Source organism: Halorussus sp. MSC15.2, assembly GCF_010747475.1.
Taxonomy (GTDB): Archaea; Halobacteriota; Halobacteria; order Halobacteriales; family Haladaptataceae; genus Halorussus.
On the sequence record NZ_VSLZ01000003.1, the window covers coordinates 54,851 to 500,686 of the forward strand.

At 66.4% G+C, this 445,836-nt stretch carries 425 protein-coding genes, 1 tRNA gene and 30 pseudogenes (2 of these 456 only partly in view); 237 read left to right on the forward strand and 219 right to left on the reverse strand.

Annotation, left to right across the window (positions count from 1 at the left end; translation table 11 throughout):
* From FXF75_RS22625 to FXF75_RS11575, 7 genes are all read left to right on the forward strand, one after another.
* On the forward strand, window positions 1-500 hold the 3' portion of the coding sequence (locus FXF75_RS22625) for a chemotaxis protein CheC (RefSeq protein WP_240334637.1). The gene continues 208 nt to the left of window position 1, outside the view; only the last 500 of its 708 coding nucleotides appear in the window; its start codon lies off the left edge, out of view; its stop codon occupies window positions 498-500.
* A gap of 269 nt (window positions 501-769) precedes the next feature.
* Window positions 770-1,090 (forward strand): hypothetical protein, encoded by a 321-nt coding sequence (locus tag FXF75_RS22630; protein ID WP_240334663.1) that lies wholly within the window; start codon window positions 770-772, stop codon window positions 1,088-1,090.
* Window positions 1,091-1,329: 239 nt separating this feature from the next.
* Window positions 1,330-1,872 (forward strand): heme NO-binding domain-containing protein, encoded by a 543-nt coding sequence (locus FXF75_RS11555; protein WP_163522050.1) that lies wholly within the window; start codon window positions 1,330-1,332, stop codon window positions 1,870-1,872.
* A gap of 150 nt (window positions 1,873-2,022) precedes the next feature.
* Window positions 2,023-3,822, forward strand: a complete 1,800-nt coding sequence (locus FXF75_RS11560) for a methyl-accepting chemotaxis protein (RefSeq protein WP_163522051.1) — start codon at window positions 2,023-2,025, stop codon at window positions 3,820-3,822.
* Window positions 3,819-4,328, forward strand: a complete 510-nt coding sequence (locus FXF75_RS11565) for a chemotaxis protein CheW (RefSeq protein ID WP_163522052.1) — start codon at window positions 3,819-3,821, stop codon at window positions 4,326-4,328. Before FXF75_RS11560 ends, FXF75_RS11565 begins: the two co-directional genes overlap by 4 nt.
* Window positions 4,325-5,122 carry a chemotaxis protein CheC gene (locus tag FXF75_RS11570; protein ID WP_163522053.1) on the forward strand — a complete coding sequence of 266 codons (798 nt, stop codon included), beginning with the start codon at window positions 4,325-4,327 and terminating at the stop codon, window positions 5,120-5,122. The genes FXF75_RS11565 and FXF75_RS11570 overlap by 4 nt, the downstream gene beginning before the upstream one ends.
* Window positions 5,119-5,667: a chemotaxis protein CheD gene (locus FXF75_RS11575; RefSeq protein WP_163522054.1), complete on the forward strand. Its 549-nt coding sequence runs from the start codon at window positions 5,119-5,121 to the stop codon at window positions 5,665-5,667. Before FXF75_RS11570 ends, FXF75_RS11575 begins: the two co-directional genes overlap by 4 nt.
* 24 nt (window positions 5,668-5,691) lie before the next feature.
* Here the strand turns inward: FXF75_RS11575 and msrA are convergent, their stop codons facing one another.
* The 3 genes from msrA to FXF75_RS11590 form a co-directional block, all read right to left on the reverse strand.
* Window positions 5,692-6,243: a peptide-methionine (S)-S-oxide reductase MsrA gene (msrA, locus tag FXF75_RS11580; RefSeq protein WP_163522055.1), complete on the reverse strand. Its 552-nt coding sequence runs from the start codon at window positions 6,241-6,243 to the stop codon at window positions 5,692-5,694.
* A gap of 91 nt (window positions 6,244-6,334) precedes the next feature.
* Window positions 6,335-8,542 (reverse strand): PQQ-binding-like beta-propeller repeat protein, encoded by a 2,208-nt coding sequence (locus FXF75_RS11585; protein ID WP_240334638.1) that lies wholly within the window; start codon window positions 8,540-8,542, stop codon window positions 6,335-6,337.
* Window positions 8,543-8,648: 106 nt separating this feature from the next.
* Window positions 8,649-9,281 carry a rubrerythrin family protein gene (locus tag FXF75_RS11590; RefSeq protein ID WP_163522057.1) on the reverse strand — a complete coding sequence of 211 codons (633 nt, stop codon included), beginning with the start codon at window positions 9,279-9,281 and terminating at the stop codon, window positions 8,649-8,651.
* Between the two features lie 125 nt (window positions 9,282-9,406).
* On the opposite strand from FXF75_RS11590, the gene FXF75_RS11595 reads away from it, so the two are divergent.
* On the forward strand, window positions 9,407-10,591 hold the full coding sequence (locus FXF75_RS11595) for an MBL fold metallo-hydrolase (protein WP_163522058.1): 1,185 nt from the start codon (window positions 9,407-9,409) through the stop codon (window positions 10,589-10,591).
* Here FXF75_RS11595 and FXF75_RS11600 read toward each other — a convergent pair.
* A complete protein-coding gene (locus FXF75_RS11600) occupies window positions 10,588-10,812 on the reverse strand; it encodes a hypothetical protein (RefSeq protein WP_163522059.1) in 225 nt (74 codons plus the stop codon). The genes FXF75_RS11595 and FXF75_RS11600 overlap by 4 nt on opposite strands.
* Window positions 10,813-10,920: 108 nt before the next feature.
* Here FXF75_RS11600 and FXF75_RS11605 point away from each other — a divergent pair, with 108 nt between their 5' ends.
* Both FXF75_RS11605 and FXF75_RS11610 read left to right on the forward strand, forming a co-directional pair.
* A complete protein-coding gene (locus tag FXF75_RS11605) occupies window positions 10,921-11,514 on the forward strand; it encodes a flavin reductase family protein (RefSeq protein ID WP_163522060.1) in 594 nt (197 codons plus the stop codon).
* Between the two features lie 182 nt (window positions 11,515-11,696).
* Window positions 11,697-12,509 carry an aminoglycoside N(3)-acetyltransferase gene (locus FXF75_RS11610; RefSeq protein WP_163522061.1) on the forward strand — a complete coding sequence of 271 codons (813 nt, stop codon included), beginning with the start codon at window positions 11,697-11,699 and terminating at the stop codon, window positions 12,507-12,509.
* 1 nt (window position 12,510) lies between these two features.
* Here the strand turns inward: FXF75_RS11610 and FXF75_RS11615 are convergent, their stop codons facing one another.
* Together FXF75_RS11615 and FXF75_RS11620 are read right to left on the reverse strand one after the other, a co-directional pair.
* On the reverse strand, window positions 12,511-12,729 hold the full coding sequence (locus FXF75_RS11615; protein ID WP_163522062.1) for an SHOCT domain-containing protein: 219 nt from the start codon (window positions 12,727-12,729) through the stop codon (window positions 12,511-12,513).
* A 517-nt stretch (window positions 12,730-13,246) separates the two neighbouring features.
* Window positions 13,247-13,579: a 2Fe-2S iron-sulfur cluster binding domain-containing protein gene (locus FXF75_RS11620; RefSeq protein WP_163522063.1), complete on the reverse strand. Its 333-nt coding sequence runs from the start codon at window positions 13,577-13,579 to the stop codon at window positions 13,247-13,249.
* 111 nt (window positions 13,580-13,690) lie between these two features.
* On the opposite strand from FXF75_RS11620, the pseudogene FXF75_RS11625 reads away from it, so the two are divergent.
* Both FXF75_RS11625 and FXF75_RS22125 read left to right on the forward strand, forming a co-directional pair.
* Window positions 13,691-15,060: pseudogene (locus FXF75_RS11625) on the forward strand (geranylgeranyl reductase family protein).
* 64 nt (window positions 15,061-15,124) lie between these two features.
* Window positions 15,125-15,277: a hypothetical protein gene (locus FXF75_RS22125; protein WP_205427523.1), complete on the forward strand. Its 153-nt coding sequence runs from the start codon at window positions 15,125-15,127 to the stop codon at window positions 15,275-15,277.
* Window positions 15,278-15,473: 196 nt separating this feature from the next.
* Here the strand turns inward: FXF75_RS22125 and FXF75_RS11630 are convergent, their stop codons facing one another.
* From FXF75_RS11630 to FXF75_RS22635, 6 genes are all read right to left on the reverse strand, one after another.
* Window positions 15,474-16,220 (reverse strand): proteasome assembly chaperone family protein, encoded by a 747-nt coding sequence (locus tag FXF75_RS11630; RefSeq protein ID WP_163522064.1) that lies wholly within the window; start codon window positions 16,218-16,220, stop codon window positions 15,474-15,476.
* A gap of 115 nt (window positions 16,221-16,335) precedes the next feature.
* On the reverse strand, window positions 16,336-17,076 hold the full coding sequence (locus tag FXF75_RS11635; protein ID WP_163522065.1) for an ABC transporter ATP-binding protein: 741 nt from the start codon (window positions 17,074-17,076) through the stop codon (window positions 16,336-16,338).
* A 20-nt stretch (window positions 17,077-17,096) separates the two neighbouring features.
* Window positions 17,097-17,978: an ABC transporter permease gene (locus FXF75_RS11640; RefSeq protein ID WP_163522066.1), complete on the reverse strand. Its 882-nt coding sequence runs from the start codon at window positions 17,976-17,978 to the stop codon at window positions 17,097-17,099.
* The gene (locus tag FXF75_RS11645; protein WP_163522067.1) at window positions 17,975-18,961 is read right to left on the reverse strand and encodes an ABC transporter permease; all 987 of its coding nucleotides are present in this window, start codon (window positions 18,959-18,961) and stop codon (window positions 17,975-17,977) included. The genes FXF75_RS11640 and FXF75_RS11645 overlap by 4 nt, the downstream gene beginning before the upstream one ends.
* Window position 18,962: 1 nt before the next feature.
* Window positions 18,963-20,102, reverse strand: a complete 1,140-nt coding sequence (locus FXF75_RS11650) for an extracellular solute-binding protein (protein WP_163522068.1) — start codon at window positions 20,100-20,102, stop codon at window positions 18,963-18,965.
* A gap of 245 nt (window positions 20,103-20,347) precedes the next feature.
* Entirely contained in the window at window positions 20,348-20,521 is a 174-nt protein-coding gene (locus tag FXF75_RS22635; RefSeq protein WP_163521991.1) for a hypothetical protein, read from the reverse strand.
* On the opposite strand from FXF75_RS22635, the pseudogene gltB reads away from it, so the two are divergent.
* Window positions 20,450-24,933, forward strand: a pseudogene (gltB, locus tag FXF75_RS11660) (glutamate synthase large subunit). The gene FXF75_RS22635 and the pseudogene gltB overlap by 72 nt on opposite strands.
* Here gltB and FXF75_RS11665 read toward each other — a convergent pair.
* Together FXF75_RS11665 and FXF75_RS11670 are read right to left on the reverse strand one after the other, a co-directional pair.
* A complete protein-coding gene (locus tag FXF75_RS11665; RefSeq protein WP_163522069.1) occupies window positions 24,930-26,093 on the reverse strand; it encodes a hypothetical protein in 1,164 nt (387 codons plus the stop codon). The pseudogene gltB and the gene FXF75_RS11665 sit on opposite strands and share 4 nt — an antisense overlap.
* A 63-nt stretch (window positions 26,094-26,156) precedes the next feature.
* Window positions 26,157-26,927 carry a GNAT family N-acetyltransferase gene (locus FXF75_RS11670; RefSeq protein ID WP_205427525.1) on the reverse strand — a complete coding sequence of 257 codons (771 nt, stop codon included), beginning with the start codon at window positions 26,925-26,927 and terminating at the stop codon, window positions 26,157-26,159.
* A 288-nt stretch (window positions 26,928-27,215) separates the two neighbouring features.
* Here FXF75_RS11670 and FXF75_RS11675 point away from each other — a divergent pair, with 288 nt between their 5' ends.
* On the forward strand, window positions 27,216-28,205 hold the full coding sequence (locus FXF75_RS11675) for an NAD-dependent epimerase/dehydratase family protein (RefSeq protein ID WP_163522070.1): 990 nt from the start codon (window positions 27,216-27,218) through the stop codon (window positions 28,203-28,205).
* A 216-nt stretch (window positions 28,206-28,421) separates the two neighbouring features.
* A complete protein-coding gene (locus tag FXF75_RS11680) occupies window positions 28,422-29,156 on the forward strand; it encodes a hypothetical protein (RefSeq protein ID WP_163522071.1) in 735 nt (244 codons plus the stop codon).
* Window positions 29,157-29,202: 46 nt separating this feature from the next.
* On the opposite strand, the gene FXF75_RS11685 is transcribed toward FXF75_RS11680, so the two are convergent.
* Together FXF75_RS11685 and FXF75_RS11690 are read right to left on the reverse strand one after the other, a co-directional pair.
* Window positions 29,203-30,252 (reverse strand): NAD(P)-dependent glycerol-1-phosphate dehydrogenase, encoded by a 1,050-nt coding sequence (locus FXF75_RS11685; RefSeq protein ID WP_163522072.1) that lies wholly within the window; start codon window positions 30,250-30,252, stop codon window positions 29,203-29,205.
* A gap of 259 nt (window positions 30,253-30,511) precedes the next feature.
* The gene (locus tag FXF75_RS11690; protein ID WP_163522073.1) at window positions 30,512-30,838 is read right to left on the reverse strand and encodes an uS10/mL48 family ribosomal protein; all 327 of its coding nucleotides are present in this window, start codon (window positions 30,836-30,838) and stop codon (window positions 30,512-30,514) included.
* A 199-nt stretch (window positions 30,839-31,037) separates the two neighbouring features.
* Here FXF75_RS11690 and FXF75_RS11695 point away from each other — a divergent pair, with 199 nt between their 5' ends.
* Entirely contained in the window at window positions 31,038-31,475 is a 438-nt protein-coding gene (locus FXF75_RS11695) for a bis(5'-nucleosyl)-tetraphosphatase (protein WP_163522074.1), read from the forward strand.
* A 104-nt stretch (window positions 31,476-31,579) separates the two neighbouring features.
* Here the strand turns inward: FXF75_RS11695 and FXF75_RS11700 are convergent, their stop codons facing one another.
* Window positions 31,580-32,272 (reverse strand): PGF-CTERM sorting domain-containing protein, encoded by a 693-nt coding sequence (locus FXF75_RS11700; RefSeq protein WP_163522075.1) that lies wholly within the window; start codon window positions 32,270-32,272, stop codon window positions 31,580-31,582.
* Window positions 32,273-32,404: 132 nt separating this feature from the next.
* Here FXF75_RS11700 and FXF75_RS11705 point away from each other — a divergent pair, with 132 nt between their 5' ends.
* Window positions 32,405-33,487, forward strand: coding sequence for a DUF5787 family protein (locus FXF75_RS11705; protein ID WP_163522076.1), 1,083 nt, complete (start codon window positions 32,405-32,407; stop codon window positions 33,485-33,487).
* Window positions 33,488-33,818: 331 nt separating this feature from the next.
* Window positions 33,819-34,859, forward strand: a complete 1,041-nt coding sequence (locus tag FXF75_RS22130) for a PQQ-binding-like beta-propeller repeat protein (protein ID WP_240334666.1) — start codon at window positions 33,819-33,821, stop codon at window positions 34,857-34,859.
* A gap of 21 nt (window positions 34,860-34,880) precedes the next feature.
* Here FXF75_RS22130 and FXF75_RS11715 read toward each other — a convergent pair whose 3' ends face one another.
* On the reverse strand, window positions 34,881-35,381 hold the full coding sequence (locus FXF75_RS11715) for a DUF5797 family protein (protein WP_163522077.1): 501 nt from the start codon (window positions 35,379-35,381) through the stop codon (window positions 34,881-34,883).
* A gap of 159 nt (window positions 35,382-35,540) precedes the next feature.
* A complete protein-coding gene (locus FXF75_RS11720) occupies window positions 35,541-35,813 on the reverse strand; it encodes a MoaD/ThiS family protein (RefSeq protein WP_163522078.1) in 273 nt (90 codons plus the stop codon).
* A 100-nt stretch (window positions 35,814-35,913) separates the two neighbouring features.
* Here FXF75_RS11720 and FXF75_RS11725 point away from each other — a divergent pair, with 100 nt between their 5' ends.
* The 3 genes from FXF75_RS11725 to FXF75_RS11735 all read left to right on the forward strand — a co-directional run bounded on the left by FXF75_RS11725 (window position 35,914) and on the right by FXF75_RS11735 (window position 38,578).
* The gene (locus FXF75_RS11725) at window positions 35,914-36,870 is read left to right on the forward strand and encodes a dihydrodipicolinate synthase family protein (protein ID WP_163522079.1); all 957 of its coding nucleotides are present in this window, start codon (window positions 35,914-35,916) and stop codon (window positions 36,868-36,870) included.
* 265 nt (window positions 36,871-37,135) lie between these two features.
* Window positions 37,136-37,321, forward strand: coding sequence for a hypothetical protein (locus tag FXF75_RS11730; protein ID WP_163522080.1), 186 nt, complete (start codon window positions 37,136-37,138; stop codon window positions 37,319-37,321).
* 18 nt (window positions 37,322-37,339) lie between these two features.
* Window positions 37,340-38,578, forward strand: a complete 1,239-nt coding sequence (locus tag FXF75_RS11735; RefSeq protein ID WP_163522081.1) for a mandelate racemase/muconate lactonizing enzyme family protein — start codon at window positions 37,340-37,342, stop codon at window positions 38,576-38,578.
* A gap of 367 nt (window positions 38,579-38,945) precedes the next feature.
* Here the strand turns inward: FXF75_RS11735 and FXF75_RS11740 are convergent, their stop codons facing one another.
* The 5 genes from FXF75_RS11740 to FXF75_RS11760 all read right to left on the reverse strand — a co-directional run bounded on the left by FXF75_RS11740 (window position 38,946) and on the right by FXF75_RS11760 (window position 42,495).
* A complete protein-coding gene (locus FXF75_RS11740) occupies window positions 38,946-39,722 on the reverse strand; it encodes an enoyl-CoA hydratase/isomerase family protein (protein ID WP_163522082.1) in 777 nt (258 codons plus the stop codon).
* A 188-nt stretch (window positions 39,723-39,910) separates the two neighbouring features.
* The gene (locus tag FXF75_RS11745) at window positions 39,911-41,179 is read right to left on the reverse strand and encodes an HAD family hydrolase (protein ID WP_163522083.1); all 1,269 of its coding nucleotides are present in this window, start codon (window positions 41,177-41,179) and stop codon (window positions 39,911-39,913) included.
* Between the two features lie 144 nt (window positions 41,180-41,323).
* Window positions 41,324-41,614 carry a hypothetical protein gene (locus FXF75_RS11750; RefSeq protein ID WP_163522084.1) on the reverse strand — a complete coding sequence of 97 codons (291 nt, stop codon included), beginning with the start codon at window positions 41,612-41,614 and terminating at the stop codon, window positions 41,324-41,326.
* Window positions 41,614-41,871, reverse strand: coding sequence for a HalOD1 output domain-containing protein (locus FXF75_RS11755; protein WP_163522085.1), 258 nt, complete (start codon window positions 41,869-41,871; stop codon window positions 41,614-41,616). The genes FXF75_RS11750 and FXF75_RS11755 overlap by 1 nt, the downstream gene beginning before the upstream one ends.
* A gap of 138 nt (window positions 41,872-42,009) precedes the next feature.
* On the reverse strand, window positions 42,010-42,495 hold the full coding sequence (locus FXF75_RS11760; protein ID WP_163522086.1) for an Lrp/AsnC family transcriptional regulator: 486 nt from the start codon (window positions 42,493-42,495) through the stop codon (window positions 42,010-42,012).
* A 199-nt stretch (window positions 42,496-42,694) separates the two neighbouring features.
* On the opposite strand from FXF75_RS11760, the pseudogene FXF75_RS11765 reads away from it, so the two are divergent.
* From FXF75_RS11765 to FXF75_RS11790, 6 genes and pseudogenes are all read left to right on the forward strand, one after another.
* Window positions 42,695-43,653: pseudogene (locus FXF75_RS11765) on the forward strand (AIR synthase family protein).
* 179 nt (window positions 43,654-43,832) lie between these two features.
* A pseudogene (locus FXF75_RS11770) lies at window positions 43,833-44,899 on the forward strand (glucose 1-dehydrogenase).
* Window positions 44,896-45,536: pseudogene (gene gfcR / locus FXF75_RS11775) on the forward strand (transcriptional regulator GfcR). Before FXF75_RS11770 ends, gfcR begins: the two co-directional pseudogenes overlap by 4 nt.
* Before the next feature lie 37 nt (window positions 45,537-45,573).
* Window positions 45,574-45,915, forward strand: coding sequence for a glutaredoxin (locus tag FXF75_RS11780; protein WP_163522087.1), 342 nt, complete (start codon window positions 45,574-45,576; stop codon window positions 45,913-45,915).
* Window positions 45,916-46,027: 112 nt separating this feature from the next.
* Entirely contained in the window at window positions 46,028-46,615 is a 588-nt protein-coding gene (locus FXF75_RS11785) for a hypothetical protein (protein WP_163522088.1), read from the forward strand.
* Between the two features lie 419 nt (window positions 46,616-47,034).
* On the forward strand, window positions 47,035-48,006 hold the full coding sequence (locus FXF75_RS11790) for a phosphoadenosine phosphosulfate reductase family protein (RefSeq protein WP_163522089.1): 972 nt from the start codon (window positions 47,035-47,037) through the stop codon (window positions 48,004-48,006).
* A gap of 238 nt (window positions 48,007-48,244) precedes the next feature.
* Here the strand turns inward: FXF75_RS11790 and FXF75_RS11795 are convergent, their stop codons facing one another.
* The 4 genes from FXF75_RS11795 to FXF75_RS11810 form a co-directional block, all read right to left on the reverse strand.
* The gene (locus FXF75_RS11795; RefSeq protein ID WP_163522090.1) at window positions 48,245-48,436 is read right to left on the reverse strand and encodes a hypothetical protein; all 192 of its coding nucleotides are present in this window, start codon (window positions 48,434-48,436) and stop codon (window positions 48,245-48,247) included.
* 37 nt (window positions 48,437-48,473) lie between these two features.
* Window positions 48,474-49,217 carry a hypothetical protein gene (locus tag FXF75_RS11800; RefSeq protein WP_163522091.1) on the reverse strand — a complete coding sequence of 248 codons (744 nt, stop codon included), beginning with the start codon at window positions 49,215-49,217 and terminating at the stop codon, window positions 48,474-48,476.
* 246 nt (window positions 49,218-49,463) lie between these two features.
* Complete coding sequence (locus FXF75_RS11805; RefSeq protein ID WP_163522092.1) at window positions 49,464-49,961, reverse strand: SHOCT domain-containing protein; 498 nt, start codon at window positions 49,959-49,961, stop codon at window positions 49,464-49,466.
* Window positions 49,962-50,046: 85 nt separating this feature from the next.
* Complete coding sequence (locus tag FXF75_RS11810) at window positions 50,047-50,880, reverse strand: aldo/keto reductase (RefSeq protein WP_163522093.1); 834 nt, start codon at window positions 50,878-50,880, stop codon at window positions 50,047-50,049.
* A gap of 151 nt (window positions 50,881-51,031) precedes the next feature.
* Between FXF75_RS11810 and FXF75_RS11815 the strand changes: the two genes are divergently transcribed.
* The gene (locus FXF75_RS11815) at window positions 51,032-51,733 is read left to right on the forward strand and encodes a helix-turn-helix domain-containing protein (RefSeq protein WP_163522641.1); all 702 of its coding nucleotides are present in this window, start codon (window positions 51,032-51,034) and stop codon (window positions 51,731-51,733) included.
* 146 nt (window positions 51,734-51,879) lie between these two features.
* Window positions 51,880-52,038, forward strand: a complete 159-nt coding sequence (locus FXF75_RS11820) for a hypothetical protein (protein ID WP_163522094.1) — start codon at window positions 51,880-51,882, stop codon at window positions 52,036-52,038.
* Here the strand turns inward: FXF75_RS11820 and FXF75_RS11825 are convergent.
* Window positions 52,029-52,127, reverse strand: a pseudogene (locus FXF75_RS11825) (D-beta-hydroxybutyrate dehydrogenase); the annotation flags it as partial. The gene FXF75_RS11820 and the pseudogene FXF75_RS11825 sit on opposite strands and share 10 nt — an antisense overlap.
* Window positions 52,128-52,231: 104 nt before the next feature.
* Here FXF75_RS11825 and FXF75_RS11830 point away from each other — a divergent pair.
* From FXF75_RS11830 to FXF75_RS11855, 6 genes are all read left to right on the forward strand, one after another.
* On the forward strand, window positions 52,232-53,662 hold the full coding sequence (locus FXF75_RS11830) for an ABC transporter substrate-binding protein (RefSeq protein ID WP_163522095.1): 1,431 nt from the start codon (window positions 52,232-52,234) through the stop codon (window positions 53,660-53,662).
* Between the two features lie 3 nt (window positions 53,663-53,665).
* Complete coding sequence (locus FXF75_RS11835) at window positions 53,666-54,496, forward strand: ABC transporter ATP-binding protein (protein ID WP_163522096.1); 831 nt, start codon at window positions 53,666-53,668, stop codon at window positions 54,494-54,496.
* Window positions 54,497-54,800: 304 nt separating this feature from the next.
* Complete coding sequence (locus FXF75_RS11840; RefSeq protein WP_163522097.1) at window positions 54,801-55,499, forward strand: ABC transporter ATP-binding protein; 699 nt, start codon at window positions 54,801-54,803, stop codon at window positions 55,497-55,499.
* Window positions 55,496-56,506: a branched-chain amino acid ABC transporter permease gene (locus tag FXF75_RS11845; RefSeq protein WP_163522098.1), complete on the forward strand. Its 1,011-nt coding sequence runs from the start codon at window positions 55,496-55,498 to the stop codon at window positions 56,504-56,506. The genes FXF75_RS11840 and FXF75_RS11845 overlap by 4 nt, the downstream gene beginning before the upstream one ends.
* Window positions 56,507-56,678: 172 nt before the next feature.
* Window positions 56,679-57,806: a branched-chain amino acid ABC transporter permease gene (locus FXF75_RS11850; RefSeq protein ID WP_163522099.1), complete on the forward strand. Its 1,128-nt coding sequence runs from the start codon at window positions 56,679-56,681 to the stop codon at window positions 57,804-57,806.
* On the forward strand, window positions 57,803-58,834 hold the full coding sequence (locus FXF75_RS11855) for a 3-oxoacyl-ACP synthase (RefSeq protein ID WP_163522100.1): 1,032 nt from the start codon (window positions 57,803-57,805) through the stop codon (window positions 58,832-58,834). Before FXF75_RS11850 ends, FXF75_RS11855 begins: the two co-directional genes overlap by 4 nt.
* A gap of 60 nt (window positions 58,835-58,894) precedes the next feature.
* On the opposite strand, the gene FXF75_RS11860 is transcribed toward FXF75_RS11855, so the two are convergent.
* Complete coding sequence (locus FXF75_RS11860; RefSeq protein ID WP_163522101.1) at window positions 58,895-59,173, reverse strand: hypothetical protein; 279 nt, start codon at window positions 59,171-59,173, stop codon at window positions 58,895-58,897.
* Between the two features lie 94 nt (window positions 59,174-59,267).
* Here FXF75_RS11860 and FXF75_RS11865 point away from each other — a divergent pair, with 94 nt between their 5' ends.
* The 3 genes from FXF75_RS11865 (at window position 59,268) to FXF75_RS23105 (ending at window position 60,935) form a co-directional block, all read left to right on the forward strand.
* Complete coding sequence (locus FXF75_RS11865) at window positions 59,268-60,176, forward strand: RsmB/NOP family class I SAM-dependent RNA methyltransferase (RefSeq protein WP_163522102.1); 909 nt, start codon at window positions 59,268-59,270, stop codon at window positions 60,174-60,176.
* Entirely contained in the window at window positions 60,173-60,691 is a 519-nt protein-coding gene (locus tag FXF75_RS11870) for a hypothetical protein (protein WP_163522103.1), read from the forward strand. The genes FXF75_RS11865 and FXF75_RS11870 overlap by 4 nt, the downstream gene beginning before the upstream one ends.
* A 118-nt stretch (window positions 60,692-60,809) precedes the next feature.
* Window positions 60,810-60,935 (forward strand): hypothetical protein, encoded by a 126-nt coding sequence (locus FXF75_RS23105; RefSeq protein WP_275897408.1) that lies wholly within the window; start codon window positions 60,810-60,812, stop codon window positions 60,933-60,935.
* A 45-nt stretch (window positions 60,936-60,980) separates the two neighbouring features.
* Here the strand turns inward: FXF75_RS23105 and FXF75_RS11875 are convergent, their stop codons facing one another.
* Window positions 60,981-62,510 carry a DUF790 family protein gene (locus FXF75_RS11875; protein WP_163522104.1) on the reverse strand — a complete coding sequence of 510 codons (1,530 nt, stop codon included), beginning with the start codon at window positions 62,508-62,510 and terminating at the stop codon, window positions 60,981-60,983.
* Window positions 62,511-62,587: 77 nt separating this feature from the next.
* Here FXF75_RS11875 and FXF75_RS11880 point away from each other — a divergent pair, with 77 nt between their 5' ends.
* Window positions 62,588-63,016 carry a hypothetical protein gene (locus tag FXF75_RS11880; protein ID WP_163522105.1) on the forward strand — a complete coding sequence of 143 codons (429 nt, stop codon included), beginning with the start codon at window positions 62,588-62,590 and terminating at the stop codon, window positions 63,014-63,016.
* Between the two features lie 41 nt (window positions 63,017-63,057).
* Here FXF75_RS11880 and FXF75_RS11885 read toward each other — a convergent pair whose 3' ends face one another.
* Complete coding sequence (locus FXF75_RS11885; RefSeq protein ID WP_309221804.1) at window positions 63,058-64,401, reverse strand: DEAD/DEAH box helicase family protein; 1,344 nt, start codon at window positions 64,399-64,401, stop codon at window positions 63,058-63,060.
* Window positions 64,402-64,618: 217 nt separating this feature from the next.
* On the opposite strand from FXF75_RS11885, the gene FXF75_RS11890 reads away from it, so the two are divergent.
* Window positions 64,619-65,068, forward strand: coding sequence for a luciferase family protein (locus FXF75_RS11890; RefSeq protein ID WP_163522107.1), 450 nt, complete (start codon window positions 64,619-64,621; stop codon window positions 65,066-65,068).
* 107 nt (window positions 65,069-65,175) lie between these two features.
* Here FXF75_RS11890 and FXF75_RS23490 read toward each other — a convergent pair whose 3' ends face one another.
* Window positions 65,176-65,715 (reverse strand): PKD domain-containing protein, encoded by a 540-nt coding sequence (locus tag FXF75_RS23490; RefSeq protein WP_163522108.1) that lies wholly within the window; start codon window positions 65,713-65,715, stop codon window positions 65,176-65,178.
* A 208-nt stretch (window positions 65,716-65,923) separates the two neighbouring features.
* On the opposite strand from FXF75_RS23490, the gene FXF75_RS11900 reads away from it, so the two are divergent.
* Window positions 65,924-66,550 carry a nucleotide exchange factor GrpE gene (locus FXF75_RS11900; protein ID WP_163522109.1) on the forward strand — a complete coding sequence of 209 codons (627 nt, stop codon included), beginning with the start codon at window positions 65,924-65,926 and terminating at the stop codon, window positions 66,548-66,550.
* 173 nt (window positions 66,551-66,723) lie between these two features.
* The gene (gene dnaK / locus FXF75_RS11905) at window positions 66,724-68,637 is read left to right on the forward strand and encodes a molecular chaperone DnaK (protein ID WP_163522110.1); all 1,914 of its coding nucleotides are present in this window, start codon (window positions 66,724-66,726) and stop codon (window positions 68,635-68,637) included.
* 588 nt (window positions 68,638-69,225) lie between these two features.
* Here the strand turns inward: dnaK and FXF75_RS11910 are convergent.
* A complete protein-coding gene (locus FXF75_RS11910; RefSeq protein WP_163522111.1) occupies window positions 69,226-69,642 on the reverse strand; it encodes a hypothetical protein in 417 nt (138 codons plus the stop codon).
* 366 nt (window positions 69,643-70,008) lie between these two features.
* On the opposite strand from FXF75_RS11910, the gene dnaJ reads away from it, so the two are divergent.
* The 4 genes and pseudogenes from dnaJ to FXF75_RS11930 all read left to right on the forward strand — a co-directional run.
* Window positions 70,009-71,175 (forward strand): molecular chaperone DnaJ, encoded by a 1,167-nt coding sequence (gene dnaJ, locus FXF75_RS11915; RefSeq protein WP_163522112.1) that lies wholly within the window; start codon window positions 70,009-70,011, stop codon window positions 71,173-71,175.
* Between the two features lie 248 nt (window positions 71,176-71,423).
* The gene (locus FXF75_RS11920) at window positions 71,424-72,410 is read left to right on the forward strand and encodes a CPBP family intramembrane glutamic endopeptidase (RefSeq protein WP_240334639.1); all 987 of its coding nucleotides are present in this window, start codon (window positions 71,424-71,426) and stop codon (window positions 72,408-72,410) included.
* A 39-nt stretch (window positions 72,411-72,449) separates the two neighbouring features.
* A complete protein-coding gene (locus FXF75_RS11925; protein ID WP_163522113.1) occupies window positions 72,450-73,334 on the forward strand; it encodes a hypothetical protein in 885 nt (294 codons plus the stop codon).
* A 270-nt stretch (window positions 73,335-73,604) separates the two neighbouring features.
* Window positions 73,605-75,458: pseudogene (locus FXF75_RS11930) on the forward strand (AMP-binding protein); the annotation flags it as partial.
* Between the two features lie 54 nt (window positions 75,459-75,512).
* Here the strand turns inward: FXF75_RS11930 and FXF75_RS11935 are convergent.
* From FXF75_RS11935 to lonB, 5 genes are all read right to left on the reverse strand, one after another.
* Window positions 75,513-76,466, reverse strand: a complete 954-nt coding sequence (locus FXF75_RS11935) for a mechanosensitive ion channel family protein (protein WP_163522114.1) — start codon at window positions 76,464-76,466, stop codon at window positions 75,513-75,515.
* 64 nt (window positions 76,467-76,530) lie between these two features.
* Entirely contained in the window at window positions 76,531-77,310 is a 780-nt protein-coding gene (locus FXF75_RS11940; protein WP_163522115.1) for an aldo/keto reductase, read from the reverse strand.
* A complete protein-coding gene (locus FXF75_RS11945) occupies window positions 77,307-78,068 on the reverse strand; it encodes a hypothetical protein (protein ID WP_163522116.1) in 762 nt (253 codons plus the stop codon). Before FXF75_RS11945 ends, FXF75_RS11940 begins: the two co-directional genes overlap by 4 nt.
* A gap of 105 nt (window positions 78,069-78,173) precedes the next feature.
* Window positions 78,174-78,374 (reverse strand): hypothetical protein, encoded by a 201-nt coding sequence (locus FXF75_RS11950; protein ID WP_163522117.1) that lies wholly within the window; start codon window positions 78,372-78,374, stop codon window positions 78,174-78,176.
* Window positions 78,375-78,532: 158 nt separating this feature from the next.
* Window positions 78,533-80,545: an ATP-dependent protease LonB gene (lonB, locus tag FXF75_RS11955; RefSeq protein ID WP_163522118.1), complete on the reverse strand. Its 2,013-nt coding sequence runs from the start codon at window positions 80,543-80,545 to the stop codon at window positions 78,533-78,535.
* Between the two features lie 170 nt (window positions 80,546-80,715).
* Here lonB and FXF75_RS11960 point away from each other — a divergent pair, with 170 nt between their 5' ends.
* The 3 genes from FXF75_RS11960 to FXF75_RS11970 all read left to right on the forward strand — a co-directional run bounded on the left by FXF75_RS11960 (window position 80,716) and on the right by FXF75_RS11970 (window position 82,803).
* Window positions 80,716-81,234, forward strand: a complete 519-nt coding sequence (locus FXF75_RS11960; protein WP_163522119.1) for a nicotinamide-nucleotide adenylyltransferase — start codon at window positions 80,716-80,718, stop codon at window positions 81,232-81,234.
* Between the two features lie 60 nt (window positions 81,235-81,294).
* Complete coding sequence (locus tag FXF75_RS11965) at window positions 81,295-81,870, forward strand: diadenylate cyclase (protein ID WP_163522120.1); 576 nt, start codon at window positions 81,295-81,297, stop codon at window positions 81,868-81,870.
* A 159-nt stretch (window positions 81,871-82,029) separates the two neighbouring features.
* Complete coding sequence (locus FXF75_RS11970; protein ID WP_163522121.1) at window positions 82,030-82,803, forward strand: S-adenosyl-l-methionine hydroxide adenosyltransferase family protein; 774 nt, start codon at window positions 82,030-82,032, stop codon at window positions 82,801-82,803.
* A 159-nt stretch (window positions 82,804-82,962) separates the two neighbouring features.
* Here FXF75_RS11970 and FXF75_RS11975 read toward each other — a convergent pair whose 3' ends face one another.
* The gene (locus FXF75_RS11975; RefSeq protein WP_163522122.1) at window positions 82,963-83,235 is read right to left on the reverse strand and encodes a hypothetical protein; all 273 of its coding nucleotides are present in this window, start codon (window positions 83,233-83,235) and stop codon (window positions 82,963-82,965) included.
* A 31-nt stretch (window positions 83,236-83,266) separates the two neighbouring features.
* Entirely contained in the window at window positions 83,267-84,076 is an 810-nt protein-coding gene (gene pyrF, locus FXF75_RS11980) for an orotidine-5'-phosphate decarboxylase (protein ID WP_163522123.1), read from the reverse strand.
* Between the two features lie 140 nt (window positions 84,077-84,216).
* Here pyrF and FXF75_RS11985 point away from each other — a divergent pair, with 140 nt between their 5' ends.
* Complete coding sequence (locus FXF75_RS11985; protein ID WP_309221805.1) at window positions 84,217-84,720, forward strand: dual specificity protein phosphatase; 504 nt, start codon at window positions 84,217-84,219, stop codon at window positions 84,718-84,720.
* A gap of 1 nt (window position 84,721) precedes the next feature.
* Here FXF75_RS11985 and FXF75_RS11990 read toward each other — a convergent pair whose 3' ends face one another.
* Entirely contained in the window at window positions 84,722-84,934 is a 213-nt protein-coding gene (locus tag FXF75_RS11990; protein ID WP_163521992.1) for a hypothetical protein, read from the reverse strand.
* Window positions 84,935-85,030: 96 nt separating this feature from the next.
* On the opposite strand from FXF75_RS11990, the gene FXF75_RS11995 reads away from it, so the two are divergent.
* Window positions 85,031-85,672 carry a GHMP kinase gene (locus FXF75_RS11995; protein ID WP_309221806.1) on the forward strand — a complete coding sequence of 214 codons (642 nt, stop codon included), beginning with the start codon at window positions 85,031-85,033 and terminating at the stop codon, window positions 85,670-85,672.
* Window positions 85,673-85,735: 63 nt separating this feature from the next.
* Window positions 85,736-86,827: an SDR family oxidoreductase gene (locus FXF75_RS12000; RefSeq protein ID WP_163522125.1), complete on the forward strand. Its 1,092-nt coding sequence runs from the start codon at window positions 85,736-85,738 to the stop codon at window positions 86,825-86,827.
* A gap of 47 nt (window positions 86,828-86,874) precedes the next feature.
* Here the strand turns inward: FXF75_RS12000 and thsA are convergent, their stop codons facing one another.
* Window positions 86,875-88,437 carry a thermosome subunit alpha gene (gene thsA / locus FXF75_RS12005; RefSeq protein WP_163522643.1) on the reverse strand — a complete coding sequence of 521 codons (1,563 nt, stop codon included), beginning with the start codon at window positions 88,435-88,437 and terminating at the stop codon, window positions 86,875-86,877.
* A 388-nt stretch (window positions 88,438-88,825) separates the two neighbouring features.
* On the opposite strand from thsA, the pseudogene katG reads away from it, so the two are divergent.
* The 4 genes and pseudogenes from katG to FXF75_RS12025 all read left to right on the forward strand — a co-directional run bounded on the left by katG (window position 88,826) and on the right by FXF75_RS12025 (window position 92,946).
* Window positions 88,826-90,951: pseudogene (gene katG, locus FXF75_RS12010) on the forward strand (catalase/peroxidase HPI).
* 228 nt (window positions 90,952-91,179) lie between these two features.
* The gene (locus FXF75_RS12015) at window positions 91,180-91,410 is read left to right on the forward strand and encodes a hypothetical protein (RefSeq protein WP_163522126.1); all 231 of its coding nucleotides are present in this window, start codon (window positions 91,180-91,182) and stop codon (window positions 91,408-91,410) included.
* Window positions 91,411-91,651: 241 nt separating this feature from the next.
* A pseudogene (locus tag FXF75_RS12020) lies at window positions 91,652-92,475 on the forward strand (amidohydrolase family protein).
* Window positions 92,476-92,565: 90 nt separating this feature from the next.
* Entirely contained in the window at window positions 92,566-92,946 is a 381-nt protein-coding gene (locus FXF75_RS12025) for an ArsR family transcriptional regulator (RefSeq protein WP_163522127.1), read from the forward strand.
* Here the strand turns inward: FXF75_RS12025 and FXF75_RS12030 are convergent.
* The 3 genes from FXF75_RS12030 to FXF75_RS12040 all read right to left on the reverse strand — a co-directional run bounded on the left by FXF75_RS12030 (window position 92,943) and on the right by FXF75_RS12040 (window position 95,304).
* On the reverse strand, window positions 92,943-93,335 hold the full coding sequence (locus FXF75_RS12030) for a hypothetical protein (RefSeq protein WP_163522128.1): 393 nt from the start codon (window positions 93,333-93,335) through the stop codon (window positions 92,943-92,945). The two genes, FXF75_RS12025 and FXF75_RS12030, sit on opposite strands and share 4 nt — an antisense overlap.
* A 214-nt stretch (window positions 93,336-93,549) precedes the next feature.
* Complete coding sequence (locus FXF75_RS12035) at window positions 93,550-94,473, reverse strand: glycosyltransferase family 2 protein (RefSeq protein WP_163522129.1); 924 nt, start codon at window positions 94,471-94,473, stop codon at window positions 93,550-93,552.
* Window positions 94,474-94,596: 123 nt separating this feature from the next.
* On the reverse strand, window positions 94,597-95,304 hold the full coding sequence (locus tag FXF75_RS12040; protein WP_163522130.1) for a methyltransferase domain-containing protein: 708 nt from the start codon (window positions 95,302-95,304) through the stop codon (window positions 94,597-94,599).
* A 209-nt stretch (window positions 95,305-95,513) separates the two neighbouring features.
* On the opposite strand from FXF75_RS12040, the gene FXF75_RS22135 reads away from it, so the two are divergent.
* The gene (locus tag FXF75_RS22135; protein WP_205427530.1) at window positions 95,514-95,675 is read left to right on the forward strand and encodes a hypothetical protein; all 162 of its coding nucleotides are present in this window, start codon (window positions 95,514-95,516) and stop codon (window positions 95,673-95,675) included.
* Between the two features lie 15 nt (window positions 95,676-95,690).
* On the opposite strand, the gene FXF75_RS12045 is transcribed toward FXF75_RS22135, so the two are convergent.
* A complete protein-coding gene (locus tag FXF75_RS12045) occupies window positions 95,691-96,095 on the reverse strand; it encodes a PPOX class F420-dependent oxidoreductase (protein WP_163522131.1) in 405 nt (134 codons plus the stop codon).
* Window positions 96,096-96,245: 150 nt separating this feature from the next.
* On the opposite strand from FXF75_RS12045, the gene FXF75_RS12050 reads away from it, so the two are divergent.
* From FXF75_RS12050 to FXF75_RS12065, 4 genes are all read left to right on the forward strand, one after another.
* Window positions 96,246-96,515, forward strand: coding sequence for a helix-turn-helix domain-containing protein (locus FXF75_RS12050; protein WP_163522132.1), 270 nt, complete (start codon window positions 96,246-96,248; stop codon window positions 96,513-96,515).
* Window positions 96,516-96,626: 111 nt separating this feature from the next.
* Window positions 96,627-97,400 (forward strand): MBL fold metallo-hydrolase, encoded by a 774-nt coding sequence (locus FXF75_RS12055; protein WP_163522133.1) that lies wholly within the window; start codon window positions 96,627-96,629, stop codon window positions 97,398-97,400.
* Window positions 97,401-97,513: 113 nt separating this feature from the next.
* Complete coding sequence (locus tag FXF75_RS12060) at window positions 97,514-97,708, forward strand: cold-shock protein (protein WP_163522134.1); 195 nt, start codon at window positions 97,514-97,516, stop codon at window positions 97,706-97,708.
* A 242-nt stretch (window positions 97,709-97,950) separates the two neighbouring features.
* A complete protein-coding gene (locus FXF75_RS12065) occupies window positions 97,951-98,700 on the forward strand; it encodes a YkgJ family cysteine cluster protein (RefSeq protein WP_163522135.1) in 750 nt (249 codons plus the stop codon).
* Between the two features lie 211 nt (window positions 98,701-98,911).
* On the opposite strand, the gene FXF75_RS12070 is transcribed toward FXF75_RS12065, so the two are convergent.
* A complete protein-coding gene (locus tag FXF75_RS12070; RefSeq protein WP_163522136.1) occupies window positions 98,912-99,325 on the reverse strand; it encodes a TRAM domain-containing protein in 414 nt (137 codons plus the stop codon).
* 398 nt (window positions 99,326-99,723) lie between these two features.
* Here FXF75_RS12070 and FXF75_RS12075 point away from each other — a divergent pair, with 398 nt between their 5' ends.
* Window positions 99,724-100,344 (forward strand): DUF106 domain-containing protein, encoded by a 621-nt coding sequence (locus FXF75_RS12075; protein ID WP_163522137.1) that lies wholly within the window; start codon window positions 99,724-99,726, stop codon window positions 100,342-100,344.
* Between the two features lie 65 nt (window positions 100,345-100,409).
* Here FXF75_RS12075 and FXF75_RS12080 read toward each other — a convergent pair whose 3' ends face one another.
* The 3 genes from FXF75_RS12080 to FXF75_RS12090 form a co-directional block, all read right to left on the reverse strand.
* Entirely contained in the window at window positions 100,410-101,135 is a 726-nt protein-coding gene (locus FXF75_RS12080; RefSeq protein WP_163522138.1) for a hypothetical protein, read from the reverse strand.
* A 79-nt stretch (window positions 101,136-101,214) separates the two neighbouring features.
* Window positions 101,215-102,942: a radical SAM protein gene (locus FXF75_RS12085; RefSeq protein ID WP_163522139.1), complete on the reverse strand. Its 1,728-nt coding sequence runs from the start codon at window positions 102,940-102,942 to the stop codon at window positions 101,215-101,217.
* A gap of 132 nt (window positions 102,943-103,074) precedes the next feature.
* Window positions 103,075-103,866 (reverse strand): hypothetical protein, encoded by a 792-nt coding sequence (locus tag FXF75_RS12090; protein ID WP_163522140.1) that lies wholly within the window; start codon window positions 103,864-103,866, stop codon window positions 103,075-103,077.
* 280 nt (window positions 103,867-104,146) lie between these two features.
* Between FXF75_RS12090 and FXF75_RS12095 the strand changes: the two genes are divergently transcribed.
* From FXF75_RS12095 to FXF75_RS12100, 3 genes and pseudogenes are all read left to right on the forward strand, one after another.
* Complete coding sequence (locus tag FXF75_RS12095; protein ID WP_163522141.1) at window positions 104,147-105,625, forward strand: hypothetical protein; 1,479 nt, start codon at window positions 104,147-104,149, stop codon at window positions 105,623-105,625.
* A gap of 76 nt (window positions 105,626-105,701) precedes the next feature.
* The gene (locus FXF75_RS22140; protein WP_205427538.1) at window positions 105,702-105,860 is read left to right on the forward strand and encodes a hypothetical protein; all 159 of its coding nucleotides are present in this window, start codon (window positions 105,702-105,704) and stop codon (window positions 105,858-105,860) included.
* Window positions 105,857-106,255: pseudogene (locus FXF75_RS12100) on the forward strand (Hsp20/alpha crystallin family protein); the annotation flags it as partial. The gene FXF75_RS22140 and the pseudogene FXF75_RS12100, both read left to right, overlap by 4 nt.
* Before the next feature lie 409 nt (window positions 106,256-106,664).
* Here FXF75_RS12100 and FXF75_RS12105 read toward each other — a convergent pair.
* The 5 genes from FXF75_RS12105 to FXF75_RS12125 all read right to left on the reverse strand — a co-directional run bounded on the left by FXF75_RS12105 (window position 106,665) and on the right by FXF75_RS12125 (window position 110,806).
* Window positions 106,665-107,831 (reverse strand): FAD-binding oxidoreductase, encoded by a 1,167-nt coding sequence (locus FXF75_RS12105; RefSeq protein ID WP_163522143.1) that lies wholly within the window; start codon window positions 107,829-107,831, stop codon window positions 106,665-106,667.
* Window positions 107,828-108,598: a creatininase family protein gene (locus tag FXF75_RS12110; RefSeq protein ID WP_163522144.1), complete on the reverse strand. Its 771-nt coding sequence runs from the start codon at window positions 108,596-108,598 to the stop codon at window positions 107,828-107,830. Before FXF75_RS12110 ends, FXF75_RS12105 begins: the two co-directional genes overlap by 4 nt.
* A 79-nt stretch (window positions 108,599-108,677) precedes the next feature.
* The gene (locus FXF75_RS12115) at window positions 108,678-109,397 is read right to left on the reverse strand and encodes a fumarylacetoacetate hydrolase family protein (RefSeq protein ID WP_163522145.1); all 720 of its coding nucleotides are present in this window, start codon (window positions 109,395-109,397) and stop codon (window positions 108,678-108,680) included.
* Between the two features lie 99 nt (window positions 109,398-109,496).
* On the reverse strand, window positions 109,497-110,279 hold the full coding sequence (locus tag FXF75_RS12120; protein ID WP_163522146.1) for a luciferase: 783 nt from the start codon (window positions 110,277-110,279) through the stop codon (window positions 109,497-109,499).
* Between the two features lie 170 nt (window positions 110,280-110,449).
* Complete coding sequence (locus FXF75_RS12125; RefSeq protein WP_163522147.1) at window positions 110,450-110,806, reverse strand: ester cyclase; 357 nt, start codon at window positions 110,804-110,806, stop codon at window positions 110,450-110,452.
* Between the two features lie 95 nt (window positions 110,807-110,901).
* Between FXF75_RS12125 and FXF75_RS12130 the strand changes: the two genes are divergently transcribed.
* The 5 genes from FXF75_RS12130 (at window position 110,902) to FXF75_RS12150 (ending at window position 114,872) form a co-directional block, all read left to right on the forward strand.
* Window positions 110,902-112,002, forward strand: coding sequence for a pyridoxal phosphate-dependent aminotransferase (locus FXF75_RS12130; protein ID WP_163522148.1), 1,101 nt, complete (start codon window positions 110,902-110,904; stop codon window positions 112,000-112,002).
* A 370-nt stretch (window positions 112,003-112,372) separates the two neighbouring features.
* Window positions 112,373-112,876 carry a hypothetical protein gene (locus tag FXF75_RS12135; protein ID WP_163522149.1) on the forward strand — a complete coding sequence of 168 codons (504 nt, stop codon included), beginning with the start codon at window positions 112,373-112,375 and terminating at the stop codon, window positions 112,874-112,876.
* Between the two features lie 103 nt (window positions 112,877-112,979).
* Window positions 112,980-113,585: a CoA pyrophosphatase gene (locus FXF75_RS12140; RefSeq protein WP_163522150.1), complete on the forward strand. Its 606-nt coding sequence runs from the start codon at window positions 112,980-112,982 to the stop codon at window positions 113,583-113,585.
* A gap of 66 nt (window positions 113,586-113,651) precedes the next feature.
* Entirely contained in the window at window positions 113,652-114,173 is a 522-nt protein-coding gene (locus tag FXF75_RS12145) for a CinA family protein (protein ID WP_163522151.1), read from the forward strand.
* A gap of 216 nt (window positions 114,174-114,389) precedes the next feature.
* A complete protein-coding gene (locus FXF75_RS12150) occupies window positions 114,390-114,872 on the forward strand; it encodes a metal-dependent hydrolase (RefSeq protein ID WP_163522152.1) in 483 nt (160 codons plus the stop codon).
* A 44-nt stretch (window positions 114,873-114,916) separates the two neighbouring features.
* Here the strand turns inward: FXF75_RS12150 and FXF75_RS12155 are convergent, their stop codons facing one another.
* Window positions 114,917-115,675, reverse strand: coding sequence for a PHP-associated domain-containing protein (locus FXF75_RS12155; protein WP_163522153.1), 759 nt, complete (start codon window positions 115,673-115,675; stop codon window positions 114,917-114,919).
* A 112-nt stretch (window positions 115,676-115,787) separates the two neighbouring features.
* Between FXF75_RS12155 and FXF75_RS12160 the strand changes: the two genes are divergently transcribed.
* From FXF75_RS12160 to FXF75_RS12170, 3 genes are all read left to right on the forward strand, one after another.
* Complete coding sequence (locus tag FXF75_RS12160) at window positions 115,788-117,443, forward strand: long-chain fatty acid--CoA ligase (protein WP_163522154.1); 1,656 nt, start codon at window positions 115,788-115,790, stop codon at window positions 117,441-117,443.
* Between the two features lie 74 nt (window positions 117,444-117,517).
* The gene (locus FXF75_RS12165) at window positions 117,518-118,672 is read left to right on the forward strand and encodes an acyl-CoA dehydrogenase family protein (protein ID WP_163522155.1); all 1,155 of its coding nucleotides are present in this window, start codon (window positions 117,518-117,520) and stop codon (window positions 118,670-118,672) included.
* A 224-nt stretch (window positions 118,673-118,896) separates the two neighbouring features.
* The gene (locus FXF75_RS12170; protein ID WP_163522156.1) at window positions 118,897-119,568 is read left to right on the forward strand and encodes an HAD family hydrolase; all 672 of its coding nucleotides are present in this window, start codon (window positions 118,897-118,899) and stop codon (window positions 119,566-119,568) included.
* Here FXF75_RS12170 and FXF75_RS12175 read toward each other — a convergent pair whose 3' ends face one another.
* Entirely contained in the window at window positions 119,569-121,680 is a 2,112-nt protein-coding gene (locus FXF75_RS12175; protein WP_163522157.1) for an ABC transporter substrate-binding protein, read from the reverse strand. It lies immediately after the preceding gene.
* Between the two features lie 125 nt (window positions 121,681-121,805).
* Here FXF75_RS12175 and FXF75_RS12180 point away from each other — a divergent pair, with 125 nt between their 5' ends.
* Window positions 121,806-122,111 carry a hypothetical protein gene (locus FXF75_RS12180; protein WP_163522158.1) on the forward strand — a complete coding sequence of 102 codons (306 nt, stop codon included), beginning with the start codon at window positions 121,806-121,808 and terminating at the stop codon, window positions 122,109-122,111.
* A 57-nt stretch (window positions 122,112-122,168) separates the two neighbouring features.
* Complete coding sequence (locus tag FXF75_RS12185) at window positions 122,169-122,750, forward strand: GNAT family N-acetyltransferase (protein WP_163522159.1); 582 nt, start codon at window positions 122,169-122,171, stop codon at window positions 122,748-122,750.
* A 31-nt stretch (window positions 122,751-122,781) separates the two neighbouring features.
* Here the strand turns inward: FXF75_RS12185 and FXF75_RS12190 are convergent, their stop codons facing one another.
* Window positions 122,782-123,270 (reverse strand): ferritin-like domain-containing protein, encoded by a 489-nt coding sequence (locus FXF75_RS12190; protein ID WP_163522160.1) that lies wholly within the window; start codon window positions 123,268-123,270, stop codon window positions 122,782-122,784.
* A 143-nt stretch (window positions 123,271-123,413) separates the two neighbouring features.
* Here FXF75_RS12190 and FXF75_RS12195 point away from each other — a divergent pair, with 143 nt between their 5' ends.
* A complete protein-coding gene (locus FXF75_RS12195; protein ID WP_163522161.1) occupies window positions 123,414-125,096 on the forward strand; it encodes a methylmalonyl-CoA mutase in 1,683 nt (560 codons plus the stop codon).
* Between the two features lie 378 nt (window positions 125,097-125,474).
* Here the strand turns inward: FXF75_RS12195 and FXF75_RS12200 are convergent.
* A pseudogene (locus FXF75_RS12200) lies at window positions 125,475-126,595 on the reverse strand (aminotransferase class V-fold PLP-dependent enzyme).
* A 977-nt stretch (window positions 126,596-127,572) separates the two neighbouring features.
* Here FXF75_RS12200 and mce point away from each other — a divergent pair.
* The gene (gene mce, locus FXF75_RS12205) at window positions 127,573-127,956 is read left to right on the forward strand and encodes a methylmalonyl-CoA epimerase (protein ID WP_163522162.1); all 384 of its coding nucleotides are present in this window, start codon (window positions 127,573-127,575) and stop codon (window positions 127,954-127,956) included.
* A gap of 179 nt (window positions 127,957-128,135) precedes the next feature.
* On the opposite strand, the gene FXF75_RS12210 is transcribed toward mce, so the two are convergent.
* From FXF75_RS12210 to FXF75_RS12220, 3 genes are all read right to left on the reverse strand, one after another.
* Window positions 128,136-128,342, reverse strand: coding sequence for a hypothetical protein (locus FXF75_RS12210; protein WP_163522163.1), 207 nt, complete (start codon window positions 128,340-128,342; stop codon window positions 128,136-128,138).
* A gap of 104 nt (window positions 128,343-128,446) precedes the next feature.
* Window positions 128,447-128,899 carry a hypothetical protein gene (locus tag FXF75_RS12215; protein WP_163522164.1) on the reverse strand — a complete coding sequence of 151 codons (453 nt, stop codon included), beginning with the start codon at window positions 128,897-128,899 and terminating at the stop codon, window positions 128,447-128,449.
* 552 nt (window positions 128,900-129,451) lie between these two features.
* Entirely contained in the window at window positions 129,452-129,634 is a 183-nt protein-coding gene (locus tag FXF75_RS12220; RefSeq protein WP_163522165.1) for a hypothetical protein, read from the reverse strand.
* Window positions 129,635-129,876: 242 nt separating this feature from the next.
* On the opposite strand from FXF75_RS12220, the gene FXF75_RS12225 reads away from it, so the two are divergent.
* Window positions 129,877-130,329: a hypothetical protein gene (locus tag FXF75_RS12225; protein ID WP_163522166.1), complete on the forward strand. Its 453-nt coding sequence runs from the start codon at window positions 129,877-129,879 to the stop codon at window positions 130,327-130,329.
* Window positions 130,330-130,435: 106 nt separating this feature from the next.
* On the opposite strand, the gene FXF75_RS12230 is transcribed toward FXF75_RS12225, so the two are convergent.
* Entirely contained in the window at window positions 130,436-131,077 is a 642-nt protein-coding gene (locus FXF75_RS12230; RefSeq protein ID WP_163522167.1) for an FAD-dependent oxidoreductase, read from the reverse strand.
* Window positions 131,078-131,203: 126 nt separating this feature from the next.
* On the opposite strand from FXF75_RS12230, the gene FXF75_RS12235 reads away from it, so the two are divergent.
* The 5 genes from FXF75_RS12235 to FXF75_RS12255 all read left to right on the forward strand — a co-directional run bounded on the left by FXF75_RS12235 (window position 131,204) and on the right by FXF75_RS12255 (window position 137,581).
* Window positions 131,204-132,964: a 2-oxoacid:acceptor oxidoreductase subunit alpha gene (locus FXF75_RS12235; RefSeq protein WP_163522168.1), complete on the forward strand. Its 1,761-nt coding sequence runs from the start codon at window positions 131,204-131,206 to the stop codon at window positions 132,962-132,964.
* Window positions 132,961-133,824, forward strand: a complete 864-nt coding sequence (locus FXF75_RS12240; RefSeq protein ID WP_163522169.1) for a 2-oxoacid:ferredoxin oxidoreductase subunit beta — start codon at window positions 132,961-132,963, stop codon at window positions 133,822-133,824. Before FXF75_RS12235 ends, FXF75_RS12240 begins: the two co-directional genes overlap by 4 nt.
* Before the next feature lie 123 nt (window positions 133,825-133,947).
* Window positions 133,948-134,979 (forward strand): hypothetical protein, encoded by a 1,032-nt coding sequence (locus FXF75_RS12245; protein ID WP_163522170.1) that lies wholly within the window; start codon window positions 133,948-133,950, stop codon window positions 134,977-134,979.
* Window positions 134,980-135,124: 145 nt separating this feature from the next.
* Entirely contained in the window at window positions 135,125-135,973 is an 849-nt protein-coding gene (locus FXF75_RS12250) for a hypothetical protein (RefSeq protein ID WP_163522171.1), read from the forward strand.
* 375 nt (window positions 135,974-136,348) lie between these two features.
* Window positions 136,349-137,581 carry a digeranylgeranylglycerophospholipid reductase gene (locus tag FXF75_RS12255; protein WP_163522172.1) on the forward strand — a complete coding sequence of 411 codons (1,233 nt, stop codon included), beginning with the start codon at window positions 136,349-136,351 and terminating at the stop codon, window positions 137,579-137,581.
* Between the two features lie 4 nt (window positions 137,582-137,585).
* On the opposite strand, the pseudogene FXF75_RS23110 reads toward FXF75_RS12255, so the two are convergent.
* Window positions 137,586-139,201: pseudogene (locus FXF75_RS23110) on the reverse strand (AMP-binding protein).
* The gene (locus tag FXF75_RS12265; protein WP_163522173.1) at window positions 139,194-140,042 is read right to left on the reverse strand and encodes an alpha/beta fold hydrolase; all 849 of its coding nucleotides are present in this window, start codon (window positions 140,040-140,042) and stop codon (window positions 139,194-139,196) included. Before FXF75_RS12265 ends, FXF75_RS23110 begins: the two are co-directional and overlap by 8 nt.
* Before the next feature lie 88 nt (window positions 140,043-140,130).
* Between FXF75_RS12265 and FXF75_RS12270 the strand changes: the two genes are divergently transcribed.
* Together FXF75_RS12270 and FXF75_RS12275 are read left to right on the forward strand one after the other, a co-directional pair.
* Entirely contained in the window at window positions 140,131-140,526 is a 396-nt protein-coding gene (locus FXF75_RS12270) for a MaoC family dehydratase (protein ID WP_163522174.1), read from the forward strand.
* A 48-nt stretch (window positions 140,527-140,574) separates the two neighbouring features.
* Window positions 140,575-141,780 (forward strand): hypothetical protein, encoded by a 1,206-nt coding sequence (locus FXF75_RS12275; protein WP_163522175.1) that lies wholly within the window; start codon window positions 140,575-140,577, stop codon window positions 141,778-141,780.
* Window positions 141,781-141,791: 11 nt separating this feature from the next.
* Here the strand turns inward: FXF75_RS12275 and proS are convergent, their stop codons facing one another.
* The 3 genes from proS to FXF75_RS12290 all read right to left on the reverse strand — a co-directional run bounded on the left by proS (window position 141,792) and on the right by FXF75_RS12290 (window position 145,051).
* Window positions 141,792-143,249 (reverse strand): proline--tRNA ligase, encoded by a 1,458-nt coding sequence (proS, locus tag FXF75_RS12280; protein ID WP_163522176.1) that lies wholly within the window; start codon window positions 143,247-143,249, stop codon window positions 141,792-141,794.
* Between the two features lie 71 nt (window positions 143,250-143,320).
* Complete coding sequence (locus tag FXF75_RS12285; protein ID WP_163522177.1) at window positions 143,321-144,520, reverse strand: iron-containing alcohol dehydrogenase family protein; 1,200 nt, start codon at window positions 144,518-144,520, stop codon at window positions 143,321-143,323.
* A gap of 45 nt (window positions 144,521-144,565) precedes the next feature.
* Window positions 144,566-145,051: an 8-oxo-dGTP diphosphatase gene (locus tag FXF75_RS12290; RefSeq protein ID WP_163522178.1), complete on the reverse strand. Its 486-nt coding sequence runs from the start codon at window positions 145,049-145,051 to the stop codon at window positions 144,566-144,568.
* Between the two features lie 101 nt (window positions 145,052-145,152).
* Between FXF75_RS12290 and FXF75_RS12295 the strand changes: the two genes are divergently transcribed.
* Genes FXF75_RS12295 through FXF75_RS12305 form a run of 3 tightly spaced genes read left to right on the forward strand, consistent with a single transcriptional unit; the run spans window position 145,153 to window position 146,989 of the window.
* Window positions 145,153-145,614 carry a VOC family protein gene (locus tag FXF75_RS12295; RefSeq protein WP_163522179.1) on the forward strand — a complete coding sequence of 154 codons (462 nt, stop codon included), beginning with the start codon at window positions 145,153-145,155 and terminating at the stop codon, window positions 145,612-145,614.
* Between the two features lie 49 nt (window positions 145,615-145,663).
* A complete protein-coding gene (locus FXF75_RS12300) occupies window positions 145,664-146,182 on the forward strand; it encodes an NUDIX domain-containing protein (protein ID WP_163522180.1) in 519 nt (172 codons plus the stop codon).
* Between the two features lie 51 nt (window positions 146,183-146,233).
* Window positions 146,234-146,989 carry a ferredoxin--NADP reductase gene (locus FXF75_RS12305; RefSeq protein WP_163522181.1) on the forward strand — a complete coding sequence of 252 codons (756 nt, stop codon included), beginning with the start codon at window positions 146,234-146,236 and terminating at the stop codon, window positions 146,987-146,989.
* 1 nt (window position 146,990) lies between these two features.
* On the opposite strand, the gene FXF75_RS12310 is transcribed toward FXF75_RS12305, so the two are convergent.
* Window positions 146,991-147,728, reverse strand: a complete 738-nt coding sequence (locus FXF75_RS12310) for a hypothetical protein (RefSeq protein WP_163522182.1) — start codon at window positions 147,726-147,728, stop codon at window positions 146,991-146,993.
* Window positions 147,729-147,828: 100 nt separating this feature from the next.
* Complete coding sequence (locus FXF75_RS12315) at window positions 147,829-148,317, reverse strand: hypothetical protein (protein ID WP_163522183.1); 489 nt, start codon at window positions 148,315-148,317, stop codon at window positions 147,829-147,831.
* Between the two features lie 341 nt (window positions 148,318-148,658).
* Between FXF75_RS12315 and FXF75_RS12320 the strand changes: the two genes are divergently transcribed.
* Together FXF75_RS12320 and FXF75_RS12325 are read left to right on the forward strand one after the other, a co-directional pair.
* On the forward strand, window positions 148,659-150,584 hold the full coding sequence (locus tag FXF75_RS12320; RefSeq protein ID WP_163522184.1) for a beta-CASP ribonuclease aCPSF1: 1,926 nt from the start codon (window positions 148,659-148,661) through the stop codon (window positions 150,582-150,584).
* Window positions 150,585-150,786: 202 nt separating this feature from the next.
* Entirely contained in the window at window positions 150,787-151,500 is a 714-nt protein-coding gene (locus FXF75_RS12325) for a hypothetical protein (protein ID WP_163522185.1), read from the forward strand.
* Window positions 151,501-151,551: 51 nt separating this feature from the next.
* Here FXF75_RS12325 and FXF75_RS12330 read toward each other — a convergent pair whose 3' ends face one another.
* The 3 genes from FXF75_RS12330 to FXF75_RS12340 form a co-directional block, all read right to left on the reverse strand.
* Window positions 151,552-152,751: a glycoside hydrolase family 5 protein gene (locus FXF75_RS12330; protein WP_240334640.1), complete on the reverse strand. Its 1,200-nt coding sequence runs from the start codon at window positions 152,749-152,751 to the stop codon at window positions 151,552-151,554.
* Window positions 152,752-152,819: 68 nt separating this feature from the next.
* On the reverse strand, window positions 152,820-153,839 hold the full coding sequence (gene sppA, locus FXF75_RS12335; protein WP_163522186.1) for a signal peptide peptidase SppA: 1,020 nt from the start codon (window positions 153,837-153,839) through the stop codon (window positions 152,820-152,822).
* Window positions 153,840-153,950: 111 nt separating this feature from the next.
* Entirely contained in the window at window positions 153,951-154,511 is a 561-nt protein-coding gene (locus tag FXF75_RS12340; protein ID WP_163522187.1) for a VTT domain-containing protein, read from the reverse strand.
* 132 nt (window positions 154,512-154,643) lie between these two features.
* Here FXF75_RS12340 and FXF75_RS12345 point away from each other — a divergent pair, with 132 nt between their 5' ends.
* Window positions 154,644-155,369, forward strand: coding sequence for an HVO_2922 family protein (locus FXF75_RS12345; RefSeq protein ID WP_163522188.1), 726 nt, complete (start codon window positions 154,644-154,646; stop codon window positions 155,367-155,369).
* Between the two features lie 37 nt (window positions 155,370-155,406).
* Here the strand turns inward: FXF75_RS12345 and FXF75_RS12350 are convergent, their stop codons facing one another.
* Complete coding sequence (locus FXF75_RS12350; RefSeq protein WP_163522189.1) at window positions 155,407-156,030, reverse strand: DUF3267 domain-containing protein; 624 nt, start codon at window positions 156,028-156,030, stop codon at window positions 155,407-155,409.
* A 53-nt stretch (window positions 156,031-156,083) separates the two neighbouring features.
* Entirely contained in the window at window positions 156,084-157,133 is a 1,050-nt protein-coding gene (gene mfnA, locus FXF75_RS12355; RefSeq protein WP_163522190.1) for a tyrosine decarboxylase MfnA, read from the reverse strand.
* 170 nt (window positions 157,134-157,303) lie between these two features.
* On the opposite strand from mfnA, the gene FXF75_RS12360 reads away from it, so the two are divergent.
* Window positions 157,304-157,663 (forward strand): hypothetical protein, encoded by a 360-nt coding sequence (locus tag FXF75_RS12360; protein ID WP_163522191.1) that lies wholly within the window; start codon window positions 157,304-157,306, stop codon window positions 157,661-157,663.
* A gap of 54 nt (window positions 157,664-157,717) precedes the next feature.
* Here the strand turns inward: FXF75_RS12360 and FXF75_RS12365 are convergent, their stop codons facing one another.
* The 5 genes and pseudogenes from FXF75_RS12365 to FXF75_RS12385 all read right to left on the reverse strand — a co-directional run bounded on the left by FXF75_RS12365 (window position 157,718) and on the right by FXF75_RS12385 (window position 162,239).
* Complete coding sequence (locus FXF75_RS12365; RefSeq protein WP_163522192.1) at window positions 157,718-158,512, reverse strand: 2-amino-3,7-dideoxy-D-threo-hept-6-ulosonate synthase; 795 nt, start codon at window positions 158,510-158,512, stop codon at window positions 157,718-157,720.
* Between the two features lie 27 nt (window positions 158,513-158,539).
* Entirely contained in the window at window positions 158,540-159,394 is an 855-nt protein-coding gene (trpA, locus tag FXF75_RS12370; RefSeq protein ID WP_163522193.1) for a tryptophan synthase subunit alpha, read from the reverse strand.
* Window positions 159,384-160,621, reverse strand: a pseudogene (gene trpB, locus FXF75_RS12375) (tryptophan synthase subunit beta). Before trpB ends, trpA begins: the two are co-directional and overlap by 11 nt.
* A 7-nt stretch (window positions 160,622-160,628) precedes the next feature.
* A complete protein-coding gene (locus FXF75_RS12380) occupies window positions 160,629-161,543 on the reverse strand; it encodes an indole-3-glycerol-phosphate synthase (protein WP_163522194.1) in 915 nt (304 codons plus the stop codon).
* A 126-nt stretch (window positions 161,544-161,669) separates the two neighbouring features.
* Window positions 161,670-162,239 (reverse strand): HalX domain-containing protein, encoded by a 570-nt coding sequence (locus FXF75_RS12385; protein ID WP_163522195.1) that lies wholly within the window; start codon window positions 162,237-162,239, stop codon window positions 161,670-161,672.
* Between the two features lie 100 nt (window positions 162,240-162,339).
* On the opposite strand from FXF75_RS12385, the gene FXF75_RS12390 reads away from it, so the two are divergent.
* The 4 genes from FXF75_RS12390 to FXF75_RS12405 all read left to right on the forward strand — a co-directional run bounded on the left by FXF75_RS12390 (window position 162,340) and on the right by FXF75_RS12405 (window position 164,584).
* On the forward strand, window positions 162,340-162,675 hold the full coding sequence (locus FXF75_RS12390; protein WP_163522196.1) for a helix-turn-helix domain-containing protein: 336 nt from the start codon (window positions 162,340-162,342) through the stop codon (window positions 162,673-162,675).
* A 47-nt stretch (window positions 162,676-162,722) separates the two neighbouring features.
* Entirely contained in the window at window positions 162,723-163,214 is a 492-nt protein-coding gene (locus FXF75_RS12395; RefSeq protein WP_163522197.1) for an MGMT family protein, read from the forward strand.
* Window positions 163,215-163,400: 186 nt separating this feature from the next.
* Complete coding sequence (locus FXF75_RS12400) at window positions 163,401-164,342, forward strand: hypothetical protein (protein ID WP_163522198.1); 942 nt, start codon at window positions 163,401-163,403, stop codon at window positions 164,340-164,342.
* Window positions 164,343-164,419: 77 nt separating this feature from the next.
* A complete protein-coding gene (locus FXF75_RS12405) occupies window positions 164,420-164,584 on the forward strand; it encodes a hypothetical protein (protein WP_163522199.1) in 165 nt (54 codons plus the stop codon).
* Here the strand turns inward: FXF75_RS12405 and FXF75_RS12410 are convergent.
* Genes FXF75_RS12410 through FXF75_RS12420 form a run of 3 tightly spaced genes read right to left on the reverse strand, consistent with a single transcriptional unit; the run spans window position 164,581 to window position 167,369 of the window.
* Window positions 164,581-165,099, reverse strand: coding sequence for a Mut7-C RNAse domain-containing protein (locus FXF75_RS12410; protein WP_163522200.1), 519 nt, complete (start codon window positions 165,097-165,099; stop codon window positions 164,581-164,583). The genes FXF75_RS12405 and FXF75_RS12410 overlap by 4 nt on opposite strands.
* Window position 165,100: 1 nt before the next feature.
* Window positions 165,101-166,885 (reverse strand): helix-hairpin-helix domain-containing protein, encoded by a 1,785-nt coding sequence (locus FXF75_RS12415; protein WP_163522201.1) that lies wholly within the window; start codon window positions 166,883-166,885, stop codon window positions 165,101-165,103.
* A gap of 46 nt (window positions 166,886-166,931) precedes the next feature.
* Window positions 166,932-167,369, reverse strand: coding sequence for a DUF5788 family protein (locus FXF75_RS12420; protein ID WP_163522202.1), 438 nt, complete (start codon window positions 167,367-167,369; stop codon window positions 166,932-166,934).
* A gap of 406 nt (window positions 167,370-167,775) precedes the next feature.
* Between FXF75_RS12420 and FXF75_RS12425 the strand changes: the two genes are divergently transcribed.
* The 5 genes from FXF75_RS12425 (at window position 167,776) to FXF75_RS12445 (ending at window position 171,800) form a co-directional block, all read left to right on the forward strand.
* Window positions 167,776-168,252 carry a class I SAM-dependent methyltransferase gene (locus FXF75_RS12425; protein WP_309221807.1) on the forward strand — a complete coding sequence of 159 codons (477 nt, stop codon included), beginning with the start codon at window positions 167,776-167,778 and terminating at the stop codon, window positions 168,250-168,252.
* A 137-nt stretch (window positions 168,253-168,389) separates the two neighbouring features.
* Window positions 168,390-168,911 (forward strand): GNAT family N-acetyltransferase, encoded by a 522-nt coding sequence (locus FXF75_RS12430; protein WP_163522203.1) that lies wholly within the window; start codon window positions 168,390-168,392, stop codon window positions 168,909-168,911.
* Between the two features lie 112 nt (window positions 168,912-169,023).
* Complete coding sequence (locus tag FXF75_RS12435; protein WP_163522204.1) at window positions 169,024-169,950, forward strand: rhomboid family intramembrane serine protease; 927 nt, start codon at window positions 169,024-169,026, stop codon at window positions 169,948-169,950.
* 24 nt (window positions 169,951-169,974) lie between these two features.
* Window positions 169,975-170,793, forward strand: coding sequence for an endonuclease V (locus tag FXF75_RS12440; protein WP_163522205.1), 819 nt, complete (start codon window positions 169,975-169,977; stop codon window positions 170,791-170,793).
* Between the two features lie 164 nt (window positions 170,794-170,957).
* Window positions 170,958-171,800, forward strand: coding sequence for an SDR family oxidoreductase (locus FXF75_RS12445; RefSeq protein ID WP_163522206.1), 843 nt, complete (start codon window positions 170,958-170,960; stop codon window positions 171,798-171,800).
* Window positions 171,801-171,804: 4 nt separating this feature from the next.
* On the opposite strand, the gene FXF75_RS12450 is transcribed toward FXF75_RS12445, so the two are convergent.
* The 4 genes from FXF75_RS12450 to FXF75_RS12465 all read right to left on the reverse strand — a co-directional run bounded on the left by FXF75_RS12450 (window position 171,805) and on the right by FXF75_RS12465 (window position 177,665).
* Window positions 171,805-173,820: a PKD domain-containing protein gene (locus tag FXF75_RS12450; protein ID WP_163522207.1), complete on the reverse strand. Its 2,016-nt coding sequence runs from the start codon at window positions 173,818-173,820 to the stop codon at window positions 171,805-171,807.
* 111 nt (window positions 173,821-173,931) lie between these two features.
* Window positions 173,932-175,089, reverse strand: coding sequence for a TRC40/GET3/ArsA family transport-energizing ATPase (locus FXF75_RS12455; protein ID WP_163522208.1), 1,158 nt, complete (start codon window positions 175,087-175,089; stop codon window positions 173,932-173,934).
* 210 nt (window positions 175,090-175,299) lie between these two features.
* Window positions 175,300-176,403, reverse strand: a complete 1,104-nt coding sequence (locus FXF75_RS12460; protein ID WP_163522209.1) for a glycosyl transferase family 2 — start codon at window positions 176,401-176,403, stop codon at window positions 175,300-175,302.
* A 65-nt stretch (window positions 176,404-176,468) separates the two neighbouring features.
* Entirely contained in the window at window positions 176,469-177,665 is a 1,197-nt protein-coding gene (locus tag FXF75_RS12465; protein ID WP_309221808.1) for an MFS transporter, read from the reverse strand.
* A gap of 123 nt (window positions 177,666-177,788) precedes the next feature.
* Here FXF75_RS12465 and FXF75_RS12470 point away from each other — a divergent pair, with 123 nt between their 5' ends.
* Window positions 177,789-177,983 (forward strand): hypothetical protein, encoded by a 195-nt coding sequence (locus tag FXF75_RS12470; protein WP_163522210.1) that lies wholly within the window; start codon window positions 177,789-177,791, stop codon window positions 177,981-177,983.
* 9 nt (window positions 177,984-177,992) lie between these two features.
* Here the strand turns inward: FXF75_RS12470 and FXF75_RS12475 are convergent, their stop codons facing one another.
* Window positions 177,993-179,081 carry an aldo/keto reductase gene (locus tag FXF75_RS12475; RefSeq protein WP_163522211.1) on the reverse strand — a complete coding sequence of 363 codons (1,089 nt, stop codon included), beginning with the start codon at window positions 179,079-179,081 and terminating at the stop codon, window positions 177,993-177,995.
* 128 nt (window positions 179,082-179,209) lie between these two features.
* Between FXF75_RS12475 and FXF75_RS12480 the strand changes: the two are divergent.
* Window positions 179,210-181,638 (forward strand): annotated as a pseudogene (locus FXF75_RS12480) (DUF5059 domain-containing protein).
* Here the strand turns inward: FXF75_RS12480 and FXF75_RS12490 are convergent.
* The 10 genes from FXF75_RS12490 to FXF75_RS12535 all read right to left on the reverse strand — a co-directional run bounded on the left by FXF75_RS12490 (window position 181,639) and on the right by FXF75_RS12535 (window position 192,540).
* A complete protein-coding gene (locus FXF75_RS12490; RefSeq protein ID WP_163522214.1) occupies window positions 181,639-182,829 on the reverse strand; it encodes a bifunctional oligoribonuclease/PAP phosphatase NrnA in 1,191 nt (396 codons plus the stop codon).
* 61 nt (window positions 182,830-182,890) lie between these two features.
* On the reverse strand, window positions 182,891-183,784 hold the full coding sequence (locus FXF75_RS12495; protein ID WP_163522215.1) for an SDR family oxidoreductase: 894 nt from the start codon (window positions 183,782-183,784) through the stop codon (window positions 182,891-182,893).
* 81 nt (window positions 183,785-183,865) lie between these two features.
* Window positions 183,866-184,303 carry a DUF5791 family protein gene (locus FXF75_RS12500; RefSeq protein ID WP_163522216.1) on the reverse strand — a complete coding sequence of 146 codons (438 nt, stop codon included), beginning with the start codon at window positions 184,301-184,303 and terminating at the stop codon, window positions 183,866-183,868.
* 154 nt (window positions 184,304-184,457) lie between these two features.
* A complete protein-coding gene (locus FXF75_RS12505; RefSeq protein ID WP_163522217.1) occupies window positions 184,458-187,583 on the reverse strand; it encodes a hypothetical protein in 3,126 nt (1,041 codons plus the stop codon).
* Window positions 187,580-188,083: a hypothetical protein gene (locus FXF75_RS12510; protein ID WP_163522218.1), complete on the reverse strand. Its 504-nt coding sequence runs from the start codon at window positions 188,081-188,083 to the stop codon at window positions 187,580-187,582. The genes FXF75_RS12505 and FXF75_RS12510 overlap by 4 nt, the downstream gene beginning before the upstream one ends.
* On the reverse strand, window positions 188,080-188,526 hold the full coding sequence (locus FXF75_RS12515; protein WP_240334642.1) for a hypothetical protein: 447 nt from the start codon (window positions 188,524-188,526) through the stop codon (window positions 188,080-188,082). Before FXF75_RS12515 ends, FXF75_RS12510 begins: the two co-directional genes overlap by 4 nt.
* Window positions 188,507-188,971: a hypothetical protein gene (locus FXF75_RS12520; RefSeq protein WP_163522219.1), complete on the reverse strand. Its 465-nt coding sequence runs from the start codon at window positions 188,969-188,971 to the stop codon at window positions 188,507-188,509. Before FXF75_RS12520 ends, FXF75_RS12515 begins: the two co-directional genes overlap by 20 nt.
* A 373-nt stretch (window positions 188,972-189,344) precedes the next feature.
* The gene (locus tag FXF75_RS12525; RefSeq protein ID WP_163522220.1) at window positions 189,345-190,688 is read right to left on the reverse strand and encodes an alkaline phosphatase family protein; all 1,344 of its coding nucleotides are present in this window, start codon (window positions 190,686-190,688) and stop codon (window positions 189,345-189,347) included.
* 117 nt (window positions 190,689-190,805) lie between these two features.
* Window positions 190,806-191,921 (reverse strand): bifunctional oligoribonuclease/PAP phosphatase NrnA, encoded by a 1,116-nt coding sequence (locus tag FXF75_RS12530; protein WP_163522221.1) that lies wholly within the window; start codon window positions 191,919-191,921, stop codon window positions 190,806-190,808.
* 85 nt (window positions 191,922-192,006) lie between these two features.
* Window positions 192,007-192,540, reverse strand: a complete 534-nt coding sequence (locus FXF75_RS12535; protein WP_163522222.1) for an inorganic diphosphatase — start codon at window positions 192,538-192,540, stop codon at window positions 192,007-192,009.
* Window positions 192,541-192,765: 225 nt separating this feature from the next.
* Here FXF75_RS12535 and FXF75_RS12540 point away from each other — a divergent pair, with 225 nt between their 5' ends.
* Window positions 192,766-193,122: a PadR family transcriptional regulator gene (locus tag FXF75_RS12540; protein ID WP_163522223.1), complete on the forward strand. Its 357-nt coding sequence runs from the start codon at window positions 192,766-192,768 to the stop codon at window positions 193,120-193,122.
* Window positions 193,123-193,149: 27 nt separating this feature from the next.
* On the opposite strand, the gene FXF75_RS12545 is transcribed toward FXF75_RS12540, so the two are convergent.
* Both FXF75_RS12545 and rnhA read right to left on the reverse strand, forming a co-directional pair.
* Window positions 193,150-193,743: a rnhA operon protein gene (locus FXF75_RS12545; RefSeq protein ID WP_163522224.1), complete on the reverse strand. Its 594-nt coding sequence runs from the start codon at window positions 193,741-193,743 to the stop codon at window positions 193,150-193,152.
* Entirely contained in the window at window positions 193,736-194,329 is a 594-nt protein-coding gene (gene rnhA, locus FXF75_RS12550; protein WP_163522225.1) for a ribonuclease HI, read from the reverse strand. Before rnhA ends, FXF75_RS12545 begins: the two co-directional genes overlap by 8 nt.
* Before the next feature lie 174 nt (window positions 194,330-194,503).
* Here rnhA and FXF75_RS12555 point away from each other — a divergent pair, with 174 nt between their 5' ends.
* Window positions 194,504-195,469, forward strand: a complete 966-nt coding sequence (locus FXF75_RS12555; protein ID WP_115795304.1) for a transcription initiation factor IIB family protein — start codon at window positions 194,504-194,506, stop codon at window positions 195,467-195,469.
* Between the two features lie 106 nt (window positions 195,470-195,575).
* Here FXF75_RS12555 and FXF75_RS12560 read toward each other — a convergent pair.
* A pseudogene (locus FXF75_RS12560) lies at window positions 195,576-196,656 on the reverse strand (tubulin/FtsZ family protein).
* 122 nt (window positions 196,657-196,778) lie between these two features.
* Between FXF75_RS12560 and FXF75_RS12565 the strand changes: the two are divergent.
* The 6 genes from FXF75_RS12565 to FXF75_RS22660 all read left to right on the forward strand — a co-directional run bounded on the left by FXF75_RS12565 (window position 196,779) and on the right by FXF75_RS22660 (window position 203,200).
* Window positions 196,779-197,291, forward strand: a complete 513-nt coding sequence (locus FXF75_RS12565; protein WP_163522226.1) for a hypothetical protein — start codon at window positions 196,779-196,781, stop codon at window positions 197,289-197,291.
* A complete protein-coding gene (locus tag FXF75_RS12570; protein ID WP_163522227.1) occupies window positions 197,291-197,887 on the forward strand; it encodes a hypothetical protein in 597 nt (198 codons plus the stop codon). Before FXF75_RS12565 ends, FXF75_RS12570 begins: the two co-directional genes overlap by 1 nt.
* A gap of 26 nt (window positions 197,888-197,913) precedes the next feature.
* Window positions 197,914-199,842 carry an ATPase, T2SS/T4P/T4SS family gene (locus FXF75_RS12575; RefSeq protein WP_163522228.1) on the forward strand — a complete coding sequence of 643 codons (1,929 nt, stop codon included), beginning with the start codon at window positions 197,914-197,916 and terminating at the stop codon, window positions 199,840-199,842.
* Entirely contained in the window at window positions 199,839-201,542 is a 1,704-nt protein-coding gene (locus FXF75_RS12580; protein WP_163522229.1) for a type II secretion system protein, read from the forward strand. The genes FXF75_RS12575 and FXF75_RS12580 overlap by 4 nt, the downstream gene beginning before the upstream one ends.
* A 136-nt stretch (window positions 201,543-201,678) precedes the next feature.
* Window positions 201,679-202,938 (forward strand): DNA repair protein NreA, encoded by a 1,260-nt coding sequence (gene nreA, locus FXF75_RS12585; RefSeq protein WP_163522230.1) that lies wholly within the window; start codon window positions 201,679-201,681, stop codon window positions 202,936-202,938.
* A 40-nt stretch (window positions 202,939-202,978) separates the two neighbouring features.
* On the forward strand, window positions 202,979-203,200 hold the full coding sequence (locus FXF75_RS22660; protein WP_240334643.1) for a hypothetical protein: 222 nt from the start codon (window positions 202,979-202,981) through the stop codon (window positions 203,198-203,200).
* On the opposite strand, the gene FXF75_RS12595 is transcribed toward FXF75_RS22660, so the two are convergent.
* The 5 genes from FXF75_RS12595 to FXF75_RS12615 form a co-directional block, all read right to left on the reverse strand.
* Window positions 203,201-203,653 (reverse strand): DUF302 domain-containing protein, encoded by a 453-nt coding sequence (locus tag FXF75_RS12595; RefSeq protein WP_163522231.1) that lies wholly within the window; start codon window positions 203,651-203,653, stop codon window positions 203,201-203,203.
* A 71-nt stretch (window positions 203,654-203,724) separates the two neighbouring features.
* Window positions 203,725-204,312 (reverse strand): CPBP family intramembrane glutamic endopeptidase, encoded by a 588-nt coding sequence (locus FXF75_RS23320; protein WP_163522647.1) that lies wholly within the window; start codon window positions 204,310-204,312, stop codon window positions 203,725-203,727.
* A gap of 94 nt (window positions 204,313-204,406) precedes the next feature.
* Entirely contained in the window at window positions 204,407-204,700 is a 294-nt protein-coding gene (locus tag FXF75_RS12605; protein WP_163522232.1) for a DUF5789 family protein, read from the reverse strand.
* Between the two features lie 211 nt (window positions 204,701-204,911).
* The gene (locus FXF75_RS12610; protein WP_163522233.1) at window positions 204,912-205,208 is read right to left on the reverse strand and encodes a HalOD1 output domain-containing protein; all 297 of its coding nucleotides are present in this window, start codon (window positions 205,206-205,208) and stop codon (window positions 204,912-204,914) included.
* A 144-nt stretch (window positions 205,209-205,352) separates the two neighbouring features.
* The gene (locus tag FXF75_RS12615; RefSeq protein WP_163522234.1) at window positions 205,353-206,636 is read right to left on the reverse strand and encodes an amidohydrolase; all 1,284 of its coding nucleotides are present in this window, start codon (window positions 206,634-206,636) and stop codon (window positions 205,353-205,355) included.
* 106 nt (window positions 206,637-206,742) lie between these two features.
* On the opposite strand from FXF75_RS12615, the gene FXF75_RS12620 reads away from it, so the two are divergent.
* Together FXF75_RS12620 and FXF75_RS12625 are read left to right on the forward strand one after the other, a co-directional pair.
* Window positions 206,743-208,323 (forward strand): Na+/H+ antiporter NhaC family protein, encoded by a 1,581-nt coding sequence (locus FXF75_RS12620; protein WP_163522235.1) that lies wholly within the window; start codon window positions 206,743-206,745, stop codon window positions 208,321-208,323.
* Window positions 208,320-208,586: a hypothetical protein gene (locus tag FXF75_RS12625; protein WP_163522236.1), complete on the forward strand. Its 267-nt coding sequence runs from the start codon at window positions 208,320-208,322 to the stop codon at window positions 208,584-208,586. The genes FXF75_RS12620 and FXF75_RS12625 overlap by 4 nt, the downstream gene beginning before the upstream one ends.
* Before the next feature lie 73 nt (window positions 208,587-208,659).
* Here the strand turns inward: FXF75_RS12625 and FXF75_RS12630 are convergent, their stop codons facing one another.
* From FXF75_RS12630 to FXF75_RS23120, 6 genes are all read right to left on the reverse strand, one after another.
* A complete protein-coding gene (locus FXF75_RS12630) occupies window positions 208,660-209,124 on the reverse strand; it encodes a DoxX family protein (protein WP_163522237.1) in 465 nt (154 codons plus the stop codon).
* A gap of 108 nt (window positions 209,125-209,232) precedes the next feature.
* The gene (locus FXF75_RS12635; RefSeq protein WP_163522238.1) at window positions 209,233-209,814 is read right to left on the reverse strand and encodes an NUDIX domain-containing protein; all 582 of its coding nucleotides are present in this window, start codon (window positions 209,812-209,814) and stop codon (window positions 209,233-209,235) included.
* A 37-nt stretch (window positions 209,815-209,851) separates the two neighbouring features.
* Window positions 209,852-210,685, reverse strand: coding sequence for an ABC transporter permease subunit (locus tag FXF75_RS12640; protein ID WP_163522239.1), 834 nt, complete (start codon window positions 210,683-210,685; stop codon window positions 209,852-209,854).
* Entirely contained in the window at window positions 210,682-211,638 is a 957-nt protein-coding gene (locus tag FXF75_RS12645) for an ABC transporter ATP-binding protein (RefSeq protein WP_163522240.1), read from the reverse strand. The genes FXF75_RS12640 and FXF75_RS12645 overlap by 4 nt, the downstream gene beginning before the upstream one ends.
* 212 nt (window positions 211,639-211,850) lie before the next feature.
* Window positions 211,851-213,656, reverse strand: coding sequence for a S9 family peptidase (locus FXF75_RS12650; protein ID WP_163522241.1), 1,806 nt, complete (start codon window positions 213,654-213,656; stop codon window positions 211,851-211,853).
* Window positions 213,657-214,045: 389 nt separating this feature from the next.
* The gene (locus tag FXF75_RS23120; protein ID WP_275897411.1) at window positions 214,046-214,171 is read right to left on the reverse strand and encodes a hypothetical protein; all 126 of its coding nucleotides are present in this window, start codon (window positions 214,169-214,171) and stop codon (window positions 214,046-214,048) included.
* Window positions 214,172-214,808: 637 nt separating this feature from the next.
* Between FXF75_RS23120 and FXF75_RS12655 the strand changes: the two genes are divergently transcribed.
* Both FXF75_RS12655 and FXF75_RS23495 read left to right on the forward strand, forming a co-directional pair.
* Window positions 214,809-215,372, forward strand: a complete 564-nt coding sequence (locus FXF75_RS12655) for a hypothetical protein (protein WP_163522242.1) — start codon at window positions 214,809-214,811, stop codon at window positions 215,370-215,372.
* Window positions 215,373-215,664: 292 nt separating this feature from the next.
* Window positions 215,665-216,701 (forward strand): annotated as a pseudogene (locus FXF75_RS23495) (glycosyltransferase); the annotation flags it as partial.
* A 126-nt stretch (window positions 216,702-216,827) separates the two neighbouring features.
* On the opposite strand, the gene folP reads toward FXF75_RS23495, so the two are convergent.
* Complete coding sequence (gene folP / locus FXF75_RS12665; protein ID WP_163522243.1) at window positions 216,828-219,272, reverse strand: dihydropteroate synthase; 2,445 nt, start codon at window positions 219,270-219,272, stop codon at window positions 216,828-216,830.
* A 113-nt stretch (window positions 219,273-219,385) separates the two neighbouring features.
* Here folP and FXF75_RS12670 point away from each other — a divergent pair, with 113 nt between their 5' ends.
* On the forward strand, window positions 219,386-220,258 hold the full coding sequence (locus FXF75_RS12670; protein WP_163522244.1) for a hypothetical protein: 873 nt from the start codon (window positions 219,386-219,388) through the stop codon (window positions 220,256-220,258).
* Between the two features lie 110 nt (window positions 220,259-220,368).
* On the opposite strand, the gene FXF75_RS12675 is transcribed toward FXF75_RS12670, so the two are convergent.
* The 4 genes from FXF75_RS12675 to purH all read right to left on the reverse strand — a co-directional run bounded on the left by FXF75_RS12675 (window position 220,369) and on the right by purH (window position 224,180).
* The gene (locus tag FXF75_RS12675) at window positions 220,369-220,905 is read right to left on the reverse strand and encodes an SHOCT domain-containing protein (protein WP_163522245.1); all 537 of its coding nucleotides are present in this window, start codon (window positions 220,903-220,905) and stop codon (window positions 220,369-220,371) included.
* Window positions 220,906-220,965: 60 nt separating this feature from the next.
* Window positions 220,966-221,256, reverse strand: coding sequence for a hypothetical protein (locus FXF75_RS12680; protein WP_163521993.1), 291 nt, complete (start codon window positions 221,254-221,256; stop codon window positions 220,966-220,968).
* A gap of 23 nt (window positions 221,257-221,279) precedes the next feature.
* The gene (locus tag FXF75_RS12685) at window positions 221,280-222,182 is read right to left on the reverse strand and encodes a hypothetical protein (protein ID WP_163522246.1); all 903 of its coding nucleotides are present in this window, start codon (window positions 222,180-222,182) and stop codon (window positions 221,280-221,282) included.
* 372 nt (window positions 222,183-222,554) lie between these two features.
* On the reverse strand, window positions 222,555-224,180 hold the full coding sequence (gene purH, locus FXF75_RS12690) for a bifunctional phosphoribosylaminoimidazolecarboxamide formyltransferase/IMP cyclohydrolase (protein ID WP_163522247.1): 1,626 nt from the start codon (window positions 224,178-224,180) through the stop codon (window positions 222,555-222,557).
* Window positions 224,181-224,347: 167 nt separating this feature from the next.
* On the opposite strand from purH, the gene purB reads away from it, so the two are divergent.
* The 3 genes from purB (at window position 224,348) to FXF75_RS12705 (ending at window position 226,248) form a co-directional block, all read left to right on the forward strand.
* Entirely contained in the window at window positions 224,348-225,733 is a 1,386-nt protein-coding gene (gene purB, locus FXF75_RS12695; protein ID WP_163522248.1) for an adenylosuccinate lyase, read from the forward strand.
* 75 nt (window positions 225,734-225,808) lie between these two features.
* Window positions 225,809-226,075 (forward strand): hypothetical protein, encoded by a 267-nt coding sequence (locus FXF75_RS12700; protein ID WP_163522249.1) that lies wholly within the window; start codon window positions 225,809-225,811, stop codon window positions 226,073-226,075.
* On the forward strand, window positions 226,075-226,248 hold the full coding sequence (locus FXF75_RS12705; RefSeq protein WP_163522250.1) for a hypothetical protein: 174 nt from the start codon (window positions 226,075-226,077) through the stop codon (window positions 226,246-226,248). The genes FXF75_RS12700 and FXF75_RS12705 overlap by 1 nt, the downstream gene beginning before the upstream one ends.
* 188 nt (window positions 226,249-226,436) lie before the next feature.
* Here the strand turns inward: FXF75_RS12705 and FXF75_RS12710 are convergent, their stop codons facing one another.
* The 8 genes from FXF75_RS12710 to FXF75_RS12745 form a co-directional block, all read right to left on the reverse strand.
* Window positions 226,437-227,543: a M20/M25/M40 family metallo-hydrolase gene (locus tag FXF75_RS12710; protein WP_163522251.1), complete on the reverse strand. Its 1,107-nt coding sequence runs from the start codon at window positions 227,541-227,543 to the stop codon at window positions 226,437-226,439.
* Window positions 227,540-228,430, reverse strand: a complete 891-nt coding sequence (gene dapF, locus FXF75_RS12715) for a diaminopimelate epimerase (RefSeq protein WP_163522252.1) — start codon at window positions 228,428-228,430, stop codon at window positions 227,540-227,542. The genes FXF75_RS12710 and dapF overlap by 4 nt, the downstream gene beginning before the upstream one ends.
* Entirely contained in the window at window positions 228,427-229,680 is a 1,254-nt protein-coding gene (gene lysA, locus FXF75_RS12720) for a diaminopimelate decarboxylase (protein WP_163522253.1), read from the reverse strand. The genes dapF and lysA overlap by 4 nt, the downstream gene beginning before the upstream one ends.
* Complete coding sequence (locus FXF75_RS12725; protein ID WP_163522254.1) at window positions 229,677-230,555, reverse strand: 2,3,4,5-tetrahydropyridine-2,6-dicarboxylate N-succinyltransferase; 879 nt, start codon at window positions 230,553-230,555, stop codon at window positions 229,677-229,679. Before FXF75_RS12725 ends, lysA begins: the two co-directional genes overlap by 4 nt.
* Window positions 230,552-231,370: a 4-hydroxy-tetrahydrodipicolinate reductase gene (dapB, locus tag FXF75_RS12730; protein ID WP_163522255.1), complete on the reverse strand. Its 819-nt coding sequence runs from the start codon at window positions 231,368-231,370 to the stop codon at window positions 230,552-230,554. Before dapB ends, FXF75_RS12725 begins: the two co-directional genes overlap by 4 nt.
* Before the next feature lie 61 nt (window positions 231,371-231,431).
* Window positions 231,432-232,340, reverse strand: a complete 909-nt coding sequence (gene dapA, locus FXF75_RS12735; protein ID WP_163522256.1) for a 4-hydroxy-tetrahydrodipicolinate synthase — start codon at window positions 232,338-232,340, stop codon at window positions 231,432-231,434.
* Between the two features lie 261 nt (window positions 232,341-232,601).
* Window positions 232,602-233,462, reverse strand: a complete 861-nt coding sequence (locus FXF75_RS12740; RefSeq protein ID WP_163522257.1) for an ABC transporter permease subunit — start codon at window positions 233,460-233,462, stop codon at window positions 232,602-232,604.
* Window positions 233,463-233,466: 4 nt separating this feature from the next.
* A complete protein-coding gene (locus tag FXF75_RS12745; RefSeq protein WP_163522258.1) occupies window positions 233,467-234,378 on the reverse strand; it encodes an ABC transporter ATP-binding protein in 912 nt (303 codons plus the stop codon).
* A 99-nt stretch (window positions 234,379-234,477) separates the two neighbouring features.
* Here FXF75_RS12745 and FXF75_RS12750 point away from each other — a divergent pair, with 99 nt between their 5' ends.
* Together FXF75_RS12750 and FXF75_RS12755 are read left to right on the forward strand one after the other, a co-directional pair.
* Window positions 234,478-235,113 carry a twin-arginine translocation signal domain-containing protein gene (locus tag FXF75_RS12750; RefSeq protein WP_163522259.1) on the forward strand — a complete coding sequence of 212 codons (636 nt, stop codon included), beginning with the start codon at window positions 234,478-234,480 and terminating at the stop codon, window positions 235,111-235,113.
* 216 nt (window positions 235,114-235,329) lie between these two features.
* Window positions 235,330-235,977 (forward strand): annotated as a pseudogene (locus FXF75_RS12755) (metallophosphoesterase); the annotation flags it as partial.
* Between the two features lie 102 nt (window positions 235,978-236,079).
* Here FXF75_RS12755 and FXF75_RS12760 read toward each other — a convergent pair.
* Window positions 236,080-237,348, reverse strand: coding sequence for an NAD(P)/FAD-dependent oxidoreductase (locus FXF75_RS12760; protein WP_163522261.1), 1,269 nt, complete (start codon window positions 237,346-237,348; stop codon window positions 236,080-236,082).
* A gap of 96 nt (window positions 237,349-237,444) precedes the next feature.
* Here FXF75_RS12760 and FXF75_RS12765 point away from each other — a divergent pair, with 96 nt between their 5' ends.
* Window positions 237,445-237,702, forward strand: coding sequence for a hypothetical protein (locus tag FXF75_RS12765; protein ID WP_163522262.1), 258 nt, complete (start codon window positions 237,445-237,447; stop codon window positions 237,700-237,702).
* A 43-nt stretch (window positions 237,703-237,745) separates the two neighbouring features.
* Window positions 237,746-238,063 (forward strand): transcription factor S, encoded by a 318-nt coding sequence (locus FXF75_RS12770; protein WP_163522263.1) that lies wholly within the window; start codon window positions 237,746-237,748, stop codon window positions 238,061-238,063.
* Here FXF75_RS12770 and FXF75_RS12775 read toward each other — a convergent pair.
* From FXF75_RS12775 to FXF75_RS12790, 4 genes are all read right to left on the reverse strand, one after another.
* Window positions 238,060-238,905 (reverse strand): formyltransferase family protein, encoded by an 846-nt coding sequence (locus FXF75_RS12775; RefSeq protein ID WP_163522264.1) that lies wholly within the window; start codon window positions 238,903-238,905, stop codon window positions 238,060-238,062. The genes FXF75_RS12770 and FXF75_RS12775 overlap by 4 nt on opposite strands.
* Window positions 238,906-239,060: 155 nt before the next feature.
* Window positions 239,061-239,801 carry a tRNA (adenine-N1)-methyltransferase gene (locus FXF75_RS12780; RefSeq protein WP_163522265.1) on the reverse strand — a complete coding sequence of 247 codons (741 nt, stop codon included), beginning with the start codon at window positions 239,799-239,801 and terminating at the stop codon, window positions 239,061-239,063.
* Window positions 239,798-240,190: a nascent polypeptide-associated complex protein gene (locus FXF75_RS12785; RefSeq protein WP_163522266.1), complete on the reverse strand. Its 393-nt coding sequence runs from the start codon at window positions 240,188-240,190 to the stop codon at window positions 239,798-239,800. Before FXF75_RS12785 ends, FXF75_RS12780 begins: the two co-directional genes overlap by 4 nt.
* Window positions 240,191-240,322: 132 nt before the next feature.
* A complete protein-coding gene (locus FXF75_RS12790; protein WP_163522267.1) occupies window positions 240,323-240,808 on the reverse strand; it encodes a PUA domain-containing protein in 486 nt (161 codons plus the stop codon).
* A gap of 202 nt (window positions 240,809-241,010) precedes the next feature.
* Between FXF75_RS12790 and FXF75_RS12795 the strand changes: the two genes are divergently transcribed.
* On the forward strand, window positions 241,011-241,181 hold the full coding sequence (locus FXF75_RS12795; RefSeq protein WP_163522268.1) for a hypothetical protein: 171 nt from the start codon (window positions 241,011-241,013) through the stop codon (window positions 241,179-241,181).
* Between the two features lie 16 nt (window positions 241,182-241,197).
* Here FXF75_RS12795 and FXF75_RS12800 read toward each other — a convergent pair whose 3' ends face one another.
* From FXF75_RS12800 to FXF75_RS12815, 4 genes are all read right to left on the reverse strand, one after another.
* Window positions 241,198-241,695, reverse strand: a complete 498-nt coding sequence (locus FXF75_RS12800; protein ID WP_163522269.1) for an NYN domain-containing protein — start codon at window positions 241,693-241,695, stop codon at window positions 241,198-241,200.
* A 93-nt stretch (window positions 241,696-241,788) separates the two neighbouring features.
* Window positions 241,789-242,430: a metallophosphoesterase gene (locus FXF75_RS12805; RefSeq protein WP_163522270.1), complete on the reverse strand. Its 642-nt coding sequence runs from the start codon at window positions 242,428-242,430 to the stop codon at window positions 241,789-241,791.
* A 130-nt stretch (window positions 242,431-242,560) separates the two neighbouring features.
* Window positions 242,561-243,256: a metallophosphoesterase gene (locus FXF75_RS12810; RefSeq protein WP_163522271.1), complete on the reverse strand. Its 696-nt coding sequence runs from the start codon at window positions 243,254-243,256 to the stop codon at window positions 242,561-242,563.
* 103 nt (window positions 243,257-243,359) lie between these two features.
* Window positions 243,360-243,785, reverse strand: a complete 426-nt coding sequence (locus tag FXF75_RS12815; protein WP_163522272.1) for a putative toxin-antitoxin system toxin component, PIN family — start codon at window positions 243,783-243,785, stop codon at window positions 243,360-243,362.
* A 125-nt stretch (window positions 243,786-243,910) separates the two neighbouring features.
* Here FXF75_RS12815 and FXF75_RS12820 point away from each other — a divergent pair, with 125 nt between their 5' ends.
* A complete protein-coding gene (locus tag FXF75_RS12820) occupies window positions 243,911-244,693 on the forward strand; it encodes a winged helix-turn-helix transcriptional regulator (RefSeq protein WP_163522273.1) in 783 nt (260 codons plus the stop codon).
* A 2-nt stretch (window positions 244,694-244,695) separates the two neighbouring features.
* Here the strand turns inward: FXF75_RS12820 and FXF75_RS12825 are convergent, their stop codons facing one another.
* The gene (locus tag FXF75_RS12825) at window positions 244,696-245,454 is read right to left on the reverse strand and encodes a TrkA C-terminal domain-containing protein (RefSeq protein ID WP_163522274.1); all 759 of its coding nucleotides are present in this window, start codon (window positions 245,452-245,454) and stop codon (window positions 244,696-244,698) included.
* A 44-nt stretch (window positions 245,455-245,498) separates the two neighbouring features.
* On the reverse strand, window positions 245,499-246,068 hold the full coding sequence (locus tag FXF75_RS12830) for a J domain-containing protein (RefSeq protein WP_163522275.1): 570 nt from the start codon (window positions 246,066-246,068) through the stop codon (window positions 245,499-245,501).
* Window positions 246,069-246,207: 139 nt separating this feature from the next.
* Between FXF75_RS12830 and FXF75_RS12835 the strand changes: the two genes are divergently transcribed.
* Window positions 246,208-246,744 (forward strand): hypothetical protein, encoded by a 537-nt coding sequence (locus tag FXF75_RS12835; protein ID WP_163522276.1) that lies wholly within the window; start codon window positions 246,208-246,210, stop codon window positions 246,742-246,744.
* 76 nt (window positions 246,745-246,820) lie between these two features.
* Here FXF75_RS12835 and FXF75_RS12840 read toward each other — a convergent pair whose 3' ends face one another.
* The 5 genes and pseudogenes from FXF75_RS12840 to FXF75_RS12860 all read right to left on the reverse strand — a co-directional run bounded on the left by FXF75_RS12840 (window position 246,821) and on the right by FXF75_RS12860 (window position 249,056).
* A complete protein-coding gene (locus FXF75_RS12840; protein ID WP_163522277.1) occupies window positions 246,821-247,579 on the reverse strand; it encodes a proteasome assembly chaperone family protein in 759 nt (252 codons plus the stop codon).
* A gap of 5 nt (window positions 247,580-247,584) precedes the next feature.
* A complete protein-coding gene (locus FXF75_RS12845; RefSeq protein WP_163522278.1) occupies window positions 247,585-247,767 on the reverse strand; it encodes an RNA-protein complex protein Nop10 in 183 nt (60 codons plus the stop codon).
* 34 nt (window positions 247,768-247,801) lie between these two features.
* A complete protein-coding gene (locus FXF75_RS12850; protein ID WP_163522279.1) occupies window positions 247,802-248,602 on the reverse strand; it encodes a translation initiation factor IF-2 subunit alpha in 801 nt (266 codons plus the stop codon).
* On the reverse strand, window positions 248,599-248,772 hold the full coding sequence (locus FXF75_RS12855) for a 30S ribosomal protein S27e (RefSeq protein ID WP_163522280.1): 174 nt from the start codon (window positions 248,770-248,772) through the stop codon (window positions 248,599-248,601). Before FXF75_RS12855 ends, FXF75_RS12850 begins: the two co-directional genes overlap by 4 nt.
* 3 nt (window positions 248,773-248,775) lie before the next feature.
* Window positions 248,776-249,056 (reverse strand): annotated as a pseudogene (locus FXF75_RS12860) (50S ribosomal protein L44e).
* Between the two features lie 400 nt (window positions 249,057-249,456).
* Between FXF75_RS12860 and FXF75_RS12865 the strand changes: the two are divergent.
* From FXF75_RS12865 to FXF75_RS12880, 4 genes are all read left to right on the forward strand, one after another.
* Complete coding sequence (locus tag FXF75_RS12865; protein ID WP_163522281.1) at window positions 249,457-250,197, forward strand: hypothetical protein; 741 nt, start codon at window positions 249,457-249,459, stop codon at window positions 250,195-250,197.
* Window positions 250,194-250,592, forward strand: a complete 399-nt coding sequence (locus FXF75_RS12870; protein ID WP_163522282.1) for a hypothetical protein — start codon at window positions 250,194-250,196, stop codon at window positions 250,590-250,592. Before FXF75_RS12865 ends, FXF75_RS12870 begins: the two co-directional genes overlap by 4 nt.
* Window positions 250,593-250,672: 80 nt before the next feature.
* Complete coding sequence (locus tag FXF75_RS12875) at window positions 250,673-251,554, forward strand: alpha/beta hydrolase (protein ID WP_163522283.1); 882 nt, start codon at window positions 250,673-250,675, stop codon at window positions 251,552-251,554.
* Between the two features lie 78 nt (window positions 251,555-251,632).
* On the forward strand, window positions 251,633-251,902 hold the full coding sequence (locus tag FXF75_RS12880) for an HAH_0734 family protein (protein ID WP_163522284.1): 270 nt from the start codon (window positions 251,633-251,635) through the stop codon (window positions 251,900-251,902).
* Between the two features lie 179 nt (window positions 251,903-252,081).
* Here FXF75_RS12880 and FXF75_RS12885 read toward each other — a convergent pair whose 3' ends face one another.
* From FXF75_RS12885 to ftsZ, 6 genes are all read right to left on the reverse strand, one after another.
* Window positions 252,082-252,837 carry an NAD(P)-dependent oxidoreductase gene (locus FXF75_RS12885; RefSeq protein WP_309221812.1) on the reverse strand — a complete coding sequence of 252 codons (756 nt, stop codon included), beginning with the start codon at window positions 252,835-252,837 and terminating at the stop codon, window positions 252,082-252,084.
* 64 nt (window positions 252,838-252,901) lie between these two features.
* On the reverse strand, window positions 252,902-254,197 hold the full coding sequence (locus FXF75_RS12890) for an MFS transporter (protein WP_163522286.1): 1,296 nt from the start codon (window positions 254,195-254,197) through the stop codon (window positions 252,902-252,904).
* Between the two features lie 235 nt (window positions 254,198-254,432).
* The gene (locus FXF75_RS12895; protein ID WP_163522287.1) at window positions 254,433-254,846 is read right to left on the reverse strand and encodes a hypothetical protein; all 414 of its coding nucleotides are present in this window, start codon (window positions 254,844-254,846) and stop codon (window positions 254,433-254,435) included.
* A 228-nt stretch (window positions 254,847-255,074) separates the two neighbouring features.
* Window positions 255,075-255,512 carry a transcription elongation factor Spt5 gene (locus FXF75_RS12900; RefSeq protein ID WP_163522288.1) on the reverse strand — a complete coding sequence of 146 codons (438 nt, stop codon included), beginning with the start codon at window positions 255,510-255,512 and terminating at the stop codon, window positions 255,075-255,077.
* 10 nt (window positions 255,513-255,522) lie between these two features.
* Window positions 255,523-255,690 (reverse strand): protein translocase SEC61 complex subunit gamma, encoded by a 168-nt coding sequence (locus FXF75_RS12905; RefSeq protein WP_115795056.1) that lies wholly within the window; start codon window positions 255,688-255,690, stop codon window positions 255,523-255,525.
* A gap of 290 nt (window positions 255,691-255,980) precedes the next feature.
* Window positions 255,981-257,126: a cell division protein FtsZ gene (ftsZ, locus tag FXF75_RS12910; protein WP_163522289.1), complete on the reverse strand. Its 1,146-nt coding sequence runs from the start codon at window positions 257,124-257,126 to the stop codon at window positions 255,981-255,983.
* Between the two features lie 829 nt (window positions 257,127-257,955).
* On the opposite strand from ftsZ, the gene FXF75_RS23500 reads away from it, so the two are divergent.
* A complete protein-coding gene (locus FXF75_RS23500) occupies window positions 257,956-258,759 on the forward strand; it encodes an aldo/keto reductase (RefSeq protein ID WP_205427620.1) in 804 nt (267 codons plus the stop codon).
* Between the two features lie 101 nt (window positions 258,760-258,860).
* On the opposite strand, the gene FXF75_RS12920 is transcribed toward FXF75_RS23500, so the two are convergent.
* The 3 genes from FXF75_RS12920 to FXF75_RS12930 are packed head-to-tail and all read right to left on the reverse strand — an operon-like array spanning window position 258,861 to window position 262,611.
* Entirely contained in the window at window positions 258,861-260,195 is a 1,335-nt protein-coding gene (locus FXF75_RS12920) for a D-aminoacyl-tRNA deacylase (RefSeq protein ID WP_163522290.1), read from the reverse strand.
* A gap of 46 nt (window positions 260,196-260,241) precedes the next feature.
* Window positions 260,242-261,585, reverse strand: a complete 1,344-nt coding sequence (locus FXF75_RS12925) for a sodium:calcium antiporter (RefSeq protein ID WP_163522291.1) — start codon at window positions 261,583-261,585, stop codon at window positions 260,242-260,244.
* A 48-nt stretch (window positions 261,586-261,633) separates the two neighbouring features.
* Window positions 261,634-262,611, reverse strand: coding sequence for a calcium/sodium antiporter (locus FXF75_RS12930; protein ID WP_163522292.1), 978 nt, complete (start codon window positions 262,609-262,611; stop codon window positions 261,634-261,636).
* Between the two features lie 124 nt (window positions 262,612-262,735).
* On the opposite strand from FXF75_RS12930, the pseudogene FXF75_RS12935 reads away from it, so the two are divergent.
* From FXF75_RS12935 to FXF75_RS12950, 4 genes and pseudogenes are all read left to right on the forward strand, one after another.
* Window positions 262,736-263,571: pseudogene (locus FXF75_RS12935) on the forward strand (shikimate dehydrogenase).
* A gap of 27 nt (window positions 263,572-263,598) precedes the next feature.
* Window positions 263,599-263,982 (forward strand): hypothetical protein, encoded by a 384-nt coding sequence (locus tag FXF75_RS12940; RefSeq protein ID WP_163522293.1) that lies wholly within the window; start codon window positions 263,599-263,601, stop codon window positions 263,980-263,982.
* On the forward strand, window positions 263,979-264,320 hold the full coding sequence (locus FXF75_RS23330) for a helix-hairpin-helix domain-containing protein (RefSeq protein ID WP_163522294.1): 342 nt from the start codon (window positions 263,979-263,981) through the stop codon (window positions 264,318-264,320). Before FXF75_RS12940 ends, FXF75_RS23330 begins: the two co-directional genes overlap by 4 nt.
* 269 nt (window positions 264,321-264,589) lie before the next feature.
* On the forward strand, window positions 264,590-265,513 hold the full coding sequence (locus FXF75_RS12950; RefSeq protein ID WP_163522295.1) for an aminotransferase class IV: 924 nt from the start codon (window positions 264,590-264,592) through the stop codon (window positions 265,511-265,513).
* Window positions 265,514-265,519: 6 nt separating this feature from the next.
* Here FXF75_RS12950 and FXF75_RS12955 read toward each other — a convergent pair whose 3' ends face one another.
* Window positions 265,520-266,908 carry a UDP-N-acetyl glucosamine 2-epimerase gene (locus FXF75_RS12955; protein ID WP_163522296.1) on the reverse strand — a complete coding sequence of 463 codons (1,389 nt, stop codon included), beginning with the start codon at window positions 266,906-266,908 and terminating at the stop codon, window positions 265,520-265,522.
* A gap of 89 nt (window positions 266,909-266,997) precedes the next feature.
* Here FXF75_RS12955 and FXF75_RS12960 point away from each other — a divergent pair, with 89 nt between their 5' ends.
* Window positions 266,998-267,408: a Rieske 2Fe-2S domain-containing protein gene (locus FXF75_RS12960; protein WP_163522297.1), complete on the forward strand. Its 411-nt coding sequence runs from the start codon at window positions 266,998-267,000 to the stop codon at window positions 267,406-267,408.
* A gap of 56 nt (window positions 267,409-267,464) precedes the next feature.
* Here the strand turns inward: FXF75_RS12960 and FXF75_RS12965 are convergent, their stop codons facing one another.
* Window positions 267,465-267,755 (reverse strand): transcriptional regulator, encoded by a 291-nt coding sequence (locus tag FXF75_RS12965; protein WP_163522298.1) that lies wholly within the window; start codon window positions 267,753-267,755, stop codon window positions 267,465-267,467.
* A 237-nt stretch (window positions 267,756-267,992) separates the two neighbouring features.
* On the opposite strand from FXF75_RS12965, the gene FXF75_RS12970 reads away from it, so the two are divergent.
* Together FXF75_RS12970 and FXF75_RS12975 are read left to right on the forward strand one after the other, a co-directional pair.
* Window positions 267,993-268,388 (forward strand): hypothetical protein, encoded by a 396-nt coding sequence (locus FXF75_RS12970; protein WP_163522299.1) that lies wholly within the window; start codon window positions 267,993-267,995, stop codon window positions 268,386-268,388.
* 99 nt (window positions 268,389-268,487) lie between these two features.
* Window positions 268,488-269,456, forward strand: a complete 969-nt coding sequence (locus FXF75_RS12975; protein WP_163522300.1) for a sugar phosphate nucleotidyltransferase — start codon at window positions 268,488-268,490, stop codon at window positions 269,454-269,456.
* A 13-nt stretch (window positions 269,457-269,469) separates the two neighbouring features.
* On the opposite strand, the gene FXF75_RS12980 is transcribed toward FXF75_RS12975, so the two are convergent.
* The 5 genes from FXF75_RS12980 to FXF75_RS13000 form a co-directional block, all read right to left on the reverse strand.
* Window positions 269,470-270,042, reverse strand: a complete 573-nt coding sequence (locus FXF75_RS12980) for a hypothetical protein (RefSeq protein ID WP_163522301.1) — start codon at window positions 270,040-270,042, stop codon at window positions 269,470-269,472.
* 91 nt (window positions 270,043-270,133) lie between these two features.
* Window positions 270,134-270,880 (reverse strand): diphthine--ammonia ligase, encoded by a 747-nt coding sequence (locus tag FXF75_RS12985; RefSeq protein WP_163522302.1) that lies wholly within the window; start codon window positions 270,878-270,880, stop codon window positions 270,134-270,136.
* A 72-nt stretch (window positions 270,881-270,952) separates the two neighbouring features.
* Window positions 270,953-271,366, reverse strand: coding sequence for a VOC family protein (locus tag FXF75_RS12990; RefSeq protein ID WP_163522303.1), 414 nt, complete (start codon window positions 271,364-271,366; stop codon window positions 270,953-270,955).
* A 42-nt stretch (window positions 271,367-271,408) separates the two neighbouring features.
* Entirely contained in the window at window positions 271,409-272,566 is a 1,158-nt protein-coding gene (locus FXF75_RS12995) for a DUF373 family protein (RefSeq protein ID WP_163522304.1), read from the reverse strand.
* A gap of 119 nt (window positions 272,567-272,685) precedes the next feature.
* Complete coding sequence (locus tag FXF75_RS13000) at window positions 272,686-273,408, reverse strand: PHP domain-containing protein (protein WP_163522305.1); 723 nt, start codon at window positions 273,406-273,408, stop codon at window positions 272,686-272,688.
* Between the two features lie 60 nt (window positions 273,409-273,468).
* Between FXF75_RS13000 and FXF75_RS13005 the strand changes: the two genes are divergently transcribed.
* On the forward strand, window positions 273,469-273,822 hold the full coding sequence (locus FXF75_RS13005) for a hypothetical protein (RefSeq protein WP_163522306.1): 354 nt from the start codon (window positions 273,469-273,471) through the stop codon (window positions 273,820-273,822).
* Here the strand turns inward: FXF75_RS13005 and nth are convergent.
* A complete protein-coding gene (nth, locus tag FXF75_RS13010) occupies window positions 273,819-274,679 on the reverse strand; it encodes an endonuclease III (protein WP_163522307.1) in 861 nt (286 codons plus the stop codon). The two genes, FXF75_RS13005 and nth, sit on opposite strands and share 4 nt — an antisense overlap.
* 71 nt (window positions 274,680-274,750) lie before the next feature.
* Between nth and FXF75_RS13015 the strand changes: the two genes are divergently transcribed.
* Complete coding sequence (locus tag FXF75_RS13015) at window positions 274,751-275,881, forward strand: hypothetical protein (RefSeq protein WP_163522308.1); 1,131 nt, start codon at window positions 274,751-274,753, stop codon at window positions 275,879-275,881.
* A gap of 9 nt (window positions 275,882-275,890) precedes the next feature.
* On the opposite strand, the gene FXF75_RS13020 is transcribed toward FXF75_RS13015, so the two are convergent.
* From FXF75_RS13020 to FXF75_RS22150, 3 genes are all read right to left on the reverse strand, one after another.
* Window positions 275,891-276,313: a DUF371 domain-containing protein gene (locus tag FXF75_RS13020; protein WP_163522309.1), complete on the reverse strand. Its 423-nt coding sequence runs from the start codon at window positions 276,311-276,313 to the stop codon at window positions 275,891-275,893.
* Window positions 276,314-276,407: 94 nt separating this feature from the next.
* Entirely contained in the window at window positions 276,408-276,560 is a 153-nt protein-coding gene (locus FXF75_RS22145) for a hypothetical protein (RefSeq protein WP_205427552.1), read from the reverse strand.
* Window positions 276,561-276,759: 199 nt separating this feature from the next.
* Entirely contained in the window at window positions 276,760-276,918 is a 159-nt protein-coding gene (locus FXF75_RS22150) for a hypothetical protein (protein WP_205427689.1), read from the reverse strand.
* A gap of 29 nt (window positions 276,919-276,947) precedes the next feature.
* On the opposite strand from FXF75_RS22150, the gene FXF75_RS13025 reads away from it, so the two are divergent.
* The 4 genes and pseudogenes from FXF75_RS13025 (at window position 276,948) to FXF75_RS13040 (ending at window position 283,588) form a co-directional block, all read left to right on the forward strand.
* Window positions 276,948-278,570, forward strand: coding sequence for a hydrolase (locus FXF75_RS13025; RefSeq protein WP_309221814.1), 1,623 nt, complete (start codon window positions 276,948-276,950; stop codon window positions 278,568-278,570).
* Window positions 278,571-278,849: 279 nt separating this feature from the next.
* A complete protein-coding gene (locus tag FXF75_RS13030; protein ID WP_163522310.1) occupies window positions 278,850-279,713 on the forward strand; it encodes a coiled-coil protein in 864 nt (287 codons plus the stop codon).
* Between the two features lie 792 nt (window positions 279,714-280,505).
* Window positions 280,506-282,639 (forward strand): annotated as a pseudogene (metG, locus tag FXF75_RS13035) (methionine--tRNA ligase).
* A 355-nt stretch (window positions 282,640-282,994) separates the two neighbouring features.
* Window positions 282,995-283,588, forward strand: a complete 594-nt coding sequence (locus FXF75_RS13040) for a hypothetical protein (RefSeq protein ID WP_163522311.1) — start codon at window positions 282,995-282,997, stop codon at window positions 283,586-283,588.
* Window positions 283,589-283,624: 36 nt separating this feature from the next.
* Here the strand turns inward: FXF75_RS13040 and FXF75_RS13045 are convergent, their stop codons facing one another.
* Window positions 283,625-283,909, reverse strand: coding sequence for a GYD domain-containing protein (locus FXF75_RS13045; protein ID WP_163522312.1), 285 nt, complete (start codon window positions 283,907-283,909; stop codon window positions 283,625-283,627).
* Window positions 283,910-284,027: 118 nt separating this feature from the next.
* On the opposite strand from FXF75_RS13045, the gene pyk reads away from it, so the two are divergent.
* The 3 genes from pyk (at window position 284,028) to FXF75_RS13060 (ending at window position 286,706) form a co-directional block, all read left to right on the forward strand.
* Complete coding sequence (gene pyk / locus FXF75_RS13050) at window positions 284,028-285,776, forward strand: pyruvate kinase (RefSeq protein WP_163522313.1); 1,749 nt, start codon at window positions 284,028-284,030, stop codon at window positions 285,774-285,776.
* A 96-nt stretch (window positions 285,777-285,872) separates the two neighbouring features.
* Window positions 285,873-286,055 carry a hypothetical protein gene (locus tag FXF75_RS13055; protein WP_163522314.1) on the forward strand — a complete coding sequence of 61 codons (183 nt, stop codon included), beginning with the start codon at window positions 285,873-285,875 and terminating at the stop codon, window positions 286,053-286,055.
* A gap of 90 nt (window positions 286,056-286,145) precedes the next feature.
* Window positions 286,146-286,706, forward strand: a complete 561-nt coding sequence (locus FXF75_RS13060; protein ID WP_163522315.1) for an NfeD family protein — start codon at window positions 286,146-286,148, stop codon at window positions 286,704-286,706.
* A 211-nt stretch (window positions 286,707-286,917) separates the two neighbouring features.
* On the opposite strand, the gene FXF75_RS13065 is transcribed toward FXF75_RS13060, so the two are convergent.
* From FXF75_RS13065 to FXF75_RS13085, 5 genes are all read right to left on the reverse strand, one after another.
* On the reverse strand, window positions 286,918-287,871 hold the full coding sequence (locus FXF75_RS13065) for a twin-arginine translocation signal domain-containing protein (protein ID WP_309221815.1): 954 nt from the start codon (window positions 287,869-287,871) through the stop codon (window positions 286,918-286,920).
* Window positions 287,872-288,364: 493 nt separating this feature from the next.
* Complete coding sequence (locus tag FXF75_RS13070) at window positions 288,365-289,558, reverse strand: YncE family protein (RefSeq protein WP_163522317.1); 1,194 nt, start codon at window positions 289,556-289,558, stop codon at window positions 288,365-288,367.
* Window positions 289,559-290,127: 569 nt separating this feature from the next.
* The gene (locus FXF75_RS13075; protein WP_163522318.1) at window positions 290,128-292,086 is read right to left on the reverse strand and encodes a PQQ-dependent sugar dehydrogenase; all 1,959 of its coding nucleotides are present in this window, start codon (window positions 292,084-292,086) and stop codon (window positions 290,128-290,130) included.
* A 91-nt stretch (window positions 292,087-292,177) separates the two neighbouring features.
* On the reverse strand, window positions 292,178-293,482 hold the full coding sequence (locus tag FXF75_RS13080; RefSeq protein ID WP_205427555.1) for a cupredoxin domain-containing protein: 1,305 nt from the start codon (window positions 293,480-293,482) through the stop codon (window positions 292,178-292,180).
* A 351-nt stretch (window positions 293,483-293,833) separates the two neighbouring features.
* On the reverse strand, window positions 293,834-294,922 hold the full coding sequence (locus FXF75_RS13085) for a PQQ-binding-like beta-propeller repeat protein (RefSeq protein WP_163522319.1): 1,089 nt from the start codon (window positions 294,920-294,922) through the stop codon (window positions 293,834-293,836).
* Window positions 294,923-295,093: 171 nt separating this feature from the next.
* Between FXF75_RS13085 and FXF75_RS13090 the strand changes: the two genes are divergently transcribed.
* The 5 genes from FXF75_RS13090 to FXF75_RS13110 all read left to right on the forward strand — a co-directional run bounded on the left by FXF75_RS13090 (window position 295,094) and on the right by FXF75_RS13110 (window position 298,503).
* Entirely contained in the window at window positions 295,094-296,251 is a 1,158-nt protein-coding gene (locus tag FXF75_RS13090) for an SPFH domain-containing protein (protein WP_163522320.1), read from the forward strand.
* Between the two features lie 149 nt (window positions 296,252-296,400).
* Window positions 296,401-296,649 (forward strand): hypothetical protein, encoded by a 249-nt coding sequence (locus tag FXF75_RS13095; RefSeq protein ID WP_163522321.1) that lies wholly within the window; start codon window positions 296,401-296,403, stop codon window positions 296,647-296,649.
* Complete coding sequence (locus tag FXF75_RS13100) at window positions 296,646-296,831, forward strand: hypothetical protein (protein WP_163522322.1); 186 nt, start codon at window positions 296,646-296,648, stop codon at window positions 296,829-296,831. Before FXF75_RS13095 ends, FXF75_RS13100 begins: the two co-directional genes overlap by 4 nt.
* Before the next feature lie 104 nt (window positions 296,832-296,935).
* Window positions 296,936-297,550 (forward strand): MarR family transcriptional regulator, encoded by a 615-nt coding sequence (locus FXF75_RS13105; protein ID WP_163522323.1) that lies wholly within the window; start codon window positions 296,936-296,938, stop codon window positions 297,548-297,550.
* Window positions 297,551-297,630: 80 nt separating this feature from the next.
* Window positions 297,631-298,503, forward strand: a complete 873-nt coding sequence (locus FXF75_RS13110) for an NAD(P)-dependent oxidoreductase (RefSeq protein ID WP_163522324.1) — start codon at window positions 297,631-297,633, stop codon at window positions 298,501-298,503.
* Between the two features lie 171 nt (window positions 298,504-298,674).
* Here FXF75_RS13110 and FXF75_RS13115 read toward each other — a convergent pair whose 3' ends face one another.
* Window positions 298,675-298,917, reverse strand: a complete 243-nt coding sequence (locus tag FXF75_RS13115) for a hypothetical protein (RefSeq protein WP_163522325.1) — start codon at window positions 298,915-298,917, stop codon at window positions 298,675-298,677.
* A 379-nt stretch (window positions 298,918-299,296) separates the two neighbouring features.
* Between FXF75_RS13115 and FXF75_RS13120 the strand changes: the two are divergent.
* Window positions 299,297-301,155 (forward strand): annotated as a pseudogene (locus tag FXF75_RS13120) (flippase-like domain-containing protein).
* Window positions 301,156-301,167: 12 nt separating this feature from the next.
* Here the strand turns inward: FXF75_RS13120 and FXF75_RS13125 are convergent.
* The 3 genes from FXF75_RS13125 to FXF75_RS13135 form a co-directional block, all read right to left on the reverse strand.
* On the reverse strand, window positions 301,168-301,380 hold the full coding sequence (locus tag FXF75_RS13125) for a hypothetical protein (protein WP_163522326.1): 213 nt from the start codon (window positions 301,378-301,380) through the stop codon (window positions 301,168-301,170).
* The gene (gene yjjX / locus FXF75_RS13130; protein WP_163522327.1) at window positions 301,377-301,895 is read right to left on the reverse strand and encodes an inosine/xanthosine triphosphatase; all 519 of its coding nucleotides are present in this window, start codon (window positions 301,893-301,895) and stop codon (window positions 301,377-301,379) included. The genes FXF75_RS13125 and yjjX overlap by 4 nt, the downstream gene beginning before the upstream one ends.
* A gap of 150 nt (window positions 301,896-302,045) precedes the next feature.
* Complete coding sequence (locus tag FXF75_RS13135; protein ID WP_163522328.1) at window positions 302,046-302,804, reverse strand: cobalamin-binding protein; 759 nt, start codon at window positions 302,802-302,804, stop codon at window positions 302,046-302,048.
* Between the two features lie 261 nt (window positions 302,805-303,065).
* On the opposite strand from FXF75_RS13135, the pseudogene FXF75_RS13140 reads away from it, so the two are divergent.
* The 4 genes and pseudogenes from FXF75_RS13140 to FXF75_RS13155 all read left to right on the forward strand — a co-directional run bounded on the left by FXF75_RS13140 (window position 303,066) and on the right by FXF75_RS13155 (window position 306,514).
* Window positions 303,066-304,036 (forward strand): annotated as a pseudogene (locus FXF75_RS13140) (transcription initiation factor IIB family protein).
* A gap of 137 nt (window positions 304,037-304,173) precedes the next feature.
* Window positions 304,174-305,199: a site-specific DNA-methyltransferase gene (locus FXF75_RS13145; RefSeq protein WP_163522329.1), complete on the forward strand. Its 1,026-nt coding sequence runs from the start codon at window positions 304,174-304,176 to the stop codon at window positions 305,197-305,199.
* A gap of 117 nt (window positions 305,200-305,316) precedes the next feature.
* Window positions 305,317-305,988, forward strand: a complete 672-nt coding sequence (locus FXF75_RS13150; protein WP_163522330.1) for a type I 3-dehydroquinate dehydratase — start codon at window positions 305,317-305,319, stop codon at window positions 305,986-305,988.
* A gap of 73 nt (window positions 305,989-306,061) precedes the next feature.
* Window positions 306,062-306,514: a zinc ribbon domain-containing protein gene (locus FXF75_RS13155; protein WP_163522331.1), complete on the forward strand. Its 453-nt coding sequence runs from the start codon at window positions 306,062-306,064 to the stop codon at window positions 306,512-306,514.
* Between the two features lie 46 nt (window positions 306,515-306,560).
* Here the strand turns inward: FXF75_RS13155 and FXF75_RS13160 are convergent, their stop codons facing one another.
* From FXF75_RS13160 to ppsA, 3 genes are all read right to left on the reverse strand, one after another.
* Window positions 306,561-307,727 (reverse strand): 3-dehydroquinate synthase II, encoded by a 1,167-nt coding sequence (locus tag FXF75_RS13160; RefSeq protein ID WP_163522332.1) that lies wholly within the window; start codon window positions 307,725-307,727, stop codon window positions 306,561-306,563.
* Between the two features lie 76 nt (window positions 307,728-307,803).
* A complete protein-coding gene (locus FXF75_RS13165; protein ID WP_163522333.1) occupies window positions 307,804-308,787 on the reverse strand; it encodes a hypothetical protein in 984 nt (327 codons plus the stop codon).
* Between the two features lie 174 nt (window positions 308,788-308,961).
* On the reverse strand, window positions 308,962-311,352 hold the full coding sequence (gene ppsA, locus FXF75_RS13170; protein ID WP_163522334.1) for a phosphoenolpyruvate synthase: 2,391 nt from the start codon (window positions 311,350-311,352) through the stop codon (window positions 308,962-308,964).
* A gap of 328 nt (window positions 311,353-311,680) precedes the next feature.
* On the opposite strand from ppsA, the gene FXF75_RS13175 reads away from it, so the two are divergent.
* Entirely contained in the window at window positions 311,681-312,112 is a 432-nt protein-coding gene (locus FXF75_RS13175; protein ID WP_163522335.1) for a hypothetical protein, read from the forward strand.
* A 418-nt stretch (window positions 312,113-312,530) separates the two neighbouring features.
* On the opposite strand, the gene FXF75_RS13180 is transcribed toward FXF75_RS13175, so the two are convergent.
* Entirely contained in the window at window positions 312,531-313,442 is a 912-nt protein-coding gene (locus FXF75_RS13180) for a PhzF family phenazine biosynthesis protein (protein ID WP_163522336.1), read from the reverse strand.
* 134 nt (window positions 313,443-313,576) lie between these two features.
* On the opposite strand from FXF75_RS13180, the gene FXF75_RS13185 reads away from it, so the two are divergent.
* From FXF75_RS13185 to mtnP, 3 genes are all read left to right on the forward strand, one after another.
* Complete coding sequence (locus FXF75_RS13185) at window positions 313,577-314,290, forward strand: phosphoribosyltransferase (protein WP_163522337.1); 714 nt, start codon at window positions 313,577-313,579, stop codon at window positions 314,288-314,290.
* A 99-nt stretch (window positions 314,291-314,389) separates the two neighbouring features.
* Window positions 314,390-314,728 (forward strand): multidrug efflux SMR transporter, encoded by a 339-nt coding sequence (locus FXF75_RS13190; RefSeq protein WP_163522338.1) that lies wholly within the window; start codon window positions 314,390-314,392, stop codon window positions 314,726-314,728.
* Window positions 314,729-314,843: 115 nt separating this feature from the next.
* Window positions 314,844-315,698 carry an S-methyl-5'-thioadenosine phosphorylase gene (gene mtnP, locus FXF75_RS13195; RefSeq protein ID WP_163522339.1) on the forward strand — a complete coding sequence of 285 codons (855 nt, stop codon included), beginning with the start codon at window positions 314,844-314,846 and terminating at the stop codon, window positions 315,696-315,698.
* Between the two features lie 315 nt (window positions 315,699-316,013).
* Here mtnP and FXF75_RS13200 read toward each other — a convergent pair whose 3' ends face one another.
* The 3 genes and pseudogenes from FXF75_RS13200 to FXF75_RS13215 all read right to left on the reverse strand — a co-directional run bounded on the left by FXF75_RS13200 (window position 316,014) and on the right by FXF75_RS13215 (window position 320,897).
* Window positions 316,014-317,003, reverse strand: coding sequence for a ScpA family protein (locus FXF75_RS13200; protein WP_163522340.1), 990 nt, complete (start codon window positions 317,001-317,003; stop codon window positions 316,014-316,016).
* Window positions 316,996-320,579, reverse strand: a pseudogene (smc, locus tag FXF75_RS13205) (chromosome segregation protein SMC). The gene FXF75_RS13200 and the pseudogene smc overlap by 8 nt, the downstream one beginning before the upstream one ends.
* Before the next feature lie 24 nt (window positions 320,580-320,603).
* A complete protein-coding gene (locus FXF75_RS13215) occupies window positions 320,604-320,897 on the reverse strand; it encodes a hypothetical protein (protein ID WP_163522342.1) in 294 nt (97 codons plus the stop codon).
* A gap of 143 nt (window positions 320,898-321,040) precedes the next feature.
* Between FXF75_RS13215 and gatB the strand changes: the two genes are divergently transcribed.
* A complete protein-coding gene (gene gatB, locus FXF75_RS13220) occupies window positions 321,041-322,528 on the forward strand; it encodes an Asp-tRNA(Asn)/Glu-tRNA(Gln) amidotransferase subunit GatB (RefSeq protein ID WP_163522343.1) in 1,488 nt (495 codons plus the stop codon).
* Between the two features lie 134 nt (window positions 322,529-322,662).
* Here gatB and FXF75_RS13225 read toward each other — a convergent pair whose 3' ends face one another.
* The gene (locus FXF75_RS13225) at window positions 322,663-323,232 is read right to left on the reverse strand and encodes a response regulator (RefSeq protein ID WP_163522344.1); all 570 of its coding nucleotides are present in this window, start codon (window positions 323,230-323,232) and stop codon (window positions 322,663-322,665) included.
* Between the two features lie 581 nt (window positions 323,233-323,813).
* Here FXF75_RS13225 and FXF75_RS13230 point away from each other — a divergent pair.
* The gene (locus FXF75_RS13230) at window positions 323,814-324,524 is read left to right on the forward strand and encodes a lytic transglycosylase domain-containing protein (protein WP_163522345.1); all 711 of its coding nucleotides are present in this window, start codon (window positions 323,814-323,816) and stop codon (window positions 324,522-324,524) included.
* 143 nt (window positions 324,525-324,667) lie between these two features.
* On the opposite strand, the gene FXF75_RS13235 is transcribed toward FXF75_RS13230, so the two are convergent.
* Window positions 324,668-326,065 carry an MATE family efflux transporter gene (locus tag FXF75_RS13235; RefSeq protein ID WP_163522650.1) on the reverse strand — a complete coding sequence of 466 codons (1,398 nt, stop codon included), beginning with the start codon at window positions 326,063-326,065 and terminating at the stop codon, window positions 324,668-324,670.
* A gap of 367 nt (window positions 326,066-326,432) precedes the next feature.
* Between FXF75_RS13235 and FXF75_RS13240 the strand changes: the two genes are divergently transcribed.
* The gene (locus FXF75_RS13240; RefSeq protein WP_163522346.1) at window positions 326,433-328,979 is read left to right on the forward strand and encodes a DNA topoisomerase I; all 2,547 of its coding nucleotides are present in this window, start codon (window positions 326,433-326,435) and stop codon (window positions 328,977-328,979) included.
* Window positions 328,980-329,245: 266 nt separating this feature from the next.
* Here the strand turns inward: FXF75_RS13240 and FXF75_RS13245 are convergent.
* Window positions 329,246-329,431: pseudogene (locus tag FXF75_RS13245) on the reverse strand (restriction endonuclease); the annotation flags it as partial.
* A 51-nt stretch (window positions 329,432-329,482) separates the two neighbouring features.
* Between FXF75_RS13245 and FXF75_RS13250 the strand changes: the two are divergent.
* Together FXF75_RS13250 and aspS are read left to right on the forward strand one after the other, a co-directional pair.
* On the forward strand, window positions 329,483-330,205 hold the full coding sequence (locus FXF75_RS13250) for a phosphoglycerol geranylgeranyltransferase (protein ID WP_163522347.1): 723 nt from the start codon (window positions 329,483-329,485) through the stop codon (window positions 330,203-330,205).
* A 293-nt stretch (window positions 330,206-330,498) separates the two neighbouring features.
* Window positions 330,499-331,800 (forward strand): aspartate--tRNA(Asn) ligase, encoded by a 1,302-nt coding sequence (aspS, locus tag FXF75_RS13255; RefSeq protein ID WP_163522348.1) that lies wholly within the window; start codon window positions 330,499-330,501, stop codon window positions 331,798-331,800.
* Window positions 331,801-331,805: 5 nt separating this feature from the next.
* Here the strand turns inward: aspS and FXF75_RS13260 are convergent, their stop codons facing one another.
* The 3 genes from FXF75_RS13260 to FXF75_RS13270 are packed head-to-tail and all read right to left on the reverse strand — an operon-like array spanning window position 331,806 to window position 333,554.
* Window positions 331,806-332,345: a hypothetical protein gene (locus tag FXF75_RS13260; RefSeq protein WP_163522349.1), complete on the reverse strand. Its 540-nt coding sequence runs from the start codon at window positions 332,343-332,345 to the stop codon at window positions 331,806-331,808.
* Complete coding sequence (locus FXF75_RS13265; protein ID WP_163522350.1) at window positions 332,342-332,644, reverse strand: UPF0175 family protein; 303 nt, start codon at window positions 332,642-332,644, stop codon at window positions 332,342-332,344. The genes FXF75_RS13260 and FXF75_RS13265 overlap by 4 nt, the downstream gene beginning before the upstream one ends.
* A 58-nt stretch (window positions 332,645-332,702) precedes the next feature.
* Window positions 332,703-333,554, reverse strand: coding sequence for a formate/nitrite transporter family protein (locus FXF75_RS13270; RefSeq protein WP_163522351.1), 852 nt, complete (start codon window positions 333,552-333,554; stop codon window positions 332,703-332,705).
* A gap of 129 nt (window positions 333,555-333,683) precedes the next feature.
* Between FXF75_RS13270 and FXF75_RS13275 the strand changes: the two genes are divergently transcribed.
* Window positions 333,684-334,520 (forward strand): pantoate kinase, encoded by an 837-nt coding sequence (locus tag FXF75_RS13275; protein ID WP_163522352.1) that lies wholly within the window; start codon window positions 333,684-333,686, stop codon window positions 334,518-334,520.
* Between the two features lie 87 nt (window positions 334,521-334,607).
* Here FXF75_RS13275 and FXF75_RS13280 read toward each other — a convergent pair whose 3' ends face one another.
* Window positions 334,608-334,844, reverse strand: a complete 237-nt coding sequence (locus tag FXF75_RS13280) for a hypothetical protein (RefSeq protein ID WP_163522353.1) — start codon at window positions 334,842-334,844, stop codon at window positions 334,608-334,610.
* 122 nt (window positions 334,845-334,966) lie between these two features.
* Between FXF75_RS13280 and FXF75_RS13285 the strand changes: the two genes are divergently transcribed.
* Window positions 334,967-335,710: a 4-phosphopantoate--beta-alanine ligase gene (locus tag FXF75_RS13285; RefSeq protein ID WP_163522354.1), complete on the forward strand. Its 744-nt coding sequence runs from the start codon at window positions 334,967-334,969 to the stop codon at window positions 335,708-335,710.
* A 93-nt stretch (window positions 335,711-335,803) separates the two neighbouring features.
* A complete protein-coding gene (locus tag FXF75_RS23335; protein ID WP_163522355.1) occupies window positions 335,804-338,350 on the forward strand; it encodes an ATP-binding protein in 2,547 nt (848 codons plus the stop codon).
* A gap of 93 nt (window positions 338,351-338,443) precedes the next feature.
* On the opposite strand, the gene FXF75_RS13295 is transcribed toward FXF75_RS23335, so the two are convergent.
* On the reverse strand, window positions 338,444-338,638 hold the full coding sequence (locus FXF75_RS13295; protein WP_135826496.1) for a cold-shock protein: 195 nt from the start codon (window positions 338,636-338,638) through the stop codon (window positions 338,444-338,446).
* Window positions 338,639-339,038: 400 nt separating this feature from the next.
* On the opposite strand from FXF75_RS13295, the gene FXF75_RS13300 reads away from it, so the two are divergent.
* The gene (locus FXF75_RS13300; RefSeq protein WP_163522356.1) at window positions 339,039-339,968 is read left to right on the forward strand and encodes a sulfide-dependent adenosine diphosphate thiazole synthase; all 930 of its coding nucleotides are present in this window, start codon (window positions 339,039-339,041) and stop codon (window positions 339,966-339,968) included.
* A 156-nt stretch (window positions 339,969-340,124) separates the two neighbouring features.
* Here the strand turns inward: FXF75_RS13300 and FXF75_RS13305 are convergent, their stop codons facing one another.
* Window positions 340,125-341,693 (reverse strand): SagB/ThcOx family dehydrogenase, encoded by a 1,569-nt coding sequence (locus FXF75_RS13305; RefSeq protein WP_163522357.1) that lies wholly within the window; start codon window positions 341,691-341,693, stop codon window positions 340,125-340,127.
* An 89-nt stretch (window positions 341,694-341,782) separates the two neighbouring features.
* On the opposite strand from FXF75_RS13305, the gene FXF75_RS13310 reads away from it, so the two are divergent.
* Window positions 341,783-342,580, forward strand: a complete 798-nt coding sequence (locus FXF75_RS13310; protein WP_163522358.1) for a DUF7001 family protein — start codon at window positions 341,783-341,785, stop codon at window positions 342,578-342,580.
* Window positions 342,581-342,844: 264 nt separating this feature from the next.
* Here FXF75_RS13310 and FXF75_RS13315 read toward each other — a convergent pair whose 3' ends face one another.
* On the reverse strand, window positions 342,845-343,522 hold the full coding sequence (locus tag FXF75_RS13315) for a class I SAM-dependent methyltransferase (protein ID WP_163522359.1): 678 nt from the start codon (window positions 343,520-343,522) through the stop codon (window positions 342,845-342,847).
* 1,097 nt (window positions 343,523-344,619) lie between these two features.
* Between FXF75_RS13315 and FXF75_RS22695 the strand changes: the two are divergent.
* The 3 genes and pseudogenes from FXF75_RS22695 (at window position 344,620) to FXF75_RS13335 (ending at window position 346,911) form a co-directional block, all read left to right on the forward strand.
* Window positions 344,620-346,181, forward strand: a pseudogene (locus tag FXF75_RS22695) (methyl-accepting chemotaxis protein).
* A gap of 109 nt (window positions 346,182-346,290) precedes the next feature.
* On the forward strand, window positions 346,291-346,533 hold the full coding sequence (locus FXF75_RS13330; protein ID WP_163522362.1) for a PRC-barrel domain containing protein: 243 nt from the start codon (window positions 346,291-346,293) through the stop codon (window positions 346,531-346,533).
* A gap of 129 nt (window positions 346,534-346,662) precedes the next feature.
* The gene (locus tag FXF75_RS13335) at window positions 346,663-346,911 is read left to right on the forward strand and encodes a PRC-barrel domain containing protein (protein WP_163522363.1); all 249 of its coding nucleotides are present in this window, start codon (window positions 346,663-346,665) and stop codon (window positions 346,909-346,911) included.
* Between the two features lie 35 nt (window positions 346,912-346,946).
* On the opposite strand, the gene FXF75_RS13340 is transcribed toward FXF75_RS13335, so the two are convergent.
* Genes FXF75_RS13340 through FXF75_RS13350 form a run of 3 tightly spaced genes read right to left on the reverse strand, consistent with a single transcriptional unit; the run spans window position 346,947 to window position 349,245 of the window.
* Window positions 346,947-347,846 carry a thiamine-phosphate synthase family protein gene (locus FXF75_RS13340; RefSeq protein ID WP_163522364.1) on the reverse strand — a complete coding sequence of 300 codons (900 nt, stop codon included), beginning with the start codon at window positions 347,844-347,846 and terminating at the stop codon, window positions 346,947-346,949.
* The gene (dcd, locus tag FXF75_RS13345; protein ID WP_163522365.1) at window positions 347,843-348,478 is read right to left on the reverse strand and encodes a dCTP deaminase; all 636 of its coding nucleotides are present in this window, start codon (window positions 348,476-348,478) and stop codon (window positions 347,843-347,845) included. The genes FXF75_RS13340 and dcd overlap by 4 nt, the downstream gene beginning before the upstream one ends.
* 41 nt (window positions 348,479-348,519) lie before the next feature.
* Window positions 348,520-349,245 carry a Yip1 family protein gene (locus tag FXF75_RS13350; RefSeq protein ID WP_163522366.1) on the reverse strand — a complete coding sequence of 242 codons (726 nt, stop codon included), beginning with the start codon at window positions 349,243-349,245 and terminating at the stop codon, window positions 348,520-348,522.
* A 101-nt stretch (window positions 349,246-349,346) separates the two neighbouring features.
* Here FXF75_RS13350 and pth2 point away from each other — a divergent pair, with 101 nt between their 5' ends.
* The 15 genes and pseudogenes from pth2 to FXF75_RS13420 all read left to right on the forward strand — a co-directional run bounded on the left by pth2 (window position 349,347) and on the right by FXF75_RS13420 (window position 360,087).
* Window positions 349,347-349,685: a peptidyl-tRNA hydrolase Pth2 gene (pth2, locus tag FXF75_RS13355; protein ID WP_163522367.1), complete on the forward strand. Its 339-nt coding sequence runs from the start codon at window positions 349,347-349,349 to the stop codon at window positions 349,683-349,685.
* A 340-nt stretch (window positions 349,686-350,025) separates the two neighbouring features.
* Window positions 350,026-351,363: a tRNA pseudouridine(13) synthase TruD gene (truD, locus tag FXF75_RS13360; protein ID WP_163522368.1), complete on the forward strand. Its 1,338-nt coding sequence runs from the start codon at window positions 350,026-350,028 to the stop codon at window positions 351,361-351,363.
* A gap of 86 nt (window positions 351,364-351,449) precedes the next feature.
* Window positions 351,450-351,797 (forward strand): zinc ribbon domain-containing protein, encoded by a 348-nt coding sequence (locus FXF75_RS13365; protein ID WP_163522369.1) that lies wholly within the window; start codon window positions 351,450-351,452, stop codon window positions 351,795-351,797.
* A 152-nt stretch (window positions 351,798-351,949) separates the two neighbouring features.
* Entirely contained in the window at window positions 351,950-353,071 is a 1,122-nt protein-coding gene (gene bioB, locus FXF75_RS13370) for a biotin synthase BioB (protein ID WP_163522370.1), read from the forward strand.
* 3 nt (window positions 353,072-353,074) lie between these two features.
* Window positions 353,075-354,127 carry a transcriptional regulator gene (locus FXF75_RS13375; protein WP_163522371.1) on the forward strand — a complete coding sequence of 351 codons (1,053 nt, stop codon included), beginning with the start codon at window positions 353,075-353,077 and terminating at the stop codon, window positions 354,125-354,127.
* Between the two features lie 2 nt (window positions 354,128-354,129).
* A complete protein-coding gene (locus FXF75_RS13380) occupies window positions 354,130-355,356 on the forward strand; it encodes an 8-amino-7-oxononanoate synthase (RefSeq protein WP_163522372.1) in 1,227 nt (408 codons plus the stop codon).
* Complete coding sequence (bioD, locus tag FXF75_RS13385) at window positions 355,353-356,033, forward strand: dethiobiotin synthase (RefSeq protein ID WP_163522373.1); 681 nt, start codon at window positions 355,353-355,355, stop codon at window positions 356,031-356,033. Before FXF75_RS13380 ends, bioD begins: the two co-directional genes overlap by 4 nt.
* A 79-nt stretch (window positions 356,034-356,112) precedes the next feature.
* A pseudogene (locus FXF75_RS13390) lies at window positions 356,113-356,844 on the forward strand (DUF2103 domain-containing protein).
* Between the two features lie 203 nt (window positions 356,845-357,047).
* Window positions 357,048-357,218: a hypothetical protein gene (locus tag FXF75_RS22155; protein ID WP_205427558.1), complete on the forward strand. Its 171-nt coding sequence runs from the start codon at window positions 357,048-357,050 to the stop codon at window positions 357,216-357,218.
* Window positions 357,219-357,293: 75 nt separating this feature from the next.
* Window positions 357,294-357,575 (forward strand): 50S ribosomal protein L37ae, encoded by a 282-nt coding sequence (locus FXF75_RS13395; protein ID WP_163522374.1) that lies wholly within the window; start codon window positions 357,294-357,296, stop codon window positions 357,573-357,575.
* Window positions 357,572-357,706: a DNA-directed RNA polymerase subunit P gene (locus FXF75_RS13400; RefSeq protein WP_135827932.1), complete on the forward strand. Its 135-nt coding sequence runs from the start codon at window positions 357,572-357,574 to the stop codon at window positions 357,704-357,706. Before FXF75_RS13395 ends, FXF75_RS13400 begins: the two co-directional genes overlap by 4 nt.
* Before the next feature lie 18 nt (window positions 357,707-357,724).
* Window positions 357,725-358,036 carry a KEOPS complex subunit Pcc1 gene (locus FXF75_RS13405; protein WP_163522375.1) on the forward strand — a complete coding sequence of 104 codons (312 nt, stop codon included), beginning with the start codon at window positions 357,725-357,727 and terminating at the stop codon, window positions 358,034-358,036.
* Between the two features lie 151 nt (window positions 358,037-358,187).
* Window positions 358,188-358,583: a prefoldin subunit beta gene (locus tag FXF75_RS13410; RefSeq protein WP_163522376.1), complete on the forward strand. Its 396-nt coding sequence runs from the start codon at window positions 358,188-358,190 to the stop codon at window positions 358,581-358,583.
* Window positions 358,584-358,826, forward strand: a complete 243-nt coding sequence (locus FXF75_RS13415; RefSeq protein ID WP_163522377.1) for a DUF3194 domain-containing protein — start codon at window positions 358,584-358,586, stop codon at window positions 358,824-358,826.
* 331 nt (window positions 358,827-359,157) lie between these two features.
* Window positions 359,158-360,087 (forward strand): diacylglycerol kinase family protein, encoded by a 930-nt coding sequence (locus tag FXF75_RS13420; RefSeq protein WP_163522378.1) that lies wholly within the window; start codon window positions 359,158-359,160, stop codon window positions 360,085-360,087.
* Window positions 360,088-360,098: 11 nt separating this feature from the next.
* On the opposite strand, the pseudogene FXF75_RS13425 reads toward FXF75_RS13420, so the two are convergent.
* The 3 genes and pseudogenes from FXF75_RS13425 to FXF75_RS13435 all read right to left on the reverse strand — a co-directional run bounded on the left by FXF75_RS13425 (window position 360,099) and on the right by FXF75_RS13435 (window position 363,101).
* Window positions 360,099-362,032: pseudogene (locus FXF75_RS13425) on the reverse strand (DUF2070 family protein).
* A 115-nt stretch (window positions 362,033-362,147) separates the two neighbouring features.
* The gene (locus tag FXF75_RS13430) at window positions 362,148-362,474 is read right to left on the reverse strand and encodes a putative quinol monooxygenase (RefSeq protein WP_163522379.1); all 327 of its coding nucleotides are present in this window, start codon (window positions 362,472-362,474) and stop codon (window positions 362,148-362,150) included.
* 78 nt (window positions 362,475-362,552) lie between these two features.
* A complete protein-coding gene (locus FXF75_RS13435; protein WP_163522380.1) occupies window positions 362,553-363,101 on the reverse strand; it encodes a GMP synthase subunit A in 549 nt (182 codons plus the stop codon).
* 206 nt (window positions 363,102-363,307) lie between these two features.
* On the opposite strand from FXF75_RS13435, the gene FXF75_RS13440 reads away from it, so the two are divergent.
* Together FXF75_RS13440 and FXF75_RS13445 are read left to right on the forward strand one after the other, a co-directional pair.
* Window positions 363,308-364,558: an ABC transporter substrate-binding protein gene (locus FXF75_RS13440; RefSeq protein WP_163522381.1), complete on the forward strand. Its 1,251-nt coding sequence runs from the start codon at window positions 363,308-363,310 to the stop codon at window positions 364,556-364,558.
* Window positions 364,551-366,989: a methyl-accepting chemotaxis protein gene (locus tag FXF75_RS13445; RefSeq protein ID WP_163522382.1), complete on the forward strand. Its 2,439-nt coding sequence runs from the start codon at window positions 364,551-364,553 to the stop codon at window positions 366,987-366,989. The genes FXF75_RS13440 and FXF75_RS13445 overlap by 8 nt, the downstream gene beginning before the upstream one ends.
* Window positions 366,990-367,080: 91 nt before the next feature.
* Here FXF75_RS13445 and FXF75_RS13450 read toward each other — a convergent pair whose 3' ends face one another.
* Window positions 367,081-367,617, reverse strand: a complete 537-nt coding sequence (locus tag FXF75_RS13450; protein ID WP_163522383.1) for a hypothetical protein — start codon at window positions 367,615-367,617, stop codon at window positions 367,081-367,083.
* A gap of 53 nt (window positions 367,618-367,670) precedes the next feature.
* Window positions 367,671-368,297 carry a hypothetical protein gene (locus FXF75_RS13455; protein WP_163522384.1) on the reverse strand — a complete coding sequence of 209 codons (627 nt, stop codon included), beginning with the start codon at window positions 368,295-368,297 and terminating at the stop codon, window positions 367,671-367,673.
* 135 nt (window positions 368,298-368,432) lie between these two features.
* Here FXF75_RS13455 and FXF75_RS13460 point away from each other — a divergent pair, with 135 nt between their 5' ends.
* Window positions 368,433-369,509 (forward strand): succinylglutamate desuccinylase/aspartoacylase family protein, encoded by a 1,077-nt coding sequence (locus FXF75_RS13460; RefSeq protein ID WP_163522385.1) that lies wholly within the window; start codon window positions 368,433-368,435, stop codon window positions 369,507-369,509.
* A gap of 118 nt (window positions 369,510-369,627) precedes the next feature.
* On the opposite strand, the gene FXF75_RS13465 is transcribed toward FXF75_RS13460, so the two are convergent.
* Window positions 369,628-369,939 carry a hypothetical protein gene (locus tag FXF75_RS13465; protein ID WP_205427561.1) on the reverse strand — a complete coding sequence of 104 codons (312 nt, stop codon included), beginning with the start codon at window positions 369,937-369,939 and terminating at the stop codon, window positions 369,628-369,630.
* A 386-nt stretch (window positions 369,940-370,325) separates the two neighbouring features.
* Here FXF75_RS13465 and FXF75_RS13470 point away from each other — a divergent pair, with 386 nt between their 5' ends.
* Together FXF75_RS13470 and FXF75_RS13475 are read left to right on the forward strand one after the other, a co-directional pair.
* Window positions 370,326-370,676, forward strand: a complete 351-nt coding sequence (locus FXF75_RS13470) for a DUF192 domain-containing protein (protein ID WP_163522386.1) — start codon at window positions 370,326-370,328, stop codon at window positions 370,674-370,676.
* Window positions 370,677-370,854: 178 nt separating this feature from the next.
* Window positions 370,855-372,350, forward strand: a pseudogene (locus FXF75_RS13475) (2-isopropylmalate synthase).
* A gap of 9 nt (window positions 372,351-372,359) precedes the next feature.
* Here FXF75_RS13475 and FXF75_RS13480 read toward each other — a convergent pair.
* Window positions 372,360-372,641, reverse strand: coding sequence for a hypothetical protein (locus FXF75_RS13480; RefSeq protein ID WP_163522387.1), 282 nt, complete (start codon window positions 372,639-372,641; stop codon window positions 372,360-372,362).
* Between the two features lie 118 nt (window positions 372,642-372,759).
* Here FXF75_RS13480 and FXF75_RS13485 point away from each other — a divergent pair, with 118 nt between their 5' ends.
* Both FXF75_RS13485 and FXF75_RS13490 read left to right on the forward strand, forming a co-directional pair.
* Window positions 372,760-373,269 carry a TspO/MBR family protein gene (locus tag FXF75_RS13485; RefSeq protein WP_163522388.1) on the forward strand — a complete coding sequence of 170 codons (510 nt, stop codon included), beginning with the start codon at window positions 372,760-372,762 and terminating at the stop codon, window positions 373,267-373,269.
* Window positions 373,270-373,380: 111 nt separating this feature from the next.
* Complete coding sequence (locus FXF75_RS13490) at window positions 373,381-373,824, forward strand: hypothetical protein (RefSeq protein WP_163522389.1); 444 nt, start codon at window positions 373,381-373,383, stop codon at window positions 373,822-373,824.
* A gap of 107 nt (window positions 373,825-373,931) precedes the next feature.
* Here the strand turns inward: FXF75_RS13490 and FXF75_RS13495 are convergent.
* Window positions 373,932-374,017: transfer RNA gene (locus FXF75_RS13495), tRNA-Ser, on the reverse strand.
* Between the two features lie 102 nt (window positions 374,018-374,119).
* On the opposite strand from FXF75_RS13495, the gene FXF75_RS13500 reads away from it, so the two are divergent.
* From FXF75_RS13500 to FXF75_RS13510, 3 genes are all read left to right on the forward strand, one after another.
* Window positions 374,120-375,070, forward strand: a complete 951-nt coding sequence (locus FXF75_RS13500) for a MoxR family ATPase (protein WP_163522390.1) — start codon at window positions 374,120-374,122, stop codon at window positions 375,068-375,070.
* A gap of 8 nt (window positions 375,071-375,078) precedes the next feature.
* Window positions 375,079-375,540, forward strand: a complete 462-nt coding sequence (locus tag FXF75_RS13505; protein ID WP_163522391.1) for a hypothetical protein — start codon at window positions 375,079-375,081, stop codon at window positions 375,538-375,540.
* Between the two features lie 61 nt (window positions 375,541-375,601).
* Window positions 375,602-375,751 carry a hypothetical protein gene (locus FXF75_RS13510; protein WP_163522392.1) on the forward strand — a complete coding sequence of 50 codons (150 nt, stop codon included), beginning with the start codon at window positions 375,602-375,604 and terminating at the stop codon, window positions 375,749-375,751.
* Between the two features lie 406 nt (window positions 375,752-376,157).
* Here FXF75_RS13510 and FXF75_RS13515 read toward each other — a convergent pair whose 3' ends face one another.
* The 8 genes from FXF75_RS13515 to FXF75_RS13550 all read right to left on the reverse strand — a co-directional run bounded on the left by FXF75_RS13515 (window position 376,158) and on the right by FXF75_RS13550 (window position 386,698).
* Entirely contained in the window at window positions 376,158-376,658 is a 501-nt protein-coding gene (locus tag FXF75_RS13515; RefSeq protein ID WP_163522393.1) for a hypothetical protein, read from the reverse strand.
* Window positions 376,655-377,932: a DUF58 domain-containing protein gene (locus tag FXF75_RS13520; RefSeq protein ID WP_163522394.1), complete on the reverse strand. Its 1,278-nt coding sequence runs from the start codon at window positions 377,930-377,932 to the stop codon at window positions 376,655-376,657. The genes FXF75_RS13515 and FXF75_RS13520 overlap by 4 nt, the downstream gene beginning before the upstream one ends.
* The gene (locus FXF75_RS13525; protein ID WP_163522395.1) at window positions 377,929-378,696 is read right to left on the reverse strand and encodes a hypothetical protein; all 768 of its coding nucleotides are present in this window, start codon (window positions 378,694-378,696) and stop codon (window positions 377,929-377,931) included. Before FXF75_RS13525 ends, FXF75_RS13520 begins: the two co-directional genes overlap by 4 nt.
* Window positions 378,693-379,721, reverse strand: a complete 1,029-nt coding sequence (locus tag FXF75_RS13530; RefSeq protein ID WP_163522396.1) for a DUF4129 domain-containing protein — start codon at window positions 379,719-379,721, stop codon at window positions 378,693-378,695. The genes FXF75_RS13525 and FXF75_RS13530 overlap by 4 nt, the downstream gene beginning before the upstream one ends.
* A gap of 126 nt (window positions 379,722-379,847) precedes the next feature.
* Window positions 379,848-381,473, reverse strand: a complete 1,626-nt coding sequence (locus FXF75_RS13535; protein WP_163522397.1) for a hydantoinase B/oxoprolinase family protein — start codon at window positions 381,471-381,473, stop codon at window positions 379,848-379,850.
* Window positions 381,470-383,560 (reverse strand): hydantoinase/oxoprolinase family protein, encoded by a 2,091-nt coding sequence (locus FXF75_RS13540; RefSeq protein WP_163522652.1) that lies wholly within the window; start codon window positions 383,558-383,560, stop codon window positions 381,470-381,472. Before FXF75_RS13540 ends, FXF75_RS13535 begins: the two co-directional genes overlap by 4 nt.
* 1,384 nt (window positions 383,561-384,944) lie before the next feature.
* Window positions 384,945-385,784: an ABC transporter permease subunit gene (locus FXF75_RS13545; RefSeq protein ID WP_163522398.1), complete on the reverse strand. Its 840-nt coding sequence runs from the start codon at window positions 385,782-385,784 to the stop codon at window positions 384,945-384,947.
* Window positions 385,781-386,698 carry an ABC transporter ATP-binding protein gene (locus tag FXF75_RS13550; protein WP_163522399.1) on the reverse strand — a complete coding sequence of 306 codons (918 nt, stop codon included), beginning with the start codon at window positions 386,696-386,698 and terminating at the stop codon, window positions 385,781-385,783. The genes FXF75_RS13545 and FXF75_RS13550 overlap by 4 nt, the downstream gene beginning before the upstream one ends.
* A 168-nt stretch (window positions 386,699-386,866) precedes the next feature.
* On the opposite strand from FXF75_RS13550, the gene FXF75_RS13555 reads away from it, so the two are divergent.
* From FXF75_RS13555 to FXF75_RS13570, 4 genes and pseudogenes are all read left to right on the forward strand, one after another.
* A complete protein-coding gene (locus FXF75_RS13555) occupies window positions 386,867-388,204 on the forward strand; it encodes a ferritin-like domain-containing protein (protein ID WP_163522400.1) in 1,338 nt (445 codons plus the stop codon).
* 74 nt (window positions 388,205-388,278) lie between these two features.
* Window positions 388,279-388,554, forward strand: a complete 276-nt coding sequence (locus FXF75_RS13560) for a winged helix-turn-helix domain-containing protein (RefSeq protein WP_163522401.1) — start codon at window positions 388,279-388,281, stop codon at window positions 388,552-388,554.
* Window positions 388,555-388,615: 61 nt separating this feature from the next.
* On the forward strand, window positions 388,616-388,921 hold the full coding sequence (locus FXF75_RS13565; RefSeq protein WP_163522402.1) for a hypothetical protein: 306 nt from the start codon (window positions 388,616-388,618) through the stop codon (window positions 388,919-388,921).
* Between the two features lie 110 nt (window positions 388,922-389,031).
* Window positions 389,032-391,253: pseudogene (locus FXF75_RS13570) on the forward strand (type II/IV secretion system ATPase subunit).
* Between the two features lie 325 nt (window positions 391,254-391,578).
* Here the strand turns inward: FXF75_RS13570 and FXF75_RS13575 are convergent.
* A complete protein-coding gene (locus tag FXF75_RS13575) occupies window positions 391,579-392,313 on the reverse strand; it encodes a CPBP family intramembrane glutamic endopeptidase (protein WP_163522403.1) in 735 nt (244 codons plus the stop codon).
* A gap of 649 nt (window positions 392,314-392,962) precedes the next feature.
* Here FXF75_RS13575 and FXF75_RS13580 point away from each other — a divergent pair.
* The 9 genes from FXF75_RS13580 (at window position 392,963) to FXF75_RS13615 (ending at window position 402,503) form a co-directional block, all read left to right on the forward strand.
* The gene (locus tag FXF75_RS13580; protein ID WP_163522404.1) at window positions 392,963-393,895 is read left to right on the forward strand and encodes a family 16 glycosylhydrolase; all 933 of its coding nucleotides are present in this window, start codon (window positions 392,963-392,965) and stop codon (window positions 393,893-393,895) included.
* Window positions 393,896-394,095: 200 nt separating this feature from the next.
* The gene (locus FXF75_RS22700) at window positions 394,096-396,612 is read left to right on the forward strand and encodes a glycosyl hydrolase (protein ID WP_240334647.1); all 2,517 of its coding nucleotides are present in this window, start codon (window positions 394,096-394,098) and stop codon (window positions 396,610-396,612) included.
* On the forward strand, window positions 396,564-397,100 hold the full coding sequence (locus FXF75_RS13585; protein ID WP_309221817.1) for a fibronectin type III domain-containing protein: 537 nt from the start codon (window positions 396,564-396,566) through the stop codon (window positions 397,098-397,100). The genes FXF75_RS22700 and FXF75_RS13585 overlap by 49 nt, the downstream gene beginning before the upstream one ends.
* Before the next feature lie 541 nt (window positions 397,101-397,641).
* Complete coding sequence (locus FXF75_RS13590; protein WP_375335541.1) at window positions 397,642-399,543, forward strand: type II secretion system F family protein; 1,902 nt, start codon at window positions 397,642-397,644, stop codon at window positions 399,541-399,543.
* Between the two features lie 89 nt (window positions 399,544-399,632).
* Entirely contained in the window at window positions 399,633-400,343 is a 711-nt protein-coding gene (locus tag FXF75_RS13595; protein ID WP_163522654.1) for a hypothetical protein, read from the forward strand.
* The gene (locus FXF75_RS13600) at window positions 400,336-400,830 is read left to right on the forward strand and encodes a hypothetical protein (protein ID WP_163522405.1); all 495 of its coding nucleotides are present in this window, start codon (window positions 400,336-400,338) and stop codon (window positions 400,828-400,830) included. The genes FXF75_RS13595 and FXF75_RS13600 overlap by 8 nt, the downstream gene beginning before the upstream one ends.
* A complete protein-coding gene (locus FXF75_RS13605) occupies window positions 400,830-401,516 on the forward strand; it encodes a hypothetical protein (RefSeq protein ID WP_163522406.1) in 687 nt (228 codons plus the stop codon). Before FXF75_RS13600 ends, FXF75_RS13605 begins: the two co-directional genes overlap by 1 nt.
* Window positions 401,509-401,949: a hypothetical protein gene (locus FXF75_RS13610; protein WP_163522407.1), complete on the forward strand. Its 441-nt coding sequence runs from the start codon at window positions 401,509-401,511 to the stop codon at window positions 401,947-401,949. The genes FXF75_RS13605 and FXF75_RS13610 overlap by 8 nt, the downstream gene beginning before the upstream one ends.
* Complete coding sequence (locus FXF75_RS13615) at window positions 401,946-402,503, forward strand: hypothetical protein (RefSeq protein WP_309221820.1); 558 nt, start codon at window positions 401,946-401,948, stop codon at window positions 402,501-402,503. Before FXF75_RS13610 ends, FXF75_RS13615 begins: the two co-directional genes overlap by 4 nt.
* Before the next feature lie 229 nt (window positions 402,504-402,732).
* On the opposite strand, the gene FXF75_RS13620 is transcribed toward FXF75_RS13615, so the two are convergent.
* Window positions 402,733-403,035 carry a hypothetical protein gene (locus FXF75_RS13620; RefSeq protein WP_163522409.1) on the reverse strand — a complete coding sequence of 101 codons (303 nt, stop codon included), beginning with the start codon at window positions 403,033-403,035 and terminating at the stop codon, window positions 402,733-402,735.
* A 6-nt stretch (window positions 403,036-403,041) separates the two neighbouring features.
* Here FXF75_RS13620 and FXF75_RS13625 point away from each other — a divergent pair, with 6 nt between their 5' ends.
* The 9 genes from FXF75_RS13625 to FXF75_RS23340 all read left to right on the forward strand — a co-directional run bounded on the left by FXF75_RS13625 (window position 403,042) and on the right by FXF75_RS23340 (window position 420,090).
* Window positions 403,042-403,479, forward strand: coding sequence for a hypothetical protein (locus FXF75_RS13625; protein ID WP_163522410.1), 438 nt, complete (start codon window positions 403,042-403,044; stop codon window positions 403,477-403,479).
* Between the two features lie 35 nt (window positions 403,480-403,514).
* On the forward strand, window positions 403,515-404,336 hold the full coding sequence (locus tag FXF75_RS13630) for a hypothetical protein (protein WP_163522411.1): 822 nt from the start codon (window positions 403,515-403,517) through the stop codon (window positions 404,334-404,336).
* Window positions 404,326-404,886 (forward strand): hypothetical protein, encoded by a 561-nt coding sequence (locus FXF75_RS13635; protein ID WP_163522412.1) that lies wholly within the window; start codon window positions 404,326-404,328, stop codon window positions 404,884-404,886. Before FXF75_RS13630 ends, FXF75_RS13635 begins: the two co-directional genes overlap by 11 nt.
* A gap of 11 nt (window positions 404,887-404,897) precedes the next feature.
* Entirely contained in the window at window positions 404,898-405,824 is a 927-nt protein-coding gene (locus tag FXF75_RS13640) for a hypothetical protein (protein WP_163522413.1), read from the forward strand.
* A 127-nt stretch (window positions 405,825-405,951) separates the two neighbouring features.
* Complete coding sequence (locus FXF75_RS13645; RefSeq protein ID WP_163522414.1) at window positions 405,952-406,887, forward strand: metallophosphoesterase; 936 nt, start codon at window positions 405,952-405,954, stop codon at window positions 406,885-406,887.
* Window positions 406,888-407,223: 336 nt separating this feature from the next.
* The gene (locus FXF75_RS13650; protein WP_163522415.1) at window positions 407,224-409,785 is read left to right on the forward strand and encodes a PKD domain-containing protein; all 2,562 of its coding nucleotides are present in this window, start codon (window positions 407,224-407,226) and stop codon (window positions 409,783-409,785) included.
* A gap of 129 nt (window positions 409,786-409,914) precedes the next feature.
* Window positions 409,915-411,159 carry a hypothetical protein gene (locus tag FXF75_RS13655; RefSeq protein WP_163522416.1) on the forward strand — a complete coding sequence of 415 codons (1,245 nt, stop codon included), beginning with the start codon at window positions 409,915-409,917 and terminating at the stop codon, window positions 411,157-411,159.
* Window positions 411,160-411,332: 173 nt separating this feature from the next.
* Entirely contained in the window at window positions 411,333-413,885 is a 2,553-nt protein-coding gene (locus tag FXF75_RS13660) for a right-handed parallel beta-helix repeat-containing protein (RefSeq protein ID WP_163522417.1), read from the forward strand.
* 217 nt (window positions 413,886-414,102) lie between these two features.
* Complete coding sequence (locus FXF75_RS23340; protein WP_375335537.1) at window positions 414,103-420,090, forward strand: DUF1565 domain-containing protein; 5,988 nt, start codon at window positions 414,103-414,105, stop codon at window positions 420,088-420,090.
* 85 nt (window positions 420,091-420,175) lie between these two features.
* Here FXF75_RS23340 and FXF75_RS13675 read toward each other — a convergent pair whose 3' ends face one another.
* The 4 genes from FXF75_RS13675 to FXF75_RS13690 form a co-directional block, all read right to left on the reverse strand.
* On the reverse strand, window positions 420,176-423,433 hold the full coding sequence (locus tag FXF75_RS13675) for a right-handed parallel beta-helix repeat-containing protein (RefSeq protein ID WP_163522420.1): 3,258 nt from the start codon (window positions 423,431-423,433) through the stop codon (window positions 420,176-420,178).
* Between the two features lie 117 nt (window positions 423,434-423,550).
* Window positions 423,551-423,733, reverse strand: a complete 183-nt coding sequence (locus tag FXF75_RS13680; protein ID WP_163522421.1) for a hypothetical protein — start codon at window positions 423,731-423,733, stop codon at window positions 423,551-423,553.
* A gap of 34 nt (window positions 423,734-423,767) precedes the next feature.
* Complete coding sequence (locus tag FXF75_RS13685; protein ID WP_240334648.1) at window positions 423,768-424,391, reverse strand: hypothetical protein; 624 nt, start codon at window positions 424,389-424,391, stop codon at window positions 423,768-423,770.
* Window positions 424,388-425,161, reverse strand: a complete 774-nt coding sequence (locus tag FXF75_RS13690) for a P-loop NTPase (RefSeq protein ID WP_163522422.1) — start codon at window positions 425,159-425,161, stop codon at window positions 424,388-424,390. The genes FXF75_RS13685 and FXF75_RS13690 overlap by 4 nt, the downstream gene beginning before the upstream one ends.
* A gap of 188 nt (window positions 425,162-425,349) precedes the next feature.
* On the opposite strand from FXF75_RS13690, the gene FXF75_RS13695 reads away from it, so the two are divergent.
* From FXF75_RS13695 to FXF75_RS13735, 9 genes are all read left to right on the forward strand, one after another.
* Window positions 425,350-426,720, forward strand: coding sequence for an ABC transporter substrate-binding protein (locus FXF75_RS13695; protein ID WP_163522423.1), 1,371 nt, complete (start codon window positions 425,350-425,352; stop codon window positions 426,718-426,720).
* 24 nt (window positions 426,721-426,744) lie between these two features.
* On the forward strand, window positions 426,745-427,611 hold the full coding sequence (locus tag FXF75_RS13700) for a branched-chain amino acid ABC transporter permease (protein WP_163522424.1): 867 nt from the start codon (window positions 426,745-426,747) through the stop codon (window positions 427,609-427,611).
* Window positions 427,612-427,613: 2 nt separating this feature from the next.
* On the forward strand, window positions 427,614-428,786 hold the full coding sequence (locus FXF75_RS13705) for a branched-chain amino acid ABC transporter permease (RefSeq protein ID WP_163522425.1): 1,173 nt from the start codon (window positions 427,614-427,616) through the stop codon (window positions 428,784-428,786).
* On the forward strand, window positions 428,776-429,594 hold the full coding sequence (locus FXF75_RS13710) for an ABC transporter ATP-binding protein (protein WP_163522426.1): 819 nt from the start codon (window positions 428,776-428,778) through the stop codon (window positions 429,592-429,594). The genes FXF75_RS13705 and FXF75_RS13710 overlap by 11 nt, the downstream gene beginning before the upstream one ends.
* Window positions 429,591-430,445 (forward strand): ABC transporter ATP-binding protein, encoded by an 855-nt coding sequence (locus FXF75_RS13715; RefSeq protein WP_163522427.1) that lies wholly within the window; start codon window positions 429,591-429,593, stop codon window positions 430,443-430,445. Before FXF75_RS13710 ends, FXF75_RS13715 begins: the two co-directional genes overlap by 4 nt.
* 127 nt (window positions 430,446-430,572) lie before the next feature.
* On the forward strand, window positions 430,573-432,177 hold the full coding sequence (locus FXF75_RS13720) for a long-chain fatty acid--CoA ligase (protein ID WP_163522428.1): 1,605 nt from the start codon (window positions 430,573-430,575) through the stop codon (window positions 432,175-432,177).
* A gap of 15 nt (window positions 432,178-432,192) precedes the next feature.
* Window positions 432,193-432,987 (forward strand): enoyl-CoA hydratase/isomerase family protein, encoded by a 795-nt coding sequence (locus tag FXF75_RS13725; protein WP_163522429.1) that lies wholly within the window; start codon window positions 432,193-432,195, stop codon window positions 432,985-432,987.
* Window position 432,988: 1 nt separating this feature from the next.
* Window positions 432,989-433,366 carry a thioesterase family protein gene (locus FXF75_RS13730; protein WP_163521994.1) on the forward strand — a complete coding sequence of 126 codons (378 nt, stop codon included), beginning with the start codon at window positions 432,989-432,991 and terminating at the stop codon, window positions 433,364-433,366.
* Window positions 433,367-433,533: 167 nt separating this feature from the next.
* Window positions 433,534-433,713 (forward strand): hypothetical protein, encoded by a 180-nt coding sequence (locus FXF75_RS13735; RefSeq protein ID WP_163522430.1) that lies wholly within the window; start codon window positions 433,534-433,536, stop codon window positions 433,711-433,713.
* Between the two features lie 67 nt (window positions 433,714-433,780).
* On the opposite strand, the pseudogene FXF75_RS13740 reads toward FXF75_RS13735, so the two are convergent.
* Window positions 433,781-434,843 (reverse strand): annotated as a pseudogene (locus FXF75_RS13740) (zinc-dependent alcohol dehydrogenase family protein).
* Window positions 434,844-434,968: 125 nt separating this feature from the next.
* Here FXF75_RS13740 and FXF75_RS13745 point away from each other — a divergent pair.
* The 7 genes from FXF75_RS13745 (at window position 434,969) to FXF75_RS13775 (ending at window position 442,203) form a co-directional block, all read left to right on the forward strand.
* A complete protein-coding gene (locus tag FXF75_RS13745; RefSeq protein ID WP_163522431.1) occupies window positions 434,969-436,108 on the forward strand; it encodes an acyl-CoA dehydrogenase family protein in 1,140 nt (379 codons plus the stop codon).
* 2 nt (window positions 436,109-436,110) lie between these two features.
* On the forward strand, window positions 436,111-437,007 hold the full coding sequence (locus tag FXF75_RS13750) for an alpha/beta fold hydrolase (protein ID WP_163522656.1): 897 nt from the start codon (window positions 436,111-436,113) through the stop codon (window positions 437,005-437,007).
* A 25-nt stretch (window positions 437,008-437,032) separates the two neighbouring features.
* The gene (locus FXF75_RS13755; protein WP_163522432.1) at window positions 437,033-437,560 is read left to right on the forward strand and encodes an Lrp/AsnC family transcriptional regulator; all 528 of its coding nucleotides are present in this window, start codon (window positions 437,033-437,035) and stop codon (window positions 437,558-437,560) included.
* 277 nt (window positions 437,561-437,837) lie between these two features.
* Window positions 437,838-439,256: an ABC transporter substrate-binding protein gene (locus FXF75_RS13760; RefSeq protein WP_163522433.1), complete on the forward strand. Its 1,419-nt coding sequence runs from the start codon at window positions 437,838-437,840 to the stop codon at window positions 439,254-439,256.
* A gap of 27 nt (window positions 439,257-439,283) precedes the next feature.
* Window positions 439,284-440,177, forward strand: coding sequence for a carbohydrate ABC transporter permease (locus tag FXF75_RS13765; protein WP_163522434.1), 894 nt, complete (start codon window positions 439,284-439,286; stop codon window positions 440,175-440,177).
* A 1-nt stretch (window position 440,178) separates the two neighbouring features.
* Window positions 440,179-441,051 (forward strand): carbohydrate ABC transporter permease, encoded by an 873-nt coding sequence (locus tag FXF75_RS13770; RefSeq protein WP_163522435.1) that lies wholly within the window; start codon window positions 440,179-440,181, stop codon window positions 441,049-441,051.
* A gap of 6 nt (window positions 441,052-441,057) precedes the next feature.
* Window positions 441,058-442,203, forward strand: a complete 1,146-nt coding sequence (locus FXF75_RS13775; RefSeq protein ID WP_163522436.1) for an ABC transporter ATP-binding protein — start codon at window positions 441,058-441,060, stop codon at window positions 442,201-442,203.
* Window positions 442,204-442,337: 134 nt separating this feature from the next.
* Here the strand turns inward: FXF75_RS13775 and FXF75_RS13780 are convergent, their stop codons facing one another.
* From FXF75_RS13780 to FXF75_RS13795, 4 genes are all read right to left on the reverse strand, one after another.
* Entirely contained in the window at window positions 442,338-442,775 is a 438-nt protein-coding gene (locus tag FXF75_RS13780) for a MaoC/PaaZ C-terminal domain-containing protein (RefSeq protein WP_163522437.1), read from the reverse strand.
* Window positions 442,772-443,251 carry a PaaI family thioesterase gene (locus tag FXF75_RS13785; protein ID WP_163522438.1) on the reverse strand — a complete coding sequence of 160 codons (480 nt, stop codon included), beginning with the start codon at window positions 443,249-443,251 and terminating at the stop codon, window positions 442,772-442,774. The genes FXF75_RS13780 and FXF75_RS13785 overlap by 4 nt, the downstream gene beginning before the upstream one ends.
* Window positions 443,252-443,255: 4 nt before the next feature.
* Window positions 443,256-445,217: a 3-hydroxyacyl-CoA dehydrogenase/enoyl-CoA hydratase family protein gene (locus FXF75_RS13790; protein ID WP_163522439.1), complete on the reverse strand. Its 1,962-nt coding sequence runs from the start codon at window positions 445,215-445,217 to the stop codon at window positions 443,256-443,258.
* A gap of 239 nt (window positions 445,218-445,456) precedes the next feature.
* Window positions 445,457-445,836 carry the end of a branched-chain amino acid ABC transporter permease gene (locus tag FXF75_RS13795; protein ID WP_163522440.1) on the reverse strand. 784 nt of this gene lie beyond the right edge of the window, so the window shows 380 of its 1,164 coding nt (coding positions 785-1,164); the start codon falls outside the window, past its right edge — the gene reads right to left on this strand; its stop codon occupies window positions 445,457-445,459.

The window sequence follows — 445,836 nt, forward strand, 5'->3', positions numbered from 1 at the left end:
GCGGCACCTCGGTCCTGCTGTTCGACCGGGAGAGCGCCGAGACCATCGCGGCGGCGGTCATCGACGACATCCCGACCGTCGAGGACGGGACGCTCCACGACAGCACGGTGACCGAAATCGCCCAGATAATGAACAACGGGTTCGTGGACGGGTGGGCCAACGTGCTGGACACCAACATCGACGTCTCCGCGCCGACGTACGTCTCGGCCGACACCCCCGACGAGTTCCTCGCGGACTCGGCGCTCTCGCTCGCCGACGAACAATCGCCGGAAGACGAGGGGTCCGTCGGCGTGCCGGCGACGAGTTGGCGGTGCTGTTCCGCAACAACCTCGAAGCGGTGGGTGAGCGACTCACCTTCAGACACTACCTCGTTCCCGACACCGACACGGTCCAGCGCCTGTTCCGGGCGCGGAGCGAGGAGCGCGCCATCGAGTTCAAGAAACTGGTCGGGTTCGACCGCATCGCCCAGCGCGGGGCGACGCAGGTGGCGAACAACCTGACCCAGATGACCGACATCGAGATGGACGTGGACATCCGGCGCATCAACTTCATCTCGCTCGACGCTATTCCCAGCGAGGTCTCGACCGAGCGCATGATAGGCGTGGCGTTCAGTTTCGCCGGGATGCCCAGCGGCTACCTCCTGTTCCTGTTCGACGAGGAGTCGGCGGAGACGCTGGTGAGTCGGAGCGTCGAGACCCACACCGCGGCGGGTCTCGGGGAGTTCGAACGCGACGCGATACAGGAACTCTCGAACGTGATGGCCAGCGGGATGCTCGACGGGTGGGCCAACCTGCTGGACACCACCATCGACCACTCGACGCCCGCCTACGCCCACGACATGGGCGCGGCGGTGGTGGACCCCCTCGTCGTGGGTCTCGGAGAGTCACAGGAGTTCGCGTTCGTCTTCGACACCCGAATCGAGGCGGTCGATACCGAGGTGGACCTCGACATCTACGTCATCCCGGACGAGGCCGACCTCCGGGCCGCGCTCGGCGAGTTCGACATGGGTCGGGTCGCCGACACCACCCCGGAGGCCGACACCGACCTCTCCGAACAGGACGTGGACCTCGACTACTGGGAGTCGCTCTGAGGTCGGCACTCGTCTTTCGGGAGTTCCCGTCTCCCGGACCACGGCGACCTTCGAATCGACGATTCGTCGCGCGAACGGCCAGAACAGTTATAGGATGCGTCCGAATCCGATTAAATCATGTGTCATCCCCGGAGGGTTCGAAAGACAGTCCCGAATCGACGTCCGCGACGCGGTGTCGTCGGGGCCGGACCCGCGCACGTCTCCGCGAGCCGACCTGTCGAAGGACGGTGGAAGTAGCCGTGCATGGCATCGTACTGAAGGGTCTGAAAGACTTCGTGACCACCGAGTACGACCGCGAGGCGTGGCGCGGGATACAGGACGGCGCGGGTCTCGAAGGAAAGGTGTACGTCCCCGTGACCGAGTACGAGGACGCCGACGTCCTCGCGCTGGTGGAGGCGGCCGCCGACGCCACCGGCGAGGACGTCCCCGACCTGCTCGACGCGTTCGGTCGGTTCCTCGTCCCGCCGCTGGTCGAGACGTACGGCGTCCACGTCGCGGCGGAGTGGACCGGTCTCGAACTCGTCGCCAACGTCGAGACGTACATCCACGAGGCCCTGCGCGCCAAGCAGTTGTCCACCTACACGCCGCCGGCGCTGTCGGCGGAGTGGGTCGGCGACGACCGAGTCGCGGTGACCTACACTTCCGAGCGCGAACTCTGCGCCCTCGCCGTGGGTCTGCTCCGCGGTATCGAGACCTACTACGACGAGCAGTACCGAATCGAGGAGCAAACGTGCATGTTAGACGGCGACGACCGGTGTGAAATCCTCGTCACCCGGCAGTGACCGCCGACAGTCGGTAACGCTGCGGCCGCGAATCTTGTGGATATTCTAAAAGGACGCGGCGTCAGTTGATTTTTCCTTTCTCCTACATTTTATAACCTATCGGTCATGTTGCGTGAAGATTTATTACGCTATACCGAATGGGTTCGCGCAATGACTAACTTTGCTCGCGCAGTCGTCCCCAACTTCGTCAGGCGACGCTACTCCCTGAAGTTCGGCCTGACGATGGTTGCGGTCGGCGCAGTCGCAGCAGGAGGTGTGTACGCGACCGGTCAGTTCGACCGAACTGTCGCCGCGGCGACGCTCGGCGGCGCACTGCTCGCCGGAGTCGTCGGAACGACCGTCTCGTGGCGAGCCAGTCGGTCGCTCGACAGATTGGTGGCGAGCGCGGAGCGCCGCGCCGACGGCGAGGACCCCTCGTTCGACACCGCCCGCGTGGACTGCGTGGGCCGGGTCGCCGACTCGATGGCCGACACGCACGAGACGCTGCTGGACGAGCACCGGGCGCGTCTCGCGGCCGAAGACCTGAACGCCCACGTCGAGCAGACCGCCGAGGCGTACGGACAGGTCATGCGCCGGTGCGCCGACGGCGACCTCGGCGAGCGCATGGACCCGAGTTCCGAGAGCGAGGCGATGAACCGGGTCGCGACCGAGTTCAACGAGATGATAACCGAGTTCGAGGAGACCGTCGAGAACCTCACCCGGTTCGCCAACGAGGTGGCGACCTACAGTCAAGAGGTCACGCTCAGCACGGAGGAGGTCAGTTCCGGGAGCGCCCGGGTCGTGGACTCGCTCCGGGACATCTCGGTGGACGCCGAGACCCAGACCGGCGACCTGCAGGCGGCCGCCGACCAGATGAACCGCCTCTCGACCGCGGTGCAGGAGGTCGCGGCCTCGACCGACGAGGTGGCGTCCATCGCCGAACGGACCGCCGAGACCGGCCGCGAGGGCCGAGAGGCCGCAACCGACGCGGTCGAGGGGATGAACGACATCGAGAGCGAGTCAGAGGACACCGTCGAGGCAATCGAGAACCTCGAATCCGAGGTCCAGCAGGTGGACGAACTCATCGACTTCATCTCCGAAATCGCCGAGCAGACCAACATGCTCGCGCTGAACGCCCACATCGAGGCCTCGCGCGCCGGCGAACAGGGCGCTGGCTTCGCGGCGGTCGCCAACGAAATCAAGGAACTCGCCGAGCGCACGAAGGAGGCAGCGGGCGACATCGAACAGCGCCTCACGCAGATTCAGCGCCAGACCGACCGGACGGTGGACGAGGTCCGGGACACCAGCGACCGCATCTCCCAGCAGACCGACTCCGTCGAGAACGCGGCCGAGGCGCTGGCCGACATCGCTGGCTACGCCCAAGAGACCAACGCGGGCGTCCAAGAGATATCCGACGCGACCCAAGAGCAGGCCGACTCCACGAAGGAGGCGCTGGAGATGGTCGAGGAGGCCGCGGCGGTCAGCGAGGGTATCACCGACGAGGCAGAGACCGTGGCGGCGTCCGCCGAGTCCCAGACGGACGCGCTCTCGCAGGTCTCGGACAGCGCGAGCGACCTCGCCCGGCAGGCGACCCAACTCAGCAACGCGCTGGACTCGTTCGACACCGACGACGCGAAACTCGGCGACCCCGAAACCGAGACCGGGGAACCGGCGGCCGACGACCCGGAAACGGACCCCGAATCCGGCGCGGACGCGACGACTCCGAGGCGGACACCGACGACGCCGAGACTCACGACCCGGAGACGGACGACCGACACCCTGACGACCGAGACACCGAGTCCGTCCCGGTATCGACCACCGCGGACGACCCGGACGCGGAGTCCGACGCCGACCCGCTGGCAAGCGATGCCGCGACCGAGTCTCTGCCCGACGGCGAATCGACCGACACCGGGAACGCCGACGGCGGCGAACCGACCGAACTCGTCGGCGACGAGGAGGCCTAACCGATGAGCGGAGAACTATCCGACGGGGCGATGACGCCCGAGACTGCGGAGAACAGACGCGACTGGGTCGAGTTCGTTCGCTTCGGTCTCGGCGGCGACGACTACGGACTCGAACTGGGTCACGTCGAGCAGATACTCGACGACCCCAGCGTGACGCCGGTCCCCCAGACCGGGCCGGCCGTCGCGGGCGTGACCAACCTCGGCAGCGAGATTCCGGTCGTCGTGGACGGTCGGGCGCTGCTCGAACTCCCGGCCCGCGCGCCGGACGCCGAGACGACGCTCCTCTTGCTCGACCGGGGCGACGCCCGGCCGACCGGCCTGCTCGTGGACGAGGTGGCGGGCATCGACGCCCACCACGTCGATAGCGTCGAGACGCCCGAAGACGGCGACTGGGAACCGTCCGTCAGGCGACGGTGGTTCCGGGCGGTGGTCGCCGAGTCCGACAGGACCGACGAACCGATGGGCGTCTTCGACGTGGACGTGCTCGTCTCTAAAGCGAGGGCACAGGCATGACGCTCGAAAACGACGCGACGGAGCGAGAGCGGCGCGAGCGAGACCCGGAGCGAACCGGGGGCGACGGTGGAGGTGAAAGCGGCGAGACGACCGAGCGCGACGGGGCGGGTGAGCGTGCGGGGACGAACGAACGCGATGGCTCCACCGAGGCGAGCGAGAGCGCGGAGAAATCGGCGAGCGGCGACGGCGAACGGACGATACCGCTCAAGACGCTGGCGGTCCTGAACTGGTTGGGCGACCGGGGCGTCACCGGGGTCGAGTCTCGACTCAACGACGTGCTGGACGACGACCTCACGGTGACGACCGAGCAGGTCAAAATCGGCTACGCCGAGCAGGAGACCGTCGCCGCGCAGTTCCGCGCCAGCGAGCGCGCCGGTGCGCGCGTCCTGCTGAGCAAGCCCCTCGTCGGGAACGTGCTGGTCGTCTTCCCGATGGAGAGCGCGAACAAGGCCGCCGCGCTGATGCTCCAGCGGGCGGTCGAGGACCTCTCGTCGGTCTCGACCGAGATGGGCCGGGACGCGCTGACCGAACTCTGCAACATGATGGCCAACGGGTTCGTGGACGAGTGGGCCACGCTGTTCGACACGCCCATCGACACCGGGTCGCCGGTGCCGGTGCAGGACCCCGAGCGGACGCTGGTCGCGCGCGTCTTCAAGCAGTACGGCGTCGGCCTGTTCATCCGGTCGCGGCTCCGAATCCCGCGACACGACGTGGACGCGACCATCTACGTGTTCCCCGGCGACGAGGAGTTCGTCACCAAGATTTCCGAGGTCGGTCTCGGAGTGATATCGTGAAGACCTACGAGAGCGACCCCGAGACGCCCGACCGGGAGCGACGCTTCGTCGGCGTCTCCGAGTACGAGGTCGTCGGCGACGGCACGACGCTGGTGGCCTACGGACTGGGCGCGTGCGTCGGACTGGCGGTGTACGACCCCGAGAACGACGTCGGCGGACTCGCCCACGCGATGCTCCCCCGCCGGTCGGACGGCGACGGCACCAGCGACGGCAAGTACGTGGACGCCGCCGTCGAGCAGATGCTCCGCGAGGCGGTGTCGGCGGGCGCGAGTTACGCCGCGCTGGAGGGGTACGTCGTCGGCGGGAGCGACCTGCTCGACCTCACCGAACTGCCCCGGGAGGTCAGCGACGACAACGTCGCCACGGCCCGCGAGGCGTTCGCGGAACTCGACGTGCCGGTCGTAGGGAGCGACGTGGGCGGCGGCCGCGGTCGGACCGTCGAGTTCGACACCGGGACCGGCCGAATCGCGGTCGTGACCGCCTACGACCCCGAGCCGATTCTGCTCCGGGAAGGCGAGGGCGGGGACGAAGAGAGCGAGAACTGACCGGGTTCGCGACGTCCGAAATACTTACTGCGCGGCCTTCTCGCCGAACTTCTCGCGTACCTTCTGGACCTTGGGTTCGGCCTGAATCGAGCAGTACTGGTCGTTCGGGTTCTTCTCGTAGTAGTCCTGATGGCGCTCCTCGGCCTCGTAGAAGGTGTCGAGGGGTTCGACCTCGGTGACGATTTCGTCGCCGTCGTAGGCCCCCTCGGCGTCCAACTCGCGGAGGAAACGCTGCACGACCTGCTTCTGCTCGTCATCGTGGTAGAAGACGGCCGAGCGGTACTGGGTGCCGACGTCGGGACCCTGCCGGTTGAGTTGGGTCGGGTCGTGGACGGTGAAGAACACCTTCAGCACGTCCTCGTAGCCGAGTTCGTCGGTGTCGTACTCGACCTGTACGACCTCGGCGTGGCCGGTGTCGCCCGAGCAGACCGCCTCGTAGGTCGGGTCCTCGACGTGGCCGCCGGCGTATCCCGACGTGACCGACTCGACGCCGTCGAGTTCCTTGAACGCCGCTTCCACGCACCAGAAGCACCCGCCGCCGAGGGTGGCCGTCTCGGTTTCGGTATCTGGACTCATTACTCCGACCTACGGGTCGCGGACGGTTAGGTTTGCGGGAAGCGGCGAGCGGACGGCGGGTCGGAAGTCGCTCCGCTCCGACGGTGGCGGGTCAGTCGTTCCGAGTCCGGTAGCCGACTGCGATTGCGAGCGCGACCAGCGGCGCGAGCACGCTCGTCGCGGCGTGGCCCGCGCCCCCGGAGGAACGGGTGGTCGGCGTCGCGGACGTGTCCGCCGTCGTCTCGGCGGTCGTTTCTGCGGTCGCACTCGCCGTCACCGTCGCCGTCCGAGTCGACGAGTCAGTCCCGTTATCGAGCGCCATCGACTCGTCGGCCGTGACCGCGAACAGCGAGACGCCTGTTGCCTCGGCGCGGAAGACGTACTTCCCGCCAGTCTTCTCGACGAACTCGGTCGAGAGGGGCTGCCACGCGCCGTCCGCGTGGCGATAGAGTCGGACGGGCTCGGGGTCGGTCGCGTCCGTCGGGACGGCGAACTCGACCGTCACTGACCCGAGGTCGGCGTTCCGGACGTACGTCGGTTCGACCCGGAGGTAGCCGAGGGTGTCCACGTCCGCCGGCGCTCGGACCGCGGGCGCGTCCACGCTCGACGCGTTGACGAAGAACCGCGGCTCGGGGTCGTCGCTCTCCGGCCGTATTCGGAGTTTCTCGAACGATACGCGGTCGGTTCCGAGACCCGACAGCGAGACGGTCGCGGGACTGTCGGACCGGGCGCTCGTTATCTCGAATCGGCGGTAGTCCTCGCCCACTTCGACCGTTTCAGACCGGACGGACGGCGGCGGGACGTTTCCGCCACCGCCGCCACCGCCTCCGCCACCGCTGCCACCGGAGTTCCGGGAATCAGCTTCGACCGTGACGGGTTTACTGGCAGTGTCGTTCGCCGTCTGGACGACCACGGTATAGTTCCCGATGGTCACGTTTGACCACGAAAGCGTCCGTTGGTCGCTCGACCGTTTAGCGAGTGCAATCGAAGCCGAATCGCGAACGGTCCCGTTCACCACCAACTCGACCGTCTGTGTGGAGCCGAGTTCACCTTGATTCTCGACTGTTACGAGGACATCGAGGCGGTCTCCGGTAGTAACCCGCTGGTTAGTCGTCACTTTCGAAATTTGGAAGTTGGGGGACCTTAGATTCGAGCGCTCCGTGAGGGCCGTTACTGTTCCGTTCGAATCTCCGACGTAGACCACTCCGTTGGCGATTACCGGCGTGTCTGGGTGGTCGCCGACCGTGTGTTTCCACAGCGTTGTACCCGACGTGGCATTTATTCCGCGGACCTTGCCATTGTTACTGACGTAGATGACACCGTCAGCAATTGCGGGCGTCGAGATAGAATCGCCGTCCGAAATCGTCCGATTCCAGTGCTCGGTTCCATCGACGGCATCGAGAGCGACTAACTCTCCACCAGTAGTCCCGACGTACGCTTTCCCGTTCCAAGTCGCGAGAGACGTTCGTACGTCCGCCCCGACTCCGGTTTCCCAGCTATTCCCGTTTACGTTGAGAGGGGATGCTTCGGCATCTCCGAGTCCAGTTCCGAAGTAGAGCGAATTGTTCCAAACAGTCACCGAAGACGAGATATGAATGTAAAGATGAGTTCGGGACACTTCTTCTCCGGAGGTGACGTTCACTCCGTGTACTTCCCCGTCCTTATCACCAGCATACACTACGCCGTCTCCGATTGCCACCTCCGAGTAGAACTCCGTGTCCGTTGTGTAGTTCCAGACTTCAGTCCCGGTCGTCGTGTTCACGGCGAATATCTTCCCCCACTCAGTCGCGAAGTAGACCGTGTCATCGGCCACTGCCGGAGACGTCGGAGTGCCGTGGAAGTCGAATCGCCACTTCCGTTCTCCGGTCGTCGCATTCACGGCGATGACCTTGTAAGGGGTGTTGTCACCATCACGATATTTCCACCCAAAATAGACGGTGCCGTTTGAGGCGGCTGGGTCTCCAAACACCCATCCGTGACTGCTATACTCCCAAACCTTCTCTCCGGTCGTCGAATTCACCGCGTAAACGGTGTTGTTAAAATCTGCAAAATAGACGGTCCCGTTCGAGACGACTGGTGTGTGTACCGCCGAAGAACCGGTTGTAAAGTTCCACCGTTCGACGATGTTCGTCGTCGGTGCCGTAGAATGGGGATTAAATCCTGTGTTCTGGGAGTCGTATCCGTATTGTGCCCAATCTCCGTTGCCACTACCAGCAGTATTGCCCGCGTTCCCCGCTGCAGCGTTTCCCACACCGCCGACAGCGAATGCTGAGAATGCGAGGAGGGCCGAAAGGAAGACCGACGAAAGCTTCAGGTTCATATTATTGTCGGACGGTAGACATAGGCCGAATGTTAAACCACCGATTTATCAGAAAGATTGTGATGTAATCGCAACCGGGAAGTCGAGAGCGAGCAATCGACTAAAATCAGCAAATCGGCTTCGGGTCGAGTCCCATCCCCTCCAGCGTCTCGGCGTACTCGTCGTACGCTATCTGGACGACTTCCTCGGCGGTCTCGCGGGCGCGCTCCCAGTCGCCCTCGCCGTCGCAGTGGGCGGCGAGCAGGTCCACGCCCGTCGAGACGCCCTCCTGCGTGTCGGCGCGCAACTCCCGGAACAGGTCTGCCCGGCGCTCGTCGGCCTCGTTGACGAAGAAGTTCACGACCTGCAGTTGGGTGCGGTCGGTCGCCAACGAGCGCCCGACGAGTCCCGCCGCGCGCTCGACGGTTGCGTCGAGACTCCGTAAGTAGTCGTGCATTCGGTCCGCGTCGGTCTCGTCCGGGGTGAACCCCCCGTCCAACTCGGCGACGACGCGCTCGTAGTGGTCGGCTTCCTCGTCGGCCAGCGCGTCGAAGGTCTCCCGAGCGTCGTCGGTCGCGGTGTCGGTCCACTCGGCGAACGTCTCGCGGGCGGTGTACTCGCTCCGGGCGGCGGCGCGCAGGACCGTCTCGGCGTCGAGGTCGGCGTCGGTCAGGGCGACGAGCGCCTGCTGAGAGCCGAGGCGGTCGAGTTCGGTCGCTTTCGCGTCCTCGATTGCGTGGGGGAAACTGGCGGCGTCCATGCACGGAGCTATGGTGTCGGCACGCTTGAATGTTTGCGGGCCAGTCCTCTCCGGCGCGGTGCGTTCCACTTCGGTAGCCGAGAGAGTCGCCCATCGTTTTGACCCCGAGGACCGTACTCACGCGCATGACCGACGAGAACGACGATGCCCACTCGCTCTCGGCAGACGAGGTCCACGACCGCATCTGGCGCGGCGAGCGTGTGAACCTGCTCGACGTGCGCAACCGCGACGAGTTCGAGGCGTGGCACATCACCGGGGACGCCGTCGAGACCGTTCAGGTCCCCTACGCCGAGTTCGTGGCCGCGAAGGCCCGCGGCGGGGTGACCGAGTTCGTCGCGGACCTCGGCCTCCGGGAACCGGTCATCGCGGTCTGCCCGCGCGGCGAGGCCAGCGCCACCGTCGCCGACATCCTGCGCGACGAGGGCATCGACGCGCGGAACCTCGCGGAGGGGATGCAGGGGTGGGCGCGGGTGTACGTCTCGCGAGAGCTTCCGACCGATTCGGACGGATTCGACGGCGCGACCGTGCTCCAGTACGACCGCCCGGCCACGGGGTGCCTGTCGTATCTGGTCGTCTCGGACGGCGAGGCGGTCGTCGTGGACCCCCTGAGGGCGTTCACCGACCGCTACGTCGCCGACGCCGCCGAGCGCGGCGCGGACCTCCGGTGGGCCATCGATACCCACGTCCACGCCGACCACCTCTCGGGCGTCCGGGCGCTGGCCGCGGAGACCGACGCGGAGGCGGTCCTGCCCGTGGGCGCGACCGAACGCGGACTGACGTTCGACGCCACGCTGCTCGAAGACGGCGACGAGATTCGAGTCGGCGACGCCGCCCTGACCGCGCTTCACGCGCCGGGCCACACGACCGAACTGACCGCGCTCCGCTGTGGCGACCTGCTGTTCTCCGGCGACGCGCTGTTCGCCGACAGTTTCGGCAGGCCCGACTTGGAGCGAGGTGACGAAGGCGCGCGGGACCTCGCCGGCACGCTCTACGAGACGCTGACCGAGCGTCTGCTCGCGCTCCCCGAGGACACCCTCGTCGCGCCGGGCCACCGGACGCCCGACGCCGACCCGAACCCCGACGAGGGCGACAGCTACGCCGCCAGAATCGGCCCGATTGGGGAGCGTCTCCGGATTCCCGACGAGAGAGACGCGTTCGTGGAGCGAGTGCTGGACTCGCTCCCGCCGCGACCCGCCAACTACGAGGACATCGTCGCGGCGAATCTCGGCCGGGAGTCGCTGGACGACGAGGACGCCTTCGAAATAGAATTAGGACCGAACAACTGCGCGGTCGAAGCGGAGGGCGACTAACTGGCGTCGTTCGACTCGTTCGTCTCGACGTGGCGGCCGTCCTTCCGATTGTGGTCGCCCTCCTCGTCGTCGGGCAGGGTGGCGGCGTCGGACTGCTCGGTCTCTTCGGGGTCCATCTCCTCGTCCACGCGCTCTAACTCCTCCTCTACCTCCTCGTCTCGCTCGGCCGCCATCTCTTCGCGGCGGTCGGTCTCGCCTTCGGCGGTCTCTTCGTCTACCATGTCCGGAACTCGGCCCGCGACAGCCTTTGACCTGTTGGCCCTCCGTCGATTCAGACCGACGCTCGCCGGGACCCCAAACCATTCGTCGCCGGATTCCCTTCCCCGAATATGGAAATCGACCCCGACGAGGTTCCCTCGATGTACCGAACGCTCGCGGGCGCGGTCGTTCCCCGACCCATCGCGTGGGTCAGCACGACCGGTCCCGACGGAACGGACAACCTCGCGCCGTACAGTTTCTTCAACGTGGTCGCGGTGGACCCGCCGGTCGTGATGTTCGCGCCGGTGGACAAGTCCGACGCGCCCGAGGGCCTGAAGGACACGCCGCGGAACGTCCGCCGGAGCGAGGAGTTCGTCGTCAACGTCGTCACCGAGTCGGTCGCCGAGGCGATGAACGAGACGGCCGCGACGCTCCCCGCGGGCGAGAGCGAGTTCGACCGTGCCGCGGTCACGCGGGCCGACTCGACGGTCGTCGCGCCGCCCCGCGTCGCGGAGTCGCCGGTCGCCTTCGAGTGTTCGCTCTACGAGATGGTGGACGTGGGCGGGTCCTCGATGGTCCTCGGCGAAGTCGAGCGGGTCCATCTCGACGACGACGTGACGACCGACGGGAAGATGGACGTGGAGAAGTTGGACGCCGTGGGGAGACTATCGGGGAGTCTGTACGCGACGACCGAGGACCGATTCACGATGGAGCGACCGCCCTGACGTCCGCCCGCCCGCTCGATGCAACGTGGTATCACATCTCGAACTATGACAACGATTTTATCACTGGGCGCGATTGCCTGAGATAGACGACGGACGCTTTCACGGCGGAACCGGTTCGTGGGTCTGCCCTGAAGCGATTGCACGACGGCCGAGAATCGAACTGCCACGGAGCATCCCCGAACATGGAAGAACGAATCGAACGAACCGACGAACCGGTAACGCCCGATAGAATCGCAGACGACCTCCGCGACCTCGGCGTCAAGTCTGGCGATACTCTGCTGGTCCACTCGTCGCTCTCGTCGCTCGGATGGGTCACCGGCGGTCAACCCGCGGTCGTGGACGCGCTGATGGAGGCAGTCACGCCCGAGGGGACGGTCGTGATGCCGACGCACTCCACCCAGTACTCCGACCCCGAAGGCTGGGAGAACCCGCCGGTCCCCGACGACTGGGAGGACGTAATTCGGACCGAGCGCCCGCCCTACCGGCCCGCGGTGACGCCGACGTGGAACGTGGGCGCGATTCCGGAGTGCTTCCGGACGTATCCCGAGGTCCTCCGGAGTCGCCACCCGGTCTACTCCTTCGCCGCGTGGGGCGCGGACGCCGAAGTCGTCGTCGCCGACCACGGTTACGACCACGGACACGGCGAGGAGTCGCCGCTCGCGGCGGTCTACGACCGCGACGGGACGATTCTCATGCTCGGCACCGACCACGGCACCAACACGTCGTTCCACCTCGCGGAGCATCGCGCCGACTTCGAAAAGGAAGTCTCGTCGCACGAGACGACCGTCGTCGGCGACGACGGCGAACCGGAGCAGATTACGCTCGAACACCTCTCGTACGACGCCGACGACTTCGACGAAGTCGGCCGAGACTTCGAAGACGAGAACCCGGAGGCGGTCACGCGGGGGACGGTGGGTCCAGCGGACGCGAAACTCGTCACTCAACGGGATGTCGTGGACTACGGTGCGGAGTGGTTCGAGAAGAATCGGGAGTAGCTCAGTTGCTCTGGAGGACTTCCATCCGTTCTTCGAACTCTTCCTTGCTGATTTCGCCGGTCGCGTACTTCTCGCGGAGGGCCTGAATCGCAGGGTCGTCGGTGTCGTCCGGCGAGTCGTCTTCGGAAGCAGATTCGGACTCGTTGAAGTTCCGAATTGCGCGCTCGGCTTTTTCCTTCAGCGTCTCGAACTCGTCGGCTTGGCTCCGACGGAATTTCACTTTGTAAACATCGATTCCCCATTGACGTCGAACTTCGCTCACGTCTCGGCCGTCGTCGAACCGAATCCAACCCCCAGTCAGTCGAAGTGGCGTTTCTTTGTATTTGATTTGCTGTATGTTCGAAAACTTTAACGCGAACCCTCGACTGGACCGTCCGAGAGTCGCTACGGACAGTCCCTCCCGGTCGATAGTAACGCCATTTTCGTACAGTTTGACGTGACCGTTCGAACCAGCGGCCTCGTAAATCGGTTCCTCGACGTTCTCTTCGAATGTCACTTCGTGGGCGTCGCCCAATCCCACTGTCGAGTCCGCCGCCTCCGAAAGCGTCTCGGCCGCTTCTGAGAGAAATCCGGAGTCGTCCGCGTCCGCTTCTCTCACCTCGGCTCTTTCTCCTCGTTCTTCGTCGTCTTCATCTGAGCCAATCATGCCAGCCACGTCACACCCGGTTTACAAAAATCTGTCTTGACAGAGACAGCTCGGAAGAATAACAGAACCGGTTACTGGCAGCTCGCGTCCGTCAGTCGTCGGCGGCCGCGGCCTCGTTCTCCAACGCTCCGGCCTCGTCCTCGATGCTCGACGGGTACTTCCCGCGGTCCAACTTGAGGTCGCTCGCCGGGCGAGCCATGCAGGTCAGCGCGTACTCCTCGGCCTCCTCGTCAGTGAGTCCGCGGGCCGCGGGTTGGGTCACGTCGCCCTCCACGATTTCGGCTGAGCAGGCCAGACACATCCCGACGCGACAGGAGTACTCCTGAGCGATGCCCTCCTCGATGCACTTGCTCAGGATGGTCTCCTTCTCCGAGACTTCGATGGTCTCGCCCGTGCCGACGAACTCGACGGTGTACTCGCTCATGCCTCGTGCTACGAAACTCCGGCACTTTACTCTTTATCGCCGTGGCTGTCGGGGTCGAAGCGACAGATTGCGTATAAAGAGTTTTCCCCCCTCCGTCTCGTAGCCGAATGCATGGCTACGCACGAGTGCGACATCGTCGTCGTCGGAGCGGGGACCGCGGGTTGTTACGCCGCCGCGACCGCCGCGCGCGAAGGATACGATGTCGTCATAGTGGAGCGCAAGGACGAGGAGGAAGCGGGCCACATCGCCTGCGGCGACGCGCTGAAGGGTGCCGACGCCTTCCCGGAAGCCATCCCGAAGTCCCAACTGGAACCGTCGTTCACCAACACCGGCGTGGACCACGGCCGGTTCGAGATACCACAGGAGAACACGGTACTGGAGATTCCCGTCCCCGGCGAGTTGGCGGTCATCGACCGCTGGGAGTACGGTCGGCGCATCATCGAGGGCGCGGACCGGGCGGGCGTCGAGTTCCACTACGACACCGTGGTCAAGGACGTGACCCAGCGCGAGGACGGCCGCGTGACGGGCGTCCGCGGTAAGCGCAAGGGCGACATCCAGCGGTACGACGCCGACGTGGTGGTGGACGCCGCGGGGTCGCTGTCCATCCTGCAGGACAAGGCGAACCTCGCCGACGCCACCTTCGACACCAACGTCACCTACTCGCAGTTCAGTTCGGCGTACCGCGAAATCGTGGAGGTCGAGGAACCGGTACCGTGGGACGACGCGCTGGTGTTCAAGCCCACCGAACGCGCGGCGGGGTACCTCTGGTACTTCCCGCGGACCGACACCGAAATCAACGCGGGACTCGGCTTCCAGATGACCGAGGAACCGATGAAACTGGTCGAGGACCTGAAGCAGGACCTCCGCAATCGGCCGGAGTTCGACGGGGCGACGGTCCAAGACAAACTCGGCGCGGCGCTCCCGACCCGGCGTCCGTACGACTCGGCGACCGCGCCCGGATTCATCGCCGTGGGCGACGCCGCGGGCCACGTCAACCCGACCACGGGCGGCGGCATCGCCGGTGCGGCTTACGCGGGCAAGTACGCCGCCGAGGCCGCCATCGACGCCATGGAGGACGGCGACGTGAGCGAGGCGAACCTCTGGGAGTACAACCAGCGCGTGATGGACCACTTCGGGGCGCGCTACGCGGTCTCGACGTGTACAACATCTTCTCGACCGCGGTGGACGTGGACGACCTGATGGGACTGCTCGGCGCGCTTCCCGCCACCAAACTCGCGGAGGCGCTCTACTCCGGGAGCGCCAACATCGGGTGGTGGCTCAAGGTCCAGACCGCCATCAAGTCGTTCGGCCACTGGGACCTCATCTACGAACTCTACGAGACCAAGAGCCTCGCGGACGACCTCATCGACCACTACGAGAAGTACCCGAGTCGCCCGCAGGGTCTCGAACCGTGGCAGCAGAAACGCGATTCCATCATGGACGACATCTACGCGACGACCGGCGCGGACCCCAAATACTGACTACGACCGCTTCCGGCGGCGCGATTTCACCAAGCCTTTCTCGGTGCCTCGCTTTCTGTAGCGTATGAGTGACCTCGAAGACGCAGTTTCGGAGTTCCTGAGCGAGGCGAACACGGTGTACGACGAGTACGACAAGGGCTACATGGACGCCGACGCCGCATTGAGTCGAATCGAGACCGAAGTGGAAGAGCTACGGGAAGCGGCCGACTCCGAGTAGCCAGCTCCGAGCAGGGGACTCCAACGTCCGCGTTTTACAGCGAGCAACTGGAAGGAGCGAGCGAATCAGTGATTTTGCGGTGCCGTCCCTGCCAGCGATTCTACCGCGAGCGAACGCAGTGAGCGAGCGGCAGTTTTTTCATGAAAGTTTTGCAAGGGAGAGCGCGCCTACGGCGCTCTCGACCGCAGCAAAAGTTTCATTGGAACATCCGAATCGACTGGGCCTGCGAACTCTCGTCGGGGTCGGCCTCCTGCATGCGCTGGGCCAGTTGCTCCTTCTGGTCGCTTATCTCCTCGGCGCGCTCGACGAGGTCGTCGGTGTCGGCGTCGGTCCCCGTCAGCGGGACGATGCCGTGTTCGATGAGGATGCGGGCGGCCTCCGGGTCGGGGAACTGCGGGTCGCTCTGCACGACGAGACCGAACGCGTCCAGACCGCGCGCCTCGGCCTCGTAGAGGAGCGCGCCCGTGGGACCGCTGACCGCGCCGCGGTCGCGCGGCAGACCGATGTCGTGTTCGTCGAGTCGGCCGCCCGCGTCGCCGGTCGCGACGCCGTAGAGCGACGGAATCTCGTCGGCCTCCTTCTGCTCGGGAAGCCCGCTCATGTAGATAGGCGTGGCGTCGTGGTCGGCGACCCACTCCGTGACGCAGGTCGCGAAGTCCGACGCCGCGGAGGCCGACACCGGCACGTCGCTCTGGAGCGCCACGAGGTCCCGGGACTCGTCGGCGTAGAGCCGAACCGGGGGCTGGACACTCCGGTTGCCCTCCTCGTAGACCGAAATCCGCGGCAGGCCGTCGCAGTCGATGCTGGCGTAGTACGTCATGTCGAAGGTCTCCACGAGGTGGTCGGTCGCTATCTTGCCGACCAGTCCGACGCCCGGGAGTCCTTCGACCAGCGTCGGTCGGTCCAGAGACACGTCTTCGTCGCGTATCGTGACGGTTGCCATGCCGGAGAGTTGCGCCAGTGACCGCATAAAGGTCGGGGCCATCGCTCCCCCAATCGCACGCCCCACGGGCGTCGCCACCGGGTCGCTCTCCGAGGGCTACGAGACCCGACGCCCATCAGTGCGTCACGAACGGGAGGTCGATTCGGTCGAGCGACACGAAGTCGGCGACGAACTCGTTCGCGGGCGACTCGTAGATTTCGCGGGGCGTGCCGACCTGCTCCACGATGCCTCCGTTCATCACGGCGACGCGGTCGCACATCACCATCGCCTCCTCCTGGTCGTGGGTGACGTAGAGCGCGGTCACGCCGAGGTCGTCGAGCAGGTCGCCCATCTCGGTCCGCAGGCGGCGCTTGAGTCGGGCGTCGAGTCCCGTCATCGGTTCGTCGAGCAGGAGGACCCGCGGTTCGATGGCGAGCGCCCGTGCCACGCCGACGCGCTGTTGCTGGCCGCCCGAGAGCGTTCGGGGGTCGCGGTCTGCGAGGTCGGCGATGCCGACGAGTTCGAGCAGTTGCGTCGCGCGCTCGCGGCGCTCGTCGGCGGGCACGCCCTGCATCTTCGGCCCGAACTCCACGTTCTCGCGGACGGTCATGTTGTCGAACAGCGCGTACGACTGGAAGACGAGTCCGGCGTTCCGGCGCTCGGGCGGGATGTGAGTCACGTCCTCGCCGCCGAAGTAGACTCGGCCCTCGTCGGGCGTCTCGAAGCCGGCAACCGTCCGGAGCGTGGTGGTCTTCCCGCACCCGGAGGGACCGACGACGCCCAACACGTCGCCGTCCTCGATGGTCAGCGAGACCGAATCGACCGCGGTCGTGTCTTCGAAGCGTTTCGTCACCGAGTCGAGTGTGATGTCGGACATGGTTGTGGTTCGGTCGTGGGTCAGGTCCGTGCCGTGAATCCGCGAGTGCCGACGACCTGCAGGAGACCGGTGATGCCCGCCACGAGCAGGAAGAACGCCGACACCGCGGCCGCGGTCGTCAGGAAGGAACTGTTCGAGATGTTCGCCTTGAGGAACAGCGAGAGGGGTCGGTTGCCGCCCGAGACGACGACGTACGAGAAGTTGAACTCGGCCGCCGCCAGCGTCCAGCAGATGATGGACCCCGAGACGATGCCGGTTCGGGCGTTCGGCACGACGACCGTCAGGAAGGTCCGGGGCCACGACGCGCCCAGCGACCGGGCGGACTCCTCCATCTGGCGGAGGTCCATCGACTCGAAACTGCTCTGGACCGCCATCACCATGTAGGGCGCTTTCAGCAGCGAGTAGCCCACGACGAGTCCGAGGTTGGTCGCCGCGAGGTCGGGGTACGCCCGCAGGAACGCGACCCCGAGGACGATGCCCGGCGCGAGCGGGAGGACCGCGAAGGCGTTGACCCACTCCCGGCCGGGGAACTCGTATCGGGCGACGGCGTAGGCGATGGGCACGCCCGCGACGAGGTTGACCGCCACGCCCCCCAGCGCGAGGACGAGGCTGGCGAACAGCGGACTCGCCCGCACCATCGCGCCGACGTTCGGGAACGCCCGAATCACGGCGTCGAGGTTCAGCGAGTAGTTGGCGGCGTCCGAGACCTGCTGGAACCCGAGGACGTACCGCCAGTGTTCGAAGGTCACGAACCCCGAGGGGAGCGGCCCGGTCCACGAACGGGCGAACGACGCGACGAACGTCACCACGACCGGGACGAGCAGGAACAGCACCGTGACCGCGAGGACGCCCGTGACGAGCGTCCGGCCGTACTTCGCGGAGAGACTCGCGTTCCCGCTCATATGCCGACCTCCGCGCTCGTGTACCGCAGGCCCAGCACGGTGAACCCGAGGACGAACCCGAACCAGACTACCGCCATCGCCGACGCCAATTGGATGTCGAACTCGGGACTCAGCACGTCGTTTATCTGGTAGGTCCACGGCTGCTCGACGAGCGCCTGACTCAGAATCACCAGCGTGCCGAAGACCGCGAGCGCGGTCCGGAAGGTCAGGATGGCCGCCCCGACCAGTCCCGGTTTTATCTGGGGGAGCGTGACGTACCAGAAGGTCCGGGCGGGCGAGGCCCCGAGCGACCGCGCGGCCTCCTCTGCCTCGGCGTTGAGTTCGGAGTAGGCACCGCGTAACAGCAACAGCGACCGCGGAATCATCGAGTAGAGGTAGGCCAGAAACAGGCCGACGACGCTCGTCGAGAGCGCGAGCGAGGTCACGGACCGACCCGACGCGACGGCGGCGAGTTTCGTGAGCAGTCCGCTGTTGCCGAACAGCACGATTATCATGAACGCCGCGACGATGCCGGGGAGACTGATGGGGAACGACAGCAGGGTCAGCACGTGGCGCTCGCCCGGCAGGTCGTACTTTTCGAGCGCGTGAGCGACGGGCACCGCGACGCCCAGACTCGCCGCCGTCGTGACGGCCCCGAACCAAAGCGTGTTGAACGCCGCCTCGTGGAACGCGCCGCCCGTGCCGCCCTCCAGCAGGAGTTCGTAGGTCCGCGCGGAGACGCCCGACAGCACCACCTTCCCCTGCGTCAGACTGGCCACGACGATTCCGAGGGGGTCGAACGTCGTCACGTACTTCGAGGTCGAGAGGCTGATGCGCAGCATCTCCCAGAGCGGGTAGAGACCCGCGACCGACGCCAGCGTCAGGAACGGCAGACAGAGCGCGACGATGCGGCGGCGCTCGCGGCCGCGCTCGGTCCGCGGCGAGACGACGGTCCGGGCCGCGCTCGCCAGTCGCTCGCCGGTACTCGCGTCGCTGGTCGCCATCTCAGAGTCCCGCCTTGCTCTCGATTTCGTCGATGAGGTCGGACTGCTTGCCGACGAGTCGCTGGTAGTCCACTTGGAACTCGGCGTTCGAGTAGGTCTTCTGGGACGGGAACTCGTCGGGCATCTCCAGTTCGGGGGCGCGAATCGGGCGGACGTAGGCGTCGAGGAACTGCTTTTGGCCCTCCTTCGAGAGGACGTAGTCCATGAACAGTTTACAGGCACCGGGGTTGGGCGCGCCCTTGAGCATGCCGAACCCGTAGGGCTGATTGAACGCGCCCTTGTTCCCGTTCTTCCCCTTCAGGAGGGTGACACCGACCTTCTCCTCGTCGATGTCGGCGTTGTTGTACTTGAGGTTCAGACCCGAGTAGTCGTATCGGACGAACGTGGCGTACTCGCCCTTCGTGAACTGTGCGAGGAAGTTGTCGGTGAACTCCGCGCCGCCCTCCTGAATCTTCTCGTAGTAGTCCACCACCGGTTGCACGTCGTCCATCGACCCGCCGCGGGCGTTGTTGATGGAGAGGGCGCTCGCGAGACCGACCGCGGCGGTCGGCGTCTGGAGCGCGAGGTCCTTCGTGACGTCGGGGTGGAGCAGGTCGTCCCACGTCTCCGGTTCGTCGAGACCCCGCTCCTCGTAGATGTCCTTCCGGTAGGTGACCGCGGTGGTCATCCGCCGGGTCGCGGTCATGTGCCCGTTGTCGGACTTGAGTTTGTCCGGCACCTTGTCCCAGTTTTCGGGCTTGTACGCCCGAGTCAGGTCGTCCTGCATCGCCAATATGCCGTAGGTGTACCCGCCGTTGTACGCCGAGTGAGTCGGGTTCTGGGCGTGCGAGCGCAGGTCCTTCAGCGCCTCGCCCGACGACCTGTCGTCGTCGTTCAGGGCGACGCCGTACTTCTTCTTGAACGATTTCATGATGGCGGGCCAGTTCGACCACCCGGACTGGACCGCGTAGACGTAGAGTTTCTCCGGGAAGTTCCCGGCGTCCACCGTCGTCTGGTAGTCGCCGTGACCGACCTCGTAGGTCTCCCCGCTCGAACTGTTCGCCCCGTCGCCGCTCTCCAGCATTCCGGCGCACCCGGCGATTCCGGCCGCCCCGGCCGCAGTCGTCGCCCGGACGAATCGACGTCGAGTCGTTTTGCGCATCTCGGTCGGAGACGCGGACACCGAGAGTTAAGCCGTTTATATTTTCAGTATACTGTCTTCTGTTTCGGTATGTCCCCTATATAGCCGCAAACAAATCCGCGAGGTTCGGCGAACGACAGGGGGAACCACACATAATATCATGAAAAAATAGATATAAGGACCCTTATTTGGCATTAACACCCCTTTAGTCATTCAGGAGTAGCCTCTTGTAGCGGTTCCCGATTGATGTATCTATGGCCGAGTACTCACCTTCTGACTCCGGAGACCGACCCCGCCGCGGCACCGCGGACCGAGAACTGCTCGCCGACCCAGACGACTACCGCGCGAACTGCGGGGTCGGGGTCGTGATGGACCTCGACGGGGGGAGCGGACACGACGTACTCGCGGACGGACTCGACTTGCTCGCCGACCTCGAACACCGCGGTACGACCGGGGCCGAGGAGGACACGGGCGACGGCGCGGGGGTCCTGCTACAGAAACCGCACGACTTCTTCGCGGACGAAGTGGGGGCCGAGGACGAGACGGGGACTTCCCCGGACCCGACGAGTACGCGGTCGGGAGCCTCTTTCTGCCGAAGGACGCCGCGGCCCGCGAGCGACTGCAGCGTCTCACCGAATCCGTCTTCGCCGACGAGGGTCTCGACCTGTTCCACTGGCGGGAGGTCCCCACCGACAACTCGGACCTCGGACGGACCGCGCTCGACTCCGAACCCGCTATCTGGCAGTGCTTCGTCCGCCCCGCGGCCGCCGACACCGACGCCGAGACCTTCGACAGCAACCTCTACGTCGCTCGGCGCGCGCTGGAGCAGGCGGTCGAGGCGAGCGACCGGCCCGGCGCGGACCGCTTCTACGTCTGCTCGCTCGACCGCCAGACCGTCGTCTACAAGGGACTGCTCAAGGGCGAGCAGCTACCGGGCTACTTCCCGGACCTCCGCGACGACCGACTCGAGACCACCTTCGCCATGGTCCACGCCCGGTTCTCGACCAACACGCTCGGCGCGTGGCACCTCGCGCACCCCTACCGCCGGGTGATTCACAACGGCGAGTTCAACACCATCCGGGGCAACGTCAACTGGATGCGCGCCCGGGAGAACGACCTCGAAGCCGACGCGTTCGACGCCGAGCGCGTGACCCCGGTCGTCGCCGACCCCGAGGGCAGCGACACCGCCACGGTGGACAACGCGCTCGAACTCCTCCTCCGAGACGGGCGCGAACTCCCCCACGCGCTCAGACTGATGGTCCCCGAGGCGTGGCGGAAGGACGACCACATGGCCGACGAGCGCAGGGAGTTCTACGACTTCCACGCCTCCCTGCTCGAACCGTGGGACGGTCCCGCGCTGGTCGCGGCGACCGACGGTGAGCGAGTCGGCGCGGTGCTGGACCGGAACGGTCTCCGGCCCTGCCGGTACGACGTGACGACCGACGACCGCCTCGTGATGGCCAGCGAGGCCGGCGCGCTCGACACCCCCGAGAGCGAAATCCGCGAGCGCGGCCGCCTCGAACCCGGCCAACTCTTTCTGGCCGACCCCGAGGAGGGGCGCGTGATTCCGGACGCGGAGGTCTTCGACGACCTGACCGACGAGAAGTACGGCGAGTGGGTCGAAGACGAACAGGTCGAACTCGACGTGCCCGCCGACGCCGACCCCCGCGCGTCGGCGGCCACCGACGCGCGCATCGACGCCGACCTCCGCCAGCGCCAGACCGCCTTCGGCTACACCCGCGACGAACTCGACGAACTGCTCGAACCCATGGCGGAGGCGGGCAAGGACCCCGTGGGGTCGATGGGCGACGACACGTCGCTGTCGGTGCTCTCGGAGTTCAACCGGCCGCTGTTCTCGTACTTCAAGCAACTGTTCGCGCAGGTTTCGAACCCGCCCATCGACTACATCCGCGAGGACTGCGTGACCAGTCTCGAAAGCCGGTTGGGCAACCAGCGCAACCTGCTGGACGAGTCGCCGGAACACGCCCGCCAACTCGTGGTGGACTCGCCGGTCCTGACCGACGCCGAGATGGAGGGCGTGCGCGACTGCTCGATTCCGACCGAGACGGTGGACCTGACCTACCCGAAAGACGGGGACCTCGAAACCGCGGTCGAGCGCGTCCGCCGGGCGGCCAGCGAGGCCGTCGCGGACGGGGCCGAGATTGTCGTCCTCTCGGACCGCGACGTGGGTCCCGACAGACTGGCGATTCCGAGTCTGCTGGCGACCGGCGCGGTCCACCACCACCTCGTCCGAAACGGTCTCCGGAACCGCGCCGGACTCGTCGTGGAGTCGGGGGACCCCCGGACGGTCCACCACCTCGCGTGTCTGGTCGGCTACGGCGCGGGCGCGGTCAACCCGACGCTCGCCTTCGAGAGCATCGCGGACCTCGTGGCCGGACCCGACGGGACCGGCGAGTCGGCGGCCGTCGAGGCGTACGTCGGCGCGCTCGAAGACGGTCTCCAGAAGACGATGGCCAAGATGGGCATCTCGACGGTCGAGAGCTATCAGGGCGCGCAAATCTTCGAGGCGGTCGGTCTCGACTCGGACTTCGTGGCCGAGTACTTCGAGGGCACCGCCGCGCGCACGGAGGGCATCGGCATCGAGGGCGTGGAGGACGACCTGCGCGAACGCCACGCGGAGGCGTTCGGCGGGGGAGACGACCTCGACCCCGCGAGACAGGGCGAGTTCGAGCACCGGTCGAACGGCCGCCACCACCAGTGGAACCCCGACACCGTCGGCACCCTCCAGCGAGCGGTCCGGCAGGACGACGCCGACGCCTACGGCGAGTTCGCCGAAGCCATCAACGACCAGAACGGCAACCTCCAGACGCTCCGGGGCCTGCTGGCGTTCGACGACGAGGGCAGGGAGTCGATTCCCGTCGAAGCGGTCGAACCCGTCTCGGACATCGTCGAGCGGTTCTCCACGGCCGCGATGAGTCTCGGGTCGCTCTCGCCCGAGGCCCACGAGAACAACGCCGTCGCGATGAACCGACTGGGGGCCAAGTCGAACACCGGCGAAGGCGGCGAACCGCCCGAGCGGTTCGGCACCGAGCGCGAGTGCAACGTCAAGCAGGTCGCCTCCGGCCGGTTCGGCGTCACCAGCGCCTACCTCTCGAACGCCGAGGAGATACAGATAAAGATGGCCCAAGGGAGCAAGCCCGGCGAAGGCGGCCACCTGCCGGGCGGGAAGGTCAACGAGATGATAGCGCACGTCCGGTACGCCACGCCGGGCGTCGGTCTCATCTCGCCGCCGCCCCAGCACGACATCTACTCCATCGAGGACCTCAAGCAACTGATTCACGACCTGAAGTGCGCGAACCCCGACGCCGACGTGAACGTCAAACTGGTCTCGGAGGACGGCATCGGCACCATCGCGGCGGGCGTCGCCAAGGCCAACGCCGACGTGGTCCACGTCTCGGGCCACTCCGGCGGCACGGGCGCGAGTCCCAAGACCTCCATCAAGCACGCGGGCCTGCCGTGGGAGTTGGGCCTCGCGGAGGCCAACCAGATGCTCCGGGAGACCGGCCTGCGCTCGCGGATTCGCGTGAGCGTGGACGGCGGTCTCAAGACCGGCCGCGACGTGGCGGTGGCCGCGCTGCTGGGCGCGGAGGAGTACGTCTTCGGCACCGCCAGCCTCGTCACCTCCGGGTGCGTGATGGCCCGGCAGTGCCACGAGAACACCTGCCCGGTCGGCGTCGCCACGCAGGACGAGGACCTCCGCAAGCGGTTCCCCGGCCAACCCGACCACGTCGTCAACTACATGCAGTTCATCGCACAGGAACTCCGCGAAATCATGGCCGAGTTGGGCTTCGAGACGGTCGAGGAGATGGTCGGTCGCGTGGAGTGCCTCGAACAGCGCGACACCGACCACCCGAAGGCCAGCGGACTGGACCTCTCGTCGGTCGTCGCGGAACCCGACGACTACGCCGCGGGCGACCCCCAGCGGACCAAGACCCGCGAGCAGAGCCACGACGTGGACGACCACCTCGACCGTGACCTGCTCGATGCGGCCGAGCGAGCGGTCGAGGACGCCGACCCCGTCGAACTCGACGCCGAAATCGGCAACGAGGACCGCGCGGTCGGCGCGATGCTCTCCGGACGCGTCTCCGAACTTCACGGCGAGGCGGGTCTCCCGGACGACACGCTGGCCTGCTCGTTCCGGGGTACCGCGGGCCAGAGCTTCGGTGCCTTCCTCCAGTCGGGCGTGGACTTCCGACTCACCGGCGCGGCCAACGACTACCTCGGCAAGGGTCTGTCGGGCGGCCGCGTCGCGGTCCGAACGCCCGACTCGGCGGCGTACGACCCGACGGAGAACGTCGTGGTCGGCAACGTCGCGCTCTACGGCGCGACCGACGGCGAGGCCTACGTCAACGGCGTCGCTGGCGAGCGGTTCGCGGTCCGCAACTCCGGCGTGCAGGCGGTCGTGGAGGGCGTCGGCGACCACGGCTGCGAGTACATGACCGGTGGCGTCGTGGCGGTCCTCGGCGAGACGGGGAAGAACTTCGCCGCGGGGATGAGCGGGGGCGTCGCGTACGTCCTCGACGAGAACGGCGACTTCTCGGACAGACTGAACCGGGGCATGGTCCGACTCGACGCCGACCTCTCGGAGCGCGACGAGCGCGTCCTGCGCCGACTCGTGGAGAATCACGCGGCCTACACCGACAGCGAGCGCGCGGCGGAACTACTGGAGAACTGGGACGCTGTGCTGGACCAGTTCGTGAAGGTGATGCCCGAGGCCTACGAGCGCGCCGTGACCGAGGAGGGCCGCGAGGACGTGCGTAACTCGCCGCCGCCGGAGGCGCGGAGTCGAGACGACGGCTGCGAGGCAGTGGTCCAGAGCGGGGCGGACTAAGAGAGTAACCTCATCAAGAATTGTTTGCTCTCTCTTGCCTTTTCTACAGCTATTCTTATCGCCATACCAGTTAGTAGAAGAACTGAAAGAAGGAATCCGGTAAATGCGAATGAGGCAGTAGTGCGAGTACCTAGGGAAGTATCAGAAAGACTCTGAAAGTCACCCTCGTTCAGTGCAAAGAAGAAATAGAGGATAAATATAATACCGGATATAGACAGGGTCCTAAGCATATATGCCGAAATGAATTCTGAATCCGTTGTGTACGATAGTATAACCATTGTGGCTAAAAGTAGAAATGTGGCCATAGAAAATACTAGCTCTATGTTTGTATCTTCATTCAGATATCCGCTAACTGCAAATAGAGTGTAAACGGTTACTATTACCCAACCTACGTCGAATTTCCAATCAAATTTTGCATATTTTCTGAACTCATCGTAGGGAACTTTCTTCACTAGCCAAAATATTATATAGATATATAGCAAAACATTAGCCAATAATGCAGCAATAGGCTGTTTAATAATGTATATCGGAATGAACAGTCCTATACCCGCACTAAATCGCCTAAATGAAGTCCAAAGGGATGCGTATCCATTCCGCCAGTTCTCCTGCTTCTCTTCAATGTATATCTGATTTTCTTCAATGGTGACTAAATACCTTTCTAATAAGTTGGACTTCCTCTCTGATGAAGATGAAACCTCTCTATCAGTTCCTATAGATTGAAAGCCTGTCCCTGTATTAAGCAACTCAAGGTCTAGCATTGAAAGCAGGTTTTTCGGGATTTCTACAATAAAGGAAAACACAGACAAGTACAGTGAATATAGACCCGACATTATTATGAATACATAGAAAAATAGCGATAGGTTGTAGGAAAAGTAGTCTAATTGAGCCATTTGTTTAGCAAGTGATTCAATTTGGAAGTTAAATGTCTGCAATGAGAGTAAGGAAGAATGGCCAGCAGAGAGAAGAAGAGATCCAATGGCAACCATCAAACCAAAAGCAGTTAATAAGAGTCGTAGGAATTGAGCAGCTTGTTCCTGCAGCCAACGGTTCCTTTCTATTTGGATGTCAACTTCCCTTTTTGCCTCTTGGTATTGTGTCTTCCATTCCGCCTCGGAGACATCATCGGGAATGTTAATTTGATTCCCATCTCTCTGAACCATTACAAACAGCCAAAAATTGAAAATAGTAAATATTATCGGAATTCTCCTAAAGGATGGTGCTTCCTATAGATACGACGCGTCCCACCGAGTCGGCTTCTTCTGGTTGCCACAGACGTTGCACTCCAGTCGCTCCATCGAGTCCATCGCGGTGTCGAAGCTCTGACAGTTCGAGCAGAACCAGCCGTAGAGGTCCTCGCCCTCCTCGTCGGTGTAGGCCGCGTAGAACGGGGCGTCGGACCCGCGCTCGCTCTCGGCCCAGTTGACGTAGAGCGAGCGGCCCTCGAACTCGCGGCTCTCGAACTTGGCGCGGCCCTCGTGGACGTAGAGGTTCTCCATGTGGGTCTCGCCGCCGATGTCGCGCTCGCGCTCCCCGGCCTTCTCGAAGCCGTTGGCCTCGTAGAAGGTGCATCCGGTCTCGTTCTCCGTGAGGACTTCGGCGGAGATGCGCTCGACGCCGCGCTCCGAGAGCGTGGCGAGGGTCTGGTTGAGCAGGGTCGTCCCGACGTTCTTGTCGCGGTTGTCGGGGTCCACGTGTAGCCAGAGGATGGTGGCGTCGCCCTCCGCCAGCAGGTTCTGGGAGAAGCCGACCACCTCGTCGCCCGCCACCGCGACGAGGTAGAGCATCCCCTCCTCCTCGAGTTCGGCCTCCATCATCTCGTCGGCGTACCAGTTCTCGGCCGCCGTCTCGATGACGTCCTCGTCGAGTATGTCGGCGTACGACGCGTGGAGCGACTCCAGCGCGATGTTTCGGATACCTTCGCCGTCGCCCGGTTCGGCTTCGCGGATTTCGATTCCGTCGGAAACGGAGTCGGCGTCCGGCTCTCTCTGTCCCATGCCCCACGTATTCGACGTTTTCACTGATAAACGTTCTACCCGATTCAGACAAATCCGACGGAAACCGCACATCCCGTGTCGGATATTCAGTATGATTGTCCAGATGTTTATTTCCTAATTTATTATCAAACGCTCGTCCGATTGTGTCCAACTCGTGGTACGACGAGACGACGTAGCGCCGGACCGTCAGGGCAACGCGACACCGAGACGCCCGACCCCGAACGAGCGTCGCGAGTCTCGGATTTCCGACTCCAGTAGGTCTTTCAAATCCGGCGACCAACCCCCGGCATGGACACTGCACTCGTCGTCGGCGGCACGCGGTTCATCGGCCGCCACCTCGTTTCGGAACTGCTCGACCACGGCTACGACGTGACCATCTTCAACCGCGGGAACCACGAGAATCCGTTCGCCGAGAACGACACCGTCGCCCACTACGAGGGTGACCGTACCAACGAGACGGCGCTCGAACAGGCAAGACGCGAGGTCGAACCCGACGCCGTCTTCGACTGCGTGGCGTACGAACCCCGCGAGGTCCGGGCCGCCACAGAAATCTTCTCCGACGCGGACGCCTACGTCTACATCTCCAGCGGCGACGCCTACGGCAACGAGGAGATTCCCAAGCGCGAGGGCGAGACCGAACTCCGGCCCTGCACGATGGAGCAGGCCACCGACGACTCGGGCGACACCTACGGCAACCGGAAGGCCGAGGGCGACCGGGCGATTCGGGCGGCCGCCGACCGCGGCGTGAACGCCTACAGCGTCCGGCCGTGCATCGTCTACGGTCCCCACGATTACACCGAGCGCCTCGACTACTGGATAGACCGCGTGGCGAACTACGACCGCGTGGTCGTGCCCGGCGACGGCGACAACGTCTGGCACCGCGCGTACGTCGAGGACGTGGCGAGCGCGCTCCGCGTCGTCGCCGAGGAGGGGACGCCCGGCGAGTCGTACAACGTCGGCGACCGCCGCGTCGTGACGATAGACGAGATGCTGGACCTCGTCGCCGAGGCGCTCGACACAGCGGTCGAAATCGTCCACGCGGGCGAACGCGAACTCGCCGCCGCGGACCTCTCGCCCGACGACTTCGTCCTCTACCGCGACTACCCCCACGTGCTGGACACCGACAAACTCGCCGCCCTCGGGTGGGACTCGACGCCGCTGGCGGAGGCGATGGAACGCACCGTCTCCGAACACCTCGACAGCGACCGGGACGGGAGCGAGTACGACCCGGGCCGCGAGGCCGAACAGCGTATTCTCGACGTGCTCGACACGGTCTGAGGCCCAGACTGTACTCCGACGTTCGCCCCGAACGTCTGACTCCTCGCCGGTCGGTCTGTTCTCAGCTTCGCCCTGTCGATTTCTAACTGGTTTACGACATCTTCGGGACCTCGTACTTCAGAATCGGTCGATTCCGGCGTTAATCCCGGGCTGAGACCGTTCGCAGGTCCGAGTTACCGAATTCAGGAGGCTGATAACAAACACCCCGTAACACCTTTGTCAGCATATGGCACAGCATCGTCGTCGCCGTCGAACGACCCGCTACTCGTCTCCGGGACGATGATACGCGAGGCGATTCGGACGACGGTCAGGGGTGTCGGGGTCGCCCTCCTGACGGCCGTCGAAGTCACCGCGCTGTCGGTTTGGCTCGGACTGGTGGCGGGCGCCGACCCGCTCTCCGCGTCTGCGTTGGTCGGAGTGTCCGGACTGTCCGCCGGGATGCTCGTGGAGATGCTGCTGGCCCACGTCACCGTCAACGGGTGGAGTCGGCCGGTACCGGCCCGGGCGGTGGCGGGCCTCGCGCTGGCCGAGACCGCGCTGTGGGTCGGGTGGTTCGCGGCGGTCCGGTGGACCGACGGACTGCTCGGCGTCGTGGTCGCGGGACTCGCGTTCGCGGTCGCGCTGATTCCGCGTCACACCGCGACGGACAACGCGATTCAGGGTCGGCGTCCGCTCGCCGCGCTGGTCCAGCGCCCGACGGTCGGACTGGCGGTGTTGGAAGCGGCGGGAGCGACGGCGTGGCTCCTCGTCGTCTCGCGCGCGGTGTCGCTCCCCGCGTGGGTCACCACGACTCCGGTCGCGGGTTTCTCGCCGCACGCGGTGGTCGGTGCGGCCCTCCTGACCGGGGCGGTGTTCGCTCGACACCTGCTCGCGGTTCGCCACGCGCTCCGGCGGCCCTCGCGGACGGCGAAATCGGGCTGGCGGTCCTCGCGCGGGACGCTCCGCGAGTAGTCCGAGCACGACGGAGCGTGTCGGTCCCGGTCGGGTCCCGTCGCGGTCAGATGACGCCCGTCGTCTCGGCCGCCTCGATGGCGGCGTCCTGATTCATCCCGTTGCCCAGAATCGTGTACCGGTCCCGAATCTCGTGGGCCGCGGTCAGCGCCGCGACGACCGTCTCGTCGTCGATGCCCAGTTCCGCGGCGGTCGTGGGCGCGCCGATGGTGTCGAGCGCCCGCCGGACGCCCTGCCAGTCGCCGCCGTGGAGGTACTCCGCGACGATGGTGCCGACGCCGACTTGGTGGCCGTGGAGCGCGGCGTCGGGGACCATGCGGTCGAGTTGGTGAGAGAAGAGGTGTTCCGCGCCGGAGGCGGGTCGCGAGGAGTCCGCGATGGACATGGCGACGCCCGAGGAGACCAGCGCCTTGACGACCACCCACGCCGACTCTTCGAGACCCTGCTTGATGGAGTCGGCGTTGCCGACCAGCATCTCGGCGGTCATCTCGGCCAGCGCGGCCGAGTACTCGGAGTACTGGACGTTCTGGAGTCGGTTGGCGAGTCGCCAGTCCTTGACCGCGGTGTAGTTGCTGATGATGTCGGCGCACCCGGCGGTCGTGAGCCGCCACGGCGCGTCCGCGAGAATCTCGGTGTCGGCCACGACCGCGAGTGGCGGTTCCGCGGCCACGCTGTGGCGGGTGTCGCCCTCCGGGACCGACCCGCGGCCCGAGACGATGCCGTCGTGACTCGCCGCCGTGGGGACCGAGACGAACCCGGTGCCGAGGTCGTCGCTGGCCATCTTTGCGATGTCGATGGCCTTCCCGCCACCGACGCCGACGAGGTAGCCCGCGTCCACCTCCTCGGCGACTTCGATGACGCGCTGGACCGCCTCGAAACTCGCCTCCCCGATTTCGACTATCGCGGGGTCCTCGCCCGCCGCCTCGAAGTCCGCGGCCACGCGCTCGGCCGCGACTTCGCGGGGCGTGGGACTGGTGACGACCAGCGGACGCCCGTGGAGGTGGAGTTCGGAGACGGCCTCGACGGTCTGGTCGAGGACGCCGTGACCCACCAGCACGTTGCGGGGCAGGCGAATCCACGTCGTTTTGTCGAACATACCCCTACTCTCTCGCGGGCCGGGAAAACAGTTTACCTCTCCTCTCGGGGTGTTACGGCTATCCCCGCGGCGGTTTGTCCCGATTGGACCCGCGGCGAAGCGGGAGAGATACAGTGAGGAAGTGAAGGAGGGACGAGCGAAGCGGAAGCGAGAGGCCGGGTGAGACAGCACGGAGAGGACGAGCGAGACGGAACGAAGACCAAGAACGGAGACGAAGGCGAGAAGCGAGGACGAAGAACAGAAAGAGACCGAGAGACCGTCAGGCCATCTGTTCGATTTGTTCGAGTTCCACTTCGACGTGAACGCCGTCCGGGAAGTCGAACTCCGCGACCTGCCGGGCGAGGTCGTTGTGGCCGACGATTTCCATCTGGCGGGTGTACACCGTGTAGTCCCACGACCGGAACTGTCGGGTCTCGTTTCCGCTGGTCGATTTGTACTGGGGGACGTCGAGGCGTTCTGGCGGTGCCGAGTGCGGGCCGCGGAGTTCCGCGCCCTTGCGTTCGGCCGTCGAGCGAATCTCGTCTACGACGTTCTCCAGCGCGGGGCGATTCCCGCTCTGCAGTCGGATTCTAGTGACGAAGGTCATGGCTGGGTTCGGTGTCGATGTGTTTCAGCATCGAGGTACGTAAAACGTCTGTTCTCGCTGCGGGCCTCCGGCGACCGACCGCCCGACGGGGAGCGTGCGCCGTGTCGTCACGGCTCGCGATACCGACCGGCGTTCGGAGTCGTCTCGGCGAACCTCCCTCCGACATTCTCTTAACGCACCGCCGTATATACTCCAGTAAATGACGATTGAAGCTACGTCCGCGGGTGCGATCCTCTACCGGGATACCCGCGGTCGCCGGGAATATCTCCTCCTCAAGTCGCGTCCGGGCGACTGGGAGTTCCCCAAAGGCGGCGTGGAGGGGGACGAAGAGTTACAGCAGACGGCCATACGCGAAGTGAAAGAAGAGTCCGGAATCAAGGACTTCCGGCTTCTCGACGGCTTTCGCGACGATTACGACTACGTCTTCGAGGCCAACGGCAACACCATCCACAAGACGGTCCACCTGTTCGTGGCCAAGTCCTACGAGGCGAGCGCGGAACTCTCCCACGAACACCGCGACCACCAGTGGCGCGACTACGAGCAGGCCATCAACACCATCACGCAGGACGGCCCGCGCGAAATCCTCGAAGACGCCCACGAGTTCCTGAACGAGAAGGAGGAAGACGACGACGTGTAATCGCTCGTCGGGGCGATACTTTTCGGACGCTACCCCGACCGACGGTCGTATTGCCGACCAGTCGTCGCGACGGATTAGCCTTCGTTATCGTCCGTTCGCCACCGCTACCGCCGACCGGCCAGCATCGCAGCGCCAGCGAGCGCGACTACCGTGAGTCCCGGACCGAAACCGGGGACGCCACCGTCGGCGTCCGTCGTCGTCTCGGTCGCAGTGGTCGTCGGTTCGGAGGTTGTGGTCGCCGTCGGTTCGTCGGTCGAAGTCTCTGCGGCGTCGGTCGTGGTCGAAGCGGCCGTGATTACCGCGTGCAACTCGGCGACGGCCTCGGCGTCGGTGTCGTTGCTCGCGTAGAGCGTGACGGGGTAATCGCCCACGGCTAGCGGCGGATAGGGCGACTCGCCGCCGAAGTGTTCGACCTCGGAGTGCACTGTGGCGTCGTCGGCCGCGGCGTCGGTCGTCACCTTCGTTGCGTTCGGTTCACCGGCGGCGTCGGTGTCGAACGTGAGCGCGACTCGCCCGTCGTCGTTCCCGTCCTCCACGTTCACGACCAGCGCGTAGTTCACCACGTCCTCGGAGCCTATTTTGACCGTCGCAGCGTCGGTGTCGTTCAACTGGACGGGAATCGTGACGTTCCCGCCGCGCTCGGTCTGGACGGTGTCGGCTCCGAACCCGACACCGTTCCCATCTGCCGTTTCTGGGGTCGTTTTCTGACTCTGTACTGCCTCCGCGGGCGCTCCGAGCGCGACCCCGCTGGTTACGAGGACAAGCGCCAGAAGCGCGTTAACGAATTTCGGTCGCATGATTCAGGGGACAAGCGGCCGCGGTATCGCGGTCGCCAGCGTAATGATGACAATCCAACAGTAAAATACGTTCCGCTCTCGGGCGAAACCGAGTTCCGAACCACTTAGGCCGACCCGCTCCGAACGCCGACCGTGAGCGACGCGGACGCCGAGACCGACCCCGAGTTCGTCTTCGAGTTACGTACCTGCCGGTGGGTCGAGCGCGAGTGGCCGCCCGAATCAGATAGGGGAGACGCCGGCGACGACCGCCCCGCAATCGTCGCGCGGCAACTCGGCACCAAGCGCAGGCGGTGGGACACCATCGTGGTCGAGGTGGACGCCGACGCGCTCCGCAAGCGCGCGAACTTCGGTCCCCGACGACTCGACTCGGACCTGCTCGACGTGATTCCCCACGCGCCGCCCGACTGGGAGTGGTACCGTGACGCGCTCCCGGACCCCGGCTACCCGTGGCGGTACGTCCGCGAGTCCATCCACCGCGCCGCCGACCGCGGCATCCTCGACGTGCGAAAGCGGAACAACCGCATCGAGATTCGCCGGAAGTGGGCCTACCCGGACTGGGTCGAGCGCATCGTCGCCATCGAGAACAAGCCCGACCTCGACGCCAGCGCGGCCCGCCACCTCGCGCCACAACTGGAGTACGACGTGGCGCTCTCGCTGGCCGACGAGGTGTGGGTCGCCACCCGCGCGACCGGCGAGTCGGTCGAACCCGCTCTGCTGGAGAGCGTCCCGGTGGAGGCCGGAATCCTCACGCTGGACCCCGACTCGCTGGCGACCGGCGGGGCGCGGACCGCCGACGTCGAGTGGTACCCCCGGACTCTCGACGCAGATGCGCCCGGCACTCGCATCCTCGAACGCGGCGAGGTCACCGAGTACGGGAGCACCGCCTCGCAGTTCGAGTACGCCGACTCCGAGTGGAAAGCCCACAAGCGCCTCGAAATCGCCGAGCGCGCCTACGAGAAGGGGTGGCGGGCGTACGCCGAGACGATGCGGCCGGACTGTCGCGAGTTCCAGTTGCGGCGCGAGGGCCGGACCCTCCTGCCGTACTGCGCCGCCAAGGAGTGCCACCAGACGAGTTCGGAGTGTTCGGGGTCGTGCCCCGAGTTCTCGCCGGAACCGCCCCAGTGGCGGACTCGCGGGTGGCCCATCGAAGGCGGACCGGGGAAGGGGATTCGGAAGCTGTTAGCAGAGCGTCGGGAGCGCAATCGGCCGGGGTGACCGCAGTCGGACCGGGGACCGACCGCAGTTCACGCGGAACCGGGAGAACTATTCTAGCATCCTGTGTGGTGTCGAATATGAAGACGCCCTCCATCTCCAGACGCGCTCTCCTCGGCGCGACGGGGGTCGGTGCGGTCGCCACGCTCGGACTGTCGGCGCAGAAACGCGGTCCCGACTCGATTTCGACCCGCGCGGCAGTCCGGATTGGCCCCTCCTCCACCACGACACGCGAAACACCGGTTACAACCCCCACGCGACCGGCCCGGAGAGCGACCCAGACGTTCGTTGGCAGGTCGAACGGTTCGACCCCGAAGGCCGGTTCCGCGGCTATCTGAACTTCCCGAAGCCGGTCGTTTCCGGCGATACGGTCTTCGTCGGCGGCCGGTCGCTCTCGGCGCTCCGAGTCGGCGACGGCCGCGAGCGCTGGTCGGTCGAGGGCGAGGACAGAGAGACGTTCCACGGTGTCGCGTTCGCCGACGGCACCGTCTTCGCGACGACACAGTACCCGGAGACGTCGGGCGTCACCGCGGTAACGTCGGCCGGTGAACGACAGTGGCGGAAGACGGGACTTCACCGGATTCAAACGCCGCTGGTGGCCGGAACAGCGGTCTACGTGCCGGGGAACGACATGCTCGTCGCGCTCGACAGGTCGTCGGGGACGGAACGGTGGACTGCGGAAACTGGCTCACGGCCCACCGGCCACCCCGCAGTGACGGACGACGTGCTCTACACGGCGGAGGGGTGGGACGGACTGGTCGCCCGCGACCGGCGCAACGCCTTCTACGAGATTCCGCTCCAGACACCGCCGCGCGTTCGGTGGCGGTACGAACCCGACGAGCGGGCGTACCCCGCGCCGGCGGTCGGCGACCGAGGGCGGGTGTTCGTCCCGGAGACCGAAGAGTGGTACCCCAATCACGACGAGGGACCGGGGAGATTCGCCGCCTTGGACGCCGACGGGTCGCGTCGCTGGACCGAGTCCGGCGGGACGTTCGGCACCTCTCCGGTGGTCGCCGACGGAACGGTCTTCTACAAGTGCGGGACGAACACCGAAAAGAAGGACATGGGCGAGTACATCGACAGTCACTCGGACGCCCGGATTACGGCTCACGACCCTGCCGACGGAACCGCTCACTGGACTCGTACCGTCGAGGGGTTCGGCGACTGGCAGATTGCGCCCGTCTCCGACGGCCACCACCTCTACGTCCCGCTTCACGACGACATCGACGAACGGAGTGCGCTGGTCGCGCTAAACGCCGAATCTGGGACGACAGAGTGGCGACGAAAACTGGAGTCGCCAGCCTATCACCTCGCACTGGCGGGCGAGACGTTGTTCGTCAGCACGGAGGACGGAGCGGTGTTCGCGCTGGAGTAGTACGGTGTCGGTGCGACCGGGCTACCCCGACACCGACACGTCCACCTCGTCGCGCTCGACGGACAGTTTGAACGTCGGCACGGTCCGGTAGACGACTTCGACGACGCCCTTCCGCCGGAGCGCCTGCAGCGCGCTCCGAACGTCCTCGGCTTCGGGGTCCACGTCGTACTCCGCGCGCAGTTTCTGGAGGACCGACACCACGCTCTCGGACTCGTCGTCCGGACCGGCCACGACCGAGAACACCTGCTGTTGGAGTTCGGGCACTCGGATGGCCGACGGTGCGCCCGACTCCTCGTCGTCCACGACGCCGGGTTCCACGTCCACGAGGTCGGCGGCCTCGTTGGTCGCGCGGATGAGACTGTTGTCGTCGCGGTAGTAGTAGTCCTTGAGTTCGTTTTCGAGATACTGGTGGACCTCGCTCCCGCTTTCGAGACCCCAACGCTCCTGCAGTTCGGCGTTCTTGGTCGGCTGTAGCTCCACGAGGTCGGCGAGTCGCTCGCGGGCCTCATCCGAGAGAGTCATCGGTCGGCGCTACGGCGGGGTGATATTTCCGCTTTCCGGAAGTGAGAACGAGCCAGTTCCGTCGGTCGTCACTCGGGGCGATACCTACCTCCGGTAGAGAGAAGAGGACCGAGAGACCGAATCGGGCGCAGGGACGACCGAGTGACCGAACGACCCAGTTCAGACGTTCAACTGGAACCGCACCGTGTCGCCGTTCTCCAGCGAACTGCCGGTCGAGAGCGTCTCGGTGGAGTCGAACGACTCGCGGACGACCACGGTGTCCGAGCGCAGGCGCTGGCCGTCGAGGACCCCGGCGCGGACCTGCGGGCCGTACTGCTCCGCGAGTTTGTCCACCACGTCGGCGACCGTCGCGTCGTCGGGGACAGCGACGCGCGCCTCGTGGGTGCCGGTGCGCGCGACGAGGGTACCGGTGAGTTTGATAGTGACGTTCATACCAACTACTCCGGACCCCATCGACTAAAAGTTTACTCACACGCGAAAAAGTACTGCCGACATGCCACCGCTTAAGGACGGCGCTCACCACGTGTCGCGTATGGCGAACCACACATCCGACTCCGCGGAGACGTCCGACGACGGTAACGCACCCAGTCCCGGCGCGAGCGACCCCCTCGACATCCACGGGGTCGTCCCGCCGACCGTCACGGCGTTCGACGCGGACGAGTCGGTCGATTACGACGCGACGGCCGCCCACGCCCGATTCGTCGTGGACCGCGGCGCGCACGGCGTCTTCCCGCTCGGGACCAACGGCGAGTTCCCGCTGTTGACGCCCGACGAACGAGACGGCGCGGTCGAAGCGGTGGTCGAGGAAATCGGCGACGACGCGCCGGTCATCGCGGGCGTGGGCGCGCCGAGTACCCGTCAGACCGTCGCCCACGCCGAACACGCCGAGCGCGTGGGGGCGGACGGCGTAGTCGTCGTCACGCCGTACTACTATCCGCTGGACCACGAGGCCGCGGTCTCTCACTACCGAGCGGTCGCCGAGGTAGTGGACCTGCCGGTGTACGTCTATCACATCCCGAGCAAGACCGGTAACTCGCTGTCGCTCGACACGCTCGACGCGCTCGCCGACATCGAGAATCTAGTCGGACTCAAAGACTCCAGCAAGGACGTGCCGTGGCTCGGGCAGGCCATCGACGCCCATCCCGAACTGACGTTCCTCGCCGGGTCCGACTCGCTGCTGTTCCCCGGACTGGAAGTCGGCTGTTCGGGCATGGTGAGCGCCGTCGCCAACGCCTTCCCCGAACTGGTCGTCGAACTCTACGAGGCCTACGACGACGGCGACGAGGAACGCGCCCGCGAGTTGCAGAGCGAAGTGTACGACGTGCGCTCGGCGCTCAAGCGCGGTCCCTACATGGCCGGTGTCAAGACCGCGCTCGACGTGCGGGACCTCGGCTTCGACGTCGGTTCGCTCCGGAGTCCCCTCCGGACGATGGACGACGAGGACCGCGAGGCGCTGCGGAGCGACCTCTCGGAACTGGACCTGCTCTGAGCGGTCGAGTCGGTCCGTGCGGGTTCTGTTTTCCACTGACTCTGTCGCTCGACTGCGTTCTCTTTCGCTCGGTCGCGTTCGCTCCCGCTCCGTTTCGACAGTTCCGTTTTGTCCTCCGTAAACGGTCGGAAGTTTTAATGCCGCTCTCACGCTAATCGGTGGCGTACGACGGTCCTCGTCGGGGCGGCACGGCGACTGCCGCCGAGTCGGGAGTGGGACTGCTCGCACCGACCCCGGCAGCCGTGACTGTCGCCCCTCCACAGCCATGAACCACGCCACACCTGCCCTCAACAAGCGGACGGTACTCGGCGGACAGTTCTGCGCGTTCGGGGTGTTGACCCTCGAGGTCGCCCTGCTCGCCCTATTGCTGGTCGCCGTGGGCGTGTACCTCGTCCTCGAACCGACCCTCTCGTCAGTTCGCAACGGCGGACCCTCCAGATTTTTACTATAGGGGGAGTAATCGATTCGCATGGTTCGAAACTACGAGTCGCTCCACGACCCGAACGCCGAGTACACGATGCGGGACCTCTCGGCGGAGACGATGGAGTGCGGCGGAACGCGGGGCGCGGGCCGCGACGTAGAGATTACCGACGTCCAGACGACGATGATAGACGGTAACTTCCCGTGGACGCTCGTCCGAATCTACACCGACGCCGGCGTCGTCGGGACCGGCGAGGCCTACTGGGGCGCGGGCGTCCCGGAACTCATCGAGCGGATGAAACCCTTCGTCGTCGGCGAGAACCCGCTGGACATCGACCGCCTCTACGAGCATCTGATTCAGAAGATGTCGGGCGAGGGGTCCATCGAGGGCGTGACCGTCACCGCCATCTCGGGCATCGAAATCGCGCTCCACGACCTCGCGGGCAAGATTCTGGACGTGCCGGCGTATCAGCTTCTCGGCGGCAAGTACCGCGACGAGGTCCGAGTCTACTGCGACTGTCACGCGGGCGAGGAGGCCGACCCCGAGTCGAACGCCGACGAGGCCGAGCGCGTGGTCGAGGAACTGGGCTACGACGCGCTCAAGTTCGACCTCGACGTCCCCTCGGGCCACGAGAAGGACCGCGCGAACCGCCACCTCCGCAACCCCGAGATTCAGCACAAGGTGGACATCGTGGAGGCCGTCACCGAGCGCGTCGGCGACCGGGCCGACGTGGCGTTCGACTGCCACTGGACGTTCTCGGCGGGCAGCGCCAAGCGCCTCGCCAGCGCGCTCGAAGAGTACGACATCTGGTGGCTCGAAGACCCCGTCCCGCCGGAGAACCACGACGTGCAGAAGAACGTGACTCACTCCACGACCACGCCCATCGCGGCGGGCGAGAACGTCTACCGCAAGCACGGTCAGCGCCGCCTCATCGAGGAGCAGGCCGTGGACCTCATCGCGCCCGACATGCCCAAGACCGGCGGGATGCGCGAGACCCGGAAGATAGCGGACATGGCCGACACCTACTACATCCCGGTCGCCATGCACAACGTCTCCTCGCCTGTGGCGACGATGGCCTCCGCGCACGTCGGGGCGTCCATCCCGAACGCGCTGGCGGTCGAGTACCACAGCTACCAACTCGGCTGGTGGGAGGACCTCGTGGAGGAGGACGTCATCGAGAACGGCCACATCGAGATTCCCGAAAAGCCGGGCCTCGGCGTGACCCTCGACATGGACGTCGTCGAGGAGAACATGGTCGAAGGCGAGGAACTGTTTGACGAGGCGTAGCCGACGTCAAGTTCCCAGAGCGAAGCTCTGCGGTATTCGACGAAGCGTAACTTCGTCGTGCTCGAAAATCCGAGATTTTCGGCGTTCGACGAAGCGTAGAGCCGTCTCGCTCGGGCGGCCGTGGTTCACGACGCTCGGCGAGGCGTGGCGTCGTCCGGTTCGAGCGTGCTGATTTTCCGCACGTAGCACTCGTTAGTGTGGCGGTTTCGGACGTGCGATGGGCCACGCGCAGGTCCGGAATCCGTGACCGAGGACGAGCAGGACGAACACCGCGACGAGACCCGGAGCGTCGGACATCGCCGGGTCGAACGGCGTTCGTCGGCAAAAGAATGGGCCGCGTCTCCGCAGTTCGGCCGCGTCTTCGGGCCTACTCGAAGTCGGGGTCCCGGTCGTCGAGGAACGCCGCCATCCCCTCTCGCTGGTCGTGAGTGCCGAACAGTCCGCTCCAGAGGCGGCGCTCGTAGCGCAGGCCCGCCTCCTGACTGGTCTGGTGGGCCTGATTCAGCGCCTCCTTGGCGGCGGCCAGCGCGTAGGTCGGCTTGGCCGCGAGGTCGGCCGCGAGTTCTTCGACGTGGTCGTCGAGTTGGTCGGCGGCGACGACTTCGCCGACGAGTCCGTGTTCGTCGGCGTCCTGCGCGTCGATGCGCTCGCCGAAGAAGACGAGGCGGCGCGCGAGTTCGTCGCCGACGAGTCGGGGGAGACGCTGAGTGCCGCCCCACCCGGGGATGATGCCGAGGTCGATTTCGGTCTGGCCGATGACCGCGTCCTCGCTGGCGACCCGGAGGTCGCAGGCCAGCGCGAGTTCGCACCCGCCGCCGAAGGCGTAGCCGTTGATGGCCGCCACGACGGGTGCGGGGAACCGCTCGATTTTGTCGGCGACCCGGTGGCCCAACTCGGCGTAGGCCTGCGCCTCGGGCGTCGTAAGGTCCTGCATGTAGCTGATGTCCGCCCCGGCGACGAACGCGTCGTCGCCCGCGCCGGTGAGAACGAGCGCGCCCGTGCCCTCGCTCTCGGCCACGTCGAGCGCCTCGTCGATGGCTTCGAGGGTCTCGACGTTGAGCGCGTTGAGTCGGTCGGGACGGTCCACCGTCAGGGTCGTCACGTCGCCGTCGGAGTCGAGGCTGATGGTCTCCCAGTCGGACATATCGGCACCGACGACGCCGCGCGGAATAATCCTTCCGAGACACGGCCGGTTCGCTGACACGTTCGCGGCTTCGTTTCTCTGCGGTTCCCTCGGGTACGTTCGACGGTTGCGCTCGTCGGACGACCGATAGAACGTCCCGACTAGAGCGCAGACGAAACAACGCGACGGAGACGCGATGGCGAGACGACTCACCCCAAATTCGCCAGTCGGTTCAGCGCGAAGATGGTCCGGAACACGTCCCCGGCCTTCCCGCGGTCGAAGACCAACTCGTCGGTCCGGATGACGTGGTCCAGCACGTCCCGGGATGCGTGTTCGGGAGCGGCCGCGATGCCCGCGTCGTTCTCGGCGACCCACTTCATCACGCGGAGGTCGCTCTTGCTGTCGCCGAGGACGGCCGCGAAGGGGTCGTCGATGCCCAGCACCTCGAAGGCGGTCTCGACCCCCACGACCTTGTTGAGTTCGAGGCTCCCGATTTCGGCCGCGTCGGCCTCGTAGTAGGCGACGTCGATGCGCTCGAAGGTGTCGCGTATCGGTTCGGGAACGTCGTCGGGACTGCAGTCGGGCGTCGCGCCCTCGCTTTCGAGGACGCCCCTGATTTCGGGGTCCTGCTCGGCGTAGTAGGCCCGCGCCCAGTCGCTCGCTCTCCCGGCGCTCTCGTTCGCGTCCTCGGAATCACCGCCGACTTCCTCGACGACGGCGTCGCCGAGCAGGTCGAGTTCGTAGACCAGCGCGCGGTCGATGACCTCCCGGGCGTCGTCGCTCCCGGTCTCGAAGTTGGGCTTGAGCGTGACGTTGAACTCGTTGCCCTGCAGGTGACACCCTCGGCGCAGTTCCTCGGGCGCGTCAGAGAGGACCCGCGAGCGGACCGTGTCGAAGATGGTCCGCACGTCGTCGTCGAGGTCGTCGTAGAGCAACCGCTTGGTGTCCGCGCCGTGGCCCGGCGTGAACACGCCCGTCCCGGCCTCGTAGACGATGGAGAGGTCGCCTGAATGGACGAGTTCGTTGCCCAGTCCCTGAATCAGGAATCCCTTGACGTTCTCCAGCGTCTGGCCCGTGCAGACCACGATGGGCGTCCCGGTCTCGTGGAACTCGGTCAGGAGGTGGAGTGTCTCCCGAGGAATCTCGTTGTCGGTGCCGCCCGCCGAGCGCAGGGTCTCGTCCACGTCGAGGACGAGGACGTTCACGCCGCGGTCGTACTTGGCGTGGAGGTCGAGGGCGGTGAACGCTTGGTCGCGGGACGCGCGGGCGGCGAGTTCCGAGAACGTCTCGCCGGCCGCGGGGAACGCCGCCCGAATCTCGGCCTTGCGGTCGGCGAGGTCGTCGCCGACTTCCTGCCAGTGTTCGAGGGTGACCCGCGAGTCCACGGGGGGAAACAGGTCCACGAAGTCCTGCAACGCCCGGAGGGTCTCGGCGTCGAATTCGTCGTAGAGTCGATAGAGTTGGTCGTACCGCTCCATGCCGGAACTGAGTCGCTCTCTGGGATAAAGGTCGGGGTCGGGGCGAACGTTAGCGGTCTACTTGGACACGGATTCAGTATCACGGTGTCGGACGGCCGCGACCGGCACCGAGTGACGAACGGCGTCTCGGTCGGCGACGAGCGGTCAGGTCTCCTTCTCGATTCGCCAGTAGACGTACTGTTCGAGAAACGGCGGGAAGTTGTCGTGCCCGCACGTGGGACACTCGTACTCGACGCCGCCGTCGATACCGTCCGGGAACACGTATCCGCAGTCGTTGTCGCACTCGTTCCCGCCGAACGCGACGGCGAAGACCTCTCGGAGTTCGGTGACGTGGTACGCTTCGAGGTGCGCCTTCGCCTCCTCCTTCACGACCGCGGCCGTCGCGGCATCGACCGTTACGTCGCAGAACGCGCAGTCGAACCGGAACTCGTCCATCAGGAGTCCTCCAACTCGTCGACGACGATGGTCTCGTCGTCTTCGACCCGAACTCGATACCCCTCGTACTCGAACTCGACGCGTCCACCGGCGTTGCGAGTCGTCCCGCCGTGGAGGGAGGCGAACACGGCGTCTAACGCTTCCAAATCGACGACCTCGTACAGCGGCGGATGCAGTTCGGCGGGGGTCGTGCCCTCTCGTCGAGCCAGTTTCTCGACCAGTCGCTCGCTGATAGCGTCAACCTCGCTCCCGAACATACGTTTCGTATACGAACGAACAGAAACGGATAAAAATGGTGATGAAGTGCTACTGTGTCCGGATAGAGATACATAACTGCTACACTGACAACGCCAAGGCTGCGATAATAGCAGTGGTGACGGTCCCCCGAGCGTTCGTCAATCGCCTTCGTCGTCCGTAACCGCCGAGACGCCGAAGTGGTTGAAGGGTTGGTGGAGTTGCGCTTTCAGGATGTCCGACCGCACGATTTCCAACCCCATCTCGCGGAGCGAGTCCGCGATTTCGGTCAGTTGGTCGGTGTCCGTCCCCACCGCCTCGACGTGGAGATTCTCGGTACCGGCGAGCAGTTCGCGCACCGCGATGACGCCTTCCTGTTCGAGAACGTCCTGACCGAAGTTCTCTGGTTCGTCGGGTGCCGTGCAGGTGAACAGCACACGGAGTTGGAAACCGGCCTTCTCGTAGTCGAGTTGCGGGATGTAGCGCTCGATGACGCCCTCGTCCTCCATGCGGGCCAGTCGATTCCGGACGGTGCTGGCGGCGATGTCCAACTCACCGGCCATCTCGGTACTGGTGCTGTTACGCGCGTCCTGTTGGAGATGGTAGAGAATCCCCTTATCGACCTCGTCGAGTTCGTAGGTATCCATACTCGTGATAGTATCCGTTCGGATAAAAGACCGTTTCTGTCGCCGTCTCGTCTGCCGATTCAATCCGTAGTCCGTCCGGCCGCACGGCGGACTGTCGAACCGCCAAGCGAAGTCGCCGACCGAGTAGCGAGTCGCGGCATTACTGCGCCCCGACGGGGTATCCGCCGAAACTTAGTCCCCTGCCCACCGAGAGACGGGTATGATTGGGAAACTCGACCCAGAGGTTCTCGCGCGTGTCCTCTCGCGGACGGGCGCACGCGACGACTCGGTAGTGATGGGTCCCCAGTACGGCGAGGACGCCGCGGCGATGCGGGTCGCGACCGACTGCTCGTCGCCAGTTCCGACCCGCTCTCGCTGGCGAAAGAGCGCCTCGGCACGCTCGCGGTCCACGTCGCGTGCAACGACGTGGCGGCGTCCGGGGCCGACCCGCGGTGGTTGACCAACGTGCTGTTCCTGCCCGACGACGACCCGGAGACGCTGGACGCGCTGACGACCCAGATGGACGACGAGGCCCGCGAACTGGGCGTCGCCATCGTCGGCGGCCACTCCGAGTACACCCCGGCGCTGGAGCGCCCGATGGCGTCGATGACCGCGATGGGACTGGCCGACGAGTTCGTCCCGACCGGCGGCGCGCGACCCGGCGACCGCGTCCTGCTCACGAAAGGTGCGGGAATCGAAGGGACCGCGGTGCTGGCGTCCGACTTCCGGGACGAACTCGACCTCCCCGCGGACCTGCTCGAACGCGCGGAGGGCTTCTTCGGCGAGATAAGCGTCGTCCCGGAGGCCCGCGTCCTCCGGGAGTCGGCCACCGCGATGCACGACCCGACCGAGGGCGGACTGGTCAACGGCATGGTCGAGATGGCGAGCGCCTCGGGGGTCCGCCTCGAAATCGACCGGAGCGCGGTCCCCGTGCGCGAAGAGACCACCGAACTCTGCGCGGCGATGGGCGTCGACCCGCTCCGAATATTCGGGTCCGGCGCGCTGCTGGCGACCGTTCCGGCGGCCGAGTGCGACGACGCGCTCGCGTCGCTCGACGCGGAGGGCGTCCCGGCCGCCGAAATCGGCGTCGTGGACGAGACCGACGACCCCGGGGTCGCCATCGGCGGCGAACTCGTCCGCGAGGCGATACGCGACGACCTCTACGACCTCTGGGAGTAGTGCGAACGAGCGGTGGCTTGTCTGTGGGTTAGAGGGGTAGCGGAGTGGGAAATAGAAGAGTGAGAGGAGGGACAGGTCGCGATGACGAGAGCGATAGGTGTCCACCCCCCACATCCATCCACAGATGTTTACTCGGTATAGAATAAAATTTTTTGCCCCTCCCGCTACTACCCCCTGCTATGGAAGCAGTTGTTATCCGACGGAGTGAGATGACGCCGACAGTCGCCGACGTACCGCGTCCGGAACCCGAACCCGGCGAGGTGCTGGTCCGGACGCTCAGGGTCGGCATCGACGGGACCGACCGAGAGGTCATCGCGGGGAGTCACGGCGGGTTTCCGGACGGCGAGGACCACCTGATTCTGGGCCACGAGGCGGTCGGCGTGGTCGAAGACGCCAACGGCACCGTCTTCGAGGAGGGCGACGTGGTCGTTCCGACCGTCAGGCGACCGCCCGCCGGGGGTTCGAACGAGTACTTCGAGCGCGACGAACCCGATATGGCCCCACCCGAGGCGTGCGTCGAGCGCGGCATCGACGGCGCGCACGGGTTCATGTCGGAGTACTTCACGAGTCCGGCCGAGACCCTCGTTCCGGTACCCGACGACCTCGCGGAGTGGGGTTTTCTGGTGGAACCCATCAGTATCTCCGAGAAGGCTATCGAACACGCCGCCGCCTCGCGGTCGGCGTTCGACTGGGACCCCGATACGGGTCTGGTCCTCGGCAACGCAGTCTCGGCCTGCTCACGCTCGCCATGCTGGAAGTCGGGGGCTACGAGCGAACGTACTGCCTCGGTCGGCGGGACCGACCGGACCCGACTATCGACATCATCGAGGAGTTGGGCGGAACCTACGTCGATTCGCGCGAGACGCCGGTGTCCCGAATCGCAGAGGTTCACGAACCGATGGACTTCGTCTACGAGGCCACCGGCTACGCGAAACACGCCTTCGAGTCCATCGAGGCGCTCGCGCCCGGCGGAGTCGGAGCGCTGCTCGGCGTGCCGGAACCGTGGGAGTTCGAAATCGACGGCGGGCGACTCCACAAGGAGTTCGTGATGAACAACAAGGCGCTGGTCGGCAGCGTCAACTCCAACGTCTCGCACTTCGAGTCCGCGGCCCGGACCCTCGGTGACCTCCCGGCGTGGTTCCTCGACGCCCTCGTGACGCGCGTCCACGACTTCGACGACTACGAGGCCGCATTTGCGTCGGACGAAACGACAATAAAGACCGCCCTCCAATTTAGCCAGATATGAAGAACGTAGACGACCTCATCGAGAGCGCGGCACAACTCGCCGAGCAGGGGCTGTCCAAGGGCGAAATCGCCGACGAACTCAACGTGTCGCGCGAGACTGCGAGCTGGTTGGTCGAACGGAGCGGCACGGGCACGCCGACCACTGCGACCCAGACCGAACCTTCGGGCGGTCCCCACGACATCCACGTGGACTGGTCGGCGCTCGGCCGTGACAGCAACCGCCTCCACCACGCCGGGGCCGCGATGGCCGACCTCATGGCGAAGCAGAGCGACGAAGTGGACCTCACCATCGGCATCGAGAAGGCGGGCGCACCGCTCGCCACGTCGGTCGCGCGAGAACTCGACACCGACCTCGGAACCTACGCCCCGAGCAAGCACCAGTGGGAGGAAGGCGACATCGAGGACCTCGGTGGAACGTTCTCCCGGAACTTCGCCCAGATTCGGGACCGCGAGTGCTACGTCGTGGACGACACCATCACGAGCGGACGACGATGGGCGAGACCGTCGAAGCCATCCGCGAGGAAGGCGGCACGCCGGTCGCCTGCGTCGTCCTCGTGGACAAACAGGGCGTCGAAGAGATTCAGGGCGTGCCGGTCCACTCGCTCATCAACGTCGTCCGCGTCGGCAACGACGAGTAGCACAACTTCTTTGCGCACGGGGGTCGTATCGGAGGGTATGACCTTTCAGCCGGAAAGTGACCTAACCGAAGAAGAGGTGCGAGAGCGCGTGGATTCGACCATCGCCGACAACGAGGTCGTCCTGTTCATGAAGGGAAACGAACTGATGCCCCAGTGTGGCTACTCCCAGAAGGCGCTGGAACTCCTCCAGCAGCACCGCGACGACTACGAGACGGTGGACGTGCTGGACGCGCTCCCGGAGTTCCGGGCCGCGCTGGAGGACCACAGCGGGTGGGAAACCATCCCGCAGACGTTCGTGGACGGCGAGTTCGTCGGCGGGAGCGACGTGCTGGCCGAACTCGACGAACGCGGCGAACTCGCCGACGAGTTGTCGGCTTGAGTACTTATTTCGACGGACTGACCGAGGACCAAAAGAGTAGCCCATATATGTTCGGACCACCTACACTGCCGTGTACCGTGTCGTCAGCCGGGAACCTGCATGTAAATTACAAATGACGGGGCAAGTATATCGACTTCATTCGACGCTCGAACTGCCGCTAGAGAACGTTTACGACTACTTCGAGGAGGACCCTGACCTACCCCCGAAAATCTCCAGCGTCGATATCACCCGGCGCAAGAACACGCTCATCATCAGCGCGGTCGCCGACGACGAGAGCATCAGCAAGTATACGCCGACCGCGCAACTGAAGGCCTCCATCTCGGAGACCCGCGTCTACACCGAGGAGGAACAGAAGCGACGCGAGGGTCCCCGGTGGGGCGACGACGCCGAGGAACTCGACGAAGAGGAAGACGACGAACCGATGGGCGAACTCATCGAGGTCGCCGCGTTCAAGGGCGACCGCGAGACCGTCCTCCAGAACACGGCAGTTCAGTATCCGATGTTCCTCGTCCTCTGCGAAATCGCTCGGTTGGCCGAGAAAGGAACGCTGACGGCCATCACCGAGGTAGACGGCGAACTGCAGGCGACTCGCATCGTGGACGGCGAGGACCGACCCGCGTCCATCGAGGTCGTCGAGGGACCGACATCCTCGAATTCCGGGTCCAGCGGAGTCGATTGGCGCGACAACGAGTTTATCTAACCACTTTTTTCTTCGTCGGGTGTCCTCGTTCGCTTCGCTCACTGCGGGCACCGCTCTCTGCTCGCGGCTTGCCGCTCGCACGGTACGAGGGACGTAGTCCCTCGCTACTCGAAAAATCTGGACCAAAAAAAAGACCTGCTCGCTCGTTGCTGGCGCTCCTCACTCGCAGTACAGAAACGGTGTGGCGAGAGACTACTGCGCGAGCCTCCGGCTCGCTGCCAAGAGAAAAATAGGTTTGCTGTCGAGGCAGGAAATCGGCCCCGGCGCGCGATACCGTGCGCAGTTTTACCGTGCTACGCTGTCCCACCAACGGCGGCCTGAACCCGCGGTAACGGAGACCTTCGTGCGACTGCGGTCGCCCTGCGCGATTGGAGAGCCGAAAAGCACTTTAGGGACGTAATTAGATGTAATTACGAACGATGCCCGAAGACTTCCCAGACTACGTCGACGTAGACTACAGTGACGGCGAAGGCGAGGAACCCGAGGACTACGCCTCGATGGAGCACAAGATAGAGAAGGCCATCGAAGTGACCCGCGAGGGACTCGAACAGTACGAGAACCCCGCCGTGATGTGGACCGGCGGAAAGGACTCGACGCTCACGCTGTACTTCATCAAGGAGGTCGCCGAGAAGTACGACCTCCCGACCCCGACCGCGGTCTTCATCGACCACTTCCAACACTTCGACGAGATTCACGACTTCGTCTCCAAGTGGGAAGACGAGTGGGACCTCGACGTCGTCTACGCCAGCAACGACGACGTGGGCGAGTACGCCGAGGAGAACGACCTCTCGCCGGGCGACGACATCCCCATCGACGCCCTGAACGACCACAACCAGCACCACGTCCGCGAGATTCTGGAGTACGAGGAGGACACCTTCCCGTTCCTGCTCGATACCTACGTCGGCAACCACCTGCTGAAGACCGTCGCGCTCAACGACACCATCGAGGAACTCGACATCGACGGCATCATCTCCGGCGTCCGCTGGGACGAACAGGAGGCCCGCGCCGACGAGACGTTCTTCTCCCCGCGCCACGACCCCGACATCTACCCGCCCCACGACCGCGTGCAGCCGATTCTCCAGTTCGACGAGCGCGCAGTCTGGGACGCCTTCTGGCACTTCGTCGTCCCGGACACCGTCGACGAGTACCCCGACGACGGCTACGTCCCGCAGTCCGACGACGACCTGCCGAACGGTCTCACGCAGGACGACATCCCGGTCAGCCCCAAGTACTTCGCCGGGTTCCGCTCGCTCGGCAGCGAGGTCAGCACCGAGAAGTCCGACGAGGAGCCAGCGTGGCTTCAGGACCTCGAAGACACGACCGAACGCGCGGGCCGCGCCCAAGACAAGGAAGACCTGATGGAGCGCCTGCGCGACCTCGGCTACATGTAGGAACGGCCGTTTACTGCACTCGGAAATTCGCTTCCGGCGAATTTCCTCGGTGGTAAACGCTCGGTCCAAAACTGTCGCCACGCCCCCACTCACGCACGCCCGTCGCGTGAGTTCGGGGGAGTTCGGTCTGCTCACTCCCGTCACTCGCGGTCGTCCGTTGGTACGCGACTGGGTAAGGGTTGGACGACCGCAGGAGTGAGTCTGGCCGTCGTTTCTCCGCGATTTTTCTCGCCGATAACTACCGCGTCGCTCGGTACTCGCCGTGCTTGACGCCGAGGAGGAGCGCTATCAGGCCGAACACCAGCATCGAGGGCGTCACCATCATCAACACGGTGCTCGTGGCCATGAAATCCATTCCGATGAGCGCGGCCGTCCCGGCGGCGACGATTCCCAGCAGTATCGCGGCGGTCACGGGCAAATTAAATTCCATACACGAACCTCAGGACGAGAGGAGGAAAAGCGTTGCTCTACTCCCCTTTCGGACGAACCACGTCGGCCAGCGTCACCAGCAGGCCGAGGAACCACCCCGTCGGCACCGAGAGACCGAACCACATCGCCACGTAGTTCGCACCTTCGAGCGTGAACTGCTCGCGGAGGAACGTGTTGATACCCCACAGGTCGAGAGGGTTGTCCAGCAACCAGACCGCGAGCGTGTAGCTCTTCGGGAAGATGACCGCCGAGAGGGTCGGCGAGTAGAGCGCCGCGACGACCGGCGGCAGGAAGATGGCCGTCATCGCGGAGGGGTAGGCGAGCAACACCGTGGTGAAGCGGCCACCGCGGGTGCCCGTGACGTACGCGAACGCCGCCGCGACGGTCGCCACGCCGCCCGCGGCACCGACCGCGAGGAACCCGTCGGTCGAGAAGCGCAGTCGCGCGAGCGCGGTCAGGCCGCCCCACACCAGCAGCGACAGCAGGACCACGCCGACGACGCCGAGTCGGGTCGCGGTCCCGTCTATCTTCCGGGTGTAGTACCGGGCCGCGAACCCGAACAGCGTGAGGGGGTAGAGGAGCGCGACGACCGCCGTCCCGACCGCGCTCCACGCTCGGTACGCGACCTTCCCGGAGGTCGAAGTCGGTTCCCACTTACCGAGGACGCCGCTCTGGTTCCCGCGCTGGCGCGGGAAGAACAGGGCCATCCAACTCTCGTGGAGTCGCCGCAGGTCGTATCGAATCGCGCCGAGGAGACCAGTACTTCGTGTTCCGCCGTGCATCTGCATTTTAATACGTTACGGCTAATATGAAGCTTCGGGGTGGGGACGAGGAGTGAAGTCGTTCTGACGTTTGGTTTCTATTCGTTCGCCGCGGTCTCGAACGGGATTACATCAGCGAAGTCGAAGGTCACGAAGTCCGCCTGCGATGGCATCCGCATCACCGAACGCTCGTCGGTCGAGAACACCGATTCAACGCCAAAAATACCACTTCCCCGGCGACGGTTCGCTGACCGGAACGAACGCCGGTTACCGATTCCGAACGCGTTCGGACCGGTCCTCCCTGCGCGTCTCCTCGGCGGTTCGTACGCTCTGACGGTCCGCTCCGTCAGTTCCCATCACGTCGCCGAGTCGGCGCTCGAACTCCTCGCGGGAGAGTTCGCCCGCGGCGTAGCGGCGCTTCAGGACCGCTTCGGGCGTCTCGACGTCCGTCTGCGCCTCGGCCGCACCGTCGGGATACGCCGCCGCCGACTCCACGTTCCCGATGAGCGAGAGGTACACCGGCCAGAGGGTGAACACTCCGAGCAGGAACGCCGGAATGCCGACGGCGGTCGCGAACAGTCCCGTCACGAAGGCGCCGAACGTGGCCGCGGGACTAATCATCTCGATGCCGCCGAAGAACAGGAACGGCGCGAGGGAGAGGGCAGTCCCGCCGAGAAGCGTTCGACCGAGCACACCGTTGGGCGTGTAATGTTCGACGAGTCGGTGGAGAGCGCGGAAGGTGGAGGTGTCAGCGGGCTGGTTCATCGTCAGGATACTCGAACACCCATAAGTAAAAAATTTTGTTCGGCGAGCGAGAACGAGAGCCTCGACCGGACGGACGGTCAGCGACTCAGTTCCACGGGCCGAAGTCGGGGTCCACTCGCCGGTCGCGCTCCTCGATGCTCGCTATCTTCTCGACGTCCTCGGCGTCGAGTTCGAGGTCGAGCGCGCCCCAGTTGTCGCGGATGTGGTCTTCGCTGGACGCCTTCGGAATCGCGGCCACGCCGTCGCGCTGGAGGAGCCACGCGAGGCTGACCTGCGCCGCGGAGGCGTCGTGCTTCTCGGCGACGTCCTGAATCTCGGGCACGTCGAACACCTTCCCGCGGGCCAGCGGCGAGTAGGCCACGAGATTCACGTCGTTCTCTTGGCCGTACTCGACCAGTTCGTCCTGCGGGAGCAGCGGATGCATCTCGACCTGATTGGCGAACACCGGCGCGTCCAGAATCTCCTGCGCCTCGTCCAGATGTCGCGGTTCGAAGTTCGAGACGCCGACGTTCTCCACGAGACCGTCGTCGTGGAGTTGGTCGAACGCCGGGAGGGTGTCCTCGGGGTCGTACTCGTTGGCTGGCCAGTGGACGTACAGCAGGTCCACGTACTCAACGCCGAGTTTGTCGAGGCTCTCCTTGGCGGTCTCTATCACGTCGTCGTGCGAGAGATTGCTCGTCCACACTTTCGTGGCGAGGAAGACGTCGTCGCGGTCCACGTCGGCGTCGGCGATGCCCCGACCGACGTACTCCTCGTTGTCGTAGGCCTGCGCGGTGTCGATGTGGCGGTACCCCATTTCGAGCGCCTGTCGGACGCTCTCGGCGCACGTCTCACCGTCGGTGTTCTCCCACGTTCCCAGTCCGAGTCGCGGCATACCGTCGAGTGACTGCGCGTCGCTGTGTTCCTCGCGTTGAGCCATAACGGTTGTACGTTGTGCGACCGCGCCGAAAGTGGTTTCGGCGTCGGAAATCTCTGTGTTGCGGCCGCCGTCGCTCGGCGAAGTTTGCCGGAAGCGAAGAAAAGCCTTTTAACCCATTCACCGTATGTGGTCTGATAGCAAGGGCAGGCCCATGATAGACATCACGATGGACGTGGAGCAGTACGACTGCCCGTTTATCGACACCACCGACGACCACGGCGTCGGGTTCTCGGCCATCCAGTGGGACTTCGACCGGACGGACCGTCAACTGGAGACGCGACTGATGGTCGAGGGCGACGACCGCGACGAACTCACCGCCGGTCTCGGTGCCCTGCGCGACCACGAGAACATGCACGATTACGCCCTGCTGACACGCCGGGACAACGTCGCGCACATCCGGACGGTCATCGGCGAGACCGACGCGATGGCCGCGATTCGCCAGAACGGCGGCTACATCACCGGCCCGTTCCACATCGAGGAGGGGAGCGAAATCTGGCACGTCGGCTTCGACGACATCGAGTGCGAGGACACGACGCTGGCGGAACTCGAACGCGACAACGAGTTCGACGTTCTGGAACGCGACAACACCGAACTGCCCGACCTGCAGGGGTTCGTCCAGAACGCGGGGGCGGCGATGACGCTCATCGAGGGCTGTCGCGACCTCTCGGACGTCGAGCGCGAGACGCTGGAAACCGCCGTGAGTGATGGCTACTTCGAGAGTCCGCGTGGGGCAACGCTCGGCCATCTGGCCGACGAGTTCGACGTGTCCAAGCCCGCGGTGTCGAAGAACCTCCGGCGCGGCCAGCAGAAGATGATAGAGCGCGTCGTGGAGGCCCTCGACGAACTGGAGTGAGGCGGTTGCCGCCGCGGTGGTCTGCCGGTGAGTCCTACTACAGGCGTCCGGCGTGTGACCGCAAGGGGTGGCGAGACGAGGAGTGTTCCGGATACCAGTCACACGGACGATACGTTTTTGTGAGTCGGCCGTGCACCACGAAAACGATGCCACGAGTCGAACGAACTGACGGGCCGAACCTCTCCTGTGACGCCTTCGAGGAGGGCCGCGAAGGGCTGATACTCAAGGACAACCACGGCCGGAACGTCGGCTGGATTCCGTTCGAGAGGGTCGAGCAGGTGCTTCCGGACGGCGGTCACTCGTAGGTCAGCGACGTCCCGTCGTCGAACCGCAGGTCCCCGCCGTTGAGGTGGCTGGCGTGCTTCGAGAAGCCGAACACGAACAGGTTCGCGACCTTCCGGCGGGTCGCTGCCAGTCCGTCCTTGCCGGACCGTGAGTCGCTGTTCACATGTTAACCCAGCAGTATTTGCCGGGGTACGGGTATCATTCTAATCTGTTATGGCGGATGACAGCGTTTCACGACGGCGATGGCTCGCTGCGCTCGGGGCGACCGGGGCGGCGGGTCTCGCCGGATGTACCGGCGGTGACGGTGGACAGAGTACGACAACTACAACTGCGAGCGACGAGACCGATGGCGGCATGACAGAGACCACGGCGAAGACGACCGAGCAGGCGAGCGTCTCCGGAAACGTGAAAATCGGCGTCCTCCAACCGACGTCGGGTGACCTCAAGTACTACGGCCAGCAGTCGCTGTGGGGCTTCTACTCCGGACTGGCGTACAAGGGCGACACCGACCCGATAACGGGGTCGAGTACGGGGACCCACACCGTCTCGGTCGGCGACACCGAGTACGAACTCGTCGTCCGGGACACCCAGTTCGCGGCCGACAAGGCCCAGTCGCTGGCGACCGACCTCGTGAAGAACGAGGAGGTGGACATGCTGTTCGGGTGTGCCTCTTCGAGCGCGGCCAACCGCGTCATCAAGACCGTGGTCAAACAGGCACAGGTCCCGTACATGGTGGGTCCGGCCGCGTCGGCCGACATCACCGCGAGTTCCGAGACCTGCGGAAATCTCGTGTTCCGCGCGAGCGAGAACACCGCGATGGACGCTCGCTCGGGCGGGAAGTACGTCGCCAACCAGACCGACGTGAGCAAGGTATACCTGTTCGGCGCGGACTACTCGTTCGGGAAGGCGGTCGTCAACAACTACGAGCAGGTGCTGAAGGACGAGGGCGTCGAAATCGTCGGGAAGAAGTTCGTCCCGCAGGGCCACTCCGAGTGGAAGGGACTGCTCGACAAGGCCAAGAACGCGGGCGCGGAGGGCATCGTGGGCGGATTTACGGTCGCCACGCTCCCGAAACTGTTCACGTCGTTCCTCAACGGGAACTACGACTACCGCGTCTTCGGCGGGTTCGCCACCCGAATCACCAACGCTATCGTGGGCCAGACGCTCCAGAAGGCGCTGGGCAAGCCCCTGACCAAGGAGAAACTGCAGGAGACGAAACTCGGCCCGTTTACGACGCGCTATCACTGGAACCAGTACGACAACGAAATCAACAACCAGTTCGTGGACACGTACACCAGCGCCTACGGCGTCGTGCCCGACCTGTTCACCTCCGGCACGTTCACCGCCGCCTCGGCCATCGCGCAGGCGGTCAATCAGAGCGGTTCGACCGAGGGCGCGGACATCGCCAGCGCGCTCCGCGGGATGACAGTGACGGACACGCCCAAGGGGAAGAACGGCTACACCTTCCAGAAGTACAACAATCAGGCCCAGTCGGCGATGACCGTGGCGAACCCGGTCCCGACCACCGACGAGTGGGCCGGGAACTGGAAGGCCGCCATCATGCCCAGCGAACCGCTGGCGACCATCGGGGCGAAGGAAGCGACGATTCCCAAGGACAGCGACCAGATGAACTGCTCGCTGTAGGCCATGTTGCGAACCTCCGGATTGACGAAGCAGTTCGGCGGTCTCACGGCCGTCGACGACGTGGACTTCGCGCTCGACGAGGGCGAACTCTGTTCGCTCATCGGCCCGAACGGCGCGGGCAAGACGACGTTCTTCGACCTGCTGACCGGCGTGCTGACCCCGACCGCGGGCACCATCGAGGTGCGCGAGGGGAGTGGGTGGCGCGACGTGACCGACGCCACGCCGTACGAGACGGCGAGCCTCGGTCTCCACCGGTCGTACCAGATTACGAACGCCTTCCCCACCAGTACGGTGCTGGAGAACGTCCGGGTCGCGGCGCAGGCCGCCAGCGGCGACGCGGCGAAGTTCTGGCGCAACGCCGGGGCCTTCGAGCGACACGTCGAGGAGGCTCACCGGATTCTGGACCGAGTGGGTCTCTCGACCGAGGCCCACACCACGGCCGGGAGCCTGAGCCACGGCGCGAAGCGCCAACTGGAGGTCGCCATCGCGCTGGCGGGCGACCCCGACGTGCTGTTGCTGGACGAACCGAACGCGGGTGTCTCCTCGGAGAGCGTCGGTCGGATTATCGACCTCATCGAGGACGTGGCGTCCGACCACGCGGTCCTGCTCGTGGAACACAACATGGACATCGTGATGAACGTCTCGGACCGCGTGGTGGTGCTGAATCAGGGCGCGGTCATCGCCGAGGGCGAACCGGACGCGGTCCGGAACGACCCCACGGTGCAGGAGGCGTATCTGGGCGGCTACGAGGCCGGAAGCCTCGGCGAAACGGAGTCCGACACGGAACCGACCGCTGACGACGCCGGGGCCGACCCGGAGGAGGGGACGGCATGAACGCGACGCACCGAGTTTTCGTACGCCGGTTCACAGTTACGCAGTCCACCAGCGAACGCTCGGTTGGCCAACCGACGTCTGGGTGGACGAAAGGGGCCGCCCGGTCGCGGGCCGAAGGTCCGTGGTCGTCTGACCGGCCACTATCTGCGCCGAACGGTGCCGAGAGGCGCAGATATGTCGGTCAGCGACCGCGACCGGGCGGGGGATTTCTGGGACGAACGTCTTCTTCCGGGTCGGTTCATCTGCGAACTGACTTCTGTACCGACACCGCCGTAACCGAGAACCAATCACAGGAGACGATACGATGACACTACTCGAAGTCGAGAACGCCCACACCTACTACGGCGAGAGCCACATCCTCGAAGGCGTCTCGCTCAACGTCGAAGAGGGCGAGGTGGTCGCGCTGGTCGGCCGGAACGGGGTCGGCAAGACCACCACGCTCCGGACCATCCTGCAGTTGACCCCGCCGAGCGAGGGCACGGTCCGCTACCGCGGCGAGGACGTGACCGGAGCGGCGACCCACGACGTCGCCGACCGGGGCGTCGGGTGGATTCCAGAGGACCGGCGCATCTTCTCGCAGTTGTCCGTCGAGGAGAACGTCCGGGTCGCAGTACCGAAGGACGGCGACCCGAGGGAGGCGCTCGAACTCGCCTACGAGACGTTCCCCGACCTCGAACAGTTCGCCGACAAGGACGCCGGGAACCTCTCGGGCGGCCAGCAGCAGATGCTCGCGCTGGCGCGGGGACTCGTGGGGAACAACGACCTCCTGCTCGTGGACGAACCCAGCGAGGGTCTCGCGCCGCTCATCGTCGAGCGCGTGGCCGAGGCGCTGGCCGACGCCGCGCGGGACACCACGCTGCTGCTGGTCGAGCAGAACCTGCCGCTGGCGCTCGACCTCGCCGACAGGTTCTACGTGCTTGACAACGGGCAGGTGGTCGAGGAGGGCGACGCCGACGAGACCTCCGCCGACGACGAGCGACTCAGGAGGTATCTCAGCGCATGATTGAGATAGTTCTTGCAGGATTCATCGACGCGTTCGGCCAGTTCCTCCGGCCCGAGAACCTCGCGTCGGTCCTCGTGGACGGACTGGCGAAGGCCGCCATCTACGTGATGATAGCGGGCGGTCTGACGCTCATCTTCGGTCTGATGGGCGTGCTGAACTTCGCCCACGGGTCGATGACGATGATAGGCGCGTATCTGGGCGGCCTGCTGATGGTGTTCGCGGTCGGCGGGACGACCGGCGGCGCGACCCGCCTGCTCGCGTTCTTCCTCGCGCTGGCCGCGACGTTCGCGCTCCTCGCGGGTCTGGGCGGCGTGGTCGAGGTGACGCTCATCAGACGCCTCTACGACCGACCGCCGGTCTACCAAATACTGCTGACGTTCGGGCTGACGCTCATTCTCGACGAACTGGTCCGCATCGCGGTGCTGTTCTACGGGATGCAACCGACCAGCGACTGGCAGGCCGCGCTGGGCACCAAGCCCGGCTTCCTCGCCCGGTCGGTGGACCTCGGTCTCATCTCGGTCAGCGGTCTCTCGCTCTTCGAAATCGTCGTCGGCGCGGCCACGGTGGCGGGCCTCTGGGCGTTCCTCACCCGGACGCGCTACGGACTCGTCATCCGGGCCGGGAGCGAGGACGCCGAGATGACCGAGGCGCTCGGCATCGACGTGCGCCGGGTCTTCACCGTCGTGTTCGCGCTCGGCGCGGGCGTTGCGGGCGCGGCCGGGACGCTCCTGATGTGGGACCCCGCGTGGGGTGCCAGCGTCCCGCTCGCCGCGGACACCCTGCTCCCGGCGTTCGTGGTCGTCATCATCGGCGGTCTCGGCACCTTCCGGGGCACCGTGGTCGCGGCGGTCATCGTCGGGATGGCCGACGCCGTGACGACGTGGTGGTTCGTCAACCACGTCGATTTCGCCAGTCTGCCCGAGATGACCGTCTTCCTCATCCTCGTGGTGATGCTGATTCTGCGCCCGCAGGGCCTGTTCGGCGTCGAGGAGGTGGGCGGCCATTAGCACCGAAACCGCCGACGCCGCGGCTCCCGAGGCGGACGCGGACGAGGAGTCGGCGGCGTCGTGGCCGGTTCGCTACCTGCGCGAGCAGACCGTTCACGTCGCGGTCATCGTCCTGTTCGCGGCCTATCCGGCCGTCTACTCGGCGCTGGTCAACTCGCCGGTCGGCGCGGAGATGGTGACGGTGCTCCCCGACGTGGAGACGATGATAACCGTCCTCTACTTCGGTCTGTTCGCCATGTCGTTCGACTTCATCAGCGGGTACACGGGCTACCTCTCGTTCGGCCACGCGGCGTTCTACGGCACGGGGGCGTACTTCGTCGTCCTCGCGGCCAACGGGAAGGTACCCCTGCTCGGGACGGGCACGCCGTTCGTCTACCTGCTGGTCCTCGGCGGCCTCGCGGCGGCGGTGCTGGCGGTCCTCATCGGCGCGGTGTCGTTCCGACTGTCGGGCGTCTACTTCGCCATGATTACGCTGGGCTTCTCGCAGGTGCTGTACGTGTTCGTCCGCGACTGGGACTACGTGGGGTCGAACCCGCGCGACGGTCCCGCGGTGCTGGAGCGGACCGACCCGTTCAGCGTCGGCGTCCCCGGCGTGGACTCGCTGGACCTCGCCATCGGCCAGCTCGCGGGCGACAGCGTCGAGGGTCTGCTCGGATTCCTCTCGTTCGGGACGACCGAGGTGTCCTACTACATGGTCGGACTGGTAGTGCTGGTCTGTTACTTCGCCATGCAGCGCGTCGTCCACTCACCGTTCGGTCGCGTGCTGGTCGCCATCCGCGAGAACGAGGAGCGCGCCGAGGCAGTGGGCTACAACACCTTCTGGTACAAACTCGGCGCGTTCGCCGTCTCGGCGTTCTTCGCCGCGGTCGCTGGCGGCCTGTTCGCCGGATTCCAGCGGTCGGTCTCGCCCGAGAACACGTTCTACTTCCTCGTGACCGGCGACGCCCTGCTGGCGTCCATCATCGGCGGGTTCGGCACGCTCGCCGGACCGCTCTACGGGTGGCTGTTCGACGAGAGCGTCACCGAGTTCCTCTCGAAGACCGGGGAAGGCGGCGGTCTGCTCCCGTACCTCCGGGACCACCTCGGCGACGCCACGATGGCGACGGAACTGTACGACGGGTTGACCGTCGGGCAGGCCATCGACACGTTCCTGAACGGACACGCCGAACTGTACGTCGGCGTCGTCTTCGTGCTGTTCGTGTTGTTCGTGCCGAACGGCCTGCTCGGCACCGTGCGCGACCGACTCGGCGGCCCGGTCGGCAAGCAGGTCGCCGCGCGACTGCGGGGTGAGGACCGATGACCGAAGGCGAACCCACCGTCGGACTCACCGGCTACGGGACCTACGTCCCGGACGAAGTAGTCACCGGCGAGGAAATCGCGGCCCAGAGCGGGATTCCAGAGGAGGTCGTGGTCGAGAAGATGGGCGTCCGCGAGAAGCGCGTGTGTCCACCCGACGCCGACCACGCCACGGACATGTGCGTGAAAGCCGCCGAGGACGCCTTGGCGGACGCCGAGGTCGCTCCGCAGGACGTAGACGTTGTCCTCTACCACGGGTCGGAGTACAAGGACTTCGTGGTGTGGAGCGCCGCGGCCAACGTCGCCGAGCGCCTCGGTGCCGAGGACGCCTTCGCGGTCGAGAGCTACGCGCTCTGCGCCGGCGCGCCGCTGGCCATCAGGCAGGCCAAGTCCCAACTGCTGGCCGACGCGCCAGAGACGGCGCTGTTGGTCTCGGCGAGTCGGGAGGAGGACCTCGTGGACTACGGCAACGAGGACTCGTCGTTCATGTTCAACTTCGGCAGCGGGGCGTGCGCGATGGTGCTGGAGACCGACCCCGCCGACGCCCGAACCCGGGCCACCGTCCGGGAGAGCGCCGCGATTACCGACGGCAGTTTCTCCGAGGACGTGGTGATGCCCGCGGGCGGGTCCAGAAATCCGCCGAGCCACGCCACGGTCGAGCAGGGGCTTCACACACTCGACGTGCCCGACCCCGAGGGGATGAAGGAGCGCCTCGCCGACGTGAGCCTCCCGAACTTCCTCGACGTGGCCGACGAGGCGCTGGCGCGGTCGGACTGCGGCCGGGACGACTTGGACTTCGTCGCGCTGACCCACATGAAGCGGTCGTTCCACGACCTGCTGACCGACCGACTCGACGCGGAGAGCTACTACCTCGACGAGTACGGCCACGTCCAGAGCGTGGACCAGATTCTCGCGCTCGACGAGGGACTGTCTCGCGGACTGGTCGAGTCGGGCGACCTGCTGTGCTTCCTCGCGGCCGGAACCGGGTACACGTGGGCCGCGACCGTCGTCGAGTGGCACGGGGAGCAGTGACTCGTCGTCCACGCACCGCCGAGCCATCGGACGACGGGTCGTGAACGGTCCGAGTTCGCCCTACGTCTCGGACTCCGGTTCGGCGGTGTAGGCCATTTCGAGGCGCAGGACCGCCGAGCAGGACTTGTTCTCCACGTCGAAGTCGATGCCCTCGACCTGTTCGTCGAGGTAGCCGTTACACCGACCGTGTTCGATGATGTTCTCGATGGTGGCCGGAGAGCCACACTCGGGGCAGTCGAAGTAGTAACCGTCGCGCGATTCGTGAATCGCGTCGGGTTCGAGTTCCATCCGGGCCGCTTGCTCCCAGTCGATGTCGGCGAGTTCGTTGTCGTCTGCCATGCAACGGTTGACGGGAGAGGGACGGGTAACGCCTACGGCCGCCGTCGCTTCCCTTCCGAAACCCACAAACGCCGGTCGCGCCAATCAACGCCCGATGGAGAAACTGGAGCGGTACGAACCGCTAATCGACGATTTCGGGGCGTTCCTCGACGCCTGCCGGCGTTCGCTCCCCTCGGTCGTCCGGGTCAACACGATAAAGGCGACCCCCGAGCGAGCGACGGCGGCGCTGGACGAGGAGGGAATCGGCTGGACCGACCGCGAGTGGTCGGACACGGTGCTGGAGTTGGACACCGACAGTCCCGGCAGTACGTGGGCGTCCTACCACGGGTGGATTCACGGGCAGGAGGAGGTCTCGGCGATTCCGGCCGAGGTCCTCGCGCCGGACCCGGGCGAGCGCGTCTGGGACGCCTGCGCCGCGCCGGGGAGCAAGACGACTCAACTCGCGGCCCTGATGGACGACGAGGGTCTGGTCGTAGCCAACGACAACAACCTCGGTCGCCTCTCGGCCCTGCGGTTCAACACCGAGCGACTCGGCGTGACGAACACCGTCGTGACGAACTCCGACGCCCGGAACTTCTCGCTCAAGCCCTTCAATTTCGACTCCTTCGACAAGGCGCTGGTGGATGTGCCCTGCTCGTGCGAGGGGACGATTCGGAAGAACCCGACCACGCTGGACGAGTGGACCATGGACCACGTCCGGAGCATCGCCGGAGTCCAGAAGGGTATCCTCCGGCGCGCGGTACAGGCCACCAGAGGGGGCGGCACCGTGGTCTACTCGACCTGCACCTTCGCGCCCGAGGAGAACGAGGCCGTGCTGGACCACGTGCTGGACGAGGAGGACTGCCGACTCGTAGAGTTCGAGGTTCCGCTCGACTCCCGGCCCGGCGTCACCGAGTGGGACGGCGAGAGCTACGACGAGAGCGTCCGGAAGGCCCAGCGGTTCTACCCGCACCACAACGACACCGGCGGGTTCTTCTGCGCGAAACTGGAGGTGGAGGGATGACCGAGTCGAACCAGCAGTCGAACGACGGCCAGCAGTTCGACCGCCTCCCGGCCACCGACGACGACCGAGAGGTCGAGGGTCGCGCGACCCGCGAGGAGGTCGTCGAGTGGTGGGACGAGCGGTTCGGCGTCCCGACGGAGACGTTCGACGGCTACTCCTTCTGGGAGAAGGGGAAGGGCAAAATCTGGATTCTGCGGGGCGAGGTCGCGGACCCCATCGGCGTCGAGGCGCTCGGCATGAAGTTCCTGCGGACCCGACAGGAGCACTGGAAGCCGACGACCAACGCGGTCCAGCGGTTCGGCCGCGAGGCCAGCGAGAACATAATCGAACTCCCCCGCGAGCAGGCCCGGCGGTTCGTCCGGGGCGAGACGACCGACCCAGACTGGGACGGCGACTGGGGGTATCTGGTCGTCACCCACGAACTCGCGGGCGACCCCGAACCCCTCGGCGTCGGTCTCTACGTCCACGACGAACTCCGGAGTCCGGTGCCGAAGGGCCGCCAGCGCGACCTGTAGCGCGTCGCCCTCAACGCCTTTGGTGATTCGCGCCGACCTTCCACGAGATAGCCGATGGCACGTCAGGGGGAAGTCCTCGAAAATCCTGTGACCGGAGAGCGAATCGAGTTCCGCCGGGGTGCCGGGACCGGTCCAGCGGGCGCTCGCGACCGCCCTCTCGCCCGTGGGTAGACTCGCGGGCTACCGGGCGCGCTATCCGGAGTACGAGGAGGGGAGAGCGGTCCCGACTCCGCCGGACGCGTAGCGGGGCGCTCGACGCCTCGCGTATCGCGGCCGTCGAGGTTCGGCGTCAAATTTCGTCCTTCCGACGAACCGTCCCGCCGCTCAACCCCTCCCACTCGACCGCGAACCCGAGTTCCGACAGCGAGGCGCTCGCGTCCTCGATACCGTGCTCGGCCAGTAACCCCTCGACCTCCGACAAGGCCATTCCGGCCTCGATTTCCTCGCGGAGGTCGGCGAGTACCGCGGGCCGGACGAGCGTCCGACCCACGCGCTCGTGGTCGGGGAACGACTTGTCCACGATGGCGTCCTCGCTGACGCCGTACTCCTCGGCGAGGGTCTCCAGCGAGACGACGTCGGCGTCCGGGACGAGTTCGGCCGGGAGGGCCGCCGCGCTCTCGGCCGCGAGGTCGCGCTCGTAGCGCCGCAGGGCGTCGCGCACGTCCTTGAGCCGAATCGTTCCGGTGTAGGGAATCGCGCGGTGGTCGCGGGCCGCTATCTCCTCGCCGACGCCCAGACTCTCGTCCACCGCGACGAGCAGTTCCACGTCCTCGACGGTTTCGAGTTGCGAGAGTTTCTTCTCGACGTACTCGGGCGTCCAGAACCCCATAATCTCGAAGAAGACGCGGAAGTCGCTGTGCTGGTAATCGAACGCGAAGTCGGGAATCATCACTCGCGCGCCGGTTTCGAGGGGTTCCGGTTCGCGGGTGAGTTTCCAGTCCGAGTCGAGCGACTCGAACCGAGCGGCGAAGTCGGCCTCGACGCCGCTGTCGAAGGTCACGTCCGCGACGGGTTCGGTGCCCGGCACGCGCACCGGGTCGTCGTCGGACAGCGAGAGGGTGCGCTCGGTGCCGTAGTCGTCGATGGTCGCCGAGAGCGTCCACGCGTCGGCTTTGGCGACGGTCCGGAGGAGGCGCGCGAACCGCGTGCCGTACCGCCGGGTCGAGCGGAAGAGGGCGTCGGGACCGGTGACGACGACTTCGCGGTCCGAGAGGGCTTTCTCGTCCCCCTCGGTCTTCCGAATCTCGTACATCAGGCGCAGGCGCTTGACCGCGGAGACGAGCGCCTTCGGGTCGGACGTGCGGACCCGCAACTCTGTCGCGTCGAAGAGGGCGGTTTGGGCCAGCGACAGGTTGTACTGGGCGAGGAGTTCGTCGGGACCCCACCTCGCGTCGAAGGTGGCGAGGACCTGTCGTTCGTCGAGGTCCGCGTACAGCGAGTCCGCGACCGCTTTCGGGTCGGCACCGAGACGGTCCCCCGCGCGCCGGAGGGCGTCGTCTCGGTCCGCCTCGGAGACGACGCCGACCTGTTCGGCCGCCTCGAAGGCGACACGGCGGGCGCGCTCCGGTTCGACCGCAGACCGGGTCTCGAAGGTCGCCTCGCGGTCGAGGAGTTTGGCGAACCCCCTGACGAGTTTGAAGTGGTCCGCCTCGGGTTCGAGGTCCGAGAGGGCGGCGTCGAGTTCCTCGCGGGGCCGACCGGTGTGGCCCTGATACGTGCCGAGGACCCGCGCGGCCAGCGGCCGGTGTTCCCGGCGCGCGAACACCGGCCGGTAGCCCCCGCCCGCTCTGGAGACGCGAAGCAGGTCCTTGGTGAGCATGGGCGTAGGTCGGGGTGGCGCGTACAAAAACGGTCGGAAGACAGAAGACTCATTCCGCTGGACTGGGACCCCCAGATATGCGTAGACGTGACATACTTCGGAACTGTGCGGCCCTCGGAGCGACGGCGAGTGTCGGGGTACTTGCGGGGTGTGCGGGCGGCGGTGGGGACTCTGAGTCGGGACAGTCGGCGGCCCTCTCCAAGGAGTCGTTCGACTTCCGGGAAGGCGAATCCGGCAACCTCGTCGTCTCGGTGACGCTGAAGAACGCGGGGGAGGTCGAAGGGACGGGCAACCTCTACGTGACCGTGACCGCCGCCGAGCGGACCGACGGAAACCAGTCGGACGGGAACCAGTCGGACGGCGGCGACGACGGCACGGTGGCGTCCCGAGAGTCGATGGAAGTGACCGTCCCGGCGGGCGAGACGAAGACCGTCGAACTGGCGTTCGGTATCTCCTACGAGCAGTTCTCCCGTGAGGGGTCCATCAACGTGGACTTCCGCCCCTGAGAATCGCGCGGGAAGGCCGGACGAGAGCGTCGCGCGTCAGATTACCGCCTGCGCTCGGCCACCCGCTCCTCGGCGGTCTCGGCGCTGACGACCTCGTAGAGCAGGGCGGGGCGTCCGTCTTCCTTCGGTCGGAGGATGCGCCCGAGGCGCTGGGTGAACTCGCGTTCGCTCCCGCTCCCCGAGAGCAGGACCGCGACGTTGGCGTCGGGCACGTCCACGCCCTCGTCCAGCACGTTCGAGGTGACGACCCGCGAGTAGTCGCCCTCGCGGAACCGGTCCAGAATTTCGCGGCGCTCGGCCGCGCCGGTCTGGTGTGTCACGGCCGGGAGCAGGAACCGCTCCGAGAGGCGGTAGACGAGGTCGTTGTGCGCCGTGAAGACGATGACGCGGTCGTCGCGGTGGTCGGCGAGGACGGATTCGAGGGTCTCGACCTTCGCGTCGCTGTTCATCATCACCTCGCGGGCGCGCTGCTTGGCGAGCAGGGCCTCGCGGGCCTCCGGGTCCGACCCGGAGCGCTTGACCAGTTCCTGATAGTCGCTCCCGCTCTGCATCCGGATGTCCGACCGGGCGAGGTAGTTCGTGAACACCTCGTTGGCGTCCTCGTAGCGTTCTCGCTCCTCGTCGGTCAACTCGACCTCGATGCGCTTGACGTCGTAGGGCGCGAGGTGGTCGCCCGCGAGTTCCTCGGGGTCGATGGCGTACACCTTTCCGCCCACGAGGTCGGCGACCACCTCGTGCGCGCCGTCCGGTCGCTCGAACGTCGCGGTCAGGCCCATCCGGGCGGGCGCGGCGAGCAGTCGGGCGATGTCTCTATACCCCTCGCCGCCGAGGTGGTGAACCTCGTCGAAGACCGCGAGACCGAACCGGTCACCGAGTTCGTCGGCCCGGAGGTACGCCGAGTCGTAGGTCGAGACGGTGAGCGCTTCGACGTTCTGCTCGCCGCCGCCTAACTGCCCGACCGGGACGCCGAACTCCGATTCGAGTTCGCGCCGCCACTGCTCCAGCAGGTCGATGGTGGGGACGACCACGAGCGTCGCTGTCTGCAACTGCTCGATGGCCTTCAGGCCGATGACGGTCTTCCCGCTCCCGGTCGGGAGTTCCAGCACTCCACGCCGTCCGGCGTCCTCCCACGCGGAGAGCGCGTCGCGTTGGTACTCGCGGAGTTCGTAGGTCGAAGCCACGTCGGGGAGGTCCGGCGCGTCGAGGACCGAATCGTCGTAGCTCAGGCCTCGTTCGTCCAGCGCGTCGCGCAGGGCGGCGTACCGGAACCCGGGCGCTCGGCGCGTCTTGGACCGGGCGTCGGTCTCGGTGAACGGCACGTCGAGGTCGGCGTCGCTCTCGACCCGAATCGTCCCGTTCTCGAAGGTGAGGGTCGCGTCGGCCACGGCTTGGTGGTCTCTCGGTGCCCGCGGGACATAAACGGCTTGCCGTGGTCCGGCGGTCACTCGGATACGCGCGTCAGGGCACCCGCCCGCGGCGGGTTCAGACGCTCGCGGTGGTTCGATAACTACTCGCGGGCGGCGAGGTTCTCCGGAACGGAATCGCCTCCGACGGACGGGCACGTAGATTAAGTTCCCGGACGGCCTTACTCCGACAGTTACCATGGCGGACATAGACCAGCGTGAGGCGGCGCGACTCGTCGACCGCATCATCGAGGAGGTCGCGGCGTGGCCTCACGTCAACACCGAGGAACACCGCTTCGAGGGCCGGGAGTTCACGCTCGGTCCGCGCGAGGTGGGTCACGTCCACCGGTGGGGTATCGTAGACGTGCCCTTCATCGAACGCCTGCGCGAGGCGCTCGTGGACGAGGGCAAGACCGGCGAGCATCACGTCGTCCCGGAGTCGGGGTGGACCACCCACTACGTCGAGAACGAGGACGACGTGGAGCGGTGCGTATGGCTGTTCCGCCTGTCGTACCTGTATCACGTCGATACCCTGAAGAAGACGCCCGCGGGAGCAGAGCGATTCGAGGAGATAGACGTGGCGGAGGAACTGGAGGAGTTGGGGGCTAGCGACGAGGTGCGGGAGGCGTTCGAGCGGCGCGGGTCATGAAATCCTGAGGATTCACGCTCGGTTGGTCGCGGATACTACCAGACGTATCGGAGCCGCGGCCGCGTTCGGCCTGACGACCGAATAGTCCCAGCGAGAAGCGATAAGAGTCAGTCTCGTTGCGAAAAGTACAGCAGGATGGTCAGTACGGACGCGACGATACCTAACAAGACGTCCGTACGCTTTATGAGCGGCCAAATACCGACGCTTCGTGAAGACTTCGAGTCGGAGGTCATACTGGTCGTTTCGGCTATTCTTGCACCTTTCCCCGTCTTTGTCATTGTTTCTTCCGTGGCGGTTCGAGTACGGACGTGGATTATTTTGGTGACTTTCCGTTCAGTAGGACCCGGGCCGTAGTTGATTACTTTCAACGTCACCGCGTACGTTCCAGGTTCCGTGAACGTGTACGATACCGACTCCCCTCTGCGCTCCCATCCGCCATCCGGTTGGTCGCCCGGTTTTCCCGCCATGTTCCACAGATACGCATTTTGGCCGGAATATTCGGCCTCGAAGACTATCGGTTGCTGTGGAGTAGGCCGTTCCGGTCGGTAATCGAAACTCGCGCGAGCGGAATTAGCCCAGACGAATAGAGACATAAACGCTACCGCAACGAACAACACTAATACCATCCGTTTCCGGTCGTCCCGCATCCTTTACCAACTCGGTTATGATGGTTGATGACTAAAGTGTTAAGCGTCTGGGGTACCACCTCCGTGTCCTCATCCACGGAAATATATAGGAATCTGAGTTGACAAAATCACCTGCGTGAGTTCATGGTAGTGAACAGTGGGCACGAGGTTCCTCCCGATTCATGGCTATTTCTGAATCCTTAAACGCGCCCAACCGTTTGTACCGCATATGACCGACGAGGAAGCTACCGAGCAGGTGCGGGAGGAAGCCGAGACGGAGGAGACCGACAGCGACCGAGAGGACCCCCTCGGCCCGGAGAGCACCAGACTCGTCGCCGAAGTCGCGACCGAGGACGCGCAACTCGCCACCGACCTCGAAGACCACCTCGCAGAACTCGAGACCGCCCGCGAAGACGCCGAGGAGCGGGCCGACGACTTCGAGTCCAAACTCAAGCGCAAGCAGGCCGACTTCCAGAACTACAAGAAGCGCGCGAAGAAGCGCCAAGAGCAGATGAAAGACCGCGCGACGGAGGACCTCGTGGAGAACATGCTCGACGTGCGCGACAACCTGAAGCGCGCCGTCGAGTCCGACCACGAGGACGTCGAGAGCCTGAAGGAGGGCGTTCGAATGACCCTCAAGGAGTTGGACCGCGTGTTCGAGGACGAAGACGTCGAGGAGATAGCGCCCGAACCCGGCGCGGAGACCGACCCCCAGCGCCACGAAGTGATGATGCAGGTCGAGAGCGACCACCCGGAAGGAACCGTCGCGGACGTGTATCAACCCGGCTACGAGATGGCCGGGAAGGTCCTCCGGACCGCACAGGTCACCGTCAGCGACGGCAGCAGCGGGGAGTGAGTCCCAGATAGGTGGGCCGAATCAGGAGTAGAATTGCGGTCGGATATATAAGTATGTCATTCACGGGCACGGGCTGCCAGTAAAATCGCAAGACGGCAGTCGAATCGCCGAGACGGCCCGTACGCCGAGACTAGCAAGGCTTAAACGGAAGAACCCGCAACGTATCGAACAAGATGGCGAGCAACAAGATTCTGGGCATCGACCTCGGCACCACGAACAGCGCGTTCGCGGTCATGGAGGGCGGCGACCCGGAGATTATCGTCAACAGCGAGGGCGACCGCACCACGCCCTCGGTCGTCGCCTTCGACGACGGCGAGCGCCTCGTCGGGAAACCCGCCAAGAATCAGGCGGTCCAGAACCCCGAACGCACGATTCAGTCCATCAAGCGGCACATGGGCGAGGATGATTACACCGTCGAAATAGACGGGGAGGACTACACCCCCGAGCAGATTTCGGCGATGATTCTCCAGAAGATAAAGCGCGACGCTGAGGAGTACCTCGGCGACGATGTCGAGAAGGCGGTCATCACGGTCCCCGCCTACTTCAACGACAAGCAGCGCCAAGCGACCAAGGACGCCGGCGAAATCGCCGGGTTCGAGGTCGAGCGCATCGTCAACGAACCGACCGCCGCGTCGATGGCGTACGGACTGGACGACGAGTCCGACCAGACCGTCCTCGTCTACGACCTCGGGGGCGGCACCTTCGACGTGTCCATCCTCGACCTCGGCGGCGGCGTCTACGAGGTCGTCGCCACCAACGGTGACAACGACCTCGGCGGCGACGACTGGGACGAGGCCATCATCGACTACCTCGCCGACGAGTTCGAGAACGACCACGGCATCGACCTCCGCGAGGACCGACAGGCCCTCCAGCGCCTGAAGGACGCGGCCGAAGAGGCCAAAATCGAACTCTCCTCCCGGAAGGAGGCCGACATCAACCTCCCGTTCGTCACGGCGACCGACTCCGGTCCGGTCCACCTCGAAGACAGCATCACTCGCGCGAAGTTCGAGAGTCTGACCTCGGACCTCATCGAGCGCACCGTCGGCCCGACTGAGCAGGCGCTCGAAGACGCGGGCTACTCGAAGAGTGACATCGACGAAGTCATCCTCGTGGGCGGTTCGACCCGGATGCCGCAAGTCCAAGAGAAGGTCGAGGAGATGACCGGCCAAGAGCCGAAGAAGAACGTCAACCCCGACGAAGCCGTCGCGCTCGGCGCGGCGATTCAGGGCGGGGTCCTCTCGGGCGACGTGGACGACATCGTCCTGCTCGACGTCACACCCCTCTCGCTCGGTATCGAGGTCAAAGGCGGTCTCTTCGAGCGTCTCATCGACAAGAACACCACGATTCCGACCGAGGAGTCGAAGGTGTTCACCACGGCCGCGGACAACCAGACCTCCGTGCAGGTACGGGTCTTCCAAGGCGAGCGCGAAATCGCCGAGGAGAACGAACTGCTCGGCGAGTTCCAGTTGACGGGCATCCCGCCTGCCCCGGCCGGAACCCCACAAATCGAGGTCGGGTTCAACATCGACGAGAACGGTATCGTCAACGTCACGGCCGAGGACCAAGGCTCGGGTAACTCCGAGGAGATAACCATCGAGGGCGGTGCCGGTCTCTCCGACGAGCAAATCGAGCAGATGCAGGAAGAAGCCGAGAAGCACGAAGAGGAGGACCAGAAGCGCCGCGAGCGCATCGAGGCCCGCAACGAGGCCGAGAGCGCGGTCCAGCGCGCCGAGACGCTGCTGGACGAGAACGAGGAGAACGTCGACGACGACCTGAAGGCGGACATCGAAGCCGAAATCGAGAGCGTGCAGGAGGTCCTGGCGGACGAAGACGCGACGAAAGAGGACCTCGAAGACGCGACCGAGAGCCTGAGCGACGCGCTGCAGGAAATCGGGAAGCAGATGTACCAGCAAGAGGCCCAAGCCGGTGCCGGTGCGGGTCCCGGCGGCGCAGGCCCCGGCGGTGCGGCGGGTGCCGGACCCGGCGGCATGGGCGGTCAGGCCGGACCCGGCGGTGCGGGCGCTGGCGACGGCGAGGAGTACGTGGACGCCGACTTCGAAGACGTTCAAGAGGACGACGACGAGTAAGGCGAGCAGGAGCGACCGACGACGAGTCTCACTGCGACGATTGCGGACTTTCGTTTTCTCGCTTTCCAGTGTGGCCGCGACGACTCGGATGGTCGCCCTGTTATCGGTTCGTCTCGGCTCTACTCCGGGCCGCGTTCTCCGGTGCAGAGTGACGCTGCCGAACGTACGAAAAGAGCGTTCTGTATCGCGCGATTACGGCTCGGCGGAGACCGAGTCGTAACACCAACTTCCGCAGATGGGTGCGGTACAGCCTTGCGTTCCCACGTCGGACTGCGTGGTGACGGAAGTGCCTTGCGCGGGCATGCAGTCGTCGGTACTGGCGTCAGTGGCGGAGACGCCGGCACTACCAGCAGTGACGAGACACAGTGCGAGTACGAGCGTGATAACGAGCCGTTTGACATTCATTGTCTACCACAAACTAGTTTATTTACCCAATATTGATAAATTTTATTCTCCCGAATCATGGACTGGCTCGGTCGAGCGGACAGACGCGAGGTTCGACCCAATGAGCGACGCACCGCGATTCGCTCGCTTCGCGTCGAGTTCGTAGGAACCCGGTCCCCGAGTACTCTCGGGGACGACACCGTTCTAACAGCAGACGCAACAGAAGTGACAGCCGTCGGGCTGACAGCACCCACAGCACGTCGTTCCGCTCGGACAGTCGTAGTGGTCGTCGGTCGTCGGGCCGTCGGTGTCGTTGACGGTGTAGAACCGCTCACCGCTTTCCGGGAACAGACCGACGTTCAGCACTTCCTCACCGTAATCGCGAACGAGCACGATTTCGGGCCGAACGGCGCCGTCGATTCGTCGGGCAGTGAACTTGACGCCGTCGAGGGTGTCGCCGGCGGTAGGGTCCTCTAGGTCCGCGAGGTCGAGGTCCGCGGCCGAGTGGCTGTCGAGGTACCCCTCGGCGGCGACTTCTGCCAGCAGGTCCTCGTGGTCGCGGAACGCGTCGCGGACTGCCTCCGGCGAGCGATACTGTGCGGTGACGGCGCGTTCTTGCATGCGGGAGACGTCGGTCGATGGGTCTCTCTCGCTCGCGCTACCGAGACCGGAGAACCCGACGACCGAACCGACGGCAGCAAGAACACCGCCGACGACGCTTCGGCGGGACGCCGAGGTTTCGGTCACGTTTCCGAACGTCGCACGTTCGAGCAGCGATTGCTTGCTCGGTGGAGTATCTGACGACATTGCGCGATACTTGTTAACCCCCCCACTCATTTATGATATGTGCCTAATTGTTTGTAATATATTGTAATCGCGGTGGCGGTGGACACGCCGCCGACGGTGGTCTCGTCGCCGACCGACAGAGTCGCTGTCGGTCCAACCCGCGTTTTTAAAGTGGGTCAGTCGCATATCAACGGATAACGAATGAGCGAGGATTTCTACGACGTACTCGGCGTGAGCAGAGACGCCGACGAAGACGAAATCAAGTCCGCCTACCGAGAGAAGGCGACGGAGTACCATCCCGACGTGAGCGACGACCCGAACGCCGAGGAGAAGTTCAAGAAGGTGAAGAAGGCCAAGGAAGTGCTGACCGACGAGGAGAAGCGCCAAGCCTACGACCAGATGGGTCACGAGCGCTTCGAACAGGCCGAGAAGCGCGGCGGTTTCGACGGCGGTGCTGGCGGCGCTGGCGGCATGGGCGGTCAAGGCCCGTTCGGCGGCGGTGCCGGAGGCGGTATGGGCGGCGGCATGGGCGACATCTTCGAACAGTTCTTCGGCGGCGGCGGTCGCGGCCGCCAGTCCAACCGACCCCAGAAGGGGCAGGACCTCCGGACGCGCCTGACCATCGACCTCGAAGACGCCTACGAGGGCGTCCAGAAGCAGGTCAGCGTCCGCCGCCCCGAACGGTGTGACGAGTGCGACGGCGAGGGTCACCCGCCGGACACCGACTCGCACACCTGTCAGGAGTGTAACGGCCGCGGACAGGTCACGCAGGTCCAGCAGACCCCGCTCGGCCGCGTCCAGCAGACCCAGACCTGCCGCCACTGCGGCGGCGAGGGCGAAATCTACGCCGAGACGTGTTCGACCTGCGGCGGCGACGGCACGGTCCGGAAAGAGGCCACGCTGTCGGTCGAAGTCCCGGCGGGTATCCAGTCGGGCCAGAGCCTCCAGATGGAAGGTGAGGGTGCGCCCGGCCCGAACGGCGGGCCGAACGGCGACCTGCTCATCGAGGTCGAAGTCGAGGACCATCCCGACTTCGAGCGCGACGGCGACGACCTCCACCGGCAGGAACCCATCTCGTTCCCGCAGGCGACGTTCGGCGACACCGTCGAGGTTCCGACGCTGGACGGGACCGTCGAGATGGACGTGCCCGCCGGAACCCAGAGCGGCGAGACATTCCGCCTGAAGGACAAAGGCATGCCGCGTCTGCGGCGTCGGGGTCAGGGCGACCTCTACGTGCAGGTGCAGGTCGTGACGCCCTCCGACCTCAATCAGGAGCAGAAGGAGGCGCTGGAGCAGTTCGCCGAGGCCGGTGGCGAGGAGGTCAGCGTGGACGAAGGTTTCTTCGAGAAGATAAAGAACAGTTTCTGAGACCGCGCTCTTTCGAGAGCGTTCGACCGTAGTTCCGGTGCTGCGAGTCGAGTTCCGTTGCCGAGTGGTGTAGATTACTCACGCTCCGGACAGCGGCCGATGTGTCGTACCGCCGGGATTTTATACCGAGCGGCGGGGCCGACCGGTACCGTGTCCGAATCGAACAGTTCGCCTCTGGCGGTGTTTCCGGAGGTCCGACCCTCCGACAGACCACCGATTTTTGTCCCCGGACTTCGTACGTCCGACCGATGCCGCCAGCGCCGAAGTACCCGTCGTTCGCCGCCGTCACGATGTTCGTCCTCGGACTGCTCATCGTCCTCGCTCGGGCCTCGCAGGCGATGTTCGAGGACCCCGAAGCGGCCGACGAGCGACCCGCAACCGACGAGGCGGAGTCCCGCGTTCCCGCGACCGGCGCGGCCCGCATCGAGCGCCACGCCGACACCGGGAAGGGACGACACGAACGCCGAATCCTCGACGACGACGAGTCGAACCCGTGGAGCGACGAGACCGGTCGGCGCACCGAGGAGTCGCCGTGGGGCGAGAACCGGGCCGAGACCGACGCCCGGCGAGCGCGGGACCCGACGACCGAACCGTCTGTACCCGAGCAGCAGGCGGGCGGCGCGGAGGAGGACCTGAACTTCTCGACCGGCGCGCTACTGACCAACGTCGCGTTCAGTCAGGGACTGCTCGGCGCGGCAATCGTCGCCGCGGCGTGGCTCGCCGACGTCCCCCTCGCCGCGCTCGGCGTACGCCTCGGCGACCCGTGGAGCGTCGGTCTCCCCGCCGTCGGGGTCGGGGCGGCGGTCGGCGTCGCGCTGTACGCCGCCAACGAACTGAGTACGACGCTCGCGGACGCCGCGGGCATCGAGTACTCCGAGGGTCTCAGGGAGGCGCTCGCGCCCGACACGCTCGGCGGGTGGGCGGTGCTGCTCGTGGTCGTCCTCCCCGTTATCGCGGGCTTCGAGGAACTGCTGTTCCGCGCGGCGCTCGTCGGCGCGTTCGCCACGGGGTTCGGACTCTCGCCGTGGTTGCTCGCGGCGTTCTCGACGGTGGCGTTCGCCGTCGGTCACGGCGCGCAGGGACCCGGCGGGGTCGCGGTCACCGGCCTGCTCGGGTTCGCGCTGGCGGCCGCGTTCGTCCTCACGGGGAGTCTACTGGTCGTCGTCGTCGCCCACTACCTCGTGAACGCGCTGGAGTTCGTCGTCCACGAAGGTCTCGGAGTCGAGTGGACGTGAGAACAACTTTACCATTTCCGAGAGTAACTCGAATCGACAGTGAACTCCGACCCGTCCACACACGACACGAGCGTCCCCGCCGACGAATCCCCGGAGAACTCCGGGAGAGACGGGTTCTTCGGCTTCGTAGTCGGTCTCTACGCCGCGGCGTTGGTTACACCGGCGGTTCTCGTCGGGGTCGCGCTGTGGGCGACGACCGAACCCGGCGTCATGTTCTTCGTCCTCCTCGGCACCGCCGTCGTCGTCGCCGGGGCGGTCGGACGAGTCGCTCGTCGGGAGTCGCTGGCCGTCCGTCTCGGGGCGACGCGCTGGGTGTGGGCCGCGATAGTCGTCCCCCTCGCGTACGTGTCGTTGCCGCTCGTCGCAGACCTCGCCGGTAACACCCTCCCCGACCCGGTGGGTTCCGTCGCGATACTCGCGGCGATGTTCGGACTCGTCGGCGGCATCGGTCTCGTCGCGGCGTCGCACAACCGACACGCGAAAGCGGTCCTCCGCGACGCTCCGGCGGCAGTCGAGTTCGAAGCCCGCGCCCCGGAGCGCGACAGAGCGCGCGCGAAGCGGGCCGCGGGCGGCCTGTTCGTCGCTGGGACGCTCGGTTTCGTCGCCGGAATACACCTCGACCTCGACCCGCTGCGTTGGCTGTTCCAGATACTCGTCCCGACGGCGGCGGGACTCTACGGCGCGACGAACGAGCGTGAGGTTCGGGTCTCGGAGGTGGGACTGGTAACGGGGAGTCCGGTCCACAAGCGGTTGCGCCCGTGGTCGGCCTACGAGAGCTACGACGTGACCGAGACGGCCATCGTCGTCCGGCGTGCGGGGTGGTCCCCGTGGGGGGTCCGGGACGTACGCCGGGACCCCGACGACGTGGACGACCCCGAAGCGGTCGCGGCGGCGCTGGACCGATTCCTCCCGTTGCGGGAGTAGGTCCGGCGATAGTTCCGCTCGGGCGCGAACAGACGCCCGGCGCTGCCGCGAGGAAGCAAACTACTTTGCGGACCCCCGCAACATTTGCCACACGGAGGACACCATGGATACGCTCGAAGACGTGGACGAGGTCGTCCACGAACCCAGCGAGGAGTTCGTGGAATCGACAAACGTCTACCAGTTCATGCAGGAGTACGGCATCGAGGACTACGACGAGTTGATAGACCGGACCACCACCGAGATGTCGGGGGTCGAGGAGTCCGGCGTGGAGTGGTTCTGGGACGAGATGGTCGAGTACCTCGGCATCGACTTCTACGAGGACTACGACAGCGTCCGCGACAACAGCGAAGGGCCGGAGTTCTCGGAGTGGTACCCCGGCGGCGAACTCAACGTCGCGCACAACGTGGTAGACCGCCACGCCGCGCCGGACAGCGAGACCCGGAACAAGGTCGCCTGCCTCTGGGAGGGCGAGGACGGCGAGGTCCGGGAGATTACCTTCCACGAACTCCACCGCCAGTCCAACAAGGTTGCCAACGCGCTCGAAGAGCGCGGCGTCGGGACGGGCGACACGGTCGGTCTCTACATGCCGATGGTTCCCGAGGTCATCTCCATCCTCTACGGCGCGTTCAAGGTCGGCGCTATCGCGGTGCCCATCTTCTCCGGGTTCGGCGTGGACGCCACCGCGACCCGCATCGAGGACCCCGAGTGTTCGGTGCTGTTCACCGCGGACGGCTTCTACCGGCGCGGCAGCGAGGTGTCCCTGAAGGGCACCGCAGACGAGGCCATCGAACAGGCGGGCCACGTCGAGCACACCGTCGTCTACGATAGATTCGGAACGCGCGAGCGGGGCGACGACGCCGAGACCGACGTCCCGTGGAACGACGACCGCGACGAGTGGTGGGACGAGGCGGTCGAGACCCAGTCCGACGAGTACGAGACGAAGTCGCTGGGGTCGAGCGACGAGTCGATGTTGCTCTACTCCTCGGGGACCACCGGCAAGCCGAAAGGCATCGTCCACACCCACGCCGGGGCCCTGATGCAGGCCGCCAAGGAGATTTACTTCGGCTTCGACCACAAGCCCGCCGACCGGTTCTTCTGGGTGTCGGACATCGGGTGGATGATGGGACCGTGGACGCTCGTCGGCAACCACGCCTTCGGCGGCACCGTCTTCATGTACGAGGGCGCGCCGACCACCCCGAACCCGACCGCTTCTGGGAGATGATAGACCGCCACGGCATCTCGACGTTCGGTATCTCGCCCACGGCGATTCGCGCGCTCCGAAAGTACGGCGACGAACACGTCGAGAAGCACGACCTCTCGACGCTCCGTCTTCTGGGTTCGACGGGCGAACCGTGGGACCCCGAGAGTTGGCAGTGGTTCTACGAGAAGGTCGGCGGGGGCCGAGCGCCCATCATCAACATCTCGGGCGGTACCGAAATCATGGGCTGTTTCCTGATGCCGATGCCCATCCAATCGCTCAAGCCCTGCACGCTCGGCGGGCCGGGCCTCGGCATGGACATCGACATCGTGAACTCGCAGGGCGAGTCCATCGCCGACACCCACGAGCGCGGCTTCCTCGTGGCCCGCGACTCCTGTCCGTCGATGACCAAGAGCCTCTGGTCGGGCGACGAGCGCTACCTCGAGGAGTACTGGTCGAGTTTCGAGGACCCGCCGCTGTGGGACCACGGCGACTGGGCGCAGAAGGACGAGGACGGCTTCTGGTTCCTCCACGGCCGCGCCGACGACGCCATCAACGTGGCGGGCCGGAAGGTCGGTCCCGCGGAGGTCGAGGGCGCACTCATGGACCACGACACCGTCAATCAGGCCGCCGCGGTCGGCGTCCCGGACGACACCACCGGACATGCTGTGGTCGCCTACGTCATCCTCGAAGACGGCGTCGAGGCGAGCGACGACCTCCGCGAGGACCTCCGCGAGCAGGTCGGCGACGAACTCGGCAAGCCCTTCCGCCCGCGGGAGGTCCTGTTCGTCGAGGAGTTCCCTAAGACCCAGTCGGGCAAAATCATTCGGCGGGCCATCGAGGCCACCTACACCGGCGAGGACTTGGGCGACATGTCCTCCATCGAGAACCCCGACGCGCTGGACGAACTCGAAGCGGCGGAGTGACCGCCCGCGAGCCGACTCCCGGTCGATTCTTCGCGCTGTCCGACCGGAAACGGACTACCGATTCCGACTGACGGGGAAGTCCACTCTGTCGGGGTGGTCGTTCAGCGACGACAGGATTCGGTCGTACAGTTCGTTCCGGACCTGCGTGCCGCGCTTGGGATGGACCAGATACCGCAGTCGCAGGTCCACCCACGACTCCTCCTGCCGGACGTTCACCGTCGGCCCGTCCCGGACTTCGAGTTCCACCGGCGTCTCGTCGAGTCGCTCGCGGTAGCGTCGAATCCGCGACCGCATCTCCTCGCCGAGCAACGCCTCGGCCTCCCGTTCCATCACGGCCTTGGTGAACGCGAGGTCCGTCTCGTAGGCGACCTGCACGCCCAGTTCGTTCCAGACGTACGGGAACTCCTCCCACGAGTAGTTGTAGACGTGCGAGGAGAGCACGACGCTGTTCGGGAGCGTGATGGTCCGACCCGACGGCTGGTGGGAGGAGACCAGTTCGCCGTTTATCTCCCAGAGCGTCGTCACGAAGAAGTCCACGTCCACCACGTCGCCCTTCGACCCCTCGATGGCGACCCGGTCACCGACGTGGTACGGGCGCTTGACGACGATGTAGAACCACCCGATGAGCGAGAACAGCGGTTGCTGGAGCGCGAACGTGACCGCGAAGCCGACGACGCCCAGCGAGAACAGCACGCCGACCCACTGGGCGGTCAGGACGCCGAAGATGGCGACCGCCGTGACGGCGACGAAGACGAGTCGCAACACGTTTCGCGCGTCGTGTCGGCGGCGCTTGCTGGTCGTTCGCTCCACGACCGCCTCGAACGTGAGGCCGTAGACGCCGTAGGCGGCGGTGACGATGGCTCCGACGAGCAGGGCCTTCGTCAGCACGTCCACGACGGGCAGTCCGGAGACGGTGAGAGGAGCGAAATCTAACTCGGCGACGACGCCCGCCGCGAGCGCGAGAACGACGGCCGAGAGCAGGGAGAGACGCTCGACGGAGCGGAGCATGGTGGCCGACTCGGACGACGGCGGTAAAACTCTTCGCAAGTCGCTCGTGGGGAACCGGGCGCGTTCACTCGAACAGCTTCTTCTCGCGGTCTATCGACTCGACTTTCGCCACGTCCTCGGCGTCGAGTTCGAGGTCCAGCGCCGCGAGGTTCTCTCTGAGGTGGTCGTCGCTGGCCGACCGCGGAATCGGGACGATGTTGTCCTTCTCCGCGAGCCACGCCAGACTGACCTGCGCGGGCGTCGCGTCGTGCTTCTCGGCGACGTCCCGAATCTCGGGAAGGTCGAACACCTCGCCCTGCGCCAGCGGCGAGTACGCCACGAGCGCGTAGTCGTGACGCTGGGCGTCGGCGAGCAGGTCCGCCTGCTGGTAGAGGGGGTGCATCTCCACCTGATTCGCCGCGAGCGGCGCGTCGAGAATCTCGCGGGCCTCGGCGACCTGTTCGGCGTCGAAGTTGCTCACGCCCACGGCGCGGACCCGGCCCTCGTCGCGGAGTCGGTCGAACGCCGACAGCGTCTCCTCGGGGTCGTAGGTGTCGACGGGTCGGTGGACGTAGAGCAAATCCACGTACCCGACGCCGAGTCGGTCGAGACTCTCGCGCGTGCTGGCGAGCACGTCGTCGTGCGCGAGGCTTTCGGCCCACACCTTCGTCGCCAGCGAGAGGTCCGCGCGCTCGACGGGGGCGCGCTCGACCCCGCGACCCACGACGCGCTCGTTCTCGTATATCTGGGCGGTGTCGAGGTGTCGATACCCCGTCTCGATTGCCGAGGCGATTCGCTCGGCGTCCTCGATACCCATCGTCCCGAGTCCGATTCTCGGCTCCGGTCGGAGCAGTTCGTCGCTCATACTCCGACCTTCGCGCCGGGGTAGTTAGTCCAACCGAACGTCGGCGGGACGACGACGCCACCCTCCTCGGGCGCGCCGCCCTGCGCGACGGCGAAGTCGCCCGTCGCGTCGTCGTCCGGGAGGAGAACCACCGCGCCAGCGAGCAGGGGCGCGACCACGCCCGCGACCGCTGTCCCGGCGACCGAGAACGGAGCGCGAACCGCCACCTCGTCGCCGGGCGCGAGTTCCCAGTCGTCGGCGACCCTGCGGGCCGCCGCGAGGACCTCGGCGTGCGAGAGGGCGTTGTCACCGGCGACGATAGCGACCGTCTCCGGGTCGATGGGCGTCTCGGGGAACGCGGGGTTCTCGCTCCACACGTCGCGCTCGAAGTGCGCGACCGAGGGGTCGTCGGGCGGCCCGCCGTAGGCGACCCGCTGCGTTCCCGGCGGCACGTCGTAGTCGCCGATTTCGTCGCGAGGTGCGACGACGAGGCGAGCGTCGAAGTCATCGTCCCCGACAGAAGCGTCGGTCGTGCCGAACCGCGTCTTCGCACCCAACAGCGCCGCGCCGAGAAACGAGAAGACGGTCTCGGGGGCGGGGGCGTCCGCGACCGCCACGGTCGCCCCCTCGTGGACCCCGCGCCTGCGCCAGTAGTTGCCGGTCTTCCACGCCGTGTTGCAGAATCGGCGGTAGTCGTAGTGGCGGTTCCCTCGGGGCGCGACGAGCGCGGGGTCGTCGGACCGCCGGTCCCGAGCCACGATGTCGCCGAGTGCGTCCATGTTCGAGGGGTTAGACCAGTACGCGAAAAGGGATGTCGGTTCGACGGGACGTCCGGGAGAGGTTCGACTTCGGACGGCCGTCAGGCGATTCCGGTGCTCGACTCGTCACTCCGCGACGCTGGCCTCGTCCTCGAACTCGATTTCGGTGTCGGTGCCGCCCGCGGACAGCAACGACCGCACCGCAATCGACCCGCCGGTTACGACGCCGACCCGCGTAGCGACCCGTTCGCCGCCCAGTTTGCGCACGAGCAGCGTCACGACGGCGAACACGACCAGCCCCTTCAGGAGGCTCTTCTTGAGTGCCATATCAGTACGAAAGACAGGTCGCGTCCAAGATATGTTTGTCGCTTCCGAGGGCGGGCGACGAACCTCGGAACCGCCGTGGCGCTCACCGCCGGATACCGAACCACGGCTGTCGCTCCGAGCGAGTCGCGATAATCGAAAGAAGAGGAACCAGTACGGCGTTACTGGGGACTCGGACTGCCGGTGCCCGAGCGACCGACGTCGTGTTCGAGCGCGGAGCCGGTGATGTTCTTGAGGCGGTCCACGAGACCGTCCTTCTCGGGTTCGCCCGCGAGCGCCACGTCGAGGACCTCGCTGATGTGGGAGACGGGGATAATCTCTATCTGCTCCTCGTACTCCTCCTCTATCATCACGTCGTCCTCGTTGGCCGCGGGGATGATGACGCGGTCGAGTCCGGCCTTCGCGGCGGCCTCTATCTTGTGCGTGACGCCGCCGACCGGGAGCACGTCGCCCCGGACCGACAGCGACCCGGTCATGGCGAGGTCCTGCGCGACCGGGATGTCCTCCAGCGCCGAGATGACGGCCGTGGCGACCGTGATGGACGCCGAGTCGCCGTCGACGCCCTGCTGTCCGGCCTGCACGAACTGGATGTGAACGTCGCGTTCGGTGATGTCCTCGTCGCTGAACTTCTTGATGATGGCCGAGACGTTCTGAACCGCCTCCTGAGCCATCTCCTTGAGTTGACCGGTGGCGATGACTTCGCCCGGTCCCTGCGAGGGGGTCACCTCGGCCATCACGGGCAGGACGATACCGGAGTCCTGCCCCATCACGGCGAGACCGTTGACCCGGCCCACGACCTCACCCTTGCTGACGGTGAGTTCGTAGTCCTTGCGGCGTTCGATGTAGTCGTCGGCGACCTGTTGCTCGATGGACCGACTCCGGCGCTTGGCCTGCAGCACGTCCTCGCGACCGGTGTAGTCCTTGTTCGCGGCGCGGGCGATGTCGCCCGCCACGCGGACGAGTCCGCCGAGGTCCCGGAGCTTCAGCGTGAGGTGGTCCTTGCGGCCCGACCGGCGCTGGGCTTCGAGGATGACCTCCTCGACCGCCTCCTCGTTGAAGTGGGGCAGGCGGCCGTCCTTCTCGACTTCCTGAGCGATGAACCGGGTGTACTTCCGGCGCATCTCCGGGGTGTCGTCGATGGTGTCGTCCATGTACACCTCGTACCCGTACCCCTTGATGCGCGACCGGAGCGCCGGGTGCATGTTCTCCATCGCGTCCATGTTCCCCGCGGCAATCATGATGAAGTCGCAGGGGACGGGTTCGGTCTGGACCATCGCGCCCGAGGAGCGCTCGGACTGGCCCGTGATGGAGAACTCGCCCTCCTGAATCGCGGTCATCAGCTTCTGCTGGGACCGGATGTCGAGGGTGTTAATCTCGTCCACGAACAGCACGCCCTTGTTTGCCTTGTGGATGGCCCCCGCCTCGACGCGGTCGTGGCTCGGGGTCTCCATCCCGCCGGACTGGAAGGGGTCGTGGCGCACGTCGCCCAGCAGAGCACCCGCGTGGGCACCCGTGGCGTCCTCGAACGGCGCGGCCGACTGGTCGGCGTGGTTGACCAGCAGGTTCGGAATCATCGCGTCGTTCCCTCGCGACCCGTAGCGGAAGGCGAGGTAGATGACGCCGGCCGCGAGGATACCCAGCAGCGGCCGGGTAGCGATGAGCAGCGAGTAACCCACCACGATGGCGATGATGACCCACATGAGGAACGACCGCATCTGGTTGCGCTTGCGGGCTTCCTCTTTGTGTGCGTCGATTATCTGTTCACCCTTCCCGGCCGGAACGGTCCGAACTTTGGGTTCGTTACCGTCGTCGGGGTTGTGGTAGACGAGAACGTCCTGAAGGTCCTCCTTCGGCAGGAGTTCGCTCATCGCCTTCGCCAGCATCGACTTGCCCGTCCCGGGCGTCCCAATCATCATCACGTGGCGGCGCTGCTTGGCCGCCTTCTGGACCACGTCACGAGCGTGGTCCTGCCCGATGACCTGGTCCACCAGTCGGTCTGGAATCTCGATTTCGTCGGTACTCTCGATCTCCAGTCCGCCGAGCAGATCGTCCTCGACCGCGGCCTCGTCTTCGACGTCGGGTTCGACGTCGCTCCCGAGGTCCTCGAATCCCGAGTCTTGTTGCTCGGTCGTCTGCTCCGGCGACGGAGCTTCGTTATCGGTGTCCTTACTCATAGAGCTGTCCTGTGCGTATCTGGAATGAGGGCTGGAGAACTGATATACTTTCTCCCTCGATTCGCCAGCAGAGGCCACGCCGAATCCGTAGAGAGAGCCGCCGAGAAGTTCGTTTCCGCCGTACGCTCCGTCTCGCCACCCTTATAAAACCTCACGGCGCAACGATAGGTATGACTCGCGGGTTCTACATCGGTCGCTTCCAGCCGTACCACAACGGCCACCACAACGTGGTCCAGAGCATCGCCGAGGAAGTAGACGAGTTGGTGCTGGGTATCGGGAGTGCAGGCGACTCCCACAGCCAACACGACCCGTTCACCGCCGGCGAGCGAATCATGATGATTACCAAGTCGCTCGTGGACTCGGACCTCGTGACCTACGCCGTGCCCATCGAGGACTTGGACCGGAACTCGGTCTGGGTCAGCCACGTCCAGAGCATGAGTCCCGACTTCGACGTGGCGTACTCGAACAACCCGCTCGTCATCCAACTCTTCGAAGAGGCGGGCGTCGAGGTGCGCCAGTCGCCGATGTACAACCGCGACGTGCTGGAGGGCACGGAAGTCCGCGACCGGATGATAGAAGGCGGCGACTGGGAGAAGTTGGTTCCGGACGCCGTGGTCGAAGTCGTGGAGGAGACCGGCGGCTTGGAGCGGATTCAGCGCGTGAGCGACTCGGACAGTAACGGCGAGTAAGCGAGCGGTACGCGTTTCGACGGGCACGCCGATTATGCGTGTTCGTCCGATAGACGCTACATGGACTACGGCGACCTCCGAATCGAGTACGAGTCACACTCCAACGTTCGAGAACTGCTCGACTGTCTCGTCTTCGCGCTCGAAGGTATCAGTCTGGAGTTCGAGAAGTGGGACACACGGCACGTGAAAGGCCCCGGTCTCTACGTCGCCGTCGTGACCGGGCCGACAGTCGCCGAGTTCGCCGACCCGATGGGGAACAACCACTGGCCGGTGGACCGGTGTCGGACCGTCTGCGGTAGGCTGGATTGCTTCTACGAAACCGCATGCGACGTCGCCCGAACCCGGGACGGGGCCGTCGTCGTCAGCGTCGACGACGTGATTCAGCGCCAGATGGTGCGGTTCCGGGACCTGCAATCCGACCGTTCCGACACGCCGAGCGCGGAAATCGCCGACTACGAGGACTGGATGGGGGCGCGTCACATGAGCGCGCTCGACACGTCGGCGCGCCCGAACGTCGTCTCGACGCTGACGCTGAGCGAGGAGACCGGGCGCGTGACGGTCTTCCAGCGCGGGACCTTCGAGACGCACACCCGGGCGGAACTCGGCGGCGAGTGGAACGCCAGAACCAATCAGTGAGCCACAGTTCGACGGCGGTGACCCCGTCGCACGCTCGGACGTGATGGTAGGAGTCCGCAGCACCGCTGTCGAACGAACCGAGAGAACCGTCTTCTACCTGCGCGTTTCGAAGGCCGGTGTTCCAATCGCTTTTACTGAACCGACACTGAACTGCCAGATATGATAACCCTCACATCGGACTTCGGAACGCCCTACCCCGCCGCGATGAAGGGGGTAATGCTACAGCGAACCGACGCGCGACTGGTTGACGTCGGCCACGACTTCCCCCGGCAGGACGTGCGGACCGCGGCGTTCTGGCTCCGTGAGGTCCTCCCGTACTTCCCGCCCGCGGTTCACCTCGTCGTCGTTGACCCCGGCGTCGGCACCGAGCGCGCGGCGCTCGCGGTCCGGGCGGGCGACCACGCGCTCGTGGGACCGGACAACGGCGTCCTGCTCCCGGCGGCCCGCGAACTCGCGGCACGCGCCGAGAGCGACGACGCCGAGGTCGAACTCTTCGAGGTGGAGTACGACGACGCCGACACCGAGAGTACGACGTTCCACGGACGCGACGTATTCGCGCCCGCAGCGGCAGAAATCCACGAGGCGGGCGTCGCGGAGTTCCACGAGCGCGACGACATCGTTCCCACCGACGAGTACGACGACCTCCGGTTCCCCGACCCCGAACTCGACGGCGAAACCGCGGTCGGCGAGATTCTCGTCGTGGACGGGTTCGGCAACGCCGTCACCAACCTCCCCGGCGAACTGCTCGACGGCCGGACGGAGGTGACCGCGAACGGCGATTCCGCGCCCGTGGCGCGGGCCTACGCCGAAGTCGGGGTGGGCGAACGTCTCGTCACTGTCGGCAGTCACGGGAACGTCGAACTGGCGGTCAACCGCGGCCGAGGCGACGAGGCGTTCGGCGTCTCGGTCGGCGACGAAGTGCGAATCGAATGACGAGGCCCGGAGTTCCGTCTCGGCGAGGTATCCGCACCGCTCCATCGATTCGGACTCGTAGAAATCGAGCGCGGCGTCGTTGCCCTCCCTGACCGCGAGCGCGGCCAGAAGGACGTTTCGACAGTTCGTGACTCGCCCGTCGTCCGCGTTGGTCGTCGGTCAGACTTGTTCGCTCACCTCGTCGTCGTACCGGGACGCGACGCTGACGAGGGTGAAGAGGACCGCGAGCGTGCTGGCGGTCACGAGCATGCCGAACGTGGCCATCGACAGCGGCGTCATGCCGAACGAGACCACGCCGAACAGGTCCATCGTCACGGCGCGCTCCTGACCGGACGCGCCGACGACCGCGCCGATACCGCCTGCCACGAGGACGACGACGACCGCCACCGCGGCGAAGATGGGGCGACTGGAGATACGGGACTCTGTGCTCACGGTCGGTCGTTCGGACTCACGTCGATTAGGGTTATCGGTACTCGTTCAGGCGCTCCTTCAGGTCCCGTGCGGCCGCCTCGGCGGCCTCGTCGAAGGCCGCCTCGGAGTCCTCCCCGGCGAAGATGATGCCCCGCGTGGAGTTGACCAGTCCCGCGCCGTTCGCCGCGGTGGCGTGCGTCGCGGCGGCCTCGACGTCGCCGCCCTGCGCGCCGACGCCGGGGACGAGAAACGGGAGGTCGGGCACGCGCTCGCGGACCGAGCGGAGTTCGTCGGGGGTGGTCGCGCCCACGACGAGACCCACGTTCCCGTTTCCGGTCGCGCTCCACTCGCTGGCGAGGTCGGCCACGCGCTCGTAGACGAGGTCGCCGTCGGCGAGTTCGAGTTCCTGCACGTCCGCGCCGCCGGGGTTCGAGGTCCGACAGAGGAGGAAACAGCCTGCCTCCTCGCGGTCGAGGAACGGCGCGAGCGCGTCCCGACCGAGGAAGGGGTTGAGCGTGATGGCGTCCACCGAGTCCAGCACTTTCGCGTACTGTCGAGATGTGTTGCCGATGTCGGCGCGCTTGGCGTCGAGCAGGACCGGAACCCCGGCGTCGCGGGCGTGTTCGACCGTCTTCTCCAGCGCCCGCCACCCGTCGGCGTCCTCGTAGAACGCGGCGTTGGGCTTGAACACCGCAGCGTGGTCGGCGGTCGCGTCGATGATTCGGCGGTTGAACTCCCAGCGCGGCAGGTCGGCGTCGCGGACCTCGTCGGGCAGGCGGTCGGTGTCGGGGTCCAGTCCCACCGACACGATGCTGTCGATTTCGGCGATTCGGTCGGCGAGTCGGTCGAAGAACGCGGTCATTGGTCTGAGTTCTAGAGGAGCGGATACAAATGTTGCTACTCGTCAGTCGTCCGCCGGAGCGGGGCGTCGAAACCCCATGGCAGTCCATTCGCATGAAGCCATTGTGTAGTTTTAATATCGGTGAGACGTTCTACCCGGAGGTGGAACCGGACGAGACAGTCAATTGCCACGAGGAGGGGGAAGCGTTGGCAGTCGTTCGACCCAAGGGATACGTCGAGGACGGTCCCGTGGTTCGACGAATCGGCGGCCGTAATCTGTATCTCGGAAATACGTTCGCGGCCCATCCCGAAGGCCACGACCGGTCGTTCGAGTTCGTGTTATCGGCCACCGACGAGGAGTGCCCGCTGACCACTCACCATCGCCCCCTAATCGACGGTCGCGGAAACGATTGGTCTGCGTTCGCAGCGGCCGTCGATACCGCTCGGACCCTCTACCGCCGGGACGGCTCTGTGTTGATTCACTGCAAGGCCGGAATCTCGCGGAGTAGCACGCTGATTGCGACCACACTCGCCGCCGAGGAGAATCGGCCGTTCCGCGACGCACTCGGTATCGTTCAGGAGGCCCGACCTGCCGCGATGCCCAACCCTGCCCTCCACGAGGCAGCGATTGTGTATCTCGCCGCAGAACCGCAGGTCGATAGCTAAGCTATCCCGTACGGTTGAGTGAACTCTCGTTACCGTGGTAACCGTCCCGGTACAGGTCCGCGTCGGCGAACCGCTCGGCCATCGACGCGTCCCGAGGGTTCAAAAGGGATTCCGACCTATCTCCGGCCATGAGAGCGTTCGCCCCCGGAAGCGTCACCGCCGTCTTCGCGCCCGCCGAGACCGCCGACCGGTCGAAGGGCGCGAGCGTGGCCATCGCGGACGGCGTCCTCGCGGACGTGACCCACGCCGACCGACGAGACGCCGACGGACCGGACTCCGACGAACCGAATGGCGGCGAGTCGTCGTCACCGTGGACGGTGAACCGACCGATTTCGAACCCGTGGAACTGGCGCTCCGTGAACTCGGCGTCGCGGCCCGCGTGGACCTCACCCCGGAGGTGCCTATCGGCCGCGGGTTCGGCGCGAGCGGGGCCGCCACCCTCGCCACCGCCATCGCCGCGAACGCGGAGTTCGGACTGGGCCGCTCCCGCGACGAACTGGTCGAAGTCGCCCATCGCGCGGAGGTCGAGGCCGGGACCGGTCTCGGCGACGTGTTCGTCCAGAACCGCGGCGGTCTGGTCGTCGGCGACGGCGGCGACCCCCGGAAGTACGACCGCGAGACCCCCATCGAGTACGCCAGTTTCGGTCCCATCGCCACCGAGGAGGCGCTGGCCGACGACGACCTGATGGCCACCGTCGCGCGGGAGGGGTCGGCCACCCTCGACGCGCTCCCCGACGACCCCTCGCTGGCGCGTCTGACCCGCGACGCGTGGGACTTCGCCGAGACCATCGGCCTGCCGACCGCGGAAGTTCGCGAGGCGGTCGAAGCGGTCGAAGCGGCGGGCGGGGCCGCGAGCATGGCGATGGTCGGCGAAACGGTGTTCGCCGTGGGCGCGGCGGGTGTCCTGCCGAACCGGACCGAGGTCTGCCCGGAGGGGGCGCAACTGCGCTGAGCGCTTACGGGGACAGCCACCGAGATTAAGCGTCTCGTCGTCCTCGTAGGAGGCTCGAGAGCAATGAGTGTGAATCTGAAACCCGTCGAGGAGCAGGTGATGGTTATCACCGGCGCGTCCTCGGGCATCGGCCTGACGACCGCCCGAATGGCCGCCGACCGCGGGGCGCGGGTGGTCCTCGCGGCGCGGAGCGAGGACGCACTGCGGGAGTTGACCGACGAAATCACCCGGAGCGGCGGCGAGGCGACCTACGTCGTCGCCGACGTGCGCGACCGCGACGACGTGCGCGAAATCGCACGAGTGGCGCGCGAGACCTACGGTGGCTTCGACACGTGGGTCAACGTCGCGGGCGCGTTCCTCTACGGTAAACTGGCGGACACGCCGGTCGAGGACATGCGCGAGCAGTTCGAGACCAACGTCTGGGGACTGCTGTACGGGTCGCTGGAGGCCGCCGACCACCTGAAAGAACGCGGGGGCGCGATACTCAACGTCGGGAGCGTCGCGTCCGACCGCGCGCTTCCGCTTCAGGGGAGTTACTCGGCGTCCAAGCACGCCGTCGAGGGGTTCACCGACGCCCTGCGGATGGAACTGGAGCAGGAGAACGCCCCGGTGTCGGTGACACTGGTCAAACCGGCATCCATCGACACGCCGTACCCGGACCACGCGAAGAACTACATGGACGAGGAGGCGACGCTCCCGCCGCCCATCTACTCGCCGGAGACGGTGGCGCGGGCGATTCTCGACGCCGCGGAGCGCCCCCAGCGAGACGTGTACGTCGGCGGGGGTGCCAAGGGGATGGCGGCGCTGGGCTACTACGCGTCGGGCCTCTTGGACACCGTCATGGAGAAACTGTTCGTCCCGATGCAGAAGAAGGAGACCCCTGCGCGCACGGACGGGCTGAACAACATCGATGCGCCGACCGGCGACCTCGAAGAGCGCGGCGACGTGGACCGCCACGTCTCGGAGACGAGCGCGTACACCGCGGCCTCTCAGCGTCGGAGTCTGACCGGCGTCGCGCTCGCGGGTCTCGGGGCGGTCGGTCTGGCGCTGTACGCGCGTTACAGGTCGAGACGTGACGGCGACACGAGACGTGGTGACGCCGAGGAGACGGACGAGCGACGGACCGTCGAGACGGCACCGCGGACTCGGCGATAGAACGAGGATACCGCGGTCGAGGGAACGAAAAAGATTGCAGTCGAGGCCTACTCGGCGGCGATGACGTCGTCGATGCGGGCTATCATGGTCGCGGCCTCGGTCGCCGACTCGACCGCCTCGCGCTTGACCGCGACGGGGTCGAGGACGCCCGCTTCGACTGGGTCGCCGACTTCACCGTGTTCGCCCTCGGCGATGATTCCGGCGCGACCCTCCTCGTCCTCGTTCCCGGCGCGGAGGTCCACCAGACCGTCGATGGGGTCCATGCCGGTGTTCTCCGCGAGCGTCCGCGGGAGCACGTCCACCGCGTCGGCGAACGCCTCGACAGCGAGCTGTCTGCGGCCTTCGACGCCCGCGGACTCCTCGCGGACGCGATTGGCGACGGCGATTTCGGTCGCGCCCGCGCCCGGCACGACGCCGCCGGTGTCGAGCGCCGCGGTCACCACGTCGAGGGCGTCCTCCAGCGCGCGGTCGAGTTCGTCCACCACGTGGTCGGTCCCGCCCCGGATGAGCATCGTGACCGCTTCGGCGGCCGCGCCGCCCTCCACGAACGCGAGGTCGTCGTCGCCGAACGTCCGGACGCGGACCGTCTCGGCCTCGCCGAGGTCCGCGTCCTCGATGTCCGCGACCTTCGAGGTCCGACCCGCGCCGGTGGCGGAGGCGATGGCCTTCGCCTCGTCGTCGTCCACGTTCTCGAACGCGAGGATGCCCGCGTCGGCGAGGTACGCTCCGGCGCGGTCCTCGATGGAGTCGGTCGAGAAGACCACGTCCACGCCCGCTCCGGAGAGCGCGTCGGCGTACTCCCGCAGTTCGCGGTCCTCGGCGTCCATGGCGGCGGTCAACTGGTCGACGCTCTCGACGTTGTACTCGGCGTCTATCTCGGTCTCGCGCACGCCGAACTTCTCGTCCACGACCGCAATCGTGGCGTCTTCGACTTCGCCGGGCATGTTCGCGTGGACCGCCTCGGCGTCGCTGATGACGCCCTCCACGAGTTCGGTCGCCGACGACGACGCGCCGGTCTGAGTGTGGACGCGGACGTTGTCGCGGACGACGCCCTCGTCGCCTTCGACGTGGCGGACCGCCCGTACGACGGCGTCGGCCAGTTTCTCCGTGGTCACGTCGCCGGTCCCCTTACCGGTCATGCTGGACTCGGCCACGTCCCGCAACAGGTCGTCGTCGAGTTCGTCGTCGAGGACCAGACCGTCGATGGCCTCCACGGCGATGTCGCGGGCCTGCGCGTACCCCTCGACTATCGTGGTCGGGTGGACGTCGTCGTCGAGCAAGTCTTCGGCCTTCGAGAGCAGTTCGCCCGCGAGTACCGCCGCCGTCGTCGTGCCGTCACCCACCTCGTCCTCCTGTGCCTCCGCGACTTCGACTATCATCTGGGCCGCGGGGTGTTCGATGTCCATCGTACTCAGGATGGTCGCGCCGTCGTTCGTGATGGTGACGTCGCCGGTGTCTGTCACCAGCATCTTGTCCATCCCGCGAGGCCCGAGCGTGGTTCGCACCGCCTCGCTGACCGCCTTTCCGGCGGAGATGTTCGACGACTGCGCGTCTCTCCCTTGCGTTCGCTCGGTGTCCTCCGCGAGGACGAACATCGGTCTGCCGCCCATGCGTCGCTGTCCGGACTGTGATTCTGCCATGGTTACTCCCCGTCTATAAGATGTTTGAACTTCTATATAACTTTTTCTCCGTTCCCGGAAGCAGTCTGATTCGCGTATGTGTTCCGACCGCGACGTGGTCGCCGTGCGACAGTATCACGCGGTGTTTTCTATTATGGGAAAATATTTTGTAGTTCGTGGAATCCAAGTCGGGCTAAGACCACCTGCTTTTTTTGTAATAGCGGTTCCTCCAACCGGATGAGCGAACCCCGAATATGTCAGACAATATCTCCAAGTACGACGTAGGCGAATTTGAAGCGTCTACCACGGACGCCGACTACGAAGCGCAATCGACCGATTTCTCCGGTGCGAACGACCACCTCTCGGAGGTGACTCGATAATGCGAGGACGCAACCACGAGTGGTGGCCGAACCAGTTGAACCTCGACGTTCTCGACCAGAACACGGAGGACGTCGTCCGTACGGCGAGGACTTCGACTACGCCGAGGAGTTCCAGAAGCTCGACCTCGAAGAGGTGAAGGCGGACCTCAAGGACCTGATGACGACGTCGCAGGACTGGTGGCCCGCCGACTACGGCCATTACGGACCGTTCTTCATCCGGATGGCGTGGCACGCCGCCGGCACGTACCGCACCGTGGACGGCCGCGGCGGCGCGTCCGGCGGGACTCAGCGCTTCGCCCCGCTCAACAGTTGGCCCGACAACGGGAACCTCGACAAGGCGCGCCGACTTCTCGAACCGATTAAGCAGAAGTACGGCCGCAAGCTCTCGTGGGCCGACCTCATCATTCTGGCCGGAAACGTCGCCCTCGAATCGATGGGCATGGAGACGCTCGGCTGGGCCGGCGGCCGCGAGGACGAGTTCGAACCCGACGAGGCCGTGTTCTGGGGTCCCGAGGAAGAGTGGGAAGCGCCGCAGGACCAGCGCATCGACGAGGACGGTGAACTCAAGGAACCGCTCGGCGCCACCGTGATGGGACTCATCTACGTGGACCCCGAGGGACCGAACGGTAATCCCGAGCCGCTCGAATCGGCGGAGCGGATTCGTCAGGCGTTCGGCCGCATGGCGATGAGCGACGAGGAGACGGCCGCGCTCATCGCGGGCGGACACACGTTCGGGAAGTCCCACGGTGCCGACGATTCGGACATGGGTCCCGAACCCGAGGCGGCCCCCATCGAGGACCAAGGTCTCGGCTGGACCGACTCCGGCAAAGGCTCCGACACGACCACGAGCGGTATCGAGGGCGCGTGGAACGCGTGGCCGACGATGTGGGACACCTCCTACCTCGACAATCTGCTCGACTACGAGTGGGAGCTGACGGAGAGTCCCGCCGGGGCGAAGCAGTGGCAGCCGGTCGAGGAGGAGGCGTACGACACCGTGCCGGACGCCCACGACCCGTCCGAGAAGCACGCACCGATGATGATGACGACGGACGTCGCCCTCAAGCGGGACCCCGAATTCCGGGAGATTATCGAGAACTTCCGCGACAATCCGCCGGAGTTCCTCGAAGCCTTCGCCCGCGCGTGGTACAAGCTCATCCACCGCGACATGGGACCGCCGGAACGATTCCTCGGCCCGGACGTGCCGGACGAGACCATGCTCTGGCAGGACCCGCTCCCCGACGCCGACTACGACCTCATCGGCGACGAGGAGGCGGCCGAACTCAAAGCGGACATCCTCGACTCGGAGCTGTCGGTCTCCCAGCTGGTCAAGACCACTTGGGCGGCGGTATCGACGTACCGCGACAGTGACAAGCGCGGCGGCGCGAACGGCGCTCGCATCCGCCTCGAACCCCAGCGGAGCTGGGAGGTCAACGAGCCCGCCCAGCTGGAGACCGTTCTGGAGACCTACGAGGCGATTCAGGAGGACTTCAACGGCTCCCGAGACGACGACGTGCGCGTCTCGCTCGCCGACCTCATCGTGCTGGGCGGCAACGCGGCCGTCGAGCGGGCCGCGGCGGACGCCGGGTACGACGTCGAGGTTCCGTTCGAACCCGGCCGCACCGACGCCACGCAGGAGCAGACCGACGAGGAATCGTTCGAGGTACTCAAGCCGGAGGTAGACGGGTTCCGCAACTACTTCGGCGGCGAGTACGACGTGGCGGCCGAGAAGATGCTGGTCGACCACGCCGACCTGCTCGACCTGACGGCCTCCGAGATGACCGTGCTGGTCGGCGGCATGCGCGCGCTGGGCGCGAACTATCAGGACTCGGACCTCGGCGTCTTCACCGACGAGCCGGAGACCCTGAGTAACGACTTCTTCGTGAACCTGCTCTCCATGGACTACGAGTGGGAGCAAGCCTCCGGCTCCGAAGAGGTCTACGAACTGCGCGACCGCGAGACCGGCGAGGTCGAGTGGGAGGCCAGTCGGGTCGACCTCATCTTCGGGTCGAACTCCCGACTTCGGAGCATCGCTGATGTCTACGCGGCCGAGGAGGAGAAGTTCGTGGAAGACTTCGTGGATGCGTGGCACAAGGTCACGACCAACGACCGCTTCGACCTCGAATAATCGTGGCCGAGAGGCTCGGGGTCGGTGACCGCGTACGACCTCTCGACGGGGTGTAGATGCGGTCCCGAGGTCTCGCACTGCTCTTTGCAGTAGTTGCTGATAATACGGTTTCCTCGTTCAGAGTCGTCCGTGAAAACCACGGTAAGTAGAGTGGAGAATCCACAGTCGTCCGTCGACTGAACAATTGACACAAAAAGAACTAATTGGGGCAAACGACAATCCAGACGTATGCCTCAAGAGAGCAACACCGGCCGAACTGCTTATCGGTTACTAACTACGGGAGAGCGCCACTGGGAGTTTTTAGGTCTTCTCACCCTTGTTACCGCCACAATCGCGTACACGATTGGTTCGGTTGCCGCTGGCGAATCAGTCGGCGCGCAAGCACCGCTGGCTGTCGTCGTCGCCGGGCTTACTGCAACGGCAGCGGTCCTCGTCAAGGATTTCGAGGACACCTCGTAGTAGGGCGCACTCCGTTCGCATCTGTAGTTACCGACTCGCCGACTTAGGTTTCAGGAACAGCGCTGAATGAAAACCCTGTGCCACTATCTACTGTTTCTCTCTCGCCGTCTATCCGTCAGAACTACCGAGACCGTCGTCGCAGTCACGACGTGCGCACGAAGCCAACGCTCCGACCGGCGACCTGTCGGCCGACCGAGCGCAACCGACACTGAGAAATAGGGTAGTTCCAAACCAACTCCCAATGCTGGAGTTGGAGCATCGGTTCCGGGTGGTGGACGTACACGCCAGACTCAACGCCGACGCCGGGGGGATTCAGACCCGCGGGCGGGCCATCAGTCCCGACAGGTTGGAGCGCGAGATGAATCAGGCCGGTGTCGTACGCTCGGTCGTGTTCCCGGGCACGCGCGACGGGGGGAGCTACGTGAGCGCGAACAACGCCGTGGCGCGACGGAGCGTGGACCGACCGTTCCTCACCTTCGCCCGGATAAACGGCCCGCGAGACCCGGGCGAACGTGCGTCCTCTCGCCTGCGCAACCTCGCCGCCCGCCGGAAAGACCACCACACTTCGCCGGAGGACGTCGAGCAGTACGCCTACGACGACCGATTCCACGGATTCAAGCTGAACCCCGCCGAGGACGGCCTGCCCGACGACGAGACGCTGGACCGGTTGGAGGACGTGGGCCTGCCCGTTCTCGTCCACGGTGGCGAGCAGTTCCCGCCGGACGCGGCCGAAGACGCCCTGCTCTCGCGGTCGTTCCCCGTAATTCTCGCTCACTTCGGCGGCCACCCGCTGAACCGGGAGTTGATGACCGAGGCCGTGGACCTGCTCGAACGCAACGACGACTGCTATCTCGACACGAGTTACGTCCGGTACCGGACCTGTTGGAGCGAGCGGTGATGGAACATCCCGACCGAGTGCTGTTCGGAAGCGGTGCCCCGAGTTCTCACCCGAACGTCGCGGTGATGGAGATTCTGACGCTCGACGTGCCCGAGGACGCGATGCGGAAGGTCTTCGACAAGAACGCCAGACGCGTTCTCGGCGACTCGCTGCCGGGCGACTTCTGACTCGCGCGAACCACGCGGCCGACGCACGCCACGTCGTGCGGGAAAACGTCTTAGTCGATGGCGCTCGTTCGTCCTCCGAGGCGTAAGCGGATGTCCGGAAACGGAGCGGACGACGGGGAGTCTCGTAACGACGACCGCCCAGTGGACGGCGTGTCGCTCTCGCTGGACGCGACGTTCGAGTTGCTCGCTCACGCCGACCGACGGGTGATACTGCGCTATCTCCGAGACGCGCCGGGGAAGGCCGCGACACGCGATGAACTCGCGGACCACCTTGCCAGCGAGCGGGCCGAACGGCCGGGAGAACGACCCGACCGCGACCGCGTCCTCTCGACGCTCCACCACGTTCACGTCCCGAAACTGGTGGACGCGGGCGTCGCCGATTACGACGCTCGGAGCGAGGAGATTCGGTACTGGGGCAGCGACCGACTGGAGGAGTGGCACGACCGCGTCCGCAACCGGGAGGGTACCTAATCCGGGGCGTTGCTCGCGGTGGCGTCCGGAACGTCGTAGCCCGGAGACGCCAGTTGCTCGCCGTCGGTCTCCTGTCGGGCGGCGACCGTGAGAAACGGTTCGAGCGCCTCGACGCCGTCGGTGAGCCAGACGGCGTCTTCCGGGTCGTCGTACGCTATCACGTCGTACTCCGCCAGTTTCGGGAGGTGAGTGTGGACGAGCGAGGCCATGGCTCGCGTTCGGTCTTCCGCGAGGTCCGAGGAGACGACTGCGTCGGCGAGTTCGTCGAGACCCGTCGGACCGTCGTCTCGTAAGACGTAGATAACACACCGACGATACGCGCTACCGAGCAAGTCGCACGAGTGGTCGATACGCTCGGAGTTCATCGACGTAGCGGGTCCGCCTACCATCGACCGAGAATACCACGACCACCTTCATAAGCGATGTATTCGTTCCCAACCGTTTCACCTATACTCTAACTGATAGTTGTAACCGTTTCGAACCGCTGAAATAACCCCGATACCGGCCGTATTAGTCCGGTCGAGCGAGTCGATGGAGAGATAGCGCTAGTGACGGACCGATACTGGGAAGACTCGCTGTCGCGGAACGCGGTCGAAGCGTCCGCTACTGGGTCGGTTCTTCTCGCTGCTCGGGGTCGGTTCGCCAATCGTAGCGTTCGACCGCTCGGTCTGCCCGCACGGAGAGACCGTTCGGATTCCGGGCCTCGCTCCGGTCTCCGAATCTGGCCTTGAGACCGTCCTTGCAACCCACGGCCATACTCTTGGTCACGCGCTTGCCGCTGGCCATCCATCCGGAGGGCGTCTCGTCGCCGCGAATCACGTCGGTCGCCGTCGAGAGGGCGTCCGAGACCGCGTCACGGAGCGTCCGGTAAACGACCCCCGGCCGAAACCCGTAGTTCTTCACGAGTCGGTAGGCGAGCGCGCGGTACTTCCATCCCCAGTCCCGGTCGTCGTCCTCGTCGATACGAGTCACCGACACGTCCGACGACCAGACGACCTCCCGGCCGCTCGCGGCGAGTCGGTGGGCGCAGTCGCGCGCGCCGCCCGTCTCCAGATACTCGTCGAACCCGTCCATCGCTTCGATGGTCTCTTGCGTGAACGCGACGTTCCCCCCGTCGAAGTAGGTCACTTCCCGTCCGTCGATGGTCCGACACTCCTCGGACTCTGTCGTCACGCCCGCGCGAACCGACCGATGGACCGGACCGGTGACGACGTCGGCCTCGGCGAGACCCGCCGCGATTCCGTCGTACCACGACGGTTCGATTACGTGGTCCTGCCCGACCAGTGCGATGACGTCGCCGGTCGCCGCCGAGAGACCCGCGTTGCGCGCGACGTTGAGTTTTCGGTCCGAGACTTCGAGCAACAGGTCCACGTCGTCTCGGTCGCGTACCATCCCGGTGGTCCCGTCTGCGGAGGGGCCGTTGACGACGACCACCTCCGCCTCCGGGGCGTGGGCCGCAAGCGCGTCGAGGCACGACGCGAGGCTCTCGCGGCCGTTGAGCGTCGGTACCACCACGGATAGCTCCATACCCCCGAATCTCCTGCCGGAGCCTTAAAAACTGTTCGGCCTTCGTTCGGTCGTCGCCAAGTTTTAAAGGTCGTTACCGGGGTTCGGCCGTGTCTCCTAGAAATCGTCGGTGGCGGGACCCGGTCACTCGACGTGCGCGTTCCAGTACGAGACCGACGCGAAGTAGTCGCCGACCGGCGAATCGCGGATGCTGGTGTCGACGTCCCGAATCGGGTCCGCGATGGCTCCGGGAATCTTCCGGTAGAACCCGTAGGGGAGTATCCAGTCGTGTTCGGCGTCCACGAGTCGGAGGTCGGCGTCGTCGAGCAGTTTCTCCACGTCTGACCGGGTGTAGAGATGCGACCCCATCGGCAGCAGCCAGTTGTACACGCTCCGGGTGCTTCTGGCGTTGAACGTGTCGAAAACGACCTGTTCTTTGGCGACCCGACGCATCTCGGAGAGGAAGGTCGCAGGGGTGTCCGCGAGGTGGAAGAACCGCATGGCGAACACGGTGTCGAAGTGGTCGTCCGGAAACGGGAGACGACCGGCATCGCCGCGCATGAACTCCAAGTGGTCCGCGACACCGGCACTCTGTGCCTTCTGGCGGCCCTGTTGGAGCATCGCCGCCGAGATGTCGAGACCCACGATGTCGGCACCGCGCTCGGCCAACATGACCGTGAAGCGGCCCGTACCGCAGGCTATCTCTAGCACTTTCTTGTCTTCTAGCGGGCCGATAGCGTCGAGGACGGCCTGTTTCTCGCGGCGGTCGATGAGTCGTCCTCCGCGAGAGAATCGCTTCTCTTCGTACTCCTCGGCGACTTCGTCGGTCTGGTACCACTCCGCTCCTTTCACGCTTCTCGTTTCATTGTAGTTCGCGGGGGGACTAAAACGGTATTGGAAGCGTCTCGTGACTGTCCTGTCGGCCACCGCTCATCGGGGCCGCGAGGGAGCAATCTCGACGCGGCCCATCGACGACGTCGCCGTCTTCGTCGAAGATACGCCACGACAGTCGCCACTACAATCTCTTTGTGCGTCGGAGTCGTACGTCGTTCGGAACACGCATGACGACCTGCAAAGGATGCGGGCGACACCTCGACCCGGAGGACCTCGCCCGCCACGAGCGAGGGCGGTTCGTCGTGGTCCACTGCCCCGACTGCAAGTGTCTGCTCGGGCGGTACAACCGCCACGGCGCGAACCCGGAGACCGACCACCTGAGACCGTAGCAGTCGCCGCGAACGCTACTCGCCGTTCGTGACCACCCGGTCGGGCCGAATCCGGACGACGACTCGCGGGCCGGACTCCTCGCCGTGGTTCGGGTACTCCTCGACGTCCATGTACCGACGCGCGAGTTCGTCGATGTGTTCGACAGCGCCGTCCTCGGTCACTTCGACGACCTCGCCGCGAACCGAGACGTACCTGTAGGGGTCGTCGGGGTCCATCACGCAGAGACCGACCTTCGGGTCCCGTTCGACGTTGCGCACCTTCTGACGGCCGCGCGCGGTGTTGACCAGCAGGTGGTCCTCGTCGTCCCGGTCTATCCAGACCGGGGTCACCTGCGGCGTGCCGTCGCCCATCAGGGTCGCGAAGTTAGCGAACGTCTCGCGCTCGAACAGGTCGCTGAACTCTTCGGGAATCGACTCCATGCGCGACGTTCGCCCTCGACCGACGTAACGTTTGGTCGGTCAGAGCCGCGAAAGTGCGTTTAAGGTGAAATAATATGTCCTTAAGGAGTATAGAGTGTACAGATGTGCATATAGCCAAGCTTTACCAGTGCGTTCCGGCGTGGCATAGATATGAGTACGACCACGGACGAGCCACCCGTAACCGAGCAATTATCCGACGACTTCCGCGACCGCCTGCGCGAACTCCCCCCGAGCGCCAAACTCGTCGCGAAGGTGCTGGAGACCGACGCCCCGCTCTCCCAAGGTCAACTGGCCGAGGAGTCGCTGCTGCCCGACCGTACCGTCCGGTACGCCCTGAACCGCCTCGAAGACGAAGACCTCGTGGACTCGCGCTACAGTTTCCAAGACGCTCGGAAGCAGGTCTACTTCCTGAACCGCTGACTGCTATCGCCGCAGAGTCGACCGCCCGGCCGTTCGACCGACCACGCATCGACCGTGGTCTCGACTGCCGAATCGACCATCCTTTTTTCGTCGGCGTGCGACGCCTCTGATATGGAACCCCATCGCGTCTCGGTCCCCACCGAGACGCTCGCACCGACGGGAGCCACGAACGCCTACGTCCTCGGCCGCGAAGACGCGCTTCTCGTGGACCCCGCTGGTCGAACCGACGAACTCGACGCCGCCGTCGAATCGCGCAACGTCGGCCATATTCTCGTCACGCACACGCACCCGGACCACGTGGGCGGGGTCGCCCACTACGCGTCCGCTTGTGACGCCACGGTCTGGGCCAGAGCGGGCCGCGAAGCGCGCTTCGAGCGCGCGACGGGCGTCGCGCCCGACCGGACCTTCAGAGAGGGAACGAGAGTCGCGGGCGTCGAAGTCGTGGCGACGTCGGGTCACGCGCCCGACCACGTCGCGCTCGTGGCGGACGGGACGATGCTGACGGGCGATCTCGTCGTCTCGGAGGGGAGCGTGGTCGTCGGCGCGGACGAGGGCGACCTGCGCGCCTACCTGACCTCGCTCCGGCGACTCTACGCCCGTAATCCCGACAGACTCCTCCCCGGACACGGTCCCGCCATCGACGACCCACGCAGGGAAACCGTGCGCCTGATTCGCCATCGACTCGACCGGGAAGCGAAGGTCCTCGCGGCGGTCCGGGGCGGTGCGGCCGCGCTGGACGACGTCCTCGACGCCGCTTACGAGAAGGACCTCTCGGGCGTCCGGGACCTCGCCCGAAGCACCGTCGCCGCCCACCTCGAGAAACTGGCCGTCGAGGGGAAAGTCGAGTGGGACGGCGAATTAGCGCGTCTCCCCGACGAGGACTGACGAGCGGCCAGTCGAACGGTCATCGTACCGAGCGCAATCGGTACGGTACCGCGAGGTGTGGTACTGGTACTCTCAGAAGTCTTATACCCGGTCGGCCTCTCTGTATATTCGTAATGGCAAACGGTACGGTTGACTTCTTCAACGACACAGGCGGCTACGGTTTCATCGACAGCGACGATTCGGAGGAAGACGTCTTCTTCCACATGGAGGACATCGGCGGTCCCGACCTCGAAGAGGGAACGGAAGTCGAGTTCGACATCGAGCAGGCCGACAAAGGCCCGCGCGCGACGAATCTGACCCGAAAGTAAGCCGGATTGGACGGTCGGCGATTACGTAATCGCCGGCCGTCCGATATCTCAACTCTACAATTTTAACGCACGCTACTCCCCAAGCGACAGCAGTCGTCAAATCGGTGCGTGTATGGCGGGTTCCACTGCGTCGAATCAATCCTCGACAGTTACTCGCTCGCTCTCGTCGCCGCCAATTACTGCGGCGGTACCGCAGTCGGGCCGATAAACACCCTTTTGCCCGCGAGGACTAACCTTCCGACGTGCAGAGTCTCGAAGCGGAACTGGAACGCGCACGCGACCTCGACACCGCCGACCTCGCCGACGCCATCGAGTCCATCGGCTTCGAGTGTACCCGGTGCGGTGCGTGCTGCAAGAGCGCGGAGCCACGCTCCGCGGAGAGTCGAGCGGAGGAACCGCGAGACAGCGAGGCTGACGACCCCCACACGGCGACCGTCTTCCCCGACGAAGTGCGGGAGTTGCAAGACGCGACCGACTACGATTGGCGGGACGTCGCCCGGCCGATGCCCTACGGTCTGGAAACCGCTGAGGGCGGAGACAGTTCGGAGAGCGGAGGTACCGCCGATAGAGACGAAACTGAACCTGCGGGCGAGACCTTCGAGTGGGCGCTCCAGACCGATGCGTGCGGGGACTGTACGTTCTACGAGGAGACCGAAGACGGAACGGGTGCCTGTTCGGTCCACGGTGACCGACCGCTCATCTGCGAGACCTACCCCTTCTCCGTCGCGCTCGGCGGGACGAGTCAACCGATGGGCGAGGCCGTGGACGAGTCGGGGATGGTCCGCGCCCACGAGTGCGAGGGACTGGGCCGCGATATCTCTCGTGAGCGAGCGGAGGACCTCGCGGCGGCGCTCAAGGAACGAGCAGTCCGGGAACTGACGGAGGCCATCGGGGTCCGCGACGAGTACCAACCCGCCGACCCGGACGAGGGCGTCGTGGTCCACGACTCCGAGGGCGCGAAGCGACCGGACGGGTCGGCGTACGAAGGCTGACGCCGACGAGCGCGCCCGCGACTACGGCCCGCGCGAACGGGGTACTCTTCGGTCGTCGGTGCGACACGGAGACGGTTCGTCCCACTCTCCCACGTCAACCTTCTGCGGGACCGGAGACTGGACGTATCGACCCGGTAGCGATAGACCAACTGGTACGGCGTTCTCGCGGAACTGCGGTCGCTGGCGACGCCGCCAGCAATAAAGAGGTCGGTTAGAAGTCCTCTTCGATGATTTCGCCGACCGCGAAGTTGGACTTGACTTCCGTAATCTCGACCTTGACGCGCTCGCCGATTTCGGCGTCGGGGACGATGATGACGTAGCCGCGTTCGACGCGGGCGATGCCGTCGCCCTGCTTGCCGATGTCCTCGACTTCGACGTAGCGAATCTCGCCCTCCTCGACGGGGGGTTGTGGTTCCGAGGGCGCGCCGCTACTCGTGGACTGTGACGACGACTCGTCCTGCGACGAGGAGTCGGAGTCGTCGGAGATGAGTGCGACGCGGTAGGTCTCGCCGGGTTCGACCGACCCGGTCTCTATCTCTCGGCGCGGTACTTCGACGACGTACTTGTCGTCTTCGATAGTCACATCAGCACTGAACAGACACAGCAGTTTGTCAGAGATCTCCAAGGCTATATGCCTCCATTTGGACCCAAGTGGTCAGCGCGTAAAGAGTTTTTCTACACCCGACCTTTTGCTGCGTTCTCGTGAGCGTATCGAGCGAGGTCTTCGAAAATCGGATATTTTCGGGCTGTGGCGAATCTCCGATTCGCATCGGCTGGAAACGACGAAGCCGTTTCGGCAGGCGCGGCGTTCGGCCGCGCCCTTGCGAAACGTCGATGAAGGACCTGCGCTTGGTGCCGGTCGTCGCTCGGACTTCTCGTTCACTTCGTTCGCTCGCGGCAGATTCCGGAGTGGGAAACCCTCGTGCTCGTCCGCACTATATCGACGCTCGCCGAGTCGTAGCGATGCGGCGCTACCCCTCAACTGGCCGAACATTGATGGTGCCCCACCGACGAGTTGTTAGCATGGACACAGAATCGTCGGACGGGTGGACCGGTTACGACAAGCTCGCGGGACTCGTCGCGTTGACGCTGATGGCCGGTTACCACGTGACCCCGATACAGCGGGGTGTCGCGGGGGCGTTACACGCCATGCTCGGCCCGGCCACGACCATCCTGCCGTTCTCGGTTCTCGTCCTACTGCTCGCCGGGACGACCGGTCTCTCCTCGGCGGTCCTCCAGACGAAACTCCGGAGCCAGCGACGGATGGAGCGACTTCAGGAGCGCATGTCTGACCTGCGCGAGCGGATGGCGTCGGCCCGCGAGCGCGACGACGAGGACGCCGTCGAGGACCTCCGCGCCGAGCAGATGGAACTCACGACCGACTACCTCGCGGCGATGAAGACCCAGTTCCGGCCCGCGGTCTGGAGCATGCTGGTCTCGGTCCCGGTGTTCCTCTGGCTCCGCTGGGTGTTCGTCGCGCCGAGCGCCGCCGTCGCGCCCGCAGCGCTGGCGCTGCCGGTCGTCGGTCACGTCGCGTGGACTGCGACGCTCGTCGGTCCGCTGAAGGTCTGGCTCGCGTGGTACGTCGGCTGTTCGCTCTCGACCGGGCTACTCGCGCGGAGGGCCATCGCCCGACTCGCCTGAGAACAGCCGTCCTCTTTCTGTAGCGCTCGCGTCCCCTTTCGGTCCACGTCGCATCGACGGCCGGACTACTCCGGCCGGTACCTGCCTGCGGTCGGTGCGCTCACCCGGTCTACGATGGCGTCCACGAGTTCCGGAACGACCGTCCAGACGCCGTAGTAACTGTCTGGGTCGCGTTCCTCGACGAGCATCGCGGCCTTAGCCGCGTCGTTGCCAGCGCCGTCGAAGACGACCAGCCACGTCCCGGCGAACTCGTGACGGTCGCCGTGGACGACGAATCGGTCGCCGTCCGGGACGTACGCGGGGTCCTCGAAGACGTGCACTTCGCACCCCGCCTCGGCCACGTCGGCGTAGATGTCCCACTGGTCGTCCATCGAAGCGAACCGCTGCTGGCCCGCGACGTAGAGTCGGCCCTCGCCCGCACGCCACGCCAAGGTCTCGATGCGGTTCGACAGCGCGCGGAGTCCGGCCCGGTCGCCGTACCCCGCGAGGAAGAGCGTATCGGCCGGCCGGAACGCGGAGACGACGTCGGCTATCGGGTCGTCGCCGCGACGGGGGTGGACGAGCGCGCCGCCCACGAGGACGTCGTCGTGGAGGACCGCGAACTCGTCGGGTTGTTCGTCGGTCAGCGTGGTCCCGACCGTCACGTCGTCGATGTCGAGGTAGCGGCCGAGCGTGTCCCCGAGGGTCGCGAGAGTCGCCTCGGAGCAGTCGGTGTTGAACGCCGCGAGCGTCAGTCCGTCCGGAACTGCGTGGGGCGCGACCCCGCGCTCGTGAACTGGCGAGTCGGGCATGTCGGAACGTCGCGTAATTCGGTCGAATGCTCAAAAAGCGTAGTGGCCTCGGGGCGACACGTCCAACCGCCGGAGAGGCTTAGTCCGCGCCTTCTGGCGTTTTTGCGGTGGTGAACTCGGTCAGGTCCACGCCCACGTCGGCGTCGAGTTCGGCCGAGGAGTCGTAGGGTCGTTCGACGACGATGTTCCCGGCGCGCTGCTTGCCGAGACCCGGAATCGCGGTGAGTTCGTCCATCGTCGCGCTGTTCACGTCGAGCGGATAGGGCACGCCCGTCACCGAGCGATAGCCGTGGTCCACCACCGCCACGTCCACGGTCCGCCCGAGTTCGCGCTCGCCCGGAATCCCGACGAGCAGGGGGTAGGTGCCGAGTTGGCGACCGAACGTCTTCCCGTCCTGATGGTATTCGAGATGTACGTCCGGCAGGACCGTCCCCGCCGGGGCGAGGCGCTGGAGCATCGGATTGTCTATCTGCTCGCGCACCTCGGTCTTGTACTGCTTGAACAGTTTCTTGTGGTCGTTGGCGATGTCCGCGCCCACGTCGCTCATCTCGGTGCCGTCGAACGCCATGACCTGCCGGATGTTGACCCGGCGGAGCATCAGGCCCTCGTCGTACACCCGGTTCAGGAACTCCTTGTTGTGTTCGAACGTCTCACGTCGCTCGCCCTTCAGTCCGTGGAGCAGGTTGATACCCGGCAGGAGTTTGGGCAGGCGGTTCGCGGCGTCTCGGCCGTGGGTCGGGGCCGCTTCGGGGTCCTCGCCGGGTCGCCACCCGGCCTCCTCGTTGACTATTTTGACCGCCTCGAAGCACTCCTCGGCGGTCACGTTGAGGTTGTTCTCGTCCTGCACGAGGGGGTCGGCCGATTCGAGACCGAAGGCGGCGGTGTCGCCCGGCGTGTTGTGCTCGGCGATGACCCGGATTCCCTCGCGGGCCAACTCGGGCCACTCGACCACCGTGATGGGGTTCATGTTGTCGAGGTGGAGCGTCCCGAGGTCGGGCGCGACCTCCCGAATCCCGCCGTAGAGGTCGCGGAGCGCGTCGGGGTTGGGCTTCTCGCCGTCGCCGCCGTAGGCGAGGATGTCGGCCTGTCGACCGAGTCGGAAGTGTCCCACGCCGCGGTCGTAGAGCGTCCCGACCTCGCTGACGACCGACTCCGGTCGCCGGAACGAGGGATTTCCGTACAGCGGTTCCGTGCAGAACGAGCAGCGGTAGGGACACCCTCTGCTGGTCTCCAACTCGGCGATGAGGTAGTCCGGATGGTTGGGGTGTTGCTCGACGACGAACGCCCCGGAGGCGGCCCATCGGTCTATCTCCTCGTTGTCGCGCATCCGATTGTTGAACCCCTCCAAGCCGCTGTCGAGCAGGTCGTAGGCCGCGGCTTCCACGTCGCCTTTCGCCACGAAGTCGAAGTCGAGGTCGTCGCGCTCGGTCTCGGTTCCCCCGGCGTTCTCGTCGCCGACGCCGAACTTCACCGGGCCGCCCATCAGACTCGTCCCGTCGGCGGTCCACGCCATCTTGCGCACTTCGTCGGGCTCGGCCGGGGTGCCCCCGACGTACTTGCCGGGGACGGTCATCCCGCCGAGGTAGACGAACAGGTCTGCGTCCTCCACGTCGCGCCACTTGTGAGAGTCGTCCCGGAGTTCGTCGATGGTGTGATAGGTGACGTTCTCCGCGGGGACGCCCGCGTCCACGATGGCCCCCGCGGTGTACCGCGGGTAGGTCGAGATGTAGGGCGGGACGCCGAAGTGGGCCGGTTCGTCGACGTACCCGTCCACGAGGGTCACGTCGAGGTCCGTGAGGTCGGTCATGCGGGGAAGTTGCCGCTCGACGGGTAAAACGATGACTACACGGACCGGACTGGCAGGACCACCGCAGCGCGGGGGAACGCCGTGACGTGGGGTCCAGCGCCGCGGTCCGCGACCGAAGGCGCACGGCCGCGGTCAGTGAACGGACGGGTACGTCCGGAACGCTTCGACCGCGGCGCGTCGGTCCGATACCGAAGAGAGGTCGGCCGTGTAGACGCTGAAGTACGGCGGGCCGCGAGCGATTCGGAGGGTGGCGCCCTCGACGGTCACGTCGCCGAGTCGCCGCCACGGAATCGCGGTCGCTCCCCACCCGCCTCGCTGCCGGACCAGAAGGTGGTCGTCGAGCGCGACGAGTTCGTACTCCTCGGTGCCGGTGAGACCGTTCCCGATGAGCATTCCGACGACGGTTCCCACGAGCGACCATATCGAGAACGAACCAGCAATCGTGTGCGAGATGACGAAAAGAGTCACGGTAGCGACGGCGATTCCCAGCGCGAACTGTCGCCACTTGGACTTGACGGCGACGACTCTCCCGCGGACCTGACCGCGCCCCAGCAGGAGCATCCCGCGGTGTTGCTCCCCCATGGCGGCCACGACGAACACCGCGAACGTGAAGACGAGTACTCGAACCGACGTTCCCTCGGGCGGCGTCGGCGCGCCGAACAGAGGGGGACCGAAGACGGCCGCGGCCGGAAGCAGACCGAGACCGGCGAGGACCCACTGAGCGCGCGCTTCGACCGCTCGGTCGAGCGCGTCCGGTCGCTGTTCGAGGGCGGCCCACACGACGACGGTGACGCACGCGCCGAGACCGATGCCGAGGACGGGGTCGGTCGGCCACGGTCCCGGCGTCGCGAGGAAACCGGCGAAACCGGCGAGGAGACCGAGCGAGAGGGGGACGTGTCGGGGTTCGGGGCGGCGGAGTCGCATGTACGACCGTCGTACCGCCACCCATTTGATAGCTGTCATCTCTGTCGAGTGTCCGACCGTTCACAGGTTGAGACCGCCGCCGACTCCCCGGCGTCCAGTGGGGACTCCGCTCTCGCCGGTGTTGTACGGGGCCTAAAATTACCGTTCGCACCGTTCACGCGAGTTCAATCGCGGACTGAGGCGTGGCGATTCGGTCCGCCGAGACGCACCCGTCAGTTATGATACAGTAGGTGGCGCGGAACAATGTCCGGTTCGGTCCAACGGACGGTCGGCGATTGGCATGTCCGAACGAAACTCCTCCATCGACGGTATCGAACGGCGCGGCGTCCTCGCGGCGCTGGCGACCGGAATCGGCGGCGCGGGCGTCGCCCAGCGGACGCTCGCCCGGCGAGTGGACGCGCTCGACGCGACCCGCTACGTCGTCGAACAGGGCGACCGCTGCATCCCGATAACGCCGCTCTCGGGCGACGAGACCGTCGAATCCTTCTACGACTACCGGACGCCCTACACCTCCCCGTCGGGCGCGGCCTACAGTTCCTACGGGACGACCGACCTCCAGCGACCCGAGACCAGCATCTGCTTCCTCTACGACGGGCCGGAGGGCCTGAGTCTGGTCGTCGTCCACGACAAACTGAACGACGGTACCTCGGGCGGCGCGGTGACGTTCGACCTCGCGTTCGAGAACCCCGACCGCGGTTCGTGGGTCGTCGGCGACGACGACTACGACGCGCCGAGCAACTACGACACCTTCGACCGCACCGCCGACGGGTGGTCCGTGGACTGGACGTGGACCGACGGCCGGTCCGACGGCGGGGCCTACCGCCCCCTCGGCGAGGAGTTCGCCGTCACCATCGACCCGGCGTTCAACGACGCCGCGGCGCTGTACGGCGACCCGTACGAGGGCGAGATAACCGACTGGCAGGTCCTCTCGGGCGACCGGAGCGACCCCGACCGAGTCTCGCTGGCGCTGGACGAACCGCTCGTGGTCCGCGCCGGAACGTGCGGCGCGACGACGACCACGACGACCCGACGCGAGACGACGACGGAAGAAACGACCACCGAGCAGGACGACCGCCAGTCGGGGCCGATTTCCGCGGACGTGACGGTCGTCCCCGGCAAGGTGAACCCCCGGAGCCACGGCCGTCTCCCGGTCGTCGTGCGCTCGACCGACGAGTTCGACGCCACGGCGCTCGCGCCCGGAAGCGTCGCGTTCGGGCCGGAGGACGGAACGGAGCGCGCGAGTCCGGTGAAGCGAATTCAGACCGACGCGGACGGCGACGGCCGAACCGACCTCAAATTCCACTTCCGGACGGACGCGACTGGCATCGACTGGGACACCGACCGCGTGCGACTGACCGGCGTGACCGAGAGCGGGCGGGCCGTCGAGGGGTCCGCGGAGGTTCGAATCGTTCCGAACGGCGACGAGGAAAGCGAGCGGAAGAGAGACGAGGAGAGCGAGGGTGACGGGAGTAGTGAGCGCGAGGCGGAGAAAGAGGAAGGCGAGGGGGACGAACACGCGAAGAAGGGGGAAACCGAGGCTGAAGACGAGGGGAACGAGGCAGAAGCCGAGAAGGAAGACGGCGACGAGTCAGAGGAGGACGACGGTGGCGACGACGAAGGAGAACGCGGTGGCGAAGACGGACGCGGCAGCGGTCGAGGGAAGGAAAACGGACGAGGTCGAGGGAAGACGGGGAAGGGAAACGGAAAGGGTCGGGAGAGAGGCCGCGGTGACGGGCGAGGAGGCGACGAGGACGACTAGTCGGAAGTCGGCAGTCTCGACCCACAGAATCGCCGAAGCCCTCGTGTTTATGGTCACCGGGCCGTTAAATTCGGATATGCCCGCGACGCTCGAAGTGAAGTGTACGAACGACGAGTGCGAACTGGACATGTTCGAGATGCACTACACCTACGATATGCCCGACGACGTCGGTATCGAGGACTTTCAGTGTCCGTACTGCACTCGAACCGACACCCTCCGGGAAATCGAGCTATGACCATCCGAGAGATTGGCCGGTCGGTCGGTAGCGCCGTCCTCCAGCGCGTCGGCCGCGCCGCCAGCAAGGTCCAAGAGTCCAAGCCCCTCCCCGTGGACCTGCTGGAGAGCGACGACGCCTACCTCGTGGTGTTCGACGCGCCCGGCGCGACCGGAAGCGACGTGCAGGTCCGGTACGCCGAGGGTGCGGTCCACGTCCGAATCGACCGCTTCCGCGACTACTACGAGGGCTTCGAGATGCTGTTCCCCGGCCGCGGTCTCTCGCTCGACGGGAAGGCCGACCTCCCGACAGACGCCGTGGTGGACGCGAACGAGGCGTCCGCGACCCTGACCGAACACGGCACCCTCCGCGTTCGGGTCCCCAAGCGCGCCGAGGAGAAAGGAGAGTCAGATAGCGTCTCCGCGGAAGCGTAGCGCGATTCGGTGGTCGTGCTCGCACACTACTCGTGTCTCTTTTATCGTTTCACTGCCGGTATTGACGCGTCGTACGCAGAGACTCATCGATAGCTTCTCTAGAACATCTCTCCGGCGGATGGCCATCTAAAGAATCCGAGCGCGCTCGTTCCTAGTAGTGGATGTGAGGTCTGCGTTCGCTCTGTTCCACGCAGTCTATCGCTCACTACGACAGGGACTCAGTCATCAGTAACAACTGGTCCGTTCGCACGGGGGGACGTAGTCCATAAGGGAAATTCCGAACATTAGTTCACCTCCGGGCATATGTGGGAACTGTAACGATTTAAATTTTTCTAATATATAATTATAATTATTCTTCAGAGGACGGAACGTTTCCGTACTCGGGACGCGTCTACTCCACCGTCATCCCCTCGACCACGTCGAACTCCTCGTCGCCCTCGAAGCGGTTCGGGTCGAACTCCGGAAGCGGACTCTCGCCGAGTACGGACTCCGCCACCGCTTCGCCGAGCGCCGGGGCGCGCATGAACCCGTGGCCCTGCCACCCGGCCGCGACGAACAGACCGTCGCGCAACTCGCCCAGTAAGGGGTCGCGGTCGGGCGTGGCCACACAGAGACCCGCCCACGAGTCCCGGACCGCGCCGAAGTCGCCGAGGCGGCGGGCGAGTCGTTCGCGGGTGATATCGCGAAACTCCCGGTCGGCGTCGCGCTTCCAGTCGTCGGGGTCGCTCTCGACCTCCTCGGTGCCGTCGCCCGCGAGCAGGCCGTCGGGGTGGGGCCGGAGGTAGTAGCCGCCGGTCGCGTCGTAGCACATCGGCAGGTCGGCCCGGCGCTCGTCGTCGTACCCCGCGGTCAGCGCCTGCACCCGGTAGGGTTTGAGCGGAACCGGAATCCCGGCGATGGCGAGCAGGCGTTTGGTGTGAGCGCCCGCGGCCACCAGAATCGCGTCGAAGAGTTCGCGTTCGCGTCCGTCTTCGTCGTCGCTCTCGGCGGGGGCGCTCTCGACCGCGAGGTCGTCGGCGTCGATTCGCGCTTCGACACCGGTCCGGACCGTCGCGCCCGCGTCGCGGGCCTTCTCGGCGAGCAGGTCGGCGTAGCTTCCGGGGTCGGTCCGCCCGGCGTTCTCGGCGACCGCCGCCACGCCGACGTCGCTCCAATCGACCGCGGGGAATCGGTCGCGGAGTTCTCCGACGTCGGCGAACGACACGTCCCGGCCCTGCTCGCGCATCTCTGGCACCTGTTCGCGGAGGGCCTCGGCGCGCTTCTCGTCGCCCTCGCGGGCGAACCAGACGTAGGGCGTCTCGCGGAACTCGAAGTCGCCGTCGCCGGAGAACTCGCGGAATCGCTCGATGGCCCGTTCGCCGACCCGCGCGTCCTCGGGCGCGGCGAAGGCGTCGTAGAGGACGCCCGCCGCCCGGCCCGTACTCGCGCCGCCGATTTCGCCCTTCTCGTAGACGACGACCTCGGCGTCCCGTCGAGCGAGGTCGTAGGCCGCCGTGACGCCGACCGCGCCACCGCCGATTACCGCGACCGTCGGCCGCGTCTCGTGGCTCCCACTCATTTGTGACCCCGCGGCCAGAGCGACGCTGCATCCTGTTCAGCTAACCACTCCACGAGCGCGGCGAGGTCCTCGCTCGCGTGGTCGAGTAGTTTCTCGCCGACGGCCGCCGACCCTTCCGTGGGTCGGCCGACCGCACCGCTCTCGGTGAAGTCGATGGCGTCGAACCCGACCGACGCGCCCCGGACCGTCTCGCCCCACGAGTCGGCCCCGCGCTCCTCGGCGTCTTCGAGCGCCGCCTCGCGCACGAGGTCGCCCGCGACGGCGAGCATCATGCTCGTCTCGACCTCGTCGGCGTGGCCCAGCGACGTGTCGAGTTCTTCTTCGACGAGGGCGTCGAGGTTCGACCACCAGTTCCACGGCGCGGCGAAGGCGACCTCCTCGTCGCGGAGACCGCGGGCGGCGCGCCGGAGCGCGTCGTCGTTTCCGCCGTGCCCGTTGACGACGACCGCCTTGCGAACGCCGTGTTCGGCGACGCCGGCCACGATGTCCGCGACGTAGCGCTCGAAGGTCTCGGGGTCGGTCCAGAGCGTCCCGTCGAACTGACGGTGGTGGGCGCTGACACCGACCGGAATCGGCGGGAGGAGGACGGCGTCCGTGCGGTCGGCGACCGTCTCGGCGACCGCGCGGGCCGCCAGCAGGTCGGTCCCGAGGGGGAGCGCGGGACCGTGCTGTTCGACGCTGCCGGTGGGCAGGACCGCTACCTCGGCCTCCGCGAAGGCGTCGGCGGCCGTGGTCGTCGTGTGTTCGTGGAGATACGTCCGACTCATGGCCGGTGGAAGGGCGACCGGGCACTTAGAGGTGTGCCCGGCGGAAAACGAGGCAGCAGAACCACCGACTGGCGTGGACTCACTCCGGTGCGACGACTTCGTTCCGGAGGGTACCGACGCCCTCGTAGGTGATTTCGACCTCGTCGCCCGGTTCGACGAGTCCGGGGTTCGCCGGACTTCCGAACGCTATCACGTCGCCCGGACGGAGGGTGAACCGCTCGGAGAGGTAGGAGACGACTTCGCGCGGGCCGAACAGCATCAGTTCGGTGTTGGCCTCTTGGCGGCGTTCCCCGCCGACGTCGGTCCGCATGTCGATGGCGGTCGGGTCCACGTCTGTCTCTATCCACGGCCCGAGCGGTCCGGACCCGTCGAACGCCTTCCGGGCGGTCCGGCCCTGTTGGTCGAGCGCGTCCACGTCGTTGAGTATCGTGTAACCGCGGACGACCTCGGGTACCTCCTCGGGCGCGACGTTCCGACAGCGCTCGCCGACGACCGCCGCCAGTTCGCCCGCGTAGGTGAGTTCGTCGGTGAAGTCGGGGTACGGAATCGGTTCGCCGTGGGCGACCAGCGACGTCGGCGGTTTGATGAAGAAGTCCGGTTCGTCCGGGCGCTCGTACTCCATCTGGTCGAGCGTCTCGGCGTAGTTCCGGCCGACGCAGTACAGCGCCGAGGGGTCGCAGGGCGGGAGCAGTCTCCCGTCTCGGCCGACCTCGTAGGTGCCGTCCTCAGCGTGGACGACGCCGTCCTCGTACTCGCCACTGACTGGTCCGTCCGCGGTCAACAGGCGGGCAACTCGCATACCCCGACTTCGGAATCGGCCGGGAAATGGGTACCGACCTGCGTCGGTAGTTGCCCAGAACAGGGCGACGACAGAACCTCCGGACCCCGCCGGTCCGTCTTACTCGGCGAACTCCTCGATGCCGCGGGCGGGGTAGCCGACCACGATGTCCGCCCCCGCGTCCTTCAGCGCTGCCACGCGCTCGCCGACTTCGGCGGGCGTGCCGACCAGCGCGTAGTCCCGAGTCGCGGCCGAGAGGACCTCGCGCGCCCTGTCGGCGGCCGCGCTGTCGGTGGCCACGCCGTCGGGGAGCGCGCTCGCCACGGGACCGCGGCGAGCGGCGTACGCGCCGACCGCGTCCAGAATCTCGTCCTCGTCGTCGGTGAGAACCGTCGGCGCGTACACCGCGATTTCGCCGTCGAACCCGGCGGCCCGGAGCGCCTGTAAGTCCCGTTCGGTGGTCCGCGAGAGGAGTTCGAACTGGGTCGCCCCCGTCGCCAGCGCGAGGCGTTCGACGCCCTCGGTGCCGACCCACGCGGCGGGGTCGCGCTCGACCGCGGACCGAAGGCGGGGGGCGACCGTTCTCCCGCGCTCCTCGTCGGTGAGGTAGGCGGGGTGCCCGGCGACCGCGACCCGGTCCACGCTCTCGGGAATCCGGTCGTAGGCCGCGTCGTCGCCGAGCGGGTCGAACCCGTCGGCTCTGACGGGCGTGGTCAGGCGGACCTCCTTCTGGCGGGCGATTCCGGCCAGCGTCTCCTCGTCCGGGAGGTGTTCGAACCCTTCGTAGTCGATGGCGACCGTCTCGAAGGGGAGTTCGACCGCGCGCGATACGTCACACTCTGCGGGTTTGAGCGCGGCTGCGTCCAGTCCAGTCTCTGCGATACTCTTCCCAGTAGTCAACATGTCCGAACACCTCCAGCAACAGTCACTCGTGCTACTCGTCTACTGCCCTTGCGGAACGCGATCCATCGTCTGTGCGACCATGTAGCCACCCGTACCCGCGGGAGGGTCAAAAGGGTATCGGCGCGCACGATTCTTACCGACGGTCGCGCCTCGGACTCGGTGACCCCGATTCACACCTCGTCTCGGTCCGTGTAGGTCCACCGCTCGGTAATCTGACCGCCCTCGTCGAACCGGTGGAAGTCCGCGAAGCCGAACGACACTGCCTCGTCGCCCTGCGTTCCGGCGAACTCGCCGCGGACCGCGACCGTATCGCCCTCCGCGACTACGTCGTGGATTTCGTGGTCGCCGTCTTCGAGCGGCCGGTCTTCGAGGTAGAACTCGCGGAACTCGTCCATCCCCGAGAGGTTCGACTGACCGGGACGCTCGTAGGTCACGTCGTCGGCGAACAGCGAGAACACCGACTCGTAGTCGTCGGCGTCGATGGACTCGTAGTACGCTCGTACTGCCTCGGTATCTGCGGTCGCCATAGTCGGAACTCAGAGCGCAGCGAGTAGTTCTTTTCGGCGAGACCGCGGAGGCATCGAACGAAAGAAAGACTTACTCGGCGTCCGACCGTGTCATCATGGACTACGAGACACCGCTGTTCTTCCACGTGATGCAGTACGCCGCCACCGCCGACAGAGACGTGGTGGATATGGTGAGTGGCAACCCCGACTGGGGGTCGCCCGAAGCCATCAGCGAGGGACTCCACGAGTACGCCGACCTCGGCGGCGCGGACTTCCAGTATCCGCCCAGCGAGGGGTTGGCCGAACTCCGCGAGGAGATAGCCGAGCGACGGAACGTCGCGGAGTCCCAAATCGTCGTGACGAACGGCGGCGGCGAGGCCAATTACCTCGCGATGGCCCGAGCGTTGGAGCGCGAGCGCGGGTCGGAGTTCGTCCTCACCGACCCCGTCTACCCGTACTATCCGGGCAAGACCAAGATGCTCGGCGCGACGGCGCGGTACGTCACCACCGCGGACGACGGGTCGCTCGACCCCGCGGACGTGCGCGAGGCCGCCAGCGACGAGACCGCCGGAATCGTGGTGAACACGCCGAACAACCCCACCGGCGCGGTGTACGACGAGGAGACGATGCGCGAACTCGTGGCTATCGCCGAGGAGTACGACGCACTGCTGGTGAGCGACGAGGTGTACGACCACTTCGACTTCTCGGGCGAGTTCACCTCGGCGCTGTCGTTCGACTCCGACCACCGCGTCGTGACCAACTCCTACTCCAAGACGTTCGCCATCACCGGTTTCCGCGTCGGCTACGCCGTCTTCCCCGAGTCGCTGGTAGACGTGGCCAAGACCCGCCACATGCTCACCAACGTCGCGACGACGCGGCCCGGCCAGTACGCGGTGCTCCACGCCCTGCAGAACACCGACCCGGCCTACTACGAGGCGAACCGGCAACTCCTCGAAGAGCGCGTCGAGACCTTCACCGCGGCGCTGGACGCGGCGGGCGCGGACTACTCCTCGCCCGACGGCGCGTTCTACGTGATGGCTCGGTTCCCCGACTTCCCCGGCACGCTGGAGAACGTCGAGCGACTCGTGGACGAGGCGGGCGTCGCGGGGATGCCCGGCGAGGCGTTCGGCGAGTCGTTCGACGACTGGGTCCGGTTCGCGCTCGTGAGTCCGCGCGTCGAGGAGGCCGCCGAGCGGTTGGCGGACCACTTCGCGTAGACATCGCTATCGAGGGTCTCTCTTCGGCACAGCCGTTTCCGGGTAGTCGGACTGGCGGTTACGGGGTAGGGCGGCTTCGCCGCCGCGAGGCGGTCCCACCGCCGAGCGACACTGCTGACTGACTCGCCAGCTATCTGCCCGCAACCGCGCGAGGCGTCCGGTCCGGGATTCGTCTCGCCTCAGTATTTGAACCCTCGCGCGTGTTCGGCCATCGAACACACGCTAGCAGAACTGACAAGTCCATCGTCTGGGGCCATTGGAAAAACACCCTACGGATGAGCATGGCAACTTGTCGTGAAACGTTCAACGAAAAGGACCGCATTCGCTTCCCGAACAACTAAGCCCCAGCGAGAACCCCTCCCGATAACGAATGGCCGACACCAGAGACGAACTCGCCGGGGTGGTGGACCTCTTCGACGGACTCGCGCGCGACGAACTCGAACAGGCGCTGGTCGAACTCGCGTTCAAGCAGGGCAAGGAGGTCGAGCGCGAGGCGTTCGCGGCCGAAATCGAGCGTGCGGTCGAGGCGTACTACCTCGTGGAGGCAGAGACCGACGACGATGATGGTAGAGACGGAGACGACTCCGACCGCGACGCCGAGTCAGTTCTCGTCGCCGGACCCGCGGCGTTCCCGACGGTGCCCGAGAACGGCGAGGACCTCCCGCACATTCTGGACGTGCCCGACCGGGAGTTGGACCGCGAGGGTCTCGGCGAGTCGGTCGCCGAGCGCCTGCGCGAGGAGGCACGGACGATTGCGGCCGCGGGCGACGCCGAGCGCGCCCGGGAACTGCTGGACGTGAGTTACGACCTCGAAGCGTGGGCACCTGTCGAGGCCGACGACGTGCGCGAGACGCTCGACCGGGCGTTCGAATAGGAGAGCGTCGGCGCGGGCGACCGTCTCGGGTCGCCGACCGAACCGGCACCCGACGTGGCGACAGGACGGGCAAATTAAGACGACGGAGTACGACGTAGCGGGTATGGAACTGGGTCGCGTGGCCGAGTACGTCCCGCGGGACGTTCCCGACGAGGACCACGACGCGGCGGTGTTGGCACCGGTGGTCGAGCGGGAGGGCGACCACTACCTCCTGTTCACCAAGCGGGCCGACCACCTCGGCGAACACGCCGGGCAGATGAGTTTCCCGGGCGGCGGCCGCGAACCGAGCGACGCCGACCTCCGGGCCACCGCGCTCCGGGAGGCCGAGGAGGAAATCGGCCTGCGCCCGGCGGAGGCGGATATCGTCGGCCGACTCGACGACATCCGGACGACGAGCAGGTACGCGGTCACGCCCTACGTCGCCACGGTCCCCGACCGGGAGTACACCCCGGACGAGCGCGAAGTCGCCGAAATCGCGGTGCTTCCCGTCGCCGGACTGGTGGACCCGGACAACCACGAGGTCGAGCGCCGGGAGCATCCCCAGTACGGCGAATCCATCGTCCACTTCTTCCACGTCGGCGGGTACACGGTGTGGGGCGCGACGGCCCGGATTCTAGTCCAACTGCTGGAGTTGACGACCGACTGGCGCGCGCCCGAGGACGTCGACAAGGTGGTGGACCCGGACGCCGACGTTCGACAGGGGAAGTAAGAACCACGAAGCGCCCCCTCGGCGCGTCCCGTACCTTCATTCGATTGGGACTCCTCAGCCTCGGGTATGAACGACGACGCCGAGGACCCGCCGGTCGAGGAGCGCATCGGAGACGCACTGCGCGCGGCCGACCAGACCGTCGCGGTGGCCGAGTCCTGCACCGGCGGTCTCGTGGGGTCGCTGCTGACCGACGTGCCGGGGTCGAGCGACTACTTCGACCGCGGGTTCGTGACCTACTCCTACGACGCCAAGTTGCAGGACCTCGGCGTCGCCCGCGAGGAGTTGGACGACCGCGGCGCGGTCAGCGAACCCGTCGCACGCCAGATGGCCCGCGGGGTTCGAGACGCCGCGGGGACGACGTGGGGCGCGGCGACGACCGGCATCGCGGGACCGACCGGCGGGAGCGACGAGAAACCGGTCGGCACCGTCTTCGTCGGCGTCGCCTACGCGGGCGACTGGGGAACCCAGGAGTCGTACTCCGTGGTCTCTCGCTACGAGTTCGACGGGAGTCGGCGCGAGATAAAGGAGCAGATAGCCCGGCAGGCGTTGCGGGACGTGCTGGCGGAAGTGGAGTCACAGGCGGACTGAACGAGGTGGAATCGCAGGCGGACAGGGACGGAGGATGACACTCCAGCGGTGGGGTGTCCGAACAGTGCGAATATCATCGAGCGCGCAGTTCGTGAGAGAGCTTTTTCCGGATTCAGACCGAGCGACGACCCCGAATCGCAAGACGGGCGTCAGACATCGGAGGGAAACCCTTGAGTCCTCCCCGGATAAGAAGTCGGACGTGACCGGGGAAAACGCATGAACAAGGAGGGACACGTTCTGAACGCGGTCCTGTTGAGCATCGGTCTGGGGTACGTCTTCCACCCCGCGGGCGACGTGCCGACGTTTCGGGCCATCGCGGAGATTTCCGTGCCGGTCGTCCTCGGGGCGCTGTTCCCCGACGTGGACACCGCCTTCGGCAAGCACCGCAAGACGCTTCACAACCTGCCCGTGCTGGCGCTGTTCTACGTCTGGCCCGTCTACTTCGGTAACCTCCACTACGTCTGGATAGGCGTGGCGACCCACTACGTGCTCGACGTGGTGGGGAGCAAGCGAGGTATCGCGCTGTTCTACCCCTACACGAAGGAGTACGGCCTGCCGGTCGGCGTCGCGGTCTCCAGCGAGCGCGCCGGTCTCGTCACGGTCGCTATCTCGATTCTGGAGGTCGCGGTAATCGCGGGAGTCGTCCACCTCCAACTGCCGATTCAAGACCTCACGGCGACGGTCGGGGGACTCCTGTAGCCGACTAGTCGGGCCGAATTTCCCGTAGTTAGCCGAATACCGAGTCAGTAGACGCCGTCGAATCGGTCGCCGTAGGCGATGTGGTCGGGGTGGGTCGGTTCCATCCCCGAGAGGAACAGTCGGTCGAGTTTCTCGTAGGAGTTCTCCCACCCGAGGTGGGCGAACTCGGCGGCGCACCGGAGTTCGTGTCGCCACCCCGACCGGCGGACGATTCTGCGCGGGACGCCCTCTTTCAGCGCCGCGACCAGTTCGTCGGCGGAGTCGAGCGACCGCCGGAACTCGGTCCACGCCTCGCCGACCGACCCCCGGAGGTGGGCGTACGACGACGTGAACGCCGGGAGGTCGTACTCGGCGGCTAACTCCCGGGCGCGCTCGTTGTGGTGGGGCCAGTGCTTGGAATTGTACGTCTCGATGGCGTCGATTCGGTCGCGGTAAGTCGAGAAGTCCGACTCCGACAGCGAGACGTTGAGGAACTCGGGGTGGGGAGCGAGGACCGCGGCGTCCTGTCTGTCGAACTCGTCCATCGCGGCGTCGAACGAGATGAAGTCCGGCACCGGGGCGTCGAGACCGACCGCGAGGAGGTGCCTGCGATTTCGCCAGTCCCCGGTGAACACTTCCCGGCCGGGGACGACCAGCAGGTCGTCGTCAGAGAAGCGAGCGGCCTGCTGGCGGACGTCCGGCAAGCGCGTGAAGTGAGGTGCGTACACGATAGCGTCGAGGCCACGCTCCTTCGCGCGCTCGACCACCGACTCGTCCAACACCTTCACGTGGAGGTCCACGCGGAACGACTCGCCCCCTGTCACGTGCGTTCGTTTCGACACGTCGCTGATAACGATTCTGATTTAGCGAGTAAACGCCCCACGGCTAGCGCACTGTGGTAGCAAGTCATATGAATCCGGAAGCCAAGACGCGGATATGGCAGGCGCAGAGCCGACCCTTCGACCGTTCCTGTGGCGCGCGGCGAAACTGTACCCGGACACCGAAATCGTCTCGCGCACGAACCGCGGCATCGAACGGTACGACTACGAGACGTTCGAGGACCGTACCGCGCAACTGGCGAACGCGCTCGACGCGGCAGGCATCCAATCGGGCGACCGGGTCGCCACCTTCTGTTGGAACCACCATCGCCACTTCGAGACCTACTTCGGCGTGCCCAACTCCGGCAGGCAACTCCACACCATCAACCCGCTGCTCCCGGACCACCACATCGAACACATCGTGGAGAACGCCGGCGATAAACTCGTCTTCGTGGACGCCTCGCTGGTCGAGAAACTCGAAGGCGCGGCCGGCTCCGAGGCGTTCGAGAGCGTCGAACAGTTCGTCGTGATGGACGAGGAGGTCCCCGACACCGACCTCGCTCCCGTGACCGACTACGAGTCGTTCGTCGCCGACGAGTCGGCCGACTACGACTGGCCGAGTCTCTCGGGCGACACGCCCGCGGGGATGTGTTACACCTCCGGCACCACCGGCGACCCGAAGGGCGTCGAGTACACCCAGCAGATGCTCTGGGCGCACACCATGGCCTCGCTGACGCCGCAAGGACTGGAGTTCGACGAGTCCGACGTGATAATGCCGGTCGTCCCGATGTTCCACGTCAACGCGTGGGGGATGCCCTACTCGGCGACCGCCGCCGGAGCGACTCACGTCTACCCCGGTCCGTCGCCCGAACCCGCGGACCTCGCCGAACTCATCGAGAGCGAGGGCGTCACCTTCACCGCGGGCGTCCCGACGGTGTGGCTGGGACTATTGGAGTATCTGGAGGAGAACGACGCCGACATCTCGTCGCTGGAGACCATCGTCATCGGCGGGAGCGCCGCGCCCAAGTCGGTCATCCGGCGGTTCGACGAGGAGTACGACGTGAACGTCCTCCACGCGTGGGGGATGACCGAGACCGCACCCATCGGTAGCGTCTCGCACCTCAAGGACGGCATGGAGGAGTGGGACGCCGACAGTCGGTACGACAAGCGCGGCAAGCAGGGTCTCATCATGCCCGGTCTGGAGTTCAAGGTCGTCGGCGACGAGGACGAGGAGATTCCGTGGAACGGCGAGGACTTCGGCGAACTCTACATCAAGGGACCGTGGGTCACCCAGTCGTACTTCCAGCGCCCCGAGGCCAACGAGGAGGACTTCGACGGCGAATGGCTCAAGACCGGCGACGTGGTGACGGTGGACGAGGACGGGTACATCCAAATCGTGGACCGGGCCAAGGACGTCATCAAGAGCGGCGGCGAGTGGATATCCTCGCTCGAACTGGAGAACGCGCTGATGGCTCACGACGACGTCGCGGAGGCCACCGTGGTCGGCGTCCCCCACGAGCGCTGGCAGGAGCGACCCGTCGCGTTCGTGGTGGCGAAGGCCCGTGCCGACGAGGAGACGCTGAAGGAGGAACTGCTCGCCAGCATCAGCGAGGAGTATCCCCGCTGGTGGGCACCCGACGAAGTGGTGTTCATCGAGTCGGTTCCGAAGACGGCAACCGGGAAGTTCGACAAGAAAGTGTTGCGCGAACAGTACGACGACCAGTCGCTCGTTGATGGCGAAGTTCCCGAAGAGGCCGCGCCCGACGAGGAGTAAACACCGAGACGAGGACAGTTCCGACGCGAGTCGGAACCCCGAGGTATTTTCCGGGCGTGGGCCTTCGATTCGATATGGAACTTCTCGCCGACGATATCGTCCCCGAGTACGCCCGCGACGTGAAACACGAGGCTCGCGAGTTCGCCGACGAGTACGTCGCACCGAACGCCGAGGAGTACTTCCGGGAGGGGAAGTACCCCGAAGATATCCTCGAAGCGGGTCAGGACGCCGGACTCGTCGCACAGGACATCGGCGAGGAGTGGGGCGGTCGGGGCCTCGACGTGGTCCAGATGCTCGCCGTCGCCGAGGAGTGGTTCCGGGCCGACGCGGGCATCGCGCTCACGCTCCAACTCGCCAGTTTCGGCGCGGAAATCGTCGAGGAGTACGGCACCGACGAGCAAAAGGAAGAGTACCTCCGACCCGTCGCGGAGGGCGACCAGATTACGGGTCTCGCGGTGTCGGAACCCGACACCGGGAGCGACCTGTCGGGGATGCAGACCACCGCCGAGAAGGACGAGGACACCGGCGAATGGGTCCTGAACGGAGAGAAGTACTGGATAGGAAACGGCGTCGAGGGCGACTGGCTGACCGTCTACGCCCGGACGGGCGACAACGAGGACAACCGATACGGCAACCACTCGCTGTTCATCGTGCCGACAGACGCCGAGGGGTACGACGCCGAACACATTCCGGAGAAGATGGGGATGCGCGCGAGCAAGCAGGCCCACATCGTCTTCGACGACTGCCGGATTCCCGAGTCGAACCTCGTCGGGAGCGAGGGTGCCGGGTTCATGCTGCTCGCGGAGTTCTTCAATCACGGCCGGACGGTCGTGGCCGGACACGGTCTCGGTCTCGCGGCCGCCGCGATAGAGGAGGCGTGGGAGTTCGTCCACGGCCGCGAGGAGTTCGGACGGACCATCGCCGACTTTCAGGCGGTCCAGCACGGACTCGCCGACATGCGCATGGAGTTCGAGTCGGCCCGCGCGCTGACCTTCCGCGCCGCCGAGAAGGTCCGCGACGGCGACAACGCCGGTCTCTGGGCCGCGATGGCCAAGACCAAGGCCACCGAAACCGCGACCGACTGCGCCGAACAGGGGATGCAGTTCCACGGCGGGCGCTCCATCCTGACCGACCGACGCATCGCCCGAGTGTACCGTGACGTCCGCATCCCGGTCGTCTACGAGGGCGCGAACGAGATTCAGCGCAACCTCATCTACAAGCAATCGTAGCGTGTCTTCCGGATAAATTTCTCAGCAGTACGGTACTCTTTCGTTCGATATCGCGCACGGCCATTTATCGTGTTCTCCACCGGGGACCGTGGGGCGCAGTCCGATTGTTACGGATAGTCGCTGCCGTCACTCGGTCGGCTTTGGAACGTCGGTAGAAACCACCTCCTGCCACCAAGTCGCACACCGCCCCGACCTTTTTCGCGAGCGAACGAGAACCCAGTCGCATGCGAGCGGTCTTCTTCGACCTCGACGGAACGCTGGTCGAACTCCCCGACGACTTCGCGGCGCTGTTCGAGGCGGCGCTGGCCGACCACGGCGTCCGGGCCGACGCGGAGCGCCACGAGTTCTACACCGACGCCCTCTTCGACCACCTCGGCGCGTGTCACGACGAACCGTACCGGGCGGCGATGGCCGACCTCCGAGCGGCGTACGACCTCGACCCGAGCGCCTCGGCGCTCGCGGAGACCTATACCCAGCGCGAGGCGGCCGCGACCGACCTCCGGCCGGGCGTCCGCGACGCGCTTGACGCGCTCGCGGCAGGCGACTGCACGCTCGGCGTGCTGACCAACGGCGGTGCGCGCGCTCAGCGGCGAAAACTCGCCCACCACGACCTCTCGGGGTACTTCGACGCGGTGGTTGTCTCCGGCGACGTGGGCGCGGGCAAGCCCGACCCGGATATCTTCGCGGCCGCGAGGGACGCGATTCCGGCCGACGAGTACGCCTTCGTTGCCGACGACCTCGAACGCGACGTGCGTCCCGCACAGGACGTCGGGTTCACCGGCGTCCATGTCACCGAAGATGTAGCTGATGAGGGAGAGAGAAGCGCAGAGAGTCGGGAGCGTCGGCCGGACGTGGCCGTCACGTCACTGCGGGACGTTCCCGACCTGTTCGCGTAGTCAGTTCCCGCCGTCCGCGGTGGCGTTGTTCGCCGTGCTATTGCCACCGCCGCCGTCGGTGGTGGTTTCGCCGCCTCCGTTTCCGCCACCGCCCGACTGGTGAATCTGCATCAGTTGGACCGAGAGGTTCGCCGCGCCGGGTCCGGGAATCTGCGGGACGAAACCGGCGAACTCCGCCCCGTTGACCGGCCACATGACCTTATCGTAGCCGTACACCATGTACGGGAAGTCGAGGTAGATGCGCTCGATGGCCTTCCGGGCTATCCGGTTGCGCTTCTCGGCCTGCATCGTCGTCCGGGCGCGCGAGATGAGGTCGTCGGCCCCGGCGTCGGCCAGTCCGTACCCCATCGCGTTGTTGAGCTGGGTCGTCGTGTTCTTCTGGTCGTAGCCTTCGAGTTTCGAGTGGTCGTCGGCGTTGTCGCTGTGGAAGATGTTGTACAGCGTTCCGGTGGCGAACGGCGAGAGGTCCGACCACCCCATCGGGTAGATGTCGAAGTCCTCTTGGGAGTACACCCGGCCGAGCATCGTGTTGAACGACATCACCTTCACCGTCGCCGGGACGCCGAGTCGCTGGAGCATGTCCACCCAGCGCGTCGTCATCTTGGCGAGTTTCGGCGTGTCCTTGGCGGGGTAGACGAACACCTCCAGCGGCCCGCCGTGGGCCTGCGTGATGGTCTGGCCGTCCACGCGAATCTCCTGTTCCACGCCGTCGGCCTCCCGCAAGACCTGCGACTGGACCGGGCCGAAGGTGTAGTCGTGCTTGGCCTCCGACTGGCCGCCAGTCACGCCGGTCAGGCTACCGGGATACTCCTTGCCGACGTAGGTCCCCGAGTTGCCGTCGATGACCTTCCCCTCGGTGAGGAACGTTCGGATGCCCTCGATGTCGGGCACGCCGGGTTCGGACTGGCGGAACTCGAAGGCGTTGGTCGCGGGCGCTTCCAGCAGTTTCGCGCCTTCGACGCCCGTCTCGGGCCGGACCGCGGTGAACCCCGGCGGCATCACGAAGTCGCCCATGTACGCGTAGCCCTGTTGGAGCCGTTCGGTCCAGAAGTAATCGTCGAACACCATCGAGGTCGCCTGCCGGAACGTGGCGTCGTCGAGGGGTACGCGCCGCATGTTGTACGCGAAGTAGCCGAAGCCCGTGTCGTCGCCTTGGACGAGCTTCTGACCCTCGTTCTTCCGGACCTGCTCTATCTTCGAGACGTTGATGGAGTCGTAGAGGGTGTCGATGTTCCCCCGGAGGAACGCCTGCTGGAGCGCGGAGTCGCTCCCGAATATCTTGAACCGGACCGCGTCGAGGAACGGTCCGCCCGCCACGAGTTTGTCCACCTGCCCGCGCCAGTCGAGGTTCCCGAGCGGGTAGTCGTCCCGGAACTCGACTTCGATGGCGGTGGCCGCGTCGTAACTCGTGACGGTTCCCGGCCCGAGTCCGACCGGCCCGTCGTTCTCGGCCGGGGAGTACTGCCGGTAGCTGTCCACGTTCGACCAGATGTGCTGTGGCAGAATCGGTATCGCCAACTGGTTACTCGCGTAGGTCCCGATGGGCTTGGCGAGTTTCATGTGGACGTCCCAGTCCGCGTTCGAGGCCTTCTCGACCGTCTCGATGGGGTCGATGGTCGAGGCGTACCGCCCCGGCTGCTGCTCTTTCATGTAGTTGTACGTGAACACGACGTCCTCGACGGTGAGGTCCTCCCCGTCGGTCCACGTCAGTCCGTCGCGGACGTCGAAGTACACGTCGGGTTTGGCGTTCTGTCCGCTGGCGTTCTCGACGGTCCAGTCGGTGTAGACGTTCGGGCGAACCTCGAACTCGACCGGGTCCACCGTCGTTCCCCCCTGATACACGAGGTCCAGTACCACCCACGAGTAGGCCGAGGAGGTCGAGAGGGGATTCAGTCCTCTCGGCTGCTGGCCCACCCCCACGGTGAATACTCCGCCCTCCGAGACGTTCTGTGCCGTCACGTCCGCCGCGTCGGTTATCGTCGGCTCTGGCGTCGCGTCACGCTCCGCGGCGTCCGCCGCGCCGGAGAGCGAAATCCCGACTGCCCCCGCACCGCTCGCTTTCAGAAACCGTCGCCGACCGCTCTCGAAATCTGATGGGTTATCATTACCCATACCTGCGGGAAGTCGGTCCTACGGATGAAGATAATGGTTAGTTATGAAGGTATTTACAAGGGGTCCGCGTCCGCCGGACCCAATCGGTCGAAAGCTTGTTGTCGCGGCGATTCGACCACCCGATAATGACCGACTGGGAGTGCGGCATCGACAGTTGTAGCGAGACGTTCGACGACGTCGAGGAAGCCATCGTCCACCAGACGACCGACCACAAGCGCCGCGAGTGCAAGGTCTGCGGGTCGGTCGTCCCGGACGGCTACTTCGCCATCCGGCACGCGTTCAACGAACACTCCCGCGCGGAGTACGTGCGTGCCTACGGCGCGAGCGCCGCGGAGGTCCGCCAGCGCGAGCGCGTCCGCGACGCCATCGAGGACGAGGCCGACCTCCAGCAGGTCGTGAACCGACTCGACGAAGTGACCGGCGGCCTGTAGCGCCTCCTCGGTCCCTCGCGCCACAGCTTTTTACGCTCTGACGGCCAACTCACAGCCATGTACGTCCGGGACGCGAAAAACAGGGAAGAGGTCTGGCTGTTGGACCACATCGAAGAGATGGGTCTCGACGAAACCGCGTTCCGTTCCCGCGACTACGTGGTCGCCATCGACGAGACGTCGGGCGAGAAGGCGGGGTTCGGCCGCATCCGGATTCACAAGACCGACGACCGGGAACTCTGCGAGTTGACCAGCATCGGGGTGCTCGAATCGTGGCGCAGGCAGGGCGTCGGCGCGCACGTCGTCGAACGACTGGTCGAGCACGCCCGCGACCAAGGGTTCGACGCGGTGTTCTCGTTGACGAGCGCGACCGACTACCTTGCGCAGTTCGGGTTCCGCGGCGTGGAGACGAGCGACCTGCCCGACCGACTCCGCGAACGCCTCGAAGACAAGCGAGCGGGGACAGACCCCGACGCCGTCGCGATGGTCCTCGACACCGACGAGTTCGTGATGCCCGACCGCCTCCGCGAGCGGTTCAAGCGCGCCCAACCTCACGAGGAGGAACCCGAACCCGAGGAGTCCGCCGAGGACTTCGGCATCGACCCCAACAGCGCGACCTACAAGTACGACACCGGCGGGTAGCGAAAAGAAGCGACTCCGGTCGGAACTCTCCTCAGGTCAGTTGGTCGTAGTCGTAGTTCTCGGTCAACTCGACCAATCGGTCGAGGAACTCCTCTTCTTCTTCGAGGTTCTGGTGAAGGAGGTCGCCCGCCTCGTCCATGCCGAGTCGGTCGGCGAGTTTGGCGAGGTTGCCGTAGGTGGCTATCTCGTAGTGCTCGGTCTTCTGGCCCGCGGTCACGTCGAACACGTCGAGTTCGCCCTGCTCGGGGTCGGAGTCGACGAACTCGTCGTGTTCCTCGATGATGCCCTGCGTGGCTTCGCACTCTTCGTCGCCGGGCGAGGTCCCGACGATGTCGAAGACCTGTTCGAGACGGTCGATTTGGCCCTCGGTCTCCTGCCGGTGGTCGCGGAACGCTTGGGCTATCTCGTCGTGCTCGACTTCCTCGGCCATCTCGCCGAGCGCCTCGTCGATGCGCTGCTCGGCGTCGTAGATGTCTTTCAGTTCGTTCTCGAACAGATGATTTAGGGAATTCGTACTCATTAGCATCGGAGAGACGCCACGGACGTAGGTAAACTCGGTGGCCAGCACGCGGGAGGGTCGTCGGAGGGGTGAGACGACTCGGCCGCCGGGTCCCGTAACGAATCCGCCAACCGTTAAGACCGGCCCGCCCGTCGGTCTACGTAATGTTCGACGCGGACGACCTCGCGGAGATACGCGAGGCACGTGAGGAGTGGGAGGAAGAGACAGTCGGACCCACGGTCGAGCGCTTCGGCGAGCGCAAAGAGGAGTTCACCACCGACACCGGGGGACAGGAAGTGAAGCGCCTCTACACGCCCGACGACGTGGCGGACCTCGACTACGAGGAGGACCTGAGCTTCCCGGGGGAGGACCCGTACACCAGAGGCCCCTACTCCACGATGCACCGCGGGCGACTCTGGACCATGCGCCAGTACGCCGGGTTCGGCACGCCCGAGGAGACCAACGAGCGCTTCGAGTACCTCATCGAGAACGGCTCGTCGGGCCTCTCGATGGCGTTCGACCTGCCGACCCAGATGGGCTACGACTCCGACGACGACATGGCCGCGGGCGAGGTCGGAAAGTCGGGCGTCGCCATCGACTCCCTGCACGACATGGAGACCGTCTTCGACGGCATCCCGCTCGACGAGGTCAGCACGTCGATGACCATCAACGCGCCCGCCTCGGTCCTGCTGGCGATGTACATCGCGGTGGGCGACAAGCAGGGCGTCGATAGGGAGGAGCTTCGGGGGACCATCCAGAACGACCTCCTGAAGGAGTACATCGCGCGCAACACCTACATCTACCCGCCGGAGCCGTCGATGCGCATCATCACCGACATCTTCGAGTTCTGCGCCGAGGAGACCCCGAAGTTCAACACCATCTCCATCTCGGGCTACCACGTCCGCGAGGCGGGCGCGACGGCGGCCCAAGAACTCGCGTTCACGCTCGGCAACGGCATCGAGTACGTCGAGGCCGCGATGGACGCGGGTCTCGACGTGGACGAGTTCGCCCCGCAACTCTCGTTCTTCTTCAACGCCCACAACAACATTCTGGAGGAAGTGGCGAAGTTCCGCGCGGCCCGCCGGATGTGGGCACAGATAATGGAGGAGCGCTTCGGCGCGGAGAACCCCAAGTCCAAGCAACTCAAGTTCCACACCCAGACCGCCGGTTCGACCCTGACCGCCCAGCAGGTGGACAACAACATCGTCCGCGTGGCGTATCAGGCGCTCGCGGCGGTGCTGGGCGGCACCCAGAGCCTCCACACCAACGGGAAGGACGAGGCGCTCGCGCTCCCGACCGAGGAGAGCGTCCGGACCGCGCTCCGCACCCAGCAGATTCTGGCCCACGAGTCGGGCGCGGCCGACACCATCGACCCGCTCGCAGGGAGTTACTACGTCGAGAGCCTGACCGACGGACTGGAGGAGGAGGCATTCGACATCATCGACACCGTGGACCGGAAGGGCGGGATGCTGCAGGCAATCGAGGACCAGTGGGTCCAGCGCCAGATTCAGGACGTGGCCTACGAGCGCCAGCGCGAAATCGAGGAGAAAGAGCGCGTCATCGTCGGCGTCAACGAGTTCGAGGTGGACGAGGACCCCGAGGTGGACATTCAGGAAGTGACCGAGGAGGAGGAACAGCGCCAGATAGACCGCCTGAACGCCGTCAAGGACGACCGCGACGACGAAGAAGTCGAAGCGAGACTCGACGCTCTCCGAGAGGCCGCCGAGGGCGACGACAACGTGATGCCCTACATCGTGGACGCGGTGAAGGCCTACGCGACCGTCGGCGAAATCTGCGGCGTCCTCCGCGAGACGTTCGGGGAGTATCAGCCCGGCGCGGCGGTGTAGACGGGCCTGAACAGCGTAGTGGAGGTGAGAGAACGTTCGGACTCGACTCGTTCATCAGTTGTGACCCGTGGATAGACGGCTATTCGACCGCTGTACGGTTACACGACGACTGCCGAAACACCACTCCAGTATTCTACGTACCGAATCGTCGCGGGTTAATAGCTGGGTATTCTATATAAAATTTCTAGAAAATAATTAAGAACAACGGGACGCCTATGTTCATCCGGAGGTGACAAAGATGTTCTTCCTGTTCCCGGCCGAGAACATGTGCAAACCGTATCGCGTCGAGTGTTGAGCAGGCGTCGCGCAGTCGTATCGCCCGCTAACCGCCTTTCACAGTAGCCGAGGTCACCCGAGCGTTCGTAGTTACCTCTCTCGTCAGAGCCACTTCACCAACTCGTCCACGTCCGCCTCCGAGTTGAACGCGTGAACCGACGCCCGGACCGCGTTTTCGGGGGACGGGAGCGACCGAATCCGGACCCGTCGTCGGCCAGTTCCTCGACGAACGCCTCCGGGTCGGGGTCGTCGATTGCGAACGTCACGAGACCCGACTCGTACTCGCGAGGACTCAGCAGGCGGGCGGTCTCGGCGTTCCGAATGCCCGCCTTCAGTCGGTCGGTGAGCGCCTCGATGCGGCCCCGAATTACGTCGTACCCCATCTCCTCGATGGTCTCGATAGCCTCGCACAGGCCCGCGTAGGGCGCTGGCGAGACGGTGCCGACTTCCAGCCTGTGGGCACCGGGTTCGTAGGCGTACTCCTCGGCGTTCGGGTCCTCGACGCTCCGGTAGCCGACGTGTGCCGGTTCGAGGCGGGTCTCCGCGCCCGGAGCGACGTGGACGAATCCCGCACCGAAGGGACCGAGGAGCCATTTGTGGCCCGCGCCAGCCACGAAGTCAGCCCCCCACTCGCGCACGTCCACCGGCATCTGGCCGGGGCACTGGACGGCGTCCACGAGGACCAGCGCGCCCGCGTCGTGGGCCGTCTCGACTATCTCGCGGACCGGCAGGAGCGTGCCGTGACTCCACGTCAGCGAACTCAGGCAGACGAGTTTCGCGCCCACGACGGCCGACGCCATCCGGTCCGCGTCGAGGCGTCCGCCGTCGCTCTCGACTACTTCTACTTCGACGCCCCGGCGTCGCAGGCGTTGCCACGGCAGGATGCCCGACGAGTGTTCGAGGTCGGTCCGGACCACGGTGTCCCCGCGCTCCCAGTCGAGCGCTGCCGCGACGCGATTGATGCCGTCGGTGGTGCTCTGGGTGAGCGCGATTTCCGCGGCGGTCGCGCCGAGGTGGTCCGCGACGACCTCGCGCGTCTCGTCGAAGACGTCGAACGAGAAGGGGTACATCCCCTCGCCGCCGGGCGACTCGTACTCGTGGCCTTCCACGCAGGACTCGACGGCCTCGACGACGCGGGACGGACTCGGTCCCGCGGCCCCGGTGTTGAGGTACGTCGTGCGGTCGAGCGCCGGAATTTCGGTCCTGAGGTCGGTCGGGTTCACGTCTCCGGTCACGGGAACCACCTCCATAAACCTCCGCGACGCGGCGGTGTGACTAGCCGTTCGCCCCGGCCGAACTGAGTGCCATAGACGAGTTTTGTACATCAACATCTAGTAGAAAAATTTTAGTATGTGGTGGTAGCCAATACCATGGGAGAGGTGATTGAATGTTCATAATCGTGCCCTTCGATTACGCTTGCGCCCCCAATAGAGAATGTGAGTCGTAAGTGGGTAGTCGAGAAGCATCGGCCTCTGACTGAGTTTTGTGCGCCGAACAGTTCGTCCGCGGATTCGCCGAGGCGTTTCGGACATCGGTACCGAAAACCTACCCCCGACGACACGAGACCAATAGTCGGAGGCCCGGCGGACACGCGCCGGTCAAAGCGGTCCGTACGTATGGACAACTCTCGAGGCCATAAAATTTCCTAGCCTAGATTTATGTTCTAAAGAAACAAGTATCCTACAACGGAGGTGAGAAAATGTTCCTGTTCACACCGTTCAAGGTCGACTGCCCGCTCCCCGAGACCGAGTGCTGACGCCGACAGCACCGGCCAGTAGTACCGACTCCTGACCGATTTTCGCAGTCGAATCCCCACGTATCGACGGAATCGCCGAGATACCTCGGCGGCGGACTGGCGTTCTACGGTAACTGAACGACGGATATAGGTATCCATTTACTTAACGATTATATTTCGTTGTCTTCTGCTACGATTGCTGACCGAGCGACGGTGTCGATACGTCACCTCCTACGTAAATTCATGCTTCTACCCCAATCATCCACAATAGAGTGACGCTCTATCGAGTGATAGGAGGTACAAGCAACGCCTGCGTCCAATCCGCTCGAAATCGTCTGCGGTTACAACCAGTGTTTTCTCGCATAAGGTAGCTGACTCCGGTTTTTTGGACTCGACGCGCGTTTCTCGGCGGCGGGTGTCGGTCGAATCACGAGAATTATACTCCCACAGTCGCACCTGTCACGCATGCACATCGACCACGTCGGAATCGCCACCGAGGACGCCGCGGCCCTCGCCGACCTGTACGCCGACCTGTTCGACGCGCCGGTCGCCCACGAGGAGGAGTTCGACGGCCTGCGGGTCGTCTTCCTCGAATTCGGCGACAGCTACTTAGAACTGCTCGAACCCCTCGAAGACGGGACCGTCGCGCGCTACCTCGACGCGAACGGGCCGGGCATCCACCACGTCGCTCTCGAAACCGACGACATCGAGGCGGCGCTCGACACCGCGCGCGACCACGGCGTCGAACTGATAGACGACGAACCGCGGCCCGGCGCGTGGGGTCACGACGTCGCCTTCCTCCACCCCAAATCGACCGGCGGCGTCCTGATGGAGTTCGTAGAACACTGACGGCGCTTCTCGACGACACCGATAAACCGGGACGCACCCCGACAGCGTCCGAACTACGTACGTGAGATAGTGCGACGAGGCGGGCCGTCCGGAAGTGGCGCTTCCCGTGGCGAGAACTCGACGGTACCGACACCGAACGCGGGTAGAAGCGGTGTTCGGGGTCGCCGACGCACGGCGCGTCACGAATCGTCCGCGCGGACTCGTCGCAGCAGTTCCTTGACCTCCTCGACCGTGAGGTCGTAGTCGTCTGCGAGTTGTTCCGGCGAGGCACCGAGTCGGTTCTGACCGACCGGCACCTTCGTGGAACAGTTCGGACACGTCGCCCGCTGGAGCGACCCGCTGTACTCCCAGACGTACCCGCACCGATGGCATTGAAGGGTTGACAAGGGTACGTTCTCCAGTTATTCCTCCGAAAGGGAGTGTCCCCGAGGTCCGAAACGGAGGAGTAACTGTACCGCTCTAACGGGTCGGAAGGGGTGTCTCTCCGGCGCTACGCCTGCTGAGACCCTTGGCCCTGCGTCTGGTGGGCGCGCTGGCGTATCTCCTCGCGCAGGTGGTTCATGAGTTCCTCGCCGGAGGGCTGCTGGCTACTGCGGTTCATCGCCTCCTGTTCGACCTGTTCGGCCGCCTGCCGAACGCGGTCGGGTGCCCGGTTGCCGGTGACGCCCTCGTAGAGGTTGACCAGCCAGTCGGCACCTTGGCCCTCGATGGACTCTTGGAACTCCTCGGGCGACATCTGGCTCACGCCCTCGTCCCACTCGTGGGAGACGTTCTCCGAGATTTCGTTCTCGTTGACGCCGAGGAAGTTCGCCAGTCCGCGCCGATAGTCGTCCTGACTCTCGGTGACGCCCTGCTTCCACTGGTCTGCTGCTCGTTCGAGGTGCGATTCCCAGACGGCCATCGCTTCGAGTTCTTGCTGAAGTTCGTCTTCTCCTGCGGACATTGGAATCACGGGAGCGACCTGCTCCCGGTTGGTAGTAGAAGACGTTTGCGCATAAACATCCCACGGCCAGCATTCTTACATTTACAAAACCGAATTGTGATTATATTCGGGACGTTTAGTCGAGACCGGGTGACGGTAAGTTCTTTCGAAGGGACAATCCCGGAACCTGATTTCGATTCTACAACGTCCGGGAAGTATGTAGCCACCAGAGACAGCAGCGCGCCGAGTCCCGAATACTCGACTCGCCCGAGTCGAGTGACACTAGTGAGGAATTCGGATAGTAACTGCTACCGTTAGGTGGTGACGAGGTACGGAAACAGCGGGACGACCCGAGTCGTCCCGACTCCACGTGATTCCAATAGCAGGAGCGGTCAGAACGCCCCGTACCGTTTTAGTCTTTTTCGGCCAAAGAGCGTTACGGCCAACTGCGCTACTCGTCGTATTTGCGTACTACGCCGTGCAACGAATCAGTCTGCCGAACTCCGACTCGAAACGGCGTCGGTCGTCCACCCGACGACCGAGTGTCGTCGCTGGCCGAGCGAATCCATCTCGCTACTCGCTGACCGTCTGGCCGTAGTCCTCCATGAAGCGCTTCCCGTAGGCCTGCAGTCCCATCAGAAACTCGGCGGGGGTGAGACCCCTGTCGCGTGCGCGTTCGGCCGTCAATGCAAACTCCTGCAACATCCAGTCGAGGTCCTCGTCGTCCATGATGATTCTGGTGGTAACAGCTACCACTATTGTATATGTCTTTCGGTGATTCCACTGGGGAGAACCCGAGGTAGTCGGGCGTTTTGCGGATAACCCGTCCCAGAAGGGGACAGAGCGTTCTCGGTCGCACTCGGCCCGCTGTGGGACGACGACCGACGTGCCGTTGCACCACCGGCCGACCTCGGCAGACGACCGCGCGGCAACAAGACTGACAGACGTTCGTGTCGTTGAAGACGCGAGGAATCGAGCGCGACGTTCCTCGTGATTTCATGGCAGGGGACGATTCGGAGACAGCGTCCGAGGAGTTGATGGACGAAGCCGAGGCGATGGCGATGTGGGAACGACACCTCGAAAGCGCGACCGACCGCTGGCACGAAGGCGTTCGGGAGAGCGCCGAGGAGTACCGAGAAGGTCTCGCGGAGGGACTCGGCGTCGAACCCGAGGACGTGCCCGACGAGGCCGTCGAACACTGGCAGGAGAGCGTGATGGAGACCGGACCCGACGAGTTCGCCGCCTCGATTACCGGCGAGGGGACCGACTGGTTCACCGGCCTGTACGAGAAGGCCACCGGCGAACAACCTCCGCAAGCGGTCGAGGACGCCGCCCGCGACGTTAAACAGGAGGCCCTCGACCGGGTCGGCGACGACGCGAGCGACGAGGAGATAGCGAACGCCGTCCGGCAAGCGGTCCGGCGTCGGAGCGGCGACGCGACCGAGGAGTGAGCGTCGGCCCCAGTCGGTCGTTCGGAACGGCGAAAACCGGGGTCAATCGTTCGACGGCGAGTTGCCGTCGAAACGAGAGTATCGGAATGAGTGACGACGTCCTACGTCAGGGAGCGGGACCGAAGTTTTCGGCCTTGGCGTCCTCGGCGTCGACGTTCGCGGCGTCGAGCGCGGCGGTCGCCCGGTCGAGGAAGTCCGCGAACCCGTAGATGAACGTCTGGCCCTGCGCGTCCGCGAGGACTTCCAGCACGTCCTCGGAACTCACGTCGTCGGTGACGGCGACCGTCGCGCTCGCGTCGGCGAGCGCGGTCAGTCGCTCCTCGTGGGCGGGGTCGTCGTCCTCGTAGACCACCGTGACGGCCGCGCCGTCCGCGCTCGCGCGCTCGCCGATGCCGACCGCGGGACCGACTCCGGGTCCGCCCGCGAGGACGACGACACTCTCCTCGCCCTCGTAGTAGGCGTCGCCGAAGGGACCCGCGACTTCGACCGTGTCTCCGGCGTCGAGGTCGGCGAGGTAGGGGCTGAGCGACCCGTCGGGGTCGACCTCGACGGTGGTCTCGAAGGTCTCGTCGGCGTCCGGCGACGAGAGGGTGTAGTGGCGGGTGACCTCCTCGCCGTCTATCGTCGCGGCCAACTGGACGAACTGACCCGGGGCGGCGTCGAATTCCGCGGGCGTCTCCAGCGTGAGCGCGATGGTGTCGGTGCCGACCGTCTCGACCGAGCGGACCGCGACTTCGGTTCCGTCCATGGCAATCCCTTGCCGAGGCGCGACTAAAGAGCCTACGACTGCGGCCGCGAGTGGGTATCGGAAGTCATTGCCGGAGGGGCGCTTCAGAAGGTTTTTGATTTGGCATGGGTTACCGGCTAGTTAGGAATGCCAGACGACCTGAACTGGGCCATCGGCGGAGAGGCCGGCGATGGGATTGACTCTACCGGGAAAATTTTCGCGCAAGCGCTTTCCCGCGCAGGACGACACGTGTTCACTTCCAAGGACTTCGCGTCCCGAATCCGCGGTGGGTACACAGCCTACAAGATTCGAAGCTCGACCGACCGGGTCGAGAGCGTGGTGGACCGACTCGACATCCTCGTCGCGTTGACCGAACGCACCATCGACGAGAATCTCGACGAACTGCACGAAGGGAGCGTCATCATCTACGACGGTGAGCGCACCGAGATGCAGGACGTGGAGATTCCCGAGGGCATGATTGGACTCGACGTGCCGCTCCAGTCGCTCGCCGAGGAGGCCGGCGGGGCCATCATGCAGAACATCGTCGCGCTGGGCGCGGCCTGCGAGGTGACGAACTTCCCCATCGAGAACCTCGACTCCGCGCTGGAGAAGAAGTTCGGCTCCAAGGGCGAGTCCATCGTGGACAACAACAAGGAGGCCGCCCGGAAGGGTCAGGAGTACGTTCAGGCGGAGTACGACCACGAGTTCGAGTACGACCTCGACACCACCGACAACGACTACGTCCTGCTGAACGGCGACGAGGCCATCGGCATGGGCGCTATCGCGGCCGGATGCCGCTTCTACGCCGGGTACCCCATCACCCCGGCGACCGACGTGATGGAGTACCTGACGGGCCGCATCGAGCAGTTCGGCGGCGAAGTGGTGCAGGCCGAAGACGAACTCTCGGCCATCAACATGGCGCTGGGCGCTGCCCGCGCCGGTGCGCGGTCGATGACCGCCACCTCCGGACCGGGTATCGACCTGATGACCGAGACGTTCGGTCTCGTGGCGACCAGCGAGACGCCGCTGGTCATCGCCGACGTGATGCGCTCGGGTCCCTCGACCGGGATGCCGACCAAGCAGGAGCAGGGCGACCTCAACATGGCCCTCTACGGGGGTCACGGCGAGATTCCGCGGTTCGTCCTCGCGCCGACCAACGTCGCCGAGTGTTTCCAGAAGACCGTCGAGGCGTTCAACCTCGCCGAGAAGTACCAGACGCCGGTCTTCCTGCTCGCGGACCTCTCGATGGCCGTGACCGAGCAGACCTTCGAACCCGAGACGTTCGACATGGACGCCGTCGAAATCGACCGCGGGAAGGTCGTGGACGAGGACGAAATCGAGGCGTGGACCGACGAGAAAGACCGGTTCCAGCCCCACTTCTCGACCGCGGACGGCGTGAGTCCGCGGGCGTTCCCCGGGACGAAGAACGGCGCGCACATGTCCACCGGTCTCGAACACAACGCGCTCGGTCGCCGGACCGAGGACACCGACGTCCGCATCGAGCAGGTGGACAAGCGCAACCGGAAGGTCGAAACCGCCAAGGAAGAGGAAGACTGGAGTCCCCGGGAGTTCGGGGATTCGGACTCCGACAACCTCGTCATCTCGTGGGGGTCCAACGAGGGCGCGATGCGCGAGGCCCTCGAGTTCCTCGACGAGGAGGGCGTGGACGTTCGGTTCCTCTCGGTGCCCTACATCTTCCCGCGACCCGACCTCAGCGACGAAATCGAGGCCGCCGACGAGGTCATCGTCGTCGAGTGTAACGAGAGCGGGCAGTTCGCCGACATACTCGAACACGACGCACTTACCCGCGTCAAGCGCGTGAACAAGTACAACGGCATCAGATTCAAGGCCGACGAACTGGCAGACGACATCAAGTCGAGTCTCCAGAGCGAGGAGGTCACAGCATGAGTTCAGACGTTAGATTCACCGACTTCAAGTCCGACAAGCAGCCGACGTGGTGCCCGGGATGCGGCGACTTCGGCACGATGAACGGCATGATGAAGGCGCTGGCCAACACGGGTAACGACCCGGACAACACCTTCGTCGTGGCGGGCATCGGCTGTTCCGGCAAAATCGGCACCTACATGCACAGCTACGCGCTCCACGGCGTCCACGGGCGGGCGCTCCCCGTTGGCACGGGCGTGAAACTCGCCAACCCCGACCTCGAAGTGATGGTCGCGGGCGGCGACGGCGACGGCTACTCCATCGGCGCGGGTCACTTCATCCACGCGGTCCGCCGGAACGTGGACATGACCTACGTCGTGATGGACAACCGTATCTACGGGCTGACCAAGGGGCAGGCCTCGCCGACCTCTCGGGAGGACTTCGAGACCTCGACCACCCCCGAGGGTCCGAAGCAACCGCCGGTCAACCCCCTCGCGCTCGCCCTCTCGGCGGGCGGGAGTTTCATCGCCCAGTCGTTCTCCACTGACGCCCAGCGTCACACCGAAATCGTCCAGAAGGCCATCGAACACGACGGCTTCGGCTTCGTGAACGTCTTCAGTCCGTGCGTGACGTTCAACGACGTGGACACCTACGACTACTTCCGCGACTCCATCGTGGACCTCGACGACGAGGACCACGACCCGACCGACCGCGAGGCGGCCAAAGAGAAGATTCTCGACGCCGACAAGGAGTATCAGGGCATCCTCTACCAGAACGAGGAGAGCGTTCCTTACTCCGAACTCCACGGTCTCGACTCCAACATGGCCGACATCCCGGACGGCGCGCCCGAGGGCGCGATGGACCTCGTCCGCGAGTTCTACTGACGACCCGACCCGAATTCGGTCGTCGTTTCTCTTTCCTCTCGTCTCCCGTTCTCCACACCGATAGCCGAGCGCACCCCGCGAGACCCCACAAAGCGTATCCGGGGATGCGTCGTGCCGTAGTCCATGAATCGACGGGAGTTACTGGGGGCCGTCGGCGCGGGAGCGACCGGGGTGGCGGGCCTGCTCGGCACGCGAGCACGCTCGGCGGGAGAGGACGCCGGGACCATCACGACCGGAACGACCACCACGTCCGCCGAGGAGGACGGCTTCACCGGCATCGACTCGTCGGCCGACCGGCCGTTCGCGACGATTACGGTCGGGTCCCGCGAAGGCGTACAGAATCCGGAGAACAACCGTCCTCACGTCGTTCGCGTCTGGAACGACAGCCAGCAGGCCCGGACTGTCGGTCTCCGACTGGTCCGGGACGACGCCGACGCGCCGGTGCTCGACCGGCGCGTGGAGTTCCCGGCCGACGGGTTCCTGACGGTACGACTGCTCGAACCCGCCGACTACGCGCTGACCGTCCGACCCGGCGGAGGCGGTGGAAGCCCGGGCGAGACGCCCACGGCGACGAGGACTACGGCGGCCGCCGCATCGGTGGGCGAGACCGTCCGGATTCCACGAGCGCAGTTCGACTGCAATCGGTCGCGGACCGACGTGGCGGTGACGGCGGACGGACAGGTGGAGTCGGGGACGGCCACCACCGAAGCGGGTTGTCCGCCCGAGGTGACCGGTCGGACGTTCACCGCGCTCGGCGGCTCCTGCGGGTCGGCCGACGACGCCAGCGTCTCGTTCGCCGACGAGTCGGTGACAGTTGCTGGGTCCATCCGCGCGCCCAACCCCTGCTACGGGGCACAGTTGGCCGACGTGTCGGTCACGTCGGCCGACACCCTCCGAGTCGTGGTGGAGACCACTGAACCGGATGGGGGCGTGTGCGCCCAGTGCGTCGCGAGCGTGGAGTACGAGACCAACCTCGCGTTCCGCGACCGGGTGCCCGAGACCGTCGAGGTGGTCCACCGGCGCGGCGGCGAGACAGAGACGGTGGCGACGGTTTCGCGCGGCGGGTGGACGACGACCGCCGAAGGCACGGTGAGCGGAGTAGGTGGCGTAGCAGTGGCCGAAGACGACGAGTCGAACCACCGAGACCGAACGTAGGAATTGCGATTCTCTTCTTCGGTCGTTCTCTCTATCGAGAAGTTCCGGAGGTCTCTGAGGACCTTTCGCACCGGCCGCGGAGGAACATATTATTTCATGGATTCCTAGAAAGAAATTAGTCGGTGGGGATTCATCTTCCTCGTGCATGTCAGAGCAAACTCAAGACGACGCCACGGACAGTACGACGGGTCGGCGAACGCTACTCCAACTCGCCGCGCTCGCCGGGCTGCCGCTGGCCGCGTCCGACCTCGGACGTGCGGCCACGAGTGGCCACCTCGGCGAGACGTGGACCGGGAGTGAGAACTTGGACATCGACGTCAGTGGCTCCAATCAGGGAGCCATCAACCTGAGTTCCGAAGAAGGGTTCGCGTTGAAGAGCACTCTCACTAGCGCCACCGACTCGACCGGAACCGCTATCTACGGCAATACCGCGTCCGATAGCGGAAAGGCCGTCTGGGCCGAGGCCACCAACGATTCCGGAGATGCGATGGGCGTCTACGGCACCTCGTGGTCACCGAACGGATACGGCGTCTACGGTGACGACGGCGGAGCGGGCGGCTACGGTGTCTACTCCGAGGGCGATATGCACGTCGAAGGCGACTTCACCGCCTCTGGCACCAAGAACTTCGTCCAGACCGTCGAGACGGCCGACGGCGAGAAGCAGGTCGCGTACACCGCCGTCGAGGCCGACCGGGCGCAGACCGAGACGACCGGCGTCGCCGAACTCGAAGACGGTCGCGCGGAGATAGACCTCCCCGAACACTTCGGCATGGTCACGTCGACGAGGAGGACCTCGTCGTCCAACTCACGCCCTACGAAATCGACGTCCCGGGACTCGCGGTTACGGAGCGAACGACCGACCACATCGTCGTGGAATCGCGAGACGGTACCGGCGAGTTCGAGTTCTCCTACACCGTTCGCGGAGTCCGCGAGGGCTACGAGGACACTGCGGTCGTCCGCGACCCCGAGTGACCGACCGACGGACCGGAAGTAACGACCCCCGGAACGGGAGTAATCACCGATTGACACGTCACATCTTTTGCCCGCCACACGTCAACAGAATTTCCGTGCGAGAGCGTTTGCGTCCGTTTTTTAAGGGAGAGGTGTCTACCAGCAGTAGAGATGACTGCGGACGAATACGACACCGGCGAGGGACCCTCGCCGACCACCCGGACGCGGTCCGGTGACATCGTCGCTGGGGGGACGACGGGGAGTCGGCCCGCTCCAGCGACTCTCCCGAACCGAAGTTCTACCACCGAACGACTCCGCTGGACGCCCGACTGCGGTCGAGGTCCCGACGGCAGTTCGGTCGGCAATTCACGAACCACAGGCGAGACGCCCTCTTCTACTCCCAACGAGGCGACTCGCTATGACTGAGCAGTTCGACGTGGCGATTGCGGGTGCCGGTCCGGCGGGCGCGCAGTGCGCCCGAGACTTGGCCGAGCGCGGGTACGACGTGGTCGTCCTCGAAACCGAGTCGGAGGACGAGTTCCCGGCCCAGAGCAACAAGTCCACCGCCGGGACGTTCCCGTCGATGATGGGCGCGTTCGGGATTCCCGACGACGTGGTAATGAACTACACCGACGACGTCGTTCTGGAGTCGCCGAACGAGCACTTCGTCCGGCACCAACCCGGGGCCGTCTTGGAGTTCGCCGACTTCAAGAACTTCCTCGTCGAGGACGGCCGCGAGAGCGGCGCGGAGTACTGGTTCGACGCCCGCGTCTCGAACCCCGTGATGGACGACGGCGAGATAGTCGGCGTGCAGTACGACGGCCAGAACGAAGTGTACGCCGACGTCGTCGTGGACGCGACCGGACCGGCCGCACCGCTGGCCAAGAAACTCGGCGTTACTGACCTCGAACGTAAGAATCAGGCCATCGGCGTCGAGTACGAACTCGAAGGCATCGACGTGGACGCCGAGGGGTACGCCGACCTCACCGACGCGATGATGCTGCGTCTCGACCACGACCTCGCGCCCGGCGGCTACTCGTGGATATTCCACACGGGCGGGGACACCGCGAAGGTCGGTCTCTGTTACATCCAGAACGAGGCCCACCGCGACTACGCGAAGGACGGGATGGGCATCGACGACTACCTCCAATACTGGCTCGACAGCGACCCGCGGTTCGAGAACGCCGAGCGCATCGAGGGCAAACAGCACCGCGGGTCGGCCCACATCCAGATGCCCAGCGGCTTCACCACGGACAACTTCATGGCCATCGGCGACACGGTGCCGACGGTCGACCCGCTCTGGGGCGAGGGCATCTACACCTGCATGAAGTCGGGTCGAGCGGCGGCCGTCACCGCCGACCGGTGTTTCATGGCCAGCGACCGCGACACCTCCGCGGAACGGCTGTCCATCTACGACGACCTCTGGCACGAGCGCGTCGCCCCGAAGATGCGGACGCGCCTGCTGATGACCCGACTGCTGTATCTGGCGTCGAACGAGCGCTACGACACGCTCATGCGGGACCTAAACCGGTTCGACGACGACGTGCTGAACGCCGCCAACGAGGGCGACCTCCGAGCCGTTTCGAAGCTCATCCACCTCGGAGACGCGCCGCTATTGGCTCGCTTCTTCCGGGAACGGTTGATGGAATAGGTCGTTACTCCTCGCCGAACCGGTCTTCGACGGCCTGCCTGTCGATTTTCTGCGGGCCGGACGTGGGCATCTCGTCGACGAACGCCAGATGGCGTGGCCGTTTGAACCGGGCGAGTTTTCCGTCGAGGAACTCGGTGAGTTCCGCCAGCGTCAGCGATTCGTCGCCCTGTACCACCGCCTTCCCGACCTGTCCCCACTGGTCGTCCGGGACCGGAACCACGACGACCTCCTCGACTTTGGGGTGGTCGGCGATTCGGTCCTCGACCGCGGCGGGGTAGACGTTCTCGCCGCCCGAGACGTACATGTTCTTCTTTCGGCCCTCGATGTAGTAGTAGCCGTCCTCGTCGCGCCGGGCCAAGTCGCCGGTCGAGACCCACCCGTCGCCGAACGTCTCCTCGGTCTCCGACTGGTTGCGCCAGTACCCGGCGGCGGCGTGGGGACTCGACAGTTCGAGTTCGCCGATTCCGCCCGCTGGCAGTTCCTCGCCGTCGTCGTTCGACCGTGTCGAACTGCTCGACGAGCGTCGCTCGTCGGCGTCCACGACGCGGGCGTCCACGTGCATCGCGGGCACGCCCACGCTGTCGGCCTTCTCGCGGGGCCAGCCCTCGGGCATCGTGAAGTTGTTCGGGCCGCACTCGGTGAGACCGTACCCCTGCGAGAGGTCCACGCCCCTGTCCCACCACGCCTCCATCACCGACTCGCGGCAGGGGCCGCCGCCCGACTTGGCGAACCGGAGCGCCGAGAGGTCGGTCGTCTCCCAGTCGTCGTGGGTCGCCATCATCCGGAGGACCGCCGGGACCGCCACGAGGACGGTCGCCCCCTCTGACTCCGCGAAGCGGAGGACCTCGCCGGGTTCGAACTCTCGGGCGAGGACGACAGTGCCGCCGAGGTGGAACAGCGGCACGGTGACGACGTTCCAGCCGCCGGTGTGGAACATCGGAAACACCATGGGCGTCACGTCCTCCGGGCGCAGTCCCCACGCCGTGATGGTGTTGAACGAGTTCCACAGAATCGAGCCGTGAGTCAGGACCGTCTCCTTCGGGACGCCGGTCGAACCGCCGGTGTGGAGGAACAGGTGCGGGTCGTCCATCGACAGGTCGGCGGTCTCGACCGGCGAGTCGTCCGCGGGGAGCGCGTCGGCCCACGCCTCCCGGCCGAGGTCGTCTCGCTCGGCGTTCGCGTCGGCGTCCTCGGCGAGAGCGCGACCACCGAGCAGTCGAACTTCCGGGCGTCGTGGGCCAGCACGTCGGCCGCGAGGGCCGCGAAGGGGGCTTCGACCACGAGCAGGGCCGGGTCCACGTCGTTCAGCATCTCGACCAGTTCGCCCGCCGCGAGGCGGTGCGAGAGGGGCGCGAGGACACCGCCGGTCTTCGCGGTGGCGAAGAACAGGTCCACGAGTTCCGGCCGGTTCCGCGAGAGGACCGCCACGCGCTCGCCTTCCGCGACGCCCTCCTCCCGGAGGAGTCGGGCGACGCGATTCGCTCGGCGGTCCAACTCGGCGTACGTGAACCGCTCGCCGGTCGTCGCGTCCACTACCCCGACCGAGTCGGGCGAGAGACTCGCGCGCCTCTCGCTCCACGCGCCGACCCAGTCGTAGGGCCGCTCGTGGTGGCTAAACATCGGCGAGGAACTCCGCGAGGCGGTCGTTGACGGTCTCGGCCTGTTCGATGAAAAAGAGGTGCGACCCGCCCTCGAACCGGGCGAGTTCGGCGCTCGGCAGTCGCTCGTACAGCAGGTCGGCGTTCTCGACGGGAAGCACCCGGTCGTCGGTACCGTGGGCGACGAGTGCGGGTACGTCCACGTCGCCGAGTCGGTCGCTCGAATCGAACGCCACGACCCCGGCGGCCTGCGCGTCGCGGGCGGCGTCGCTCGCATCGCCCGCCAACCGCCAGTCCACGATGTCCGAAATCAGGTCGTCGTTCTCCTCCCAGAACGCGTCGGTCATCGCGGGTTTCATCTTGTGGCGGATGGCCTCGCGTTCGTCCGCGTCCTCGGGCACCGAGAACATCCGAGCCTGCGTCTCCTCGGGAATCTCGACCGCCTCATCGCCGCCGTGGCTGGTGCAGAGCAGACCGAGCGACGCCGCCCGGTCGTAGTCGAGCGCGTACTGCTGGGCTATCATCCCGCCCATGCTCGCGCCGACGACGTGGGCGCGCTCCGCGCCGACCGCCTCGAGGACCGCGTCGAGGTCGCTCGCCATCTCCTCGACGGTGTACGGCCCGTCGGGTTCGTCGGAGTCACCGGTGCCGCGGTTGTCCCAGACCACGACCTGGTAGCCCTCCGCTGCGAGTCGGTCGCGCTGCCAGCGCCACATCCACCGACCGTAACCCAGTCCCTCCACGAGCGCGACGGTTTCGGCGTCACGCCCGCGCTCCTCCTGACTCCCGTCCGAGTCGGGACTGTCGGCCGGGTCGGTGGTCTCGTAGTAGAGCGAGACCCCGTCGTTGTCCGCGTAAGGCATGGCTGAATCCACGGACGAACCCGCCTTCAAATCCCTGTTTCACATGTTAACCCTCGGATTGATTCGCCGGGCGACGCGACCATCTCCCATGCCAGTCGCAACGCCGAACGACACCGCAGAAGCCACCCTGACGGTCACCGAAGACACCATCGACGCCTACGCCGACCTGACGGGCGACGACAACCCAATCCACCGCGACGAGGCGTACGCCGCCGAGACGTTCTTCGGCGGCCGGGTCGCCCACGGGATGCTCTCGGCGGGCGTCGTCAGCGCGGCGCTCGCGGACCTGCCGGGCGACATCGTCTACCTCTCGCAGGATGTGGACTTCGAGAACCCGGTTCGACCGGGACAGACCGTGACCGCGACGGTGACCGTCGAGGAGGAGTTGGGCGACGATAGGCTTCGGGTCGAGACGGTGGCGGAGACCGAAGACGAGCGAGTTCTCTCGGGCGAGGCCGTCGTACTGTCGCTCCCGCACGAGTAGTCGGGGCGAATCGAAATACACTTGTCACGTCAGAATCTCAACCATGCTGTGCCATCTATTCACACTCCATCGTCGGCGCTGGGACTGTTGGCGTGTCTCCTGATAGTGACGGCGACGATTCCGGCGGCGGCCTCCCATCCTCGGGTCAAGTTCTCGAATCCGGGGTACGAGGCCGACGCGGGCGACATCGTCTCGATTCCGGTCGAACTCCGGAGCACGGACTCGGCGACGGTCGTCGTTCGGGGGTACCGCGTTTGGCCCAGTACGACCAAGACGCGAACGTACCTCGCGAACGCGTCCGTCAGCGACGCGAACGGCGACGGCCGCGCGACTCTCCTGCTGGACACCCACGACGTGACGTGGCGCGCCCGCGGCCCGGACGAGGTGAACGTCACCGTCCGTATGGCGTCGGACGGCCCGCTCGACGCGCACCACTACGACCTCTACGGCGTGGTCGAGAACGAGACGGGCTACGACCGCACGAGCGAGTCGAACCTCGACCTCTCCAAACCCGAAGCGGAGTCCCTGAAGACGTGGGTCGGTCCCTCGTCGGTCGAGGTGAGCGCGCAGACGCTCTCCACGTCGGCACCCCCGGCGCGGAACGTCGAGCGGAGTTCGGTCGCGCTCAGAAACGGGACGCTGGTGTTCGACCTCCGAACGTCGGGTCTCGGGGGTGCGGTCGAGTCCGGTCCGAACGCGACGGCCCGGTTCTTCGACGTTCTCGACGGACGGCAGGCGAACCTGAGCGTCGTCCAGACGAACCCGGGACCGTCGCACCCGCCCAAGGAACTCCATCTCGGACCGAACTCGACCCGCGTCGTCGCCGACGGGTTCAACCAGAGCTACTACCTCGCGGTCGACCTCTCGGCGGTGAACGTCACCGGCGGTCCGAACGGTGAACTCCGGCGGGGCGACGAGTACCTCGCTAACTTCTCGCTCCGGAGAGCAAACTCGACGGACTCGAATCGCACGTGGTCCGTGGAGACGAAGTTCGCCGTCGGCGAAGCGGTACGTTCGACGGAGGGTGACGCGCCCGCGGAGACGACCGCCGGGCGGACGGAGACCGAGACGACGACCGAATCGAGTCGGCCGACGACCGCGGAAGCCGAAACGGAACCGACCGACTCCACGACGGACGCGCAGTCGACGGCGACGGCGCGAGGCGGGACGCCAGACGGTATCGTCCCCGGATTCGGTGTCGGCGCGGCGCTGGTCGCACTGCTCGCCGGTCTGGCGTTCGCCGGAAGAAAATAACGGCGCCGCGTTCAGTACGACTTCGCGAAGTAGGCCGTCTCCTCGGCCTCGTCGCCGCAGACGCCGCACTCGTCGCCGATGGGTTCCTCGTCGCGGTCCATCGGGACCATCACGATTTCCGCGGAAATCTCCTCCTTGATGACCTGCTCGCAGGCTTGGTCGCCGCACCACGGCGTCTTGACGTAGCCGCCGTGCTGGCCGATGGTGCCCAGAATCTCGGCGGTCTCGTAGGCCTCGCGGACGTTCTCTTCGAGGTTCTGTTCGGCGGTCTCGTAGAGTTTGTCGGTCACGTCCTCGAAGTGGTCCTCGACGGTCTCGTCGATGTCCTCGCGGTCCTCCACGGTGTCCTCGCCGTCGGGGCGGTGGACGACCGTGACCTCGCGGTCCTCGACCTCGTTGGGACCGATTTCGAGTCGGACGGGGACGCCCTTCAGCTCCCACTCGTTGAACTTGAACCCGGGGTTGCGCTCGTCGCGGTCGTCGAGTTCGACGCGGATGTCCTCGGCTTCGAGGTCGTCGGCCACGCCCTCGGCGTACTCCAGCACTTCGTCGCGGTTGTCCTCGTTCCAGATGGGGACGATGACGACCTGCTCGGGCGCGATTTTCGGGGGCACCACGAGTCCCTGGTCGTCGGAGTGGGTCATGATGAGCGCGCCCAGCGCGCGCCACGAGAGACCCCACGAGGTGGTGTGGGCGACGCGCTCCTCCTCGTCCTCGTCGGTGTAGGTCAGGTCGTAGGCCTCCGCGAAGCCCTGTCCGAGGTAGTGGGAGGTCCCGCCCTGCACGGACTTGCCGTCGGGCATCAGCGCCTCGACGGTCGTGGTGGTGTGCGCGCCGGGGAACTTGTCGTGTTCGGGCTTGCGACCCCGGAGGACCGGGATGGCCAGCACGTCCTCGTAGAGGTTCTGGTACTGGTCGAGGCGGGTCATCGTCTCGTCCCACGCCTCGTCCTCGGACTCGTGGGCGGTGTGGCCCTCCTGCCAGAGGAACTCTTTGGTACGGAAGAACGGCTTGGTCTCGGTGGCCTCCCACCGGATGACGCTACACCACTGGTTCAGTCGCAGGGGCAGGTCGCGGTGGCTCCGGACCCAGTTGCTCATGAACGGCGTGATGATGGACTCGCTGGTGGGCCGGAACGCGAGTCGCTCTTCGAGTTCGTCGTGGCCGCCGTGGGTCACCCACGCCACCTCGGGGTCGAACCCTTCCACGATGTCGCTCTCGCGTTCGAGGTAGCTCTCGGGGATGAGCGCGGGGAAGTAGGCGTTCTGCGCCCCGGTCTGCTTGAACCACTTGTCGAGGTGGTCCTGCACGCCCTCCCAAAGGGCGTACCCGCGGGGCCGGGTGACGATGAACCCGCCCATGGGCGCGTAGTCGGCGAGTTCGGCCTTCTGGACGACCTCCGCGTACCAGTCGCCGGGGTTGTACTCCTTTCGCTCGGTGATGCCGAGTTCCTGCTCGTCGTCGCTCATTGGGTACTGGTTTCTTCGATGCGGTCTTAAAGGCGATGAACCTGTGGTAACTGTTCGGAGGCGGCGGGCGGTCACCAAGCCTCGCGGAGGACCGCCTCCACGTCCTCGGCGCTCGCGTCCAGTCCGGCGGGCGCGCGCTCCATCGGGTGGTCGTCGGCGACGAACGCGGCTATCGCCGGGAGGTCTTCCTCCCGGGTCTCGGGGAGGTCCCGCAGGCGCGTCGGCGCGTCGAGCGCGTCGCGCAACTCAGCGACCGCTTCGACGACGGCGTCGGCCACCTCCTCGTCCGAGCGGTCGGTCGGGTCGATGCCCAGTCCGTTCGCCAGCAGGTCGCGACCGGCGTCCACCTCGCCGAAGAGATACCGGAGGACGTGCGGGACGACGGCCGCGTGGACCGCGCCCTGCTGGACGTCGTACCGGCGGGCGAACCCGTGACCGAAGGCGTGGACCACCGAGACTTTGCGTTCGAGTTGGACGAGCAGCGTCCCGACCACGGCCCGGTCCATCGCCGCAGAGTCCGCGGAGGACTCGCCGACGACTCGGGGGAGCGCGTCGCTCAGCAGGCGGAGTCCGTGAACCGCCGTCGCGTCGCTGACGGGGTTCGCGTCGCGGGCGTACGGCGTCTCGACTCCCTTGTCGAACCCGTTCATCGCCGACCCCGCGAGCGCGCCCGTCGGCGTGGTCTCGAACAGCGCCGGGTCCGCGAAGTCGGCTATCGGCATCGCCGACCCGCGGGCGCTCACCGGTTGGCCCGTCGGCGACTCCGCGGCCGACAAGACCTCCATGGACCCGCCGCTCGACACGTCCGCGCCCGCGAACGTCGTCGGGACGACGACCACCGGCGGTCGCTCGTCGGCCGAGTCCGGCGGCCGGACCTCGCCGTCGCGTGCCTCCTCGCGGAGGTCGTCGAGCGAGCGACCGTCGGGCGCGAACACGCTCGCCTGCCGAGCGACGTCGAGGCTACTGCCGCCGCCGACGCCGACGACCACGTCCGCGTCCGCCTCGCGCATCGCGTCTACGACCTCGAACGCCGACTCGGCCTGTTTCTCCGGCGTGGTCTCGTCGTAGACGCCCGCAAGTCGGTCGCCGAGTCCGTCCTCGATTGGGTCCATGAGGTCGTCGTTGGCCCCGACGTTTGACCCGCAGACGACGAGCGCGCGGTCGAGGTCGTGCTCCCCGAGGTACTCGCCCAGACGGGCCGCGCAGCCGCGGCCGTAGACGATGTCGCACCCGCGGTACTCGTACTCGAAGGCGTCGGCTATCGGAAGCATGGTCCCGAATTACAGCGGCGTCCCAATGAAGGTGGGGCCGCGGCGCTACCGTCGGACCGCGTCCAGTTCCCTCACGCCGGTCTCCACGTCCCACTCGCGCAGTTCGTCGCCCTCGGCGTCGAAGACGAACTCCCCGGCGAACCGCTCGCCGTCGAGCAGGTGCGGAAGCCAGTAGCGGTCGTCCTCCCACATCTCGTCGTAGGGGACCGCGTCGTAGTCGTACCACTCGGGGTCGGCCTCCGGGGACGCCTCGGGCACGCCGTCGAACGCCTCGGCCCGGAAGACGTGGACGAACATCCGGGGGTCCTCGCCGAACACGAACCGGAACTCGCCGACCTTCTCCGGGTCGCGGGGCGTCACGCCGATTTCCTCCTCGACTTCGCGCACGACGCACTCGCCGGGAGTCTCGCCGTCTTCGACCTTCCCGCCGGGACCGACCAGTTTGCCCTCGCCCAGACCGCGCTTCTTCCGGATGAGCAGGACCTCCTCGGCGTCGGGCCGCAGGAGGTAACACAGCGTCGCGGGTTGCATACGCCGAGCGTCGGACCCCTGCGGGTTAGACCTGTCGGAATTTCATCATTCGGACTCGACCCGCCGGTACGGCTAACTCGTCGGCTACCGTCTCCCGGTCCATGACCGACGCGGACGACGAACGAGCCAGACCGGTCGGCATCAACCACGTGGCGCTCGAAGTCGGCGACGTGGACGAGGCCCTCGACTTCTACGAATCGCTCTTCGAACTCGAACTCCGGGGACGAGGCGAGTCGGCGGCCTTCATCGACCTTGGCGACCAGTTCCTCGCGCTCTCGGAGACCGACGACCCCGGCGGTCCCGACGACCACCGCCACTTCGGTCTCGTCGTGGACGACCCCGAGGCCGTCGAGCGACGACTCGAAGCAGCCGACGCCGAGCGCGTCCCCTCCGGAAGCCTCGACTTCCGTGACCCGTGGGGCAATCGCGTGCAGGTCGTGGCCTACGAGGACGTTCAGTTCACCAAGGCCGACCACGTCCTTCGGGGGATGGGCCTTGAAGGACTCGGGAAGTCCGAGTCCGCGCGCTCGGAACTCGCCGAGAAGGGGATGGCCCCCGAGTGAGTTGCGCGCTCCGCAGGATTGATTAGCGTCGGGAATCCAACACGAGCCGATGATAGCAGTCTCACCGGACTACTGTCCCGACTGCGGGAGCGACCTCTCGACGACCGATTTCGAGGGCCGGGACCGCGACTACTGCCCGTCGTGCGAGCGGACGTGGTGGCGGCAGTCGGTGCCGACGACTAGCGTGACCGTCCGCGAGGCGGACCGCGTCCTGCTCATCCAGCGGTCCGCCGGTCGCGACGCCGGTCGGTGGGACCTCCCCGCTGGCCATCCCGAACACGACGAACCCGCCCGCGAGGCCGTCGCCCGCGAACTCCGGGAGGAGACCGGACTCGCGGTGGCCCCCCACGACCTCGACCTCGTGGGAACGGTGCTTTCGGAGGGACCCCGGGCGAACTACCGGTCGATAAACTACCGGACCGACCGCGCCGCGACCGACGGCGAGGTGACGGCCGGGTCGGACGCGGCCGACGCCCGGTTCGTCCCCGTCGAGTCGGTCCGGGCGGGCGACGTGGACGTTCGGAACCTCGGGCGACTCCGCCTGCGCGACTCGGGCGTGCTGGAGTAACCCGGCCACCCGAGTTTTCCCTCCGTCGGTCGTATCACCGCCGATTCGACGATGACCGACACCCACGAGGTCACGGTCAGGTCCGTCCACCAGATGACCCCGAGCGTCAAGCAGTTCGTGCTGGAGTCGGACGGCTACCAGTTCGACTTCGAACCCGGACAGCACACGCACGTCCACTTCGACCGCGCCGAGAGTCCGGCCGTGGACGACGCGGAACCGGACGACGAGGAGGTCGTCCGCCCCTACACCTCGACGGCGATGCCCGGCACCGAGCGCATCACGCTCGCTATCAAGCGATACCCCGACGGCACCGCTTCGACGTGGATGCACGAGCGCGACCCGGGCGACCGCATCGAAATCGAGGAACTGGACGGGAACCTCTTCCTCCGGGACCTCGACGCGGACGCGGCGTTCGTGGCGACCGGTACGGGGGTCACGCCGATGATAGCGATGGCCAAGCAGTACGTGCGCGAGGCCACCGGAACGGCCCACTTCTTCTTCGGGGAGACGGACGAGGAACACCTCTTCTACCGCGAGACGCTGGACCAGTTGGCGGCCGACTACCCGAGTTTCGACGTGACCTACGTCCTCTCGCAGGCCGACGAGGAGTGGCGAGGACCCGAGGGCCACGTGCAGGACCACCTCGCGGAGCATCTGGACGACTTCGAGGAGCGCGACTTCTACGTCTGCGGCGTGCCCGAGATGGTCGTCGAGACCCGGGAGTACCTCGCGGACCGCGGCGTGGACGAGGACCGGGTCTACGTCGAGGGCTGGGAGGGCGACGAGGTGTCGGACGGGGAAGGCTGAGCTACTCCCTGCGAGCGTCGGGCGCGTCGCTTCTCTCCGTCCTCGGACGGGTCGCCAGCGTGGTCCCGAGGACGTAGGCGGGGGCGCCGAGCAGCGCGCCGATGCACCCGAAGGCGACGAAGACCACCGTGATGGGACCGAGCGAGTGCTCGGTCAGCGGAAGCGACCAGATTAAGACAGCCGCATACAGCGCGAACGGGAGGAGCAAGAGACGAGGCGACGGCGTTCCGGCGCTCCGGCGGCGGCGGTCGTGACCGAGCGGGAACTGAAGGGCGAGCGAGAGCGACAGCAACAACTCGGAGACGACGACACTGCCGCCGGAGACGCGCCGGATGAAACGGACCAGCGCCGCGGGGTCGAACCCCCGCTCCGCGAGGACTGCGACCGCGACGCCGACTGCCGCGGCGAGCCACGGCCCGACAGTGCTGGGACGCCCGTCGCGGAAGTGACGCCCAACGTGGACGTGTCCGACCGAATACGCACCGAGCGTGAGGTACGCACCGGCGACGGCGTACAACCACGGAGTTTTGCCCCGGATGAGCGGGACGAAAGCGGGATAGAGCGGATGGCCGAGGAAGTAGAGTCCGAGCGCAACGACGGCCGCAGCGGTCCGCTTCGCGCCGGTGGTCCGTTCGGTGAACGACCAATCCAAGACGCGAACGACCGCGTAGAGTACCCCCGTGACGACCAGCGACGGGAGGACGACGCGTGCACCGAGATTCGCCACGAGCGCGTTCACATGATGGGCGAGAGACAGGACTGGTATGAGTCTTCTGGACGCCGCCTGCTGGCCGACAGTCGGACGTCCGGTCGCGTGCCGTCCTCGGACACGCCTCGCCTCACTGGTCCACCGCGAACGGACTCTCGGTCTCCGTCCAGTCCCACCCCGGAAGTCGCGTCTGGAACCCGGCCGCCAGCGCGGCGTCGAGGTCGTCCGCGCCCGCGGTCTCGCGGGCGTCGTCGGCGTGGACCGTCACGTCCGCGTAGTGGAAGGTGGCCTCGGCGAGCAGTCTGAGGGGCTGGTTCCCCGCGAGGGTTCCGGCGAGTTGTCGGCCGAGGAGTTCGTCCACCACGAACCCCGGGTAGTCGCCTTCGACGTCGAGTTCGCGCAGGACGGCGACCATCGCGGCGACGTTGACCGCCCGGTCGCCGTCGGCGAAGACGGCGTCCACTTCCCGGCGATAGTCGTCGGCGCTCACCTCGTCTACCGTGGTGTCGAACAGGTCGCCGAGGTCCGCGCGAACGTCGTTCAGCAGGGGCACCACGACGTCGGCCCGGCCGCGGACCCACTCGTACTCGTCGGCGACGCGCTCACGTGTTACTCGCATGGTTCGGACGAGGGGCGCGAGGGGTTTGGGTTTGCGCATTTTGAGAAGGCTTTTATAATATCGGGGACTAATGCCGCATAAGCGGGTTTTCCTGCGTCCCCGAGTGAGCGTCCGGTCTTCCCCGGTGTCCCGGGGACGAGGGCGACTCGCCGACACGCGAGTTTCAACACCCCGCGGAGAAGCGAAATCTATGCTGTGCTGTACTCTACGTCGTAGTCCTGATGGCAGTCCGACCGGTCCGACGTTCGTCCGCGAGCAGGGAGTTCGCGGCGGCACGGACCTGTCAGGAGTGACTGCACGGCCCAGAGGACAGCACGGACAGACGGAACGACTTTTTCACTATGAGTAAAGTAGACCAGCAACTCGAGGACCTGCGAGCAGAGATTACGAGCGAGTTACCGAGCGACATCTCGGTGTCGGACGTGAAGTACGAAGGCCCGGAACTGGTCGTGTACACGCGCGACCCCAAGAAGTTCGCCCGGAACGGCGACCTCATCCGGCAGTTGGCGAGCCAGCTCCGAAAGCGCATCACGGTCCGGCCCGACCCCGACGTGCTGTCGCGACCGAAAGACGCCCGGGACGAAGTGCTCGACGTCATCCCGGAGGAGGCCGGTGTGACCGACCTCGACTTCCACGCCGACACGGGCGAGGTCGTCATCGAGGCCGAGAAACCCGGCATGGTCATCGGCAAGCACGGGTCGACCCTCCGAGAGATAACCCAAGAGGTCGGCTGGACGCCCGAAGTCGTCCGCACGCCGCCCATCGAATCCTCCACCGTCTCGAACGTCCGGAACTTCCTGAAACAGGAGCGTGACGACCGCCGCGACATCCTCGAGAAGGTGGGTCGCCAGATTCACCGCGAGGAGATGTCCGACGACGAGTACGTCCGCGTGACGACGCTCGGGTGCTGTCGCGAGGTCGGTCGCGCCTCGTTCATCCTCTCGACGCCCGAGACCCGAATCCTCATCGACTGCGGCGACAAACCGGGTGCCGAAGGCGAAGTGCCGTACCTCCAAGTCGAGGAGGCGCTGGGTGCGGGCGCGAGTACCATCGACGCCGTCGTCCTCACGCACGCCCACCTCGACCACTCGGCGCTCATCCCGCTGCTGTTCAAGTACGGCTACGACGGCCCCATCTACACCACCGAACCGACTCGCGACCTGATGGGCCTGCTCCAGTTGGACTACCTCGACGTGGCGGCCAAGGAAGGCCGCGCGCCGCCCTACGAGTCCGAGATGGTCCGGGAGGCCATCAAGCACACCATCCCGCTTGAGTACGGCGACGTGACCGACATCGCGCCCGACGTGAAACTGACCCTCCACAACGCGGGTCACATCCTCGGGTCGGCGGTCTCGCACTTCCACATCGGCGACGGTCTCTACAACGTCGCGTTCTCGGGCGACATCCACTACGACGACACCCGCCTGTTCAACGGCGCGGTCAACGACTTCCCGCGCGTCGAGACCCTCATCCTCGAATCGACCTACGGCGGCCGCAACGACTACCAGACCGACCAAGAGGACTCCGAGCAGCGACTCAAGGAGGTCATCAACGAGACCTACGAGAAGGGCGGGAAGGTGCTCATCCCCGCCTTCGCGGTGGGTCGGTCCCAAGAGATGATGCTCGTCCTCGAAGAGGCGATGCGGAGCGGCGACATCCCCGAGATGCCGGTCCACCTCGACGGCATGATTTGGGAGGCGACCGCCATCCACACCACCTACCCCGAGTACCTCCGCGACGACCTCCGAGACCGCATCTTCCACGAGGACGAGAACCCCTTCCTCGCCGACCAGTTCAACCACATCGACGGCGGCGAGGAGGAGCGCCGCGAGGTGGCCGACGGCGACCAGTGCATCATCCTCTCGACCTCCGGCATGGTCACCGGCGGCCCCATCATGTCGTGGCTCGAACACATCGGACCCGACCCGGACAGCCGCATGGTGTTCGTCGGCTACCAAGCGCAGGGGACCCTCGGCCGACGCATCCAGAACGGCTGGGACGAGATTCCGATGAACCGCGGCGGCGGCCGCGGCCGCAACGGGAAACTGTCGCTGGAACTCGACGTGGAGACCGTGGACGGCTTCTCCGGCCACGCCGACCGACAGGGTCTGATGAACTTCGTGAAGACGATGAACCCGCGGCCTGAGAAGGTGCTGTGCGTCCACGGCGACGAGTCGAGCGTGCAGGACCTCTCGTCGTCGCTCTATCACGAGTTCAACATGCGGACGTTCGCGCCGAAGAATCTGGAGACGTTCCGGTTCAAGTAGAGAGAGGCGTTCCCGTTCAGTAGACGCCGGCCGGTAGCGCCTCTGTCCGGCACTCGCGCCGGGCGGACCACCGGCGCTGACGGCGCGAGCCTGCTTCTCCGCGGTTTCGCGGTGACGGTGCAGTCGGCGGACGTACCCGGGCCGAGTCGCGACCTATCGCCGACCGACTTAACACGGAGAGTGGCATAGTTCGGGCGAGCGTATGAGGGCTGTTACCGTCACTCTCGCAGTACTGCTGGTCGCGGCGGTCGGCGTCGCGCCCGCACCCGCGCTCGGGCACCGGGATTCGGGCGTCTCCTGCGCGTACGACGAATCGCGGCTGGAGACCTACCAACCGGAGACCGTTATCGACCACCTCGCAGTGAAGCCGACGGCCAGTTACGCCGCCGTCTACTCGTCGCCCGAGCGCCCGACCGACGTCTACGTCTACTTCCTGCGGTACACCCATCAGGAAGGCGTGACCGCCGTGGACAGCCACACCGACGACCACGAACCGGTGTACGTGCTCGTGGACGACCAAACCGGCGAGGTCCGGCGCGTCGTCTTCTCGGCGTCCCACTACGTCAAGGAGACCGGGACGCCGTCGAGTCTCCCGATGAACGGTTCGCACGTCAAACTCCGGGTGGTCGCGCCGTGGCATCAGTACGTTCCGACCACCCAGTCCGGTTCCCGCGTTCGGTTGAAGAACTACTGCGCGGCGGTCGAGCGCTGGCACGCGAACGGGTGGGACGTGTCGGTCGAAGCCACGACCGACCCGTGGACGATGCGCCACCGCGATAGCTGGTGGGCGGACGACTCCGTCGGAGCGTCGATGGCCGAGCGGTACTGGGACGCCCGGCGGTCGCTCGGTGATGCGGTCTCGGACCTCAACGTGAGTTTCCCCGCGCGACAGTCGGGGCAGAAATCGACTGGCTGACGAGACGAGGGAGACGCGGCGGGAAACGCGTCCGTCTTCGAGGTCGGCCTGCTACGTCCCGTCCTTGACCGACGAGGCCCACTCTGGCCACTTCTGGCGCTGGGTCCCGTCGAACGAGGGGTCGCCCGACATGGCCTTTATCGAGCGGGCGTCGTCCAGACTCCAGACGGCCCCGTCCTCGTGGAACAGGCCGTTCAGGACGCCGTGTTTCCGCTGTGCCGGGACGAACGCGGGCTTGACCATCAGCGACCAGAAGAAGTTACCGAACCCGGCCTCGTGAATCAGCGGCGCAAGCGACGAGTAGTTGGAGGACTTCTGGTCCTCCGGCGGTTCGGAGGCGAACCCCGTCGCGTGGCGGACGCGCTGCCACTCCGAGAGCCACACCGGGACGTCCACGTCGTCGGCGATGTCCCTGTTCGACCGGAGCATGTCCTCGTAGACGCCGGGACTCTCGGCGAAGTTGTAGTGGAACTGGAACGCGTCCACGCCCCAGTCGGCGTACGTCGAGTTGTTGGCCATGCTCGTGGACCCGACGGTGAGCGCCACGTCGCCCTGCCGTTCGTCGGCGGTCCCGTACATCCCGCGGGCGAACTGCTGGACGTACGACCGCCAACCGGGTTCGTTCATGATTTCGATGGCCAGCAGGCGGTCGTCGTCCCCGAAGTGGTCCATGAACCACCGGACGTACTCCCGCGGTTCGTCCCACCGCTGCTTGTTCCGCATAATCTTCGAAGACGGTTCGCGCACACCGGTCGCGCTCCGGGGGTCGGTGTCGTTGAGGCGCTGCTTCGTCGGTTCCTTCCCGGCGAAGTCGAACAGGCCGAGCAGCACCTGCTGGCCGTTGTCGTCGGCGGTCGAGAGGAAGTGTTCGACGTTCTTCCGGAGGGTCTCTGGCTCCTCGCGCCACGCTTCGAGGCTCGTCCACGTCCGAATCGCGTTGAGGTTCACCCTGCTGGCGTACCCGAGGTCGCGCTCGACGACGTCCGGGTCGTAGTCGGCCCACTGCTGGTAGAAGTTGAACGCCCTCGCGGGGATGTAAATCGCGCCGCGCACGTCCAGCGGTTCCAACTCGGTCTGGTCGATGCTCAACGCCGTCTCCGCGGGCGAGTTCGCCGTCGCGTCGCCGCGATTCGTCCCGTCCGAACGATTCGTCGTCCGACTGCCGGTCAAGGAGCTACAGCCACCGAATCCGACGAGAGTCGCTGCGGCGCTGGAAGTCAGGAAGGCGCGCCGCGAACAACGGTCCCCCATACACCTGCCACCACAGACGTATCAATAATTGTTGTTGCCTGTTTCGGGAGTGTTTCTCGGCTGGTACGCTATCGGAGTTCGAAATCGAAGCCGTCCGCGCCGGTGGCGTCGTCGCCCGCGACGGCGCTGGCGACGCCCGCGCCGAAGGCGTAGGCGACGGCCCGAGAGCCACCGCGGAGTCGTTCCACCACGCCGCGTTCGGGTTCGAACTCCTCGACGGTCACGTCCTCGACGCCGAGGTCGGCGGCGAGGCGCTCCTCGACCTCTCGCTTGGTGGCGAGTTCGTCCACCAGTCCGATGGACTTGGCGTCCTCGCCGAGGTAGACTCTGGCCTCGGTGTCCCGGACCTGCTCGTCGCTCAGCTCCCGCCCGTCGGTCACGCGCTCGACGAACTCCTCGTAGTAGCCGTCGATGATGCCCTGCAGGTACTCGCGCTCGTCCTCGGTCATCTCCTTGAGCGACTGGCCCGCGTCCTTGTACTCGCCCGCCGCGAGGCGCTCGTACTCCAGTCCGAGTTTGTCGGCCATCCCCTTGGCGTTGACCCGGGACCCGATGACGCCGATGGACCCGACGATGCTCCCCTCGCGGGCGTAGATGTCGTCGCACCCGCTGGCAATCCAGTAGCCGCCGCTGGCGCACACGTCCGTCGCGTAGGCGACCGTCGGCCCGTCGAACCGCTCGGCCGCGAGTCGGATGTCGTCGCTCGGCACCACCTCGCCGCCGGGCGTGTTGAGTCGCAGGAGGAGCGCCTCGGCGTCGCCGTCCTCGTCGGCGCGCTCTATCTGTTCCACGACGTCGTCGGCGGGCGTCCCGCCGGGCCGGGGTGGAATCGTGCTTCCGCCGCCGTCGCGGGTGATGGGACCTTCGACGGCCACCTCCGCCACGTCGTAGTCGCTTATCATCCCCGAGGCGACGCGCCCGGCCGCCCGCGCTCCGAGCGCGCCGGCGACGACCACCAGCACGACGCCGACGAGCCGCGCGAGGTTGCCGTCGGGCACGTCCACGAACAGGAACCACCCGAGCACGACCGCCGCGACCACGCCGAGGAACACGACGGCCGTCTGGAGGACCCGCGAGCTATCGGCCACAGTCACTCACCTCGATAAACTGCATATCACCGAGTGGGGCCGCACGCGCCGTTAAGGCTTCGCTCGGCGACAGTTCTGCTCGCTGCCGGGGAGCGCCCCAGTAAGAAGGCCTCAGAGGACCGCGACCGTGGACCCGACGAGGAAGATGGTCACGAGGAGTCGCCCGACGCTCCCGGCGAACGTCGCCAGCGCGAACTTGACGTAGTCCTCTTCGAGGACCGCGAACGCGTAGATGGAGAGCGTGTCGGGGAAGAACGGAACCGACAGCGCCAGCGCCATCCCGACGTACCCCCACTTCCGGGCGAGTTGGAGCGTCTTGTTCTCGGACCACTCGACCACGTCGAAGCGCGACCGACGGAGGAACCTGATGACGGGTCCCGACTCCTTGGCCTCCTGTCCGATGTGGAACGCGAAGATGCTCCCGGCGGCCTTGCCGACCGCACTGACGAGGATGATGAGCGTGAGGCGCTCGGCCTGCGTCAGACCGAGGTCCAGCGGCGCGGCCAGCACGACCTCGCTCACGCCGGGGAGCGCGAAGGCGATGAGAAACGAGTAGGCGAAGATGATGGCGAGACCGACCCACCCGGTCGTCGTCTCGACGGCGTGTTGCAGCCATTCGAACGACCCGAGGGCGAGGCCGTCGAGCAACGCGAGGAGTGGGAAACCGAACACAGTCGGATAGAGGCCGAAGCACGGTTATGAGCTTTTTGTCTCGCCACAGGTGAGTCCGGTGACAGGACGCGTCTCGGAACGGCGTCCGGCGCGGCGAACAGACTCATCCCTATCCGGACGTTACTCGGTTGCATGTTCGACCACGACTACACGCTGGTCGCGCACCCACGACTCCGCGCGGAACTCTCCTACCGGAGCGACGACGGTGACCTCGCGGCCGCGACCGTCCGCCTCGACTACCGACGAGACGAACTCTGGACCGACGACGGAGCGGCGGTATCGCTGCCCGAACAGGCCGAGGTCTCCGGCGTCGAGTGGCAGGGTCTCTCGATTTCGCTGTATCGGGACGGCGAGCGCGTGTTGGCCCGCGAGGTCCCCAGTTCGCTGGTCTCGAACGCCGCGAACGCGGTGGACGCCGCCGAGACGGTCGCGCCAGCGCTGGTCCGTCGCGGCCGGGACGCCGCGAAGCGAATCACCGGCAAGCGGTCGGGCGGTCGGGTCGAGATGAGCCAACTCGACGGTTCGACGGTCGAGGCGCACGCCCCGCCCGCGAAGGCCACTTTCGAGGTGTACGAGGGGAAAGACGAGAAGTGGCGCTGGCGACTCGTCCACGACAACGGGAACGTCATCGCCGACTCGGGGCAGGGCTACTCCTCGAAACGGAGCGCCGAGAAGGGCCTGCGGAGCGTCAAGCGCAACGCGCTCGGCGCACCGGTCGAACCGGTCGGCGGCGACACCGAACGCGACGTGCGGTCGGGGGCGGACGCCGAGAGTGGACCGGACTCGGGGACCGAGAGCGAACCGGGAAGCGACGCCGAATCGGGGTCGGGCGGCGACGCCGAATCCGCCGAGTCCTGAGCGTCGGGACTCCGGTTCGCTGACCGCAGAGTCGAGGTCACGATTCGGGGTAGAACACGTAGGAGTGTCGAGCGTCCACGTCGTACAGCAGGGTGCCCTCCGGCATCCGGAGGAGTCGCCACGAGAGGTAGAGGTCTCCGATTGCGCCCGAGGTGTTCACTACGAGCACGAGGAACGCCGCGAGCGCCACCGGGAGCGGCCCGGTGAGCAGCGGCGTCAGGGCGACCGTGAACACCGCGAGCGGTGCGAGCGCGACCGCGACGTTATCGCGGCGCGTCTGGAACTGGCCGAAGGCGGCGGCGTACGCCGCGCCCATGTTGAGCGCGAGTCCGTACTCGACTCGATAGCCCAGCAGGTGGTAGACCAGTCCGTGGACCAGTTCGTGGACGACGACGGTCGCGACCGACAGCGCGGCGACGACGCCGATTCCGGCCGGTCCCACGGTGAACTCGACGGGCGTCCCGCCGCGGAGCGCGTGCATCAGCCTGCCGAAACCGGCGACCGCGAGGACGAACAGCACCAGCGACCCCGCGGACAGCCACAGCCCCGGATAGGAGAACTCGGTCGGGTCGCCGTAGCCCTCGGGCGATTCGGGCGGGCCGGGCGTCGGCGTGGCGGGCGGCGTGTCGGAAGCGGGCCGGGCGGAGGGACGATTGGTCATCGCCCCGACAGACGGCGGACGGACGGAAAACAGTTTATCCCCGAATCGCTCCGTCAGAGCGCGTCGAGGTCGGCCACGAACGATTCGAGCATCTCGCGGGTGACGTGGGGCATGCAGACCACCCGAAGCTCTCCGGACGCGGTGGGCGAGACCCGCCACCCCTCCGACCGGAGCGTCTCTATCTCCTCGCGCGGGATTTCGGCCGCGACCAGCGGCAGGACCGGGTCCACGACCGAGTAGCCCCGCGATTCGAGGGCGTCGGCCACCCACTCGGCGTTCGCCTGCCCGCGCTCGTAGTTCTCGCGGTAGCCCTCGGGCCACAGCGCCTCCATGGCGGCGTGGGCGCCCGCAACGCCCGCGCCGCTCCGGGTCCCGGTCAGGGTTGCCTGCGAGGTGGATTCGAGGTACGGCGTATCGACCGCGAGCGCGTCCAGAATCGCCTCGTCGCGCGCGAGGAAGCCCCCGGCGGGCACCGGCGCGCGGCCCATCTTGTGCGGGTCGATGGCCATGGTATCGACCGGCGCGTCCTCGAAGTTCCACGCCCAGTCGGTGAACGGGAGGACGAACCCGCCCCACGCCGCGTCCACGTGGAGGAGCGCGTCCGCGTCGGCGGCCGCGTCCGCGAGCGCCGGAATCGGGTCCACCCGGCCGTACTCGGTGGTCCCGGCCACGCCCACCACGAGCGCGGTGTCCTCGTCGGCGAGTCGCCGGACGTCCGCGAGGTCCGCGCGGCGGTCGTCGTCGGTCGCGGCGAGGCGCAACTCCACGTCGAGCACGTCGGCGGCCTTCTGGAAACTGAAGTGGGCGCTCTCGGGTGCGACGACGTTCGGGTCGGGCGAGTCGGCGAGGTTCCGGGCCGCGCGCACGGCCTGCAGGTTGGCCTCGGTCCCGCCGCTGGCGACGTAGCCGTTGGGGTCGGCCAGCCCCGTCATCTCGCCGAGCATCTCGACCGCCTCGCGCTCCAACTCGGCGACCGCGGGGTAGGTCGTGGGGTCGCCGGGGTTGTCCGCGAGGTATCTGGCGGCGGCCTCGCGGGCGTCGGGGTGGGGTTCGGTACACATCGACGAGAGGACCCGCCCGAAGTCTTGGGGCGCTCGCTGCATGCTCGGTAAATTTTGTCGGGAGCGTTTATCGGTTCTGTTCTCGTTCTCCCGCGAGACGCGCCGAGCGAGTCGCGCCGCGGGCCTGTGGAGTCGAGAAGCGCCCCCGACCGACTCCGGCGACTTCGGGCCGGTATCCCTATGCCGAACGCTACCGTGAGTCAATCAGAGCCATGGAGGAGTCTTCGTCACGGGAGATAGCACTCACCGGCAGCGAGACCAGCACCGTGCTGGAGGCGCTCGAACACCACGAATCGGGCGCGACCGACGCCACCGAAGCCGAACTCGACGACCTCGAATCGCGGTTCGACCGCGACCTCGACGCGGGCGAGGCCGCCGAGGTCGAACTCACGCGGGCCGACGCCCACGTCGTCCTCTCGGCGCTGGAGGAGCGCGAACCCCTGACGAGCGGCCGCGACCTTGAGAAGTTGCTGGCGCTTCGCGGTCGGTTCGCCGAGGCGTTCGACTTCGAGGACCGCGTCCCCGACGGGGCGGAACCGATGGAGGACGAACGCTACCCCGGCGGGACGTAGCCGAGTCTTCGCGACGGTAGAGAGAACTCGTGGCGGCGGCAGAGAGGAAGAGCTTCAGGCCTCGACGGTCAGTTCGGCCTCGCGGAGCGCCTCCTCGGCGGAGCGTCCGTCGTGGACGACCGCGGCGACCGCCCGCGCGATGGCTTCCGGGTCGTCGTGTTGGAAGATGGACCGACCCATCGAAACGCCCGCCGCGCCCGCGTCCATCGCGCCGCGGACCGCGTCGAGGGTCGCACGGTCGCCCTCGGGTTCGCCGCCCGCGATGATGACCGGCTTGGCGGTCGATTCCACGACGCGCTCGAAGCTCTCGGCGTCGCCGCTGTAGGCGGTCTTCACGAGGTCCGCGCCGACCTCCTCGGCGAGTCGGACCGCGTGGCCGAGGCTCTCGGCGTCGTGTTCGTCCACGCCCGGGCCGCGGGCGTACGCCATCGCCAGCACGGGCATCCCGTAGTCGTCGGCGTCGTCGGTGACCTCGGCGAGTTCCTCAACCTGTTCGCGCTCGTACTTGCTCCCGACGTTGATGTGGAACGAGACGGCGTCCGCGCCCGCCCGGACCGCCTCCTTGACGGTCCCGGTCATCCGCTTGTCGTTGCTGTCTGGACCGATAGTGGTCGAGGCGTTGAGGTGGACGAGGTAGCCCGCGCCGTTCTTGTTCGGGTGGACGCGGGGTGCGATGCCCTTCTGCGTGAGGACGGAGTCCGCGCCGCCGCGGGTCACCGCGTCGATGGTCGATTCGATGTCCACGAGACCCTCGACGGCCCCGAGTGTGATGCCGTGGTCCATCGGGACCATTACGTACTTCCTGTCTGTGCCGATTCGGTCGAGTCGTGCTCGGATTCCGGCGGTCATAGTATGTGAAACTGTGGCAAGTGGTGGTTAAGTTCGTTCTGGTTCCGGTACTTTCTCGCCGCCTTCCACCGCGCCCTCCTTGAGTTCGCGGGCCTTGGCTTCGAGGCGGTCGGCGACTGACTCCCCTTTCGCAACGATGTCCACGAACGCGCTCCCGACGACGACGCCGTCCGCGCCGCCCGCGACGATTTCCCGGGCGTGTTCGCGCTCGCTGATGCCGAACCCGACGGCCTTCGGCAGGTCGGTCCCGGAGAGTCGGTCGAGGCTGACGTGGGTCTCGCTGCTCACGTCCGAGCGCGCACCGGTCGTGCCCAGTCGACCCTGCACGTAGACGAACCCGGACGCGCGGTCGAGCATCCGGGCGAGGCGCTCGTCGGTGGTGGTCGGCGCGACGATGAACACGAGGTCGAGTCCGTGGGCCTCGCAGGCCTCCTTCAGGGGGTCGCTCTCGTCCACCGGCAGGTCCGGGACGACGAGTCCCGAGATGCCCGCCTCGGCGGCGGCCTCCACGAAGGGTTCCACGCCGTCCCGTCCCTTCCGGGAGCCGTACTGATAGATGAGATTGTAGTAGGTCATGCAGACCAGCGGCACGTCCACGTCCTCCGAGAGGTCGGCCACGAGGTCGAAGTACCTGTCGGGGGTCATCCCGGCGTCGAGCGCCCGGCGGATGGCCTGCTGGATGGTCGGCCCCTCCGCGATGGGTTCGGAGAAGGGCAGGCCCAGTTCCACCACGTCCGTCCCGCCGCGGACGAGCGCCCGGACGTACTCCTTGGTCGATTCGGCGTCGGGGTCGCCCGCCGCCACGTACGAGACCAGCGCGGGGTCGTCGGCGAAGGCGGCCTCGATGTCGCTCTCGCCGGACCCTTCGGTCTCACTGGCCATTCTCGAACACCTCCATCGCGGGGGCCGCGTCGATGTCGCGCTTCTCGCTCTCCTCGATGACCGTGTCGAGGTCCTTGTCGCCCCGTCCCGAGACGTTGACGACGACGAGATCGCCCAGTTCCTCGGGACTCTCCTCCAAGTACGCCAGCGCGTGACTCGACTCCAGCGCGGGGATGATGCCCTCCAGCTTCGAGAGCCGGTGGAACGCTTCGAGTGCGGCGTCGTCGCCGACGTTGACGGGCGTCACGCGGCCCTCGTCGGCGAGGTAGGCCAGTTCCGGGCCGACCCCGGAGTAGTCGAGTCCCGCGCTCACGCTGTGGGATTCCAGAATCTGACCGTCGGGATTCTGGAGGAGTTTGGTGCGCGCGCCGTGGAGGACGCCCTCGTCGCCCGTCGAGAGCGACGCCGAGTGGGGCGCGAGACCCTCCTCCTCGTCGATGGTCAGCGAGGACCCGCCGGCTTCCACGGCCACGAGGTCCACGTCTTCGTCGCCGACGAACTCGTGGAACGCCCCCATCGTGTTCGACCCGCCCCCGGCGCAGGCGACCACGCTGTCGGGGAGTCGCCCGGCCCGTTCCCGAATCTGTTCGCGGGCCTCCTCGGAGATGACCGACTGGAAGTCCCTGACCATCTTCGGGAACGGGTGGGGACCGACGACGACCCGATGACGTAGTGGGTGTCCTCGACGTTGGTCGCCCAATCGCGCATCGTCTCGTTGATGGCCTCCTTCAGCGTCCCCGACCCGATTTCCACCGGGTTCACCTCGGCGTCGTGGATGCGCATCCGGAAGACGTTGGGGCGCTGTCGGTTGATGTCGGTCCGGCCCATGTATATCTCGCAGTCGATGCCGAGGTGCGCGCACGCCATCGCGGTCGCGGTGCCGTGCTGGCCCGCGCCCGTCTCGGCCACGATGCGCTCTTTGCCCATGTACTTCGCCAGCAGGACCTGCCCGAGCGCGTTGTTCAACTTGTGCGCGCCGCCGTGGAGCAGGTCCTCGCGCTTGAGGTAGACCTCCCGGTCGTACCGCTCCGAGAGTCGGTCCGCGCGCTGGAGCGGCGTGGGTCGCCCGCCGAACTCCCGCAGGCGCTCGCGGAACTCGTCCACGAACCCGTCCTCGTTGTCGAGAACGTATCGCTCGTAGGCGTCTGTCAACTCCTCGATGGCGGGCATCAACGCCTCTGGGACGTACTGGCCGCCGTAGTCGCCGAACTTTGATTCGCTACTCATGTCTGTGTCACCTCTGGGTCCGCGCTCGCGTCAACCGCCGCGTGTTCTCCGTGACTGTTTCGAGAGACTCGGTCTCTCGGTCCTCGGAGGAAGACTCCGAGACGCCGTCCATTATCGCGCTCCCGACGAGCAGGCCGTCGGCCCCCGCCTCGACCATCCGGCGGGCGTCGCCGGGCGAACCGATACCGCTCTCCGCGACGAGGGTCACGTCGCCGGGCGCTTGGGGCGCGACCGTCTCGAAGGTTTCGAGGTCCACCTCCAACTTCGCCAAGTCGCGGTTGTTCACGCCGATTAGCTCCGCGCCCGCCGCGACCGCTCGCTCCAACTCCGCGGCGTCGTGGACCTCCACGAGCGGTTGGAACCCGCGCGCCTCCGCGGCCGCCACGAGGTCGGCGAGGTCATCATCTTCTCGCGGGCAGGGAGACGGCTCTGCCGTCTCTTCCGAGGCGGTTACACCGCCTCGCGGCCCGCTCGAATGGTCCGCGGAGCTCCGCTCCGCGCTACCCACGAACCGGGCGATGAGCAGGACCACGTCGGCCGCCACGGTGTCGAGTTGGCTCTCGCGCACGACGAAGTCCTTCCGGAGGACCGGCACGTCCACGGTCTCGCGGATTCGCCGCAGGTTCTCGGGCGACCCCCCGAAGTGGTCCGGTTCGGTCAGCACCGAGAGCGCGGCCGCGCCGCCATCCACCATGCGCTCGGCCAGTTCCACGGGGTCGGCGTCTCGGGTCCCGTCGGTCGTCGGACTCGTGGGCTTCACCTCTGCGATGACCGGGACGCGTCCGTCGGTCTCCGCCCGCGAGAGGGCCGCGGGGAGCGACCGAGCATCGACCGAGAGCGGCCCGCCCTCCGGGTCGCCGCGGGCCTCCGCGGACCGGAGGATGGACGCGACCGCGGGCGCGAGTTCCTCGCTATCGTTCATCGTTGTGCATCAACGGACGGAATTGTACATAAGGCTTGCGTCTACCCGGACCCCGGTCGGGGAACGGCGAAACCCCGAATCAGAATTAGAACCGCCGGGACTGCGGAACGCTCGGAGAACAGGGAGTCACGCCGACGAATTCGAAATCGACGTCGGGTCGGCGGTCGGCGACGGGAGGTCGGCCATCTCGCTCGCGTGTCGGCGTCGCAGCGACTCGTACCGCGCGACGAACCGGGCGAACGCCTCGTTCGACCGGCGCTCCTCCGCCGACGTCACGGCGCGGAGTACCCGGTACTTCTCCGCGAGCGCCGCGCAGGTCCGGACCGCCGGGTCGGCCGAGGAGAGCGCCGCGAACCGGTCGATAGTCGCGCGAAACTGGTCGCGGGAGACGGGTTTTCGGAGGTACACGTCCACGGGCACGTCCGCGAGGTCGACGGTCGGGGTCGCGCTGGTGACGAATCCGGTGAAGCGGTTCTCGTCGGCGAGACGCGCGACCAACTCGCGTCCGGTCGCGTCGGGCAGTCGCCGCTCGGTCAACACCGCGTCGAACTCCTCGCCGACCGTGGCGAGCGCCGCCTCGGCGTCCGCGACGGCCGACACCGTTCCGACCTCCGAACACCACTCGTCGTAGAGCGCGCGGAGCGTCGGGTCGGCGTCGACGAGTAGAACTGTCGGTCGGGATTCACGTCCACCCATAATTCCGACCACGCGGTCTCCGAATGATAAACCCCGGCGGCTGTTCCCACCTCCGGGAATCACCTTACAACATTTGGGTGACAGAAAATAAGGTCCCGACGTGGCCGAAGAAGGTACCCCCGAGGCTGTCTTAGAACTGTTGGACGGGTACACCTGCGCGATTCTGTCCGCGGCGAGTTCGCGTCCGGTGTCCGCCAAGTCGATACACGAGGCGTTCGGCGTCCCCGACTCGACGCTGTACCGCCGTCTGCCGCGACTCGTCGAGCGCGGGCTACTGACCGAGCGGACTCGCATCGACGACGACGGCAATCACTACCGAGTGTACGAGTCCCGCATCGAGCGAGTCGTCTTCGAGGTCGCCGACGGCACGGCGACCGCCCGGGTCTCGGTGGTAGACGACGACCGGACTCGGGTCGAGACGTGGCGGTTCGACTGACGGACGCTCGCGGAATCTTCAAGTCCGGACCGGCCGAATCGCAGGGTATGGACGACACTGTCGAGACCGAGGACCCGAGCGACGTCGCCGGTATCTTCGCACGCGAATCGTCGTATCTGGAGCGGTACGTCCAGTTGGGAGTCGCCAGCGGACGCGTCCTCAGCGTCTCGTTCCCGGACACGCCCGACGAGCAGGCCCAGACCGACCACGACCTGCTCGACCGCATCTTCGACTACCTCGACGGCGTCGAGGAGGACGACTTCTCGGACGTGACCGTCGCGCTCACGGTGCCGACCGACCAGCGCCGCGTGCTGGAACGCGTCCGTGGGATTCCATACGGGGACCAGATAGACGTCGAGACGCTGGCCCGGATGACCAGCGGCGTGGACCACACCGACGAGGACGACCTGAACACGGTCCGAACCGCGCTCGACCGCAACCCAGCGCCGCTGCTGATTCCGGACCACCGAGTCCGCGACGGCCCGAGCGCCGCGCCGCCCGCGGTCGAACAGAAACTCCGGTCGCTAGAGGGACTGTAACCTCGGCCGCTCGCGGTTCGACTCTCGCATAACCCTCGTTCTAGTTGATTCCCCAACATTTCTACTTCCGAACTCAGAGTCGGCCACTCCTTCGGAAAGTTAGTTTCTCCCCGCTGGCGGGACACGGGACCGGATGCGACGCGCGTCTGACGCAACGTTTACTTGTTCGCGCACAATTACCCGCCCATGACAAGCCTCGCGGAGGCCTACGAGGAGAACGTCGGCGAGGTGGGGAACGTCCGACTGCTCTATCTCGGGGTCGGTCTGTTCGCCGTCGGGGTGTCGCTCGTCGTGTTCGCGATTCTGCTCTCCACGACGGACGTCCACTCCGCGTTCGGTCTCGGCACGCTCGGTGCCCGGGAAGTCGCGGGCGTCCTCGCCGGACTCGGCGTCCCGGCGGTGTTCGTCGGCATCTTCAGCGTCCTGCCGGCCAGCCAGCGCGTCAGGGCCGCGGCCGCCATCGGGTCGGGCGTCTCGTTGCTCGGCGTCGCGCTGTTCACCCACGCCTACCCGAAGCACTGGGCCGGGTACGGCCGACAGTTGACCCTGCCGGTCGTCGCCGTCTACTTCTTCGGCGCGCTGGTCACGTTCGGGTGCCTGTTCGTCGCCGTGGTCAACTTCAAGACGCGCAACGACCCCGGCGGGACCGTCACGCTCGAAGTGAGCCACGACGGCGAGGTCCGCACCGTCGAGGTCCGGAAGGGCGAACTGGACGAGTTCGACGACTTGGACGACCTGCGCGCGCTCCGGACCGGACTGGCCGACTCGGCCGCCGGGGACCCCGACAACGACCCCGAACCGGTCCCGACCGGGATGGGCGGCGTCGGCTTCTTCGGCGACACGCCCGACGGCGAGACGCCGACGCAGACGAACCAACCGGGACGAGGAGCGCCCGGCCGGGGAAGCGCGACCAGCGACGGCGGGACCGCGGCCGACGACGACATCCGGTCGCCGCTGGACGACGCCGACGCGCCCGACCGGCCCCACCCGACCACCGACGCCTACTGCGGCAACTGCCAGCACTTCCAGTACGTCCGGACCAACGAGGGGATGCAACCCCACTGCGGCTTCTACGGCCGGACGATGAGCGACATGGACGCCTGCGAGGAGTGGGAACCGAACAGTTGACGCCGCGGCCGCGGGCCGACGCGACCCCGAACGTGTTCCGGAAAAGATAGTTACCGGCCGAGTGTCGATTGTCGCACATGGTCGAAATCAGCGCGAGCAGACTCGGCGCTCTGGGCGTTCTGGGGGTCCTCGGCGTCTGGGCAAACGAACCGGCGCTGTTCGCACTCTTCGCGTTGTTCGCGCTGTTCGGGTCCGACCGGACGCTGCGCGTCCCAACGCCCCGCGACGGAGGCGAGAGCTAGAGGTCCGAGAGCGTCTCTTCGACCGACGCCCAGTGACTCCCCTTCCAGAAGTGCTGGTCGCACTCGGGACACCGCCAGACCCGGAACTCGTCGGTGTCGGGCGCGTACTCGGGCGTCTCTGCGTCCGCCGCGAGGGCCACCAGCTCCGCGTTGCACTCGGCGCACCGCGTCGGTTCCGAGAGTTCGAGTTCGAAGCCCGCGTCGGCGAGTTCCCGGAGTTGGTCGGTCACTGGTTTCGTCGTCAGTAGGAGTCCGTCGGCGCGCTCGGCCAACTCCGCGTCCCGAGTCACGAGCAGTCGCCCTTCGGATTCTGCGAGAGCCAGCAGGTCGTCGTCGTCCTCGACGCCTCCCGGGTCGTCGCATCGCTCGTCCCCGCTCGTCCGTTCCGAGGCGCTTCGCGCCTCGCGGTCCAGCGCGTACGCCGCGTCGTACCCGCACATCCGGAGGTACGTCGCCAGTTTGCCCAGCATCGCGTCGAGCAGGAGCGCCGACTCCGCGGGCGTGCGCGTCGGCATCTCAGTCGAGGAACTCCCGCACGCCGTCGGCGTCGCGGGCGTTCAGGATATCGTCGGCCTGCGCCCACCCGCGCCGGGCGGTGTGGACGCCGTACCGGACGTGTTCGTACTCCGCCGGGGAGTGGGCGTCGGTGTCGATGGCGATGGTCGCGCCCTCCTCGACGGCCTGCTTGACCGCGCTCCCCCAGAGGTCGAGGCGATAGGGACTGCTGTTGACTTCGAGGGCGGTACCGTGGTCGGCGGCGGCGCGCGCCACCACGTCGATGTCCAACTCGACGCCGGGGCGCTGGTGTATCATCCGCCCGGTCGGGTGGCCGACGATGTCCACGCTCGGGTGTTCGATGGCGGCGACGATGCGGTCGGTCGCGTCGCCCTCCAGCGCGCTGTGGGGCGAGGCGACCACGCAGTCGAGGTCCGCCAGCAGGTCGTCGCCGACGCTGATGTCGCCGTCCCTGTCGATGTTGGCCTCGACGCCCGCGAAGACGGTGATGGGAAGGTCGTCGGCCATCGCCCGAATCTCGGCCAGTTGCTCGCGCAACTCCTCGTCGTCCAGTCCGACGCCGCCGACCATTCCCGGTCCGGTCGCGTGGTCGGCGACGCTGATGTAGTCGTGGCCGAACTCGGCCGCGGCCTCGGCCATCTCCGCGACGCTGAACCCGCCGTCGGACCACTCGGTGTGGAGGTGGAGGTCGCCCCGGATTTCGCCCTCCTCGACGAGGTCCGGCAGGTCGCCGTCCGCGGCGGCGGCTATCTCCCCGCGGTCTTCGCGCATCTCGGGTTCGATGTACGGCAGGCCGACCGCTTCGTACATCCCCGCCTCGGTCTCGCCCGCGACGCGTTCGCCGACTCGCTGGCCCGAATCGGGGTCTTCGACTTCCGAGACGTCGTCGGACGAGTCCGACGAGCCGTCCGAGCCGAGCTCGGAGACGTCGAACGCGCCGTACTCGTTTATCTTGTATCCGCGGTCGATGGCGTAGTTCCGCAACCGGATGTTGTGCTCTTTGCTCCCGGTGAAGTACTGGATGGCGCTCCCGAACTCCTCGGGCACGACGACCCGGAGGTCCACGCGCTGGCCGTCCGAGCGCACGCTGGCCTTGTCGGTCCCGGCCTCGATTACCTCGTCGGCCTCCTCCCACTCCGTGAACGCGTCGATGACCGCCTGTCGGTCGTCGCTGCCGACCAGCACGTCGATGTCGCCGATGGTCGGTTTCCACCGCCGGAGCGACCCCGCGAGTTCGCACCGGCCCGCCTCCGGAATCGCCTCGAAGAACTCCAAGGCGGCCTCGCCCACGGGTCGGGCGTCGCCGAGCAGCGACCGGCCCTGCGACTCGCGGGCGAACTGGATACCGTCGAGGATGTTCTGCTCGGTCTTCTCGCCGAACCCGGAGACCTCCCGAATCTGCCCCTCGCGGGCGGCGTGTTCGAGGTCGTCTAAGTCCCGCACGTCGAGCGCCCGGTAGAGGTCGCCCACCGTCTTGGGACCGACGCCCTCGACGCTGGTGAGTTCGGCCATCTCGACCGGCATCTGCTCGCGCTCGTCCTCCAACTGCTCGAACGTGCCCGTCTCGACCGCCTCTACGACTTTCTTCGAGATAGACTCGCCCACGTCCTGAATCCGCTGGACCGCCTCGGGACCCTCGGCGGCCAACTCCTCGATGGCCTCCGGGGAGTCGCGGATGCTCTCGGCCGCCCGCTCGTAGACCTTCGGCTTGTAGTCCACGCCCTGCGCGGACAGCAGGTCGGCGTACTCTTCGAGTAAGTCGGCGATTTCGGCGTTGCGTGTCATGGATGAATCCGTCGCGTGTTCGGGGTGAATCTGTCGGCCGTCGGTTTCAGAGTCGGCCGCGACTGCTCGCGTCGTCCCGGCCGAGCGCCTGCTTGAGGAACGACATCCAGCGCTTGCGGTCGGCGGCCTCCTGCGCCTGTTCCTCGCGTTCGAGGTCTGTCGGTCCGAGGTTCTGGAGGGCGTTGAGCGCGCGGTCGATGCCCACGACGGCGTTGACCAACTCCTCGCCCTCCGCCCGCGTGATGTCACCCTCTTCGAGCAGTTGCTTGCGCTGGAGGCGCTCGCGCCGGAGGTTCTTCTTCGCCCGGTCCACGCGGTCGCGCTCGCCCGAGGGGACGGTGTCCCGGCGCTTTATCTCGAAGACGAACTCCCGGAGGTCAATCGACTCGCCCTGCACGTCGATGGTCTCGGGGATGTCCGCCCCGACCGTCGCGCCCTCGCGCTCGACGCGCTCCAGCAGTTGTTTCCGCTCGTACTCCTTCACGCCTCTATCTCGGTGGTCCAGCGTCAAAAATTCGCCGGGAAAGGAGGTTCGGTCGGGACGGGCACGACCCGGGACGTGGGCCGCGCGTCGTAGACACGGGCGGGAACTGCCGATGCATGCGCTCGGGGCATAATCGCCCGGCGGCGCTATGATTGGCTTCAAAGCATACATGCGTGGGCTGATTACGGGAGGCCATGAAGAAGCCCGGCGAAGTGTTTGCGGACGCGAGCGTCTACGACCCCGGTATCGAGGCCATCGTCCCGCGGTACGACGAACTCCACGACGCGCTGCTCAACGCCCCGCCGCAGGACCGAAACGAGTCGATTCGGGTCCTCGAACTCGGCGCGGCACCGGCGAACTCACCACGAAACTCCTCACGCGGTTCCCGAACAGCAGCGTCCTCGCGGTGGACCACAGCGACCAGATGCTCGACGAGGCCGAGCGCAAACTGGAGACGTTCGGCGACAGGGCCACCCTCGAACGCGGAGCCTTCCCGGACGACTACCCGTCGGTCTCCGGCGAGTACGACCTCGTGGTCTCGTCGCTGGCGGTCCACCACCTCGACGAGACCCAGAAGCAGACCCTCTTCGACGCCATCTACGAGTCGCTGGTGCCCGGCGGGTGGTTCCTCAACGGCGACGTGATTCGCTTCGACGCGCCCCACCTCGAGACGCTGTCGGGCGAGATGATAGAGAACTGGGTGCGCTCGAAGGGGTGGCGCGAGGACGACTTCATGGAGGAGTGGGAGGCCAGCGACGACTACGACGACCCCTCCTCGCTGACCGACCAACTCGTCTGGCTCCGGGAGTCGGAATTCGAGGCGGTCACCTCCATCTGGCAGTACTACAACTTCGCAGTGTACGGCGGTAAGAAGCCGGAGTGAGAGTCCCCGAACACCGAGCGTCGGGGAGTATCGAGGGTCTCGGGGGTGTTAGAACGACCGGCAGAGAGACCGAGTCCAAAGAGCGACCGACCGCTTCGGGGCTGAATTTTAAGCGGACGCGGTCGGTTCGTCCCTACATGGGAAGTGACGACGTTTCGGTCGTCCGGACCGAGGTAGACGGTCACGAATCGGCGTTGCGGGAGCTACTGCTGGACTATTACGAGTTCGCCGACCGGGAGGCGCAGGCGTACTTCGACGAACTCACGGGCATCGACGTCGAGGCGGCCGTCGAGGACGACATCGACCGACTGGGGAGCGCCGCGGTGGACGACCCCCTGTTTCTGGCTCGCGACGGCGACCGAATCGTCGGGTCGGTCCAGTTGAAGCGACTGGACGAGACCACCGCCGAGGTCAAGCGGTTGTACGTCACCCCCGACTACCGGGGAAGGGGACTCGGCCGGCGACTCGTGGAGGAACTGCTGGACGGTGCCGAGCGCGACGGGTTCGAGACGCTTCGACTCGGGGTCGGGCCGTACCTCGACGCGGCGCGGTCGCTGTACGAGGACCTCGGCTTCGAGTACACGTCCCGGTACGACCAGAGCGGTGCCCCGGAAGCGGTCGGCGACGAGTGGGGGTTCATGCGACGGTCGCTCGACTGACGCCGACCCGGAACTCCCGGAACCCCGACAGATACCGTCCCCGAACCCATCGTTCCGGCGCGGAACGCGACGACCCAAATCCCTTTCAGGTCCGGCCCCCAAGGGTTCGCCAATGGCGCAGTGCGACGTGTGTGGCGAAAGCGAGAACATGCCGTACGAGTGTCGGCGGTGCGGCGGCACCTTCTGTTCGGCCCACCGACTCCCGGAGAGTCACGACTGTCCGGGGCTGAACGAGTGGAACGACCCGGACGGCGTGTTCGACAGTGGTTTCGACGACACCGTGAACGACAGCGGGCGGGCGGGCGGAATCACGGATAGAATCGGCGTCGACACCGGACCCGGCGGTCCCTTGGGCTACTTCCGAGGGAACATGACATTCGTCCTGTTGGGGCTGATGTGGATAACCTTCGCGCTCCAGTGGATAGTCCTCCTCGTCGCGCCCCAACTCTACCAGCCTCTATTCGTCCTCCAGTCCGACCACCTCCTCAACGTCTGGACGTGGTTCACGTCCATCTTCAGCCACAGTCCGACCAACTTCCTCCACATCGTCTTCAACAGCATGGTGCTGTACTTCTTCGGTCCCGTGGTCGAGCGCCGGGTCGGCAGCAAGAAGTTCGCCGTCCTGTTCCTCGTGGCGGGAGCGATAGCCGGACTCGCGCAGGTCGGCATCTACGCGCTGATGAACCCCGCCGCCCCGGCGACCGGCGTCCTCGGCGCGAGCGGTGCAGTCGCGGCGGTGCTGGGCGTGCTGACGATTCTGAACCCCAACCTCACCATCTACCTCTACTTCATCCTCCCGATGCCCCTGTGGCTGGCGACCACGCTGTTCGTCGGCTACTCGGTGTTCGTCAGCGCGGCCGGGGGCATCGGCGCGGGCGGGGTCGCCCAGTTGGCCCACCTCGCAGGCGTCGGCATCGGTCTGCTGTACGGTATCAAACTCAAGCGCGAGGGCGAGCGCGCGCCCCAGCAGTTGCAGGTCGGCGGCGGCCGGGGTCCAGGCGGTCCCGGCGGCCCCGGCGGTCCGGGCGGACGTTTCTAACCCCTCCGCCCCGTCTGTTCTCCCATGACGCCAGTTCATCCCGAGTTCGTCCCCGACCCGACGCTCTCCCGCGAGGAGATGGAGCGACTCCAGCGCGACATCGCCGAGGTCGCGGTCTTCGAGGACGACTTCGCGTTCGACCCCGCGGCGGTGCGGGCCGACCAGACCGACGACGGCCAGACCGCGCTCGGCGCGGCGACCGACGACGCCGAACCCCCGGTGGTCGTCGGCGTGGACCAGGCGTTCGTGGACGCGTTCTCCGAGGAGGCGCTCGCGGTCAGCGCCATCGTCGCCACGCGCGGGGGCGAGGTAATCGAGGAGGTCCACGCGGTCGAACCGACCGAGATTCCCTACGTCCCCGGACTCCTCTCGTTCCGCGAGGGCGGGGCCATCCTCTCGGCGTTCGAGAAGTTGTCGGTCGACCCCGACCTCGCGGTCCTCGACGGGAGCGGGCGCATCCACTTCCGACAGGCCGGAATCGCCACGCACGTCGGCGTCACGCTCGACGTGCCCGCGGTCGGGGTCGCAAAGAGCCTGCTCTGCGGTCGGCCCCGAGAGTCGCTGGACGAGTATCTGTCTCAGGGCGCGCGCGTCGCCATCGAGGCGGACGACAGCGTGACCGCGCCGCCGGGAACGGTCATCGGCCACGCCTACCAGTCGCGCCAGTACGACAACCCCGAGACGCGCCACGTCAATCCGCTCTACGTCAGCCCCGGCCACCGCGTGAGCGCCGAGACCACGACCGACCTCGTGGAACGCCTCTGTGCGGGCTACAAACTGCCCGAACCGACTCGGCTGGCCGATAACTACGCCGACGAAGTGAAGGCCGAAGTCCGCGACTGAGGCCGACGAGGTGAGTCCACCGCCGGAGCGAACGACCGGGCGGGGCGTTCCACGCGTCCGTCGAAGTTCTCCATCCCTTACACGTCCTCGGCGACCCGTGGTGCGACGCCCAGTGACACCCCGAAGCGACGAAATTTATCTGTCCGGACCGCGACAGTGCGAGCGTGACCGAAACTGTCCTCATCACCGGTTGTTCGTCGGGCATCGGGCGCGAGACGGCGCACTGCTTCCTCGAAGACGGGTGGGAAGTGTACGCGACGGCCCGCAACCCCGCCGATATCCAGTCGCTCGGCGACGCGGGGGCAAACGTCGCCTCGCTCGACGTGACCGACGAGGACGACGCCGAGCGCGTCGTCGAGCGCATCATCGACGAGAAGGGGCGCATCGACTGTCTCGTCAACAACGCGGGGTACGCCCAACTCGGCCCGGTCGAAGACGTGACGACCGAGAGCGTCGAGAACCAGTTCGAGGTGAACGTCTTCGGTCCCCACCGCCTGCTTCGCGAGGTGCTACCTCACATGCGCGACCGCCGGACCGGGACTGTCGTCAACGTCTCCAGCGTGTCGGGACGACTCGCCACGCCCGGGATGGGTATCTACAACGGGTCGAAGTTCGCCATGGAGGGAATCAGCGACGCCCTGCGACCCGAGGTGTCGGAGTACGGTATCGACGTGGTACTGGTCGAACCCGGCCCGGTGGACACCGCCTTCGCGGAGCGGGCCTCCGACGAAGTCGAGGGGTTGGAGCGCTCGGACGCCTACGAGACGCTGTACTCCATTCTGGACGACACCGAGGCCGTCGGCGGCGGCGGTCCGGGCGCGGTGGCCCCTCGCAGAGTGGCCGAGACGATTCTGGACGCCGCGAATCTGACCGACCCCGCCGCGCGCTACCCGGTCGGACAGGTAGCGAAGGTGGCGATGCTCGGTCGGTTCGTCCCCGCGAAGTTGCGCGACAAGTTCTACAGACTCGCGCTCTCGCTGGTGGCGAAGAATCCGCTCGGGGACTGAGTGCTCACTCGGTCGTCCGGCGTGCGAGCATCGCGGCCGCGAGGAGTGCGACCACCGACGCGCCGACCGTGAATCCCGGCGTCTCGCCGCTCGAAGTCGTCTCCGCGTTCGTCTCCACGTCCCGTTCGTCCTCGACCGCCGCTTCGCCGGCCGACTCGTTTCGCACCTCGAAGTTCAACGTCAGTCCGTCGTACTCGCGCGCGGCGCTCTTGTTTCCGACCGGGAAGTACGTGATGGCGGCCCGGAGCGTGTACGTACCGGGGTCCGACCCGGTCACTTTCGCCGAGATGTCCATGGTCTCGCCGGGTTCGATGACGAACGTCGAAGTTGGGAGACCGCCGCCGCTGCTCTGCACGTCGCTCCCGCCCTGAATCCGGATGCCGCTAGGTACCTGAAGGGTAATCTGGACCTTCGTGGGTTCGTCGTTGGTCACGTCCGCAGTGAACGCGCCCGCGAGTCGGCCCGGACTCCCGGGTGCGATGACCTTTTGGGGAGCGTAGAGTCGAGCGACCTGAAACAGTTCGCCCCTCGCGAACGACTCGCCGTTGGTCTCGCCGTTCGACGACTCCGCCGTCGATTCGACGGACTCGGTCCCCTCCGTCACACCCATGGACGAGGGCGACTCCGCAGTAGTCGTGGTGGTGGTAATCGACACGTCGCCGACCGGAATCGTCCGGACCCGTTTGACCGTGCGCTCGCCGTTGTCTGTCACCCGGAGCGTGACCGTGTGAGCGCCCTCGTCCTCGAACGTGAAGGTGTTGTGCGACCCGTAGTGCTCGAAGTAGCCGTCGCCGTCGAAGTCCCACTCGTAGTCGGTAATCTGGCCGTCGGCGTCCGCGGACGCCCCGGCGTCGAAGGTCACGGTCCTGTCGGGACTCGGGTTCGACGGCGAGTACGTGAACGAGGCCTCGGGGGCCGAGTTCTCGACCCGAATCGTCCGAGTCCGCTTGACCGTGTGCTCGCCGTTGTCGGTCACTCGGAGCGTGACGGTGTACGTACCGGCGGTGTCGTAGGTGAAGGAGTTCTGGGACCCGTAGTACTCGTAGTAACCGTCGCCGTCGAAGTCCCACTCGTAGTCGGTAATCTGGCCGTCGGCGTCCGAAGACGCTCCGGCGTCGAACGTGATGGCGTCGTCGGGACTCGGCTTCGTCGGCGAGTAACTGAACGTGGCGTTCGGTGCGTCGTTCTGCACCGTCACCGACCGCACCTTCTTGCTAGTCGCTTCACCGTTGTCGGTGACCCGGAGCGTAACCGTGTAGGTGCCAGCGGTGTCGTAGGTGAAGGTGTTCTGAGACCCGTAGTACTCGTAGTAGCCGTCGCCGTCGAAGTCCCACTCGTAGTCGGTAATCTGGCCGTCGGCGTCCGAAGACGCTCCGGCGTCGAACGTGATGGAGTCGTCGGGACTCGGACTCGACGGCGAGTAACTGAACGAGACGTTCGGCGGTTCGTTCCCGACGGTGACCGTCTTCGTCTCCTTGGTGGTCACGCCGCCGTTGTCGGTGACCCGGAGCGTGACGGTGTAACTGCCAGCGGTGTCGTAGGTGAAGGTGTTCTGAGACCCGTAGTACTCGTAGTAGCCGTCGCCGTCGAAGTCCCACTCGTACTCCTCGATGCTCCCGTCGGTGTCCGAGGACGACGCGGCGTCGAAGGTAATCGACTCGTCTGGCACCGGGTCAGACGGCGAGTAGTCGAACGCGGCGGTCGGCGCGTCGTTCGTCACCGAGACTGTCTGGGTCGTCTCGGCGGTGTTGCCGTCGTCGTCGGTAACCCGGAGCGTCACCACGTACTCGCCCGCCGAGTCGAACGTTTGCGTGACCGTCGCCCCGTAGTACTCGTAGTAGCCGTCCCCGTCGAGGTCCCACTCGTACTCGTCGATGGTCCCGTCGTCGGTGGACGACGAAGCGTCGAACGTCACCGTCTCGTCGGGCACCGGGTCCGACGGCGAGTAACTGAACGACACCGTCGGCGCGTTCCCGGCGGCCGACGCGCCGACGGTGGTCACCCCGGCCGTCGCTCCCACCGACAGTACACAGACCAATACCCAAAGATACGTCAGAGATTCCCGTCGTCTATTCATCCAATCCGGTATTTAAAACTGAGATATATAAATATTCGAGAGACGGAACGCGAGTCAGTCGAGACACGACGCCACGAGTGCCAGCATGCGCTCGCCCCGCACTTCGTCGGCGAGCAGGGGCACTCGCTTCACGTCGTGCCCGCGGAAGACGTCCTGCGCTCGGGCGAGGGCGTCCTGTTGGACCTCCCACCGTCGCTGGCAGAACTCGCAGGTGTCGAGGTTGGGCGAGACGAAGGCGTCGGTATCCTCGCTCGTCACGCCGCCCGACTCCGTCTCACCCGCAGTCGAGCGCGGTTCGACGACGTCCGCGAGGTCTTCCATCACCTTGTTGACAACCACGGTGCCGACCGGCACCCCGAACTCCGAGAGTTGGTCGAGCAGGCGCTCGGACTCGAAGACGCTCATCTCCTCGGGGACCAGCACGACACGGAAGTCGGTCTTGCTCGGGTCTCGGAGGGTGTCACGGAGTCGTTCGATGCGGTCGCTGAGTTCGTCGAGGTCGTCGAACCCCTGCTCGGGGTCGGCGTCCTCGCCGCCGAACATCCCCTTCATGCCCTCCATCATACCTTGGAACTTCTGCTTGAGCTTCATGATGCGGCCCAGCATCGTGTCCATTAGTTCGGGCAGTTCGAGGAGTCGGAGGGTGTGGCCGGTCGGCGCGGTGTCCACGACCACGCGCTCGAAGCGCGGGTCGTCCATGTACTCCAGTAGCTTCTGCATCGCGGCGGCCTCGTCCGCGCCCGGCATCGGCCCGCCCAGCAGCGCGTCCATCGGGTTGCCCTCTCCCAGCATCTCGCCGAGACCGCCGAGCGGGCCGGACTGGTCGCCAGCGCCGACGCCCGACCCGGCGGGGTCCGCCTCGGGACCGCCGGTCCCGGCACCTCCGGCCGCTCCGCCGAAGACCGCGTCCCCTTCTTCGAGCGCGGCGTCGGGGTCGATTTCGGCGGCGTAGAGCGGCACGTCCTCGCGGATGCGCTCGGGGGTCGCCGGAATCTCGGTCTCGAAGGTGTCCGACAGCGAGTGAGCGGGGTCGGTCGAGACGACCAGCGTGGCGGTGCCGCCGCGGGCGCTCGCAAGCCCCGTCGCGGCCGCCATCGTGGTCTTCCCGACGCCGCCCTTCCCGCCGTAGAGGACGTACTCGGGCGCGTCGATGCCCGCCGGAACGTCGCTCTCGTCGATTCGCTCGACCGGTTCCACGTCGAGTTCGGTCATTGTCGGAGGGTAGTGAGTCGGGACTTGTGTACTCGTCGGTCCGACGTGTCGTCGTCCCGCGAGACGGTAGCGACGACCTGCACGGAGTGGTTCCGTCGGTACTGCGGAAGCGAGGAGACGGTTCTCGGAAACCAGTGACTCTCGGGCCACCGAATCCGTCACGCGACTGTCCCGCAACCGAACTGCACTGCCCCGCGCCGGACTCGGTTTTCAGCTACGGCGAACGTCGGCCACGTCGTTACGGGAGACGTCCAGAACCTCCGCGGGCGTCAGCGCCACCTCGCGCCACGCCGGAAGCCGCCGGTCCTCGCCCGGCGGGGCGACGGCCTCGGCGTAGATGTCCACCTGCTCGCGCTCCTCGCTCCGGTCGTAGTCGAGACCGTTGAACCCGGCGTCGGCGGCGTACTGCTCGACGAACGACTCCGCGGTCCGCCGATAGCGCTCGGGCAGGGCGTCGTAGTCGGGGGTCACGCCGTGGGACTCGACCGCCCGGAGGAGCGCCCGGCCGACGTGACGACTCATGTCCGAGAGACCGGTCGGTCCCGAGACCGCCCGATGGTCGTGTTCGTACCGGCCGAGGTCCACCTGCGCGGTGCCCTCGAACCCGGCGTAACCGAACGCCTCGCCGAGCGTGCCGACCTCCAGCCCCCAGTGGCGCTCGACCCGGAGCGCGCGGACGAAGTCGGCGGTCGCCCCGAACTCCCCGGCCAGCGCGTACCGGAACGACACGAGGTAGTCCAGCACCGCCGCGTCGGGGTGGGCGTCGGCCAGCGCCCGGACCAGCGGCGCGTAGAACAGCCGACAGAGCCGCCCGTAGAGGCGTCCGTTCTCGACGCGGGCGTAGTAGCCCTTCGAGAACTCGTAGCCCCGACTCAGGGGGAACAGCAGTCGGGCCACGTCGCCCGCCTCGTAGGTCTTGGCGTCGGCGTCGTGGACCACCACGTACTCGCTGCGCGCGGCGGCGACTCCGAGCGCCAGCCACACGTCTCGACCTTTCCCGGCCTCGCCGTTGAGACCGTACTCGTCGAGGCGGTCGGTGACGCCCGGACCGTTGCACCACACCACCGACAGCGGCAGGTCGAACCCCGAGAGCCAGTCGCAGAACGCCCCGACCTTCTCGGGCGGCGCGCGCAGGGCCACGACCACCTCGCCGGGCGCGACCGACTCCAGTTCAGAGAGGACGCGCTCGGCCGCGAGTCCGGCGTACTCGCGCTCGGTCATCGGGACGACCACCGCGGCGCGGTCCGTCGGGGCGTCGGGGACGGTGCCCGTCAGGTCGTGTAGCGTGGCGACGCGCTCCTGTCCGTACTCCATCGCGTGACGGTTGGGATGGAGGGGTTGAAAAGGGGCGGGAATCGGACGCCGGTGCCGGTTCGGCGTCAGTCCCCGCGAACCACGGTCGGGTCCTGTCCGCCGGTCGGCAGCGCGTCGTTCGCCCAGAGGACGACCAGCACCAGCAGAATCGCGACCAGCACGCCCCCGAAGGTCTGGAACACCGTATCGTAGCCGAACCCGGCGTCGACGAGCGCGCCGACCGCCACGCTCCCCAGCGCCTGCACTATCATCATCGACCCGCTGTACAGCGAGTAGGCGCTCGCGCGGTTCTGGTCGGGGAGCGAGTCGAGCAGGTAGGTGTCGAGCGCCGGGAAGAGACTGTGGACCACGTAGCCGAGGATTGCGGTGACGACGGCGATAGCGACCAACCCCTGTACCGCGGTCAGCGCGAACAGGCAGGCGACGAACCCGCCGAGAATCGTCAGCATGAGCGGGACGTGGGGGAGGCGGTCGGCGAGTCGTCCCGTGAGCCAGAAGGCCGGAACGCCCGCGGCGAACACCACCGTGAGGAGGGTGTTGCCGGTTGCGGCGTCGAGTCCCTTCGTCGCCGTGACGTACTTGACGTAGAAGTTGAAGAGACCGTTCCAGACGAACCCGGTCGCGCCGAGGATAGCGACCCCGCTCACGATGATGGGCCACTGCTTCCGGGCCGCCGTGAGCAGGTCGCGGTCCTCGGTCCCGGCGTCGGGCATCTCGGTCCGACGCGCGGTCCAGTAGAAGACCGCGGTGGCGCAGGCCGCCACGACCGCGATGATACTGAAGACTCCGCGCCACGTCGCGCCCGCCAGCACCGCGCCGACGAACAGCGGCGCGGCGACCGCGGCAACCTGACTCGCGGTGCCGTGAACGCCGAGCGTCCGGCCGACTCGCTCGGGGTAGAGTTCCGTGATGAGGGGGTTGGCGGCGATGAAGTACGCGCCGCTGGCCACGCCCATGAGGAACGCGCCGACCCCGAGCATCACCACCGACTGGGCGACGGTCATGAACGCCGCCGCCCCGGTCAGCACCGCGCCGGTGCCGAGGACGACCCGGTGGCGGTCCACGCGGGTCAGCAGGTAGCCCGTCGGGATTCGGGGCGTCGCGCTCCCCAACCACGCCAGCGTGGCTATCAGTCCGGCCGTGGATTCGGTGAGCGCGAACGCCGCCGACAGCGGTTCGAGCAGCGGCGCGAACACCACGCGGGCGAGGTTGACCAGAAACACCAGCGAACACATCGAAGCGAAGACCCGGCCACGAGACACGTTCGACGCTACTCCGAGGGGACAGTCAAACCTTCCGAATCCAGAAGGTCGTCTCCACGCGTTTCGAATCCGGAGTTCCCTCCCCCAAGGTTTTCGGTCGCCTCCGTCGTACTAGTTGGGTATATGAAATCAATTCGGCGAGGTCTCTGGGACGGTGAAGTCGGAAAGGACGCCCGCGGGCGGTTCTCGTGTCGCATCTGCCGTCGGTCGCTCGTGGCCCGGACGGAGGCGGAGGACGGCGTCGAGCGGTCCTGTCCGGACTGCGGTCGGGCGTGGAAGTCGCGGGCGGCCCCCCGGTGGCGGACGACGGGCGGGTAGCGCCGAGCGCTACTCGAACACCGCGTCGAAGGCGTCCGCGCCGAGGGGGTCGAACCGACCGGCGGCCAGATTCTCCTCGACGTGTTCCGGGTCGCTCGTGCCGACCAGCGAACTGGTCACGCCGGGCGCGCTCCGGGCGAAGTTGATGGCGCGCTGGACCGCGGTGTCGCCCGCGAGTCGGTCGCTCACGTCCTCGGGGAGACCGCTGGCGAGGTCCCCCTGCCCGATGCTGGCGCTGGTGAAGACGTTCAGGCCCGCCTCGTGGGCGAACCAGAGCGCGCTCTGGGGACCCTCCGGTCCCTCGTGGGCCTCCACGGTGAAGGCGTCGGCCATGAAGACGTTGAAGGGCAACTGGATGGCCCGGAGGTGGGTGGCGGTGTTCTCTGCGGCCTTGGCGGCCTTTCGGGCGCGAGAGACGATTTCGGGCAGCGAGAGGTACTGGTCGTCGGTCTCGGGCACGCGGAGGGCGTTCCACGTCGCGACGCCGTACGTCGAGATGTCGCCCGCCGCCGCCCGCTCTTCGAGGCGGGTGAACGTCTCCTCTAACTGGTCGTACACCGCCTCTCGGGAGCGCGCGTGGAGTTGGGTCTCGGGGTTGTGGACGTAGTAGAGGTCTATCTCCTCGACGCCCAGATTGTCGAGCGACCGGTCGAGTTGGGCGTCGATGAAGTCGGGGGCGATGCAGTGGCTCCCGCGGGCGAGGTCCTCGCGTTCCACGAGACCCGTATCGACGAACTCGCGTTTGACGTACTCGCCGGGGTTCTCCGGTCGCTCGCCGTCGAAGGGGACGAATCCGCCCTTCGTGGAGACGAACACCGCGTCGCGGTCCACGTCGGCGTCCTCGATGGCCGTCCCGACCGCGCGCTCGCTCCGCTGGCACCGGTAGTTGATGGCGGTGTCCACGACGTTGATGCCGCCCTCCAGCGCGGTAGCGACGGCGTCGCGGTACCGGGCGTCCACCTCGTCGGTCGGGTCGCCGAGGTAGGTGCCGACGCCGACCGACGAGACGGCGAGACCGTCGAACAGTCGGAAGTAGGTCCGGCCGAAGTCGTCGCCGTGCTGGAGTTTGTACTCGTAGGTTCCGTCGTCGGTGGCCATGCCGGAGCGTAACGCTCCTATCGGCATAAGACCGGAGGATTCGAGACCGGTACACGGGAGCCGCCTCCGGGTAGTTTAGGTCAGCCAAAATCGGAACGCTTTTTGTTTTTAGGTGTGCCTAAACCGATATGGCGACTAATCGACGAGACCTGTTGAAAGCGGGGAGCGCACTGTTCGCTGGCGTCTCACTCGCCGGTTGTGGCGGGAAGTTGGAATCTGCAGCTCCGGGGGCGTCCGGCGACGGGAGCGGCGGCGACGCGCCGAAACCGGCCGAACTGGCCGTCGCGGCCGAGTGGAACGTCTACCGGGCGCTGGCGGCCGACGCGCTCGCGCTCGGTCTCGCGGGCGAGTTCGACGCCGCGGCCGGCGTCGCGGCCGACGCCTTCCAGAAGTTCGAGGGGGCCACGGGCGAGTGGGGCGCCCACGAAGTCCTCGAAACCACCAGTGAGAAGCGCTACGCGGAGTTCGAGGAGGCGCTGGGCCAACTCCGAGAGCGCGCGAAAGGCGAGAACGTCGAGGAGATGCGAGTCGAGGCGGACCTCGTCTCGAAGCACCTCTCGGCCGCCCAGACGAAACTCGTCGGCGAGGAGAACGCTCGCGCGCTCGACCTCCAGTTCCTCGGGACGCGCCTCGTGACGGCCTCGTCGCTCTACGCGGCCGGGAAGGGCGACGCCGCGGCGACGATTGCGGGCGACACCTACGAGCGGTTCGAGCAGGCCGCGGTCCACGAGGACCTCGAAGCGGCCGACGCCGAGAGCTACGAGGGCTTCGAGAGCGCCGTCGAAGCGGTCGAGAAGGCCGCGAAGGCCGGGACCGGCGGAACGGTTCGCAACGAGGCCAACGCTGCCTTCGACGCCGCCGCGACGGGGTCGTACGCGGTCGCGGCCAGCGAGAGCGCGGCCGGGGCGGGCCACCTCGCGGCGATGCAGGCACGCGGCTACGACGCTTCGATGCTGGCCTCGCTGGGCGGCCCCTCGACGGCGTTCGCGCACGCCGCCGCGCTGAACGTCTACCGGGCGCGGGCCTACGACGTGGCGTGGCTGACCGCCCGCGGGAAGTCCGAGTACGCGAAGACCGCGGCGGAGGACATCTTCGCCCACTTCGAGGGCGCGAAGGCCCACGAAGCGCTCGAAGAAGCCGACCACGAGGCCTACGAGGGCTTCGAGACCGGACTGGAGGACCTCGCCAGCGCGGCCGGAAAGGGCGACGCCGAAGCCGCCGCGAGCGCCGCGGACGCCGTCGAGAAACACCTCCGGGCCGGAATCTCGGCGCTGGCTACCGAGACCGAGGCCGCTGTCCTTCAGGCGGCCTTCTTCCGGGCGCGGTTCGGCGACGCCCGCGAACTGTACGCGCTCGGCGAGGGGAAGGCGGCCGCGAGCGTCGCGCAGGGTCTCTTCCAGCGGTTCGAGCGCGACGAAATCGGCTTCCACGAGCGCCTCGAGAGCGCGAGTGAGAAGCTCTATCAGTCCTTCGAACACGAACACCTCCAAGACGGGCTGATTCCGGCGTTCAAGAACGGAAACGACGGTGCCGTGGAGACGCACTTCGGCGGAGTGAACGACTCGCTCCTGCAGTTCGCCACGAAAGTCGGGTCCGAGGCGCGGGTCAGCGCCGCCGAGAGCGGCCTGCTGAGCGCCCGCGCTTCGACGCCGCCGCGCTCGCGGCGCTCGGCGAGTCGAAGCGCGCTCGGTCGGTGGTGCAGTCGGCGTTCCAGCACTTCGAGGAGGGCGCGGGCGGGTTCCACGAAGCGCTCGAACACGCCGACCACGCCCTCTACGAGTCGTTCGAGGGCGCGCTGGAGTCGGTCGGAAGCGCGGCGAAAAACGGCGACGCCTACTCGTCGGCCACGACGTTCAACGGGAAGGCGGTGACTGCGCTATACACCGTCGTCTCGAACGCGGGCGGTGACTTCGGCGAGGCGGCCGCGACCGTCGCGCAGGACGCGTTCGCCGCCTTCGAGGAGGCCGAGGTCCACGAGTTACTGGAGAAGGCCGACCGAGACGCCTACGAGTCCTTCGAGGGTAAACTGCAGGGACTCGTCGAGGCGCTGAAGCAGGGGTCGGGCGTCTCCGGCGCGCTCTCGGCGTTCGCGCGCGCCTCGCTCCGCGCGGAGTTCGCGGTGGCCGGAGCGCCCGGGAAGGCCCCGGTCGGGAAGTCCGAGTCGAGCGAGGGCGGTTCCGAGACGAAACTCTCTGGCGGGCCGAACGTCGTGAAGGGCACGCCCGACGACGCCGACCACGTCGTGAAACTGAAGGCCGTCTCGTTCGACCCGGCCGAACTGACGGTCTCGAAGGGCGACAAAGTGGCCTTCGTACACGCCGCGGGAGAACCCCACTCCGTGACGGCCTACGGCGACAAGATTCCCGAGGGAGCAGACTACTGGGCGTCCGGCGACTTCGACTCCCAGAAAGCGGCCGAGACCGGGTGGGAGAACGGGAAGGGCGCGGTCCAGTCGGGCCAGTCGTTCGTCCACACCTTCGAGACGACGGGCACCCACGAGTACTACTGCGTGCCCCACGAGGCCGCGGGCATGACCGGGAAAATCGTCGTGGAGTAGCTACACGTCGCCGTTGAGCGCGGCGAAGACGTCGTCGCCGAGTTCGGCCTGCGACCACATCGCGGCCTCCGCGCCGCTGGCGTAGGCCGCGCCCTCCACCGGGACCTGCCCGCCGCCCATGCGGGCGTGGCCGCCCGCGCTCGCACCGGGGATGTCGTCGGCGACGCTCTCCAGCGCCTTGCCCATGTGGACTCGGTCATCGCGCGACCGGCCCGAGAGGTGGACCATGTCGTCGCGCCTGCCGAAGACGACCACCGCGGTCACGCCCTCCAGTTGGAGGAGTTCGTCGGCGGCCTGCGGGATGGCGTCGGCGTTGTTGATGCGACCCACGTCGCTGACCGCGAACGACCCGCGTACGTCCCGGCCGGAGATGGCCTGCGCCTTGACTTCCAGCACCTCGGCGCTGACCTGCGGGTTCGCGATGCGGTCGAGCAGGTCCTCGTCCACGCCCTCGTAGAGGTACGCCGCCGCGGAGAACTCGGCCTCCGTACACCCGCTGGTGAGGTGCTTGGTGTCGGACTGGACGCCGTAGAGCAGGCCGGTCGATACCGCCGAGGGGACCACAAACCCGTCTGCGTTCTCCTCGTCCTCGTCCGGGCCGACCGGCGTGCCGCCCACGTCTTCGAGGTACTCCGCGACGATGGTCGCGCAGGCACCGTAGTCGGTGCGCTGGTCGGTGAACTCTTCGCCGGTCCCGTTGCCGGGGTGGTGGTCCACGACCGCGTAGGGTTCGAGTCGCTCGGCCCCTTCGAACCCGCGCGGGGTGTTGTGGTCCACCAGAATCACGTCCTCGGCCGCGACCTGACTCACGTGGTCTATCTGTTCGAGGTCGAGGTCGAGGACCGTCCGGAACGCGCGGTTCTCCTGATGGCGAATCTGGCCCGGGAACTGGAGGGTCGCGTCGGTGCCGACTTCGCTGGCGAGGTGAGCGACGCCTATCGCGCACGCCATCACGTCGGGGTCGGGGTTCGGGTGCATGAGAACCGCGACCTCGTCGCACTTGCTCAGCGCGCGCTTGAGTCGCGCCCCCATCGGTCGCCGAAGCCACCGGACGACGAGCCACAGCGACGCCACGAGTGCGACCGCCCCGAGGGCGGCGGCACCTGCGAGTTCCGGCGAACTCAGACCGTAGGCCTCAGCGGCCTGAACGACCTCCCGAACCCGCAATTCCGGAATGCCCGGCAGTTGCATGTCTTACTCCCACAACGCGGACGAACAAGAAATTTTCCCGATACGTAGACGTTTGAGCGATTCACGCCGGTTGATTCCGATAGGCCTCGATTTCGTCGCGGTAGCCCTCGCGGTACGTCGGATAGCGGAACTCGTACCCGAGACCCCGTAGCTTCTCGTTCGAGCAGCGCTTGCTCGTCACGAGTCGGCGTCGCGCGCGCTCCGAGAGGTCGCCGTCGAGTCGCTCCTCGGTCGTCTGCTTCGGCGGGCGGTCCTCGCCGCACTCGTCGGCGAGCCAGTCCGCGAACGACCACTTCGAGACGGGTTCGTCGTCCACCACCAACACCACCTCGCCCCGAGCGTGGTCCTCCGTCAGTAGGAAGCGGACCGCGCCCGCGGCGTCGTCGCGGTGAATCATGTTGAGGTATCCCTCGGTGACAGGTCCCTCGACGTACCGCTCCAGTCGCGTCCGGCCCGGCCCGTAGATTCCGGCGAGGCGCGCGACGGTGCCGTCGATGCCGCGGTCTGCAGTCGCTTCGAGCGCCACGCGTTCTGCCTCGGCCAGCACCTCGGTCTTGTCGGTCGTCGGGTCGAGCGGCGTCTCCTCGTCCACCCAGCCGCCGCCGTGGTCGCCGTAGACGCCCGTGCTGGAGGTGTAGACCAATCGCTCGGGCGGGGTCTCTCGCGCGCCGAAGTGGTCGATTACGGTCTGCAGTCCCTCGACGTACACCTCGCGGGCGGCCTCGGCGTCGCGGCCGCCGGAACTCGCGGCGAAGACCACGGCGTCCGCGTCGGGCACCGCGTCGAGCGAGTCGGCGTCGGTCACGTCCGCCCGTACCGCCTCGAACCCTGCGTCCTCGATTTCTGCGAGACCGTCGTCGGAGCGCCGGACACCGATTGCCCGGTGGCCGCGTTCGGTCAACTGGCGACCGAGTTCGAGTCCCACGTAGCCGCATCCGAGTATCGCCACGTTCATGCGCCGGTGTTGGGGCGTGGCAGGGATAACTCCCGCGACGGGAGGACGCGAGAACGAGCGGACGATTACGAGAGCGAACTGCTACCGCTGACGGCTCGCTATGAAGTGGTGGAGCGTCGCGTACTCGGCGAGGGTCATCGGCGCGCGCCCCTCGACCTTCTGGTGGACCTGCTTGCCGTCCATGTCGGCGTCGATGTCGGCCGCGATGGTGTCCACGTCGAGGACCGCGGTCGTCATCCCCATCAGGAGGTTGTCCCGGACCTCCGCGACGATGGCGTCGGCGTCCGGCGTCTCGTCGGCCAGCGCCGCGACGGCGGCCGCCTCCTCCAGCGTGATACCGTCCGCCGCGTCGGCGTCGCTCTCGGTCAGCGCCGCGACCGTCTCCCGGTCCACGCCGGTCTCGTCGGCGACCGAATCGACCCCGTGGGTCTCGACGACCTCGGCGAGTTCGGAGACGTACTCCGCACGTAGCTCCGCCGGGGAGGTCGAATCGGGGTCCGCGATGTCGTCGTAGAGCATACCCGACCCGACGGTCCGGCGGTTGAAAGAGGTTTCACTTCGGTTCGGTGTCGGTTGGAGCTGCTCTCCCCCATCGGGACGCCGCCCGACAGCGCGGGGCCATCTACTCGTCGAATTGCGGAAACCCGTTCCACACCGCTTCCGAGGTATCTGCCTACCCCGACGACCATCCCGGGGAGGTCTCGTCTCGATTCCCGTCCCTATCGCCGACGCCGGGCGGACCCGGCGGGACGACCACCACGACGGTCGTCTCCGTCTCGAACGAGACCGGCGTCGTCCGGCCGACCACCTCCGACTCGCCGTCGTCGTCCCAGTCGAGTCGAACCGTCGCCGACTCCCGGACGTACGAGACCGACTCGCCGGGCGGTCCCTGCGGCGCGGTGACGGCGAACCGGGCGTACTGGCCCCGAACCGAGACCGTCCAGACGTTGAGCGTCGCGTACCAGTACCCCGGCACCGGCGCGACCGGCAGTCCGGCCGGGACCGCGCCCAACACCTCGCCGAACCATCGCTTGCTGGCGACTTCGGTCGCGTTCCCGAGACCGGTCGTCACCGCCTGCTTCAGCGCGGTCTTCGCCACGCTGCGGGTCGCGGTCCCGGTCCGGTTCACCTGCGACCGGGGCGGTCCAGCCACGCTCCGCCGGACCGATTCGACCGCCAACTCCGCCCTGAGGCGGACCCAGTCCCGTCGTACAGGCTGTCGAAGCGCGGACCGCCGCCGAACCACCGCCGCGGAGACGGCCTGCGCGGCGGACCCGTTGGCCACCGCGAGCGCCCGCCCGGCGGTCGTGTTCCAACGCGTCAGTCCGGAATCGACCGCCGCGCGACGCTCCGCCTCCGTGAGGTCGAACCGCGGCATCGACAACTCCTCGACCAGTCGCTCGCGGGCCGTTTGCATCGACGCGGCGAGCGAAGACTGCAACTCGTTGCGACGGTGCACGAGACTCCGGTTGTCCGTCTCGGCCAGCGTCCGGTTCGCGGCCCGGAGCGCCAGCGCGGCGGTCCGGAGGTCGGCACGGTCCGACTCGCCCCCGCCGACGAGTTCCGAAGCCACCGTCTCCGCGGCGTCACCGTACGGTATCGCGAAGACGTTCTCGTTCTCGGCCGCGAGCGGATGGTCCCGTTCGCCTTCGGGTATCGCGGTCACCTGCTCGTGGTCGAGCGCCGCCAGCGTGAGATAGGGCGGCGCGCCCTCGACGGTCAGGTTCGTCGCGCGCCCGGGACCGTCGGCGGGCATCGCCCGCGCCGGTGGGGTCCGAAACAGCGAGGACGGGGACGCGCGCGACCGCATCTGCGTGCGAAGAATCCGGTGCGCTCGGTCCATCGAACTCCCGGCGTCGGCGAGGACCCGCCCGACGGCGGACCGGGTGGCGTTCGTCCGGTCGGCCCGCGATTCGAGTCGCGCCACCACGCGGTCGAGATACGCGGCCCTCGCCGCGACTCGCGCCCGGTCGGCGACGCCGTCGTACCGAGCGGGCGCGTCGAGGAGTTCGGTCCGCCGACTCCGGAGCGTCTCGGCCAACTCCGCGGCTGGCGGCGCACCGCCGAGAGTCCGCGCTCGGGCGACCGCTACCGAGAGGTTCCGGACGCGTTCGCGCAGCGCCGCGAGGTCCCGGTACACCCACGTGCGAAGGTCCGGCGGTCGCCGTCCCACGACCCGCTTCGACCGCGTGTCGAGCGTCCCGACGACCGCCCGGCGAGCGAGCGCGTCGAACCCGCCGCGGTCGGCGACCAGTCGCTCGGTCGCCTTCGCCGACAGGTCCCGGAAGTTCGGCCCGTCGAGCGCCCCGCCGCGCTCGTGGACGCCCGCGACCGGTCTCGCTGGCGGCGCGGGAACCGATGGAGTGACGCGAACCGCTTCACCGTGGTCGCCGGAGACGCCGACGCTCACTGCGAACGACTCGGTCCACCGCTGGACGGTCCGGCGGGTCTCGTTGCCTCGCACCCAGTCGGCGACGAGCGAACTCGTCCGGACGACTCGGCGAGATTCGTAGCGGAGCAGGTGCCAGCCCTGCGGCACCCCCGGAGGTGGTCCGGTCGCAGATTCGACCCCAGTCGTCGTCCGGACCTCGCTCGACTGTAGCGTCCAGTTCGGGCCGGGGGAATCCGGCGAGGGGTTCCTGTCGCCCTCGGTGTCGCTCTTCCGGACGGAAGCGACGAGGCGCGCGTCAGCCGTGTAGGCCGACCGCAGGACTCCGGTGAGGTCGGTCCCGTTTTCGCCGGTCACGAGGCCCGCGAAAGCCCGGTCGGCGGTCCGGTTGACCCCGACTCGGAGCTTCGATTCGGAAGTGTTTCGGTCCCGCGTGAGGCCGCCGGGCATCGGATTGCGCTTCTGGTAGTCCTTCGCGGCGGCCAGCAGTTGGTCGGTCCGGGCCGTCCCGCGACGGGCGTTCGCGGCGGTGAGGAGGTCGGTCACACCGACTCTGGCGGTGGCCCACCCGAGCGCGCGCCGACCGCGGGGGTCGCTCCGACCGAACGCGGCGCGCTGTTCGCGCAGGACCCCGCCGTTCGCCGCGAGTTCGACGTGGCGGTTCGCCACCACGTTCTCGATGGGTGCGCGACCGTACTGGGCGTACCCCCGGACCCACGCCAGAGCGTAGAGTCGGGTCGTGAGTCGCCGACCCAGTCCCGGCGCGAGGGGTCCGCGGTTCAGTCGCGTCTCGAAGCGCTCGGTTCGCTCGTGGAGCGCCAGCGCCGGGGTCGCCACGACCAACGCGGGCGAGAACTGTTCGCGTTCGACGACTCGGCCGTCGCGGGTCGCGGTGGCGGTGACGTTCGCGATTCGGACCCGGAGACCGGCGTTCTCCGCGCTCTCGGCCCCGCCAGCGGGTTCGATTTTCACCCGTCGCTTCGCGTCCCGGAGGTCCGAGGCGTTCCGAATCGGCGGAAGCGAGACCGTCGCGGTGACGCCGCCGCCGGGAGACCGAGACCCGCCGGCGTGAACCTTCACCGAGGTGAGGGCGTCGCGGGCCGCGAGGTAGATTCGGATTCGGAGCGAGTCCCGGTACGGCGTCGAGTCGTTCAGCACCCTGCCCGCGGTGGTGTTTGCCGGGTCGGTCACCGGCCCGCGGGCGGCCTGTCGTCCGGCGCGAGCGATTGCACCGCGGAGCGCCGTCCCGGTTGCGGCGGTGGCGCGGTCCACCGCGACGCCGACCGAATCGTCGGTTCTGGGCGTCGGGCCGCCCGCGAGCGTCGCGCTGAGGCCCGCGCTCCCGACCAGAAGGAGGACGCCGACGAGCGCGAAGGGGACCCGCGCCCGACGGTCGGCCGCGAGGTTCACTGCGACCACGTCCTGACGGTCAGTCTGACCTGCCGGACCGCGAACGCGGCCGCGTGAACGTCGGCGTCCGGAGGCGGAGCGTCGCCCGCGACGACGCGGCCCTCGTGCGCTGTGTTCGATTCCGAAGCGCGGGACTGCGGGCGGTTCTTGCGGGCGACGACCTGCGCGTCCCCGTCGAGTCGCCGGAGCGTTCGGCCGACCCTCGTCGTGACGGCCTGTACGAACCCGTCGTGGGACTCGGGACCGGAGTCGGCGACTGCGGCGCTGGCGAGGAGTCCCGCGAGGGTGTCGTGTGCGGTCCGATTGCGGGAACCGGCGTCGTAGGTCACGAGGGCGGTACTCGTCGCCAGCAGTTCCGCGGTCTCGTCGGCGGTGTCGGGGTCAGTCGCGGCGGTGCCAGCGCCACCCGGCCCGGTCGGCGTGGCCGCGAGGGTCAGCGCGCTCGCCGAGACCAACAGGAGGCAGAGCGACGCGTCGAGGACCGTACTGATGGCTCTCACGACCACACCTCCGCGCGGAGCGTGCCGGGCCTGACCCGTCCGGGGCCGACTCGGACGCTCACCGCGAGTTCGGCGGCGTCGGCGCTCGTCGGCGGGGTCGGTCCGGTGCGCCACGTTCGACCGGCCGCTTCGAGGGTGAGGGTGACCGAGTAACCGTTCGGTCCGGCCCGCAGACCCGCCGCGAGTGCGTCGGGGTCCGCCACGCCGACTTCACTGACCGCGCGCTCTGCGCGCTCGACCGTCGGTTCCGCGAGATTCCGGTCGTGCGTTGGGAGCGTCGCGCCGAGAACTCCCGTGTAAGCCGTGAGCGCGGCGCCGACAGCGAAGACGGCGACCAGCGCCGCCAGCGGTTCGACTTGGGCACGGGTCGGCCAGCGAAGGTGCGTCAATTCGTGGCGCAGGTTCGTCTCTCCGCGACCGGCGTCACCCGACCAGCGTGACATCGACGCCCTCCCACGCGACTCGCCGGACGGTCAGTCGGTCGCGCGAGCGCCAGACCGGCGTCCGGTCCCGGGCGTCCGCCGCGGCCCGTCGGAAGTCCGCGGCGGTTCCGAAGGCGCGCTCGGGCGGCGTGCCCCGAAGGACGTCCCAGAGCGCGGTGTCCCGTCGTACCGGGGTCACGGGACCGAAGGCGAACGTCGCGTGGCCGGTCGCGCCGTCGTCTCGGAGCCAGATTCGATAGGTGCCGACTCTGGCGGCGTCGGCCGACAGCGGGTGGACTCCGGTCGTCGGGCGGTCGCTCGCGGCGACGGAGTCGACGGTCTCGGCCGCGCCCGCGGCGTCGGGCGGCGGCGCGCGCGGGAGGGTCGCCGCGAGACCGACTGCGGCCGCACTCGCCACCGCGAGACCGACCCAGAGGTACCACGTCTCGACTGGTGCGTCGAACATGGCCCGGGTTCGTCCCGGCTTCGGACTTAAACCCTCGCGTGGGGAGGAGGCGGTTTCTCGGGCGATTTCGGCACGGTCTGTCCGTCTCGACTGGCCACCTCCTTCAGTTCGGCGCGCGCTGGCGCGACCCGCGAGTGGTCGCGCCGATATGCGCGAGGGACGAGGACCGCAGGGAGCGCAGCGACCGAGGACCGCAGGCGGTTGGGGAGGGGTGAGGTTCGCGGTCGCGGTTGCTGGGCGGTTACTCATATGTGACGGCAGTAGCTAGCGCCGCTCGGCTATTCGCGCCGGTAGAGAGACTACTCACTTCACAGGCTAGACTACTCACTCCGTTCGAGCGAAACCACCCCCGAAAATCGAGAGCCGCGACCGCCTACACCAGACTCTCGCCGTCGAACTCGCCCGGTTCGTACTCCATCTCCATCAGGTCCAGAATCGTCGGCGTGATGTCGTAGAGGTTCACGTCGCGAATCGTCGCGTCGGGGTCGTCCACGAACAGCGAGGCGTTGTCGAAACTGTGCATCCCGTCGCGCGGACCGTGACCGAACACGTCGTCGTGGCCCTTGAACCCGGCCTTGAGGTCGAAGCCGTAGTTCGGGATGGCGACGAGGTCCGGGGCGATGTCCGCGTGGTCGCCGTGGAAGACCTCCTCCTTCTCGACCACGCGGTCACAGACCTTCCGACCGTTCGGCCCTTCCAGATTTTCGAGCGCCTCCTTGAGTTGGTCGCGCTTGGCCTCGTACTCGCTCTCGGGGACGCTTCCGCGGGGTTCGCGGCCTTCGAGGTTGATGTAGAACCGGCCGGGAATCAGCGAGTAGGCCTCGGTGTCGTCGCTGATGTCGCCGAGTTCCTCGTGGTCGTCGTCCTCGTATGAGAGCCACCCCTCCTGTTCGAGCCACGTGTTGGCGTAGAACTCGTAGTCCAGCGAGGTGAACCCGTGGTCGGAGGCGACCATCATCGTCACGTCGTCCGGGAGGTTCTGGCGAATCTCGCCGAGGTAGCGGTCGACCTTCCGGTAGAAGTCGAGGAACTCCTCCTTGTACTCGCCGTCCTCCTCGTAGTCCTTGTAGAGGAAGTGGTTCACGCGGTCGGTCGTCATGAAGACGCCGAAGAAGAGGTCCCAGTCGTCCTGCTGGAGGTAGTGCTTGAACGCCTCGTAGCGGGCGTCGAGGGTCTCGTGTGCGTCCTCGATGAACTCCTCTTTGTCCTCGCTGTGGCCGAGTTTGGCGTTCGTGTCGATGCGGTAGTCGGTGGACTGGAGGTACTCGCGCATCTCGTCGGGGTACGACGCCTTGTCCACGCCGGGCGAGAGGAATCCGGAGACCATCCGCTGGACGTTACGCTGGGGCGGGAACGTCACGGGGACGTTCATCACCGTCGCGTCTCGGCCCGCCTCCTGCACGCGGTCCCAGAGTCGGGTCGCCTGCACGTCTCGGCCCATCGGGACGTAGGTGTCGTACGAGCCGATTTCGCGGTCCTGAAAGCCGTAGACGCCGGTCTTCCCGGGGTTGACCCCGGTCGTCAGGGAGGGCCAGCACGCCGAGGACTCGGGCGGGACGATGCTGTCTATCGCGCCCGACGACCCCTCGTCGGCGAGCGCACCGAGATGCTCGAACTCGTCGAAGTGGTCCTCGAGAAAGCTATACGGCACGCCGTCGATTCCGAAGAAGGCAACGCGCGGCTTGTCGTCGCCACGGAGCCTATCGAAGAGACCCATGTAGCCCGATACGAGAACGGCATACAAGAAATTTCTTTTCGTAACACGCGTATTCGCCGTGAAGAACGATGAGGGACTCGGCGTTCGGGCATCGCCGTCCGCGGACCCGCGACCCGACTACGAACTCTCGAACGCCTCGAACAGCGCCTTCCGGGTGCTGGCGTCGATGAGCATGTCCAGCGTCTCCTCGTGGTCGCCGTCTACCTGCGCGAACAGGCCGAGGGGGACGCGTGCTGTCGCGGCGTCGGTGTTCCCGCCGGTCGTCTCGCTGGTGCCGAAGGCGGAGTCGAGGATGTCGAAGGCGTTGGTTCGCACGTCCTCCGCGCGACACGAGACCACGATGGTCTCCTCGTGGATGCCGAAGACGGCGGCGGTCGAGACCCCCTCCAGTCGGAGCATGGTGTCGGCGGCCTCCTCCAGCGCCGACACCGAGGGGACCGCACCGACGTTCGTCACGGCGAAACTCGCCCGGCGCTCGCGGTTGGCGATAGCGTCGCTGATGACGTCGAAGGTGTCGCCGCTCATGCCCGGCGACCGGAGGTCCTCGATGCGCCCGAGGTCGGCGTAAGTGTGGAGGAACCCGGCGGCCTCGTAGTCGCGCTTCCCGTTGGCGCGGCGGAACTCGCGGGTCCCCGCCCGGACGCCGTGGAGCAGCGCGGTCGCGACTCGCTGGTCGGGGACGACGCCCTCCTCCTCCAGCAGGCGCGTGACCGTGGTCGAGGTCGAACCGTCGTCGGTCGGCGTCACCGTGAGGATGTTCTCCTCGGCGGTCGGTCGGTGGCGGACCACGGCGACGACCGGCGGGTTGTTCGAGAGCCGGGGGACGCCGCCCCCGCCGCCGACCGCGACCGCGGCACCGGCGTCGGTGAGTTCCTCGGCCCCCTCGCCGATGACCGAGAGTTCGAGGTCGAAGATGTTGCAGAACGTCTTGCTGTCCTCGCCGGTGACGGGACCCTCCGCGAACAGTTGGGCGGTGACGCCCCACTCGGTGCAGAGCGTCTGGAGACCCATGGCCGCGGCCAGCGCGTCGATACTCGGTCCTTCCGGGACGACGAGCGCGACTCGGTTCTGGCCCGCGACCGTGGTTCTGAGTTCGTCAACTGGTTGTTCGCCGTCGTCTCGCCGCCAGTCGCTGACCGACTGAGCGGCGTAGAGAACGAATCCGCCCGAGAGCAGGAGCATCGCGGCTACGGCGACCGTCTCGACACCGGTGAACGAGGACCCGAAAGCCATCGGTTCGGCGTTGTTCAGGCCAGTGCCAAATAGTTTCGGGCAGGTATCCGACCGCTGAGAGTGTCAGAAAAAGTTCGCTGCGACGTCAGGCGAACTTCTCTTCGTAGAGTTCCATCGCGTGTTCGACGGCGTCCATCGCGGACTGCTTGTCCTCCCAGCCGAGGGTCTCGGTCTGCTTTCCGGCTTCGAGGTTCTTGTAGGTCTCGAAGAACTCCGAAATCTCGGCCTTCTGCTGGTCGGTCAGGTCGTCTACGTCCTGCACGTCGTCGTACCGGGGGTCCTCGGAGGGGACGGCGATGACCTTGTCGTCTTTCTCGCCGTCGTCGTCCATCTTCATCAGCGCGACCGGACGGGCCTCGACGACGCATCCGGGGAACGTCTGGTCCTCCACGAGGACCAGCACGTCGAAGGGGTCCTCGTCGTCGTAGTACGACTGCGGGATGAACCCGTAGTCGCTCGGATAGTGGACGTTGCTGTGGAGGACGCGGTCGAGGACGACGCCGGGGATGTCCTTATCGTACTCGTACTTGTTGCGCTCGCCTTTGAGACACTCTACGACAGCGTAGATTTCCTCGGGCGGGTTCGGTCCAGTCTCCAAATCTTCCCAGAGGTTCGCCATGTGCAGTCCGGGAATCCGTCCGAAGTCCGGAAAGTCCTTTCGGCATTGCGTCGTCGGCCGCGGTGCGCGCGAGAGGATATTGCCGTGACAGGTCGCGTCGATTCTCGAATTTTACCCGGATGCACCTACCATTCGGTGGTAGTATCGGCATATTCCTCCTGTAAACTCCGGCCAATTGAGGAAGGATTAAATACCGTCGTGACAAATCGCAGGGTGTCAGAGTCTATGTCAGAGGCACAGACACTCACAGAGACGAGTACCGCACGCAACCTTACCGCCTTCCAGAAGAACATCCTGACCATCCTCTCCGAGGAACCGATGTACGGTCTCGCTATCAAGCGAGAACTCGAGGACTTCTACGGGGAAGAGGTCAATCACGGGCGACTGTACCCGAACCTCGACACGCTGGTCGAGAAGGGGTACGTCGAGAAGAGCGAACTCGACAAGCGAACCAACCAGTACGAACTCACCGACGAGGGTCTCGCTGTCGTCGTGGACGCCCTTCAGTGGACGCTCTCGAAGTTCGTCACCGACGAGGAGCGCGCCGAACAGGTCCGCGAACTCGTCGCAGACAACGAGTAACACCGACTCCCGTCGCCCGGACGAAGATTAATCGTTGGCGACCTCGAACACGAGGTCGATAGACTCCTCGACGACCGCTCGTTGTTTTTCTGTCGGCCACGCGTTTCGCGGGAAGTATTCTTCGAGGAACTCCGCCACTTCTGCGCTGGTCGCCGATTCGACCGGCCGAGCGTAGTGGTTCCCCATGAAATCCGCGAACGCGGCGACGTTGTCGCCGTGAACACGACCGTGTTCGCGCCGCACTTTCTCGGCGATGTCGCGGTTGTGCTCCTCGACGGAGTCCCAGTCGTCGGGGTCGCCCGGCCCGGACAGCGACACCTCGACCGCGCGGTCGGTGTCGTCGATGCGCTCGGTCCGAATCGTCCCGTCTTCGAGCCATTCGTCGGGATGAAGGACCAGCGTCGCGCCGGTGTCCTCCTCGCGGACCCGCGCTCTGAAGTCGTAGTCGGCGAGCAGGTCGGCCCGGTCCTCGCGGTAGGCGTCGGCCTCCGCGTCGTCCACGGCCTCGCGCGCGAGTCGCGTCAAGCGCTCGACGCGCTCGACCGTCTCTCTGGGGAGTTCGCCGTCGGCCGGTTCGTCGCCGTTCTCGATAGCGTCGTCGGAACTGTCGGTCTCAGGCATCGTCGAGGGCCTCGTTGGCCAGTTTGTCGGCGCGCTCGTTTATCTCTCTCGGCACGTGACTCAGTTCCCAGTCGTCGAAGTCGGTCAGCAGTTCACGGACCGTGACGCGATACTCGCGCAGGTCGGGGTCGTTGGTGTTCCACGCGCCCGTGACCTGTTTGACGATGAGTTCGGAGTCGCCTTTCACCTCGACGGTGTCGAACCCGTAGTCGCGCGCGGCCCGAAGCGCGTGAATCAGTGCCTCGTACTCGGCCTGATTGTTCGTCGCGCGCCCGATGGTCTCGCTGCCCTCCGCGGCGATACCGTCGCTCGTGACGACGACCCATCCGACGGACGCCGGTCCGGGATTCCCCCTGCTCGCGCCGTCGAAGTAGACGTAGGCGTGGCCGCCCTCCTCGCGGAGCAGCGACTCGATGTCGTGCGGATTCGAACCCTGTATCACGACTTTCTCGTCGTACGCGACGGCGTTCGCGTCGCCGTACTCCGCGCGCCACCGCTCGTGGTCGGAGTTGCCCGCCGACACGTCCGCACCCGCGTCGGCTAGTTTCTGGCGCGCGGCGTCCACGTCGCACTCGATAACGGGCATGACAGTTCATCCACGATAGCCGTTTAAACGCCTTCCGATGGCGGTTTGCGCCGCTAATGGTGACCACCGGCAGAACTCGAAATGACGATGCGCGCCGCGGAATGTGACCTTCGAGTAAGGGGCCATTACCGGGCAAGGGTTTAAGTGCATCGACACTACTACTATAAAAGTGCGATGACACGGTCCACTCGCCAGCGGGAGCGCCAAGCCGAGGCGGAGCAAACGGAGGACGAGTCAGAGGGTGTACGCGAATGCCCCGAATGCAATTCTGACAACCTCGTGAAGAGTTCCGACAGGGCGGAACTCGTATGTGAAGACTGCGGTCTCGTCGTCGAGGAGGAGCAAATCGACCCCGGTCCTGAGTGGCGCGCGTTCAACCATCAGGAGCGTCAGGAGAAGTCGCGCGTGGGTGCCCCGACCACCCAGACGATGCACGACAAGGGCCTGACGACCACCATCGACTGGAAGGACAAGGACGCCTACGGTCGGTCCATCTCCTCGAAGAAGCGAAGTCAGATGCATCGACTGCGAAAGTGGCAGGAGCGAATTCGGACGAAGGACGCGGGCGAGCGCAATCTCCAGTTCGCGCTCAGCGAAATCGACCGCATGGCCTCGGCACTCGGCGTCCCGCGGTCGGTCCGGGAGGTGGCGAGCGTCATCTACCGGCGTGCGCTCAAGGAGGACCTGATTCGGGGGCGCTCCATCGAGGGCGTCGCCACGAGCGCACTCTACGCCGCGTGTCGAAAGGAGGGCATCCCGCGAAGCCTCGAAGAAATCTCGGAGGTATCGCGCGTCGAACGGAAGGAAATCGGTCGAACCTACCGGTACATCTCGCAGGAACTCGGCTTGGAGATGAAACCGGTGGACCCGAAGAAGTACGTCCCGCGATTCTGTTCCGAACTCGAACTCAGCGAAGAGGTCCAGACCAAGGCCAACGAAATCATCGAGACCACCGCCGAGGAAGGACTGCTCTCGGGTAAATCGCCGACCGGATACGCCGCGGCCGCGATTTACGCCGCCTCGCTGCTCTGTAACGAGAAGAAGACCCAGCGCGAAGTCGCCGACGTCGCTCAAGTCACCGAAGTGACCATCCGGAATCGCTATCAGGAACAGATTGAGGCGATGGGCATCCACAGTTAACGCCTCGGGGCCTTCGACCATCCTCTCGCGGTTTCCGACACTCGATAGGAACCGGCAGCGATGTGACCGTCTTCTCGACACGAAGACGCTCAACGAGCGACCGGACTCAGATGAGGTCGTCTAGTTTTTCGTTTCGGAACTGCTCGGCGGGGTCCTCTTTCGGTTCGTCGGTCTGCTTGCTCGCCTCCTTCGCGCGTTCGAGGAACTCGTCGATGCGCTCGGAGCGCTCGACGCCACCGAGCAGGATGAGCGAGGCGAGACGTCCGCTGTCGAGGGGGAAGTCGCCGCCGCGGACCTGTAGACTCCCGGTCTCCTCTTCGAGCCACTTTCGAGCGCGCTCGACTCCTTTCCGCGGGATTGCTTCCGGTTGCCCGGCGACGACCAGCAGTCCCGAGTCGGCGTCGATGGCGTTCGGAAGGCTGAGGTTACTCAGGAGCGCCCGACGGGTCGTGGAGGTCACGGTGTTGATGTTCTCCTCGGCGTCCTCGCTGGCCTCGGCGCTGGCGAACCCGAGCGTGGCGATGCCGCCCGACCGGAGGGTGTTGATGACCTCGCTGGAGTCCACGACGCTCTCGCCGACGCCCTCGACCGCTTCGCCCGACGCGAACAGCAGACCGACCCGTTGAGCGATGTTCTGGTTTATCTTCTCGAACGCTTCGCCCATGCTCTCGCCCGAGGTGTGCCACGCGTCGTTGTCGATGAGGAGGGTCGCGTCGGCTTCGCGGACGAGAGTCTTGAGCGAGCGCCCGGCGTTGGCCTGATACATCGCGCCTTCGCCACGGCCGGGGAGGACGCCGAGACCGTAGACGGGAATCTCGTAGACGCGGTTGAGTTCGTGAGCGAGGACCGGCGCGCCGCCGGACCCGGTGCCGCCACCGAGACCGGCGACGACGAAGATGGCCTCGGCCTGCGCGGTGATGCGGCCGTCGAGCGCGTCCATCACCTCGGTCGCGTCGCTCTGCATCACTTCCGCGCCGAGTTCGTTGTCACCGCCGACGCCGTGGCCTTTCACACGCTCCTGTCCGACGAGGACCGTATCGAGGTCGAGTTCCCGGAGGTCGGCCTCGGCGGAGTTGACGGCGAGCGCTCCCTGTACCGCACCGAATCCCATCTGTTGGTCGTATTCGGCCAGCCGTTGGGTGAGTTTCCCCCCCGGCCTGTCCGACACCAATCAGGACGACTTTCATGCGAGTTGGGTCGAATTGACGGTTAATCAACCTTCCGGCGTCGAACCATTTGACGTATCCGGAAGTAAATACGATTACGTATCAGCGTAGTTTTAAATGATGGGGCGGGACGAACCTCGCCCGTGTCCGACCACGACGCACTCGACGAAAGACTCCGGGCCGTGGAGCGCACCTTGACCGACGACGACTGTGACTTGACCGACCTCCGAAGCGCCGCGGAACTGACGGGCAGCGTCGAAACGCTCGCCGAGCGACTCGACGACGCGGAAGACCGACTCGACGAACTCGACGCCGCGACGCAGGCACTCCGAGGGTACGTCGGCAACGTCCGCGCGGTAAACGACTCGGTTGAGCGACGGGCCGACGCCGCGTTGGCGAAGGCCGAGACCCTCGAATCGGAACTGACCGACGCCCGGTCCGATTCCGACACCAACCTGCGGCGGAGGACCGGCACCCGCCCGGCCGACGTCGCCCCGAAGACTCGACCAGACCGTCCGGACCCTGCGGCCGGTCCGGACGGACAACGTGAGTGTGAACTCTGTCGACGCGCCGAGACGGACACCCCGGCGAGCGAAACCGGACCGAACAGCCGCCTGCTCGCTCGCATCGCGGAGTCGTTACGAGGGTTACCGTAGTGTTTCGGGTGGTACTCGGCGTCGCGCTCGCGGTGGCGCTAGTCGCGGCCGTCGTCCCCGCGCTCGAAGACGCGCGAGCGGCTCGGACCGAGCGTCTCACCGAACGCGAACTCGACCGGGTCGAGGCGGCCGCGGTGACGCTCGCCCGTGAGGAGTCCCCCGGCGCACGTCGCACGCTGTCGGTGTCGCTTCCCGGCGACCCGCCGACTGCGACTCCCGTGTTGTTCGTCGCGCTCGGCGGACTCCCGGGGAACGGGAACACGACCGCGACCGATACCGCCGCGCGCGACGTGTTGGCGTACAGCATTGCAGGGGGAGACCGCCACGTCCGTCGCGTCGAGACCGACCTGCGAGTCGGTCGGGCGAGGCGAACGTCGAGCACCGAGAGTCGTACGCCGGGCGGTGAGAGTCGTCGGAACGGCGACGGTCCCTCCGGAGACGACAGTCGAGCGCTCGTCCTCCGGGGCGGCGAGGACTACGAGGTGACGCTCCGCCTCGTCTCACCGGACGGACGTCGGACGGTCGCGGTGTCTCTTCGACCGTCGAGCAGTGGTGCAACCCGCGGGACTGTAAAGCGCGGCCACGCCAGAGTTTAAACCGGAAGACGGGACGAACCCGACCCATGCGAAACCCACTGGCGCGATTCCGCGATGCGGACCCCGACTGCGCCTGCGACCCCACCTTCGAGGGCGACCGCCTCCTGCTCGACGCCGCCGACTGCCCCGGCGCGGGCGACCTCGCGGCCGCATCGGCGTGCCGCCGGACGGCAATCGGTGGCCTCGCCGACCGCGAGGCCGACGCGGTCGTGACCCGGACCGACCACCTCGAACGCGCCTACGAGGGAGAGTCGGCCGCGCTGCTCGTCGCCGCCGGACGGTTCGCCGAGCGCGCGGCGTTCTACGACCGACACCTCGCCGACCGCGCCACGCGCGACCCGCTCGGGGCCGCCCGCGCCGCGGTCGGGCGCTCGGGACCCGTCGGCGAACTCGTCGCCGAGACCGGTCTGGCAGAGTGTGGCCATCGAGCGGAAGGGTACGCCGACGCGCTCCGACCGTTCGTCGGGCCGCCGATAGCGAAGGCCCGCGTCGCCGCCGAACCCCCGCCCGACGCGACCTTCGCCGAGACGCGCCGACTCTCCACGGGTGCGACCGTCAGGGTCTACGAGGACCGGCGCGCGCTCCGGACCTACCACCTCGAACCGGTCGAACACACTCTCGACGAGTCCGGACTCGCGGTGCTCTCGCGGGCCTACGGACTGCTCGCCGACGGGGCCGTCGAACCCGGGGAGCGCGCGCCCGGCCGGGCGGTCCGGCGGGTCGCCGACCGCGACGCGCCAGTCGAGGCCCTCACCGCGGCGCTCCACAAGCACACTTGCGGGCACGGCGTGCTGGCCGACTTCTTCGCCGACCCCCGAGTCTCGGACGTGTTCGCCACCGCCCCGGTCGGCGAGAACCCGATTCGAGTGACGGCCGACGGCGAGCGCATGCGGACGAACGTCCGACTCACCGAGTCCGGCGCGGCGGCGCTCGCCTCCCGCTTCCGCCGGTCCAGCGGCCGGGCCTTCTCCCGGGCGGCACCCACCCTCGACGCGACGGCGGAACTCGACGCCAACGCCACGGTCGCCGCGACCGACGACTCCGACGCGGCCCCCGACACCGCGACCGGGACGGTCCGGGTCGCGGGCGTCACCGACCCCGTGAGCGACGGGCCGGGGTTCGCGTTCCGCGCTCACGACCCCACGCCGTGGACGCTCCCCGCGCTGGTGGCCAACGACACCGTCACTCCGAAAGCCGCGGCCCTGCTCTCGCTGGCCGCCGAGCGCGCCGCGGCCGGACTCGTCGCCGGACCCCGCGGGGCGGGCAAGACCACCCTGCTCGGCGCGCTCTGCTGGGAACTCCCGGCCGCGACGCGGACAGTCCTCATCGAGGACACGCCCGAACTCCCCGTCTCCGCGCTCCAGCGCCGCGGTCGGGACGTGCAACCGCTCCGGACGGAGTCCGGCGACGGGCCGGGTCTCGAACCCGCGGAGGCGCTCCGGACCGCGCTCCGACTCGGGGAGGGCGCGCTGGTCCTCGGTGAGGTCCGCGGCGAGGAGGCCGCGGTCCTCTACGAGGCGATGCGAGTCGGCGCGAGCGGCGACTCGGTTCTCGGCACCATCCACGGCGACGGCGGCGCTGGCGTCCGCGAGCGCGTCGTCTCGGACCTCGGAGTCCCCGAATCGTCGTTCGCGACGACCGACCTCGTGGTGACGCTCGAAGCGTTCGAGACTCCCGTTGGCAAGCGCCGCCGAGTGAAGGCTATCGAGGAGGTCGTAGACGGCGACCAGTTCCAGACGCTCTTCGGAGTCCGGTCCGACGGTCTCGCTCCCACGGGTTGCATCGACCGTGGAAACAGCGTGCTCGTCGACTCGCTCGCCAGCAGTAACGAGTCCTACGCCGACGTGCGCGAGGAACTCGCCGACCGCGAGCGTCTGCTCACAGAGTTAGCCCGCGAGGGGCGCACGGACCCCGAAGCCGTGGTGCAGGCGTACGCCGACGGGAGGGAGCCGTGAGTACGTCACCGCGACGCGGGAGCCTCGTCGAACTCCTCGCCGGACTCTACCCGTGGCCGGTCGAGACCGGCGACGACCTCGGGCGCGCGCTGGCCTACCTCGACGCCGGAACCGACGCGGAAACGGCGGTCCGGGCGGGCTACGGGACCGCCGCGCTGGTCGCGTTGCTCGGACTTCTCACGGCCGCAGTCTCGCCCGGAACCGTCCGCGTGTCGGTGGTGGCCGGGACTGTCGCGCTGGCGGGAGGAGTCGCCTGCGCCGCGCGCCGAGGACCGATTGCGCTCGCGACGGCCCGTCGCACCGCGGCGCTCGGGGCCGCACCCGCGCTGGTCGCGCGAGCGGTCCTGCGGATGCGCGTCGAACCCGCGACCGAGCGCGCGGCGGCGTTCGCTGCCCGCGGCGAGGGCCGACTCGCGGAGAGCCTCCGGGGACACGTCCGACGCGCCGCCGGGACGCCGAACTCGGGGTTCGCGGCGTTCGGCGCGGCGTGGGCCGACTGGAACCCGCCGCTCCGGCGGGCCGCCCTGCTCGTGGAGTCGGCGGCCGACGCCCCGCCGGGCGAGCGGGAGGTCGCGCTGGACCGAGCGATGGACGCGATGCTGGACGGGACCCGCGACCGGATGGCCGCGTTCGCCGAGCGGGTCCGGGGACCGACGACCGCGCTCTACGCGTTCGGCGTCCTGCTCCCGCTGGCGCTGGTCGCGGTCCTCCCGGCGGCGCGCGTGGCGGGCGTCCCGCTCTCGGTTCCGGCGCTGATAGTCCTCTACGACCTGCTCTTGCCTACCGGGCTGGTCGGCGCGGGCGCGTGGTTGCTCGTGCGCAGACCAGCCGCGTTCCCGCCGCCGGAGGTGTCGCGCGACCACCCGAACGTGCCCGACCGGCGCTGGACGACCGCCACGGCGGTCACAGGCGCGGCACTGGTCGCAGTCACCGCTACCGCACCGTTTCCGGACTGGACGCGCTGGCCCGCGGTCGTCGGCGGAGCGGTCGGCGCGGGGCTGGTGGTGCGGTTCCGGCCGGTCAAACTCGTCCGGGACGACGCCCGCGCGGTGGAGGCGAACCTGACCGACGCGCTCTACCTCGTCGGTCGACGGGTGAGCGACGGCGCGGCCGTCGAATCGGCGGTCGAAGACGCCGCGCCAGAGGTCGCCGGGCGCACGGGCGAGATGTTGGCCGAGACCGCGGGCGTCCAGCGACGACTCCGGGTCGGCGTCCGCGAGGCGTTCCTCGGCGAACACGGCGCGCTCGCCGACGTCCCGAGTCCGCAGGCCCGGAGCGTGGCCGCCCTGCTGGCCATCGCGGCGCGCGAGGGGCGTCCCGCCGGTCGCGCGGTCGTCTCGATGGCCGACCACGTTGACGACCTCCAGCGCGTCGAGCGCGAGGCCCGGCGCGAACTCGCCAGCGTGACCGGGACGCTCCGCAACACGGCGGCCGTCTTCGGTCCGTTGGTCGGCGGTGCCACGGTGGCGCTCGCCGACGGGATGGCCGCCGGTCGATTGGGGGAACCGCTCCCGACCGCGGCGCTCGGTCTCGCGGTCGGCGGGTACGTCCTGCTGATGGCCGCGATTCTGACCGCGCTGGCGACCGGACTGGAGCACGGGTTCGACCGCGCGCTGGTGGGCTATCGAGTCGGTCTCGCGCTCCTCGCGGCGGTTGGTTCGTTCTTCGCCGGATTCGCCGGGGCCGGGTTCGCGGCGTGAACGGGACCGCTTCGCGAGTGTCGTCTCGGTCGGTTCGCACGATACGACGAACAATCCGTCCGCACGACACGGCGAGGCGTTCGTTCCGCCTCGGAGCGAGTAAGGTTCAAATCGCTCGGGTCCCAAGCAGCGACGAATGCGTCTCGACGAGTACATCGAGGACCTCGGTCCCGACGAGGACGACCGCAAGCGTCGCCTCGCCGAGGAGAAGTCCTACGAGATTCTCGACTACGTGGACGACTTTCAGGACCGCTTCGCCGAGGTCACGCAGGGCGACTCGCTGGTCGGGAGCACCTCTCCGTCGGTGTTCGTCGGGCGCTCGAACTACCCCGACGTCTCGACCGGCATCCTCTCGCCCGTCGGCGAGGAGGACCGCGCCGACGAGTTCACCACGAGCAGCGAGTGGTACGAGCGAGGTCTCGACATCGACAACGTCCTCCAGTACCGGACCGGCCTGCTGAACTCCAACCACTCGGCGAACGTGGACAACGTCGAGGACGTGTGGGACGGGTTCGTCGGCACCCAGCGCGAAGTCGCCATCGCCGACCGGCCCGTGGACGTGGAAATCGGTCTCTCGGACTCGCTGGACCTCGACGTGGACGTGGACGAGATTACGACGCCGACCGGCCCCTCGGCCCGGGCCACCTCCGCGGACCTCACCGAGAACCCCCACGTGCCGCGCCCGGTGAAGAAGACGCTCGAAGACGACGACTGGCAGGCCCAAGGCGCGATGACCTACCTCTACCGCCGCGGGTTCGACGTGTACGAGATAAACGACATCCTCTCGGCGGGCGCGCTCGGCCGGGGGCAGAACCGCCGCCTCGTCCCGACCCGGTGGTCCATCACCGCTGTGGACGACACCATCGGGAAGTTTCTACGCGGCCAGATTCAGACCCGGCCCAGCATCGACGAGACGCAGGTCTGGGTCAACGAGTACCTCGGCAACCGCTACTGGGTCGTCCTCACGCCCGGCCAGTGGGAGTACGAACTCGTGGAGATGAAGGCTCCCGGGAGTATCTGGAATCAGGACCCCACCGGCGAGACGTGGATGGGGAGCGCCCACGAGGGCTTCGAGGGCCGGACCGGGTACGTCGAGGAGACGGCGGGCGCGTACTACGCCTCCAGACTCGCGGTCCTCGAACATCTCGAATCGGTCGGGCGGCAGGCCAAGTGTCTGGTCCTCCGTGAGGTCTCGGACGACTACTGGGCACCGGTCGGCGTCTGGCAGATACGCGAGAGCGTCCGCAACGCCTTCGAGGGCGAGTACGGCGAGGCCGAGACGTTCCACGGCGCAGTCCGCGAAATCGCCCCGCAACTCCCGGTCTCGCTGGCCGCGCTCCGACGGAAGTCCAACATGCTCTCGGGACTGCAGGCGAACCTCGCGGACTTCTCGTGAGGACGAGAAGATTTATTCCGCGCTCCGACCAGTCTCCGGTATGGTCCCACTGTTCGGTCCCGTCCCCGGCGGGATGGAGATGATGGTAATCCTCCTCGTGGCAGTCCTGATGTTCGGGCTACCGCTCGCGCTACTCGGCGGCGGGTTCTTCCTCTATCAGCGGTCGAATTCCGACGGCGTCGCCGACGACGAACTCGACGCGCTCCGCCGGGAAGTCGAACTGCTCCGCGAGGAGATTCAGCAGTTGGACGACGAGGAGTAGCTAGGCGGTGTCGAGGTTCGCCCACGCCTCCTCGACCAGTTCGCCCGTCTCGTCCACGATGTCGTCCCACTCCTCGTCGTCGGGAGCCAGCCCGACGAGTCGTGCGATTCGCATGATGCTGACGTGGTAGACGGTCTGTGTCCCGGGTTCCTCCTGCCAGATAACGACGTTGCACGGGAACAGCGCGCCGATGCGGTTGTCGCTGGCGTCGAGCGCGCGGTCGGCCATGTTCGGGTTACACGCGCCCAGCACGTAGTAGTGGTCGTGGTCCGCCCCTTCGACTTTCTCGTTGAGGAGTTCCGACGGGGAAAACTCCTCCGGCACGCCGAACCCGGCGTCGGTGAACGCCTCGCGGACGTGTTCGACCGCCTCTTCGTGGTCCATCTCCAGCGTCGCGCGCTTCTCGCCGACGTCCGCGCCGTCGAGTTGCGCGGGGTCTATCGGAAGACTCATACGAGACTCGCTTCGCGTCCGAAGGTGAAAAATCCGCGCTCCGCGGTCGGGGGTCGGCGTCACAGGCGCGGTCAAATCGGAACCGGGAGCCACGAGAACCAGCGGACGACCCGCTCGGGCGACAGCAGCGGTGGGTGGAGAACCAGCCAGTCCAACAGCGCCAGTCCGATGCCGTGGGCCACCACCGACGGGAGTATCGAGTTGCTCTTGTAATCGACCGCGCCGAACAGCACGTCGGTCGGTCCTGAGAGCATCAGTTCGACCGGCGGCTTGTACATGTGGTGGAACGCGTAGACGACCGGACTGATGAAGACGCTCTTGAACCCGATTTCGCGCACGCCGACGCAGAGCAGGCCCCGGTAGTACGTCTCGGCGGCCAGCGCGATGACGAACTGCATCAGCGCGTGCGGGAGAAACTGCCCGAGCGCGGGACTGGTCTCCCACATCGGGTAGTACGCCCGAATCGTCGGCAGCGACGACCCGACGACGTAGAACGGGAGGACGAACAGCGAGAGCAGGACTGTGTTGCGAACCGCGGTCCGGTCGATTCGGTACCCGAGGTGGCGGCCGTGTCGGACCGCCAGCGCGAGAGGCGCGAGGATGTAGACGACGGTGTCCCGAACGAGTCGCTCGTTCAGTCCGCGCACGTCCCACGCCATCCACGCTACGGTGAGGACTGCGCCTGCGAGGAGCGCGCGCTGGACCCAACTCGACCGGGCGACGCCCCGGCGGACCGACCGCGCGACCGACACGCTACTCGTCGGCCGTCGGAATCGGGCCGGTGCCCGTCACGTCGCGTACCAGTTCGAGGAACTCCTGACGGCTCTGGAAGTAGCTCTCGTCGACTCGTTCCAGCAGGTCGCCCAGTTCACGGGGACCGTCCGGCGTCCGGACGGTCGTTTCCTCGCTCTCTTTGCGGAGAATCTCGCTCTTCTGCACCGGCCAGTGGAGTCGCGAGGCGATACGCACGAGCGGCGCGCCCTCGACGGGTTCGCCGTCACCGAGTTCGACGGCAGGCTCTGCTTCTTCCTCGTTGTCGTCGGCCATACGGCGGGATTCGAATCCCTCGGGATTAGAGCTTTCGGAACGACCTTTTCCCCGCAGAAGCACGTCCGACCGACGAATCGCACCGAGTCGGGTTCAGCGCACGCGGTCACGTGACTACGGGCAACCGAAGCCCGACGGGTTTCTCATCGACGGTGTCGTACAACGTTACAGGCGGTGTCGTCCACCGCAGCGCACGTCTACCGGAAGGCAGTCACTCGCGGACGACGATGTGGCCGTCACTGTAGACCGTCACTTCGTAGTCCAGAAGCGTGAAGACGACGTGTCCGCTCCCGCGGGGCATTCCGTTGTGTCTGTCGCTAAAGAGATTGTCGAGCGCGTCCGGGTCGATTTGGTCGTAAAGGGGAGTTCCGAGTTCTGCGGGGTCCACGTCAGCGGCCTCGGCCACAGCGTCGATAACTGCCGCGCTGAGTGGTTCGTCTCGGTCGTAGGTGGTATTCTCGGTGATAGCAGGGGCCTCGTTCGGGTTTTCGGTAATATTCTCACTCATCTGTCGTCTTCCTCCATCCGGTCAGGGATACCCCAACGTTGGCGGAGCACTGTATAAAAAATCACCGTATCAAATTGAACTTGTTGCTCTATAAATCATTCTCCTCCGGAACGTCGGTTCGTCGTCGCGAACGAACCGCTCCGTTCAGGGTCGCTTCGACGCGATGTCGCGGATGGCCCCCGCGAGTACGTCGATGCCGACCGGAATCGACTCCTCGTCCACGTCGAACGTCGCGGTGTGGTGGCCGCCGGGGTGGTCGGTGCCGACGCCGACGTAGGCCGCCTTCCCGCCGTTGCGCTGGACCGCGCGCATCAGGTAGGTCGCGTCCTCGCTCCCGCCGAGTTCGTCGCGCTCGACCACGTTCTCGACGCCGCCGGTCCCGCCCGCCACGTCGGCGACGACGCCGACGAGTTCGTCGTCGCTCTCGGCGCTCGGGGCCTCGCCGTTGGTCGTGATATCGACCTCACAGCCGTGCATCTCGGCCGCGGATTCGAGGACGCGCCGGGCGCGTTCCTTCATGTAGTCTTTGAGTTCGGTGGTCTCGCCCCGGACCTCGCCCTCCACGAACGCCTCTTCGGGGATGATGTTGGTCGCGGTGCCGCCGCCGACCTGTCCGGCGTTGACTCGGGTCGCGCCGTCCTCGTGGCGCGGGATGGCGTAGAGGTTCTGGACCGCCGTCGCCATCGCCTGCACCGCGTTCTCGCCCGCGTTGGGTTCGCCGCCCGCGTGGGCCGGAACGCCCTCGAACTCGGCCCGGAAGTGACTCACCGCGAGGAATCCGTCGAGACCCGCGACGATTTCGCCGGTCGGGTGGTCGAGTCCGACGTGGGCCGCCAGCAGGTAGTCCACGTCGGCGAGGTGGTCGCTCTCGGCCATCGACTTCCCGCCGGCAATCATCTCCTCGCCGGGTTGGAAGAACACCTTGAGGGTGCCCTCGAAGTCGCTGTCCTTGACTGACTCGACGACGCCGAGTCCGATGGTCGCGTGGGCGTCGTGGCCGCAGGCGTGCATCGCGCCGTCGTGTTCCGACCGGAACCCCTCCGCGACGGGGGCGTGGTCGTCGTCAGTCGATTCGGCCCGTAGCAGACCGTCGATGTCCACCCGGAGACCGACGGTCGGTCCCTCGCCGCGTTCGAGGACCGCGACCGCGCCTGTGTACCCGCCCTCGAGTTTCGCCAGCGTCTCGGGGTCCGCACCCGCTTCGCGGGCCTGCTCGTACCACTCGTCGAGTTCGTCGTCGTCCGGGACCGCCATGCGCTCGTCCTCCGCGATGGCGTCCGGGCCGACGTACACGTCGTCCACGCCGATGCGTTCGAGTTCCTCGACGATTCGGGCCGTCGTGTAGAACTCCCGCCACGCGGGTTCGGGGTGTCGGTGGAGGTCGCGTCGAATCTCGACCAGTCGGTCGCGTTCGGCCTGTTGGCTCATGTGCGGTCGGAGGGACGCCGGGACCATAAGTGCTGGAGGGTCGGCAAACTACGTCCGTGTCATTGCGTGACTTCTTAATACCTGTGCTCAAGAGTCGAGATAGAGTATGGTAGACAAGGGAGACGACCCACCGGAAGAATCCGTCGAAGAAGAGCTTGAAGACGCCAGAGAGGCCCGCAGCGGGCGGCGAATCGATTTCTACGGCGGACCCGCCGCCAGCGCCATCCCAATCGCGCTGTTCATCGGGTGGGCCATCTTCCAGACCGGACTCCTGCGAATTAGCGACACGACGGGACTCGTCGCCGGGATGCTGGTTTCGCTCATCGTGGGGATGTTCTTCGCCAAGGGCGACTGGAAGAACTACGCCAACACCATCTTCGAGGGGATGACCCAGCGCGTGGCCGCGACGGCCATTGTGGCGTGGCTCTGGGCGGGCATGTTCGCCCAGACGATTCAGGATGGGCAGTTCGTCGGCGGTCTCGTGTGGGCCGCCGACGCGCTGTCGGTCGGTCCGGCGCTGTTCCCCGCGGTCACGTTCATCCTCGCGGCCCTGCTCGCGACGGGTATCGGGACGGGCTACGGGACCACCATCGCGTTCTCCGGCCTGTTCTTCCCCGCCGGCGTACTCGTGGGTGCGAACCCCGTCCTGCTGTTCGGGGCCATCCTGTCGGGCGCGGTGTTCGGCGACAACCTCGCGCCGGTCTCGGACACGACCATCGTGAGCGCAGTCACGCAGGACAGCGACATCGGCGGCGTGGTGGCCTCGCGGTTCAAGTACGCCCTCGTCGCCGCGAGCCTCGCGTTCGTCAGCTACCTCGTCGCGGGGTCGGTGATGCCCACGGTCAACGTCGCCGGCGCTGCTAACGTGCTGGGCGAACAGGCCAACCCGCTCGGCCTGATTCACCTCGTCTCCATCGGCGTCGTCATCTTCACCGCGGTTCGGGGCCGCCACATCGTGGAGGCCATCTCGTGGGGCATCATCGTCGCGGCTATCGCCAACGTCGCGTTCGACCTCGCGTCGGTCGCCGACATGATAGTGTTCCGCGCGCCCGAGAACGTCGCCGCGGCCGAGTCGCTCTCGTGGCTCCCCTTCCTGACGACGGTTCCGGCCGGGTCCGACCAAGTCGGCGTCGGCGGGAGCATCTACACGGGTGCCCAAGGGTTCTTCCCGCTCATCGTCCTCACGCTGCTCATCGTGGCCGGGGCGCGCATCATGATTCGAGGCGGCGGCTTCGCGGCGATTCAGGAGTTCCTCCTCGCACGCGTGGCCACGAACGTCCGGCGTGCCGAGACCACGATGGTGCTGGGCACGGCGTCGGTCAACGCGATGATAACCATCAACACCGCCGCGGAAATCGCCATCGCGCCGTACGTCGCTCGCATCGGCGAGCGGTTCAACATCAACGGCTACCGACGCGCGAACATCCTCGACGCCAACACCTCCGCGCTCGGCTACATCTTCCCGTGGGCGGGCGGCGTCCTCGTGGGTTACGTCCAGATTCAGTCGCTGGTCGGGTCCGAGAACTTCGAGTGGTTCACCCGCGAACTCGTGGTCAACCCCGCGGAGGTCTGGCCGTTCGTCTTCCACGGCTGGTTCCTGTTCGCGGTGTTCATCGTCTCGGCGCTGACCGGGTTCGGACTGGAGTACACCACCGACCGCGAGTCCGAGGAGGTGGCTCGCGTATGAGCCTCCGCGAGAAGTACCTCGCCGGGTGGGGCTTCCGGACGAACAAGCCCTCGTTCGAAGCGGGCGAGGAGATTTCGGCGTTCGTGACGGGCCACGACGGCGACGCGCCCGTGGTGCGCATCGGGGATACGATTCTCCGGGTCGAAGGCGCGCCCGGAGACGCGCTCGACACCCGCGTCAGACTCCGCGTGGACGAGTTCGACGACAACGACCACCACGGAACGGCGACGTATCTGGAGACGGTCGGCCAGTCGTCGTTCTGAGTCGGTCGCGGACGACCTTTTCCCGTACCGATTCGACAGACAGCGTAACTCTATTTCTCCGACCGCTGGCTCGCTAATCGTCCTCGCCGATTCGGAGGAACGCGAGCGCGCCGCCCAGTAGCGCGAGGTTCTTGAGGAAGTGAATCATCTGCTGTTGCTTCTGCTCCTCGTCGTCTATCGCCCAGAAGTCGTGCATGACCGGCGTGATGCTCAGGAAGAAAGTGGCGACCGCTCCGGCCGCGAGTCGCGGGAGCTTCCACGCCGCGATGCCGAGACCACCGAACAGCAGACTCCCGGTAACCGCCGGAACGGTCGTCTCGGCCATCGGCGCGCCTTTGCTCTCGGCGTACCCGACCGTCTCCTCCAGATTCCGGAAGTTGTCCACCGCCATGAACGCCAGCACGCCGCCGAACAGCAGGCGGGCGAGTTTGAACGACGTGGAACTGGTCTTCGGCGGAGTCTCTCCCTGCACGGCCTCCCTGGTCTCCTGCACGGTTTCTGCGACGCTCTCGGTCGAGTCGTCTCCGAGTAGAGCCATGGGCAAACGTAGCACGGCGAGCGACTTACGTCTGTTCGCCACGCTCGCCGCCCGATACGCCGACTTTCTGACCGCCTGTCACTTCGGCGCGGGAAGACGCTCCCTCTGTCACTCCGGCGCGGGAATCGGAAACCCGGCCAGCTCCGGATACAGCAGCTCTTTCGGGCGCTCGCGCCACCATCGCACTTCGGCGATTTCGCCCTCACGGGGGCGGACCTCGCCAGAGACGTACTCGCCGTCGAAGATAACGATGAGGCGGTGGACGGGCGGTCGGTCCGGTCGTGTGTTCCCTCGCTGTTCCGCCCCGTCGTCTGCGCGCTGATTCTCGATACTCCGAATCTCGATGCGGTGGGCCTGCCGAACCCCCGTAATCTCGGCTTCGACGCCGGTCTCCTCGCGGGTCTCTCGCCGGGCGGCGTCTTCGAGGGTCTCGCCCGGTTCCTGTTTCCCGCCGGGGTCGCTCCACGCCGACTCGTCCTCGTGGCGCACTAGCAGCACCCGGCCATCGTCGTCGGTGGTCCAGATGCCCGCCCCGCCGAGCGTCCCGGCCTCGAAGCGCTCGCGGACGCGGTCGTAGGCAGCGGGCGGATGCTTCCACGTCTTCTCGACCACCTCGACCGCGTCGTACTCGCGTCGGAGGCGGTCGAGCGCCGATTCGACCCTGCGGCGCGAACGCTCGGGTATCGTCACGACAGAGGCTTCGACCCCCGAGCAGAAGGAGACTTCGCTATCCGAGTTCGGCGCGCTCGAACCGCCAGTAGCCAACCAACAGCGGACCGACCACCCAGACCGCGAGGATTACCAGCATGAACTCCGGTTCGAGGTAGAACGGCGTCGAGGGGTCCGGAGCGGGGATGTCCCGGTAGCCCGGGGGAAACGCGAGTTCGAGCGACTGGAGGTAGGCGGTCGTCGGACTCAGACTCCGGACGAACGACTCGGTGTTCGACGAGAGCGCGACGCCCAGCGTGTCCTCGAACACGAACCGGAGCGCGCCCACGACGGAGAACGCCGACCCCTGAATCCAGAGGACGTTGAACACGAAGAAGTAGCCGATGGACCCGGCCATCGCCCGGGACCGGGAGGCCGTCAGCGCCGAGATGCCGACCGCGACCGAGACGTACGCCAGCGTGAAGTAGAGGGTCAGGCCGACCACGCGAGCGAACGTCGGGAGTTCGAGGTCGGGGTACCACACCGCCGACAGCACCGCGGCGACCCCGAACGCCAGCAGGATGGCTCCGGTGACCACGGCCGCCCGCGAGAGGTACTTGCCGAACACCACGTCCCTGCGCCGGTTGGGAATCGAGAGCAGGAACTTCATGCTCCCGGACTCGCGCTCGCCGGCGATGGAGAGGTAGGCCGCCACGAGCGCGACCAGCGGGATGAACAGCACCGCGAGTCCCGACATGTTCCAGAGCTGCAGGAGGACGCGCGGGTTCTCGCCCGTGCTCCCGGTGTAGAAGAACAGCACGGCGAACAGGGTGTAGATACCGCCGACGAACCAGAGTAACTTCGCCCGGCGAACGTCTTTGAAGTCCTTGCGGACCACGGCGCGGAGGCTCACGCCGCCACCTCCGGGGAGTCGTCGGTGTCGCCGTCGGTCGCGTCGCCGGGGTCGGCGTCGGTGTACCGGTTGAACAGGTCTTCGAGCGACGCCTCCGCGGACTGGATGTCGAGTATCGTCGCCGCCTCGTCGATGCGCTTGAGCACGTCTATCTTCGCACCGGGGTCCGAACAGACCGCGGTGACGGCGTTCCCGTCCGCGTTCCACCGTTCGACGCCCGCGAGCGCGGCGAGGTCGAGGTCCGCGGGCACGCGGTCCACCGTGGCCGTAATCTGACTGCTCCCGCCCGCGCCCTCTCGGAGACCGGCGATGGTGTCTTCGGCGACGAGTCGGCCGTCGCTCATGATGCCCACGCGGTCGCAGATGGCTTCGACCTGGGGCAGGATGTGACTGGAGAAGAAGACGGTCGTCCCGCGCTCGGCCTCCTCGCGGAGCAGGTCGCGCATCTCCTGAATCCCGTTCGGGTCGAGACCAGACGACGGTTCGTCCAGAATCAGGAGGTCGGGGTCGCCGACCAGCGCCATCCCGAGTGCGAGGCGCTGGCTCATCCCCTTGGAGTAGCCGCCCGCCCGGCGCTGGCGGTCGTCGCGGTCGAGTCCGACCCGGTCGAGAATCGCGTCCGGGTCGGCGTCGGCGTCCTTGGTCTCGGCGACCCACGCGACGTGCTCGCGGCCGGTCAGTCGGTCGTAGAGCGTCGCGCCCTCGGGGAGGACGCCGACGCGCTCGCGGATAGCTTGGGTCTCGCGCTGGGCGTCGTGGCCCAGCACCTCGGCCGACCCCTCAGTCGGTCGGATGAAGTCCAACAGCACGTTGATAGTCGTCGATTTGCCCGCCCCGTTGGGACCGAGGAAGCCGAAAATCTCCCCGGTCTCGACCGTGAGGTCGAGCGAATCGACGGCGAGGACGTCGTCACCGAATCGCTTCGTCAGGTCGTGAGTGTCGATTGCAGACATGAGTTGACTGTCGTAGTCGTGTGGTTCGTCACCTCTCGCCGCTCGGTTCTCGGCACTGCCGCGTCGCGGCGTCGAGCGCGTGACGACGCGTCGCTCGTCGGTGGCACGAGAGGACGATGGACCGCGATTGGGATAAACACCCCGACAGTTTGCAGAACCAGCAACCGCGCTCGCGTTTGAAGGACCATCTCGCTCGCAGGGCGACTGCCCGCTCAGACGTGTTCGTCGAGGAACGCGGCGACGCTGGTGTAGGCCTCGATGCGGTTCTCCAGTTTCGAGAAGCCGTGGCCCTCGTCGTCGAAGATGAGTTTCTCGACGGGGACGCCCTGCTCGGCGACGACGTCGGCTATCTGCTCGGCCTCGCCGACCGGAACGCGGGGGTCGTTCGCGCCGTGGAGGACCATCAGCGGTGCCGCGACGTTCTCGGCGTGGTTGCTCGGACTGATGGATTCGAGGAACTCGCGGTCGTCTTCGAGCGACCCGTACTCGGCCTCCCGGTGTTCGCGCCGCCAGTCGCCCGTGTTCTCGAGGAACGTCACGAAGTTGGCGATGCCCACGATGTCCACGCCCGCCGCCCAGAGGTCGGGGTACTCGGTCAGCGCCGCCAGCACCATAAACCCGCCGTAAGACCCGCCCATGGCGACGACTCGGTCGGGGTCGATTTCGGGCCTGTCGCGGAGCCACTGGACGCCCGCCTCGATGTCGGCGACCGAGTCCATCCGCTTCTCCACGTCGTCCAGATGGGTGTACGCCTTGCCGTACCCCGCCGACCCGCGGACGTTCGGTTCGAAGTAGGCGTAACCCCGGTTCAGGAAGTACTGCTTGACGGGGTGGAACGAGGGGCGGCGCTGGCTCTCGGGACCGCCGTGGATGTCCACGATGACGGGCGTCGCGCCGTCCGGAGTCTCGTGGGGGACCGAGAAGAAGGCCGGAATCTCCCTGCCGTCGAATGTCTCGTAACGGACCAGTTCGGGTTCGACGAACGAGGACTTCGGGAGTCCGGCGGTAGCGGCGTCGGTCCACCGCTCGGTCTCGCCGGTCTCGACGTCCACGACGTGGACGTTGGTGTTTCCGGTACTCGCGGTGACGGTGAGCGCGAACCGCTCTGCCTCGTCGTCGAACGACGGGCCGCCTGCCACGCAGGACGGCAGGTCCGGCGTCGGGAACTCGCGATACTCGGTCTCGCCCGTGAGTTCGCCGACCGTCAACTCGGTGTAGCCGTCCACGTTCCGCCCGAGGACGAACCGGCCCGTGTCCTCGTCCACGGTGGCACTATCGACGTTCCAGTCGCCGCCCTCCGCGACGGTTTCGACGGTACCGGTTTCGAGGTCGAGTCGAGCGAAGTACGTGGTGTCGGCCCCCTCGTCGGTGGTGAGATAGAGCGCGTCGCCGTCGGGACTCCAGTTGACCGACCCGTAGCGCACGTTGCCTTCGTGGGGCGTGAGGTGGTCGCAGTCCCCGGTCTCTACGTCGAGGACGTACAGGTCTTGGTCGAAACTGGAGTGGGATTCGAGGACGGCGAGCGACTCGTCGTCGGGACTCCACCCGACCGCCGAGAGCCAGCCGTCGCCCTCGTAGACCATCTCGGCGTCGTCGCCGCGCTCGTCGCGGCCCTGCACGTACACGTCGAACACCGATTCGTCGCGACGGTTCGAAGCGAACGCGAACCGCGACCCGTCGGAGTTCCACCCGCCCCAGTAGTGGATGGCGTCCGGCATGTCGGTCAGCGGCGTGATGGTCTCGCCGTCGCCGTCGAGGCGGAATAGCTGGGTGCGCTCGTCGCCGCCTTGGTCCATGCCGAATATCAGTTCGTCGCGCTCGGGCGACCACGACGCGAAACTGACGGCCTCCTCCTCGAAGGTGAGTTGCCGGGGCCACTCGCGGGGCGCGTCGAGTCGCCACACCTGCGGGACGCCCGTCGTGTCCATCAGGAACGACAGTCGCTCGCCGTCCGGGCCGAACGACGGCGTGTTCGCGCTCCGCACGTTGAGGTAGCGCTCGAAGTCGTACGTTTGCATGGGTCGTGGTTACGAACCGACCGACAAATCGCTTTGGACTCCGGCGGTCGGCGGCCCGCGGCCCGAGGACTGAGACCACACGCTGCCAACGCGTCAGTTCCCTATCTAACCGACTCCCCGCCCCGATTTTCCGGGGCGACTATCCGCCCCGGAAACACTCAGTTACGACGGTTCATCCGCCGATTAACAAAACCCGACTGCCACGAACGCCGACCGAGAGATGAAGCGGACTCGGAGACGGACTTCGTAGTCGCGTCGTTGCTCGTAGCGGTAACTGCACTCGGCGCTGGCGGGGCGGGTCTCGCTCTCTCGAACCCCGGCGACGCTCTCGCTCGCAGGACGATTCCATCGACGCCTCTGCCGGACGGGACGGGAGTCCGGCCGGAACCCTAGGCTTCCACGACGCCGACGCGACCGTCGTCGGGGCGGCCCCCGACGACCGCGCTGGCTTCGGCGCGGCGGGCGGCGACGTGAACGGCGACCGAGACGGACGACCAATCGACGGCCGAGACCATCGACGACGACCGAGCAGGGGACGACCGGGAACGACGAGTACGACAGAGACGACCGCAACCGAAAGCACGGCCACGACGACTGACGGAACCACCACGGAGGGGAGGACGAGCGAGGAACCACCACCGAAGCGGGGACGACCGAGACCACCACGCCGGTAGGTAGGACGGCGTGCGCGGCGACGCGAAGTGGAGCGACGCGAACGTGGAGGCGGGAGCGCCCGTCGCGGCTGACTCAGATACCGTTTTCGTCGCCCGCTCGGTGTGTATACGGGCGGATTCCGTCGGATTCGACGTTCGCCTGACCGACCGACGCACGACCGTCGGACGGGGACCGCTCGCTCCGACTGCTCGAAACAACCAATGGAACCGCGGTAACGGACGGTTCCCCGAGGGCCGGGTGTCCAGGGCACGTCGCGGTCGGCACGTCCGGAACTCCGGTCGGTGGCACGAACGGAGTTCTCGGCGGGTTGTCAGTCGGGGTTTCGGCAGCGGGTTCGAATTCGACGGTCGCCACGGAACGGGGAGTTTCTTCTGGCCCCGTCCGCACAACTTTCGGTTGAACAGTTGAACGATACCGGCGAGCGCGTAAACAGTCGAATCGGTTTATGCGCGTTTCTATCCTCCGTTTTCCGCAGTGATGGCCACCGAAAGTTCACGGACGTCCCGGGAGGAGGTCTTCGACGCCGTCAAGAACCTGCGCCGTCGCTACGTGCTCTACTATCTCCAGCGGTACGGGGGACCGGTCGAACTCGGCGAACTCGCCGAACAGGTCGCGGCGTGGGAGAACGACACGACGGTGTCGCAGGTATCGACCGGCCAGCGCAAGTCGGTGTACAGCGCGCTCCATCAGACCCACCTACCGAAGTTACAGTCGGCGGGCGTCCTCCGGTACGACCCCGACCGGAGTCTGGTCCACACGACCGACAAGGCCGCGAAACTCGACATGCAACTGGCCAGCGACCCGCAAACGTCGCTTCCGTGGCACCGCGTGTACCTCGGTCTCGCCGCGCTGAGTCTGGTCCTCTTGGCCTCGGTCTGGGTCGGGTTCTACCCCTTCTCGCTGCTCTCGGGGGTCGAGTACGCCCTGCTGGTCATCTCGGTGTTCGGCGCGACGGCGCTGTTCCACACGCACGACCTGCGACGCTGGCGGCGGCGCGCGGACAACGCCGCGCCGGACTTCATCCTCGAAGTCAACGACTGAGACGAGGGGTTCCCTCCTCGGAGTTCTCCGTTCTCGTCTGTAATCGTGGCCCTCAGAACGGCCCGAACACGCACCGTCACGGTCCCCGTCCTGCTCCGGTCTCGTCGGCCTCGTCCCGGAGGAGAGTCCTGCTCGCGTCGCTGAACGGACTCCGTTCGGTACCTCCAATCTACCGCGTCCCGCGGGTTTCGATACGTTTTCGAGTCAGCGTCGGGAACGAGCGTAGAACCAACGGAGCGGACCGCGAGACGAGAAAGGAGGGTTTTTAGTGGGGCGCTTCGTGGCGGTTCGTATGCGCGTCGCGTTCGTCTCGGAGACGGTGGCCCAACACCGCGAGACGGGGGTAACGCGACGAATCCGACGCACTGCCGAGGCACTCGCTGGCCGGGGTCACGACGTGTTCATCTGTTGTGCGCAGTGGTGGGACGGCGACCACGACTCGTTCGAGCAGGACGGCGTGACCTACCGGGCGGTCACCGCGAAGTCGCCCGGCGAGGGTCGGTTCGCCGTCTCGCTCCCGGCCGCACTCCGGGCCATCGACCCGGACGTAATTCAGGCCACCGCCGCCGACCCGACACACGTTCTCGCCGCGAAGGCCGCCAGTATCGTCCTCCGAGCGCCGCTCGTGGTGGACTGGTACGAGTCACCCGACGCGGGCGACGCCGACGACCCGCTGTGGCGACTCGCCGCCAGCCTCCCCGAACTCGTTCTCGCGCCCTCCGAGACCGTCAGGACCCGCGTCCGGGAACTCGGTGCGGACGGCGACGCGGTCTGGGTCGTCCCCAACGGTATCGACATCGACGCCATTCGGGCGGCCCAACCGCGCGACGTCGCCGACATCGTCTACTCCCGCCGCCTCGACGCCGACGCCAACTTGGAGAGCCTGTTGCTCGCGCTCGCCGAACTCCGGGACCACGACTGGTCGGCGTCGTCATCGGCGACGGTCCCGAGCGCGACGTGTACGAACGACAGGTCCGCGACCTGCGAATCGAGGACCGCGTCTCGTTCGCGGGCGACCAACCGCTCGAAAACCGACTGTCGGCGTTCAAGGGCGCGCAGGTCTACGTCCAGACCGCGCGCCGAGAGGCGTTTCCGACCGACCTGCTCCGGGCGCTGGCCTCCGGTAGTACGGGCGTCGTGGAGTACCACGTCGAGTCGAGCGCCCACGAACTGGTCGAACAGGAGAACCGCGCGTTCCGGACCACCAGCGAGCAGGAACTCACCGACGCCCTCGTCACGGCGAGCGAGATGGAACCGATGGAGTTCAACGAGAACTTCGCCGAGTACGACGAGGAGCAGGTGCTTGACAAGTACCTGACAGCCTACGACGAGGCCGAAGAGCGCATGAGCTGGGTCGAACCCGCGGCGCTGGCGGGCGGCGCGGTGGCGGTCGTGGCGCTGGTGGTGCTGTTGGTCGTGCTGTTGTGAAAACAGGACAATCGTCGCGTCAGGTAGCTACTCCTCGAATCGGTCCGGGTCGTCCGCGGCCTCCACCGCACGCACCGCCTCGACGTTCTCTTCGACGTCGTGGACGCGAACGATGTCGGCACCGCGCTCCGCCGCGATGGCGGTCCCGGCCACCGTCGCGGCGGTCCGGTCCTCCTCGGCACCGACCAGACCGAACATCGACTTGTGGGAGTGACCGACGAGGACGGGACACTCCAGCGCGTGGAACTCGTCGGTCCGGCCGAGCAACTCGAAGTTCTCCCGCATCGACTTGCCGAAGCCCAGACCGGGGTCCACGATTATCTGCTCGCGGTCGAGACCCGCCTTCTCGGCCAGCAGGACCTGCTCCTCCAGTTCGTCGATGACGTCCTCGACCACGTCGTCGTACTCCACGTCCCTGTCGGGGACGACCGGGGCGTCGATGCTGTGCATCACCACGAGGGGTGCGTCGTACTCGGCCGCCACGAAGCGCATCTCGGGGTCCTCTAATCCGGACACGTCGTTGAGTACGTCCGCGCCCGCTTCGAGGGCGGCCCGACCGACCGCGGCCTTCCGGGTGTCGATGGAGAGCATCGCGTCGAGGTCCGCGATGCGCTCGATTACCGGGACGACGCGCTCGATTTCCTCCTCGACCGAAATCTCGTCCGCGCCGGGTCGCGTGCTCTCGCCGCCAACGTCGATGATGTCCACGCCCGCCTCGACCATCTGCTCGGCGCGGGCCACCGCGTCCTCGACCGCCTCGTACCGGCCGCCGTCGTGGAAACTGTCGGGCGTGACGTTCAGGATGCCCATGACCGCGGTGGCGTCCTCCCACGGGTAGCCCCGGCGCTCGGTCTCGGTCCGGATGCCCAGCGCCTCCCGGAGTTCGTCGGCGAACACCGACAGGCCGTACGGTTGGTCGTCGAGTTTCGCCGCGAGGCGCTTGAACTGGGCCAACGTCCCCATCAGCACCACGTCCACGTTCTCCTCGTCCTGCTCGTTGACGCCCGAGACGGCGCACTCGCCGCCGAGGCTCAGCATCTCCTCCTTGAGGTAGCGGGCCTGCCGGACCTGCACGCGGGTCTTCAGCACCCGGTGGACGGCCTTGCCGCGCATCCGCCAGACGCCGGGGTCGGTCACGTCCGCGCCTTCCAGCGCGTCGCGGGCGTCGTCGAGATTCCGGATGCGCTTGGGAATCTCGGCGCGGGTCCACCGCGACCGGGCCTCCGCGACCGCGAACAGCGACCCCGCGACCAGCACGAGGTCGTCCTCGCTCGCGGCGTCCAGCGCGTTCTCCAGCGCGCCTTCGACGGAGTTGCGGGTCAGCACCTCGTCCGCGCCCGACTCCTCGAAGGCGCGGGCGACGACCGCCTCGTCTTCCGCCCGGTCGAGGTTCGGTTGACAGGCGACCACCCGGTCTGGGGTCGGGAGCGCCGCGGCCATCCCCCGGAGGTCCTTGTCGTGCATCGCGCCGAAGACGAGGTGGAACTCGTCGGTTTCGCCGTCGAACTCCGCCAGCGTCTCGGCCAGCGCCTCGCACGCGCCGGGGTTGTGCGCGCCGTCGAGGACGACGACGGGGTCCCGACCCATCACCTCGAACCGACCCGGCCAGTCGGCCTTCCGGAGACCGCGGGCCAGTTCGGTCTCGCTCAGGTCGGTGACCTGCCGGGCCAGCGCGGCCGCCACGCCCGCGTTCCGGGCCTGATACTCGCCAAGCAGAGGGATTTCGGTCTCGACGCTCCACTCGTCTCCGGTCAGCGAGACGGCGGCCTCGGTGTGGTTGGTCCGGCCGCCGTACTCGACGCGCACGTCCGCGTCGTTGGTCTCTCCCACGGTGCGGACCTCGCCCGCCTGCGCTCGCACGGCGTCGAGCGCCTCGCCGGTCGTCGCGGTCACCAGCGGCGCGTCGTCGGGCGCGACGTGGGCCTTGTCCCGGGCGATTTCCTCGATAGTTTCGCCGATGATGCCGGTGTGTTCGAGGGTGACGCTCGTGACCGCGCTGGCGACCGGGTCCACGACGCTGGTCGCGTCATACTTGCCGCCGATGCCGACTTCCAGCACCGCGACGTCCACGTGCTCGCGGCCGAAGTGCCAGAGCGCGAGTCCCGTCATCACCTCGAAGAAGGTCGGGGCCTCGCCGTCGGCCGCCCGGTCGGTGACGTACCCACGGACCGAATCGGCGTACGTCGCGACCGCGGACTTGGGAATCTTGCGGCCGTTCACCCGAACTCGCTCGCGCACGTCGTCGAAGTGCGGGGAGGTGTACAACCCCACGTCGAGACCCGCCTCCCGGAGCGCGCGCTCGGTCATCCGGGCCGTCGAACCCTTCCCGTTCGACCCGGCGACCTGCACGTACTCGACCCCCTCGTGAGGGTCGTCGAGGTGGGCGAGCAACTGCGCGGTCGATTCCGTGCCCGGTTTGGGGCGGAACCGACGCAGGTCGAACAGGAAGTTCGCCGCCTCGTGGTAGTCCATATCTGCGTGAACAAACGCGGCGCGCTTAGGAGTGTCGGAGTCGGAAGGCCGGGCGAACGACTGTGTATCACCGACCTGAAGGCATTTACCGGTGCGCCCGGTTGCCTCCGGATATGCGACGACGCCGCCTCCTCTCGTCCCTCTCTGCCCTCGGCGCAAGCCTCCCCATCGCCGGGTGCGTCGGGGCCGAGTCGCCCGGCACGCCGACTGCTGGAAGGACGACCGAAACCGAGACCACTCCTCCCGCGCCAGAGACGACGACCGCCTCGTCCGATGCGTCCGCTGACTCTGAAACGCTCGCACTCGGTGGGACCTTCGAGACGCCCGAGGGCGGGACCGTTACGGTCCACGACGTTCACGTCCAACGGACTGCCTACACTCAGTTCCCCCACGTGAGTCCTATAGCCTATTCTAGCAGGCAGTTCGTCGTCGTCGATGCGACGGTGTCCGACCACGAGTTGTTCCGGCAGTTCTCGGTGGCCGTCGACGGGCGACTCCTCGACGGAGCGGCCAGCGCACTGACTGGGCCGTTCTCGGAACCGGAGGGCGAACTGTTCGGCGTATCGGTTCCGGCACCCCTCGACGCCGAGCGCGCGGCGGTTGTCTGGTCTGCCGAGAAGGGTACGGCCGACGAGGAGTACGCGACCGCGCGCTGGCCGCTGTCGGCCGACCACCGCCGCGCGCTGGCGAACCCGCCGGAGTTCTCGGTCGAGGGGTTCGAGGTTCCGAGCGAGGTCGAGCGTGGGTCGTCGTTCACCGCAGAGTTGACCGTCGCCAACTCGGGAACGGGCGACGAGACCTTCTCCGCGGAACTCGGCGCGACGACCATCTCCGACACGCCCGAAATCCGGGTCGAAGTGCCCGCAGGCGAGACGGTTTCTACAGAACGAACGGTCGAACCGCATTATCCGGAGAACTACGAGGAGTTGACCGTGCAGTTGAACTGGGGCATCGAATCAATCGAGCAGACGGTCGCGGTAGTTTGAACGGACGAGCGAGAGACGACACTACAAGCCCATATTTATTTCCTTAAAGGATTCGAACGTTATTATGGCAACAGATTAGTTTCTTTGGGTCGGAGTGGAGACCCTGCCCGTCACCACTCGTACTCGCGTTCCCGTCCCTTCCCGTCGCGTCCGGTCCGCTCTCGCTCGCGTCGGGCGTGTTCGTCCTCGACGCCCTCCTCGTTCATCAACTCCTGCAGTCGGCGCTCGTACTCCAGTTCGGTTATCTCGCCATCGACGTACTCCTGCTTGAGCGCCTCGATGCGGTCCTCGGCCGTCGGTTCGAAGCGCTCGGACAACCCGAGGCGTCGGGCTTCCGACGAGTAGCGTTCGAGGAATCGGGCGAACCGCGCGAGGCGGTCGTTGCGGGGGATGGAGGCGCTCCGGACCGCCGCGACGGTAAGCCCCACCAGTAGGAAAAACGAGAGCATCCCCACCAGCGCCGACGCGACGAGATACGGCGCGACGGCTTCGAGGAGGACGAAGACGAGCGAGGTCCCTGCCGGGGGCGCGGCGAGCGCCGAGAGCGCGGCCACGAGTCCGAACCCGACGAGGCCGACGAGCGCGAACAGCGAGAGCAGAAACCCGGCGCCGAGCAGTTTGACTTTCGGGTCGTCTGAAAGTCCCATCACCCGGTCGTTGGTGGCGGCCGTACTTGAACTTCGTCCTCTCGCAGAGGACGGGCGCGTTCAGCGCCGCCGGGCGTCGCGGTACGCCGAGAGGTACTCCCACGCCTCCGGGCACCCGCCGCCGTCGGCGAACCCGTCGAGGTGGTCCCCGACTCGACGGTCGGACCGCGAGTCGCCGATTAGACGGTCGAACTTCCGACAGAGCGGGTCGTAGGGATACTCGTCACAGTAGGCCGCCACGCGGTCGCGGCGGTCGGTCGTCTCGGCGTGCCGGTCGATTTCGAGCGCCGCGAGGATGACCCGTCGTTCCTCCGGCGTGAGGTCCGCGATGCGGTCGCTGAGTTCGGCCACGGACGGGTCGTCGTCTGTCGGCGTCAGAACCAACACCCCCAGCAAATCGGGTTCGACGGTTGATAGTAGCAAATCGGCGGACACCGTCTACCGTCGCACTGCGGTAACCACGGCGCGAGTTCGCAGATGTCCCGCGGCGGGAATCTATCGTCGGGAATCCTGTCCGGAACACGCTCGGGTCGGTCCGGGATGGCTGGGAGACCGACTCCCTGCCCCGAGAACAGCCTATTGCGACTCGACATCGGCGTGCGCGCCTCGCCCCGAGCGAACGGCACGGGGTCCGGCCGAGGCCCGGGTCGCGGAATCGGGTCCGGAAACGGGAACGGGTCCGGAGTCGGCCAGTTGCCGCAGAACCACGGGTACAGCATGCAGAAATCCGGCCACGGCCACGGGTCGCTGGGGTCGGGGGTGTAGCCGTGTCGAGAGTCGAACCCCGGGAGGTCGCTCGCACGTCCAAGTCCACTCGCTCCCCCGAGTCCTTCCACGCTCGACGCTCCGGTCGTAGCCATCGTCGAGTCGAGACCCGCCATCGGTTCGAGACCGGTCGGTCCGCCCCCTTCGTCCTCCGAGAGCAGTCCCTGCTCCCGAAGACGGTCCACGAACTGTCCCCTCGCTCGCTGATACGCTTCGAGTCGCTGGCGCTGTTGTTCGCCCGTCACGATACGCTGACAAATCGGGTCCTCGGGATGTTCCCGGCAGTAGTCCGACCACGGACCCTCCGGGTATCCGGGCATCAGTCCCTCCTCGCGGAGATTGTCGATGTACTCCCCTCGCGCGTCGAGGTACGACGATAGCTGGTCGCCTCTGACGGACTCCAACAGGTCGGCCCGGTCCGCCGACGAGAGTTGCTGAATTCGCTGGCTCAGTTCGTCTATCGAAGTGTCGTTCTCTGAGGTGTCGTCCCCTGCCATGAGTCCCCCTTGCACGGGGCCACTGGTCCGGTACCCCACCGAAGATTTTGAACCCCGTGACTACCGTAATCAATCGTTCTCGGAGCTATTCGTTATTTGCCTCGTCTCATGTACTATCGACTACCTAGGTAAACAGAACGGTCGTGTTGAAAACTCGTAATGAGCGTTTCGGCCGGACGCCGAATAGGGTCGATGACCAGCAACCGGTACCGGGACCGTCCGCAGAAACGAACGGTGACGGAATCGGGACCTGCAGTTCTGCCGGAAATACCGGAGGACACACCACGCTCTCCGACTGTTAAACGACTCCTTCCGAAACGGTCCGTCGTGCCGGAAGCACCGTCAGAAACGAGTTCTGTCGAGTTTCAGACGACTCCTTCGCTCCGCTCAGTCGTGTCTGAAACACCGACTGCCGGTGAACACCATCGTCATGTCGTGTTCGTCGGCGGCCTCGATTACGTCGTCGTCGTTGACGGACCCGCCGGGTTGGATGACCGCCTCGATGCCCGCTTCGGCCGCGGCCTCGATGGCGTCCGGGAAGGGGAAGAAGGCGTCGCTGGCCATGACCGCGCCCTCGGCGGATTTGCCCTCGGCGTCCTTCTCGGCCTTCATCTTCGCGATTTCGACCGCATCGACGCGGGAGACCTGCCCCGCGCCGACGCCGACCGTCTCGGTGCCGTCGGCGAACAGGATGGCGTTGGACTTGACGTGCTTGATGGTCTGCCACGCGAACAGCAGACTCTCGTACTGGTCATCGGTCGGTTCTCTCTCGGTGACGACCTCCAACTCCTCGCGTGTCGGCGCTTGCAGGTCGCGCTCCTGCACGAGGTGGCCGCCGACGAGGTCCTTCTCGGTCGTGGTCTCCGTGATTTCGCCGAAGTCCGCTTCGTCACCGACATCCAGCACGCGCAGGTTGTCCTTCTCGAAGAGCGCGTCGAGGGCATCGTCGGTGTAGCCGGGAGCGACGACGACTTCCTTGAACGAGTCGATAATCCGCTCGGCAGTGGTCTCGTCGCATTCTCGGTTGAGCGCGACGATGCCGCCGAACGCGCTCTTGGCGTCCGTAGTGAGCGCCCGGTCGTAGGCCTCGGCGAGCGAGTCCGCGGTGGCGCATCCGGCGGGGTTGGTGTGCTTGATGACCGCGGCGGCGGGCCGGTCGAACTCCTTGACCAGATTCAGCGCGGCGTCGGCGTCGTTGTAGTTGTTGTACCCCATCCCCTTCGCGCCCTCGTTGAGTTGGGGCGCGTCTACGACGCTGGCCTCCTCGCAGGTGGCGTCGCCGTAGAGCGCGGCGTCCTGATGCGGGTTCTCCCCGTACCGGAGGTCGGCCTCGCGGTCGGCGGTCTCGACGCGCCGGGCCGGGAACTGTCCGGCCTCGTCGCCCTCGACGCGGACCGAACCGGTCTCGGCATCGACCGTCAGTCTGTCCTCGGCGAACCACCGGACTGCGCGGGGGTAGGCCTTGAACTCGCCCTCGTAGAGGACGCGCTCTTTCAGGTCGCTCTCGTCGTCGCCCTCGTACACCGGAATCGGTTCCTGCGTGACGACGGGACCGGCGTCCACCTCGTCTTCGACCACGGTTCCGTCCTCGTCGGTGGCGTCGGTGACGACGTGGACCGTGCAACCCGTGGTCTTCACGTCGGCGTCGAGGACCTGCGCGTGGGCGTCCGTGCCGGGGAACGACGGCAGGAGCGAGGGGTGGACGTTCAGCGTCAGCGGCGTCTCGTCGAGGAACGCGTCCGAGAGGATGCGCATGTAGCCGTCGAGGCAGACGAGGTCGAAGTCGTAGTCCGCGAGTGCCGCGACGACGCGCTCCTCGTGGTCGCGGCGAGTCTCGTCCTCCTCGCGCGGGACGACTTCGGTGGGAATCCCGCGCTTCTCCGCCGCGTCCAGCACCGGCGCGTCCGCGTCGTTGGTCAGGACCACGTCGATTTCGGCTCCGCCGGGCGACCGGTCGGCGAGGTGCATCAGGTTCCGTCCGCGGTTACTGGCGAGTCCAGCGATGCGTGTCATGTTCGAAGCCGCGCCGTCTCCGCGGAAATGTATTGCGATTGCGTCCGAGTCGATATCCACGAACGAGCATACTTTCGGCCCCTATCGACACTCTAGTCGCAGTAGTATGCACGACTGTGACGACTTCGACCGACACGCTTTTGCCGCCCGACGGGGCAGATTCTCACATGAATCCCCTCTACGCCGTGTCGCCGCTGGACGGCCGGTACGCCGGGCGGACCGAACCCCTGCGCGAGTACGCGAGCGAGGCCGCGTTGATGCGCGCTCGCGTTCGGGTCGAGGTGGAGTATCTGGTCGCGCTGGCCGACCTCGACGCGACGCCGCTGCAACTGGACGCCGCGGACCGGGACCACCTCCGGAACCTCTACGAGGAGTTCGAAGAGGACGACGCCGAACTCGTCAAGCGAATCGAGACCGAGGGGTACGGCGACTACGCGGCGACTAACCACGACGTGAAGGCCGTCGAGTACTTCGTCCGCGAGAACCTGCCCGAGGGCGCGCAGGACGCCTCCTCGTGGATTCACTTCGCGCTGACCAGCGAGGACGTGAACAACCTCGCCTACCGACTGCTGGTGAAGGGGACCGTCGAAGACGTTCTCCTGCCGCAACTCCGCGAGATTCGGGACTCGCTCGGGGACCTCGCGCGCGAACACGCCGACGTGCCCATGCTCGCGCGGACTCACGGCCAACCCGCGACTCCCACGACGTTCGGCAAGGAGATGGCCGTCTTCGCCTCACGACTCGGCCGGGCAATCGGTCGCGCGAAGGACGCCCGCGACGGACTGCAGGGCAAGTTGGCGGGCGCGTCGGGCACCTACGCCGCCCACGTCGCGGCCTACCCCGACGTAGACTGGCCCGAGTTCGCCCGCGAGTTCGTCGCGGGACTCGGACTGGAGCAGGCCCCGGTGACCACGCAGGTCAACCCCTGCGACGACCTCGCGGAACTGTTCGACGCGCTCCGGGGCGCGAACAACGTCCTGCTCGACTTGGACCGCGACGCGTGGCGCTACGTCAGCGACCGCTACCTCGGGCAGGTCGCTGCCGAGGGCGAGACGGGGTCCTCGACCATGCCTCACAAGGTCAACCCCATCGACTTCGAGAACAGCGAGGGCAACCTCTCGAAGGCCAACTCGGACCTCGTCTTCCTCGGCGACTACGTCACCAGTTCCCGCCTCCAGCGCGACCTCTCGGACTCGACGGTCAAGCGCAACATCGGCGGAGCGTTCGCCTACTGCCTGCTCGGGTATCTCAAGTTGCGAGACGGACTCGACAAGGTCGTCCCCAACGAGCAGGTCATGCGCGAGGCCCTCAAAGCGACCCCCGAAATCATCGGCGAGGCGGTCCAGACCATCCTCCGGCGCGAGGGCCACGACGACGCCTACGAGCGCGTCAAGGACCTGACCCGCGGTCGGCGCGTGACGCTGGCGGACTTCCGGGACCTCTTCGAGGAGTTGGACGTGGACGAGGACACCCGCGAGGAACTGCTGGACCTGACGCCCGCGGGATACACCGGCGTCGCCAGCGGGATGGTCGAGTCGCTGGACGACGAGTAGCCGAGAGCGGCGGTAGCTACCGCCGACGGTCCCATCGACGAAAACGATATATAACCAGAGATACATTCCCGGGGCATGAGCGATACCCTCCACTTCGGTCTCTTCTTCCTCGGTATCTTCCTGTTGACCGGCGCACTCGTCGTCGGCGTCGGGGCCTTGGAGTACGAGGTCCAGTCGCAGGGGACCACGGCGGCGATTCCCGAAGACGCCGAGTCGGTCGTCTCCTACGACGACCTGTCCGAGCGCGACCGGCAGACGGTAGACCGGGTTCTCGACGGTGAGCGCTCGTGGTCCGGAACCCGAGCGACCTGCCGGGTCCGCGTAAGACGAGGGGGAAACTAGTGGTGGAGCGCGGGGACGACCTCTATCTCGTCACCCGACGACTGTTTTTCAACTGGCGGACCGTGTTCGGGGCGAGCGCGGTAGCGATGGTGGTGGCCGGAGTCGCCGTCGTCAGCGAGGCCGTCCGCCGCCACCACTTCCCGCACCGCACGGTGTTCTGGACTACGCGGTGAGTGTGCGAGACGAACCGGTTCGATTCCGCCGTCTTCAGTAATCATCTCGACGTGGAACACCGATTCGGACGTAGCGGTGACGGGAGAAGAGAGGACGAACGAAGTCCGGCCGCAGAGATGCCGATAGATGGTCCCGAAAGTCGATGGTCGGTACCTCCGAAGACGACAACGAGCGGGACGGCGACGACTCAGGAACAGATGTCGGCAAGCGCCGCTTCGACGGCCTCGCCGGCGCGTTCGACCTCCGTGAGGCGGACGTACTCGCGGGGCGCGTGGGCCACCGCGCCCTCGTCGTCGGCCAGCGACCCCGGCCCGAACACGACCGTCGGCGCGACCTGCGCGAAGTACGACGCCTCGGTCGCGGCACCGAACGGCCGGACCGCGCCGCCGCTGGCCTCCCTGAGCGCCCGGACGACGGGGTCGTCTTCGGGCGTCTCGAACGCCGCCAGAAACGGGGTGTCGCGCTCGGCCAGCGCCACTTCGACGCCAACCTCTGCCGGGGCGCGCTCCCGGAGGTGTTCGGCCAGCGCCGCCCGGAACCCCTCGGCGGTCTCCGGCGGGACGCTCCGGCGGTCCACGACGAACGAACACTCCGCGGGCACCTGATTCGTCGCGGTGCCGCCCTCGATTGTCGTCGGCGTCAGCGTCGGCGCACCCAACTGCTCACTGGGGTCGGGGGTGTCCTCGCGTTCGCCGAAGTCGTCGAGCGCTGCCAGTAGGTCGCCCGCCGCGCGGACCGCGTTGACGCCGGACTGCGGTTCGGCGGCGTGGGCGTTCGCACCCCGGACGGTGACGGTCGCCTGAAATCGGCCCTTGGCGGCGTTGCACACGTCGAGTTCCGTGGGTTCGCCCACGACGACGGCGTCGGGGACCGGGTCGAAGTCGAGCGCGGCCGCACCTGTCGAGTTCGTCTCCTCGTCTGGCGTGACCGCGAGAGTCACGCGACCGCGCTCGGGGGCAGGCCCGAGGAACGCCGCGAGCAGCGCCGCCAGCGGTCCCTTCGCGTCGCAGGACCCCCGGCCGCGGACGACGTCGCCTCCGCCGTCAGCGCCGCTGACCCGCTCGAACTCGACGTGGGGCGGCACGGTGTCGATGTGCGTGTTGAGGACGACGTGCGGTCCCTCGCGGCCGGTATCCCGGACCGCCACGGTGTTCCCGGCGTCGTCTACCTCGACCGCGCAGTCGGCGTCCGCGGATTCGAGCGTCTCCACCAGCAGGTCGCGCATCTCGGTCACGTCCTCGTGGGAGGGCGTCTGCACCGCCGCTTCGAGGAACTCGACGGGGTCGAAGCTCATGCTTCCGAGACGCGCCGGGGTTCCGGCGTCGAGGCGACCTCCCCCTCGAACTCGCGCTCGGTCGGACCCGTGAGCGTCGCCCGTCCGTTCCGGAAGCCGACTTCGAGTTCGCCGCCCGGCGGGAAGACCGACACGGGGTCCTCGTCGGTCCGTCCGAGTCGTCGGGCCGCGACGCCGATGGCGACCGCGCCCGTCCCGCAGGACCGGGTCTCGCCTTCGACGCCGCGCTCGAAGGTCCGCTGGTCGAACCCGCCGTCCGCGCGCTCGGCGGCGAACGTCACGTTCGCGCCCTCGGGGAAGACGTCGGCGTGGCGAATCGCGGGCGCGACCGCGTCGAGGTCCACGTCGTCCACGTCCTCGACGAACGCGACGGCGTGGGGGACGCCGGTGTTGACCGCGGTGAGTTCGATGTCTTCGGGGGCCTCGGCCACGTCGGCGTCGATGAGCGGGTCCTCGCGGTCGGACGCGAGCGGTACGTCTTCGGGCGCGAACGAGGGTTCGCCCATCTCGATGGTCACTTCGTCGCCGCGAATCTCGGCCCGGCGGGTCCCCGCCTGCGTGTCGAGCATGATGGCGTCCGCGCCGGTCCGCTCGGCGGCCCACTTGGCCGCGCACCGCGCGCCGTTGCCGCACATCGCCGCGGTCGAACCGTCGGGTTGGACCAGCGTCATCACCACGCGGGGCGGCGAGAACTGGGGTTCGAGCGCCAGAAACAGTGTCCCGTCGGCACCGACGGACTCGTCCGTCGAGTCGTCCGCGACGCTCACGCCGTCGCGTCTGTCGCACACCTTCCGGGCGAACGCCGCCCGGTCGGGGACGTACTCGTCCGCGTCTACTACTACGAAATCGTTACCAGTGCCGTGAAACTTCTCGTACTCGATGCTCATGCTTGGTCCTCCGGTTCGACCGCCGTCACGTCCGCAATCGTCTCGCGCCGTCGCGCCATTCGGACGTCGTCGCCGTCGAGGACGACGGACGCCGGGCGCGGGCGGGAGTTGTACTGGTTCGCCATCTCGTAGCCGTAGGCCCCCGAGTTGCCTATCGCGAGCAGGTCGCCGCGTTCGGGGTCCGCCAGCCAGTGGTCGCCGAGGGTGTCGGCGCTCTCGCAGACCGGACCGGCGACCGTCACCTCGCGGTCCGGGCGGCTCTCGGCGTCGGCCGCGCAGTTGCGCATCTCGTGGCGGGCGTCGTAGAGCGCGGGGCGAGCGAGGGTGGTCATCCCCGCGCCGACGCCGACCACGACGCCGTCGCCCGCCTCCTTGACCGTGTTGACCGCGGTCAACAGGACGCCGGCGTCCGCCACGAGATACCGGCCGGGTTCGACCGCGAGGGTCGCGTCAACCTCGCCCAGCGCCTCGCGGGTCGCGCCCGCCACGGCGGCGAGGTCGAGGGGGTCCTCGTCGGGGCGGTAGGGGACGCCGAACCCGCCGCCGACGTCCACGAACTCCAGTTCGACGCCCCGGTCCTCGACCTCTCGCGCGAGGTCGCCCATGCGCGAGACCAGTTCCCGGTGGGCCGAGAGGTCCTCGCCAGAGATACCGCTTCCGGCGTGGGCGTGGAGACCGACCACCTCGAAGTCGGTTGCGGCCGATTCGACCGTGTCGGCCGCGCGGTCGTACGGGACGCCGAACTTGGCGTCCGCGCCGGTCGCCACCTTCTCGTGGTGGCCCGCGCCGACGCCGGGGTTGACTCGCAGACAGATTCGGCCGTCGTACCCCCGCTCGGCGAGTCTGTCGAGGGTGTCGGCTGCGCCCGCGGTAATCGTCAGTCCGGGGTGGTCGTCGGCGAGTCGGACCGCCACGTCGAGGTCGCGGTCAGGCGGGTTGACCGCGGTGTAGTGGACGCGCGACCCCGCGACGCCCGCGTCGAGGACTCTCGCGAGTTCGCCCGCGGACGCGCACTCGATGCCCGCGCCCTCGTCGGCGAGCGCTCGCAGGACCGGCCGGGCGGTGTTGGCCTTCGCGGCGTAGTACACCTCGGCCTCCGGGAAGGCGTCGTCCATCCGTCGGTAGTTCTGCCGGACGCGGTCCAAATCGAGGACGTAGAGGGGCGTCCCGTGGTCGTCGGCCAACTCCCGGAGGCGCTCGGCCGACCAGTCGGCGAGTCGTCGGACCGCCGGGTTCCGGACCGCGTTCATTCCCGCAGGGCCTCCTCGCGCTCGACGCCTTCGAGGGTCGTCTCCTCGACGTCCATCGCCACGACCGCGGGCTTGTACGCCCCGCCCTCGAACAGGTCGTGGTCGCCGACCGACGACTCCACGAACCGGGTGAACGCCCGGCGCTCGGGCGGGAGGTGACCGTAGACGACCTCCTCCTCGACGAGGTCGTAGACCGGGATGCGAGGCGTGAGCAGGGTGTTCTCCGCGACCACGCTGTTCTCGCCCACGACGAATCCCGAGGTGACTCGACAGCCAGCGCCGAGCGACGCGCCGTCCTCCACGACGACGGGCGCGTCCTCGACCGGTTCCAGCACGCCGCCGATGAGGGTGTTCGCACCCAGCTTCACGTCCGAGCCGATTTGCGCGCACGACCCCACGGTGTCACAGGAGTCCACGAGGGTACCGTCGCCGACGTGCGCGCCGATATTGACGAAGCTCGGACTCATCATGATGCAGTCCGACCCGAGGTACGCGCCGCGTCGAATCACGGTCCCGTCGGGGGTGTTGCGGGTGCCCCGGCCGGGCAGGTCGTCGGTCTCGCGCAGGGGCAACACGTCGTGGTAGGTCACGTCGCCGTACTCCCGGCCCTCGATGCCGCGCAGGCCGAAGTTGAGCAGGATGCCCCGCTTGACCCACTCGTTGGACTCCCACTGGCCGTTACCGGACTGCGTCCGGTCGCTCGCCGAGCCTCGCTCGGCGGTGCCGCGCTTCTCGGCGGCCCGGACCTCGCCGGTTTCGAGCGCGTCGAGGAACGCTTCGAGGACGGCGTATTCCTCCTCGCCCGCGTCGGCCGCGGTGAGGTCGCCGTCGTCGTATCGATGCCACAGGTCGTCTACCTCAGTTTCCAGACTCATGCGTCTCCCTCCACTACGTCGGCAAAATCGTACCAGCCGGGTTCTCGTTCGGCAAGCCAGACCGCCGCGTCGAGCGCCCCCTCGGCGAAGACGCCCCGGTCCTCCGCTCGGTGGGTGAGGCGGACCTCCTCGTGGTTACCCGCGAGCAGGACCTCGTGTTCGCCCGTAATCGTCCCGGCGCGCCGGGCGTGGACGCCGATGTCGCCCGCCTCGCGGGGGGCCTCGCCCTCGCGCCCGTGGACGCGCTGGGTTCGCGGCTCGGTTCCCTCGCCGCTCGGGTCCGAGGCGCTCTGCGCCTCGCGCGTCTCTTCGATTCGCTCCAGAATCGTCTTCGCGGTGCCGCTCGGCGCGTCGCGCTTCCGGTTGTGGTGGGTCTCGGTGACCTCCACGTCGTAGCCCGGCAGGTCCGCGACCGCGGACTCGACTGCCGAGAGCAGCGCCTGCACGCCCCGACCGAAGTTCGACGCCTTCAGCACGGGCGCGTACTCCGCGAGTTCACGGAGCGCCGCCTCGCCCTCGTCGTCGAACCCGGTGGTGCCGACCACGCTGGCGACACCGGCCTCGGCGGCGACCGCGACGTAGTTCTGACTGCTCGCAGGGCCGGTGAAGTCCACGATTACGTCCGGGTCGCGCTCGGCCACCAGTCGGTCGAACTCGCGGGCGGGTTCGACCGAGACCTCGCCGACGGACTCTTCGTCCGCGGGGTCGCGGTTGACGGCGAAGGCGACGCTCACGTCCTTGCGGGCGCTGGCGGCGTCGAGGACCGCCCTCCCCATCTGGCCGGTCGCGCCCGTCACTGCGACTGCTACGCTCATGGTCGTCTCTGCGGTCCGGTCGGTCGTCGCTCGCTTCCCGCCGGTCGTCGCTCGGTCTCGGTCATGGCTGTACCTCAGTCGGTTCTCCCTCTAACTCTCCGAGGATACCCGCAAGTTCTGCGCGGTGGTCCTCCGAGAGGCGGGACAGCGGCGAGCGCAGGTGCGCCGGGCCGTAGTCCCGAATCTCCATGGCCTCCTTGACCGGGATGGGGTTGGTCTCCTCGAACAGCGCGCGGACGAGGGGCGCGAGTTCCTCGTGGACCTCGCGGGCCTCGGCGAAGTCGCCCGACAGGGCGGCCTCGACCAGCGCCACGGTGCGCTCGGGTTCGACGTTCGCGGACACGCTGATGGTGCCGGTCGCGCCGAGCGAGAGCATCGGGAGCGTGAGGAAGTCGTCGCCCGATAGCACCGAGAACTCCTCGTCGCGGGTGCGCTCTATCACGTCGCCGATTCGGTTCAGGTCGCCGCTGGCGGCCTTGTAACCGACGATGTTCTCGTGTCGCGCGAGCGATTCCGCGGTCTCGACCGCGATGTTGCGGCCCGTGCGCGAGGGGACGTTGTAGAGTATCTGTGGGAGGTCCACCTCGTCGGCGATAGTGCGGTAGTGGCGCTCCATCCCCTCGGGTTCGGGCTTGTTGTAGTACGGCGAGATGAGCAACAGCGCGTCCGCCCCGGCGTCGGCCGAGCGCCGGGAGAGTTCGAGGGCCTCGCGGGTGTTGTTACTCCCGGCCCCTGCGATGACGGGCACGTCCACGGCGTCGGTGACCGCCTCGACCACCTCGACGTGTTCGTCGTGGCTCAGGGTCGCGCTCTCGCCGGTCGAACCGACCGCGAGGAGACCGTCCACCCCGGCGTCCGCGAGGCGCTGGGCGTCTGCTCGGAGCTGGTCGAAGTCGATACTGTCGTCGGATTCGAAGGGGGTCGTCATCGCGGGGTAGACCCCACTGAAGGGTTCGTCGGTGCGTGTCATGTTGCGTTATGTTCGGGACTGGTGGGCGCGCGGTGCAAAACGAGGACGGCCAACGACGGGTCGCCACGCCGCCGAGGACCTGTTAGTAACCGGGTTTTGTGCGTTTCAGCCCCGAAAAACCGACCGACCCACCGCTGGCCGAGCGAACGCGAACGGCCGCGGCGGGGTCGGAGTGCATATGCGTGACACTCACCTCCGGGGACTTAACCTTTTGGCCGTGGGCGATATCTGCTATCCGTGTCCCTAGCTAACCGACTTCAGTCATCGAATTTCTACACTTCTAAATCGCAGGTATCCGACGAATAGCGGAACGACGAGCCAGAGGAAGAGCATTCCGAAGCCGAACATGTACTCCGGAGAGTCGACCAGATACACCCAGACCTGAGTCGTGGATTTGGACCGGAGCAGTTCCGATAGTAGGGCGCGACTGTACTGATAGCTCCTCACCGGATTGAGACGCTGAACGTAGAGGTACCAAGTTGGCCCCTGCGCCGTCGCAATCGGTCGGAGTCCGCTCGTTGAGACCGTTCCTGTGAACAAATACGCTGCAATCGGTAGGACATGATGTTGCCAGAAGAAGTGCGTCACTGCGTACAATCCGAATACTATCGCAACCGCCCGAAATCGGGACATGACCATTGCCGAGATTCCGACTGCGATTCCAGTCCATACCAGCCCGTAGATTAACAACAGAATCGCGTGGACGAAGAGTTCGAACGCCGCAACTCCGCCGTACAACGCTATGGACTCTGCGACTAAAATGGTAATTGTCGTCACGACTACGACGGTGAGAACGGCTGACCGCCCCAGAAACTTACCAATCAGCACTTCGTGATGAGTCGTGGGTAAACCGAGCAGAAAACGGATACTCCCGGACTCACGTTCCCCGACGACCGCTTTGTATCCCGTTAGAAGTCCAACGACGGGCAGAAAGCGATATAGATGTAACGGAATGTTCTCGGCTACGACGCCTAACGATGCTGGCGAAGCGGGACCCACGTACATGTTTAGCGTGGACGAGGTCCCCATCAAAATCAACGCGACAACGGTTCCCCACAGCATCCGTGAACGGATTGCTGAGGTGAGTTCTTTTCTTACGATAGTGGCTATCCGTGCTCGCATACACTCATCCCTTCATCTCGTACTGCGTGGTAGTTGCCTCGACGAACAAGTCCTCTAACGAGGCCCTTTTCGTCGTAAAATCGGAGATAACCACGTCTCTTTTGGTCAGTTCCGTCAGGACTCTTCTTTTCGCATCTCGGCCCCGGTACCGTATCCGTAGCGTGGACTCCGTGTCGGAAACGCCGGTCACGTTCTCGATTCGTTCCAGTTTACTACCATCCGGAACGGGGTCTGCTTCGATGAGGAGCGTATCGCTCGTCCGTTCGTGTAAACCTTCAATTGTATCTAAATTGATAAGACTACCGCAGTTTATAATTCCAATGCGGTCACACAATGTCTCTACCTCCGACAAGTTGTGACTAGAGAAAACGACCGTCGCACCACGGTTTCGCTCCTTGCGAACAATCTCGCGTAATTCGCGAACGCCGTGAGGGTCGAAACCGGTCGACGGTTCGTCGAGGACGAGCAAGTTTGGACTACCGACGAGAGAGATGCCGAGGGCGAGTCGCTGGCGCATACCCCTAGAGTATCCCGCGACTTTTCTCTCGGTGGCACTCGTCAAACCGACGCGTTCCAAAACGTCCGACGGGTTGGCGTCTACACCCTTTATACCGGCCGCGAACTCGATGTGTTCTCGCGCCGTGAGGCGGTCGTACAATCCGTATCCTTCCGGAACGATACCGAGTTGCTTGCGGACAGCCTGCGGGTCCGTCCAAGGGTCCAACCCGAAGACGGATGCCGTGCCCTCCGTCGGTTCGAGAAATCCCAAAATCAGATTCAGCGTCGTGGACTTTCCCGCGCCGTTCGGCCCGAGAAGGCCGAATATTTCCTCTCGTTCGATAGAGAGAGTAAGGTCTTCGACCGCAGTTACCTCTCCGAACTCTTTCGTTAAACCGCGTGTCTCAACGGCGGCCATGCGAGTTGAAAGTCTGACTCACCTCGAATTAATGTTTCCATTCTAATCTTATCTTATACTCAATAAATTACTTATAGTTAGATTGATTACTATTACGGTATGTCGGAGGAAAGTGACAAGGGAAGCGCATTGACCACGAACCGACGCGAGTTCCTGAAACGGGCTACGGTCAGCGGCGCGTTAGGCGTTACTGGAATCACAAGCAGTGCTACCATCGTCGCGGGAAACGAAGGCCCGAAAACGGACGAAAAACCGCGCCAACAGGAGGCGAAGGGCGTCTTCACTACGTACGCAGACGACCTGCTCTCATTGTTAGCGTCGGAGGGCATCTTGGACAACGGGACGATTACGGAACTTCCACTTGACGAACCGGTGGACTACGAGACTGTAGCCTCGAAGTCCGGTGAAGGAGTCAACTTCGCAACGTGGAGTGGCGTTCGTGCCGACGAGTATCGCATCGTCAAACAATTAGACGACGGCGTTCTCTCCGTTGCGGTTCAACCGGCTAAAAACCATGCTTACGCATTCTACGAACCGGATACGACCGAAGAGACGTACCTTATCAAATCGGACGTCGGAGTGACGAACGTCGAACGAGAGGCCTGCTACAAGGACTGCGGGTGCGTCTCCCAATGCGGCAATTCCGTCTGGGCGGACAGACGCTGTTGTATCCAAGAACCGTGCGGTTCCAGTTGTGCGTGGAACGTTTGGTGCGACTGTTGTAACGGGTGTTGAACACTGGAACGTCGATAGTTCCATTGGGCGCAGTCTCCCCGGAACGGTAACGATGGGGGTTCCATCCGCCTCAACGAAGTACGTGCTGTAGGAACTCGTCCCCCGGTCCGGCGTACACCCCACCGTCCTCTCCAGTGGCGTAACCGGCGAAGGCGGCGTGATAGTCGCTGAGGTATAGCCTAAGAGTGGGTTTTATCTTTCCGACGGCCGAAGCCGGGAGTAATGCTCGTTCTCGGAGACGCCCACGCCGACGACCCCGACAATCGGCGCGCGCTGTTCGCCGCCTATCGGGACGCCGACGCGGAGGTGGCATTGCAGTTGGGCGACCTACTCTACTACGACCTGCCGATTCCCACGTACTTCATCGCCGGTAACAACGAGGACTTCGACACCATCGACGCGCTTCGACACGGCCGCCTCGACAGTTCCAACGTCACGAACGCCTTCCTGCTGTCGGACGAAGCGGTCGAAATCGACGGCCTCCGAATCGCCGGTCTCTGCGGTAACTACGCGCCGACGCAGTTCGAGCGCCCCCGTCCGAACCTGCAGGGCGAGCGCAGGCGACACTTCGTCCGGGGGGACGTGGAGCGTCTGAAGACCGTCGAGGATGTGGACGTGCTGTTGACCCACGAAGCGCCCCACGGCCTGCCGGTCGCGGAGTCCTACGAGGTCGGTTGCGAACACGTGGACGGACTGCTGGAGGCGCTCGAACCCGACCTGTGTCTGGTCGGCCACCACCACGAACACGCCGAGACCACCTACGGTGACACCCGCGTCGTGAGCGTGGCCTCCGTCGAGAAACGTTACTATCGACTCGACCCCGAGACGCTGGAGTTGACCTCGTACCCGACGCCGTCGGCGTAAGGCGTCCTGACTCTGCCGATACTTCTCTGTTCTCCTTGGATTCCGTATCGCTGTAGGGGCACCGTTTCTCTGAACCGAGAGGGCGTCGGCCAGCGCCGGCCCTCAGCGGTCTAAATCGAAGTCTTCGGCGACGCACTGTGCGGCCCTCCGACCGCTCGCCATCGCGGCGTTGAGCGACGAGGTGTCGGTGTACTCGCCCGCGAGGTAGACCGGACCGTCGGGCGCGCGCACGTCGGGCAGTCGGTCGTGGAGGCCCGGCGGTTGGGCGAACTGCGCGAACTCGATGCGACTGGTGTGGAGCGGTTCGAGGTCGAGGCGACGCTCGGGGTACCACGAGTCCAGCGCCCGGGCCGTGCGCTCGGCGAGGGCCTCGTCGTCCTCGTCGGGCACGCCGAGGTAAGTCGCACTCAGGAGGTTGCGGTCCTCCGGCGCGTACTCGGGCGCGACCGCCGAGAGTTGGGCGACGTGGTTCGGCGCGGACGAGTCGGCGTTGAGCAGGAGTCGCGCGCCCGCGTCGAGTTCCGGCCCGTCGAAGGCGTAGTACTGGGTGACACAGCCCTTGGCGTCGGTGGGAATCGACTCGACGCCGGTCAACTCCCGGGCCTGCTTGGGGTCGGTGGCGACCACCACGGCGTCGGCGGTGGTCGAGTCCCTGCCGAGTTCGATTCGGGGGTCGGTCGCGCTCGGGTCGAGGTCGGTCACCGTCTCGTCCATCACGAGGTCGGCCCCGGACTCGCGCGCCGACCCGGCCAGTTGCTCGGCTATCGCGCCCATCCCGCGGGCCGGAACCGCGATGTGGCCGACGGTCAGCATCTTGAAAGTGTACTCGAACACCCGCTTCGAGGTGCCGAGACTCCGGTCGAGGGTGATGCCGCCGTAGAACGGGGCGGCGAAGTTCGTCACGAACTTCTCGGAGAACCCCCGGTCGCGGAGGTACTCGCGGGTAGTCCGGTCCGGACCGCCGGCCATCTCGCGGTCGGACTTCTCGGCGAGTTCCCGCCGGAGTCGGAGCACCCGTAGCTTGTCGCGCACGGTCACGTCCCGATTGAGGAGCGTCTCCAGCGCGGCGTCCACGTCGCGGAAGGGGTCGGCGAGGGTCGAGCGCTCGCCCGGTCGGGCCACCACCGCGCCGGGTTTGAACTGCCGGAGGTCGAGCGCGTCGTAGTCGAGTTCCCGCCGCGCCGCCGGGTAGGCGGTGAACAGCACCTGAAACCCGCGGTCGAAGACGAACCCGTTCCTGCGAACCGAACGCACCCGCCCGCCGGGGTCGTGGTGGCGTTCGTAGAGTCGCACGTCCGCGCCCGCGTCGGCGAGGTGGCGCGCCGCGACCAATCCGGCGAGTCCACCGCCAGCGACGACGACTTCGGTCATGGTCCGGCGTTCGGCCGCGCGCCACAAAGTCTCTCCGTTCCGAGAGGTGGCCCGTCGCGGAAACGTATAAGGAGCGGGTCGTCGTAGCCCGGTCGCATGACACGGCAGGTCAAACTCAGCCGCATCGAGTCCGCGCTCTCGGAACTCTCCTACCCCGTGAGTCGGGACGAGGCCGCCAGCGAGTTCGAGGACGTGACACTCACGCACGCCAACGGGGAGTTGAATCTCGGGGACCTCGTCGCCGACACGTCGGCCGAGGAGTACGAGTCGGTCGAGGACCTCTCGACCGAAATCGAGAACGCCTTGCCGCGGGACGCCGTGGGCGAACCGTATCAGTCGGAAGGTGAAGGGTAAAGCACGACGCTTAACTTACCGCGTCGGCTACGGCGTGACAATAATGGAGTTCTGTGACGAGTGCGGTTCGATGATGAAAGCCGAGGACGAACTGTGGGTCTGCGGAAGCTGCGGCAACAAGACGCCGAAGGACCCGGAGGCCAACTACGTCGTGACCGAAGACCAAGAGGCCAGCGAGGTCATCGAGACCAACAAGGGCGACGAGGAGAGCGCGCTTCCGACCACCGACGCACACTGTCCCGAGTGCGGGAACGACCGCGCCCGATGGTACATGCAACAGATTCGCGCGGCGGACGAGAGCGAGACGCGCTTCTTCATCTGCACCGAGTGCGAACACAAGTGGCGCGAAGACGACAACTAGAACCGCTTTTCGACGTCGTTCGTCGAGAATCTGGACGTACTACCCCACGACCGCCGAACTCGGCCCTTCCCCTCCTTGACGACGTACTTCAACACGTCGCCGCCCTCCGGGAGCGAGTAGAGGTCGCCGAGTTCGTCGGGCGACCGGGGTTCCACGCCGCGCGAGACGTTCCCGATGCCCTTCACCAGCACGTCGTCGGAGACCGCGAAGAGGCGTCGCCGGACGCCGGACCACGTCGGGGCGTCGGCGATGTCCACCGGTTCGTACGCGACGATTTCCCCGCCGTCGAGCGTCTCCGAGAGTTTCTGCAGGGTCACGCCGGCGGTGTCCTCGTCGTGGAGGTACTCCCAGAACCCCGAGGGCATCCCGCGATACTCCCGGAGGTCGCCGTGGTGGAAGCTCAGGACGCCGTGGTCGGGCGCGTCGAGCACGTCGCCCTTGAGGATGCCGAAGCCGAACCGGACGGCGACGTCGGCCTCGCCGACCGTCTCGACCGCGTGGTCGGACAGGACGTTGCCGAAGTCGGGCGCGGGGTCGGGTTCGACCGCCAGCGTCTCGGGGTCGCCCAGTCGAGCGATGTCGGCCACGTCTCGCGGTTCGCGGTACGCCGGCCGCTCGGTGAACTGGAACGCCGCGCCGACGGGCGTCCAGAGGGGGTACTCCCGCACTCGGTCGAGATAGTGGCCCAGACCGCCGTCGCTCCCGGCGACCGACCCTGTACTCCGGACGACGTGGCTGACCTCTGCGTCGGTTCGGGCGAGCATCGCCTCGACGGCGCTGGCCTGCCACTCCGGAACGTCGGTACCGCGGACTAACAGCGCGACTTCGAGCGAATCGGACATGGAGTTGTCGTCGTCAGGACGCGCCCAATCGGCTTTGTTATGCGGCGACTGACGCTCGCAGGTGTCGCCTACGGAAAAACAGGCCGCCCTTGGGCGGGCGGCGTCCGGCGATTCGCCGGGGAGATGTCGAAACGTCGGCCGGGCGTGTCACTGACTCAGGGCCGACGTGCGAACGTCAAGTATCCGGTGTGACCGACCCCCGCGGTGGACGGCCGCGAGCCTCGGTCGTCGAAGTCCATCCGACGCTGGATGGTTTCGAGGGTCTCCACGTCGGCGAGACCCGCCTCGCGGGCCGACTCCACGACCTCACGGGTGTGTTCCACGAACGGCGAGTAGACCGCGACGAACCCGCCCCGGACCAGCAGGTCCGGCGCGTGAGCGACGACCTCGGGCGCGTCCTCGGTGTCGAGGGTCAGCACGTCGAACTCGCCGAGCGCGTCGCCCTCGCTCGCGTCGGCAATTTCATCGGTCACGTCGCCGACGTGCACGTCCACTCGGTCGGCGACGTCTGCGAGTTCCATGTTCCCGCGGGCCACCTCGGCGAACTCGGGGTCGCGCTCGAAGGTGGTCACGTTCGCGCCCATCCGGCCGAGATAGCCCGAGAGGACGCCCGTCCCGGTTCCCGCGTCCAGCACGCGGTCGCCGCTGGCGACGCCGGTGTGACCGACGATGAGACCCACGTCACGGGGCATCATCGGCGCGCCGGTGCGCTCGAAGTGGTTGAACAGGTCCGGACCGCGCAGGGCGCGGACCTCGAACGGTTCGCCGAGGTGGGACTCCAGCGTCTGACCGGGTTCGACGTCCTCGGGAACGTCGACGACGCCGAGGTCGGTCTGGAGTTCCTCGCCCGGTTCTCGCAGGTACTCCCGGTCGCCGTGGACCAGCAGGACCGTCACTGTAGCCGCTCGACGGCGGCCGCGAGGTCGCCGTCGGTGGCTTCCAGCGCTTCGCGGGCGTCGTCTTCGCTCGCTCCGGCCTTCTGAGCGACGATTTCCACGTCCGCGTCGGGGATGCCCCCGCTCCCGTCGCTGTCGTCGCCGGACTCGACCGCGGTAGTTCCGCCGGCGTCGCCCTCGGTGGTCCGGGGTTCGCCGACGACCTGATAGGTCTCCTGCCCGCGGGCGTCCATCACGGTGATGTCGGGGTTGTCGAACACCAGTTTCTCGCCGTCGCTCTTGGTGATGACGACCTCTTCGGCGTCGAGTTCGTCCACGTCGATACCCATCTGCTTCATCATCTGTTGCATCTTGCGGGGATCGAGTCCCCCGCCGCCTCCTCCGAACATACGTGAAGCGTCGGAACGCGAGGGGATAAGCGTGTTGGAGCGAGTCGAAAACGGAGTCGGGCGAAGCCACGGAAGACGGTCGAGAACGGTGTCGATACGCTCGTAGAACTGGGATTCGGAGCGACGGACGAATCAGTCGGCGTCGTCGCCCGCGCCCTCGCGGACCATCACGGCCATCCCGGAGTCGAAGTCGCCCATCGCGTCGGCAGAGAGTTCGGCCCGGCCGACCGCGAGCAGCGACCCGTCCTCGTGGACGACGACAACCTCGTCGCCGGGTCGGACTTCCGGACCGGCCGCGGTGACGAACTTCGCGAAGACGTTCTTGCCGTCGCGGACGAACGGTTCGCTCTCGTCGCCGACCACGACTCGACCCGCGGGCGCGTCAAGCGCGGCAGCGACCCGGCGGCCGCCTTCCAGTCCGAGGGTGAATCGGCCGTCGGTCCCGTACGTCACGACTCGACCGGCGTCGCCGACGACCTGCTGTGGCCGTCCCGACGAGGACCGCTTGACTTCGGGGTCCTCGCTCTCGGGGAACAGCGTCTCGCCGACGCCCGACCCGAACTGGTAGTCGGCAATCGTGCGGAGTCGGGGGAGGTCGTCCGTCTCTCCGGAACTCATTTGCCGGACGTTCGCGTCGCCCGGCGAAAAGCCTTCGTTCTTCGGTCGGTCCGCGGGCGCGGAGACTCGTTCGAGACCGACGCGCCCCATGGTACTAGATAACATCATCCTTGACATCCGACGTCAATTTAACTATTAATCATCTTGTATTCCGGGGACTACGGTTTGATTTATTACCTTGGAGCGGCTACGGACCACCACGATGAAAGCAAAGCTCGGCGTCGCACTGCTGCTCGTTGCCGGTGCCGCCATCTTCGCCGTCGCCAGCCAGCAAACGTTCACGACCTACGTCGTCTCCGCCATCGCGGTCCTCGGTCTCGCGGCCGGGGCGCTCCTGAGCGGAATCGGCGGCGAAGAAGGTCGCCCGGTCTGAAAGACGCTCTTTTCGGTTACAGCAGGAACGTATCGGGTCGCTCGGACATGTCTATGAAGGTGTCGGCCGCCTGAATCAGTTCGTCGGACGTCGATTCCTCGAAGCTAGTGACTTCCGTCCGCACGCCCTCGTGGCGGAGGTGCGAACAGAGCCGCGAGAAGTCGCCGTCGCCCGTGCAGAGGATGACGGTATCGACGTGGTTGGCCAGCGTCACCGCGTCGAGGCTCATTCCGACGTCCCAGTCTGCCTTCTTCGACCCGTCGCCGAACGTCTTGAGTTCCTTAATCTTCGTCTCGAATCCGATGTCGGCGAGCGCCTCGAAGAAGCGCTCCTCGTCCGGGCTATCCGCCTGAATTACGTACGCGATGGCTCGCGTGAGTTCCCGGTCCTGAACCGACTTTTCGAGGACCGCGGAGTAGTCGATGTTACGGCTGTAGACGCTCTGGGCCGTGTGGTAGAGATTTTGAGCGTCCGCGAGGACGGCGACCCGCTGGTTCGGGTGTATCTCGGTCATACGCCAAGATTGGTACTCCCTACGATAAAAAGGTCCGCACAACCCCACCGCGGCGATTCGCTCGCGGGGACCGACTCGACCGGAGACCGCCGTTCACTCCGCCGGTGTCTCGCGGTCGGACAGTTCGAGCGTCTCGGGGTCGAGTCGGTAGTAGCGCTCCCACGCGGGTGCGAGACTCACGACGCGGGTGTCACCGTAGGTGGACTCGGCGTGTTCGTGGTGGTGGCCGACCAGACACAGGTCGGGGTCGAGCGCCTCCAGCAGTTCGTCGATTCGGTCGCATCCGGCGTCGTAGCCGTAGTATATCAGGCCGTGGGCCGCTTCGTGGGTCAGCAACACGTCCACGTCCTCGACGGTCTTCAGACGCTCCACGTCCCCCCGGACGAAGTGTCGCCTGCGCTCGCCCGTCAGGTCGGCGCGCGACTCGTCGTACTTCGTCGGCGCGTAGTTGCCAGTCAGCCCCGCCACGCGCAGGCCCGCGACCTCGGCCGAAGTGCTAGCGAGCAGGTTCGCGTTCCGGACGGTCGTTCCCTCAGGGTCTTCGCCCGCCCGCAGGGCGTCGATGACGTCGAAGTTCTCGTTGTTGCCTCCGACGAAGTACGTGGGAATCGGCAGGTCGTAGTAGAGTAGGTCGCCGGTCTGGAGCGCGACGTCGTCGCCGGAATCGCGGTAGGCCGCGAGCAGCGCGCGCCGTTCGTCGGGGTCGTCGGCGTGGGCGTCTCCGAGGACGAGCATCGGTCGGTACTCGGTCGGAGCGAGGGTAAACGCTGTGGCTCGCGACCGAGGCACCGTGACTCGCGGCGGTGTCGGCGTCCCGTCGGTCCGCTCGAACCGCAATCAGTCGCTTGAGAGGACGGGTAGGAACTCAGAGTAGCCGACGGAACTCGCCCAGCGGCGGGAACGACAGCGTCTCCTCGCTCTCGTCGTCCCAGACCACCGGGCGGAGCGCGTCGGCGTCGGTCACGACCGGGGTCTGGAAGTCCCGCGCTCGCATCCCGTTGACGGTCGTCCCGGGCGCGAGGCGGTTGAACGCCGGGAGGACCACCACGTCCGCGCCGCGGAACGTCTCCGGCCCGAACAGCAGACAGGGGTGGCGCTTCCCCTCGATTTCGATGGCGGGATGGTCGTGGCCGACGACGTAGCGGGCCGCCTCGGCCGCCGGTTCGGCGTGACCGTGGTGGACGACGGTGTCGCCGACGCGGTACTCGTCGCGCGGGGCAATGCCCTCCGCGTCGAGGACCGAGTCCAGCATCGAGTCGTGATTGCCCCTGACCGCGACCAGTCGCGCCCCCGTCGCTTCGACTGTCTCGCGGAGCGCCGCCACGGTGTCGGCGACGCCCTCGGGGACCCGGTCGAAGGCGTGTAGCAGGTCGCCGGCGACGACGACTTCCCGGGGGTCGAACGCCGCCAGCAGGTCGGCCAGTCGCTCGGTCATGTCGGCGCGCTCGCCGAGGGGGAGTTCGACCGCCGAGGCGGCGTCGCGGCCGACGTGGAGGTCCGCGACCACCAGCGCGTCCTCGTCGAGGAGGTACACCGCCCTATCGCGGAACTGGGCGTCCATTGACGCGTGGTTGGGGCGCGTCGGTCTTCCGGGTTGCGGTCCACCGGAGGTGTCCGTCCGACGGTCGGAACAGCCCCGGCGAGACCGTCTCGACCTACCGCGCTCACGAGAGGTCGGTGTAGCGGTCGAGGAACGCCTCCCGGGTGAGGACCGCCACGCCCACGAGACCGTCGAGCGCGCGGAGGTGGTAGTCGTCGGAGACCACCGCGTCCGCGGCGGCCGCAACCGCGCATTCGAGAACGGCGTCGTCGGCGGCGTCTTCCGCGGCGTAGATAGGGACCGCGGGTTCGACCACGCGGGCGACGGCGACCACGCGCTCGACCGCCCGCTGGCGGCGCTCGGGCGCGCGGCCGGCCAGCGGCAGGTGGTCGTAGCCGAGGACCGCTGCGAACTCCCGGAGGAGTTCGGGCGAGACCGCCACCTCCGCGACGCCTGACTCGGCGAGCGCGACGCAGAGCGGGGGTTCCTCCGGGAAGGCGAGTTCCGCCACGAGGACGTTGGTGTCGAAGACGACGGTCGGACGCGACACGGCCGAGCGTACGCGCTCGGTGGTCGAAAACCTTGGCGAACGCGGCGGGCCGAAGGCGTCTCGGGCGGTAGCCCCCGCGACCGACCGCCGGGGATTTATGTTCGGCGTGGCCGAACTCCGCACACATGGCCGACGTACTGGAGAACAAACGTACCGCGACCCGATTTCGCATCCTCGCCGAAATCGCCGAGCGCCAACCCGCGGTGAGTCAGGGCGAAATCGCGGAGGCGGTCGGCGTGACCAGTCAAGCCGTCAGCGAGTACATCCGGGCGCTGGTCGAGGACGGACTCGTCGAGAAGGAGGGCCGGTCGCGGTACACCGTCACCAAGGAGGGCGTCGATTGGCTCCTACAGGAGGCGACGGACGTGCGTCGGTACGCCGACCACGTCACCGACGACGTCCTCGGAAACGTGCAGGAGGACGCCGCCATCGCGACCGACGACGTCTCGGAAGGCGACCCCGTGACGCTCTCGCTCCGCGACGGTCTCCTCCACGCGACCCCGGGCGAGGAGGGACCAGCGACCGGCGTCGCCACCACCGACGCGGAGGCGGGCGGGGACGTCGGAGTGACAGGGTTCGAGGGCATCATCGACTTCGACCCGGGCACCGTCACCATATTTCAGGTACCGCCGGTTCGTTCGGGCGGGTCGTCGGTCACCGACGCCGAGACGCTGACCGACGCCTGCGAGTCGGCCGACATCGTCGTCGCCACCGGCGTCGAGGCCGTGGTCGCGCTCCGACGGGCAGACGCCGACCCGGCGACGACGTTCGCCGCGGGCGAAGTGGCCGCCGAGGCGGCGGGCAGGGGTCTCGACGCAGTGGTGGTCTCCACCGCAGACCAAGTGGGTCGGGTCACCGACGCGCTCCGCGACGCCAACGTCGCCTACGAAGTCACGGAACTCGCCTGAACCTACTCGCCGAAGCGTTTCGCCTCCTCTTCGAGGACCGCCTCGTGGTCGGCGATAGCGTCCTCGTGAGCGCGGGTGTCGCTGGCTTCCCGCCCCGAGAGTTCCCGTAGCCGCTCTTCTTTCCCGTAGAGTATCAGGGTGTCCTCGGGCCGTATCTCGGTGTCCGGTTCGGGAGCGCCGACGTACACGTCGTCCCTCCTGATTCCGAGAACGAGGACGCCCTCCGCCGCGAGGTTCAACCGGTCGAGCGTCTCGTCGGCGAGCCAATCGCCCTCGGCGACGTCGATTTCGGCGACGCGATAGTCGCTCTGCAGGCCGAGCAGTCGAGCGTAGTCCCGAACGTCGAGGCTCGTCGTGCGACTCAGCGACTGCTCGATGAGCGGCGTGACGAGTCGGTTGAACCACGAACTGCGCGCGACGAGGACGATAGCCGTCGCGCCCCCGACCACGTAGACCAAACTGCGGAAGTTCTCACCGCCGGAGTTGGTGAACGAGACGATGAGCGACGCCACGGCGCTGATGAGACCCACGCTGCCGAGTCGGATGAGCGCCTTCACCACCTTGCGCCTCCCGGCGGTCGAGACCGCCCGCTCGGCCTCCTCGGTCGTGTACCCCGCCCCGGAGAACGCCGACGTTGCCTGAAACGACGCGACGTCGGGCGAGAGACCGGTCATCCGGAGCGCGACCGAGCCGATACGGATGATGAGCAGCGAGAGCGCGAAGATGACCAGCAGCGAGAGTACTGGATATATCGCCACCATGGCGGGGAGTATCGGCCGAGCGGCAGGTAAACGTGGTCGCCGCCCTAACTCACCCGGTTCTTCGCGGCGGTGTACGCCTCCCGGACCTGCTGGAACTCCTCGCGGTCACCGCCGTGGTCGGGGTGGACCTCCTTGACCTTCCGGCGATAGGCGCTCTTGACCTCCGAGAGCGTCGCACCGTGGGAGACCCCGAGGACCGCGAAGGCGGCCTCGGTCGGGTCCACGTGGTCGTCGTCCTCGGCGAGGTCCGGCGTCTCGAAGGGGAGTCGGTCGCCCAGATGCATGCCGGGCATCTCGTGTTCCACGAGGACCGCGTAGGTCGGCGAGCGCTCGATGCGGAAGTAGGCCCGGGCGTCGAAGGTGATGGCCACGTCACGCTCGGGGAGATAGAACGCGACGTGCTGGCCCTCCACGAAGTGGTCCTCGGCGAACTCCTCGCCGATGGCGGTGAGATACTGCCGGATTTCGACGCGGCGTCGGCCCTCGCCCGCGGTGGAGGTCGCGTTCGACGGCTGGTTGGGGTAGAGTCGCGCCCCCGCGACGAAGATGACGCCGATGATGACCCCGACTGCGACCGAGAGCCAGAGACCGACGACCAGCCATTCGGGTAGCACGCGCGGAGGTACGGGCCATGCGATAAAGAAACTCTCGCCGTTCGTTCCGCGACCGTCGGTCCCGAATCGGGGATAACATTAATGTTCGTCGGCTGAGATTGCCAGAACAGCATGTCACCTCGGTATCGGCTGTAGTAGTATGACAGTTCAGGACCAGACATCGGACCGCGAGGGCGAACTCGAACCCAGCCAGATTCACAACGTCCTCCGGAACGACCGACGCCGACACGTGATTCGGCATCTCCGGGACGAAGGTGGGCCGATTTCGGTGGACACGCTGGCCGAGCACATCGCCGCGGTCGAGACCGGCGAGTCACCGCCGCCCCGCGACGTCCGCAAGAGCGTGTACGTCTCGCTGCACCAGACGCATCTGCCGAAACTCGACGAACTCGGAATCGTGGACTACGACCAGCGCGAACAGGTGCTCGAACTCCGAGACCGCGCCGAGGAGGTCGAAGTGTACATGGAGGTCGTCTCCGAGGACAACATCTCTTGGGCGACGTACTATCTCGGGGTAAGTCTCCTCGGAATCGTCACCCTTCTCGCGGTCCACTTCGATTTCCTTTTCGTCTCCACGTTCGGCGTCGCGTTCTGGTCGTGGTACTTCTTCGTTCTCGTGGGACTGTCGGCGACCTATCACTGGTACACCGAGCGAAAACAACGAGTGGTCGGGTAGCGAAAACGAGTCGTTCCACTTGCGAGACACCGTCGATAGCGGCCCCGATGAACGACGAACGACGTGAGAGCAGACGTTAGCCGATGTACCGGAGGTTCTCGTCGGTCGGCATCCCGGACTGCTGGTTCTCCATCTCCTGAATCTTGTTCGCCACGTCCTCCATGTCGTCGGCGCGCTCCTCCAGCGAGTCGTACTCGACCTCGAAGCCGAGGACGTCCTCCAGCACTTCGAGGACCGCTCGTGCGCTCTTGGGGTCGACGAGGTAACCGCTGGTCTCGCCCATCAGACAGGTCGCTCGGAGGTCCCGGCGCTCGCCCAGACCGAGCAGGAGACCGCTAGTACCGACGATGCCGCCGGCCGGTTCGTCCTCGCGGAACTCGACTCCGGCGTCTTCGAGTTCCTCGACGAACTCGGTGTCGGTGGCCGCGCCGACGACGGCGTACTCGTCCATGAGTTCGCCCGTCGGGACGCCGCCGAGCGCGTAGACCGTCTCGACGCCGAACGCCTCGGCCACGTCGAGGAAGGCGTCGGTGAGTCGATAGTGGCCCGCGTTGTCGCTGGCCTGATTGTCGCCCGTCAGAATCAGCAGGTCGCGGTCGTCGAGTTCGACCGCGTGAATCTCGGCGCAGGCGAGTTCGGTCGTCCCGTCGTCGGAGACGGTGACCTGCGGCGGGAAGTGTTCGGAGTAGACGCGCCGAACCAACTCGCTTTCCTTCTCTTCGAGGAGGTGTTCGACCGCGAGCTTGCCGACGTGACCGACGCCGGGAAGCCCTTCTACGAGAACCGGGTCCCGGAGGTCGGGGTCGGCGACCGTCTCGATGTCGAGTTCGTCCATATGGCTTATTCGCGGGCGCGCTGCTTAAGTGCCCGTCGGTACTCACCGTACGGGTCCTCGGGGTTGAAGGGCGCGGGCGCGCTGTTGACGGCCTCGGCTCCGCAGTCGGGACACGTCTCAGAAAGGGTGTAGACCGGACGAGCGTGACGGTCTCGCCACGCCGAGCAGACGCGGATGTCGGATTTCATTGTTTGGGCGGGTCGGCGGGTGGCGTTCGGAGAGTCACTCGTCTTCGGTCTGGCGTTCGCGGTGGAACGACCCCGTGCCGCCGACCGACTCGATGGCGGACTCGGCGCGGGCCGCGCTCTCTTCGAGTTGGGACTCGGCGGTCTTGTAGTTGGGCGCTCGAACCCGAATCCGGTACTCGGGCGCACCCACGTAGGTCACGTCGAGTTCCACCTCTTCGGGGATGTCGCCGTTTCCTTCCGCGGCCTGCAGCGCCTCTTTGATGTCGTCGACGCCGCTTTCGGACGGGCTTTCGAGGTCCACGTAGCCCGTGACGGTGACGTAGGGCACCGAGACGTTCTCGCGGGCGGTATCGACGATTTGCTCTATCTCCTCGTCGGTGAGGTCGGTCGATTCGAGCGCTTCGGGACCGTGAATAGCGGCTTGCTCGAATCCGCCGTAGAGACCGCCGAACTCCGCGAGCATCGCGTTGGCGACGTGGGCGTACTTGTCGTCGTCCACGTCTTCGCCGAAGGCCAGTTCCATCCAGTTGTCTGCCTTCTGCTCGTTCTTCCACTCCTGAATCTTCTCGGAGTGCTGGTGGTCGTTGACGTCTTTGAGCGAGAGGTCGATTTGCTGGGCGCTCTCGTCTACGTCAAGCACCTTGCAGACGACCGTCTGGCCCTCGTTGACGTGGTCGCGGATGTTCTTAATCCATCCGCTGGCGACTTCGCTGACGTGGATGAGACCGCGCTTGCCCTCGTACTCCGAGAGGTCCACGAACACGCCGAAGTCCTCTATCTCGTCTATCTTCCCGACGACGAGTTCGCCGGGTTCGGGCCAGCCGCTGTACTTCATCGCGCTTCTACCGTCTCGGTCACTTCGCCTTCGAATTCGGCGTCGCCGCCGGTCGGCCGTGCGAGCGTCGCGCCGCAGACGGCGCAGGCGACCTCGGTCGCGGCCTTGCCGAAGACGGTCTGTTCGTTGTCACAGTCCGGGCACTGAACGGTGTAAAAGTTTCCTGCCATGGGTTAGTCCTCCAGTTCGAGTCGGCCGCGCGCCATCCCTCGCGGAGGTGGGCCTTGCCGCATTCGCTGCAGCGGTACTTCAGGTCGGTCTTCTTCGTGGGTTTGTCGCCACCGGGCACCTTGGAGAACCGGCCGCGGTTCCCGATACCCTTCGAGCCTTCGCGCTGCTTGCGCTGGTCCCACTTCATTCCGGTCGAACGACCGGTTCGGACCTTCTGGACTTCGTGTTCTTCGTGAGCCTTACAGTGCGGGCAGTACGTGTTGAAGCGGCGTGGCATCTGCATAGATATCTACCTTGGCGTGACGTAGGGCCACGGGGCTTAAAACCCGTTTGGTTCACAATCGCCGTCGGCGACCGGAGCGGGTCGCCGGTGACTCTCTGTACGAACCGGGGGCCATCCGTACCGAACCTCGTCTACACGACCGGCCGCGTCCGCGCGACTCCCTTCGTGCGACTCCCGAGACAGTTTTACTTTCACCATGGGTGGGGCGATTTTAAGTCGTCTCTCCTCGTACAATTGGGTAACGACCGCGGAACGGCGGAAGTGGTGGTGTGACCAACTGCCCCGCCCGACTGCGGTCGTCGGAGGAGACTATGCAAGTCCGAAAGAGACTCGAAAGCGCGGAACGGGAGAGAACGGGGTCGCCCGGACGCCTGCAGGGCAGGCGGCGGGGAGGTGGACGATGACCGGCGTCGTCGAGTTGCTGGCCTCGGCGGAGTCGAGTGCGCCGATTCAGCGCGTTCGGAACTACCACCTGACTCGTCGAGAGGCGCGCCCGCGAGCGCAGGACTTCCTCACGGCGATGCGCCGGACCGACGGCGGAGTCTGCGCTCGGTGGGCCGGACCACCCGGTGACTGCTTCGTCCGCTACACCGACCCCGGTTGGCAGCGTGCCGAGCACAATCGGTTCCGCGGCCGACGGACCGTGGAACCGCTCGATGGAGAACGGGTGCGCGAGTGGTTCCGGAACAGCCGCCCCGAACTGGTCGCTTACGACGAGGTGCGCGACGCGTTCCGGGTATCACCGGACACCAGCGTCGAATCGGGACCCGGCGTCTCCGCAGACGGCGGTTGCGTCTCCGACGAGCGGGTGCGCGTCGCCCGGTACGGGGACCTGCTCGGCGACACGACGCTCGACAGACACGACGCGGACGCGCTCGCTGCCGCGCTCCCGGCCGGGCCGCGCGAAGTCGTCTTCGACCTCCCCGGAGCACTGGCCGAGGAGTCGGTCCTCGAATCGGTCGCCGCGAGCGACCGAGTGTTCGTCGCGGAGGTCGTCCCGGAGCGCGAAACCGAACGGGCCTACTACGTCCGACAGGACCGCCGAGGGTGTTGGGTACCAAAGGGAGAGGCGACCGTCTACGAACTCGCCGACGGAGCGGTACTGGACCGAGAGCGTGCGGAGTCCGGCGAGTCGGCATGATGGTCGAACACCGCTTCGAGTGCGTCCACTGCGACCACAGAGTCCACGTGACCGGAGAGGACAGCGCCGCCGCCCGTCAGCGGGCGCGCGAGCGAGGGGCCGACCACGTCAACGACGACCACGCCGACCGACTCGCGCGTTCGGTTCACTGGCCCGATGAACTCCCGGCCGAGGAGTTGCTGACTGGTGAGGCCGCTTACGGGTCGCTCAGAGGGTGGCTCGTGCCCGCGGACGACCTGCTCGTGTGTGCCGACTGCGGCTACTACTTCGGTCGGGACGCGCCCGAGCGCACGCCGGTCGGCGACGCCGGTCTCGTCTGCACGGTCTGTTACGAGCGCCGGGTGGAGAACCGACAGAACTCGGTGACCGACGCTATCGAGGACTTCGTTCGGTGACTGCCACACCCAGACAGATAATAAAATTATATAGAATAAATACGAAAAATAATAAGTCGGTGGTCGTCGTCTATCGTAGTATGTCGTTCAACCGCCGAACCTTCCTGAAGCGTAGTGCAGTGACTACCACCGGACTGGCCGCGCTCGCCGGAGCGTCGGGCACCGCAGCGGCCTACGACGTCCCGTTGATTTCGACCCGCGACCACTACAACGACGATGGGTCGCTGGTCTCCGGCGAGACCCAGCGCAGTTACGACACCAACGGACTGGTCCCGGGAATCGATACGGGATGCACCGGCGACCTCACGGTGTTCATCCACGGATGGGACAAGAACAGCAGCGAGTCCGGTGCCGAGCAGGCGGCCCGGGAGAAGATTCAGCACGCCCGCGACGAACTGACGGGGGCCGGATACGGCGGCACCGTGGTCGGGTACACGTGGGACAACGACGTCGGCAGCGGCGTGGACTTCGGATGGGGCGAGGCCAAGACCGTGGCTCAGAAGAACGGTGCGAAGCTCGCGCAGGTCGCGGTGGATTACAAGTCTCAGTGTCCGGAGTCGAACGTCCGGTTCGTCAGTCACTCGCTGGGCGCGCAGGTGCTGTTGAGTTCGCTGCGCTCGCTGAACGGGTCGTGGTTCACCGACAACGGGTACGACGTCTACTCGACCCACCTGCTGGGGGCCGCACAGGACAACGAAGCGCCGACGCAGGAGAATCCGGATACCTACGACGCCATCACCAACGTGGTCACGAACGCGTACAACTACCACAGCAACGAGGACGACGTTCTCCAGTGGATTTACAACTCGTTCGAGTTCGACCAAGCCCTCGGCGAAACCGGCTACGAGGAGGGCAAAACGCCCGCTCCGAACTACGACGAGTTCGACGCCACCTCGCAGGTCGGGAATGACCACTCGGGCTACCTGACGAACCTCTCGGACGAAATCGTCTCCGACATGTAACGCCCGGCGACGGTCGATTGAATCCCCTCGGAGAGCGTTCCCGAAGCGTTTAACCCCGCGCCTTCCGAATCGCCGCGCATGAAGCGACTCATCATCCACGGGGACCCCGGCATCCGGAAGAACGCCGTCATCAACTACGACGGCGACGAGCGCGTCTGCCTCGCCATCAGTCGGCAGGGCGACTGGCACGGTCCCGACGAACCCCAGTTGTGGTGTACCATCGGCACCGAGGACGAGCGCGAGGACTTCGAGAAGCGCAACTACGTCCCCCACTGGCTGGAGACCGAGTCCGTCGACGCCGAGGACGTCGATATCGTGAAGCGCGCGGAGGACATCGCAGTCTCGTAACACCGCAGTTTCGTCACGAGCGCCGCTTCGGTTTTTCACGTGGTTCGAGTCGGGCCGGTCGGTAGTTCGAGTAGGGCAGTCGAAACAGGTCGAGACGGTCCGCAGAACCGACGACGCTACTTCTCTTCGAACTGCCCAGAACTGCCACCGTAGCGCCACGGCACTACGACAGCCACGAACTACGCCAGTACCTCCGCGGAGTTGTCGCGGGGCCGGTAGTCCAGTTTCCGCATCGTCTCTGTCAGCGAGAGATAGCGGTCGTCGTTCCGGGAGACGGCGTGGGCGGTCACTGACGACTCGGGGAGGTCGGCGCCCACCGCGGACTTGACGGCCTCTCGACAGTCGGTGTGACTCAGCCACATCGCTCGGGCGAAACGGGCGCGCGCTTCGTCGTCCCCGTCTTGGGTCTCCCGGAGTTGGTCCTCGTCCATCAGCCACCCGATGCGGAGGTTGACCACCTCGATGCCGTGGCGGTCGGCGTAGAACTCGCCGAGCGCCTCGGCCGCCACCTTGCTCACGCCGTAGTAGGAGTCGGGGCGGGTGGGGTCGTCGGGTCGGACGGCGCGAGCGTCCTCGCGCATCGACTCGGGTTCGGCGGGGTCTTCGACGTTGTGCATCTGGACCGCGTGGTTCGACGACGCGAAGACTACCCTGTCGAGGTCGTTCTCGCGGGCGGCCTCGTAGGCGTTGTAGGTGCCGCCGACGTTGGGTTCGAAGACGCCCTCCCAGTCAGCGTCGGGCGAGGGGTTGCCCGCGAGGTGGACCAACACGTCCTGTCCGGAGAGCGCGTCGGCGAACGCCTCGGCGTCGGTCACGTCGAGCGTCGGACCCTCCAAGTCCTCGTGTTCGCGGTGCGTGACGGGCGTCACGTCGTGGCCGCAGAGCGCCAACAGCGCCTGTCGGCCTACCTTGCCCGCCGCACCTGTGATTGCCACGTTCACGGCGGGGGTACCACGACCTACCGGAAATACGTGGTCGCCGACCGGCCGAGGAGAGGCGTCAATCGTCGGCCGCCGCGGCCACGTGGTCGGGCGCGGGTTCCATCGTGAACAGCCACGCGAACACGACCGACGAAACCACGATGAACCCCGCGGCGGTCCAGAAGGCGACGAGGACCGAGGTGGCGTCCCAGATAGCCCCCACGAGGACCGGGCCGCCGACCTGCCCGACCTTCCACGCGATGGACCGGAGCGAGAGGCTCGACCCCACCGCGTCGAAGTGCTCGCCCTCCTCGACGAACAGCGCCATGCTCGCGGGGAGTCGGAGGCTGTCGGCCACCCCGAGGACCGCGTAGGCGGTGAACAGGACGAAGAACGCGCCGGGGAGCGCCAGCGACTCGCCGAGGGCGGCGAGGGTCACGCCGGGGACGTACCCCTCGGCGAACCCCGCGAGCGGGATGAGCGCGGTGCCGACCGCGTAGGTCAGCGCGCCCGCGAGGATGAACCGGTACTTCTCGCCGAAGCGGTCGGTCAGGTCGCCGACCTTCCCCTGCGTGAGCGACTTGGTGAGTTTACCCCCGGCCATGATGCCGCCGATGACGAGGGCGTTGATGCCGAACTCGGTCCGGGCGTAAATTGGCAGGAAGATGATGACCGCCATCTTCCCCACGCTGAACGACCCCCGGAAGAACACGAGGGCCTTGATGGCCCGGCGTCCCATCAGGTCCGCGAGGGTCTCGTAGCCGGAGGCCTCCTCGGGGTCGGCGCGGCCGCCGGGGTTGTCCCGGAGGAACGCGAACACCGAGAGGAACGCCCCGATGGTGATGACCGACAGGACCGCGTAGGTGACCTCGAAGTCGTAGAGGAACAGTAGGAGACCGCCGAACACGTCGCCCAACAGACTGGAGAACGCTCCGACCTGATTGTACGTCCCTATCCAGAGTCCCCTCGACTCGTCGGGGCTGATTTCGCCGACGACGGTGGTACCCGTCAGCCAGAGAATGCTCGCTGAGAAGCCCTGCACGACCCGGAGCAGGATGACGTGTTCGACGCTGGAGACGAACGCGAACCCGACGAACACGGCGACGTTGAGCGCGAGACCCGCGAGCAGGAACCGCTTGGAGTCGCGCAGGTCCACGTACCGACCGAGCGGCAGGACGATGAACAACTGTACCGCGGCGAACGCGGTCCCGAACAGTCCCTCGACGGTGCCGGAGGTGTCGAACATGTCGGCGTACAGCGCCAGCGCGATGAGAATCGTCGAGTACGCCTGACTCCGGGCGAACGCGGTGCTGGCGAGCGCCACGAACTCTCGGTTCCGGAAGAGGCGGAGTGACCCGCCGCTCGACTCGGCCACTGTTACGAATCGAAATAGCAGATGTGCCGGTAATAAATCCACGGCTCCCGGAAAGGGAGGAAGCGCCGACGGGGCGGTAGCAGCCACGTAACCACCGGACGGCGGGAGATTCGTCCGGGACCGATAGCCTTCGGTGCGACCGCCGCCGTCGAATCACGCCGAGACGGAGTCGGTTACCACCGAGGCGGAGATGCAACTGTTCTCGTCGCGCGAGACGGAAAACGGGTGGACGGTCTCAGTCTTCGAGCGCGTCCGCGATGCGCTGGAGCTGTCGGGTCGTGTCGCGGACTTCGTCGCGGAGCTGTCGGACCTCGCGGACGAGTTCCTCGCTACCGACGGACTCGCTCTCGCCGGGTCGGCCGCCGGGGCCGCCGCCCATCGCACCGCCGGGACCGCCACCGCCGCCCATCATGCCGCCCATCATCTGCGCGAAGGGGTTGCCGCCGCCCATGCCGCCGGGGCCGCCACCGCCGCCCATCATCTCTTCCATTCGCTCGCGTCGGTCGCCCTCTTCGCCCTCGCCGTCGCCCTCCTCGGCGCGCTTCTCTCGAATCTCCTCGACGCGCTCGCGGAAGGATTTCTCCTCGCCCTCGCCGCCCTGAGATTCAGTTTCGTCCGGTGCGTTGTCGTTGGAGTCGTCGTCTGCCATGCGTCGGGCTTCGGGGTGGAAGTGGAAAAGCGTGGTGTCTCGGCGGAGGCGGAACCGGTCGGCCGTCGCGGGATTCGGTGACACTGTAGCGCGCTGCCGGAGTCCACGCATTCAGAACCGGACGCTCGACAATCGGAGGCTGTCAGAACGATAGCAAAGTACTGCGGTCGTAACGATTCCGCTCTTCGGAGTCCGCTCACGGCTCCGCCGTTCGCGTGGTCTGAGGGACTACCGTTCCTCGCTATCCAGCACCCGAATCTGGTCCCCGCGGACCGTCACCGGAATCGGGACCGTCGCCTCGTAGAGTTCGACCGTCACTTGGTCCTTCCCTTCGTCGATGCGCTGGACCTGCGCCTTCTCGCCCTTGAACGGACCGGCGATGAGTTCCACGATGTCGCCCTCCGCGATGCCCTCGACGTCCGGCGTCGGCGAGAGGAAGTGTTCGACCTCGGAGATGTCGCTCGCGCCGGGCACCATGCTCCGGGCGTGCGGAATCTCTTCGAGAACGCGGCTGATGACCGCGTCGTCGTCGGCTTCCACCATCACGTAGCTCGTCAGCGAGTCGGGCGCGAGCGCGGCGTGAATCTCCGGCTCTTCCCGGTTGATAATCATGTCTGCGACGGTGCGTTCCTGACTCGCGGTCGTCTTGACTGCGTACATTGGCATTCTGAATCACCTACGCTGGGAGGAAACTCATGACGGCGAAGATGATAAAGCCGAGCAGTCCCACGAGGATGATTCCGGCACCGGCGATTTTCGAGATTTTCGAGAACTCCTCCCACGAGGGCGTGCTGGCGAGTTTCAGCACCCGCACGTACGACGAGAGGTCGAGTTTGACGTCCATGTTACCGGGGGTTAGAGACCGTCCTTTTTCTATCTATTGCTATCGGGTCGGTCGTTCGTTTCCAGACACGTTCCTCTGTGTCCGCTACGAAACGACGCTCGCACAGAAGTCATTCGAGAATGCGGTGAAGGCGGTCGGCGCGGCAGTCTTCGGTCGGCCCGCGTCCGAACGGGCGTCCTCGAAAGGTAGACGACTCAGTGCGTTACTCCCCGAGAATCAGAGCGAGAGGGGAACGGGGCAGGGCGACACCCGATAGCTCCCAAACCTGCGCTCGACGGGGGCGGACGCGACTACTCCACGTAGTCGATGTCTTGGAGTCGCTTGTTGGCCTTGGCCTGCTGGGCCTCGTTGCGGCCGTAAATCTGGGGCGACTCGACGCCGGTGACGACTATCATCGTGCGCATCTCGCCGTCGAGTTCCTCGTCGATAGAGGTCCCCCAGATGATGCGGGCGTCGGGGTCGATGCGGTCATATATCTCCTCGACGACGCCCTCGGCTTCCTCGATGGACATGTCGTTGCCGCCGGTGACGTTGACCAGCGCGGAGTTCGCGCCCGAGATGTCCACGTCGAGCAGCGGCGACCGCATCGCGGACTTCACGGAGTCCTGTGCCTTGGAGTCCGAGTCGCTCTCGCCGAGTCCAATCATCGCCACGCCGCCCTTCTCCATGACGGTGCGAACGTCGGCGAAGTCGAGGTTGACGAGACCGGGTTTGGTGATGAGTTCCGTGATGCCCTTGACCGAGCGCATCAGCACCTCGTCGGCGACCTTGAACGCCTGCCGGACGGGGAGTTTGCCCACGGAGTCGAGCAGGCGGTCGTTCGGCACGACGATGACCGTGTCGGACACGTCGCGCAGACGCTCCAGTCCGGCCTCGGCGTTGGTCCGTCGGACCTCGCCCTCGGCCGTGAACGGCGTCGTGACGATGGAGATTGTCAGCGCGCCCGACTCGCGGGCGGCCTTGGCGACCACGGGAGCCGAACCGGTCCCCGTCCCGCCGCCGAGTCCGGCGGTGACGAACACCATGTCGGACCCCTGAATCGCGTCGTATATCTCCTCTTGACTCTCGAGGGCGGCTTCCTCGCCGACCTGCGGAAGCGAGCCAGCGCCGCGACCTTGGGTCTTCTGCTCGCCCATGAGAATCTTGGTGTCGGCTTCGATTTCCACGAGGTGCTGTACGTCGGTGTTGGCCGCCACGAGTTTCGCGCCGTGGATGCCTTCCTCGGCCATTCGATTGACCGTGTTGCCACCGGCTCCGCCGCAACCGACCACGGTGATGTCGGTCTGGAGGTCCTGTAGAACGTCCTTGAGTTCCTCGTCGGTCATCGTCCCCGAGGCGTTGGCGGCGTTCGCCTTGGACCCAGCCCCCGAACTGGGCTGTTGGGAGTCCTGTCCCCCCTCGGCTTCCTCGATGGCGTCTTCGACTAGCGAGTCCATGCTGAAGTTGGCTTGAGAACGGAGCTTAATTATCTTTCCCCTCTATGTCGGACGAATGTCTGACATATGCTGTCATTTAGCGTGATACCGCCGAGACAAGAGATACGGTTGACACGTATTCGAGGGTGATGCGACGTTCGAGGTGCTAGACGGTCGACGGAAGCAGTTGACCGAGACGGCACGCTCGGAACGCGCATCGACGGACATCGTCCGTGCTGCTCCGAACGCACTGCCACAACCCCAAAGTCCGTATCCGTCGAACTGAGTTAGCATGCACGGACAGGAGACCGAGAGGGACGACCGCGAGCGGAGCGGGGAGAGACGAGTCGGGGAAAGCGGTCGCCTGCGCGAGGGCGCGGCCGTCGCGGTCGCGCTGCTCGCGACCGTCTTGCTCGGCAGACCGCGCGGCGAGGCGGGCGTCGAGGAGACGCGGGGAACGCGGAACGGTCGGACCGTCGAGACGGGTCCGACCGAGAGAACGGGACTGACTGGCGGGACACGACTGACAGAGGCCGTGACTCGCGTGCGCGAACGGACGCCGCCCGTCGCGACCGGAAGCCGCGACGGAAACGGGACGGCAGACTGGCCGGAGGTCCTGCGAAACGTCGCGGCGAACAGGCGCTTGCAGTTGGGCGCGGCACTCACGATAGCCCTCTTGGCGGGGATGCTGCTCGCCGGGCGAGGCGACGAGGCGAGCGACGCGGAGGCGAACAGCGGAACCAGCGCCGGGGAGAACCGCTCCGGGACCGACGCGATTCGACCCGGGGAAATCGAAGCCACCGGAATCGAGGGCGACGTGTCAGACTACACCGCACCGACGACGCGCGGGATGCCGATGCTCGGCCTCGGCACCTATCAGGACGCGGACTACGACGAGTGCGTCGAGAGCGTCCGGACGGCCCTCGAGATAGGGTATCGGCACGTGGACGCGACCGAGCGGCGGGAGGCCTACTACAACGAGACCGCGGTGGGCGATGCAGTCGAGCAAGTAGGCGTCCCCCGCGACGAACTCTTCGTGGCGACGAAAGTCAGCCCCGAAGACCTCGACTACGACCACGTGTACAGGAGCGTCGAGGAGAGTCTCGACAGACTCGGGATGGAGTACGTCGACCTGCTGTACGTCCACTGGCCGACCGGCGACTACGAGGCCACCGAGACGCTCGACGCCTTCGCGGACCTCCGCGAGGAGGGCCTCATCGAGCGAATCGGCGTGAGCAACTTCACGGTCGACCTGCTGGCGGAGGCCGTCGGTGTCGCGGACGAGCCGATATTCGCCAATCAGGTCGAGATGCACCCGCTGCTGCCCCAGACCGAACTCCGGGAGTTCTGCGCGCGCGACGACGTGAACGTGGAACTGGTGGCCTACTCGCCCATCGCACGCGGAAACGTCGAAGCGGTCGACGAGTTGTGGGAGGTGGCCGAGAAGCACGGGGCGACGCCCGAGCAGGTCAGCCTCGCGTGGCTGCGCGAGAAGGGGGTGACCGCCATCCCCGAGTCCACCAGCGAGGACCACCTCCGGGAGAACTGGCTCAGCCTCGGCGTGGACCTAGACCCCGAGGACGTCGAGACGCTGGACTCCATCGACGAGCGACGCCGCATCGTGGACCCGGAAGAGGCCCCGTGGAACTGGTGACCGAGACGGTCTCCCGATGCGCGTCGGTCGGACCGACTACACTTCTGTCCGGCCCGAACCGCCCCGACCGACCTGCCCGACCCCCGGCGCTCGCGCCAGAATCAGACCGAGAACTCGCGGACCTGCTCGCTCCGGACTTTCTGGGGGTCTATCTCTCGGCCGCCCACCGTGACCGGCTCCCCCGCCGAGAGTTTGCCGAACGCGGGACCCTCCTCGACGCCGAGCGTGCGGGCCTTCTCCGGGTCGAACGCGGTCTGTCGCGCGACGATTCGGCCGTCCTCGCGCGCGACCGAATCGTACTTCTCGCGGAGGAAGTCGGCCAACTCGTCCACCAGTTCCTCCCGGTCGCTCGGGTCGAGGACCGCCGCGCGGCCCGCCGCGCGCGTCCCGCTCTGTTCGGTCTCGAACGCCAGCGTCCGGGCCGCCACCGCCTCGCGCGTCGCGTCGGCGTCGATACCCTGCGCCTCCACGAGCAGGTCGTCGGGCAGGTCCGCGAGTTCGTACGCCGTCGCCTCGGGGTCGCAGTTCCGGGCGGCCTCGCCGAATCGGAGGCCCGCCGAAATCGGCGAGAGGTCGGATTCGAGGTCGGCCACGAGGTCGAGGGGAACGCCGGTCGTCTCCCGGACCCACGTCTCGCTCACGACGCCGTAACCGAGGTCCGCGACGGTCGCTTTCAGTTCCGGATAGTCGCCTTCGATTACCGCGCGGTCGGCCCGGCTTTGCTCGAAGGCTCGCCTGATTACGTCGCGGTTGGCCTCGGGCGCGCCCATCGCGTCGAGTACCCAATCGGCCGCGATGTGACCCACGGTCCAGTCGGTCTCGCGCTCGATTCGCTCGAACCGCGGGACGTAGTGTCCGCCGCCGAAGCCGACCAACTGCCTGTCGCGGTGTGGTTCGACGTCGTTCAGGTCGAGGACGGCCCGCGCGACCGCTCGCGCACCCTCGGGGTCGCTCCACTGCTCCTCGCCGCTCCCGAGTTCCGCGAACAGCGAAGGGACGCCCACCTCCGAGGGACCGTGGTGGGTGCACTCCATGCCGACCTCGTAGGAGTCGGGCGCGTGTTCCTCGAACGCTTCGAGCAGGCGCGCGTGAGCGTTCGGGCACGCATCGGCGAGACCGCCCGCGACGCCGCCGAACTCGGCCGGGCCGAAGTTCCCCGTGAAGTGGGCGGTCAGCAGCGCCCCGGTGTCGCCGGAGTGGCGGGAGACGAACACGAGCAGGTCGGGGTCGGAGAACGGGGCCGCGGTGTCCTCGATTTCGAGGTGGAGGTCGTCGAACTCCCGGAGTTCGAAGCCCTCGCGGGAGTAGACCGTGCCGCCGCCCTCGCCGTCGGGGAGCGAGTCGTCCTCGCGGGCGTCCCAGTCGGCGAGGTCCAACAGGTGGTCGCCGATGCGTTCGGAGGCCAAATCGGCTCTGCTGACGACGATGGCAATCACGGCCGAACCTACGGCGGGAGCCAAAGAAAAGCGCGTCGGATGGGAGTCAGTCGGCGTGTTCGACCGCCTCGGACCCGCCCGGTAGAGCGTTGCGGGCGTTCGCGGCGGTGCGGTCGAAGATGGCCCGGAGTTCGCCGCGCCGCAGGACGAACAGCGCCCCGCCGAGGACGAGGTAGAGGGCGGTGTAGGCGTAGAGGATGAGGATGCTCAGTTCCGTCGCCTGCGCTTCGCCCATGGTCTGGATGACCCAGAACTCGGCGACGACTTGCGAGGTGAACAGGACCAGAAGCACGACCGCTTCCCGGACGCTGATTTCGAAGTTCGTCAGGACGCCGATGGCGAAGAAGCTCTGGGCCGCGGTAATCCAGATTTCGGCCTGCTGTTTCTCGTCGAAGGGCAGCGTGCCGATACTCCCCGCGGCGATGCTGTAGACGACCGCGAGGGTCCCGATGAGGAGCGTCCACTGGTTGAGCTTCGAGGAGATGAGCGCGTTGAACCCAGCGGTCGAGCGCGCCTTGTTGACGAGGTAGGCGACGACGATGAGTTCGGGACTCTCGCTCGCCAGCGGCGCTATCCACTGAATCATGAAGAACGGCGGGATGCCGAGCGACAGTCCGAGGTGTTCCAGACCCTCCGCGAACGGGTGGACCGCTGTGTAAATCATCCCGCCGGAGTAACCGAACAGCAGGAGGACGCTGGCGATTCGCGGTCCCTTCGAGAGGCCCTGAAAGTACGCCGGAACGCCGACCTGTTCCTCGTGGTCCTCTACGTCGCCGCGGATGACGATGCCGATGTAAATCGCGTACAGACCGACGAGGAAGATGGTGTCGGTGATACCGATGCCGCCGCCGAGCGGCACGAAGAAGGCGTAGGCGGTCGCGGCGAGCAGGAACGCGATTTCGGTGGCGATGTCGCGGTCGAGTTGCACCTTGCTCTTCAGGAATCCGGGTTCGCGGACGACCGCGGGGTCCTCGGAACTGAGCGTGCGGTACACGGTGAACAGGGCGATGCCGGACCATCCCAGACCGATGAGGATTCGGTTTGCGCCTGTCATGTTCGCCACCGCGAGGTTCGCGGCTTCCAAGCCGGCGTCGGTGCCGACGTTCGCCCCCGCGGTCCACGCGTAGAGCGCGTCCACCGCGTACTCGGGGGCGACCGCGAGCACCGCGAGCACCGCCAGCGCGAACGCTCGCGGCACGTCCTTCTCGGCCGTCTCGGCGGCCCACGCGAGCATGAACGACGCACCGAGCACTGCGACACCACTGACGGCGACCGTCTGGAAATCGCTGAGCGAGTGCGCGTTACCCGTCGCCCAGACGAAGACCCACGGGAGCGTGAGCGCCGTCGTTAGACCGACTGCTGATAGCGGATGCCGTAAACGACTCAACATTCTGTCCGAGGATAGCTTACCCCGAAAAGTAGGTCTTGCGTTATGAGGTCAGGGAAACAAGAGGTAGACGAACCCTGCGTACCCGCCGACCAGCGCGACGCCGCTCCACCGCGAGAGGTTGCGACCGTAGGCCATCAGCGCCATCGCGCCGACCGTGAAGCCAATCATCATCGGGAAGTGGAACGTCTGGACGGTGGTATCGACCGACAGGGGGTGGACCACCGCGAGCAGGCCGATGACCGCGAGGACGTTGTAGATGTTCGACCCGACGACGTTTCCGATACTGAACCCCGCCTCGTCGCGAATCGAACTCACGAGCGAGGTCGCCAGTTCGGGCAGCGACGTGCCGAACGCGATGATGGTGATGCCGATGAAGAGGTCTCCGAAGCCGAACGACCGGAGGATACCGGTCCCGCCCTGCACGAGACCGAACGAACCGCCGAGCAGACAGACCCCCGCGCCGACGAGGAGCGCGATTTCGCGCGCGCTCGCCGACCCGTCGGTGTCCTCGACCTGCATCTCGTCGGGGACGACCTCCCCGTCAGCGGACCGGGAGCTGTAGAGCATGTAGCCGGTGAACACAGCGAGCAGGAGGAGCATCCCCACGCCGTCCGCCGGGCCGAGCATCCCGTCGCTGCCGAGGACGACGAGGAGCACCGCCGCCGCGAGCATGAACGGGCCGTGTCGCCACAGTAGTTTCGAATCGACCGACAGCGGTTGGACGAGCGCGGAGGCCCCGAGGACGAGACCGATGTTGGCGATGTTCGACCCGATGATGTTCCCGAGACCGATGTCGCTGGAGATACCGATGCCACCGATGAGACTGACGAACAGTTCGGGCGCAGTCGTCGAGAAGGCGACGATGGTGACGCCGACCGTCGCGGGCGCGATGCCGTACCCGAGCGCCAGCGACGAGGCGCTGGAGACGAGCAGTTCCGCGCCGAGATACAGGAGGAGGATACCGCCGACGAGGTAGAGCGCCTCGACGGAGAAGAGTATCCCTCCCAGCGTTTGGAGTGATATCATTTCCCTACTGCAGTCCGAACCAGACGACCAATATAAACACTCGGATAATTACCGATTCTGAGAATCGGCAGGCCGCAGTGGTTCGAACCCAGTAGTTAACCCGGTCGCAGACCTTCCGGCCGACATGGACGTATTCGGACTGCTCGGTAACCCGGTGGGTCACTCGCTGTCGCCGCCGATGCACGAGGCGGCCTACGACGCCCTCGGGATGGACGCGCGCTACGTCACTTTCGAACCCGACACCGACGAACTGGGCGACGCAATCGAGGGTGCGCGGGCGCTGGGCGTGTCTGGCCTGAACGTCACGATTCCGTTCAAACAGGACGCACTGACCTACGTCGAACCCGACGACCTCGCGGCCCGCATCGGCGCGGTCAACACCATCGACTTCTCGGACGCAGACGCCGAACGTCCTCCCACCGGTCACAACACCGACGCCGCGGGCGTGCGCCGGTCGTTCGCCCACCACGACGTGACGCTCGCTGACCGAGACGCTGTAGTCGTCGGCGCTGGCGGTGCCGCGCGCGCGACGGCGTTCGCCCTCGCCGACGCAGGTGCGAGAGTCCACGTCGCTAATCGGACGGTCGAACGCGCGGAGCGACTCGTCGCCGACGTGGAGCGCGAGACGCCCGACCGCTCGGCGGAGACGACGGCTGGCGGTCTGGACTCGCTCGACGCCCGCGTTCCGGACGCCGAGGTAGTGGTCAACGCCACCAGCGTGGGGATGGAGGAGGACCGCTCGCCGGTCCCGGCCGACGCACTCCACGCCGACCTCGCGGTACTCGACGCGGTGTACCGACCGCTCGACACTCGCCTGCTGCGGGACGCCCGCGAACGCGCGCGACGGCCATCGACGGCGCGTGGATGTTACTGTATCAGGGAGTCGAAGCATTCGAACTGTGGACAGGTGAAGACGCGCCCGTGGACCGTATGAACGAGGCGCTTCGGGCACGGCTTTAAGTACCACGGCCCTCTACTGTCGCGCAAATGGGACTGCTCACGAAGCTGAAGTCGTTGCTCGGACTCGACGAGGACCGCTCGCAGGTGCGTCGGACCGAATCCGGCGTCACAATCGAGCGAGAACCCGACGAGTCGGTCGAACCGGATTCGGAAGTCGAGAGCGCCGTGAAGGGCGTCGATACCGGCGCGGAGGAGTCCAGCGAACCCGAGCGCGGCCGCACCGCCGACGACGAGACCGGTGAGGATGCGACCGGCGACGTCGCCGGAATTGAAGAAGCCGAGGGAAGCGAGACGGAGACGGCCGAGCAGAGACGACCGAGGAACCCGAGCCGACAGAGACGACTGACGAGACCGAAACGACAGACGAACCCGAGGAAGACGCCGAGACGGGTGTCTCCACCGAGGACGTGACGACCACCCCCGAGACCGAGAGCGCCGAGACCGAACGCGAGGAGGCCGCCGAACCCGCGGAGGCGACTCAGCCCTCGACGGACGCCGCCGAACCCGACCAGACGGCGCGCGACGAACCCGAACCGACGCCCGAGGACGAGGAACCCGACGCGGTCGGCGAGGGCGAACCCCTCGAAGACGTGAAGGGCATCGGACCGGCCTACGCCCAGCGACTCCGCGACGCGGGCGTCGCCGACGTGACGGAACTGGCGAACGCCGACGCCGAACGACTCGCCGAGGAGACCGGTCTCTCGGACAAGCGCATCTCGTCGTGGATTGACCGCGCCAAAGCGCGATAACCGGACGACGCTTCGAGTCGGCTCCGACCTCCCCGACCGGACGACCTAGAGTCCGCGATTCGGTCGTGACGACACGCGTGCTGTGGAGACGCCCTATTTTGCAATTTCCGCGCTCTGCAGCCGAATATCCGGAAGTCAGAACGGGGGTTGCGTCGCAGGAGAAGCCAGTGCCGGAAGCGGAAGTTCGGACACCGTGAACGAGACCTGCCGACATCGGAACTCGGAACGAGACCTGACAACACAAGTCAATCGGGTCCGAACCCCGACCCATGCAGTACCACGTCGATGGCGAACTCGTGGCCGCCGAGGATGCCACCGTCAGCGTCCGGGACCGCGGGTTCATGTACGGCGACGCCGCCTTCGAGACCCTCCGGGCGTACGGCGGTCAGGTGTTCGAGTGGGACGCCCACGCCGAGCGCCTCCGTCGAACCTGCCGCGCCCTGTCGCTCGACCACGGTCTCTCGGACGCCGACCTCCGGGGGCGAGTCCGCGAGACGCTCGCGGCCAACGACCTCGACGACGCCTACGTCAAACTCTCGATTTCGCGGGGCGTCCAACCCGGCAAGCTCGCCCCCGGACCGGTCGAGGACCCGACCGTCGTCGTCTACGTCGCGGACCTGCCCCGCGGCGGGCGGGCCGACCGCGGGGGCGAATCGGTCTGGGACGCCCCGGCGACCGCCGCGGTAGTCGAGACTCGTCGAATCTCGGACGCCGCGCTCCCGGCGCACGCGAAGACGCACAACTACCTGAACGGGATTCTCGCGCGCCTCGAACTCGGCGACAGAACTGCCAGCGAGTCGGGAGCGGCGGACCCGCCCGACGAGGCCCTCATGCTCGACTCGGAGGGGAACCTCGCCGAGGGCGCGACGAGCAACCTGTTCTTCGTCCGCGACGGCGTCCTCCGCACGCCGAGTCTCGACGGGCCGATTCTGCCGGGAATCACGCGCCGAGTCGTCCTCGAACTCGCCGAACGCGAAGGGGTCCCCGTCGAGGAAGCCACCGACGGTCCCGCCGCTCTCCGCGACGCCGACGAGGCGTTCCTGACCAACTCGACGTGGGAGATTCGACCGCTCGCGGCGGTCGAAGGACCGGACGGCGAGACCGTAGCACTCGGCTCGGGGCCGGTTACCGACCGACTCGCCGAGGCCTTCGACGACCGCGTGGAGCGCGACCACTACGAGTACGACGAGTAGGCACGGTCAGAGGTAGTCGAACTCGCGGTCGGCGTCGGCGGCGTATCCCTGTCGCTCGTGGGCCCACTCGAAGGGACTCTCGTCGCGTCGTTCGGCGAGGAAGTCCACGATGCGCTCGCCCACGTCGCTCCCGTAGAGGTCCGGCCCCTCGGTCATCCGCTCGCGGGTCCGGTCGTCCTCGTAGACGTACTCGACCGTCTCGCGCATGAACTCGCCCGATACCGGCGGGACGAGAAGGTTCGTGTTGGCGTCGAACACCGTCTCGGGCCTGTCGGTGTTGAACCGGGCGGTGAGACAGAGCGCCTCGTCGATGTGGTTCAGTTCCTCCTGCATGCTCCCGGAGTCGGTCAGTTCGGCGAAACACTGGCCGGATTCGAGGAACTCGTAGACGTGAGCGTGCTTCTTCCAGAGGTCGGTGAACAGGAAGTTGTCGTTCTCCTCGGCCAGTCGAACGAGTCTCTCGCGGAGACCGTACTCCCGGAGGGCGACTTCGGTCGCGTTGAGTTCCACGAAGTTGACGTTGTGGCCGTCCTCCACGAGACCGACGACGGCGGCCACGATGCTCTCGAAGCGCTCCGGCAGGAGGTTCGCGCGCCGGTGGATGTCCACCCGAATCCAGTCGTCGCGCTCCTCCAGTGCGGGATACACGTCGAAGACGCTCTCATCGAGGTCGGCATCCTTCTTCATCTCGATGGCGTCCACCACGGAGTTTCCGACGACCGGGATTCGCTCGCGGTCGCCGACCGCTTCCGGGTACCCCTCGTCGCGGAGGTGTCGGCGATTCAATTCGGTCGGGGCGAAGTGGTACAGCGACGCCGCCGACCCGACGAACGTGTCGTACTGCTCGGGGAACGGTTCGGCCCGGTTGCGCTCCCACTCGCCGTCCCACTGCCGAGCGACGACGGTCTCGGGGTCGGCGCTCGGGTCGAACGAGACGGGAGCCATCCCGCGGAGTCCCGCTTCGTTGTGCGCGACCAGTTGGTTCGTGGCGAACATCCACGCCTGCGGGACGACGCCCGCCGCCAGCGTGTCGCCGTGGACGACGGGGAGGACGGTCGTCTCCGGGTAGCGGTCGTCCAGCACCTCGGCGAACCGCTTTATCCGGGTCATCACCTGTGCGGTCTTCTCCGAGAGGTCGCCCCGAATCCCGAGGTCCACGGCGACGCGGTCCTCGATACCGTACTCGGCGAGTCCGTGGCCCAGTAAGTCGTCGTAGTGCTGGCCCGTGTGCAGGACGAAGCACGGCAGGTCGCGCTCGTCGGCGGCGGGAACCAGCGGGGCCTGCTTGTAGAAGTCGGGTTTGGTGGCGGTCACGACCGCTACCACGTAGTCGCCGCGTTCCATCTGTGCGGCGAGGCGGTCGTCGTGTACCGCCATCTCGGTCGGTTCACTCATTCGTTCCGGAGAGTAGCGACGAACCGTGTTAGTAACTTCTCATCCCGAACGAAAGCGTTCATAGGCGACGACCGAGTACGGCGGACAAGATGGACGAGGACAGTCGCATTGCCGACGCGGCCGAGGTCCCCGACGATTCGACGCTGCTGTTCACGGTCCGAGACGGCTTCGACGAGCGCGAGGCCATCCTGACCAGGACCGCAGCGGGCGAGGTGACGGCGTTCGAGAACTACTGCCAGCACTGGACCGACGTGCGCCTCGACAAGGGCAGCGGCGCGACCAAGCGCGACGGCGAACTAGTCTGTGGCAAACACGGCGCGCTCTTCGAGGACGATTCGGGCTGTTGCACCTACGGTCCCTGCGAGGGCGCAGTTCTCGAACGAATCGCCGTGACCGTCGAGAACGGCGGGGTCTACCTCACCGACGACGACTACGAGTTCGTGCAAGTCGGCTCTTCGATGGAGTACGACTTATCCTCGAACCGGTCGCTCGGGTTCTAACGGGACGCCCGACCGCAGACCACAGCGGCTGACGGTACGGCACCGCCAGCAGTTTTCTACTCGATTCGGAACACCGGTTCGTCAACCGATTCGCTCTTGCAGTCGGGACACCGGGAGGGCCGGTTCGCGGGGTCGTCGAACTCGCTGAACCCGCAGTCGTCGCACTCCGGCGGTGCGACCAGCAGCTGGTCGTCGCTCGCGGAGAGCGACTGGGCGATGTGGCGGACGTGGTCGATGGCTGCGGACGCCGTCACGTCGAACTCGGTCGCCAGCGCGCTCGGCGAGGCGGGCGTCTCGCGGAGGTGGTCGGTGATTCGCTCGCGGGTGGTTGCGTCGGCCTCGCGCATATTCCTGCTCGCCGCTGGTCGGACATAACCCTTTCCCGCGACCACAATTTTGTGTGACCGAGGCGGCGCAGTATCCTCGAATCGCCGGGTAAACGGCATTGACGATTCACCAGAACGTATAGAAGGCCCAGCGAGGGGTTCTCCGGAGGTTCTCCGACCGCGACGGCGACCGACCCTAGCTGTTTAGGTCCACTGTTCTTAGTGGTCGGGGAGAGAGTATCCGTCGGCGCGCCGCACATGAGTAACGAACACGCACCGACGGGAGGAGAGGGGACGGCGACAGACGCACCCCCGTCCGCTGTAAACGGACGGAGTATCGACATCGACGGACTTTTCGAAGTCCTCGCGGATAGGCACCGCCGTCGCGTCCTCGAATACCTCGGCGGGACCGACGACGGCGTTGCGGCGTTCTCGGAACTCGTCGAACACGTCGCCGAGTCGGACGGGGACTCGACGGACGACCACGGACGAGTCGAGGTGGACCTCCACCACAACCACCTGCCGAAACTCGACGACGAGAACCTCGTCGAGTACGACTCCCGCAGCAAGACGGTCCGATACCGCGCGGGACCGGCCGTCGGGGAGTGGGTCGAGTTCGCCCGGTCGTACGAGTCCGGTCGCCGACGGCAGTAGCGTGCCGGTTCGCGGGAGAGAGTGACCCGACGGTCCACCGCCTCGTGTCCGACCCGAGAAATGAAAAGGGACTTATCCTGTCGGATAGACCGTCGTCGTATGAAAGCCGTCGTTCTTGCGGGTGGGTACGCGACGCGACTCTGGCCGATTACGAAGCACCGACCGAAGATGTTCCTTCCGGTCGGCGACTCTACCGTCATCGACCAGATTTTCGCCGAGTTAGAGGCCGACGAGCGCATCGACGACGTGTACGTCTCGACCAACGAGCGGTTCGCCGAGGACTTCCGAGACCACCTCGCCGAGAGCGAGTTCGACAAACCGCGACTCACCGTCGAGGACACGACCGAAGAAGACGAGAAGTTCGGCGTCGTGGGCGCGCTGGCCCAACTGTTCGACCGCGAGAACATCACGGAGGACACCCTCGTCATCGCCGGTGACAACCTCATCAGTTTCGGCATCAGCGACTTCGTAGACTTCTTCGAGGCGAAGGAGTCGCCGACGCTGGCGGCCTACGACGTCGGGTCTCGCGAGCGAGCGAAGTCCTACGGTCTCGTGGAACTCGACGGCGACGAAGTGGTGGACTTCCAAGAGAAACCCGAAGACCCCAAGAGCACGCTGGTCTCCATCGCGTGCTACGCCTTCACCGCCGAGACCATCCCGCTGTTCGACGAGTATCTCGACAACGACAACAACCCGGACGAACCCGGATGGTTCGTCCAGTGGTTGCAGTCCCGCGACTCGGTGTACGCCTACACCTTCGACGAGGCGTGGTTCGACATCGGCACGCCCGAGAGCTACCTCGAAGCGGTCGGGTGGAAACTCGACGGTGAGAACCAAATCGCCGACTCCGCCACGGTCGAGAACACCACGCTCGGCGAGAACGTCCACATCATGCCGGGCGCGGAACTCGTCAACTCCAGCGTCAACAACTCCATCGTCTTCCCGTCGGCGACGATTCGGGACTGCGACATCCGCAACTCCATCATCGACGAGAAGACGCACGTCGAGAACATGGACCTCGCGGGCGCACTCATCGGCGCGCACACCCAGATTCTGAACGGCGAGTAACCCGGCGCTCGGTTCAGTAACCGTTCTCTCGCACGCCGAGATACGCCTCCTGTCCTTCGAAGTCGCCGCCTCGGAGGAGATGGAGCACGTGGGCCACCGCGCGGTGGTTCCCGTCGGCGACGTACGGGGGGTCGTCGCTCTCCGCGACGACTATCAGCCGACTTTGCGGCCCCTCCGCGTCGATGCTGTCGGCGAGTTCGACGACCTCACGGAGGTCCTTGGGCGTCTCCTCGTCCAACGCCGCCGCGTCCTCGGACTCGTAGATTCGGCGGGCGATGGACTCGATTCGGTTGTCGTCAGTGAGCGCGCGCCACCCCTCGTCGTGGGGACCGACGACGACCCGGAGGTCCCGGAGCGCCTCCTCCGAGAGGTCGGCGTGGTACCAGTCGGCCCGCTCGGGGGCGAACACGCGCTCGGCGATGGGTTTGCGCTCGAACAGTTCCTCGCGGAGCGCGGGGTCGGTGTCGAGGGCGTCGGGGTCCGGGCCGCCGTCCTCCTCGTCGAGTTCCTCTCGGAGCCAGTAGCGCATCACCTCGGACTCGGAGACCGGTTCCGGGTCGCCGCGGAGGCGGTCTTCGATGCTCATCGTGGTGGTGTTCGAAAGGCGGCCACGAAAAGAAGGGTTACGGGCGACGGAAGTCGGCGCTCTCCACGACGGCCCGCGAAATCGTCGGAACTCACTCGCCGAGCCACGCGTCCTGAATTTCGAGCGTCCCGCGCGTCCCGTCCCACTCGGTCTCGTACTCCAGTTCGATGGGCCGCTCCATGTGCGGGCCGTCGGTCACCAGCGTCTCGAACTCGCCGCCCTCGCCGAGAACGTGGACGCCGTGGCTCTCGTTCAGGTCCTCCAACTCGGCGATGGCCCCCTCGTCCAAGGTTCGGCCGAGCCACGACTCGTCCAGTCCGTACGCGGCCACCCTGATAATCGTAATCTCGAAGCCAGCGTCGAGCATCGCGTCGGCGAGTTCGCGGGGGTCCTCCTGCCAGAGCGGCGCGAACACCTCGGCGCCGAGGCGGTCGGCCATCGCCTCGATGCGGGAGGTCTGGTACTCGCTCTCGACCGCGCCCGCGGTCACGCCCGCGACGCCGTCGGGGAGTTCGGCGTCGAGTTCGCGCACCGCGGCCTCCAGCGGTCGGAGTTCCGCGTCGCCCTGCGCGCCCGACTCGTCGGCCTCGTCGGCCTCGAAGTCGTCGGGTTCGACCTCCACCAGCGGGATGCCGACGCTCTCGGCCGCGAGCGACGCGAGTCGCGTCGCCGGGACGTGATACATGTAGGAGTCGCCTTCGGGGTGGACCGTGACGAGTCGCGTCACGTCAAGTCCCTCCTCCAGCGCGCGGTAGAGCGCCCACGACGAGTCCTTGCCGCCCGAGAAGAGGCTCAGCCACTCGCCCTGCTGTCCGGCCGACGATGGCCCTTCGGTCATGCGAGAGAGTCGGGAGCGAGCGGATTTAGGTGCGGCGAATCGGTCGGCACGACGCTTCGACCGTGCGCGAGTTCACTCGGGACCGACGACTTCGACCTTGACTCCCTCGGGGTCCTCGCAGTAGAGGGCGTAGTACCCACCGGCGAAGGGGTGGCGGTCCTCGTACAGCACGGTCGAGTCGCCGCGGTCGCGGACGCCCGCCGTGAGGTCGTCCACCTGCTCGCGGGAGGCGGCGTGGAACGCCACGTGGTTCAGTCCGGCGGCGAGTCGGTCGAACTCGGCGTCAGAACCGTCGGCTTGCACGAGGACGACGTACGTCGGACCGTTGACCCACGACCGGCCGCCGTCCCACTCGTTCTTGGGTTCGTAGCCGAGTTCGCCGAGCAACCAGTCCCAGAACGCGACCGACGCGTCGAGGTCGGAGGCGTACAGTTCGAGGTGGTGGAGCTGCCCGGCGCGGTCGGGGTCGGCGTGGTCGTGGTCCATGGGAACAGACGCACAGGGCAGCGGTAAAGAACGGACGGTCTCCTACTCGACCAGTTCCTCGTCCTCGAACTCCTCGCCGAACGAGGTTTCGGTGAGGTACGACGAGAGTTGGACGCCGAGCAGGCTCACGACCACGCCCGCGACGACGAACAGCGCCATCCGCGTCCCCGAGTGGAGGACGATGCGCTCCACCGACAGGCTCCCGAGTTCCATGTGCGGGACGACGACCGGTTCGACGTAGCCCTCGCGCTGGAGGAAGTACGCCGAGAAGCCCCGCACCACCAGTCCGACCGCGAGGACGCCGAACGGGAGGTTGAGATAGGAGTTTCGCACCCGGTCGTTGCGGATAATCTCGTCGAGGAGTCGGCCGGTCGATGCCGCCAGCGCCGCCGCGGCCAGCCACGGGACGCTGGCGAACGCGAACGCCATCGCGGGCAGGAGGACGCCCTCCGTCGAAACCGAGGAGTTCGAGACCCGCAGCGCACCGGCGAACAGGCCGATGAGCGAGAGTCCCGCGGCGACGACGTACGTCACGATGGAGACCCGGCCGGAGTAGAGGGCGTCTTTGATGTCGGTCGGCAGGTCGGCGACGTACTCGTCCACGCCGAGTCCCTTGTAGAGGACGAACAGGCCGATGACCGCAGTGATGGCGGCGACTGCGGTCGCGGGTCCGGCCGCCATCAGGATGATGGGGAACGCCAGCAGCGCGACCCCGACCGGGACGAGGACGGTCTGGCGCAACTCCTCGTCGGCGAGGAACTGCTTGAGCAGGTAGTACGTCGATTCGATGTCACGGGCCTGCCGGACGACCACGCGGTCCACGGCGTCCACCTGCAACCGACTCTCGATGATTGGAACTAATCGCTCGTCCTGCGCGCTGTCGATGACGACCACGGCCGAGTCGGGGTCGAACTCCGCGATGAGGTCGTCCATCTGGTCGGCGACCGCGCGGTCGCGGCCGACCATCGTCTCGGCGGCCCCGGAGATGACCGCCACGGTGACCTCCTCGTCGCCGTCGCGCAGGTCCCGGGCCACGCGCAGGGATTCGAGCAGGCAGTTGACGCTGGAGTCCTCCGGGTCCGCGAGACCGACCTCCGTGACGAGCGACCGGACCGCTTCCCACCCGGCGACCGGGGTTTCGAGACCGGTCTTGGTCCCGATGTCGTCGTTCCGGTCGACGCAGACTACCAGCGTACTCATGTCGCGTAGCTGAATCCAGACGGTCCCGCGTTAAAAACCCTCGTGCTTGGGCGGCGTCGCGGGATTCGGCGGCGGTCGGAGTCGGAACTCGCCGAGCGAAGTCGGCGCGAGCACCGACCTCAGAACCGCGCGAAACTCGGCACGCTCCCGGCGACGCCGTGGCCGACTTTCCGTCCGGCACCCAGCGCGTAGTGGCGCACGCTCCGGTAGAGCGGTTGGCGGTGACCGTGAATCTCGGCGTCGCCGTCGGTGAAGGCCCGGACGACGTGGTCGCGGTCGATATCGGCCTTCGAGGACGCGCCCTCGACGGTGAGTTCGGTGTAGGCACGGCCGAGGTACTTCGCGGAGTGAGCGTCGCTGGCCGCGACGCCGGGGTAGTCGTTGCGGGCCGCGAACTGGCGCGCGCGGCGGTTCCGGTAGCCCGTGAATATCCACGAGTTGTACACCTCGATGGCGTCGCAATCGGTGATTCGCCCCTTCCGAACCCCGTGACGCGTGCGCTGGAACGGGTGGGGAACGACCGCGACTCCGCCGCTGTCGCGGATTTCGGCGACCGTCTCGTCGAGCGGTCGGTGGGGTTCTGGGCGCTCCTCGACGCCGATAGCGAGCAGGTGGCCCGCCGCGGTGGAGACCTCGACCCCCGGAACGCCGACGAGTCCGTACTCCGGGGCGAGTTCCGCCGCCCGGAGCGACTCCCGGATGGTGTCGTGGTCGGTCACCACGATGCCATCGAGACCGATGTCGCTGGCCTGCGCCAGCAGGAGTTCGACGGGTTCGTGCCCGTCGTAGGACCCCTCCGAGTGGACGTGCGGGTCGATGGTTATCGTCGTCTCTGAGGCCATTTGCAATCTCTAGCGCCCGAAACGGCAAAAGTCCAGCCATCGAAACACCCGACGGACTCGATGCCGGACCTGACCCTCGAATCGGAGGAGTGGTACGTCCTCACGAACTGGTTGTGCGAGCGAGAGAACCGACTGCAGTACGCGCTCCGGTCGAAGTCCCGGGAGTGGGAGTTCGTCCACGAACTCCGGCGAGAGATAGAGACCCAGAACGCCGGCGGTGAGACCGACGGCGCACCGCAGACCGTCGCGCTCTCGGACCGGCAGGTGACGTACCTCTCGTCGTTCCTGCGGAGACGGGCGCGGAAACTGCTCCTCTTCCCGTGGCGCGACCGGGAGCGTCGGGACGTGCGCCACCTCCGGGACCACCTGCTCGAAGAGAGCGGGCTAGCGGAGGAGACTGAACGCTCGGATTAGTCGGCGTCCGCGGGGTCTACGACCGAGTCGGACTCGGTATCCACGCCCACGCGGTCGCAGAGGTCCGACATGGGGCACTCGTCGAGTCCGTCGAGACACGCGGGCTTCCGAGCTGAGCAGTACTCCCGACCGAACTGGATGCTCGCGGTGTGACCGAATCCGCACTTCTCGTCCGGAACCTCTCGCTCAAGTACCGCCCGGACCGCCTCGTGGTCGGCGTCGGCGGGCGCGACGCCGAGCCGCCGGTAGATGCGGTGGACGTGCGTGTCCACGGGAAAGACGCCGGACCGTCCGCCGGCGAACAGCAGGACGCAGTCGGCGGTCTTGGGACCCACGCCGTCCATATCGAGGAGGGCGGTGCGGACCTCCTCGGGGTCGCGCTCCCTGACGAACGCGTCGAACGCGGCCGCGCTCCCGTACTCGTCCAGCACTCGCGCGGCGACCGTGGTCAGCACGTCGGCCTTCCGGTTGTAGAGTCCGGCCGACCGGATGGTGTCGGCGAGTTCGTCGTGGTCGGCGTCGGCGAGCGCGGCGGCGAGGTCGGCCGCGTCGTCCCCGTCGCCTGTTCCATCTGCGTCGCTTGCACCGTTCCCGTCGTCCGCACCGCCGTACCGCTCCGTCAGCGCGTCGTGGGCGGGTTGGCTCGCCACGTCGCTGGTGTTCTGGCTCAGAATCGTCCGGACTAAACACTCGAAGGCGTCGCGTCCGCCGTATGTCTTCTGCCAGTAGAGGTCGCCGAGACGGTCCACGACCGCTTCGGCGCGGGTGGCGGCCTCGCCCGACGCGAACTCGGCGGGCGAACTCACTTCGGCCTCGCCGCCGCTGATGTTCTCCGCGGGTTCGGAGTTCTCCGGCATGTGTCCCGTTTGGGGCTGAAACCGTTTACCGTTACGGATAGAGTTATTGTGTTCTCCTCGGAGTCGTCCGTATGGGTCTTTTTAGCCGGGATTCTGACGACACCGACGACACCGACGACGTTCTCGCCGAGGCGCTGGTCGGCGAGGCGGAGGGGGAGACCGTCACCGAAGCAGCGCTGACGAACGCGCGCCGCCGAAAGTGGCTCCGGAACCGGTCGTACCTCTCGGAACCGGTCCTCTCGCACCTCGACGACGAGAGGCTCCACCACGTCTACTTCGACCCGAAGTCGGGGTACCGGCGGGGAGACGCCACCGAGTCTCCGTATCGAAAGCGCGGCGCTTGCTTCGCGTTCACCGGCCGACGACTCCTCCTAATCGTCGGAAAGAAGCGCGAGGACGAGCGACTCGAAATCGACTACGAGGACGTTTCGGGTGTAGACGTGGACTCCGAGGCGGGCGAACTGACGCTCCGACTCGACGACGGCGCGCCGGTCACCTTCGCACCGAAGACCGGCCCGAGCGACCCCGAAACCCTCTCGGAACGCGACTGGGTGGTCCTCGCGGAGTTCCTCGACGAGTACGCCGGCGCGCCGGTCCCCGCCAGCGACTCCGAACTGGCCGACGCGGCTTCTCGCCGACACCGCGCACGCGGTCTCACCGAGTCCGTCGAGGGTCCCGCGACGGTCGAACTGATGGAGACCTACCTCGGGCGGTACCCACGGGGCGACGGCGAGGACGAGCGCCCCGTCCGCGTCGCGCCGTTCGACGACCTCCGGCGGCGGGACTTCGACGCTTTCGACGAGGTGCGAACCGACCGAGAGGGCGTGCTCGTCGTCTCTCGTACCCGACTCCTCCTCGACGTCGAGCGCGAGCGCCTGCGACCCGAAGGCGTCTGGGTAGAGCAGATTCGACAGGCGGCCGGACTCTCGAAGAAACGAGGATACGACGACGAGGACTTCCTCGACCGCGGCACGGACATGCTCGAAATAGACTACCGGTCGGTCGAAACCACCTTCACACGAGACCTCGACCCCGTCGAGACGGAGATTCGGTTCGCGGACCTCGCGAGCGACGGCGCGGCCGCCGACGGTCGGTGGTTGGTCCTCCGGGAGCGAAACGACGACCCGCTCCGGATTCGGACGGAGTCCGAGGCGATGGCCCTCGCGCTCTCGAAGTTCGTCGCCAAGTACGGTCCCCAGTGACTGCTCGACTCAGTTTTCGCGCGTTACCGAGAGCGTCACCGTCAGTTCCGCCCCATCTGCCAGCGCCGCCACGAGGTCTCTGTCGAACCCCTCTGCCGCGAATTCCGCGCCGACCAGAATCGTCCGGTCGTCCACGTAGTCGCTGGTCCGGCCCACCGCGCTCCGGTCGCTCTCGAATTCGAGGTCCGGGTGGCCGCGGCCGACGACCGTCTCGGTGTGGCCTGCGGCCTCGAACGTCGCGGTAATCGTCGCGTCGGCGTTCTGGCAGGCCGCGACGAACTCGTCGTCGAAGTCGGCCGGAGCGCGGTCCGCCTCGATGCCGAGGATGCAGTCGCCCGCGGGCGTGAGATAGTCGTCGGTCGTCACCTCGAAGGTGCTGGCGTGGGCGGCCGAGACGTTCTCGTGACCGCGCGCGTGGAGCACTTCGTCCATGGGGACGGATTTCGACAGCGGACACTTGAATCGCGGGAAACCGACTGCGGTGGCCGGTCCGAAGTGGCTGGGCGGACCGACGACACTTGACGAACTACCGCACCACAGTCACCGTGACCGCGCCGCAGGCGCACTCGTAGGCGCGGCGCTCGCCCGCGTCGGTCGTCATCCGGAGCATCAACTCGTCCTCGCCGAGGGTGCGCTGACAGTTACGGGCGTCGCAGGCACACCGCAGGTCTTCGAGCATACCCGAACGTGGTCCCGCCATCCTACTTAAATTGAGCCATGGGCGCGGTGAAAGTGAAAGTGGTCGGCTCCGGTACGTAAAACCTATCTGGTGTGGGTGTAGTTGCCCGTGTATGTCCCTCACCGACTGGACGGGCGCGGCGGTCGAACCGTCCGCCGGAGCCGAGCCGCCCTCCCCCGACGAGTGGCACCCGGTCGAACTACCGGGCCGCCCCGAGCGGTTCGCAGACGCCGACGCCGTGGCGTACCGAACCGAGTTCGCCGACCCCCGCGCCGCCGACGAGCGAGCGACCCTCGAACTCCGCGGGTTGTTCGCCCACGCTCGCATCTGGCTGAACGGCGAGTTGCTCGGCGAACACGACGCCTACTTCGTCCCCGCGCGTACGAAGTGGACCTCGAAACCGACAACGAACTGGTCGTCGAGTGTCGCGCCCCCGAATCGTACGGCGGCGTCTACGCGACCGACCGAGTCCCGGACGAGCAGGCGGTCCCGGGCATCTGGTGGGCCGCGGACCTCGAAACGCATCCAGAGACGTTCGTGGACACGCTCTCGCTGACGCCCCGGCGGACCGACGACGGCGCGGTCATCGACGCCGAGTTGGCCGTCGAGGCGGGCGAGGCGCTGGACGAGCGCATCTCGCTGTCAGTGCGCCCGCAGGGGTTCCGGGGCGGCGGCGTAATGGAACGCGCTCGAATCGAGGCCGACGCGGGCGAGCGCGCTGTCGTCGAGAAGACGCTCGAACTCCGCGACCCGGCTTACTGGTGGCCCGCGGGTCACGGCCCGCAACACCGGTACGCGGTCCGGGCGAAACTCGGCGACTCCGAACGGGTCGTGAAGACCGGTCTCTCCGAAATCCGCGACGCCGGGGACGACGGATTGGTCGTCAACGGACAGGAAGTCCGGGGACGTGGGTTCTCGCTCCTCCCGACGGGCGACCCGACGTGGGACGTCGAACGGGCCGCCAACGCCAACGCGAACGTCGTCCGCGCGTACGGCCACGTCCCGCCCGCCGAGTTCTACGAGGCCGCCGCCGAGGCGGGCCTGCTGGTCTGGCAGGACCTCCCCATCTCCGGGGCGGGCGAGTCGGCCGGAACCGACCCGGACCGCGCGACGGCGTTGGCAGAGACCCTCTCGTCGTCGGTCGAGCGCCACCCCTGCGTGGCCGCGTTCGGCGTCCGCGCCGACCCGACCGACCACCTCGCGGGCGTCGGTCCCTCCCGTCTCGCCCGGTACAAGGTCCGCTGGCGAGCGTGGCGCGCGAACTACGACGCCACCGCGGACCGCGAACTCGCCAAGACCTTCCCCGACGACACGACAGTGTTCCCTGTCTCCGGCGCGCCCGGCATCGACCCCGACGCCGCACACGTCTACCCCGGATGGCAGTACGGCGACGCCGACGACGCCGAGTGGGTCCTCGACAAGTACGACTGTACGGGCGCGGTCGGCGCGTTCGGCGCGGGGTCGCTCACCGCGGCGGAGGGCCACGACGCCGCCGGGTTCGACGCCGACGCCCACGACGCCTACGTCGCCGGAAACGTCGAGACGTTGGGCGGCGACGAAGCGACCCCCGTCGAGGCCTCTCAGACGTATCAGACGCGGGTCCTCAAGCACGTCACCGAGACGCTCCGCCGCCGGGGCACCGGCCTGCTCGTGGCCGACGCGCTCCGGGACGCCGACGCCGGGGCGGGCATGGGCGTGCTGGCGGCCGACGGGTCCGAGAAGGACGGGTACGAGGCGATGGCGGCCTCGCTGGAACCCGTACAGGTCGTGCTCGACGGGTACCCGACGCACGGTTCGACCAGAGAGTTGACGGTCATCAACGACACGCCCGAGGCGGTGTCGGGCACGGTCTCGTGGACCGCCGGTGACCGGACCGGCGGGTCCGACGTGGAGGTCGAAGCCTACGGTCGTTCGCGTGCCGGGACGCTGGAGGTTCCAGACGACGCCCGAGCGGTCGAACTCTCCTTCGGGCGTGCCGACGGAGCCGTCCAGAACATCTACCCGCTGTAGCGTCCGGCGGTGTTTATTACCCCACCGAAGAGTGTGGGAAGGCCTTACACGGCCGTTAGCGGACGTGTGAACGGTTTCCACGCCCCAATTCAACGCAACATTTATATATACACAGCGAATATTTGCAGATACCAGAACGCCACGAGCGTTCGGCAAGCATCGCGCGACAAATGACATGGGACTATTGTCAACGGTCGATTGCCAGTTGTAGACAGCAGTTGCTGTCGTCCACTGGCTCGCCGAACGCCGAGGCGGGCATGGAATCGAGGTTAAATTAGCATGGTAAGTGTAACAGAAGAGGAACTTCAGAACAAGTCGAAAGGCGAACTAATCAAACTTGCGGGCCAGCTCCGAGACCGACGAAACGAGCTGAATCAGAAGGCCAGCAAGCGCGCCTCCAAGCGTGACGACCTGAACGCCAAGACCCGCGAGAAGGTCGACGAGGCTCAGGAACACCGCGAGAAGCGCGACGAACTGAACGAGCAGGTTCAGGAGCACAAGGAGAAGCGCAACGAACTCAACGCGAAGGCCAACGAACTGTTCGACGAAGTCGAGCAGAAGAAGTCCGACCTCGAACTCAACGAGGGAAAGGACATCGAGGAACTCGAATCTGAAATCGAAGACCTCGAATTCAAGCAGCAGACCGAGGTCCTCTCGACCGAGGAGGAGCGCGAACTCATCGAGAAAATCGAGGCCAAGCGCGAGAAGCTTCAGGACCGAAAGGAGAAGCTCAACGACAGCGAGGACCTCGAAGGACTCGTCGAGGAAGCCGAAGAGGTTCGCGCCGAAGCTAGCCGTCACCACGAGAAGGTGACCGAACTCGCGGACAAGGCCCAAGAGCATCACAACCAGATGATTGAGGCCTACCGCGAAGCCGACGAGATTCGCGACGAGGCCGACGAGATGCACGAGAGCTTCGTGGAGGCCCAGGAGGCCGCCGACCAGCACCACGAGGACTTCGTGCGCGTCCAGAAGCGCCTGCGCGAACTCGACAAGCAGGAAGAGGAAGAGCGCAAGACCGAGAAGGAGAAGGAGCGCGAAGAGGCCAAGGAAGAGGCCGAGGAAATCTACCAGCAGTTCAAGGACGGCGAGACCCTCGACACCGAGGACCTCATGAAGCTCCAGAAGACGGGTCTGCTGTAAACTCCGTAGTTCTGCGGCATTAGTTTCTCAGTTCTTCAGTTTCGGGTAGCGGTGGCTTCATCGGTAGTGGTCGACGGGGTGGTACGGATTTACCACTTCGCTACTATCGAAGCCCGCGACCCCACGTCACAGCACTGCGATTTTGGTAGTCTCGTCCGCGTAGTGGCCTCGTCTGCACTAGCTTCTGCCGGTACGAACGAGTCACCGCAACCGTACCGCACCGCGATAGCCTCACACCCCCTCGTCGGCCGCCCGAACGCGGCGACTCCACCGGCGGACAGACCGCGTCCGCCGAGCAGTCGTTCGCGACGCTCACGACGACCTCGCGCAGCGGGCGCGACACGAGGTCGCGCTCGTACGCGCCGACCACAGTCGGTGGACGAACCGTCGGAATTTCGAGGAGAGAGGCCTCTTTCGGGCGGTCGTATACACCCCAGTTCTACGAGTCGGACGCTTGGACCAGCGACAGTGGCGTGTGGTGCCTCGTGACAGAGCTAACGAACGTTTAAATATCGAGACACCCAACCCAAAATCGTGCCGTCCACGGTCCGAGGTTCCGGCGTCACGGAATTCCAGACGCCCGACCGCGCGATGCGTATGCGTACGCCGAGCAACGCATAACGTCGGGAGGACCCACCCGGACCGTGGCACGCGGACGGTTTTTCGCGGTGGCGAAACCCGACCGAGCGGTCGAGTCGCCACCGAACGTCTACCAGCGAATCCCATCGACCAGCGCCATGCCCGAACACGAAAATCGGCGGGTTTTACACCCGCCACGAAGGATTGGATAGTATGAGCCACGACGACTTTCCCACGGAGAAGCCAGCGGTGGTGACCTGTGGACTGCCGTACGCCAACGGCGACCTCCACATCGGCCACCTCCGGACGTACATCAGCGGGGACGCCTACGCACGGTCCCTAGAGAAGTTAGGGCAGGAGACCGCCTTCGTCTCGGGGTCCGACATGCACGGGACCCCGGTCGCGGTCAACGCCGAGAAGGAGGGCGTCTCTCCCGAGGAGTTCGCCTTGGAACACCACGAGAAGTACGCCGAGACGTTCCCCCGGTTCGGCGTCGAGTTCGACAACTACGGCCACACCCACGACGAGACCAACACCGAACTCACGCAGGAGTTCGTCCGGTCGTGGATAGACGCGGGCCACGTCTTCGAGAAGGAGATTCAGGTCGCGTGGGACCCCGAGGCCGACACGCCCCTGCCCGACCGCTTCGTTGAGGGGACCTGCCCGTACTGCGGCGCGAAGGCCCGCGGCGACGAGTGCGACGAGGGGTGTCAGCGCCACCTCGAACCCGGCGAAATCGAGGACCCGGTGAGTACCATCACCGGGAACCCCGCCGAGTACCGCACTCGCGAACACGAGTTCCTGCGACTCTCCGACTTCCAGGAGTACCTCGAAGGGTTCATCGACCGACTCGAAGGCACCAGCAACGCGCGAAACCAGCCCAGAGAGTGGATAGAGGGCGAACTACAGGACCTCTGTATCACGCGCGACATGGACTGGGGCATCGACTACCCCGGCGAGGGGAAAGAAGACCTCGTCCTCTACGTCTGGGTGGACGCCCCCATCGAGTACGTCGCCTCCACCAAGCAGTACACCGAGCGCGTCGGCGAGGACGTGTTCGACTGGGAGGAAGTCTGGAAGGACGGCGCGCCGGAGGCGGGTGCCGAGGGCGAGACCGAAGACGAGACGTGGGCCGAGGCCGACACGGGCGAAATCGTCCACGTCATCGGCCGCGACATCATCCAGCACCACACCGTCTTCTGGCCGTCGATGCTCCGAGGCGCGGGCTACAACGAACCCCGTGCGGTGATGGCCAGCGGGTTCGTCAACCTCGACGGCGACGCGTTCTCGACCAGTCGCAACCGCGCGGTCTGGGCCGACGACTACCTCGACGAGGGGTTCCACCCGGACCTCGTGCGGTACTACCTGACCACCACCGGCGGGTTCCAGCAGGACGTGGACTTCTCGTGGGAGAAGTTCCAAGAGCGCGTGAACGGCGAGTTGGTCGGCACGCTCGGCAACTTCGCCTACCGGAGTCTGCTGTTCGCGGCCCGCAACTACGGCGGCGCGCCGGACGCCGACACCTCCGCGGAGGTCGCCGAGCGCATCGAGGAGGCCGTCTCGGAGTTCGAGGCCGCGGTGAACGACTACTCGCTCAAAAAAGGCGGGCGACACCGCCGTCGCGCTGGCGGGATTCGGCAACGAGTACATCCAGCGCAACGAACCGTGGAACCTCACCGACGACGACCCCGAACGGGCCGAGCAGGTCATCTACGACTGCGTCCAGATAGCCAAGGCCGTTGCGGTCCTCTCGGCACCCATCCTCCCCGACAAGGCCCAGCGCCTCTGGGAGCAGTTGGGCGAGGCGGAGTCGGTCCACGACGCCGACCTCGACACCTGCCTCGAATCGCCGCCGGGCGACTTCGGCGAACCCGACGAACTGTTCGAGCAGATAGAGGACGAACGCGTCGAGGAACTGAACGAGAAGTTGCAGGAGCGAGTCGAAGCGGCGACGGAAGAAGCGAACGAAGACGACGACAACGAGGAGACTGACACCGTGAGCGACATCGACATCGAACCCGTCAGCGACGACCGCATCAGCTTCGAAGAATTCCAAGACCTCGACGTCCGCGTGGGCGAAATCGAGGTCGCCGAACCCATCGAGGGCGCGGACGACCTCGCGCGCCTCGAAGTGGACATCGGCGTCGAGACCCGCCAAATCGTCGCGGGCATCAAGCAACTCCACGACCTCGACGAACTTCCGGGCACGAAGGTCGTCGTCGTGGCGAACCTCGAACAGGCCGAACTGTTCGGCGTCGAGAGCAACGGCATGGTGCTCGCTGCGGGCGAGGACGCCGACCTGCTGACGACCCACGGCGACAGCGTCCCGGGCACGAAGGTCAAGTAAGCCCTTCCTGACGATTTTCCGGACAGTATCGGTCTACTATAGATGAACGTCGAGGACGGTTACTATTGAGACCGGGACGTACGAGGTTCGACAGTCGGAGGGTATTATTCGGACGTGAAACCGACCCGAATCTCGGCTACCGCCTCCGTTACAGGTCCGACGCCGTCCTGATTGGTTGCACACATATCTCTCGACAGACAATAATTACAAAATCACTAATAGAATAATTTAGTCTATTCTTAATCTAATTAATCTCTCAATTGTATAAAAACTGCAGCACTGAGCTACATCCCCAAAGTGATTGAAATTATAACACCTTATGTTTCAGACGTTCCTATCATCGGATGCAGTCCCCATGACCCGAAGCACCTCCAACCGACGTGCGTTCCTGAAGAAGGCAGCGCTGACGACCACTGTCGCTGGCGGCGCGCTCGCCAGCGCTCAGCCCGCCGCCGCGGCCGACCAGAAGGTGATTCTTGAGGGCAACGGTGGGAGCGGAAGCTACCACGTTTACGTCAACGACCCGAACGCGTCGGCCGTCAGCAGTACGCTCGAAAGCTCCGACGGCGTCGACAACAGCTCTACCAGTTCGCGACTTTCGGGCGAACTCAGTGACGGTGACCGCGACGAGTACACGTTCGACGGGCAGGTGACCGGCGTAGGCCTTCGCGGCGACGTGTGGCTCGAGGTCGTGAATCCCAACGGCATCAACCGTGGCGGTCGCCTCGACATCGAGGGCGGTGGCGATTCCAGCTACTGGGTCAAAGCCAGTCGAGACATGCGTGACGAGTACGGCAACCTCGAATCCAGCGACAGTGTGAGTGACGATACCTGTGACGGTACGCTCGACTTCAGCGACACGGACAGTTACTACCTCGACGGTACGATTTACGCCGTCAACGCGAGCGTCGCCGACGGGGACTCGGTCATCATCAATCACGACCTCTGAGTCCGGCCCTCGAACATCATTTTTATCGGTGTTTAGTCAGAGGTCGTCCACGACTTCCGCCAACTCCTCGGTCGGGATTATCTCCATCGTCTGGGCGTCGAGACCGTGGCGCTCCAGCGCGACCCCGGCCTGATACGCCGCGTTCCGGTCCGGTGCCTCCATGACCACGAGGAAGTCGTACTCGCCGAGGATGGCGTACGTGTGTTTCAGGTCGGCGTGCTGGTCTTCGAGGTCCGACCGGATGTCGCCCCAGACTGACGTGAGTTCCTGCGCGTTCTGGAAGTCAGTCCGGACGTCCACGAGGGAGGCGTACTGTGGCATAACTATTCCATTCGGAAGCGATGCAATAAGGGGTTGTGGCTAGCGGAACAACTCGATGGTGAGTGAACTCTGGGCCAATCACCGGGGGTTTTTGGCCCGGACGGGCGTACGCCGACCCATGAGAAACGCCAAAATCGTCTGTACGCTGGGACCGGCCTCCGACTCCCGGCGTACTATCCGGGAACTGGCAGAGGCCGGGATGACGCTCGCCCGACTCAACGCCAGTCACGGCACGCGAGAAGACCGCGCAGAACTCATCGACCACGTCCGGACCGTGGACGAGACGACCACCAACCCCCTCGCGGTGATGGTGGACCTTCAGGGTCCCGAGATTCGGACCGCAGAGGTCGAGGAGCCGATTCACCTCGAAACCGGGTCCACCGTCCGGTTCGTGGCGGGCGACACCGCCACGCCCGAGGAAGTCGGCCTGAGTTACTCCATCACCAACGTCGAACCCGGCGACAAGGTACTGCTGGACGACGGCCGCATCGAGACGACCGTCGAGGAGACCGATGGGGAGACGGTCCTCGCGCACGTGGAGAGCGGCGGCGAACTGAGCAGTCGAAAGGGCGTCAACGTCCCCGGCGTCGACCTCGACCTCGACGTCGTGACCGGGAAGGACCGCCGTGACCTCGAACTCGCGGCCGAGAAGGGCGCGGATTTCGTCGCTGCGAGTTTCGTCCGGAGCGCCGAGGACGTCCTCGAAGTGAGCGAGGTGTTGGAGGAACTGGGCGCTGACATCCCCATCATCGCCAAAATCGAGCGCAGGGGCGCGGTCGAGAACCTCGACGAGATAATCGGGGCGGCCTACGGCGTGATGGTCGCCCGCGGGGACCTCGGCGTCGAGTGTCCGCTCGAAGACGTGCCGATGATTCAAAAGCGCATCATCCGGAAGTGCCAGCAGGCCGGCGCGCCGGTCATCACGGCGACCGAGATGCTCGACTCGATGGTCCACGCCCGCAGGCCCACCCGCGCGGAGGCCTCCGACGTGGCGAACGCCGTGCTGGACGGCACCGACGCGGTGATGCTGTCGGGCGAGACCGCCATCGGCGACAATCCGGTCCGGGTCGTGGAGACGATGGACCGCATCGTCAGGGAAGTCGAAGAGAGCGACGAGTACGACGAAATCCGCGAGCAGCGCGTCCCTTCGGCCGAGGACGCCCGGACCGACGCGCTCGCGCGGTCGGCGCGCTACCTCGCCCGCGACATCGGCGCGTCGGCCATCGTCGCGGCCAGCGAATCCGGGTACACCGCGCTCAAGATATCGAAGTTCCGACCCCAAGTCCCCGTGGTGGCGACCACGCCCAACGACGACGTGCGCCGCCAACTCGCGCTCGCGTGGGGCGTCAACGCCCAGTACACGCCCGTCGCGGAGGGCGTGGACACCATCATCGAGGACGCCGTGCAGGCCGCGCTCGACGCGGGCGTGGCCGACAGCGGCGACACCGTCGTCGTCGTCTCGGGCATGATGTCGGAACTAGAGGACACCAGTACGACCAACATGCTCAAGGTCCACGTCGCGGCCGAGACCATCGCGACCGGCCGGAGCGTGGTCCGAGGTCGAATCGCCGGACCGGTCGCGCGCACCGAGAACGGCGACCTCTCGGCGGTCGCCGAGGGGTCGATTCTGGCCCTCGACCCCGAGTTCGACGGCGAGTTCACGGGCGACCCCTCGAAACTCCTCGGCATCGTGGACGCCCGGCCCGGGATGACGGGCTATCCCGCGATGATAGCCCGCGAACTCGACATCCCGATGGTGAGCGGTGCGCCACTCGACCCCACCATCCGGAACGGCGACGTGGTGACCCTCGACGCCGAGCGTGGCGTCGTCTACGACGGCGACGTAACCCACGCCGAGCGACCGTAAATCGCACTACGCATCCACGGACGGTATCCGCCGCAGTCCCCGAAACACACCGCGATGGGAGCCAACCTTTTAGCGGTGGGACGCCTACGCACGGCTATGTCGGATTGGAAGTACGAGACCGACGAGGTCGGCGAGGACGGGTACGAACCCGAAGCGGCGGACGAGTCGCTCGAACCGCTCGAACCGGGGTCGCCGTCAGTCGAGAACGCGCTCTTCGTCGCGCTCGGCGTCGGGACGATGCTGTTCGTCTTCGCTCGCATCGTCCTGCTAGCCGGATGAGGCCGCTCGCGGCGTGCGCTCGGGCGGTCGTCGGGACGACCGTCGGCCACACTGCAAAACGTTAACCCGTCCGAATTCCAAGACGATGGTATGGCACCGCTGTTGGACTCGCTCCCGCTGTTGCTCCTCGTCGCCGGTATCGGTCTCGCTATCGCCGAGGCGCTGATTCCGGGCGCACACTTCGTCGTCCTCGGCGTCGCACTCGTTCTCGCGGGGTTGGTCGGACTGCTCCTCGGTCCGGCCGCCTCGCCGCTTCTCTTGGCCGCGCTGGTGTTGGGCTTCGGGGCGGCCTCGCTGTACGCCTACCGCGAACTCGACCTCTACGGCGGCAAGGGAGTCGCGCGAACCCGGGACTCCGACTCGCTCAAGGGACAGACCGGTCGCGTCACCGAACGGGTCACGACGCAGGACGGTCAGATAAAGCTCCACGAAGGCGGCTTCAACCCCTACTACGCCGCGCGGAGTATCCACGGCGAGATTCCGGAAGGGACGGAGGTGATGGTCGTGGACCCCGGCGGCGGCAACGTCGTCAAGGTCGAGGCCCTGGAGGCCATCGAGGACCCCATCGACCGGGAGTTGCGTGACGGGCGCGAGTCGTCCTCTCGTGACGACAGTCAGCGCGAGCGGGACCGTGAAACAGAAGAGACGTGAGTCCTCTCCGGCCCGTTAGCTCTCCGTCGTCTCGTTCTGTATCGTCGTTTCGGTTCCGTCGGTCTCGAAGTCGAAGATGCCGTCGGGTCGTCGACTGCACGCCGGTCGAAACGGTAATAGAAAACGAGGGCGGTCTACCTATCTCGGAGGTCGGCCCCCACGACTCTCCAGTTACTCAGCTATGGCCGTGGCCATCTTCTCGTCACGATTACTATTCCACAACGACGAAGGCGATGTCGACGACCGCCGCGCCGCCTCTGGTGAACGGACCGTCTTTCTCACCGCCCGACTGGACGAAGTCGTACGTCTCGTTGTCGTTCGTACTCTTGTGGGGCATCGCGATGAGCGCCTGCGTCGACTGGAGTTCATCCTGATTGAACTCTGCACCCGGTACGCTCTCGAACAGCGGCACCTCCACGTCTTCGTGTTCGCCCGCATCGAGGAGTTCGGACGCGCCGATGACGCTGTCCACCGGATTTAACCCGTCTGCCACCAAGCTCAGGTCGTGGATGGCCATGAACCCCTCCTCCGGCAGGAAGGTCTCCTGCACCGTGACCTTGCTACCGCCGTACGTCTGATTCCGGAACGTGACCGTCGCACCGTCGACCTCCTTCTCCTCGTCATCGTCCTCGTCTTCGAGGTCGACGGGTTCGTACGCGACCTTGAGGAACTCGAACTTGCCCTTTTCGTCGCCCTCACAGGGAGCCGGTTCGCCGGCGAACTTGTAGACTTGCGCCGTCTCCACGTCGGTCCCCGTCGGAACGAGCAGGTACGACTCCCGGGCGGCCGCGTCGGCGTCCTCCGAGAGATAGAATATCTGGTAGACGTGGTATTCCTCTTTCGACCCTCCGCACGCGACCGGACGCGTCTGGGGGAACTTCCCACCTTCGGGATTCTCCAGCAGGATGAACTTGCCGTCGCCGAACTTCTCGAACTTCTTTTTGGGCGTGAGCGCGGCCGGCTGTCCGGATGCCGCGACGGTGCCCGTACCCATCGATAGGCCAAGACCCGCTGCCGACATGGCAGTTGTCTTCTTGAGGAAGTCTCGCCGGGAGTCGAACGGACCGCCCAGTTTTTCGGTTAGTGCCTCGATGCTCTCTTTCGAACTAATGGTGTCGTTTTTCTCAGTCATTGTCAGTTTGGTCTGCGGTAGCTCCGGTCTCATCCCAACACTCCTCGTTCGTCCGACACCGTGTCTATCCCATCAAACGGGAAAAATTGGAGAAACTGTTTCAGTTGTCTCGGGACTGTTGAGAGGTAATAGAGATAGATTATCCAGCGCTACAGCAAGAATCCCTCCGTTTTCAACCCCTTAATCGACGTTTCGGAGGATAACGCAATCGTTACACTCTCGTGAAGTGCAGAAGTGTATCTTCTCTCGACCGAAAGTGGAAACACGCACTCACTTATCGTCTCCCTCTTCCACTGTCAATGGCTCTGTAGCGTCCAGAGATTCCGTTTCGGTCTGTAGGAAAACTGCGCTTTCGTGCATCGTCTCGTTGCGTTCGACTTATTTTCCAGAAATAAAACTCTAGTTTCGGACCCTCGGAGAATTCTGCTCAGTTCCGGGGGATAACGCGCCCTCCGACCCTCGCGAAATCGGTGAGACGGTCAGGTGCTTTCCGCGATGAATGAGGAGTCTGTTCGAAAGAGTGTATTCACCCGGACCTGGTAGTGGTCTCTCCAGTCGTCTTGGCAGTAGTGGCGTTCGTCGTGGTCGTCTCCCTCGCCTCAGCATCGTGCCGAATTGCGAAAGCGTACGGAGCTGGCGTGGACATTCTATCAACCACCTCGTCCGTCTCAGTGTCGATGGTGACGACCTGATTATTTCCGAGGAACGCGGCGTACGCCAGCTTTCCGTTCGGACCGACGGTGATTCCGTACGGGCCTGCCGTATACGCTTCGTGGCTCTCGACCGGAATCTCCTTCAGGGAATCGTTGACGGTGATGATGTTCGAGAGTTCGTAGCTCGGTCCGGAACCGCCTCCGTCGTTGCCGGACGCCGCCTCGTAGACGACGACCGTCCCCGCCCGCATTCCAGTCGCGTAGGCTTTACTCCCGTCGGGCGTCAGTGCGACATCCGCCGGGCCGTCGGTCAGCGGCCGTGTGCCCAAGAGCTTTCCCTGTTCGGTATCGACGACGCCCAAATCGTTCGAGACCGTGTTCGTTGTGTAAAGACGATTTCTCTCGGCGTTGAGCGCGATAGTGCGAGGCCCGTCGGCGACCTTAATCGTTGAGGTCATCTTCAGGCGCTCGACGTCGATAACGCCGACGGTATCGCTCCCGTGATTCGTGACGTAGGCCTGCGTACCGTCGGGACTGAACACGACGTCGTGTGGGTTCTCTCCGACGTCGATAGTGGTCTGGACCGCGAGTTTTTGGGTGTCGATTACGGCGACGGTGTTCTCGCCCCGATTCGCGACGAACGCGTACTGGCGGTCGGCACTGACGCCGACACCTCGCGGTTGCTGACCGACTGGGATACGTTCGGTCTCCTCTTTCTTCTCGGGATTTATCACCGAAACGTCGCCGCTCTCGGCGTTCGTCACGAAGAAGGACTGCCCCCCGACTCCGCCCGAGATGTAGAGCGGTGCCTTCCCGACCTTGATGTGAGTGGTGTCCTTCACCGACTTCGGCAGTTTTGCGTCGGCCTTCGTCACCACCACTACGTTCGCCTCCCAGCACGTGGTGTACAGATTACCTGTGCCCGTCCCGCCACCGTCATCTTGCGCGAGGGCGGGAACAGCACTGCCGCCGATTGCGGTTGCGGCTCCAATTCCGCCAGTGGTCCGAAGCAGTTTCCGTCTGGTGAGTCCGCTATTCTCTGTCCGCGATTCGTCATTTTGCGTCATTCTCGTACCTCCTCGGACAGTCCCCGACGTCCGTGGTCTCTTGCCGGAATCGTCTGCGCGATGCGTCTATTTGGTCTTGGCGTGTCGTCTCTCATACCCGAGGCCCGCTACATCGTTTCGTCGAATAAAACGGAGCTACCGTTTGGGGTGTTCGGTTGTACAACCGGAGGTTCAGGAGTTATTCTGAATTTTAACGCGTGCTGTCGACTAGCAATTCAGACCACACTCTCAGTAAACGAGTAGTTCGTGGACAACGGTGATACAGTCTGATTATCCACGAAACAGAGGCAGGCGAGTGTGCATGCAACCTGCACATCCGATGCGATTACAGCGGAAGCAGGGCGAAAGCCCACGGTTGCAGCCGTGCGATGAAGCTGTAAACGCGAGTGGTATCCATTAGATACCGAGGTCGGGTGGCGCCGACCAACGCCGCTATATGGGTCCGAGCGTGCTGATTCGGCCCAGACCCCGACAACCCCCATTTGTGCGGTTTCAGACTCGATAAGCGGAATATTCGAGCACAGTCGGCAACTCGGAGTCTGGAAACCGAGGAGGGAGATAACCTAGGTTCAGTCGTCGTCTCCCAAGTAACGCTGGAGTGCAGCGAAGCCCCCAAGTCCGCCGAGCGCAGTCGACGCACCAAATCCTGGCGCGCGTGCCCGACTAACGAGGTCCCGTCCGACATCGTTAGCGGCCGTCTCGTTCTGTATCGTCGTTTCGGTTCCGTCGGTCTCCGTCGTCTCGTTCGCGGCCGGTCGCTCGGTTGCGTTGACGTTCACCTGTTCGACTCGCCCTTCACCAGCGGGGACGAGTTTGTAGAGCGACCCCTCGTTCTGCTGACGAAGGAACGTCTCACTGGTCAGCACGTAGAGTTCTCCAGCTTGGTCTTCGCCGAACGAGATGACGAACCGGCTGATTCGGTTGTCGGGACGACTGAGACCCTCGGTCACGACTCGGAGCTTGTCGACACCCCAGACCCCGGTCTCCTCCGACTCGGTGGCGACCAACAGCGTCCCGTGCGGGGCGACGGGCGAGAAACTCCAGTCGCCGAACACGTACTTGTCTTGGAGGTCCGGAAGCTGTTCCCCGGTGTAGACGTGTCCGCCGACGACGGCCTGCCCCACCGGCTTGTCCTCGTGAACGTGCGGATATTCGAGAATTGGGTCGAGCAACGGGTCGCTTCGGGGCGGGTAGCTCGTATCCGCGCACTTGAACTGTTTCGGCGGATTCCCCTGCGAGTACGGGTCGAAGCAGTGTTTCCCCTCTCGGAGCCGCCAGCCGTAGTTTCCGCCCTTCTCCACGATATCGACCTCCTCGTACAGCGCCCGACCGACGTCGCCCACGAACAACCGACCGTTCGGTCCGAACGACATCCCCCACGGGTTGCGGAAGCCCCAAGCGTAGTGTTCGTCGAGACCCGCTTGACCGACGAGCGGGTTCCCGTCGGGAATGGCGTACTCCTTCTGCTCGCCCCGGACGTTCTGACTGCCGTCCACGTCGATACGGAGGATGCTACCGAGCAGGTTGTTGTAGATGTCCTGCCCGTTGCCACCCGTGACGTGGCCCTGCATGTCGCCCGTGTCGCCGCCGAATCCGCCGTCGCCGATAGGGACGTAGAGGAGTCCGTCGGGACCGAACGAGATGTTTCCGCTGTTGTGGTTCGACCCCGGCGACGGCATCGCCAGCACTATCTTCTCGGTGTCGGGACTCGCGCCCTCGAGGTTCGGGTCGGCCTCGAACTCCGAGACCAGCGACGCGTGGTGGGTCTCCCCGCCCATGTCGTCCTGTACGGGCGCGCTGTACCGGACGTAGAACTTCTGGTTCTGCTGGAAGTTCGGGTGGAACGCCAGTCCCAGCAGTCCGGTCTCGGGGTGCGGTCCCGCCTCGTGGAAGATGCGGTCGCTGATGTCGATGAACGGTTCGCGCTCGCTCACGTCGAGCGCCTGTTGCCCGGTAATCTCGCTCCTGTCGAGGACGTAAATCTGGCCGGGCTGGTCCGCGACGAACAGTCGGTCCTCGCCCTCGGGTGCCTTCATCGCCACCGGGTACGAGAAGCCGCTGGCGACCTCTTTCAGTCCGACCTTCGGGCCTTTCGGGAAGTAGCCCGCGTCCACCGGGTCGGGTTCCTGCTGAGTCTGGCCCTCGACCTCGATGTCGCCGCGCATGCTGAGGTAGTGGACGTCGCAGTAGTACTGGACCATGTTCTCGGTCGCGACGAACTCGACGGTCTGGGTGTCGCCCTCGGCGTCGAGATACGGCGAAAACACGACCAAGTTCCCCTTCGTGGTGTAGACCGAGAAGTTGTGCGACCGACCGTCGAGGTTCTCCCAGACCACCCGGTACTTCTTCCCGGCTTCGAGGTTCAGCGTCGGGTTCTTCACGCCCGAGATTCGCTCGGGCGCTCGCCCAATCCAGTAGTCGGCCACGCCGTCCAATCTGAACGTCTGCGCTACGTCCGAGTCGTCCTGCGCGGCCGCGACGCTGGCCGCACCTGCGGCGGTCGCTCCGGCCGCCCCCACGGCCTTCACGAAGTCCCGACGCGACGTGTCTCCGAAGAATCGTTCCGTTGGTGAGTTCGTGTCTCGTGTCATTGGTTGTCCTGTTGTGGTCGTTGTCGGTTCAGGGCGTGACGACGAGCGTCCCTCGCATTCCCTCTCGGGCGTGGCCGGGGACGCCGCAGACGTAGGTGAACTTCCCGACCTCCTCTGGCGTGAACGTGACGCTGGCGGTTCTTCCGGGGAGTATCGTGTCGGTCTTGACGCCGAATTTGGGCAGTTTGAAGTTGTGCGAGATGGTCCCGACGTTCCGGAATCGGATGGTCACTTCGTTCCCCTGCTCGACGGTGATTTCCTCTGGGTCGAAGGTGTACTCCTGACCAGTTACCTCGATTTCGGTACCCGCGGCTTCCTGCGTGGTCGGAGTCGGCGTGTCCTCGAACTCAGTCGGATACTGCGGTTCGAACGGCGCTTTCTGGAGCGTGTTCTCCTCGAACATCACGTGGATGAACTTCTGTTTGACCGGGATGCCGTCGAGGGGCGCGTATTTGGGCTTTCCCTGCTTGGTTATCTTAATCGGGAGCACTATCAGATGCGTGTGAAGGAGTCGTCCGGCGATGGTGTTCTCGGGGCGAAGCGGCAGGTCTTCCTCGATAGCAAGGTTGTACGTATCGGTCCGGACCGTCTGCGTCGTCATCCAGTGAGTGACTCGGCGCTTGCTTACGGTCGTACCGTTCACGATGACGTCGGCGAGGGAGTACGAGGCCCCGTACGTGTACACCTTGGGCATGAGGGGCGACCCGGTGTCCGTAAGCCCGTGGTGGAATCTGTCGGTGAACACGCCCCCGCCGGTCTGGTACTCCGGAATCGGCGGCGCGAATATCGTCCGGAAGTCGAGTTCGTAGTTGTTCCGCTTCGGGTCCGTGAACCGGAGTTTACCGACCTCTATCGCGTCCTCGGTCTTCGTCGGCTTCCCCGAGTCCTTCGGGTCGCGGTCGTGGTACGTCAGTTCGAACTCGCCGTCGATAACTCGTCCCTCGTCGCTGAACGCCGTCGGGACCGTCGTCGTGGTGAACTCGCCGTCCTCGACCGCGCGCTTGTCGAGCGGAACGCCGACGGGAAACGGGTACTGCCGGAGTAGCTCTTTGATTGCCGGTTTCTTTGCCTTCTCGATGACTGGTTCGACGAGTTGCTTGGGATTCTCCGGCGTTCCGAACACCTTCTTGCTCAGTCGGCGCTTGCCCGGAAGGACCCAGTAGACGAGTCGTCCCGCGTCCTGCTTCACCTGTACTTCGGTCGGTAAGCCCTGACCCTGCGTCGTCTCTTGGGCCGTCGCCGCACCACCGAGGCCCGCAGTTATTCCCACCCCTGCGGTCGCTCGCAGGAATCGCCTGCGCGATGCGCCGCGTCCGTTACTGTCGTTGCTCATTCTCTCCCCTCCACCGTCGCCATCAGCGAACGAGCGAATAAAGCGGAACGACCGTTCAGAGTGTTCCGTTTCGCAAGGCGTAATTCGTCGGTCGCAAATCGCCGTTGAAGTTACCGACCGACGTCAGAATCGTACTCGTCGCCGGGAATCGAGGTCTCCAACGCGGAAACACGTCATTGCTAATCGTTCACAATGTGAGTGTGTGGTGGACGTGCATCGAGCGTGCACACCCGACGGAGGAGAGACTCGGAACACGGTGGAGACTCCGAAACGGTGTGTAGTTACGAGAGAGTGTATCGTCTGTAAATGTGTACGTCCACAGACGGCGGCAAATATCTGTGACCGACCGGTTCACGTCCGAATCGCGTACAGTCGTCCGTCGTTGCTGCCCACGTAGAGAACGCCGCCGACCACGGCCGGTGAGGACATCACCATGTTCCGAGTCCCGAACTGCCAGCGCGTCACTCCGTTACTCCTGTCGAGCGCGTACACCGTACCGTCTCCGCTCCCCACGTACAGCATTTCGCCGACGATGGCCGGGGACGATTCGACGACGTCGCCGGTCTCGAATCGCCAGCGTTCGGTCCCGTCGTCCGCCGCCAAGGCGTAGACGTTCCCGTCCCAACTCCCGACGAAAACCGCGTCGCGGCCGACCGCAGGCGACGATTTCACGAGGTCCGCGGTGCCGAACTGCCAGCGCTTCGTTCCGTCCGCGGCGTCCAGCGCGTACGCGTTCCCGTCGTTGCTCCCCACGTAGACGGTGTCTCGCGCGACGCTGGGGGCCGAGGCCACCGCGTCGTTCGTTTCGAAGCGCCAACGCCGGGTACCGTCGGCGAGATTCAGCGCGTACACGCTCCCGTCGTTACTCCCGGCGTAGAGGGTCTCGTCGGCGATAGCGCACGCCGCGTCCATCGCGTCGCCGGTTTCGAATCGCCAACGCTCGGTGCCCTTCGACGCATTGAGCGCGTACACGGTCCCGTCTGTATCCCCGACGTAGACGGTGCCGTTCGAGACTACGGGAGACGCCGCGACCGGGTGACCGGTATCGAATCCCCACCGTCGCCGCCCGCTTCCGGCGGCGAGAGCGTACAGCGTCCCGTCCAGACTCCCGACGTAGACGGTGTCGCCTTCGACCGCCGGCGAGGAGAAGACGTGGTGGTCCGTCTCGACCGCCCAGCGCTCGTCGCCCGTGACGGTGTCCACGGCGTAGACTATCCCGTCCGTACTCCCCACGTAGGCGGTGCCGTTCACGACTGCGGGAGAGGAGACGACCGGGTGGTGAGCGTCGAAGCGCCATCGCGTCCGCTCCGTCGGGTCGCCCGACACCTGCTCGCCTCGCGTCTCGCGGGTCTGAGCGGACCGACGGGGTCTGCCGGTGTTCGCCGTGTCGTACTGGAACGTCGGCCAATCGTCCGCGCGGCGTCTCGGTGGGGTTGTCATCGATTCTCGGTCGGGAGCGTCGGTGGCGTCGCGCATCCGTCTTCCGGCCGCCTGAACGCAGTATCGATTCGGCACTCGTCGTCTCGATAGTGCGGTCACCTCGAACTTCGCTAGAGGAAGAGTGGCGGTGAGGGGGAACGCTTAACATTCATTCTTGCTAACAGACCAAGTATGTTCGTTCCACTACAGGCCGCCGCGGTCGGTGGCTTCACGATAGTCGCCCTGCTGGTACTCGCACTGGCAGTAATTACCATCTGGCAGTCGGTCGAAATCGTCGATGCCACCGAGAAGCGCGCGCTGACGGTGTTCGGCGAGTACCGGAAACTCCTCGAACCCGGTATCAACTTCGTGCCGCCGTTCGTGAGCGCGACCCACCGCTTCGACATGCGAACCCAGACCCTCGACGTGCCCCGACAGGAGGCCATCACCCGCGACAACTCGCCGGTGACCGCCGACGCCGTGGTCTACATCAAGGTCATGGACGCCAAGAAGGCGTTCCTCGAAGTCGAGGACTACAAGCGCGCCGTCTCGAACCTCGCCCAGACCACCCTGCGGGCCGTGCTGGGCGACATGGAACTCGACGACACGCTCAACAAGCGACAGGAGATTAACGCCAAAATCCGCCGCGAACTCGACGAACCCACCGACGAGTGGGGTATCCGCGTCGAGAGCGTCGAAGTTCGGGAAGTCAACCCGAGCAAGGACGTTCAGCAGGCGATGGAGCAACAGACCTCCGCCGAACGGAAGCGCCGCGCCATGATTCTGGAGGCGCAGGGTGAGCGACGGAGCGCCATCGAGACCGCCGAAGGTGACAAGCAGTCGAACATCATCCGTGCGCAGGGTGAGAAGCAGAGCCAGATTCTGGAAGCGCAGGGTGACGCGGTTTCGACGGTCCTCCGCGCGAAGTCCGCCGAGTCGATGGGCGAGCGCGCGGTCATCGACAAGGGAATGGAGACGCTCGAATCCATCGGTCAGGGCGAGTCCACCACCTTCGTGCTCCCGCAGGAACTCTCGTCGCTGGTCGGTCGCTACGGCAAGCACCTGACCGGGAGCGACGTGGAGACCGACGGCGAGAAACTCGATAGCCTCGACTTCGACGCCGAGACCCGCGAACTCATCGGTCTCGACAACATCGAGGAGATTCTGGGTCAGATAGACGAGGAGGCCGAGATGGACGTCGAAGCGATGGAGAAGGAGGCCCAAGCCATCAAGGAGGGCGAGGACCCCGCCAACATCAAGAGCGCCGACGAGGTCATCGAAGAGATGGACGAGGAGGACCCCGACCTCGAAGACGTGCAGGCCGAGATGGACGCGGAGTTAGAGAAGTAGCCCCCGATATTTTTCGTTTTCCGGAACGTGCGCAGCCTCTGACGAACCTATCCGTAATTTTTAGGAAAATTATTACTCGTCCTCCTGAGTGGTGACCAGTAGCGCGGCGGTCCGACTCCACCGTCGGGTCTGCGCCGCTCTGTCGTACCATGGCACGCGAGAACGTAATCGAAGAGCCGACCCCGACGAGTAGTAGCGATACCGAATCGAACGTTTGCGACCTGACCTGTCCGGAGTGCGGGTCGGGATTAGAGCGCATCGACCGCGCCAATCCGGCCTGCCCCGACTGTCGAACGGCGTTCTCCGTGAGCGTCCACGACGAGTTCGCACTGGTCGAACGTGCGGGATGGGCCGTGGCGTTGTCACTTGGCGGTCACGAGACGGACAGGGGACCGTGAACGATGACTTCCGGAACGTCGTCGAGGACGCGCTCGACGGTCCCGACGTCGAGAGCGTTTACGAGTGCGCTCACTGCGGCGCAGGTCACGACGACTGGCGCGACGACTGTCGGCGTTGCGGCGGCGTTCCGATGCGAATCGTGACCGACGTCCGAAACGACGACACACCGACCTCCCCCTGACCGGCGAGGTAGCCCCTCTCCGTCCCGTCTCCGATACCTCACCCGTGCGACCGTCTCGCAAGCCGAAGGTGTTTTAATCTTCCATCACGACCATTTTCTTGTAGATGGTTGAGCGCTCCGAAGTGGATGAAAATAAGCGGGCGACCCTTCGCCGGTTCGCGGTCCTCGGGGCCGCGACGCCGCTGGCCACGTTCGGCGGCGACGACGAGACCGGCGGCGAGAGCGAGGCCCGCGACGCCATCGCGGGCTACGTCGCCACCACGCCGGGCGCGCACTTCTCGAAGATTCGTGACGACCTCAAACTGGGGACCGGTGAAGCCCAGCACCACCTCCGACAGTTACTCGAATCGAAGGTGGTCGAGAGTCGCCGCGACGGTGACTACCGGCGGTTCTACCCGGCCGAGCAGTTCGCCTCGTTCGAGCAAGTCGCGTTGGGCTATCTCCGCAGGGACACGCCCCGCGGGATGCTCATCGAGTTGCTGCGCGACCCTGACGCGACGGGAAGCGACCTCGCGGAGGCGTTGGACGTGTCGAGACCGACCGTGAGCAAGTACGCCGCCGACCTCGAAGAAGCGGGCCTGCTGGACCGCGAGGACGGCTACGCGGTTCGCAACCCCGAGACGGTCATCACTCTGCTCGTCAGGTACGCCGACTCGTTCGGCGAGAACGCCGCGACGTTCGCCGCACAGGCCGACGGCTTCATCTCGTTCGACCCGTGAAGTCCGCTCGGTCCCGAGGCGCGAGGGTGTAGCCCCGCAAATTCCGTACCTTTTCGGACGTTCGTACTCGTTCACTCTCTATGGACACCGTCGCAGTCACCGGCGGGAACGGCGAGTTAGGTTCGGCCGTGCTCTCGGAACTCGCCGAGCGCGGATACCACACGGTGAATCTGAGTCGGGGCGAGCGCCGAGAGTCGGTCGCCGACGAGTACCGCCGGACCGACCTCCTCGACCCCGGCGAGGTGTACGGGTCGCTGGCCAGCGCCGCCCCCGACGCCGTCGCTCACTTCGGAACGATTCCGCGACCCGACGAGACCCCCGGTCACGTCACCTTCCGGAGCAACGCCCAGACGCCCTATCACGTGCTGGACGCCGCCGAAGCGCTCGACGTCGAGACGGTGGTACTCGCGTCTAGCCTCTCGGCGATGGGCGCTAGCTTCGAGGACGAAGTGGACGTGCGCTTCCTCCCGGTTGACGAGACCCACCCGCTGACGCCGTCGAACCCGTACGGTCTCGGCAAGCAGGTCGCCGAAGCGGTCGCCGACGGGTTCGGGCGACGCGAGCGAGCACCGACCACCGTCGCGTCGCTCCGGTTTCCGCTCGTGACCGGCGAGGCGGAACTCCGGACCGTCTTCGCCGAGGCCGACCGCTCGCCGGAGGCGGTTCGAGACGCCGGGTTCTTCGAGAAGGCGCGCAAGACCCTGTTCGCGTACCTCCACGTAGACGACGCGGTGGCCCTCGCAACTCGGGCGCTAGAAGCAGACTTCGCGGGCCACGAGGTGTTCTTCGGGGCCGCCCGCGACACGACCGTGGCCGCGCCGAGTTCCGAGTTAGCGGGCCACTACGACGCAGAGATTCGGGAGTCGTTCGAGGGGTACGAGAGCCTCATCGACACGGGGAAGGCCGATGAGTGGTTGGGCTGGTCGGCCGACCGGTCGTGGCGAGACCTGTGAGCGAGTACGCACCGAATAAGAAGCGAGACGGGCCGAGGACGGACGATAGGCATCGAGAGACTGGAAACCGCACTCCCCCGAGCGCGTGCCAGCAGCGTCTCCGTCGGGTCGAGACTCCGGACCGGACAGAATCCGCGGTCTGAGCAGACCGGGTTCGGTCCGACTACGTCGTCAGGTCGTGACTTTCCACGTCGTGGAGGAGGAGTAGCCCCACTTCTCGACGTCCACGTCGAACTCGCCGTCGGCGATGGCGGTCATGTTCGCGCCGACTTCCTTGGCGGTCATGCCCAGTTCCTCGCCGATGAGTCGGGACTTGAAGTACGTCTTCATCTGGCCCTTCTCGCGGAGGAACTGGAGGATGCGCTGTTGCTTGTCGGTCAGGGCGGTCGTGCCAGCAGTTGCGGTCGTGCTCATGACTATTTCTCCATTGGACGGAAGCCGCCTTAGTGGATTTGGTACGTGGAGTTAACACGCAGCCCTCTTGCGATTTCGCACCAACTACAGTTGAACTAAACTACCCCCGAGGGGCCTGTTGGTACAGCTGGTTAATCTGAGGTTTCGGTGACCGGTACGGACCGGAGTCGGGGGCGGTCGGCGACCTGTCAATCGTCGTCGTCGCCCGAACAGTCCGGAATAATCCGCGATTACCGAGCGTAACGACGTCGCAACTCCGCTCCACGGGCCGTTTCCGCGTGAATCTGCGTGAACGAAGCCGCAAGGACCGGCCTAGAGGCGTGAAGCGTCCGGAACGGAGCAGAAGGTACTTAGGCGGCGGGACTGTCTCACTTCGATAATGAGCGGTCGTGCAGTCGAGGTGAGCGTCGTCCTTCCGGCCTACAACGAGGAGGCCACCATCGAGAACACGGTCGAGACGACACTCGCCACGCTAGGCGAATTCCTCCCCGCGGGGACGTTCGAAGTCATCGTCGCCGAAGACGGGTGCGACGACCGCACCCCCGAGATAGCCGACCGGATGGCCGCGGACGACCCGCGGGTCCGGCACTATCACAGCGACGAGCGACTGGGCCGGGGAGGCGCACTGAATCGAGCGTTCGAGGCCGCCGACGGAGACACGCTGGTGTACTTCGACACGGACCTCGCAACCGACATGAAACACCTCGAGGAGTTGGTCGAGAGCGTCCGGTCGGGGGAGTACGACTTCGCCACCGGGTCGCGCTGGATGCCCGGCGAGCAGGCCGACGACCCGCCAAGCGCGACGTGGCGAGTCGAGGATTCAACGGCCTGACGCGGACGTTCCTCGGGTCGGAGATGCGCGACCACCAGTGCGGGTTCAAGGCGTTCGACCGGACCGCGCTGTTCGACGTGCTGAACGAGGTGGAGGACGAACACTGGTTCTGGGACACCGAAGTCCTCGTTCGCGCCCAGCGCCGGGGCTACGACGTCAAGGAGTTCGCGGTCGATTGGACGCCGAAGGGCGACTCGAAGGTGGACATCGTCCGGGACGTGTTCGGGATGGGGAGCCAGATTATGCGGTGCTGGTGGGAGTTCTCGGTCCAACCCCGCATCACCAAGCGCGTCTCCATCGCGGCGGGCATCTTCCTGACCGTCGTCGCGGTCCTCCTGATGGGACAGTACCTCCCGCTCGGGGAAGTGCTGACCCAGATGAGTCACGCAGACCCCGTGCTAGTCGGTCTCGCCGCGCTCGTTTACGCGATTTCGTGGCCCCTGCGCGGGACGCGCTACCGCGACATCCTCGAAGAGCTGGGCTACTCGGAGGACGCTAACTTCCTGACGGGAGCCATCTTCGTGAGCCAGACCGGTAACCTCGTGTTCCCCGCGCGCGCTGGTGACGCGGTCCGCGCGTACGTGGTGAAGGCCAGACGCGCGATTCCCTATCCCACGGGGTTCGCGTCGCTGGCGGTCGAACGCGTCTTCGACCTGCTGACCATCACGATGCTCGCGGGCGTCGTCCTCATCGGCCTCGCGCTGACGGGTGCGACCGCCGGACTCGAATCGACTCTGTTCGGGTCACCGCCCGCCGGGGGCGCGTCCGCCTCGGGCGGCGAGTACGGCGCGGCCGGACAGACCGCCCTCTACGTCGCGGGCGGCGTGGGTCTCGCGGCCATCCTCGCGGTGGTGGCCATCGTGGCGAGCGCTCGCTCTGACCGCAACCTCGTCCGCGAAGTCGTCTCCGGACTCAGTAGCGACTCGTACGCCGACTACGTCGCGGGCGTCGTCGAACGGTTCACCGGCGACGTCCAGACCGTCGCGGGCAACCGGAGCGCCTTCCTCACGGTCGGCGCGAGCAGTCTCGCCATCTGGACGCTCGACGTGGTGACGGCGTTGCTCGTGCTGAGCGCCTTCCCGAGCGTCGCGCTCCCGATTCCGATGCTCGCGGCGGTGTGTTTCTTCGCGGTCAGCGTGGGCAACCTCGCCAAGGTCCTGCCGCTGTCGCCGGGCGGCGTCGGTCTCTACGAGGGCGCGTTCACCCTGCTCGTGGTCGCCCTGACGCCGCTAGGGTGGAGCGTCGCGCTGGGCGCGGCCATCCTCGACCACGCGGTGAAGAACGTCGTCACGCTGGTCGGCGGCGTGGCCTCGATGCTCTGGCTGAACGTCTCGCTGACCACGGCGGTCGAGGAGAGCAAGGAGGCGCGGGCCGCGGCCGACCCGGCGGAACCGACCGACGACTGAGCGGTTTTCCTTCTACGTCAGGTCGGCGAGCAGTCCGACCGAGTCGGCGACCAGTTCGAGAATCTGCCCGAGGACGGCGGGTCGGAGCGCGAACACAGCACCGAAGACGACCAGCGGGACTCCGACCGTCGCCGACTCCAACGAGAGGAACGCGCCGACCACTGCGACTGCCACGCCGAACAGACGGACGAACGCCCCGAGCGCGCGGTGCAGAAAGCCGGTCACTCGTACAGGTCCGTCACGAACGGACCCAGCGCGCCAGCGACCGCCTGCCGGAGCGCGCTCTCGCGGTCGATGACGTGGCCGGTCAGCGCGCCCGCCGCGCCCTCCTTCTCGGCGACGTTCTCCATGTCCAGCACGTCGTCCATCACGGGACCTAACTCCTCGCCGTCCCGGACTCTTCCGGCGATGGACTCGGGCAGGCGGAGGCGCGGTCCCGCGCCGCGGCCGACGCGCTCCCCGTCGGTGGCTGCCGCCCACATTATCAGGAAGAGACCGTCCGCGCCCTCGACTTCGGCGACGCCGCCCTCCAGTCCGACGCCGAGGTCGTAGTCGCCCGCCGCGAGAACGTTCCGAGCGCGGTTCTCCGCGCCCTCGACGGTCTCGCGCTCGCCGACGGGTTGCTCGCTCACGTTCGACTCGACAGCGACCGATTCGACCACCGTGCCGGGGAACTCCGTTAGGGCGGATTCGGTCGCGCCACGCTTCACCGGATTAGTGCTTCCGACGCCGACTCGCATGGGCGTGGAGAGACACCCGGCCGACTTGGGAATTGCGCTCCGGACGGCGACGGTTCGCTCGCGTGACCGAACTGTCGCCTAGAAGTGAACCGCCGCGTAGGAGTCGGGCGTCAATCGGGAGTCGAGCGCCACTCCGAAGTCGAGCGTCGCTCACGAGTCGAGCGCGTCGGGGTGGAGCAGGGCCGCGAGCGTCTCGATGCCCTCCACGAGTTTCGGACTCGGCTGGTTCAACAGCGAGTCGTCCACGACGGCGACGTTCCCGCGTTCGATGGCCGGGAGCGTCCAGTCGCGCTGGCGAACCGCCTCCGGGTCGGCGCACTCGCCGTGCCCGCAGACGTGGAGGACGACGTGTTCCGGTCGAGCGGTTTCGACCTCCGTGGCCGACACCTCCCGCGAGCGCTCGCCCGCGTCCACGAAGGGGTACCGGCCGCCGGCGGTCTCGACCGCGTCGGGCACCCAGTTGCCCGCGGCCATCGGCGGGTCCGACCACTCCTCGCAGTAGACCACGGGGCGGTCGTCGTCGGGCGTGAGACGACGGACGCGGTCGAGGCGACTCCGAGCGCGCCGAGCGAGCGCCGCCCCTTCGTCGGCGAGTCCGACCGCCGCCCCGAGGTCGGCGAACGACTCGACCACCTCGTCGAGCGTGGCGGGCGCGGCGTGGAACACCTCGTGGCCGCGCTCCCGGAGGTCGGCCGCGACGTCGGCCTGCAAGTCGTCGGCGGTCAGAACGAGGTCCGGGTCGCGGTCGGCGACGGTCTCGTAGTCCGGGTTGAGCCATCCGCCGACCGCGGGAGCGTCGGCGTCGCAGTGATGAGTTACGCCGACGAGACGGTCGGTCGCGTCGAGTGCCTGCAGGATTTCGGTCGCGCTCGGGGCCAGCGAGACGACTCGCTCCGTCTGAGCTACCATCGACCGGGAGTTCGGACCCCCGGCGGTTAAATCGACCGACCGACTCGCTCGGCACAACAGAGGGGTGTTTAAAATTTTCCACCGGGAGACCGAGACCGGCGTTTCGAGGGTGTGTGTGACCTGTTCACGAGACTCTGAAAAGTAAATTCCGAAAATACTAAATAGCTTTCGGAACAACACAAGGTCAAGGAACCGAGTCCGGGGTTTTCCAGGTTTTCCCTGCCCGGTAGCCCGCGCCATCTCCGGCAACGAGGAGTCAACATGTCAGACGTAAGCACGAGAGTCAAGCGAACCGAAGAGGAAGAGGAACGAACCGAACAAGAGTCCGAGGAGTCCACCGCCTGCCCCGAGTGCGGCGGTAACCTCATCTCCGACACCGAACACGGCGAGACGGTCTGTGAGGAGTGCGGCCTCGTCGTGGACGAAGACCAAGTGGACCGCGGGCCGGAGTGGCGCGCGTTCGACTCGAAGGAGAAGAACGAGAAGTCCCGCGTCGGCGCGCGACGACGAACACGATGCACGACAAGGGACTCTCGACCAACATCGACTGGCGGAACAAGGACGCCTACGGCAACTCGCTCGGGAGTCGCCAGCGAGAGAAGATGCAGCGTCTCCGCAAGTGGAACGAGCGCTTCCGCACCCGCGACTCCAAGGAGCGCAACCTCAAGCAGGCGCTCGGCGAAATCGACCGCATGGCCTCCGCGCTCGGCCTGCCGAACAACGTCCGAGAGACCGCCTCGGTCATCTACCGCCGCGCGCTCGACGAGGACCTCCTGCCCGGCCGCTCCATCGAGGGCGTCTCGACGGCCTGCGTCTACGCCGCCGCGCGACAGGCGGGCGTCCCCCGCAGTCTGGACGAAATCGCCGACGTGAGCCGAGTCGAGAAGAGCGAGGTCGCCCGGACGTACCGCTACGTCGTCCGCGAACTCAACCTCGAAGTCAAGCCCGCCGACCCCGAGAGCTACGTCCCGCGGTTCGCGTCGGGACTCGAACTCTCGGACGAGGCCGAACACCGCGCCCGCGAACTGCTCCAGACCGCCAAGGAGAAGGGCGTCCACAGCGGCAAGTCGCCGGTCGGTCTCGCGGCCGCCGCCGTCTACGCCGCCGCGCTCCTGACCAACGAGAAGACCACGCAGGCCGAGGTCAGCGAAGTCGCCGACATCAGTGAAGTTACCATCCGCAACCGCTACCACGAACTGCTGGAGGCCGAAGAGGCCCCGGCGATGGCCTGATACTGTCGGCCTGTCCGTACCTGTCACGACGCCGCGGCCGACGAACGAGTCGCATACGACCATCGGTGTTTTCTAGTTACACATAGTTCGAAACCGAAAGAGAAATCTGTCGCCCCGGCGACTGCGCTACAGAGCGGATGGAGACCGAACACCGGATTCACGTCGGCGACGCCCGCGAGATGGCCGCGCTCGGTGACGACGCCGTCGAACTCGTCGTGACTTCGCCGCCGTACCCCATGATAGAGATGTGGGACGGCCTGTTCGCCGAACTGGACCCGGATGTCGAAGACCTGCTCGCCGCGGGCGACGGCGAGGCCGCCTTCGAGGCGATGCACGCCGCACTCGACCCCGTGTGGGACGAACTTGCCCGAGTCCTCGTGGACGGCGGCGTCGCCGCGATAAACGTCGGCGACGCGACCCGGAGCGGGGGCGACGGCTTCCAACTCTACCCGAACCACGCGGAACTCATCACTCGGTTCCGGGACCGGGGGTTCGACCTCCTACCGGACGTCCTCTGGCGCAAACCGGCCAACGGTCTCACCAAGTTCATGGGGTCGGGGATGGTGCCCCCGAACGCCTACGCCACCCTCGAACACGAGTACGTCCTGCTGTTCCGAAACGGCGACTCCCGGTCGTTCGAGGCGGGGGCGGACCGTCGGTACGAGGCGGCGTACTTCTGGGAGGAGCGCAACGACTGGTTCTCGGACCTCTGGACCGACGTGCAGGGCGAGGGCCAGCGACTCGACCACGACGACCTCCGGGCGCGCTCGGCCGCGTTCCCCTTCGAGGTCCCCTACCGTCTCGTGAACATGTACTCGGTGTACGGCGACACCGTGCTGGACCCCTTCTGGGGAACCGGCACGACGACGCTGGCCGCGATGGTCGCGGGCCGCAACTCGGCGGGGTACGAACTCAGTCGGGAGTTCCGCGAGGTGTTCGACGACCGCCTCGCGGACGTCGAGCGGTTCGCCGACGAGAAGAATCGCGAGCGACTCGACGCCCACCGGGAGTTCGCGACGGGCCAGGACCTCGCGTACGACGCCGAGAACTACGACTTCGGCGTCAAGACCAAACAGGAGCGCCAGTTGCAGTTGTACACGGTCGAGGGCTACGAGCGCGACGGCGACCGCTACGTGGTCTCTCACGAAGCGTTCGAGGGGTAAGTGACCGACCTACGAGAACGCGACGAGGACGTCGAGAGCGGTCCACGATAGTCCACTCGCGTTTCGGTCCTCAGACCAACGAGTACACTTTTACTCGCCGACGCCACAGTTCCGCCCATGGACTTCGAGGAGTTCGTCCTCACCGCCAGCCTCACGGACCTCGACGCCGAACCCCGCGCCCGCGACCACGCCGACGCCGTGGAGTTTCGGATGGACCTCGCCGACGACCCGCTCGCCGCGTTAGAATCGTACGACGGCGAGCTTCCGGTCCTCGCCACCAACCGCGCGGCGTGGGAGGGCGGCGAGGCCGAGGACGACGAGGTGCGACTCGCCGAACTCGCCGAGGCCGCGGAACTCGCCTGCGTCGGCGCGGTGGACGTCGAACTGAAGAGTCTCACCGCGGGCGAGGGAGAGCGAGTCGCCGAGCGCGCGCGCCGGACCGCCTCGGCGGTGGTCGCGTCGGTTCACGACTTCGAGCGCACGCCGCCGAAAGCGGACCTGCGCGGCCACCTCGACGCCGCGACCGAACGCGCCGACGTCGGCAAACTCGCGGTCACGGCCGAGAGTCGCGGCGACGTACTGGACCTCTTGGCTGTCACGCACGAGTACGCCGCCGCGGGCGAGCGCGTGGCGACGATGGCGATGGGCGCGCCGGGTCGCCACTCGCGGGCGGTAGCACCGCTCTACGGGTCGAAAATAGGCTACGCTCCGGTGGACCCCGAGGACGCGACCGCGCCCGGCCAGTACGACCTCGAAACGCTGTCTCGTCTGGTGGGTGAGTTAAAATAGAGCGCTCGTATTGACTGAATTGGCGGTGCTCGTGGGACAGCATTTATTAACGTCGGTCGGTTAGCCGCGGGTAGTGACCCGTACGAAATCCGAAAAGCGTCCGTGGTTGGGCGCGCTGCTGTCGTTCCTCCTCCCCGGACTCGGCCACGTCTACCTCAAGGAGTGGCTCCGTTCGGCCATGTGGTTCGCCTTCATGGTCAGCGCGGTGCTGCTGTTCATTCCGCTCCCCGACGCCGCGACCACCGGCGCGACCAGCATCGGGGCGGCGTTCGACGCGGCGATGAAAGCGACTCAGGACCTCCCGCTGGAGGCCCTACTTCCGATGTGGGTCGTGCGAACGTTCAGCGCCGTCGACGCGTACTGGCTGGCGCTCCAGACCGGGTCCGACGAGGAACCGGGCGAGCAGTGCCCGTCCTGCGGTAAACCCGTGGACGAGGACCTCGACTTCTGTCAGTGGTGCACGACGCCGCTCCCCGAGCGCGACGGTCCGAACGGTCCGACGGAGAACAACGCGGTCTCTCGCTGAACCCCTTTCGTCTCGTCTGAGGAGGTAGTTCCCGCTCGTTACTGTTTTACTGTTCGATGATACTCTCCTCGACCGTCTCGCCGAAGTGACGAGCGCCGCCCTCGCGGTAGACCCGGAGTTCGTCGCCGACTTCGAGGTCGGTGACGGCGGTGCGACCGTCGCGGGTGGCGACCTTGATGGTCTCGGCGTTCTGGAGCAGGGTCTCGACTCTGTCTCCGTCCTCGAACTCGGCGACGACCCGAAACATCGGCCGCTTCTCGATTTTGACCCGACCGACCGTCGCCTCACGGGTGTGACCCTCGGTGTCCACGATTTGCACGTCGTCGCCCGATTTGAGTTCGGCGAGGTACTTGGTCCCCCCGTCGGGCGTCCGGACGTAGGCGTGGACCGCCCCGGCGTTCACGCGGAACGGTCGAGAAGCCACGTAGGGCGACTCGGCGGTCTCGGCGTGGACGAAGAACAGGCCCCGCGACATCGACCCCACGAGCATCCCTTCGTCGTGTTCCATCAGACTGCCCGTATCGACGCACACCCGGTCGGCGCTCCCGGTTCGTTCGACCGCCGTGACCTCGGCCCAGTCCAAGTCCAGCGTCTCGCGTTCGGCCTCGTCGCGCACCTCGACGGTCCTGCGAATCTCGTCGGGGTCGCCGCTGTCGAGCAGGACCGCGTCGCTCCCGATTTCGAGCGTCTCGAACGCGGTCTTGGCCTCCTCGGCGCTCGTGACGCCGGCGACGAGGTCGGTCTCCTCGCCGATGCGCGCGATGAGGTTTTCGAGCGGGATGATGGTCCAGTCCTCGCCGACGACGATGGTGTAGTCGGCCTCCCCGGCGGCCGCTTCGGCGAACGCCTCGTACTCCTCGCTCAGGATGCGGACGTACGCGCCCTCGGTCCGGTCGTCGTCGCGTCGGAGCGTCGAGAGGTCCGCGGACCCCGAGAAGTCAGACGGGAGGTCCACCGTGCCGTCGCCCTCGCCGTCCTTGCCGACGACGAAGACGTCGGGGTCGGCCCGCGTTTCGGCCTCGTCTATCACCGTCGCGTCGCCGTCGGCGAACGCCGCGACGTTCACGTCGCCGAGTTCCCGAACGCGTTCCACGTCGGCGGCGTCTACCAGTACCCAATCGACGCCTGCTTCGAGTCCCGCCGTGATTCGCTTCCGGCGGTCGTCCCAGTCGCCGACCTCGTCGTCGGCCTTGAGCCAGACGGAGCGTGTCATACTCCCACGCTTGCAGCGAGTGGGCTTGAACGTGGCGGATGCGACGAATCGTGCGTCCGGCCGCCCGTGGCGGTCGTCACTCGGCGGTCGCCGTCGTGTTACGCTCGGAGACCGTCGTCGTCGCGTTCGCCTTGGTCGGCGGTGTCGCGGCACCCACCCACGTCGGACGCTCCACGGAGACCGACCCGAGGTCGGTCAACTCGAACTCGTAGTGAATCCGGGTCTCGTCGTCGCCCGCGTAGGCCGCGGTCAGCGAGAGCGAGTGGACCCTGCCCTTCGCGTCCACGACGGCCGTCGCGTCGAAGTCGGTGAAGTTGTCGGCCGACACGGCCTCGGTCGCCCGGAGGACCGCCACCTTACGGCCGTCGCGGCGCTCGATTCGGTCGAATTCGAACTCACCGGCGGTCAGCGCGAGTTCGACCAGCCACGCCTGCGTGACCTGCGAGTCGAGGTCGGCCCGCGGCAGGTGCGCCCACGTCTCGTCGGCGAGATTCCCGCCGGTTCGATTGTATCGGCGGATTTCGGTCCGGTTCTCCCCACTGTACCGGACGACGACCGCCGTCTGGTTCGCCCAGAGGTCGGTGGTGACCCGAGTCGTTCCCTCCTCGAACCGACGCACGCTGTCGGAGTGAACCACCAGCGGCGACAGACCCGCCTCGACGGTGCCGCGCTGGCGAGTCCACTGGTTCGCGGGACCCACCGAGACGTTGGCGTGGAACCGGAACGCGAAACTGGTGTCGTTGAGCGCGGTCCGGTGGGCCGCCACCAGCGTCGAGGCGTCTCGGACGCCCGACGCGTTCACGCCCGGCGGGAGCGACGCGTTCGGCGGTGGCGACAGCGTGGTGGTCGCGGCGGTCACGGAGGTAGTCGTGGTAGTTCGGGAGGCGGTCGCGGCCGTGGAGGAGGCGTTCGTGACCGTCTCGTTCTGGGCCGCGGCGAGCGTCGCGTTCGCCGCGGTCGTGGTACTCTCCGGGGCGGTCGTCGGTGTCGTCTGGTCGGTTCCGGCGCAGCCGGCCACGAGGACCAGCGCGACGACGACCGCGGCACGACGAGGAACCATTTCCCCGTACTCCGGCCCCGGAACTCATAAACTGACAGTATCGTGCCGTGTCGTTTTAGCGAGTAGCTGTGATTTATCCGCTCTAAGCAGGGCTTACTCGGGCGAAAATCGAGGGTCTCAGAATCCGAGCACGGAGAATCAGAGATGGTCGGCAGTGACGACGCGTCTCCGCCCTTACCGCACCGAGTCGAGCAGGAGTTTCTGCTCGACGCGCTTGACCTCGTGTTGCACATCCCGGACCGCGTCGATGTTGGCCGAGATAGACGAGACGCCCTCGTCCACGAGGTGCTGGACCATCTTGGGCTTCGACCCCGCCTGTCCGCAGATGGACGTGTCCACGTCGTGTTCGCGGCAGGTCTCGATGGTCTGGCTGATGAGTTGCAGGACCGAGGGGTGGAGTTCGTCGAACCGGTCGGCCACCTTCTCGTTGTTGCGGTCCACCGCCAGCGTGTACTGGGTGAGGTCGTTCGTCCCGAACGAGGCGAAGTCGATGCCCTGTTCGGCCATCTTCTCGACGCCCAGCGCAGAGGCGGGCGTCTCTATCATCACGCCCCACGTCCGCTTCTCGGGGTCGATGCCCGACTCCTCCATGAGGTTGCGGGCCTGAATCACGTCCTCGGCGTCGTTGACCAGCGGGAGCATGATTTCGACGTTGTCGTAGCCCATCTCGTAGAGGCGGGCGAACGCCTCGAGTTCGTGGGCGAACACGTCGGGGCGGTCGAGACTCCGGCGGATACCCCGGTAGCCCAGCATCGGGTTGTGCTCGTCGGGTTCGTCCTCGCCGCCCTGCAACTGGCGGAACTCGTCGGTCGGGGCGTCGAGCGTCCGGACCCGCACGGGACGGGGGTAGAACTCGTCGGCCACGCCTCGGACGCCCTCCACGATTTCGTTGACGTACGCGTCCACGCCGTGGTCGTCGATGTACCGGGCGGGCGTCTTGTTCGTCGAGAGAATCATGTGTTCCATCCGAAGCAGACCCACGCCGTCCGCACCCGTCGCGGCGGCGCGCTCGGCGGCCTCCGGGATGGAGACGTTGACCTTCACCTCGGTCGCGGTCATCGGCTTGACCGGCGTCTTCGGGCGGGCCTCCTCGATGGGTTCGCGCTCCTCGGTGGTCTCCTTGCGGCCCTCCGTGATGGTCCCCTTGTCGCCGTCGATGGTGATGCGCTGGTCGTCGGTCAGCGTCGTGGTGGCGTCGGTACACCCGACGACCGCGGGGACGCCCAGTTCGCGGGAGACGATGGCGGCGTGGCTGGTCATACCGCCCTCGTCGGTGGCGATGCCCGCCGCGCGCTTCATCGCGGGCACCATGTCGGGCGTGGTCATCTCGGTGACGATGATGTCGCCCTCGCTCACCTTGTCGAGTTGGTCGAGTTGAGTGACGATGCGGACCGCGCCCGAGGCGATGCCGGGACTCGCGCCCAGACCCGAGACGAGAACGTCGCCCTCGCCCGCACCGGTTCCGGCGTCGCTCTCCGCGCCCGCGGTCTCGACCGCACCGCTTCCGTCGGTGATACCCTCGGACTCCGACGCGCTGGCCTCGGTCGCGTCGGTCTGAATTTCGGTCTCGCCGTCGTCGATGGTCGTGATGGGTCTCGACTGGAGCATCAGGACCTCGCCGTCCACGATGGCCCACTCCACGTCCTGTGGCGTCCCGTAGTGGTCCTCGACGCGTTCGCCGAGTTCCACGAGTCGCGCGATGTCGGCCTCGTCGAGGACCTGCGCCTCACGTTTGTCCTCGGCGACCTCGCGTTCGACGGTCTCGCCGGTCGCCTCGTCTTTCTCCATCATCGTCTTCTTGTCGGCGATGGTGAGTTCCTCCACCGCGCCGGTCTCGCGGTTCACGACGTAGTTGTCGGGCGAGACAGACCCCGAGACGACCGCCTCGCCGAGTCCCCACGCGGCCTCGATGATGATTCGGGGGTCGCCGGTCGAGGGGTGACTGGTGAACATCACGCCGGACTTCTCGGCGTCGACCATGCGCTGGACGACGACCGCGATGTCCACGACTGAGTGGTCGAACCCCTTCTCCTGTCGGTAGTAGATGGCGCGCTGAGTGAACAGCGACGCCCAGCAGCGCTTGACGCGGTCCACGAGGTCCTCGCGGGTGACGTTGAGGAACGTCTCCTGCTGGCCCGCGAAACTCGCGTCGGGGAGGTCCTCGGCGGTCGCGGACGACCGGACGGCGACGAAGTTCTCGCCAGCGCGGGACCCTGTCCCGCGTGCCTCCGAGTCGTTGGACTCGGAGACGCCCCCGAGGTCGTCGTACGAGTCGAGAATCTCCTGTCGAATGTCCTCGGGCATCTCGGTCTCCAGTACGAGTTCCTTGGCCCGCGACTGGGCCTCGGCGAGCGCCGCGGAGTCCTCGGCGTCCACGTCCACGGCCTCGAACAGTTCCTCCGCGATGCCGGTGTCCTCGATAAACGAGCGGTAGGTGCCAGCCGAAACCACGAACCCCGAAGGAACTGGGAGACCCGCGCCCGTGAGTTCCCCGAGCGACGCGCCCTTCCCGCCGACCAGTTCGAGGTCGTCCGCGGTGATTTCGTCCAGCCAGAGTACAGCCATTGGTGCATGTGAGAGAACAGGAAGGCGAATAAAGAATGTTCCGACCGGCTCACGCCGGAAATATTAACTCGGATTCGGGTTCATCCGCGACTCGTAAGATTTGCCGGACGCGAACGGTTCGCGGTGGCTCCCGGCCGCAGGACGGAGGACGACGAGTCCGCGAGACCATCGAGTAGTCCGTGCTTTATTTACCCATTTTGGGGACCCAGATACGCCAGCGAAAGAGAGTCACTACCGGCGCAGCGGCCCGCCAGTCACTGGCCCGACGTTTTCGCTCTCCGACACGAAAACGGGTGAGTTTATATCCCCGCGTTCGTCTCACCCACGCATGGACGCGAGTCGTTCGCTTCGGTGGGCAGTGTACTACGTGGTCCTCGCCGGGGTCGCCACCATCGTCGGTGGTGCGCTCGTCGGCGGGGGCGTCGTACTGGGCATCGCAGAGGGATACAGTAAACTGGACAGCGGCGCGGCGCTCTCCTCGGCGCTGACGACCGCCGCGCCCGGACTGGCACTGGCGACACTCGGCGTGGTCGTCTGGGCCGTTGGCAGCGTCACCGCCTTCGTGCGGGTGTTCACCGCCGCCGTCGAGGAACAGATGCGCGAGCGCTTCGACAGCGAGAAGGTCAAGAGCGAGATTCTGTCGGTGCTGGACGACCGCCTCTCGGACGTTGAACACGACGTCTCGGAGATGCGCCGTCAGGTGTCGGAACTCAAGCGCGAGGACAGCGCCGAGGAGTTCCAGTTCGGCGAGCAGCAGTGACGGGTTACCGACTCAAAATCTACCACGAGAAAATACTGTCGCACTAACAGCGATACGAGTATGGAGAATTCGGATACGTTCTCGTTTGCGATGATGGTCCTCGTTTGTAGCGTAGCGCTGTTCGTCTACGCCGAAACCCAAGACGACGGGGTCAGAGAGGCAGCCACGTTTGCAGTAGTGACGAGTACCGTCGTGATGACCGGTTTCGGGTATCGAATTGTAAAGGACGCTACGTGATTGCCATCGGGGAATCCATCTAACCCCGGTGTACTTCGTGAACGGGGACGCGACGCGCCACGAAGGCCACGGCGAGACCCGCGAGCAAACCGTCACTCCACCGCAGGCCGGGCCGTCGTCCGAACACGGAACCCGTCCCGAGTTTGCGCCTTTCCGCAAGCACTCGGTCTGACTTCGCCACCTACACCGTCGCGTCGATGATGTCGTCGCCGTCGTCGCGGTCCGGAACCTGCAACTCGCCGTCGAGCGCGGTGGCCGCCCGCCCGCCGACGCGGACCTGTTCGGCCACGCGCACGCGAACGTGACCCGGCCGGTCCACGAAGTGACCCTGCTCGAAGACCATCTCGTCGGGGAACTCGCCGTCGAACGCCTCGACCTCGCGCAGGTAGGCCCCGGTGGCGCCGCTCGCGGTGCCTGTCACGGGGTCCTCCGGCACTCCGGCGGCGGGCGCGAACATCCGGCCGTGGAGCGTCGAATCCGCTTCGAGCGCGTCGAAGGAGAACGCGTAGATGCCGGTCGCCTCGACCTCCTCGCTGATGGCCTCGACTTCGCCGAAGTCGGGGTCCATCGCCGAGACGTGTTCGAGGAAGTTCACCGGCACCACGAGGAAGGGGAGTCCCGTCGAGGCGACCGCCAGCGGGAAGTCCGCGCCCACGTCTTCGAGCGCGGCGTGGTCGATACCGAGCGCGTCGGCGATTCGCTCGTAGTCGAGGTCCACCTCGCGGATTTCGGGGCGGTCTTGGGTCATCCAGACGGTCCCGTCTTCCTCGACTTCGATGTCGAGAACGCCGACGTTGGTTTCGAGGCTGTGGGTTCCGGCGTCGATGACGCCGTCTTCGAGCAGGTGGGCGTGGGAGGCGATGGTGGCGTGTCCGCAGAGGTCCACCTCCGTCGTGGGCGTGAAGTACCGGACCCGGCGGTCGGCCTCGTCGCTCTCGCGGAAGAAGGCGGTCTCGCTCACGGCGAGTTCGTTGGCGATGGCCTGCATCTGGGCGTCGTCGAGTCCGTCGGCGTTCGGCACCACTCCGGCCGCGTTTCCGGCGAACGGTTCGGCGGTGAAGGCGTCCACCTGCAGCGCGCGTAGCGTGTCCATGGTCGCCCCGAGGGGCGCGCGACTCTTAGTAATTGGTTCGTCGGAACCGGGCCGCCGTCTCCGGGAACGACTCCCACGGCCGGAGACCCACCTGTAAACGGTTAAGTGTGCGGGAGTGCGAGTCCCGAGTTGGTATGAGCGAACTCCCCGACGAGTTCAAGTGCACGATTACGAACTGGGAGTACATCTACGGTCTCTGCCGCGACGTCAGCGACCAAGTGAAACGGGACTCCTTCGAACCGGACGTGGTGGTCGCGCTGGCCCGCGGCGGGTGGTTCGCGGGGCGGTGTATCTGTGACTTCCTCGGAATGGACGACCTGACGAGTCTCAAGATGGAACACTACGTGGGGACCGCCGAGAAGGCGGGCGAACCCGAGGTGCGCTATCCGATGCCCGAGGGGAGCGTCGCGGGCAAGGACGTCCTCATCATCGACGACATCGCCGACACCGGCGGGTCCATCGAGCGCGCCGAGGAGTATGTCTCCGAGCGCGACGCCGGTGAAATCCGGACGGCGACCCTCCAACTCCTCCAGACCAGCGAGTTCGAACCGGACTACATCGGGGAGCGACTCGACGAGTGGGCGTGGATAGTCTACCCGTGGAACTTCATCGAGGACATGATAGACATCACCTCGGGCGTGATGGACAAGGCCGACGGCGACGCCTTCACGACCGAGGAGATTCGCCACCTCCTCAGCGAGTACCACGACGTGGAGCGCATCGAGATGGAAATCGCCCAACCCGACCGCATGGAGGAAGTCCTCAACGAGATGACCCGCCGGGACGTTCTCGAAGCGGAGGGGGACGCGTGGCGACTGGTCGAGAACGAGGACGGCGTTGGGGCCTGAGGAACGACTCTCAGAGTTCGGACTCCTCTCGTGACGTTTCGAACGCCAAACCTGTCCAATTTACGAACGTTTAACACGTTACGCGAACGCCGTGGCTATATGCGAGAATACATCTACCTCGGTGGTGCCATCGCAGCCGAGGTGACCGGCACCGCGGCGCTCAAGTTCTCGGACGGGTTCGCGAACGTCGTTCCGTCGCTCGTCGTCGTCCTCGGCTACGTCGGTTCCTTCTACCTACTGAGTCTCACCCTTCAGGAGTTACCGATAGGGCTGGTGTACGCGACGTGGTCGGCGGTCGGAATCGTGGCCGCGGCGCTCCTCGGCGTCGTCGTGTTCGACGAACCGGTCGACGTGGCTGGTGTCGTCGGAATGGCGCTCATCGTCGGCGGCGTCGTCGTTCTGAACGTCTTCTCTGACGCGTACAGTCCCGCTCACTGACTGCCGTCCGACGCCCTCGGACGGGGGAAGTCGAAACGATTCCGACCCGAGAGGTGACCGTCGGTCGTGACGCCGAAGGGTAGCCGTTTAGTATCCGCCGACGCGAGTCTACGCCATGACGATTGGATTCATCGGCGGAAGTGGAATCTACGAGGCCCTGCCCCTCGAGAACACCCGCAAGGAAGAGATTTCGACCCCCTTCGGCGACCCGAGCGCGCCCGTCACCATCGGCGAGTTCGCGGGCGAGGAGGTCGCGTTCCTGCCGCGCCACGGCCCGGACCACCAGCATACGCCGACCAACGCCCCGTACAAGGCCAACATCTACGCCCTGAAGCAGGTCGGCGTCAAGCGCGTGCTGTCGAGCAACGCGGTCGGGAGTCTGCGCGAGGACCTGCCGCCCCAGACGCTCGTGGTGCCCGACCAGACGTTCGACCGGACCAAGCACCGCGACTCGACGTTCTTCGGCGACGGCATCGTGGTCCACATGCCCTTCGCGGACCCCTACTGCCCGCACATGGTCGAGCATCTGGCCGACTCGGCCGACGCCGCCACCGACGCCGACTCCGAGAAGGGCGGCACCTACGTCTGTATCGAGGGGCCGCAGTACTCGACCCGCGCCGAGAGCGAGTTCTACCGCGACCAAGGCTGGGACGTCATCGGCATGACGACGATTCCGGAGGCCAAACTGGCCCGCGAGGCCGAACTCTGCTACGCCACCGTCGCGGGCGTCACCGACTACGACGTGTGGAAACAGGACAGCGAGGTCACGCTCGAAGAGGTGCTGGACAACGCCGCGGAGAACGAGGAGGCCATCAAGGAAGTCGTGGAACACGCCATCCGAAACATGCCCGACGAGCGCGACTGTGACTGCGGCCACGCGCTGGAAGGTACCATCAACACGCCGACCGAGGCGATTCCGGACGAGACCCGCGAGCGCGTCGAACCGTTCGTCGGCGGCTATCTGGACTGAGCCGTTCCCGTCGGAACTGTTCCTCTCGTCGGAACTGTTCTCCTCGGCGGGAGAAAGCAGGGGTACAAGCGTCGAAAAGCTAGCTTCGAGCCTGAGCGGCAGAGTCTCCCGCAACCGCATCGCGACCGCGAACCTCACACCTCCCGACCTCTTCCTCGCTTCGCTCGGTCATCCCTCGCACGACGCCCGAGGTCGTGCCGTGGAAGCGAAGCTCCCCTCCCACGAGTCTGCGCGAGCGTAGCGAGCGCAGACGCCAGCGTGTGCCGAACGCACACCTGACGCACTGAACGAAGGGAGACAGGAAATCGGCCGACCTCAGTCCGCAATCGCGGGCGCTTCGGCTTCCTCGGCGGCATCGGCGTCCTCGACCCAGAGGTCGCCGAACATGTCGTCCTGCTCCAGCGTGACCACGCCGCGGTGCGAGAGGAACAGGAGCGCGAGGAACGTCTGGATGCGCGACCCGCCGATACGCTCGATTTCGGCGTACAGCACCTCGTCGCGCCCCTTGTCGTAGTGGACGCGGAGTTCCTCGCGCACCTCGTCGATGACCGCCTCGATGTCCTCCTCGTGGGCCGTGCCGGTCACGTCGTCGGCGGAGGGTTCCTCGTCAACACGCATGTCGTCGTCCATCCGGTAGTCCAGCGTCTGGGTCCCGCGCTGGAACCCCGAGGGCGAGTCGCTGGTGTCGTAGCTTCGGGAGTCCTTCCACCACGACCCGCGCTCGCGCTCCCGGAGTTCGTGGACGAGTTCGTCCAGCGTCTCGGGCGTCCCGCGGGCGGTCTTGCGGTCGAGGCGGCGCTCCATCTCGTCTTCCAACTTCGACACCGGGTCGAACTCCGGGAACTCGCCGTCGGCGGGGTCCATCGGCGGTTCCGCGCCGGGTCCCCACTCGTCCCACGCCTCCTCCGATTCGGGTTCGTCCTCGTCGTCGTCGGCCAGCATCGCGTCGCTCTTCATCCGGAGGAGGACGCTGGCGTAGAACAGCGCCCGGCCCGAGGTCCGGAGGTCGGCCTCGTCCAACCGGTCGAGGAACTTGTCGGTGACCGTCACGATGTCGATGTCCCACGGTTCGATTTCGCCGTCCTCGGCGAGTTGCACGAGGAGTTCGACGGGTTCGGCCTCGTCGTCGTCCGCGTCGGCGTCCACGTCGAGTTCGTCCGAGAGGATGTCGTCTGTCTCCTCGGACGCGTCAACCTCGGAGTCGGGACTGCCGGTCTCGTCGCCGAAGAGACCCGACGCTTCGCCCTCGCGCTCGCGCTTCTCCTCGTCGTGGCCCGCGATGTTGAGGGGGACGTCCTCAGTCATCGGCGGGCACCTCCTCGTCGCCGTCGTCGCCCAACTGGATTCCCGTCACGGTGCTCACGTTGTCGCCCTGCATCGTGACGCCGATGGCGCGCTCGGAGCGCTCCATCATCGCCGAGCGGTGCGAGACGACGACGAACTGGGCGTCGCCCGCGAGTTCGTCCACCATCTCGCCGACGCGCTCGGCGTTGGCGGCGTCGAGGAAGGCGTCCACCTCGTCCAGCGCGTAGAACGGCGCGGGGTTGTACCGCTGGATGGCGAAGATGAACGCGAGCGCGGTCAGACTCTTCTCGCCGCCCGACATCGCGTCGAGGCGCTGGATGGGCTTGTCGCCCGGTTGGGCCTTCATCGTCAGGCCGCCCTCGAAGGGGTCTTCGTCGTCTTCGAGGTGGAGCGTGCCGGTCCCGTTCGAGAGTCGCTCGAAGATGTCGGTGAACTGCTCGGCGATGGCCTCGTAGGCGTCCATGAACGTCGCCTTCTTCTGGTCCTCGTAGGAGTCGATGCGGTCGCGGATTCCCTCGCGCTCCTCGACGAGGACCGACTTGCGCTCCTCGATGTCGTCGAGGTCGGACTTCACGTCGTCGTACTCCTCGATGGCCAGCATGTTGACGGGTTCGAGTTCCTCCATCTGGCGTTCGAGGCGCTCGATGTTCTTCTCGACCTCCTTCAGGTCGGGAATCTCCTCGGCGTCGTACTCGCCGACCTGCTCGCGGAGTTGCTCGATGTCGGCCTCCAGACGCTCCTCGCTCCGCCGGAGACTCTCGAGGCGGTTCTCGACTGTCTCGACCTCGGCCTTCTTGTCGTCGCGCTCCTGCTGGGCCTCCCGGAGGTCGTCCTTCACGTCCTCGCGTTCGTCCTTGAGGTCGGCGAGTTCGTCTTCGAGTTCGGCGACGGCGTCGCGCTTCTCTTCGAGCAGGGCCTCCTGGTCCTCGATTTCGCCTTCGAGGTCCGCTATCTTCTCCTCCTGCTCGGCCTTCCGGTTCTGGGCCTGCTCGATGTCGTCGTGGAGGTCCTCGATGGCGTCCTCGGCGTACTGCTTCTCCAACTGGAGTTCGTTGAGTTCGCCGTCCAACTCGTCGATTCGGTCCTCGTACTCTTCGATTTCGGCCTCGATGTCCTCGGCCTCCGCGGTGAGTTCGGGAATCCGGGAGTCGGCGAGTTCGGTCTCCAGTTCCGCGATGGCGTCCTCGATTTCGGCGATGGACTCCTCGTGGTCGTCTATCTCCGCTTCGAGTTCCTCCATCTGCTCGTTGACGGCCTCGCGCTCGGCCTCCATCGCCACGAGTTCGTCTTCGAGGTCGTCGATGCGCTGTTTCGCGTCTTCGAGTTCCGACTCGGTTCGCTCCACGTCGGACTCGATGGAGCGCACTTGGTCGGTGGCGTCGCTCTTCCGGTCGCGGGCGTCGTCGAGTCGGTCCTCGACGTCTCGCACGTCCTCGCGGATGGACTTGCGCTCGTCCTCCAACTCGTTGATGCGCTGGGCGACTCGCTCTAGTTGGCCCTTGCCGGACTTCGAGAAGGAGTAGCGCGACCCGGACTTCGAACCGCCGGTCATCGCGCCGCTCTTCTCGACCAGTTCGCCGTCGAGGGTCACGAGTCGGTAGTCGCCCATCAGGTCGCGGGCGGTCTCCATGTCCTCGACGACCAGCGTGTCCCCGAGGACGTAGGCGAACACGCCCGAGTACTGCGAATCGAAGTCCACGAGGTTGTACGCGAAGTCCACCACGCCCGGCACGCTCGGCGCAGAGGGGAGGTTTCGGTCGTGCATCTCGGTCAGCGGCAGGAACGTCGCCCGCCCGGCGTTCCGTGACTTGAGGTATTCGATACAGTTCTGGCCGACGCTGTCGTCGTCTACCACGACGTGGGCCATCCGTCCTCCGGCCGCCGTCTCGCAGGCGGTGGCGTACTTCCGGTTGACGCCGCCCAACTGGCCGACCGTCCCGTGGACGCCGGGCTTCTCGGCGTTCAGAATCGTCGAGACCGCCCGGCCGTACGAGGAGTCGCCGCTCTGGTCGGCCTTGGCTTCGAGTTCGGCGTACTCCTGCTGTTTGGCCTGAATCTCGTCTTCGACCGAGTCGAGGTCGTCCTGCAACTCGCGTTTCTCCTGCTTGAGGTCCTCGACCACGTCGTCTATCTGGGCGCGGTTGCGCTCGGCCTTCGCCAACTCGTCGTCGAGGTCTTCGAGTTTCGACTCCAGTTCCGGAATCGCCTCGCGGGCCTCGTCCAACTCCTGTTCCTTCTCGCTCTCCGCGTTCGACCGCCGTCGAGACTCGTCGATGAGGCGGTCTTTCTCGCGCTGGAGGTCGTTGCGCTCGCTCTTGTGGTCCTCTAACTCGTCTTTCCGCTCGGCGAGTTCGGCCTTGACTTCATCGTACTCGGTGTCGATGGCCTCGATTTCGGCCTCGACCTCCTCGAGTTCGGCCTGCTTCTGCTGGACGTCGGCCTTGACCGAGGACTTCTCTATCTTGATGTCGCGGATGTCGGCTCGAACTCCTCGACGTCCTCCTGCTTGCGGTCGATTTCGACGAAGGCCTGTCGGCGGGTGTTCTCGGCGTCCTGAATCTTCTCCTCGGCCGACTCGATGGCGTCTTCGAGCCGAGAAATCTCGCCTTTGACCTCCTCGATTTCGCTCTTGATGCGGAGCTGCTCGTCCTCGCCTTTCCGCTCGATTTCGGCGTTGAGTTCCTCCATCTCGTCTTCGAGGCGGATGACCGCACCTTGCTTCTCGTCTAACTCCTGCTGGAGGTCGGCCAACTCGTCCTCGCGGTCCTCGATGTCCTCGCGGGTGTGCGCGAGGTCTTCTCGCTTCTCTTCGAGTTCCGCGGCCTTGAGGTGGCCCTCGTACTCCTGTTTCTCGTCGCGCAGGCCCTGATATTCGAGGGCGGTCTCGCGCTCGTCGGCCAACTGGTCGAGGCGGTCCTGTTTCTCCTCGATGCGGAGTTCGGCCTCCTCGATGCGGTCTTTGACCGTCTCCAGTTCTTCGAGCGCGTCCTCTTTCTTGGCGTCGAACTCCGCGACACCCGCGATTTCGTCGATAATCTGGCGACGCTCGTATGGCGTCATGTTGATTATCTCGGTCACGTCGCCCTGCATGACGACGTTGTACCCCTCGGGCGTCACCCCGGCCTGCGCCAGCAGGTCCTGAATGTCCGAGAGGTTGACCGACCGACCGTTGAGGTAGTAGTAGGAGTAGTAGTTGTCGTCGGTCTCCTTGACCCGGCGCTTGATGGTAATCTCGTCCACGTCGTCGACGTTCTCAGACCCCGCGGCGTTGACGACCTGCGCTCTATCCAAGACGCCGTCGCTGTTGTCCAGAATCACTTCGACGCTGGCCTCGCGTGCGCCGCTGGATTCCTCATCGGCGTCGGCGTGGCCGGGATTGTAGATGAGGTCGGTTAACTTCTCGGCGCGAATCCCTCGCGTCCGAGCCAATCCCAGCGCGAACAGCACGCTGTCGATGATGTTACTCTTCCCCGAACCGTTCGGACCCGAGACCGTGGTGAAATCCTCGTAGAACGGGATTTCGGTCCGCCGTCCGAAGCTCTTGAAGTTATCCAAGACGAGCTTTTTGATGTGCATGGTTGCTCGTACGTGGGGACCCTGTCACGCGACGATGATGTCGTCGCCCAACCCGGATTCTCCCCCCGTCTCGTCTTCATCCTGGGACTCTTCGCTTTTAGACTCGTCGTTTTCGTCGGTTCGGGCGTGCGAGTCGCCCGAGTTCGACGTCTTCGCGTTCGCTGAGTCCGTGTTCGTCGCCGACGTCTCGGCCGACGTTTCGAGGGTTTCGAGTCGGTCGTGAACCTCCACCAACTCCTCGGTCAGTCCCTGTATCGTCGCTTCGAGTCGCTCGACCTTCGATTCGAGTTCCTCGACGCGCTCGTCTTGGTCGCTCATGTCCGTGATGGGCCACGGCAGGACCATAAACGTACGTCAGACGCATGTCGCAATTATTACCATACTGTCGGCGCAGACGCGCGTGGCTCGGGAGACGCCGTCGTTCGTTAGTCTTTAGCGGCCCGGCCCCAAACTGGCGGTCAATGACTGCACAGGCTGTCCAGCAATCGGACCTCGCGGTCGTCATCGGACTGGAGGTCCACGTGCAACTGGAGACGGACACGAAGATTTTCTGCGGCTGTTCGACCGACGTGGCCGACGCCGAACCGAACACGCACACCTGTCCGGTGTGTCTCGGACTCCCCGGCGCGCTGCCGGTCCTGAACCGAGCGGCGGTCGAGTCCGCCGTCAGAGTCGGCAAGGCCATCGACGCCGACATCCCCGAAGAGACGACGTTCCACCGGAAGAACTACTTCTACCCCGACCTCCCGAAAGGGTTCCAGATAACCCAGTACGACGCGCCCATCTGTCAGGACGGCGAACTGGAAATCGAGGTCGAAGGCGAGCGCCGGACGGTCGGCGTCCGACGCGCCCACCTCGAAGAGGACCCGGGAAGCCTCCAGCACAAGGGCGGGAACATCGACACCGCCGACTACACGCTGGTCAACTACAACCGTGCGGGCGTCCCGCTCATGGAGATTGTCACCGAACCCGACTTCCGCGGAGCGGAGGAGGTCCGGGCGTTTCTGGCGAAACTCGAAGAGGTCCTCGAGTATCTCGGAGTGTTCGACAGTCAGCGCGACGGGAGTCTCCGCATCGACGCCAACCTCAGCGTGGTCGAGGCCGACGAAATCGGCGACGACGGCGACGTCACCGACGAGGCGCTCGAATCGGCCAACCGCACGGAAGTCAAGAACATCTCCAGTCACAAGGGCGCGGAGAAGGCGCTGTCCTACGAGGCCCAGCGCCAGAAGAACGCGGTCCAGCGCGGCCGAGAAGTCGAGCAGGAGACGCGCCACTGGGACGAGTCGCGTGGCATCACCGTCTCCATGCGCTCGAAAGAGGAGGAGAAGGACTACCGCTACTTCCGGGAGGCCGACCTGCCGCCGCTCCAAGTCAGTGACTGGAAGCAGAAACTCGACATTCCGGAGTTACCCGACGCTCGCCGCGAGCGATTCAGCGAGGAGTACGGCCTGAGCGAGGAGGCCGCCAGCAAACTCACGTCCACGAGGCAGGTCGCGGACTTCTACGAGGACGTGGCCAGCGAGTACGACCCGGACCTCGCCGCGACGTGGGTCGCGGACAACCTGCTGGGAGAACTCAACTACCGCGACATGGAGATAACCGACGTCGCCGACCGCCTCGGCGAGTTCAAGCGCCTCGTCGAACTCGTCGCGGCCGAGGAGATAACCACCAAGAACGCCGAGGAGACCGTCCTCCGCGAGATGCTCGACGAGGGCGGCGACCCCGAGACGATAATCGAACGCGAAGGGTTAGGCAAGGCCGACGAGGGTGAAATCGAAGGTGCTGTCACGGCGGCCATCGAGGAGAACCCCGACGCCGTCGAGGACTACCATACCGGAGAAGGCGGGGCGCTGAACTTCCTCGTCGGACAGGTGATGCAGCGAACCGGCGGTAGCGCCGACCCCGGGTCGGTGAACCAACTGCTCCGCGAACGACTGGACGAGTAGGCTAACTGTCGGTGCGTCACCGATTTCTCTGCGGTCCGCGAGAGGCGCACCGCGCTACCGCCTCGACCTCTCGCGACAAATTTCAGGTCACGGACCTCGTTCGTCTCGCTATCGGGCATAAACTCTCGCGTCGGTCACGTGGCTCCCCGAGTCGCTTCGAGGAGGAGGTTCTGGAATTCCTCGTGGTCGTCGAACGTGGCCGTCTCGGTGAGTTCGCGCTCGACCTCGCGAAGTTCCGCTTCGAGTTCTCTGAACGCCTCGCTGTCCCGTAGCTCCGCGCTCGGTCGCGCGGCAGTCAGTGCTGCGTATTTCGTGGCGAGCGTGTAGTATCGGTCGAGCGCGTCGGCGTACTCGGCCCGTTCGAGCAGCGTCTCGACCGTTCTTCGAATCTTCTGGCCCGAGACGGGTTTCGTCACGTAGTCGTCGAACGGCATATCGACGATATCGTAGTTCGGCGCGACGGCGGTAATCATCGCAATCCGGCACTCGGCGTTTCGCTCTCTAATCTCCGTTAGAACCTCGTCGCCGCTTTTCCCGGGCATCCGCCTGTCGAGGAGGACGACGTCGATTTCGTCGCCCCGACGCTCGAATATCGACATCGCTTCCGAACCGCCGTGCGCGACGAAGCAGTCGTACTCCGACAGCCACGTCTCGTAGACGTCAGTAATCGCCGGTTCGTCGTCGACTATCAACACGGTCGTCATCTGATACCTCCATCGACGCTATCGAACGGCCCAACGAACCTCCAAGATGTCACGGTTTCACCTCGTTCGAGCGACGGATTTCGGAGGACCGCAACGTGCGGTGAACCGTAGCGGAGACCATCTACCGTCAGCGCCTCCGAAGACCGGCCCCGTGGTATCTCGCCGTGTCGCCCAGCGATGTCGGCGAAGGTGAATCCCGCGACTGGGGCGAGAACGACGAAACTCGACACTGCCACGACGACGAGAGTGACACCGATGGACATCATTTAGTATTCGTTGGGAATCATAATGGACGTGGTATAATCGTTTCCCTAGTTATCTGGTTTGATAACATGATAATCGTAACTTAACCGGGACCGGGTTAATTCAACCGTCGCGGTCGTGACGTGCCGTCGAACGGGGTCGAACGAGGTTCTTTGGAGCGGTCGCAGTATCGGGGGTCTACCGTACTAACTACGAACGGTTGCGTGACAGGGAGGGTCCGCTAAACGGGAACACGTTTAAAATCACATTGTATACATAATTTATTGAGCTCCATAAGAAAAAATATATTGTGAGGCGTTGCGTTATATCAACACATTATGCCATCGCGACGTAACCTGCTCAAGAAGGTCGGCGTAACAGGAGCGACTGCACTGGCGACCGTGGGACTGGCCGGTTCGGCCGCCGGGGCACCCGGTTCTATCCCGTCACACTACCTCGATGAGTACCAGCAGACCGGTCAGCAGTACGGTATCGACTGGACGTATCTGGCGGGCGTCGGTTGGGTCGAGACCCAACACGGTCAGTACGAGGCGGGGTGTGACACCTCCTCGGCCGGCGCGAAGGGACCGATGCAGTTCATGCCCTCGACGTGGGACGCTTACGGCGTGGACGGTGACGGTGACGGTGTCACCGACATCTGCGACTATCAGGACGCGATTCCGGCCGCAGCCAACTACCTCACCGCCTCGGGTGCGCCCGAGAACTGGGACGACGCGCTGTACGCCTACAACCACAGTTGGTCGTACGTCAGCGACGTGAAAGACGCCGCGGCGTACTACCGCGACGCCTACGGCGGCGGTGGCGGCGGTGGCTTCAGCGAAGGTGACCGAGTCACGCCGACGACCGCGCTGAATACGCGGAAACAGCCCGGTACGGAAGCGACGCTCGTCGCCACCGTCTCGGACGGAGAGGTCGGCGAAATCGTGAACGGGCCGACCACCGAGGACGGCTACACGTGGTGGGGCATGCACTGGCTCGACCGCGACGTGTGGGGCTGGTCCGTCGAGCAGTACCTCACGTCCGCGTAGACCGACGGGTCGCCTCAGCAGACCTGATTCGATTTATCGACAGACGGCGTCTACGGCCGTCGCGGCGGACGCGCAACGCGACGAGCGTTTCTCGACGAGAGAGACCACGGCGCACCGCGGTCTACAACCGCGGCTCCGACTCGTTAATCGCTCGGCGTCGCCGTTCTCTCTGTCTCCACGACGCCCTCGCGCCAGCGTCCCAGACTGAACCACGCAACGCCGAGGACGAACGACCCGGCCGCCGAGAACGACCACGCCCACCAGAGACCGTCCACGCCCCACCCGAGTCCGGCGAGCGAGACCCCCGCCACCGGGAGCGTCCACCCGTAGGCCAGCACCACCGCGGCCGGAATTCGGAGGACCCACCGCGAGAGGAACGACAGCACCATCGCGGTCCGGGTGTCGCCCGCGCCGCGGAACCCGCCCTGCACGACCATCAGACCCCCGAAGAGCGCGAGAAACGGCGCGATGATGCGGAGAAAGTTCACCCCCGCCGCGACGACCGCCGGGTCGGCGACGAACACCCGCATCGCCTCGTCGGGGAACGCGAACAGGAGCGCGCCGACGCCGAACAGCACCGCCATGGTCCCGGCGGTCCCCTTCCACGTCACCGCCGCGGCGCGGTCGGGCGTCTCCGCGCCGAGGTTCTGGCCCACGCCCGTCGCGGTGGCCTGTCCGACCGCGCCCGAGACGGTCCACGACACCGACATCAGTCGGAGACCGACGCCGTAAGCCGCGGTCGGAATCGGGCCGAACCGCGCGACGAGCGCCGCCATCGCCACCGCCGCGAAACTCCGTGCGAGACCGTCGATGGTGCCCGGATACCCCACGTCCACGAGTCGCTTCAGGACGGGCCAGTCGGGCCGAAGGTCTTCGAGGCGGAGTCGGACGCCCCAATCGCCCTTCACGAGGATGGCGACGCCGATGGCCGCCGCGACGACCCGCGAGAGTAGCGTGGCGACGGCGGCACCGCGGACGCCCCACTCCGGAAACGGCCCGTAGCCGAGTATGAGAAACGGGTCCAAGACGACGTTGGCCCCCGCCGAGAGTACCATCAGCCACATCGCTGTCCGGGTGTCGCCCGCGCCGCGCAGGACCGCCCGGAAGACGAAGAAGAGGAAAGTGAACGGGATGGAGACGAACAGCACTTCGACGTACTGGAGCGAGTAGGCGTACACCTGCCCCTGCGCCCCGACCAGCGAGAGTAAGGGGTGGCGAAAGACGTAGCCGAGCGTCGAGAGGACCAGCGCGACCGCGACGGTCAGCATCGCGGTCTGGGCGACGACGTTGTCGGCCTCCCGGTCGTCGCCCGCCCCGACGTGCTGAGAGACCAGCGCGACCGAGGCCGCGGTCAGGCCCATCGCCACCGAGACGAACATCCACGCGGTCGGGAACATCAGCGAGACGGCCGCGACCGCCTTCGGCCCGACGCGACCGACCCAGAACATGTCCGCGAGGTTGTAGAACGTCTGGAGCAGGTTCCCGGCGACCAGCGGCCACGCGAGGCTGACGAGTTTGGGCGTGATGGCCCCGGTCGTCATATCGACGCGACTCTCCGCTGGGTTCGACACGCTCTCGACGGAACGTCGAGGGTGTGATTCTTAAGCGCACTCCTTCCGTTCGGGGTTGCCGGATTTCCCAGTGAAGTCGTCACCCGAGAAACCGTCTCCGCGCGTTCACTCCCCGTGGCCGTCCGTCCGCGTCTCGGGGTTCCGTCTACGCGCACTCACACGCACGACGCACGCGCCTTGTCCCGTCGCCTTCCTGCGATTTTTCCCGGCGAAAGCTTTACCAATTCACTTGTCCTAGCGGGGACACGATGAACGACGAGCGACTCCCGAGCGGCGCGGGACTCCCCCGAGAGCGACGCCCGCACGTCGGGCACTCCCCCGAAGTCGGAGGTGAGGCATGGAACTGATAATCACCGAGAAGGACAACGCGGCCAGACGCATCGCCGACATCCTGAGCGGCGAGTCGGCCGACGCCGAGCGCAAGAACGGTGTGAACGTCTACAAGTGGGGCGGCCGCCGGTGCATCGGCCTGTCGGGCCACGTCGTCGGCGTGGACTTCCCCGACGAGTACAACGACTGGCGCGACGTGGAACCGGTCGAACTCATCGACGCGCCCATCGAGAAGAAGGCCACGAAGGAGAACATCGTCTCCACCCTCCGCGTGCTGGCCCGGAAGGCCGACCGAGTGACCATCGCGACGGACTACGACCGCGAGGGCGAACTCATCGGCAAGGAGGCGTGGGAACTGGTTCGGGAGGTCAACGAGGAGGTCCCCATCCAGCGCGTGCGGTTCTCCTCGATTACCGACAACGAAGTCACCGAGGCCTTCGAGAACCCGGACGAACTCGACTTCGACCTCGCGGCCGCGGGCGAGGCGCGACAGGAGATAGACCTCATCTGGGGCGCGGCGCTCACCCGGTTCCTCTCGCTGTCGGCCCGCCAACTGGGCGAGGACTTCATCTCGGTGGGCCGGGTCCAGTCGCCCACGCTGAAGCTCATCGTGGACCGCGAGCGCGAAATCGAGGCGTTCGACCCCGAGGACTACTGGGAACTGTTCGCCGACCTGCTGAAGGACACCGACGACGAGACCGCGGAGTTCGAGGCCCAGTACTTCTACCGCGACGAGGACGGCAACGAGGCCGAACGCGTCTGGGACGAAGAGACCGCAGAGGCCGTCTTCGACGCGCTCGACTCGGCCGCCGCGGCGACCGTCGAACGAGTCAACCGGCGCACTCGGACCGACGACCCGCCCGCGCCGTTCAACACCACGCAGTTCATCCGGGCCGCCGGGAGTCTGGGCTACTCGGCCCAGCAGGCCATGAGCATCGCCGAGGACCTCTACACCGCGGGGTACATGACCTACCCCCGGACCGACAACACGGTCTACCCCGACGACTTGGACCCCGAGGAACTGCTCGACACGTTCTCGGGCAACTACCACTTCGGCGACGACGCTGACGACCTGCTCGAACTGGACGACCTCGAACCCACCGAGGGCGACGAGGAGACCACCGACCACCCGCCGATTCACCCGACCGAGGACGTGCCGACGAAGGGCGAGTTGAGCGACGACGAGTGGGAGATATACGAACTCGTCGTCCGGCGGTTCTTCGCCACCGTCGCCGAGTCCGCGACGTGGGAACACCTCAAGGTGGTCACGAGCGTGGGCGACCACAAACTCAAGTCGAACGGCAAGCGCCTCGTGGAGGAGGGCTACCACGCGGTCTACCCCTACTACAACAGTTCCGAGAACTACGTGCCCGACGTGACCGAGGGCGACGAGTTGGCGATAACGGACGCCAGCATCGAGGACAAGCAGACCCAACCGCCCCGCCGCTACGGCCAGTCGCGGCTCATCGAGACCATGGAGAAGATGGGGGTCGGGACGAAGTCCACCCGCCACAACACCATCGAGAAGCTCTACGACCGGGGCTACGTCGAGGGCGACCCGCCGCGACCCACGCAACTGGCGAAGGCCGTGGTCACGGCCGCCGAGAAGTTCGCGGACCTCGTGGTCAGCGAGGAGATGACCCGCGAGTTGGAGGAGGACATGACCGCCATCGCAGAGGGCGAGGCCGACCTGAGCGAGGTGGCCGACGAGTCCCGCGAGTACCTCCAGCAGGTGTTCGACGAACTGCGCGACTCCCGCGAGGAGGTCGGCGACTTGCTGCAGGAGTCGCTGAAGGCAGACAAGAAACTCGGTCCCTGCCCGGAGTCGGACCACGAACTGCTGGTCCGCCAGAGCCGAAACGGGTCGTACTTCGTCGGCTGTGACGGCTACCCCGACTGCGAGTACACCCTGCCGCTCCCGAACACGGGCAAGCCCCTCATCCTCGACGAGGAGTGCGAGGACCACGACCTCCGGCACGTCAAGATGCTCGCCGGACGCCAGACGTTCGTCCACGGCTGTCCGCTCTGCAAGGCCGAGGAGGCCGAGGAGGAGGACGACGAAGTCATCGGCGTCTGTCCCGACTGCGGGGAGGGCGTTGCGACCGAGGAGCAACGAGACGGAGGCGGCGAAGCCGCCGAAGAAGGCGGAGAACTGGCTATCAAGCACCTCCAGAACGGCTCTCGACTCGTCGGCTGTACCCGGTATCCCGACTGCGACTACTCGCTCCCGCTGCCGCGGCGGGGCGACATCGAAGTCACCGACGAGCGTTGCGAGGAACACGACCTGCCGGAACTCGTCGTCCACAACGGCGACGAACCGTGGGAACTGGGCTGTCCCATCTGCAACTACCGGGAGTTCCAAGCCCGCGAGAGCGAGTCTGGCAGCGACCTCGAATCGCTCGACGGCATCGGCGAGAAGACCGCCGAGAAGCTCTCGGCCGCGGGCATCGAGAGCATCGAGGACCTGAAGGACGCCGAGGTCGAGACCGTCGCCTCGGAGGTACAGGGCGTCAGCGAGGACCGGATTCGGGGCTGGCAGGCGAAGGCGGACTGAGGAGAGACGACCGAGAAGAGACGTTTCTCTTCGTTCTATATCGTCGTTTTGCGTGCCATACCTGCTGTGTCTGCGGTCGGCGCGCGCTTGCGCGCCTCCCTGGCGCGCACTCATGCGCGAGGAATGAGCATCGGAGGGAACGACCGAGAAGCGAAATCGGTTGGGGAGGCGTGTGGCTCGTGCTGTGCGGTGTCGATGCGGTACTCATTGGCTCAAGCAACAGCTAGCGTCCGGATATTGCATGCACAGGGAAAGATACCTGCCTGTCAGTCGCTCGTCGCGTTCTCCACGATTTCGATTTCTTCGTCGGTCAGACCGTAGAGTTCGTAGACAATCTGGTCGATGAGTTCGTCGGTCTTCTCGATTTTCGCGTCCAGTTCCTCGGCGCGCTCCTTCGCCTCGATATAGCTTTGTAGTCCGTCCTCTCCGTCGTCCACTGCGGGGACTGTTCCTCCCCTCCGGTTCCGAAGAGGTTTTAGCACGGAATACGGTTTACACGAATAATGACTGCACCGTGGGCCGAATGGGACCACATCGTCAAGTTAGACCCCGACAAGAGTCTCGCGGCGGGCGAGACCTTCGAGGACGTCTGCCGGACCGGCACCGACGCCCTCGAAATCGGCGGGACGCTCGACATGACCCAAGAGAAGATGCAGCGGGTCATCGACGCCTGCGCGAAGTACGACGTGCCGCTGTATCAGGAACCGAGTAACCCGGCGGTCGTCGTGGACCACGAGGCGCTCGACGGCTACCTCGTGCCGACCGTGCTGAACGCCGGGGACATCGCGTGGGCGACTGGGTTTCACAAGGAGTGGGTCAAGACCAGCGACGTGAACTGGGACCGGACGACCACCGAGGCGTACGTCATCATGAACCCCGACGCCAGCGTCGCCGAACTCACCGACGCCGACTGCGACCAGTCGCCCGAGGACGTGGCGGCCTACGCCGAGGTCGCCGAGCAGATGTACGGCCAAGAGATAATCTACGTGGAGTACTCCGGCGTCTTCGGCGACCCCGACGTGGTCGAAGCGGCAGCGGACGCGCTGGAGGAAGCCACCCTCTTCTACGGCGGCGGCATCCACGACTACGACTCCGCGCGGACGATGGCCGAACACGCCGACGTGGTGGTGGTCGGCGACCTCGTCCACGACGAAGGCGTCGAAGCGGTCCGCGAGACTGTCGAGGGCGCACAGGACGCAAAGAAGACCGCCGCCGAATCGGTCTGAGCCGCGTATCTGCGGACACTGCGCCGACTGCGTATTCGTCGGGTGCTTGATTCCGTCTCTACCGTTGTTCTCGGTGACTCACCTCTTATCCGTCTACCACGGGGCGATGGAGAACGTCGAGGAACTGCTCGGCCAGGACGAGAAGCGCGTCCGCATCAGCGTCGCGGACGGCGGAGAGTAGCCCCGCCGAGACACTTGCTACCAAGCTTCGGACAGGCCTTTTGGGGTCGGCGCGCCAGTTCCGTCCGACTCGAATGACCGCGTTTAAGAACGCCCCACGAGAACTCAGTGGTATGGAAGACCGAACGTACACCGCGGACGCCGAACCCGGCGACACGGTCACCGTGGCCGGGTGGGCGCACGAAATCCGCGACCTCGGTGGCATCGCATTCCTCATCGTCCGCGACACGACCGGCAAGATTCAGGTCAAGTTCGAGAAGGACGAGATGGACGACGACCTCGTGGAGACGGGCATCGGCGTCAACCGCGAGAGCGTCGTGACGGTGACGGGCGACGTGGAAGAGGAAGAGCGCGCTCCCACCGGCGTCGAAATCGTCCCGGACTCCGTGGAGGTAATCGCCGAGGCCGACCCCGAACTCCCGCTCGACCCCTCGGGCAAGGTGGACGCCGACCTCTCGACGCGACTCGACAACCGCACCCTCGACCTCCGCAAGGAGGAGACCAAGGCCATCTTCGAGATTCGCGCCGAAGTCCTGCGGTCGGTCCGCGAGGCGTTCCGCGAACTCGGCAGTACCGAAATCAACACGCCGAAAATCGTCGCCACGGGCACGGAGGGCGGCACCGAACTCTTCCCCATCACCTACTTCGGGCAGGAAGCGTTCATGAACCAGTCGCCCCAGTTGTTCAAGCAACTGATGGTCGGGTCCGGGCTGGAGCGCGTCTTCGAAATCGGCCCCATCTTCCGCGCCGAGGAACACAACACGCCGCGCCACCTCAACGAGGCGACCTCCATCGACTTCGAGAGCGCCTTCTTCGACCACCACGACGCGATGGACGCCTGCGAGACCGTCGTGAAAGCGGCCTACGAGGGCGTCGCCGAGAACTGTCAGGACCAACTCGAAGCGCTTGGCTACGAGGACTTCGAGGCCCCGGAAGGCGAGTTCCCGCGACTCTCCTACGAGGAGGCCATCGAGCGCATCAACGCCACCGGCGAACTCGACGAGCAACTGGTCTGGGGCGACGACCTGCCGACCGAGGGCGAGAAGGCGCTCGGCGACGACGTCGGCTCGCACTACTTCATCACCGACTGGCCCAGCGAAATCAAGCCGTTCTACATCAAGGACCACGACGACGACGAGCAGCTCTCGACCGGGTTCGACCTGATGGCCCCGAGCATGGAACTCGTCTCGGGCGGCCAGCGTGAACACCGCTACGACCGACTCGTCGACGGCTTCGAACAGCAGGGTCTCGACCCCGAGGCGTTCGACTACTACACCAAGATGTTCAAGTACGGCATGCCGCCCCACGCCGGATGGGGACTCGGCGGCGAGCGTCTCGTCATGACGATGCTGGGTCTGGAGAACATCCGCGAGGCCGTTCTCTTCCCGCGGGACCGCCAGCGTCTGAGTCCGTAGACGGACTACTCACTTTTTGCAGCGTCTTCGACCAGTTCGTACGCTTTTTCCCGGAGTTCGCCGGTCATGTGTAAGCCGTGGCTATCGACGCGCCGAACTAGCTCTTTGCCCTGTTCGGTGGTCATGTCACGTGCTTCGACTGCGCGCACGATGACGCCAATCGTCCCTGTGACCGTCGCGCCGAGACCGCGTGCGACGGTTCGGACACGCTGGTCGTCCGAGACGACACCGACCGGCCTTCCGTTATCGATTGCGTGAAGAACGTCGGTGATAATCTCCACGTCACCGTTTACGTCGGGTTCTCCGAGGACGGACTTCGCTTCGTCGTAGCGAGACGGCGAGTTCGGAGCGGCGACGTAAGAGAGGAAGTGTGATTCTGAGTCACGTTCGAGTTGTCGCTGGAGATTTGTCCGTGCAGGTTCGGTCGTCACTTCGTCTTCGACTCGCGGAACGACTTGGGGAGAACCGTCGAGACACGAGAGGAGGTCGAGTTCACCGATTCGACCCAACGCGACGAGCGTCGTCGCATCTACCAAGACTCTCATAACTCGCGTGCAGATTCAGCATCGGCATCCAAGTCGTCGGTAGATAACTGCGAGGTCAAATTTCGTTCGCGAGCGATTTCGAGCCACTCGGCCAGAGAGACCCCAGCGATTCGGGCCGCCTCGTTGACCGATATCTCTCCCGATTGATAGCGCTCGACCGCAATCCGAACGCGAAGGTCCCGAAGCCCCTCTTGCAGTGCCTTTCTGATAGTCGTACTCTTGTCCTCTTCCAGCAGGTCCGCGACCTCCTCCAAGGTCGCTTCCTCGTCGTCGGGGATGCGTGCGCTTATCGACGGCATGTATACAGTGTACTACAGCGTATTCTCGTATAAGGTTATGGTCGATATCTCAACCGACTCACCCCGACTCCTGCTCGGCGGTTCCCTCTTCGACGTCCACGTCGATGTCTTCGGGGTCGGTCCCGCCGCGGATGCCGTGGCCGTACTTGAGGAGGCCGACGAAGACGGACCCGCCGATTACGTTGCCGACGGTCGACCACAGCAAGAAGTGCGCGAAGTCGAGGGCGGTGATACCCTGCCGGGCGAACATGCCGAGCATGACCTCGACGCTCCCCGCGATGGAGTGGGGCAGGTGGGCCAACCCGATGACCACCGCGACCAACCAGACGAAGAACGCCTGACTGATGGTGTTCTGTCCGGCGGCGACCAGCCACGTCATCAGCCCCATCAGCCATCCGGCGAGGACGGCCGCCAGCACGGTGGTGGACCACGAGTACTTCACCAGTCCGTGAGCAATTTCCCCGAAGGCCGACATCTCGACGGTCGTTAGCTCCGGTCCGACCTGAACCGCGAGGAGCGAGAACAGCGCCCCGCCGACGAGGTTGGAGACGTAGATGACGCCCCACAGTCGGGCGAGTTTGGTAACGGACGCCTGTCCGTTGAGGACCGGCACGACGGCGAGCGACGTGTGTTCGGTGAACAGTTCCGACCGACCGAGGACGACGAAGATGAACCCGACGGCGTACGCGTTCGCCACCAGCAGTCCCGTCAGGGGGTCGGAGAACGCGCCGGAACTCATCGTGATTACGACCGCCATCAGGAAGGGACCGAAGCCGATGTCCAGTCCGGCCGACAGACCCGACAGCGCCAGTCCGACGTTCGAGCGCTGTAGCTGACTCAGTCCCTCCTCGATTTCCAGACCCAGAATCTCCTGATACGAGGTGGGCGACGGGTCGTTATCGGAACTCATGTACGGTGTGGGCGTACGATTACTCCGAGCGTGCGGAAGTGACTGATGGCCCGGCCGTCGCGCTGAACCGACCCGCCGCGACGAGCGCGGATTATAAAGGTTATACGGCCCGCCTCGAAACGTGAGAGTATGACCGACGACTCGTCGCGGGCGTTCGTGCCGGGCCACGTCACCGGCTTCTTCAGCGTCCACGACGCCGACGACCCCGAGCAGACGGGGTCCAGAGGTGCAGGGCTGACGCTCTCGGACGGCGTGACCGTCGAGGTCGAACCCGCCGCCGAGACGTCGATGCAGTTGAACGACGAATCCGCCGCGGTCGAAGCGGTGACGCGAGTCCTTTCGGCGCTCGACGTGGAAGCGCGCGTGACCGCGACAACCGACCTCCCCGTCGGCGCTGGCTTCGGCGTCTCGGGAGCGACCGCACTCGGAACCGCGCTGGCCGCCAACCGCGTCTTCGACTGCGGACGCTCGGAGAACGAACTGACGACCATCGCCCACGCCGCGGAGGTCGAGGCCGGGACCGGTCTCGGCGACGTGGTGGCCCAAGCCCGCGGCGGCGTCCCGATTCGACTCGACCCCGGCGCGCCCGAGTACAACCGCCTCGACGGCGTTCCCGGCCGAACGCGCGTCGAGTACCTGACGCTGGGCGAGCGCTCGACGTCGGCCGTGCTGTCGGGCGACACCGACCGACTCTCGAAGGTCGGCGTGGACAGACTGGTCGAACTCGTCGAGGAACCCACCCTGCCGACGCTGATGGAGTCCTCCCGCGAGTTCGCTCGGGAGGCCGACCTGCTCACGCCGGAGGTCGAGAGCGTCCTCGCCGACGTGCGCGAGGAGGGCGGCGAGGCCGCAATGGCGATGCTGGGCGAGACCGTGTTCGCGCTCGGCAACGGCCTGTCGCGTGCGGGCTACGACGCCGAGACCTGCGAGACCCACCCCGCTGGTGCGACGCTACGGATGGGCTGACATATCCGATAAATAATGTACGGGAGAAAGATATTGTAACTAACAGAAAATTACTTATTATAACTCTGAGGCGTGGTAGTTGCCGGTTCACGCTGGCAGAAAAATAATGATGAACTCGCCGACCCGAACCCTACTCGTTACGGTACTCGTCCTATCGTTGGCCGCCACGACAACCGCCGCCGGTGTTTCGAGCACGGAGAACGTAAACGACGAGGCGATTCCGGTCTCGTCGCTCGACGCGTTCGTCGCGAACGAGGACCCGGCAAAGTGTTCACTCAGTGGTATTTCCACCCAGTGTGGTGGCGGCGGTGGGACCGTCTGCACGCCGACGTCCGCCGAGATTTACTGCTGACGTATCGCTCGTCAGAGGTAGACCGATAGCTCCGTCACGACCACTCGTGACCGAATCAGACCGCTTTTTCACGCTTCAGTCCCGACGACAGGGCATGACCGAGATTCCCGACGACCATCCGCGCGCCGAGTCGCTCCGGACCAGACACCGAATCGAGGCGGGCGTCGAGAAGGGCATCACCAGCAAGCAGGGTCTCATCGCGCAGGGCCGAGGCGAGGCGTACGACTACCTGCTCGGCGAGGAGACGATTCCGAGCGCCGACCGAGCGGAGCGCGCGGCCGCGGCCCGACTCCTGCTGGCCGACCACGCGGTCCTCTCGGTCAACGGCAACGTCGCGGCGCTCGTGCCGGGGGAGATGGTGGAACTGGCGGACGCGGTCGGTGCCGACCTCGAAGTGAACCTGTTCAACCGGACCGAAGAGCGCATGGCGGCCATCGCCGACCACCTCCGCGACCACGGCGCGACCGACGTGAAGGGTCTCGCGGCCGACGCCCGGATTCCGGGACTCGACCACGAGCGCGCGAAGGTGGACGAGGACGGTATCTACGACGCCGACGTGGTCCTCGTTCCGCTGGAGGACGGCGACCGGGCCGAGGCGCTCTCGGCGATGGGCAAAACCGAAATCGTCGTGGACCTGAACCCGATGTCGCGGTCGGCCCGGGTCGCCGCCGTCCCGATTATCGACAACATCGTCCGGGCCGTGCCGAACGTGACGAAGCACGCACGGGAGTTGCAAGACGCCTCGCGCGAGGAGTTGGAAGCCATCGTCTCGGAGTTCGACCGCGAGGCGGCGCTGGAGCAAGCAGAGCGGGCGATTCGGCAGGGCGACCTCGACTGAGACGGAGCGGTTGCTACATCTTTTTACCTCTCGAACACAACTACGTGACGATTACATGACGCTTCGAAACGCACTCCTCGGGGGGATATCGCCGTGAGCGAGTACGAGGTCCGCTATATCGACCGCACGCTACCCGGACCCGAGTCGGTTCGCGACGCGCTCGCCGACGTGGACGAGGCTCTCGCCGACCAGCGACTCCTCAGACTCTGTCGCGTCCTCTATCCCGCGGTCAGGGTCCGCGTCGCGTACCGGCCGTCCGGAGACCCCGAACCGGTGGCCGCACGAATCAACGTCCTGCTCGACGGACTCGACGCGGGCCACGAACCGGACCTCGCGGCGTTCGCCGAGAAGAGCGGGTCGCCGATTCCTGTCTCGCTCGTCGGTCAGTACCGACTGGGGACTCACGCCGGTCCGGAGTCCGTGCTCCCGCTGGAGTTCGTGCGCTCGAAGCGGACCGCCACGAGCGAACTGGCCGACACCCTGCGACGGACCGACGACGACTCGGTCACCGAACTCCGGGAACGGTTCGGACTGCCCGCCGACTTCGACCCGTCGGGACCGGTCGAAATAGAGGATGCGACCAGACTCTACCTTCCGTTTTGGCTCGCCCAGTTCGGCGGTGAGACCGCGAACAGCGAGCGCGTCGTCGCCTTCCGCGACGTCGGGTGGGTCGAGACCGACGACTCCGCCCGCGAGGAGACGTGGCTCTCGGACCACGTCGCTGGCGACCCGGCGTTACTCTCGCGAGTTCGGGAAGTAGCCCGCCTCGACGACCCGACGCCGTTCGAGGAGCGCGCGCCGTCGGACACACGCGACGGGACGGAGAGTCGGCCCGCCGACGAGACGGGGACCCGACCCGGCAAGGAGTCGCAGAGTTCGTCCGACCTGAGCGTCGGGAGAGGCGGGGCGTCCGCCGGGAACCCGCCGGAGGAGACGGACTCCGAGATAACAGTACCCGACGACGTAGAGTTGTCGGTCTCCTCGATTCTGGAGACCGACCCGGAGCGCGACTTCGCCGACGTGGGCGGCATGAGCGACCTGAAGGAGACGCTCAGGGAGTTGGTCCTAAAGCCGCTCGAAGAACCCGAGAAGTACGAGAAGTACGGACTGGGCGTCACCGACGGCGTGTTGCTGTACGGTCCGCCGGGGTGCGGAAAGACCCACGTCGCCGGAGCGCTGGCGGGCGAACTCGACCGCCACTTCCTCTCGGTCTCGCCCAGCGACCTGACCAGCAAGTGGGTCGGCGAGGCGGCCGACAACGTCGCCGACGTGTTCGCGGTCGCTCGCGCCAACGCACCGTGTCTGGTGTTCATCGACGAGATAGACGCCGTGGCCAGCGACCGGAGCGGACGGATGACCAACACCGAACAGCAGATGGTCAACCAACTGCTGACGGAACTCGAAGGCGCGAGCGACGACGACGTGGTGGTGTTGGCCGCGACCAATCTCGTGGAGGACGTGGACGACGCGGTGTTGCGTTCGGGCCGGTTCGACGAGCGCGTCGAAGTGACCCCGCCGGACGCCGAGGCGCGTGAGGCGATTCTCGAGGTCCACCTCGACGGGCGGCCCACGGCGTCGGAACTCTCGCTGACGGAGGCGGTCGAGCGGACCGCGGGCTACGCCGCCAGCGACCTCGAACTCGTCGCCGAACGCGCGGCGCGGGCCGCGCTCGCGGACGACGCCGACATCGGCGAGGCGCATCTGCTCTCGGCCGCCGACGAGGTGGAGACGAGCATCGCCGGATGGCTCGACCAGTACGACGTGGCGGCGGACGTCGCGGCCGACGAGGAGGGCGTCCGACAGCCCCCGGGCGTCTCGCTGGACGCGGAGCAACTCCTCGACGCGCCGCCGTCGCGGGACTTCACGGCCGTCCCCGGGATGACGGAGACGACCACCGCGCTCCGGGAGCGCGTCCTCGACCAACTCGAAAATCCCGAGCAGTACGAGGACTACGGCGTCGATTCACCGGACGGCGTCTTACTGTACGGCCCGCCGGAGTGCGGGAAGACCTACCTGAGCCGGGCTATCGCGGGCGAACTCGGCTGGCCGTACCTTCGCGTGACGCCACCGGCGTTGGCCGTGGAGTGGGACGGGACGCCCGAGGAGAACGTCGGGGACGCGTTCGAGGTGGCGCGAGCGAACGCGCCCTGCGTGCTGTTCGTGGACGACCTCGACGCGCTCACGCCCGGCGGCCGAGGCGCGAGCGACCGGGGACTCTCCCACCGCCTCGCTGCCGAACTGGACGCGGCACCGCCGGAGGTGTTCGTCGTCGGGACGACCCACCTCGTCGAGGACGTCGCCGATTCGGTGTTGCACGCGGGCTGTTTCGCCGACCGCGTCGAGGTTCCGCTCCCGGACGAGGAGACCCGCGAGGCGGTCCTGCGCGAGGCGCTGGACGACCGCCTCCTCGGCGACGTGGACTGGGACGTCGTGCTCGAAGCGTCGACGGGCGACAACGTCAGCGACCTCCGGTCGGTCGCCCAGAGCGCTGCGCGAGCGGCGCTCCGGGAGGGCGAGGCGGTGACGACCGACCACCTCGTCGAGGCGCTCGACGCGGTCGGCCAGAGCGTCGCCGACTGGAGCGAACGGAATCGGTACGCCGACAGCGAGTACGGGTCGGACCTGCGGACCGTCTTCTGAACGCGACCGGACGGTAGCTTCGACTCGTCGGTATCGTGAGTATTCGTAAAAATCGCAGTACTGTGTGTCGCGTAGCGCGACGTGTTTTCCGACTTACGCCCGGACGACGTTCGTCGCGCGGGGACCCTTGGGGGCGTCTTCGATGTCGAATTCGATGTCAGTTCCCTCTTCGAGGTCGGGACCGCCAACGTCCTCCATGTGGAAGAACACGTCGTCGTCCGCGTCGTCGGTAGAGATGAAACCGTAGCCGCCTGTGTCGTTGAAGAAATCAACAGTTCCGTTTGCCATTGCAACTATAGAGAGGCCGGACGCACGGATAACGCTTCCGAGAGTCGAGATATCACGGGTGTCGGGGGTTTGGGCCGGTTTTCGATTGCGAGGGTCGGGTTGTAGTCCACGTTCGATTCCGAGACGATACGACGCTGTAGCTAGCTACTGCCGCCACCTCCGAGTTACCGCAACCGCACAGCACCGCCCTCAGCCCTCTCCAACCTCCTCTCTCACTGCGTCCGGTCGTCACTCGCACGGGAAAGGTTCGACATGGAGTCGCGCCGGAAGACGAACCGCGTCTTCCGAACCCTCGGTCGCTTCTCTCCCGAGGATGCCAGCGCGCGCCGAGTTGACGGTGTCACCGTCACGCACTCAATTCGGAACCTCTTTCAACCACGCCGTAATACCACTTAGTTGTATGAGCGAATTCGACCAGTTCAGCGACGTCGGCGAGGCGGAAGTCACCCGCGCTATCGGACAGGAGTGGACCGAGGAGTTCATGGACTTCTCGGACAGTGACGTCATCATCGTCGGCGGCGGTCCGTCGGGACTGACGGCCGCCAAGGAACTCTCCGAACGCGGCGTCCAGACGATGGTCGTCGAGAAGAACAACTACCTCGGCGGCGGGTTCTGGCTCGGCGGCTTCCTGATGAACAAGGTGACGGTCCGGGACCCGGCCCAGCAGGTGCTCGACGAACTCGACGTGGACTACAAGGCGTCGCAGGACTCCGAAGGTCTCTACGTGGCCAACGGACCCGAGGCCTGTTCCGGTCTCATCAAGGCGGCCTGCGACGCGGGCGCGAAGATGCAGAACATGACGGAGTTCACCGACATCGTGATTCGGGAGGACCACCGCGTCGGCGGCATCGTGATGAACTGGACGCCGGTCCACGCGCTCCCGCGCGAGATAACCTGCGTGGACCCCATCGCCGTGGAGGCCGACCTCGTCATCGACGCGACGGGTCACGACGCCATGGCCGTCTCGAAACTCGACGAGCGCGGCGTGCTCGACGCGCCCGGCATCGGCGACGCGAAGGAGAACGCGACCGGTATGGACCAGACCGGCGACGACTCCTACGGCGCGCCGGGCCACGACTCCCCGGGCCACGACTCGATGTGGGTCGGCAAGTCGGAGGACGCCGTGGTCGAACACACCGGTCTCGTCCACGACGGTCTCATCGCGACCGGGATGGCGACCGCGACGACCTACGGCCTGCCGCGGATGGGACCGACCTTCGGCGCGATGCTCATCTCGGGCAAGCGCGCCGCCCAGTGCGCCATCGACGAACTCGGCGTTGACGCCGACCCCGTGGACATGACCACGCGGACCGCGTCGGCTGACGACTAGCCCTTTTTACTTCGTCGGGTTTCCCCGCTCGTTTTACTCGCTTCGGGAACCCTCCTCGTGAAATCGGGAAAACCTCCCGGACGCTCGCTTCGCTCGCGTCCGTGAACCGCGCGCCGACGGCGCGCGGACGCTGCGATTAGAGGCGAAACGCCCGCATCAGTCCCCGGCCACGCCCAGCACGAACAGCGTCGTCGAGGTCTGGCTCTCGGCGCGCGGCGAGAGGAACTCGGTCACCTCGTCGTCGAAGAACGTCAGGCCCGTGCCGCCGAGCGGACGGTGGGCGTAGGTCGCCAGATAGAACCGGCCGAGTACGACGCCCGCCTCCAGTTGCGCCAGACGGTAGCCCCGGTCTCCCGCTTTCTCGACCACCGCATCGACGTCCGTCATGCAATAGACGTTGACGTGGGCGTCGCCGGCCCACTCCTGACCGAGCGCCAGACGGGTCTGGTCCCGACTCGTCGCGTCGCCCAGTCGCTCCAGCGCCCCCTCGTCGGGGTGGAACTGGTAGCTCCCGTCCGGCACGTCCTCGACGTCGGTCGCGAGAACGTACACGTCGTTGAACCGGAGACTCGACGCGTCGCCCGCGTTCCAGTCGCCCGGAACCCCCCGCGTCGCCCGGTCGAGGACGGTCCCGAGCTTTCGCCTGCTCAGCGGTTCGTCGGCGAACTCCCGGCAGGAGCGACGGCGTCGGATGGCGTTCCACAGCGGCCGCGCCACCTCCGTCTCGTAATCGACCGGGTCGAGCGGGACGCGCTCGCCGTCGCCCGGCGAGACGCTGCCGACCGGACCGGCCTCGCGAACGCGGTCGCGCCACGCCGTCGCCGACTCACCGTCCGAGAGGGTGCTCTCCGCCCACGCCTCGTGCGGGAGGTCGTGCGAGCGGTCGTGGTCGGGGTGCGAAACGGTCTCGGGTTCGACGGGGTCGACTGCCGGCGATTCGCTCGCGGACGAGTCGCCGACCGACGCGCCCCGCCCGACCGAGACGAGTTCGAGCGGGGCTTCGGTCTCGGGGGCGACGCCGAGCAGGTCGGCGACAGAACGGTCGTCGAACCCCGTCACGACCGACGCGGGCAGGTCGAAGGCGTGGGCGGTCCCGAGCAGGTTGGCGAGAACGGTCCCCGAGTCCCAGAACGCGTGACGGTAGGTTCGCTCGCGGTACTTCCACGCGTTGCGCCACCACTCGGAGGTGACCGCGACGGTGACCGGCGCGTCCCCGACGCCGGCGCCGGGACCGGCCGCGTCCGCGAGCGCTCCCCGGTAGTCCCCTTCGCGCAACACGTCCAGCGAGAACGTCTTGGGGTCGAAGTGGTAGACGCCGGCGTCGAGACCGTCGAGGTCGGCGCAGACGACGTAGGCGTCGGCGTGGTGGAGATTGCCGGTACAGGACGCCGTCCGGTAGTACATCGGGTGGGCGACCTCGTCGGCCGGATGGGCGCTCTCGGCTTTGATGCCCGCGGCGTAGTAACACAGCGACGCCACGGTTACGGCGTCTACCGGGTCACGTACGGTCTGGTCGGTCCCGTCGAGCGGGTCGGCGTCGGTCTCTGCGACGACCGACAGCGCCGGGAGGACGGGCGCGCGGACTCCCGGAAGCGACTCGCCCGGTCGGTCGCGGAAGGATTTGAAGGGCCGGGGCATCGTCTCGAAGTCGAGTTCCAAGTCCGGGTTCGGGAAGTCGCTCGTGGCGTGTTTCGTGCGTTCGTGGTACTCGGGAGCGCGGACCATGTGACGTCAGTTACTTCCAATCGACACTTAGGGGTTGCCGTGGTTCGGGGAACCGCAACATGTTTCTCCCGGTGGTACAACCCACGAATATGGCCGAGACGGTGACTGTCTACCGCGCGCCTACCGCCGTCGCGGACGCCGACGCAATCGCCAGTTGGCTCCGCGACCGACTCCCCGGAGGTGACGACGGCGACCCCGAAGTTCGAGTCCGCGACCGCTTTCTGGACGTCCACCGGAACGAAGGCGACGCCGACTCCGAGACCCTCGCCGAGCGGTTCGCCGACGCGCGAGTCCTCTCGCCGCACGAGCGCGAGACCGGCAACACGATGCTGGGCATCGTTCGGTACGAGGAGCGGGCGCTCGACCACCCCGAGCGCGAGGGCGGCGTCCTCTACGACGGCGTGGCGGTCCAGCGCGCGCTGAACGACGCGATTCCCGAGGACGAGCGTCCCCTCGACCACCTCCACGTCGCCCTGCTCGACCGCGCGGTCGGCACGTGGGGCGACCACGACGGCCGGTGGCACAAGCGCGTGAACGTCCTCGGACAACCCGCGCTCGTCTCGGTGCCGGGTCTGTACGAAGCGCCCGCCAAGCCAGAGGAGTACTACGAGGAGAAGCAGAAACACGCGCTGGTCTCGGGCGACACCCCGCCGCGCGAAGTGCTGGAGAACGAGGTCGAGGGCGAGTTTCTGGTCGAGGACGACCCGCGGACGACCGAGGCGCTGAAGGGGTACGTGCTGCAGGCGGTCCACTGCTGGCGGACCGGCGAGACCTTCTGCGAGGAGTCAGGGTGCCGGCTCTCGAACCCCCACCGACAACCGGGCGTGGTCGAGGCGCAACTGCGGGACCCCGAGTTCTGCGACAAGCACGCCGAGCTGTACGGGTAATCGTCTGCCGTCACTCGCGCCAACCGACCGCAGCGAGTTCTCGCTGGCGAGCGTTCCGCATGCGGGCGCGGCCTCTGACAGACCGGCCTGTCTGATAGCGCCGGTTTACACCGGTGGCCGGCTAGCGTCGAACCGGCGGCGTCGTGACTCCGGCAGTCAGTATCCGTCGTCCGGGGCTGGTATCCCCGACCACTACCCCAAACTGGACTTCTCCTGCGGTGCGGAATCGGCGCGGTCGAATCCCAGAGAGACGGCGAGCGGCGGCTACCCGATTCTTCCGCCGGTAATTCGGACCACGCCGAGCGCGTGTTCGGTGTGTGTCGTCTCGTCGGCGCGCTCCCGGAGCGCCCGGCGGGCCGCCGCGACCCGTTCGTCGAGGACGGTCCACGGAGCGGCCTCGTACGCCTCGACGCCGCTGGGCGACGAGGCGACGACGAGTCCCCGAAACGCCCGGTTCACGGGCCACCCGAACCACCGCGACGTCTGGGCGGCGTCGAGCAACGCGAGGCGGCCGCCCGGCGCGAGCGAGTCAGCCCACCGGTTTACGGCCGCCTCGGGGTCGGCCAGCATCCCCACGACGAACGTGGCGAGGACGGCGTCGGGGTCCTCGCGGAACGCCACGTCGGTAGCGTCGGCGCGGACGCAGTGGACGTTCCGCCAACCCTCCCGCTCGATTCGGTCACGAGCGCGCGTGAGCATCCCCTGCGTGAAGTCCACGCCGACGACTCGGCCCTCGGGACCGACGCGCTCGCGGAGGTGCGGGAAGTTCGCGCCCGTGCCACACCCCATCTCGACCACGGTGTCGCCGGGGGCGAGCGCGAGCGCGTCCGCGGCCCGGGCGCGGAGTCGCCCGAGTCCGGGCGTCGCGCGTGCGAGCAAGTCGTAGAAGTCGGCCCACCGCCCGTAGAATTGCTGCGCCGCGGTCGTCGCGTCTGTCGCCATAGCCACGCCCTACCACCTCCGGCGACAAAACGACTGAGGTCCGGACCCGCGCCGCACGACCGTGTACCGAGATGAACGAACACCGCCCCGATTGGCACATAACTCCCGATACGTAGCGTTAATCCCCGATATTATAGATACATTTAACTATATTCCCTATATAAACTCAGGTTTTAATACTCTCTGTGAGACACGTCCGCTCGATGAGAGATACCGACGGGTGGTTCCGGCGCGCCGACGCGGCAGACGTCGTTCCCGACTGGGTACGGAAACGACACGCCCGCAAGTTCTTCGTCGGCGCGCTGGTGGTCATGCTGGTAACCGGGACCGTCGGTGCGCTCGGTTACGTGACCACCCAGCAGCGACTGGAGTCGCAGGTCCAGCGCCAACTCACCTCGACCGCGGAGTTACAGGCCGACGGACTCGACGGATGGATAGACGGGCTAGAGCGACAGACCAAGACGCTCTCGCAGGCCAAGCAGTTCCAGAACGGCGACGTGGACGAGATAGGACTCTACCTGCTGGGCCAGCAGAACTCGCTGAGCGAGGCGGTCGTCGCAGTCCACTACGTGGAAGCGCGGTCGGGCGACGTGCTGGCGAGTACGTCCCGCGACGTGGTCGGGCGGAACATGAGCGACCTCGGAGCGACGTGGGACGCCGAGACCATCGACGCAGAGACGAATCACCCCTCGGCCGTCCACGTCACCAACGACTCGTACGCGAGTCCCGTCTCCGGGGAGCGAACTATCGCGTTCGTGAGTTCGCCGCCGAAGAACACCGAACACGCCGTGGTCGTCGTCGCGAGTCTGACCGAGCGGGCGGGAGACTTCCACCAGACCATCGACGGCGGCGAGACGCTAGTCGTGGACGGGACCGGTGAAACGGTTCTCGACAGCGGTCAGAACGGCACGCAGGGCGACTTCGACGAGACCGCCATCGCCGCGAACGCCACCGCCGAGGGGGCCGGACTGACGACCGCCGGAACGTCGGTCGTCGGGTACGCCCCGGTCGATGAAACCGACTGGGTCGTGTTGACTCACGTCCCGACCGCGACCGCCTACGCCATGCGCGACAGCGTCGGAACGACGCTGCTCGCGATGGTACTGGCGACCCTCGCGGTACTGGGCGTCGCCGCGGTCGGGTTCGGGCGAACCCAGACTCGGACGCTCCAAGACCTCACCGAGACGGCCGAGCAGATGCAGCGGGGCAACCTCGACGCCGACCTCCGGACCGACCGAATCGACGAGTTCGGCCGACTCTACGACGCCTTCGGCGCGATGCAGAACTCGCTCCGCGAACAGATAGACAGCGCAGAGACCGCCCGGAGCGAGGCCGAGCGCGCCAGAGACGAGGCAGAGCGGGCCAAGCGAGAAGTCGACGCCGAGCGTCGGGAGGCCGAGCGCCTCCGCGACCACCTCGAAACGACGGCCGCGGAGTACGGCGACGCGATGGCCGCGTGCGCCGACGGCGACCTGACCCGCCGGTTGGACGAGGACGCCGAAAGCGACGCGCTGGCCGAGGTCGCCCGGGCGTTCAACGCGATGCTCGACGAGTGGGAGACCACTCTGCGGTCGGTGCGGACGTTCGGCGAGACGGTCGCCGACGAGAGCGAACTCGTGGACGAGACAGTCGCGGACGTGACCGAGACCAGCGCCGACGTGAGCGAGTCGGTCCAGCGGATATCCGAGGGCGCGTCCGACCAGCGCGACCACCTCCGGTCGGTGGTCGGCGAGATGAACGACCTGACGGCGACGGTCGAGCGAGTATCGACCGCCGCCGACGACGCCGCCGACCGGGCCGACCGCGTGGCCCGCGACAGCGAGGACGGCCGCGAGTCGGCCGCCGCCGCGATGCGGGAACTCGCCGAAATCGAGACCCAGACCGAGCGAACCGTCGCGGCGGTCGAACAGTTGAACGACCTCGTGGCCGACATCGAGAACGTGACCCGGCTCATCACCGACATCGCCGACCAGACCAACCTGCTCGCGCTCAACGCCTCCATCGAGGCCGCCGCGCGGGCGAGGCCGGAGACGGCTTCGCGGTGGTCGCCGAGGAGGTGAAGGAACTGGCCGAACAGACCCGGGACGCGACCGGAGACATCGAGTCGGCCATCGACCGCGTGCGCGACCAGACCGACGACGCCGTCGCAGACATCCGCGAGACCCGCCGGAAGGTGTCCGAGGGAACCGAGACCGTCGCCGACGCGGTCGAGGCCTTCGAGGCGGTCGCCGACGGCGTGGCCGAGACGAACGCTGACATTCAGGAGGTGAGCGCCGCGACGGAACGACAGGCAGAGTCCGCCCGGGAAGTCGTCTCGATGGTGGAAGAGGTGGCGGCCATCGGCGAGGAGACGACCGCAGAGACCCAGACCGTCGCGGCCGCGGCCGAGGAGCAGACCGCGGCGCTCGCCGACGCCGCCGACAGCGTGACCGCGCTCGCCGACCGCGCCGACGAACTGAACGCCGTCCTCGACTCGTTCGACGTCGAGACCGCGGCGAGGACCAGCGACAGGGGCGAAACCGAATCGGACGGGGACGCGACCGAACTCGCGTTACCCGACGCCGACGACGCCGGAAGGGACGGCGACCGCGACCCGGACGCGGATTCGGAGGCGGACCGAGATTCCGAGGCGGACGACGGACTCACGCACTCGACCTGACTCGGGCGACCGTCACGGTCGGGCCACCCTATCGGTCGGGCGGCCGTATCGGTCGCTCGCGTCTGTCGGCCGGTGGCATGAAGGACCGCGACGCCGTACCGCCGTCGTCATGACAGTCGCGCTCACCGAGGACGAGGTGGACAAGCGGGTCGTGGACCGCGACGGGACGGAGGTGGGGACGGTCGTGGACGTACAGCACGGCGCGGCACACGTCACCGCCGACGAGGAGACCGTCGAAGAGATGCAGACCCGCCTCCCGCAGGGTAGCATCGACGAGAACACCTACGCGGTCCACGACGAGAGCGTCGCCGAGATTACCGACGAGGAAATCGTGCTGGACGTCTCGGAGTGAGGCCGGGGGCAGGACTCCCGAGGTAGTGTCGGGCCGTCGTTCTCGGAGTCCCTACAACCGCAGTTCGCCACCTCGGTCGTCCCGTCCGGGGGCCGCAGTCGTCTTCACCGAGTACGTCGAACTCACCGTATGGAGTTCACCGAAGACGACGAAGGCGCGTCCGTGTTCGACGCCGACCGCGAGAAGATAGGCGTCGTCACCGAAGTCCGGGACGGCACCGCCTACGTCGAACCCGAACCCAGTCTGACCGAGGAACTGAAGGCCAAGCTCGACTGGGGGAGCCACGAGGCCGACGAGGACGCCTACCCGCTCCGCGCCGACTGGATAGACGAGGTAGACGACAACGAGATTCTGCTGCGGACTCGGCCGCAAGGGTAAGCGAGAACGGGATTTTCGAGCGGTCGGTCCGCGACTCAGAGCAGACTCCGGGCCATCTCCGCGACCGCCTCGGCGTCGTCGCCGAGCAGGTAGACGATGGGTTCGATGCCGTAGCCGCCGGTGTGGTAGAGGACGGTCGCGTCCGGGTTGTCGCGGAGGGCCGCGCCGACCACCGCGTCCAAATCGTCGTACTCGGCGTCGAATTCGGCCGCCTCGTGACCGTCCGCTTCGAGCGCCGCGACGATGTCCGGGTCGTAGCGGACGTTGAGCGCCGCGCGGACGTCGCTGCCGTTCCGGCGGGCCGCGAGCAGCAGCGAGGCGACGTGTTCGCTCACGCCGAACTCGGGTTCCGACGGGACGGTGGTCTGGCCCTTCACGTCGAAGATGCGGCCGGGGACGCCCGCCACGTCGTCGATGCCGTCGGCGTCGGGCGTGCACTCACAGAGGTTCGACCCGACCGCCGGGATGAGCGACGCGAACCCGCTGGCGCTCTCGACGATGGTCAGGCCCCGGCGGAGCGACGACCGGACGCGCTCGGTCACCCGGAGTTCGCCCTCCGGGTCGTGAACGTCGAAGTCGCCGCCGTGGCCCGCGAGTTCGGGCATCTGGGCCTCGTGAATCTCCGCGACGAGGTCCCGCTTCTCGAGTCGCCGAATCAGAATCTCGATTTCGACCAGCGCCTCGACACGACTCATCGTGTCCTCGGCCAGTCCCTCGCCGACCCGGGAGACGAGGTTCCGGACGCGCTCGTCCGCGAGGATGCGCTCGTTGCGCTCGACCTCGCCGTTGGCGTACTTCGACACCGCGCTCTGACTGATGCCGAGCAGGTCCGCGACCTCGCTCTGGGTCAGCCCTCGGTCGCGCAGGTCCTCGGCCAGCATCGACCGGACGGTGGGGAGAAACTCCTCGACCACTATCTCCTCCGCGAACCTCATCGGCGTTCACCCGCCCTCTCGCCGTCGCCCCGCTGGTCGTCGGTTCGCTGGTCGCCGCCGAACTCCTCGTCGCCGCCAATCTTCGAGGCCTGCGGTCCCGACTGGTCCTGATACTTCGACCCGCGGTCGGCCCCGTACGGGCGGTCCGACGCGCTCTTGAGTTCGGTGAAGATGAGTTGCGAGATGCGAGTCCCGGGCGTGAGCGCCACCGGGGCGGTGCCCAGATTCGAGAGTTCGAGGGTTATCTGGCCGCAGTACCCCGGGTCCACGACGCCCGCGGTGGCGTGGATGACGACCGCGAGACGGCCGAACGACGACCGCCCCTCGACGTGGGCCAGCAGGTCCGGCGGAATCTCGACGCGCTCGCGCGTCGTCCCCAGCACGAAGTCGCCCGGGTGGAGGATGAACTCGTCGCCCTCGTCCACGTGGGTCTCGGTGACGTACTCCGAGACCTCCTGTTCGCTGTCCGGGTGGATGCAGGGGATGTTGGTGCGTTGGAACTCCAAGAACTCGCGGCCGAGTCGCAGGTCCACGCTCGCGGGTTGAATCTGGAGGTCGGGGTCGTCCAGCGGTTCGACCACGAGGTCGCCAGCCTCCATTCGGTCGAGGATGTCGGCGTCCGAGAGTATCATACTCGGGAGTTAGACCCGAGGTGCCTAAATGAACCGGTCTGTTAGAACACGCTCAGCAGGAACCCGACGAGCGCGACGCCGCCGCCCGCGACCGCCGCTTCGCCGGTCGAGATGTCGTGGACGCGTTTCAGTCCGAACGTCCAGACGTACCCCTGCCAACACGCCCCGGCCAGCGAGAGGACCGCGGTGTCGCCCCGCACGCGCTGGCTCAACGACTGTATCTGGGACGCCAACACTTCGGGGTTCGACGCCGCGAGGTCGATGCCGCCGAGCGCGGCGTACATGAAGCCGAACCCGACGACCGCCTGCACCGCGCTCGGCAGCATGCCCCACCCGGCGACCGCGAGGGTGTCGAGGAACGACCCCTCTCCGTCCACCAGCGCGGAGACGACGTGGAGACCGAGCGCGACCAGCGGCCACCCGAGGAGGACGCCGACGAACACCAGCGGGAGGCGCTCGGTGAACGCGCTCCACAGCAGGTCGCCGACCACCACGGTCTTCTGCTTCGGTTCGTCGCAGCCTTGCTGCACCATCTCCTCGGCCTCGCTACCCGCCTCGTTCTCGCAGACCCAGTCGGGCGGGCGCTCCTCGTTTGGTATCTCGGTCGTGGCGGTGAGTCGCTGTGCGAGCGTCCACCCGAACGCGCCGACGACCGCCGTGGAGACCAGCGCGACGACGAGAACGACCGCCGCCGCGCGAGCGAGGTTCAGATTCGGCGCGCGCTCGGCGAAGAACGCGTCCGGACGGAAGAGCGGAGTGGGGACCATACGAGAACCCCCAAAGCACGGCGTGATATTTCTGTCGCTACGGTGTCGTTTTCCGGGCGGGAGTAGCCACCGATTTATTCCCGCGGGCCGTCCGTGGAGCCATGAAGCAGACCATCGTCGCCCGCGCCGACCTCGGCATGGGCCAGGGGAAACTCGCCGCGCAGGTCGCCCACGCCTCGCTGTCGGCCTACGAGGACACCGGGACGAAGACTCGAAAGCGATGGAAGGGTGAGGGCCAGAAGAAGGTCGTCGTGAAGGGGAACGGCGAGGACGAACTCTTCGAACTCGCCGAGAAGGCCCGGGCGGAGGGCCTGCCCCACGCCGTCGTCCGCGACGCGGGCCACACCCAACTCGACCCCGGCACGGTCACGGCGCTGGCGGTCGGCCCGGCCGACGACGACCTCGTGGACAAGGTGACCGGTCACCTCTCGCTGTACTGAGTTTTCGTCGCAGAACGCGCTTCACCTCCCGACCACCGGTAGCGCGACGACGACGCAAACCACCGGTAGTGCGCTGGCAGATTACTCACTGTGGGTCGGATAAAGGGGCCGCGCGCTCGCGGCCGAAGGCCGTGGTCGTCCGGCCGACCCCTATCCGAGACGAACCGAAGGTGAGTCGAGGATATGTCGGCCAGCGACCGCGAGCGCGCGGGGGCTTTCGGAGCGTTCGTCTCGGTGGTCGCAGTCGTCGCTTCGCCGACTGGAGATTCGTTTCCGGATTCAGCTCCGACCCATCGCAGGAAGTCAGATACAAGCGACCCGGCCACCAACTCCGACACGAATGCGCGAGGCGTACCCAGTCGAGCGGGCGGTCGGCATCGAACACTTCGTCAGCGACAGTGACGGCATCGGCGGCCGCCTCCGGGCGTCGCCCGAGGACTTCCGGGTTCGGGAGGTCGAGCGGTTCGACACCGAACCGGCAGACGCCGACCCCGCGGCGTACCCCCACCTCGTGGTCCGGGCGACCCTCCGGGAGTGGGACACCAACGACTTCGCCAAGCGCCTCTCGGACGCGCTGGGAATCAGCCGCGAGCGCGTCTCGTGGGCCGGAACTAAGGACAAGTACGCGGTCACGACCCAGTTGTTCACCCTCCGGAAGGTGGACCCGTCGGACCTCGCGGAGGTGTCCGTCTACGACGCCGACGTCGAGGTGCTGGGCCGGGCCGGACGCGGACTGGAGTTCGGCGACCTCGCAGGCAACGAGTTCGAAATCGCGGTCCGGGACGCCGAGAACCCCGGCAACGCCGAGCGGGTGCGCGACGAACTAGTCGAGTGGTCGGGGAGTCCCCTCGGCGTCCCGAACTTCTTCGGTCAGCAGCGGTTCGGCAGTCGGCGGCCCGTCACCCACGACGTGGGTCTCCACGTCGTCCGCGGCGAGTGGGAGGAGGCGGTCCGGGCATACGTCGCCAACCCCTACGAGACCGAACCCGAGGGGAGCCAACGCGCCCGCCGGGAGGCCGCCGACGCCTTCGAGGAGCGCGACTGGCAGGCCGCACTCGACGCCGTCCCCCCGCGACTCGGCTTCGAGCGCGCGATGGCCAACCAGTTGGTCGAGTCGGGCGGTGACCGGCCCGAGGACTTCCGGGCGGCGCTCGAAGCCGTGCCCTCGAACCTCCAGCGCCTGTTCGTCAACGCCGCCCAGTCGTACGCCTTCAACCGCATCCTGAGCGAGCGACTGGAGCGAGGGCTTCCGTTCGACCGGCCGGTCGCGGGCGACGTGGCCTGTTTCGCCGAGGAGGTGGACGGCGTGACCCTACCGGACCCCGACCGCGAACAGCGGGTGACCGAGCGCCGCGTCGAGACGGTCACCCGCCACTGCGAGCGCGGCCGGGCGTTCGTGACCGCCCCGCTCGTGGGGACCGAGACCGAACTCGCGGACGGGGAACCCGGCGAAATCGAGCGCGAGGTGCTGGACGAGTTGGACCTCGAACCGGGCGACTTCGACCTGCCGGGGGAGTTCCACTCGACCGGGACGCGGCGGGCGATTCTGGTCCGGACCGACCTCGAAATCGACCGCGAGGACGAGGAAGCGGTGGGCTTCGACTTCACGCTCCCGAAGGGGTCGTACGCCACGGTGGTGCTTCGGGAGTTCATGAAGAACGACCCCGCCGAGGAGTAGCGGAGCGGGTTTCCGACACGAGACGGCGACTCTCCGTCGGCCGAGGCCTCAAACCATATCCCCGAAGCAGTCGTACCCGGTTCGAGATGAGTTACGCCAACAGGAGCGAGCGCCTCCAGCGCCAAATCGACGACGCCATCGCCGACGGGTGGCGAATCGAGTCCGAGACGCCCGAACGCGTCGTCCTCGTCAAGCGCAACGTCGGGAGCCTGAGCGTCCACCTGATTCTGGCAATCCTGACAGGATGGTGGTCGTTCGGTCTCGTCAACCTCGTCTACGGCGGGTACAAGTATCTGAACGACTCCCGGAGGCGGGTCCTCCGCGAGGGCACGGCCTGTCCCGAGTGCGGCGCGTCGGTCGCGCCGGACGCGAGTTACTGTCAGAACTGCGGTACCGAACTCCCCGCGACGAGCATCGAATCCACGACCACGTGAAGCGTCGATTCGGGACGGATAACCGTGTCAGCGTTCGGGTGGACGATTGACCGACGAGCGGACGGCCGCCGATTCTCACGTATCCCTCAATCCTCGAACCGTTCTCTCGGTTTTCCAAACTACTATACGACTCGTAAACTCAACGTTTTGACGTGGTTGACAAGACGGGTAATCCGACTATCGACGACGCTGTCGCCAGAGTCCTCGACGGTGAGCGCCTCGACAGGCGGGACGCGCTCGCCCTGATAGCGCAACCCGTCGAGGCGCTCGCGCCCGCCGCGGACTACGTGCGGGCACAGTACGGCGACGACACGGTAGACGCCTGTAGCATCGTGAACGCCAAAGCGGGTAGCTGCGCGGAAGACTGCGGATTCTGCGCCCAGTCGGTCCACTTCGACACCGGCATCGACAACTACGGCTTTCTCGACCCGAAGGAGATACTGAAGGCCGCCAAGCGGGCCGAGCGCGACGGCGCTCAACGGTTCGGCATCGTCGTCGCCGAGAAGGGCGTCAGCAAGGAGAAGCGCCCCGACGAGTGGGCGGAGGTCCTCAGGGCGATTCGGCTCGTCCGGGACGAGACCGACGTCGCGGTCGACGCGAGCCTCGGCATCTTGACCCCCGAAGAGGCCGAAATTCTCGCCGCGGAGGGTATCAACCATTACAATCACAACATCGAGACCTCGCCGGACTACTTCCCCGAAGTCGTCTCCACTCACGACTTCGAGGACCGAGTGAAGACGCTCGAACGCGCGAAGGCGGCCGGGATGGACCTCTGTGCCGGCGTCATCCTCGGGATGGGCGAGGCTCCGACCGACAGGGTGGACGCCGCGCTCGCGCTCCGGGACGTCGGCGTCTCGTCGCTCCCGGTGAACGTCCTCAACCCGGTCGAGGGGACGCCGCTCGGCGAGGACGGGACAGCCGACATCTCGACGACGGAGATTCTGAAGACCATCGCGGTGTATCGGTTGCTCCACCCCGAGGCGCGGGTCCGCCTCACCGGCGGCCGGGAGGTGAACCTCGACGCCGACGAACAGCACCTCCCCTTCGAGGCGGGTGCCGACGGGATGCTCACCGGCGACTACCTCACCACCGAGGGCCAGTCGCCCGGCGAGGACATCGAAGTAGTCGAACGCGCGGGGATGCGCCCGAACATGGACGAGAACGAGTTCGACCCCGAGGCGGTCAAGGCCAGAGCCGACGACGGAGCGGCCGTCGAAACTGCAGCGGGGTCCGCGACCAGCACCGCCAGCGAATCGAACGCCACCGACGACTGAACGATGACGAACGACATCAACTTCGCGGTACTCGGAACGGGCGGTATCGGCAGACGAACGCTCGAAGTCAGCACTTACAAGGACGGTCTCACGCCGGTCGCGGCCTGCGACCGCCACGGGGTCGCCATCGACCGCGACGGTCTCGACGTCGAGGAACTGCTCGACGCCACGGAAGGCAACGTCGCGGGCGACGGAACCGGGGACACTCGTACCGACGGCGGAACGACCGTCAAACAACGTGGCGAGAACGCGGGCGTCGCCGCCTCCTCGCAGGGCGAACCAACCTCGACGCCCATCGACGACGTCGTCGCTCTCGGCGAGGAAATCGACGCAGTGCTGATAGCACTCCCGAACCTCGAACACGACTTCGTCCCGCGCGTGGCCGAGCGGTTCGCCGACGCCGACTACGAGGGCGTGCTGATAGACGTGCTGAAGCGCTCGCGGGTCATCGGCGAACTGGAGAGCCGCGAGGACGCGTTCGCGGACTCGGGCATCACCTTCGTCTGCGGCGCGGGCGCGACTCCCGGCTTCCTCACCGGGGCGGCCGCACTCGCCGCCCAGTCGTTCGTGGCGGTCGAGGCGGTCGAAATCCGGTGGGGCGTCGGTCTCAAGTCGGGCTACGAGGACAATCGCGGGACGGTCCGAGAGGACATCGCCCACCTCGACGGCTACGACATGGAGACCGCCCGCGAGATGAGCGAGGAGGAAATCGAGGCGGTCGTCGAGGAGCACGACGGCGTCATCGAGTTCGAGGACATGGAACACGCAGACGACGTACTGCTCGAACGCGCGGGCATCTGCGACGCCGAGGACGTGACCGTCGGCGGCGTCCTCGACGTTCGCAACGACGAGAAGCCGACGACGACGACCGTCCGGGTGACCGGCCGAACGTTCGACGGCGAGCGCGGGACCAACACCTTCGAACTCGACGACGCGACCAGCATGGCCGCGAACGTCAACGGTCCCGCTCTCGGGTACCTGAAAGCCGCGATTCGGCGCAACCGCGCGGGGGAGTACGGCGTCTTCGGCCCGGCCGAACTGATGCCGGGATTCTAGCGATGTCGGACCGAGAGGCGACACCCGACAGAGGGTTCGACCCCGAGACGGTCCTCGCCGACCGCGAGGCGCGAGGACTCCGACGGCACCGCCGTCCCGCGGAGGAAGTCGCGGCCCGAACCCGGTTCGCCCCGGACCCGAAGGGCGACCGGCCGCGGTTCGGTCGCGAGCGACTCGTGTTCGCCGCGAACGACTACCTCGGACTCGCCGACGACTCACGGGTCGAGCGCGCGGCCTCGGCGGCCGCGCGCGAAGTGGGGACCGGCGCGGGCGCGAGCCGACTCGTCACGGGCGACACTCGCCTCCACCGGGCGCTCGAACGCGACATCGCCGAGACCAAACGCACCGAGCGCGCGCTCGTCTTCTCGTCGGGCTACGCCGCGAACGTCGGGACCATCGGCGCGCTCGCACCCGACGTGGTCTTCTCCGACGAACTGAACCACGCCAGCATCGTGGACGGCTGTCGGCTCTCCGGGACCGAGACCGTCGTGTACGACCACTGCGACGCCGACGCGCTCGCGACCGTGATGGCCGAGCGCGCCCGCGAGACCGACCCGACCGCGGACGAGCGCTGGCTGGTCGTGACCGACAGCGTGTTCAGCATGGACGGAACGGTCGCGCCCCTCGGCGCGGTCTGCGACGTCGCCGAACGCCACGGCGCGTGGGTCATGGTGGACGAGGCCCACGCGACCGGCCTCCACGAGGACGGTGGCGGCGTCGTCCAGCGCGAGGGTCTCTCGGACAGGGTGGACGTCCAGATGGGAACGCTGTCGAAGGCGCTGGCCGCGCAGGGCGGGTACGTCGCGGGCGACGAGTCGCTCGTGGAGTTGCTCGTCAACGAGGCGCGGTCGTTCGTCTACTCCACGGGACTCGCGCCGCCGGCCGCCGGGGCCGCTCGTGAAGCCCTCCGCATCGCCCGGGAGGGCGACCTCCGCGAGTCGTTCTGGTCGAACGTCGAGTACCTCCGAGAGGGGCTGGAGTCGCTCGGGTTCGACGTCCTCGGCGATTCCCACGTTCTCCCGGTGTTGGTCGGCGACCGTGCCGACGCCGTGGCGCTGGCCGACGGACTCCGGGAACTGGGCGTGGTCGCTCCGGCTATCCGGCCGCCGACGGTCCCCGACGGTACGAGTCGGATTCGCGTCGCGCCGATGGCGACCCACACCGCCGACGACCTCGACGCGTGTCTCGACGCGTTCGAGGCCGAGGCGACTCGACTCGACCTGCCATGACCGCGCGACCGAACCTCGCGGTCGTCGGGACGGACACCGGCGTCGGCAAGACGGTCGTGACGGCCGCAGTGGTGGCGCGGCTCCGGGACCGGGGACTCGACGCGCGGGCCGTCAAACCGGCCCAGACCGGCTATCCGCCGGACGACGACGCCGGGTTCGTCGCCGAGGCGTGCGGCAGCGACGAGGCCGCCACCTGCCTCCGGCGACTCGAACCGCCGCTGGCTCCGGCGGTGGCGGCCGAGCAGTCCGGGGAGTCGCTGGACTACGCCGAACTGCGAGACGGCTGTCGGCGCGCGATGGCCCGGAGCGAGGTCGCCGTCGTCGAGGGAATCGGCGGTCTGCGGGTTCCGCTCGCGGACGGGCGGGAGGTCGCCGACCTCGTGGCGGACCTCGACGTTCCGGCGCTCGTCGTCGCTCGGTCCGGACTCGGGACGCTCAACCACACGGCGCTGACCGTGACGGCGCTTCGGCGGCGCGGGGTCGCGGTGTCGGGCGTCGTCCTCAACGAGTTCGAGGGGGCGACGACCGCCGAGCGGACGAATCCGGCGGTCGTCGCCGAGATGACCGACGCGAACGTCGGGACGGTACCGCCGGTCGCGTTCGACCGGCCGACGACGGCGGTCTCCGCGGTCGAATCGGAACTGCCCGGGTCGGTACTCCCCGACGAGTTGGCCTGACGGACGACCAGCGCCGGGCGACACTCGACTGCCGGACGAAAGCACGGAGATTAAACCCGCACCCGAGTTAGGTCCGACCATGGAGTGTCGGCACTGCGGGTCCGCCATCGAACGACCGGGCGACTACTGTCTGGTCTGTCGGACGCCGAACGCCGACGCCGTGGTGCTGGAACTCGCTCGCGACCGCGCGACGCTGACGATGCTCGACGACGAGGAGGTCGTCGGCGAGACCCACGTGACGACCACGCCGGAGGACGGCGGCGAGGAGGGCGTGGTCGAACTCCGCAACTTCGCGGGCCGGGTCGCCGACGAGGTCCGGCGCAAGCGCCCCGAGGAGGTGTACGCCGCGGGCGACCGGGACGTCCTCCGGGCGACCCGCGACCAACTCCACTACTCGTTCTATCGCGTGAGCAACGGGACCGACGACGACGAGAGTCCCGTCGAGACCGTCCTCGCGCGCGGGGCGACCGCGCGCTGGAGGTCGTCGAGACCGCCCCGGCCGAGAAGTTAGGGGGGAGTCACTCGACGCTCATCGGCAATCGGGCGGGCCGGACCGCCATCCAGACCGTCGCGGGCCACCCGCACGTCAAGAAGATAATCCCCGGTCCCATCGACGCGGGCGGGTCGCAGTCGAACCGGCGTGCGCGCGAAGGCGACCCGCGCCGACGAGAACGGTAACGTCCGCCTGCTCCTGCGGGACGGTTCGTCCGTGCAGGAGAACCGAGTCGTCACCACCGCGATGGACCGCGAGCGCGGCGAGCAGGTGCGGGCGGACCTCAACGACGCGCTCGCCGAGGCCGACCTGCAGTAGGCCGACGGTGCCTGCCACCGGCCGAAACCGGGCTTGCAGGAGGCCGACGCCGACACGGAACCCATCGGGCAATCGACCGCGGCCGGTGATTTTGTCCCGTAGTTCGTCGTTCCGAGTCTCGGGTCCGACCAGCCACGCGACTCGACGGAGGCCGATTGGAAGCCCCAAGCTTCTTGGGGTTCGTAATTATATCTAATTACACAATGGTCAGCCACTACGACGCGGTCCTCGCGCTGATACCGCTGCTCTCCGGGGGAGGGCTTCTGGTGGGCCAACTCACGGGGCTACCGGGCGCTATCGCCGGGTTGGTGGCCTCGCTCGCGGTCATCGGTCACGAACTGTTCAACCCGCCGTTGCGCGACGGCGAGGAGTGACGGACGGTCGCGTGCTCGCGCGACCGGTCCGAACTCAAAGGCTTTATCAGCGCCCCGGAGTAAATTCGCAGTACTATGGCCGACCGAACCAAGAGTCGAACCGGCAGTGCCGGTCGATTCGGGGCGCGATACGGGCGTGTCGCCCGCAAGCGCGTCGCCGAGATTGAGAGCGACATGAACGACGACCACACCTGCCCCGAGTGCGGCACTGACGACGTGGACCGGCAGGGAACCGGAATCTGGCAGTGCGGCAAGTGCGGCTATAAGTACGCCGGCGGTACCTACCGCCCCGAGACGCCCGCCGGCCGCACGGTCAAACGCTCTATCCGGGCCGCCCTCGGCGAAGACGAAGAATGAGCTACAAGTGTTCGCGGTGTAAGCGCGACGTGGAACTCGACGAGTACGGCGGCGTTCGGTGTCCCTACTGCGGCCACCGCGTCCTCCTGAAAGAGCGGAGCCGCGACGTGAAGGAAGTCGGCGTGCGGTAACTGCCGTCTCACTATTCTATGGGCGACCCCATCGTCGGCAGGGACGACCGAACCCGAGACGCGACGCCGTCGAGCGACGGGTCTTCCCGACCGCACGACGCGACGCTCAGATTCGAGTACGAGTCGCCTGCGCGTGCCCGCGCGGTGGCCCGCGCAGTCGCGCAGGAGGTCGGCGAAATCGACGGCGACCGCTCGGCGGCGGCGGTCGAACGCGACGCCGAGTCGGTCGTCGTCCGCGTCGTCGCCGACGACCTCGTGGCGCTGCGCGCGGGGTGCAACACGTGGGGGTCGCTGGTCGAAGTCGCCGAGCGAACGTCCGGACTGGCGTAGGTCGAGTGTCGGCACTCGCGGCCGGAACTGCCGCCCGCGTTCGTAAGTCGTTGTCCCGTCTCCGTGGCCAGCGACGGCGCGACCGAACCGCGGCGAGACGGACGAGAACCGAAAGCGGGGGTTTTTCTGTCCGGGCCGCATCTCCGTAGGTATGCAGGGTAATCTGCCACCGGAAGCGCAGGAGAAGCTCGAAGAGCTGCAGGACCTTCAGGAGACCGCACAGCAGGTCGCCGTCCAGAAGAATCAGGCCGAGACGCAACTGACCGAGGCCCAGAACGCCCTCGACGAACTCGAGAACATCGACGAGGACACTACGATGTACCGAGAGGTCGGTGAACTGTTCGTCAAGACCGACTTCGACGAGGCCCAAGACGACCTCGAAGAGAAGGTCGACAGTCTCGAAATCCGCGTCGAGACGCTCGAGAAGCAGGAAGAGCGCGTTCAGGAGCAGTTCGAGAGCCTCCAGTCGGAGCTTCAGGACATGCTCGGTGGCGGCCCCGGCGGTCCGCAGGGCCCGGGCATGGGCGGCGGTCCCGGCGGCGCATAGATGCCGAGTGACGACGAAGTCGTCCAGACGGCCGCCGAAGCCGCCGAGGGTCTGATATTATCTCGACTCTCGAACTCGGCGGTCAAGGACCTCGACGTGACCGTCTCGTTCGAGGACGGTGTCCTCGACGTAGATGTGTACCTCAACGCGCCGGACGCGGCCGACGAGGAGAAAATCGCCGAGGACGCCGCACTCGCGGCCCGGTCGGCCGTGGACGAGTTGTTCGCCGAAGACGAGGACTGACTTCGTTCTCACCGACTCGTCGTTTTCATCAGTGAACCCTTCTCGATAGCGAGAGGTGCGACCACCGTCGATTATCGGTCGCCGCGTCAAACACCACAAGACATATCATCGGTGCCCGAATTGCGATGAAACACCGCGGGTAGGGGTACCTTGCGGTGTTCTTTCGACGCTAACTCGGGAGTCGAATCGCCCGGCAGGACCGCGTCGGGCGACCGACGAACGCGCGCGTCTCGGGCATCGCAAAACAGGGTGCTGGTCTCGGGCGGCGGCCGGCCGCTCCGCTCGCATCTCCGGCCCGGGGCATTTAGGCGACTGGCGCGTAGGTGAGGGTATGGTCCGCCAATCGGAGGACGGCCAGAGGGGGGCGCGCCGACTGATTCTGAACCCGACGAGCGGCGGTGGCACGGACGCCGAACGCGTCCGGCGACTCGCCGACGAGCGGGGGTTCTCGGTCGTGGAGACGGAACGCGCGGGCCACGGCACCGACCTCGCTGAGCAGGCCGCGGCCGACGGCGTCGAGGTACTCGCGGTCTGCGGCGGCGACGGTACCCTCCACGAGGTGGTGCAGGGACTGGTCCGGGCCGAGGCCCTCGACGCGGTGACGCTGTGCGTCGTCCCCGCGGGGACCGAGAACTTCTTCGCCGGAGACCTCGGCATCGAGTCGCTCGAAGCCGGGTTCGAGGTGGCCGACCGCGGCGAGACCCGGCGACTCGACATCGGCGTGGCTGGGGACGAACCGTTCGTGCTGTCGGCCATCGCGGGCCTGCCCGCCGACGCGAGCGCCGCGGCGACTCACGAGCGCAAGGACAGCCTCGGCCCGGTCGCGTTCCTCGTGTCGGGCATCGAGGAGGCGCTGGAGTTCGACGGTCTCCGGGCGGAGATAGACGTCGTCCGCGACGACGGAACCGAGACCGAGTGGTCGGGCGAGGCCGAGGCCATCCTCGTCGGGAACGTCCGGAAGTTCGCCGAGGAGGGTGGACAGGCCGACGCCGAGGACGGACTGCTGGAGGTGGCCGTCATCGAACAGCTACGCGCCAGCGAGGCGGTCGTCGAGTACCTCGAACAGCGCGTCCTCGAACGCGACACACCGCACGTCACGGAACTGCACGCCAGACGACTCGACTTCGAGAGCCTCGACGGGGAGCCTGTCAGCTTCAGTCTCGACGGCGAGATTCGTGAGTTCGAGCGCGTGACGCTCTCGGTTCGACCGGGCGCGCTCCGGGTGAAGGTCGGCGAGGGGTACGAGCCGAATCCGGAGTAGCGTCGCCGTCGCTACGACGCCGCGATGAAGAAGATGAGCAGACTGATGGCCATCGCCGCCATGACGACTGTCGCCGCCAGCGCCGCGCCCATCGAGATGACCGCGTTGGCGTGACTGGCGAGCGTCTCGGTCCGGTCGTTGCCGAACACCGTCACCTCCGCGCGCTCGCTGGCCATGCCCGCCTCGACCGATTCGAGGTCGTCGGCCGCCTCCCCGACGAGTCGTTCCACGACCGCGACGAGGTCGTCGGCGTCGATGGCCTCACCGACTTGGTTCGAGGCCTCGACCTGATTCACGATGTGGGTGTCGGTGGTCATCACCTCGGCCACGTCGATAGCGGGAATCGGCGCGCCGTCGGCGGCCACCGCGTCGTCCGGTGCGGCGTCGCCCGTCACCGACTCGCCGGTGAGTCTGCTCACGATGCGGTCGCGCAGGCCGGGTTGCATGTTGTTACCGTCCACGAGGACGTAGGCGGTGCGGTGGTCGCCGATTTCGAGGAGCGAGACCCGGACGCCGAGCGGACCGATGCCGTCGAGCGGTTCCCAGTCGGTCTCGTCCCACGCGACCCCCAGTCGGACGGGGGCCTGCTCGGCGTCGGCGAGTCGGTCGCCCGCCTCGCCCGCGGCCTGCATCATGTCGAACGAGCGCTCGCTGCCGGGGTAGACGTGGCCGAGGTCCGGTCCCTCCAGTCCGTTGTTGCAGTTGTGGGCGTCCACGAGCATCACGTCGTCCACGCCCGCAGACCGGGCCTCTGCCGCGGCCGAGAGACCGACCGCGTACTCCACGTCGTCGGCGAACTCCGGCGAGTAGGTCGCCACCAGCAGGGCGTCGTCGCCGAACGCCTGTCCGACTATCTTGGCGTCGCCCTCCTGAACGCGGACCGACGACGTCGCGGTGTCGTGGTACTCGATGTTGTCGAAGGCGTCGTTCGCGGTCTCGATGAGTTCGTCGACTCGCGCTCGGTGACGAGGTTGAAGTCGTGGCCCGCGGTGGCGTGGGGCGGGAAGGCGACGCCCTCGGCAGACTCGGCGACGCGCCGGGGGAGGTTGCCGCCGCCGATTTCGCCCATCGGACCGGGGTGAATCATCGGCAGGACGAACCGGGCCTTCTCCGACCCGTCCTCGCGGCGGAACGCGAGGACCGAGACGGGCACCACCGCCTCCTCGCCGATGTCCTCGAAGAACCCTTCGAGTTCGTTCGTTCCCTCCGCGATGTGGCCGATGAACCCGCGGATGAAGTCGAGGACGCTCACGCCCAGACTCCGCTTCCACGGTCGGTCGATGAACTGGACGAACGCCCAGACCGCGAACCCGTAGATGAGACACATCACCGCGAGCAGGGCGAAGTCCTGGGCCTCGATGACGTTCAGCGCCCGCGGCGCTTCCTCGACGCGGTTGAAGAACACCTCGACGACCGGGCCGCCGCCGACGTGGAGGTACTTCATCGTCCCGCTGTAGATGAAGAACAGCAGGGCGGCCGTGCCGGTCTGGAGGCTAGCGGGGACCGCGGCCACGAGGACCGACCGGCCCGAGACCGCCATCACGACCAGCAGGCGGAGCGCGAACACGGAGGCCAGACCGACGATGAGCGTGTCGAAGACGAACTGCTGGCCGAGGTTCGCCGACAGGGCGGCCACCGCTCCCGCGCCCGCCATGATGGCGACGATGATGCCCTCGCAGGTCAGCGCCAGCAGCGACGACCGGTTGTAGGTCAACTGACCGCCCAGACGGCGGTCGACCGGCGTCGTCAGCAGACTCGCCACGACGGTCGGCACTCCGATGAAGAACACGCCCTGCCACGCGTCCTCCAGCACGAATCCCGCGTCGAACGCGCCGACGCCCGCGATGGCGGCGATGAGGAGCGCGAACGTCACGCTAGCGTACCACCGCGGCGCGCGGAAGATGTACCGCGAGAGGCTAGCGAGGTCGCCCTGCGTCGCTGTCATACTCGGGGGTTTCGTCGCGGAAGGATAAAAGGTACTACTCCGGGCCGACGGGTGACGGCCGTCCGGTGGTTCGACTGCGTTCGTCCGGCAGTGTCCGGCCGTTCGCGTTCCGGACTCAGTCGGCGGCGCTCGCGTTCGGGTCGAACGCCTCGTCCACCGCGAACTGCGTGACGTCGAGGTCCTCGACGCCACCGTCGAGGAACTCCGGAAGCGCCTCGGCCCACTCGCGGTAGTGGTCGGTCCGCTGGTGGGCGTCGAGCGCCGCCTCGTCCTCGTACTGCTCGAAGAATCGCACCACGTTCGGGTCGGAGAGGTCCGTCGTCGCCGCGTAGTCGATGACGCCGTCCTCGGCCCGCGTGCGTTCGGCGAGGTCTCGAACGCGTTCGAGCGCCTCCTCCCGTCGGTCAGGGTCGATAGGGACGCTGGCGTGAACGACTATCATTGCTATTCGTGTCGCGTACGGTCGGAAAAAGTTTTACGTCGGCCGCCGGAGGCGGCACGGTAATCGGGACCCGACGAGTTACTCGCAGACGGCGCGGAAGTTCTCGAACACTTCCTCGCCCTCCTCGGTGTGGGCCACCTCGGGGTGCCACTGGACGCCGTAGCGGTCCCGGTCGGCGTCGGCCATCGCTTCGACGCCGCACACGTCGCTGGTCGCGGTTCTGGTGAATCCGTCCGGGACTTCCTTGACCTCGTCGGCGTGACTGGCCCAGACGCGGGTCTCGGGCGCGAGCGACCCGACGAGCGGGTCGTCGTCGGACAGAATCTCGACCGTCACGTCGGCGTAGCCGCCGTACTCGCCCTCGCCGACCCGACCGTCCAGTTCGTCGGCGATTATCTGCATGCCGAGACAGATACCCAGAATCGGCACGTCGAGTTCGAGATAGTCGGCGCAGTTGCCGATGTCGTCGATGTCCGGACCGCCCGAGAGGACGAGTCCGTCGGCGTCGATTTCCTCCGGCGGTGTCGTGTTGTCGATGATTTCGGTCTCGACGCCCATGTCGCGCAGTGCTCGGTGTTCGAGGTGCGTGAACTGCCCGTGGTTGTCCACCACGACGATACGAGTCATTGACGAATCGTAGTTAACAGCCCTACTAAAGGAGTTCGAAGACGCGAAGTCTTCCGGCGGGTGCCGACCGATGCTCTCCAAACGGACAGATACGTTCTCAAATATACGCTCCGGGACCTTTATTCTACCAGTCAGTTATTCGGTTCCTAATTATTTAGCTGTCGGACCGGAATATATATAACTGTAATTTTTAAAGTAGGTCAGCAATGCACTCGAACTACTCCCGGCGGTCCTACCTCGCGCGAAGCGGCGTCGCTCTCGCCGGGGTCGGGTCGCTCTCCGGTTGCCTCGGAACGCTCCGGGGCGGCCGAGGAACGGTCACCTTCGGTTCCGTCCTGCCGACGTCGATGGACGGACTACTCGGAGAACTCGGGACGGCACACACCAAGGCAGTCGAACAGGCCGTCGCGGACGTTCGACAGGCGGGCGGACCGCTGGACAGCGATATCGAACTACGCACGCACGACAGCAAGGTGGACGGCGAGACGGCAGTGGGCGAGTGCGAGAAACTCGTCTCGGAGGGTGCCGTCGGCTTCGTCGGCGCGCTGGTGAGCGACGTGTCGCTCGTCCTCGCGGACTTCGTGAGCGAGAACGACATCGTGCAGGTGAGTCCGTCCAGTACGACGCCGACGCTGGCCGCTCGCGGCTACAACGACGACGTCAAGTTCGTGGGTCGGACCGCGCCCAACGACATCCAGCAGGCGTTCGTGATGGCGAAGGCGCTCAACGACGACAAACACGTCGGGGCCGACGACGTGGGGATTCTCTACCTCAACAACGCGTTCGGGAACAGTCTGGCCCAAGAGGTCGCCGCCGCGTTCGACGGACGAGTGACCGACCAAGTCACGTTCGAGGCCGGGAAGGACTCGTACGACGACACCATCGCGCAGGTCACCGGAGACGACCCGGACGCCATCGCGGTCGTGAGTTCGCCGGGGAGTACGAAGGGCGTCCTCCAACGGGGCGTCGAGAGCGGCTACGAGGGCGACTGGGTGCTGAGCGCGGGACTCATCCCGGACGCCCCGCCGCGATACTTCGAAGGGCTGTACGGGGCCACGATGGCGTCCCAGCGCTCGACCGGTGCCCAGAAGTTGGCCCAGAAACTCGGCGACATCGCACCGCTCCCGCCGTACACGCAGCACGCCTACGACGCGCTGTTCCTGCAGGCGCTCGCGGTCGAACGCGCGGGCGAGGCGACGCCAAAGGCGGTCGCGGAGAACCTCCGTGCGGTGTCGGGCGGCCGCGGCCACACGGTCACGGTCGGCGAGTTCGGCCGGGCGAAGCAACTGCTCGACGCCGGACGCGAAATCAACTACGAGGGCGCGTCGAGCAGCGTGGACCTGAACGAGGACCTCGAACCGCTCAACCCCTACGTCATCCAGCGGGTGCGAGGCGGGACGGTCAGGGAACTCGAACTCGTGAAGACGTCGTTCTTCGAGGGGGCCACCGATGAGTGAAAACGGAGTCCGCGACCGACTCGGGAGCGCAGTTAGCTGGTTGGAGCGACGCTTACCGAAGCGGATTCGCGGGAGCTACGCGGCCAAGTTCAACCTCGTGTTGCTCCTCGTGGTCGTTCTGGTCGGTTCCATCGGCGCGTTCATCCACTTCGACACCCAGCGCATCGTGGAGGACGACACCGAGGCCGAGATAACCGGTATCGCCCACGAGGAGGCCGACGCCGTGCGCAGTTGGGTGGAGAAGAAGAAATCGACGACCGGATTCATCGCGTCGTCGGTCGATTCCAGCGACGAGGAGGCCGTCGGAACCCTGCTGGAGCAACGACTCGTCCAACTCCCCGGCGACGTACAGTCGATTCACTACCTCGACCCGTCCAGCGGCACGGTCGTCGAGAGCACCGACGACCAGAAGGTGGGGAAGACCATCAGCGACGACCAGACCCCGTGGGCCGGGAATCTCAGTGACGTGTCGGACGGGACCGTCAGCGTGTCCGCGCCGTACGAGGGGAAGTCGGGACCGGTCGTGGCGTTCGTCACGCCCGTCGGCGACGCCCGCGCGCTCGTTCTCACCGCGTCGCTCCAGAAGCGGTCGCTCGGGTTCAACTCGCCCATCGCGACCGGGGACGTGAAAGTGGTCAACTCCGAGGGCACCATCGTCCTCGACAACCGCAACGCGAACCTGCTGGACCAGTACAGTGACGACGGGACGATGCCCGATGCGGTGGCGGCCGGGTTCGAGGGGAGTACCACCTTCCGAACCGTCTCGGCCCAGACCGGGATGGCCGAGGGCGAGTACGTGATGGCCACGACACCGGTCGTCGGGACCGACTGGGTCCTCACGTACCACGTCCCGAAGCAGCAGGCCTACGCGCTCCAGACGCAGGTGACGCGTAACATCGGCGGGCTATTGGTCGTGATGCTCGTGGGTCTGGGACTGGTTGCGGTCACTATCGGCCGCCGGACCGCCCAGTCGCTGGACATGCTCGCGGCGAAGGCCGACGCCATCGCGCACGGCGAACTCGACGTCGAACTCCCCGACACGACTCGCGACGACGAGATGGGGTCGCTGTTCGACTCGTTCGCGGCGATGCGGGCGTACCTGAACACGGTGGCCGACCAAGCGGGCGCGCTCGCCGACCAGAACTTCGACGACCCGGTCCTCGACGAGGACGTGCCGGGGACGTTCGGCGAGGCGCTCGACCGGATGGGCGACGACCTCGAAACGATGGTCACCGACATCGAACGCGCCCGCGACGAGGCCGAGGGCGCGAAGCAGGAGGCCGAAGCGCTCAGCGAGTCGCTGGTCCGGAAGGCCAACGAGTTCGGCGAGGTGATGGAGACGGCCGCCGACGGCGACCTCACCCAGCGGATGGACACCGACGGAGAGAGCGAGGCGATGGACCAGATAGCCGTGGAGTTCAACGAGATGATGGCCGAACTCGAGACCACCGTGGAGGACGTCCGCGACTTCGCCGAGAACGTCGCCAGCGCGAGCGAGGAGGTCACCGCCCGGACCGCGGACATCGAGGACACCAGCCAGCAGGTCAGCGAGGCTAGCCAACAGCTCTCCGAAGGGGCGCGCGAACAGCAGGAGAGCCTCGACACCACGTCGAGCGAGATAAGCACCCTCTCGGCGACCATCGAGGAGGTCGCCGCTTCGGCCAACGAGGTCACGGAGGCGGCCGAGAGCACCCAGTCGCTCGGCGAGGACGGCCGCGAGGCCGCCCGAGAGGCCATCGAGACGATGAACAGAATCGAGTCCGAGACCGAGGACACCGTCGAACAGATAGACGGTCTCCAGTCAGAGATGGAGCAAATAGGCGAGATAGTCGACCTCATCCGCGACATCGCCGACCAGACCAACCTGCTCGCGCTCAACGCCAACATCGAGGCGGCGGCCGCCGACGGGTCGAGCGACGGGTTCGAGGTCGTCGCCAATGAGATAAAGGCGCTCGCGCAGGAGTCCAAGGACGCCGTCGAGGACATCGAGGACCAGATAGCGGAAATTCGAGGTGAGACCGACGAGACGGTCGCCGACATCCGGGAGACTCAGAGTCAGGTCTCCTCGGGCGTCGAGACTGTCAACGAGGCCCAGCAGTCGCTCGAATCCATCGTCGAGAACGTCGAGGAGACCGCGGTCGGCATCCAGCAGATAAACTCCGCCACCGACGAGCAGGCCGCCTCGACCGAGGAAGTGGTGAGCATGATGGACGAAGTGACTCGCCTCAGCGAACAGTCGGCCGACGAGGCCGAGGAAGTCGCCATGGCGACCGAAGAGCAGTCGGCGGCGGTGTCTGAAGTCACCGAGAGCGCCGACCACTTGGCGCGGCAGGCCGACGAGTTGATGGAGATGCTAGAGGACTTCCGCGTGGACCGCGACGCCGACGAACTCGGCGAGCGAGACGCGGCGACGGTGTCCCGGACGGAGTAGCCGCGGTCCGACCGACTCGTTCTCACTCGGCGTCCGAGCGTTCGAACGACGGGTCGGAGGAGTCGGCGCGGCGGTGCCGATACCCTGCGGTTCAGGCCCCACCGCCGCCGCCGTCCTCCTCGTCGCCGTCGAGTCGCTCCACCGCGACGTCGAGGAAGTTGGCGAGGCCGGGGACGAGTTCGTGGGTCTGGAGTCGGTAGAAGTCGCCGCCTCCGCACGGTTCGCCGCCGACGACGCGGTAGAGCGACCGCGGCGGCACGGGGTCGCCCACGAACGCCGCCGTGTCCTCGAAGCCACCGATGGAGTTCGGGTCGCCGCCGAAGAACCCCTCCGTCTCCGTCGGGTCGATGACGGTGGCGTCGTAGGATATCCACTGGTCGTCGGCGGACTCGGGCACCTCCGGGAAGCAGGCGTCCGGCGGGCGGAACCCGGGTTGGTTCGGTTCGGAGACCAACACGACCCGATTAGCGAAATCGGCTTCCAACAGGTCCACCCGAGGGACGACCATCCGGAAATACTGTACACCGCCGCCCTCCTGTGCGGCGACGCCTCCGGCCAGTCCGGCGACCCCGAACGACGCCGCGCCCGCGCGACGGAGGAAGCCGCGTCTGTCGAGTTGCTCGTCCATGGCACCAAAAGCAGGGGCGCGACGTCAATAATCGTTGTTGCCGCGGGGTCCGGTCACTCGTCGTCGAGGTCGAATCGGTCGGCCGCCGACTCGAAACTGGTCTCGAACTGCTCGCGCGACCGGCGGCCCTCCTTCTCGGCGATGGCCTCTGGGTCGGGGTTCACGTCGTCGTCGATGCGCGCCCACGACTTGTGGACCTTGGCGTGACACCAGCGACAGAGGTACACCGTAATCTCGTGGCCGACGGTCTCGCCGCCGCCCGCGTACGAGAGGTGGTGTTCCTCCAGCAGCGGTCGCTCCTCGGAGTGGGCCATCCGGCGCTCTTCCAGACCGCACCGCACGCACTCGCGGTCCCGGTTCCGACACCGGAAGTGGGGGCACGACTCCCAGTCCCAGTCGCCGCTCCCGGAGACACCGTCAGAGTGACCCTCTTCCGAGCCTCCGGTCGCTTCGCTTCCGGAGACCCCGCTCGCTTTCGAGGCGCACGACGCCTCGCTGTCGGGGTCGACGACGGGACACCGCAGGTCGTCGCGCCTGCGCTCGCGGGCGAACTCCGGGTCCTGTTCGGGGTGTTCGAAGGCGTACCGGCACTTGCCCTCGTCGGTGAGGTGGTCGCAGACCCCGGCGTGGTCGTAGGGGTCGTCCACGCCGACGGGGGTTCCGGAGGGCGTCTCCTTCATGCCTCGTCACTGGTTCGGGCGGCGTCGGATAAAAACGGTCGGGCTATCGTTCTGAACGCGCCCCGAGCGACGCCGCTGGTAAACGATAGACACAACACGGTCGAGTCGGCCCCTTCTCACGGAGTTTCAAGTTTCATGTCCGAGAACGAGCGACCCGAACCGTTCACGTACGACGGGGAGGTCCCGCCCGGCGAGACGCGCCACGTTCGATACGAGGTCGGAGAGACCTACCTCGGCGACCCCGTCGAGGTCCCGATAACGATAATCAACGGGACAGAGGCGGGACCGAACGTGTTTCTCACGGCCGCGATTCACGGCGACGAACTCAACGGCGTGAAGGTGGTGCAGGAGGTCGCGGACCGCTACGACCCCGACGACCTCCACGGCACGCTGGTCTGTCTCCACGTCGTGAACGTTCCCGGCTACCTCGCCCAACAGCGCGACATCCCCATCTACGACCAAGACATCAACCGCTCGTTCCCCGGCAAAGAGCGGAGCAACACGGCCGAGCGCATGGCGAACAAAATCTATCGCCGGTTCGTCAGTCAGTGCGATTTGGGCATCGACTTCCACACCTCGACGCGCAACCGGACGACGATGTACCACATCCGCGCGGACGTCTCGAACCCGGCGGTGGACCGACTGGCCCACGCCTTCAACGCCAACGTCATCCTCGACGGGGAAGGCGAGGAGACGTCGCTCCGGTCGGTCGCCACCGGCGACGGTATCCCGACCATCACGGTGGAGATGGGCAAGGCCCACCGCTTTCAGCGACCCCTCATCGACAAGGCGGTCGAAGGAGTGAACAACGTCCTCGCCGAGTACGACGTCCTCCCGGACGAACCCGTAACCTCGGCGAAGTGGCACAAAGTGCTGGGCGGCGAGCAGGAGAAACGCTGGTTGCGCGCCGAGACCGGCGGACTCGTAGAGATGGAGTGGGGACCGTATCCGCTCGTCCACGAGGGCGACACCATCTGTACGATTACCGACCACTTCAAGCGGGAGGAACACCCGATAACGGCCCCGTTCACCGGCATCATCGTCGGCGTACTGGAGAACCCGGTGGCGTTACCCGGCCACCCGCTCTGTCACCTCGCGCGAATCGACCGCGAGACCCACGCCGAGATAGAGACCGAAATCGAACGCGGCGAGTTCGACGGCTACCGAACGCTCGGTCTCCGCGAGATGGCCGACCGCGAGCAGACGGAGTGACGACGTAACTCCGAATCTCGGACGGGGTGTCGTCGAACACGGTTCCGTCGGTGAGAGGAACGTTCTGACAGAAGTAACGGCGTGTGCACAACCGTAGCGGCGGTCTCGGAGAAGTGCGTCAGTCGGCGTGCGGCGCGCCGTTCGTCGTCGAGTCGGTCGAGCGCGAGACCTCGGAGTCCGACGAGGAGTTGTAGGGGTGGGGCGAGCGGAGCGCGGCGATGAGACTCCACATGACGCCAGTAAGGACGGACCCGACCGCGGACATGGTCATACCGAGCGTGAAGAAGGCCGTGCCGTAGACGAATCCGATTGTGGCGGACGGGAGCGCGGTGCCCAACGGGACGTTGGCCATCGAATCGCGGAGGGTCGGGACGAGGACGACGAGCGAGAAGACGCTCCCGCAGAGGAAGACGGCGTCTTGCCAAATCATGGTTTTCGGTGCGGTGATACGAGCGATTCGGTGGGCGTTTCGGTCATCGACTCAATGTAGACGGAGGAATTTTAAAAGGTTTACTCAATGGCGAGTAAACAATCCATTACAGTTCGAGACGGTACCGCTACCCACGGTTCAAGCACTCACGAAGGGCGTTCCGTCGCGCCGGACTCGACAGTAGGTGGTCGTTGTAGTGGAGGAGTCGGACACACTCGCTCACCGATGAAAGCGGGCTAGATTGGCTGTGAGTCCGTTATTCCGGGCTTGACGCCGACATCCCGTCAGTTGCAGTTCGTTGCAACGGTCCCGAACCTGTTCGGCAACGCCCGCGCGAGTCCTCGGCGACGGAAACGCTTTTGCCGACGCCGGGAACACCTCCGGGCGTGCGATTAGTACACGAGTCTGACAGTCGGAGCGAGACCCTCGCCACCGAGGTCGAGACCGCCGACTCGTTCCTCTCGAAGGCGAGGGGGCTGATGTTCCGGCGGTCGGTTCCCGACGACTACGCGCTGGTCTTCCGGTTCGACGACGTGGCGAGTCGAGACGTTCACATGGTGTTCGTCCCCTTCCCGCTGGACGTGCTGTGGCTTCAGAACGGCGAGGTGACGCGGACGGAGCGCCTCTCGCCGTGGACCGGACTAGCGGAGGCCGAGGCAGACCAGTTGGTCGAACTTCCCGCAGGGAGCGCAGACGACGTAGCGGTCGGCGACGAAGTCCGCGTCGTCCGGGGGTAACGCCGGTCCGACAGACCGGTCTGTCACAAAGGCCCGCTTAACTACGGCCGAGCGAAACGGGAGGCGTGGTCAATCATGGCCAGTGAACGATTTATTCGGGGGTCCCCCCGATAACACATCTCCATCGAACCGCGACGAACAGCACGAAGAACGCGACGACGGACTCGCTGATTCGAACGTGAAACTCCTCGATACTACGCTCCGCGACGGCGAACAGGCCCCGGGCATCTCGCTCACGCCCGACGAGAAGGCCGAGATAGCCGCGGCGCTCGACCGCGCGGGAGTCGCCGTCGTCGAGGCCGGGAGCGCCTGCACCGGCGAGGTAGAGCGCGAGACCATCCAGCGCGTGACGGACCTCGATTTGGACGCCCGGGTCACCAGTTTCGCCCGCGGCGTCCGGAACGACGTGGACCTCGCGCTGGACTGCGGCGTGGACGGCGTGAACCTCGTCGTCCCCGCCAGCGACCGCCACGTCGAGGGGAAGGTCGGGACGACCCGCGACGAGGTGGTCGAGACGACCGCCGACCTCGTGGCGTACGCACGCGACCACGGTCTCTGGGTCGAGGTCATCGGAGAGGACGGGTCGCGGGCCGACCTCGACTTCCTCGAACGACTCGCCGAGGCCGCACACGACGCGGGCGCGGACCGCTTCTGCTACGCCGACACCGTGGGCCACGCCGGACCCGAACACACCCGCGAGGCGGTCTCCCGACTCGCCGACCTCGGGCCGACCAGTACCCACACTCACGACGACCTCGGACTCGCCGTGACGAACGCCCTCGCCAGCGTCGCGGCGGCGCGGACCTCGTCCACGCCACGGTCAACGGCGTCGGCGAGCGCGCCGGCAACGTCGCGCTCGAAGAGGTCGCCATCGCACTCGCCCACTGTTACGACGTGGAGACGGTCGAGACGACCGAACTCTACGACCTCGCCCGGACAGTCGCGGACGCGACCGACGTGGCGCTCGCGCCGAACAAGGCGGTCGTCGGCGAGAACGCGTTCGCCCACGAGTCGGGCATCCACACCGACGGTACCCTCAAAGACGAGCAGATGTACGAACCCTACCCGCCCGAGACGGTCGGCAGGGAGCGACGCCTCGTCCTCGGCAAGCACACTGGCCGGGCGGGCGCGAAGGCCGCGCTCTCCGAACACGACGTCGAGGTGAGCGACGACGAACTCCGCGAGGTCGTCACCCGCGTACAGGACCTCGCCGAGCGGAACAAGCGCGTGACCGACGCCGACCTGCTCGCCATCGCCGAGGACGTGCAGGGCCGCGAGCGCGACCGACGCGTCGAACTCCGGGAACTCACCGCCACCAGCGGCGGGCGCATCCCGACCGCGAGCGTCAGACTCGACGTGGACGGCGACGAGCGCGTCGCCAGCGGCACCGGCGACGGGCCGGTAGACGCCGCGGTCACCGCGGTCAGGACGGCGGTGGGCGACTCGGACGCCGCGACGGACTTCCAACTCGAATCCTACCACGTGGACGCGATTACCGGCGGCACCGACGCGGTGGTCACGGTCGAAGTCGAGATGCGCCGTGGCGACCGGTCGGTGACCGTCGCGTCCAGTGACGGCGACATCACCCGAGCGAGCGTCACCGCGATGGTGGACGCGCTCGACCGACTGCTCCCGGCCGAACCCGAGACCGAGACCGCGGTCGCCGACGACTGAGCGGTCAGTTCACTCGTCGTCTCGAAGCGCGGCCGCGACTGCTTCGAGTTCCGCCTTCCGGAACGCGCTCCCCGCGCTCTCCGGGTCGTCCTCGTCCGCAATGCCGATTTTCCACAGAATACCTGCCCGCATCTGGGACTTCGACGGGAGACGGTTCGCGTCGATGTCGTAGTCCACCGCGTCGCAGATGGCCGCGAGGGCCTCCTTGGTGAAGGCGGTCGATTCGACGCGCTCGTACCTGCCGACGGTCTCCCGGATTTCGTTTCTGAGGTCGTCTACGGTCGGTGACATACGGACAGAGATGGGGAGGGTCGCCCTGTAAGTTGCGGTGGTGCGTCGGGATTCGCGCCCGGGAGCATCCGTCCTGCGACCCTCCATCCCTTTCCCCGCTCCCCACTTAGGTGGTCGCATGACCCTCACCGAGACCCCGAAGCGAGGAGACTCCGGCGGGAACACCCACTGGGCCGCGCTCGTTGCCAGCGTCCTCGCCTGCGAACTCGCGGGCATCGTCCCGTCGATTCTGACTGCCGACGAGGTAGCGACGTGGTATCCTACGCTGGTCAAACCCGCGTTCACGCCGCCGAGTTGGGTGTTCGGCCCGGTCTGGACCGCGCTCTACCTCCTGATGGGGGTGGCGCTGTACCTCGTCTGGCGGAGCGACCGGGGTCGAGCGCGACGGACGGCGCTCGCCCTGTTCGGCGTCCAACTGGGTCTCAACGCGGCGTGGACGCTGGTGTTCTTCGGGTCGCAGGCCATCGTCGGCGGTCTCGTCGTCATCGTCGCGCTCCTCGTACTCGTCGCCGCCACCGTCGCCGCGTTCGCCCGCATCGACCGCCGGGCCGCCGCCTTGCTGGTCCCGTATCTGCTCTGGGTCGGGTTCGCCACCGCGCTCAACTACGAACTCTGGCGTCTGAACTGACTCGCGGACGCGCTGGCTCCGACCGAGAAGACGCTGCACGGGAGAGTATTGGGTCGTTACTCCCGGCGACGACCGGCGACCGTCGAGTTGGACGGTCGTTACCGGCGGCGTTTGGAGTCTATAACAAAGGACGGTAGCGGCGTCGAACGGGACGTGTCGAACAGTTCGGTTCCGAGTTCATACGCGATAGACGGCGGCCGGTTCGGGGTCGGCGCGGACCGCTACACGCTGTTCGTAGTGCTGTTCGTCGGCAAGGCCCTCGACGCCATCAGCACCGTAACCGTCCTCTCGCTCCGCGAGGACGTCTACGAGTCGATGTGGCTCACCCGCACGCTGATGTCGGAGTTCGGTATGGTCACGGGCGTGCTCATCACCGTCGTCCTCGCGGTGGCGGGCGTGGTCGTCCTCGCCGAGAGCGGCGAGGCAGTCGCCCGACTGACTCCGGACGGGTGGGCACCCGACGACTACCCCACCGCGTTCCGGGTCGTCACCTACTGCTCGGCGGGCGTCTGGTACGGATTCCTCGGCGTCCACAACTTCACGTTGCTGTTCTGAATCTCGCGTTGCGATTCTGAGACGGAGCGCGTCGAGTACCCTCGGTAATTCGGAAATCGACCGAATAGACGTCGCTATCGAAGGTGAGTGCGGAAGAAGTTTGGTGACGCCGAGGAGGAGATTTGAACTCCTGTGTCCGTGAAGGACAGTTGCTCTCGAAGCAACCGCCTTGGCCGGGCTAGGCTACCTCGGCTCACTCAATCATACTGCCCTCTCCGTCTTAGTGATTTCGATTCTCGCGCCACAGTTCAGTAGACCGTCACCTTGAAGCGGGTGCCACCACTCCGGGTAGGGTATGGACGTAACCGAGGCGAACGAGCAGTGTGACGCCGTCCTCGATGCCATCGGCAACGCGGTCATCGCCGACCGAGAGTTCCTCGAAACCGTGCTCCTCGGCGTGATGGCCGGCGGTCACGCCCTCCTCGAAGACGTGCCCGGAACGGGCAAGACCCTGACCGCGCGGAGTTTCGCGTCGGCGCTGGGTCTCTCGTTCTCGCGGGTCCAGTTCACGCCCGACCTCCTCCCCGCGGACGTGACCGGCACGCACGTGTTCAACGAGCAGGACCGGACCTTCGAGTTCAACGAGGGTCCCATCTTCGCGAACGTCGTGCTGGCCGACGAGATAAACCGCGCGCCGCCCAAGACGCAGGCCGCGCTGCTGGAGGCCATGGAGGAGGGGCAGGTCACGGTGGACGGCGACACCCACGACTTGCCGAAACCGTTCTTCGTCATCGCCACCCAGAACCCCGTCGAGCAGGAGGGCACGTTCCCCCTGCCCGAGGCGCAGGTGGACCGCTTCGCCGTCAAGTCCTCCATCGGCTACCCCGAGACCGAGGGCGAGTACGAACTGCTCCGCCGACGCGCGGGCCGGAGCGCCCAGAGTCCGTCGGTCGGGACCGTGCTGGACGAGCGACTCGTCACCGACCTCCGTGAGGTGCCCGAGTCGGTCCGCGTGGACGACGACCTGCTGGAGTACATGGCGAACGTCGCCCGCGAGACCCGCGAGGACCGCCGGGTGTCGGTCGGCGTCTCCCCGCGCGGGACCCAGCGCCTCTTCGAGGCGACCCGGGCCTACGCCGCGATGCAGGGCCGGGAGTTCGTCACCCCCGACGACGTGAAGCGCGTGGCCCACCCCGTCCTCGCCCACCGCGTCGTCCTCACGCCCGACGCGCAGGTCAACAACGTGGCGAAGTCCGCCATCGTGGACCACGTGCTGGACAGCGTCCCCGTGCCGACGGTGGAGTAGTCCGACAGATGCCCTCCAGACGGTCGGTTCTCGCTACCGGAGTCGCCAGCCTCTGCGCCGTCGGCCCGGGGTGTACGGCCGTCCTCGACGGGTCGGCCCCCGAACCGGCGTTGCGGAGCATCACCCTCCGGAACACCGACGCCGAGACCCACGCCCTCGCGCTCAGACTCTTCCACGACGGCGCGGAGATTCTCGACCGGACGTACGAACTCGGTCCTCGGACCTCCGACAACGGGGACGCCGACACCGCAGACAGTGACACCGACTACGTCGTCGGCATCGAAGACGCGTGGGACTCGCCCACCGGCGAGTTCCGGGCCGCGGTCCGCGTAGACGGTGAGGACCGGACGAAGTTCCGACTGGACGACGAGATTCGTCCGCCGACGCCCTACCGGTACGAAATCCGCGTCGAGCGGAACGGCGGCGTATCCACGTGGGTCGCGAAACCGGAATCGACCGCGACGCGGTAGTCAGTTTCACTTTCACTCCGCTTGGCTCGCCTTTACATCAGTCCGGCGACCACCCGGAACCATGAACGCAGACGAGTCCGGGGAGGAGTCGGCGGACGCCACCGAAGAGGACGAGGAGACGGAACTCGCGGACCTCGACCCGAACGCCGAGAAACAGGCCCGGCGGGTAGAACGCCAACTGCGGCGACTCCGCCGCGAGATGCGGGGCTGAAAGCGCTCGGGGCGGATTTCTCGTCGGGTTGCTCGTGGTCTCCCGGCGGTTCGACTGTCACTCCCGGAGTTTCGTCTGTCGTCCTTCGAATCTCGTCTATTGCCCCTCGCGTCTCGTCTGTTGCCCTCGGAGTCGAAGTGGTTGCGCAGAAGAAGCTAGTTTCAGGCTCGAACACGGGAGTCCACCGCACAGCACCGCAGCGGCACCGTGAGAGCCTCTCATCTCACCAACCGACTGCGCTACTCGGCCGACGGTCTCCGGTGCTCGTCCCTCGCGCGGTGGGCGCGGCGCACGAGAGCGCCGCGCCCGCACACGCCGGGATGAAATCGAGAGTGCGCTACTTGGAATCGCCAACACCGAGCACGAGGATGGAAATCGAACCGGACGTGGCTCGAAAATAGAAGTCTCAGTTCCGGAGCGCCGACGTGAGCACCACCGCGGCCAGCAGCAGGAAGACCAGCGCGGTCACCGGCCTACCGCCCGCCGAGACCAGATAGATGCCGTACCCCAGACCGCCAGCGCCCACGGCGACAACCGTACTCCCGGCGGCGTGAGTCGCCTCCAGTTGGGTCGTGTCGGTCTCCCGTCCCAACTGGTCGCCGACGGTGATGGCCTGCTCGCCGAGGTCCCACGCCAGCACCGCGGCGATGACCCCCGGCAGGAGCAGGTACGGGGTGGGGAACGCCAGACCGCCGGCCAGCGCGGCGACGAGGAGCGCGGTCGAACCGAGCGTGACCGCGCGTCGCGACCCCCAGAAGACGCCGAGCGCGACCACCAAGAATCCGGCCGCACCGGCCGCGAGTCCGGTGGACCCGGTGAGCGCGCTGGTCCCCGCCGCGATTCCGGCCGCGGTCACCGCCAGCGCCGACGACAGGCGGGCGGGCGACCGGTCGATTTCGCGGGTCATGCTGAACCCCGTGTGACGCGAGCCATTCGAGCGAGCGCGACGCCCAGCGACTCGTCGGTGTCCCAGTCCACGACCCGGACCCCGCTCTGGCGGAGTTTCGAGACGCGGTGGTCGCGCTGGGTTCGAGCGAATCGCTGTCCCGCGGTCCGAGTCGACGTCGGGTCGGGACTGACGACCGTCACGAGGTGGTCCTCGGCGTCCAGTCGCCGCGCGACCTCCGGGCCGAAGTCGTCGCACAGCGGCGTGACGAAGACGACCTGCGAGGACGCCGGGAGTCGCTTTCGAAGCTGTTTGAGGCGTGTCGTCGGGTAGAACATCTCCTCGGAGGGCGTCGGCGCGAACGCCGGGTGGGTCGCCAGCAGGTCCCGGGCGCGGGCCTGGTGGTCGTGGCCCGCGCCGGGCGCGAGCCAGCACGTCTCGGGACCGAACGACGCCAGTCCCACGCGGTCGCCCGCGTCGAGGAGTCTCGTGACCATCTTGCCCGCGGCGTCCACGCCGAACTGGACCGCGTTGCGCTCGTCGTCGCCCCGGGCAAGATACGCCTTCTCGCGGGTGTCCACGAGGACGACCACGCTGGCGGCCCGCTCCTCGCGGAACTGGACGGTCGTGAGTTCCCCCGTTCGCGCGAGGCGGTTCCAGTCGACCCGAGAGAGCGGGTCGCCCGGCCGGTACTCGCGGGTCGCGTGGAACTCGATGCCCGACCCGCCCACGTCGGTCGTCACCCGGCCGGTGTACTGGGTGGTCTGAGCGCGCAGGGGCATGTCCACGGTCGTTCCGAGTTTCGGGACGCACCGGAGGAGGGTCTCACACTCGACTTCGGTCTCGACCTCGATGGCGCCGCTGAAGTCTCGGACGATGGCGGTCACGGGGTCGAACTCGTGGTCGCCGCGTTCGGCCTCGACGGTGTAGGTGAACGACGCCGTCTTGCCCGGTCGGAGCGCGGTCCCGAGGCGGGCCGACCCGTCTGTCACGGGCAGGGCCTCCGGAACCCCATCGACGAGTCGGAGGTCGGCCAGCATCGAGTCGCCGACGTTCTCGACGACGAGCCTGACCTGCACCTCCTCGCCCGGCAGGGGTTCGTCGTCGCTGAGCGTCCGGGTCACGTCGAGGGCCACCTCGGGCGTGCCCGCGGTCCGGGCGTAGGCCGCGAACGCGACCCCGACGACCCCCGACAGCAGGACCAGCGGCCGACTGAAGAGGACGCCCAGCGACCCCGCCAGCAGGGCGACCACACTGACGCCGCGCCACCGTTTCGTCTGTCGAATCGACTTCACGCTTCGGCCTCCGTTCGACGGGCGTCGTCCGTCCTCGCGTCGGTTCGAGAGGAGTCTGATTCCCCAGTGTCGGTCGTGCCAGCGGACGCGCTGGCACGGGTCTCGGCGCTGCCGTCGGTCTCGGTACCGCCCGGGTCAGTTTCGCCGGATTCGCCGTCGTCCCGAGAACCGGACGACTCGGCGTCGGCCGGTTCGACTCCGGCCGCCCGAGCGACGGCGTCCGCGGTTCGCCGGATTCGGTACTGGGAGGGCGACTCGGTGCTGACCGCGAGTCTCACCCGGTCGAAGACGGGCGGCGAGGGGGCGTCCTCTCCGCCGAGGAACGACGCCGCGTGCCGGTCGTCCGTCCACGTTCCGGCGTCGAGTCGCTCGCGGGCCTGCTCGCGCGAGCAGTTCTCCCGGTCGGCGACGGCGGTGATTGCGGCGGCTTCGAGCGTCTCGCGCAGGTCCGCTCGCTCGCGGATAAGGTCCCGTCGCGGTCCCGACCGGAGTTCGGCGACTGTCCGGTCGAACTCGTCGCCAGGGGTCGGCGCCGTCTCGACCGTCTCCACGTCGGGCGTCTCGGTGGCCGCTACCTCGGTGGCCTGCCGGGACCGGGCGACCCGAACCGCCTGCACCAGCGCGAGCAGGCCGACGACCGTCACCGCGGCGTAGCCGGTGCCGATGGCGGCGGCGAACCCGGGGACGAACGCCATCAGCAGGCCGAGCGCGACCGCGACCAGACCGACGGCGGTCAGAATCGGATGGTCGTTGCCGTCGGTCACTCGGCGTCACCTCCGCTGGTAGCGTCCGAGGACCGAGACCCGTCCGACTGCGAACCGGCGTCCGAGGGCCGACCGGCGTTCGGGGTCGGACCCGCGTACTCGCGCTCGATGCGCCTGAGGGCGTCGAGCGCCTGCTGTTCGCGCTCCTCGGTCGCCGACTCGCCGCCGTACCGGACCTCTTCGAACAGCGAGGTGAGTCGGTCCACGTCCTCGCGGGCCATGCCCGCTTCGACCGCGGCCGCGGCGAACTCCGCGGGCGTACTGGCCGCGGGGTTGGCCACGTCGAGGTGGTCGGTCATCTCGCGCCACGCGCGGAACACCTCGTTGTCCACGTCGGTCGCGTTCTCGATGCGGTCTGCGGCCTCGCCCGCGGCCCGGCCGACCGCGCGCACGTCTCCGGTGTCGTCGGGGTCCGCGAACGTCTCGTCCTCCTCGGGGTCGTCGCCGCTGGAGGAGACGAACAGGAGCGCGACGGCCGCGAGGAGCGCGACGCCCAGACCCGCCATCAGGAGGAACGAGGGGTCGGTGAACGTCGTCCCGTTGGCACCGCCGGGTGCACCGCTCCCGCCCGCAGGCGCGAGGGAGACGTTCCCGCCTTCGAACAGCGCGCTCCGTGCGTTCGGCACGGGGTCCGTGCAGAGGGTCAGGAGCGCGTGGCCGAACAGGATGGGGACGCCCACCGGCCCGGCGTACGCCACGACGCCGAATCCCCCGAGGCGACGGTACGCGGCGTACGCGCCGAGCGAGAACACCCCGAGGATGAGGGCGATGGCCCACCACGTGTCGAGGAACGCGTAGCAGGGGACGTCCATCGGCGTCCCGCCGGTCGTGTCGGACGATACGTTCCCGAACTCCAGACTTGGCTGACTGCCGTTCTGTACGCCCGCGTCCGAACTCGGCGCGCCGAACCCGAACCCGCCGGACGATTCGGCGAGGACCGCCGAGTCCAGCGTCGCGGCGGCGAAGCCGATAGCGACGACTGCTAACAGCGCGAGGACGACAGGGCGTGCGGTATCACGGTCCACAGAGGTAGGTTGCGGGATTGATAACTTAGAGGTTCTGCCTCGTCGGCGGAGCGCGGCGTTTCTTACCTGCTCTTCGCGGTAGAAGTAGGGTCGAGCGGCCCAGTTCGGTGCAAGCGCCGAGAGAACTCACGCCCGGTCAGAGGCGGACTCGTCCACGCGGTCGGACTCGCGGGATTCGTCGGTCCGTTCGCTCGGGTCGCCGTACCCGCCGCCTCCGGGGGTCAGTACCGTGACCGTCGTCCCGGTCTCGACCTCGACGGTGGTCTTCGTGCCGACGCGCTCGCCGTCGATGCGGTTCTCGCCGAGCGCGCCCGACTCCCCGCCGTCGAGTCCCTTCGGCGCGTGTCTGCGGCGCTCGGTCAGCAGCGAGACCGTCGCGTCGGTCTCGACAGTCATCGAGCGTTCGAGTCCGAGACCGCCGCGGTGTCGCCCCGCGCCGCCGCTGTCCTGCCGGAGGGCGTAGCGCTCGACGCGAAGGGGGTACTCGGTCTCCAGCGCCTCGACCGGGGTGTTGAGCGTGTTGGTCATCCCGACCTGCACGCCGTCCATGCCGTCCTTCGTCGGACGCGCGCCGAACCCGCCACCGATTGTCTCGTAGTAGGTGAAGCCGCCGTCCCTGCTCCCGATTATCAGGTTGTTCATCGTGCCCTGTCCCTCCGCGGGCACGCGGTCGGGCACCGCCTCGGCCAGCGCGCGGACGACCACGTCGGTCACGCGCTGGCTCGTCTCGACGTTGCCCCCGACCACGGCCGCGGGCGGCGTCGGGTTCAGCAGACTCCCCTCCGGCGCGCTGACCGAGACCGGCGCGTAGCACCCGTGGTTCGGGGGAATTTCCGGGTCGGTCAGACACCGGACGACGAAGTAGACCGCGCTCTTGGCGACCGCCAGCGGCGCGTTGAGGTTACCCGGAACCTGCTCGGCGGTCCCCGAGAAATCGACGGCGAGCGAAGCGCCGTCGATTTCGACCGTCGCTTGGACCGGCACGTCGTCGTCACTAACGCCGTCGCCTTCGAGGAAGTCGGTGGCCGCGTACTCGCCGTCCGGTAGGTCGGCCAGTTCGCTCTCGACGCGCTCGCGAGAGTACGCTATCACCGCGTCGAACGCCGCCAGTAGGCGGTCGCCGTGGTCGGCCAGCAGGTCGCCGAGGCGCTCCTCGGCCCTCTCGTTGGCGGCCATCTGCGCCCGGAGGTCGGCCCGGCGCTCGTCGGGCGTCCGGACGTTCGCCAGCAGGAGGTCGCGCACGTCCTCGTTCACCTCGCCGCCCGTGACGAGGCGGACCGGCGGGAGGCGCAGGCCCTCCTGATAGATTTCTCGCGCGCCCGCGGGCATGCTCCCCGGCGTCATCCCGCCCACGTCGGCGTGGTGGGCGCGGGAGACCGCGTAGCCCACGATTTCCTCGCCCGCCCCGCCGTCCGCCTCCGGGGGCGCGAGCGGCGAGACCAGCGTCACGTCCGGCAGGTGGGTGCCGCCCGCGAAGGGGTCGTTGACGACGAAGGTGTCGCCGGGGTCGGGGTCCCGTTCCAGCACCGCCGCCACCGCCTCGGGCATCGCGCCGAGGTGGACCGGGATGTGCTCGGCCTGCGCGACCATCCGACCGTCGGCGTCGAACAGCGCGGTCGAGCAGTCCCGTCGCTCCTTGATGTTGGGCGAGTACGCGCCCCGAATCAGCACCTGCCCCATCTCCTCGGCCACGCTCTCCAGTTGGTTCCGCAGGATTTCGAGTTCGACGGGGTCGAGGTCAGCGTCGGTCATGCTCGACCCTCCGCGTCGGTCGCTTCGCCTCCGCGCTCGGTCAGTACCAGCGTCCCGTCCTCGCGCACCGCGGCCCGCCAGTTCGGCGGGACGACCACGGTGCTGTCGGCCTGCTCGCAGACGGCCGGACCCGCGAACGTCTCGCCCGCCGGCAGCGCCTCCCGGCGGTAGACGGGCACCTCGCGGAACTCGCCGCCGAAGTCGGCCTCGCGCTCGCCGATTCTGGCCTCGCCCGCGCTCTCGTAGGCGACGCGCGGCGTCTCGCGCGCGACGGTCGCGCGCACCCGCAGGCCGACGAGTTCCACCGCCTCGTCCATCCGGTAGCCGTACGCCGTCTCGTGGGCCTCGTGGAAGCGACGTTCGACCGCCTCGGGGTCGAACGACTCGCCGACCTCGACGGGCAACTCGAAGCTCTGGCCCGCGTACCGGAGGTCGGCGCGCCGGACGATTTCGGCCGCCTCGGGGTCCCGGAGGTCCGCCCGCGCCTCGTCGGCGAGGTCCGCGAGGACCCCAGACACCCCCTCGGGGTCGGCCGCATCGAGCGCGGTGCGGTAGGTCCGGACAGCGTCGCGGGTCTCGTCGGCCGCGAGCAGGCCGAACGCCGACAGGACGCCGCAGGCCCGCGGGACGACGACGCGGGTCACGTCGAGTCGGTCGGCCAGCGCCGCGGCGTGCATCGGTCCCGCGCCGCCGAACGCCGCCAGCGCGAACGTCCGGGGGTCGTGGCCGCGCTCGACCGTGACTTCCCGGACCGCCCGAGTCATGTCGGCGTTCGCCACGCGGTAGACGCCGCGGGCGGCCTCGACGGGTCCCGACAGGTCCGCTTCGTCGGCGAGGGCCGCGAGCGCGTCGCGCGCGGCCGCCACGTCCAGCGAGAGTTCGCCCCCGAGCGCGGTGTCGTCCCCGAGGTAGCCGAGGACGACGTTGGCGTCGGTGACGGTCGGTCGCTCGCCGCCCTTCCCGTAGCACGCCGGGCCGGGGTCCGCGCCCGCCGACTCGGGACCGACCCGGAGCGCGCCCCCGGCGTCCACCCACGCGATGCTTCCGCCGCCCGCGCCCACTGTCGTCACGTCCACCATCGGGACGCCCACGGGTCGCCCGCCGATTTCGGTCTCGGTGGTGCGCTCGACGTCGCCCTCCCTGACGAGACTCACGTCGCTGGAGGTGCCGCCCATGTCGAACGTGACGAGACCGGGTGCCTCGGTGGCGCTCTCGGCGGTCGCGGCCGCGCCGTCGGTTTCCGCGGTCGCTCGCTCCGCGGCCGCTCTCTCAGCGGTCGCGGCCGCGCCCACGACCCCCGCAGCCGGGCCAGACAGACACGTCGTTACGGCGTGTTCGCGGACCGTCTCGGCGTCGGCGATGCCGCCGTTCGACTGCATGACCAGCGGGGCCGGAATCCCGGCGGACTCGGCGCGCTCGACGAGTCGCCCGAGGTAGGCGTCGATTTTGGGCGTCACGTAGGCGTCCACGACGGTCGTGGCGGTGCGCTCGTACTCCCGGAACGCCGCGAGCACCTCGTGGGACGCCGAGACCGGCGCGTCGAGTTCCTCGCGCAGGACCTCGGCGACCGCTCGCTCGTTCCGGGGGTCGGCGTAGGCGTGGAGCAGCGAGACCGCGACGCTCTCGGCGTCGGTTTCGCGGATTCGGTCCGCGAGGTCCCGGACCTCGCTCAGTTCCACTTCGCGTTCGACGCCCTCGGGGGTGGCGCGCTCGGCGACCTCGAACCGCCTGCGCCGGGGGACGAGCGGGTCGGGTTTCTCGGCGTTCAAATCGTAGAGCGCGGGCCGGTCCTGTCTCCCGATTTCCAGCACGTCGCGGAACCCCTCTGTCGTGACGAGCGCGGTCTCCGCGCCGTCGCCCTCCAGCAGCGCGTTGGTCGAGACCGTCATCGCGTGCGAGAAGGCGTCCACGTCTTCGGGGTCGAGGTCGGCCTTCTCGCAGGCCTTCCGGATTCCGGCCAGCACGCCCTCGCTCTGGTCGTCGGTGGTCGGGACCTTCGCGGTGACGAGTTCGTCGCCGGGCGTCAGCAGCGCTACGTCGGTGAAGGTGCCGCCCACGTCCGCGCCGACGCGGATGCCGTCGGTCACGGGCGGGTCCCTCCTCCGGGTCGGTCGTCCCTGTGACGGTGGCTCATGCGGTTTGGGTGTCGCTACAGGACGTAATAGTTGGTGCTTGCGGAACTCCGGCGGCGCTGACGACTCGACCAGCGTCCGCGGGACGTACTCGCTGTCGAGGACGTCGAGACCACCGACGTCGAGGCTGCGTCGGTCCACGAGGACCGCCAGTATCCGAGTGCCATCGCCACGACTAGTTAGACCATCAGATTACGGGGCCGAACCGGTTCCGGACGTGGAACGGTACCGCCGACCCGACCAGACCCTCGACCGTGGCAAGCGGCTACCCCCGGAGAACGCGAGGTCGGCCGCCTGCGTGCGGGGACCACTCGGTCAGACCGTCCAGTAATCGCTGACCGCGTTCGCCTGCCACCACGTGGTACTGTGCCACAGGCAGAGAATACGAAATACTGACCGTCGAACGGGTGAAGCGAGAGACGAGTTGATTACGAGTCTGCTCGGGAGGACGACCGTTCGCGCTGTGCGTCTCCCGTCGGGCGGTCAACAGGAGTCGTCGTGAACCTCGAAGGAGTTGACGACGTTTCCGTCGGGAGACTCGTACTCGACTCGCATCGTCTCGGGGACTGTTCGGTCAAATACTAACTCTGTCTGATACTTGTAGGTCACGCCACCACAGTTGACTTCACTCTGCGGCCGCTCGGACGCCCATCGACTCGTGAGACGTATCGTCGCCTCGTTCGTGTCGGGGTTAGTCTCGAAAGACTCGAAGACGAGTCGTGACAGCCGCTCGGGGGGCGAAACCACCCGGTAAGGACGACGGTCGATTTCTCACAGTCGAAGACTCCATCGACCGATTCGTCCGGGGCTGGCACCTCTCCATCGAGGACCCGGAACGTAACTCGCGTATCACCGGAGCGCGTCTCGAACGGGGTTCGTGTTTGGGTCGTGCGGTCGCCCTCAGAACTCGTTCGTGGAGTGGTTCCGGGGTCCGCGACCCGTCCGAGACAGCCACTCGCCAAAGTGGCGTTAGCTAGCAGACCTGCGAGGAGTGTTCGACGTCTCACGGCGGCTTTTGTTCGTAATCGGAAATAAACCTATGTAAGTAATGTATATTTCCATAACTACATCCGGGATAAGTGTCATAGTATGGGGGTGAGCGCCGTGGACCGACCCTCGACCGAGGCCGAGCGCGGCGTCGGCGACTCTTCGACCGGACTCGTGCCGCCCCCGAAACCGCCCGACGACCCCGACGCGTGGTACGCGCCGGACGTCCGGGCGCAGTACGAACCTCATCCGGGCGTCGTCCCTGTGACGGTGGTTCGTGCGGTTTGGGTGTCGCTACAGGACGTAATAGTTGGTGCTTGCGGAAGTCCGGAACGTCCGAGAGAAGAGTCCGCTATCCGAGGTCCGCGCGCTCGAACCGCCAGTAGCCGAGCAGTACGGGGACGACCAGCCAGCCGACCAGAACGACCAGTCCGAACCAGTTCTGCACGTAGAACGGCACCGACGACCCGGCCAGCGCCTCCGCGGGGACGATAGGTCCGGCACCCGAGAAGACGAGGTCGGCGGCCTGCGAGTAGGCGTTGTTGGGGTTGAGTACCTGAAGCAGATAGTACCACGCCGGAGTCGCACTCGCTCCGGTGGGCAGACCGCCCTCGACGAGGTAGTAGACGCCCAACGGGACGAGGTTCCAGAGCACTTGGAAGAGGAAGAACGCCCCGACGGCCAGCGCCATGGCCCGCGACCGAGTCGCCGCGAACGACGACGCGCCGATAGCGATGCCCACGTACGTGAGTCCGAAGAGGACGGTAAGCAGCGTCAACAGCAGGAAGTCCACGACCGCGAGTTCGCCGAACAGCGCGAGCAGCGTGATGGCGGCACCGGCGAACGCCACGAAGATGCCGACAGTGACCACCAGCGTCCGGCCGACCAACTTGCCGAGCACCACGTCGGCGCGTGTGTGGGGGAGACCGAGCAGAATCTTGATGCTTCCGGACTCGCGCTCGCCCGCGATGGCGAGGTACGCCACCACCAGCGCCGTGAGCGGGATGATGAGGCTCGCCGGTGAGGTCAGGAACTGCGTGGCGTCCGGGAGTCCCGGCGCGTCGCCGAGAATCGCCTTCCGGACGTAGACCGCGCCGACGGAGAACAGCAGGAACACCGCGGTGATGACCCAGAGCATCCGCGAGCGCACCGCGTCCTCGAAGTCCTTGCGCGCGACGACCAGCCAACTCATGCCGTCACCTCCTCGGTGGTGTAGGCGGCGAAGAGGTCCTCCAGCGACGCCTGCTCGGTGGATATGTCGGTGACGGTCGCGCCCTGCGCCTCGACTCGGTTTATCACTTCGGACTTGACGCCCGAGTCGTTCACGGCGATTCGGAGGACGTTCCCATCCGCGGTCAGGTCGGTCACCGCGTCGATGTCGTCGAGACTGAGGTCGTCGGGCACGCGGTCCACCGTGAGTTCGAGGGTCGAACTGGTGCCGACCGACTCGCGCAGTCCCTCGATGGTGTCCTCGGCGACGAGTCGGCCGCCGTTCATGATTCCGACGCGGTCGCACACCGCCTCGACCTGCCCGAGGATGTGACTGGAGAAGAAGACGGTCGTCCCGCGACTCGCCTCTTCGCGGACGAGTTCGCGCATCTGGCGCGCGCCGTTGGGGTCGAGACCCGACGACGGTTCGTCCAGAATCAGGAGGTCGGGGTCACCCACCAGCGCCATCCCGAGCGCGAGGCGCTGGCCCATGCCGGTCGAGTAACCACCGGCCTTCCGTCCGGCCGCCTCCGGGCCGAGACCCACGCGGTCAAGAATCTCGTCGGGGTCGTCGTCGCTCCCTTTCGAGTCCACCGCGAACTCGACATGCTTCCGACCCGTGAGTCGGTCGTAGAGGTCGAAGCCCTCGGGGAGGATACCGATTCGCTCGTGAATCTCTTGGGTCTCGTCCTGTGCGTCGTAGCCGAGGACCGTCGCGGTGCCCTCGGTCGGCCGGAGGTAGTCGAGCAACACGTTGATGGTCGTGGACTTGCCCGCGCCGTTCGGACCGAGGTAGCCGAACACCTCGCCCTCCTCGACGACGAGGTCGAGGTCCTCGACCGCAACGACGCCCGCGCCGAAGCGCTTCGTGAGTCCGTCGGTTCGGATAGCTGGCATGAATGTACGGTCAATCCCGGACGGCATTAGTGTTGTTAATTCAATACCTCTCCCGCGACCCGGAACTCGGGACGAAATTGGGGGAGAGTTCCGCGGGAACTCGGCGGAAATAGTGTCAAACCTCCGAAAATCTTCATGGGTGACCGAGGAGTCGGTGCGAGTGAAGCAATGACCCGGAACGACTCGACCCCAACCGACGCCTCGTCCGACCCGAACTCGACTCGCTCGCGCCGTGCGTTCCTCGGGAGCGCCTCCGCGCTGGGCGCAATCGCGCTCGCTGGCTGTAGCGGGAGCGGAAGTGAGACGACCACGACGACCGAAGAGACGATGACAGAAGCGACGATGACGACCACGGAAACGACGGCTGAAGAGACTACCACTGCGGTCCCGACCAATCCGGACGTCCCGATTCTCAACTACGCGCTGACGCTCGAACACCTCGAAAACGCCTTCTATCGCGAGGGCCTGAAGGAGTTCGGCGACGACGAGTTGATGCAGGCCGACGCGCTCTCGAAATTCGGCGAAGAAGTCCGGATGGACGTGCCCGGCCACCTGCAGACGGTCGCCGGCCACGAGGCCGCCCACGTCGATGCCCTCTCGGCCACCGTCGAGAAGTTAGGCGGTACGCCAGTCGAAGAAGGGGAGTACGACTTCGGCTACCAGACGCCCTCGGAGTTCCTCGGCGTCGCCAAGGCGCTGGAGAACACCGGCGTCGCCGCCTACGCGGGCGCGGCCCCGAAGGTCGTCAGCAACGACGTGCTGGCGGCGGCGGCGGGCATCCACAGCGTGGAGGCTCGCCACGCCAGTTTCCTGAATCTAGTCAGTTCCGAGTCGCCGTTCCCGAACGCGGTCGATTCGGCGAAGTCGGTGGACGAGGTGCTGGAAATCGCGGGGCAGTTCGTCACCTCGGAGGTCGACCCGAGCGTCTACGAGACCGAACCGGCCGAGGAACGGGCGACGCCCGACAGGAAGACCGACGACGACAAGAGCGACGTCAACGTCCTGAACTACGCGTTGACGCTCGAACACCTCGAAAACGCCTTCTACCGCGAGGGACTGAAGACGTTCAGCGACGAGGAGTTGATGCAGGCCGACGCGCTCTCGACGTTCGGCGAGAAGGTTCGGATGGACGTGCCCGGCCACCTGCAGACGGTCGGCGACCACGAGGCCGCCCACGTCGATGCCCTCTCGGCTACCGTCGAGAAGCTAGGCGGCACGCCCGTCGAGGAGGCGAAGTACGACTTCGGTTACGAGACGCCCTCGGAGTTCCTCGGCGTCGCCAAGGCGCTGGAGAACACCGGCGTCGCGGCGTACAAGGGTGCCGCGCCGACCGTCTCCAACGACGACGTGTTCGCGGCCGCAATCGGGATTCACAGCGTCGAAGCCCGTCACGCCAGCTTCCTGAACGAACTGAACCTCGCGTCGCCGTTCCCGAAGGCCGTGGACGAACCGAAGACGATGTCCGAGGTGAAAGAAATCGCGGGGCAGTTCATCGTGGCGGAGTGAACCAGCCGTCGAATCAGGTTTCCCTCGGTTCTGCTTCGGTGGCCTTACGTACCGGGTTTGAGTTGTGAGCGGTGATGGAGAAGGTCCTCTGGTACGTGCTGGCGGGGACGCGCGGGGGCATCAACCGCGCGCGCCTCCTCCGGGAGATAGACGAGCGTCCCCGGAACCCCAACCAGCTCGCAGAGGAACTCGACCTCAACTACGACACAGTTCGACACCACCTCGACGTGCTCGTCGAGAACGACGTCGTCACTTCCAGCGGTGACGACTACGGCGCAGTGTACCTCCCCTCCGACGCCACCCGCGACCACTGGGACGTCGTCGAGGAAATCATCACCCAAATCGAATGACCATGAGCCGACACCCGAGCGAACACGACCGTCTCGACCGACCGACGCGGAGGCCGAACCGATGAGCATCTGGATTGACCTCGCGCGGGTCGCCACGGGACTCAACCTGCTGTTGCTCGCCGCGCTGGCCAGCGTCTGGGCGCGCAACTACCGCCGGGTTCGGTCGAAGCACACGCTCGGGATGCTCGTGTTCGCCGCGCTCCTGTTCGCCGAGAACGGGTTCGCGCTCTACTTCTATCAGGTTGACCCCCTGCTGTCGGTGTGGTTCAGCACGCAAGTCCCCGACCCCGCGTGGCAAGCGATGTTGTCGTTCCACGTGTTGGAGACGCTGGCCATCGGCTTTCTGGCGTGGGTGACGATGGACTGAGGCGAGCGGGGACCGTGAACCGGAACCGGTGAGGACGGTTCGAGATGGAAGCGGTGTATTTTCGGACACTATCTCAAACTTTAAATACCGATACAGTGCGAAATTTACGCATGACCGATACGTTGCGGGCGAGCGGCGGCCGGGGAGACGGCGGGGCGAGCGAAACCCCACCGGAGGTCCCGCCACCGAAACCCCCCGACGACCCCGAGGCGTGGTACGCGTCGGACGTGCGGGCACAGTACGAACTCCACCCCGACGTCGTCGCCACCATCACGGAGACCGACGACGGGTTCGACTACCGGATTCGGGAACCGGCCCTCTCGCCCGGGGCCGAAGACGCCCTCGCGACGGTCGAGGACCACTTCGCCGACGCGAACCTCGCCCGGCCGCTCACCCGCGAGGGTGCGAGCGAGCGCGCGGCCGCCGGGTTCGACCCGAAGTACCGTCGCATCGTAGACCGCCTGACCGACCTGCCGCCCGAGACCAGACGTGGCGTGGAGTACTACGCGCTCCGGGACCTGCGGTGTCTCGGCCAACTGACGCCGCTCGCGCTCGACGACGGCATCGAGGTGGCCGACACCGCGGGCGAGCGACTGGTCGTCCACACCGACGACTATGCGCCCGCCGACACCGACCTCCCGGCCGACGCCGACTTTCTGGAGCGGTTCGCCAGCGAACGCGTCGAGACCCACACCGTGGATTTCCGGGAGTTTCAGGTGCCGGTGGTCGTCTACCGCGAACACCTGCTGGCCAACGACTCGTTCACCACCAAGTACGCGGTGCTGGAACCCGACCTGCTGCCCGGCGACGAGGAGTTGATTCAGGAGTGTAAGGACAGAATCTGGGAGACCAACGTGGACGGCGTGGTCGAGGACCGGGCCGGGTTCGTCCGCGAGCGCGCTCAGACGTTCCTCTCGCGGCGACTCACCGCGCGAAACACCCGGGCGTGGCTCGACGCCGCCGCCTACCGGGTCCGGACCGCGCTCGCGGAGTACGACCTCGCGGTCCGCCCGTGAATCACCGATTCTCGACCGACAGACTCTCGGACTTAGTCTACTACGTGATGCGGGACTTCGTGGGCCACGGGAAACTCACGGTTCCCATCCGGGACGACCTACTGGAGGACATCGAGGCCAACCGGGTCGGCGAGCGCATCAAAGTCGTCCCGCGGGGCCGAGAAATCGGCCACGGCGAGCGCGCGCCGACCAACCTCGTCTTCGAGGACGAGACCGAGTTCGCCAACGTCGTGACCCAGATGGCAGCCAGCGACGGCACGGAACTCAACGCCTCGAACCCGAGCGCGAAGGTAAACCTCCAACCCGAAGGCGTACCCGAGGAGGTGACCATCCGGGCGGCGGTCGCGCTCGGCGTCATCAGCGAGGACGGTCCGCACATCTCCATCCGGAAGCAGGCACCCGAGGCGATGACGCCGGTGGACCTGCTGGAGTCGGGAAGCCTCTCGACGGAGATTGTGACGTTACTCTGGCAGGTCTACGAACACCACGGCGTCGTCCTCTTCTCGGGACCGACCGGCACGGGCAAGACGACGCTGATGAACTCCCACATGCCGTTCATTCCCTACCGCGACCGACCCATCTCCATCGACGAAGGCTCGCGGGAGGTCCGACTCCCCCACGAGACTGGCGTGTCGCTGACGACGCGCGACCACGAGAGCGACTACAAGCGCGTGACGATGGCCGACCTGATGACCGAGTGCAACTACCTCAACCCGGACGTGGAGGTCATCGCCGAAATCAACACGCCCGCCAGTTTCCGAACCTTCGCCGAGAGTCTGAACACGGGCCACGGCATCATCGGGACCACTCACGCCGAGGACGTGGAGAAACTGGTGAACCGGGTCGTCGAACAGGGGCTACCCCCGTACCTGCTCCGGGAGTTGGACCTCGTCGTGTTCCCGCGGCGCGTGGACGGCCAGCGCTACGTCGGCGAGGTCGTGGAACTCCTCACCGAGTTGGAGTTCGCGGACCTCGGCGCCGAGCGAGCGCGCTGTGGCGCGATAGAGAAGGACGGCACGACAGTCTACTGGAACACGGTCGCGTGGCGCGACACCGACGGCGAGTTCCATCTAGCGTACGACCATCCCGAGTCGGGCGACGGGGAGCGAGAGCGTCGGCTTCGGTTCTTCGACCGCCTCGCCGAGTGGACAGACCGGACCGTCGAGGAGGTCGAGACCGAGTTCCAGCGCAAGCACCGGTACGTCCAGTATCTGGAGCGTGAGGGCGTCGACGACTTCGACGAGTTGTTCGCGTTCCTCGCAGACCTCCGGAACGACGAGGCCGCGACGGTCGAACGGGTGACGCGGCAGACCTGACTACGGGGGACCGTCGATTCGTGTCAAACTCGGCGTACTGGCTCATCTCTGCTTGCAGAGAAATAGAATGCCTGTTAGTTATCAACTTGTTCTCGGGTTAGGGTCGCCCGTTAGAAAGGGCACCACGTGTTCGGCATACAGAGAGATAATTACGTTTTATTAACCCCCAGGATGGTATTTAGTATACCTATTGGGATTTTTATCAGAGGTCTTCTGGTACGTGTTCTTCGAGTACTGCGTTTATCCGTACTTCTCCAGACGGACCACGAAGCAGTATCGACTGCGAGTCCTTCGACTTCAGATTCGTTCCCGTTCGGACCCAGACTTAGCTGTATTCGAGCCACATATGAAAGAACACGATAGCGTCGAATAGCCCGTGAGCGAGAGCTGGGACGAGGATGTTGTTCGTCTTTACGTATGCGTATCCGAGTATCAACGAGAGGAGAAAGACGCTTAGAAGCGACATGGCGGTCTGAGCGTTCGTAGCGCTCTGATACTGGAGGAGGTGGTGGGCGGTGAAAATACCGCTGGCGAGTAACACTGCAGACCAATCGGAGAACGTCGCCGACAGGTGTTCCTGAATTACGTTTCTATAGAGCAGTTCCTCGCCCGGCCCGATGAACAGTACTGAGATGGGGACGAACGCAAGCAGAAACGACGGATTGCCCGTTCGTGCAATCTGTTCGATGGAACTCGGCGACGTAGGGATACCGACGTAGCTGGTGAACTCCGCAACGAGAAACGACACGACGAGGAGTCCACCGGTTGCCAGTCCGAGGATGGCTAACTCACGTCGACTGGGAGTTCGGACTGTAGGCCGGTTGACTGCGACGAACCCACTTCGCAGAATCAGCAGAGAGTACACGACGAGCAGTACGCCGAACAGCACCGATAGTATCGCGCTCGGGGGGAAGACGCTTGGACCGAACGCCAAAAGGAAAATCTGTTGGAGCGCGGACGCCCCGGCGGCCGTGAAGAGAAATCCGATAGTGCCGATATAGAGCGCCCGTAATACGGCTTCGACCTGTTTCCGTCGGTCGGTCCGTTGTAAATACCTCATCTTAATGTCCTCCTATTAATGTTTATGCTACTTTATTGTTGGCGGCTCCGGGTCTTCCTGCTCAGGTCGGCGCTTGCCATCGATGCCTTCGGCGATGGGCAAATTGTCGTCTCCCTCGCCGCACACTTCTTCCAGTTAGTGGGAATTCTGGTAGATTTGTACGCCAGCGCGAGTGTATACGAACTACGGAAGCGACGGTGGTGACGGAAGTGTGTCGTAAGTAACGTCGTAGGGTCGTCAGTATACTCATTTATTTATCACTGACACTACGATTCGATATCATCGGTTTTGTCTCGGCGAGTGGTACAACAAGGGCAGCGCTGGCGGTCGAAGGGGCCGTACTCTCGGTTGTCTTCTGCTTCGTATCGAGGTTATTGAAGAATTAGCCATTAACCGGATAGCTGGCGTACTTTGACAGTTTGATTCGGATATATTCGTCCGGATATCTGCTCGAAATCCACCAATGTCGGTGCCAGTGAACGAAGACGTCGCGGCTACTGCCAACCGTAACACTTCGAGATAAATAATAACTCTGTCTAGAATTAAAACTAAGTCGTCGTGGTTAAATTATTATTTGCATCGGCGCCTAAGTCGGCGTTCCTCGCCGTCGCGGACGGACGCCGGTGGCGGCCGATGCAGTGTGAAATCCATGACCGACGACAGTTCGCTCAAACCGACTGAAGGCGAATCGGCCAGCAAACGACTCCGCCGTCGAGGCTTTCTGAGTACCGCGGCGGCGACGCTCGGCGGGACGTTCGCCGCCTCGACGCCGAGCGCCGCGTCCGAAAGCGGCGGGCGGTCGGACCTCGGTGGCGTTCCCACGGCGGCGTTCGACGGCAACCAGTGGTCGCTGAGTTGGAGCGACGAGTTCAATCAGGGGTACGTCGACGAGTCCGTCTGGAGTTTCGAGACCGGCAACGGTCACGCCCAAGGCATCCCCGGATGGGGCAACAACGAACTCCAGTACTACCAGCGAGAGAACGCGTGGGTCGAGAACGACCACCTCGTCATCGAGGCCCGCGAGGAGCAGGTGTCCGACCAGTACGGGTCCTACGACTACACCTCGGCCCGGATGAAGACTCAAGGCGGGTACAACAAGCAGTACGGCCGCGTCGACGTGCGCGCTCGCCTGCCCGAGGGTCAGGGACTCTGGCCCGCGATATGGGCGCTCGGTTCGGACATCGACTCGGCCGGGTGGCCCGACTGCGGCGAGATAGACATCATGGAACTCACCGGAGACGACACCGACACCGTCCACGGCACCGTCCACGGACCCGGTTACTCCGGCGGAAACAGCATCGGTGGCACTTACAACAACGGGTCGTTCGCCGACGCCTACCACACGTTCCAACTCACGTGGTACCCCGACGCTATCAAGTTCTTCGTGGACGGGAACCACTACTTCACCGTCACGCTCTACGGTGTGGAGGACGCCGGGAACGAGTGGGTCTTCGACGACGGGCCGTTCTTCTTCCTCCTCAACGTCGCGGTCGGCGGGAACCTCCCCGGTGCCCCCGACGCCACCACGCAGTTCCCTCAGCGCATGGAGGTCGATTACGTCCGCGTCTACGACTGGGTGTAGCGGTCCGACCTCGACACCCGTACCGCGCTGAGAGTATTTTCCCGGACGGCAGGTTGGGTCCTCGAACCGGGAATCTGGCGCCACGACGTTCCGTGTCCGTCACGGCGAACAGCGCGACTCACACGGAGTCGATAAAAATTCACTAATTATAGAATAAATTTATGAGGCTGCGTTCAGTATTATTTTCGGGGCTCGTAACCATGGACGAAAACCCGGACGAAGCCGATAGCGACCAACGGAGTCGAACGCGCGAACCAGACGAATCGGACGAATCGAACGATACGCTGTCGCTGTCACGGCGCACGTACTTCGAGACGCTCGGAGTCGCCGGACTGGGGAGTCTCGCGTCGGTTCCAACACCGGCCGCGGCGGCGAGCGGAATCCACAGCGTCGGCAACGGCAGTTACACTCACGAGAAGCCCTCGGGCGAGGGCGAACCGCCAGCGACTCGATACACGACCGGGAACGTCGGCGCGCCGCTCCCGTCCAACGATTGGTGGTCGTCGGCGCTCGCGACCCAGTACTCGGAGAACCTCTTCTTCCACCCCGGGTTCGCGCTGGCCAACGACACCGGTCTCAAAGTCGGCCACCTGACGACGTGGAACTACCCCAACGAGGACGCGAAGATGAACGTCCAGCGCGACTTCACGCTTGGCCACACCGAGACCACGTTCGCGGACACGCGAGTAGACGGGCACAGCGACTGGTCCGTCACGCTGAAGTGGGGTGCCGGAACGGCGACGACCCTCACCGCGTCGCTCACGAAAGGGTCGCCGTACGTCTTCTGCGAGTTCGAGGGCGGCGGTGCAGAACTCGACTTCCAGACGGTACCGACGGTCTGGGCGGACCGCGGGAACGCCCTCGGACTGACCCACGAGGGCAACCACTACGGACTGTTCGCCCCGTCGGGCGAGGACTGGTCGGGCCTCGGGTCGGCCACGCTGACCAACGGTCTCTCCGGCGGATACCTGACGATTGCAGTCCTCCCAGACGACACGTCGTCCACGCTCGACACGTTCGAGAAGTACGCGTACAACTTCATCACCGACACCGGCGCGGGCGACGCGACCCGAGTCAGTCCGACCTACGACCGGGGCGCCGGCGAGGTTCGAACCACCTACTCGTTCAACACGACCAACAAACCGGAGAGTCAGGTCGGCGGCGACGCGACGATTACGGGGTTGTACCCCCATCAGCACAAGTACACCGACACGTCCCTGCTCGGTTACACGTACGAATGTCCGCGGGGGACGATGAAGACGGTGAGCGGGTCGTCGTTCACGACGACCCATCCCTTCCGCGGCGTGCTTCCGTTCCTGCCCGACCGAGGGAGCTACGACCGGTCGGAACTGGCGAGTTACGTCGGCGGCGTGTCGGCGGGCTACGACAACGGACAAGGAAGCGGCACCTACTGGACCGGCAAGGACTTCGGCCGGATGTCGGAGGCGGCACCCATCGCCGACCAAGTCGGAAACGCCGGGAAGCGCGACGCCCTGCACGACGCCATCCGGTCGGAGTTGGAGAACTGGCTGACCGCCGACGGCGGCGAGAGCCAGAACCTCTTCTACTACAACGACCAGTGGGGGACGCTCATCGGCTACCCCGACTCGTACGGCGCGGCGGGCGACCTCAACGACCACCACTTCCACTACGGCTACTTCGTCCGGGCCGCCGCCGAACTCGCGCGCACCGACGAGTCGTGGGGCGACGACGGCAACTGGGGCGGGATGGTGGACCTGCTCGTCCGCGACTACGCGAACTGGGAGCGACCCAACAGGGCCAACGCGCAGGAACCCGCCGACAACCCCGCCGACTCGTTCCCCTTCCTGCGGAACTTCAGTCCGTACACCGGTCACTCGTGGGCCGCCGGGACCGCGGAGTTCGCGGGCGGGAACAATCAGGAGTCATCCTCGGAGGCCATCCACGCCTACGCGGCGATGCTGCAGTGGGCGGTCTTCACGGGCAACGACGAGATGCTGAACTGGGCGGCGTACCTCTACACCCACGAGGTCTGCTCGGCCATGGAGTACTGGTTCGACGTGGACGACCAGAACCACCCCGACGAGTGGAGCCACGACACCGCGGGTATCGTGTGGGGCATCAAGTACTCGTACTCGACGTGGTTCTCGGCGGACGCCGAGGCGATTCACGGCATCAACTACCTGCCCTTCGGCGGGCACTCGCTGTACCTCGGCTGGGACTCCCAACTGGCCGAACGCAACTACAGCGAAGCGGTGACCAACGACGACAACGGCGGCGACTGGGACTACTGGCAGGACGTCATGTGGAACTACCGGGCGTTCTCGGACGTGAGCGACGCCAAGAGCATGTTCCAGTCCGCGAAGGGCAGTTACACCCCGGAAGCCGGTGAGACGAAGGCCCATACCTACCACTGGATACACAACATCGACGCGATGGGGAACCCCGACCCCTCGGTGACCGCGGACTACCCGCTGGCCTACACTTTCGACGACGGGTCGGAAACGACCTACGTCGCCTACAACGGCGAGAACTCCTCGATTACGGTGACCTTCTCCGACGGAACCGCACTCAGCGTCCCGGCCGACTCGATGAAGTCGAGTACGGGCGGCGACGGTGGCGGTTCGCCCGACACGACGCCGCCGACTGTCCGTCGAACCTGCGGTCGCCGGGACACACCGACTCGTCGGTGGACCTCGCGTGGGACGCCGCGAGCGACAGCGGCGGGTCGGGCTTAGACCACTACGCCGTGTACGTGGACGGGACGCGGAGCCAACAGGTTCCGGCGGGCACCACCTCGACCACCGTCTCGGGTCTCGCCAGCGGGACGACCTACGAGTTCTCCGCGACGGCCGTGGACGGCGCGGGCAACGAATCGAGCGCGTCGAACGCGGTCAGCGTCACCACAGACGCGTCGGGCGGCGGCGACTTCAGCCAGCGCGTCACCCGAATCGACGGGTTCGACGGCGACACCGCCACCGACGAACTGTCGTTCGAGTTCGTCTCGAACGTCGGTTCGGACTGGGTGGACGTCCATTACACCGTCAACGGCGGTACCCAGTACAACTACCGGATGAACAACCCGAGCGGCGATACCCACACGCTCGAAACGAGTCCGGACTACGTCGTCGGCGACTTCTCCTCGGGCGACACCATCGAGTACTACTTCACCTACCAACACGACGGCACCGCGAGCGATACGAGGTGGTTCAGCATCACGTACTGACTCTCGTCGCGCGACTCGTCGCCGCGTCTTCCGACGTTTTCGCGAATATCTACGGCCCCATCACGACTTATTTGTCGTTAACGTCGTTCGGATATACAGCGATTAGAAATATCCATGCTAAAAGCAACGGGATAATCACGTCTGACTGATAATACATTTCGAGCCGCAGAGGACCAGATGTCAGAAGCGGAATCCCCACTAAAAAGGAGATGAGAAGCCCTACAGCCGCGATTATCGCAAATCTCAATATTTCGTCCATCGATATCTAGTACTGTAACTGCTAGCGATTCGTGTCAGTAAATTGTTGTCGGTACTGTTCGAGTTGAGTCTCGAGATTACCTTCTGGCTGTGTGGATGCCGTCACTATCTCCTTGAACAGTTCTGCTTTCCTCTGCCGAACACATCACCTCGGGCATATGTTACCATATTTTAAATACCAAAGAGAATAGAGGAAGGGGCATGAACGCGATTCGAGGAGGCCCACGCGGTGAACACCACCACTGAGACGGGTGAGACCGGCGCGACCATCGACGCCGACGAAGTGAGGACGACCGGCGAGACCCGGGCCGCGAACGCCACGCTCTCGGTGCTCGACCGTGCCCTCTACGCGCTGTTCTCCAGACACGCCGACCGCTCGCGCCACGACGCCGACCGCAAGCAGTACCGAGCGACCGACGTGACGACGAGTTTCGAGGTGTATCTCTCGCGAGTCTACGGCCTGTCGTGGCTCGCGTTCGCGCTGGTGACGGGGTGGACGTTCGTCGTCGTGGTCGCGCTCCCCGACGCCGCGCTCGCGGTGGTTGCGGACTTCCTCCGGCGGGGAGTCCCCGGTCTCGAAACCGTCGCGTTCCCGGGCGTCTCTCGGCCCGTCGCGGCCGCCGCGGTCGGAACCAGCGTCGGTCTCGTGGGGAAACGAGCGACCGTCGCGCTCGGGGGGCGCTACCTCTCGTGGACCGCGAGCGCACGCGGGTCGAACATCGAGACCACGCTGCCCGGCGCGGTCCGGTACCTCCACGCGCTCTCGTCGGGCAGCGACGACGGGGCGGCCATGTTCCGGAAGGTCGCCGACCGCGAGGAAGCCTACGGCGAGACCGCGGTGGCCTTCCGGAAGGCGCTCAACAGGGCGACCCTGACCGGGAGTCTCGGTGAGGGCCTCCGCGTGGTGGCGCGCGACACTCCCTCACGGGACGGCCTCGCGCCGTTCCTCGTGAAGTTCCGCGAACACGCCCAGCAGGGACCCGACGCGCTCGCCCAGTACCTCCAGATGGAGAGTCGGATGCTCTCGAACCGGCAGGCCAGAAGTCGTGAACAGGCGGGCGACTTCCTCGAACTGCTCGCGGAGATGTTCGTCGTCCTGCTCGTCCTGCCCGCGCTACTCGTCATCGTGGTGACCGTGATGAGCGTCCTCGCGCCCGGCCTGAGTGCGACCACCACGACCCCCGTCGGTCCGGTCTCGATGCGAGCGCTGCTCGTCTACGGGAGCGCCGGGTTCATCCTCGTCGTCGGTCTCGTTGCGACCGCAGCGGTGGGTTCGCTGCGCCCGCCCGACCAGTCGGGCAGGGATTACGAGCGCCCGGACGGGGTACTCCCTACGCTCGGCAGCGTCTTCCGGAATCCCGCGAGCGCAGTCGTCGGGTTCGCGCCGGTCGCGCTCCTCCTCGGGGTCGCGCTCTGGTCGCTCGACTACTGGTCGGTCAACGTCGTCCTCCTCGGATACGTCGCCGTGGCCCTCCCTGCGGGCCTCGTCGCGCTAAGACGTGCGAATCTGGACGACGCCAAGGACCGCGAAATCAAGGACTTCGTCCACGCCGTCTCGGGTCACGTCAGCCTCGGTCGCCCGTTCTCGGCGGCGGTGGAACGCGTCGCCAGCGACGTGGACCTCGGCGCGCTGAACGACGACGTGGCCGACCTCGCGTTCAACGCGAACCTGACGACGCGCGACGGCGACCGTCAGGCCGCCGCTCTCTCGCAGTTCGTGGACCGAGTCGGCACGCCGCTGGCCGACCAGACCATCGGACTCGTCACGGGCGCGCTCGACGCGGGCGGAGACGCGGAGACCGTTTTCGAGACGCTACAGGTCGAAATCGGGCGGCTCTACCACGAGCGGAAGGCGCTACGGTCGAACATGCTGGTCTACGTCGCGGTCGCGTGGACCACGGCCCTGCTCGTCGTGGGCATCATGGTCGCGGTCAACGTCCACGTCCTCGACAGTTTCGCGCAACTGTCGGCGGTTTCGACCGCCGACGCCGGTCTCGCGCTCGACGCCGACGCGGTGAAACCGGCCCGCGACCGGCGTCGGTTCTACGTCGTCACGCAGGCGACGATGCTGGCCTGCGGGTGGTTCGCCGGGTACGCGAGTCGCGGGCGCTACGAGGCGCTGCTCCACTCGGGGGCGCTGGTCGTCGTCGCGTACTTCGTGTTCGCGGGGGTCGGGATGGTGTGAGTCGGGATTGTCGCACTGACGCCGACGGGCGTCAGACTCGCCAATTCCGACTCAGTCGCCCCGACCGCGCCCAGTCCAACGTCGTCGGCATCGCCATACTGCTCGGCGTCGTCGTACTCGCGCTCGCGTCGCTGACCGCGGGTATCGGTGCGGTCGTCGAGCAGAACGCCGCGGCGGCCGACTCGGCCCGCGTGGCCGCCGACTTCGACTCGGCGCTGGAACCCGTGGTCGCGACCGGAGTCCACCGCGGCCGGGTCTCGTTCACCGACGGCGAGTTGCGGACCGTCGAGCGCGAACTCCGACTGCTGAACGAGTCGGGGGTAGTCGGGTCGCCCGTCGAAACCGACGCGCTGGTCTTCACCGCGGGCCAACGCCGGGTGGCGTTCCTCGCCGGAGCGGTCGTACGAGGTCCGCCCGGTAACGCAGAGGTTCGGACCGCGCCGCCGATTACGGCGTCCCGCAGTGGCGGCGCTGACGGTGATGACGCACCCGGCGTCCTCGTCGTAGGTGCGCCGACACTGAACGGGTCGGTCGCGGTCTCGGCGACCGGCGGCGGGTCGGTCGTCCTCCGCACGACCGTCACTCACGACCGGACCGCGCTCGCCAACGGTACCTACCGGGTCGCGGTCGAGACGGCGACCCCGGACGCGCTGGGCCGGTACTTCGAGCGCCAGAACGCGACCGTGACGACCCGCGACTTCGACGGCGACGGCGTGAGGAGCGTCGTGGCCGCCTACCCCGGTGAGCGCGTGGCGTACCTCGTGGTCCACGACATGCGTCTGGAGGTGCGTCATGGGTAGCGACCTCCGGACACCCGGCGGTCGCCGCGACCGCGCCGTCTCGCCGGTCGTCGGGAAGGCGATGGAGGCGAGCATCGTCGTCCTCTACGTCGGACTCCTCTCGGCGACGCTCTACGGCGGGGTCGTCCCCGAGTACCGGACCGCGGCGGGCGCGGAGGTCGGCGAGCGCGCGCTGGCCCAGTCCGCGGAACGCGTCCAGCAAGCGGTACCGACCGACGCCGCGGCGGTCCGCGCCCGGACCGAGGTGTCGATTCCCCGGACCATCCGCGGCCGGGCGTACGAGATACGGGTCGAGACCCGGACGCTGGTTCTCGACCATCCCCGGGACGGAGTCGGCGGACGAGTCACGCTCGCGCTTCCCGAGACCGTCTCGTCGGTGAGAGGCAATTGGTCGAGTCGAGACCCGGCGTACGTCGCGGTTCGGAGCGACGGGGCTGGCGGACTGGCGGTCAGACTCGAATCCGGCGACCCCGGGGGTGAGGACTGATGAGACGACCGAGGCGCGCCCAGATGAACCTGCCCGCGCTGGCGGTCGCGCTCCTCGTCGTGACCGCGGTGGCGGTCGTGAGTTTCGGGATGGCCGACCGGGCGTATCTGAGCGCGGAGCGCGACGCCGACCAGCGGCGGGTCGCGGTCGCGCTCTCGGAGCGACTCGTGGCGTCCGAGTCGCGGGTCACGGCCCGTCCGAACGTCCTCGACGCCGACGCAGTTTCGGGCCTGAACGCGTCTCGCCTCGGGACGCTGTTCCCCGTGACCGACGGTTACGACGTCGCGGTTCGCCTCGGCGACCGGACGCTCGCATCCACCGGTGACCCGACCGGCGGGACGACGATTCGCCGCATCGTGCTGGTCGAGAACCGGAGTTCGGTGTCGACCACGCCCGACCTCTCGGCGACCGACCCTGCGGTGACGCTCCCCCGTCGGTCCCCGCGGGTCGAACTCGCGCTCACACCGCCCGCCGGGACGGACGTCCGGGTCGTCCGGGCGAACGACAGGGTGGTCCTCCGGAACGCCTCCGGACTGACGGGGACGTTCGAAGTCGAACTCTCGCGGTTCGAGACCACGACGCTCACGTTCGAGTCGGACGGACCGCTTCCCACCGGGAGCGTCGAACTGACGTACTCGCCCGCAGAGACCGGAAAGACAGTGTTGGCGGTGACTGTCGATGGCTGAGGAGCGCCACCGCAGCGTCCGCTCGCTGACCCTGCGCGGACAGCTTTCGCTGTCGGTCGTGGAGGCCGGTGTCGGGGCCGTGCTCATCCTCGCGGTCGCGATGGGGTTCGCGCTCGGGGTCGCGCCGACCGACGACGGGACGGCCCAGTTGGACCTCTACGCCGAGGACGCCGCGACCGTCCTCGCGGGCGAACCGCCGCGCCACGCGGGTGCGACCCGACTTTCCGAGGTCGTGCGCTCGCCCGACGCCTTCGACCGAGAGCGCGACGCTCTGCGGCGTCGAGTCGCGCGCATCCTACCGGACAACCTGCTGTTCCGCGTCCGGACGCCCCGGGGCGCGGTCGGCTTCCGGAAACCCGCGGGCGTGGCGGTCGGGTCGGCCACGGTGACGACCGCCGCCGGTGACGTGACGATATGGGTGTGGTACGCGTGAGCGGAAGGGGTTCGGAAGCCGACGAACCACCGGTCCGCGAGCGCGCCCAACTCGTCCTCGCGGCGGCCGCGCTGGTCGCCATCGCGCTCGCGCCGGTCGTGGTTGCCTACCTCCAGTTGGGCTACCACGCTGACGTCACTGCCAGCGAGGAGTACGACGCGCCGGGTCGGAACGCCGAGCGCCTGCTCTCGCGGGCGGTCCACGACGCCGCGGCCGACGTGCCAGACGACTTCGCGTGGGACGAGCGAACCGCGGCCGTGAACGCGGTTCGCGCCGACCTCCGGCCCAGAGTGGACGCGCTCAGGGCCTCGCGAGTCGAATCCGGGACCGTCTATCAGGTCGAGTACAACCAGTCTGCGGCCGAGTCGTGGAGCGATGCGAACTGTCCTGGCGGTCCCGATACCGACCGTCAGTTCGGTGACTGCGAAACTCTACGAGGCGTCGTCGTGCAGGAGCGCGCTGGCGAGACGCACGTCCTCGCGGTCGCGTTCGACGTGCGAGTGACGACGGCGAACTCGGAGATGGACGTGCTGCTTCTCGTCCGTGCGAGATAGTCCCACGTTCTCGAGGGCGACGACCAAATTACCAGTATTCGTAGCATGCTCGATTTACTATAGTCAGTCGTTGGCTCGCGTCGGTTGACCTCCTCGTATCTCGGCTTAATCCATCCCTTACGTTCTAAGAGCCCGTTTTACTCGTACGAATTACGAGTAACTTTACTCGTAAAGATATATATGTATGGAGTTATACATCGGAAATGAGAGAGATGAACGACACGAACTTTCAGCGTACGTTCGTCGCGATGACGGCGCTCCTCGTCCTCGCGTCGGGAGTCGCCGCGCCGGCGGCCGCACAGCTACAGAACGACGTCGCAGCCGCGAACACCACCCAAACCACGACGGAGACCGTAACGACCGCGGAGTCGGCGGCCACCACGCAGGGCGAGTGCGAGAAGCCGTCCTCGCCGCCGAGCATGTCGCAGGCCCGACTGTACGCCTCCCAGAAGACCATCAACAAGTCCCAGCCGGGAAGATTTCGGGCGGCTTCCAAGTGGACCCCACGGCGACCTGTCCCGTCGTCGTCCATATCACGATGAGCGTCCCCAGCGGCATGACCATCCAAGGCTCGTCCGACCTCTTCTCGGGCGGTGCCGGGATGGTGTCGGGGACCTTCGACGTCCGACCGCAGGGCGGCATCAAGGACATCCGCGCGAACGTGTACAGCACCAACACCGGCAAGCGCACGGTGACTGCGGACATCCAGTACTGGCCCAAGGGCCACAAGGACATGGCTCAGGAGATAGACGGCATGTCGTTCACGTTCGACGTGACGGAACCGGTCGAAGCGACCGGCGACTCGGGAAGTAACGCGGAGAGCGACACGACGGCCGTGGCCTCCGGAACCAGTTCGGGCCTGCCCGTCTCCCAGAACTTGCTGATAATCGGCGGTCTCATGTTCGTCCTGCTCGTGGCGGTGCTGGCGATGACCAAGATGAGTCCGCGCGACATCAACATCGGAGTCAAGAAGTGACGCTCCACGCCGGAACGCCACCGAGGTGACCACCCATGTTCGACCGCTTCTTCGGCGACGAAGACGACTCCGGTGACGACGACCCGGAGGCGGACGTGGAGGTACGCACCAACGCCGGCGCGTGGGGAACCGACGTGAACGTCGGGTCGGGCGACCCGTCGGGCGTGCTGGACGGAGACTCGTGGTTCACGACGCACACGTTCGACGTGGACTCCGAGGAGAGTTCGGCCGGAGCGCGAGGCGGGACCGAACCGTCGCCGGACGTGTCGCCGCGGGAGTCCCCCGTCGGGACCACGTACCCCCGCGGGACGTTCGCGTTCCCCGCTTCGAAGCCGTTCATGCAAGCGCTCGAAACGCGCGGCAAGAACGGTGCGCACGAGCGCGTAGAGACTGTGTACGTTCTGACGGGCCAGTCGGCGACCACCCCGACCGAACTGTTCGGTCTCGACGACCCCGAGTACTACGAGTCGGCGACCCCCAGCAGCGTGACGACGCTCGAAAGCAAGGTGGCGCGGCGCGTGGCGGCGTCGTATCCCGACGGCGAGACGCCCGGCGTCGTGGCTCGGTTCCACACCCATCCCGGCGGGACGACGACGCCGAGCGACACCGACGTCGGGAGCGCCGAGAGCATCGAAGAGTGCTACGAGGACGCCTTCGGCACCGACGACTTCGAGTTCTTCCACGGCATCCACGCCTACGTAGAGCAGTCGGGCGTCCCGTCCGTCGAGGAGCGACACGACCCCGCGGCGCTTAACGGCGGCGTCTCGTGGCGCGGCGAGCAGTACCGTCACGAACTCGCGCTGTACGGCCCGCGGTTCAGGAACCCGCAGGACGTGGTGATAGCCGATGGGCAGTGACGAGACGACCCGCTCGGACCGCGATACGGGGTTCGAGACGCTCGATTCGGAGACCAGAGACGCCCTGCGACGACTCGCGGCGAACGACCCGACGCTGTTGCGCGAGACGCTCGCGGACCTCGGGTACCTCGACCCCGGGTCGGAGTCGGTCGAGACCGTCGAGAATCGAGAGGCCCGCGAACTCTCGCCCGCACAGGAACGCCTCGGCGACCTCCTCTCGTCGATGGGGAGTCCCCGAAGCACGACCCAGATAATCGAGTTGCTCGGCGAACAACACCCGTCGTTCGTCGAGGAGTACGGGTCGGCGAAACACCGGCCGTGGATGTCGAACCAACTGAACGCGCTGGTTGACGCGGGCGAACTCGGCCGGTACCGCGACGGGCGGACCGTCCTCTACACGCCGAGCATCGCCGACGCGATTCGCCACTGGGCGCTCAAGAACGACTACTTCGCCGAGGACCTGACCGCCCGGCACGTCGGCCGAATCGCCTCCGACACCGAGATGCCGCGGTCGGCGGTGCGCGAGGGGTTGGCGGAGTTGCGCGAGTAGCGCGTGAGACCGTGACGGACCTTCGTTTCAGTGTGACCCAAGAGGACCTCTCGCGAGGCGCTCGCGGTGACCAGCCACGTCTCGGATTTCTCGCGGAAATCGCGGAGCGGGGTCTCCCGGTCGAACTGTTCGTCGAGGTCAACGCGATGTCCTACCTCAGGGCCGACGTTTCGCAGGCCGAATCGCTCGACCTCGACGTGCGGACCGTCCACCTCCCGCCGCTGGCTCGCGGCGCGGACGAGGACGGCGACGTGGAACTCAACACTCACCTCAAGGAGAGCCAGATGGTCTACGAGCACGACGACGGTTCGGTCGAACGACGGCGGAACCTCGCTCCTGAACTCACCACGCTCCACCCGCCGCGGTTCGCGTCCGACGACGCGGACCGCGAAACGCGACGCGAGCGACTCGTTCGGACCCTCGCGGCGTCGAAGGACCACCGTCGGGCCGAGCGGAAGTACCGCGGTCCGGTCGCACTGGAGAACGTCTGCCCGCGGGGGTCGTTCGACTATCTCCTGACGACGGCCGACGACGTGACGGCGCTACGGACGACTGCGGACCGACTCGGACGGCGCGACGTGCTCGCGTTCACCTGCGACCTCGGTCACGCTCGGCGGCCCTTCGAACTCCTCGACGCGGTCGGGTCACCCGCGAGCGTCCACCTCCACGGCACGCTCCCGGAGCGCGCGACCCGAGAACTCGCCGCGGTCTGCGGGACGTTCGGCGTCGAGTCGCCCGCGGAGCTCGCCGTCGAGGAGTCGGTCGGCGAGTACCACCATCTACCGCCGACCGTCGGGACGCCGTCGTTCGAGCGCGTGGTGGCGGCGCTCGACGAGCGCGACATCGACTGCCCGCTGGTGGTCGAACTCCAACCGGCGTTCAGGACGGCCGAGACCGTGACGCGAATCGCCGACGCGTTTCGGGAGGTGCGGTCGTGACCGACCCGGCGATTCCGGTCTCGCTTCCGCCGGACGAATTCCCGGTCGCCGCCCGCGTGCCGGGCGACGTCGAACTCGCGTTCAGTTGGGACCACCGAGACACGACACACCGAACTACACGACACACATGCGACTCCTGCTACTCAACGACTTACACCTCGGCCCGAGTGACGACCGACCGGCGTACGCCCGACCCGAAATCAACGAGGCGAAGTTCGACGCCATCGTGACCGCCGGGGACGTCGTGGACGAGAACCGCGACCACGCCAAATCGGCGGCGGGTGAGCGCTACGAGCGAGTCGGCCGAGCGTTCTACGAGTTCCTCCACGAGGAGTACGACCTTCCAATCGTCGTCGTCCCCGGCAACCACGACCCGCTCGACTGCGTCGAGCGCCTGACCGAGGGACTGGACCGGGCTATCGTCGCCCACGAGCGTGTCCTCCGCGAGGCGGACTTCCCGGACGCCGACTTCGAGGGGTTCGCGCTCGCCGGATGGGGGTGCGAACAGTTCGACCAGCGCCCCGAGATTCGGTACACCGAGTTCCCCGGGACGGACCCGCTCGAAGACGCGACGGCGGCGACCATCGACCACGTCGCGGCCGAGCGCGCCGTCGAAATCGAGACGCTCGCGGGCCGGTACCTCGACGGCGACGCGGACGCCGGCGCGGTGGCGGACGCCCTCGGTATCGCGGACGACGACCGAGCGCGTCTGGCCGACCAGTTAGCGGCGCTCGAACGACGGTACGAGGCGCTCTACTCGCTTGTCACCGCCGAGGAACGAGTCCTGTTCTTCACGCACGTCCCTCCGTTCGACGTGGCGTTCGACCACCACCACTCGGGGTCCGGACTCCGGGGACGCATCCGGCGCGGGTCGATAGCGCTCAAGCACGCCGTCCGCCGGGGGAGTCCGCACGCGGTGTGTAGCGGCCACACCCACGAGTACGGCATCGACACCGTCGCGACCGTCCGCGGCGACCGCTACGCGTTCAACGCGGGGTCACCGGGCGTCGCGGTCGTCGAAGTAACGACCGACCCCGCAGTGCTGAACGTTCGGACGACGTGAGAACTGCGTCGGCCGGAGGAGTTTCCCTTCCGTACTGTCGAAAGGATGAAAAAATATCGGACGGGACAAAATTGGTCTAGGGACCATCAGTTCGTCCATCAACACATTTATCTATATTTGATATATCCATTCAGACATGACCGGTGGGCGCGAGGTCCGCGGCCGGTCGGCGTTCTTCTCCGTCAGTCCGGTGGGAAGCGTCGCGCCTCCGTCGGGACGAGACGGACCCGCTGATGCGGAGGACACCGGGACCGTTCAGCGATTGGATGCCCGGGGTCGCTCACCGCGGGAGGAGCGTCGGCACGCTGCAACCGCCGTCCACCGAGGGAATTCACAATGATGGGGAATCGACCGAGAACGGGACTCGCGACGATAACCGCGGTACTACTCGTGACGACCGCCGTCGCGGGTGCGACAGCAGTCGGTAGCACCTCGCTGGTACAGTCCGCCGAGGCCTCAGCGGTGCAGTCCGCCGAGAGCATCGACGCACGCATACTGAACTTCAACCAACAGACGGGGTCGTTCGAGGAGGGCGAGACCGTCAGAGCGGAAGTGGAGGTACGCAACACCGGCGATAGCAGGCACACCTTCTTCGTCGGGTACGGCGTCCGTGGTCCCGACGGGAACTGGTACAACAACGACGACCAGACCGGGACGACGGTGACGCTCGACCCGAACGAGCGCGAGTGGGTGACGCTCAGTTGGACCGTCGAGTCGGACGCTCCCTACGGGTGGTACGACGCGAGAACGTCGGTCTGGGCCGAGAGCGACCGTAACGACCTCCACACTCGACTCGCCGACGAGAGTCGGGGCAGCGCCTTCGAGGTGGTCGAACCCACGAACCAACCCCCGGACGCCGAAATACAGTGTACGGACACCGAGGTGGCGGTCGGCGACACGGTGACCTGCACGGCGGACCGTTCGAGCGACACCGACGGGTCGGTCACGTCCTACCAGTGGGAGTTCGGAGGACAGGACACCGACTACGGTGAGACCGCGTCCCACGCCTTCGACCGGAGCGGTCTCTACTCGGTCGAACTGACGGTGACCGACGACGATGGCGCGACCGACAGGACCTCCGTGACGGTCAGCGTCGAAGACACGACCGACCCGCCGTCGGCGTCGCTGAGTTGTACTCCCACCGAAGTGACGGTAGGCGAGCGCGTCGAGTGCACCGCGTCGGGGTCGAGCGACCCCAACGGCGACATCTCGACGTTCGACTGGACCTTCGGCGACGGAACGAGCGAATCCGGCGAGTACGTCGGTCACACCTTCGACGAGGCGGGGACCTACACCGTCGAACTCGACGTGACGGACGAGACCGGCGCGACCGACACTGCCACGGGGACGATACGCGTCGAGAGCGCCGCCGAACCGCCGTCGGCGTCGCTGAGTTGTACTCCCACCCGAGTGACCGCGGGTGAGACCGTCGAGTGCACCGCGTCGGGGTCGAGCGACCCCAACGGCGACATCTCGACGTTCGACTGGACCTTCGGCGACGGAACCGGCGACTCCGGGACGTACGCCAGTCACGCCTTCGACGAGGCGGGGACCTACACCGTCGAACTCGACGTAGCAGACGAGACGGGCGCGACCGATACCGTCTCCGAGACGATTCGCGTCGAAGCGGCGGCCGAGCCGCCGTCGGCCCGAATCTCGTGCAGTCCCACCGAGGTGACGGTGGGCGAGACCGTCGAGTGCACCGCGTCTGGGTCGAGCGACCCCAACGGCGACATCTCGACGTTCGAATGGCGTTTCGAGGACGGGACCACCGGTTACGGCGAGCGCGTCACCCACAGTTTCGACGAACCGGGAACGTACAGCGTCGAACTAGACCTCACCGACGAGACCGACCGCACGGCCAGCGCGACCGCCGAGATTTCCGTGACGGAGAAGAACGAGAAGCCGAACGCGCAGATTTCCTACTCACCGGCGCACCTCGAACGCGGCGACACGGTGACGTTCGACGCGAGCGACTCGACGGACCCCGACGGGAGCGTCAGCGAGTACAAGTGGGTGTTCGACGGCACCGTGAAACGCGGGGAGACGGTCCAGTACAGCGTCGAGAACACCGGCGACTACACCGTCGAGCTCGTGGTGATGGACGGAGACGGCGGGTCGGACACCGCGGCCCAGTCGCTCTCGGTCCGGCGTCGGCCCACCGCCGACTTCGATTTCACGCCGAAACAGCCCAGTTCGGGACAGAGCGTCTCATTCACAGCGGAGCAGGACGCGCGCGTCGAGCGGTACGAGTGGGACTTCGACGGCGACGGTGAGTACGACGCTCGCGGTCGGAAGGTGACCCACGACTTCGACTCGCCCGGCAAGTACTCGGTGCAACTCCACGTCGTCGGGAAGGGCGACATGGAGAACACGGCGACGAAGATAGTCACCGTCCAGCAGAACGCCTACTTCCAATTGACCGCCGACCGCGCGACGGTCGAGACCGGGAACGGGACCGCGGTCGTGATGTTCAGCGTCTCGAACCACGTCAACGACCGTCCACTACAAGTCAAACTCGAACTCGACCTGCCCGACGAGGGCGTCTCGATACAGAGCGTCGCGGGCGAGTCGCCGGTGAGTCGGAAGGCTACCGACTTCTTCACGGTCGAGGCGGGCGCGGACGAGAGCTTCAGGGTCCGCCTGCAGGTGAACGAACCCGGGACGTACGACATCGGCGGAAAGGCGGTCTACTACTTCGGCGAGCAGGAGGACCGCAGGAGTCGCAGCGTCGGTCCCATCACCGTGCGGACGAAAGGCGCGGTACAGGACGCCGGCAACAGCGAGGCGAAGGCCGACGACCTCGGCGGGCAAGGGAGCACGCCCGGATTCGGTCCGGGCGTCACGGTCGCCGGACTGGTCGTCGCGGTCTGGGTCGCGGCGAAGCGACGTTCGTAGCCGCCTCCGCACGGAGAATTCGAGACTTTCGGAATCACAGAGAAAACGATGGTCGGCGGAACCCGCCTCGTGGAAACTATCCGATGTATTCGAAACCCATTTCACGCCGTGAGCGGAGGCAAGCATCGAATGCAGAATCTCAGGAAGGCAGTCGTCTGTTCGCTCGTGGCCGTCCTCGTCGCCAGTGTTTCGGTTGCCCCGGTAACCGGGGCGGCGTCGGCCGCGTCCGGTTCCGGCGGCGTTACGGTACACGCGTCGCCCGACGCGACGGACGTCGCGACGGGGGAGACGACGACCACCGCAGTCGTGGCGTCGAACGTCACCGCAGGGGTCGGCGCGTACAACCTCACGGTCGCGCTCTCGAACGCCTCCGTCGCTCGAATCGCGGACTACTCGCTGGTCGGCGGCCCGGAGGGGGCCAGCGTAGAGACGAACGCGGACAACTCGTCGCTCCGTGTCACGGCATACGGCGTCGATACGGACCAGAACGGGACCGTGGAACTCGTGCGACTCGAACTGGCCGGCGAGACCGTCGGGGAGTCTGACGTGGACATCGACGTTCGCGTTATCGGTGACGAGGCGGGCAACGAGTACGAACCCGTCTCGGTCTCCGCAGGCACCCTCTCGGTGTCGGAGCGACCGCGGACCACCACCACGACGAGCGACGGCGGTAGCGGCCGCGGTGGGGGCGGCGGCGCGAACGTGCCACCACCGCCGGTCCAACTCTCGACCGAACGGACCGACGGCGGCGTCCGACTCGACGTCCGGAACGCGCGACCCGGCGAGAGCGCGGGTGCTTCGGTCGCCGGTCTCGCCGCGGGCGACGCGACACTCGAACGCGTGGACCTCGAGTTCGTGGGCGAGACCGCCCACGTGGTGTTCGAACTCACGGGCGCCGACGGGACTCCCGACGGAATCACCCGCCCGCCGGGCGACGCAGTCCTCGGCCACGTCGCGGTCGCGACTCGGTACGCCTCGGCGTCGGTCGTCGGTCGGGCGACGTACCGATTCGGCGTCTCGGCGGACGCGTTGCCGGGAGGCGCGACGCTCGACGACGTGACCGTCTATCGCTACGCGGACGGGTCGTGGACCGAGGTCCGCGTGGTGCGCGATTCGAACGCGTTCACCGCGACGACCGACCGACTCTCGCAGTTCGCCGTCGTGGTCGACCGGAGTAGCGACAACCCGGTGACGAGTACCGCGGCGACGGAGACGACCGGCGAGGGGTCGGCCGCGACCGGGACGACCGGCGAGGAGGCGGGCAAGACCGCGAACACCGGCGGAGACGCCGAAGGTGGGGTCCCCGGGTTCGGGGGCGGCGTCACGCTCGGAGCGCTGGTCGGCGGCGTCCTGTTCGCACTAGGTCGGAGGTAGCGGTTCCGCGTTCTCGGGAGACGGGGTGAATCGCTTCGAGCCGGGGTAACGATGCATTTAATACCCCTTGTTGAAACAAATCTATACCGACAGGTCAGAAGTATATCCTATATTCTGGTGACGTATTCAGGTAAATACCGGACATATACTGACAAATAAGAACAACGTAGAACATGGTCTCGAAATCACGAAGACGGAAGAGCGTACTTCTTATCGGAATCGTCCTCGTCTCGGTAGCCTCGGCATCGACGCCCACCGCGGCGCTTCCGCAGTCGAGCGGACTCGACGCGCCGAGCGTAGACGTCCCCGAGGTCCTCGAAGGGGTCTCGTTCTCGCTGACGACGGCCACCATCGTCGTCGATTCCGACGGGTCGGGGGACTATCGAACGATTCAGGCCGCCGTCGATAACGCGAGCGCCGGCGACACGGTCCGGATAGAACCGGGGGTGTACGCCGAATCGGTGCGAATCTCGAAGCCCCTCGACGTCCGCGCACCGAACGGCGCGACGCTCGACGGGTCGTCGCTGAGCAGTTCCGCGGACGGGGTTCGCCTCTACAACGACGCCAAGGTCTCTATCTCGGGAATCACGGTTACGGGGTACGACAACGCGATACTCGCGAACGGCGTCGGCCGGAACGTCTCTCTCTCCGACGTCACGCTGAAACAGAATCGTCGGGGTCTCTACGTGGACGACACGTACAGTCGCTGGGAAATCCACGACAGTGTCGTCAAGAACAACAGTCTCGTCGCTATCCAGACCAGCAGTTCCTCGCTGGGAAACGCGACGGCTAACTACTGGGGCCGGTCCGACGGCCCGACGAAGGGGCAATGCCGGGGCGACGTGGACTGCGGCTACTTCCTCTCCAGTCCGTCCGATTCGGTGTCCGTGCCCGCGGACCGAACCGGGACCTACGTCGTGGCCAACGACGGGTCGAAACCCTACGCCACGATACAGGACGCGATTCAGGCCGCTCCGTCCCGCGCGACCGTGGAAGTTCGACCCGGCACCTACACCGAATCGGTGCAGGTCAGGCAACCGCTCTCGCTCGTCGCACCCGACGGCGCGACCCTCAACGGGTCGGCTCGGAGGTCGAGCGCCGACGGGGTCCGCCTCTACAACGACGCCAACGTCACCGTCTCCGGGTTCACCGTCGAAGGATGGGACGAGGGCGTCCGCGCCGACAACGTCGATAGCGAGTTCCTGATAGAGAACGTCGTCCTCCGGCAGAATCAGGACGGTCTCTACGTCGAAGAGACGTACAACAGGTGGGACATCCAGCATAGCGAGATTTACAATAACTCCCACACCGGCGTCCGTAGCGCCGACCACCTCGGCGACGCCACCGAGAACTACTGGGGCCGGGCCGACGGTCCCACGAGAGCGCAGTGCCGCGGCGACGTGGACTGCGGCTACTTCCTGTCGTCGCCCACCGACTCCGTCTCGGTCCCGTCGAACCGAACGGGGACCTACGTCGTGGCGAACGACGGCTCGAAGCCCTACGCCACGATGCAGGACGCGATTCAGGCCGCCCCGTCCCACGCCACCGTCGAAGTCCGGCCCGGTACTTACACCGAGTCGGTGCAGGTCAAACAACCGCTCTCGCTCGTGGCACCCGACGGCGCGACCCTCAACGGGTCGGCTCGGAGGTCGAGCGCCGACGGGGTTCGCCTTTACAACGACGCCAACGTCACCGTCTCCGGATTCACCGTCGAACGCTGGGACGACGGCATCCGTGCCGACAACGTGAACACTCGATTCCTCGTCGAGAACGTCGTCCTCCGGCAGAATCAGGACGGTCTCTACGTCGAAGAGACGTACAATCGCTGGGACATCCAGCACAGCGAGATTTACAACAACTCCAACGCCGGCGTCCGTAGCGCCGACCACCTCGGCGACGCCACCCAAAATTACTGGGGTCAGTCCGACGGCCCGACCCGCGGGCAGTGCCGCGGCGAGGCGGACTGCGGCTACTTCCTGTCGTCGCCCACCGACTCCGTCTCGGTCCCGTCGAACCGAACGGGGACCTACGTCGTGGCGAACGACGGCTCGAAGCCCTACGCCACGGTACAGGACGCCATCCGGGCCGCACCCGCTCGTGCGACTGTCGAAGTTCGACCCGGCACGTATTCGGAATCCGTTCGACTGAGCAAACCGCTCTCGCTCGTCGCGCCCGACGGCGCGACCCTGAACGGGTCCACCCGGAACTCCGGTGTTGACGGAATCAGGCTCTACAACGACGCAAACGTCACCGTCTCCGGGTTCACGGTCGAAGGATGGGACCACGGCATCGACGCCTACAACGTCGATAGTGGGTTCCTGATAGAGAACGTCGTCCTCCGGCAGAACCGAGACGGTCTCTACGTGGACGACACGTACAACGGGTGGGATATCCAACACAGCGAGATTTACAACAACTCCAACGCCGGCGTCCGCGGCGTCTCCTCACAACTCGGTGACGTCACGAGAACTACTGGGGCCAGTCCGACGGGCCGCTCCGAGCACAGTGCCGCGGCGACGTGGACTGCGGCTACTTCCTGTCCAGTCCAACCGATTCGGTCACAGTTCCGTCCGACCGGACGGGAACCTACGTCGTGGCGAACGACGGAACCGAACCGTACGCCACGATTCAGGACGCGATTCGGGCCGCCCCGAGCGGTGAGACGGTCACCGTTCGCGGCGGCACGTACTTGGAGTCGATTCGAATCAGCAAGCCGCTCACGCTGACCGCTCCGCAAGGGGCGACGTTGGATGGCTCGTCCCGCAACTCGGGGGCAGATGGGATTCGCCTCTACAACGACGCAAACGTCACCGTCTCCGGGTTCACCGTCGAAGGATGGGACCACGGCATCGACGCCTACAACGTCGATACCCCGTTCGTCGTCGAGGACGTCGTCCTCCGGCAGAATCGAGACGGTCTCTACGTGGACGACACGTACAACGGGTGGACGTCCAGCACAGCGAGATTTACAACAACTCCAACGCCGGCGTCCGCGGCGTCTCCTCACAACTCGGTGACGCCACCGAGAACTACTGGGGTCAGTCCGACGGTCCGACCCGCGGGCAGTGCCGCGGCGACGTGGACTGCGGCTACTTCCTGTCGTCGCCCACCGACTCCGTCTCGGTTCCGGCCAATCGCTCCGGGACGTACGTCGTGGCGAACGACGGCTCGAAGCCCTACGCCACGATTCAGGACGCGGTTCGAGCCGCGCCCGCTCGCGCGACCGTCGAGGTCCGGCCCGGCACGTATTCGGAGTCGGTCCGACTGAGCAAACCCCTCTCGTTCGTCGCGCCCGACGGCGCGACCCTGAACGGGTCCACCCGCAACTCCGGCGCTGACGGAATCAGACTGTACAACGACGCCAACGTCACCGTCTCCGGGTTCACCGTCGAAGGGTGGGACCACGGCATCGACGCCTACAACGTCGATACCCCGTTCGTCGTCGAGAACGTCGTCCTCCGACAGAACCGAGATGGACTCTACGTGGACGACAACTACAATCGCTGGGACATCCAACACAGCGAGATTTACAACAACTCCAACGCCGGCGTCCGCGGCGTCTCCTCGCAGGTCGGCGACGCCACCGAGAACTACTGGGGCCGGGCCGACGGTCCCACGGGAGCGCAGTGCCGCGGCGACGCGGACTGCGGCTACTTCCGCTCGACGCCGACAGAAACGGTCTCCGTTCCGGCCAATCGCTCCGGAACGTACGTCGTGGCCAACGACGGGACCCAACCGTACGCCACGATACAGGACGCCATCCGGGCCGCACCCGCTCGCGCGACCGTGGAAGTTCGACCCGGCACGTACTCCGAGTCGGTCCGACTGAGCAAACCGCTCTCGCTCGTCGCGCCCGACGGCGCGACCCTGAACGGGTCCACCCGCAACTCGGGTGCAGATGGGATTCGACTCTACAACGACGCGAACGTCACCGTCTCCGGATTCACCGTGGAATCGTGGGACCACGGCATCGACGCCTACAACGTCGATAGCGAGTTCCTGATAGAGAACGTCGTCCTCCGGCAGAACCGCGACGGTCTCTACGTGAACGACAACTACAATCGCTGGGACATCCAGCACAGCGAGATTTACGACAACTCCAACGCCGGCGTCCGCAGCGTCTCCTCGCAGGTCGGCGACGCCACCGAGAACTACTGGGGGCAGTCCGACGGCCCGCTCCGAGCACAGTGCCGCGGCGACGTGGACTGCGGCTACTTCCTGTCGAGTCCCGACGGGTCGGTCGACGTTCCGCTAGTCCGGTCTCACGTCCTCGTCGTGGCGAACGACGGGTCGGCACCGTACGCCACGATACAGGACGCGGTCCGTGCCGCGAAGGCGGGCGACACCGTCGAGGTTCGGCCCGGCGTCTACCGGGAACGCGTCAGGATTCAGAAGGACATCAACCTGACCGCGCCGCGAGGGGCGCAGCTCAACGGTTCGACGCTCAACGACGGAGCAGACGGGATACACCTCTCGAACGGCGGGGGCGCGTCCATCTCCGGATTCGTCGTCAGGGAGTTCGACGTGGGCGTTCGCGCCTCCAGCACCGACCGAGCGGTGGCCATCGGCAACTCCCACCTCGTGAACAACAGCGAGGCCCTTCGGGTGCGCTACGCGAACGCCCCGGTGGAGATTCACGACAGTATGGTCGCGAACAACCGCAACTCGGGAATCTACGCCTATCGGTCCCCGACGGTCGATGCGACCCGGAACTACTGGGGCCAAATCGGCGGGCCGGTCTCCGGCCAGTGCGACTCGGCGGCCGACTGTTCGAATCCCCTCTCCGGCGTTCCGGAGGTCCGCGGCGACGAGATATCCTACACGTCGCCCAGCGAGTTGGAGTTCAACGTCGGGATGCGAACGCCGGTCGCCAACCGGAGCCTGCGACTCAGGAGCGCCGGCGTCACGACGACCGGCGTCGAAATCGCGAAGGCCGAGTGGAGCTTCGGCGACGGGGCGACCGCCAGAGGACTCGAAGTCGCCCACGCCTACGACTCGCCCGGCGTCTACACCGTCACCCACTCGGTCGTGACCGAGGACGGCCGGGGCTACTCCGTCACCCGACAGATAAAGGTCGGCGAGGAACCCGAGGAGTTCGACGTCGTCTCGGTCACGCCCCACCTGTCGGGCCACCCCCGGAAAGACGTCGTCGTCATCGAGGGCCTGCCGCTGGACCTGAGCTATCGCGCCACGGTCAGCCAACCGTCGAACACCGCAGAAGTCCGGTTCAGACTGAACAACTCGACGTACGTCGATTCGGACGGGAGCGACGGGTACACCTTCCCCGTGAACACCAGCAACGTCACGTCCGACGAGACGCTGGTCGCCACCGCAGTCCACACCAACGGCACGACCGCGAGTCGGGCGCTTCGCGTCGGCCACGTCTCGACGCCGGGGTGGTTCGAGGCGATGACCGTCTCGGTGACGCGCCCGACCCACGGCTACCTGATACTGTCGTCCTCGAAGCCAGCCAGCCTCTCGAACAAGATACCGAACAAGTTCCCGTTCAAGGACGAGGTGAAGATGCCGGGCGCGGGCGAGAACCAGCAGACCAGCGCCGCGGTGACCGTCACCATCAAAGTAGACCTGACGACGACCGAGGCGGAGGCGTCGGTCGGCGGGGGAGCGTCGTACGACCTCAAGGTCGTCAACGTCACCGGGAACGCCACCGGCAAGGCGTTCGTCGACCTCGAAGAGGGCAACCTCACGAAGGGCGAACTCGAACTCAAGGCGACCGCGACGGCGGAGTATCCCCCGCCGCCGACGGGCGTCCCGAGTCCGCCGATAGGTCCGGTTCCGCCGGGAGCGGTGAGCCTCTACCCCATCTTCAGCGCGGAACTGAAGGTGACGACGACCTTCGACGAGAAGGACACCGCGGGGTCGGGCGACAACGTCTCGTTCGAGTTCGAGAAGGGCGAGGTCTCACCCAAACTCGGGGCGAAACAGGAACTCGGGAAGAAGTGGAACGAGTTCGCGCTCGTCCTCGGTCTCGAAGAGGAGATAGTGACGAAAGCCCCGTTACCCGGACTGAGTCCGATAGACGGCACGGTGGCCGGGCAGTTGTACGCCCGCGCGCAGGCCTACATGTTCACGCAGGAGGCCTACTACCCGTCCGGGAAGAAAGAGAAGTTCACCTACGACTTCGAACTGCTACAGGAGGAGACGACCTTGAGCGCCGACGGAACGACCTCGGACGGCGGTTCGGCCGACGCCACGGAGACGCGGAGTTCCGGCGATACGTCGTGGAGCGTCCGGGAGCGAACCGGCGACCGGCCCCCGAAGCCGACGGTCACCGCTGGCGACGGGAGTGAACAGACCCTGACCCACCGGATGGGGTTCGTCGGGAGCAGTTTCAACTCGGCGGGAGCGACGCCCACGAGAATCGCCGAGACCGGCGTCGTCACCAACAACACCGTCGCCGACGAGTCGCCCGCCGTCGCTCGAATCGGAGACGCCCACACCGTCGCGTGGGGCCACCAGTCGGCCGAGAAGTCCGCGCTCAACGGTCGCGACATACGGGTGTCACGGATGGACGACAGTGGGATTACGTCGCCGTCCCCGGTCACCGACGACTCGTGGAGCGACCACGACCCCGCGCTCACCGGGTCGGCCCGAAACGGGTCGCTCGTCGCGTTCACTACCTTCGACCGGACGTTCGAGAACGTCAGCGGGCCGTCCGACGTGTACGCCCACGGCGAAATCCGAATCGCGACGTCCGACGGGTCCGGGTGGGACGCGCCGCAGTTCGTGACCGACGATGCCGACTTCGACTTCGCGCCCGCTGTCGCCCAGCGCGGTGACGAGTGGGTCGTCGCGTGGACCGAGGACGCCGACGAGAACCTGACGACGTGGCGCGACCAGTCGGTCCAGTACGCGCGGTACAACGGGACGCTGGGACCGGTCCAGACCGTCGAGACGGCGCGCGCGCCCGACGTGTCCGCGACCGCCGACGGGTTCCGCGTCGGCTACCTGTCGATGAACGACAGTTCCGTCGAGGGGTCGGTGACGGTCCGAACCGTGAGCGCTCGGGACGGACTCCCCGAGCAGTCCGAGCGCGCGATTTCCGTCGGTCAGTTCGGCGGCATGGACGTCAGCGCGACCCACGTCGGCGTCGTCGATACCGGAGCGAACGACACGCACCTGCGAATCGCCAACAGCACAGACGTTCGGTCGGTCGGGCTGAAGTCGAACGTATCGACCCCGCAGACGGTCGAACTAACCGAGCGGGACGGCGACCTGCTCGTGGACTTCCGGGCGTACCCCGCCGCGAGCGACGTCGCGGCCGCGTACTACAAGCCGCGAATCGGCGGGCGGTGGCTCCCGGCGCGCAAGTACGCCGACGGGTCCCACCGGAACCTCACGTTCTGGCAGGGAGACGCGGCCCCCAGCAGTGACGGCTTCGTGTCGGTGTTCGCCGGGCAGGACCTCACTTCCGACCAGCAACCCGACGTCTACGCGTTCAAGCACCGGTTCCACCCCGACCTGACGGTGAACGCGTCGGTCGCCGCCGAGAACGTCAGCGCCGGAACGCAGGTGGACGTCCGGTACGCGGTGCGCAACACCGGCGACGCTCCGGCCGACGCGTCCGACCTGCTCGTGAAGTCCGGCGACGGACACCTGAAGTCGGTCTCGCTCGGGTCGATACCGGCGGGCGAGACCGCCTCGGGCACGGCGACCGTGACGGTCGATAGCACCGGGACGCTGTCGGTCGTCGCCGACGCCGGGAGCGCGGTTCCCGAACTCGACGAGCGGAACAACGACGACCGGGCGCTCGCGCTGGACCCCGACCTGAACGTCACGGGGATGACGGCCGCACGGGCGAACGACACGATAACCGTCTCCGCCACCGTGACCAACCCGTCCGGCGTCCGGGCGACCGACGTGGCGTATCGGTTGGGCAACGGGCCGGACGTCCAGCGATACGGGACGGTGTCGCTGCTCGAACCGAACGCGACCCGGACGGTCAACGTCTCGCTGCCGGTCGCCGAGACCGACCCCGCGTACACGACCCGGTTCGAGGTCACCCCGAACGAGACGGGCGTCGAGGGCGACGCCTCCGACGACGCGGCGTCGCGGTACCTGTTCCGACCCGACCTCGCGCTCAGCGACGGCCAGATAGGCTACTACCGGACGGACGGCGTCGTCCGCGCGTCGATGCTCGTCTCCAACGAGGGACTGGCGAACGCGACCGCGGAAATCGAGGTCCGGAACGCGTCCACCGGTAGTCTCGTGGCCTCGCGGAACGTCACCGTCGCGGGCAGCGACTCCTCCCAGACGACGGCGTTCACGGAGGCGACCGTCGGCCTGCCCGGCGTCTCGTCCGGTTCCGGTGTCGAAATTCTAATCACCGCGCCCGGAGAGACCGCACTCTCGGACAACGTCGTCGTGGACGAAGTCGAACTGAACACCACACTCGTCCCGCCGAGCGGGGAAATCAGCGCGAGTCGGTCGTCCGTGACCGTCAACGAGTCCGTCCAGTTCACGATTGCCAACGTGACCGACGCCGACGGTCGGGCGGTTCACACGCAGTGGCGGGTCGCGAACACCTCCGCCGCGGACACCGGTTCGCTCGACTGGACCGGCCGGAGTCCGGGGAACCACACCGTCGAACTCGTGGTGGTGGACGACGACGGCGTCACCACGATAGTCACCCGGACCGTGCTCGTCCGTCCGGAGCGCCCCGACGTGGTCCTCGGTTCGCAGGCCCCGCGCGACCTCGACCGCGACGGGCGCTTCCGCGACGTTGACGGCGACGGGACGCTCGCCCGGAGCGACGTGCGAACGTTCTTCGAGTCCTACCGGAACAGTTCGGTTCGGGACAACCAGTTCGCGTTCGACTTCAACCGGGACGACGAGCGCATCGACATCCTCGACGTGCAGGCGCTCCACGCCGACAACGAGGAGTCGAGCGACGGGTCGGACGAGCAGTAACCGCCTCGCTTCTCGCGTATCGGTTCGAGAATCGAAGCGCGGGTTCGCGGAGTTTCTCGGAGGAAGAGACCGTACCAGCGGTCGCTCAGTCGTACAACTGTCGCGTGACCGCCCACAGGAGGACGACGAGCGCGACCCAGAGGACGCCACCGGCGGCACCGACCGCGAGCAGGCCGTCGGTGCCCAGTAGCCCGAATCCGACCCAGACGGCGACGCCCGCCGCCGCGAAGCCGTTGATGGTCCTCCCGCTGACGGGCACGCCCGCGCTCCGGAACGTGAGGACCGTCCCGTACGCGCCGAGGACCAGCGCGACGCCGTAGAGCGCGAGACCGAGCAGTCCACCGAACGTCGAGAAGACGGTCGCCGAGGGGAGGAGACCCCCGTCTGCGTCCCCGGTGGCGTTCGGCGTCGCGGTCCCGTTCGCTCCTCCGACGCCGCTCGGCGCGTCGGACGTGCCGCGGGTCTCGTTCGTCGCCGCGGCCATCTTGCGCGGTCGGACGACGACCGTCGCGGTCGCGGGGTCTGCGTTCTCCACGCCCGCGTCGTCCGTCACGTTCACCGAGACCGTGTAGTTGCCCGGGGTCTCGAACGAGAGGGTGACGTTCGGCGACGACGAGACGGTGAGGTTCGGCGACGTGACGTTCTCGCGCCGGTCCGCGACCGAGAACCGGTAGGACGCGACGCGACCGTCGCGGTCGCCGGACTCCGCGGCGGAGACGCGGACGCGCTCGCCGACCCTCGCGGGGTTCGGCGAGACGCTGACGTTCGCCGCCGGGCGGTACCGGGGCGAGCGGAGCGCAGCGTCGGCGACCGGGAGGAAGTCCACCCAGCCGCGTCGGGTGACGATGCGGTCGCCGGTTCCCTCCGGGTGAATCGAGGAGTGTGTGGGACCGTCGGGCGCGCCCCAGTAGTTGCGCTCGGCGACGACAGTCCGGGTCGTGTTGACGAGCAGTCGCGTGGTCGTGTTCACGTCCACGAGCGTGCTGACGTTCACCATCATACCGTGAGGGTGGCCGTACACGTCGTTCTCTCGGACGACGACCCGCGAACGGCGGTCGGCGTCCTTGGGGAGCGTGATGCCTGTGGGGAGGTCCTCGGAGAGCGACCGGACCGTGAGCGCCGTGTCGTCGCTCTCCCAGACGTCGCCCGCAGCGCCCGGCCGGAGGACGACCGTGTAACTATCGCCGACTCTCCCCCGGAGTTCACCCTCGACCTGCGGGTCGTCGAGCAGTACCGCGAGTTTCTCGTCCACGTCACCGGTCCTGAAAATCGCGCCCGCGTCGCCGCCCTCCACGACGATGCCCGTTCCCGGTCGGTAGCCGGAGAGTTCGACCGGCGCACCGACGCCGTACGTGTTGTGGGCTATCGTGTTGTGGTGGACGCGCGCGCCCAGCGAACCGGCGATGCGAACTCCGTACGCGTTCGCGGTCACGACGTTGCGGGTCAGGTCGATTCGCCCGGCGTGGGTCAACTCGTTGGCCACGTTCAGGCCGACGCCCGCGTTGTCGAAGACGCGGTTCGCCGCGACCGTGAGGTTGTGAGCCACGACACTCGTCCGGACCGAGAAGCCGTGGCCGCGGTTCTCCGCGAAGCGATTGTCCGCGACTCGACCGTGACGGACCTGCCGTCCGACGAGTTCGAATCCCGTTCCGTCGTTGTTCGAGACGGTGTTGTTCGCGACTGTCGTGCGGGCGAGGCGTCTCGCTTCGAGTCGGACGCCGCCGTCTCCGTTTCGGGTGACGTCGTTCCCGCGAACGGTGACTCTCGTCAGTCGCGTGGACGGGGCCACGACCGAGATACCGTGGCCGTCGTTCCGCGAGAGTTCGTTGTCGGCCAGCGCGAGCGAGACGTGTTGGACGTAGTAGGCCGCGACGTGTCGGACGCGAACGCCGGTCTCGCTCTCGGTGACGGAGTTGTTCGCCACCCGAACCCCGTCGACGTTCCGATGGCGTGCGAACAGGGCGATGCCAGCGTCGGCGTCGGTAATTCGGTTTCCGCGAAGCTTCGAGTCGGCGGCGCGCTGTGCGGCGATGCGAACGCCGTCCGCGCCGCGGCCGACCGAAGCGACGTGGTTCCCGCCGACGGCGACCGACTCGACTCGTCGCCCGCGGAGGCTGACGGCCGACCCGCCGACGTTCGTGACGGAGTTGTTCGCCACACGGAAGTCGTGTGCCGCGTCGGCGGCGACGAACACGGCCTGTTCGCCGAGAGAGTCGAAGGTCGAACCGGTTATCGAGAACCGACTCGCGCGACTCGTCTCGGCGTTCCCGCGGTCGGCGCGCCGGTGCCGGTCGCCGGAGGAACTGAGGTCGAGGGGCAGCGTCGTCTCCGCCGTCTGCTCGACGCCGTTCCGCAGGAGGCTGACTTCGACGGGGTAGGTTCCGTACGTTCGCGGGTTGACCGCGTCGTCGTAGACAGCGACCACCGTGGCGTCGGCCGGAATCGTGACCGAGCGGTTCAGTCGTATCTCGTAGGCGTTGCCCGTCCCGTTGCCGAGACCGGCCATCAGCGGTTTGAGCGACCGGTCCACCGTTCCGTTGCCGTTGAGGTCGAGACCGAACGTCGAGAACGAATCCGCCTCGACCTCGCGGACCCCGCCGTGACCGCGGTACGCGACCCGGAGAGCGTCCACGGTCGTGTCCGCACCGAGCGTGAACGTCGCCCGGTGGGTGGCCCGCTTCCCGGTCGCACTCCAGTTCGAGACGACGGCGGCGTCGCTGACCGTTCCCATGCCGGGCGTGACGGCGACGCCGCGCCGACCGACGTCGGTGAACGTCGAGCGTTCGACCGACAGCCTCGGCGTGCGCGGGGTGTCCTCGACCAGAATCCCGTTTCGACTCACGTTCCGGACGGTGACGTCGGCGACCGAGACGCGGCCCGCCGCGCTGCTCACGGTGAGTCCGTTCTCGGCCCTCTCGACGGTCGCGTGGGAGAGCGAGAGGTGCGAGTCCGAGCGCCCCTCGTACCGAATCGACGCCCACCGAACGCGGTCGGGGGCCTCGGACGCGGTCGTGAACGCGATGGGTTCGGCCCGCGTACCGTCGGCGCTGAGATTCCCTTCGACCCGAATCGTGATTGCCTCCGCGAGTTGGACGGTCGTTCCGGGTTCGATGCGGAGCGTCGCCCCCTCCTCGACGGTCACGTCCGCCGCGACTCGGTACGGGCCGTCCTCGGCGGACCACGTCGTGTCGTCGGTCACGTCGCGTTCGACGTACGTCACGTCGTCCGTTCCGCCCGCCGAGACGACGCCTGCCGGAGCGCCGACAGAAGCGAGACCGGCCGCGGTAACTCCGAGACCGAACACGAGGACGACGGCGAGTATCCGAGTCCGAGCGCGGTTCACAGTGTTGGTTCAAAGATACGAGACATAAATCATGCCCTTCGTGACGTTTCGCCGGGCGCGACGCCGCTCTCGGCGTCGCTGATAGTCACCGCCGCGGAACGGGTCCGGTCGCGGGCGTCAGCTAGTGTGTGGCGTTTCGCGCTCGTTCCTATCACCGGATTCCGCAAGGAGCCACAACAGGAGAACCAACGGGAGAACCGGCAGAAGTACGATTGCGACCCCCGCCGCGACGATGTACCCGACCGTCCCCATCTGACTGTTGGTCGTCTGTCCCTGCATGCGGGATACTTGTCCGGTCATAACATTGGACCTACGTGTTCGACGGGGAAAGGGGTTATTGCAGTTCTCCGTCGAGTCCCCACTCCGCGGCGCGCTCGCGGGCCTCCTCGCGGGCGCGGTCTCGAATCGCGGCTATCTTCTCCTCGTCGTCCAAGAACGCCTCGACCGCGTCCAACGATTCGTCGGCGTCGTCGCCCGGCCGCTCGTCGCCGCCGTCCCGCCACTCCGGCGGGGCCGCCTCGCGCGTGCGCTCGGCGAGGTCCGGGTCGCCTGCGAGACGGTCGGCGACCAGTCCGGGCGGGACGCGCAGGTCGGGCGAGTCGTCGGCCGCGAGGGCGTCGGCCGGGAGCGACCGGAGCGTCACGTCGTACGGTCCCGGCGCGGCGAGGTCGGCCAGCGCCGCCGACCCGCCGCGGTCGGTGCCGGTGTGGTACGCGGACCGTGGGACGCCCGACTCGAAGGCGACCACGCCTGCGCCGTCGGCGTCGAGCAACAGCGCGTCCTGCGGTTCGAGGACGGCGTAGCCCGTCAGTTCGCGGTCGAGTGCGGCGGCGAACGGGACCGACAGGTCCGATTCGACGCGCGAGCGGAGCAGAGTCCCGTCGGCGAGCGACCGCTCGGGAAGAGTCGGCGCGTCTCGTTCGGGCGGTCCTCGGGCGTCCGAGTCGGGACTGGTCATGGGGAGTCGGGAACAACGGCGCTCCGGAAGCGGTCGGCCACGTCGTCCGATGCACCGGGTCGCACGTCGAGTGCCGCCGCGGCCCCTCGGTAGGCGCGCGCGGCGTCGCTGTCAGGGGCGTGAGCGAGCAGCGGTTCGCCCGCGCGGCGGGCCGACCGGGCGGCGTCGGAGTCTGGGACCGTCGCCAGCGTCCGACCGTCGAAGTAGCGTTCGGCCATCTCGGTGACCCCCGACGCGCCCTCGGGGTCGTGGACCTTGTTGAACACGACGCCCGCGGTGTCGGTGCCGTAGGAGTGGGCGTACTCCTGCACCTTCAGACCGTCGCTGAGCGCCGGAATCGTCGGTTGGAGGACGACCACCACGCGGTCGGCGAGGACGACCGGGAGGACCGCGCTCTTCGACCCGAGCGCGGCGGGCGAGTCCAGCAGGAGAACGTCCGTGTCGGCCGCGAGTTCGGCGACGACCGCGCGGAGGCGCTCTGGGTCGGCCTCTTCGAACGCGGCGAGACTGGTTCCGCAGGGGACCACCGACATCCCGAATCGGTCGTAGACCGCGTCGGCGACGTCGGCGTCGGCGTCCGCGACCAGCAGGTCGTGGAGGGTCGCGTCGGCGTCGGTCAGGCCGGTGTGGAACAGCAGGTTCGCCATCCCGGTGTCGGCATCGACTATCGTCACGTCGTACTCCTCGGCCAGCGCCATGCCGAGCGCCACCGTCGTCGTGGTCTTGCCGGTGCCGCCCTTCCCGCTGGCTACCGCGAACGCCTCGACCATTACCCCCGAGTTACGCCCGATATGTTAAAAACCTACGCACGTGAAACGAACGGGGTCGAGAACTGCGTTGCGTGACGACCGTCTCCGACGGCGGTCGTGACAGGTAATCGAAACTCGTCGATAACCTACACCCATGATACCACCCCACACATTTATATGGGTAGTTATGGAAACTTCCATCCGGAACGATGGTTAACGATGGTAACGATTACCCTCGTAATCGGGTAAATGGAAAGCAGGCGCGGAGTACAGAAAACAATGATAAGAGGTCGCCGGTTAGCTCCGTCGTCGACCGTCGTCGGTTCCTCCGTGTCGCCGGGACCGGCGTCGCGGCCACGTCGCTGGCGGGGTGTACCGGCGGGAGCCAGTCCAGCGACTCGAAGACCCAGCAGCTACAGGGACCGATAAAAGTCGGCGTCCTCGCGCCCGAACCGGGGAACAACCCCATCGGCGCGTCGATAGCCAACTCGGCGAAACTCGCGGCGAGCCAACTCAACGAGAACGGCGGCGTCCTCGGTGCGGACGTCGAAGTCGTCGTGAAGGACACGAAAGAGGACCCCGCGACCGGGAAGCGCAAATATCAGGAACTCACCGTCGGCCAGAAGGTGGACCTGACCACCGGCGTGTTCACGAGCGAGGTGCTGCTCAACCTGATGTCGAGCATCGCCCAACAGCAGACGCTCCACATGAGCACCGGGGCGGCGACGCCCGAGGCGACTCGGAAGGTCGCGGAGAACTACGACCGATTCAAGTACTTCTTCCGCACCGGACCGGTCAACTCTCACTTCCTCGGCCAGAACATGGTGGACTTCGCCAAGGCCAACTTCGAGTCGATGGGGTGGGACTCGGTGGCCATCCTCGCCGAGGACTACAAGTGGACCGAGCCGATTTCGAAGGCGCTCAACGGGTCGCTCAGCGAAGCGGGAATCGACGTGCCCGTCAACAAGCGCTACGCCGGCGGGACGGAGAACTTCTCGCCCATCTACGACGAGGTCCAGAGTGCGGGCGTCGACGCGGCGTACGTCGTCATGGCCCACACCGGAACGTCGGCGGTTGTCCAGTGGGCGAAACAGCAGCGGCCGTTCGAGTTCGGCGGCATCCACGTGCCGATGCAGTTCCCGTCCTACTACAAGGCGACGAACGGGGCGTGCCGGTACGCGGTGACCCAGAACTCCGCGACGCCGACGAGCGAGATAACCGATAAGACCGTGCCGTACGCCAACTCCTATAAGGAGGAGTACGGCAAGTACCCGGTCTACACCGGATACATCACCTTCGACGCGGTCAAACAGTACGCCTCCGCGGTGAAGGAGGCGGGGAGCAAGGAGTCGGAGAAAGTCATCCCCGCGCTGGAGAACTCGTCGTTCACGGGGACCACGTCCCCGGCGCTCGAATACTACGGGAAGGACTCGAAGTACCCCCACGACGTGAAGTACGGGAAGAAGCACGCGTGGCCGGTCTGGCTGCAGTGGCAGAAGACCGACGGGACGGGGAGCCAAGAGGTCATCTGGCCAGACAACCTCTCGACGACCGAGTACAAGTCCCCGCCGTGGGTCTGACCGACACCGACTTACTCCCCAATTATGGTTGACGTTCTCACCACGGTCATCAACGCCGTCACGATTAGCGCGTTGTACGCACTCGTCGCCATCGGATTCACGCTGATATTCGGCGTCGGCGGCGTGCTGAACCTCGCCCACGGGGCGATTCTCACCATCGGCGCGTTCACGGCGTACTACGCCACGAGCGCGATGGGACTCGGTATCTGGACCGGCGCGCTGGCCGCGCTGGTCGTCGCGGGACTGTTCAGCGCGGTGTTGTACCTCGGGATGATTCGCTGGATTCAGGACGAGCCGATACTCGTGATGATACTCACGCTCGTCTCCAGCATCGCCATCGAGCAGTTCTTCCTCGTCGCCGTCGGGACCCAACCGAAGGCGGTCCCGTCGCTGTTGCAGGGCCAACTGAGTATCGCGGGCAGCACCGTCCAGACGAATCAGGCGCTGACGTTCGTCCTCTCGTGGCTGCTCATCGGGGCGCTGATAGTGGCGGTCAACTACACCCAGACCGGGAAGGCCATCCTCGCTACCAGCATGAGTACCAAGGGGGCCGCGCTCGTCGGCATCGAGAGCGACCGGATGTACCTGTACACGTGGTTGCTCGCTGGCGCGCTCGCGGGCGTCGCCGGGGTGTTCCTCGCCTCTGTCAGGACTGCTAGCTGGACGATGGGACGCGGCCCGCTGATACTGTCGTTCTCCATCGTCGTCATCGGCGGCATCGGCTCCATCCGCGGGAGCGTCGTCGGCGCGTACCTCATCGGGTTCCTCGAAGTGTTCACTGTCACGTACGTCGATTCGAGTCTGAGCGGTCTCGCGTCGCTGGTGGTACTCGTGGTCGTGCTGCTCGTCAGACCCGAAGGACTGTTCGGCCGAGAACTCGCGGAGGCCTGACCATGTCGGAGAAAGTCACCACCGACGGTGAGTCCTACCGCGACCTGCTCGACCCGACCTCGCTGGCGTTGCGCCACCAGTTGGGCGTCCTCGGACTACTGGTGCTGGGCCTGCTCCCGTTTGGGGTCGGTCCCCTGATGGCGCTGAAGCTCACGGGCGCGCTGTACTTCGCGGTGTTCGCCATGAGTTGGGACGCCGTCTCGGGCTACACCGGCCAGATTAGCTTCGGTCACGGACTGTTCTTCGCGGTCGGCGGCTACACGTCGGCGCTGCTCAACCTGAACTGGGGCGTCGAACCCGCCCTAGCGGTCGTAGTCGGAATGGCGATGGCGGCGGTCGCGGGCGTCGTCGTCGGCGTGCCCGCGCTTCGGTTGGAGGGACCGTACCTCTCGCTGGTCACGCTGGTCGCGCCGCTCATCCTGCTCCAGATATTCATCGTGTTCAGCGACACGTTCGGCGGCGAACTCGGACTGTCGAGTCCCGAGAATCTGGTCACGTTCGAGAGCTTCGAGACCGCCATCACCGCGAACTACTATCTGGCGTTCGGTCTGTTCCTGTTCGTCCTCGTGCTGCTGCTGGCGGTGACGCGCTCGGACGCCGGGTCGGTGTTCACCGCCATCCGCGAGGACGAGGACGCGGTCGCCGCGGCGGGTCTCAACCCGGCGAAGTTCAAGGTGTTCGCGTTCGTGCTGAGCGCCGCGGTCGGCGGTCTCGCCGGGGCGATGTTCGTCCACACGCCGGTCGGCAACCCCCAACCGAGTCAACTGCTGTTGCTCACCGTCAGCATCGAAGTGATAATCGCCAGCGTGCTGGGCGGGATGGGGACCATCGTCGGTCCGGCGGTCGGCGGCCTGTTCTACTACATGTTCCGGGACTACCTCGGCAGCATCACGTGGACGGTGCCGCTGACCGACGTGCCGGTGTCGGAACTCGACCTGCTGCTGTTCTCGCTGGTCACGCTCGCGCTCCTGTTCTTCCTGCCCGGCGGCTTCGTCCGCTGGACCATCAGGAACGGGCGGCGAGCGTTGCGGGGCGGCGGTCCGGACGGTGGACGCGCCGTCCCGGACGGCGGCGTCGAATCGGACGCCGGGACGACCCCGGTCGAGCGGACGCTGGCCTCGTTTCGGGAGGCACTCGGCGACGACGCTTCGACGGAGGACGACAATGAGCACTGAAACACCGACGGACGACGACAGCGCGGCGACCCTCGCGGCGGACGAATCGGCGGCCGACTCGTACGGCCCGGACGACGGCGTCCTCGTTCTGGACGGTCTCACGAAACGATTCGGCGGACTGACCGCGGTTGACGACCTCTCGTTCGCGGTCGAGGAGGGCGAGATTCTTGGCTTCATCGGGCCGAACGGCGCGGGCAAGTCCACCACGTTCAACTGCGTGACGGGGACGTACCCGCCGACCGAGGGCACGGTCTGGTACCGCGGCGAGGACGTCACCGGCGAACCCGCACACGAGATGGTCAAGCGCGGGATGGCCCGGACGTTCCAGTCGTTCCGACCCCTCGACGACCGGTCCATCGTCCGGAACGTGGCGCTCGCGCTCGTCCCCGACCGAATCGCGTCGCTCTCGGGGCTTCGGGGCGAGACGCGGCGGCGCGCGACCGAAATCTGCGAGCGCGTCGGGTTGGGCGACCGACTCGACCAACTGCCCGACGAGTTACCGCACGCCGGGCTGTTGCGACTGGAACTCGCCCGGGCGCTCGCCACCGACCCGGACCTGCTGCTGGTGGACGAACCGTTCGCCGGACTCTCGAATCAGGAGGTCGGCGAGATTTCCGACCTGCTGGAGTCGCTCCGGGACGACGGCATCACGTTAGTCGTCGTGGACCACAACATGCGGGGCCTGCTCTCGCTCATCGACCGGGCCATCGTCATCCAGTTCGGGTCCAAAATCGCCGAGGGCGACCCCGAGGAGATAAAGCGCGACCCCGCGGTGCAGGAGGCGTATCTGGGAGGTGATACGCTATGAGTACCGACTCCGGTTCCGGGAGCGACGACGCCTCGACGCAGGACGGCAACGCGGTGTCGTCCCGTGACGGTGCGGCGGCCTCCGGGGACGCGCCCAGTTCGTCCCCAGACGCGACCACAGAGCGCGACGAGGCGACTCCCGACCGCGGCGACGCGATTCTGCGCGCCGAGGGCCTACAGGTCTCGTACGGCGAGGTGGCCGCGCTCCGGGGACTCGACTTCCACGTCGAGGACGGCGAAATCGTCGCCATCATCGGCCCGAACGGCGCGGGGAAGTCGACGCTCGCCGACGCGGTGTCGGGCCACGTCGCCTACGAGGGACGGGTCAGCTATCGCGGCCGAGAGGTCGCCGACAGGAGCGCGAGCGACCTCGTCTCGGAGGGGTTGATTCACTGCACCGAGACCCGCGACCTGTTCGGCTACATGTCCGTGGCCGACAACCTCGACCTCGGGGCGTACCGCCACCGCGACGACGTGGACGAGCGCCGCGAGTTCGTCTACGACCTGTTCCCGACCCTCGAAGACCGGGCCGACCAGAACGCCCGGACCATGAGCGGCGGCGAACAGCAGATGCTCGCCATCGGCCGCGCGCTGATGAGCGACCCGGACCTCCTGTTGCTGGACGAACCGACGCTGGGTCTCGCGCCGGTGATTCTGGACGACATCAGCGACGGCATCGAGCAGATTCGGGACGCCGGGGTCACCGTGGTGCTGTGCGAGCAGAACGTGACGTTCGCCATGGACCACGCCGACCGGGTGTACCTCCTCGAAAACGGCCGGTTCGAGCGCGAGGGGGCACCCGAGACGCTCCGCGGAGACGAGTACATCCGCGACGCCTACCTCGGCGGGTGACGTTCGTTTCCACCGTAAGTTTTCAATCGCCTAAACACTACAACTGTTAGGGTGACCGGGGAACTGACGCAAAATTGGTTCTGCGCGGGGCAAATCTTTAGGGGATGTGATGCGATACCTATCCTGTATGGCAAATCTTGTCACTAACGTGCAGGCGGTGGCTCAGGAGCATCCCGAGGAAGTAGCGGTCTCCTTCCGGGGCCGGGAGACGACCTACGAGGAGTTCTGGGCGCGGACCGGGCAGTTCGCGGCCGGACTGGACGACCGGGGCGTCGGCGAGGGCGACCGAGTCGCCGTCTACCTCCCGAACCTGCCCCAGTTCGTGACCGCGTTCCACGGGACCCTGCGGGCGGGCGGCGTCGTCGTGCCGATGAATCCACAGTACAAGTCCCGGGAGATTCGCCACCTGCTGTCCGACAGCGAGGCGCAGGTGGTCGTGACCCTCTCGGACCTCGTCCCGTTCGTCGAGGAGGTCCGCGACGACACCGACGTGGAACACGTCGTTACGGTGGGCGAGGAGGCCGACGCCGGGACGGACTTCGAGGCGTTCCTCGGCGAGGACCACGAGTTCGAAGTCGCGGACCGCGCCGACGAATCCGCGGTCGTTGACCGCGCCGACGACGACGTGGCAGTCCAACCGTACACCAGCGGAACGACGGGCCAACCCAAAGGCGTGCAGTTGACCCACAACAACCTCGCGTCGAACGCCGACACCGCGGCGGGTCTCGTCCCCGACGGTATCCGGCCGGACGACAAGCAACTCGGCGTCCTGCCGCTGTTCCACATCTACGGCATGACGGTCGTGATGAACGCGACGCTGTTCAACGGCGGCGCGTACTACCCGCTCCCCGAGTGGGACGCCCAAGAGGCCGTCTCGCTCATCGAGGACGAGCGACTCACGCTGATGCACGGCGTGCCGGCGATGTACAACGACATCATCAACCAACCGGACGCCGAGGAGTTCGACCTCTCGTCGCTCCGCCTCGCGGGCGTCGGCGGGTCGGGCATCCCCATCGAAGTGCTGCGGCGGTTCGAGGAACTGTACGACGTGACGGTGTACGAGGGATACGGACTCACCGAGACGAGTCCCGTGACCCACTTCAACTCCCCCGAGCAGGGCCGCCGGGTCGGGAGCATCGGGAAGTCGCTCCCCGGCGTGGACGCCAAAATCGTGGACGAGGACTTCGAGGAGCGACCCCGAGTCGAGGAAGGCCCGGTGGACGAAGAGGAAGTCGACTTGGACGAGATAACCGGCGAACTCGTCGTCTCCGGACCGAACGTGATGAAGGGGTACTCCGGACTGCCGGATGCCAACGAGGAGGCGTTCACCGAGGTGGACGGGACGCGCTGGTTCCACACCGGCGACATCGGCTACTGGGACGAGGACGACTTCTTCTACGTGGTGGACCGCGAGAAGCACATGATAAACACGGCGGGGTACAACGTCTACCCGCGCGAAATCGAGGAACTGCTCTTCGAGCACGAGGGGGTGGCCGACGCCGCCGTGGTCGGAGTTCCGGACGAGCGCCGGGGTGAGACGGTCAAGGCGTTTATCGTCCCGGTTCCCGACGCCGACGTGACGCCCGAGGAACTCAAGCAGTTCTGTCTGGACAACCTCGCGGAGTACAAGCATCCCCGCGAGGTCGAGTTCGTCGAGGAACTCCCGCGGACGACCACGGGCAAGGTCCAGAAGTTCGAACTCCGGGACAGGGAGACGGAGGCCGCGGAGTGAGTCGGAGAGTCACACATGTCTGACTCACCGACGAAACTGACGCTGGAGGACGGCGTCGCCACGATAACGCTGAATCGGCCCGACAGGCGCAACGCTCTCTCCGAAGAGATTTCGGCGGGTATCCGCGACGCGCTCGCGGACATCGCCGACGCTGACGCCCGATGCGTCGTCGTCGAGGGCGCGGGCGGGGCGTTCTCGGCGGGCGGGGACATCGACGCGATGCGCGAGCGGTTCGAGTCCGACGAATCCATCGACGAGCAGGTCCGGCGACTCGAACGGACCACCAGCGAGACCGTCGCCCGACTCGCGACGTTCCCGCTGCCCACGATAGCCAAGATAGACGGCGCGGCGTTCGGGGCGGGCGCGAACCTCGCCATCGCCTGTGACGTGCAACTCGCCAGCGACGACGCGACGGTCGGGTTCGGGTTCCGGCAGGTCGGTCTCAGCATCGACGCCGGGACCTCCTACCTGCTCCCGCGACTCGTCGGCGAGAACGTCGCCAAGGAACTCGTGTTCACGGGCGAACTCCTCGACGCCGAGCGAGCGCTCGACCTCGGACTGGTGAACCACGTCTATCCGTCCGAGGAGTTCGAGGAGCGCGCCGACGCGTTCGTCGAGCGAGTCGCCACCGGGCCGACGGTGGCGCTGCGCCACGCCAAGCGCCTCCTCGGCGAGGGACTCGACAAGTCCATCGACCGGGCGATGAGCGACGAGGCCACCGCGCAGGGCATCGTCTTCGGCACCGACGACCACGAGGAGGGCGTCCGCGCCTTCCTCGAAGACCGCGAACCCGAGTTCGAGGGGCGCTGACGTGACCGACGAGTCGCGGAGCGACGACCCGCTCTCGGCGGTCGCCGAGGGGTTCGCGTACGAATCGACGTGGGAGGCCGGGCAGATGGAACCCCAGACGGTCGCCGACGGTATCGAGGTCGCGGCCACCCCGGAGCTAATCGGCTTCATGGAGCAGACCGTCTACGACGGGGTGGTTCCGCAACTTCCCGAGGGCCACCGCATCGTCGGCGTGCGCATCGAGTGCGACCACCGCGCTCCCACGCCCGCGGGCGAGGCGGTCTCGGTCTCGATAACGGTCGAGGAAGTAGACGCCGAGAGCGGCCAGATAACCTCCAGCGCGACGGTCGAGGACGAGGGCGGCGTGGCGGCCACCGGCCGGATGCGCCACGCGTCGTGAACCGGGCGGCGTTCGCCGAGCAGGTGAAGCGGCGGTTCGACGCGACGCGGAACGCCGACGCGGAGTGACCCGGCCTCTGATTCGTCTCGGAGTCGAGGGACGAGTTCACCGTCCACCGTCTTGTGGGCGGGAAAACGACTTACTGCGTTCGGCACCTCCGTTCGGACGTGACCGACGACTGCACCTACTGCGGGAGCGACGTGTACGAACACGACGCGCTGTTCGTGGCGGAACAGCGAGGCGACGAGCGCGAACCGGCCGGGCAGTTCTGTAACTACGCTTGCCTGTCCGCGCACATCGACGAGGAAAATCTCGTCGAGGGGACGTGCTGCAGAATCGATATCTGAGCGACGCGTCTCCCGGTGCGGGCGACGGAGTCGGTACGTCTGTCCTCACCATCGCCGCCTCCGGCGCTCAGAACTCGTCCACGACCGGGATGCCCATCGTCTCGTAGTCGGTCATCGCGGCGAGGCGGTCGGGCACGTCATCCAGCGTCACCGTCTCGGAGACGACGGCGCTCGGGTCGAGCGTCCCGGCCTCGACCATCCGGAATATCTCGCCGTAGCGCGGCGGTTGCATCCCGAACGACCCGATGAACTCGACTTCCTGCATCACCATCGCGTCGGTCGGGAGTTCGACGCTCCCCTGCTCCTCGCGCGAGGTGAGACCGATTTGAACGTGCTGGCCGCGCCGACGCAGACTGCCCACCGAGTTGCGACACGTCTCGGCGATGCCGAGCGCGTCCACCGAGACGTGCGCTCCGCCGTCGGTGAGTCCCTTCACGGCCCGCGCGACGTCGTCGGTCTCGGCGGCGTTGACGGTCGCGTCCGCGCCCAACTCCTCGGCCTTGGCCAGTTTCTCGTCGGTGAGGTCCACCGCGACGACGTTCGCGCCGATGGCGTCGGCGATGTGGACTCCGGAGAGTCCCACGCCGCCACAGCCGTGGACCGCCACCCAGTCGCCCGCGTCCACGTCGGCCCGGTGGACGAGTCCGTGGAACGCGGTCACGAACCGACAGCCGAGTCCGGCCATCGCCACGGGGGGAGACGCCCTCGGGTAGGGTGACCGCGTTCTGGTCGGCGGCCGGGACGTGGACCTCCTCGGCGAACGCCCCCTGCGCGGCCTTGGCGAATCCGAGGGGCAGCAGGTTCTCGCAGACGTTCGAATGACCGGCGCGACACTCGGGGCAGGTGCCGTCGCTGAGGTTGAACGGGACGGCGACGCTGTCGCCCTCGCTGAGGCGCGTCACGTCCTCGCCGACTTCCACGACCCGACCGGCGGGTTCGTGGCCCAGAATCTGTCCTCTCGGCGGTTTCGCCCCTATCCAGTCCCAGTCGCCCTGCCACGCGTGCCAGTCGCTCCGGCAGATGCCGCAGGCGTCGGTCTCTATCACGACGCCGTCCGGGTCCGGTTCGGGTCGGTCCACGTCCTCGATTTCGAGGGGTTCGCCGTACTCGCGTAACACTGCGGCGCGCATAGTCGGTATCTTGCGACTCGGTACCACATAAATCTATGGCAGCGATGTAACCACCGCTCGGCGTTTTGGTTAACAGTATTCTAACTCTACCAAAAATACTTTTTATTGGAAGGTGATGTACGGGTATGGCATTTCGACTGTCAGACGAACAGCGGGCGATACGAGAGGCGGTCCGGACGTTCGGCGAGGAGGAGATAGAACCGGTCGCGCGGGAACACGACGAGGAGAAGAAGTACCCCGGGGACCTCGTCCGGAAGGCGGCGGAACTCGACTTCGTGGCCCCGTCCATCCCGGTCGAGTACGGCGGCGCGGGGATGGACACGCTGTCGGCCATCGTCGTCACCGAGGAACTCTGGCGGGCCGACCCCGGCATCGGGAGCGCTATCGGAAGCCGCGGGTTCGGGTCGAACATGATTCGGAAGTACGGCGACGAGTGGATGAAAGAGGAGTGGCTCACCCGCATCGCGTCCGGCGAGTCGGCGTGCTGTAGCTGTATCTCCGAACCCGCGCACGGTTCGAACGTCGCGGGTATCGAGACTCGCGCCGAGAAAGACGGCGACGAGTACGTCATCAACGGCAACAAGATGTGGATAACCAACGGTACCGTCGCCGACGTGGCCGTGGTGATGACCAAGACCACGCCCGACGAGGGCCACCGCGGCATCACCGCGTTCCTCGTCCCGACCGACACGGAGGGGTTCCAGACCGAGAAGATAGATAACAAACTCGGCATCCGGGCCTCCGACCTCGCGGAGGTCATCCTCGACGACGTGCGGGTCCCCGAGGAGAACGTCATCGGCGAGGTGGACAAGGGGTTCTACCAACTGATGGACTTCTTCGCGTCGGGCCGCACCAGCGTGGCGGCGCAGGCGGTCGGGGCGGCGCAGGCCGCGCTCGACGCCGCGCTCGACTACGCCGAGGAGCGCGAACAGTTCGGCCAGAAAATCGGCGACTTCCAAGCTATCGAACACAAGCTCGCGGAGATGGCGACCAACGTCGAGGCGGCCCGGTCGCTCACCTACCGGGCGGCGTCCTACGTGGACGACGGCGACGACCAACTGGCGACGCAGTTCGCCAGCATGGCGAAACTGTTCGCCAGCGAACACGCGGTGGACGTGGCCGACGAGGCGATTCAGGTCCACGGCGGCGCTGGCTTCGTCACCGACCACCCCGTCGAACGCTACTACCGCGACGCCCGAATCACGAAGATATACGAGGGGACCAGCGAGATTCAGAAGAACATCATCTCGGACAACCTCCAGTGACCATGCCGGGACACGAGGAGTGGAGCGACCGGCAGGAGGCGACGACCGTCTCGGTGGACGGTCACGAACTGGAGGTGGCGTACTACGATAGCGAATCCGGCGGCGCCTCGGAGAGTCCGAGCGGCGAACGCCGCGAGGACGACCGACCGTCGGTCGTCTTCGTCCACGGCATCCCGACGTGGTCGTTCCTCTGGCGCGACGTGGTCCCCGCCGTCGCAGAGGACCGGCGGGTAATCGCGCCCGACCTGCTCGGTTACGGCAACTCCGCGATGCACGACGGGTTCGACCGGTCCATCCGCGCCCAAGAGGCGATGCTCGACGACCTGCTCGACCGACTCCGCGTCGAGACCGTCTCGCTGGTGGCCCACGACATCGGCGGCGGGGTCGCGCTCCGGTACGCGAGTCACAACCCGGACGCCGTGGAGCAGTTAGTGCTGTCGAACGCGGTCTGCTACGACTCGTGGCCGGTCGAGTTCGTCAACGAACTCGGACTCCCGTCAGTCGCCGAGGAGACGACCGACGAGGAACTCGACGCCAAACTCGACTTCGCGTTCGCCGACGGTCTCTACGACGACGAGGGCCACGAGGAGTTCGTGACGGGCATGAAAGCGCCGTGGCAGTCCGAGGAGGGGAAGCTATCGCTCTCGCGGAACGCGGTGGCGACCAACACCAACCACACCACGGAACTCGACTACGGGGCCATCACCGCCGAGACGCTGCTGCTGTGGGGCGGCGACGACGTGCTCCAACCGGTCTCGTACGCCGAGCGCCTCGCGGACGACATACAGGACGCGGAACTGTCGGTACTGGACCGGGCCTACCACTGGGTCGTCGAGGACCGCCCGGACGCGTACCGCGAGCGACTCCGGTCGTTCCTGAGCGAAGGGGAAGCGTCATAAACCGCTCGCGGGAAGCCAAGACCATATGACCGACGGAACGGAATCACCGAACTGGAGTTTCAAGGACAGGGACATCGCCATCCTGCGGGAGTTGACGCGGGACCCGCAACTGTCCTCGCGAGAACTCACCACGATTCTCGCCGAGGAGTACGACATCGAGGTGTCCCACGTCACGGTCAGCGAGTCCATCCGGGAGATGCGCAACGAGGGCGTCTTCCGGGAGGCCATCATCCCCAACGAGGAGTACTACATCTTCGGCCTGTTCGAGTTCAAGTTCAACCCCGAGAACTTCGAGTCGGGGTGGCGCGACGCGATGGAGTACATCCGCGACGACCCCCACACCCTGTTCTACTTCCTCTCGGACGGCGAGTACCAGTGGAAGACCGTGATGATGTTCCCCACGCGGGAGGACGAGTCTCAGTGGATTCACGAGTGCTACAAGGAGCACGGCGACGTCATCGCCAACATCCGTAACTCGGTCATCCACAACGTCCTCAAGTTCGGCACCGACCCCGAGATATTCGACAGCCTGAACGGCGAACGCGCGGAGTAGCGGGCGTCGTCGAACAGCGTTCCGTCTTCGCTACTTGCACGACGCGAATCGCGCTACACCCGAACGTCGTCGTGACTCGCTCGAAACGACGTCTTCCGGACGCCTCCGCTTTTCGCGTCCGACGAACCGATTCGGAGTACCGTGACCGCCGACGGCGGGCCGACAGCAGAGAAGGGAGAGACGAACGGTTGGTTCTGAGAGCCACACGTATTACGTCGTACTGATATATATCACTCATAGATAGATTCAATGTTCGGACATAGGACCTACCTCGCGTATGGAATCCACTCAGGACGGCGGGCGGTACGCAGGGAGTAATCGGCGCACGTTCATCTCGACTGCGGGGGCCACCGGTGCCGCGCTCTTGGCCGGATGTACCGGCGGGGGCGACGGTGACGGAACCGACACGAGTAGCGGTGGCACGACCGTCGGGAGCAGTGGCGACGGGTCGGCCGCGACGACCATCAAGTTCTGGCACGCGATGGGCGGCGACCTCGGGAAGTTCATCGACACGCTCGTCTCAGACTTCGAGAGCCAGTCCGACGGAATCTCGGTCGAGGCCACCAAGAAGGGCAACTACCGCGAGACGCTCAACGCAACGACCTCGGCGGTGCAGGCGGGCAATCCGCCGGCCATCGCTCAGATATTCGAAATCGGCACGCAACTCGCATTAGACAGCGACGTGTTCACGCCGGTCGAGGACATCATCCCCAGCGGTCGCATCAACTACGACAACTACCTCGACTCGGTACTGAACTACTACCGAATCGACGGGAAACTCCACTCGATGCCGCTGAACTCCAGCAACGCCATCTTCTACTACAACAAAGACGCCTTCGAGCAGGCCGGGTTGGACCCGGAGAACCCGCCCACCACGTACCGAGGCGTGTTGGACGCCGCCGAAACCCTGACCGGTGCCGGCGCGGTGGACAAGGGAGTCACGTGGCCGAACCACTCGTGGTTCGTCGAGCAGTGGTTCGCCGAGCAGGACCAACTGCTCGTGAACGAGGAGAACGGCCGGTCGGGGCGCGCCACGAAGTCGTTCTTCGAGAGCGACGCCGCGAAGCGGACCTTCGACTGGTGGACGAACCTCTACGAACAGGGGCAGTATCTCAACCCCGGAATCGAGGCGTGGAGCGAGGCCCAGCAGGCGTTCCTCACGCAGAAGACGGCCATGCTCGGCTACTCGACGTCGAGCATCGCGCCGATGAAGAAGGGCGCGAAGAAGAACGGCTTCGAACTCGGGACGATGAAGCTTCCCGTTCCCGAGGGTCAGCGGAACGGCGTCGTCATCGGCGGTGCCTCCCTCTGGGTCCCGTCCGGACTCTCACAGGCCAAGCAGGAGGCGGCGGCCGAGTTCCTCCTCTGGCTGAACGAACCGGAACAACAGACGCGATGGCACAAGAACACCGGGTACTTCCCGGTGCGAAAGGAGTCCATCAGTCAACTGGAGAGCGAGGGGTTCTACGAGGAGAACCCCAACTTCCGAACCGCTATCGACCAGCTCCGCCAGACGAACGATTCGTCCGCAACCCGCGGTGCCCTCGTGGGGTCGTTCACGAAGGTCCGGACGTTGGTCGAGGAGGGCTACGTGAACATGATTCAGTCCGACGACGTGACCGTCCAACAGGGTCTCCAGAACATCGACTCGAAGGTCGAGGACGCGCTGAAGGCCTACAACCAGAAGACGAACTGACCGCACGGTCACCCAATCTACTTCCGCATGACAGAGTTCACGAAGCCGTACGATTCGACGCTTCAGGCCGCACTGCTGTTGCTCCCGACGGTCGCGGTGCTGGTGCTGTTCCTGTACTACCCGGCGGTCCAGACGTTCCGGTTGAGCTTCTTCCAAACGCTGTTGCTGGGGACCAAACAGACGTTCGTGGGGCTAGAGAACTTCGTCGCGCTCGCGACCTCGCAGGAGTATCGAACGAGTTTCCTGATTTCGTTCCTGTTCGCGGGCGTGGTGGTCCTCGGCACGCTCTCGGTCTCGCTGTTCGTCGCGTACCTCCTGTTCGAGGTCGACGTCGGCAGTTCGAGCTATCTCGTCGCAGCCATCTGGCCGTACGCGCTCCCCACCGCCGTCGCGGCGACGGTGCTGATGTTCCTGATGCACCCCACGCTCGGCATCGTCAGCCACTACCTCGAAGCGCTCACGGGACTGAAACTCGACTGGTTCACGAGCGGGCCACTCGCGTTCCTCGTGGTCGCGCTCGTCGCCATCTGGAAACAGCTCGGGTACAACATCATCTTCCTCGTCGCCGCGCTGAACAACATCCCGGAGACGCTGACCGAGTCGGCCCAACTCGACGGGGTCGGTCGCCTCGAGATGCTGTACAGAGTGTACGTCCCGCTCGTCTCGCCGACGCTCGTGTTCCTCACCGTGATGAACACGATATACGCGTTCTTCCAGACGTTCCCGCTCGTGGACCTCATGACGAGCGGCGGTCCCGACAACGCGACCAACCTGCTCATCTTCAAGCTCTACCGAGACGCGTTCGCGTTCAACAGTCTCGGCAAGGCGTCCGCCGAGTCGGTCGTCCTGTTCGCAATCGTGGCGATTCTGATGTACGTACAGCTGACCATCTCCGAGAACTACGCTCACTACGGAGCCTGATATGGCAACGGAAAACGAACACACGAGAACTCGGTTCGACCGGTCGCTCGTCGCGAAGGTGCTGGAGGACGGCGTAACCGTCCACGTCGCGCTCGCCGGGTCTATCCTCCTGATGGGACTCCCGCTACTGCTGGCGCTCGTGATGAGTACGCAGAGTACGACCGAAGTGTATCAAGTGACGAACCTCGGCGTCGGGAGCGAGGGACTCTCGAACTACGAGCGGGTTCTGACGGAGTACAACCTGCTACGGTACATGTGGAACTCGCTGGTCATGGCGGTCCTCATCGTCGTCGGGAAGGTCACGCTGTCGCTACTGGCGGCACTGGCGCTCGTCTACTACCGACTCCCGTACGAACGCGCGGTGTTCGGGTTCATCCTGTTGACCCTGCTGGTACCGGTCCCGGTACGAATCGTCCCGCTCTTCCAACTCGTGGCCGACCTCGGGTGGGCGAACACCGTCCTCTCAATCACCGGGCCGTACGTAGCGAGCGCGACCGCCGTCTTCCTGTTCCGCCAGCACTTCATGTCGATTCCCGCGTCGCTGGTCGAGAACGCGCGACTCGACGGAGTCGGGCCGCTCACCTTCCTCGTGAAAGTGTTGATACCGATGTCCAAGGGGATGATAGCGGGCGTGTCGGTGATAACGTTCATCTACGCGTGGAATCAGTACCTGTGGCCCCTAATCGTCATCAGCGACCAGAGCAAGCAGGTCGTGCAGGTCGGAATCAAGTTCCTGCAGGGTGCCAGCCAGTCCGGACTGACCCAGTGGGGTCTCATCATGGCGGGCGCGGTAATCGCGTTGCTCCCGCCGCTGGTCGTGCTCGTCGCGTTGCATCGACCGTTACTCGAAACGTTCGCGCTCCAACAGAAGTGACCACCAATGTCGCACATCACCCTCGACAATCTGACCAAGCACTTCGGCGGCGTCGAAGCCGTTCGTGGAATCGACCTCGAAGTCCGCGAAGGCGAGTTTCTGGTCCTCGTCGGGCCATCTGGCTGTGGGAAATCGACCACCTTACGGATGCTCGCCGGTCTCGAAGGCATTACCGACGGGACGCTCTCGATAGACGGAGACATCGTCAACGACACCCCGCCGAAGGACCGGAGCATCGCGATGGTGTTCCAGAACTACGCGCTCTACCCACACATGACGGCGGCGGAAAACATGAAGTTCGGCCTGCAGTCCACCGGGTCGTACAGCGACGACGAGGTGCGACGTCGCCTCGATACCGCGGCCGAGACGCTCGGTATCACCGAACTGATGGACCGCAAGCCCAAGCACCTGTCTGGCGGGGAGCGCCAGCGCGTCGCCATCGGGCGAGCGCTCGTCAGGGAACCGGAAGTCTTCCTCCTCGACGAACCCCTCTCGAATCTGGACGCGAAACTGCGCGTTCAGATGCGGGCGGAGTTGCTCAAACTCCATCGGGAGTTGGACACCACCACCATCTACGTCACGCACGACCAGACGGAGGCGATGACGCTGGGCGATAGAGTGGCGGTGATGAACGACGGGCAAGTCGAACAGGTATCGACCCCACAGTCGCTGTACGACTTCCCGAACACGCGATTCGTCGCGGAGTTCGTCGGCGACCCCGCGATGAATCTGGTTCCGGCCACGGTGCAGGCTACCGGCGAGGACTACGTGGCCGTTCACAGCGGGTTCGAGGTTCGGTTACCGGAGCGCGACGGACTCGCCGCCGCCGCAGAGCGACAGGTACTGTTCGGGGTCCGGCCTGAGGACGTCGCTGTCGCACCGACGCTCGACCGCCAGACAGCGGTGGGGACCTTCACGGGTGAGGTCGTCGTGCACGAACCGCTCGGCGAGTCGTTACTGCTACACGTCGATGTCGGCGGTGACGAACTACAGGTGAAAGCCGAACCGCGACTGGACGTACACCCGGGAGACGAGGTGGAACTCGGCGTCGACCCCGAGCGGCTACACCTGTTCGACGCGACGAGCGGCGAAGCGGTCTACCACTCGACCGCCGGTAATCAGTCCGAACGACGACCGCCACTCGTGGAGTAACGTATCGCGGAAACTCCTCGCCTCTGTCTGGTAGTTATTCGCCGAGTGTGAGCGGGTTAACTCGGCTGGTGCGGGACGGTCTCCCCCGAGACGAACTGTCCTTCGAATCCCCCAACGGACATCCTCGGCGTGTCCTACTTCACCAGCGAGAGCAGTTCGCACGACAGCACCGTCTCGTCGCGCTGGTTCAGCACCTCGGTCTCGTACCGGACCACGCCGCTCGCGGTCGGGTGGTCGCGTTCGTCCTTCTCGACCAGTTCCATCTCGACGCGAATCGTGTCGCCGAACTCGACCGGGGCCGTGAACCGGAGTCGGTCCACGCCGTAGAACGCCACCACGTCGGCGCGCCGGTCGCGGGCGCGGCGCGCGAGACCGGTCATCATCGAGAACACGAGCGCCCCGTGGGCCACGCGTTCGCCGAACGCCGACTCCGCCGCGACGGTTTCGCTGGTGTGGAGCGGGTTGAAGTCGCCGCTCACGCCCGCGAAGTTGGTCACGTCGGCCTCGGTGACGGTCCGCGACGGGGTGGTGATTCGGCGGCCCACGTCGAGTTCGTCGAACGAGAGGCTCACGTCGTCTCACCCCGGAACAGCCGATAGCTCGCGCGTCCGACCGCGACTTCGGTCGCCTCCTCGTCGCCGGGTCGCTCGCTGGTGACGGTGACCTCGGTCACGCCCATCGACCCGCCCGCCCGCACTACCTCGGCCTCGGCCCGGAGGTCGCCGGTCGCGGGCCGGAGGTACGAGACGTTCAGGTCGGTGGTCGTGAGCGCGGCCTCGGCCGGGTCCTCGAACGTGGTCCGCAGGACGAACCCGCTGGCGGTGTCCACCAGCGTCGCGGCGATGCCGCCGTGGACGACCGCGGTACCGTCCGGGTCGGGGTTGACCAACTTCTCGTCGTACGGGACCGACATGACGAGTCGCCCGCGCTCGACCGCCTCGACCGTCACGCCCAGCCACGAGAGGTAGCCGTGGCGGTCCACGAACGCCTGCATCTCGGCCGTCGCGTCCGCGGACCGTTCCCCGCCAGCGGCGCGTTCGTCGCTCATGGGGTCACTCTCCGGTGAACTCGGGGTCGCGGTCGTCGCGGAACGCCGCGGTCCCCTCGCGCACGTCGTCGGTGCTCATCAGCAGGCCGAACCCCTGACTCTCCATCGCGAGCGCGGCGTCGAGGCTGGCGTCCGCGCCCTCGTTCATCACCTTCTTGGCGACCTTGAGGCCGACGGGCGGCCCCTCCAGCACGTCCGCCACGAACGCCGAGACGGTGTCCTCGAACTCCGATTCGGGGACGGCGCGGTTGACCAGTCCCCACTCCTCGGCGCGGTCGGCGTCGATGCGGTTGCCGCGGAACACGAGTTCCTTGGCCCGCGTCTCGCCGAGCAGTCGGAGCAGGCGCTGGGTCCCGCCGCCGCCGGGGATGAGTCCGAGACCGATTTCGGGCGACCCGAACTGAGAGGCCTCGGTGGCGATGCGGAGGTCGCAGGCCAGCGCGAGTTCGAGTCCCGCGCCGAGGCAGTAGCCGTCCACCTTCGCGATGACGGGGCGCTCGAAGTCGTTGACCGTCTCGAACGCGGGGGTCACGTCCATCGCATCGGTGGGGTCCATGTCGGCGAACCCGCCGATGTCGGCCCCGGCGCTGAACGCCCGGTCGCCCGCGCCCTCGAAGGTGACGCACCGGACGTCGTCGGTATCGACCGACGAGAGCAGGTCGTCTATCTCGCCCAGCAAGTCGCCCGAGAGCGCGTTCATGCGCTCGGGGCGGTCGAGTTCGACTGCGAGCAGGCCCTCGTCCGAGAGGTCGTAGTTCAGCAGGCGGTAGTCGCCCGGTCCGTCGCCTCCGCCGCCGTACTCGTGGAAGCCAGCGCCCGCTTCCTCGCCCGTCTTCCCCGACTCGACGAGTTCGACCAGATAGTCGTCCGGTTCGAACCGGTCCTCGCCGGTCTCCTCGCGGAGGGTCCGGAGTTTGTCGAGGACCGCGTCGAGACCGAGTTTGTCGCCGCGTCGGCAGATGCCCTCCGGGAAGCCCAGACCGAGTTTGACCCCGGTGTCTATCTCCTCGGGCGTCGCCACGTCGTCGCCCACGAGTCGCGCGGCCTCGTTGACCATCCGGGCCTCGACGCGCAGGGTGTCGAACTCCTCGCCGTCGCCGGGTTCGTAGTTCACGCCCTCCCCGTCCTCGTAGTCGTAGAACCCCTTCCCGGTCTTCCGGCCGAGTTCGTCGTTCTCGACTTTCTCCTCGGTAATCGGCGGGATGGGTCGGCCCGCCTCCTTCCGGACGTGGTAGCCCACGTCGATGCCGGTGAGGTCCGCGAGTTCGAAGGGACCCATCGGGTAGCCCCGCCGGTGGACCATCGCGGCGTCGGCCTCCCGAATCGTCGCCTCGCCGTTCGAGACCATCCACGCCGACTCGTCGGTGAACGGCCCGAGGACCGTGTTGACCACGAACCCGTTGACGTCTTTCCGGACGTAGATGGGCGTCTTGCCCAGCGATTCCACGAACTCGTAGGCCGTCTCGGCGGTGTCGTCGCTCGTCTCCTCGCCGTAGATGACCTCCACGAGGTCCATCTTCACCGGCGGGTTGAAGAAGTGCGTGCCCACCACCTGCTCGGGGCGGGCGGTCGCGGTCGCCATCTCGGTGATGCTCAGACTGGAGGTGTTCGACGCGAGTATCGCGTCGTCGGGCGCGAACTCGTCCAAATCGCCGAAGATGTCCTTCTTGAGGTCCATCCGCTCGGGCGCGGCCTCTATCACGAGGTCGGCGTCGGCGACCGCTTCTTCGAGGTCGGTCGTCGTGTCGATGCGGCCCAGAATCGCCTCGACCGACTCGTCGAGTCGGTCCTTCTCGGCCAACTTCTCCAGACTCCACTCGATGTCGTCGTAGCCGTCCTCCACGAGGTCCGTCTCGACGTCGCGCATCGTCACGTCGTACCCGGCGAGGGCGGCGACCTCGGTGATTCCGTGGCCCATGTTGCCCGCTCCGAGAACGGTCACCCGTCGGATGTCAGAAACTGTCATACGGTACGACGTTTCGTGGTATCCGACCTTAACTCCACCGGAGAGTGGTTACCTCTGTAAAGGAAATATCCCTCTCCAACAATATCGGAATCCGTTTGCAGCTATTTCGTAATCGTTGTTAGAACGCGTCGGGCGACGGCGCGGTCTGTCAACGAGTCGTGTGACTCGCCCGTCTGCGGCCAGACGGCCAGTCGAAGAACGGGGGCGATACCCCCGGCCCCACCGAGGCGACGGACCGCTCACTCGCCCTCGCGGCCGCCCCTGACCTCGCCCGTGACTCTGTCGCCGGAACCGAGACCGTCGCGGGCGCGACGCCAGAGGTCCTTGATACCGCCGGTGACGCCGTTCTCGAAGAACATCACGACCGCCAGCAGGATGACGCCGAACACCAGTTGCCAGCGCGCCGCCAGCGCGGGGTACTGGTCGATGGTGAACCGGAGGTACTCGTAGACGAACGCGCCCACCGTCGGGCCGAGGAACGAGTACGGGCCGCCGATGACCGTCACCAGCACGGGCGTGGCCGAGAACGTCCAGTGGCCGATGCCAGGGACGACGCTGCTCTGCAGGGGTGCCCACATCGTCCCGACGAGTCCGGTGAACGCCGCGCTGACGACGAACG

What these genes read in the sequence shown, in the direction of transcription:
- FXF75_RS22630 (WP_240334663.1), top strand. Translation starts at nt 770, where the DNA reads ATGCTCGACGGGTGGGCCAACCTGCTGGACACCACCATCGACCACTCG.
- FXF75_RS11560 (WP_163522051.1), top strand. Translation starts at nt 2,023, where the DNA reads ATGACTAACTTTGCTCGCGCAGTCGTCCCCAACTTCGTCAGGCGACGC.
- FXF75_RS11565 (WP_163522052.1), top strand. Translation starts at nt 3,819, where the DNA reads ATGAGCGGAGAACTATCCGACGGGGCGATGACGCCCGAGACTGCGGAG.
- FXF75_RS11570 (WP_163522053.1), top strand. Translation starts at nt 4,325, where the DNA reads ATGACGCTCGAAAACGACGCGACGGAGCGAGAGCGGCGCGAGCGAGAC.
- msrA (WP_163522055.1), bottom strand. Translation starts at nt 6,243, where the DNA reads ATGAGTCCAGATACCGAAACCGAGACGGCCACCCTCGGCGGCGGGTGC.
- FXF75_RS11585 (WP_240334638.1), bottom strand. Translation starts at nt 8,542, where the DNA reads ATGAACCTGAAGCTTTCGTCGGTCTTCCTTTCGGCCCTCCTCGCATTC.
- FXF75_RS11590 (WP_163522057.1), bottom strand. Translation starts at nt 9,281, where the DNA reads ATGGACGCCGCCAGTTTCCCCCACGCAATCGAGGACGCGAAAGCGACC.
- FXF75_RS11595 (WP_163522058.1), top strand. Translation starts at nt 9,407, where the DNA reads ATGACCGACGAGAACGACGATGCCCACTCGCTCTCGGCAGACGAGGTC.
- FXF75_RS11600 (WP_163522059.1), bottom strand. Translation starts at nt 10,812, where the DNA reads ATGGTAGACGAAGAGACCGCCGAAGGCGAGACCGACCGCCGCGAAGAG.
- FXF75_RS11605 (WP_163522060.1), top strand. Translation starts at nt 10,921, where the DNA reads ATGGAAATCGACCCCGACGAGGTTCCCTCGATGTACCGAACGCTCGCG.
- FXF75_RS11610 (WP_163522061.1), top strand. Translation starts at nt 11,697, where the DNA reads ATGGAAGAACGAATCGAACGAACCGACGAACCGGTAACGCCCGATAGA.
- FXF75_RS11620 (WP_163522063.1), bottom strand. Translation starts at nt 13,579, where the DNA reads ATGAGCGAGTACACCGTCGAGTTCGTCGGCACGGGCGAGACCATCGAA.
- FXF75_RS22125 (WP_205427523.1), top strand. Translation starts at nt 15,125, where the DNA reads ATGAGTGACCTCGAAGACGCAGTTTCGGAGTTCCTGAGCGAGGCGAAC.
- FXF75_RS11630 (WP_163522064.1), bottom strand. Translation starts at nt 16,220, where the DNA reads ATGGCAACCGTCACGATACGCGACGAAGACGTGTCTCTGGACCGACCG.
- FXF75_RS11635 (WP_163522065.1), bottom strand. Translation starts at nt 17,076, where the DNA reads ATGTCCGACATCACACTCGACTCGGTGACGAAACGCTTCGAAGACACG.
- FXF75_RS11640 (WP_163522066.1), bottom strand. Translation starts at nt 17,978, where the DNA reads ATGAGCGGGAACGCGAGTCTCTCCGCGAAGTACGGCCGGACGCTCGTC.
- FXF75_RS11645 (WP_163522067.1), bottom strand. Translation starts at nt 18,961, where the DNA reads ATGGCGACCAGCGACGCGAGTACCGGCGAGCGACTGGCGAGCGCGGCC.
- FXF75_RS11650 (WP_163522068.1), bottom strand. Translation starts at nt 20,102, where the DNA reads ATGCGCAAAACGACTCGACGTCGATTCGTCCGGGCGACGACTGCGGCC.
- FXF75_RS11665 (WP_163522069.1), bottom strand. Translation starts at nt 26,093, where the DNA reads ATGGTTCAGAGAGATGGGAATCAAATTAACATTCCCGATGATGTCTCC.
- FXF75_RS11670 (WP_205427525.1), bottom strand. Translation starts at nt 26,927, where the DNA reads ATGGGACAGAGAGAGCCGGACGCCGACTCCGTTTCCGACGGAATCGAA.
- FXF75_RS11675 (WP_163522070.1), top strand. Translation starts at nt 27,216, where the DNA reads ATGGACACTGCACTCGTCGTCGGCGGCACGCGGTTCATCGGCCGCCAC.
- FXF75_RS11685 (WP_163522072.1), bottom strand. Translation starts at nt 30,252, where the DNA reads ATGTTCGACAAAACGACGTGGATTCGCCTGCCCCGCAACGTGCTGGTG.
- FXF75_RS11690 (WP_163522073.1), bottom strand. Translation starts at nt 30,838, where the DNA reads ATGACCTTCGTCACTAGAATCCGACTGCAGAGCGGGAATCGCCCCGCG.
- FXF75_RS11695 (WP_163522074.1), top strand. Translation starts at nt 31,038, where the DNA reads ATGACGATTGAAGCTACGTCCGCGGGTGCGATCCTCTACCGGGATACC.
- FXF75_RS11700 (WP_163522075.1), bottom strand. Translation starts at nt 32,272, where the DNA reads ATGCGACCGAAATTCGTTAACGCGCTTCTGGCGCTTGTCCTCGTAACC.
- FXF75_RS11715 (WP_163522077.1), bottom strand. Translation starts at nt 35,381, where the DNA reads ATGACTCTCTCGGATGAGGCCCGCGAGCGACTCGCCGACCTCGTGGAG.
- FXF75_RS11720 (WP_163522078.1), bottom strand. Translation starts at nt 35,813, where the DNA reads ATGAACGTCACTATCAAACTCACCGGTACCCTCGTCGCGCGCACCGGC.
- FXF75_RS11725 (WP_163522079.1), top strand. Translation starts at nt 35,914, where the DNA reads ATGGCGAACCACACATCCGACTCCGCGGAGACGTCCGACGACGGTAAC.
- FXF75_RS11730 (WP_163522080.1), top strand. Translation starts at nt 37,136, where the DNA reads ATGAACCACGCCACACCTGCCCTCAACAAGCGGACGGTACTCGGCGGA.
- FXF75_RS11735 (WP_163522081.1), top strand. Translation starts at nt 37,340, where the DNA reads ATGGTTCGAAACTACGAGTCGCTCCACGACCCGAACGCCGAGTACACG.
- FXF75_RS11740 (WP_163522082.1), bottom strand. Translation starts at nt 39,722, where the DNA reads ATGTCCGACTGGGAGACCATCAGCCTCGACTCCGACGGCGACGTGACG.
- FXF75_RS11745 (WP_163522083.1), bottom strand. Translation starts at nt 41,179, where the DNA reads ATGGAGCGGTACGACCAACTCTATCGACTCTACGACGAATTCGACGCC.
- FXF75_RS11750 (WP_163522084.1), bottom strand. Translation starts at nt 41,614, where the DNA reads ATGGACGAGTTCCGGTTCGACTGCGCGTTCTGCGACGTAACGGTCGAT.
- FXF75_RS11755 (WP_163522085.1), bottom strand. Translation starts at nt 41,871, where the DNA reads ATGTTCGGGAGCGAGGTTGACGCTATCAGCGAGCGACTGGTCGAGAAA.
- FXF75_RS11760 (WP_163522086.1), bottom strand. Translation starts at nt 42,495, where the DNA reads ATGGATACCTACGAACTCGACGAGGTCGATAAGGGGATTCTCTACCAT.
- FXF75_RS11780 (WP_163522087.1), top strand. Translation starts at nt 45,574, where the DNA reads ATGACCTTTCAGCCGGAAAGTGACCTAACCGAAGAAGAGGTGCGAGAG.
- FXF75_RS11785 (WP_163522088.1), top strand. Translation starts at nt 46,028, where the DNA reads ATGACGGGGCAAGTATATCGACTTCATTCGACGCTCGAACTGCCGCTA.
- FXF75_RS11790 (WP_163522089.1), top strand. Translation starts at nt 47,035, where the DNA reads ATGCCCGAAGACTTCCCAGACTACGTCGACGTAGACTACAGTGACGGC.
- FXF75_RS11795 (WP_163522090.1), bottom strand. Translation starts at nt 48,436, where the DNA reads ATGGAATTTAATTTGCCCGTGACCGCCGCGATACTGCTGGGAATCGTC.
- FXF75_RS11800 (WP_163522091.1), bottom strand. Translation starts at nt 49,217, where the DNA reads ATGCACGGCGGAACACGAAGTACTGGTCTCCTCGGCGCGATTCGATAC.
- FXF75_RS11805 (WP_163522092.1), bottom strand. Translation starts at nt 49,961, where the DNA reads ATGAACCAGCCCGCTGACACCTCCACCTTCCGCGCTCTCCACCGACTC.
- FXF75_RS11810 (WP_163522093.1), bottom strand. Translation starts at nt 50,880, where the DNA reads ATGGCTCAACGCGAGGAACACAGCGACGCGCAGTCACTCGACGGTATG.
- FXF75_RS11815 (WP_163522641.1), top strand. Translation starts at nt 51,032, where the DNA reads ATGATAGACATCACGATGGACGTGGAGCAGTACGACTGCCCGTTTATC.
- FXF75_RS11820 (WP_163522094.1), top strand. Translation starts at nt 51,880, where the DNA reads ATGCCACGAGTCGAACGAACTGACGGGCCGAACCTCTCCTGTGACGCC.
- FXF75_RS11830 (WP_163522095.1), top strand. Translation starts at nt 52,232, where the DNA reads ATGGCGGATGACAGCGTTTCACGACGGCGATGGCTCGCTGCGCTCGGG.
- FXF75_RS11835 (WP_163522096.1), top strand. Translation starts at nt 53,666, where the DNA reads ATGTTGCGAACCTCCGGATTGACGAAGCAGTTCGGCGGTCTCACGGCC.
- FXF75_RS11840 (WP_163522097.1), top strand. Translation starts at nt 54,801, where the DNA reads ATGACACTACTCGAAGTCGAGAACGCCCACACCTACTACGGCGAGAGC.
- FXF75_RS11845 (WP_163522098.1), top strand. Translation starts at nt 55,496, where the DNA reads ATGATTGAGATAGTTCTTGCAGGATTCATCGACGCGTTCGGCCAGTTC.
- FXF75_RS11850 (WP_163522099.1), top strand. Translation starts at nt 56,679, where the DNA reads ATGGTGACGGTGCTCCCCGACGTGGAGACGATGATAACCGTCCTCTAC.
- FXF75_RS11855 (WP_163522100.1), top strand. Translation starts at nt 57,803, where the DNA reads ATGACCGAAGGCGAACCCACCGTCGGACTCACCGGCTACGGGACCTAC.
- FXF75_RS11860 (WP_163522101.1), bottom strand. Translation starts at nt 59,173, where the DNA reads ATGGCAGACGACAACGAACTCGCCGACATCGACTGGGAGCAAGCGGCC.
- FXF75_RS11865 (WP_163522102.1), top strand. Translation starts at nt 59,268, where the DNA reads ATGGAGAAACTGGAGCGGTACGAACCGCTAATCGACGATTTCGGGGCG.
- FXF75_RS11870 (WP_163522103.1), top strand. Translation starts at nt 60,173, where the DNA reads ATGACCGAGTCGAACCAGCAGTCGAACGACGGCCAGCAGTTCGACCGC.
- FXF75_RS11875 (WP_163522104.1), bottom strand. Translation starts at nt 62,510, where the DNA reads ATGCTCACCAAGGACCTGCTTCGCGTCTCCAGAGCGGGCGGGGGCTAC.
- FXF75_RS11880 (WP_163522105.1), top strand. Translation starts at nt 62,588, where the DNA reads ATGCGTAGACGTGACATACTTCGGAACTGTGCGGCCCTCGGAGCGACG.
- FXF75_RS11890 (WP_163522107.1), top strand. Translation starts at nt 64,619, where the DNA reads ATGGCGGACATAGACCAGCGTGAGGCGGCGCGACTCGTCGACCGCATC.
- FXF75_RS23490 (WP_163522108.1), bottom strand. Translation starts at nt 65,715, where the DNA reads ATGCGGGACGACCGGAAACGGATGGTATTAGTGTTGTTCGTTGCGGTA.
- FXF75_RS11900 (WP_163522109.1), top strand. Translation starts at nt 65,924, where the DNA reads ATGACCGACGAGGAAGCTACCGAGCAGGTGCGGGAGGAAGCCGAGACG.
- dnaK (WP_163522110.1), top strand. Translation starts at nt 66,724, where the DNA reads ATGGCGAGCAACAAGATTCTGGGCATCGACCTCGGCACCACGAACAGC.
- FXF75_RS11910 (WP_163522111.1), bottom strand. Translation starts at nt 69,642, where the DNA reads ATGCAAGAACGCGCCGTCACCGCACAGTATCGCTCGCCGGAGGCAGTC.
- dnaJ (WP_163522112.1), top strand. Translation starts at nt 70,009, where the DNA reads ATGAGCGAGGATTTCTACGACGTACTCGGCGTGAGCAGAGACGCCGAC.
- FXF75_RS11920 (WP_240334639.1), top strand. Translation starts at nt 71,424, where the DNA reads ATGCCGCCAGCGCCGAAGTACCCGTCGTTCGCCGCCGTCACGATGTTC.
- FXF75_RS11935 (WP_163522114.1), bottom strand. Translation starts at nt 76,466, where the DNA reads ATGCTCCGCTCCGTCGAGCGTCTCTCCCTGCTCTCGGCCGTCGTTCTC.
- FXF75_RS11940 (WP_163522115.1), bottom strand. Translation starts at nt 77,310, where the DNA reads ATGAGCGACGAACTGCTCCGACCGGAGCCGAGAATCGGACTCGGGACG.
- FXF75_RS11945 (WP_163522116.1), bottom strand. Translation starts at nt 78,068, where the DNA reads ATGGACGCACTCGGCGACATCGTGGCTCGGGACCGGCGGTCCGACGAC.
- FXF75_RS11950 (WP_163522117.1), bottom strand. Translation starts at nt 78,374, where the DNA reads ATGGCACTCAAGAAGAGCCTCCTGAAGGGGCTGGTCGTGTTCGCCGTC.
- lonB (WP_163522118.1), bottom strand. Translation starts at nt 80,545, where the DNA reads ATGAGTAAGGACACCGATAACGAAGCTCCGTCGCCGGAGCAGACGACC.
- FXF75_RS11960 (WP_163522119.1), top strand. Translation starts at nt 80,716, where the DNA reads ATGACTCGCGGGTTCTACATCGGTCGCTTCCAGCCGTACCACAACGGC.
- FXF75_RS11965 (WP_163522120.1), top strand. Translation starts at nt 81,295, where the DNA reads ATGGACTACGGCGACCTCCGAATCGAGTACGAGTCACACTCCAACGTT.
- FXF75_RS11970 (WP_163522121.1), top strand. Translation starts at nt 82,030, where the DNA reads ATGATAACCCTCACATCGGACTTCGGAACGCCCTACCCCGCCGCGATG.
- pyrF (WP_163522123.1), bottom strand. Translation starts at nt 84,076, where the DNA reads ATGACCGCGTTCTTCGACCGACTCGCCGACCGAATCGCCGAAATCGAC.
- FXF75_RS11990 (WP_163521992.1), bottom strand. Translation starts at nt 84,934, where the DNA reads ATGGCCACGCTCGCGCCCTTCGACCGGTCGGCGGTCTCGGCGGGCGCG.
- FXF75_RS12000 (WP_163522125.1), top strand. Translation starts at nt 85,736, where the DNA reads ATGAGTGTGAATCTGAAACCCGTCGAGGAGCAGGTGATGGTTATCACC.
- thsA (WP_163522643.1), bottom strand. Translation starts at nt 88,437, where the DNA reads ATGGGCGGCAGACCGATGTTCGTCCTCGCGGAGGACACCGAGCGAACG.
- FXF75_RS12015 (WP_163522126.1), top strand. Translation starts at nt 91,180, where the DNA reads ATGCCTCAAGAGAGCAACACCGGCCGAACTGCTTATCGGTTACTAACT.
- FXF75_RS12025 (WP_163522127.1), top strand. Translation starts at nt 92,566, where the DNA reads ATGTCCGGAAACGGAGCGGACGACGGGGAGTCTCGTAACGACGACCGC.
- FXF75_RS12030 (WP_163522128.1), bottom strand. Translation starts at nt 93,335, where the DNA reads ATGGTAGGCGGACCCGCTACGTCGATGAACTCCGAGCGTATCGACCAC.
- FXF75_RS12035 (WP_163522129.1), bottom strand. Translation starts at nt 94,473, where the DNA reads ATGGAGCTATCCGTGGTGGTACCGACGCTCAACGGCCGCGAGAGCCTC.
- FXF75_RS22135 (WP_205427530.1), top strand. Translation starts at nt 95,514, where the DNA reads ATGACGACCTGCAAAGGATGCGGGCGACACCTCGACCCGGAGGACCTC.
- FXF75_RS12045 (WP_163522131.1), bottom strand. Translation starts at nt 96,095, where the DNA reads ATGGAGTCGATTCCCGAAGAGTTCAGCGACCTGTTCGAGCGCGAGACG.
- FXF75_RS12050 (WP_163522132.1), top strand. Translation starts at nt 96,246, where the DNA reads ATGAGTACGACCACGGACGAGCCACCCGTAACCGAGCAATTATCCGAC.
- FXF75_RS12055 (WP_163522133.1), top strand. Translation starts at nt 96,627, where the DNA reads ATGGAACCCCATCGCGTCTCGGTCCCCACCGAGACGCTCGCACCGACG.
- FXF75_RS12060 (WP_163522134.1), top strand. Translation starts at nt 97,514, where the DNA reads ATGGCAAACGGTACGGTTGACTTCTTCAACGACACAGGCGGCTACGGT.
- FXF75_RS12075 (WP_163522137.1), top strand. Translation starts at nt 99,724, where the DNA reads ATGGACACAGAATCGTCGGACGGGTGGACCGGTTACGACAAGCTCGCG.
- FXF75_RS12080 (WP_163522138.1), bottom strand. Translation starts at nt 101,135, where the DNA reads ATGCCCGACTCGCCAGTTCACGAGCGCGGGGTCGCGCCCCACGCAGTT.
- FXF75_RS12085 (WP_163522139.1), bottom strand. Translation starts at nt 102,942, where the DNA reads ATGACCGACCTCACGGACCTCGACGTGACCCTCGTGGACGGGTACGTC.
- FXF75_RS12090 (WP_163522140.1), bottom strand. Translation starts at nt 103,866, where the DNA reads ATGCGACTCCGCCGCCCCGAACCCCGACACGTCCCCCTCTCGCTCGGT.
- FXF75_RS12095 (WP_163522141.1), top strand. Translation starts at nt 104,147, where the DNA reads ATGTCCGAACGAAACTCCTCCATCGACGGTATCGAACGGCGCGGCGTC.
- FXF75_RS22140 (WP_205427538.1), top strand. Translation starts at nt 105,702, where the DNA reads ATGCCCGCGACGCTCGAAGTGAAGTGTACGAACGACGAGTGCGAACTG.
- FXF75_RS12105 (WP_163522143.1), bottom strand. Translation starts at nt 107,831, where the DNA reads ATGAGTGGGAGCCACGAGACGCGGCCGACGGTCGCGGTAATCGGCGGT.
- FXF75_RS12110 (WP_163522144.1), bottom strand. Translation starts at nt 108,598, where the DNA reads ATGAGTCGGACGTATCTCCACGAACACACGACGACCACGGCCGCCGAC.
- FXF75_RS12115 (WP_163522145.1), bottom strand. Translation starts at nt 109,397, where the DNA reads ATGCGAGTTGCCCGCCTGTTGACCGCGGACGGACCAGTCAGTGGCGAG.
- FXF75_RS12120 (WP_163522146.1), bottom strand. Translation starts at nt 110,279, where the DNA reads ATGTTGACTACTGGGAAGAGTATCGCAGAGACTGGACTGGACGCAGCC.
- FXF75_RS12125 (WP_163522147.1), bottom strand. Translation starts at nt 110,806, where the DNA reads ATGGCGACCGCAGATACCGAGGCAGTACGAGCGTACTACGAGTCCATC.
- FXF75_RS12130 (WP_163522148.1), top strand. Translation starts at nt 110,902, where the DNA reads ATGGACTACGAGACACCGCTGTTCTTCCACGTGATGCAGTACGCCGCC.
- FXF75_RS12135 (WP_163522149.1), top strand. Translation starts at nt 112,373, where the DNA reads ATGGCCGACACCAGAGACGAACTCGCCGGGGTGGTGGACCTCTTCGAC.
- FXF75_RS12140 (WP_163522150.1), top strand. Translation starts at nt 112,980, where the DNA reads ATGGAACTGGGTCGCGTGGCCGAGTACGTCCCGCGGGACGTTCCCGAC.
- FXF75_RS12145 (WP_163522151.1), top strand. Translation starts at nt 113,652, where the DNA reads ATGAACGACGACGCCGAGGACCCGCCGGTCGAGGAGCGCATCGGAGAC.
- FXF75_RS12150 (WP_163522152.1), top strand. Translation starts at nt 114,390, where the DNA reads ATGAACAAGGAGGGACACGTTCTGAACGCGGTCCTGTTGAGCATCGGT.
- FXF75_RS12160 (WP_163522154.1), top strand. Translation starts at nt 115,788, where the DNA reads ATGGCAGGCGCAGAGCCGACCCTTCGACCGTTCCTGTGGCGCGCGGCG.
- FXF75_RS12165 (WP_163522155.1), top strand. Translation starts at nt 117,518, where the DNA reads ATGGAACTTCTCGCCGACGATATCGTCCCCGAGTACGCCCGCGACGTG.
- FXF75_RS12170 (WP_163522156.1), top strand. Translation starts at nt 118,897, where the DNA reads ATGCGAGCGGTCTTCTTCGACCTCGACGGAACGCTGGTCGAACTCCCC.
- FXF75_RS12175 (WP_163522157.1), bottom strand. Translation starts at nt 121,680, where the DNA reads ATGGGTAATGATAACCCATCAGATTTCGAGAGCGGTCGGCGACGGTTT.
- FXF75_RS12180 (WP_163522158.1), top strand. Translation starts at nt 121,806, where the DNA reads ATGACCGACTGGGAGTGCGGCATCGACAGTTGTAGCGAGACGTTCGAC.
- FXF75_RS12185 (WP_163522159.1), top strand. Translation starts at nt 122,169, where the DNA reads ATGTACGTCCGGGACGCGAAAAACAGGGAAGAGGTCTGGCTGTTGGAC.
- FXF75_RS12190 (WP_163522160.1), bottom strand. Translation starts at nt 123,270, where the DNA reads ATGAGTACGAATTCCCTAAATCATCTGTTCGAGAACGAACTGAAAGAC.
- FXF75_RS12195 (WP_163522161.1), top strand. Translation starts at nt 123,414, where the DNA reads ATGTTCGACGCGGACGACCTCGCGGAGATACGCGAGGCACGTGAGGAG.
- mce (WP_163522162.1), top strand. Translation starts at nt 127,573, where the DNA reads ATGCACATCGACCACGTCGGAATCGCCACCGAGGACGCCGCGGCCCTC.
- FXF75_RS12215 (WP_163522164.1), bottom strand. Translation starts at nt 128,899, where the DNA reads ATGTCCGCAGGAGAAGACGAACTTCAGCAAGAACTCGAAGCGATGGCC.
- FXF75_RS12225 (WP_163522166.1), top strand. Translation starts at nt 129,877, where the DNA reads ATGGCAGGGGACGATTCGGAGACAGCGTCCGAGGAGTTGATGGACGAA.
- FXF75_RS12230 (WP_163522167.1), bottom strand. Translation starts at nt 131,077, where the DNA reads ATGGACGGAACCGAAGTCGCGGTCCGCTCGGTCGAGACGGTCGGCACC.
- FXF75_RS12235 (WP_163522168.1), top strand. Translation starts at nt 131,204, where the DNA reads ATGCCAGACGACCTGAACTGGGCCATCGGCGGAGAGGCCGGCGATGGG.
- FXF75_RS12240 (WP_163522169.1), top strand. Translation starts at nt 132,961, where the DNA reads ATGAGTTCAGACGTTAGATTCACCGACTTCAAGTCCGACAAGCAGCCG.
- FXF75_RS12245 (WP_163522170.1), top strand. Translation starts at nt 133,948, where the DNA reads ATGAATCGACGGGAGTTACTGGGGGCCGTCGGCGCGGGAGCGACCGGG.
- FXF75_RS12250 (WP_163522171.1), top strand. Translation starts at nt 135,125, where the DNA reads ATGTCAGAGCAAACTCAAGACGACGCCACGGACAGTACGACGGGTCGG.
- FXF75_RS12255 (WP_163522172.1), top strand. Translation starts at nt 136,349, where the DNA reads ATGACTGAGCAGTTCGACGTGGCGATTGCGGGTGCCGGTCCGGCGGGC.
- FXF75_RS12265 (WP_163522173.1), bottom strand. Translation starts at nt 140,042, where the DNA reads ATGCCTTACGCGGACAACGACGGGGTCTCGCTCTACTACGAGACCACC.
- FXF75_RS12270 (WP_163522174.1), top strand. Translation starts at nt 140,131, where the DNA reads ATGCCAGTCGCAACGCCGAACGACACCGCAGAAGCCACCCTGACGGTC.
- proS (WP_163522176.1), bottom strand. Translation starts at nt 143,249, where the DNA reads ATGAGCGACGACGAGCAGGAACTCGGCATCACCGAGCGAAAGGAGTAC.
- FXF75_RS12285 (WP_163522177.1), bottom strand. Translation starts at nt 144,520, where the DNA reads ATGCTTCCGATAGCCGACGCCTTCGAGTACGAGTACCGCGGGTGCGAC.
- FXF75_RS12290 (WP_163522178.1), bottom strand. Translation starts at nt 145,051, where the DNA reads ATGCAACCCGCGACGCTGTGTTACCTCCTGCGGCCCGACGCCGAGGAG.
- FXF75_RS12295 (WP_163522179.1), top strand. Translation starts at nt 145,153, where the DNA reads ATGACCGACGCGGACGACGAACGAGCCAGACCGGTCGGCATCAACCAC.
- FXF75_RS12300 (WP_163522180.1), top strand. Translation starts at nt 145,664, where the DNA reads ATGATAGCAGTCTCACCGGACTACTGTCCCGACTGCGGGAGCGACCTC.
- FXF75_RS12305 (WP_163522181.1), top strand. Translation starts at nt 146,234, where the DNA reads ATGACCGACACCCACGAGGTCACGGTCAGGTCCGTCCACCAGATGACC.
- FXF75_RS12315 (WP_163522183.1), bottom strand. Translation starts at nt 148,317, where the DNA reads ATGCGAGTAACACGTGAGCGCGTCGCCGACGAGTACGAGTGGGTCCGC.
- FXF75_RS12320 (WP_163522184.1), top strand. Translation starts at nt 148,659, where the DNA reads ATGAGTAAAGTAGACCAGCAACTCGAGGACCTGCGAGCAGAGATTACG.
- FXF75_RS12325 (WP_163522185.1), top strand. Translation starts at nt 150,787, where the DNA reads ATGAGGGCTGTTACCGTCACTCTCGCAGTACTGCTGGTCGCGGCGGTC.
- FXF75_RS12330 (WP_240334640.1), bottom strand. Translation starts at nt 152,751, where the DNA reads ATGGGGGACCGTTGTTCGCGGCGCGCCTTCCTGACTTCCAGCGCCGCA.
- FXF75_RS12345 (WP_163522188.1), top strand. Translation starts at nt 154,644, where the DNA reads ATGTTCGACCACGACTACACGCTGGTCGCGCACCCACGACTCCGCGCG.
- FXF75_RS12350 (WP_163522189.1), bottom strand. Translation starts at nt 156,030, where the DNA reads ATGACCAATCGTCCCTCCGCCCGGCCCGCTTCCGACACGCCGCCCGCC.
- mfnA (WP_163522190.1), bottom strand. Translation starts at nt 157,133, where the DNA reads ATGCAGCGAGCGCCCCAAGACTTCGGGCGGGTCCTCTCGTCGATGTGT.
- FXF75_RS12360 (WP_163522191.1), top strand. Translation starts at nt 157,304, where the DNA reads ATGGAGGAGTCTTCGTCACGGGAGATAGCACTCACCGGCAGCGAGACC.
- FXF75_RS12365 (WP_163522192.1), bottom strand. Translation starts at nt 158,512, where the DNA reads ATGACCGCCGGAATCCGAGCACGACTCGACCGAATCGGCACAGACAGG.
- trpA (WP_163522193.1), bottom strand. Translation starts at nt 159,394, where the DNA reads ATGGCCAGTGAGACCGAAGGGTCCGGCGAGAGCGACATCGAGGCCGCC.
- FXF75_RS12380 (WP_163522194.1), bottom strand. Translation starts at nt 161,543, where the DNA reads ATGAACGATAGCGAGGAACTCGCGCCCGCGGTCGCGTCCATCCTCCGG.
- FXF75_RS12385 (WP_163522195.1), bottom strand. Translation starts at nt 162,239, where the DNA reads ATGGGTGGACGTGAATCCCGACCGACAGTTCTACTCGTCGACGCCGAC.
- FXF75_RS12395 (WP_163522197.1), top strand. Translation starts at nt 162,723, where the DNA reads ATGGACGACACTGTCGAGACCGAGGACCCGAGCGACGTCGCCGGTATC.
- FXF75_RS12400 (WP_163522198.1), top strand. Translation starts at nt 163,401, where the DNA reads ATGACAAGCCTCGCGGAGGCCTACGAGGAGAACGTCGGCGAGGTGGGG.
- FXF75_RS12405 (WP_163522199.1), top strand. Translation starts at nt 164,420, where the DNA reads ATGGTCGAAATCAGCGCGAGCAGACTCGGCGCTCTGGGCGTTCTGGGG.
- FXF75_RS12410 (WP_163522200.1), bottom strand. Translation starts at nt 165,099, where the DNA reads ATGCCGACGCGCACGCCCGCGGAGTCGGCGCTCCTGCTCGACGCGATG.
- FXF75_RS12415 (WP_163522201.1), bottom strand. Translation starts at nt 166,885, where the DNA reads ATGACACGCAACGCCGAAATCGCCGACTTACTCGAAGAGTACGCCGAC.
- FXF75_RS12430 (WP_163522203.1), top strand. Translation starts at nt 168,390, where the DNA reads ATGGGAAGTGACGACGTTTCGGTCGTCCGGACCGAGGTAGACGGTCAC.
- FXF75_RS12435 (WP_163522204.1), top strand. Translation starts at nt 169,024, where the DNA reads ATGGCGCAGTGCGACGTGTGTGGCGAAAGCGAGAACATGCCGTACGAG.
- FXF75_RS12440 (WP_163522205.1), top strand. Translation starts at nt 169,975, where the DNA reads ATGACGCCAGTTCATCCCGAGTTCGTCCCCGACCCGACGCTCTCCCGC.
- FXF75_RS12455 (WP_163522208.1), bottom strand. Translation starts at nt 175,089, where the DNA reads ATGACCGAACTCGACGTGGAACCGGTCGAGCGAATCGACGAGAGCGAC.
- FXF75_RS12460 (WP_163522209.1), bottom strand. Translation starts at nt 176,403, where the DNA reads ATGGAGTACGGACAGGAGCGCGTCGCCACGCTACACGACCTGACGGGC.
- FXF75_RS12470 (WP_163522210.1), top strand. Translation starts at nt 177,789, where the DNA reads ATGAAATCAATTCGGCGAGGTCTCTGGGACGGTGAAGTCGGAAAGGAC.
- FXF75_RS12475 (WP_163522211.1), bottom strand. Translation starts at nt 179,081, where the DNA reads ATGGCCACCGACGACGGAACCTACGAGTACAAACTCCAGCACGGCGAC.
- FXF75_RS12490 (WP_163522214.1), bottom strand. Translation starts at nt 182,829, where the DNA reads ATGCAACTGCCGGGCATTCCGGAATTGCGGGTTCGGGAGGTCGTTCAG.
- FXF75_RS12495 (WP_163522215.1), bottom strand. Translation starts at nt 183,784, where the DNA reads ATGAACGTGGCGATACTCGGATGCGGCTACGTGGGACTCGAACTCGGT.
- FXF75_RS12500 (WP_163522216.1), bottom strand. Translation starts at nt 184,303, where the DNA reads ATGCTCTACGACGACATCGCGGACCCCGATTCGACCTCCCCGGCGGAG.
- FXF75_RS12515 (WP_240334642.1), bottom strand. Translation starts at nt 188,526, where the DNA reads ATGTCACGCTGGTCGGGTGACGCCGGTCGCGGAGAGACGAACCTGCGC.
- FXF75_RS12520 (WP_163522219.1), bottom strand. Translation starts at nt 188,971, where the DNA reads ATGTTCGACGCACCAGTCGAGACGTGGTACCTCTGGGTCGGTCTCGCG.
- FXF75_RS12525 (WP_163522220.1), bottom strand. Translation starts at nt 190,688, where the DNA reads ATGGGTCTCTTCGATAGGCTCCGTGGCGACGACAAGCCGCGCGTTGCC.
- FXF75_RS12530 (WP_163522221.1), bottom strand. Translation starts at nt 191,921, where the DNA reads ATGGCTTTCGGGTCCTCGTTCACCGGTGTCGAGACGGTCGCCGTAGCC.
- FXF75_RS12535 (WP_163522222.1), bottom strand. Translation starts at nt 192,540, where the DNA reads ATGGCGAACCTCTGGGAAGATTTGGAGACTGGACCGAACCCGCCCGAG.
- FXF75_RS12540 (WP_163522223.1), top strand. Translation starts at nt 192,766, where the DNA reads ATGTCAGAGGCACAGACACTCACAGAGACGAGTACCGCACGCAACCTT.
- FXF75_RS12545 (WP_163522224.1), bottom strand. Translation starts at nt 193,743, where the DNA reads ATGCCTGAGACCGACAGTTCCGACGACGCTATCGAGAACGGCGACGAA.
- rnhA (WP_163522225.1), bottom strand. Translation starts at nt 194,329, where the DNA reads ATGCCCGTTATCGAGTGCGACGTGGACGCCGCGCGCCAGAAACTAGCC.
- FXF75_RS12555 (WP_115795304.1), top strand. Translation starts at nt 194,504, where the DNA reads ATGACACGGTCCACTCGCCAGCGGGAGCGCCAAGCCGAGGCGGAGCAA.
- FXF75_RS12575 (WP_163522228.1), top strand. Translation starts at nt 197,914, where the DNA reads ATGCGAAACCCACTGGCGCGATTCCGCGATGCGGACCCCGACTGCGCC.
- nreA (WP_163522230.1), top strand. Translation starts at nt 201,679, where the DNA reads ATGCGTCTCGACGAGTACATCGAGGACCTCGGTCCCGACGAGGACGAC.
- FXF75_RS22660 (WP_240334643.1), top strand. Translation starts at nt 202,979, where the DNA reads ATGGTCCCACTGTTCGGTCCCGTCCCCGGCGGGATGGAGATGATGGTA.
- FXF75_RS12595 (WP_163522231.1), bottom strand. Translation starts at nt 203,653, where the DNA reads ATGAGTCTTCCGATAGACCCCGCGCAACTCGACGGCGCGGACGTCGGC.
- FXF75_RS23320 (WP_163522647.1), bottom strand. Translation starts at nt 204,312, where the DNA reads ATGGCGTGGGACGTGCGCGGACTGAACGAGCGACTCGTTCGGGACACC.
- FXF75_RS12605 (WP_163522232.1), bottom strand. Translation starts at nt 204,700, where the DNA reads ATGGCCGACGACAACGAGGAAGAAGCAGAGCCTGCCGTCGAACTCGGT.
- FXF75_RS12610 (WP_163522233.1), bottom strand. Translation starts at nt 205,208, where the DNA reads ATGAGTGAGAATATTACCGAAAACCCGAACGAGGCCCCTGCTATCACC.
- FXF75_RS12615 (WP_163522234.1), bottom strand. Translation starts at nt 206,636, where the DNA reads ATGAGCCAACAGGCCGAACGCGACCGACTGGTCGAGATTCGACGCGAC.
- FXF75_RS12620 (WP_163522235.1), top strand. Translation starts at nt 206,743, where the DNA reads ATGGTAGACAAGGGAGACGACCCACCGGAAGAATCCGTCGAAGAAGAG.
- FXF75_RS12625 (WP_163522236.1), top strand. Translation starts at nt 208,320, where the DNA reads ATGAGCCTCCGCGAGAAGTACCTCGCCGGGTGGGGCTTCCGGACGAAC.
- FXF75_RS12630 (WP_163522237.1), bottom strand. Translation starts at nt 209,124, where the DNA reads ATGGCTCTACTCGGAGACGACTCGACCGAGAGCGTCGCAGAAACCGTG.
- FXF75_RS12645 (WP_163522240.1), bottom strand. Translation starts at nt 211,638, where the DNA reads ATGTCTGCAATCGACACTCACGACCTGACGAAGCGATTCGGTGACGAC.
- FXF75_RS12650 (WP_163522241.1), bottom strand. Translation starts at nt 213,656, where the DNA reads ATGCAAACGTACGACTTCGAGCGCTACCTCAACGTGCGGAGCGCGAAC.
- FXF75_RS23120 (WP_275897411.1), bottom strand. Translation starts at nt 214,171, where the DNA reads ATGGTCTCGGCCGTCGATTGGTCGTCCGTCTCGGTCGCCGTTCACGTC.
- FXF75_RS12655 (WP_163522242.1), top strand. Translation starts at nt 214,809, where the DNA reads ATGGCCACCGAAAGTTCACGGACGTCCCGGGAGGAGGTCTTCGACGCC.
- folP (WP_163522243.1), bottom strand. Translation starts at nt 219,272, where the DNA reads ATGGACTACCACGAGGCGGCGAACTTCCTGTTCGACCTGCGTCGGTTC.
- FXF75_RS12670 (WP_163522244.1), top strand. Translation starts at nt 219,386, where the DNA reads ATGCGACGACGCCGCCTCCTCTCGTCCCTCTCTGCCCTCGGCGCAAGC.
- FXF75_RS12675 (WP_163522245.1), bottom strand. Translation starts at nt 220,905, where the DNA reads ATGGGACTTTCAGACGACCCGAAAGTCAAACTGCTCGGCGCCGGGTTT.
- purH (WP_163522247.1), bottom strand. Translation starts at nt 224,180, where the DNA reads ATGACACGCATCGCTGGACTCGCCAGTAACCGCGGACGGAACCTGATG.
- purB (WP_163522248.1), top strand. Translation starts at nt 224,348, where the DNA reads ATGAATCCCCTCTACGCCGTGTCGCCGCTGGACGGCCGGTACGCCGGG.
- FXF75_RS12700 (WP_163522249.1), top strand. Translation starts at nt 225,809, where the DNA reads ATGAGCGATACCCTCCACTTCGGTCTCTTCTTCCTCGGTATCTTCCTG.
- FXF75_RS12710 (WP_163522251.1), bottom strand. Translation starts at nt 227,543, where the DNA reads ATGAGCTTCGACCCCGTCGAGTTCCTCGAAGCGGCGGTGCAGACGCCC.
- dapF (WP_163522252.1), bottom strand. Translation starts at nt 228,430, where the DNA reads ATGAGCATCGAGTACGAGAAGTTTCACGGCACTGGTAACGATTTCGTA.
- lysA (WP_163522253.1), bottom strand. Translation starts at nt 229,680, where the DNA reads ATGAACGCGGTCCGGAACCCGGCGGTCCGACGACTCGCCGACTGGTCG.
- FXF75_RS12725 (WP_163522254.1), bottom strand. Translation starts at nt 230,555, where the DNA reads ATGAGTCTGGAAACTGAGGTAGACGACCTGTGGCATCGATACGACGAC.
- dapB (WP_163522255.1), bottom strand. Translation starts at nt 231,370, where the DNA reads ATGAGCGTAGCAGTCGCAGTGACGGGCGCGACCGGCCAGATGGGGAGG.
- dapA (WP_163522256.1), bottom strand. Translation starts at nt 232,340, where the DNA reads ATGACACGCACCGACGAACCCTTCAGTGGGGTCTACCCCGCGATGACG.
- FXF75_RS12740 (WP_163522257.1), bottom strand. Translation starts at nt 233,462, where the DNA reads ATGCGAGCACGGATAGCCACTATCGTAAGAAAAGAACTCACCTCAGCA.
- FXF75_RS12745 (WP_163522258.1), bottom strand. Translation starts at nt 234,378, where the DNA reads ATGGCCGCCGTTGAGACACGCGGTTTAACGAAAGAGTTCGGAGAGGTA.
- FXF75_RS12750 (WP_163522259.1), top strand. Translation starts at nt 234,478, where the DNA reads ATGTCGGAGGAAAGTGACAAGGGAAGCGCATTGACCACGAACCGACGC.
- FXF75_RS12760 (WP_163522261.1), bottom strand. Translation starts at nt 237,348, where the DNA reads ATGACCGAAGTCGTCGTCGCTGGCGGTGGACTCGCCGGATTGGTCGCG.
- FXF75_RS12765 (WP_163522262.1), top strand. Translation starts at nt 237,445, where the DNA reads ATGACACGGCAGGTCAAACTCAGCCGCATCGAGTCCGCGCTCTCGGAA.
- FXF75_RS12770 (WP_163522263.1), top strand. Translation starts at nt 237,746, where the DNA reads ATGGAGTTCTGTGACGAGTGCGGTTCGATGATGAAAGCCGAGGACGAA.
- FXF75_RS12775 (WP_163522264.1), bottom strand. Translation starts at nt 238,905, where the DNA reads ATGTCCGATTCGCTCGAAGTCGCGCTGTTAGTCCGCGGTACCGACGTT.
- FXF75_RS12785 (WP_163522266.1), bottom strand. Translation starts at nt 240,190, where the DNA reads ATGTTCGGAGGAGGCGGCGGGGGACTCGATCCCCGCAAGATGCAACAG.
- FXF75_RS12790 (WP_163522267.1), bottom strand. Translation starts at nt 240,808, where the DNA reads ATGAGTTCCGGAGAGACGGACGACCTCCCCCGACTCCGCACGATTGCC.
- FXF75_RS12795 (WP_163522268.1), top strand. Translation starts at nt 241,011, where the DNA reads ATGAAAGCAAAGCTCGGCGTCGCACTGCTGCTCGTTGCCGGTGCCGCC.
- FXF75_RS12800 (WP_163522269.1), bottom strand. Translation starts at nt 241,695, where the DNA reads ATGACCGAGATACACCCGAACCAGCGGGTCGCCGTCCTCGCGGACGCT.
- FXF75_RS12805 (WP_163522270.1), bottom strand. Translation starts at nt 242,430, where the DNA reads ATGCTCGTCCTCGGAGACGCCCACGCCGACGACCCCGACGAACGGCGC.
- FXF75_RS12810 (WP_163522271.1), bottom strand. Translation starts at nt 243,256, where the DNA reads ATGGACGCCCAGTTCCGCGATAGGGCGGTGTACCTCCTCGACGAGGAC.
- FXF75_RS12820 (WP_163522273.1), top strand. Translation starts at nt 243,911, where the DNA reads ATGGCCGACGTACTGGAGAACAAACGTACCGCGACCCGATTTCGCATC.
- FXF75_RS12825 (WP_163522274.1), bottom strand. Translation starts at nt 245,454, where the DNA reads ATGGTGGCGATATATCCAGTACTCTCGCTGCTGGTCATCTTCGCGCTC.
- FXF75_RS12835 (WP_163522276.1), top strand. Translation starts at nt 246,208, where the DNA reads ATGACAGTTCAGGACCAGACATCGGACCGCGAGGGCGAACTCGAACCC.
- FXF75_RS12840 (WP_163522277.1), bottom strand. Translation starts at nt 247,579, where the DNA reads ATGGACGAACTCGACATCGAGACGGTCGCCGACCCCGACCTCCGGGAC.
- FXF75_RS12845 (WP_163522278.1), bottom strand. Translation starts at nt 247,767, where the DNA reads ATGAAATCCGACATCCGCGTCTGCTCGGCGTGGCGAGACCGTCACGCT.
- FXF75_RS12850 (WP_163522279.1), bottom strand. Translation starts at nt 248,602, where the DNA reads ATGAAGTACAGCGGCTGGCCCGAACCCGGCGAACTCGTCGTCGGGAAG.
- FXF75_RS12855 (WP_163522280.1), bottom strand. Translation starts at nt 248,772, where the DNA reads ATGGCAGGAAACTTTTACACCGTTCAGTGCCCGGACTGTGACAACGAA.
- FXF75_RS12865 (WP_163522281.1), top strand. Translation starts at nt 249,457, where the DNA reads ATGACCGGCGTCGTCGAGTTGCTGGCCTCGGCGGAGTCGAGTGCGCCG.
- FXF75_RS12870 (WP_163522282.1), top strand. Translation starts at nt 250,194, where the DNA reads ATGATGGTCGAACACCGCTTCGAGTGCGTCCACTGCGACCACAGAGTC.
- FXF75_RS12875 (WP_163522283.1), top strand. Translation starts at nt 250,673, where the DNA reads ATGTCGTTCAACCGCCGAACCTTCCTGAAGCGTAGTGCAGTGACTACC.
- FXF75_RS12880 (WP_163522284.1), top strand. Translation starts at nt 251,633, where the DNA reads ATGAAGCGACTCATCATCCACGGGGACCCCGGCATCCGGAAGAACGCC.
- FXF75_RS12895 (WP_163522287.1), bottom strand. Translation starts at nt 254,846, where the DNA reads ATGGCAGACGACGACTCCAACGACAACGCACCGGACGAAACTGAATCT.
- FXF75_RS12900 (WP_163522288.1), bottom strand. Translation starts at nt 255,512, where the DNA reads ATGCCAATGTACGCAGTCAAGACGACCGCGAGTCAGGAACGCACCGTC.
- FXF75_RS12905 (WP_115795056.1), bottom strand. Translation starts at nt 255,690, where the DNA reads ATGGACGTCAAACTCGACCTCTCGTCGTACGTGCGGGTGCTGAAACTC.
- ftsZ (WP_163522289.1), bottom strand. Translation starts at nt 257,126, where the DNA reads ATGGACTCGCTAGTCGAAGACGCCATCGAGGAAGCCGAGGGGGGACAG.
- FXF75_RS23500 (WP_205427620.1), top strand. Translation starts at nt 257,956, where the DNA reads ATGCCGATGCTCGGCCTCGGCACCTATCAGGACGCGGACTACGACGAG.
- FXF75_RS12925 (WP_163522291.1), bottom strand. Translation starts at nt 261,585, where the DNA reads ATGTTGAGTCGTTTACGGCATCCGCTATCAGCAGTCGGTCTAACGACG.
- FXF75_RS12930 (WP_163522292.1), bottom strand. Translation starts at nt 262,611, where the DNA reads ATGATATCACTCCAAACGCTGGGAGGGATACTCTTCTCCGTCGAGGCG.
- FXF75_RS12940 (WP_163522293.1), top strand. Translation starts at nt 263,599, where the DNA reads ATGGGACTGCTCACGAAGCTGAAGTCGTTGCTCGGACTCGACGAGGAC.
- FXF75_RS12950 (WP_163522295.1), top strand. Translation starts at nt 264,590, where the DNA reads ATGCAGTACCACGTCGATGGCGAACTCGTGGCCGCCGAGGATGCCACC.
- FXF75_RS12955 (WP_163522296.1), bottom strand. Translation starts at nt 266,908, where the DNA reads ATGAGTGAACCGACCGAGATGGCGGTACACGACGACCGCCTCGCCGCA.
- FXF75_RS12960 (WP_163522297.1), top strand. Translation starts at nt 266,998, where the DNA reads ATGGACGAGGACAGTCGCATTGCCGACGCGGCCGAGGTCCCCGACGAT.
- FXF75_RS12965 (WP_163522298.1), bottom strand. Translation starts at nt 267,755, where the DNA reads ATGCGCGAGGCCGACGCAACCACCCGCGAGCGAATCACCGACCACCTC.
- FXF75_RS12970 (WP_163522299.1), top strand. Translation starts at nt 267,993, where the DNA reads ATGAGTAACGAACACGCACCGACGGGAGGAGAGGGGACGGCGACAGAC.
- FXF75_RS12975 (WP_163522300.1), top strand. Translation starts at nt 268,488, where the DNA reads ATGAAAGCCGTCGTTCTTGCGGGTGGGTACGCGACGCGACTCTGGCCG.
- FXF75_RS12980 (WP_163522301.1), bottom strand. Translation starts at nt 270,042, where the DNA reads ATGAGCATCGAAGACCGCCTCCGCGGCGACCCGGAACCGGTCTCCGAG.
- FXF75_RS12985 (WP_163522302.1), bottom strand. Translation starts at nt 270,880, where the DNA reads ATGACCGAAGGGCCATCGTCGGCCGGACAGCAGGGCGAGTGGCTGAGC.
- FXF75_RS12990 (WP_163522303.1), bottom strand. Translation starts at nt 271,366, where the DNA reads ATGGACCACGACCACGCCGACCCCGACCGCGCCGGGCAGCTCCACCAC.
- FXF75_RS12995 (WP_163522304.1), bottom strand. Translation starts at nt 272,566, where the DNA reads ATGAGTACGCTGGTAGTCTGCGTCGACCGGAACGACGACATCGGGACC.
- FXF75_RS13000 (WP_163522305.1), bottom strand. Translation starts at nt 273,408, where the DNA reads ATGGCCTCAGAGACGACGATAACCATCGACCCGCACGTCCACTCGGAG.
- FXF75_RS13005 (WP_163522306.1), top strand. Translation starts at nt 273,469, where the DNA reads ATGCCGGACCTGACCCTCGAATCGGAGGAGTGGTACGTCCTCACGAAC.
- nth (WP_163522307.1), bottom strand. Translation starts at nt 274,679, where the DNA reads ATGCCGGAGAACTCCGAACCCGCGGAGAACATCAGCGGCGGCGAGGCC.
- FXF75_RS13015 (WP_163522308.1), top strand. Translation starts at nt 274,751, where the DNA reads ATGGGTCTTTTTAGCCGGGATTCTGACGACACCGACGACACCGACGAC.
- FXF75_RS13020 (WP_163522309.1), bottom strand. Translation starts at nt 276,313, where the DNA reads ATGGACGAAGTGCTCCACGCGCGCGGTCACGAGAACGTCTCGGCCGCC.
- FXF75_RS22145 (WP_205427552.1), bottom strand. Translation starts at nt 276,560, where the DNA reads ATGCTCGAAGACCTGCGGTGTGCCTGCGACGCCCGTAACTGTCAGCGC.
- FXF75_RS13030 (WP_163522310.1), top strand. Translation starts at nt 278,850, where the DNA reads ATGGTAAGTGTAACAGAAGAGGAACTTCAGAACAAGTCGAAAGGCGAA.
- FXF75_RS13040 (WP_163522311.1), top strand. Translation starts at nt 282,995, where the DNA reads ATGACCCGAAGCACCTCCAACCGACGTGCGTTCCTGAAGAAGGCAGCG.
- FXF75_RS13045 (WP_163522312.1), bottom strand. Translation starts at nt 283,909, where the DNA reads ATGCCACAGTACGCCTCCCTCGTGGACGTCCGGACTGACTTCCAGAAC.
- pyk (WP_163522313.1), top strand. Translation starts at nt 284,028, where the DNA reads ATGAGAAACGCCAAAATCGTCTGTACGCTGGGACCGGCCTCCGACTCC.
- FXF75_RS13055 (WP_163522314.1), top strand. Translation starts at nt 285,873, where the DNA reads ATGTCGGATTGGAAGTACGAGACCGACGAGGTCGGCGAGGACGGGTAC.
- FXF75_RS13060 (WP_163522315.1), top strand. Translation starts at nt 286,146, where the DNA reads ATGGCACCGCTGTTGGACTCGCTCCCGCTGTTGCTCCTCGTCGCCGGT.
- FXF75_RS13065 (WP_309221815.1), bottom strand. Translation starts at nt 287,871, where the DNA reads ATGAGACCGGAGCTACCGCAGACCAAACTGACAATGACTGAGAAAAAC.
- FXF75_RS13070 (WP_163522317.1), bottom strand. Translation starts at nt 289,558, where the DNA reads ATGACGCAAAATGACGAATCGCGGACAGAGAATAGCGGACTCACCAGA.
- FXF75_RS13080 (WP_205427555.1), bottom strand. Translation starts at nt 293,482, where the DNA reads ATGAGCAACGACAGTAACGGACGCGGCGCATCGCGCAGGCGATTCCTG.
- FXF75_RS13085 (WP_163522319.1), bottom strand. Translation starts at nt 294,922, where the DNA reads ATGACAACCCCACCGAGACGCCGCGCGGACGATTGGCCGACGTTCCAG.
- FXF75_RS13090 (WP_163522320.1), top strand. Translation starts at nt 295,094, where the DNA reads ATGTTCGTTCCACTACAGGCCGCCGCGGTCGGTGGCTTCACGATAGTC.
- FXF75_RS13095 (WP_163522321.1), top strand. Translation starts at nt 296,401, where the DNA reads ATGGCACGCGAGAACGTAATCGAAGAGCCGACCCCGACGAGTAGTAGC.
- FXF75_RS13105 (WP_163522323.1), top strand. Translation starts at nt 296,936, where the DNA reads ATGGTTGAGCGCTCCGAAGTGGATGAAAATAAGCGGGCGACCCTTCGC.
- FXF75_RS13110 (WP_163522324.1), top strand. Translation starts at nt 297,631, where the DNA reads ATGGACACCGTCGCAGTCACCGGCGGGAACGGCGAGTTAGGTTCGGCC.
- FXF75_RS13115 (WP_163522325.1), bottom strand. Translation starts at nt 298,917, where the DNA reads ATGAGCACGACCGCAACTGCTGGCACGACCGCCCTGACCGACAAGCAA.
- yjjX (WP_163522327.1), bottom strand. Translation starts at nt 301,895, where the DNA reads ATGCGAGTCGGCGTCGGAAGCACTAATCCGGTGAAGCGTGGCGCGACC.
- FXF75_RS13135 (WP_163522328.1), bottom strand. Translation starts at nt 302,804, where the DNA reads ATGGTAGCTCAGACGGAGCGAGTCGTCTCGCTGGCCCCGAGCGCGACC.
- FXF75_RS13145 (WP_163522329.1), top strand. Translation starts at nt 304,174, where the DNA reads ATGGAGACCGAACACCGGATTCACGTCGGCGACGCCCGCGAGATGGCC.
- FXF75_RS13150 (WP_163522330.1), top strand. Translation starts at nt 305,317, where the DNA reads ATGGACTTCGAGGAGTTCGTCCTCACCGCCAGCCTCACGGACCTCGAC.
- FXF75_RS13160 (WP_163522332.1), bottom strand. Translation starts at nt 307,727, where the DNA reads ATGACACGCTCCGTCTGGCTCAAGGCCGACGACGAGGTCGGCGACTGG.
- FXF75_RS13165 (WP_163522333.1), bottom strand. Translation starts at nt 308,787, where the DNA reads ATGGTTCCTCGTCGTGCCGCGGTCGTCGTCGCGCTGGTCCTCGTGGCC.
- ppsA (WP_163522334.1), bottom strand. Translation starts at nt 311,352, where the DNA reads ATGGCTGTACTCTGGCTGGACGAAATCACCGCGGACGACCTCGAACTG.
- FXF75_RS13175 (WP_163522335.1), top strand. Translation starts at nt 311,681, where the DNA reads ATGGACGCGAGTCGTTCGCTTCGGTGGGCAGTGTACTACGTGGTCCTC.
- FXF75_RS13180 (WP_163522336.1), bottom strand. Translation starts at nt 313,442, where the DNA reads ATGGACACGCTACGCGCGCTGCAGGTGGACGCCTTCACCGCCGAACCG.
- FXF75_RS13185 (WP_163522337.1), top strand. Translation starts at nt 313,577, where the DNA reads ATGAGCGAACTCCCCGACGAGTTCAAGTGCACGATTACGAACTGGGAG.
- FXF75_RS13190 (WP_163522338.1), top strand. Translation starts at nt 314,390, where the DNA reads ATGCGAGAATACATCTACCTCGGTGGTGCCATCGCAGCCGAGGTGACC.
- mtnP (WP_163522339.1), top strand. Translation starts at nt 314,844, where the DNA reads ATGACGATTGGATTCATCGGCGGAAGTGGAATCTACGAGGCCCTGCCC.
- FXF75_RS13200 (WP_163522340.1), bottom strand. Translation starts at nt 317,003, where the DNA reads ATGACTGAGGACGTCCCCCTCAACATCGCGGGCCACGACGAGGAGAAG.
- FXF75_RS13215 (WP_163522342.1), bottom strand. Translation starts at nt 320,897, where the DNA reads ATGAGCGACCAAGACGAGCGCGTCGAGGAACTCGAATCGAAGGTCGAG.
- gatB (WP_163522343.1), top strand. Translation starts at nt 321,041, where the DNA reads ATGACTGCACAGGCTGTCCAGCAATCGGACCTCGCGGTCGTCATCGGA.
- FXF75_RS13225 (WP_163522344.1), bottom strand. Translation starts at nt 323,232, where the DNA reads ATGACGACCGTGTTGATAGTCGACGACGAACCGGCGATTACTGACGTC.
- FXF75_RS13230 (WP_163522345.1), top strand. Translation starts at nt 323,814, where the DNA reads ATGCCATCGCGACGTAACCTGCTCAAGAAGGTCGGCGTAACAGGAGCG.
- FXF75_RS13235 (WP_163522650.1), bottom strand. Translation starts at nt 326,065, where the DNA reads ATGACGACCGGGGCCATCACGCCCAAACTCGTCAGCCTCGCGTGGCCG.
- FXF75_RS13240 (WP_163522346.1), top strand. Translation starts at nt 326,433, where the DNA reads ATGGAACTGATAATCACCGAGAAGGACAACGCGGCCAGACGCATCGCC.
- FXF75_RS13250 (WP_163522347.1), top strand. Translation starts at nt 329,483, where the DNA reads ATGACTGCACCGTGGGCCGAATGGGACCACATCGTCAAGTTAGACCCC.
- aspS (WP_163522348.1), top strand. Translation starts at nt 330,499, where the DNA reads ATGGAAGACCGAACGTACACCGCGGACGCCGAACCCGGCGACACGGTC.
- FXF75_RS13260 (WP_163522349.1), bottom strand. Translation starts at nt 332,345, where the DNA reads ATGAGAGTCTTGGTAGATGCGACGACGCTCGTCGCGTTGGGTCGAATC.
- FXF75_RS13265 (WP_163522350.1), bottom strand. Translation starts at nt 332,644, where the DNA reads ATGCCGTCGATAAGCGCACGCATCCCCGACGACGAGGAAGCGACCTTG.
- FXF75_RS13270 (WP_163522351.1), bottom strand. Translation starts at nt 333,554, where the DNA reads ATGAGTTCCGATAACGACCCGTCGCCCACCTCGTATCAGGAGATTCTG.
- FXF75_RS13275 (WP_163522352.1), top strand. Translation starts at nt 333,684, where the DNA reads ATGACCGACGACTCGTCGCGGGCGTTCGTGCCGGGCCACGTCACCGGC.
- FXF75_RS13285 (WP_163522354.1), top strand. Translation starts at nt 334,967, where the DNA reads ATGACCGAGATTCCCGACGACCATCCGCGCGCCGAGTCGCTCCGGACC.
- FXF75_RS13295 (WP_135826496.1), bottom strand. Translation starts at nt 338,638, where the DNA reads ATGGCAAACGGAACTGTTGATTTCTTCAACGACACAGGCGGCTACGGT.
- FXF75_RS13300 (WP_163522356.1), top strand. Translation starts at nt 339,039, where the DNA reads ATGAGCGAATTCGACCAGTTCAGCGACGTCGGCGAGGCGGAAGTCACC.
- FXF75_RS13305 (WP_163522357.1), bottom strand. Translation starts at nt 341,693, where the DNA reads ATGGTCCGCGCTCCCGAGTACCACGAACGCACGAAACACGCCACGAGC.
- FXF75_RS13310 (WP_163522358.1), top strand. Translation starts at nt 341,783, where the DNA reads ATGGCCGAGACGGTGACTGTCTACCGCGCGCCTACCGCCGTCGCGGAC.
- FXF75_RS13315 (WP_163522359.1), bottom strand. Translation starts at nt 343,522, where the DNA reads ATGGCGACAGACGCGACGACCGCGGCGCAGCAATTCTACGGGCGGTGG.
- FXF75_RS13330 (WP_163522362.1), top strand. Translation starts at nt 346,291, where the DNA reads ATGACAGTCGCGCTCACCGAGGACGAGGTGGACAAGCGGGTCGTGGAC.
- FXF75_RS13335 (WP_163522363.1), top strand. Translation starts at nt 346,663, where the DNA reads ATGGAGTTCACCGAAGACGACGAAGGCGCGTCCGTGTTCGACGCCGAC.
- FXF75_RS13340 (WP_163522364.1), bottom strand. Translation starts at nt 347,846, where the DNA reads ATGAGGTTCGCGGAGGAGATAGTGGTCGAGGAGTTTCTCCCCACCGTC.
- dcd (WP_163522365.1), bottom strand. Translation starts at nt 348,478, where the DNA reads ATGATACTCTCGGACGCCGACATCCTCGACCGAATGGAGGCTGGCGAC.
- FXF75_RS13350 (WP_163522366.1), bottom strand. Translation starts at nt 349,245, where the DNA reads ATGGTCCCCACTCCGCTCTTCCGTCCGGACGCGTTCTTCGCCGAGCGC.
- pth2 (WP_163522367.1), top strand. Translation starts at nt 349,347, where the DNA reads ATGAAGCAGACCATCGTCGCCCGCGCCGACCTCGGCATGGGCCAGGGG.
- truD (WP_163522368.1), top strand. Translation starts at nt 350,026, where the DNA reads ATGCGCGAGGCGTACCCAGTCGAGCGGGCGGTCGGCATCGAACACTTC.
- FXF75_RS13365 (WP_163522369.1), top strand. Translation starts at nt 351,450, where the DNA reads ATGAGTTACGCCAACAGGAGCGAGCGCCTCCAGCGCCAAATCGACGAC.
- FXF75_RS13375 (WP_163522371.1), top strand. Translation starts at nt 353,075, where the DNA reads ATGACGAACGACATCAACTTCGCGGTACTCGGAACGGGCGGTATCGGC.
- FXF75_RS13380 (WP_163522372.1), top strand. Translation starts at nt 354,130, where the DNA reads ATGTCGGACCGAGAGGCGACACCCGACAGAGGGTTCGACCCCGAGACG.
- bioD (WP_163522373.1), top strand. Translation starts at nt 355,353, where the DNA reads ATGACCGCGCGACCGAACCTCGCGGTCGTCGGGACGGACACCGGCGTC.
- FXF75_RS22155 (WP_205427558.1), top strand. Translation starts at nt 357,048, where the DNA reads ATGGTCAGCCACTACGACGCGGTCCTCGCGCTGATACCGCTGCTCTCC.
- FXF75_RS13395 (WP_163522374.1), top strand. Translation starts at nt 357,294, where the DNA reads ATGGCCGACCGAACCAAGAGTCGAACCGGCAGTGCCGGTCGATTCGGG.
- FXF75_RS13400 (WP_135827932.1), top strand. Translation starts at nt 357,572, where the DNA reads ATGAGCTACAAGTGTTCGCGGTGTAAGCGCGACGTGGAACTCGACGAG.
- FXF75_RS13405 (WP_163522375.1), top strand. Translation starts at nt 357,725, where the DNA reads ATGGGCGACCCCATCGTCGGCAGGGACGACCGAACCCGAGACGCGACG.
- FXF75_RS13410 (WP_163522376.1), top strand. Translation starts at nt 358,188, where the DNA reads ATGCAGGGTAATCTGCCACCGGAAGCGCAGGAGAAGCTCGAAGAGCTG.
- FXF75_RS13415 (WP_163522377.1), top strand. Translation starts at nt 358,584, where the DNA reads ATGCCGAGTGACGACGAAGTCGTCCAGACGGCCGCCGAAGCCGCCGAG.
- FXF75_RS13420 (WP_163522378.1), top strand. Translation starts at nt 359,158, where the DNA reads ATGGTCCGCCAATCGGAGGACGGCCAGAGGGGGGCGCGCCGACTGATT.
- FXF75_RS13430 (WP_163522379.1), bottom strand. Translation starts at nt 362,474, where the DNA reads ATGATAGTCGTTCACGCCAGCGTCCCTATCGACCCTGACCGACGGGAG.
- FXF75_RS13435 (WP_163522380.1), bottom strand. Translation starts at nt 363,101, where the DNA reads ATGACTCGTATCGTCGTGGTGGACAACCACGGGCAGTTCACGCACCTC.
- FXF75_RS13440 (WP_163522381.1), top strand. Translation starts at nt 363,308, where the DNA reads ATGCACTCGAACTACTCCCGGCGGTCCTACCTCGCGCGAAGCGGCGTC.
- FXF75_RS13445 (WP_163522382.1), top strand. Translation starts at nt 364,551, where the DNA reads ATGAGTGAAAACGGAGTCCGCGACCGACTCGGGAGCGCAGTTAGCTGG.
- FXF75_RS13450 (WP_163522383.1), bottom strand. Translation starts at nt 367,617, where the DNA reads ATGGACGAGCAACTCGACAGACGCGGCTTCCTCCGTCGCGCGGGCGCG.
- FXF75_RS13455 (WP_163522384.1), bottom strand. Translation starts at nt 368,297, where the DNA reads ATGAAGGAGACGCCCTCCGGAACCCCCGTCGGCGTGGACGACCCCTAC.
- FXF75_RS13460 (WP_163522385.1), top strand. Translation starts at nt 368,433, where the DNA reads ATGTCCGAGAACGAGCGACCCGAACCGTTCACGTACGACGGGGAGGTC.
- FXF75_RS13465 (WP_205427561.1), bottom strand. Translation starts at nt 369,939, where the DNA reads ATGATTTGGCAAGACGCCGTCTTCCTCTGCGGGAGCGTCTTCTCGCTC.
- FXF75_RS13480 (WP_163522387.1), bottom strand. Translation starts at nt 372,641, where the DNA reads ATGTCACCGACCGTAGACGACCTCAGAAACGAAATCCGGGAGACCGTC.
- FXF75_RS13485 (WP_163522388.1), top strand. Translation starts at nt 372,760, where the DNA reads ATGACCCTCACCGAGACCCCGAAGCGAGGAGACTCCGGCGGGAACACC.
- FXF75_RS13500 (WP_163522390.1), top strand. Translation starts at nt 374,120, where the DNA reads ATGGACGTAACCGAGGCGAACGAGCAGTGTGACGCCGTCCTCGATGCC.
- FXF75_RS13505 (WP_163522391.1), top strand. Translation starts at nt 375,079, where the DNA reads ATGCCCTCCAGACGGTCGGTTCTCGCTACCGGAGTCGCCAGCCTCTGC.
- FXF75_RS13510 (WP_163522392.1), top strand. Translation starts at nt 375,602, where the DNA reads ATGAACGCAGACGAGTCCGGGGAGGAGTCGGCGGACGCCACCGAAGAG.
- FXF75_RS13515 (WP_163522393.1), bottom strand. Translation starts at nt 376,658, where the DNA reads ATGACCCGCGAAATCGACCGGTCGCCCGCCCGCCTGTCGTCGGCGCTG.
- FXF75_RS13535 (WP_163522397.1), bottom strand. Translation starts at nt 381,473, where the DNA reads ATGACCGACGCTGACCTCGACCCCGTCGAACTCGAAATCCTGCGGAAC.
- FXF75_RS13545 (WP_163522398.1), bottom strand. Translation starts at nt 385,784, where the DNA reads ATGAGTTGGCTGGTCGTCGCGCGCAAGGACTTCGAGGACGCGGTGCGC.
- FXF75_RS13550 (WP_163522399.1), bottom strand. Translation starts at nt 386,698, where the DNA reads ATGCCAGCTATCCGAACCGACGGACTCACGAAGCGCTTCGGCGCGGGC.
- FXF75_RS13555 (WP_163522400.1), top strand. Translation starts at nt 386,867, where the DNA reads ATGACCCGGAACGACTCGACCCCAACCGACGCCTCGTCCGACCCGAAC.
- FXF75_RS13560 (WP_163522401.1), top strand. Translation starts at nt 388,279, where the DNA reads ATGGAGAAGGTCCTCTGGTACGTGCTGGCGGGGACGCGCGGGGGCATC.
- FXF75_RS13565 (WP_163522402.1), top strand. Translation starts at nt 388,616, where the DNA reads ATGAGCATCTGGATTGACCTCGCGCGGGTCGCCACGGGACTCAACCTG.
- FXF75_RS13575 (WP_163522403.1), bottom strand. Translation starts at nt 392,313, where the DNA reads ATGAGGTATTTACAACGGACCGACCGACGGAAACAGGTCGAAGCCGTA.
- FXF75_RS13580 (WP_163522404.1), top strand. Translation starts at nt 392,963, where the DNA reads ATGACCGACGACAGTTCGCTCAAACCGACTGAAGGCGAATCGGCCAGC.
- FXF75_RS22700 (WP_240334647.1), top strand. Translation starts at nt 394,096, where the DNA reads ATGGACGAAAACCCGGACGAAGCCGATAGCGACCAACGGAGTCGAACG.
- FXF75_RS13600 (WP_163522405.1), top strand. Translation starts at nt 400,336, where the DNA reads ATGGGTAGCGACCTCCGGACACCCGGCGGTCGCCGCGACCGCGCCGTC.
- FXF75_RS13605 (WP_163522406.1), top strand. Translation starts at nt 400,830, where the DNA reads ATGAGACGACCGAGGCGCGCCCAGATGAACCTGCCCGCGCTGGCGGTC.
- FXF75_RS13610 (WP_163522407.1), top strand. Translation starts at nt 401,509, where the DNA reads ATGGCTGAGGAGCGCCACCGCAGCGTCCGCTCGCTGACCCTGCGCGGA.
- FXF75_RS13620 (WP_163522409.1), bottom strand. Translation starts at nt 403,035, where the DNA reads ATGGACGACGACGGGACAGGTCGCCGTGGGGTCCACTTGGAAGCCGCC.
- FXF75_RS13625 (WP_163522410.1), top strand. Translation starts at nt 403,042, where the DNA reads ATGAGCGTCCCCAGCGGCATGACCATCCAAGGCTCGTCCGACCTCTTC.
- FXF75_RS13630 (WP_163522411.1), top strand. Translation starts at nt 403,515, where the DNA reads ATGTTCGACCGCTTCTTCGGCGACGAAGACGACTCCGGTGACGACGAC.
- FXF75_RS13635 (WP_163522412.1), top strand. Translation starts at nt 404,326, where the DNA reads ATGGGCAGTGACGAGACGACCCGCTCGGACCGCGATACGGGGTTCGAG.
- FXF75_RS13645 (WP_163522414.1), top strand. Translation starts at nt 405,952, where the DNA reads ATGCGACTCCTGCTACTCAACGACTTACACCTCGGCCCGAGTGACGAC.
- FXF75_RS13650 (WP_163522415.1), top strand. Translation starts at nt 407,224, where the DNA reads ATGATGGGGAATCGACCGAGAACGGGACTCGCGACGATAACCGCGGTA.
- FXF75_RS13655 (WP_163522416.1), top strand. Translation starts at nt 409,915, where the DNA reads ATGCAGAATCTCAGGAAGGCAGTCGTCTGTTCGCTCGTGGCCGTCCTC.
- FXF75_RS13660 (WP_163522417.1), top strand. Translation starts at nt 411,333, where the DNA reads ATGGTCTCGAAATCACGAAGACGGAAGAGCGTACTTCTTATCGGAATC.
- FXF75_RS13680 (WP_163522421.1), bottom strand. Translation starts at nt 423,733, where the DNA reads ATGACCGGACAAGTATCCCGCATGCAGGGACAGACGACCAACAGTCAG.
- FXF75_RS13685 (WP_240334648.1), bottom strand. Translation starts at nt 424,391, where the DNA reads ATGACCAGTCCCGACTCGGACGCCCGAGGACCGCCCGAACGAGACGCG.
- FXF75_RS13690 (WP_163522422.1), bottom strand. Translation starts at nt 425,161, where the DNA reads ATGGTCGAGGCGTTCGCGGTAGCCAGCGGGAAGGGCGGCACCGGCAAG.
- FXF75_RS13695 (WP_163522423.1), top strand. Translation starts at nt 425,350, where the DNA reads ATGGTTAACGATGGTAACGATTACCCTCGTAATCGGGTAAATGGAAAG.
- FXF75_RS13700 (WP_163522424.1), top strand. Translation starts at nt 426,745, where the DNA reads ATGGTTGACGTTCTCACCACGGTCATCAACGCCGTCACGATTAGCGCG.
- FXF75_RS13705 (WP_163522425.1), top strand. Translation starts at nt 427,614, where the DNA reads ATGTCGGAGAAAGTCACCACCGACGGTGAGTCCTACCGCGACCTGCTC.
- FXF75_RS13710 (WP_163522426.1), top strand. Translation starts at nt 428,776, where the DNA reads ATGAGCACTGAAACACCGACGGACGACGACAGCGCGGCGACCCTCGCG.
- FXF75_RS13715 (WP_163522427.1), top strand. Translation starts at nt 429,591, where the DNA reads ATGAGTACCGACTCCGGTTCCGGGAGCGACGACGCCTCGACGCAGGAC.
- FXF75_RS13720 (WP_163522428.1), top strand. Translation starts at nt 430,573, where the DNA reads ATGGCAAATCTTGTCACTAACGTGCAGGCGGTGGCTCAGGAGCATCCC.
- FXF75_RS13725 (WP_163522429.1), top strand. Translation starts at nt 432,193, where the DNA reads ATGTCTGACTCACCGACGAAACTGACGCTGGAGGACGGCGTCGCCACG.
- FXF75_RS13745 (WP_163522431.1), top strand. Translation starts at nt 434,969, where the DNA reads ATGGCATTTCGACTGTCAGACGAACAGCGGGCGATACGAGAGGCGGTC.
- FXF75_RS13750 (WP_163522656.1), top strand. Translation starts at nt 436,111, where the DNA reads ATGCCGGGACACGAGGAGTGGAGCGACCGGCAGGAGGCGACGACCGTC.
- FXF75_RS13755 (WP_163522432.1), top strand. Translation starts at nt 437,033, where the DNA reads ATGACCGACGGAACGGAATCACCGAACTGGAGTTTCAAGGACAGGGAC.
- FXF75_RS13760 (WP_163522433.1), top strand. Translation starts at nt 437,838, where the DNA reads ATGGAATCCACTCAGGACGGCGGGCGGTACGCAGGGAGTAATCGGCGC.
- FXF75_RS13765 (WP_163522434.1), top strand. Translation starts at nt 439,284, where the DNA reads ATGACAGAGTTCACGAAGCCGTACGATTCGACGCTTCAGGCCGCACTG.
- FXF75_RS13770 (WP_163522435.1), top strand. Translation starts at nt 440,179, where the DNA reads ATGGCAACGGAAAACGAACACACGAGAACTCGGTTCGACCGGTCGCTC.
- FXF75_RS13775 (WP_163522436.1), top strand. Translation starts at nt 441,058, where the DNA reads ATGTCGCACATCACCCTCGACAATCTGACCAAGCACTTCGGCGGCGTC.
- FXF75_RS13785 (WP_163522438.1), bottom strand. Translation starts at nt 443,251, where the DNA reads ATGAGCGACGAACGCGCCGCTGGCGGGGAACGGTCCGCGGACGCGACG.
- FXF75_RS13790 (WP_163522439.1), bottom strand. Translation starts at nt 445,217, where the DNA reads ATGACAGTTTCTGACATCCGACGGGTGACCGTTCTCGGAGCGGGCAAC.